The organism is Nocardia sp. A7 (assembly GCF_046549215.1).
Taxonomy (GTDB): Bacteria; Actinomycetota; Actinomycetes; order Mycobacteriales; family Mycobacteriaceae; genus Nocardia.
This window is the reverse complement of the sequence record NZ_JAJPWE010000001.1, coordinates 974,361-1,435,733: the sequence shown is the minus strand read 5'-3', so window position 1 is coordinate 1,435,733 and position 461,373 is coordinate 974,361. Positions and strand designations below refer to the sequence as shown.

Below are 461,373 nucleotides of genomic sequence, written 5' to 3'. Positions count from 1 at the left end.
CGGTCCTGGTCCGCACCGACCTCGTCGACGAGCCGCGGATCGTGGCCTACCTGGTCACCGAGGCCACCGACCTCGACACCGCCGCCCTGCGCACGGAACTGGCACGCACCCTGCCCGAGCACATGCTCCCGGCAGCCATCGTGCCGGTCGACCGCATCCCGCTGACGGTCAACGGCAAGCTCGACCGCGCCGCCCTCCCCGCTCCCGTCTTCGAGACCACCGCCTACCGCAGGCCGACAACGGTCACCGAGCAGATCATCGCCGACGTCTACACCGAGGTCCTCGGCCGTACCGACGACCAGCCGATGGGTGCCGACGACGACTTCTTCGCCCTGGGTGGCAGCTCGCTGCTGGCAGCCAAGGCCGTCGCCCGCATCGGTGCGGCCCTGGATCGGCGCGTCGGTGTGCGAACCCTGTTCGAGGCGCCACGCGTGGCCGAGTTGGCTGCGGCGGTCGATGCCCAGTCCAAGGTCGACCGGCCCGCACTCGTCGGCCGGGCCCGCCCCGAACTGCTTCCGTTGTCCCCGGCCCAGCAGCGCATGTGGTTCCTCAACCGCTTCGACCGCGCATCGGTGGCCTACAACATCCCCTTCGCGCTGCGCCTGAGCGGTGCGCTCGACGTCGACGCGCTGCAGGCCGCGATGGCCGATGTCGTGGCCCGCCACGAATCGCTGCGCACCGTGTACCCGGAGGTCGACGGCACACCCGTGCAGTCGATCATCGGCGCCGCCGACGCGATGTCAACGGCGGCCTCGGCGGTAGCGACCAGCGAATCCGCACTTCCCGCCGCGATTCGTGAACTGGCCGAGACCACCTTCGACGTCACCACCGAGATCCCGGTGCGCCTGCGCCTGTTCCAGCTCACCGACACCGAATTCGTGCTCGCCGCCGTCCTGCATCACATCGCCGCCGACGGTTCCTCGATCGCGCCCTTCGTCACCGACCTGATGCGGGCCTACACCGCCCGGCTCGCCGACACCGCCCCCGGCTGGGCGCCGCCGGCGGTGCAGTTCGCCGACTACGCACTGTGGCAGCGCGACCTGCTCGGCGACGAAGCGGACCCGGAATCGCTTGCTGCCCAACAGGTCGACTACTGGCGATCCCAGCTGGCCGGACTGCCCGATCAGCTCGCCCTGCCGACCGACCGCCCACGCCCACCCCGCCAGAGCCTGCGCGGCGACAAGGTGAGCTTCACCGTCGACGCCGACCTGCACGCCGCACTGTCCGCCCTCGGCCGCACCAACGGCGCCACCCTGTTCATGGTCGTGCACGCGGCCTTCGCGGCCCTGCTCGCCCGGCTCTCCGGCACCGCCGACATTGCCGTCGGCACCCCGAACGCGGGCCGTGGTGAAGCCGAACTCGACGAGGTCATCGGCATGTTCGTCAACACCCTCGTCCTACGCACCCCGGTCGCGGCCGCCGCGCCGTTCACCGACCTGCTCGCCGCGGCCCGCACCGCCGACATCGCCGCGTTCTCGCACGCCGATGTGCCCTTCGAGCGGTTGGTCGAGGTACTCAACCCCGCCCGCTCCACCGCGCGGCACCCGCTGTTCCAGGTCGGCTATTCGTTCCAGAACCACGACCGCGGTCAGCTGGAACTGCCCGGCTTGACCGTCTCCGGTATCGACTTCGATGCCGGTGTCGCGCAGTTCGATCTGCACCTGTTCGCCCTCGACAACTACGCCGCCGACGGCACCCCGGCGGGAATCGACATGGCCCTTGGCTATGCCACCGATCTGTTCGACGCGGAAACGGCGCAACGTTTCGCCGGTCAGCTGCGCCGGATTCTCGAATCCATCGCGACCGCGCCGGATCGCGCAGTCGGTGATCTCGATCTGCTCGGCGCGGACCGCGTGCTGCTGCTCGAAACCTGGAACGACACCACCCATCCGGTCGAGCCGACCACGCTCGCCGAACTGGTCGTCCACCAGGCGAACCGGACTCCGGACGCACTCGCGCTGGTAGACGACGAGACCGGCGAGTCCATGGATTACGCCACCTTCGACGCCCAGATCAACCGTGTCGCCAGGCTCCTGATCGCCGAAGGAGTCGGCCCGGAACGCACCGTCGTACTGGCCATGCGTCGTGGCATCGACCTCGTGATCGCCATGCACGCCGTAGTCCGGGCAGGCGGCGCGTACGTGCCGATCGACCCCGATCACCCCGCCGACCGCATCGCCTACATCGTCGCCACCGCGGCACCGCTGTGCGTGCTCACCACGGCCGCCGACGGCCTACCGATCTCCGTGGACGTACCCGCCTTCGAACTGGATCATCGAGCGCTGCAAGAACTCTCGACGGATCCGATCACCGATGCCGAGCGTACTGCCCCACTGCGCCCCGAGCACCCCGCGTACATCATCTTCACCTCCGGCTCCACCGGCCGCCCCAAGGGCGTCACCGTCCCGCACGCCGCGATCGTCAACCAGCTCGCGTGGCTGCACGACCGCTTCACCATGACCACCACCGACCGCATCCTGCTGAAGACCCCCGCCACCTTCGATCTCTCGGTCTGGGAATTCTGGTCCCCCCTCACCGCGGGCGGCGCTCTGATCGTCACCCGCCCCGGCGACGAACGCGACCCAGACCGCTTGCGCGCCAGCATGACCCGGCACGGCGTCACCGTTCTGCACGCGGTGCCGTCGCTCATCGGCATGCTCTTGGCCGCCGAAACCGTACCCGCGCTGCCGCTTTCGCTCCGGGCCGTGCTGGCGATCGGCGAGGCGCTGCCCGTCGCCACCGCCGCTCAGTTCCGCGCCACCGGCACCGACGCTGTACTGCACAACCTGTACGGCCCGACCGAAGCGGCCGTCTCGGTCACCGAATATGAAGTGGCACAGAATTTGTCGCATACGGTGCCGATCGGTTTCCCCGCCTGGAACAGCGCCGTGTACGTCCTCGACCCTCGCCTGCGTCCGGTCCCGATCGGTGTCGCCGGAGAGCTCTACCTGGCCGGCGACCAACTCGCTCGCGGCTACCACGGCCGTTCAGCCCTCACCGCCGACCGCTTCGTCGCCAACCCCTTCGCACTCGCCGGCACCGGCTCCCGGATGTACCGCACCGGCGACATCGTGCGTCGGCGCGCCGACGGCGCCCTCGAATACCTCGAACGCGCCGACTTCCAGGTCAAGATCGGTGGCTTCCGCATCGAGCTCGGCGAGGTCGAAACAGCCCTGCTGCGCTGCGCCGGTGTCCGTGCGGCGGTCGCGGTAGCCAAGACCGATGATCAGACGGGCGCCCGTCTGATCGCCTATGCCGCGGTCGCCGACCTGACACCAGGCGACGAACAAACCATCGCCGCCCAACTGCGCGCGCAGCTCGCCGCGGACCTGCCCGCCTACATGGTTCCCGCCACCCTGGTGGTCCTCGACGCGCTACCCCTCAATGCCAACGGCAAGGTCGACCGCGCCGACCTGCCCGAACCCGCGTTCGCCGAAGCAGCCTTCCGCGCTCCGGTCACCGCGGTCGAACAGCTGGTCGCCCGGACTTTCGCCGAGGTGATCGGCTGCCCGACCGCCGGGCTCGACGACGACTTCTTCGCTCTCGGCGGCAACTCGCTGATGGCAACCCGCCTGGCCGCCCGCCTCGGCGCCGCGCTCGGCACCCAGGTCCCGGTAGCGGCGGTCTTCGACGCGCCGACGGTTACCGCGCTGGCCGAACGCCTCGCCACTGTCGATCGCACGAGCGCCCGCCCCCCGCTGACCACACGCACCGGCGAAGGTCCCGCGATCCTCTCGCCCGCGCAGCAGCGCATGTGGGTCATGCACCAACTGTCGCCGCAATCCTCGGCGTACCACATCCCGGCCGCCATCCGCCTCACCGGCGACCTCGACCTCCCCGCGCTGCAGGCGGCCATCGCCGACCTGCTGGCCCGCCACGACACCCTGCGCACCCGCTACCCGGACACCGCGGCGGGCCCGGTCCAGCAGGTGATGCCCGCCTGGTCCGCCGCCGTCGACCTCGCCCCGATCCCAGTCGCGCCCACCGATGTCGAAACCCGTATCGCGGCACTCGTCGCGCAGCCCTTCGACATCACCGCCGCGCCCCCGGTCCGAGTCGCGCTCTACCGCCTCGGCGACAACGATCATGTCCTCGTCGTCGTGGTGCACCACATCAGCGCCGACGGCTACTCGATCGACCCGCTCACCCGAGACCTGGTGCGCGCCTACGTAGATCGCGCCGATGGTCGGGAACCCGGCTGGGCCCCGCTGGAAATCCAGTATGGCGACTTCAGCACTTGGCAGCGTGCGCTGCTCGGCTCCGACACCGACCCGGACAGCGTGCTCACCCAGCAACTCGCCTACTGGACCCGTGAACTCGCGGGAGCACCCGAACTACTCACGCTGCCCACGGACCGCGCACGAGCCGCACGCCGGGAAATGCGCGGTGCGACTGTCGACTTCGACATCGACAGCGTCCTCACCCGCCGCCTCGACGGCGTAGCCCGTGCCAACGGAACCACCCTGTTCACTCTGGTCCACAGCGCCCTTGCCGTCCTGTTGGCCAAACAATCCGGCAGCACCGACATCACCATCGGTGCCCCGGTATCCGGTCGCGGCGCCCGCGAACTCGACGATCTCGTCGGCATGTTCGTCAACACCGTCGCCCTGCGCACCGAGGTCGATGCGCGCGCACCCTTCACCGACCTGCTCGCCCAGGCGAAGCGCCGCGACCTCGCCGCCCTCTCGCACGCCGACGTCCCGTTCGAGCAGGTCGTCGACGCCATCGGCCGCACCCGAACCGGCGCCTACACGCCGCTGTTCCAGGTGATGCTGACCTTCCAGAACATGCCACCGGGCGGCATCGAACTACCCGGCCTCCGCGTCCAGACCCTGGACCCCGGCCTTACCGAAGCCAAGTTCGACCTGCACCTCACCGCCCTGCAGCGTTACGCCGAGGACGGCACTCTCGACGGGTTGGACGTCCACTTCGGTTACGCCACAGACCTGTTCGACGCGTCGACCATCGAAATACTGGCCGAACGATTCCGCAAGATCCTCACCGCCGTCGCCGCCGATCCCACCGTCGCAGTGCGTGCGATCGACATGCGCACCGACGCCGAAAAGACCCCGACCACCTATACGATCGCCGATCTCCCGAACCTCGTCGGTTCGGCAGCTCGGCTCGCGCCGGCGACCGTGGCATTCACCCACGGCGAGCACGCCATCTCCTACGCAGCCCTCGACGCCAAGCTCACCGCGGTGAGCAGGGCGATGGGAGCGAAGATGAAACCCGAAGCGCTGGTGAACGTCGCGCTGGCCGGGCTCGTGCCCGGCGTGCTCGCCGCACTCGGCGCGGCCGGTCTCACTTCCACGCTGCAAACACTGGTGACCGATGCCGCCGCGGTGACAGCCGGGACAGCGTCGGTTGACGACTCGGAAGGACAACTCTGATGTCGCACACGGATTCGGTCACGACCGCCGCCACCCTCGCCGCGCTCCTGCGTGACCTGGACGGCGAACAACCACGTGACCCGGCGACCCTGCTCGCCGCCTTCGCCGGCCACGCCGACCGCGAACCCGACGCCCTCGCGGTGCGCGACGGCGAAATCTGGCTCTCCTACGGCGAATTGGCCGAGCGAGTCGATGCGTTGGCCGCTGCTCTCGTGGAGCACGGTGTCGGCCCCGAGACCGTCGTCGCGGTCTCGCTGCCACGCTCGGCGGAACTCGTTGTCGCCGTGCACGCGGTACTCGCCGCCGGCGGTGCCTTTGTCCTGCTCGACCCCGCTACCCCCGGTGACCTGCAACGACGCACCGCTTCATTGGCCGCGCCGACCTTGATCCTCACCACCGACGCCACGCCGCACCCCACCGGTTTCCCGGTTCTGTACACCGATGCCACCGTCGACATCACCCCCGGCGAACTACCGGGGCCGGGCGCCGACAACCCCGCCTACCTGGTGGTCGATGTCGTCGCCTCGGCCGCCGTTGTAGTAGGACATCGTGCGGCACAAGCGAATTCGTGCTGGCGCCAACGACTCTGTGGCATCGGCCTCGGCGACTCCGTTCTGTGGCACGCGCCGCTGACCGGACAGGCCGCAGTGGGGGAGATGCTGCTCGCCTTGCAGACCGGCGCCACCTTGGTCGTCTCACCGTCGGCGGTGCTCGCAGACGCGATCGCCGAAACCAGCGTTACAGCAGCATGTTTCGATCAAGCCCAACTGGCCGAACTGGCAGCACTGCCCGACGCGGAGGAACGCCTCGACTCGTTGCGCGTGGTGCTCGGCTCGGGTGGATCACTACTGGCGAAAACCGCCGCTGCCCTGCGCGAGGTGAGCGGAGCGACCCTGTGGCACGTGTACGGCAGACCGGAGACCGCCGGCGAGTTCGTCGCGCACGAGGTGACCGGCGCCGACCTCGAGGTGGTGCCGTTCGGATCGGCCGCCGACGATGTCGAGCTGCTGATTCTCGACGAGCACCTGTGCCCGGTCGCCGACGGCGAGATCGGCGAACTCTACGTCTCCGGTGTGCAATTGGCGCGCGGGTACGTCGGTAGGCAGGCTACCGCCGCGACCTTCCTGGCCAACCCCATCGGCCCGGTGGACGACCGCATGTTCGCCACCGGCGACCTGGTCCGGCGCCGACCACCGGGCGATGCCTGGACCGCCGAGATCGAATTCGTCGGCCGCATCGACGACGGGCCCTACTCACGTTGCGTGGGTCTGCCCGACGAGCTTCTGCTCGACGAGTTCGAAGCCCAAGCCGCCGCAACCCCTTTCGACCCGGCCGTCGTCCATGCGCCGAGCGACGGCCCGACCTCGATCATCACCTACGGTGATCTCGACCGGCGCACCAACCAACTGGCCAGGCACCTGACCGCCCTCGGCATCGGACCGGAATCGGCTGTGCTCGTAGATGTTCCCCGGTCGATCGAGTTCTTTGTCGCCATGTACGCCGTCCTCAAAGCCGGTGGCGCGGTGGTGCCCGTCGTCACCACCGTGCTGCCACCGATCGTCGATCCCGCGCTGGTCCTGACCATCGCCGCCCGCGAACACCTCGGGACCTACGACATCCCGACCGTCACGGTCGACCGGGTGGCCCTTGCGGCCTACTCCAGCGAGCCGATCGCCCGAAGTGAACATCGCACCCCGGTCCTGACCCAACACCCCGCCATCGTGCTGTTTCCCCCCGGCTCCACGCACAGTGTCACCATCAGCCACGCCGCCGCCGTCCATCGGGTGACCGCCATGCAGGCTCGCCACCACCTCACCACCCGCGACGTCTACCTGCACCAGGCCCACATCGGTGACACCACCGCTTGGCACGGCTACCTGCTCCCCCTTCGCGTCGGCGCCACGGTGGTCCTCACCGAACCACCCGACCCCACCCGATTAGCCGCGCTCATCACCAGCTACGGCGTCACCACCACCGACTTCATCCCGTTCCACGCACCCCCCGCGGGCGACCGCCTGTACCGCACCAGCGACCTCGCCCACACCGAAATCGAAGGCACCCCCACAGTATTGGCCCACCTCAGCACCCTGATCAGAAAGGGCACCCCATGACCAACCCGTTCGACGACGACAACGCCCAGTTCTACGTCCTGGTCAACACCGAAGGCGAACACTCCCTCTGGCCCACCTTCGCCGCCGTCCCCGGCGGCTGGACAGTGGCCTTCGGCGCCGCCCCCCGAACCTCCTGCCTCCACTACGTCGAATCCCACTGGCTCGACATGCGCCCCAACTCCTTGATCGCCGCCATGTCCAACAAACCCTGACCGCGCGCATCCCCGACGTTGTCGTCAACCGCTGCCTGGAAGACTTCGGCCAACTCACGGCAGACCGCGTCTTCATCGTGGTCGAGGTGGTCTCACCCTGGTCGAAGCGCCGAGATCGAATCCACAAGATGGCCGACTACGCCGACGCGGGTATCCCACACTATTGGATTGTCGAGTTCGACAAGGTCGGCGCGGTCAGCGTCGAACGCTATGCACTCGAGGTCCGAAAGCAGGCCTACACACACGTGGAACCACCCACCGCGATGGCCACGGCCTAGCAGTCGATGTCACCACCCCGTTCCGGATCGTCGTCGAATGGGACCAACTCACCGTCGCACCACGCGTCTGAGCTGTCCCACAAGGGCGCACACTCAGTCGAGTCGGGTCATCGGTGGCGGCTTCCACTGTCCGTCGAGGGCGTCCTCGCGGGGAGCGTAGAGGCGCAGGGTCAGGGAGAAGTCGCCGGTCGAGGGGATGGGGAGCCAGTTACCGGCGGGGACTTCCGGGCGAGGGTCCTGTTGTTGGATCGCCAGTTCCACGGATCCGTCGGGGGCCGCGACGACGGCGGGGTGGTGGCCGATCGAGTAGATCTGGTCGGGGTTGGGGACCAGGAAGCCTTGGGTGTCGTAGGCGGTGATCGAGGCGAAGGCTTCGACGGGAGGCCATTGGCCTGCTTCGAAGCGGATTCGATAGCGCAGAGGGCGGCCCTGGTCGGTGGTGGGGGCCTCCAGGTTCGCGTAGAGGACGTCGCGGATGGGGGCGAGACCAGGGGAACGTCGGGTGGTGGCCGCGCGCCGGAGGTAGTCGGTGCCGAAGGTGCCCAGGTCGATGGGGATCTCCCAGCCGTTGACGTAGCGGGCGGTCGGGTCTTTCCAGTCGGCGATGCGGCGCTGGCCCTGGCGGACGGCTTCGTCGAGGACCTCGGCGGATTGGTCGATGACGGCCCCGCCCGGTTGGATGTCGATCGCGGCCAGTTTGCGCATCAGCGGTTCGTCCACGACGGCGGGGGGATCGGCCAGCATCAGTCGGCACAGGCGGTTCAGGTAGGTGCGACCGTCCAAGGCGGCGATTCGCTTCGTCGGTGGCTCGGGTCCACGGTCGATCGGGTGGACGCGGCTGACCGTGGCGTCGAGTTCGCCGCGGTTCCAGGCGCTCAGCGGGATCAGTTTCAGTTGCTGCTGCCACTGGTTGACCTTCGGTGCGTCGGCAGCGCCGTTGATCTGGATCCGGCCCACGATCGTGCTCCGCGTCGACGGCATGTGCAGCCGCGTCATCCGCGCGGGCAGCTCGCCCGCCCACTGTGGTCCGGTGAGGGCGTAGGTGAAGGGCGGGCCGTCCGCTTCGTCGGTGGTTCGTGGGTTCTCGCTGGTCAGGTCGTGCACGGTATTCGCCCACCCGTCGATCAGCTGGAACAGCCAGAACCGGTCGGGTTCCATCCCCGGGATCTGCAGCACCATCGGCTCTTCGGCGAGGTCGAGCCATGCCTGCGAATACACCATGTCGTGGCTGAGCCGGGCCACCCCGCGATCGTAGGGATCGGGCAGGACACTGTGATCGATGGTGTTGGTCGGCCCGCTCGCCGCGCGCATGATGTCGAGCAGGATCATCGGGTAACCGAAGACGTAGGCGTCGGTCGCCAGGGTCAGCACGTCGTCCGGACGGTCGGTGGTTGTGTCGGTCGACCAGCGCGCCGACCCGTCACCACATCCGGGCAGTGCGGCCGCGGCAGCTGCCGCGGCCGCGAGCCCGAGCAGCGAACGCCTGGTCAGCGCACCCGCGCGTGGATCCATGCACGCTCCGTTCGACGGACTGATCACCGAGGGTATGCCGCGCCGAGAACGAGCCGCCTCATCCGCGACGGATGAACTGCCTCAGCCGAGCAGTACCCGCCGCATCAGGAAGCCCACCCTGGCCCGGCCCGCGATGGGGTCGTCGCCGAACCCCTGACCGAGGTCGATGACCATCGCGAATGCCGCGTGCACCAGGAATCGCGCCTCGGCCGCGGACAGTTCCGGCCGCATATCGCGCACCAGCCGCGCCCATTCCTGCACGCTCAACCGCTGGATATTGCGCAGCACCGCACGCTCCTCGGCGGGCACGTGCCCGAACTCGGCGTAGTAGACGACCGCGAGCGCCCGCTCGTCGAAGGTGTCGGCGACGAACTGCTCGATCAGCACACCCAGCGCCGCGCCGCTGTCGGGCGTGCTCGCGACGGCGGGCCCGATCGCCCCTGACACCCGGTCCGCAGCGCGCCGGAACGCGGCAGCGAGGATATCGCTCTTGCCGCGATAGAACCGGTACACCGCCGACGCCGCCGACAACCCCGCCGCCGAGGCGATGTCCTCCACACTGACATTCGGGTAACCGCGCAGGTGGAACAGCTCCACCGCTTTACGCAGCAGCAGTTCGTGTTTGAACGAATCCGGGATCTGGGCGCGGGTTCCCAGCTCCGAAACTGTGGCGGCGGGCGGCAATTCGCTGTCGGTCAGTGCCATACACGCCGCGCCGAGCAACCTGTTCACCGTGCGAACGGGCAGCGCGGCGTGGTGATCGGCGACGCTGGTGATCACGCCGAGAATCGCCGTGGAGATCATTCGCAGCTCAGCCGTGGTCAATTCGGGACGCAGCAGCGCCAGCTGTTCGTCGAGGGCGACCAGCACCGAACTCTGCTGCTCGTCGAGCACCACGCGATCAGCCGGTTCGAGGTAGCGGCCTTCCCACCGCACCAGCCGCACCGTCGCCCGATTCTCCACGGTCGCACCGATCAGCCCGGTCAGCATGTGCCGCAACCGTTGTGCCGCGGGCAGCGGGTCCTGCGCCGCCACCTCGACCGACGCGGTGAAGGCCTGCCCGACCCGAAGTAACTCCTCCCGGAACAACGCGTACTTACTGGGGTAGTGCCGATACAGCGCGGCCGAACTGATTCCCAGCCCGGTCGCGATGTCCTCCATGCTCACTCCGTGATACCCGGCGGCCCCGAACGCCACCGCCGACGACGCGGCGATCTGCGCCCGGCGATTCTTCGGCCGCCGCCGAACTTCGGCCCCAGCTACCCCACGCGCCCCACGAGACTCGCTGACATTCATAGTTCAAGTGTATTAGCCCTTGTCGGGCGGGGTGATCCGGGCATACCAGTCGAGGAGTGCGGGGTCGTCGACGGCGCTGCGTTCGACGACGCGGGCGGGGTCGGCGCCCTGAAAGAGCTTCTTGATGGGGACTTCCAGTTTCTTACCGGTGCGGGTGTGGGGGATGCCGGGGGCTTCGCGGATCTCGTCGGGGACGTGGCGGGGGGAGACCTCGGTGCGGATCGCTGTGGCGAGGCGGGTTTTCAGGTCTTCGGTGAATTCCGCGCCGGGGGCGAGCACGACGAACAGGGGCATCCAGTAGCCGCCGTCGGGTTGTTCGGCGCCGATCACCAGTGCCTCGGCGATCTCCGGGAACTGCTCGACGACCTGGTAGATGTCGGCGCTGCCCATGCGGATGCCGTGGCGGTTGAGGGTGGAATCGGAGCGGCCGTGCACGACGATGCTGCCGTGTTCGGTGAGCGTGATCCAGTCGCCGTGGCGCCACACGCCGGGGTAGGTGTCGAAATAGGCGGCGTGATAGCGCTTTCCGTCGTCGTCGCGCCAGAAGCTGACCGGCATCGACGGCATGGGCGCGGTGACCACCAGCTCGCCGACCTCGCCGCGCACAGAGTTGCCCTGCTCGTCGAAGGCGTCGAGGGCGACACCGAGATACGGCGCCGACAGCTCACCCGGCCACACCGGCACAGTCGGTGCGCCGCCGACGAACGCCGACACCACGTCGGTGCCGCCGCTGATCGAGCTCACCTGAACATGCTCGCCTGCATTGTCGTTCAACCACAGTGCGCTCGATACCGGCAGCGATGAACCGGTGATACCGACCGAGCGCAGGGCGGACAGGTCGTGCTCGGCACGTGGCACCGAGCCCGCCTTGATGCAGCCGAGAACATAGCCGGGGCTGGTGCCGAACACGGTGGCACCGACCTGAGCGGCCAAGCGCCACAGGGCATCCGGGCCACCGGCGGTCGGGCTGCCGTCGTAGGTGACGACGGTGGTACCGGTCAGCAGGCCCGCTACCTGGAAGTTCCACATCATCCAGCTGGGGCTGGTGTACCAGAAGAACGTGTCCTCAGGTCCCATATTCGATTGCAGCGCAACGGCTTTTAGATGCTCGAGCAGCACACCGCCGTGGCCGTGCACGATGCCCTTCGGCAGTCCGGTGGTGCCGGAGGAGAACACGATCCACAGCGGATGATCGAAATCGACGTGGACCGTTTCGATGACACCGAGACCGGCATCGGCGACCGCGTCCGCCCATGACATCGCGTCGGGTACGTCCAGCCCGAGTTGCGAAACGACCACGGTCGCACGCAAGTCCAGCCCGTCCCGCAGGGCGGCGATATCGGCGCGCTTGTCGTGTTCCTTGCCGCCGAAACGGTAGCCGTCGGCGGTGACCAGCACCGTCGGGTCGAGCTGGCCGAGCCGGTCCAGCGCGGCCTTCGCGGAGTAGTCCTGGCCGCAGGCACTCCACACCGCGCCGATGCTGGCGGTAGCGAGGAAGGCGACGATCGCCTCGGGGATGTTCGGCAGATAGCCGACCACTCGGTCACCGGCTCCGACACCCTGCTCACGCAAGGTGCGCGCGAAAACCGTGACCTGCTCGATCAATTCGGCCCAGGAGACTTCCCTCGGCTCGGCATCCTCGTGCAGCGCGATGACCGCGGGGCGGCTGAAATCGGCCATCCGGATGACCTGGTCGACGTAGTTGAGCCGGGTGCCTGGGAACCACTGCGCGCCCGGCATCTCCCGTGATCCGAGGACCTCACCGGCGGTCTCGCCGAGTTCGAAGTAGTCCCACACGGCCTGCCAGAAGTCGGCGACATCGTCCACCGACCATTGCCACAGCGCCCGGTAGTCGGGGTATTCGTCGCCGGTTCGCGCGGTGACGAAGGTGGCGAAGTCGGTGATTCGGGCCGATGCGACGTCATGTGCGTTCGGTACCCATTGCGGTTGCACCGGATGTCCTCCTCGAACTGGGCTACGGCAGGTATCGGGAGCGGGTTACCCGAAGATCAACCGGGCACGCCCGCGCGCCGGACGATCTGTTCAGCGTGCCGAAGTACCGGCGCGTCGACCATACGACCCTCGAACGCGAAGACGCCACGGTGGTTGGGCACCTGCGCCAGTATCCGGTGCGCCCAGTCGAGCTCGGCGGGGTCGGGCGCGTAGCCGTCGCGGATCACGGCGACCTGATTCGGGTGGATGGCGACCTTGGCGTCGAATCCGATGGCGACAGCGTCGGCGGTCTCCGCGGCGAGGCCGTCGAGATCCTTGATGTCCAGGTACACCGAATCCATCGCGAAGCAGCCGAAAGCCTTGGCCGCCAACAGAGTTGACGAACGAACGTGACGGGCGACATCGCGGTAGCTGCCGTCGGCGTGCCTGCTCGAATTGCCGCCGAGGCCCGCGACCAGATCCTCGGCACCCCACATCACGCCGATGGCGTTGTCGGCCTGCGTCGACTCGGTGACCCGCACCGCGCCCAGCGGCGATTCGACCAGCACGATCACCTCGTAGTGCTCGAGGCGCCGAACCTGTTCAGCTGATTCGCATTTGGGCAGCATGACCCGGCGATAGGCGGTCTGCGCGAGCGCCGCCAGATCGGCCGCGTAGTCGTCGGTGTCGGCGGCGTTGACGCGAATCACGGTGTGCTGCGGGTCGAGTGGAGTGTCGATCAGGGCCTGCCTGGCCGCGGCCTTGTCACCCGCCGCGACACCGTCCTCGAGATCGAGAATCACCACATCGGCCACCGCGGCGGCCTTCGCGAAGCGCTCGGGGCGGTCGGCCGGGCAGAACAGCCACGCGGGACCACTCGGCTGCCAGGTACTCATGCTGACTCCATTCGGCGGGTTGCGCGGTGGCACCGTCGGTCGCTCACGCGGCGGGCGCCTTGCGAACCAAGGTCTGGCGGACAGCGGTCGCCACCACGACCCCGTGCTGGTTACGCGCGGTGTGCGCCAGGCTGACGATGCCCTCACCCGGACGGCTCTTGGATTCCCGCTTGTCGGTGACCAGCGTTTCCGCGTACATGGTGTCGCCGTGGAACAGCGGCGCGGGCACCGTCATCTCGGAGAAACCGAGGTTGGCCACCAGCGTGCCCTGGGTGAGTTGGGCCACGGAGAGCCCGACCAGTGTCGACAGCGTGAACATCGAGTTCACCAGGCGCTGGTTGAACGGCGGCTGCGCGTCGGCGAAGGCCGCGTCCAGGTGCAGCGCCTGGGTGTTCATGGTCAACGTGGTGAACAGGACATTGTCGGCCTCGGTGATGGTGCGCCCGGGCCGGTGCTCGTAGATCGTGCCGATCTCGAACTCCTCGAACCACAGTCCACGCTGGACCACCCGCCGCGGTTCGCTCACAGGCCGAGTTCCCTTGCGATCAGCATCAGCTGTACCTCCGTGGTGCCCTCGCCGATTTCCAGGATCTTGCTGTCACGGTAGTGCCTTGACACCGGGTAGTCGTTCATGAAGCCGTTGCCACCGAAGATCTGGGTGGCGTCGCGGGCGTTGTCCATCGCGGCCTCGCTGGCGACCATCTTCGCGATCGACGCGGCCTTCTTGAACGGCTTGCCCGCCAGCATCAGCGCGGCGGCGTCGTAGTAGGCGGTGCGGGCGACGTGGGCGCGCGCCTCCATCCGGGCGATCTTGAACGCGATGGCCTGATTACGGCCGATGGCCTGCCCGAAGGCTTGACGTTCGCTCGCGTAGCGCACGCTCTCGTCGACGCACCCCTGCGCGGCGCCGACGGCCAGCGCGGCGATGGCGATGCGACCCTCGTCGAGGATGCGCAGGAAGTTGGCGTAGCCGCGACCGCGCTCGCCGAGCAGGTTCTCGTGCGGCACCCGCACATCGGTGAAGCTCAGCGGATGAGTGTCGGAGGCGTTCCAGCCGACCTTGTTGTAGGCGGGCTCGGCGACGAAACCGGGGGTGCTCGTCGGCACCAGGATGGTGGAGATCTCCTTCTTGGCGCCGGTCTGCCCGGTGACCGCGGTGACGGTGACCAGGCGGGTGATGTCGGTGCCGGAGTTGGTGATGAACTGCTTGCTGCCGTTGATCACCCAGCTCTCGCCGTCCTGCACGGCGGTGGTCCGCGTCCCGCCCGCGTCACTGCCCGCGTCGGGCTCGGTGAGTCCGAAGCCGGCCAGTGCCTGTCCGCTGGTGAGCTGCGGCAGCCATTCGGTGCGCTGCTTGTCGTTGCCGAAGCGGTAGATCGGCATGGCGCCCAGCGACACACCCGCCTCCAGGGTGATCGCCACACTCTGGTCGACCTTGCCGAGTTCCTCTAGTGCCAGACACAGCGCGAAGTAGTCGCCGCCCATGCCGCCGAACTCCTCGGGGAACGGCAGGCCGAACAGTCCCATCTCGGCCATGCCCGCGACGACCTCGTACGGAAAGCTGTGTTCGGCATCGTGTTTCGCCGACACCGGCGCGACGACCTGGTTGGCGAAGTCGCGCACCGTCAGTGCGAGCTGGCGGTATTCCTCCGGCAGGGAACCGGTGGACAGGTAGTCGGTCATGCGGGGGTTCCTTCGCGCTCGGTGTCGGGCTTCGTGGCGGCAACAGCGGCGTCTGTCGACTCTGCGGTCGCTGTGTCGATGGCTTCGGCGGGATGGGCGAGGACACGCACCAGCACCTGGTCCAGCTTCACCTGGGCGCCCGGCGCCGCGAGCACCTCCACCGTGCCTGCCACCGGGGCGGTGAGCGTGTGCTCCATCTTCATGGCCTCGATCACGATCACCGGATCGCCGATGGCGACGGTCGCGCCGCTCTCGACCGGTGCCGCGATCACCGAACCCGGCATGGGACTGCGGATTTCGGCGTCACCGACGTGCGCGGCATCGCCACGCACGGCTGCCTCGGCGACCTCGCGCAGCACGGCGAGCGCGCCGTCATGGCTCACCCACAGCTGACCGTCGGCCTCGGCGATGCGGTAGACGCGGCGCAGTCCGTCGACCGTCAACGTGAGGCCGTCGGTCGAGGCGGTGGCGGTGAGCGTGCGTGGCTCGAGTTCGCTCGGTGTCGATTCAGATCCTGGCGCGTCGAGCCGGACCGTCGCCGAATCCGGGGTGCCGGTGATGAATACGTGGCGCACCTGGTCGCCCGAAGACAGTCTGATCGAGGTCGGTGCCGGTGCGCCGAGGCGCCAACCCGAGGGGGTCGACCACGGGTCGCCGCCGGTGGCGGGCCAGCGCCGCAACCAGTGGTGTGTCGCGGCGGCGATGAACGCGTCGTCGGTGACCTCGGTGGGGACGAAGTCGGCGACCCGGCGATCCAGCAGTGCGGTGTCGAGGCGGCCTGCCTGCACATCCTCGTCGGCGAGCAGGAACCGCAGGAACTCGATATTGCTCGTAACACCCAGCAGCACAGTCTGTTCCAGCGCGCGGTCCAGCGCGGCGAGTGCGTCGGCGCGCGTGGTGCCGCGCGCGATCACCTTCGACAGCATCGGGTCGTAATCGCTGCCGACCACGGTGCCCACCGACAGACCCGAATCCACCCGCACGCCTGCACCTTCCGGCTCGGTGAGTGCGAGCACGGTGCCGCCGGTCGGCAGGAACCCGCGACCGGGGTCCTCCGCGTAGACGCGCGCTTCGATGGCATGACCGACGAGGTGGATCTCGTCCTGGGTCCGCGCCAGCTTCTGACCCGCGGCCACCCGCACCTGGCATTCCACCAGGTCGACACCGGTCACCATCTCGGTCACCGGATGTTCCACCTGCAGGCGGGTGTTCATCTCCATGAAGAAGAACTCGTCGGGCTGATCGGCCGAGACGATGAACTCCACGGTGCCCGCACCCACATAGGCCACGCTGCGGGCGGTATTGCAGGCCGCGGTACCGATCCGGGCCCTGGTCCGCGCGTCCAACAGCGGCGACGGCGCTTCCTCGATCACCTTCTGGTGCCTGCGCTGCAAACTGCATTCACGCTCACCCAGGTGCACCACATTGCCGAACTTGTCGGCCAGGACCTGCACCTCGATGTGGCGGGGCCGGTTGACGAACCGTTCCAGGAACAGGGTGTCGTCGCCGAAGGCCGCACCGGCCTCGCGGCGAGCGCTCACCAGCGCGGCGGGCAGATCCGCGGGGTCGGTGACCCGGCGCATGCCCTTGCCGCCGCCACCGGCAGACGGCTTCACGAGTACGGGGTAGCCGATTTCTGTTGCGGCGGCGATCAATTGGTCGTCGGTCAGACCGGGTTCGGCGATGCCGGGCACCACCGGTACCCCGAAGGCGGTCACCGTCTTCTTCGCGGTGATCTTGTCGCCCATCACCTCGATGGCCTTCGCGGACGGTCCGAGGAACACGATGCCCGCATCGGCGAGCGCGGCCGCGAAAGCCGAATTCTCGGACAGGAAGCCGTAACCCGGATGCACTGCCTGCGCGCCCGAACGAACAGCGGCGTCGACGACCTTCTCGATCGACAGGTAGCTCTCGCGCGCGGGCGCGGGCCCGAGCCGCACCGCGATATCGGCCTCACGCACATGGCGCGCGTCGGCATCGGCGTCGCTGTACACCGCGACCGAGCGAATACCCATGGCGCGCAGGGTCTTGATCACACGCACCGCGATCTCGCCGCGGTTGGCGACCAGGACGGTGTCGAATTCGACGGGGTGGTTCTTGTTCAGCATGTCGCTCACATCCGGAAGACGCCGTAGGAAACGGGTTCGAGCGGCGCCTGCGCGCACACCGAAAGGGCAAGGCCGAGCGCGGTTCTGGTGTCGGTCGGCGCGATCACGCCGTCGTCCCAGATGCGCGCGGTCGCGTAGTAGGGGTTGCCCTGGGTCTCGTACTGCTCGCGGATCGGGGCCTTGAACGTCTCCTGATCCGCCGCCGACCAGGGCTTGCCCGCGCTGTCGAGCTGGTCGCCGCGCACCGTCGCCAGTACCGACGCGGCCTGCTCGCCACCCATCACCGAGATGCGCGCGTTGGGCCACATCCACAGGAAGCGCGGCGAATACGCGCGCCCGCACATGGAGTAGTTGCCCGCGCCGTAGGAGCCGCCGATCACCACCGTGAGCTTCGGTACCCGGGCGCACGCGACCGCGGTGACCATTTTCGCGCCGTGCTTGGCGATGCCGCCCGCCTCGTAATCGCGCCCGACCATGAAGCCGGTGATGTTCTGCAGGAACAGCAGGGGGATCTTGCGCTTGTCGCACAGCTCGATGAAATGCGCGCCCTTCATGGCGGATTCGCTGAACAGCACGCCGTTGTTGGCGACGATGCCGACGGGATGACCGTGGATGCGAGCGAATCCGGTGACCAGGGTCTTGCCGTATTCGGCCTTGAACTCCTGGAATCCGCTCTCGCCGTCGATGATTCGGTCGATCACCTCGTGGACGTCATAGGGCGTGCGCGGGTCGACGGGGACCACGTCGTAGAGCTCGTCCTCCGGCTTGGCGGGTGGGGTGCTCGGCAGCACCTCCCACGGCGCCTCGGGGCGGGGGTCGAGGGTCGCGACGATATTGCGGACGATCCGCAGTGCGTCGCGGTCGTCTTCGGCCAGGTGATCGGTGACGCCGGAGGTGCGCGAGTGCAGCAGGCCGCCGCCGAGATCCTCGGCGGTGACGATCTCGCCGGTCGCCGCCTTCACCAGCGGCGGGCCGCCGAGGAAGATGGTGCCCTGGTCGCGCACGATCACCGCTTCGTCGGCCATCGCGGGCACATAAGCGCCGCCTGCGGTGCACGAACCCATCACCGCCGCGATCTGGGCGATGCCCTTGGCGCTCATGTTCGCCTGGTTGTAGAAGATGCGGCCGAAGTGCTCGCGGTCGGGGAACACCTCGTCCTGGTGCGGCAGGAAGGCGCCGCCGGAGTCCACGAGGTACACGCACGGCAGGTTGTTCTGCGCGGCCACCTCCTGTGCGCGCAGGTGCTTCTTCACCGAGATCGGGTAGTAGGTGCCGCCCTTGACCGTCGCGTCGTTGGCCAGCACCAGGCACTCGCGGCCCGCGATACGGCCGATGCCGGCGATCACGCCCGCGCCGGGGCACTCGTCGTCGTACATGCCGTTGCCCGCGAGCGGAGCCAGCTCGAGGAACGGGCTGCCCGGGTCGAGAAGCTGGTCGACGCGCTCGCGCGGGAGCAGCTTGCCCCTGGCCACGTGCCGTTCGCGGGACTTCTGCGGACCACCGAGCGCGGCCGTGGCCAGTCGCTGCCGCAGATCCGCGACCAGGGCGCCGTGCGCGTCTCGGTTGCTCGTCGCGGTGCCTTCGGTCTCGTGCGTAACCGTCATCACGCCATTCTCTCACTCGGTTAGTCGCCAATAACTGAAATTCAGGTTAATCTTGATTAACCAAGTTGTCCAGAGGGGGCGGCCACGATGTCGATAACCGAGCCTGTCCAGGTGACTCGCCGCGAGCAGCTCAAGGCCCAGCGCCGCGAGCAGTTGCTGGCCGCGGGCGCCCGCCTCATCGCCGAGCGCGGCTTCTTCGGGGTGCGCCTCGACGACCTCGGCGCGGCGGTCGGCATCAGCGGACCCGCCGTCTACCGTCACTTCGCGAACAAAGAGGCACTGCTGGTCGAACTCCTCGTCGGCATCAGTGAGCGCCTGCTGGCGGGTGGGCGCGCGGTTGTCGACGAGTCACCCACGGCGGCAACAGCACTCACAGCCCTGGTCGACTTCCACCTCGACTTCGCCTTCGGCAACCCCGAACTGATCCGCATCCAAGACCGCGATCTCGACAACGTCCCTACCGCGGAGCGCCGGACGCTGCGCCGAACTCAGCGCCACTATGTGGAAATCTGGGTAGGCGTCCTGCGCGACCTCGACCCGGCCCTCCCCGAGGAAACCGCGCGTATCCAGGCCCACGCCGCCTTCGGCCTGATCAACTCAACCCCCCACAGCGCGTCCGCGGCAACCGCGTCGAGAGCCCGCCCGGTACTCCGCCACATGGCCTTGGCCGCATTGTCGGCCGACTAGTTCGTGCCTGACCAACGTGGGCGGCTCGCGGTCAGTCGAGCTGGCTCCAGAGCCAGCCGGGGCCCACGAATTCGGCGCCGTGGGCCGCTACCCGAGTGCGGAGTTCACGGTCGGCGGTGACGACGGTGATCTGTTCGTGCGAGCCGGTGCCTGCGACCACGTCGACGATCTTGTCGTCGCCCGAGCCCTCGGCGAGGACCACCGTCAAGCGCGGCGCGGACGGTACGGCGCCGTCAGCGGCGGCCCGGGCGGCACCTTCGAGGACGACAGTGACTTCGGTGTCAGCGGGCAGACGGGTCGTCAGGTCCGCCACGTCAGCGAGGAACCTGTGAGCCGCACCGGCGCGATCCTTCCACCACCCATTGGCGCGCGAGCCGATGACGTTGGCCGCATCCACCACAATGAGATGCCTCAGATCGCTCACCGATTCAGTCTGCCCGCCGTCGCTGGCCGCCGCCGAACCGGACTGTGCAAGGTATACAATTATTTGTATACTGAGTCTGGTGAAGCGACTCGAGTTCGTTGGCACAGCACTTGATGACCTGCGTGAGTTCCCTCTCGGCGCCCGCCGCGAGTGCGGCTATCAACTCGACCGCGTTCAACGTGGCCTCGAACCAACGGACTGGCGACCTATGCGATCCGTCGGGCTCGGAGTCTGCGAGATTCGAGTTCGCGAGGATTCGGGCGCATTTCGCGTCATATACGTCGCGAAACTCGCTGACCGCATCCTTGTGCTGCACTGCTTTCAGAAGAAGACTCAGAAGACATCGGAGTCTGATCTGGCGCTGGCGGCGAAGCGGTACGCGCGAGCCGGTGTTGCGAGTAAGAAGGGAGAGCGCTGATGGCGGACGGGACGTTCGACAGCGTGTGGGATGCGATCGAGGACACCCCACAGCAGGCAGAGAACATGCGGCTGCGGTCGCGCCTGATGATGGCGTTGACCGAACACATCGAGAGTTCTGGCTGGACTCAGGTCTCGGCTGCTGAGCGCCTCGGCGTGACACAGCCTCGAGTTTCGGATCTGATGCGGGGAAAGATCGGCCTGTTCAGCTTGGATGCGCTGGTGAATATGGTTGTCGCGGCGGGGATGCACGTAGAGATGAGTGTTCGCGCGGCGTGAGTGACTGGCCGATTTCGTCGGTCCCCGGATGTGCCGTCTCGGTGATTTACGCTGAGTAGATGGCCTCTATATCTGATCCTAAGGTGCGCGAATTCCTTTCCCACGGCACGCGAACGGGCAAGGTGGCGTTCGATGCCGCTGACGGGCGTCCGCTGGTGACGCCGGTCTGGTTCATCGTCGAAGGCGACGAGTTGGTTTTCAATACCGGTAAGAACACGGCCAAGGGGCGGGCTTTCGCGCGTGATCCGCGGATCGCGTTGTGTGTGGATCTCGAGGAGCCGCCGTATGCGCTGGTTGCGGTGCAGGGCACGGTCACGTTGTCCGAAGACCTCGATGAGCTCGTGCGCACGGCCACCGCTATCGGCGCCCGGTACATGGGTGCGGACAAGGCAGAGGAGTTCGGTAAGCGCAACGGGGTAGCCGGTGAGCTCGTGGTGCGAGTGCGGCCGACGAAGATCACCGCACAGTTCGATATGACGGGCTAGCGGGCGCCGGTCATGGGGACTGCGTCGGGGCCGGGGGTGGTCGGGTCGTAAGGCGGGGGGTTGGTGCGGTCGAAGGAGGGGGACGAGCAGGTCGCGCCGACTTCTGGGGTGGTGTAGGGGTTTTCGCGGAGGGCGACGAGGAACTGGTCGATGCGTTCGTCGGTGGCGGAGTCGAGGGTGAGTTGGTGGCCCCACGACTGCAGCGCGATCGGGTGGTCCATGTCGGGGATGGGGGACATGAGGGTGTACTGCCGGTCGGTCACCTTGGTGCTCAGCGTCGCCTGATCCTGCGCGCTCACCTTCGCGGGGTCGTAGGCGATCCACACTGCGCCGTGTTCGAGGGAGTGCACCGCGTTCTCGGAGCGCAGGGCCTTCGAATAAACGACGCCGGTGCAGGCCGCCCATTGCGAATCGTGCGGTCCGCCGACCGGGGGGATCGATGGGTAGGCGACGCGCTGGGTCGGCAGCACGTGCGGCTGTCCCGGCGCGATCTCGGTGACGACGACGCCGCGAATCCGCAGCGAGGGATCTCGGTTGTCCGCGGAGGGCGCGAAGCTGTCCACGGCAGCGGTGGGCTGACCGACCACCGTGTCGGTCGAGCACCCGGTCGCCAGCGTCGCGGCGACGATCACTGCCGCGACGGCGCCCGCGCCCCGCATCCCACTGCCTGACACCCGCATCGCGGAACCCCCGTTTCGTCGTCGCCTGCTGTCCGACACAGAACCTACTTGCCCGGACGCCTGATGCGCACTCCTAGACTCCCGTGCATGACCGTGCATTTCATCGGGGCAGGCCCCGGCGCCGCCGACCTGCTCACGGTGCGGGCGGTAAATCTCCTGCGCGAGAGCCCGGTCTGCCTGTACGCGGGCACCTACCTCGACCCCGAGGTCCTCGCCCACTGCGCGCCCGGCACCGCACTGATCGACACCCAGCACCTGAACCTGGACCAGATCATCGACCACCTCGTGCGTGCCACCGAAGACGGTAAGGACGTGGCACGTTTGTGCTCCGGCGACCCGTCGATCTATTCGGCCCTCACCGAGCAGACCCGCAGACTCGACGCCCACTACGTGCCGTGGGACATCACCCCCGGCGTCCCCGCTTACGCGGCTGCCGCGGCCGCCCTCGGCACCGAACTGACCGTCCCCGAGGTCGTGCAGTCGGTAGTCCTCACCCGAACCCGGGCTCGCTCCACCGCGATGCCGGGAGGCGAGGCCCTCGCCAACTTCGCCGCCACCGGCGCGACCCTGGTCCTGCATCTCGCGATCACCCGGATCAGGGTCCTCGCCGAGGAGCTGGTCGCCGAGTACGGCGCGGACTGCCCGGTCGCCGTCGTCTACCGCGCCAGCCAACCCGAACAGCTCGTCTTACGCGCCACCCTGACCGACATCGCAGACAAGGTGGAAGCGGCCGGACTGCGCCAAGCCGCGGTGATCCTGGTCGGACGGGCGATGGCGGTATCGATCGACTGCGCTCAGTCGCATCTCTACGACCCCGCCCGCGTCCGGCCGTAGCCCTGAGCAGGACCGCGCATCGCGACGACCTCGGCGTTTGCCGCGTTGCCCGGGCCGGTCACGAGCAGACCGATCGGTGTGAGCCATCACTCAGTTCCCGCGATGCACCACTCACCCACCGGCGATGTGAGGACATAGACAAGCGTCAGCAAACGCGGGCCAGTGGGCTCACCTGGGGCGATGCCAGCCAGCTATGGAGGCGGTTGGTTGCGGGGCGGGCGCACCGGTAGATTGGTTTGATGGTTTGCGATGAGTAGACCGGCGCTAGTGGAGTGGGCGGTCAGGTGCATGGTCTCGGCCGTGTAACGAGACCGGCCGGGCCGATAGATAGTGTCAATGGACATTTTTGCCTGATTGATTCGAGAACTGAACCCGAGACGCGGGCGCCACGCTGGTAGGTAGGTGGGCGCTCGCGTTCCGGTGTCGGCGGGGAGCGCCTACCCAGGTGTTCCGGAAGCGAGGTTTGGGTTGGACCGGCTGGATTTCGGCGGAAACGGCGAAACTGGTGACGGACGTGGAGACTCTTCGGAGTACTTCCCGCTCTCGCCCGCACAGCTGGGTATCTGGTACGCGCAGCATGTCGACCCGCTGGTGCCGATCAATATCGCCCAGTACGTCGACCTGCGCGGACGCCTCGATGTCGCCGTGCTCGAGCGCGCGAGCGCCGACGCGGCCACCGACATCGAATCGGGCTGGCTGCGCATCGTCGAGATCGACGGTGAGCCGATGCAGACTGTCGACACCACCCAGGACGACACGCTGATCTATGTCGACCTGCGTGGCGAGGCCGACCCCGAAGCGGTCGCCGCCGAGTGGATGCGCGCCGAGTACAGCCGCCCGCTCGACATCGTGCGCGACCGCCTCGTGCAGGCCGCCGCGCTGCAGCTCAGCGACGACCACTGGTACTGGTATGCCCGCGTCCACCACATCGTGCTCGACGGTTTCGGCGCCAACAACTTCGTCAACCGCACGGCACAGCTCTATACCGCCGCGGTCACCGGCACCCCGGCCCCGCCGAACAAAGCCACCGATCTGCGCGCGCTCTACGAGTCCGAGATCGTCTACCGCGACAGCACCCGTTTCCAGTCCGACAAACAGCACTGGGCCCAGCGCGTCGCGGGTCTGGAAGAGGGCAGCAGCCTCACCGGCCGCTCGGCCCCGCCCTCGCCGGTCAACGACGTCACCAGCGCGGCGCTGAGCACCGCCCAGGACGAGCTGCTCACCGCGGCGATCGCCCGCCACGACAGCACCGCGGCTCCGCTGCTGATCGCCGGTTTCGCCGCCTACCTGGCCCAGATCACCGGCACCTCCGACGTCATCCTCAGCCTCCCGGTCACCGCGCGCACCACCGCGGTGATGCGTCGCTCCGGCGGCGCGACCTCGAACATCGTCCCGCTGCGCCTGCACGTCGGCCACGACACCACCGTCGCGCAGCTGCTGCGTTCGGTGACCACCGAGGTCTCCGGCGCCCTGCGCCACCAGCGCTACCGGCACGAGGACATCCGCCGTGATTCGGCGGGCGACGGCGTGGTCTCCACGGAGTTCTTCGGCCCGTGGGTCAACATCATGCTGTTCGACAACCACCTGAGCTTCGGCGGCATGGAGGGCACGCTCAACGTGCTGTCCACGGGCAGCATCGAGGACCTGGGCGTCAACTTCTATCAGTCGCACGGTGGCACCCGCTCCCACATCGACTTCGAGACCAACCCGAACCTGTACTCGGCCGCCGAGGCGCGGACCCACCACGGCCGGTTCCTCGAGTTCTTCGACCGGTTCCTGGCCGCCGACGCCGACCTGCCGGTGTGGGCGCTGCCGGTCACCGGCGCTGCCGAGCTGGAACGCTCGCTGACCGAGTGGAACGACGCGGCACACGAGGTCCCCGCGACCACCCTGCCCGCCCTGCTCGATGCGCAGGTCGCACTGACCCCGGACAACATCGCCCTCGACTTCGAAGGCGAAACCCGCACCTACGCCGAGTTCGCCGCGTCGGTGAACCGCCTGGCCCGCTTCCTGATCGCCGACGGCGTCGGCCCGGAATCCCTCGTCGCGCTCGGCATGCGCCGCTCGCTCGACCTCGTCATCGGCATGCACGCCGTGCTGCGGGCCGGTGGCGCGTATGTGCCGATCGACCCGGATCATCCGGCCGACCGCACCGCCTACATCCTCGAGTCCGCGGCACCGGTCTGCGTCCTGACGACCACCGGCGACGACCTCGACCTGCCCGATACCGTCGCCCGCGTCGAGATCGATCGACTCGACACGTCCGGTTTCGACGCCACACCTGTGACCGATGCCGACCGGCTCGCCCCGCTGCGCCCGGACAACACGGCCTACGTCATCTACACCTCCGGTTCGACCGGCCGCCCCAAGGGCGTCGCGGTCACCCACCACGCGATCGTCAACCAAGAGCTGTGGATGCTCGACGAGTATCGGTTGACCGCCGACGACGTCTACCTGCAGAAGACCGCCACCACCTTCGACGTGTCGCTGTGGGGGTACTTCCTGCCGCTGATGGTCGGTGCGAAGCTGGTCATCGCGAGCCCCGACGGTCATCGCGACCCGCTCTATGTCGCGGACATGATCGAACGCCACGGCGTCACCGTGACGGACTTCGTGCCGTCGATGCTCACCGTGTTCGTCTCCCACGCGACGCAGTCCCAATGCGCAACGCTGCGTGCGGTTTTCGTCATCGGTGAGGCTCTGCCCCCCGAGACCGCCGCGGGTCTTCGCGCGATCTCCGACGCGGGTCTGCACAACCTCTACGGCCCCACCGAAGCCGCGGTCTCGGTCACCTACTGGGAAGCCACCGAAGCCGACACCACCGGAGTACCGATCGGTATCCCCGAGTGGAATGTCGAAGTCTACGTACTGGATTCGCGTTTGCGCCCGGCCGCGATCGGCGCACCGGGTGAGCTGTATCTGGCCGGTCGACAGCTGGCCCGCTGCTACCGCGGTCGCCCCGACCTGACCTCGGACCGCTTCGTCGCCAACCCGGTCGGCGCCCCCGGCGAGCGGATGTACCGCACCGGCGACCTCGTGCGCTGGAACGCCGACGGCGTCCTTGAGTACATCGGCCGCACCGACTTCCAGGTGAAGTTCCGTGGTCAGCGCATCGAGCTCGGTGAGATCGAAACCGACCTGCTCGCGCACCCGACCGTCAGCCAGGCCGCGGTCCTCGTGGTCGACACCGCGACCGGTCAGCAGCTCGTCGCCTACATCGTGTCCGCGCCCGGCCAGTCCGCCGACCCGGCGACGCTGACCAGGTTCGTGTCCGAGAAGCTGCCCGCCTACATGGTGCCCGCGTCGATCATGGTGCTCGACGCGTTCCCGCTCAACACCTCGGGCAAGCTCGATCGCAAGGCACTGCCCGAACCCGTCTTCACCGCTGCCGCAGGCGATTTCCGCGCCCCGCGCACCCCGGCCGAGCAGATCGTGGCCGGCATCTTCGGCGACGTGTTGAGCCAGGAACGTGTCGGCGCCGACGACAACTTCTTCGAACTCGGCGGCAACTCGCTGGTCGCCACCCAGGTCGTCGCCCGCATCGGGGCCGCCTTCGGTATCCAGCTCGGTGTGCGCGCGCTGTTCGAGACCCCCACGGTGGCCGGACTCGCCGCCCGGGTCGAATCCGTCACGCCCGCAGATGTTTCAGCGCCGCGTCCGCCGCTGGTCGCGCAGCCGCATCCCGAGCAGGTGCCGCTGTCGCTGGCCCAGCAGCGGATGTGGTTCATCAACCAGTTCGACCCCACCGCGCCCACCTACAACCTGCCCTTCGTGGTGCAGATGAAGGGCCGCGTCGACGTCGACGCGCTGATCGCCGCGCTCAATGATGTTGTGGTGCGCCAGGAATCGCTGCGCACGATCTTCCCCGACGCCGACGGCGGCTTCCAGCGGGTACTCGGCGCCGACGAATTCGACCTCGGCATCGCGGTGACCCCGATCGACCAGTCGCGCCTGCGCGAGGAGCTGATCGACTTCGCGTCCACCGGCTTCGACGTCACCTTGGAACTGCCGATCCGCGTACAGATCTTCAAGGTCGTCGGCGGAGCGGCTGAGTCCAACGGCGCCGCTCCCGAGGGCTCCGCGTGGTCACGCTCAACTACTACCGCCGGTCACGGCGCGATTGCACCCGAATACGCCGTTGCCTTCGTCGTCCACCACATCGCGGCCGACGGCTTCTCCTTCGGTCCGCTGGCCCGCGACGTCGCCACCGCCTACCTGGCCCGTGCCGCGGGCCAGGCCCCGGCCTGGCCGCCGCTGCCGGTCCAGTACCGCGACTACACCCTGTGGCAGCACGAACTGCTCGGCGCCGAATCCGACCCGACCTCGATGGCCGCACGCCAGCTCGACTACTGGCAGCGCGCACTGGAGGGTCTGCCCGACCAGCTCGACCTGCCAAGCGACCGCCCGCGCCCGCAGCAGCAGAGCTTCCGCGGCGCGCGCGTCAGCTTCGAGATCGACGCCGACACCCACGAACAGCTCGCCGCCGTGGCCCGCGCCAACGGCGTCACCCTGTTCATGGTCGTGCACGCCTCTCTGGCGGTGCTGCTCGCGCGCCTGTCCGGCACCACCGACATCGCCGTCGGCACGCCCATCGCCGGCCGTGGTGAGCAGGCGCTGGACGATCTGATCGGCATGTTCGTCAACACCCTGGTGTTGCGTTCCGACGTCGACCCCACCCAGCCGTTCACCGAATTCCTCACCCGCACCCGCGAAACCGACCTGAACGCGTTCGCCAACGCGGATGTGCCGTTCGAGCGGCTCGTCGACGTGCTCAACCCCTCGCGCTCACAGGCCCGCCACCCGCTGTTCCAGGTGGTGCTGTCGTTCCAGGAGATGTCGCACGGCACCCTCGAGCTGCCCGATCTCACGGTCACCGCCGACGAGGTCGAGGTCGACATGGCCAAGTTCGACCTGCAGTGGACGTTGACCGAGGAACACACCGGCACCGGTTCGCTGTCGGGCATGACCGGCGTGCTCACCTACGCCATCGATCTGTTCGATCAGTCGACCGTCGAAGAGCTGCTGCTGCGCTGGCGGCGTGTGCTCGACGCGATCCTGGCCGATCCGGCCGTCACCGTCGGCGCGATCGACGTGCTCGACGACGCCGAACGCGCCGACCTGGTCACCCGTTTCGGCGCCCCCGCCGCGGTGGCGCGCACGCTGCCGCAGCTGATCGCCCAGGCCGTCCGCGACCCCGAGGCGACGGCCGTGGTGTTCGAGGGGACAGCTGTCTCCTACGGCGAGCTCGATCGCCGCTCGAACCAGTTGGCGCGCTTGCTGATCCAGCAGGGGCTGGGCGCCGAGGACTTCGTCGCCGTTGCCGTGCCGCGTTCGCTGGAGTCGGTGCTCGCGGTGTGGGCGGTCACCAAGACCGGCGCCGCGTTCGTGCCCGTCGATCCGAACTACCCGGCCGACCGCATCGTCCACATGATCACCGATGCCGGTGTGTCCGTTGGCATCACGGTCACCGGTGAGGCCGACGAACTGCCTGATTCGGTGGGCTGGGTCGTAGTCGACGACATCGATCTCACCCATATTTCCGATGCCCCGCTGGCCCCGCGCGAACTGGTCCGCCAGACCGACCCCGCGCAGCCCGCGTACCTGATCTACACCTCCGGTTCCACCGGTGTGCCCAAGGGCGTCGTGGTGACCCATGCCAGCGTCGCCAACTTCTGCGCCGAGCAGATCGATCTCTACTCGCTCGACTCCACCACGCGCGCACTGCATTTCGCCTCACCCTCGTTCGACGCGTCGGTGCTGGAAATGCTGCTCGCCATCGGCCGCGGTGGCACGCTCGTTGTCGTCCCGCCCGGCGTCTACGGCGGTGAGGAACTGCGCGACATCCTCATCACCGAACAGGTCACCCACGCGTTCGTGACCCCCGCCGCGCTGGCCACCTTCGACGCGCGCGGCCTCGATCACCTGCGGGTGCTCGCCGCCGGTGGTGAAGCGGTCCCGCCGGAACTGGTCGCCAAGTGGGCGGTGCGCCTGCCCGACGGTTCGCGCCGCATGCTCGGCAATGTCTACGGCCCCACCGAAACCACCATCGCGTCCAACCTCAGCGAAGGGCTGATCCCGGGGGAGCGGGTCGTCATCGGTGGCCCCATCCGCGGCGTCCACACCCTGATCCTCGACGACCGCCTGCGCCCCGTGCCGGTGGGCGTCGCGGGTGAGCTCTACATCGGCGGCGTCGGTATGGCGCGTGGATATCATGCGCGCGCCTCGCTGACCGCCGACCGTTTCGTCGCCAACCCCTACGCCCCCGGTGAGCGGATGTACCGCACCGGTGACGTGGTGCGCTGGACCGCCGAGCGCAATGTGGAATACGTCGGCCGCTCCGACTTCCAGGTGAAGGTCCGTGGTTTCCGGATCGAGCTGGGCGAGATCGACTCCGCGCTCGCCTCGCACGAGACCGTCGACTTCGCTGTCAGCATCGGCCACAAGAACAAGGGCGGCAGCACCTCGCTGGTGTCCTATGTCGTCGCGGTGCCGGGCACTTCGATCGACATCGCCGAGCTGACCGACCACGTCGCGCAGCGCCTGCCCGCGTACATGGTGCCGTCGTCGATCATGGTGCTCGCCGCGATCCCGCTGACCGTGAACGGCAAGCTCGACCGTCGCGCGCTGCCCGCGCCGGTGTTCGAGGTGCGCGAGTTCCGCGCGCCGACCACCCCGATCGAGCAGATCGTCGCGCAGGTCTTCGCCGACGTGCTCGAGCTGGGCCGGGTCGGTGTCGAGGACGACTTCTTCGAACTGGGCGGCAACTCGCTGATCGCCACCCAGGTCGCGTCCCGCATCGGTATCGCGCTGGACACCCGTGTCCCGGTCCGCATGCTGTTCGAGGCCCCCACCGTGGCCGCGCTGGCCGCCCGCGTGGAGTCCCAGGCCGGTGACGGTGCGCGCAAGGCGCTGGTCGCGCGCGAACGTCCCGACCGGGTGCCGCTGTCGCTGGCGCAGCAGCGCATGTGGTTCCTCAACCGCTTCGACACCGCGTCGGCGGTCAACAACATCCCCGTCGCGATCCGGCTCTCCGGTGACCTCGACGTGGCCGCGCTGCAGGTGGCGGTCATCGACGTCATCGACCGGCACGAGTCGCTGCGTACCGTGTTCCCCGATTCCGGCACCGGCCCCGTGCAGGTGGTCCTCGATGCCGCGCAGATCGTCCCCGACCTCACCCCGTACCGGGTCACCGAGGACAATCTGATCGATCACCTGATCGACCTGGCCTCGATGGCGTTCGACGTGACAAGCGAAGTGCCGCTGCACGCAAGGCTTTTCGAGGTGTCGGAGTCCGAGTACGTGCTCGGCATGGTGGTACACCACATCTCCGCCGACGGCTGGTCGATGGCCCCGCTCTCGCGCGACGTGATCATGGCCTACGCCGCCCGCACCTCGTGGGAAGCGCCGACCTGGGCCGAATTGCCGGTCCAGTACGCCGACTACGCGCTCTGGCAGCGTGAGGTGCTGGGTTCCGAGGACGATCCGCAGTCGCTGATCTCGTCCGAAATCGCCTACTGGGCAAATGAACTCGCTGACCTGCCCGACGAGATCGTGCTGCCGGCCGATCACCCGCGCCCGCCCGCCGCCTCCTACCGCGGTGGCACCTACAGCTTCGTCATCGCGAGCGAAACCCAGCGCTCCCTGGTCGAATTGGGCCGCCGCTACAACGCCTCGCTGTTCATGGTCATGCACAGCGCCCTCGCGGTGCTGCTGGCCCGCGCCAGCGGCACCAGCGATATCGCGATCGGTACTCCGGTCGCGGGCCGTGGCGACCAGGCGCTCGACGACCTGGTCGGCATGTTCGTCAACACCCTGGTCCTGCGCTCGCAGGTCGACGGCGCCACCCCGTTCGCAACCCTGCTCGATCAGGCCCGCGAGACCGACCTGCAGGCCTTCGCCCACGCCGACGTGCCGTTCGAGCGGCTCGTCGAGGTACTGAACCCGGCCCGTTCGCAGGCACGCCACCCGCTGTTCCAGGTGATGCTGTCGTTCCAGAACAACAAGCAGGCCTCGCTGCAGCTACCCGGTCTCGCGGTCAGCGGCATCGACTACGACCCCCAACTGGCCAAGTTCGACCTGCAGCTCAGCCTCACCGAGGTGCAGAATACCGACGGTGAAGCCGGTGGCATGGCGGCCGAATTCTCCTACGCGCTCGACCTTTTCGAGGAATCGACGATCGCCGCGTTCGCGCGCAGGCTCGACAACATCTTCGCCGCGATCGTCGCCGATCCCGAGGTGATGGTCGGCGATATCGATCTGCTCGCGCCCGAGGAACACGCGCAGGTCCTCGTCGACTGGAACGACACCGCGCACGCCGTCCCGCACGCCACCCTGGTGTCGCTGTTCGACGCGCAGGTCGAGCGGACCCCGGACGCGCTCGCCCTGGTCTTCGACAACGAAGAACTGTCCTATCGCGAGCTGCAGGAACGGGCCAACCGCATCGCCCGGCGCCTGATCGCCGACGGTGTCGGCCCCGGTGACCATGTGGCACTGGCGATTCGGCGCTCCACCGAGCTGGTCGTCGCCATGTACGCGGTGCTGCAGACCGGCGCCGCCTACGTGCCGCTCGACCCGGATCAGCCCGCCGACCGCATCGGCCACATCATCGACACCGCGAAGCCGCGACTGGTGCTCACCAGCCGTCGCGACTCGTTCGACGCCGACGGCGTCACCGTGGCCGCGGTCGAGAACATCTCCTCGCCCGCCGACTTCAGCGGTGCCCCGATCACCGATGCCGAACGCGTGCAACCGATTCGGGCCACCAACACCGCCTACGTGATCTTCACGTCCGGCTCGACCGGTCGCCCCAAGGGCGTCGCGGTCGATCACGCGGCGATCGTGAACCGGTTGCTGTGGATGCAGCACGAGTACCCGATCGACGCCGCCGACGCCGTGCTGCAGAAGACCCCGGCCACCTTCGACGTGTCGGTCTGGGAGTTCTTCTGGCCCTTACAGACCGGCGCCCGCCTGGTCGTCGCCAAGCCCGACGGCCACCGCGACCCGGTGTACCTGGCCCAGATCATCGCCGAACGTGACATCACCACCGCGCACTTCGTGCCATCGATGTTGTCGGTGTTCGTCTCGACCCTCGGCAGCAACGGCAACGGTGACGCGGTGCGCCTGCGTCAGGTGTTCGCCTCCGGTGAGGCGCTGCCCGCGCCCACCGCGCAGCGCCTGCGCGAGCTCACCGGCGCCCGTCTGCACAACCTGTACGGCCCCACCGAGGCCGCGGTCGACGTGACCTATCACGAGGTCGTCGATGCCGATGTGGAGTCGGTGCCGATCGGTCGCCCGGTGTGGAACACCCGGGTGTTCGTGCTGGATTCACGACTGCACCCGGTGGCACCCGGTGTCGCGGGAGAGCTCTATCTCGCGGGCGATCAGCTGGCCGTCGGCTACCTCAACCGGGCCGACCTCACCGCCGACCGTTTCGTCGCCAACCCGTACGGCGCGGCCGGTTCGCGCATGTACCGCACCGGCGACCTCGTCACCTGGACCGCGGTGCCCGCTGCGAACGGTCTCTCCCACGGCGAGCTGAACTACCTGGGCCGCACCGACTTCCAGGTGAAGCTGCGCGGTCTGCGCATCGAACTCGGTGAGATCGAGACGTCCCTGCTCGCACAGCCGGGTATCGCACAGTCGGTCGTGGTCGTGCGCTCCGACGCGCACGCCGGTGACCAGCTCGTCGGTTACCTTGTGCCCGAAGCGGGCACCACCGTCGACGTGGCGGCGGTGAAGGCGGGCATCACCGCCGAACTGCCCACCTACATGGTGCCGTCGGCCCTGGTCGTGCTGGAGGCCTTCCCGCTCAACGCTTCCGGCAAGCTCGACCGGAAAGCGCTGCCCGCGCCCGTGTTCGAGGCGAAGGTGTTCCGCGCGCCCTCGACCCCGATCGAGGAGATCGTCGCCGAGATCTTCGCCGACCTGCTCGGCGCCGATCGCGTCGGCGTGGACGACGACTTCTTCGCACTCGGCGGCAACTCGCTGGTGGCCACCCAGGTCGCGGCCCGGCTGAGCACAGCACTCAACGCCGAGGTCGGCGTACGCACCCTGTTCGAGGCGCCCACCGTCGGCGCGTTGGCCGCACGCGTGGAATCGCACGCGGGCACCGGTCTGCGTGCCGCGCTCACAGCCCGTCAGCGCCCCGAGCACCCGCCGCTGTCGCTCGCGCAGCAGCGCATGTGGTTCCTGAACCGCTTCGACGTCGCCGATACCGGCACCTACAACATCCCGGTCGCGGTCCGCCTGCAGGGCCTGCTCGACCTGCCCGGCCTGCGCGGCGCGGTCGCCGACATGATCGCCCGCCATGAAACCCTGCGCACGATCTACCCCGTGTACGTCGCGCCCGAGCCGGGCCGCGCCACCATGGCCGACGGCAGCGCCTACCAGAAGGTGCTCGCCGCCGCCGGTTCCATTCCGGACGTCGAGCTGGTCGAAGCCGACGAGACCGACATGGCGACCTCGCTCTACGAGTTCGCCCGCCGAGGCTTCGACGTCACCGCGAACGCGCCGGTGCGCCTTCGGGTCTACGAGCTCGGCGAACGCGAACACGTGCTGGTGATGGTGGTCCACCACATCGCCGCCGACGGCTTCTCGCTGCGTCCGCTGGTGCGCGACCTGATGACCGCCTACGTGGCCCGCACCGCGGGCACCGAACCCGGCTGGCCCCCGCTGGCCGTGCAGTACGTCGACTACGCGCTCTGGCAGCGCGAGATCCTCGGCGACGAAACCGATCCGACCTCGCTGATCTCCGAGCAGCTCGACCACTGGCGCGGCGCGTTGGCCGACCTGCCCGACGAACTGCGCCTCGGCCACAAGTCGCGGCCCGCGCAGGCCAGCTACCAGGCGGGCACGCACCGCTTCGAGCTGCCGGGCGAGCTCGTCGACGCGCTGAACCAGGTCGCGCACGACCACAGCACCACCCTGTTCATGGTGGTGCACAGCGCGTTCGCCGTTCTGCTGTCGCGCCTGTCCGGTACCGACGACATCGCCATCGGTACCCCGGTGGCGGGCCGCGGTCAGCAGGCGCTCGACGACCTTGTCGGCATGTTCGTCAACACCCTGGTGCTGCGCGCGCGGGTCGACCCGGCCGCCACCTTCACCGAGCTGCTCGGTCAGGTCCGCGAACACGACCTGGCCGCCTTCGCCCATGCCGACGTGCCGTTCGAACGCCTCGTCGAGGTGCTCAACCCGGCGCGCTCGCAGTCGCGCCACCCGCTGTTCCAGGTGATGCTCTCGTTCCAGAACCTGGGCCGCACGACCCTGGAACTGCCCGGCCTCACGGTCTCCGAGCTGGGCATCGACCAGCACATGGCCAAGTTCGACCTGCAGCTCGCACTGAGCGAGGTGCCCGACGACAGCCACATGGACGCCGAACTCGTCTACGCGACAGACCTTTTCGACGCCGACTTCGCCGCCAGGTTCGGCGCCCGGCTGCTGCGCGTGCTCACCGCCATCGTGGTCGACCCCGCGGCACCCGTCGGCGACATCGAGCTTCTCGACACCGCCGAGCGTTCCCTGGTGCTCGATCGCTGGAACGACACCGAATTCGCTGTCGACGCCGCGCTGAGCACCCCGAGCGACGACGATCCGGCCACCCTGAACGCCCTGTTCGAGGCCCAGGTCGCGCGGACCCCCGACGCGATCGCGCTCACGTTCGAGGGGACGAGTCTGTCCTACGCCGACTTCGCCGGGCGCGTGCGTCAGCTGGCGCGCTGGCTCAAGGACGCCGGTGTCGGCCCGGAATCGTATGTGGCCCTTGGCATGCGGCGCTCGATCGACCTGCTGGTCGGCATGTACGCCGTGTCCGCCGCGGGTGGCGCGTACGTGCCGCTCGACCCCGACCACCCGGCCGAGCGCATCGAGCACATCCTCGAGACCGCGCAGCCGGTCTGCGTGCTCACCTCAGGTGAGGGCATGCCCGCGGCCGCCGGTCGCGAGGTACGCATCGACCAGCTCGACCTGTCCGGCCACTCCACCGCGCCGGTCACCGATGCCGACCGGCATCGCCCGCTGCGCTCGGACAACACCGCCTACGTCATCTTCACCTCCGGCTCGACCGGTCGCCCCAAGGGTGTCGCGGTCAGCCACGCGGCGATCGTCAACCGCCTGGTGTGGATGCACGCCGCCTACGGCCTGGCCGCCGACGACGTGGTGCTGCAGAAGACCCCCGCCACCTTCGACGTGTCGGTGTGGGAGTTCTTCTGGCCCTTGCAGGTCGGTGCGCGCCTGGTCATCGCCAAGCCGGACGGGCATCGCGACCCGGCCTACCTGGCGCGGCTGATCGTGGCCGAGCAGGTCAGCACCGCGCACTTCGTGCCGTCGATGATGGCGGTGTTCGTCACCGAACCGCTTGCCGCCAAGTGTGTTTCGCTGCGCAATGTGTTCGCCTCCGGTGAGGGCCTGCCCGCGCCGACGGCACAGCGTCTGCGTGAACTGACCGGCGCCGCGCTGCACAACCTCTACGGCCCAACCGAAGCCGCGGTCGACGTGACCTATCACGAGGTCACCGACGCCGACACCGAGACGGTGCCGATCGGCGCCCCGGTGTTCAACACCCGCCTGTACGTGCTGGATTCGCGGCTGCGGCCGGTTCCGGTGGGTGTCGCGGGTGAGCTCTACCTCGCGGGTGTGCAGCTGGCCCACGGTTATGTCGGTCGCGCCGACCTGACGATGGACCGCTTCGTCGCCGACCCGTTCGCGGGCGGCGAGCGCATGTACCGCACCGGTGACCTCGTCACCTGGACCGCCGACGGCGAACTGGAATACCTGGGCCGCACCGACTTCCAGGTGAAACTGCGCGGTCTGCGCATCGAACTCGGCGAGATCGAGTCGGCGTTGACCGCACTGCCGGAGATCGCCCAGTCCGTGGTCGTGGTCCGCGCCGACGAGCACACCGGCGATCAGCTGGTCGCCTACGTCATCGCGCAGGCCGGCGCGGGCGTCGACACCGACGCGGTCAAGGATGCCCTCGGCACCGCGCTGCCCGTCTACATGGTGCCCGCCGCGTACGTGGTGCTGAACGCGTTCCCGCTCAACGCTTCCGGCAAGCTCGATCGCAAGGCGCTGCCCGCGCCGGTGTTCGCGGCGCGGGTCTTCCAGGCGCCGGTCACCCCGGTGCAGCAGATCGTCGCCGCCACCTTCGCCGAAGTCCTCGGCGCCGGTCAGGTCGGCCTCGACGACGACTTCTTCGAACTCGGCGGCAACTCACTGGTCGCCACCAGGGTCGCGGCGCGCCTGTCGGAGGCGCTCGACATCCAGGTGCCGTTGCGCGCGCTGTTCGAGGCCTCGACGGTGGCCGCCCTTGCCTCGCACGTCGAAACGCACACCGGCCGTGGCGGACGGATCCCGCTGGCTCCGCGCTCGCGCCCCGAGTTGGTGCCGTTGTCGCAGGCCCAGCAGCGGATGTGGTTCCTCAACCGCTTCGACAACCGCACCGCGGTCAACAACATCCCCGTCGCGATCCGCCTCACCGGTGACCTCGATGTCGCCGCGCTCGAAGCGGCCATCGCCGACGTGGTCGCCCGGCACGAGTCCCTGCGCACCTTCTACCCGGCGGCGGATATCGCCGCGGATGCGGTGGACGAGGGCGCCGGCTACCAGCAGGTCCTGCCGGCCGACGAAGTCCGCTTCGCGCTGCAGGCCCAGCCGGTCGCCGCGAGTGACGTGGTGGCCCGCGTGATCGAACTGGCGAGCGTGCACTTCGACGTGACCCGCGAAGTCCCGTTCCGCGCGAGCCTGCTGCGCGTCGACGACCGGACCCACGTGGCCGTGCTGGTCATGCACCACATCAGTGGCGACGGCTTCTCGCTGCGTCCGCTGCTGCGTGATGTCGTCATCGCCTACACCGAGCGCACCCGCGGCGAGGTCCCCGCGTGGGCGCCGCTCGAGGTCCAGTACGCCGACTACACCCTGTGGCAGCGCGAGGTCCTCGGCGAGGAGTCCGATCCCGAGTCGGTCGCCGCGAGCCAGCTCGCCTACTGGACCGAGCAGTTGCGTGACCTGCCCGATCAGCTCGAGCTGCCCGCCGATCGCCCGCGCCCCGAGGTCGCCACCAATGCCGGTGACCTACACCGCTTCTCGGTCGACGCGCAGCTGCACCACGCGCTGACCGAGATCGCCCGCGCCCGTGGCGTCACCCTGTTCATGGTGATGCACGCGGCACTGGCCACCTGGGCCGCGCGCCTGTCCAACAGCACCGACATCGCCATCGGCACCCCGATCGCCGGTCGTGGCGAGCGCACGCTCGACGACCTGGTCGGCATGTTCGTCAACACTCTGGTGCTGCGCAGTGAGGTGGACTCGAGCGCGAGCTTTAGCGACCTGCTCGACCAGATCCGCAGGGTCGACCTGTCCGCCTTCGCCAATGCCGATGTGCCGTTCGAGCGCCTCGTCGACGTGCTCAGCCCCACCCGTTCGCAGGCCCACCACCCGCTGTTCCAGGTGGTGCTCACCTTCGAAGCGGCCACCGCCGCCGACACCGGCACCGTCGCACTGCCCGGCCTCGACCTCGACGTGGTCGACTTCGATCCCGGCACCGCGAAATTCGACGTGCAGCTGACCGTGGGCGAAGCCGCCGACGGTTCCCTCGCCCTGTCGTGGAACTACGCCACCGATCTGTTCGACGCCGAAACCGTCGTCGCCTTCGGTGACCGCTTGGTCCGCATCCTGCGCAGCGTCGCCGAGAACCCCGACGTGATCGTCGGCGACATCGACCTGCTCGGCGAGGCCGAACAGCGCGATGTCGCCCAGCGCTGGGTGTCCTCCGGTGTCGACGCCATCGGCCTGCCGGTCATCCATGACGCCAGCACCCCCGCCGGCTACCGGCGCGGCCTGTTCGGCAACAAGCACACCACCCTGGTGGACCTGTTCGACGCCGCGGCCGCCGCCTACCCCGATCGCATCGCCGCCAAGTTCGGCATGGAATCGCTCACCTACGCCGAACTCGATCGCCGCGCGAATGTGTTGGCGCGCAGGTTGATCGACGACGGCGCGCGCCCGGAATCGCTGGTCGCGGTGATCCTGCCGCGATCGCTGGACCTCGTCGTCGCGCTGCTCGCCGTGGTCAAGACCGGCGCGGGCTACGTGCCGGTCGACCCGACCTACCCGGCCGAGCGCATCGCCTACGTGCTCGAGGACTCGCGCCCCACCAGCGTCGTCCTCGATTCCACCGTCCAGGTGACGGTGCCCGCGCACCTGCCCTCGGTGGTGCTCGACGGATTCGCCGTGGAAACCGGCAATATCGAGGACGCCGACGACGCCACGATCACCGACGCCGACCGGCTCGCCCCGCTCTCGCCCGACAATGTCGCCTACGTCATCTACACCTCCGGCTCGACCGGCCGCCCCAAGGGTGTCGCGGTCGCGCACCGCAATGTGGTGCGTCTGTTCGCCAACACCGATCGCGACTTCGGCTTCGGCCCGCGCGATGTGTGGACGCTGTTCCACTCCTACGCCTTCGACTTCTCGGTGTGGGAACTGTGGGGCCCGCTGCTGTTCGGTGGCTCGCTGATCGTCGTCGACTACTACACCTCGCGTTCGCCCGAACAGTTCCTGGAACTGCTGCGCGTGGAGCAGGTGACGGTGCTCAACCAGACGCCGTCGGCGTTCTACCAGCTGGCCGAGGCCGACCGGAACGCTGGACCGGGTCTGGAACCCCTCGCGCTGCGCTACGTCGTGTTCGGTGGCGAGGCGCTGGAACTGCGCCGCCTGTCGGATTGGGTCGCGCGCCACGGCGACAGCTCGCCGACGCTGGTCAACATGTACGGCATCACCGAGACCACGGTGCACGTGTCGTTCCGTGCCCTTGACGCGAAAACCGTTGCCGCCGCCGCTGGTTCGGTGGTCGGCCGGGCCATCGCGGGTCTCGGCGTGTACGTCCTCGACAACCGGTTGCGTCCGGTGCCGGTGGGTGTGGCGGGTGAAATGTATGTCGCCGGACCGCAGTTGGCGCGCGGCTACCTCGGTCGCCCCGATCTGACCGCCACCCGTTTCGTCGCCAACCCGCTCGCGGGGCCGAACCAGGGTGGTTCGCGCCTGTACCGATCCGGGGACCTCGCGCGCTGGAACCGCTTCGGCGAACTCGAATACCTCGGCCGCGCCGACGACCAGGTGAAGGTCCGCGGCTTCCGGATCGAGCTCGGTGAGATCGAAGCCGCCGTGCTCGCGCAGCCGGGGATCGCCCAGGCCGCGGTCATCGTGCGCGAGGATCAGCCGGGTGACCAGCGAATCGTCGCCTACGTGGTCGCCGAGGGCGAACACGTACCCGACCTCGAGGTCATCCGCAGCGGTGCGGCCGAACAGCTGCCCGCCTACATGGTTCCGGCGGCGCTCGTGCGCCTCGAGTGGATCCCGCTGACCGTCAACGGCAAACTGGACCGCCGTGCGCTGCCCGCCCCCGCGGTGCAGGCGCGGGCCTTCCGCGCACCCGTCACCCCGGTGCAGGAAACCGTGGCCGCGGTCTTCGGCGATGTGCTCGGGCTGGACCGGGTCGGCGTCGACGACGACTTCTTCGACCTCGGCGGCAACTCGCTGATCGCCACCCGCGTGGTCGCCCGTATCGGCGCGGCGCTCGGCGCGACGGTGCCGGTGCGCGCGCTGTTCGAAGCCTCCACCGTGGAAGCCCTCGCGGCACGGGTGGAATCGCACACCGGCGGCACCGCCCGCGCGGCGCTGGTCGCTCGTGAGCGTGCCGAAGGTGAACTGGTTCCGCTGTCGTTCGCGCAGCAGCGCATGTGGTTCCTCAACAAGTACGACACCACCTCCGCCGCCTACAACCTGCCCGTCGCGATCCGCCTCACCGGCGAACTCGACACCGAGGCACTGGCTTTGGCGTTGGCCGATCTGGTCCGCAGGCACGAGTCACTGCGCACCCGCTACCCCGAGCACGGCGGCACCCCGGTGCAGCAGATCGTCGCGGCGGAACGCATCTCGCTGGACCTGCGCCCCGTCGCGATCGATCGGGACGCGCTGTTCGAGACCGTCACCGAGTTCGTCTCCACCGGTTTCGATGTGGCCGAACAGGTTCCGATGCGCGCTCGGCTCTTCCGCGTCGCCGCCGCTGACAACGGCGCGGACGAGTCGGGTTCGTCGGCCGGTCGCACCGAGCACGTTCTTGTTGTCGTCGTGCACCACATCGCCGCCGATGGCTTCTCGATCGCTCCGCTGACCCGCGACGTGATGCGTGCCTACACCGCTCGTGCCCAGGGCACCGCTCCCGGTTGGGCACCGCTGCCCGTGCAGTACGCCGACTTCGCGATCTGGCAGCGCGCGGTGCTCGGCACCGAGGACGATGCCGACTCGCTGATGTCGCGCCAGGTCGGCTACTGGCAGTCCCAGCTCGCCGGGGTCCCCGACGAACTGACGCTGCCGTTCGACCGCGCCCGTCCGGCGATCGCCTCGCACCACGGTGCCACCGTGCACCGCGAGCTCTCGCCCGAGCTCATCGCCAAGCTCGACGAGGTCGCCCGTCGCCAGGGCGCTTCGCTGTTCATGGTCATGCACACCGCCCTCGCAGTGCTGCTGGCCCGGCTGTCGGGCTCCGACGACATCGCCATCGGCACCCCCATCGCGGGCCGTGGTGAGCAGGCGCTCGACGACCTGGTCGGCATGTTCGTCAACACCCTGGTGTTGCGCACCGGCGTGCGTCCGGCCGAGTCCTTCACCGACCTGCTGGAAAACGCGCGCAAGGCCGACCTCGACGCCTACGGCAACGCCGACGTCCCGTTCGAGCGCCTTGTCGAACTGCTCGCGCCCGAGCGCTCGCAGTCGCGCAACCCGCTGTTCCAGGTGATGCTGGCCTTCCAGAACCTCGACCGCACCACCCTCGAACTGCCCGGCCTTGCTGTCTCCGCGCTCGACCTCGACGAGAGCGTCGCCCGCTTCGACCTGCAGTTCACCCTCTCCGAGCTGGGCGAACCCGGCCACGGTGGGATGGCGCTGGCACTGAACTACGCCACCGAACTCTTCGATGAGGACACCGTCGCCGGCATCGCCGTGCGCTGGCAGCGCGTCCTCGAGGCTGTCGCCGCCGACGCGTCGATCACGGTCGGTGCGATCGATGTCCTCGACGCCGCTGAGCGGACCGACCTGGTGTTCCGGGTGGGCGAACCGCCGGTGCCCGCACGCACCCTGCGCGACCTTCTCGCGGCGGCCGTTGCGCAGAACCCGACCGGTCCGGCCGTGGTGTTCCAGGGGACGACTGTCTCCTACGCCGAACTCGACGAGCGCTCGAACCGCTTGGCGCGCTTGCTGATCGCCGAGGGCATCGGCGCCGAGGATCTCGTCGCGATCGGCGTCCCGCGCTCGGCCGACTCGGTGCTGGCCGCGTGGGCGGTCGCCAAGACCGGCGCGGCCTTCGTCCCGGTCGACCCGACCTACCCCGCCGACCGCATCGCCCACATGGTCACCGACTCCGGTTCGCCGCTTGGCATCACCGTCGCGTCGGTGCTGGGCGGACTGCCCGACATCGCACCGCGTGCCGCCGGCGATATCTCGGCCACTGAACCGGCCGGCCTCGCGTCCACGTCGGAGTCCGACCCGACGCTCGCCGGCTCTGCGCCCGCGGCCGGTTGGCTCGTCCTCGATGAGCTCGACCTCGCTCGCTTCGACGGCGGTCCGATCGCCGACGACGAGCTGGTGCGGGTGACCACCCCCGAGCAGCCCGCGTACGTCATCTACACCTCCGGCTCGACCGGTGTGCCCAAGGGCGTTGTCGTCACCCACGCCGGTCTCGCGAACTTCGGCGAGGAGCAGGCCGAGCGCTACGCCCTCGACTCCGACACGCGCGCACTGCATTTCGCCTCACCCTCGTTCGACGCCTCGATCCTCGAACTGCTGCTGGCCCTGGCCCGCGGTGGTGCGCTGGTCGTCGTCCCGCCGGGTGTCTACGGCGGCGACGAGCTGTCCGAGCTGATCCGCACCGAGCAGGTCACCCACGCCTTCATCACCCCCGCCGCCCTGGCGACCTTCGATCCCCGCGGTCTCGATTCGCTGCGCGTCCTGGTCGCCGGTGGCGAAGCCGTCCCCGCCGATCTGGTGTCGAAGTGGGCGGTTCCCTTGGCGGACGGCACAACTCGTGCCTTCCACAACGGGTACGGCCCCACCGAGACCACGATCATGACCAACATCAGCGCCGCGCTGGTGCCGGGCGAGCTGGTCACCATCGGTGGTCCGACGCGCGGCATGCGGTCGCTGATCCTGGACGCCCAGCTCCAGCCCGTTCCGGTGGGTGTCGCGGGTGAGCTCTACCTGTCGGGCATCCAGCTGGCCCGCGGCTACCACGCCCGCGCCGGACTCACCGCCGACCGGTTCGTCGCCGACCCGTTCGTTCCGGGAGAGCGGATGTACCGCACCGGCGACGTCGTGCGCTGGACCGCCGAACGCACCGTCGAGTACGTCGGTCGCTCCGACTTCCAGGTCAAGATCCGCGGCTTCCGCATCGAACTGGGTGAGATCGACTCCGCCCTCGCCTCGCACGAGACCGTCGACTTCGCCACCACCGTCGGCCACAAGAGCACCGCGGGCGCTGTCTCGCTCGTCGCGTATGTGGTTGCCAGGCCGGGTCATTCGATCGATGTCGCCGCACTGACCGCGCATGTCGAGGAGCGTCTGCCCGCGTACATGGTGCCGTCGTCGATCATGGTGATCGACCATGTGCCGCTGACCCCGGTCGGCAAGCTCGACCGAAAAGCGTTGCCGGAGCCGGTTTTCGCCACCGAGGTCACCTTCCGGGCGGCGCGCAACCCGGTCGAGCAGACCATCGCCGAGGTCTTCGCCGAGGTGCTCGGTGTGGAGCGCGTCGGCGTGGACGATTCGTTCTTCGCCCTCGGCGGCGATTCGATCGTCTCCATCCAGCTCGTCTCTCGCGCCAAGGCTCGTGGCGTGCTGTTCTCCCCGCGCAACGTCTTCGAACAGCGCACCGTCGCGGGGCTGGCCGCGGTCGCCGAAACCGCCGATGTCGCAGCGGCTTCCGCGATCACTCTTGCCGAGCTGCCGGGCGGTGGCGTCGGCGAGATGCCGCTGACCCCGGTCGTGCGCTTCATGGCTGAGCGAGCCGGTTCGTACAACCGCTTCAACCAGACCATGGCACTGGAACTGCCGGTCGGCGTCGACCGCGCGGGCATCGCCGCCACCGTCGGCGCGGTCATCGACCGCCACGACATGCTGCGCTCGCGCCTGCACCAGGTCGACGGCCGCTGGGTCGTCACCACCGCCCCCACCGGCACCGTCGACGCGACCACCCGCATCGACCACACCACCTTCGACCCCACCGTCTCCGACGCCGAACTCGTCGACATCGCCGCGGCCGCACTGGACGCGAGCCTGGATCGACTCGACCCGGCCAACGGTGTCGTCGTGCGATTCGTCTGGCTCGAGCCCGTCGCCGGGAATACCCCGACTGTCTCGGTGGCGGGTGCGGATTCCGACTCGGCCACGGCCACCCCGTCCGCCGCGCGTGCGGGTCGACTGATCGTCGTCGCCCACCACCTCGTGGTCGATGGTGTGTCCTGGCGCATCCTCGTCCCCGACTTTGTCGCTGCGTGGGGTCAGCTCTCCGCCGGTCAACAGCCGGAGCTGGTCGCCCCCGTGACCTCCATGCGGGCCTGGGCGCATGCCCTCGCCGACGAGGCGAAGAGCACCGAGCGCGCCGCCGAGCTCGACTTCTGGCGTGACGTCGTCGCCACCCCGGACCCGTTGCTCACCGAGCGGCCCATGGATCCGGCGGTCGACGTCTCCGGTGTCGTGGAGAAGCTGCCGGTCGAGGTGTCCGCCGAGGTCACCAAGGCCCTGCTCACCACCGTTCCCGCGCTGTTCCACGGTGGCGTCAACGACGGCCTGCTCACCGCGCTGGCACTGGCCGCCGCCAAGTGGCGTTCCCTCCGTACCGGTACCTCGCGCAACGCCGCGTCGAACGGTCGCCGTTCGGCCAGCGCGGCGGGGTCGGACAACGACGCGCTGCTGGTCCGTCTCGAAGGCCACGGCCGTGAGGAAGAGGTCGCGCCCGGCGCCGACCTGTCCCGCACCGTCGGCTGGTTCACCGCGATCTTCCCGGTCCGCCTCGACCTGGCGGGCATCGATATCGACGCCGCGCTCGCCGGTGGTCCGGCGCTGGGTCAGGCCGTCAAGGCCGTCAAGGAACAGCTGCTCTCGGTGCCCGACAAGGGCATCGGCTACGGCCTGCTGCGGTACATGAACGCCGAGACCGCCGTCGAGCTGCCCACGCAACTCCCCGGCCAGATCAGCTTCAACTACCTCGGCCGCGTCGCCGACAGCGATGTCCCCGACGCCCTGCGCGGCTTCGGCTGGATCCCCGCACCCGAGCTGGCCGCCCTCGGCGGTGCCTACGACGCCGACATGCCCGCGATGGCGCCGCTGGACGTCAACGCGATCGTCGTCGGCGACAAGCTCAGCGCCAATATCGGCTACCCGAGCACCCTGCTCGCCGAAGCCGAGGTCCGCGAATTCGCCGACCTGTGGATCACCGCACTGGAAGCCGTTGCCCGGCATGCCAATTCGGCCGACGCGGGCGGTCACACGCCGTCCGACTTCGCCCTCGTGCGTTCCACCCAGCGCGATATCGACACCTGGGAGAAGCGCTACCCCGAGCTCACCCAGGTGTGGCCACTCGCGGCACTGCAGGCAGGCCTGTTCTTCCACGCCCGCCTCGCCGCCACCTCGGTCGACGTCTACACCGCCCAGGCGGTCCTCACACTCACCGGTCGCGTCGACGCCACCCGTCTGCGCGCCGCCGCCCAGGCCCTCCTGGATCGCCACGAAACCCTGCGCACCGCGTTCGTCACCGACCACGACGGCAATGCCGTGCAGGTCGTCCTTGACACCACCCGCGTCGCCTGGACCGAACACCACCGCATCGAGACCGGCGAATTCGCCGACCTGGTCGAAGCCGACCGCACCGCCCGCTTCGACCTGGCCGACCCGCCGCTCATCCGCTTCACCCTGATCCAGATCGCCGAACACGAGTGGCGCTTCGTGGTGTCGAACCACCACATCCTGCTCGACGGCTGGTCGACGCCGCTGGTCATGCGCGACCTGCTCGCCCTCTACGCCCTGCACGGTGACGCGAGCGCACTACCCGCCGTCCGCTCCTACCGTCACTTCCTGGAATGGGTCGGCCGCCAGGACCACTCGGTCTCGGTCGAGGCCTGGTCCGACGCGCTGCGCGGCGTCACCGAGCCGACCATGCTGGCCCGCCCCGACGCGAGCCGCGAGATCGCCGCGTTGTCCGACGAGTACCTGTTCGACCTCGACGAGCCGACCACGGCGCGGCTCGTGGCGCTGGCCGCCGACCTCGGCGTCACCCCGAACACCGTCCTGCAGGTCGCCTGGTCGATCGTGCTCGGCCGGATGACCGGCCGCGACGACGTGCTCTTCGGCACCACCGTGTCGGGCCGTCCCGCCCAGCTCTCCGGCGTGGAATCCATGGTCGGCCTGTTCATCAACACGGTCCCGGTGCGCGTGCGGTTCGACGCCGCCGAATCGGTGCGCGAGGTGCTCACCCGCACCCAGGGCGAGCAGGCCGACCTGCTCGACCACCACTACATCGGCCTCGCCGAGATCCAGTCGGCGGCGGGCATCGGTGGCCTGTTCGACACGCTGGTGGTCTTCGAGTCCTACCCGGTCGACGCCGAGGGCATCAAGGCCCAGGCCGCCGACATCGACGGCATGGCTGTCACCGGTCTCGACGCCGCCGACGCCACCCACTACCCGCTGTCGCTGATCGCCCAGCTCGACACCCAGCTGCGCATCCGCGCCGGCTACCTGAGCGAGCTGTTCGACGCGGCCACCGTGCACCGCATCGCCGAGCGCCTGATCCGGGTACTCACTGCGATCACCACGGAACCGACTGTCGCCGTGGGCGATATCGAACTGCTCGACGCCGTCGAACGCGAACTCGTCGTGCGCGAGTGGAACGCCACCGCGCACGAGGTCGACCAGCGGGCCACCCTCGTCTCGATGTTCGAGGCTCAGGTTGCCCGCACGCCGCAGGCCACCGCCCTCTCTTTCGAGGGGACAGATCTTTCCTACGCCGAGTTCGCCCAGCGGGTCTACCGCCTGTCGCGCTGGCTGATCGACCGCGGTGTCGGCCCGGAAACCTATGTGGCACTTGGCATGCGCCGCTCGATCGACCTGGTCGTCGGCATGTACGCGGTGAGCGTGGCCGGTGGCGCCTACGTGCCGCTCGACCCCGATCACCCGGCCGAGCGCACGGAATACATTCTGGCGACAGCGGATCCGGTGTGCGTGCTCACCTCGGGGGCCGATCTGGAGATCGATACCGCGCAGGTCCGCATCGACCTGCTCGACCTGGACGGCTACACCGACACCCGTGTCACCGATGCCGAGCGGATCGCGCCGTTGCGTCCGGAGAACACGGCGTATGTGATCTTCACCTCGGGTTCGACGGGTCGTCCGAAGGGTGTGGCGGTCAGCCATGGCGCGATCGTCAACCGTTTGGTGTGGATGCAGGAGGCTTACGGTCTGACCGAGGCCGATGTGGTGTTGCAGAAGACGCCTGCCACGTTCGATGTGTCGGTGTGGGAGTTCTTCTGGCCCTTGCAGATCGGCGCGAAACTCGTTGTCGCGAAGCCCGATGGGCACCGTGACCCGGCTTACCTCGCCGAGATCATCGCCACCGAGGGCGTCACCGTCACCCACTTCGTGCCCTCGATGCTCGCGGTGTTCGTCGCCGACGCCGCGGCCGCGCGCTGCGACTCGCTGCGCATGGTGTTTGCCTCCGGTGAGGCGTTGCCGCCCAAGCCCGCTCACCGTCTGCGCGAGCTGACCGGTGCCGCGCTGCACAACCTGTACGGTCCCACCGAGGCCGCGGTCGACGTGACCTTCCACGAGGTCGTCGACACCGATGTGGACACCGTCCCGATCGGTGCGCCGGTCTTCAACACCCAGGTCTACGTCCTCGACGCGCGCCTGCGCCCCGTCCCGGTCGGTGTCGCGGGTGAGCTCTACCTGGCGGGCGATCAGCTGGCGCGCGGTTATGTCGCGCGGCCGGACCTGACCGCGGACCGCTTCGTGGCCAACCCGCTGAGCACCGACGGCGCACGCATGTACCGCACCGGTGACCTCGTCGCCTGGACCGAACAGGGTGAGCTGGAGTATTTGGGCCGCACCGACTTCCAGGTGAAGCTGCGTGGCCTGCGCATCGAGCTCGGCGAGATCGAGTCCGCGCTCACGGGGCTCGACGAGGTGGCCCAGTCGGTGGTCGTCGTCCGCGGCGATCAGCACACCGGCGACCAGCTGGTTGCCTACGTCATCCCGGCGACCGGCCGCACCGTCGACATCGAGGACGCCCGAGAGGAACTGGGCAACAACCTGCCCGCCTACATGGTGCCCGCGGTGATCATCGTCCTCGACGAGTTCCCGCTCAACGCCTCCGGCAAGCTCGATCGCAAGGCGCTGCCCGCGCCGGTGTTCGAGGCCGCGGTGTTCCGCGCCCCGACCACTCCGGTCGAGGAGATCGTCGCCGCGACCTTCGCCGATGTGCTCGGCCTCGACCGGGTCGGCCTCGACGACGACTTCTTCGCCCTCGGCGGCAACTCGCTGACCGCCACCCAGGTCGCCGCCCGACTGTCGGCCGCGCTGGAGACCGATATCGGCGTGCGCGAACTGTTCGAGGCCTCCACCGTCGCCGGGCTGGCCGCCCGCGCCGAGACGCACTCCGGTGCCGAGCGCCGCGCACCGCTGGTGCCGCAGCAGCGTCCCGAACGGGTGCCGCTGTCGCTTGCCCAGCAGCGCATGTGGTTCCTCAACCGCTTCGACCCCGAATCCGCGGTGGACAACATCCCCGCCGCCGTCCGGCTGTCGGGCCTGCTCGACCGTCAGGCGCTGCAGGTGGCCGTGGCCGACGTGCTCGCCCGCCACGAATCGCTGCGCAGCTACTACCCCGAGGTTTCCGGCGCCGGCTACCAGGTGATCGTCCCGACCGGCAAGGTCATCCCCGACCTGGCGCCGATCGAGACCACCGCCGACCAACTGCCGCAACGACTCGCGGAACTGGTACGCACCGCGTTCGACGTCACCGCGGAGGTGCCGTTCCGCGCGGCCCTGTTCGAGGTGAGCCCCACCGAACACGTGCTCGCCCTTGTCGTGCACCACATCTCGGCCGACGGCTTCTCCATGGGCCCGCTGACCCGCGACGTGATGACCGCCTACAGCGCCCGCGTGGAAGGCGCCGAACCGGCCTGGCGTCCACTGGAAGTCCAGTACGCCGACTTCGCACTGTGGCAGCGTGCCGTGCTCGGTGATGAGGACGACGCGAAATCGGTGATCGCCCAGCAGATCTCGTTCTGGGGTGCGAACCTGCGCGGCCTGCCCGAGCAGCTCGACCTGCCCGCCGACCGGCCGCGCCCCGCGGTCGCCAGCGGTCGCGGTGCCACCCACACCTTCGAGATCGACGCGAAAACCCATGCGGCACTGGCAGAGCTGGCCCGCAGCCGCGGCGCGACGCTGTTCATGGTCACCCACGCGGCCCTCGCCCTGCTGCTCTCGCGCCTGTCCGGCGAGCACGACATCGCCATCGGCACCCCCATCGCGGGCCGTGGTGAGCGCGCCCTCGACGACCTGATCGGCATGTTCGTCAACACCCTGGTGCTGCGCACCGAGGTCGACAGCGACGCCGGCTTCACCGACCTGCTCGGTGCGGTCCGCGCGAGCGATATCGCGGCCTTCGGCCACGCCGACCTGCCGTTCGAACGCCTCGTCGAGATCATCAACCCCGCCCGCTCGCAGGCCCGCCACCCGCTGTTCCAGGTCATGCTGGCCTTCCAGAACACCGCCCAGACCAGCCTGGAACTGCCCGGCCTCACCGTCAGCGGCGTCGACCTGCCGATCGACGTGGCCAAGTTCGACCTCCAGGTGGTGCTCACCGAGAAGCCGGGCGACACGTCCGGCATCGTCGCCGAACTGATCTACGCGACCGACCTGTTCGACGCGGCGACAATGGACCGCTTCGGCGACCGCTTCGCCCGCCTCCTCGCCGGAATCGCGGCGGCCCCGAACCGCGCCGTCGGCGATATCGCGCTGCTGGACTCGGCCGAAACCGCGCTGGCCGTGCATGGTTGGAACGACACCGCCCGCGAGCTGCCCGACGCGGGCACGCTGGTGGACGAGTTCGCCCGCCAGGCGCTGGCCACCCCGGACGCGGTCGCGATGGTCGACCCCGCCACCGGCGAAACCCTGACCTATGCCGAATTCGCCTCGCGTGTGCACCGTTTGGCGCACCGCCTGATCGAAGCCGGTGTCGGCCCGGAGACCCTGGTCGCGCTCGGCCTGCGCCGCAGCATCGAACTGGTCGTCGCCGCCTACGCGGTGCAGGAAGCAGGCGGTGGCTACGTGCCGCTCGACCTGGACCAGCCCGCCGACCGCATCGCCTACGTCTTGGAGACGGCCGCCCCGGTCGTCGTCCTCACCACCACCCGCGACGGTTTCGGTGGCAGCGCGGCTGACGCTGACCCGCTGACGCTCGTCATCGACGCGCTCGATCTCTCGGACTACCCGGCGACTCCGGTCACCGACGCTGAGCGGATCGCGCCGTTGCTCCCGCAGCACCCGGCGTACGTCATCTTCACCTCCGGCTCGACCGGCCGCCCGAAGGGTGTGGCCGTGCCGCACTCGGCCGTGGTGAACCAGATCCGCTGGATCACCGGCGAATACGGCATCGATGCCGACGATGTGGTGCTGTTCAAGACGCCCGCCACCTTCGACGTGTCGGTGTGGGAGCTGTTCGGCCCGTTGAGCACCGGCGGCCGGATCGTCGTGGCGAGCCCCGACGGTCACCGTGATCCGCAGTACCTCGCCGATGTCATCACCGCCCACCGTGTCACGATGACCTCGTTCGTGCCGTCGATGCTCACCGTCTTCGCGGGCAGCATCGATGCCGGCGCCGTCGCGGGCGGAGCGCTGTCCTCGCTGCGGGCCCTGCTGATCGCCGGTGAGGCGTTCACCGCCGACGCGGTCGTGGCACTGCGCAAGGTGAGCGACGCGGCCCTGTTCAACCTGTACGGCCCCACCGAGTTCACCGTCCACGCGACGCACGGCCCGGTCGCCGACCACGTCGACGGTGCCGTCCCGATCGGTTCGCCGGTCTGGAACTCGCAGGCCTACGTCCTGGATTCGCGTCTGCACCCGGTCGCCGCCGGCGTCGCCGGTGAGCTGTATCTGGCGGGCGCGCAACTGGCCCGCGGCTACTTCGGCCGCCCGGACCTCACCGCCGACCGCTTCGTCGCCGACCCGTTCGCCGCTGTGGCTGACGGCGGTGCGGCGCAGGGCAGTGGCCGGCGCATGTACCGCACCGGTGACCTCGTGCGCCGCGACGAGAACGGCGTCATCACCTATCTCGGTCGCACCGACTTCCAGGTCAAGCTGCGCGGTCTGCGCATCGAACTCGGCGAGATCGAAGCGGCGCTCACCGCGCAGAACACCGTCACGCAGGCCGTCGTGGTCGTGCGTTCGGATGCGCGCACCGGTGATCAGCTCGTCGGTTATGTTGTCCCCGCCGCCGGTGCGACCGTCGAAATCGATGTTCTGCGTACGCATCTCGCCGCGCAACTGCCGTCCTACATGGTTCCGGCCGCGTTCGTCGTCATCGACGAGATGCCGCTGAGCGCCAACGGCAAGCTCGACCGGCGGGCCCTGCCCGAGCCGGTGTTCGAGGCGCGCGAGTTCCGTGCCCCGAGCACCCCGATCGAGGAGATCGTCGCCGCCACCTTCGCCGAGGTGCTCGGCCTGTCCGGCGACCGCGCGGTCGGCCTGGACGACGACTTCTTCGACCTGGGCGGCAACTCGCTCATCGCCACCCAGGTGGTCGCCCGCCTCGGTGCCGCCCTGGATACTCGCGTCCCCGTACGCGTGCTGTTCGAGGCGCCGTCGGTGGCCGCACTGGCCGCCAAGGTGGAGACGCACGCGGGCAGCGGCAGCCGTCGCGAGCTCGTCGCCGGTGCGCGGCCGGAGCAGATCCCGCTCTCGCTCGCCCAGCAGCGCATGTGGTTCCTCAACCGCTTCGACAGCGCGACCGGCGTCAACAACATCCCCCTGGCCGTCCGCCTGACCGGTGACCTCGATATCGACGCCCTGCGCCAGGCCGTCGCCGACGTGGTCGACCGGCACGAGGTGCTGCGCACCGTCTACCCCGAAACCGCCGATGGCCAGGGCGTGCAGGTCGTGCTCCCCGTGGGGCAGATGCCGATCTCGCTCAGCCCGAGCACGGTGGACGAGGACGAGATTCGCGATCGGATCAGCGAACTCGTGCTCGCCGGGTTCGACGTGACCGCCGAGGTCCCGGTGCGCGCCGAGCTGTTGCGCGTCGCGGGCTCGATGGACGGCTCGCAGCCCGACACCCACGTGCTGGTCTTCGTCGTGCACCACATCTCCGGCGACGGCTGGTCGGTGCGCCCGCTGGCCCGCGACGTGATGATCGCCTACGCGGCCCGCTCGCGCGGTGAAGCGCCCGGCTGGGCCCCGCTGCCCGTGCAGTACGCCGACTTCGCCCTGTGGCAGCGCGAAACCCTCGGCTCCGAAGCGGATTCGGCGTCGATGATCGCCCAGCAGGTGGCCTACTGGTCGCAGCACCTGGCGGGTCTGCCCGACCAGCTCGACCTGCCCGCCGATCGCGCCCGCCCCGCTGTCGCGTCCAATCGCGGCGGTGTGCACGAGTTCTCGATCGACCCGACCCTGTCGGCGAGCCTCAACGCACTCGCCCGCGAACACGGCGCCAGCCTGTTCATGGTCGTGCACGCGGCCTTCGCCGCACTGCTGGCCCGCCTGTCGGGCAGCGACGACATCGCCATCGGCACCGCCGTCGCGGGCCGTGGTGAAGCGGTGCTCGACGACGCCATCGGCATGTTCGTCAACACCCTGGTGCTGCGCAGCACCGTCGACCCGGCGCAGCCGTTCGCCGACCTGCTCGCACAGACCAGGGAGCACGACCTCGCCGCCTTCGGTCACGCTGACCTGCCGTTCGAGCGGCTCGTCGAGATCCTCAACCCGGCCCGTTCGCAGGCCCGCCACCCGCTGTTCCAGGTGATGCTGTCCTTCCAGAACACCGGCGAGGCGTCCTTCGAACTCCCCGGACTCGAGGTCGCCGGCGTGCCGCTCGATGTGGTCACCGCCAAGTTCGATCTGCACCTGAACCTGGCCGACCGCCACCGCGCCGATGGTTCCGCCGACGGCATGACCGCCGAATTCGCCTACGCGACGGACATGTTCGACGCCGACACCATCGCCGCCCTCGCGCAGCGCCTGGTGCGGATGCTGACGGCGGTCGTCGCCAAGCCGACCCGCGCGATCGGCGAGGTCGACCTTTTGGCCCCGGCCGAATATCGCCAGGTGATCACCGACTGGAACGCCACCGAGCACCCGGTCGACCAGGCCGCGACGCTGGTCTCGATGTTCGAGGCGCAGGCCGTGACCAGCCCGAACGCGACCGCCCTCACGTTCGAGGGGACGAGTCTGTCCTACCGTGAGTTCACCGCGCAGGTGAACCGCCTGGCCCGCCACCTCATCGCCCAGGGCGTGGGCCCGGACACCATGGTCGCGCTCGGCATGCGCCGCTCGCTCGACCTGGTGATCGGCATGTACGCGGTGAGTGTGGCCGGCGGCGCGTACGTGCCGCTCGACCCCGACCACCCGGCCGAGCGCACCCACTACGTGCTCGACACCGCGGCGCCGGTCTGCGTATTGACCACTGTCCGTGACGAATTCGATGCGGGTTCGACCGCCGCGCTGAACATCGAGCGCCTGGATCTCTCGGGTTACTCGGATGCGCCGGTCACCGATGCCGAGCGGATCGCGCCGTTGCGTCCGGAGAACACGGCGTACGTGATCTTCACGTCGGGTTCGACGGGTCGTCCGAAGGGTGTGGCGGTCAGCCATGGCGCGATTGTCAACCGTTTGGTGTGGATGCAGGAGGCCTACGGTCTGACCGAGGCCGATGTGGTGTTGCAGAAGACGCCTGCCACGTTCGATGTGTCGGTGTGGGAGTTCTTCTGGCCCTTGCAGATCGGTGCGCGCCTGGTTGTCGCGAAGCCCGACGGCCATCGCGATCCGGCTTACCTCGCCGAGATCATCGCCACCGAAGGCGTCACCACCGTGCACTTCGTGCCGTCGATGATGTCGGTGTTCGTCGCCGAACTGGCCGAATCCGCCGCTGTGGCACTCGCCGACGGCGTGCGGGTTTCGAGCAGCCTGCGCCTGGTGTTCGCCTCGGGTGAGGCGCTGCCCGCGCCGACCGCCCAGCGGATGCGCGCGCTCACCGGCGCGGCCCTGCACAACCTGTACGGACCCACCGAAGCCGCGGTCGACGTGACCTTCCACGAGGTCACCGACACCGACACCACCTCGGTGCCGATCGGTGCCCCGGTCTTCAATACCCAGGTGTACGTGCTGGATTCGCGTCTGCACCCGGTGCCCGTCGGCGTTCCCGGCGAGCTGTACCTGGCCGGTGTGCAGCTGGCGCGCGGCTATGTCGCCCGTCCTGACCTCACTGCCGACCGCTTCGTGGCCGACCCGTTCGCCGTGGTATCCAGCAGCGGGACAGCCGCCCGCATGTACCGCACGGGTGACCTGGTTGCCTGGACTGCCGAGGGTGAACTGGAGTACCTGGGCCGCACCGACTTCCAGGTCAAACTGCGTGGTCTGCGCATCGAACTCGGCGAGATCGAGTCGGCGTTGACCGGACTGCCCTCGATCGCCCAGTCCGTGGTCGTGGTCCGCTCCGACGAGCGTCTCGGCGACCAGCTGGTCGGTTACCTGATCCCGGCCGCCGGTGCGAGCATCGACCTCGACGCCGTGCGCACCGAACTCGGCGGCGCACTGCCGACCTACATGGTTCCGACCGCGTTCGTGATCCTGGATGCCTTCCCGCTCAACGCCTCCGGCAAGCTCGACCGCAAGGCGCTGCCCGCGCCGGTGTTCGAGGCCAAGGTGTTCCGCGCGGCGTCCACCCCGATCGAGGAGATCGTGGCGGGCACCTTCGGCGACGTCCTCGGCGTGACCCGCGTCGGTGCCGACGACGACTTCTTCGAACTCGGCGGCAACTCGCTGCTGGCCACCCAGGTCACCGCCCGCATCGGCGCCGCACTGGACACCCAGCTCTCGGTGCGCGACCTGTTCGAGGCCTCGACGGTCTCCGCGCTGGCCGCCCGCGCCGAGCGCAACGCGGGCTCCGGCCGGACCCGTCCACGCCTGACCGCGGGGGAGCGGCCCGCCGCGATCCCGCTCTCGCCCGCCCAGCAGCGCTACTGGTTCCTCAACCAGTTCGACACCTCCACCTCGGCGGTCGACAACATCCCGCTGGCGGTTCGCCTCACCGGTGAACTCGACGTGCCCGCGCTCGAACAGGCCATCGGCGACGTGTTCGCCCGCCACGAGATGCTGCGCACCACCTACCCGGGCTCGCCCGACGGCCCGCACCAGGTGATCCTGCCCATCTCGCAGAGCCGCGCCGTGGTGCACCACATCGCGGTCACCGAGGCCGAACTGCTCGGCAGCGTCATCGAATTCGCGATGACCACCTTCGACGTCACCCGAGAGGTGCCGCTCAAGGTCGCGCTGTTCGAGCTCAACGAGACCGACCGCGTGCTCGCGTTCACCGTGCACCACGTCTCCGCCGACGGCTCCTCGATGGGCCCGCTGGCGCGCGACATCATGGCCGCCTACGTGGCCCGCGTGCAGGGTGAGGCGCCGCAGTGGGCGCCGCTGCCGGTGCAGTACGCCGACTACGCGCTGTGGCAGCGCGAGGTCCTCGGCGACGAGACCGATCCCGAATCCCTCGCGGCCAAGCAGGTCGCCTACTGGCGGGAAGCGCTCGCCGGGCTGCCCGACCAGCTCGAACTGCCCGCCGACCGGCCGCGCCCACCCGCGCAGTCGTTCCAGGGCCAGGCCATCCGCTTCGAGATCGACCCGGTCCGCCACGCGGCCCTGCACGAGCTGGCCAGGGCGAACAACGCCTCGCTGTTCATGGTCGTGCACGCCGCGCTCGCGGTGCTGCTGGCCCGCCTGTCGGGCACCGACGACATCGCGGTCGGCACCCCGATCGCGGGCCGTGGGGAACGCGAACTCGACGACCTGATCGGCATGTTCGTCAACACCCTGGTGTTCCGCACCGCCGTCGACCCCGGCGCCTCCTTCGCCGAACTGCTCGCCGACGTGCGCAACCGCGACCTGGAAGCCTTCGCCAACGCCGACGTGCCGTTCGAGCGCCTCGTCGAGGTGCTCAACCCGGTCCGCTCCACCGCGCGCAACCCGCTGTTCCAGGTGGGCCTGTCGTTCCAGAACCTGGCCGACACCACGTTCGAACTGCCCGGCTTGACCGTCAGCGCCGTGGACTACGACTCGCAGCTGGCCAAGACCGACCTGCACGTCACCCTCTACGACCGCTACACCGACGACGGCGCACCGGCTCAGCTGGTCACCGAATTCGAGTACGCCATCGACCTGTTCGACGAGTCGACGGTCCAGAGCTTCGCCGACCGCTTCCTGCTGGTACTCGACGCGGTCGCCGCCGACGCCACCATCCCGGTCGGCGACATCGACCTGCTCACCACGCCGGAATCCGCGCAGATCGTCACGGCGTGGAACGACACCGCGCACGCGGTCGACACCGACGCCACCCTGGTGTCGCTGCTCGACGCGACCGTGGCGGCCACTCCTGACGCCATCGCGTTGGTCGTGGACGAACCGGAATCCGACGCGGACGTCGATGCGTCGCGCACTCGGGGCGTCGGCGGGCGTCGGGAGCTCACCTATTCCGAGCTCGATACCGAGGTAAATCGTCTTGCACGGCACCTGATCTCGCGCGGGATCGGTACCGAGGATCGGGTGGCCCTGGCCATCCGCCGCTCCGCCGAGCTGATCATCGCGATGTACGCCGTGGCTCGCACGGGTGCGGCGTATGTGCCGATCGACCCGGATCAGCCCGCCGAGCGCACCGACTACATCCTGGAAACCGCTGCCCCAGCGGTCGTGCTGACCACCGCGAACGCCGAATTCAGTACGGCGGCAGCCGAAGTGGTGGTTCTCGACGAGCTCGACCTGAGCGATGTCAGCGCTGCGGCGATCACCGGGGCCACCGTGGTCCCCGCGAATACCGCGTACGTGATCTTCACGTCCGGCTCGACCGGCAAGCCCAAGGGTGTCGCGGTCTCGCACGGTGCAATCGTGAATCAGTTGCTGTGGGAGACAGCCAAATTCGGTATCGGTGCCGATGACGCGGTGTTGCTCAAGACCGCGGCCACCTTCGACCTCTCGGTCTGGGAGTTCTGGACCGCCGCCGTCGCGGGTGCCCGTCTGGTGGTCGCCACCGCCGATGGTCACCGTGACCCGGCCTACCTCAACGACCTGATGCGGGCCACCGGTGTCACCACGCTGCACGTGGTGCCGTCGATGCTCGACGCGTTGCTCACCGAATCCGGTGCGGCACTACCGCGCACGTTGCGTCGCGTCCTCGCTATTGGTGAGGCGTTGCCCGCCGCGACCGCGCAGCGTTTCAGCACGGCCAACACTGCCGCGTTGTTCAACCTGTACGGGCCGACCGAGGCCGCGGTCTCGATCACCAGCCACGCGGTCACCGCTGCGGATGCGGTGTCGGTCTCGATCGGTGCGCCGGAGTGGAACAGCCGTGTCTACGTACTGGATTCGCGTCTGCGTCCGGTTCCGGTCGGGGTGTCCGGTGAGCTGTACCTGGCCGGTGCCCAGTTGGCCCGCGGTTACTACGGTCGCGCGGATCTGACCGCCGATCGTTTCGTCGCGGACCCGTTCTCGGTGGTCGGTGAGCGGATGTATCGCACCGGTGACCTGGTGGCGTGGAACGCCGAGGGTGAACTCGATTACCGGGGCCGCACCGACTTCCAGGTGAAGATCCGTGGCTTCCGCATCGAACTCGGCGAGATCGAAGCCGCGCTGCTGCGCAGGCCGGGCATCACTGCCGCGGCGGTGCTCGCGCACACCGATCCCGTCGTCGGCGATCGCCTGGTCGCCTACGTCGTGGCCGACTCGGTGGTGGACAAGCTGGCCCTGCGTGCCGCGCTGGCCGAAGAGCTGCCCTCGTACATGGTGCCGACCGTGTTCCTGCAGCTCGATGCGCTGCCGCTCAACGCCAACGGCAAACTCGACCGCAAGGCTCTCCCGGAGCCCGAGGTCGAGAAGGCCGTGTTCCGCGCGCCGGTGAGCCCGAGCGAGCAGCTCGTCGCCGCCACTTTCGCCGAGGTCCTTCGCCTCGACGCCGACAAGCGCGTCGGGCTCGACGACGACTTCTTCGCCTGGGGCGGTAACTCGCTGCTGGCCACGCAGGTCGCCGCCCGCCTCGGCGAGTCGCTCGACACCCGTATCCCCGTCCGCCTGCTGTTCGAGGCGTCCACGGTGGCCGCGCTGGCTCATCGGGTCGAGCAGCACGCCGAGACCGGAGATCGCAAGGCGCTCACCGCCGGCCCGCGTCCCGAGCACATCCCGCTCTCGCTCGCGCAGCAGCGGATGTGGTTCCTCAACCGCTTCGACACCCAGTCTGCGGCCTACAACGTGCCGGTCGCGGTGCGCCTCACCGGTGATCTCGACGTGGCCGCGTTGCGTGCCGCGGTCACCGACCTGGTCTCGCGCCACGAGATCCTGCGCACCGTCTACCCGCAGACCGAAACCGGTGCGGCACAGGTGATCCTGTCGCCCGCACAGGCCGCACCGGAACTGATCGAACGCACCGTCACCGCCGACGAGGTGGAATCGGCGGTCGCGGAACTGATGTCGACGAGTTTCGATGTCACCGTCGAGGTGCCGCTGAAGGTAGCGCTGTTCCGCGTCGAGAACACCGATGAGTTCGTCCTCGCCCTGGTCGTGCACCACATCTCCGGTGACGGCTCCTCGGTCGCCCCGCTGACCCGCGATCTGATGACCGCCTACGCGGCCCGCTCGATGGGTTCGGAGCCCGGTTGGTCGCCGCTGGCCGTGCAGTACGCGGACTACAGCATCTGGCAGCGCGACCTCCTCGGCAGCGAGGACGACGCCGACTCGATGGCGGCCAAGCAGGTCGCGCACTGGAAGCAGGCCCTCGCGGACCTGCCCGATCAGCTCGACCTGCCCGCCGACCGTCCGCGCCCCGCGGTGCAGACCTTCGCCGGTAGCAAGGTCGACGTCCAGATCGACGCCGACACCCACCGCGCGCTGGTCGAACTGGCCCGCGCCGAGGGTGCGACGCTGTTCATGGTCGTGCACACCGCCCTCGCGGTGCTGCTCGCGCGCCTGTCGGGCACCGACGACATCGCCATCGGCACCCCGATGGCCGGTCGTGGCGAAGCGGCACTGGACGACATGATCGGCATGTTCGTCAACACCCTGGTCTTCCGCACCAAGGTCGACGGCGGCGAAGCGTTCACCGAGCTGCTTGCCCGTCAGCGCGAGGACGACATCGCGGCGTTCGCCAACGCCGACGTGCCGTTCGAGCGCCTCGTCGAGGTGCTCAACCCGGTCCGCTCCACCGCACGCCACCCGCTGTTCCAGGTCGGCCTGTCGTTCCAGAACCTCAGCCGCGCCACCCTGGAGCTGCCGGGCCTGACGGTCTCCGGGCTCGACATCGCCACCGAGCTGTCGCAGTTCGATCTGCACCTGATCGCCACCGACCGCTATGGCGATGCCGGTGAGCCCGAAGGTATTTCGGGTCTGTTCACCTACGCGACGGACCTGTTCGACCACGCCACCGTCGAAGGTTTCGTTGAGCGTTTCGTCCGCCTCCTCGGCGCGATCGTCGCCACCCCGCGCACCGCGGTCGGCGATATCGAGCTGCTGGCCCCGGCTGAACGCACCCAGATCCTCGACGCCCGCAACGCCACCACCTACCCGGTCGACACCGAGGCCACCCTGGTCTCGCTACTCGACGCGACCGTCGCCGCCGATCCGAAGTCGACCGCGCTGGTCACCGACGACGGCGCCCAGCTCAGCTACGCCGAACTCGACGCGAAGGTGAACCGTCTCGCGCGGCATCTGATCTCGCTCGGTGTCGGCCCGGAGTCGCGGGTCGCGCTGGCCATGCGCCGCTCGGTGGATCTGGTGGTCGCGATGTACGCGGTGGCCAAGTCCGGTGGCGCGTATGTGCCGGTCGACCCCGATCAGGCGGCCGAGCGCACCGACTACATCCTCGAGACGGCGGCACCGGTCTGCGTGCTGACCGATGCCGACTTCGCCACGGATGTCGCGCCGGTGGTTCGCATCGATGAGCTCGACCTCGAATCTCTCAGCGCAGCAACGATTTCTGATGCTGAGCGCACCGAACCGCTGCGTCCGGAGAACACCGCGTACGTGATCTTCACGTCCGGCTCCACCGGCCGCCCGAAGGGTGTCGCCGTCCCGCACCACTCCATCGCCAACCAGCTGCAGTGGAAGCTGATCGAGTTCGGCATGGACGCCGCCGACGCGGTGCTGCTCAAGACCGCCGCCACCTTCGACCTCTCGGTCTGGGAGTTCTGGTCGGCAGTGGTCTGCGGTGGTCGCCTGGTGATCGCCTCGCCCGACGGCCATCGCGACCCGGCCTACCTCAACGAGCTGATGGCTCGCGAATGGGTCACCACCCTGCATGTGGTGCCGTCGATGCTCGACGCGCTGCTCGCCTCAGGGATGCCCGATTCCGTGTGGCGGGTCCTTGCCATCGGTGAGGCGCTGCCGGGTTCGCTCGCTCAGCGTTTCCGCGCCGAGTTCAGTCGCACCGAGCTGTTCAACCTGTACGGCCCGACCGAGGCCGCGGTCTCGATCACCTCGCACCGCGTCAACGCCGCCGACCAGGCGTCGGTCTCCATCGGTTCGCCCGAGTGGAACAGCCAGGTCTACGTGCTCGACGAGCGTCTGCGCCCGGTGCCCGACGGTGTCGCCGGTGAGCTGTACCTGGCCGGCGCGCAGCTGGCTCGCGGCTACTTCGGTCGCGCCGACCTGACCGCCGACCGCTTCGTCGCCAACCCGTTCACCCCGGGTACGCGCATGTACCGCACCGGTGACCTGGTGACCTGGAACAACCGCGAACTCGACTACCGCGGGCGCACCGACTTCCAGGTGAAGATCCGCGGCTTCCGTATCGAGCTCGGCGAGATCGAAGCGGCGCTGCTCGCGCTGCCCGAGATCGCCCAGGCCGCGGTGGTCGCCAAGTCGGACCCGCGCACCGGTGACCGCCTGGTGGCGTACCTGGTCGGCGCCGGTTCGGCGGGTGCTGTGAGTGACAGCAGTGCGTCCGCCGCGACTGTGGATGGATCCGCCGAAGTCGATGTAGCACTGGTCAAGTCGACGCTGGCCGCTGGTCTGCCCTCGTACATGGTGCCTGCCGCGTTCGTCGTCATGGACGCGCTGCCGCTGAACGTGAACGGCAAGCTCGACCGCAAGGCACTGCCCGAGCCGGAGTTCGAGGCGCAGGCCTTCCGCGCGCCGTCGACCCCGATCGAAGAGATCGTGGCAGGCGTGTTCGCCGATGTGCTCGGCGCCGAACGTGTCGGTGCCGACGACGACTTCTTCGCCCTCGGCGGTAACTCGCTGCTGGCCACCCAGGTCGCGGCCCGCCTCGGTGCCGCACTGGACAGCCGGGTGCCCGTTCGCCTGCTGTTCGAGGCGTCGACGGTGGCCGGTCTCGCGGTGAAGGTCGAGCAGGGTGCGGGTGCCGGTGGGCGTCGCGCGCTGGTCGCCGGACCGCGCCCGGATCAGGTGCCGCTCTCGCTCGCGCAGCAGCGCATGTGGTTCCTGAACCAGTTCGACACCGCGTCCTCGGTGAACAACATCCCCGTCGCCGTCCGCCTCTCGGGCGCGCTGGACGTCGAGGCATTGCAGCTGGCCGTGGCCGATGTGCTCGCGCGGCACGAGACCCTGCGCACGGTGTACCCGTCGACCAACGGCACACCGCACCAGGTGATCCTGCCGGTCGAGGGCAATGTGCCGGATCTGACACCGGAAACCGTTGCTCCCGAACAGGTTCGCGACAAGATCGCCGACGTCATCGCCACCGGCTTCGACGTGATCGGTGAAGTTCCGTTGCGCGCCAAGTTGCTTCGCGTCGAAGCCTCGGGCAGCGCCGAGTCCGCGAACTCCACGGTGGGAGCGGATGCCGAGTTCATCCTCGTCTTCGTGGCCCATCACATCAGTGCCGACGGCTGGTCCATGGGCCCGCTGACCCGCGACGTGATGATCGCCTACGCCGCCCGCGCGGCCGGTGAAGCGCCGGGCTGGGCGCCGATGGCTGTGCAGTACGCCGATTTCAGCGTCTGGCAGCGCGAGGTGCTCGGCTCCGAGACCGACGAGACCAGCCTGGTCGCCCAGCAGGCCGGCTACTGGAAGCGCGCCCTCGCCGGCGTCCCCGACGAGCTGAACCTGCCCCTCGACCGGCCGCGTCCGAGTACGCAGTCCTTCGCCGGTGGCCGGGTGCTGTTCCCGATCGGTGGTGACATCCACGCCGGACTGTCCGCCATCGCTCGCGAGCAGAACGCGACGCTGTTCATGGTTGTGCACACCGCGCTGGCGGTGTTCCTGGCGCGCATGTCGGGCACCGAGGACATCGTCATCGGCACCCCGATCGCGGGCCGTGGTGAGGCCGAACTCGACGACGTGATCGGCATGTTCGTCAACACCCTGGCCCTGCGCACGCAGGTGGGTGGGCAGCTGAGCTTCGCGGAGCTGCTGACCCAGGCCAAGGAAGCCGACCTGGCCGCTTTCGCCCACGCCGACATCCCGTTCGAGCGCCTGGTGGAACTGCTCAACCCCGAGCGCTCCACCGCACGGCACCCGCTGTTCCAGGTGGCGCTGTCGTTCGAGAACCTGCCCGACGCCAGCTTCGAACTGCCGGGCCTGTCGGTCTCGGCCGTCGACTTCGACGTCGATACCGCCAAGTTCGACCTGCTGCTCACCGTGCGTGAAGCGGCGGCCGGGGACGACGCGGGCGCCTACGCCGAGTTCTCCTACGCCAGTGCGCTGTTCGACCAGTCGACCGTGGAGAAGTTCGCGCAGCGCTTCCAGCGTCTGCTCGCCGAGGTCGTCGCCGACACCACCACCCCGGTCGGTGACCTCGAACTCCTCGACGAGACCGAGCGCACCGAACTGCTCACTCGCACAGGCGGTCCCGCCGCTTCGGTGAGCACCCTGCCGGAGCTGCTGGCCCAGGCCGTGGCAACCAACCCGACCGGACAAGCGATTGTCGCTCCCGGCGAGTCGGCCGACAGTGGTCTGGTCGGCGCGCTCACGGCCGCGTCGGAATCGATCGCTCAGTCGGTCTCATCGCTGACCTACACCGAGCTCGACGCGGCCTCCTCGCGTCTGGCGCGGGTCCTCATCGAGCGCGGGGCGGCACCCGAAACGGTCGTGGCCATCGCCATGCAGCGTTCGCTCGACACCACCCTCGCCATCTGGGCCGTGATCAAGTCGGGCGCGGCGTTCCTGCCGGTCGACCCGAAGTACCCGGCCGAGCGCATCGCGCACATGATGTCGGATTCCGGTGCGGCACTGGGCATTACGGTCTCGTCGGAGGTCGATCACCTGCCCGCACCCGCACTGGGTGACTGGCTGACACTCGACGACTCGACCATCCAGGCCGAGATCGCCGCACAGTCCGACACCCCGATCGCCGAGGCCGATCGCCGCGGCGCGGTCCGCCCCGGCAACACGGCCTACATGATCTACACCTCGGGTTCGACGGGCCTGCCCAAGGGCGTCGTCGTCACCCACGCCGGTGTGCCCAACTTCGCCGCCGCCCAGGTCGGGCAGTTCGGTCTCGACAAGAACGCGCGGACCCTGGCCTTCGCGTCACCGTCGTTCGACGCGTCGATCCTCGAGTTCCTGCTCGCGGTCGGCTCGGCGGGCACCCTCGTCATCACGCCGGTCGGTGTGGTCGGCGGCGAGGAATTGGCCGACATCATCGCGAGCCAGCAGCTCACCCACGTGTTCCTCACCCCGCTGGTCGCGGCGTCGATGGAACCCGCGGCACTGGCCGGACTCGAAGCGCTGATCGTCGGTGGCGACAAGGCACCCGTCGACCTGGTCGCGAACTGGCACAGCGCCGGGACCGACCCGGCGCGGCACCGGTTCTACAACGCCTACGGTCCGACCGAGGCGACCATCGCGACGAACCTGTCCGATCCGCTGCTGCCGGGCGACACCATGAACATCGGTGGTCCGATCGCCGGCGCGACCGTGTACGTGCTCGACAACCGTCTGCGCCCGGTCCCCGAGGGTGTGGCCGGTGAGCTGTACCTCGGCGGCGTCCCGCTGGCCCGCGGCTACCACGCGCGCCACGGCCTCACCGCCGAGCGTTTCGTCGCCAGCCCGTACCCGGTGTCGGATGGCGGGGCAGCCGAGGGCCCTGCGGGGTCACGCTCCGCTACCTCCTCCGGGCCCGCCGGCAGCCCCGCGGTGGGCGCGCGCCTGTACCGCACCGGTGACGTCGTCGCGTGGCGCACGGTCAACGGCAAGCCCGTCGTGGAGTACGTGGGCCGCAACGACTTCCAGGTGAAGATCCGCGGTTTCCGGATCGAACTGGGCGAGATTGACGCGGTCCTCACCGCGCACGACGACGTCGAGTTCGCCGCCACCATCGGCCGCAAGACCGACGCGGGCGCCACCATCCTGGTGTCCTACGTGCGCGGCACTGTGGACCCGGCCGCCCTGGTCGAATACGCGGCGCAGCACCTGCCCGCGCACATGGTCCCGGCGGCGGTGATGGTCCTCGACGAGATCCCGCTGACCCCCGCGGGCAAGCTGGACCGCCGCGCGCTGCCAGAGCCGGTTCTCGCCCCACGCGAGTTCCGCACGCCGACAAGCGAAATCGAGGCGATCATCGCAGGCGTCTACGCCGAGGTGCTCGGTGTCGACGCCGTCGGCCTGGACGATTCGTTCTTCGCCCTCGGCGGAGACTCGATCCTGTCCATCCAGCTGGTCTCGCGCGCCAAGGATCGCGGCGTGCTCTTCAAGCCGCGTGATGTGTTCGAAAAGCGCAGCGTCGCAGGGCTTGCCGAGATCGCCGTGCTCGCGGGCGACGCCGAACAGATCGTCCTGGAGGAGCTGCCGGGCGGCGGTGTCGGCGATATCCCGATGCTGCCGATCATGCGCCAGATCCTGGCGAGCGGCTCCACCTACGACCGCTTCTCCCAGTCGATGGTGCTTCGTCTGCCCGAGAACATCACCGCCGAGGTCCTGCACGCCACGATCGGAGCGGTCTTCGACCACCACGACGTGCTGCGTTCGCGGGTCGCGAAGGACCCCGAGACCGGTTGGGTCTTCGAGGCTTTGGCGCCGGGCGAGGTCGACGTGACCACCCTCGTGCGTCGGGTCGAGGTCGCCGGTGACATCGCCGACGACCAGCTCTCCAAGCTGGCCAGCGTCGAGTACGACGAGGCCATGGGTCGGCTCGACCCCGCCCGCGCCGCCATGGTGCAGTTCGTCTGGTTCACCTTCGGTGCGCCCGCCAAGGGCCCGCGCCGCCGCGACGTGCTGCTCATCGTCGGCCACCACTTCGTGATCGACGGCGTCTCCTGGCGCATCCTGATCCCGGATCTCGGCATGGCCTGGGGTCAGATCGCGGCGGGCCAGCAGGTCACGCTGCCGGTCAACGGCACCTCGATGCGACGCTGGGCGCACAGCCTGGTCGAGCAGTCGACGGATCGTCGCGCGGAACTGCCGTTCTGGCGCGAGGTTTCGGCAACGGCTGACCCGCAGCTGGGTGCGCGCGCCTTCGACCCGCGGGTCGACACCTTCGCCACCGTCGACCGGGTGCAGGTCACCCTCTCGACCGAGGTCACCGACGCGGTCCTCACCGCGATCCCCGGCCTCTACCACGGCGGCGTCAACGACGGTCTGCTCACCGCGCTCGCGCTGGCCGTATCCCGTTGGCGTGGTGACGAATCCGGCACCGCGGCACTGATCAAGCTGGAAGGCCACGGCCGCCAGGAAGAGATCGTCGCCGGTGCGGATCTGTCGCGCACCGTCGGCTGGTTCACCACCGCCTTCCCGGTCCGACTCGAGCTGGCCGGTGCCGACCTCGACGACGCGTTCGCCGGTGGCGCCGTGCTCGCCGACGTCATCAAGTCGGTCAAGGAGCAGATGCTCGCGGTGCCCGACAAGGGCATCGGCTACGGCATGCTCAAGTACCTCGACGGCGCTGACCTGCCCAGTGTCGGCCAGATCAGCTTCAACTACCTCGGTCGAGCGAGTGCCGGTGAGATTCCGGCCGAGCTCGCCGAACTCGGGTGGGTGCCGGTGGCGGATCTGGGTCAGCTCGACGCCGAGATGGACCTCGACATGCCCGCCAACGCGACCCTCGACATCAACGCCATCGTCAACGACGGCGACGAGGGGCCGCAGCTCGGCGCGAACATCGCCTTCCCGAAGGGGCTGCTCACCGCCGACCAGGCGCAGGAGTTCGCCGACCTGTTCGTGGCGGCGCTCACCGCGCTCGCCACCCACGCTCAGCGTGCCGACGCGGGTGGTTTCACCCCGTCCGACATGCAACTCGTGCGGGTCGGCCAGTCCGATATCGAGCTGTGGGAGCGCGACTACCCGGCGCTGTCCGAGGTGTGGCCGCTCTCGCCGCTGCAGGCGGGCCTGATGTTCCACGCCATGCTCAGCTCGGCGACCGTCGACGTCTACACCGTGCAGGCCGTCCTCGACCTGACCGGCACCCTCGACACCGAGCGGCTGCGCGGCGCGGCCCAGGCCGTGCTCGACAGGTATCCGAACCTGCGGACCGCGTTCGTCACCGATTCGGCCGGTCAGCCGGTGCAGGTGGTGCTGTCCGAGCTCGAGGTGCCGTGGCGCGAGGTCGATCTCACCGATCTGCCTGAAGACGAGCGGATGCCGCGCATGCGGCAACTGCTGCGCGCCGACCAGGCGAACCAGTTCGACATGGCCACCGCGCCGCTGATCCGCTTCGGTCTGTACACGACCGGCGAGGGCACGGCGCACCTGGCGATCACCGTCCACCACATCCTGGTCGACGGCTGGTCCATGCCGCTGCTCATGCGCGACCTGCTCGTCCTCTACGCGGTGCACGGTGACCTCACCGCGCTCCCACGGGTGGCGTCCTACCGCAACTTCCTGTCCTGGCTCTCCGGCTGGGATCGTGAAGTGTCGCTGCAGGTCTGGGCCGATGCGCTGGCCGGGGTCGAAGGCCCCACCCAGCTCGCGCCCGCGCCGCGCACCGAGGAACGCTACGAACTCGGCAAGGTCATCGTCGAGATCGACAACGACCGCACCAGGGCCCTCGGCAAGTTCGCCGGTGAACTGGGTGTCACCGTGAACACGCTGCTCCAGACCGCGTGGGGCATCGTCGTCGGCCGCCTGACCGGGCGTGACGACGTGGTGTTCGGCGCGACCGTGTCCGGTCGCCCGGCGGAGCTGCCCGGCGTGGAGTCCATGGTCGGCCTGTTCATCAACACCCTGCCCGTGCGCATCCGGATCGATGACCGGATGACCGCGGAGAAGCTGACCCAGCGGGTGCAGTCCGAGCAGGCCGAACTGCTCAGCCATCACTTCGTCGGCCTGTCCGATATCCAGCGGGTGGCGGGCATGGGCTCGCAGTTCGACACGCTGGTGGTGTTCGAGTCCTACCCGATGGACAAGGATGCCGTCACCGCGGCGAGCTCGATCGACGGCATGCAGGTCACCGGTGTCGGCCTCGATGACGCCACCCACTACCCGCTCACGCTGGTGGTGATGGCCGAGTCGACCATCGAGATCACGATGAAGTACCTGACCAGCACCTTCACCGCCGACGAGATCCGCACGCTGTCGCAGCGCCTGCTGCGCGTGCTCGACGAGCTGCTCGACAACCCGACCGGCCTGGTCGGCGACATCGACATCCTCGACGCGAGCGAACGGGCCCAGCTGCTCGCCGATTCCGGTGTGACAGCCGCCGCTTCGGCTCCGGTGGCTTCCGGTGTCGGCGCGCAGACGGTGGCCAAGGTGCTCGCCGAGGTCGTCGAAGCCGATCCGCAGGCACCCGCGCTGCTGCGTGGCGACAGCGAAATCGCCTACAGCACACTGGATCGCAAGTCCTCACAGCTGGCCCGCGTGCTCATCGCCCGCGGTGCGGGCCCCGGTGACGTGGTCGCGATCTCGCTGCCCCGCAGCGTGGATTCGGTCCTCGCCGCCTGGGCTGTGCACAAGGCGGGCGCCGCTGTACTGTTCGCCGGCGAACTCTCCGGCGTCGAAATCGCCGCCGCTGGAGCTGCTTTCGGCATCAGCGCGGCGCCGGTCGCGGGCGTGGCAGGCCAGTGGTTGGTCCTCGCCGACGTCGAAGACGAGATCGCCGCAGCCGCGGCCCACCCCGTCTCCTACGCCGACCGGGTCCGCCCCCTGTCCGAAGACCACCCCGCCTTCGTTCAGGTCGCAGGCGCCACCACCACGACGCTCACCCAGAGCGCCGCGATCACCCTCGCCGAAACCCTGCGCGACGAACACGGCATCGACTACGAATGCACCACCTACACCACCCACGCCTCCGGCCCGGCCGCGATCCAAGAATTCCTGGTCTCGTCCACCGCGGGAGCATTGTCGGTGCTGCCTGCCGGTGCGGTCGAAGACGACCTGGCCGACGGCGAGGTCACCCACTGGTTCGTCACCGCGGTCGACCCGACCGCTGCGGCCGACGGCGAGGTCACGGTAATCGTCGCCGAGTAGGTATTCGCAGTCGAAGTGTTGAGGAGCTAGCTAGCTAGCGGGATTTTATGCTAGCCACCTTGCTGTCGTGAGTGCTATCTTGGTAGCGTTGATGAATGATCGCGGAGCAACCGACCAGGAAGGTCCTGCAAGCCCTGAAGAAGGAGGGCTGGTCGAAGCTGCGCGATGGAGCAGGCAGTCACTCGATATACGGCTGCCGTGCAGGCAAGCACGACGTGAGCGTTCCCGATGGACATCGAACTATCTCGCCAGGGGTGGTCCGAACCATCAACAAGGCCGTCGCGGCGTGCGATTGCCCGGAGGAGGACGAATCATGAGCACAGCAATCACCTACGACGTACACGCGAACCGCGTCGGGCGGTGGTGGGAGATCACCGTTCCTGACGTCTATGGCGATGATCCGTGTGGTCAGGCCAGGCATCTCACCGATGTGGGGTACGAAGCACGCACCATCATCGCGGCGAAGTTGGATGTGCCCCTGTCGCATGTCGAGACTCGACTGGTGGTCGATGATTTCGGCGATGCACGTGACGTCAGCGGGCGGGTTCAGCACATCTCGGACCTTCGTTCGAAGATCGAGCGCCTCACTGATGAATTGAACGAGGAGCAACGCTCGCTTGTTCGGGAACTACGCCGTGAAGAAGTCCCTGACGTCGATGTCGCGACGTTGCTGAACGTCGCGCGTCAACGGATCGGCCAGCTCGCGAAGTAAGGGTGCGGTGCCGATGTGATGTGGGGTCTTTGTTCTCGAAATGTGCTCGACGCGCAACCGGGATAGGGTCCGGGTTCGCTTCGGGAACAGGAAGGGAGCGGTTGTTATTGCGCTTCGGATTTGGCTGAGCAGTGCGGGGGCGGCGACCGTGCAGGTTATGCGGTTGCTGCGGGAGAATCCCGACGGGGTCGCGGTCACTATTTATGCCAGCAATGTGGATCCGAGTGCGGCCGCTCTCTCAGCGTGTGATGTGTCGGCGATCGAACCTCGGTACGTGAGCAACGAGGAGTATGCGCAGTTCGCGCTCGACTTCTGTCGCACGCACCGCATCGACGTGCTCATACCGCCGCGGCGCCTCGACGCGCTCGCGGGTCGGGTGGCGGACTTCGCCGAGGTCGGGACCAGTCTCATGTGTTCGCCGTTGGCGGCGGTGAAGGCACTGACCGATAAGGTGCGCACCTATGAGATCGCCGGTGCGGCAGGGGTTCCCGTGCCACCGTGGCGGGAGGTTCGCGATGCGGACGAGTTCTGCGCGGCCGTCGACGAGTTGTCGCTGGGTGGGGAGACACTGTGTATCAAGCCGAGTGGTGAGTTCTCGGCGTTCGGGTTTCGCATCCTGGATGACCGTCCGCTGACCATGGCGAGTTTGCGGGTCGCACCACGACCGGTGGCCTCGGTCGCGGCGATCGCGGGCGCGATGCGCCGGGCGGCGGAGGAGGGGGAATTCGTGCCGCCGCTGCTCGTGATGCCGTTCCTCGAAAGTCCGGAGATCAGTATCGATTGTCTCTCGGCTCCGGGAGGTGAACTGCTGGTGGGTATTTCGCGCGCCAAGCAGGGACGTTTCCGCATGCTGCTCGATGATCCCGCGGCGGTCGACATCGCACGCCGACTCGTTCGGCACTTCGAACTGGCCTATCTGACGAATGTTCAATTGCGTTATCGCGGTGGACAACCGGTGCTGCTCGAGGCGAATCCACGACCCTCGGCGGGTCTGTTCCACACGTCCTTCGCCGATGTGAACATGCCATGGGCCGCGGTTCGTCTGCTCCTGCAAGGGGATTCGGGACTGCGCAGACCGCCGCGTCTGGGCGCCTGTCTCGCGGTGGCCGAAGCGGTCATGGAGGTCGCTCCGCTGGTGGATGGTCAACTTCCGGGCGGTGTGCGCCGAAGCGCGGATCTGGTTCCCGGCTGATCGAGAGCGTGGCTCATTCGCCGGTGGTGAGCAGGCCCCGGTTCATGGCGACAATGACGGCATGGGTGCGGTCGTTGACGTCGAGTTTGGCGAAAACGCGCAGGAGATGGGTTTTGACGGTGGCTTCGGCGATGACGAGGCGTTTGCCGATCTCAGGGTTGGAGAGACCGTCGGCGACCGCGCGCAGGACCTCGATTTCGCGGGGTGTCAGGTTGACCGTCTCGGGTCGGCGGATGCGAGCGACCAGGCGTTCGGCGACGCGCGGTGCCAGGACCGTGCGACCGCGGGCGGTGGAGTGGATGGCGTCGACGAGTTGATCGCGGGTGGTGTCTTTGAGGAGGTAGCCGATGGCGCCCGCTTCGATGGCGCGTTCGATGTCGACGTCGGTGTCGTAGGTGGTGAGAATCAGGACACGGGTACTGGTGCGGCGCACGATCTCTCGGGTCGCGGCCACGCCGTCCAGAACCGGCATCCGTAGATCCAGGAGCGCGACGTCCGGGGACAGCCGTTCGGCGAGGTCGATGGCTTCGGTTCCGTCGGCCGCCTCGCCGACGATCTGGACGGACGGCTCGGCCTGCAACAACGCGACGAGACCCGCGCGCATCACGACGTGATCGTCGGCCAGGATCAGGCGAAGGGGCGCGGTCACGTCAGCTCCGCCGGGAGCAGGGCGAAGATCCGGGTGCCCTCGCCGGGCGAACTGGTGACGGCGAACTCGCCACCGAGTTCGGCGAGCCGACTGCGCATCCCGTTCAGGCCGAATCCGCGCGCCTGCTGTGGCGTGAAACCGATTCCGTCGTCAGTGATTTCGAGTTCGAATCCGGCATCGGTGTGGGAGAGGACGACGCCGACGGTGCTCGCCTTCGCGTGCTTGCTCACGTTGGCCAGCGATTCCTGCGTGCAGCGCAGCAGGCCGATTCGGGCGGGTTGGTCGCACACGATGTCCGCCAGTTCGGCGTGCACGGTGAGCCCGGTGTCTTCGACGAAGCGATCGAGGACCCGTCGCAGTGTCTGGGCGACTCCGCCGCCGTCGGAAGCAATGCCGCCGAAGAGAGCCCTTGCCTCGGTGAGGTTTTCACGGGCGGTCCGTTCGATCGATCTGAGCTGCTTGGCCGCGGCCGACGGATCGGTGCCGATGCCGTCGCGGGCGGCTTCGGCCAGCACGATGATGGAGGCGAAACCCTGGGCCAGGGTGTCGTGGATGTCGCGGGCGATCCGTTCGCGTTCCTCGGCCGCGCCTTGCCGCTGATGGGCCGCGGCGAGATCCGATTGGGTGCGTGCCAGCTCGGCGCCGAGTATCCGGGTGCGTTCGGTGCTCTGGCTCATCACCTGGTCCGCCCAGAGTCCGAGCAGGACGCCACCGGCGTAGCCGAGCACGGTGAAGATGGCGTTGCCCGAGGAGAAGTTCGGCCCGGTGAGGTGCCCGAGGGCCGTGGCCGCGGCCGCCGCACTGGTCATGCCCACCGCGCGCGCCGGGGTCGGGGTGTAGATCCAGAACAGGGGGAGCGAGACGATGAAGAATGCCGCGCCGCCGTCGAGCAGGCTCGCTGTCACGCCGAGCACGAGGATCAGCAGGCAGAGGAAGCGGGTCGGCCCGATGACGCGGTTACGCGGAAACAGCGTCAGGGCAATATAACCGGCCCCCAGCACCGCGATCAGCAGCCACGTCGAGTACTTCGTCGCATCGACGCGATCGTGCACCGCGATCACCGGTGGGCCGAGCCCGAGCAGCACCCAGCATCCGGCGTAGCACCGGCGCAGAATCCGTACCCGGCTCGGCTGCTTTTCCATACCGGTCAGCCTACTTTCGCCGGTTCCGCGGTGACGGCGGGTCGTGCGGGCCACCAGGTGCGATCACCCAGCAGCAGCAACAGCGCGGGCAGGATCACGATCCGGATCACGAACGCGTCGAGCAGCACCGCCACCGCGAGGGCGAAACCCATCTGCTTCATCTCCATGATGTGCAGCGGAACGAAGCTCGCGAACACCGTGACCATGACGAACGCGGCACTGGTCACCGCGCTCGCCGAACCACCGAGACCGTCGATCACCGCCTGGCGGGTCGCCATGCCGCCGCGCACGAGCTCGCTGATGCGGCTGAGCACGAAAATCTGATAGTCCATCGACAGTCCGAACAGGATCACGAACAGCAGCAGCGGAACGCGGGAGCCGATCGAGCCGGTCGATTCGAAATCGAGCAGGCTTTCGGCCCACGTGTTCTGGAAGACCGCGGTCAGCAGACCCAGCGCCGCGCCTGCCGAGAGCAGATTCAGCACGACGCTGATCAGACCGAGCACTACCGACCGGAACGTCACGACCGTCAGGACGAACGTCACCAGCAACAGTGTCGCGATGATCAGGGGCAGCTTCTGTTCCTGATGACGCGGGTAGTCGGCATAGCGGGCGACATCGCCGGTCACCGCGTAGTCCACGCCGGTCAGTGCGCCGATCGTCGCCGGGAGGTATTCGGTGCGGAGGCGTTCGAGTGACTCCTGGGCGGCACCGTCGCTGACGTGGTGTGGCACCCGCAGTTCCAGCACGTTGACCCGCGCGTCGGGGGAGGTGCGCAGCTCGCCGTTGCCCGCGAGCGCGGGATCGGACTCGGCGCGCGCGGCCAAGGCGTGCAGCGCGGCCCGCACCTCGTCGGCTTGCGCCGGTTCGGCCGCCACCACCACCTGGTGCATCGACTTCAGTTCGGGAAACGCGGTATTGAGACGATCGAAGGTTTGCATGGCCGCGATGGTGCGCGGGTGGGAATTTCGGCCCATGTCGGTGAGCTCGAGCGCGAACAGCGGCGCGGTGAGCGCGAGCATGATCCCTACCGAGATGGTCAGCGCGGCAGCCGGGCGGGCAGCGGTCAGACGCAGCAGCGAACCGGTGAGTCGACCCGGACCCGATTGCTTCGCGGGCTTGCGCGCCGCACGCCGGTCGGCGCGCTCGGTCAGCACCGTGAGCAGGGCGGGCAGGGCGGTGAGCGAGCTGGCCACCGCGACCAGGGTGACGAGAATGGCGCCGGTCGCGATCGAGGAGAAGACGACATCGTCGGCGAGGTACATCGTCGCGGTGGAGACGGCGACGGCGAGACCGGAGACCACCACCGCGCGGCCCGATGTCGCGGCGGCCAGTTCCACCAGAGCCCTTGAACTGAGCGCACTTCCATCGCGGGCACGTTCCTCACGTGCGCGCTTCAGATAGAAGAGGGTGTAGTCGACCCCGACCGCCATCCCGATCAGCAGAATGATGTTGGTGCCGACGCCGTTGTCGGGGAACAGATGTGAGGCGGGCAGCGACAGGCCGATCGCGGCGACAATGGACGAGATGGCCAGCAGCAGTGGAACCAGAGCCATTGCCGCCGAACGGAACACGATGAGCAGTGTGAGCAGGGTGATCGGCAGTGCGATCAGTTCGGTCTTCGCCAGGTCGCGCCCACGCAGGGCCTCGACCCCGCTGCTGATCGAGGGGCCGCCGGTCTGCTCGATCAGGAGGTTCGGATACGCGCGTTGCACCTGATCGGTCTGCTCGCGCAGCGGCGCCACGTGTTTCTTGGCATCGAGTTCCGCCCCTGCCATCGTCACATCGATGCGCAGTACTGTGTTGTCCGATGAAAGTACCGGTACAGCAACAGATTCGACTTCGGACAAGCCCCGCATCCGGTCGGTGATCTCCTGGCCGGCGCGGTCGGCCGCGGGCCCGCCGCCGGTGATCAGCACCCGTTCCATCGGTTGCTGTTGCAGCCCGCCCGAGGTCGCGATCGCCTCACCACGGCCCGCCTCACCGATCCAGAAGTCCTCGGTAGCAGCGGGTTTCCCACCGATTGCGCAGCCGATTCCGACACACAACGCCACGAACACGAACCAGCCGACGATGGCCCGCCACGGATGGCGCGCACTCGCAACGGCGATCGGTACCAATCTATTTCGCATGCCGTCAATGCTGCTCGGGTGACCGGTGCCGCAGACAGCATCGACCGGTCGAACTTCGTGTCCACCGATCGGTGGACACCGCGGGCGTTGTCAGCGGGTGAGCAGCCCGGCCAACCCGTCCAGGAGTAGATCGAGGCCGAAGGTGAAGTCCGCCGCACCGGAGTGGGTGCCCGCGATGACGAGCGCGGCGAGGGCGTGCATGTGCGGATGTGTTTCGGTGGGAATGAGCGGGAGGAATTGTTGTGCGGCCGAGGCATATTCGGACCGGTCGAGGGGGAAGTTGATGGCTTGGAGGGTGAAGCCGTAGATGTGGCTGTCCATGGCGTTCCAGGCGCGGTCGGCTTGTTCGTAGGTGAAGCCCGCGGTGATCAGGCAGCCGAGGGTGGCGTCGATGTAGCGAAGCATGGCGGGGCCGACGTTGACGCGGGAGCCGAGTAGGCCGGTGGCCCAGCGGTGGGCCAGGAGGACCTCGTGGGCGGAGGTGGCTCGTCGGCGGAGTTCTGTTCGCCAGTCCGCGCCCGCTCGGGGGACGTAGATCTCCGCGACCACCAGGTCGATGATGCCGTCGTAGAGGTCGTCCTTGTTGGCCACGTGGTTGTACAGCGACATCGCTTCCACGCCGACGGTCTTGGCGAGGTTGCGCATGGACAGGGCGGCCAAGCCCTGCTGGTCGGCGAGGTCGATGGCGGCGCGCAGGACACGCTCCCTGGTGAGCGGGGTACGCGGGGGCATGGCACTCCTGACTGTTCCTTGACCTACTTACGGCGTAAGCGTAGCGTCTCGCACTAGAGACTTACGCTGTAAGTGCGAGACGAGGGACAATTCTCATGACCGATGTGGATACGGCTTCGATGACCGCCTGGATTGCGCCCCGATACGGCAGGGGTGAGGTGTTGCGGACCGAGGTCGTGCCGCGGCCGATGCCGGGGGAGCGGGATGTGGTGGTCCGGGTGCGGGCGGCGTCGCTGTGCAGTGGGGATCTGCATCTGCTCACCGGGACGCCGTATCTGCTGCGGCTCGGTTTCGGGTTGCGCAGGCCCAAGCACCGAATGATCGGGCAGAACCTGGCGGGCGAGGTGGTCGCGGTCGGCGGGAGTGTCACCGAATTCCGCGTTGGTGACCGGATTTTCGGCGAAGTGTCCAGTGGGGCGTTCGCCGAATATGTCCGCGCCGACGCAGGCTCGTTCGCCGTCGTGCCCGCCGCGTTGAGCATGGAAGATGCCGCGGTGATCCCGGATTCGGGAATGACCGCGCTGCAGGGGCTGCGTGATATCGGCAAGGTCGGGCCGGGGCAGCGAGTGCTGATCAACGGCGCGTCCGGCGGGGTCGGCAGTTTCGCAGTGCAGCTCGCGAAGGTGCTCGGCGCGCACGTGACAGCCGTGTGCAGCACCCGGCATCTCGAGATGGTGCGGAGCATCGGTGCGGACGTCGTCATCGACTACACCGTCGACGACTTCACCCGCACGGAGGTTCCCTACGACGTGATCTTCGACCTGGCAGGCAACCGCACACTGCGGGCGATCCGTCGAGTGCTGGCCGCGGACGGCATCTTCATCTCCTCGGCCGCCGCGCCCGGCAACAACTGGTTCGGCCCGATCCGATGGCTGGGTCAGGTGGCACTCACCGACCTGTTCGCGCGGCAGACCCTGAAGGCGCTGCTCATGCGACCCACTGCCGCCGACCTGGACTATCTGGCCGGATTGGCGGTCGACGGGAGATTGCGGCCGGTGATCGAGCGGCGGTTCGCGTTGTCCGACACGGCACTCGCCGTCGCCGCGTTCGAGCAAGGGCACGCGTCGGGCAAGACCGTCCTCATCGCGTGAGTGCCCGCCGATGTGCTGCTCAGTCCCCGAGTTCGCCTGCCGAGCGCCAGGATTGGCGTTCGGCGGCGAACGCTTCGGCTTGGACAGCGCGGAATTCCTCGATGGAGCTCGCGTTGTCGGTGAGGAATTCGCGGTAGTCCGCGAGCCGGAATTCGCCGTCGGTGGCAGTGACGTCCACCTTGCCCGCGGCGAAATCCGCACGCAGGTCGAGGAGTTCGTCGGCCTCGACGGGGTGCCATTTGATCCGGTCGAAATACCGCAGTAGCCAAGGGGTTTCCGCGTCGGTGGCGAACCGGTCGACCCCGGGTCCTGCGGTTCCCGCAGGTCGGGCGCGGTGGTTCCACACCTGGGTCGTGCGCCCGACGAACTGGTAGCCGCCCGGGCCCTCCATGCCGTAGATGCAGAGGTAGGCGCCGCCGATGCCGACCGCGTTCTCGGGGGTCCAGGTGCGGGCCGGGTTGTACTTGGTGGTGACCAGGCGGTGGCGCGGGTCGGTGGGGGTGGCGACGGGGGCGCCGAGGTAGACGTCGCCGAGGCCCAGGACCAGGTACTCGGCGTCGAACACGGTTCGGTAGACATCGTCGACCGAGGCCAGGCCGTTCATGCGGCGGATGAACTCGATGTTCCACGGGCACCACGGTGCGTCGGGACGCACACCGTGCATGTAGCGGATGATGGCCTCGCGCGTGGACGGGTCGTCCCAGGACAGCGGTAGGTGCACGGTGCGGCTCGGCACCACGAGTTCGGCCGAATCCGGCAGGTGCGCTTCGGCTTCGGCCAGCAGGGCGAGGAGCTGGGTGATCGGCAGGACGGCGGGATCGACGCGGATCTGCAGGGAGCGAATGCCCGGGGTGAGCTCGATGACCCCGGGCGCACCGATGGCGATCAGATGCTGGTGCAGGGCATGAACGCGGGCGCGTAGGCCGAGATCCAAAGTGAGCGTGCCGTATTCGACGAGCACGCCGTCGTCGCCCTGCCTGCGGTAGGTCACGCCGGTCTCGTCGTCTACCTCGGCGCGACGCAGTACTCCGTCGTCGCCGTCACGGCCGGCCGAGAGCACCGTGCCAAGGTACGCACGCCTGCTCGCGCCGAGCGCCGCGGCGGGCGCGGCGTGGTCGGCGCGGACGGGAACGAAACGCACCTTGTCGCCGGGGGTGAGCTGACCGAGTTTCCAGCGCTCGGCCGCGACCACGGTGACCGGGCAGACGAAGCCGCCCAGGCTCGGGCCGTCGGGACCGAGCAGGATCGGGGTGTCGCCGGTGAAGTCGAGTGCGCCGATGGAGTAGGCGTTGTCGTGGATGTTGGACGGGTGCAGGCCCGCCTCGCCGCCGTCGGTACGCGCCCACTCCGGCTTCGGGCCGATCAGCCGCACGCCGGTGCGGTCGGAATTGAAGTGCACCTCGTAGTCGGTACCGATGATGGTGTCGAAGTCGTCGCGGGTGAAGAACTCCGGTGCGCCGTGCGGGCCCTCGGTGACCGCCAGCTCCCAGCGCCGCCCGAAGGCGGGGATGTCGGCCATCGGGACGGCGGGCGCGAGACGAGTCGTCGGCTCGCCGAGGGCGAGCGAGTCGTCGGCTCGCAGGGCCGCACCGGTGCCGCCGCCGAACTTGCCGAGGGTGAATGTGGCGGCGCTGCCGAGGAATTGATCGACGTCGATGCCACCCGAGACGAGGATGTAGGTGCGCATGCCGGGACCGCGGATCGCGCCGACATCGAGGACACCGCCTGCCGGGACCTCGACGGTGCGCCATTGCTCGGCCGGGCGACCGTCGACTCGCACCTCGGCGACCGCGCCGGTGACACACACCCACGTCGCCGCGGTGAAACGCAGCGCGGGTCCGCCGAGGGTGCACTCGAGCCCTGCCGCGCCTTCCGGGTTGCCGAGCACCCGGTTGCCGAGCCGGAACGACAGGTCGTCCATCGGCCCGGAAGGCGGAACACCGATGTGCCAGTAGCCGATTCGGCCGGGCCAGTCCTGCACCGTGGTCTGCATTCCGGCGCGGACGACGTCGATGCGCCGAGCAGGCGACGGCGCGACCGGCACGGTGGCCGTATCCGCGATGGGCACGGCGAACGAACCGAGTTTCGAAGAGATCTTGTCGACGCGGGTGTCGGTGAGGCTCATCGGGTCACCACCATGCGGACGGGGGTGGGGTCGAAACCGTTGCAGGGGTTGTTGATCTGGGGGCAGTTGGAGACCAGGACGAGGGTATCGATCTCGGCGCGCAGGGTGAGTTTCTTGCCGGGGGCGGAGAGGCCGTCGACGATGCCGAGGGTGCCGTCGGGCTCGACGGGGACGTTCATGAACCAGTTGATGTTGGAGACCAGGTCGCGTTTGCCCAGGCCCCACTCGAGGGCGGCGGTGAGGAAGTTCTCCACGCAGGCGTGCTGGTGGCGGGTGTGGTGGCCGTAGCGAAGGGTGTTGGATTCCTGGGAGCAGGCGCCCGCGATGGTGTCGTGGTTGCCGACCTCGTCGGCGACGACCGTCATCAACGGGGTGCCGCCCTCGGTCAGCAGGACACTGCCGGTGGTGAGGAAGATATTGCGCTGGGCGGCGATGGTGGCCTGGGCGCTGTAGCGGTCGGTGTGGTCGACGGCGGAGTAGAGCAGGCAGTCGACGGCCTGATTGCCGTGCAGGTCGATGATGTCGAGGTGATCGCCCGCGCGAATGATGGCCGACCACGGTGCCTGGGCGGGGACGGTTTCGTCGAGGACGATGGTGCGGGTGGTGGTCATGCGCGGACCTCCGTGTTCTGTGCGGCCGACCAGGCTTCTTCGGTGTTGTCGACGGCCCGTTGGTATTCGGGGTCGATGTTGGTGGCACGGTCGGTGGGGGCGGGCCAGGCGATGATGTCGAGGTCGCCGGTGGGGCGTGGGTCGAGGGGGTGGGGTGCGTTGGCGATCAGGAGGGTCAGGGGTAGGTGGACGATCAGGTCGACAGTGGCGCCCTGGTGGCCGTTGCCGGTCGACTCGATCGCGCCGTTCGGTGCGACGCGGGCGCCGCGGAACAGCGCGATGGAGGGGCCGACGTCGCGGGGTTCGAGGCCCTGTTTGGCGGCGGCGAGGTGGAGTTGGCGGCGGGCTTCGGGGGTGGGGCCGCACAGGGTGTCGTGGTGGCCGGAGGTGTCGGCGAGCACGGTCGCCAGGACCCTGCCCTGGTCGGAGAGCAGTGGGTGACCCGCGCTGAGGTACGCCTGCCACGGCACTTTCACGGTGTCGGCGACATTCATTCGCTCCCATGGTGATTCGGCACGCAGCAGGAACAGGTGGGCGCAGGTGGTGCCGGCGGGGTCGGCGAGTCGCACACGCGTGCCGCGGCCGAGGACGATGTTCGCGTAGCCGCCCGCGGGGATGCGCTGTGCGATAACGACTTCGGCGGGATCGACCCCGGGTGGGGTCTCGGGGCGGGCCATGGTGGCCGATGCGGCCTGGGCGCGGGCATGGGCGCGGGCGCCGTCGGTGGATCGGGTACTCATCGTTACTCCTCGGCGAGTGGGTTGACGAACGCGCGACGACGTCGGGCTCCTGGTGCGAGCCGGGCGCAGTCGCGCGTACTCGAATCAGACTGTCGCGGGCGCGATTTCCGCTTCCGGCTCGGCGTTCTTCGGGGCTGCGACCACCAATCGGTAGACGATGGCACCGACGGCGAGGATGACCGCTACCGACAGTGGGCCTGCCCAGAGCTGCCACCAGCTGCCACCCGCGGGGGTGTAGACCTCGGGGCGGGGCCAGGCGAGGTTGATGACCATGGCGATGCCCCAGACCACTGCGAGGGCGTTGATGGGGATGCCCCAGCGGCCAAGGTGGAACAGGGTCTTGTCGTCGGGGGCGGGCAGGCCCTTGATCCTGCGGACCAACAGCGGCACGGTGACCAGTAGGTAGGCCAGGTACAGGCTGACGATGCAGACGCTGGCCAGGGTGGCGAAGATCGCGGGGTTACCCAGGTTCAGTACCAGCAGGCCGATGCCGAGGGCGCCGATCACGACGGCGGGCCACACGGGGGTGCCGAAGCGTGGGTGCACGGTCGAGAGAGCCTTCGCGAAGGGCAGTTTGCCGTCGCGCGCCATCGAGAACAGCAGGCGCGAGCCCGCGGTCTGGATGGCGAGGGTGCAGACGATGACCGCGACCGCTACGCAGCTCAGGAGTATCGAGCCTGCGGGGCTGTTCAGCTTCGAGGTGATGACGTAAGCCATTCCGCCGGCGGACAACTCGCCGTCGGACAGGCTCGGCGCCGCCATCAGGGCACCCAGCAGCATGAGGCCGCCGCCCAGCGCCGACACCGACAGGGCGAGCAGGATGGTGCGGGGAGCGACCTGGCGCGGGTTCTTGGTCTCCTCGGAAAGCTCACCGGCGGAATCGAATCCGACCATCACATACGCGGCCATCAGGCCCGAGACCAGGAACGCGGCCCAGTAGGGGCCGGGGGAGGCCTGGTCGGTCTGGAACACCACGTCGGGGCCGCGCTCGGTGTTGACGAAGAACAGCGCGATGATCGCCAGCACGCCGACGATCTCGACGGTGACACCGATCGAGTTGATCTTCGACATCAGGTCGATACCGATCACATTGATGGTGGTGGTGACGACCAGCAACACGCTGCCGAGCAGCACGGCGTTCATCGCGCCGTCGCGGGAGGTGAGGGCGGTGTCGGTGCCGATGAGCTGGAATCCGCTCCAGATCGAGGGCAGCACCACCTGCAGCGCGATCGCGGCCGCGGCGGCGGTCACGACCTGGGCGATCACCATCATCCAGCCGGCGAACCAGCCGATCAGCCCGCCCGCCAGGCGACGCGACCACTGATAGATACAGCCGGAGATCGGGTAGCGGGCGGCGAGTTCGGCGAAGTTCAGCGCGACCAGGAACTGGCCGGCGAACACGAGCGGCCAGGTCCAGAAGAAGGCGGCGCCGCCGAACGAGTAGCCGAAGCCGAAGAACTGGAAGATCGTGGTGAGGATGGAGACGAACGAGAAACCTGCCGCGAAGGACGCGTAGCGCCCCAGTTTGCGGTGCAGGACCGGCTGGTAGCCGAAAGCTGCCAGATCGGCGCTGTCGCGGCCGAGTTCGGTTGGGGCGGCGGGAGATTCGAGTGTCGTGGCCATATCGGTGTCCTTCAGCGGTTCGGCCAATATCTATCAGTCGATAGTTTTGCGCGCGCGATCGCTCGAACGGTGTCGTGCGTGTATCGACTGGGCGGCCCGCGGTAACTTCTGCGTTGCGTGAGTTTCTGTCAAATGACAGAAATGTGACCGCCGGATGTTTTCGCTGGTGAGCTGCCCGCTGCGGTGCAGGCAGTAGCCCGATGACAGAATCTCCGTGTGGCGAATCTCGGGCCCGGGCGTCCCCGGCTGGAACAGCGGCGCAGGCAGGGAACTACGCCGCGCGCGGAGATCCTCGACGCGGCGGCGGAGCTTTTCACCACCAAGGGGTACGCCAACACCTCGACGCGCGCGGTCGCCGACGCGGTCGGTATTCGCCAGGCCTCGCTGTACCACCACTTCGCCGCCAAGGACGACATCCTCGACGCACTGCTGGCCGAGACAGTGGCCGGGCCGGTGGAATTCGCGCAGCGGATGATGGCCGAACCCGACGACGCGGTGACCCAGCTCTACGCGCTGGCGCTGTTCGACGTGCGCCAATTGCGCACGGCACGCTGGAATCTGGGTGCGCTGTACCTGCTGCCGGAGCTGCGTACTGAACGTTTCGTCGCGTTTCGGCGACGCCGTGACGAGCTGCGCGGGCACTACGAGCGACTGGCCGCCGAATCATCGGCCGCCGCGGGACAATCCGACGACTCGCGGATGCTGCCGTTCCGTCTGGTCGAGACGGTGATCGCGATCAGGTACGACGAGGACGCGGCGACCGTCGAGGCCGAGCGCGTCATCCCGGACGCTGTGCTGCGTATCGTCGGCCATCCGGGCGACATGGACGCGGTGCGGGCAGCGGCTGCGGAGCTGCTCGCACGGCTGGGCGAGATCGATCCCGCCTGAGGCGCGGTACCCGGTAGGGCACCGCGCCGCGACTCTCAGCTCTCGATGAAAGCCAGGACGTCCTTGATGAGCTCCTGCTGGTAGGCGCCGAAGACGCCGTGCGGCGCACCCGGGTACACCTTCAGCGTGCCGTTCTTGACGAGCTCGATCGACTTCAGCGCCGCACCCGCGATCGGCACGATCTGGTCGTCGTCACCGTGGGCGATGAAGATCGGCACCTCGAGCGCCTTCAGGTCCTCGGTGAAGTCGGTCGCCGAGAACGCGGCGACGCACTCGTAGGCGGCCTGGATCCCCGCGAGCATGCCCTGACGCCAGAAGTCGTCCTGCGCGCCCTTCGAGACCGTGGCGCCCTCGCGGTTGAAGCCGAAGAACGACGGTGCGAGCTCCTGGTAGAAGTTGGAGCGATCGGCCAGCACACCGGCGCGAATTCCGTCGAACACCTCGATCGGCAGGCCGTCGGGGTTGGTTTCGGTCGCGACCATGATCGGCGGCACCGCGCCGATGGTGACGACCTTGGCCACCCGGTCCTTGCCGTGCTGTGCGGCGTAGCGAACGACTTCGCCACCGCCGGTCGAGTGGCCGACCACGACGACATCGCGCAGGTCGAGTGATTCGACCAGCTCGGCGAGATCACGCGCGTAGGTGTCCATGTCGTTGCCCTGCCACGGCTGCGACGAGCGGCCGTGTCCGCGGCGGTCGTGCGCGATGACGCGATAGCCGGCATCGGCGAAGGTCTTGAGCTCCAGCGCCCACGCGTCGGAGCTGAGCGGCCAGCCGTGGCTGAAGACGACGGGTCGACCGGTGCCCCAGTCGGAGTAGTAGATCTCGGTGCCGTCGGAGGTGGTGAAGTAGGGCATGGCGCTCCTGTCGGAGATGCGGACGGATAGGTTGCCCATAGTTGTCGAGCGCCGGTCCGCTGTCACCTACCGGAACGGCCGAAGATCCCCCCATTCAGGACAAGCATTAGATTTATCGGCATGTCCACACCCCGGAATCGTTTACGCCACCGTGCGTCCAGTGATACACGGCGTATCGGGTTTCTCCTGTTCGACGGGGTGAAAGCGCTCGACTACATCGGTCCAGCGGAGGTATTCGTCGAGGCGAACCAGTTCACCGATGCCTACGAGATCGTGCTGATCTCACCCAGCGGCGCACCGGTGTACAGCTCGGTGGGCCATGGGGTTGCTGTGACGACGGCCGTGGCGGACGCACCCGCGCTCGACACACTTGTGGTGCCGGGCAGTGAGGTGCGACCCGCCGAATTCGTGCGCCCCGATCTCGTCGAGGCCGCCCGCGTCCTCGCGGCGCGCAGCCGTCGGGTCGTTTCCATCTGCAGCGGTGCCTTCGTCCTGGCCGAACTCGGACTGCTGGACGGTCGAAGCGCGACCACACACTGGAAGTTCGCCGCCGAGCTCGCCCGCCGGTATCCCCGGGTCGACGTGCAGGCGGATCGAATCTTCGTGCAGGAGAACGACATCGCGACCTCGGCGGGTGTCGCCGCCGGCATCGACCTCGCGCTCGCGCTGGTGGCCGATGATCTGGGCAGCGACATCGCTCGCCAGGTCGCCCAGGGGCTTCTTGTCTATCTGCAGCGTTCCGGCGGCCAGACCCAGTTCTCGACACCCATGCGCGCCGTCGCCCTGTCACCCGGTCCGGTGCGCGCGGTCACCGACCTGATCGCCCGGGACCCCGCCGCGCGGCACAGCGTCGGGGACCTCGCGCGATACGTCAATGTGAGCGTCCGCCACCTCACCCGGCTGTTCACCGAGGAGACCGGGCTCAGTCCGGCCGAGTACGCGGCGAATGTGCGCTTCGATCTCGCCCGGGCCGGGCTCGAGGCAGGTAATACGGTGAGCCGGGCCGCCGCCGACGCGGGTTTCGCCAGTGCCGAGGCACTGCGCCGGGCCTTCGTCGCCCGGCTCGGGGTGTCGCCCTCGGACTACCGGCGCAGGTTCGAATCCGAGGCGAGTGCGTAGCGGGCCTCAGCGGGCGGTCGGCGGGGCGATCTGCCAGTGCTGGTTGAGCGCACCCGCGATCTCGGGCAGCACGGTGATCGGGATTCGCTTGGCGCGCAACATCTCCCGGATCTCACTCACCTGTTCGCGTTTGCGCATGTCGTAGGCGCCGGTGACGGGGCGGATCACCGGCGGGATCGACAGCAGCACGAGCTCGTCGGCCGACTCACCGGTGAGGTCGAGTGCCAGTGCCCAGCGGGCGTGCTCGTCGAGGGTGAAGCGCCCCGCGACCACGCGATCCCACGGCACGGTCGACGAGCGGAACGGGGTCCGCGCGTAGATCGCGTGCTCGTGCAGTTCGATGACATCACGGACGAACAGCGCGACACCCACCGCGAATCCGCCGATCGCCCCGACCAGCAATCCGGTGATCACCCGGTTCACCCCGAACATCGCCAGGAACAACCCGACGACGCCCGTGGTGACCAGGACTGCGATCAAGCAATAGAACATGCTCCGACCAGTGGGCACGACACCGGCACGCACGACCGCCATGCGGACCTCCCTCTCCGTGATTCGTGGCCCACCCTAGCGGCCGCGCTCAGGAGCCGAGCGAAACCGCTGCTTCGGAGGTCTCGACGAGGAAGGTGAAGGTCTCCTGGAAGTACAGCTGCACGGTCTCGGCGTCGTGGCTGAGGTAGCCGATCGACAGGTCCTGGCCGAGCGCGAGCTCGAAGTCGCCGCCGCGGGTGGTGAGCGCGAAGCCGCCGGAGATCGCCGGCGCCCAGATGATCTCGCCGTCGATCAGCCGCTCGATGTGGGTGCGGATCGGGTGACCGTGATCGGAGGTCTCGCTGACCTGGGTGTACAGCTCGGCGCTGAGCACCACCGAGTACGGGCCCTGCACGCCGGCCAGGCGCAGGCCGGTGAGGGCGTGCGAGATGGCATCGGGAATGTCGACGACATTGTTCGGGAGGGCGACGGGGGGGTTCGAGGCGGCCTCGCGGATACCGGTGATGGCCGCCGCGGCGTAGCTCTCGAAGATCGCCCGGTCTTCGGCGAAGGCGATTTTCTGTGCGGCGTCCTTGAGGTTGTCGAAATCGGCATCGTCGGCTCCACGCGCGATGTCGTCGAGTTCGGCGCGTTGCAGGGTGAACGGCACTCGCAGCTCGATCACCGGTTGAATGACGCGCTGACGGGCCTGCACGCCGTCGTCGGGCGAGTCGATCGAGGTGACCCGGCCGAGATTGCGGGCCGAGAAGTCGAAACCGTGCGGTCCCGACACATCGACGACACGGCGGCCCGCGATATTGCGCTTGAACGTGCGGGTCGCCTCCTCCTCGATCTGCGACCAGGCTTCGCTGGTGATCGGCGCGAGTTCGCGATGCAGGTTGTTCATTCAGTTACTCCTTTTCATCGTGCCGATTGCGAGGGAGCCGTCCGAGCGATCGGCCGCCGCGTTCGCCCGTTCGACGGGGGCTATCTCCGGCAGTGTCGCCGGCTCGATCTCGGCGCCCGCCGTGTCGGGCGCGTCGGGCAGGTCGTCGAGGAAATCCACGGTGGGAGTGAAGAAGAGGGTGCCGGTGACCGCGAAGGAGAAGTCGAGGATGCGGTCGTAGGCCGCCTCGTCGGTGCCGAGGAACATCCGCTCGAGCATGCGCTCGGTGACGCTCGGGGTGGCGGCGTAGGCCACGTAGTAGGTGCCGAACTCGCCGGTGCCGATGGTGCCGAACGGCATGTTGGCGCGCACGATCTGACGCTCGGTGCCGTCGGCGTCGGTGATGGTGTTCACCGCGACATGCGAGTCGGCGGGCTTCACGTCGTCGGGCAGTTCGTAGTCGGCGAGCTTGGTCCGCCCGATCACCCGCTCCTGCTCCTCGATGGACAGCGCGTTCCACTGGTCGAGCGGGTGGGTGTACTTCTGCACGATCACGTAGCTACCGCCGGTGAAGGCGGGATCGTCGTCGCCGATCAGCGCCGCCGAGGCCGCCGCGCCACCCTCGGGGTTCTCGGTGCCGTCGACGAAGCCGAGCAGGTCGCGCTGTTCGAAATACCGGAAGCCGACCGTCTCGTCGACGATCGTGGCCGCGCCTTGCAGGCGCGCGCCGATCACCATGGCGAGTTCGAAGCACGGGCCCTGGGTTTCGCCCCTGATGTGGAAGAACAGGTCGCCCGGGGTGGCCGGCGCGCTGTGGATGGGACCGCTGTAACCGGTGAACTCGTGCAGCTCAGCCGGTTTGGGGCCCACGAACAGTCGATCCCAGGCCGCCGAGCCGATCGAGGTGACGCAGGTCAAACCCTCACCGGGTACCCGGAACCCGATCGACCGGCGCAACCCGGAGATATCGGCCAAGAGGTCACGGACCGCGGATTCGCCACCGGTGTCGATGGTGGCGACGAGGAAGATCGCGGACGGCGTGAGTGGATCGAGGATCGGCTGTGGCTCACCCATGGCGTCCACAGTACGGCTCCGCCCCGACAGGTTTGATCACACCTCGAGGTGTCAGCGCATTCGGGGCGATCGACCTGCTACTTCGCGACGGTCAGCAAAAATGTGACGTCGTCGACGGCTTTGACGCTGTGGCGGGCGCGCGGCACGACGATCAGATCGCCCGCCGAGCCCTTCCACTCGTCGGTACCCGCGATCAGCACCAGCGTTCCGGAGAGCACCTGGATGGTGGAATCTCCCGCATTGTCGTGTTCGGCCAGGCTCTGGCCCTCGGCGAGGGCCACCACTGTCTGGCGCAGCACGTGGGTGTGGCCGCCGATGAGGGTTTGCGAGCTCCGGCCGCTCGTCGAAGTGGCGGCCAGCTTCAGCTGTTGACGGGCCACCGCGGTCAGCGATTTCTTGTCCATGGATCGGGCCTTTCGCAGGCATCTCGCGGGCAGGTCTTGCGAGGAGTATGCCCGACGGCGCCCACGCGTTCGGGCGTTTTGCCGGGACCGTTAGCGGTGTGTTGTCAGTCGCGGGCGTAGCGGCGAATGCGGTAGCGCAGACCGGTTTTCGAGGTCAGCCACGGCGCGTCGTCCGCGTGCCATTCCGGGCCGATCACCGGGGCGAAGGCGTCGCCCACCACGGTGGTGTCGACCTCGGTGACCAGCAGTGTCGTCGCGAGCGGCAGCGCGGCGCGGTAGATCTCGCCGCCGCCGGCGACCCAGGTGTCGGTCTCGCCGGTCATGGCCAGCGCGTCCGGCACCGAAGCGGCGCGTTCGGCACCCTCGGTTGACCAATCAGTCTGCCTGGTGACTACGATGTTGCGGCGACCCGACAGCGGCCGGAAATTCGCGGGCAGCGAATCCCAGGTCCGCCTGCCCATGATCACCGGGTGGCCCATCGTGGTGTCGCGGAAATTGGCCATGTCCTCGGGTAGCCGCCACGGAATGGTGTTGTCGACGCCGATCACACCGTCGTTCGCCTGCGCCCAGATCAGGCCGATCATCGTCACACTGCCACCGGCGCCTTGATGCCGGGGTGGTGTTGGTAGTCCGACAGCTCGATGTCTTCGTAGGCGTAGTCGAACAGGCTCGTCGCCGGGCGCAGGTGCAGCGTCGGGAACGGGAAGGGCTCGCGGGTGAGCTGCTCGCGGACCTGGTCGACGTGGTTGTCGTAGATGTGCACGTCGCCGCCGGTCCAGATGAACTCGCCCGGCTCGAGCTCGGTCTGCTGGGCGACCATCAGGGTGAGCAGGGCGTAACTGGCGATATTGAACGGCACACCGAGGAACAGGTCGGCACTGCGCTGGTACAGCTGGCAGGACAGTTTGCCGTCGGCCACATAGAACTGGAAGAAGGCGTGGCAGGGGGCGAGGGCCATCTTGTCCAGGTCGGCCACGTTCCAGGCCGAGACGATCATCCGGCGCGAATCCGGGTCGGTGCGCAGGGTGTGCAGTACCTGGGCGATCTGGTCGATATGGGTGCCGTCGGGGGTCGGCCACGAGCGCCACTGCACGCCGTAGACGGGGCCGAGTTCGCCCTTGGCGTCGGCCCATTCGTCCCAGATGGTCACGCCGTGTTCGCGCAGCCAGGAGACGTTGGAATCGCCGCGCAGGAACCACAGCAGTTCGTAGGCGATGGATTTCATGTGGACCCGCTTGGTGGTGATCAGCGGGAACGAGTCGGCCAGGTCATAGCGCAGTTGGTGACCGAAGATGCTGCGGGTTCCGGTGCCGGTGCGATCGGCTTTGGGCGTGCCTTGCTCCAGAACGTGCCGGAGCAGGTCCTCGTACTGTGTATCAGGGGTGGCCACGACTTGCGATTCTACGGGGGTCGGCCCAGTCGGCAGGCACCTGGCAAGCTCTTCGCCTATGCGCAAGCTCTCCGTGATCGGCATCGGCGCCGGCGACCCCGACCAGGTGACGATGCAGGCGGTCAAGGCCATGCGAAAGGCCGAGGCCTTCTTCGTGATCGGCAAGGGCGCCGAGAAACAGGAACTGGTCGACGTGCGGACCACGATCCTGGCCGAGCACGTGGACGGGCCACACCGGATCATCGAGATCACCGATCCACCGCGCGAGCGCACCCCCGCGGACTACGCCGGTGTGGTCGTGGACTGGCACGAACGGCGCTCCGAACTGCTCGAAGACGCGTTCGATCAGGTCGACGGCATCGGCGCGATCCTCGTGTGGGGCGACCCCGCGCTCTACGACAGCACGCTGCGGATGGTCGAGCATGTGCTGGCGCGTGGGCGTGTGACCTTCGATTACGAGGTGATTCCCGGCGTGACCAGCATTGCCGCGCTGGCCGCCAGGCACCGGATGGTGCTGCACCGGATCGGCGAACCCGTCCACGTCACGACCGGGCGCCGACTCCGCGAGGAAGGGCTGGGACCGGGGTCGACGGTGGTGATGCTCGACGGTGAGTGCTCGTTCACCGAGGTGCGTGGCGACGATGTCCACATCTGGTGGGGCGCCTATCTCGGCATGCCCGATGAAATCCTGATCGAAGGCAGTCTGCGCGAGGTCGAAGGCGACATCGTGGCTCGCCGCGCGGAGTTGCGCGCGGAAAAGGGCTGGATCATGGACGTGTATTTGCTCCGCAGCTAGCTAAACTGGCAACCGTGCCCGAGCTGCCGGAAATAGAGGCGTTGGCGCAGTTCCTTCGGGATCATGCGGTCGGCGCTGTGGTCGGCCGTGTGGACGTGGCGGCCCTGAGCGCGGTGAAGACCTTCGATCCGCCGGTCACCGCGCTGTCCGGCCGTGATGTCACCGGTGCGGGGCGGTGGGGGAAGTTTCTCGGAATGGATTGTGGCGGACTGTGGTTGATCACCCATCTGTCGCGTGGCGGCTGGTTGCGGTGGGTCGATGAGCCGAATCCGTTGCCGCCCAAGCCCGGCGGTAAGAGCCCGCTCGCGCTGCGCGTGCACTTCTTCACACCGGAGGGCGCTACCCCCGCGATCGACTTGACCGAGGCGGGGACGAAGAAGCGGCTGGCGGTGTACGTCGTCGAGGATCCGGCAACGGTGCCGGGGATCGCGCGGTTGGGACCGGACGCGCTCGGGCTGACCGAGGACGAGTTCGCCGCACTGCTGAAAAGCACGTCGCAACGGATCAAGACCGCGATCGTGGACCAGACCCTGCTGGCCGGGATCGGCAACGCCTACTCCGACGAGATCCTGCACACCGCGAAGATCTCCCCGTTCGCGAACACCAAAACGATGCCGGCGGACAAGGTTTCGCAGTTGTACACCGCGATGCGCACAGTGCTGCTCGACGCGGTCGACCGCTCGGTCGGGCAGAACGCGGCCCGGTTGAAGGGCGAGAAGCGTTCAGGCATGCGGGTTCACGCCAGAACCGGACAGCCGTGCCCGGTGTGCGGGGACACCGTGCGCGAGGTGTCCTACGCGGAGCGGTCGTTCCAGTACTGCGCCACCTGCCAGACCGGCGGCAAGGTGCTCGCCGACCGGCGGATGTCGCGGCTGCTCAAATAGTCTTCTCCCGCCAGGCTTCCAGCAGCCGCAGCCAGAATTCGCTGACGGCCGGAAAGGCGGGCACTGCGTGCCACAGCGTGTCCAGCGGCACCTGTCCGACCACCGCGATGGTGGCCGCGTGCAGCTGTTCACCCATGTCGGGGCCGACGAAGGTGGCACCGAGAATGCGGTGGGCGGCGGTGTCGACGACGAGTTTCGCGCGGCCGTGGAAGTCGTCGCGCGAGAGCGCGGACCCCGCGACGGCGATATCGAGTTCGACCGTGTCCACCGCGAATCCGGCGGTGCGTGCCTCGTGTTCGGTGAGGCCGACGGCCGCGAGTTCCGGTGCGGTGTAGACGACTTGGGGAACCTGCTGGTGGTCGGCGCTCGCGGTGAACCGCGTGCCGTCCAGCGGCTTGCCCTCGGCGCGGGCGGCGATCACGTCACCGCACACTCTGGCCTGATACTTGCCCATATGTGTCAGTGCCACACGGTGATTCACGTCGCCGACGGCGTAGAGCCACTCGCCTGGCACGTCGCGCGCGGTCAGCTGGTCGTCGACCTCGATGTATCCCGGTGCCAGCCCGACTGTGTCCAGACCCAGTTTCGCGGTGGCGGGGGTGCGGCCGGTGGCGACGACGAGTTCGTCCACCTCGAGTTCGCCGTCGTCGAGCACCAGGGTGACCGTGCCACCGTGAACGCGGCCAACACCGGTGTCCTCGGGATCGCGGCGCGAGACCAGCAACGGTTCGGTATGGAACCGCACCGTGACGATGCCGGTGTCACGCAGGCCCCGCAGGACCAGTTCCGAGGCGAACGGCTCGTTCCGCGGGAGCAGGCGGTCGCCCCGGACCAGCAGGGTCACCTCCTCGGCACCGAGTTCGGCCAGCCAGGTCGCCGTTTCGCAAGCCACGACACCGCCGCCGATGATGGCGACCCGGCGCGGGACGACGGTCAGGTTGGTGGCGTCGCGGGAGGTCCATGGCATGGCCTCGCGCACGCCCGGGATATCCGGGATGGTGGCGGTGGTGCCGGTCGCGATGACCACCGCGTGCCGGGCGCGCAAGACCTGGACGCCGTCGTCGGTATCGACCTCGACGAGCCGCTCGCCGATCAGGCGGCCCGCGCCGCGGACGGGATCGATGTTCGCCGATTTCGCCCACTCGACCTGGGAACTGTCGTCGTGGTTGTGCACGAACGAATCGCGGCGGGCCAGCACGTCGGCAACCTTCGGGCCGCTCGTGCGCACCCCCGGCATCGCCGCGCCGAGGCCGAGCACGGCGCCGGGACGCAGCAGCGCCTTGCTGGGAATGCAGGCCCAGTAGCTGCACTCGCCGCCGTACAGCTCCCGCTCGACGAGGGCGGCGGTGCGGTCGCTGCCCGCGATGGCGTAGGCGGCGGCGTTCTCACCTGCCGGGCCCGCGCCGATGACGACGACGTCGTATTCGAGCTCGATCACTGCAGATAGCCCTCGACCTCACGGGGGGAGCGCAGCCCGGTTTCCTCGGCGGATTCGCCGGAGCCGTGGCGCGCACGACGCTGCCGCAACAGATCCCAGGCCTGATCGAGCATCACTTCCAGCTCGGCGAGCTGCTGACGTTCGGCGATCGGGTCGATCTCGCCGGCCGTTGCCTTGGCTCGCAGTGAGTGCTCGTCGTCGACCAGCTGCTTGATCCGCGCCAGAATGTCCTGATCGGTCATGTGCTCACCTCTTCGAGTAGTCGACAGGGGTAGTCCTGGTCCATGCTACGACCGCGCGGGTCCCGCGGTGGCAGGCCTCGGCGAGCGAATCAGCGGCGATCGGCATTGCGCGTGCGAGGTCGGCGCTGGTCAGGGCGGTGTAGCCGATGGCGATACCGAAGTGGTGTGGTTCGGCGATGTGGTGGCGAGTCAGGCCGTCGAGCAGGACTCCGCGGGCGCGGGCGGTGTCGACGGCGTGGCGTTCGGCGGCGGGGTCGGGGAGTTCGACGACGACATGGGAGCCCGCGTCGTCGCCGATGACGGGCAGGCCACGGCGGGCGAGTTCGTCGACGACGACGGCGCGCCGTGGTGGCACGACCCGGCGGAGTCGGCGCAGGTGCCGGGACAGGTCGCCGTGGCGGGCGAATTCGCTGAGGACGCGTTGGCCCGCGGGGCTGGGGGAGCTGCCGACGCGGGCGCGGTGGGTGAGTACGGCGTCGGTGATGTCGGGGCGGGCGACGAGCCAGCCGACGCCGAGGGTGGTGGCGATGATCTTGCTGGTGGTGCCGAGGTGGACGACGACGTCGGGCGCCATCGCCGCCAGCAATGGTAACGGCGCTGTGTCGTAACGCAATTCGCCGTCGTAGTCGTCCTCGATGATGAAAGCGCCGGTCCTCCTAGCGAATTCGATAAGCTCGACCCGGCGCGCCGCGGGCAGCATCGCACCGAGTGGAAACTGATGTGCCGGTGTGCAATACACCGCGCGCACACCCGATGGAATTCGATCGACACGCAAACCGGCGGTGTCGACGGGCACCGGAACCACCTCGATCCCCGCTGCCCGGAACGCGCCGACCGCCCGCAGGTAGCCGGGATCCTCGATGGCGACCGTGTCGCCGGGACGAAGCAGCGCCGTGGCGAGTTCACCCACCGCCGCGCTGGTGCCCGAGGTGGCCAGGACCACCGATCCGGCCCCGGCGGCCAGCCCTCGATGGCGCAGGAGGTGATCGGCGATCGCCGCGCGGAAGTCCGGTTCGCCCGCGCGGTTCTTGCGAGCCTGCGGCGTTTGGTCGCCTGCCGCGCGCCAGGCGCGGCGCCACGCCGCGGAGTCGACCGCGTCGGCGCACGGTGTGCCGGGGCTGAGATCGAGCAGGCCCGCGTCGGGATCGGTGCTGTGATCTGCGTCGGTGGTCGGTGGCGCGGTGGCGGGGGCGGTGCTGAGGTAGGTGCCGGAGCCGTGTTTGCCGGTCAGCCAGCCTTCGGCGTGCAGTTGGTCGTAGGCGCCCGCCACTACGGCCCGGCTCACCCCGAGTCGCTGGGCCAGGGCGCGCGAGGACGGCAAACGGTCGCCGACGCGCAGCACCCGGTCGGTCGCCGCGGCGCGTAGGGCATCGGCCACCTGCACCGACAGTGGTTCGGGCGCGGTGCGGTCGAGCGGAATCGGAAGATCGTCGAGCATCGTCCACCTCGAATTGGCCTGTTGAACTACTGCTGAATTGGACCTACTCATGGTCCACTCCTTCGACGAAGCTCATCTTATGAGCACGCACGACGTCAACCGCAGCCCCCTGTCGCCGACCCCGCGCACCACGCTGACCCGCGCCAAGGAGCGCGGCACCACCGATCGCGCCGCACTCGACGCGGTGCTCGACGCGGGCCTGATCTGCCACCTCGGCGTGCTGCTCGGCGGTTCACCGGTTGTCCTGCCGACCATCTACGGCCGCCTCGGCGACACCCTCTACCTGCACGGATCCACCGGCGCAGGCAATATGCGCGCCGCCATCGACACCGATATCTCGATCGCCGTGACCCATGTCGACGGCCTGGTGTATGCGCGCTCGGCGATGCACTTCTCGATGAACTACCGATCCGCGGTGATTCGGGGTAGGGCCGTGCTGGTCACCGACGAGGTGGAGCGAGACAACGCGCTGCGGGTGATCGTCGAGCATTCCGCGCCTGGCGCCTGGGATCGGGTGCGCCCGCCCAACCGCAAGGAGATGGCGGCGACGATGGTGCTCGCGCTCGACCTCACCGAGGCCTCGGTGAAGGTGCGTTCGGGGCCGCCGAAAGACGACGAGAGCGACATCGAGACCGGCGGTGTGTGGGCCGGGGTGCTGCCGCTGCGCCAGGTCTGGGGCGAGCCGATCCCGGCCGCCGACCTCGAGCCGGGCCTCGACGTCCCCTCCGACGTCGAGGCCAGGGTGACACCGGTCGAAGCGCCGGTGAGGTGAAGTCTGGTCAACCCGTGCCGGTCGCTAGTGCCCCGCCGAGCCGAGCGCGATCAGGTCCTTGGCCGAGACCTCGGGCAGATACGCCTTCGTGAGCGCGATGCCGATGCGGGGCAGGTCCGCCTCGTCGCGGTAGCACAGGTACACCGGCTCGTGCCGGGGCTGGAACTTGGCCTTGAACGAATGCAGTGACCGGAAGCCGTAATACGGCTCCATCGCGGCGCCGAGCCCTTCGAGCAGACGATCGATCGGTTCGGCGTCGTCGGTGCCCGCACTGCGCGCCAGCGGTGCTCCGGACAGCGAAACGAGCTCGGCGCCTTCCTCTTTGAATGTCTGGCAGGCCGAGGCGATGAGAAATTCCACCACCGGCCGGAAACCGTCGGGTCGCCTGCGCATCACGTCGAGGGTCCAGCCGCGGATCTCGCCGCCGGGAGCGTAGACGGGCAACCACGAGGTGACGCCGTGCACGCTGCCTTGCGCGTCGACGGCCAGTCCGACCCGTACGGCCGGGTCGAGTGCCTCCTCCACCCCGCCGAGCGTGAATCCCATTTCAGGCAGGCCCTTTTCACCCACCCACTCCTCGGAGATGGCGCGCACCTGGGCGATCACCGCGAACGGCTCATCGGCCAGCTCGACGAGCCGGAACTCGATACCCTGCTTGTTCGCCTTGTTGATGGCGGACCGGATGTCCTGCCACGCTTTGCCTTTGAACTCGAGTTCGGGCAGATCGACGATCGTGTCCTCGGCGATCTGCACACTGCGCCAGCCGAGTTCGCCCGCGATGTCTGCGACGGTCCGGGTGGTGGAGAACAGGCACGGAATCAGTCCGTCGGATTCGCAGCGGTCGGTGAACCCGGCGATGGTGGCGGGCAGCAGATCGACGGGCCCGATCGGGTCGGTGAGCGCGATGACGGTGCCCGCGTGGCGCTGATAGGTGACGCAGCGTTCACCGTCGGCGGCGAACCAGTATTTGTTCTCCGGCCAGGTGGTCATCCACGACATGGTGCTGCCGCCGTAGCGGGCGAGCAGAGTGCGCACGGCGTCGCCGGGTTCGGTGCCGGTGAGCGCACCGTCGGAGATCTTGCGGCGCCAGGGGACTCGAAACGCGCTGCGGCCGCCGTAGAGCAAGGCCGCCTCGCCCGCCCACAGCAGGGCCGTGCCAACAGTCACCGCGCCGGTGGTCTCGTAGTCGGTGCCGATGGCCACGCCGAGCAGTACCAGCGTGAGCACCACGTGCAGCAGACCGTAGGCGAGAGTGGCCAACCATGCCCAGCGCCTGCCCTTGCGCAGCTGATCGGCGACCACCGCGATCACCACCACCGTGAGGATCGTGCTCCACAGCGAGCCGCGCTCGTTCTCGGTGGGGCCGAGCAGGCTGTTGGCGGGGAAGAAATACACCGCCACCGAGGCCGCCGCGATCACGAGCAGTCCGGCGAAGGCGAGCATGCGTACCTCGCGTCGGGTGCGCGGCCAGAAGCCGTGTTCGGTTCGGCTGAAAAGCTTTTCGCCGAGCGGCAGCCAGATGGCGAGCGCGAGCAGATGCATGAGATCTGCGAAGGTCGATTCGAACAGGAACGTGATCGACACGTGCGCCACCAGCACGGCGCGTACCCGCAGTCGCCACGGCGAACGCAGGGTCGCCGACAGCGCGGCCAGCGCCGCGATGGCCGCCGTGGTGAACCCGACATCGCGTACCTCGGAAAGCCGGTCGGCCCAGCCGAGATGGGTGTGGGCCAGCAGCCCGACCGTCACCGACGCGCCGAGAACGCCGATCAACTGGCCCGACAGGCAGACCAGCGCGGTGCGCACGGTACCCAGACGCCACTCCGTCCAGCCGACCGCGCCCGCGAAAATGACCGCCATACAGAGGTATTGGAACGGGGTGAGTCCGAAGAACCAGCCCGACAGCGGCGTCCACCACTTGCCCTCGGTGAGCGGTGGCCAGCCGTAGGCGATATCGGGGTACCAGGAACGCTCGTCGAGCCTGCGCCAGAGGCCGCCGGTGGCGAGGCCGAGGATCGCGACCACGGCGAGGAAGCCGAGCGTGAACGGCAGCCTGCGGATCACGGTGTGCGCCATGGCGACGCCGCGTGCGGGGGCCGGTTCGGTGGCAGCTGCGTTCTCGTCCATGGAACCACCCTTTGCTGCGAGTGCGCCGCACCGGCGCGGTGCGGTCTTCTGTGTACCGTATGTCATCGCGGCCGTACCGGGACCGTGATGCGAACGCCGAGGGCGGTCGAGGGCATCTGTGGAGGTCAGCGATGACGCGAATCACCGATCTTTCGTTGCTCACCGGATGGTTGCCGGTGGCGTTGACGGTACTGGGCGCGGTGGGTGCGGCATGGTTGCTGTTACCTCGCGTACGGCGGTATGTCACGACGACCATGCCGCTCGTGCTGCTGTCCGCCGCGGTGCTGACCGCGACGCTGTACCTGTTCGTCGAGGAGGTATGGCGGCCGTTTCCCGATCCGATCGCCGTGTCGGTGTACGTGCTGATCGGGATCGCGGTGGCCGCGGTGCTGCTGGTGGTGCCGCGAATTCTGGTGCGCCGCACGGTGGGAGCCGGGGTCGTGACGGTGCTCGCGGCCGTCGCTGTGCTGGTCGCGGTGGGTGTTCGGATCAATCTGGTGTACGCGTCGTATCCGACGGTCGGCGCGGCACTCGGTGTCGAGCAGGTGGACCGAGTCGAGCCCGGTGAGCTGACGCGGCGCGAGCAGGTGGTGAGCGCGCGTCCGCTCGAGCCTGCCTGGCACACGCCGGGTGGACTGCCCGACGGCGGGCGGATGCTGACCGCGACGGTGCCGTCGACCGCGTCCGGGTTCACCGCGCGCGAAGCCGAAATCTATTTGCCACCTGCCTATTTCGCGGATCCGCGGCCGCTGTTGCCGGTGCTGGTGTTGCTCGCCGGTGAGCCAGGCGCGCCGCAGGACTGGTTCGTCGGCGGGCAGTTGGCCGAGACCATGGACTCCTTCGCCCGCGCGCACGACGGGCTCGCGCCGGTGGTCGTGGTGGCCGACGGGACGGGTTCCCAGCTGGCGAACCCGCTGTGCCTGGACTCCCAGCTCGGCAATGTCGCCACCTATCTGGCCGTCGACGTACCAGCCTGGACGCGAGCGAACCTGCAGATCGACCCGGATCCGCGCTCGTGGGCGGTGGGTGGACTGTCCTATGGCGGGACCTGTTCGCTGCAACTGGCCACCAACTATCCCGAGGTCTATCCCACCTTCCTCGATATCTCCGGCCAGGACGAACCGACGCTGGGTGACCGGCAGCGCACCGTTGATGCCGCGTTCGACGGGAATGTCGAGGCTTTGTTGCGGGCCAATCCGCTCGATCTGCTGCGGTCGCGGACATATCCGGACTCCGCCGGTGCCTTCGTGGTCGGTGCCGACGACGCGATGTATCGGCCGCAGGTGGAGCGGATGTATCAGGCGGCGAAGGACGCCGGGATGGACGTGCGATTGCGGATCCTGCCCGGCGGACACAACTTCGCGCTGTGGGCGCGGGCGTTGCGCGATCAGCTGCCCTGGTTGGTTACCCGGCTCGGTCTGACACCCTGATCGGCGCGGGCACGCGCGGGGGTTCGCAGAGTACAGTTCGACGCATGTCCGAGGCGGAAACCCCAGGTAGGGACGTCGGGTCGTACACAGATGCGCAGCTTGTCGACGCCGCGCTCGGACTCCTCGACACGGGTGGCGTCGAGGCGTTGTCCATCGGCGCGGTGGCGCGTCGGCTGGGGGTCGACGCGGAGGTGGTGCACGCGCGCGTCGGTGGCTCGAAAGGCCTCGAACGGGCCGTGATCGAACGCGTGCTGGGGTCGGTGTCGCTGGGGTCGCTCGCCGACCACGGCGTGGAGTGGACCGCGGCGGTGATCCAGTTCGCGCTCGGCATGCGCGGTCGGCTGTTCGACCACCCCGCCGTCGCGGAGTTGATCATGTCGGGGCCGATGGACAGTCCGTCGGCGGACGGGCCGGTGGCGCGCGAGATCACCGAGTCGCTGTTCGTCTGCCTCGCCCGTGGGGGACTGCAGGCACCCGCCTGCGCGAACGGGGTCTACGCGGTGCTGGTGTACGTGCTCGGGTCGATCGCCCTCGATGTGGCCGAAACCGAGGGAAAGCCGCCGCTCCCCGCGGAATCCGAGCGGATCGAAGCGCGCCGCGCGGCCCTGCGCGACCTGGACCTGACCCGATGGCCACGCACCGCCGCGCACCTGGAACAGATCGCCGCGTGGACTTCCGTCGATCAGTTCGTCTGGGGGCTTCGGGTGTTGCTCGTCGGGATGACGGCGACCTGAGATCGCCCGCCGGTACATGCCTGCTGACTACCAAGGGTGGGAGATCAATCCCATTGCTGCGCAGGATTTCTCGATCGCTTCGGTGAGGAAATCGTTGTCGGCGGCGAGGCCGACCAGGGCGAGCGTGTAAGTGCTGTCGAGGCGGGAGAGGTAGCCGGCGAGTTGGGTGCGGGGGAAGGTGGTGATGCCGGGATGGATCGCGCGGGCGGCCACTCGGGTGCAGTCGTGCGGGCCGATTCTCCGCACCGTGTCGGGTAGTGGGCCGATATTGGAGCACAGGATGTCTCGCTCGCCCGCGCCCTTGCTCAGGATGTAGGCCAAGCGGTCGGGAACGACCTGGAGGATTTCCTCGGGCAGGCCTGCGGGGCTCGATATTCGGCGCTGGTAGGCGGCCTTGGCTTTGTCGCGGATGGCCGCGGGGGTGTCGTGGTGTTGGACGGCGATCTCGGTCATCGCGAGGTCGTTGTCGACGCGGGGCTCGTCGCGGGTGTCCACCGGGAGGCTGGCGGTGATCGTAGGGTTCGGGAATCCGCTGTGCCACAGAATGTTTGCGACCAGGTGGATGAACAGGCTGTTGGCGGTTCCGCCGAGGGTGATCGCGGTGGCGTCCCAGTGGGCGGCGTCGAAGGTGAGGAGTATCGGTCGCAGGTGCCGTTCGGTGGTGTCAGCGCGCAGTGATCGTGGGTGTTGTGCTGTCGACAAGGGCGGGGTATCGGCAGAGGTGCCGCCCGATACCGGCCCTGGCTCGCGGGGGACATCAGAGGGCTTGTCCCAGGTGCGGCGTGCCAGCGGTCGAGGGAGCTTTCGGTGCAGCGCCTTGGCGGTACCGCCGAAGATGGTGAGCCATTGGGAGGCCGCGTCCGCCCACTCCGAAGATGCCGCGCCGTCGCGTATTTCGACTGTCGGAGTCGGGTGGGTGTGGGGTGGTCCGGCGCTCACCGCTTCCATCGGAGATTCGCCCGTTGAATCGGGTTCGAGTGATCTGAGTGCGGCGGTGACGGCGTGGATCAGTCCGCGGGCATCGGCCAGCGCGTGCGAACAGGTCAGGGCGACAACGGTTCCGCCGTCTTCGAGGCGGGCAGCGGAGAGGCGCCAGCCGGGGCCGTACTCCGGGTCGAGGTCAGTGCCGAGAGTGTCGGCCCAGGCAAGGATCGCGTGCTCGGGGAGCGGGCCGAACTCGTGATCGCCGACCGGCGTTGCGGGCCAATCGGTCTCGGCGTGGTTCGGGAGGAGGTCGAGGGGGTGGGCGTTGGTGTTGGGGTGCCAGGTGCGGCGGGCGCCGGGGACGCGGGGATTGACCACTCGGCGGCCGAGTTGGCCCAGACGCAAGCGGTGGTGGATCTCTTGCAGCAGCACGGGTTTCATCGCGTCGGGAGTGCGCCACAGGCCTTGCAGGGCGATGGGGGTGCCCATGCCGCGGTGGGTGCGCAGGAAGATCTCGTCGACGACGGTGAGGGGGTCCATCAGCGGTGGTCGGTGCTCCCGTGTCTGCCCGCACCCGCGGCGAAGCGGGCGGCGCCGTCGAGTGCACCGCCGGTCAGGGCGGTCATACCGTGCCGGAATTCGATGCGAAGCGCCTCGTCCTCGGGGTGGCCGTGCTGGTCGTAGAGGGCGGCGCGGTCGGTGCGCAGGCAGGTTTGAGGGAGGGCGGCGAGTTGGGCGGCCAACTCCTCGGCGGCGCGGCGGGCGTCGCCGGTGGGCACGACGCGGGTGACCAGACCCATCTGCAGCGCCTCGGCCGCGCTCACCGCGCGACCGGTCAGGATCATGTCCAGCGCGCGGCCCTCGCCGACGATACGCGGAAGGCGCACGGTGCCGCCGTCGATCAGCGGGACGCCCCAGCGTCGGCAGAAGACACCGAAGGTGGCGTCCTGCTCGGCGATGCGCAGATCGCACCACAGGGCGAGTTCGAGCCCGCCTGCCACCGCGTACCCGGAGACCGCCGCGATCACCGGCTTGGACAGGCGCAGCCGGGTCGGACCCATCGGGCCGTCACCGTCCTCGGTGGCCTGATTGCTGTTCTCGGTGCCGAGCGCTTTGAGGTCCGCGCCGGAGCAGAAGGTGCCGTGATCGCCCCACAGCACAGCCACCGAGGAGGTGGGGTCGGCGTCGAAGGCACGGAAAGCCGCCACCAGCGCCCGCGCGGTCGGGCCGTCCACGGCATTGCGGGCCTGCGGGCGATCCAGGATCACCGTCGTGACCGGGCCCGCGTGCTCGACGCGCACCGAATTCGCCGCTGCGCTCGCCGGCCCGCTGCTGACCGTGGGTGAACCTGTTTCCATGCTTCGACAATACGGCCACGGTGCTCTTGTGTGAAGAGGTGAATCAGTGGTTCACTTCTTCACATGGTGTACCGCAGGACCCCGGCCGTGCAGGCCCGGCTCGACGCGCAACGGGCGCTGATCGTGCACGGTGCCACGCGCGTGCTCTCGCGCGACGGGTTCGCCGGGCTGTCGATGGCCGCGGTCGCCGCCGAGGCGGGGATCGCCACCGGCACCGTGTACAAGCAGTTCGAGAACAAGGCCGAACTGGTCGCCGCGGTCTTCGAGACGGTGGTCGCCAGGGAGGTCGACGCGGTGCGGGCCGCGGTGGCCGACGGTGACGTGGTCGGGCGGGTCACCGCCGCGGTGGAGACCTTCGCGGGCCGGGCCATGAAGAATCCGAAACTGGCCTATGTGCTGCTGGCCGAGCCCGTCGATGCCGCCGTTGACGCGCAACGGCTGGAGTTCCGGCGCGCGTTCGCCGCCTCGTTCGAGACCGCCATCGCACACGGCGTCGCCGAAGGCCGTTTGCCCGCACAGGACTCGAGCCTCACCGCCGCCGCCCTCGTCGGCGCGATCGGCGAGGTACTCGTCGGCCCGTTGGCCGCCGCACCGCACGCCGAGACCGTCATCCCCGAACTGGTCGCTTTCGCCGTACGCGCGCTCGGTGCGCGCCCGGAATCGTTGTAGTCGAAGGAGTTACAGAACATGTTGACCCATGAAGTGTTCAACCAGGCCCCGCCGCTGATCCCCTTCGATGCCGCGCGCAACCCCGCGCTGCTGGAAGGCCTGCACCGCGAAGGAGCGGGCTGGGCCGAGGCCGAGGTGCGCGAACTCGGGGCGCTGGCAGGCGGTGTCGAGGCGCAGGAGTGGGGCAGGCTCGCCAACGAGTACCCGCCGGTGCTGCACACCCACGACCGCTGGGGCAATCGGGTCGACGAGGTGGAGTTCCACCCGCACTGGCACGACCTGATGAATGTCGCTGTGACACACGGCCTGCACGGTTCGCCGTGGCTCGACGAACGGCCCGGCGCGCACACCGCCCGCGCCGCCAAGTTCTACACCTGGGGTGCCGCCGACGCCGGACACATGTGCCCGATCTCGATGACCTACGCGGTGGTGCCCGCGCTGCGCCACAACCCCGACTTGGCGGCCCGCTTCGAGCCGCTGTTGGGTTCGCGCACTTACGATTTCGGTCTGCGCGAACCGTCGACCAAGGCCGGGCTCATCGCGGGCATGTCGATGACGGAGAAGCAGGGCGGCTCGGACGTCCGGGCCAACACCACCACCGCCGCGCCGCAACCCGACGGCTCGTACCGCGTCGTCGGGCACAAGTGGTTCACCTCGGCGCCCATGTCGGACATGTTCCTCACCCTGGCCAAGGCCCCGGGCGGCCTGTCGTGCTTGCTGCTGCCGCGCGTGCTGCCCGACGGCACCCGCAACCCGATCCGCATCCAGCGGCTGAAAGACAAGCTGGGCAACAAGTCCAACGCGTCCTCGGAGATCGAATACGAGAACGCCACCGGCTGGCTCGTCGGCGCCGAGGGGGCAGGGGTCAAGACGATCATCGAGATGGTCAACATGACCCGCCTCGACTGTGTGATCGGCTCGGCCACCGGCATGCGGCTCGGTGCGGTCACCGCCATCCATCACGCCAGGCACCGAGAAGCCTTCGGCGCCAAGCTGATCGACCAGCCCGCCATGCGCAATGTGCTCGCCGACCTCGTCATCGAATCCGATGCCGCGACCACGGTGATGATGCGACTGGCCGGCGCCACCGATCGCGCGGGCAGCGATCCCGCAGAGGCCGCGCTGCGCCGGATCGCCCTGGCCATCACCAAGTACTGGGTCTGCAAGCGAGCTCCCGCGCATGCCGCTGAGGCGCTGGAATGCCTTGGCGGCAACGGCTACGCGGAGGAGTCGGGTATGCCACGGCTGTACCGCGAGGCACCGTTGATGTCGATCTGGGAAGGGTCGGGCAATGTAGCCGCGCTGGATGCGTTGCGCGCCATGGGACGTCAGCCCGAGACCGTCGAGGCCTACTTCGCCGAGGTCGGTCTCGCCCGCGGCGCCGATCCACGCCTCGACGACGCGATCGACCGGGTGGGCAAGGAACTCACCGACCTGTCCGACATCGAATACCGCGCCCGCCGCGTCGTGGAACTGATGGCACTCGTCCTCCAGGGCGCACAGCTGGTGCGCCACGGTCACCCCGCCGTCGCGGACGCCTTCTGCGCGACCCGCCTCGGCGGCGACTGGGGCATCGCCTTCGGCACCCTGCCCGTCGGCGTTGACACCGGCGCGATCCTCGAACGAGGGTTCGTCGACGTGCGGTGAGTCCGAGGGCTGCTCGGTCCGGCATGGCGTGAGTCCGGTGCACCAGTCGAGCGGACTCACCGATATCCGGTGCGCGCGCCGGTAGGGTAAGGCGGTGACCTGGGCGAGCGGGGTGCTGTCGGTGAGCGAACTGGCCCAACGGGTTCCGGTGCGCCACGAGCGTTTCCTGCTCGGAATCGCCGGACCACCGGGAGCCGGGAAATCGACACTGGCGCAGCGGCTCTGCGCCGAGCTGATCGGTGCGGGCAGGCCGACAGTCGTCGCACCGATGGACGGCTATCACCTGCGCAATGAGGTGTTGCGAGCTCGGAACGCGGTGGCGCGCAAGGGCGAGCCGGATACCTTCGACGCGGCCGCGTTCGTCGCTGATCTGCGGTTGCTGCGCGAGACTCCCGTCGGTTCGCCGGTGCCATGGCCGCTGTTCGATCGGGCGATCGACGAACCCACCGACGGCGGGGTGGTTGTCCGCGATGAGCGCGTTGTCCTTGTCGAGGGCAACTACCTGCTGCTGACCGAGGCCGAGGCGCCGGGCTGGGCCGACGTTCGCGGGCTGCTCGACGCGTGCTGGTATCTGGACGCGCCGCGACGAGTGCTCACCGAACGACTCATGGACCGGCACACCGCAGGGGGGCGAACACCGGATCAGGCGCAGGAGAAGGTGACGGGGAGCGACCTGCGCAACGCCGATCTCATCGCGGCCAGTCGGAGCCGGGCTGACCATGTGTTGACGGCTGAGGGGCACGGCTACCGCGTGATCTGATTCGTTTCGAACGCTGCCCCGACGTACGCGGCGCGTGTGGCACGGAAATCGGCGGCTTCGGGGCAATCATGGAGTGATGACGCGAGGTCGGCGGTTCCCCAGGCATGCGATGCGCAACGGTGCGGCGGCGTTTTGCTCGGTGTTGCTGTACTACTGCGTGCCGGTGGGTTGGATGTTCGAGCTCGACGCGTGGCCGGGGCGGCTGCTGGGAGTGTGTCTGTTCCTGGCCGGGGTCGTGGGACTCGGCTGGCTGGTCTGGCGGCGGATCGAGAGCTACCTCAGGGCGCCGAACGCCACGGGCGCGCAGGTCGACGGATTGCTGCTGCTCGTGTGTGTCGTCGGCGTCGTGTTCGCCCTGTTCTACTACCGCTTGCAGCAGCTTCATCCGGATCAATTCGACGGGCTCGAAACCCGCACCGACGCGCTGTATTACACGCTCGTCACGCTCGGTACCGTCGGCTTCGGCGATGTGCACGCCGTCGGTCAGTCCGCGCGCATCGCGACGATGGTTCAGATCGTGTTCGACCTGGTGGTGCTCGGCACCCTGCTCACCATCATCACGACCAGCGTGACCAGCCGGGTCCAAGCCGCGACTCGTGCCGCGCGCGAAGTCAGCGGCGATGCGCCCGATACCACTCGATGAGCCCGTCGGTCGACGAATCACCCACCGACACCGGCTTTTCCGGGTCGCTCAGCAATGGCATCAGGGCCAGCGCCTGTTGCTTGCCCAGCTCGACACCCCACTGATCGAAACTGTCGACACCCCAGATGATGCCCTCGACGAACACCTGGTGCTCGTAGAGCGCGATCAGCTGACCCAGCGCCGACGGCGTGAGCTGCGCCGCCAGGATCGTGGTGCTCGGCCGGTTGCCCGGCATCACCTTGTGCGGCACCAGTTCCGGGTCGGTGCCCTCGGCGCGGATCTCCTCGGCGGTCTTGCCGAACGCCAGCACCTTCGACTGCGCGAACAGGTTGCTCATCAGGATGTCCTGCATGCTGCCGGTGCCGTCGCGGGTCGGCAGGTCGTCGGTGGACCTGGCGAAGCCGAGGAAATCGGCGGGGATCAGGCGGGTGCCCTGGTGCAGGAGCTGGTAGAAGGCGTGCTGGCCGTTGGTGCCTGGCTCGCCCCAGAAGATCTCGCCGGTCGAGGTGGTGACCGGGGTGCCGTCGGCGCGCACCGACTTGCCGTTGGACTCCATCGTCAATTGCTGCAGATAGGCCGGGAATCGGGCCAAATCATTCGAATAGGGCAGCACCGCACGGGATTCCGCGCCGAAGAAGTTCGAGTACCAGATGCCGAGCATTGCCAGCAGCACCGGCGCGTTCTCTTCCAGCGGCGCGGTGGCGAAATGCTTGTCGATGGCGTGCATTCCACTGAGGAACTGCGCGAACTTCTCCTTGCCGATGGTCACCATCACCGACAGACCGATCGCCGAATCCACCGAATAGCGCCCGCCGACCCAATCCCAGAAGCCGAACATGTGCGCGGTGTCGATGCCGAAGGCGGCCACCCGTTCCGCGTTCGTCGACACCGCGACGAAATGCTTGGCGACCGCTTCCTCGCCCAACGCGTCGACCAGCCAGCGGCGGGCGGCGGTCGCGTTGGTGAGGGTTTCCAGGGTCGAGAACGTCTTGGAGGCAACGATGAACAGCGTCGTCGCCGGATTGAGGCCGGCGAGCTTGGCGACCAGATCGGTGGGATCCACATTCGAGACGAAACGAGCATCGATGCCCGCGTCGACATAGTGGCGCAACGCGCGATACACCATGTCGGGGCCCAGATCCGAGCCACCGATGCCGATGTTGACGATGGTCTGGATGCGTTCGCCGGTCGCGCCGCGCCACACGCCCGAGCGTACGGAATCGGCGAATTCGCCCATCCGGCCCAGGACGTCGTGCACCTCGGCGTCGGCATCGGTGCCGTCGATACAGAGCTGATCGCCGACCGGCAGGCGCAGGGCGATATGGCCGACCGCGCGGTCCTCGGAGGTGTTGATGTGCTGGCCCGAATACATCGCGTCCCGGCGCTGCGGCACCCCGGCCGTGCGCGCGAGATCGATGAGCAGGCGCAGGGTTTCGCGGGTGACGCGATGTTTGCTGTAGTCGATGTGTAGGTCGGCCACCCGCAGCGTCAGCTCGCGGCCACGTGCCGGGTCGTTGGCGAACAGTTGCCTTAGATGCATCGGCGCCACGGTGCGGTGATTGCTGTGCAGTGCCTGCCAGGCCGCCGACGCGGTGATGTCGCTGCTGCTCACGAGCCGAGGGTACCGCGTTATCGGCGCGCTGGCGCGCGCGTGCCCGCGGCCCCGAGGGGCCGGGCTTAGTCTGGGCTCATGGTGTCTGAACGCGACGTACTTGATTTCGTGCCCAAGGGTTTGTGGATCGGTTCCGGTCCTGTCGAGGCCACCGGGGGTGGGACTTTCGACGTGCGCAATCCGGCCGATGGGTCGGTGATCGCGCAGGTGGCCGACGCGACTCCCGAGGACGCGATGCGGGCGCTGGACGCGGCCGTCGCGGCGGGGCAGGCGTGGGCCGCTACGCCGTCGCGGGAACGGGGCGAGATCCTGCGGACGGTGTTCGAGCAGCTCACCGCGCGCGCCGAGGAGTTCGCGCTGTTGATGACGCTGGAAATGGGCAAGGCGCTGTCGGAGAGCCGCAATGAGGTGCGCTACGGCGCCGAGTTCTTCCGCTGGAACAGCGAGGAGGCGGTGCGGATTCACGGGCGGTATCTGAACGCGCCGTCGGGGACCGGGCGGATCATGGTCGCCAAGCAGCCGGTGGGACCGTGTCTGGCGATCACGCCGTGGAATTTCCCGCTGGCCATGGGCACGCGCAAGATCGGGCCCGCGCTGGCGGCCGGCTGCACGATGATCGTCAAGCCTGCCTCGGCCACACCGCTGACCATGCTGGCGCTGGCCAAGCTCTGCAGCGAGGCGGGCTTGCCCGACGGGGTGCTCTCGGTGGTCACCACGCAGCGTTCCGGGGCCGTCACGAGCCCGCTGATCGACGATCCGCGGCTGCGCAAGCTCACCTTCACCGGGTCCACCGAAGTCGGCAAGAAGCTCGTCGCGGCGTCCGCGAATCGCCTGCTGCGCACGTCCATGGAATTGGGCGGCAACGCGCCGTTCGTCGTGTTCGACGATGCCGATATCGACGCCGCCGTGGCCGGTGCGATGCAGGCGAAGCTGCGCAACGGCGGCGAGGCGTGCACCGCGGCCAACCGCTTCTACGTGCAGCGTGGGGTGGTCGCCGAGTTCACCGAGAAGTTCGTCGCCGCGATGGCCGACACCGTCGTGATGGGCCCCGGCACCGATCCGGCGACCACCCTCGGCCCGCTGGTGAGCGAGGACCAGCGCGAGATCGTGAGCGACCTGGTCGACGACGCGGTGTCGGTGGGCGCGCGCGTGCTGATCGGCGGCAAAGTCCCCGGCGGTGCCGGGTGGTACTACCCGGCCACGATCCTGGGCGATGTCCCGCCGACCGCCCGCATCCTGCGCGAGGAAGTGTTCGGCCCGGTTGCCCCGATCGTTGCCTTCGATACCGAGGACGAGGGCGTCGCCGCCGCCAACGACACCGAATACGGCCTGGTCAGCTACGTCTTCACCCGAGATCTCGACCGGGCGCTTCGCATCTCGGAGGGTTTGGAGAGCGGCATGGTCGGCGTCAACCGGGGCGTCATCTCCGATCCGGCGGCCCCGTTCGGCGGTGTCAAGGAATCAGGCTTCGGTCGCGAGGGCGGCACCGAGGGCATCGAGGAGTACCTGAACACCAAGTACATCGCCCTGACCTGAGCCAGGCCGAAAAAACAACCGCCCCGGGGATGGTGTCGCACCCGGGGCGGCTTTTCGCAGCGGCGAACTGGCTGGTCGCCGCGTGGTTGGGGGGTGGCCTAGCGGCCGAGGCGGCCGCGGCCGAGGCGGAGCAGGAGCATGGCGAGGGTGTGACCCTCCTGGCCGAGCTCACTGAAGCGCTCGAGGACTTTCATCTCACGGCTGTGGACCAGGCGCGTGCCACCGGAAGCCATCCGGGTGCGGCCGATGATTCGGGAGATCTCGCTGCGGCGTTTGATCGCGGCGAGAATCGTGGCGTCGAGTTGGTCGATCTCGAGGCGAAGCTTGTCGATCTCGGCTTCGGATTGCGGCAAGGCCGAATCGGACCCGGTCGTGGTAGCAGGGGTGCTCATCATTCATCTCCTCGTGTCAGAACTTGGATCGGTCGGACCGAACGGCCTGTTACCCGATCTGTTCCGTCACCCTGAAACTTTTCCCGATGGGCAGTACTTGATCCCCCCGAGAGCGCGCAATCAGACGTACTCCCCGTCACGATATCGGATCGGTGCCCGATCCGGGCACGCCGAGGAGCGCTCACCATGGTGCCCAGTCTGCCATGGGCGGGTAGGTAGTCAAAACAGTTCCGTTTGTGAATTCGCTGAGAACGTTCACCACGTGCGGCCCGCGCCGAGCTGGCCGGGTTCACCAGTGGTTTGCCGGGCCGTCGTCGGCTGGTCACCTGGGCGGGAGCAGTTCGCAGCTTGTCGGTGCCCGCCGGTAGCGTGGACAGACGATGGATATCACGGTCGCTCCCCACGCCTCAGCAGCCGATCCCAGCGAACCAGCGCCCGCGCCTGATCGTGGTGCGCTATCGCCTCGGGACGGTGGTGCGTCCACGCTTGCCCAGGCCGCGGCCAGGAACAGCGCCGAACAGTCGCAGCGTCGTCAGGAGCGCGAACAACAGCGTGCCGAGGAGCTCGAACGACTGCTCGACGGGCTCAATCCGCCGCAGCGTGCCGCGGTGATGCACGCGGGGTCCCCGCTGCTGATCGTGGCGGGCGCGGGCTCGGGCAAGACCGCGGTGCTCACCCGCCGGATCGCCTATCTGCTCGCGGCGCGTGGCGTGCGCACCGGTGAGATCCTGGCCATCACCTTCACCAACAAGGCCGCCGCCGAGATGCGGGAACGGGTCGCCGGGCTGGTCGGTCCGCGGGCGGCCACCATGTGGGTATCGACTTTCCACTCCAGCTGTGTGCGCATTCTGCGGATGCAGGCGGCACTGCTGCCCGGCTTGAATTCGAATTTCTCGATCTACGACGCCGATGATTCTCGTCGGTTGCTCACGATGATCAGCCGCGATTTCGAGATCGACACCAAGAAGTACTCGGCGCGTTTGCTGTCGACTGCCATTTCCAATCTGAAGAACGAACTGATCGGTCCGGAAAAGGCCGCCGCCGACGCCGAAGCCGACGACACCGAACTGCCCGGACTGGTCGCCAGGGTCTACGCCGAGTATCAGCGACGCCTGCGCACGGCCAACGCGATGGACTTCGACGATCTGATCGGCGAGACGGTGGCGCTGCTGCAGAACCATCCGCAGGTCGCCGAGTACTACCGGCGCCGGTTCCGGCACGTGCTGGTCGACGAGTACCAGGACACCAACCACGCCCAGTACGTGCTGGTGCGTGAGCTGGTCGGGCATCACAGCGAAGCGGGAGAGCAGGCGGTCGAACCGAGCGAGCTGTGCGTGGTCGGTGATGCCGATCAGTCGATCTACGCGTTCCGTGGCGCCACGATTCGCAATATCGAGGAGTTCGAACGCGACTTCCCCGATGCGGAAACCATTCTGCTCGAACAGAATTACCGTTCCACCCAGCACATTCTGTCCGCCGCCAACGCGGTGATCGCGCGCAACGAGAACAGGCGTGAGAAGAAGCTGTGGACCGATTCCGGCGAGGGTGAACTGATCACCGGCTACGTCGCCGACAACGAACACGACGAGGCTTCCTTCGTCGCCAAGGAGATCGACCGGCTCGTCGACTCCGGCGATGCCAACTACGGCGACGTCGCGGTGTTCTACCGCACCAACAACAGTTCGCGTGCGCTGGAAGAGATCTTCATCCGCATGGGCCTGCCGTACAAGGTCGTCGGTGGGGTGCGGTTCTACGAGCGCAAAGAAGTGCGCGATGTGGTGGCCTACCTGCGGGTGCTGGAGAATCCCGAGGACGCGGTGAGTGTGCGCCGCATTCTCAATACGCCACGGCGCGGGATCGGTGATCGTGCCGAGGCGTGCGTGGCGGTGCATGCCGAACAGCGCGATATCGGGTTCGCGGCCGCGCTGCGTGATGCGGCCGACGGGAAGGTCGCGCTGCTGAATACCCGTGCGCAGCGGGCCATCGCGGGGTTCCTCGACCTGCTCGACGAGATTCGTCTCGCCGGAAAGCGGGCCGACAGCGACTATCCCGATGTGGGCAATGTGGTCGAGGCAGTGCTCGATCGCACCGGATATCGCGGCGAGCTGGAAGCTTCCGACGACCCGCAGGATGGGGCGCGGCTCGACAACCTCAACGAATTGGTCAGCGTCGCACGCGAATTCAGTTCCGAGGCGTTCAACAATGCCGAGGCCGCGCGGGAGGAAGGGCTGGTGCCAGAGGCCGGCGACGGTGAGCCGGAGCCGGGGTCGCTGGCGGCGTTCCTCGAGCGGGTGTCGCTGGTCGCCGACACCGATCAGATCCCGGACGAGGGCACGGGCGTGGTCACCATGATGACGCTGCACACGGCCAAGGGGCTGGAATTCCCGGTGGTTTTCGTCACCGGGTGGGAGGACGGGCAATTCCCGCATATGCGGGCGCTGGGTGACCCGGCCGAGCTGGCCGAGGAACGTCGGCTGGCCTATGTGGGGATCACGCGGGCGCGTCAGCGGCTCTATCTTTCGCGCGCGGTGGTGCGGTCGGGTTGGGGGCAGCCGGTGTCCAATCCGGAATCGCGGTTCCTGCAGGAGATTCCGCAGCATTTGCTGGATTGGCGCAGGTTGGAGCCGGTGATGTCGCCGGTGCAGCGGGGGCGGCGCCGGGGTGAGGACAGCGGGTTCGATCGGGATTGGACGAGCGGGAGTGGCTGGGATCAGCGACCCGGTGTGCGTGGGGGAAGTGGGGAACGCCGCCCTGCGCCGGGCGGTGCGGTGAAGCGCAACAACACCGAACTCGTGCTGGCCGTGGGGGATCGGGTCACCGATGACAAGTACGGGTTGGGACGGGTTGTCGCGGCTGATGGGGTGGGGCCGTTGGCTACGGTGACCATCGACTTCGGGTCCGCGGGCAAGATTCGATTGATCCCGCAGTTCAGTCGAACCATCGTGAAACTGTGAGCCGCGCCGAGCCTTAACCGAACAGGTCGGTCAGGGCTTCGTCGAGGGTGGGATATGTGAAGTCGAAGCCGACCTGGTGGAGGACTTCGGAGGTGGCGTGGCGGCCGGTGAGGCCGAGGGCGGGGTCGGTGCGCAGGGCCACCGCGCCGATTTTCAGAATGGCCGACGGCGTCGGTGGCGATGGGGGGCGGTGCAGGGTTCGGCGGAGCGTGGCCATGAGTTCGGTGTTGCGGACCGGGAATTCGGTGGCGGCTACGAGGATGCCGTTGGGGAGGGTGATCTTCTGGTCGAGGCCGAGGGTGGCGCGAACGATGGCCAGCCAGTCCTCGATGTGGATCCAGCTGAACCACTGATCGCCGGGCCCACGCGGCCGCCGAGGCCGGCCTTGGTGAGTTGACCGAGGCGTTTGAGGGCGGGGGCGTCGGGGTCGAAGACGATGGAGGTGCGCAGGATCGTCCAGCGGTCGGCGGTGGTGGGGTCGAAGGCTTCCTCCCACGGCTGGGCGACGCCGGTCATCTGGGGGAGGCCGACCGGAATGGGAGTTGTTTCGGTGCACCGGGTTTCGCCCGCGTCGGACCAGATGGCCGTGGTGCTGGCTTGGACCCAGTAGTCGACGGGGGTATCGCGCAGGCGTGCGGCAGCGACCAGTGCGGTGGTGGAATCGACTCGGCTGGAACGTAATTCGGCGATATTTCGTTCGGTCGGCCTGCAGTCGACCAGCTTGCCCGCCAGGTTGATCACCGCGAGGCGGCCGGGTTCGCGCAGTTCGGCCGACCAGGCGCCGACCGAGCGGCCGTCCCATTCGGTCTGGCGGAACGGCAGATTCGGGTTGCGGCGGCGGGTCAGCAGGGTGACGCGCTGTCCGCGGCAGGTCAGGTCGGCGGCGATCTGGAGACCGAGCGCGCCGCTGCCGCCCGCGATGACGACGTTCAGCGCGTCGTCGACGGGGGCGAGTCCGGCCAGGCGAGCCAGCCGCGAGAAGTTCACGCGCGCATCGGTGTCGATGAAGGGGCGAACGACCGTGCGAGCCGCGGCGGCAGACGGGCCGGTGAAGCGCAGTTCCTGGGTGATCTCGGTGCCACCGTCGCGTGGCGTCAGCCGCCAGGCGAGGTGCATGGTGCCCGCGGGTTCGGGCTGCTCGATCCTGAGCTCACGATTCGGTTCGAACACGGTGACGGTGAACGGTTCAGCGAAGCGCTCGTGGATCCGTGCCGAGAGTTTTCCGTTGGGGAGGTAGTCGCCGGTGGCGCCGACGGCAATCGGCGCGTGCATCCGCACCGACCGCACCCCGGGATTCCACTCCGGCCACTGTTCGAGATCCCCGAGCACCGCCCACACCAATTCCGGTGCGAGCCCGATGAACTGCGTGTACTTCGTCGTACCAGCCATGACTGGAACGCTAATCGGGAAAGGCGGCACCGGGAAGGGTGCCGCTCATCACCTCAGTCGCGCTGGGAGCCCAGGCTGATGCCGCGGGTGGCCAGCCACGGGACCGGGTCGATCTTGTCGGTGCCGTTGAGCCAGACCTCGAAGTGGCAGTGCGGGCCGGTGGAGAAGCCGCGGTTACCCATGGTGGCGATCTGGTCACCCGCCATCACGCGCTCGCCCTGCGAGACGGTGGCGGTGTCGATGTGGCCGTAGATGGTGACGGTGCCGTCGTCGTGCAGGACACGGACCCACATGCCGAACCCGGATGCCGGGCCCGCTTCGATGATGGTGCCGTCGGCGACCGCGTAGATCGGGGTGCCGATCGGGCCCGCGACGTCGATGCCGAGGTGCTGGACACCCCAGCGGGCACCGAAACCGGAGGTGTAGTTGCCCGCGGCGAATTTGGCGAACAGGGGCCGCAGTTTGGCGGATTCCTGGGCGGCGAGGTCTTCGGCGAACTTGGCGCCCTTGGCGAGGATGTCGTCGAAATGGTTCTTGTCGGCGATGGCGGTGGCGTCGAGCACCTGCGGTGCCGCGCCGGTGCCCTGATCGGCGATGTCGGCGGTGCTCATGGACTGGGCGGCGATCTCGTGGACCTGGCCCGCTGCCTCGTAGTCGATGCCGTGTGCGGGCTGGCCCGGATCGGCCATCGCGGCCTGTCCGGCGGCGACAACCGCGCCCGCGGCAACGGCGATGACCGCGGCGCGGCCCTTCAGCGCGGCGGGCGGTGCGGGGACGCGGTGTGCGCCACCACGACGATCGGCGCGGCGCGGCGCGGGTGGTTCTTCGGCAGTGGTCTCTTCGGCCACGGGCGCCCAGTCGGTGCCGTACGCACCGGTGTCATAGGACTCGTCCGCGGTCCATTCGTCCTCGGCGGGCGTCCAGGCAGCGTCGTCGGACCAGGTGGTCTGGTCGCGCCATGCGTCGTCGGTCTGGGGCCATGCGGCCGCGGCGGGGGCTCGACGGGCCTGCGGATGCGCCGTGTATTCGTCGGCATACCGATAACGCGGGCCGGAGCGGGTGCGATTTTCGACTGGAAGGGTGGAGCGGTGGTTCATCGGATGAAGTACCTCACGCTATGTCGTCCTCCTCAGTCCTGACTTGCCAGTCGTGACCTGGTTGTCGTGACCTGGTTGTGACATCGACCGCATTGACGGTAACGAAGCGATTGCAGAGTGGCAAGCGCTGGTCGGAAACCTACACCTCTGTGTGACATTCGTCACCGTAACGCGGCGGAATATCTCACCGGTTTCCAGCACCTCGGGTGAGGCTCGTCGACGACATAACGTAGTAGATGTCGGGGTTCTCCGACTTTAGGCGGCCCGACCTGCCAAGGCGTCGTGAAACGCCCGAGGACTACTCGCCAGTAGCGTTGGCCAGCGGTTTTTCGGGCCTCCCGTTATGGCTCGTGACCTGCGCCACTTACTATGAACGTGGTCGTTTACCCCTCCCCGTGACTAGTTACAGTCCGACCGACCCGCTACGACGTCGGGCCGCCAACAAAGACGTTGTCATAGCAACGCAGACGAGACGGTGAGTACATGGATCTCTTCGAATATCAGGCGAAGGAGCTCTTCGTTAAGCACGGAGTGCCTTCGTCCGAGGGTCGTGTTTGCGACACGGCTGAAGAAGCACGCGCCATTGCCGAGGAAATCGGCAAGCCCGTGATGGTCAAGGCGCAGGTCAAGGTCGGCGGCCGCGGCAAGGCTGGCGGCGTCAAGTACGCGGCCACCCCGGAAGACGCGTTCACGCACGCGCAGAACATTCTCGGCCTCGACATCAAGGGCCACATCGTCAAGAAGCTCCTGGTCGCAGAGGCCAAGGACATCGCGGAGGAGTACTACATCTCCTTCCTGCTCGACCGTTCCAACCGCACCTACCTGGCCATGTGTTCGGTCGAGGGCGGCATGGAGATCGAAGAGGTCGCCGAGAAGACTCCCGAGCGCCTCGCCAAGATCGCCGTCGACGCCGTCAAGGGTGTCGACCTGGCCTTCGCCCGTGAGATCGCGGAGAAGGGCCACCTGCCCGCCGACGTGCTCGACGCCGCGGCCGTGACCATCCAGAAGCTGTGGGAGGTCTTCATCAACGAGGACACCACCCTGGTCGAGGTCAACCCGCTGGTGCGCACCCCCACCGATGAGATCCTCGCCCTCGACGGCAAGGTCACCCTGGACGAGAACGCCGAGTACCGGCATCCCGACCACCTCGAGTTCGCCGACGTCGACGCGACCGACCCGCTCGAGCTCAAGGCCAAGGAAAACGATCTCAACTACGTCAAGCTCGACGGCGAGGTCGGCATCATCGGCAACGGCGCCGGTCTGGTCATGTCGACCCTGGACGTCGTCGCCTACGCCGGTGAGAACCACGGCGGCGTGAAGCCGGCCAACTTCCTCGACATCGGCGGCGGCGCTTCGGCTGCCGTCATGGCCGCCGGACTGGACGTCATCCTCGGTGACGAGCAGGTGAAGTCCGTGTTCGTCAACGTCTTCGGTGGCATCACCGCCTGTGACGCGGTCGCCAACGGCATCGTCGGCGCGCTGAAGACCCTGGGCGACGAGGCCAACAAGCCGCTGGTCGTCCGTCTGGACGGCAACAACGTCGAAGAGGGTCGCCGCATCCTCGCCGAGGCCAACCACCCGCTGGTGACGCTGGCCCAGACCATGGACGAAGGCGCCGACAAGGCTGCCGAACTCGCCGCAGCCAAGTAAGGAACGCAAAAAATGTCCATCTTCCTGAACAAGGACAACAAGGTCATCGTCCAGGGCATCACCGGCGGCGAGGGCACCAAGCACACCGCGCTGATGCTGAAGGCGGGCACCAACGTCGTCGGCGGCGTGAACGCGCGCAAGGCCGGGACCACGGTCAAGCACACCGACAAAGACGGCAACGAGATCGAGCTGCCCGTGTTCGCCTCCGTCGCCGAGGCCATCGAGAAGACCGGCGCCGACACCTCCATCGCGTTCGTGCCGCCCGCCTTCTCCAAGGACGCCATCATCGAGGCCATCGACGCGGAGATCCCGCTGCTCGTGGTCATCACCGAGGGCATTCCGGTGCAGGACTCCGCCTACGCGTGGGCCTACAACGTGGAGAAGGGCGAGAAGACCCGCATCATCGGCCCGAACTGCCCCGGCATCATCACCCCCGGCGAGGCGCTGGTCGGCATCACCCCGAACAACATCACCGGTAAGGGCCCGATCGGCCTGGTGTCGAAGTCGGGCACCCTGACCTACCAGATGATGTACGAGCTGCGCGATTTCGGTTTCTCGACCGCGATCGGCATCGGCGGCGACCCGGTCATCGGCACCACCCACATCGACGCCATCGAGGCGTTCGAGAAGGACCCCGAGACCAAGATCATCGTCATGATCGGCGAGATCGGTGGCGACGCCGAAGAGCGTGCGGCCGCCTACATCAAGGCCAACGTGACCAAGCCGGTCGTCGGCTACGTCGCCGGTTTCACCGCGCCCGAGGGCAAGACCATGGGCCACGCGGGCGCCATCGTTTCCAGTGGTGGCGGTACCGCGCAGGCCAAGCAGGACGCGCTCGAGGCTGCCGGCGTGAAGGTCGGCAAGACGCCGTCCGCGACCGCCGCGCTCGCTCGCGAGATCCTGGAGAAGGCGTCCATCGCTTCTGCTTGATCTGCAATCTCACACTGTCGAAGGCCGCCCTCAGGTGCAACCTGGGCGGCCTTCGTCGATTTATCCACAGGCGGTGGTTTATCCACAGCCTGCATCGGTAGGTGATGACCGGGGGCGTGGAGTGCAGTAGCGTCAGGTATCGGATCAGGCACCAGTCAGTTCGACGCGACCGATGCGCACGACTCGACAAGGAGACGACGAGACATGTCATACCCGACCGGGGGCTCCGGGTACAACACACCCGCGACACCCGCCGCGCCTCAGGGCCAGAGCACCGGAGCCACTGCGGCTGCGCCATCGACCGCGACCGGTTCGGAAGGCAAAGGGCTGCCGTTCATTCTGACCGCGGCGACCGCCGGACTCGGCGTGCTGACGTTCCTGCTCGGCTTCCTGCCCTACATCGGTTCCGAGCCGACCACCATCGGCGGCACCACCATCGGCACCGATGTCACGTTCAGCCTGTTCGAGTGGTCGGGCAGCGGTGCTGTCCTCGCGCTGCTGCTGGTCGCGGGCCTGCTGGCCGGGGTGTCGTTGCTGCCGAAGCAGGATCTGCTCGGCGTCGCCGCCGCGACCGCACTCGCCGGTTTCCTCACCCTGGTGATCGTGACCTTCGTCGGCGCGCCCGAAGGTGCCGAACTCGAGATCGGCGCCTACCTGGTGCTGTTGCTCGCTTTCGCGACGGCGGCCGTCGCCACCGCGGCGTTGCTGTTCAAGCTCGGCATCATCAAGCCGCCCGCACCCAAACCCGCTCAGCCGCAACAGCAGCCGGGCCAGTACGGCCAGTACGGTCAGCAGGGTTACGGCCAGCAGGGCTACGGCCAGAACACCGGCCAGCAGCCCTACGGCCAGACCGGGTACGGCCAGCCGCAGACCGGTGGGCAGTACCCGACGCAGTCGCCGTCGCCGTACGGCCAGCAGAGCTCGCCGTCGATGCCGCAGGCACCGCAGCCGTCCTACGGCCAGCCGGGTCAGCAGCCGTCCTACGGCCAGCCCGGTCAGCAGCCGCCCTCGCCGTACGGCCAGCAGTACGGTGCCCCGCAGCATCAGGCGTCGCCCTATGGCGCGGCCCCGCAGGCACAGCCGCGTCCTGATGAGAGCGCGACGCAGACCTTCGGTGGCGGGCAGCAGCAGGGCCAGCCGTTCGGTGCGCCGAACTTCGGTGGCGCGCAGCCGTCCGCGCCGGGTCAGCCGCAGCCGTTCGGTGGCGAGCAGACCGCGGACCCGGCGTCCGACGCCACCACCGCGTTCCGCCCGAACGACGACAACAAGTAGAAACCGACACGGCTGCCACGTGGTGGTCCAGGTTCGATCGCGAGCCCACAGGTCCGCCTGTGGGCTCGCGGCGCGCCTGACCCGTGGCCGCCGGGGAAGCTGCCACGCTGAATTGTCATGAGCTCCCGTAACTCCCTCGTGCGCCGGACCGCCGGGTCACGCGGCACCGGGGAGACCGTCGCACCACCGTCCGGGCCCGAGCCCGGCTGGTGGTCACTCTCGCCCGAGCGGGCGCGGACCCTGCTGCTGGTCGCGGCGAGGCCGACGATCACCGCCATGGCGGCCACGGTGCTGCTCGTTCTCGTGGTCATGCTCACCACCGGTACCGATCTCACCAGCGCGCCCGCCGCGGTCGCCGCGACTTGGCTTGCCGCCCATCAGGTTCCGTTCACGGTCGGCCGGACGACGCTCGGCCTGCTCCCGCTGGTACCGACGGCCGTGCTGGTCTGGCTGGCCGCGCGCGAATGCGCGCGTGCGGTGCCGAACCGGCCGACCCCTGTCGAACTGGGGTGGTTGACCGGCGCGGTGCTGGCCGGGCCACTGTTGATGACGGCCGTCTGCCTCGCCGTCACCGGCGATGCCGCAGGCGTTATTCCGCTCCAGTCGCCCGGTCCGGTCGCGGCGTTCGGGTGGGTCTTCGTGCTGTATCTGGGTGCCGCCGCCGCGGGGATCGCGAGCCAGGCGTGGAGCTCGCTGTGCGCGTTCGTCCCGATCGAGATCCCGGAATGGGCCGTCCTCGGCGCCCGTGCCGCGCGCCGCACCGTGTTGCGCATGCTCGGCTGCGCCGCGCTGGCCACCGTGATCTCGTTCTTCGTGCATCTGTCCCGGTTCGACGGTGCGTTCGCGCGGGCACACAATTTCACCGATGTGCTCGGCATGGCCGTGCTTTCCCTGCTCTACCTGCCGAATGTGGTGATCGGCGCGGCGGGGATCCTCAGCGGGGCCGCCGTGCTGTTCGGGGCCGGATCGGTCGGTCTGTTCGGGGTGACCGGCGGACACATGCCGGTAGTGCCCGCGCTGATACCCGTGCCCGAAGGGCCCGCGTCCCCGTGGTGGGCCGTGCTGCTGCTGGTGCCGCTCGCGGTCGGCGTGCTCGGCGGGATCGAACTCGGCCGCACCAGTGACGATCGGCCCGGCGCGCCGTGGGCGACCCTCACCTGCGCCGCGCTGTCCACACTGACGTTCCTGGTGCTCGCGATCCTCGGCAGCGGTCAACTCGGTGCCGTCGGGTGGGTCGGCGTCGACCTGTTGATGCTGGTCGTGCTGATGGTCACCTGGTTCGGGTTCGGCGGCTTCGTCGGGATGGCGTTCGCCCGCCGCTTCCTGACGCCCGCCGCGCCCGCCGAGGACTACTACGACGATGACGACGAGTACGACGAGTACGAAGACGACTACTACGACGATGACGAGTACGACGACGAGGATCACGCCGACGACGAGGACCCGGTCGAATACGACGATCCCGCAGTCGAAGTCGACGGCGAACTGGTCGAGGACTTCGACGACGAGCTCGAAGTGAGCATCGCCGCACCGGGCTCGACCGACGAGCCCGCCGACGACATCGTCGACGTCGAAGTGGTCGAGTCGGACCTGCCGGACGAGGACAAGACCCCCGGTCGCTAAGCTCGACCCGGCGCCTGTCGCCATCGCCGCCGCCCGATCACACGCAGGAGTAGAGCGCTGACGTCCTCGTTTGCCCCGTGGAAGCCCGCCAGAACACCGGCCACCGTCGTCGTTCTGGCCTCGGGCACCGGCTCGCTGCTCAACGCACTACTGGCCGCCGCACGCGAGCCCGGCTACCCGGCGCGGATCGTCGCCGTCGGCGTCGACCGGGACTGCCAGGCCACCGCCCACGCCGATGCCGCCGGGGTGCCGCACTTCAAAGTCGGGCTCAAAGATTTTTCGGATCGCGAAGCCTGGAACGTCGCCCTCACCGAGGCCGTCGACGCGCACAAGCCCGATCTGGTCGTCCTCGCGGGCTTCATGAAAATCCTCGGCCCCGCGTTCATGGAACGCTTCGGCGGCCGACTCATCAACACCCACCCCGCGCTGCTGCCGTCGTTCCCCGGCGCGCACGGGGTGCGTGACGCGCTCGCCTACGGCGTGAAGGTCACCGGCTGCACCGTGCACCTGGTCGACGCGGGCGTCGACACCGGCCCGATCCTCGCGCAGGAGGCGGTCGCGGTGGTGCCCGGCGACGACGAGGACACGCTGCAGGAGCGCATCAAGGTTGTCGAGCGACGGTTACTGGCGCAGGTCATCGCCGCCGTCGCGACGCGAGGCATTGTCTCCGACGGACGAAAGGCAGAAATACCGATGAGCGAGCACGCCGGTGAGTGAACGTAAGGCGATCCAGAGGGCGCTGGTGAGCGTCTACGACAAGACCGGGCTCATCGAGCTCGCCACCGGGCTGCACGCAGCCGGTGTGGAGCTGGTGTCGACCGGGTCGACCGCGGGCAAGATCGCCGAGGCCGGGATACCGGTCACCAGGGTCGAGGATCTGACCGGGTTCCCGGAGACCCTCGACGGCCGGGTCAAGACGCTGCACCCCCGGGTGCACGCGGGCATCCTGGCCGACACCCGTCGCGCCGAGCATGTCGATCAGCTCGTCGAACTCGGTGTCGAGGCGTTCCAGCTGGTGGTGGTGAACCTGTACCCGTTCACCCAGACCGTGGCCAGTGGCGCGAGCGTCGACGAGTGCGTGGAGCAGATCGATATCGGTGGGCCGTCGATGGTGCGTGCCGCGGCGAAGAACCACCCGTCGGTGGGTGTGGTCGTCGACGTGACCGACTACGACGATGTGCTCGCCGCGGTGAAGTCGGGTGGGTTCACCCTCGCCGAGCGGACCGCCTTGGCCGCCAAGGCCTTCCAGCACACCGCGAGTTACGACGTGGCCGTCGCGAGCTGGATGGGCTCGGTCGCCGTGCCCGCCGTCGCCGAGGAGACCGAGCAGTTCCCCGGCTGGGTGGCCGGTTCGTGGGAGCGCGCCGCGGTGCTGCGCTACGGCGAGAACCCGCACCAGGCCGCCGCGCTGTACACCAGCAACGACGGCACGGTCGGGATCGCGCAGGCGAAGCAGTTGCACGGCAAGGAGATGTCGTACAACAACTACACCGACGGTGACGCCGCCTGGCGTGCCGCGTTCGACTTCGACGAGCCCGCCGTCGCGGTGATCAAGCACGCCAACCCGTGTGGCATCGCCGTCGCGGGCGATATCGCCGAGGCACATCGCAAGGCGCACGCCACCGATCCGGTGAGTGCCTACGGTGGCGTGATCGCGGCCAACCGTGAGGTCAGCGTCGAGATGGCCGAGCAGGTCGCCGAGATCTTCACCGAGGTGATCATCGCCCCCGGGTACGCGTCCGGTGCGGTGGAAGTGTTGCAGCGCAAGAAGAATGTGCGCGTGCTGGTGGCCCAGGCGCCGCAGCGCAAGGGTGTGGAGCTGCGCCCGATCAGCGGTGGTGCGCTGCTGCAGGATCGCGACGTCCTCGACGCCGCGGGTGACGACCCGGTCAACTGGACTCTCGCCGCGGGCGACCCGGCCGACGTCACCACCCTGGCAGATCTCGAATTCGCTTGGCGCGCATGCCGTTCGGTGAAGTCGAACGCGATCCTGCTCGCCGAGGACGGCGCCGCGGTCGGCGTCGGCATGGGGCAGGTCAACCGCGTCGACTCCTGCAAGCTCGCCGTCGAGCGCGCGGGTGAGCGGGCGAAGGGTTCCGTCGCCGCCTCCGACGCCTTCTTCCCGTTCTCGGACGGACCGGAGATCCTGGTGGCCGCGGGCGTTCGCGCGATCGTGCAGCCAGGCGGTTCGATCCGCGACAAGGACACCATCGAACTGTGCAAGGAAGCCGGCGTCACCCTGTACCTCACAGGTGCCCGCCACTTCGCGCACTGAGTCGATACCCGAACGGGTGCCGCGCCGAATCCTCGGTGCGGCACCCGTTTTCGGTTACCCGGCGTCGAGTACCTCGCGGGTACCCAGTGGCGAGCTCAGTGGCATGCTGCCGACCCTGGACGGTACTGCCCTACTGTGAACTCTCCGCGAACCCTGCGCATAACCCCTCCATTTCGCCGCTGCGGCGACTAGATTCGGCTGAGATGCGGCACTGTGGCAATCGGTCGGCATCTACTGTAGCGCTCTGTAATCAGCAATCTTCGAAAGGAACAACGTGGCCGACACGCTGCGCGTAGGCGAAGAACTGGGACTGGGTCAGTCCCTGACCGGCGGTGCGTACACCCTCACTCTGCAGCCGGACGGCAATCTGGTGCTGAGTGAGCCCGACGGCAACGTCGTCTGGGCGGCCATGACGCATGGGCAGGACGCGCAGCGCGCGGCTCTGCAGCACGACGGCGACTTCGTCGTCTATAACGGTGGCGGCGCGCGGATCTGGGCGACCGACACCAGCGGGAAGAACGTCGAGAAGCTGGTCGTGCAGTCCGACCGCAACGTCGTGCTCTCCGGCACCGACGGTTCGGTCGCGTGGTCGACCGCCACCGCCACCGACAACCCGCTGCCCGCTCCCGAGCCGGTCGCCGCCGCTCCGATCGCCGAAGAGGTCCCGCCGCCGCCGGCCGCGCAGACCTACACGGTCGAGTCGGGCGACACCCTGTGGGCCATCTCGGAGCGCTTCTACGGTGACGGCAACCGTTACCACGAAATCGCCGCGGCCTCGGGTATCGACAACCCGGATCTCATCAACGCCGGTCAGGTACTGACCATCCCGTAATCACACACGAAAGTGGCCCCGAGGCAACAGCTTCGGGGCCATTCTCGCGTTCGCGGACGCCTACTTGGTGGTCGTGAACGGCAGCAGCGCCATCTCGCGCGCGTTCTTCACCGCGACGGCGACCTGGCGTTGCTGCCGCGGGGTCAGGCCGGTCACGCGGCGGCTGCGGATCTTGCCGCGATCAGAGATGAAGGTGCGCAGCAGGTTGACGTCTTTGTAGTCGACGTACTCGATACCCGCGGCGATCAGCGGATTCTTCTTCGGCTTACGGCCCTGGTCGGCGCGTGGCTTCTTGGTCGGTGCTCGCTTCACTGCCATGGGGGTCTCCTCACCAGCTCGATTTGTGGACCCCGGGGAGCTCACCCCGATGGGCCATCTCGCGCACACGAATCCGGGAGAGGCCGAATTTTCTCAGGTAGCCGCGGGGGCGACCATCGGCAGCGTCCCGATTGCGCAAGCGTACCGGACTGGCATCACGCGGCTGATTGCGCAGTTCCGCCTGTGCGGCGGAGCGTTGCGCGTCGCCGGTGCTCGGCTTGCGGATGAGTTCTTTGAGCTCGGCCCGACGAGCCGCGAACCGTTCGACGATCTCGCGCCGCTGTTCGTCGCGGGCGATCTTGGACTTCTTCGCCATCAGCGCTCCTCGCGGAAGTCGACGTGGCGGCGCACGACCGGGTCGTACTTGCGCAGGACCAGCCGGTCGGGGTCGTTGCGGCGGTTCTTGCGGGTGACGTAGGTGAAGCCGGTGTCGGCGGTGGACTTCAGCTTGACGATCGGTCGGATATCGGTCGTTCTCGAGGCCATGTTCGCTCCTAGATCTTGTCCCCGCGAGCGCGGATCCGGGCCACCACAGCCTCGATCCCGTCGCGGTCGATGGTCTTGATGCCCTTGGTGGAGACCGTCAGCGTGACGCGACGGCCCTCGCTGGGCAGGTAGTAGGTCTTGTGCTGGATGTTGGGGTTCCAGCGTCGGTTGGTGCGCCGGTGCGAGTGCGAGACGGCTTTTCCGAAGCCGGGTTTGCGACCGGTGACCTGGCAGTGGGCCGACATGCGACCTCCTTCCATGGTTATGACAACCATTTTCGACAACGAATATTCCGCACTGTACAGTCGCCCTGACGTAAATGAAAATCATTGTCGAAAGGGGTTTCGGATGCTGGACCAGTTAGACCGGAGAACGCCCGTGGTGCTGCTGGCAGGCTTCTCCGGACCCGCCATGAGTGGCGTCGAGCACATCGCGGCGACGCTGAGCCAGGACGCGGGCACCGTCGTGGTGCATCACGACCTCGCCGAACTGCGCGAAGGAGTGGTCCGCCGCACCGTGCGCACCGCGGGCAACGTCACCACTACGGTGCTCGAACTGGCGCACGGGTGTGTCTCGTGCACGCTGCGCGCCGACCTGCTGCCGATGCTGTGCACGCTCGCCACGCGCGGGCATGTCGAGCGCATCGTGCTCGCGCTGGATCCCGGCATCGAGGCCGAGGCGCTGTGCCAGGCGATCGAGCACGTCGTGGTCAGCGGCGTCGCCGATCGCGTCGACGCGCCCGCGGGCCGCTCCGTGCGGATCGAGGCCGTGCTGACCTGTCTGGACGGGCAGCAGTGGCTCACCGACGCCACCGGCGACGAGGTGCTGGCCGATCGCGGGCTCGCCTCGGCGGACGACGAGCGGACGGTCGCCCAGGTGGCCATCGGCCAGGTCGACTTCGCCGACGCGCTGGTCGTCCTCACCGCCGGGGCCGACGCGCTCGACCGCGAACGCCTCGGGGCGGTACTGGACCGGCTCGCACCGGTCGCCCCCGTCGCCTGGCTCGGCGAACTGTCCGGCTTCGACGCACTCGAGATCGGCGCCCTGCTGACCCGGGTGCCCGCCGACTCGCGCCGCGGCCGGATCTTCGACGCGCACGCGCCGCTGTTGCGCGGGCAGCCGCCGCTGAGCACCGATTGCGGTGTCTCGATCGTCGAATTCGCCGCCCGCAGGCCGTTCCATCCCGAGCGGCTGCACGAAGCGCTCGACGTCCTGCTCGACGGCGTCGTCACCGCCCGCGGCCGGATCTGGCTGGCGACCCAGCCCGACCATGTGGTGTGGCTCGAATCGGCGGGCGGCGGCCTGCGCGTCGGCGGTGCCGGTCGCTGGCTGGCGGCGATGACCGCCGAGGAACAGGCTGCCGCGGACCCGGATCGGCGGGCGATGGCCGCGCTGGGCTGGGACGAGCGGTTCGGCGACCGCGATGTGTCGCTGGTGATCCTGGCCCACGACGCCGACCCCGCCGAGATCCGGCACGCCCTGCACTGGGCGCTGGTCGAAGACGACGAGCTGCTGCTGGTCGACCGGGCCCCCGAACGAGTCGCGTTGTGGGAGGACCCCTTCGGCGACTGGCACGAAGATCCCTGCGCCGATCCCACCGAGGCCACGGCTTCGGCGACCGAGCGCACCAATCCGAGAGGAGAAACGGCATGAAAACGGGCATCCACCCCGACTACCACCCCGTCGTGTTCGAGGACGCGAACACCGGTAAGCAATTCCTGACGCGGTCGACCTCGACCAGTGACCGGACCATCGAGTGGGCAGACGGGAACATCTATCCGCTGCTGCTGGTCGACGTGACCTCGGATTCGCACCCGTTCTGGACGGGTACCGCCCGCAACCTGGACACCCAGGGACGGGTCGAGAAGTTCGAGCGCAAGTACGGAAAGCGCTCGCGCGCAGGCGGGGAAGGCTGAATCATGGCGGTCCCCAAGCGCAGAATGTCGCGCTCGAACACCCGAAGCAGGCGCGCACAATGGAAAGCCGAAGTGCCACAGCTGGTCCCGGTGACCGTGGCGGGCGTCGAATACCGCGTACCGCGCCGCATCGTCAACGCCGTCCGCAAGGGCATGATCGACCCCGCCCGTCTCTGAATCCGCTGGGCAGCTGGCGCCGTGGGTTATGCGGCCACGGTCCTGCGGGCGTGAGCTTCCACGGGTCGGCGAGTTGTTCTGTCCAGGGGTCTTGCTGCGACACTGTTATGCCTGCTCAGGGCTGCATGGGAGGTCTGGGGCAACTGCCCCGTTAACGGTGTGATGCGAGCCACTTGGCACGGACGCCACGGAGGGCTTGCGGAAAGTTTGCTGTCGGTCGAATTACCAACTCTTGGTTTGTTTTTCGCCACAAGAAAATTCCCGAACCACTGATGCAGAGTCCCTCACGGGTATGTACTCTCGTGCGGGAGGGCGGGTTCTCCGAGTCGGGGGAACCCGCCCATCGCCACTTCAGAGGCAGTTTTTCGGGAGATCTCCGCGGATCGCGAGCGTTCGGCTCAGCAGGGCGGACGACCGGAAATATTCCGACAAACCGGACGTTAGCTGGTTGCCCTCAGCGAGCCGAAACGGGCTGGCGCACCGCGGCCACCGCGTCTCGCCGATCCGGCGCCACCAGCACCGCGGTGATCGGCACCGTCAAACCGAGCGCGCCGATCACGAACATCGGGAACACCAGATCGAACAGCGGCATCCCGGCAGGCGTGCGGATACCCGGATCGATCGAGAATGTCAGCGCCGCGATGGCCGTGTAGTACATCGCCGCGACCCCGAGCGCGAACAGCACCGACACCAGCACGCGCATCGGCACCCGCCGGACCGCTTGCGACGCCCACAGCGTCGCGGTACACAGCGCCATCGACACCAGCACGGCCACCCCGATGAGTCCGAGCGACTCGTCGACGGTGCCCTGCACGGCGACCGCGTCCAGGGTCAGAAAGGTCGACAAGCCGACACACAACCCCATCGTCAACCCGCCGATGATCAGCCGCGGCACCTGCGTGGTCCGGCCACTGATCAGCAATCCGGCCAGCACACCCACCACCGCGATGGCCAGCGCCGCCGCGCCGAGCGCGACGTTGTACCGCATGACACTGTCGTTCACCCGCATCGCGAGCAGCGCGACCGAATTCGCCAACCACAGCCCGACACCACCGAGCGAGACCGCGGCCATCGTCAGCCAGAGCAGCCGGAACCGGATCGAGTACTTCGCGTGCCGGATACAGGCGAAGGCCACCAGTGCGCCGAGCGCCGACAGATCCAACGCCAGCCACGCGATACCGGTGCCGTGCCCGAAGGTTTCGGCACCGGACGCCGCGAGCAGGTCAGGCACGCCTGCCCGCTCCTTCGAACTGCTGCGGCTCGAGCTGGGCTATGGCGTATTCGGTCACCGCCGCCAGCGCCTGACGGACCTCGACGGCATTGCGCGCATCGATGTCGACGATCGGGATGCCCTCGCGCACCGAGAGCGCTTCGCGCAGTTCGGCGATGGGGAAGCGGGGGGCGTTGGGGAAGCGGTTCACCGCGATCAGGAACGGCAGCCCGCGCGCCTCGAAGAAGTCGACGGCGGCGAAACTGTCCTCCAGCCTGCGGGTATCGATCAGCACCACCGCGCCGATGGCGCCACGGATCAGGTCGTCCCACATGAACCAGAAACGCTTCTGGCCCGGGGTGCCGAACAGGTAGAGCACCAGGTTGCCTGCCAGCACGATGCGGCCGAAGTCCATGGCGACGGTGGTGGTTTCCTTTTCCGGCGTCTCGGCGAGGTCGTCGATGCCGTCGGAGAAATGGGTCACCATCGCCTCGGTGCGCAGCGGCACGATCTCCGACACCGCACCGACGAAAGTCGTCTTGCCGGCGCCGAATCCGCCGGCTACGACGATCTTGGTCGATGCGACCCGTTGTTCTTGTGCAGGCGGGCGCATGCCATCAGAGGCCACGGAGTCCACGCAAAGTCCTCTCCATCAGTGATCGGCGTTCGTCGTAGCTCGCCTGTTCGGTCAGCGTCGAATGCACTCGAAGAATCCCGCCCACTACGAGATCGCCGATCATCACCCGGACCATACCCAGTGGGCGACCAAGGTATGCGGCAATCTCGACGACAGAAAGCCGATGTGTGGCAAGACGCACGATTTCGATCCGCAAATCGCCTGCGGACCAGTCGTTGTGCGCTGTATAAGAAACCGTTTCCACGACCGCCTCCAGTGGCAGCGCGATCGCGGGTTCGGTACGGCCGGAGGTCAGGGCATACGGCCTGACTCGCGTCGTCGGCCGGTGATCGGATCCGTAAGGGCTCGACATCTCACCTCAGCCGGCGGAGCGGGCGGTGGCGGTGACCGCCGAGCCCACCCGGTCGACGAGCAACGCCATCTCGTAGCCGATGCGGCCGATGTCGTGGCTCTTGTTGGCCAGAACCGCCAGGTGTGAACCGTTTCCGACGCTCATCACCAGCAGATAGCCCCGCTGCATCTCCACGATCGACTGCATCACCTTGCCGCCGTCGAACAGGTGCGCCGCACCCATCGACAGACTGGCCAGGCCCGCGGTGACCGCGGCCAATTGCTCGGCGCGGTCGGAGGGCAGGTGGGGACTGGTCGCCTGGAGCAGCCCGTCGGCCGAGACGAGCACCGCGTGCGAGACGCCGGGCACGTCGCGGGTGAAGCGGGCGACCAACCAGTTCAGATTCTCGTCTGTGGGGTGCGCGTTGCTCATTCGAGGCCTCCGTCGTTGTGCTGGATCTCGGCACGGCCGCTACGGACGCCGCTGAGATGTCGGGTCAGGTTGTTGCGGATCTCCTCGGGGTCACGAGCACCGTCTTCCTCCGCGGGGGTGAGCCCGCCGGGGACGAGCTGCGCGCCCGGCTTGCGGATCGGCAGCCCGCCGCTCGTTCGCGAGGACGTGGGTGGGTGGTCCGCCTCTGCGGCGGCCGACCAGCCCGCGTCACCGGGGGCGCTCCACGACGCGCCGGTGCCGTTACCCGGTTCGGTAGCGGCGGAGGCGGGTTCGACGAGCCATTCCGAGACCATCCGCTGGTAGATCGGGGTCGGCGCCGGGCCGGACACCGGCTGCAAGCGGGTGCTCGTCGTCGGCATCGGGTCGGCGTCGATGGGGCGCGACTCCGGCTCGGGCTCCGGCTCCGGCTCGGGTTCGGGCTCTGGCGGAGTGGCAGGTGCGGAGCGGGTGGCGAGGTCGGCCAGCGCGCTGGCGGGGATGCGCTGTGGCAGGCCGAAAGGCAGCGAGTCGGCTGGGAGCGTTGGCGGCTCGGTGGACACCGGGAGATCGTCGGTGTCGTGTTCGTGCTCGGCCCACATGCCTACCGGTGTCGCGTCCTCGTCGGGTTCGACAGCGACCGACTTCGGCAGGGGTGCCGGTGCCGCGGCCGGAACACGTTGCGGGAGACCGACACTGGTGAGCGGGGGTTTCGGCGTACTCGCACCGTTGGTCGGCACGAGCGGATTCGGAGCGGTCGGCGTGAAGATCGGGGGCAGCGGCGACGCCGGGAGATCGGGCAGGTCGAGCCCGGTCACCGCGTCCAGCGAGACCAAGGGGCGCGGTCCCATCGGCATGATCGGATTCGGCCCGGTGATGTCGGCCGGAGTCAGTGCGTACGGGCCGATTCCGGCGGGCACGATCGGATGCGGGCCGGTGGACGGGCCCGACGAGACCGGCGGCGACGGCGCGACGAGTGCGCTGGGCAGATGCACGCTGGCGGTGATGCCGGGCTGCGGCGCCGCACCGCTGGTCCGGCGCAGGCTGACCGTGATGGTGTGGCGCTTGGCGAGCCTGCCCACCACGAAAAGACCCATGCGACGGGCGGTTTCGATGGTGACCTCGCCACCGGAGGCGAGCCGCTCGTTGGTGGTGCGCAGATCGTCGGCCGACATGCCGAGGCCGCGGTCGGTGATCTCGATCAGATAGCCGCTGTCGACCGCCCGGCCGACGATGACCGCCACCGACGTGCTCGGCGGGGAGTAGCGCAGCGCGTTGTCGATGAGCTCGGCGAGCAGGTGCTCGATATCGACCGCGGACTCACCGGCGACGACACCGTCGGGCACATTGCCGATCTCGACCCGCTGGTAGTCCTCCACCTGCGAGACCGCGCTCCACAGCATGTCCGACAGCGGCACCGGCGGCAGATGACCGCGGCGCAGCACGGTGCCCGCGAGCACGAGCAGGTTGTCGCCGTTGCGGCGCATGCGGGTGGCGAGGTGGTCGAGGCGGAACAGGGTCTGCAGGCGCGAGGGGTTGTCCTCGTCGTGCTCGAGTTCCTCGATGAGCGCGAGCTGCTGCTCCACCAGCGACTGGCTGCGCCGCGACAGCGTCTCGAACATGTTGCCGATCTGCAGGCGAAGGCGGGCCTGGTCGCCCGCCAGATTCAGGGCCTGCTCGTGGATCTCGTCGACGGCGCGGGCCAGCTGCCCGATCTCGTCGGTGGAATGCACACCCACCGGGGTGATCTCCGGCGTCGCGCCGCCGCTGCGGACCACGGCGAGCTCGTCGGGCAGCTTCACGTGCGCGACCTCGAGCGCGTCGCGCCGCAGCCTGCGCACCGGCACCACCAGGGTGCGGGCCACGGCCAGCGCGAGCGCGAGGCCTGCCAGCAGCATGCCGAGCACCAGGGTGGTTTCGCGCAGCGCGCCGGTCTGGGCGGTCGCGGTATTGCTGTCGAGGGTGTGGTCAACGGTGTCGAGCAGTGCGGAGATGGTGGAGGAATAGGTGTCGGCGCTGACCTGCAGGGTGTTGAGCACCGCGGCGTTGGTGGTCGGGTCGCCGTTGTTCTGGCTGAACACGCTGATCCGGGTCTGCACCGCGTCGAGCAGCGCCGCCTGATTGCCCGCGCGCTCGGGCAGCACCATCGCGTAGGTCTTGATCATGTTCGCTTCGGCGCCGAGCTCGACGAGCATCTTCGCCCGCGCGCTCTGGCTGCGACCGGACTCGGGCGCGACGACCAGCGTGCGTTCCCTGGTGAGGATCCGGCGGGACTGGTGCAGCGCGGTCAGTTGCAGGAAGTAGCGCTGGACGACGGTGTCGTCGACCTGCGGGGTCTGGGCGAGCGCGTTGCCGATTCGCTCGCCGATCATGTCGGTCTGCTCGCTGACCATCGCGGGGGAGCCGCCACGCACGGTATTGCGCAGGGTGGCGCCGGTGGTGACGGCCGCGTTGAGCTCTCTGGCGACGCCGGGTTCGATGCGGGCCGAGCGCAGGGCGCTCTGGACTTCGGCCAGCGCCTGGTCATAGGTGGTGAGCGCGGCGTCGGTCTGTGGGTCGGCGATGGCACCCCAGTTGGCGGTCGCGGCGACGGCGAGTTGTTCGGTCGCGGTGGCGAATTTGACGACCGGACGGATGACGGTGGCCTGTTCGGTGGCCGCGCCGAGCTGCGACATCGTCTGCAGTTCGTTGTTGATGCGCAGCACCGCGAAGGTGGTCGCGAGCATCACCGGCAGCACCAGCACCACACCGACCTTGCGCGTAACCGACCAGTTGGACAGGCTGAATTGCCAGGACCGCGATGCAGGTTCCATCCGCGTGCGTTGCCTCTGCTTCCACGTGTGACCCCGGCCCGCGCGGGGAGGTCGCGGAGCGATGCGAGCGCAGAACCAACTGGAGGTCTTCTTTTACCGCAGGAAAGATACCGTGCCGAGTGGGCATCGGCAATCCGGGCCACCCGGTAGATAATTCGCCGAATATGCGCTGACACAACAACGATTCGTTCCGCGTTGTCAAGACCTACAACGTACATCGGGGGAGAACACGACGCTCGGCGCGCCGAGTCCTCTCAGTACGTTCTCAGTCGGTCACGGCAAACTACTGCACATGCGCATTCTGGTAGTCGACGACGATCGCGCGGTGCGGGAATCACTGCGCCGGTCACTGAGCTTCAACGGCTACACCGTCGACCTCGCCGTCGACGGCCTCGACGCACTGGAAAAAGTGACCGCATCCAGGCCCGATGCCCTGGTTCTGGACGTCATGATGCCGCGTCTGGACGGCCTCGAGGTGTGCCGACGGCTGCGCAGTACCGGCGACGATCTCCCGATTCTCGTTTTGACCGCGCGCGATTCGGTGTCCGAACGGGTGGCCGGGCTCGACGCGGGCGCCGACGATTATTTGCCGAAACCTTTCGCGTTGGAGGAATTGCTCGCGCGTTTACGGGCGTTGCTTCGCCGGCGAACGCCAGATCCCGGTGAAGCGTCGGAGGCGATGATGTTCGCTGACTTGTCGCTGGATCCGGTCACGCGCGAGGTTTCACGGGGCGAACGTGCGATCAGCCTGACGCGCACCGAGTTCTCGTTGCTCGAGATGTTGATGGCCAATCCGCGCCGGGTGCTCACCCGCGGCCGAATCCTCGAAGAGGTCTGGGGCTACGACTTTCCCACTTCCGGCAACGCGCTGGAGGTCTACATCGGCTATTTGCGGCGCAAGACCGAGGCCGACGGCGAAGAGCGACTGATCCATACCGTGCGTGGCGTCGGCTACGTGCTGCGCGAGACCCCTCCGTAGGCGGGCGGTATGGCACCCAAGGAACCCGCGGTCGCCGTTCTCGGCAGGCCGCCCGACGCGAGCGAGATGCGTCCGCCGACCCCGCTGACCCGGTCGGTCTCCCTGCGCTGGCGGGTCACCCTGCTGGCGGCGTCGGTGGTGTTGATCGCGGTCGCGGTGACCTCGATCGCGGCCTACGCGATGGTGGCGCGCGCGCTCTACGCCGATGTCGACGCCCAGCTCGAGGCCCGCGCGGCGACCATGATCAACAACAATTTCGAGACCGCGGGCTTCCAGTCGATCGTGCTGGCCGGGCTGTTCTCCAACGATGTCGGCGTCGCGCTGATCTATTCGGGGCACAAGCCGTATATGCCGCCCCAGCAGACGATTCCGCCGGTCGGCGCCCAAGAGCTCGACGTGGCCGACGGCAAGATCAACTCCTCGCTGCGCACCGTCGGTGACCAGCGGGTACTCGCCGCGCGCACGCACAGCGGCGCGACGCTGATCATCTCGCAGAAGCTCTACCGCACCCGCGAGGTGCTCGATCAGCTGGCGTGGCTGCTGTTCGTGGTCGGCGCGTGCGGTGTCGTGCTCGCCGCCGCGGCCGGAACCGCGGTGGGCCGCACCGGCCTGCGTCCGATCGCCCGGCTCACCGCGGCGACCGAGCGTGTGGCCCGCACCGACGACCTGACACCCATTCCGGTGACCGGTGACGACGAATTGGCCAGACTCACCGAGAGTTTCAACACGATGCTGCGCGCGTTGACCGAATCACGCGATCGTCAGCGCCGTCTCGTCGCCGACGCGGGCCACGAGCTACGGACCCCGCTCACCTCGTTGCGCACCAATATGGAGTTGCTCATCGCCTCCGGCAGACCGGGTGCGCCCCGGCTGCCGGACGAGGACATGGCCGAACTGCGCGCCGATGTGGTGGCCCAGATCGGCGAACTGTCGACGCTGGTCGGCGACCTCGTCGACCTGGCCCGTGAGGACGCTCCCGAGACCGTGTACGAGCGGGTGGATCTCGGCGAGGTGGCCGAGCGTGCGCTCGAGCGTGCGCGGCGCAGGCGGGTGGGGATCACCTTCGTTGCCGATCTGGCGCCCTGGTTCGTCTACGGGCACGAGGCGGGGCTGGAACGGGCCGTCCTCAACGTCCTCGACAACGCGGCCAAGTGGAGTCCGCCGGATGCGGTCGTGCGGATCACCATGCGCCCGGCCGGGCCGGGACTGCTGGAACTGGCCGTCGGCGACGCGGGCCCCGGTATTCCGACCGGTGAACGCGAACTGGTCTTCGAACGCTTCTACCGCACCACCGCCTCGCGCTCGATGCCCGGTTCCGGGCTCGGTCTCGCGATCGTCAAGCAGGTGGTGACCAAACACGGCGGCACCATCGCGATCGACACCTCCGATCGGGGCGGCGCGCTGGTGCGCATCGTGTTGCCGGGGGAGGCGCCGACCGTTCTCCACGAGTCCGACGACGGGTGAACCGCCGGAGTCTCGGCGAACTGATAGTCCGATCTCAGGCACCTCTCAGTAGTCGTCAGCAAGCTGGTCTGCAAGCGTGAGGAGACAGACACCATGACCGACGATCCCCAGCAGCCTGCTGACCATCCCGCCGAGTCGGGCCCCGGCGGCGCGGGCCACCCCGGCGAGCGGGGACTTCCGAGCGGGAATCAGGGGCAGCAGGCAGGCTTCGGCGGCCCGTCGCCCTACGGCGGACAGCCGCCCTACGGCGACCGGGCGCCGCACGGCGGACCGGCGCCCCACGCAGGACAGTCGCCCCACGGCGACCAAGTGCCCTTCGGCGATTTCGGGCCCAACGGCGGCCAGCTGCCATTCGGCGGCCGGCACCCGCAGGGTGATCAGGCGCAGTACGGTGCGCAGGCATTCGGTCCCGCGCCCGTCCCGCAGCGAAAGCCGTTGCGGCTCGGCCTGATTGCCGGTGCGACGGCGTTGGCACTTGTCAGCGGTGGCGTCGGTGGCGTTGTCGGGGTGCTCGCCGCCGACTCGGGTTCCGCGTCGGTGACCAATGCGCTCGAGGTGCCGAAGCCCTCGGTCAACACTGTCGCCAACGCGCCGACCGGGTCAACGCAGGCGGTGGCGCAGCGGGTACTGCCCAGTGTCGTGATGATCAAGGTCGCGGGTAGCCGGGCTTCCGGCGAGGGTTCCGGTGTCGTGCTGTCCTCGGACGGCTTGATCCTCACCAACAATCACGTCGCCGCGGGTGCGGGTGCCTCGGCGAAGATGGAAGTGGTGTTCAGCGACGGCAGTACCGCGTCCGCCACCATGATCGGCGCGGATCCGGTCTCCGACCTGGCCGTGATCAAGGTCAACGGCAAGACCGGGCTCACCCCGATCGAACTCGGCACCTCCGACGGGCTGGCCGTCGGTCAGCCGGTGATCGCGATCGGTTCACCGCTCGGCCTGGCGGGCACGGTCACCACCGGCATCGTCTCCGCCCTCAATCGCCCGGTCTCGACCAGCGGTGAGGGCACGCCGAGCCAGGTGAACCCGGTCATCGACGCGATCCAGACCGACGCGGCGATCAACCCGGGCAATTCCGGCGGCGCACTGGTCGACGGGCAGGGCAAGCTGATCGGCATCAACACCGCCATCGCCAGCCTCGGCGGCGAGGCGGCGGGCGGCACCCAGAGCGGTTCGATCGGCCTCGGCTTCGCGATCCCGGTGGATCAGGCGCGCCGGGTCGCCGACGAACTGATCAAGACCGGCCGCGCCACCTACGCCCAGATCGGCATCAAACTGCGCCCGCAGGACACCGCCGCGCGCGTGCTGGAGGCGACCCCCGACGGGCCAGCCGCCAAGGCGGGCATCCCGGCGGGCGCGGTCATCAGCCGCCTCGACGACCGGCCCATCGATTCCGGCGACGCGCTGATCGCAGCCGTCCGCTCACACCAGCCAGGAGACAAGGTGAAGGTGACGTACACCGACGAACAGGGTGGTAACTCCAAGACCGTCGAGGTCACGCTGACCGCTGCGGCGGCGGAAGGCGGGCGATGATGCGTTCGACCGCAAACCTGTCGTGCGTAAGCGCTACGGTGATGACCATGGACATCGATGCTCCCGTGGCAGGGCGCGCACTGGTTGTTGTCGTCGACGATCGGACGGCTCATGGCGGCGTGGATTCGCTCGGCCCGCTCGTCACCGAACTGCTCAACGAGGCCGGTTTCCTCGTCGACGCCTCGGTGACGGTGCAGGCCGAGGAGGTCGAGATCCGCAACGCTCTCAATACCGCGGTGATCGGCGGTGTCGACCTGGTGATCTCGGTCGGTGGCACCGGCATGTCGCCGCGCGACATCACCCCAGAGGCCACCACACAGGTGCTCGACCGTGAACTGCCCGGCATCACCGAGGCGCTGCGCGCGTCCGGCCGGGTCGCGGGATCGCTCGACGCCGGCTTGTCGCGTGGTGTGGCGGGCATCTCCGGCAGCACCCTGGTGGTGAACCTGCCGGGTACCCGCGCGGCGATCCGCGACGGCATGGCCACCCTCGGGCCGCTGGCCAGCAAGGTGATCGGCGAACTGTCCGGTCTGGACGAATGACGTCGGAGCCCCGTGACGCGGTTCCCGGCCCCGATGATCAGGGCCGGGAACCCGCTTCGGCGCAGGAGCTCCGGCGCAAGGCGGCCGAGGCGGCGCGCCTGGCCAGGATCTTCGGCGATGTGCTGCCGGAAACCACCGGTGACGAGCGCGGCGAGGGTTCGCGCGGCGCCGGCGGCGACGAATGGTTACGATCCCAAGTTCCGCCGCACCACGGGTGATCGCCCCGTTATCTACGTAGCCACTACGTAATAGGCGGCCTTCGATAAGCCGTTTTCGACACGAACGCGAACTGCGGACAAATACTCGAGACCACGCGAAAGCGTGGTCTTTTGTCGTTCGGTGACCCAGATCGTTACCTGTGGACCCGTCCCGTCAAGACCTCATGACAGGAGCCTTCGTGACTGCATCAATGCACGTCAAGGCATGTGGCGATGTACGAATGTGTGCTGCGCTTCACAGTGAAATTTACGAACTCTTTCGTTGCCGTGTCCATGGATCGGCGTTTAATGTTCGCCATTGAGCCACCAACTATTGGTCCCTGCAGTACTCCCACTTCCGTGCGTTGAACTACCCGGTGGAACTCTGGCTCGGGTTCGCCACACCGGCCCCGGTCGTATCGTCGAAATAACAGTTAGTTACGTAACGGCAACAAAGGGGCGACACACTGATCTGGGCCCTGTGAGGTCCGTTTGTCCGGCTTCGAAAGTCGAGGTCGGCTGTTAGACACCTGATGAGGGGAAGTATGAGCGAGAACCGCACCACCGGTGTGCGCCGTGGCGTCCGTGCCGCGGGCGTCGGCGCTGCCGCGGCCGCCGTGGCCATGGGCCTGCTGTCGACCGGTGCCGCCAACGCCGATACCTTCGTGCCGTTGCCGGACGGCCAGAAGGTCAGCCCTGCTGGCGTGACCATCACCCGCACCCACGAGTCCGCACTGATCTCGCCGTCGCTGTCCGCCAATGGCGCGGGTCGCGTCGTCTGGGTCTCGGGCACCGCGATCGCCGAGGTCACCGAAACCCCCGAGGGCGAGGTCGGCCCATGGAACGGCCCGACCAACCGCCCCGGTTCCAACAACTCGTCGACGCACGGCGCCTCACAGCTGAACACCGGCTACATCGTCGGTTGCCAGGTGAGCATCGCCGATGACGCCATCGGCGCGGGTGTTTCCGCTGGAGTGAACACCACCGGCGGCAGCCTCGGCGGTTCGATCGGCTTGAGCCTGGGCCCCGGCGAGGTCAAGTTCGTGCAGATCAGCTCGAAGGACATTCTGAAGGCCGGTACGTACGCGATCGATTACCAGGACGCGGAAATCGAGATCCAGGGCTGCGCCGGCTACGCGCAGGCCCGGGCGTACACCGTCGTCGAGATCATCGGTGACAACTACTCGAAGACCACCCTGTACGGCATGCCGTTCAGCATCGGCTGACGTCTTCGATCCGGCACGAATCTTCTTCTCGCTGCGGCGAACTCAATCCTCGAGGGACAAATCCTATGATCAACCGTAAGTTCATGGCGAAGGTGGCGGGCGTCAGCGCCGCGGCCACCGTGGCCGTCGGCCTGTTCTCCACGGGAGCGGCCAACGCCGATACCTTCATTCCCCTGCCGGGCGGGCACATCACCAAGACGCTGTCCGACGGCACCGTCGTCGACATCGCGCTGGTCGGCGAGTCTGCCAACATCAGCCCGTCGATGGGCTCCAGCCCGGTCCACCGCAACGCGTGGGTCTCGGGTAGCGCTCAGGTCACCGTTTCCGACGGCGGCTCCGGCAAGATCTACCCGGGCTACACCGTGGGTTGCCAGGTCAACATCGCCGGTGGCGGTGTGAGCGGTGACGTCGAAGGCTCGGTCTCCGGCGACACGGGCGACGTCGCGGTCGGCACCGGCGGCGAGCTGTCGCTCGGCCCCGGCCAGTCGAGCTCGTTCTACATTCTCGACCGCGAGCAGGCCGACGACTACGGCAGCGAATCGCACAGCAAGAACAACAAGTTCAAGAACGGCTCCGGCTCGGTGACCTGGTCCGACACCACCATCGGCCTGACGGGGTGCGCGGGCTACGCCCAAGCGCGTGCCTTTGTCTCCGTCGAGGTCGAGACCGACAACGTCATCTCCTGGGTGACCCTGTGGGGCGCTCCGTTCAGCCTCGGCTGATCTGTTCGTATCCCGAACTGAAACGGGCCGGTCGCTACTGCGACCGGCCCGTTTTGTTGTGCGTTCAATGTCGCGCCACTGGACAATATGAGCCCGCCTCATTATGTTGAACCCGATTCATAGCTTCTCGATTCACCTCCCGGCAGGCGCTGTCGTCCTGTTGCCAGCGGTGCCTGTCCTCGCGACACACCCCAGCTGGGTCCGGGCGCAACACAGATATCGGCCTCGATGGTCGAGGTCGGATTTGCGTACACCTCGAGGGGAAGAATGAGCGAGAACCGCACCATCCGCGGGCGTCGCGGCGCGTGCAGCGCAGGCGCCGCAGTGGCCGTGACGATCGGCCTGTTGTCGGCCGGTGCTGCCAACGCGGACACTTTCGTACCGCTGCCGGACGGCCAGAAGATGGGCCCCGGAGTTACTTTGAGTCGTACCGGCGAGCATGCCGTCGTCTCCCCGTCGCTGGCCGCCAACGGTGCTGGTCGCGTCGTGTGGGTATCGGGCAACGCCCGTGCCGATGTGCAGGTCACGCCGGAGGGCGAGGTCGGGCCTTACAACGGCCCGTCGAACCGTCCCGGCTCCAACAATTCCTCGACGCACGGCGCGTCGAACCTGAATACGGGTTACATCGTCGGTTGTCAGGTGAGCATCGGTGACGAGGCGATCGCAGCCGGCCTGTCCGGTGGAATATCGACCGCCGGTCCCTCGGCCGGTGGTGCGATCGGCCTTCACCTCGGCCCCGGCCAGGTCTCCTTCGTGCAGATCGATGCCAAGGACATTCTGAAGCCCGGCGTCTATTCGGTGGAGTACCAAGACGCGGAGATCGAGATCCAAGGTTGCGCCGGCTACGCGCAGGCCCGCTCCTACTCGGTCGTCGAGATCATCGGTGACCATTACTCCAAGACCACGCTGTACGGAGCGCCGTTCAGCATCGGCTGATCATCGGCCGCATCGAAACTCTTTCTCGTTCACACGAATTCACCCTCGAGGGGTCACTGTGATGATCAACTGCAAGAGCATGGCGCGAGTAGCCGGGTGCACGGCGGCGGCGACCATGGCATTGGGTTTGCTGTCCACGGGTGCGGCCAACGCCGACACTTTCGTTCCGCTGCCGGGCGGCCACATCACCAAGACGCTGTCCGACGGCACTGTCGTGGACATCAGCCTGGTCGGCGAGTCCGCCAATATCAATCCGTCCATGGGTTCCACTCCAGCTCATCGCAACGCGTGGGTGTCCGGTAGTGCGCAGGTCTCGGTTTCCGGTGGTGGCGGTGGCAAGATCTTCCCCGGATACACCGTGGGTTGCCAGGTCAATATCGCTGGTGGTGATGCGCTCGGTGACTCCGATGCGGAGAGCACTTGGGATGGATCCGAGCAGAAGGCCGGGGTCGGCACCGGCGGCGAGCTCACCATCGGCCCCGGCCAGTCCAAGTCCTTCTACGTACTCGACCTGGAAATGGCCGATGACTACGGCAATGAATCCCACAAGACCCGCAATGCCTTCAAGGGTGGCTCGGGCTCGGTGACCTGGGCCGACGAGACCATCGGCCTGTCCGGCTGCGGTGGTTACGCCCAGGCTCGCTCCTTTGTGAGTGTCGAGGTGGAAACCGACAACGTCATCAGCTGGGTGACCCTCTGGGGCGCGCCGTTCAGCCTCGGCTGAGGAATCGCAACGGATGAATTCGGGTTCCGCTCACCGAGGTGAGCGGGACCCGAATTCGGTGTGGGAGTGCCTGATCAGTAGGTCTTCTTGCCGTCGGCGTCCGACGCCGGTTCCGGCAGGTAGCTGTGCTTGCCGTTCGATCGACTGTGCTGTTCGGCGAGCAGGTCTCGGATCTGGATGAGCAACTCGCTTTCACTGAGTTTCTCGTCGGCCTCGGGGAATCGCTTCTTCGCTCTGGTCGCGGGCACCACCAGGATGAAGTAGAGGATCAGCGCGACCAGCACGAAGTTGATCGCCGCGGTGATGATCGGCCCGATCTCGATGAAGGTGGCCGGTTTATCCGCGATGAGCTGGAAACCGAGGCCCATCTCGTTGGATCCGCCGAACACCGCGAGCAGCGGATTGATGATCCCGTTGGTGAACGCGGTGACGATCGCGACGAACGCCGTGCCGATGACGACAGCGACGGCAAGGTCGACCACATTGCCGCGGAGTAGAAAATCCCTGAAACCTTTGAGCATTGCCGATGTCTCCTTCGTTCAGGAGCCGGCCCGGGGCGCTGCGCTCCATTCGAATGCTGCGAAACGGTCTGCTTGGTTCCTGAGTGATGCTAACCAGGGATCGGGCAAATTTCTCGCGAACTACGCCGGGCGACCGATAAGGCAGTCAGTGGAAGACGACAGTCAGCGCCGTCCGCAGCGACGCACCGGCGACGGCGGTGGCGTACTCGGTATCCAGTGCGAGCAGGACCACCCGTTCCGCCCCGCGCCGATCACCCGTCGCGGTGACGAGCACGACCGCGGCATCGGTGGCCAGCGTCCGAGCGGGCTTGGTCGCCCCTGGCCCACCCGCGTCCTCGACACCGACGACATCGACTCGATCGCCCGCCCGCAACACATCAGCCACCGCCGCGTCGGCCAACCGGATCGGCACGATCCGCGCGTCGGCACTACCCGCGGCCGCGGCGGCCAGCCGTGGCCCGACGACGCGAAGATCGGTGAAGGTTTCGCCCTCGTGCATGGCGCCGGTCAACGTCGCGCCGAGCAGGGGATCGGTCTCGCTGATCGAACCTGTTGGCAGTGAACGTGATTCGTGGTGATCGATGCGAAGATCGTCGGCAGTGAGCAGCCGTCCCGGCGCGAGTTCGCGAGCCGCGACAACCACGGCGACCTTCGCTCCGCCAGGGTCACCGCGCACGAACAACACCACGGCGGCGACCGCGAGCACGGCGGCGGCGATGCGCCGGGCGAGCAGCGCATCGGCCCAGCCCGGACGGTTACCGAGGGCGAAACGCCAGGAACTGCCACGTCCCAGATCGGCGAGACTGCGAGTCATGGCGAAAGCGTAGAGCCGTGGCAGGGCGACGAAGTCGCCGAAAGCCCCGCCTGTGGATAACTACGGGGCTGTGGATAACTGTCGAAAAGTCAGCTGGCGGCGGCCGGAGTGGAGGTGGTGCTCGCACTCGACGACGAATCCCCGTTGCTGCTCGATCCGTTGCCGCTCGATTCGTTGCTACTGCCGCTCTCGGTGGAGGTCTTCGCCGGCTCGCTCGCGGTAGACGCGCCACCACGGCTGTCGGTGCGGTAGAAACCGCTGCCCTTGAACACGATGCCGACCGAGTTGAACAGCTTGCGCAGCTTCCCGGAGCACTGCGGGCATACCGTCAGTGTGTCGTCGGAGAAGGACTGAACGATATCGAAGCGGTTGTCACACTCGGTGCACGCGTACGAATAAGTTGGCACAGGATCCTCCGCAAGTCTCTCGTCGATCTAGCACTCTACCGCCGACACTGCCAACGTCGCGAATCGCCGTTTCATTCCGGCGAAACGGGCAGGTCGCGGCCCAGCTGGCGCAGTCCACCGCGCGGGGTGAGCGCCCAAGCCATTCGCCGATCGTGCGGTTCCTCGGGAAGCAGGTCGACCAGTTCATCATCCCGGACGACGGCGATGAGGTGCGCGGTTGCCCGCGCCGAGCCCAGCGTCCGGTCGTAGTAGCCCGCGCCACGCCCGAGCCGCACCCCACGCCGGTCCACCGCGAGCGCGGGGACCAAGATCGTCGCGGCCTCGCCGACAACAGCGGGCGGCAGCGTCTCGGTGGCTGGTTCGAGCAGGCCGAAGCGGGCCTTGTGCAGTGAATCGGCGCCCTCGTAGCGCGCCCAGCTCAGCGGACCAGGCTCGCCGGTCACCGGCAGCAACACCGTGGCGCCGCCTGCGCGCAGCACGTCGAGCATGCGCAGATCGCCGGGTTCACCGCGGGTCGGAACGTAGGCGCACACCACGCCGTCGTTCCCGGTGAGCCGGGCTGTCGAAGCGGCGAGCGCGGCCGCCTCGACCGCGTGTTCGGCGGGGTCGACCTGTGCGCGTGTGGCCAGGATCTCGCGGCGCCACGCATATTTGGTGCGCTCACCGGGCATCTCCACAGCGACCACCTTAGTCTGCACAGGCGTGCGGCGATCCGATGTCCCTTGCGCACGGCCGGAAGGAAGGCGTCGGTACGCCTAAACTTCGGCCGACGCCGGATCGCCGCGAGGAGACGATCGGACGGCACCGAATGGATAGGGTATGCGCATGACAGACAAGACTTCCGGTTTCCGCACTGCGGTGGTACCCGCGGCCGGACTCGGAACGCGGTTTCTGCCTGCCACCAAGACGGTGCCCAAGGAGTTGCTGCCGGTGGTCGACACCCCCGGCATCGAGCTGGTCGCCGCGGAAGCCGCCGATTCCGGTGCCGATCGACTGGTGATCGTCACCTCGCCGGGCAAGGACGGCGTTGTCGCGCACTTCGTCGAGGATCTGGTGCTGGAGAGCACCCTGGCCGAGCGCGGGAAGTTCGCGCTGCTGGAGAAGGTTCGCAAGGCCCCGGCGCTGCTCGACGTGACCTCGGTCGTGCAGGAGGAACCGCTCGGCCTCGGCCACGCGGTCGCCCAGGCCGAGTCCGTGCTCGACGACGACGAACTGGCCATCGCCGTCCTGCTGCCCGACGATCTGGTGCTGCCGTGTGGCGTGCTCGAGACGATGAGCCGGGTGCGCCGCGAGCGCGGCGGGTCGGTGCTGTGCGCCATCGATGTGCCGAAGTCCCAGGTCAGCGCCTACGGCGTCTTCGACGTCGAGGAATGTGCCGACGGCGCCGAGATCGATGTGCTGCGGGTGAAGGGCATGGTCGAGAAGCCCGACCTCGCCGACGCGCCGTCGACCCTGGCCGCCGCGGGCCGTTATCTGCTCGATCGAGTGATCTTCGACGCACTGCGCCGGATCACGCCGGGCGCGGGCGGGGAACTGCAGCTCACCGACGCCATCGCCCTGTTGATCGCCGAGGGGCACCCGGTGCACGTGGTGGTCCACCGTGGGTCGCGCCACGACTTGGGCAATCCGGGCGGTTATCTTCGAGCTGCTGTGGATTTCGCCCTCGAGCGGGACGAATACGGCCCGCAACTGCGCGAGTGGTTGAATTTCCGGCTCAGCCCGGAGTGGGACCCACAGTCGCCCGTCGCCTAGATACACCGCCGCCATAGATTCAGGAGCTCGATGCGCTCGGTTGAGGATCAGCTGATCAAGGTCACCGCGGCCGCGGTCGCACCCCGGCCGGTCCGGGTGGCGATATCCGAAGCCCAGGGTTTGCTGTGCGCCGAAGACGTCGTCACCGAACGGCCGCTGCCCGGCTTCGATCAGGCCGCCATCGACGGGTACGCGGTGCGCAGTGTCGACGTCACCGCCGCGGGCGTCGACGTGCGCGACGAGCAGGGCGAGCTGATCGACCTCACCCTGCCGGTGGTCGGCGAGGTGGTGGCCGGTTCGCGCCAGCCCATCCGCTTGCAGCCGCGCCAGACCGTGCGGGTCGATACCGGGGCGCCGATGCCGACCCTGGCCGACGCGGTGCTGCCGGTGGAGTTCACCGACGGTGGGCGGGCCAGGATCAAGGTTTTCGAGCCGGTTCGCTCCGGCGATTACGTCCGCCGCGTCGGTGACGACGTGCAGCCCGGCGACGTGGCCGTGCGCGCGGGCACGATCATCGGCGCGGCCCAGGTCGGCCTGCTCGCCGCGGTCGGTCAGGACAAGGTGCTCGTGCACCCGCGTCCGCGCCTGTCGGTGATCTCCATCGGCGGCGAGCTGATCGACATCGACCGCACGCCGGGCCCCGGCCAGGTCTACGACGTGAACTCCTATGCCCTGGCGGCGGCCGCGCGTGACGCGGGCGCCGATGTGAACCGGGTCGGCATCGTCAGCGCCGATCCGCGCCGACTGCGTGACGTGGTCGAAGGGCAGCTGGTGCGCTCGGAGGTCGTGGTGATCGCGGGTGCGGTCGGCGGCTGGGCCTCCGATCAGGTGCGCGAGGCACTGGACGGTCTCGGCGAGCTGGAGATCGACCGGGTGGCGATGCACCCGGGTTCGGTGCAGGGTTTCGGGCGGCTCGGCCGCGACGAGGTGCCCACCTTCCTGCTGCCCGCGAATCCGGTGAGCGCGCTGGTGGTGTTCGAGGTGATGGTGCGGCCGCTGATCCGGATCGCGCTCGGCCGCCGTCAGCCGATGCGTCGAATCGTGAACGCGCGCACCATTACTCCCATTACTTCGATGCCGGGTCGCAAGGGCTACCTGCGCGCGCAACTGCTGCGCGACGAGGCGACCGGCGATTACCTGGTGCAGCCGCTCGGCAACGGCAATGGCAACGGCGGCTCCTCGCATCTGCTGGCGACCCTCGCCGAGGCGAACAGCCTGATCGTGGTGGAACCCGACGACACCGATTTCCGCACCGGTGACGAAGTGCAGGTCGCGTTCCTGGCGCAGCGCGGCTGAAAAGTGGAATCCATGAATGTATTCCGGGCCGGACAGCATCCCGGATGGCCCGCCCGGCTCGGCCCGGTGCTGGTGGCGGGCGGCAAGGTGACATTGCGACCGGTGCGTTTTCGCGACGCGGCCGCGTGGAGCCGGATCCGATTGCGCGACCGCGACCACCTGGAGCGCTGGGAACCGACCGGGCGCGGCTCGTGGGAGGCGCGCAATCACGCGTCGAACTGGCCGTCGCTGTGGACGAGTTTGAAGGCCGAGGCCCGGCGTGGGGCGATGATCCCGCTGGTCATCGAGGTCGACGGGCAGTTCAGCGGTCAGCTCACCATCGGCAATATCGTGCGCGGCGCCCTGCGATCGGGCTGGATCGGGTACTGGGTGGCCAAGGATCTCGGCGGTCAGGGCGTGGCGACCGCTGCGCTCGCGCTCGGCCTCGACCACTGCTTCGGCCCGGTCGGCCTGCATCGCGTCGAGGCGACGGTGCGGCCGGAAAACCTGGCCAGCCAGGCGGTTCTGCGCAATGTCGGCTTCCGGGAAGAGGGCCTGCTGCGCCGTTACCTCGACGTCGACGGTGCGTGGCGCGATCACCTACTGGTCGGTCTGACTGTCGAAGAGGTTATGGGCACTGTGGTGGATCGCCTGGTCAGGGAGGGTCGGGCGGCACAGCCGTGAAATTTCTGTTACTCATGTGGCAGGTGTGCACGGCGCGCCTGCCACACGGGCGCGTCTGCCCGAATTAACCTACGGACGTCAGTGGTGCGTCCACGGATGGACAACATGTAGGTGGGGACGGGAGGTGATGACCGCGATGCCGAACTCGATCCTGTGGATCGGACTCGTAGTGCTGTGGGTCTTCGTCCTGTTCCCGATCCTGGCGGACCGGCATCCCCGGATCCGCCGCACCACTGATGCCGCGCTCGCCACACGCGTGCTGCACCGTGGCGGGGCCGAACGACGGATCCGCATCGGGGCCGCGGGCGGTCACGAGAGTGACCCCGATTATCGACCCCGTGTGCTGAGCAAGCGCCCCCACCGTACTGATTCGGAGGATCGGATGACGTCCGAAGAGCCCGTCACCGAAGATGACGACGAAGAGTTGACCCCCACCGTCGAACTCGAAGCGGCCGAGGTGGGCACCGACGAAGTCGAAATGCCTTCCGAGGCAGCCGATCTCGACGACGACGCGGCTGAGGACGCGGTGGTGGAACCACTCTCGACAGAAGTCGAGGACGATCCGCCCGTTGCCGCGCGCATCCCCGCCGCGCCACCGGCCCGCCTCGACGACCTCACCACCGATGACGCCGAATTCGATGACGACGACTTCACCCCGACGCGTCGCGGTCGCGGCGGTTACGACCCGGAGGCCGACGAGATCGCCCGCGCCGCCCGCTACCGCTTCCGTCAGCGCGCGGTGATGGGCTTGATCATCGGCATGATCTTGTTCGCCGCGTTCGGGCTGCTGCTCAACTCGATGTTCTGGTGGGCGTGCGGGCTGTCGGCAGCCGTGTTCGCCGGCTACCTCGCCTACTTGCGCAAGCAGGTCCATGTGGAGGAGGAGATCCGCCGTAGGCGCGCGGCCCGCCTCACCCGCGGCAAGCGCCAGGAAGCCGCTGAGGCCACCCCCGAGGCGACCACTACCCGTCGCACCATGGACCGTGACACCGCACGCGCCCTGCGCCGCCGCTCGACGCTGCTCGACACCGACGACGAGGACCCGAGGTTCGAGTTCCTCGAGATCTTCGATCCGGCCACTTCTCGCGCACTCCGCAACCGGGTCGACGACCTCGGTCAAGCCGTCGGCGAGTAACTGGTGAATCCACGCAAATCAGCAGGTCAGAGTACCGATTCGGTATCCGGGCGCAACCCCTGATACAGTGTCACAGCGCGGTTCACCAGGGCCGCACGGGGCTATAGCGCAGTTGGTAGCGCGTCTCGTTCGCATCGAGAAGGTCAGGGGTTCGATTCCCCTTAGCTCCACAACACGACGCCGCTCGACCATCAGGTCGGGCGGCGTTCGTCGTTCGATCGGGCGGGCGGCTGCGGAGCTTGAACGGCGGATGAACAGATGCCGATGTGTGAGGGGCATTTACAGTCGTATTGTGATCAATAACAGCGTGCATGGTGAAAGATTCGCTCGGAATTCCTCAGTATTCGCTTGCCCATTGTTTTGGGGGCATGCGGCGAACGCGAGCTCGGAATTAGCCGGACGTTACTGATTTCGGCTGAGTTGTACGTCACATTCCGTCCGCTTGGAATTGAATTCCCAGCTCATCGTGGTCGCGCTCACCGGATTCCACCGATTGGAAGCAATCAGCTATTGGTGTGAAGTTTATTTGCGGAGCCGGTGGGTAGCCGCTAACGTTTTGATAAATCTGAATAATCCGCGCAGGACCGCGAGCGCTCGCTCACCAAGTTCGCTGCCGGGGAGGAATCGGTTCATCAGCGAACAGATGTGACGCCACCATCGGGAGGGGGCGTCGAACGCGTCTGTCGGAAAGCATCAGAGGCAGTTCATGACAGCGGTCATCGAGGCTCGTACCGAGCCCGAAGATACTTCGAATACCCATCCGTCGTTCGCCTTTCGTGGCGTCGCGCTGATCGCCGCGATCACCGCGGTGGTGCTGACGGTGACGGCCGGGCGCTACGACTTCTTCGGCGACGAACTCTATTTCCTTTCCGCCGGACGACGACTCGACTACACCTACGCCGATCAGGGCGTGGTGGTGCCACTGTTCTCGTGGATCGCCGACCAGCTCGCGCCGGGATCGGTTACGGCGCTGCGGTTCCCGGCGGTCGTGATGGGCGTGGGTGCGGTCGTGGTGTCGGCACTGATCGCCTACGAGCTCCGGGGCAGCCACCGCGTCCAGTTGCTCGCCGCAGCCACCTATGCGACGTCCTACCTGGTGGCCACCCAGGTCGTGTTGAGTACCTTCTCCTTCGACGCCACCCTCACCGCTGTGATCACGTGGCTGCTCATCCGCTGGGTGCGCACTCGCCAGGACTGGCTGATCGTCGTGGCGGGAGTTGTTGCCGCGGTGGATATGCAGGTGAAGTGGATGATCCCGATCGTCTGGGCGTGCCTCGGCCTAGCCGTCATCATCTGCGGTCCCCGCGAGGTACTGCGCCGCCCCGCGCTGTGGGTGTCGACCGGCATTCTCAGTGCGTCCCTGATCCCGATTCTCTATTGGCAGTCCCAGAACAACTGGCCGCAGCTGGCCATGGGCCCGATCATCGGCGCGGAGCAGGATGCCACGGGCTACGGTCCGATCGGATTCATGCCGCAGTGGCTCGGATTGGCCGGCTTCCTCGGCGCATTGCTGATCGCCATCGGGTTCTGGGCGGTCTTCACACAGGAATCACTGCGGCCCTATCGCTTCATCGCGGTCGCCTTGGTGATCATGACCACATTTGTCATCATCACCCATGGTCGTCCCTACTATCCGACTGGCTTCTTCCCCGCCATGTTCGCCCTCGGCGCCGTCGGTCTGTGGCAGTACGACCGGAAACGCTGGATGCACTTGGCGTTGATTCCGATCGCCGCGCTGTCGGTGTTGACGTTCATCGCCTCGATCACCGTCACGCCCCTGCCTGCCAGCTGGCGTACCCCGGCCCAGGACGCGATCGATCTCGGTGTCCGGTCTGCCTTTTGGGGAACCACCAATTGGTCGGACATGACTTCCGCCGTCGCCACCGGGTACCACGCTCTGACGCCCGCGGAGAAGGCGAACGCGGTCGTTATTGCCCAGGGTTACTGGCAGGCCGGCGCTGTGGAGCAGTTCGGCGGTGCGCACAACCTGCCCGCCACCTACAGCCCGAGCCGTGGCTTCGGCTTCTTCGGCCCGCCACCGGACACGACAACATCGGTGATCTACGTCGGTATGGACACCGCCGAGGCCGACCTGCGAACCCGTTTCACCCAGGTGGAGCGGGTGGTGCACCTCGACGACCCCATGGGCATCCCCGGCATCGACCGCATGACCGCCGTCTGGGTGTGCAAGGGCCCGAAGCAGCAGTGGCCGACCATGTGGGACTCCATGACCACCCTGTACTTCGACCTCGGTCTCTGGCGAGACCACCGGGCCACCACCCGCCCCACTCACTGAGGTACGAACGACGAACCCCCCGGCCGCGCGGCCGGGGGGTTCGTCGTTCGAGAGCCGAGGGTCAGTTCTTGACCAGCTCCGGTTCGTCAGCGGCGTCCTGCACGGGTGCGGCGTGCGGGTCCGTCGCCGCGCGGTTCGGCAGCAGGACCGCCATGACGATCACAACCAGGGCCAGGGCGGCCGAGATCAGGAAGGCCAGGCGCATGCCGTCGAGGGTGGCGGTGGCGGGTGCGACGCCCTCGTCGATGAGCGAGGTGCTGCGCGCCGACATGACGGTGACCACCAGGGCGGTACCGAAGGCGGCCGCCACCTGCTGGATGGTGCCCAGCATCGAGCTGCCGTGCGAGTACAGGTTCATCGGCAGAGCGCCCAGACCCAGGGTGAACACCGGTGTGAATGTCGCGGCCAGCGACACCATCAGCAGGATGTGCAGGCCGAGCAGCTGCCAGTACGGCATGTCCGTCGAGATCTGGGTGAAACCGGCCAGCGAGGCGAAGATACCGATCGAGCCGGGGATCACCAGCGCGCGCCCACCGAACCTGTCGAACAGCTTGCCGACGGTCGGACCGAGCAGACCCATCGCCAGACCACCCGGCATCACCAGCAGACCGGTCTGCAGCGGGCTAAGGCCGCGCAGGTTCTGCAGGTACAGCGGCAGCAGGATCATCGAGCCCATCATCGCCAGGAACGCGACCGACATCAGGACCAGCGCCTTGGTGTAGGTACCAAGCAGCAGCACGCGCAGATCCAACAGCGGAGTTCCGTTGCGCTGCAAGCTGATCTGACGCAACGCGAACGCCGCGATCAGCGCGACACCACCGGCGGTGATCAGTGCCGCGGTGGCGTAGCTGTCACCGTGGAACTTGCTCAGACCGAACACCAGCCCACCGAAGCCGAGGGCCGCCAGCGCCACACTTGGCAGGTCGAGCGTGCCGGGCTGTGGTTCGCCGATGTTCTCGAGCTGACGTAGACCCAACCAGGTGACCACACCGGCGATCGGCAGCATCACCACGAACAGCAGGCGCCACGACTCGATCCCGGGGATGTCGATCTGCAGGATCAGGCCGGAGATGACCGGTCCCATGGCGGGCGCGACCGAGATGGCCAGGGTGACGTTGCCCATCACGCGGCCACGGTCCTGCTCGGCCACGACAGTCATCAGGGTGGTCATCAGCAGCGGCATCATCACCGCGGTGCCACCCGCCTGGATGACACGGCCGATCAGCAACACCGCGAACGTCGGCGCGAGTGCCGAGATCACGGTGCCCGCGATGAACACGGCCATCGCGGCCGCATAGGCCTGACGGGTCGTGACCCGCTGCAGGAACCAGCCGGTGGTGGGGATGATCGCGGCCATCGTGAGCATGAACGCGGTGGAGACCCACTGCGCGGCGACCTCGGTGACGTGCAGGTCGCTCATCAATCGCGGGATCGCGTTGATCATGATGGTTTCGTTGAGGATGACGACGAAGGTCGCGAGCACCAGCACGCGGATGACGATCGGTGTCTTGCCCTTCGTCGTCGGCGTGGATAGATCGGCTGGCATCGGGTACCTCCGGGAAGCATGGGATCTGCTGGGCGCGAGCTGTGGCCCGATGCCGAGTCGACGATGTCTCGGCACCACACGAGAAAAGACGGATTCCGTCGGTCCAACTCATCGGGCGCCGGTCAGTATTCCGGTCGGGTACGACACAAATCACCTGGTTTTTCCGATGCGCGTCGGCAGCGATGGCGCGAGAGACGCAGGTGCGGGCGTTATCGAAGCGGATCTCGCGGCAGATGGTGAGCCTGGTCACTGCCCGATCACGGCTGCGGCGCGACGGAGTGTTTCCCCGTGTGGGCCCTGGAATGGGGGGTACAACCGAATGGTGACTGCATCGAGAACGTGGCTTGCTGTGGTGTGCGCGATTGTTGCTGCTCTCGGGGGTGCGAAGGCGTCGGCCGAGCCGGGTGCCTATGTGGCGGGGGAGGCACCACTGGGTGGCAGGTCCGCTCAGCTCGATGTGTACTCGCCCGCGATGGGGCGGGTGATCCAGAACAAGGTGATCAAGGCGGCGGGGGCCGGGGCGCCCACGTTGTATCTGCTCACCGGGGCGGGCGGCGGGGCCGACGGGATCTCGTGGTGGGACGACACCGATGTCCGCGAATTCTTCGCCGACAAGTTCGTGAATGTGGTGATGCCGGTCGGTGGGGCGTTCACGCTCTACACCGACTGGATTTCCGACGATCCGGGCGTCGGTCGGGTGCGGTGGGAGACGTATCTGACCCAGGAGTTGCCCGGGGTGATCGACGGCGCGCTCGAGGCGAGTGGTCGCAATGCCATCGCCGGGGTGTCGATGAGTGCGGCCTCGGCGCTGGACCTGGTCATCCAGAGCGGTTCACGGTTTTCCGCGGTGGCGGCGTTGAGTGGTTGCCCGTGGGCCGCGGATCCGTTGGGGATCGCGATGGCCAGTGCGCAGGCGGTGCGCGGCGGTGGGAATCCGGGGAACATGTGGGGGATTCCCGGTGGGCCGGGGTGGCAGGAACACGATGTGTTCGCCAATGCTGGGCGGCTGGCGGGTAAGACTATTTTCCTGTCCGCCGCGACGGGGTTCCCCGGCGCGCAGGACCGTGGCTTGCCGATGCCGCCGATCGAGACTCTCGCGGGGGCGTGCACGGCGGCCTTTGCTGGGCGGCTCGGGCAGTTGGGGATTCCGGCTGTGCACGTCCATCGGGCGACTGGTTCGCATACTTGGGGGCAGTTCGAGGCTGATCTGCATGAGGCTTGGCCGCATTTGGCTGGTGCTATCGGGTGAGGGGTAGTTCCGGGGTTCGGTAGTCCCGGGAGGTTTGACGCTGTGTTTATTGGCGCGCTGGCGCGCGCGTGTCCGCGGCCCCAAGGGGCCGCCGGTCAGGCACCGGTGCTTGCTCCTTCGTCGCCTACGCACCGGCGCCTGACCGGCGACCCGGCCGCGGACCGGCCACTTCGTGGCCGTCCCTCCCTAGGGGTCGGGAGTGCGGTGGGTGGGATTTGGTGGGGTGTGTAAGGCGGGGATTCGCTGGGGAGTCGGGGGGTTGATCGGGGTTTGGGGTTGGGGTTGGGGGAGGGGGGTGTTGGGCTTGCTGTTCTGGCGGGTGCGGCGGAACCACCACTGCAGGAACGTGATGCCGATCAGGGCCAGTAGGGCGGTGGTGAGGCTGATGGACAGGCCGGGTGGGCGCCAGGTGACGGTGAGGGGTGCGTTGTGGGTGCCGGGGGGGATGTCGACCGCTACGAAGGTGCCTGCGACCGCTCGGATGGGGATCTCGCTGTTGCCCAGCGTTGCCGTGTAGCCGGGCCAGGCCAGGCGGGACAACACGATTCGGCCGCCGGTTCCGGAGGAGACGGTGGCGCGGTTGGTGAGGCCCGCTTCGGGCATCACGGTGGCGTGGACGCCGGATTCGTGGGCGATCAGGTCACCGGGGGAGGGCAGTGGGTTCAGTCGTTCCAGTACCCAGATCTGGTGTTCGTGGCCGGGGTAGTGCACGAATGTCCAACCGGCGGGGGCGGGTTCGGTTCCTGCGTGCGGGTACTGACTGCGTTGCAGGACGATGCGATCCAGTCGCATCAGGTCGACGATCGGTGTGTCGGTGGACGGTTCGACAGCGAAGACTCGTCGGTAGGCGTCGGGGCAGGTGCCACCGTCCCATGCCATGCACAGCAGACCGGCGAAGGCCGCGTGCCCGACGGGGGTGTATCCGTTCACGTACTGCAGCCCGAGGTTCTTGGCGTAGCTGCCCAGCGCGATGGAGCCGTAAGTGCCTGCGAGCGTTCGCTCTTCGTCGCGCACCATGACGCGGTCCGCCAATTGCAGTGTGCGCCCGTCGAAATCGGGGAATGCCGCCGTCATCTCCGATCGTCGTTCGGGGAATCCGTAGGGCATCGGCGTCGGTGGCGCGGAGGCCACCTGGGCGAACGCGATCGGGAACGTCGCGACGATGGTCAACGCAGCCGCGGCCGCGGTCCCCCGGGTACGCGCCAACCACACCGCCCCGGCGCCGAGCCCGACCACCGCGAACACCGCGAGCGCATGGCGTTCGACGAGATCCGGTGCGGCGGAGAACGATCGAATGAACAGCAACCCGATCAGCGCACCCGCCGCCGCGTACCGCCGCCGCGAGGGACCGAAATCGCCGTAGCGACTGATCAGCACGCACACCAACACCAGCAGCGCGATCGCGAGCATCGGCAACACCCGCGCCGGCCAGCGCAGCGGACCGATGGCCCCGGGTCCGGCCGTCCACATCAGGGTCGCCGCCGCGAACAGTGCGATCCCGCTCCACGAGGCGGCGGCGCGCGCGGCGGCTTTCCAGTCGATGAACGCCAGCGCCGGAATCACGAACCAGGCGATATAGACCATCGGCAGCGGCTGCACATGCCCCCACCACGCGGTGAACGCCGGCACGGTGCTCGGCAGGCTCGCATTGAGCGATTCCGACCACGGCACGGTCAGGAAGGGGTCGTTGTGGATGGTGGACACGTCACCGCGCCAGGTGGCCTGCGAGGACAGCAGGACCGGCAGGTTCGCGATCATCGAGGCGAGTACCGCGAGCGCGGAGGCCGCGAGCAGTCGCAACACCGGCGCCCACTTGCGCTGGTACAGGTACTCACCCGCGGCGACGGCGGCGATCATCAACCCGGCTTCGACGGCGGGAAAGGCGTATTGGACCGACAGCGTCAGGTACAGGAACACGAACAGTGGAATCGGCCCGGTGCGCCCCCGCGTGTAGAGGACCGCCGAGGCCCAGGCGTGCACCAGCCAGGCCGTGCCGGTCTGCGAGGTGAACCAGCTGGCCTCGTCGAAGAACAGGAACCAGCCGCTGAACGGAAACGCCACGCCCGCGACCGCGGCCCACGGCGCGCGGGCACCGTAGGCCAGGCAGATACGGAACACGCCGAGCGCGGCGATCGCCGAGAACACGAACTTCACGGCGGTCGCGTACAGCGCGAGATTGTCGAACGAGGGCGCGAGCAGGTACACCAGCAGTTGCGCGGGGTTGTAGAGCCCGGCTTCCTCGAGGCTGTAGTTGCCCGCCATCCATTCCCACGGCACCATCGCCGGGAATCGGCCCGCTCGCAATTCGGCGCCGAGCAACTGCCACATGGGCACGTATTGCGCCTCGGTGTCGTCGGTATAGAAGTGTCGCGAATCCCCCAGTAGTACAGCGAGATACCCGACCAACACAGCAATGACGACAACACCGGCCCACTGCGCAACTTGTTTTCGCGGTTCGAGCTCCGCGCGTACCCACACGAGCGCGGGAGCTTAAGGCATCGAGATGAATCGAACAATAGCGCGTGGTATCCACTCCGCGATGGTGGACGTTTGTCCAGCTCAGGTGCGGTCATGGTGGGGTTTGATAGCATGGCCCAACCCGAGCAGGACCCTTCGAGAGAGTCATCAATTGCAGTTCGAATTCGTCGAGCGGGACGAGACCTGGGTGGCCGGGCTTCCGGTCCGTAGTCCCAAACGCGCACTCGGTGAGCTGCGTGACCGCGACCTCGAGGCCGCCTGGTCGGCGGTCCTGCATCAGGATCTCGGCGGGCCACTGGCCAGCGCCTACACCGACTACACCGGCGAGCTGAGCACCTACAACACCCAGATCGTCGGTTATCAGTGCGATTCGCTCGCGCAGGTCACCAGGGGACATCTGGCGGCGCGGCTCCCGCGCGGTACCTACGCGCGCTTCTCCTCGGTGGGTAACTTCCCGCAGGTTATGACGGATCTGTGGACCCAGATCGCCTACGCCGAGGAGCACAACCAGATCAAGCGCACCTTCACCGGCGATTTCGAGTGCTACCCGCACGCCTACAAGATCGACCTGTACCTGGCGGTCGACCCGCGATGACCTATTCGATAGTGGTCCGTGGCGCGGCGCTGTACGGCGGACTCGTGGTGCCGCGGGTGCACCCGAGCTTCAAGGTGAGCAACAGCGACCTGATCGAATTCCTCAAGGACCGGCTGCGCGACCGTCCCGAGGGTGGCGAACCGCTGCACACGGTCTACGTCCCCGATCCGGCGGGCAACTGGAACGCGCTGGTCGCCCGCGAATACGCCACCCCCGACGACGTGCCGGTCGGCGATCTCATGCTGGCTGTGCCCAAGGGCATCTACGCCCGCTTCGCGCCCAACGGTGATTACCACGATCCGGTCGAAGACGTCTGGGCTCAGGTCGACGACGCGACCGCGTCCGCCGAGATCTCCCGCGCCTACCGTGAGGAGATCGAGGTGTGGCACGGCCCCGAGGCGGTCGAATTGTTCGTGTCGATCACAGTTGATAGCTGAAAGTTAGCCGAATTCGAACCGATCGGTTTGGATTAACTCCACTCCCGTGCGTGCACCCGTTCTGACCTGCTGTTATTTCAACTGGCTCAGAAGGTTACCGGAAAATTAGCCACTCGTGTGGTGCATTCGTTCCGAATGACGGATACTGCACCAGTTGGCATCGGTAGGAAGCCGACCGCGCGTGGGCGTTGAGCACGGAGTAGGAACACGATGGCTGTCGAAGTGATACTGGCTGGAGTGTGGTTGCGGAGCATTCACCGTCGCACCGAATCGGTCGACGTGCTCCCGGTACAGGGCCGGCACGCTCGGTGACCGGCCCCGACTATCCGGCGATGGACCATCGCCCCCTCGTTCTCGATCCGGCCGATCCGGCCGACGCGGCAACTCTGCGGCAGCTGACAGACCTGGCCGAAATCCGCACCAATGATCTGCGCGCGGGGCTGCGTGCCGAGTTGGACCGGGTCACCGGCCTGCCGCCCGGGATCGACGCGGACGAGGAACGCTGGATCTATTACCCGTGGCGGCGCGCGCTGGTCGCGGTCCTCGGGCCCGCCGCGTTCCGGGCGATTCGCTCCGACCGCAACCGCAACAAACTCACCAGGGGCGAACAGCAGCGCCTCGCCCAGCTGACCGTCGGCGTCGTCGGGCAGAGCGTCGGCCACGCGATCGCCTACACCCTGGCACTCGAGGGGGCATGCGGGCTGCTGCGCCTGGCCGACTTCGACACGATCGAACTGTCCAATCTGAACCGGGTGCCGGGCGGGCTGTTCGATATCGGCGTGAACAAGTCCGTCGTCACCGCGCGCCGGATCGCCGAACTCGACCCCTTCCTGCCGGTCGAGATCTGGCCCGCGGGCGTGCTGGCCGACACAGTCGACGAGTTCCTCGACGGGCTCTCGGTGGTCGTGGAGGAATGCGATTCCCTCGACATCAAATTCGCGGTCCGCGAGGCCGCGCGCAGGCACCGGATCCCGCTGCTGATGGAGACCAGCGACCGCGGCCTGTTCGATGTCGAACGCTACGACCTCGAACCCGACCGAGAACCCTTCCACGGCCTGCTCGGCGCGACCACCGGCGAGCAGCTGGCCGGGCTCGACACCAAGGCCAAGGCGCCGCACGTGCTGCGCATCCTCGATCCCGGACAGCTGTCGTCGCGGATGGCGGCCAGTCTCGCCGAGATCGGTGAAACGATCACCACCTGGCCGCAACTCGGCAGCGACGTGCAACTGGGCGCCGCGATCGTGGCGGCGGCGGTCCGCCGGATCGGGCTCGGCGCCAAGCTGTCCTCCGGCCGGACCCGCGTCGACCTCGACGCCACCCTGGACTCCCTCGCCGAACCCGGCTATCTCGACGACGGCATCGACGGCATCGTCGACGAGCCCGTCGAACCGCCGCCTGCCGACCCGGTCGATGCGATCCTCGCCTGCGCCCAGCGCGCGCCGTCCGGCGGCAACGTGCAGCCATGGCGATTGCGCGGCGACGCCGCCGCGATCGAACTCACCCTCGATCCTGCCGCGACCACCGCCATGGATCTGCACCTGCGTGGCAGCGCCGTCGCGGTCGGGGCCGCACTGCACAACGCCCGCGCGGCCGCCGCCGCGCACAATTTGCTCGCGGACCCCGAACTGATCGTCGACGACCCGGCGGCCCCCTTGATCGCCCGATTGCGACTGCGCGCGGGCACCGACCCCGATCTCGCCGCCGACTATCCGCTCGCACTCGCCAGGCACACCAACCGCCGCCTCGGCATCCCGATGCCGCTGCCGGGAACGGTGCTGCCCGCGCTGGCCGTCGCCGCGGCGGCCGAGCGGGCGAGCGTGCGCGCGATCACCGGCATCGACGCGCTGGCCGAGGCGGCGCTGCTGCTCGGCGCCAGCGATCGCGTCCGCTACCTCACGCCCCAGCTACACGAACAGCTCTACGCCGAATTGCGTTGGCCGGGTGATGATCTCACCACCGGGATCGACGTACGCACGCTCGATCCGGCCCCGGATGAACTGGCGAAGATGCAGGTCGGCCGTCGCACCGATGTCATGGGTCGGTTGCGCGAGTGGTCGGCGGGTTCGGCACTCGGCGAGTTCACCGTCGACCGGGTACGGGCCAGTTCCGCGCTGGTGGCGATCACCTTCGATACCGGTGACGGTGCGCCGGATCTGGCCGACTACGCACGCGCCGGTGCCGCGGTGGAAAGAGTGTGGCTACGTGCGCAACTGCTCGGTCTCGCGGTGCAGCCGGTGTCGCCGGTGTTCCTCTATGCCGACCGGCCCGATGATTTGCGCAGCGTTTCTCCCGAGTTCACAGATACACTTGCCAGCATTCAGAGACGTTTCCTGGACCTGCTGGGAATCCCTGAGGATGAGAACGTGGCATTGGTTCTTCGTCTGAGCTACGCCGCGGCTGCGAGCGTTCGCAGTCGACGGTTGCCGGTGCCCGGCAGTAGGACTGTGCCGGTGCCCGGCAGTAGCAACGACGGATAGCGCGGATCGGAGACAACGTGCCTCGGCAAACGCTCGACTCACTGGTGACACAGGTCGCCTCCGAGTTGATGGGTGTCGACGCCACGACCATGGTGGCGGTGAGCGAGCGTGTGCTCGCCTCCCTGGTCGAGCACTTCGATGTCGACGTGAGCTATTTACGCCACACCGACCGTGCGCGGCGTGCGACCGTCCTCATCGCGGAATGGCCACCTCGCACCGACATTCCCGATCCCGATCCGCTGCGCGAAGTCGAATTCGAGCATGCCGATTCGGTCTTCCGTGCCCTCGAATACGCCGTCGAACCGATCATCGTGCGACCCGATACCGCCAGCGCCGACTATCAGGAGACGATCCGCAAGTCCTCGGGCATCCCCGAGGTAGCGATGGCGTGTGTGCCCCTGGTCTCGCGTGGCGAGTCGACCGGCGTGCTCGGCTTCGTGAAGATGGGCGACCGTGCCTGGACCAAGCGCGAACTCAACGTTCTCAAGGCGATCGCCGCGCTGTTCGCCCAGCTGCAGGCGCGGGTGGTGGCCGAGGAGAGTCTGCGCTACTTCGCCTTGCACGACGACCTGACCGGCCTGGCCAACCGCCGCGCCCTGCTCGAATACATGGAGCAGCGATTGCAGTCGGGCAACTCGGGCCCGGTCGCCACCTTCTTCCTCGACCTGGACCGGCTCAAGGCGCTCAACGATTTCCTCGGCCACAGCGCGGGCGACAATTTCATCCGCGCGCTGGCGCACCGGCTGCGCGAGAACCTGGAACCCACCGACATGATCGCCCGGCTCGGCGGTGACGAATTCGTGATCGTGCCCGCGTCGCCGATGGATGCCGTTGCCGCCGAACTCGAGGCAGGCCGCATCCAGGAGCTCATCGGCCGTCGGGTCTCGGTGGGTCAGGAGTCGGTCAGCCGGGGCGTGAGTGTCGGTGTGGCGCTGGGCATTCCGGGGGAGACCTCGGTCTCGGATGTGTTGCGGCGCGCCGATCACGCCCTGCTGTCGGCGAAGGCAGGCGGCGGCAACGGGGTGGCGGTGTTCACCGATGCCATGCGCGCGCAGTTCGAACTGCAGGACGACGTGGAACTGAATCTGCGCAGCGCGGTGTCGGACGGTTCGCTGGTGCTGCACTATCAGCCCGAGGTCGACCTACGCACCGGCCGGATCGTGGCGCTGGAAGCGCTGGTGCGCTGGCAGCACCCGACGCGTGGTCTGCTGCCGCCCGGCGCGTTCGTCTCGGTGGCCGAGGCGACCAACCTCGCCGGTGAACTCGGGCGGTGGGTGATCCGTTCGGCCTGTTCGCAATTCGCGGACTGGCGGCGGCGCGGACTCGCCTCGAATGTGGTGATCCGGATCAATGTCTCTCCGGTGCAGCTGGTCTCGGCCGACTTCGTCGAACGCATCGAAGACATCCTGCGACTGTTCGGCATCGATGGCAGCTCGGTCTGCCTCGAGATCACCGAACACGTTGTGGTGCAAGACCTGGTACGCACCCGACTCACCCTGCGTGGGCTCAAACGGATGGGCGTGCAGATCGCCATCGACGACTTCGGTACCGGCTACAGCTCGCTCTCGCACCTCAAGGCGCTGCCGGTGGACGCGGTGAAGATCGATCGCGGCTTCGTCCAACGTCTCGGCGACAGCAACGACGACCTGGCGATCGTGAAATCCATTATCGGACTTGCCGGTTCGTTCGGGCTCGGGGTGGTGGGTGAGGGCGTCGAAACGGCGATGGCGGCACGGACGCTCGTGGGGCTCGGCTGTTATCGCGCCCAGGGCTTCCTGATCGCGCGGCCGATGCCCGCCGAAGAGGTCGAGGCGCAGTTACGTGAGGGCCGCATCCCCCTCGATCTCGATCTGCCTCGCGCGGGACGCGGCGTGGCGCCGAACTGATCGTGGACACGTCGCCCGGCCGATGGCTGCTGCTGGAGACCCTGACCGAAGATCTCGAGCCCACCCTCGTCGCGGACGACGCGCAAGCCAAGCAGTGGACCGAATCCGCGCGCCTGCATCGCAGCATCGGCCTCGCGCCCGCCCGCCTGGCGATCGACGCGGTTCGGCGGTGCGCGGGCGGCGAGACCTCGCAGCGCGCGGTCGTGGGTGCGACCCTGATGCTGGCCGAACCGGTTCGGTGCGCATTCGGTGGGGTGCACGGTGTGCAGATCTGGATCGGCCCTGCGTACGCGCCGGTGCGGCCGCGACGGCGCGTCGCCGCCTGGGATTTCGAAGCGGACACCGAACTCGCCCATCACGGGCCCGGGCTGGAGGAACTCGTCTTCGCCAGGGCGCCGGAGCAGGTGCAGGTGGTGCGCACGCCGCCAGACGCGTTCGGGCGGATGGTTCGCTTCGACGGCAGGGTCGACTATTTCGACATGGCGACCAGGCTGGAACCGGGCGGGCGCTGGCAGGGCGAGGTCGACATGCTCGGCGACGACGCCCGCGTTCGCCGGTTCCAGATGGTGACGAGGGCGCGACCGGACCAGCACAGGGTGAGCGCGTTGATGCACGCGATCCCCGAACTCGGTGACGATGCCGTAGCCGTCGATTCCGACGTCACGATGTTGCGGGCGGTGTCGCAGCGCAGCACGGTCGGCGTCGGCTTCATCTTGCTGGCCAGCGCGGTGATCTACGAGTGGGCAGCCGAGCCGCCGCTGCCACTGGATCGATGGGCGGTGGAGCGACCGACCATCGACCCCGCCGACATGGCCGTGCTGCGTGCCGCCTGCGCTGCTGCCGCCCGACAGCCCGATACCGTCCAGCGGTTCGAGTTGCGGGTCCGCTTCGCCGAAGGAGAATGGATTCGCGCGCGCGCCGAGCTGGTGACGATCACGACGGGCGCCACCGGGCACGGGTTGCTGCGAGTCTGGTCAGCGGTCGACGGCGAGTCCACCGGCGCCTGATGGCCGACCGCCCGGTTCTTGCGGGTGCGACGCTTCTTTCGACGCTGTTCACTCCCCGTTCCTCGGGCATAACCCCTGGGTAACCCGCGCGGCGCGACGATCGGCGTGTGCGCATCGTGCAGCTAGCCAATTTCTATGGCCCGCGGTCGGGTGGGTTGCGCACTGCCCTGCACCACCTCGGTGAGGGTTATGTGGCAGCGGGACACGAAGTGGTGCTGATCGTGCCGGGGTCGCGTCGTTCCGAAGAGGTGCTGCCCACCGGGGCATTGCGGATTACCCTGCCCGCGTTGGGGATTCCGTGGACCGGTGGATATCGGGCGGCCGATCCGCGGCGGGTGGCCGATGTGCTGTCCGGTTTGTCGCCGGATGTGCTCGAGGTGTCCGACCGGCTGACGTTGCGCGGTTTCGGCCGGTGGGCCCGACGGCGCGGGGTGGCGAGTGTGATGATCTCGCACGAGCGCCTCGATCGGCTGCTCGGCCAGTTCCTGCCCGGTCCCGCCGCGCGACGCTGCGCCGATGTCGCCAACCGGCGCACGGCCGACGACTACGACATGGTCGTGTGCACCACCGCTTTCGCGCGCGAGGAGTTCCTGCGGATCGGTGCGCCGAACGTGGAACTGGTGCCGCTCGGCGTCGACCTCGACCTGTTCAGCCCGCGCCGCCGTGACCTCGGCCTACGCGCCGATCTCGGTGTCGCCGGGCATCCGATGCTGGTGCACTGCGGCAGACTCTCGGTGGAGAAGCGCGTCGATCGCAGCATCGAAGCGGTCGGCGCCCTGCATCGAGCAGGGGTCCCCGCCCGCCTGGTCATCGCGGGCGACGGTCCGCGCCGCGAGTCACTCGAACGCCGCGCCCGCACGCTCCCCGCCCTGCCCGGCGGCGAGCCCGCGGTCCACTTCACCGGCTTCATCAACGACCGCGCGATGGTAGCGAAACTCCTTGCCACCGCGGATGTTTCACTGGCCCCCGGCCCACACGAAACCTTCGGCCTGGCCGCACTGGAGGCCTTGGCCGCGGGCACCCCGGTGGTAGCCAGCCGCTCCTCGGCCCTCGCCGACATCGTCACCACCGAATGCGGTGCCATCGCCGCCGACCGCCCCCGGGCCTTCGCACGAGCGGTCACCGACGTCCTTGCCATGCCGACCTCAGGCCGCCGCCTTGCCGCTCGCACCCGAGCCGAACAATTCGGCTGGCCGCGCGCCGTCGCGGGCATGCTCGCGGTGCTGGGACGCTGAAGCTCAGTCTTCGGTGGATCTGGCGGCCAGGACGGCGTCGTAGAGTTCGCGGCGAGAGGCGCCCCGGCCCACGGAGACTTCGGCGCAGGCGTCTTTGAGTCGCATGCCGCTCGCCACCAGTGTTTCGACCTCGTCGACCAGTTCGGCGGGTTCGGCCGAAACCGGTTGGGAGCCTTCGAGAACGACGGTGATCTCGCCCCGGGCGCCGTCGGCGGACCAGGCGGCCAGTTCGCCGAGGGTGCCGCGGACCACTTCCTCGTAGGTTTTGGTGAGTTCGCGGCAGATGGCGGCGCGACGGTCGGGGCCGAGGACGATGACCGCGTCGGCCATGCAGTCGGCGAGGCGATGGGGTGCCTCGAAGAAGACGATGGCGCGTTGTTCGGAGGCCAAGGTGCGCAACCACTCTCGGCGCTGACCGCCCTTGCGTGGGGCGAAACCGTCGAAGCAGAAGCGTTCCACCGGCAGGCCGGACAGGGCCAGCGCGGTGGTGACCGCGGACGGACCGGGCAGGCAGGTGACCGGCAGGTCGCGTGCGACGGCGGCGGCGACCAGTCGGTAGCCGGGGTCGCTCACCGACGGCATGCCGGCATCGGTGACCAGCAAGACCTTCAGGCCGCTCTCGATGTCGTCGAGCAGGGCGGGGATGCGGGCGGTTTCCACGTGGTCGTAGAAGCTGACGATGCGGCCGGTGATCTCGACGCCGAGCGCCTTCGCGAGCGATTTCGTGCGGCGGGTGTCCTCGGCGGCGACCACGTCGGCCGAACCGAGCGCGTCGCGCAGCCGCTGCGACGCGTCGCCGATGTCGCCCATGGGGGTTGCCGCTAAGACCAACACAGTGATGTCCCGCCTCTTTCGGTATTTTGGCCGCAGGCGATCGAGTGCGGCGAGCGGTGCGTGCGATGAGCAGTGGAATGGCGCCCGCCCATTCTGTCAGGCGAGCGTGCTGCCACTGTGCGCGCGTGGGTGGGGAAACGAGGGGGCATCAGTGTCGGGTCGGACTTCGGTGGGCGTACCGCCTACGATCGGGGCGTGATCCCGGTGACCGATGAGCGCGCGATGCCACCATCGCGCCCCGTGTCGGCGGTGGTGAGTCCCGCGCCGCTGCGCCCGGCTCCCGATTTCGGTCCGCTCGACACCGCGCGCGGCTGGGTGGTCACCGGTGTACTCACCTTCATCGCCGCGCTGTCCCGAATCATCAATCTCAACTACCCGACCGACGCGCGCACCCCTGTCTTCGACGAGAAGCATTACGCCCCACAGGCCTGGCAGATGGTCACCGGCGGTGGCGTGGAGGACAACCCCGCCTACGGACTGGTCGTGCACCCACCGGTCGGCAAACAGTTCATCGCCATCAGCGAGGCGATCTTCGGCTACAACGCGTGGGGCTGGCGCGGCACCGCGGCGCTGGCGGGCACGATCCTGGTGCTGCTGGTGGTACGGATCGTGCGCCGGATGGCCCGGTCGACGCTGATCGGCGCGTTCGCGGGCGTGCTGCTCATCGCCGAGAGTCTGACGTTCGTCTCCTCTCGCATCGGCATGCTCGACATCTTCATGTCGCTGCTGGTCACCGCGGCTTTCGGCTGTCTGATAGTCGATCGTGACGATGTCCGCGAGCGAATGGCTCGGGCGGATCTGGCGGGGCGGGTCGGTATCTCGGGCTTGGGGCCGCGGCTGGGCGTGCGCTGGTGGCGGTTCGGCGCTGGTGTGCTGCTCGGGCTGGCGTGCGGCACCAAATGGTCGGGCGTCTACTACATCATGTTCTTCGGCCTGCTCAGCGTGGCCTTCGACGTGAGCGCGCGACGTGCGTACGGGGTACGCAAGCCGTGGCTGGGCACACTGGTGCGCGATGTGGGACCGGCCCTGTACGCGCTGGTGGTGATTCCACTGGTCGTGTACTTGTCCTCGTACTGGGCGTGGTTCGCCAGCGAGAACGGGGTGTTCCGGTACGCGGTCGGCAATCAGGTCGGCAGTGGCGGTCCGTTCGCGTTCCTGCCCGACGCGCTGCGCTCGCTCTGGTACTACCAGGGCGAAACCCTCGACTTCCATTCCAGCCTCACCAATTCGGCGGGCAATCACCATCCGTGGGAATCCAAGCCGTGGACCTGGCCGATGAGCCTGCGCCCGATGCTCTACTACTACGCCGACGGCACGGTCACCGGTTGCGGCGAAGCGCAGTGTGTGAAGGCCGTGATGGCTGTCGGCACGCCCGCGCTGTGGTGGCTGGCGCTGCCGCTGATCGGCTGGATGGTGTGGCGTTCGGTGGTGCGCCGCGACTGGCGCTACGCGGCGGTGCTGGTTGGCTACGGCGCCGGGCTGCTGCCGTGGTTCCTCACGATGGACCGGCAGATGTACTTCTTCTACGCGGTGGTGCTCGCGCCGTTCCTGGTGATGGGGATGGCGCTGGCCCTCGGTGACATTCTCGGGTCGGCCAGGCCCGCGGGGCTACCGCGAAGTCCGACGGGCACCTACCTACCGGCCCCGGTGAACGAGCGGTACGCGCTCGGACTGCTGATCGTCAGCATCTATCTGGGCTTGGTGATCGCGAACTTCGTATGGCTGTGGCCAATCCTCACGGGGCAGGCGATCACGCCGCAGAACTGGCAGGACCACCTGTGGCTGCCGAGCTGGCGGTAACCGCCTCTCCGCGTATTCAGGCCAGACTCAGGTGGTTGTTTCGGGTCGACGCGGCCGACGGTATCGGGTCGCTGCGTCAGCCCGTGCCCGGTGAGTTACCCATGTTCTGGCGTCGTTCAGGTGTTCAGTGCTCGGTCGACGAGAGTTAGGGCGTCTGCGTCGTCGAGGCCAAGTCGTCGGGTGGTCGTCACGTAGTCGACGGCGGCGCGGCTGGCGATGTCGCGGGTGGGGTCGCCGGAGGAGGCGATGAAAGAGCCTTGGCGGCCACGGGTTTCGAGCACACCGTCGGCTTCCAGCTCGCGGTAGGCCCGGGCGACGGTGTTGGGGGCGATGCCGAGATCGGCGGCCAGCGCGCGGACCGTCGGGATCTTGGTGCCCGCGGTGAGCGTGCCCGCGCGAACCTGTTCGATCACGGCCATCCGCAGTTGCTCATAGGGCGGCTGGGTGGAATCGGTGGACAGCTCGACGTGGAACACGATGCTCACACCTCGTCTCGGGACAGCGGGCAGGACATACAGCGGGGGCCGCCGCGGCCGGAGCCCAACTCCGAGCCGCTGATGGTGACCACCTCGATCCCCGCTTCGGTCAGGCGCGAGTTGGTCATCTCATTGCGTTCGTAGGCCACGACCACACCGGGCGCGAGGGCGAGGGTGTTGTTGCCGTCGTCCCACTGTTCGCGCTCGGCGTCGGGTCCATCGCGGCCGGTGTCGATCACGCGCAGCTTCGCGATGCCCATCGCCGCGGCGGCGGCGGGCAGGAAGGGTTCGGGTCCGGTGATGCTGATGCGCTCGAGATCGCCACGCCTCGAGAAGCCGTCTTCGCGGCGGATCGTGAACGCCTCCAACGACTTCCGCACGCCCGGGTACATCACCACCGCATCGGTGTCGACCATGGTGCAGACGGTGTCGAGGTGCATGGTCGCCCGGTTCTGCGCGATCGGCACCACCAGCACGGTGTGCGCGAGGTCGTCGTCGAACAGGCTGCGCGCCAATGCCTCCGCGCCCGCGGGTGTGGTTCGTTCGCCGACACCAACGGCCACAACGCCTTTGGCGAGCAGCAACACATCGCCGCCCTCGATGGGGGCGGTGTGCGATTCATAGGCCCGCCGCACGCCGAGGAAGCGCGGATGGAACGCGTAGACGAGGTCGGTAAGGGAGGTCTCGCGGCTGCGGGCGGGCAGTGCCAGCGAGGTGATCGCGACCTTCGGGCCGACCCAGAACGAGGAATCGCGGGTGAACAGCAGGTTCGGCAGCGGATCGATGACGAAATCGCCGCCGTGGTGCATGCGCCGTACCAGCGACGTGGCGTCGGGGCCGAACGGCAGCTCGTCGAAGGTCATTCCGGCCATCAGGATGTCGGCGAGCGCGGGGGCGTCGAATTTGCGCAGTTCGGCGGCGAGTTGGTCGGCCAGGCCGTGGCCGAGCCTGCGGGCGTCGACCGCGGCCGAGATGCCCTGAATTCTGGCTGCCCCACTGGCACTGAGGGTTTCGGTCAGCAGATCTGCCAGCAACAGCACTTCCACCCCGCGTTCGCGCAGTACGGTGGCGAAGGCGTCGTGTTCGGCTTGCGCGCGCTCGACCCAGGGGATGCCGTCGAAGAGCAGCTGGTCGTTGTTGCTCGGGGTGAGTCGGCGTAGTTCGGCGCCGGGGCGGTGCAGCAGCACCGTCCGTAGCCTGCCCACCTCGGAGGTGACGGTGAGGCGCGAGTCGGGGGCGGTTCCCATCTGCAAACCGTAATGCGAGGACGGCGTGTCTGCGAACCGCAACGCGCTGGTCGGGGTCGGTCGTGTGCGCGGTCGCACACCTGTTCCGCTCATTTTTCGTACACGACACGAATACCTGAAGTATTGTTGAGGTGAATGTGGGAGGAGATACAGATGACGATGGCCGATTGGCAAACGAAGGAGCTGACCCCCGGGCAGCTTTCCGATCGTAGTGGAGTCGCAGTGTCCGCGTTGCACTTCTACGAACGCGAAGGTCTCATATCGAGCCGTCGAACCAGTGGCAATCAACGTCGATATTCTCGCGAGACTTTGCGTCGGGTCGCCTTCATTCGTATCTCGCAGCGCGTCGGCATCCCACTCAGTGAGATCCGCTCGGCATTGGACCGCCTCCCCGAAGGCCGCACCCCCACCCGTCGCGACTGGGAGAACGTATCGACGACCTGGCGCGCGGACCTCGACGACCGCATCACCCAACTCGTCCGGCTGCGCGACAACCTGACCGGCTGCATCGGCTGCGGCTGCCTCTCGCTCGGTTCGTGCAAACTCGTCAACGAACACGACCGACTCGGCTCGGAGGGTCCCGGCGCGCGCGTGCTCGACGTGCAGGTGAACTGCCCGCCCAAATCAGGGTGCGTCTAGATGTTGTCGGACGACTGGGGCATCATCGCGGTATGACTTCTCTGGATACCAAGGCGAAGACTCTGCTCGCGCTGCACCGTCCGGGAAATCCGGTGGTGCTGCCGACCGTGTGGGACGCATGGTCGGCGAATGTCGCTGTGGCTGCGGGTTTTTCGGGATTGACCATGGGCAGCCACCCGGTCGCCGACTCGATCGGTCGCGCCGACGGCGAGGGCATGAGCTTCGATGAACTCCTCGCCCGCGTCGTCCAGGTCACCGCATCGGTCGAGGTTCCGGTCTCGGTCGACATCGAATCCGGCTACGGCCTCGAACCGCTGCAACTGATCGACGGGCTCCTCGCCGCGGGCGCCGTCGGCCTCAATATCGAGGACACGGTCCACAGCGAAGGCAAGCGCCTGCGCTCGCCCGCCGAACACGCCGACCTGGTCCGCGGTCTGCGCGAAGCCGCCGACGCGGCAGGCGTGCACGTGGTGGTCAACGCCCGCACCGACCTGTTCGTGCGCCAAGACGGCGACGAGGCCGACCGCCTCGACCGCGCCATCGCCCGCCTGACCCTGGCCGCCGAAGCGGGCGCCGACGTGCTCTACCCCGTGGGCAGGCACGCCGACGCCGACCTGCGCCGACTCACCACCGACCTGCCGTTGCCGATCAACGCGATCGGCCAGCCGGGCACCCCCGCCAAGGACCACTTCGCCGAACTCGGCGTAGCCCGCATCAGTTTCGGCCCGTTCCTGCAGGCCGCGCTGGGCGCCGAAGCGACCAAGCTGCTCGCCACCTGGACGTAGCAGCGTGGCCGGCGACTACTCCTTGGGCTCGAGGTAACGCGGGAAGATCGGCTCCGGCGCGGGCAGATCCAGGCCCGGCGCCAGGGGAGTGGCGATGTCGGCGAAGGTGCGGCCTTCCTGGGCGAGCAGGTCCAGGATCTTGGCCGCGGAGCCGGGCATCACCGGTTGGACCAGGATCGCGACGATGCGAACCACCTCGAGGGTGACGTAGAGGACCGTCGCCATGCGGGCCAGGTCCTCCTCGGTGCCCGACTTGCGCAGCGCCCAGGGGGCATTGGCGGAGAAGTAGCGGTTGGTTTCGCCGAGGGTGAGCCAGATGGCTTCCAGGGCGAGATGCATCTGCTGGGCGTCGAACTCGCTGCGGCACTTGGCGAGCAGCGCGTTCGCGCGGTCGAGCAGGGCGCGGTCCTCGTCGGCGAATTCGCCCGGGGTGGGGGATTTGGCGTAGCAGTTCTTGTTGACCATGGTCAGGCTGCGCTGGACCAGGTTGCCGAACTCGTTGGCCAGGTCGCTGTTGATGCGGCCCGCGATGGCGTCGTTGCTGTAGCTGCCGTCCTGGCCGTAGGAGATCTCGCGCAGCAGGAAGAAACGCACCTGATCGAGACCGTAGGTGGACACCAGCGCGAGCGGGTCGACGACGTTGCCCGTCGACTTCGACATCTTCTCGCCCTTGTTGTACAGGAACCCGTGCACGAACACCCGGTCCGGCAGTTCGATCCCCGCCGACATCAGGAACGCGGGCCAGTACACCGTGTGGAAGCGGGTGATGTCCTTGCCGATAATGTGCAGGCTCGCCGGCCAGAACTTCTCGAACGCGGCGGAGCCGGTGTTCGGAAAGCCAACGCCCGTCAGATAATTGGTGAGCGCGTCGACCCACACGTACATCACGTGTTCGGGCTCGCCGGGGACCGGAACGCCCCAGTCGAAGGTGGTGCGCGAGATCGACAGATCCTTCAGACCGGCCTTGACGTAGCTGACGATCTCGTTGCGCCGGGTCGATGGCGCGATGAACTCGGGGCGCTCCTCGTAGAGGGCAAGGAGCTTGTCCTGGTATTCGGAGAGCTTGAAGAAGTAGTTCGACTCCTCGGTCCAGGTGACCGGGGTCTTGGTCTCGGTGGACTCACGGGTGCCGTCGGCGAGGAGAGTGGTTTCCTCTTCGGTGTAGAAGGCCTCGTCGCGCACCGAGTACCAGCCCGAGTAGTTGCCCAGATAGATGTCGCCGTTGGCGAGCATCTTCTCCCAGATGGCGATGCTGGCGGCTTTGTGGTCCTCGTCGGTGGTGCGGATGAAACGGTCGAACGAGATGTCGAGGGCCTTGTCCATCGCCTCGAAGACATCGGAGTTGCGGGCCGCCAGCTCCTGCACCGGAATGCCTTCGGTGGCCGCGGTCTGCTGCATCTTCTGACCGTGCTCGTCGGTGCCGGTCAGGAAGAACACGTCGTAACCGTCGAGTCGCTTGAAGCGGGCGATCGCGTCGGTGGAGATGTACTCGTACGCGTGGCCGATATGCGGCGCACCGTTGGGGTACGCGATGGCCGTCGTGACGTAGAAGGCGGGCGCCTCGGCGCCTTCGGCTGCACTCATGATGGGAACTACTGTAATCCGGGTGCCAAACACGAATCGTCCGGCTCCGCCGGTTCCCGAGCCGCTCGCGCCGCTGATCGATGCTCACACGCACCTCGATGCCTGTGGCGCGACCGATGCCGCCTCGACCACGGCCATCGTGGATCGGGCCGCCTCGGCCGGTGTCGGGCACGTGGTGACCGTCGCCGACGATCTCGCGGCCGCGCAGTGGGCCGTGCGGGCGGCGCAGTGGGATCCGCGGGTGTACGCCGCCGTCGCGTTGCATCCCACCCGCGCCAATGCCCTCGACGACAAGGCCAAGGCCGAGCTCGAATTCCTCGCCACCGATCCCCGCGTGGTCGCGGTCGGCGAGACCGGTCTCGACTACTACTGGCCGGGCAAGCTCGACGGCTGCGCCGATGTCGAAACCCAGATCGAGGGCTTCCGCTGGCACATCGACCTGGCCAAACGCGTGCGCAAACCGCTGATGATCCACAATCGCGAAGCCGACCACGACCTGCTCACGGTCCTGCTCGACGAGGGCGCGCCGGATACGGTGATCTTCCACTGCTTCTCCTCCGACACCGCGATGGCCGAAGCCTGCGTGGCCGAGGGGTACGTGCTGAGCTTCTCGGGCACCGTGAGTTTCAAGAACGCGCACGAACTACGCGAGGCCGCCAAGCTGGTGCCCGACGACCAGATCCTGGTGGAAACCGACGCGCCGTATCTCACCCCGCACCCGTATCGCGGTGCGCCGAACGAGTCGTACTGCCTGCCGTACACGGTGCGCGCGCTCGCCGAAGTGCGCGAACAGGACCCGCAGGCGCTGGCCGAGATCACCACCGCCAACGCGCGCAGGCTGTATCGAATTCGGTAGTCCGTTTCGTCTGGTCGGCAGGGGGCTGGACGATAAACGTGATTCGGCTCACATTTGCCCGCTCATGCCGTTATCTACCAGCGTCGTCTATATCGAATCGTGATCTACTTTCCCGCTGATCGGGCCGCCTGGTGTTGTCTACCGGGCATCGCGTCGTTATCGTCCTGTAATCATGTCAGCTATTGCGCGGATCAACTCGTCACGTTCACCGCTGCTGTTCGCAGCGATGGCGGCCATGCTGCTGATTCTGCTCGTCGGCGCCTCGCTGGCCATCGTCAATCACAAGACGGTCGCGCTGGTCATCGACGGCGAACGGACCGAGCTCTCGACGATGTCGCGCGATGTGCGCGCCATCCTGGCCGACGCGGGCTACGAGATCGCCGAACACGACCAGGTGATCCCCGCCGCGGGTGCCAAGGTCGGCGACGGCGCCACCATCACCTTGAATCGTGGCCGCGAGATCACGGTCACCATCGACGGTGTCGAGCGCAAGGTGTGGACCACCGGCACCACCGCGGGCGACGCGCTGGTGGCGATGCAGATCCCGTCCGACACCCATGTCCTACCGTCCCGCGCCGAGAAGCTGCCCCTCGCCGGTGCCGCGCTGAGCGTGTACACCCCGCGCAACATCTCGCTGATCGACGGTGGCGCCGCCCCGGTCGATGTGCGCCTCGCCGCCGCGACCATCGGCGAATTCCTCACGGCCGCAGGCGTTCCGCTCAAGGACGAGGATTTCACCGAGCCCGCCGCCACGACGCCGCTCGCCGAGGGCATGCAGGTGGTCGTCACGCGTCAGCGCACCGAACAGCGCACCGAGACCCTCCCGCTCGATCCCACCGAAACGGTGATCGAGGACGTGACCATGAACATGAGCCGCACCGTGGTGGAGAACCCCGGCATGCCGGGTCTGCACGAGGCGACGTTCGCGGTGAAGATGGTGAACGGGGTCGAAGCCGCACGCGTGCAGGTGAATTCGAATGTGATCACCCCTGCCCAGCCCAAGACCATTCGCAAGGGCGCCAAGCCGGGGACCGAGGTGCCGCCGGTTCGCGACGGTGCGGTGTGGGACGCGCTGGCCAAGTGTGAGTCGACGGGGAACTGGGCCATCAACACCGGAAACGGGTACTACGGCGGCATCCAGTTCGATCAGAGCACCTGGGAACGACAGGGCGGGTTGAAGTACGCACCGCGCGCCGATCTGGCCAGCCGTGAAGAGCAGATCGCGATCGCCGAGGTGACGCGAGCGCGTCAAGGGTGGGGCGCTTGGCCTGCGTGCACCGGGCGCTTGGGCATCAGCTGATTTCCAAGACTAAGGATTCTCTGTCAATCAGGGAGTCGGGGTCCGGTCGATCTGTACACTCGCCCAAGATCTTGATCACCTGGTAGAGAGACCGAACTGTGCTGAAAACCCCGATTCGGGCGGCCGTTGTCGCCGCGCTGGCCGCGAGCGCTTTCACGGCCGCGGGCTTCACTCCCGCCATGGCCGAACCCCCCGGTTCGCTCATCGCCGCGCAGGCCGAACCCGCGGGCTGGCACGGACTCACCAAGGGCTCGTCGGTCGAATATTGGACGATCGACTCGGCTGGCGTCCAGCGCCCGGCCAGCGGCGCGATGTTCCTGCCCGAAGGTGACGCACCGGCGGGCGGCTGGCCGATCCTGGCCTACGCCCACGGCAGCTCGGGCTCCGGCCCCGGATGCGGCGGCCAGGCCGACCCGGATCTCGCGCCGCTGCCGCTGCACCGCGCGTCCGAGGATCGGCTGATCAAGCGGTTCGTCGACCAGGGTTACGCCGTGGTCACCCCCGACTACCTCGGCCTCGGCCGGTTCGACACCGGTCCGCACCCTTACCTCGAGGTGCGCAGCGAGGCGACCGCGACGATCGATCTGGTCCGCGCGGCCCGCGCCGCCAGTCCCGCGCTGTCGCGCACCTGGAGTGCCGCTGGCACCTCCCAGGGCGGTCACGCGGCGCTGAGCGCGGCGCATGCGCAGGCCGAGTACGCCCCCGAACTGGACTTCCGCGGCACCGCCGCGATCGACGCGGCCTCCGATGTGGAGAAGATCCTGCCGTTCCTCGGGCCGGATGTGCCGTCGGTACCCGGACTTTCGGGCACCACCTCGTTCATCGTCAGCATTCTGGCCGGGCTGCGCGCCACCCACCCGGAGCTCGACGTGGACTCCTATCTGACCGAGCGCGGCAAGGCGCTCGTCGATGACGCGGGCACGCAGTGCCTCGACGAGATCCTCGCCGCGACCAAGGGCGTGACAACGGCCGACTTCCTGGCGCGCCCACTCGCCCCGCTGCGTGATCCGCTCGCCGCGTACATGATGCTGCCGACCAGCGGCTACGACGCCCCGATCCTGCTGACGATGAACATCACCGACACGATCGTGCCGTCCCCGCTGCACGCCGCGCTGGTGGCCCAGCTCGCGGCCAACGGCGTCGACCAGCAGGTGGTCACCGGTACCGGCCAGCACGGCTCGGTCTCGTCCGAGCAACTCGCCGCCATCGATGGTTTCCTGGCACGCGTCAATACCGCCCCGACCCAGCGCTGAGCTGCCACGGCGGCGAGGTTGGTAGGTTCTAGCAGTGTCCGAACCACAGAATTCCGCCCGAGGTAGCCGTGCCGCTCTGCTCGGTCCCGTCGAGGTGCGGACCCTGGCCGAGCGTTTCGGCGTGCGGCCGACCAAGCAGCTCGGACAGAATTTCGTGCACGACGGCAATACCGTGCGCCGCATCGTGTCGGCGGCCGGTGTCGGTGCGGGCGACACCGTGCTCGAGGTCGGTCCGGGTCTCGGCTCGCTGACCTTGGCGCTGCTCGACGTGGTCGACCAGGTGGTCGCCGTCGAGATCGACCCCGTGCTCGCCAACTACCTGCCCGAAACCGTCGCCGATCGCGCGCCCGGCCTGATCGAGCGTCTGCGCGTGGTCGAGGCCGACGCGCTGCGGGTGCGCCCGGAGCAGCTGCCCGCCGTGCCGACCGCGCTGGTGGCGAACCTGCCCTACAACGTGGCGGTACCGGTGCTGCTGCACCTGCTCGCCACTTTGCCGAGCATCATGGTGTCGCTGGTGATGGTCCAGGCCGAGGTGGCCGACCGGCTGGCCGCCGAGCCCGGTAATCGGGTCTACGGCGTGCCGAGTGTCAAGGCCGGTTTCTTCGGCAAGGTTCGCCGCGCCGGTCATGTGGGGACGCAGGTCTTCTGGCCGGTGCCGCGTGTCGAATCGGGCCTGGTGCGGATCGACCGCTACGCCGAACCGCCGTGGCCGATGGACGACGCGCATCGCCGCCGGGTGTTCGAGGTGATCGACGCGGCGTTCGCGCAGCGCCGAAAGACGCTGCGGGCGGCGCTGTCCGGGTGGGCGGGCTCGCCCGCCGAGGCCGAGCGCCGGCTCGTCGCCGCGGGTATCGATCCGACGGCTCGGGGCGAGACGCTGGAGACCGCGGCGTTCGTCCGGTTGGCGGCGACGACTTAGGTCCGCCAATCGTGGGTTCTCGCACGGGAACCCGCAGTACACCGGCCGTTCACCGGTGCGGGTTGTACACCCCTGTGAAACCAATTGTGGATAACCGGTTTTCGCCGGGTCCGGAGTTGATCATGGTCGGACAGTGGCGTTCCCGGTGGAACCCCGAAATTCGGGTCGCGCCACGTCTGGGTATGGATGTGGATGACATTGTGGATGATTCGTTGTGCGCCGCGACAAGGGTGAACCGCCGGTGAACGGCCGGTCCGACGCTGCTGGGTGAGACGCCAAGGGTCTCACCCAGCAGAAGCGGAGTCGTCTCGACATCGGCAAGGTCAGGCGCTCAGCGCGTAACCCGCTTCGTCGACCGCGGCGGCCACATCGGTATCGGCCAGTTCGCCCGCGCTGTCGACGCGAACGAGACCGCTGGCGAGGTCGACATCCACCCCGGTGACGCCGTCGATCTTGCCGATCTCCTGCTTGACCGAGCTAACGCAGTGTCCGCAGGTCATTCCCGTGACGGTGTAGGTGGTGGTGGCCATGGCCGACTCCTTCGCTGTTCGATCATACGGTCCAGGGGTATGTCCCCGACTAGAACGAAGATACCCCCTGAGGGTATTGATCGCAAGCCTTCGGCCGAGCGGTGCGCGTTCGACGTGCGTACTCGTCGGTGGTACCCATTACGCTGGGTAACCGTGCTGTCAGTTGTGCCCAGCCCGGTCGTCGTGCGAGCTCCGTCGAAGGTGAACCTGCATCTCGGAGTCGCTGATCTGCGTCCGGATGGGTACCACGATCTGACCACGGTCTTCCAGGCATTGTCCCTCGCCGACGACCTCCGATTGGCCCCGTCGGCCTCGCTGTCCGTGCGGGTCAGCGGTGAAGGCGCCGCCGAGGTGCCCACCGACCGCACCAACCTGGTCTGGAAGGCCGCGGTTCGCCTGGCGCACCTGGCAGGGCGCGCCCCCCTGGTCGAGATCGCCATCACCAAGGGCATCCCCGTGGCGGGCGGCATGGCGGGCGGCAGCGCCGACGCGGCCGCGACCCTGGTCGGGCTCAACGAGCTGTGGGATCTCGGCCTGGCCCGCGACGAGCTGTCCTCGATCGCCGCCGAACTCGGCAGCGATGTCCCGTTCGCCCTGCACGGCGGCACCGCCCTCGGCACCGGCCGCGGCGAACGCCTGCTTCCGGTGCTTTCGCGCAATACCTTTCACTGGGTTCTCGCGCTGGCGAAGGAGGGCCTGTCGACCCCGTCGGTTTTCCGCGAACTCGACCGCCTACGCGCCGAGGGTGAGCCGCCGCGTCTCGGCGACCCCCAAAAACTCATGCAGGCACTGGCCGCGGGCGACCCGCGCACCCTCGCACCGCTGCTCGGCAACGACCTGCAGGCCGCGGCGCTCTCGCTGAAACCGGAACTGCGCCGCACCCTGCGCGCGGGCGTCGGCGCGGGGGCGTTGGCCGGCCTGGTCTCGGGATCGGGACCCACCTGCGCGTTTCTCTGCGAATCCGAGGAAGCCGCGATCGGTGTCGCCGCCGAACTGGCGGGTGCCGGTGTGTGCCGCAGCGTGCGCACGGCCAGCGGTCCGGTTCCGGGCGCCCGCGTGCTCGACACCGAGGCGCAGGCCAAACGCTGAACCACCCACCTGAGCCTGGCCGGAACGGCGCGCGCGGAGCAGTCAGGGGCCAATCCTCTATGATCGAAATCAACAGATTTCGTATGGACATGGGTAACTCGCCGGGGACGGGCCAACTGATCCAGCAATCCAACGTAGGCCGCCGACGCACGCCTCCCCGCGCCTGAGTCTGGCCCAAAGTCGCGGGGAGGCGGAACAGGCTATACCTATGTCCAACCTGATCAACCTCGAACAGGTCTCCAAGAGCTTCGGCGTCAAGCCGTTGCTGGATGACGTCTCCCTCGGAATTCACGCGGGGGAGCGGATCGGGGTGGTCGGCCTCAACGGTGGCGGTAAAACCACGCTGCTCGAGGTCATGACCGGACTGGAGCCGCCGGACAACGGCCGGGTGAGCCGGGTCGGTGGGCTGCGGATGGCCGTGGTCACCCAGCGTGGCGTGCTGCCCGAGGGCGCGAGCATCGGTTCGATCGTGTTCGCCGGGCTGTCCGACGACCTGTCGACCGTGGATATCGCCGACCACCAGTGGGCCGCCGATTCGCGCGTTCGTTCGATCCTCGAGGGCATCGGCATCGCCGATCTCGGCCTCGACACCCTGGTCACCAATCTCTCCGGTGGCGAGCGCCGCCGCGTCGCGCTGGCGGCGGCCTTGGTGCGCGACCTCGACCTGCTGGTCCTCGACGAGCCGACCAACCACCTCGACATCGAGGGTGTGCAGTGGCTGGCCGAACACCTGGTCGCCCGGCGCACCGCACTCGTCGTCGTCACCCACGATCGTTGGTTCCTCGACACCGTCGCCAACCGCACCTGGGAGGTCGTCGGCGGCAAGGTGGAGGTCTACGAGGGCGGCTACGGCGACTGGATCTTCGCCCGCGCCGAGCGCGCCCGTCAGTCCGACGCCTCGGAATCGCGCCGCCAGAACCTGGCCCGCAAGGAACTGGCCTGGCTGCGCCGCGGCGCCAAGGCTCGCACCTCCAAGCCGCGCTACCGCGTCGAGGCCGCCGAGGCGCTGATCGCGGATGTGCCCGCGCCGCGCGACTCGGTCTCGCTGGCCGCTTTCGCGCGCAAGCGCCTCGGCCGCGTGGTGATCGAACTCGAGGACGCCGCACTCGCCACCCCCGACGGCCGGGTGCTGGTCGACGACCTCACCTGGCGGCTCGCGCCGGGCGAGCGGGTCGGTCTGGTCGGCGTGAACGGGTCGGGCAAGACCACCCTGTTGCGCGCGCTGGCCGGGGAGACCGAGCCCGCCAAGGGCAAACGGATCCAGGGCCAGACCGTGCAGATCGGTTGGCTGCGTCAGGAACTCGACGATCTGCCCACCGATATGCGAGTGCTCGAGGCCGTGCAGCAGGTAGCGCAGCGAATCATGCTCGGCGACAAGGAGATCTCGGCAGGCCAGCTCGCCGAACGGCTCGGGTTCACCCCGGCCCGCCAGCGCACCCCGGTCGGCGACCTCTCCGGTGGCGAACGCCGTCGCCTGCAGCTCACCCGCATTCTCATGGCCGAGCCGAACGTCCTGCTGCTCGACGAGCCGACCAACGACCTCGATATCGACACCCTGCAGCAACTGGAGGACCTGCTCGACAACTGGGCGGGCACGCTGGTGGTCATCAGCCACGACCGCTACCTGGTCGAGCGCATCTGCGACTCCACCTGGGCCCTGTTCGGCGACGGCAAACTCACCAACCTGCCCGGCGGCATCGACTCCTACCTCGCCAAGCGCGCCACCATGGCAGGCAACGTCAAGCCGCTCACCGCGAAAACCGGTGGCACCTCGACGGATTCGTCCGACCGCCGCGCCGCCCGCAAGGAACTGTCGAAGGTCGAACGCAGCATCGCCAAATTCGACGAGCGCGAACAGAAACTGCACAAGGCGCTGGCCGACGCCGCGACAGACCCGGACAAGCTGGTCAAGCTCGGGTCCGAGTTGAAGGAAGTCGTCGCCGAAAAGGAAGCAGCGGAAGAGCGTTGGATGGAATTGGCTGAGCTCGGCGAGAGCTAGGTCGCGGTTTCGCGGCCGTCGCCGCCGATGACGACCGGCAAACAGGTCTGGACGAAATCGGCGCCGAATTCGGTGAGCAGGATGCTGCGGTAGGTCACCTTCGTGCCGAAACCGGGGCGCTTCAACGCCTCCCGTACCTGCTCCTGCGCCTCGATGACCTGGTAGCGGTGCGGGTTGCCGACAGGGTCGCGGGTCGTTTCGATGAGTCCCAGCCTGCGCAGGTTGGGCAGGTATTGCGGCACCCGGTTCGGAAATCGCAGGCCCGCGTGCTCGCCCAGCATCGTCAGCCCGCTGATCAGCCGCTCACCGCCGAACGCGCGCTGGCGACCGGTGCGCACGTCGATGGACGGCTGCGCCCCGTCGATGTGCAGAAACCGCAGGATCCGGGCCTCGTCGGGCGTGATCTCGGCGAGGATGCCGGGGTAGGCCGGATGCGTGTCGGGCTGTGCGGAGTGGGTGCTGGCGGACAGGCGAAGCAGTTCCGCGCCCTGTTCGCGCAGGGTCGGTGCGCCGTCGTCGCGGTGGTGTTCGGTGCCCGTCGGCAGACCGAGCGCGTGCCGAAGCCGGTCGCGCACTTCGGTTTCCGCTTCGGCGAGCACCTCGTTGGGTGGGGTGCCCGCCATGCTGCCGCGCAGCACCGTGACGGTCACCCCGAGTGCGGTGTCCAGCGTCCACAGGGTCATGCCGGAGGCGGCGGTGAACGCCACCCGGGCCACACCGGTGGCCGCCCGCACCGTGCGCGCCGGTGAGACGGGCAGCAGGCCACCACGCTTGTCGAGCGGCGGCACCGATCGTCGCACCATGTCGGTGGACGGAGTCCCGTCGTCTACATCCATGTCGTCGCTACTCCTGTTCCGAAGACCAGGATATGAGCGTATCCGGCGATCAGCCCCAGCGCGCCGCCATGGACGAAAAGTAGCCATTCGTCCTGTTTGATCGCCGCGCGCAGCATGTCCACGAAGTCATGGGGGGAAAGCGCGGACATTTGCCGTGCGATGTACTCGTTGACCTGCCTGCCCTGCTGGACATTGAAGGCGGGATCGGCGAACGCCATCGGCGCGATCGTCATCGCCTGCGCGGTGAGAGTTGTTTGCAGCGTGTCGTATTCGCGGCTGCCGAGCATGAATTTCACTGCGGGCCGCGCGGGTCCGAGCGCCCGGTCGGCGGCCGGGCGCAGGGTGTCCTCGAGCATCTGCAGGGTGCGGTCCGAGCGCGGGCCGTTGAGCAGCTCGTCGCCGATGTTGGCCACCGTGACGACCTCGGTGGACACCAATGCCGCGTAGCCGGCGGTGATTTCGGGCTGACGCTTGATCAGCAGACCCTGCCGCCACGGGCACCACCACTTCGGCGTGGCGGGCGCGAAGATCATATTCAGGCCAACCCAGTTCACCACCCAGCCGATGATGATGCCGCCGACGGGCAGCACGACCAGCGGCGAGAGCCCGGTGGTGTGCAGCACCAGGACCAGCAGCAATCCGCAGGGCGCGCCGAAGTAGGCGCCGAAATTCTGCATGAACCGCAGCTCCTTGGCGCCGAGCACCTGGAACAGCTGGTTGAGCAATTGCGGGCGGGCCTGGAAGTAGCGGATCACCATCTGCTTCACATCGAGCAGTTGGTCGATATTGGCGCCGAGTTCGATGGTGAGGTCGCGCAGGATCTCGGGCAGTTGCGAGCGCACCCGCTGATGGATCATCTCCCTGACCCCATTGGGCAGGTTGTACCAGAGCTGCGGGTGTTCGCGGCGCAGGATCACCTCGACGATGTCGCGGATCTGGGTGTCGGCCACCTCGGCCAGGTGTTCGGCCAGCTTCTCCGGGTCGAGCTCGCGATAGAAGTCGGCGACACTGCCCAGTTTGGACAGGCCCTTGTCGACCGCGATACTGGCCATCTTGTCGGCGCGTGAGGGCACGATGCCCTGCCAGCCGATCCGGCCGTCATAGCTGAGCAGCGGCAGGACCTGGATCCGCTTGGGCAGGTAGGGGAAGACCGCGCGCAGACCGGGCAGTCGGAAACCATGGAATTTGATCGGCTGGAACAGCATGAGAATGCCGGTCCAGTTGGTTATGTAACCGATAATTCCTGTGAAAAGAGGAATAGTCAGAATTTCTAGCAGGAGTGTCGGGTGTAACCCGAACACACTTTCCAACACGCCACGCCCTCCTGCCGATACCCGGTGACCACCGCCTCACCGAGAACCAAAATTTATCACCCCCGCGGCGAGGTGACCCTACTGTGAGTCAGGGAACTGGGTCCATTCGTCGTGTGTCAGACCACAGGGTAGTGTCTGAGACATCAGTCACAGAACCTGTCCCGAATGCCGTACTCCCCTTGGCGAGTCGGACACAATGACCACCACCACCTTTCGTGACAGGCCACAAATATCGTGCAGAGGGGACGCGCGATAGTGGCAGTACTGTTCACATGGCGAGACTTCGGAGTAGGACGTGACAGACGACAGGACCGGACAGGACCTGGCCCGTGCCGGTACCCGCGCCGTCGAGCGCAGCTCGGATGTCGAGCAGCGACAGATCAGTAATGAGGCACGTTTGATCCGTGGCGTTTTCCGAGCCGCCGGATTGGCCGCCGGTACCGCGGTGCGTGGCAGCCAGTGGGCGGTCGGCACCACCTATGAGGTCACCAAGGAACTCGCCCAGGCGGCGCTCGACGGCGAATCCTCCGCCGATATCGCCGAGCGCACCGGCAACGCCCTTCGCTCCATCGCGCGCAGCGCACTCGGCGTCACCGAGGGGTCGGTGCGCGAGATCGTCAGCTATGTACCGACGCCGAACGGGACGAACCAGCAGGCCGTCACCGTCGGCCCGTACCTGCAGTCGGCCACCACCGATGACCTGCGCCGACGTGGCGACGCGCTGCTCGCCCGTTCGGCGGATGTGTACTTCACCGAAGACGTGCACCCGGCCTACGACCGCATTCTCGACGAGGTCGCCCCCGACGAGGCCCGCATCCTGCGGTTCATGGCCCTCAACGGTCCGCAACCCTCGGTCGACGTGCGCACCAACCGCCCGCTCGGCATCGGCTCGGAGCTGGTGCAGGGCGACCTGACCTCGGTCCCCGAACAGGCAGGCGTGCGCTACCCGGACCGCGCGCGGTCCTATCTGATCAACCTCAATCGCCTCGGCCTCACGCTCACCTCCGACGATCCGGTCGTGCTGAGCCGGTACATGGTGCTGGAAGTGCAGCCCGTCGTCGAGCAGGCGCTGAAGAAGGCGGGCCGCGCGCCCAAGATCGTGCGCAAGAGCCTTCGCCTCTCAGAATTCGGTGAGGATTTCTGCCGTACCTGCTTCACCATCGGGTAGCCCAGACAGCCGGGGGCGCCGGCGCCGGAGGTCACACTCCGGTGTCGGCAGTGATAGCGATCTGATACAGAACGGGCGGCGAGCCGTTTCTGGTGGGATCGTGGAGAGATGGAGCAGGGTCCGGAAACTCCGAACGTGCACGTCGACGAACCTGTCGCGTCCGCGTGGGTCGGCCCGGCGCCGTTGCTGCCCGGTGACGATGCGCCGTTGGTCGCCGGGTCGGACTCGGGGGAGGCATGGATGGCATCAATGCCGTCGGATGACGACGAACAGCCGACACCGATCGAGCGCCCGCCGGATCACCCCGACGACCTCATCGCGATCAGCAGGCTGAAATACCGCTACCTGCGCAGCCTCGACACCAAGTCCTGGGATGAGTTCGCCGACACCTTGGTCCCCGAGGCGACCGCCACCTACAGCGAATACCTGCAGTTCGAGTCGCGCGAGGCGTTCCTGGCCTTCCTGCGCAACACCCTCGGACCGCACGTGATCACCGAGCACCGCTGCGACCATCCCGAGGTCGACGTCGACGGTGACACCGCCACCGGCACCTGGTACCTGGCCGACACGGTGATCATCCCCGAACACAACATGTGCCTGCGTGGCGCCGCCTTCTACACCGACAGCTATGTGCGCTGCGACGACGGGCACTGGCGCATTTCGCACACCGGGTACGAGCGCACCTACGAGGTGGTGCTCTCGCTCAGCGATCTCCCGAGCCTGCGGCTCACCGCGAGCCGCTGGGGCATGATCGCCCAGGAGAACCACATCTCGCCGGTGGAGCGCAACCCCGGACCGGCCGCCTAGCCGACCCAGACAGCCCCGTTCTCAATCCGCGGTCGCGACCAGCGGTTCCAGCGTGAGTTTCGGGTGTTCCTTCTCGATGTACTGCAGCCGCCACTTGTCGCTGAACAGCGCCAGAATCGCACCGTCGGTACGGGTGAACACCTCGACCCCACGCTGGCGATCGAGCTCGGGCGCCGACTCCGCGTCGGTGCGCCGGGCCAGGGTGAAGGGCAGGAAGTCCAGCTGGGTCTCGACGTTGAACTCGCCCTGCATCCGCGCGGTGACCACCTCGAACTGCATCGGACCGACCGCGGCGAGCACCGGCGTGGCGTCACCGCGCGCGTCGTTGCGCAGCACCTGCACCACGCCCTCGGAATCGAGCTGGTCGATGGCCTTGCGGAACTGCTTGTACTTGCCCGCGCTCTGCGCGCGCAGCGTCGCGAAATGTTCTGGGGCGAAGCTCGGGATCGGCGGGTATTCCACCTTCTTGTCGACGAACAGCGTGTGGCCGGGTGCGAGCGCGTTGGCGTTGACCAGGCCGACCACGTCGCCGGGGTAGGCGGTGTCGACCGTGGTGCGCTCGCGGCCGAAGACCGTCAGCGCGTATTTGGTGGCGAACGGGCGACCGGTCTGCGCGTGGGTCACCACCATGCCGCGTTCGAATTCGCCGGACACGATCCGCATGAACGCCAGCCGGTCGCGGTGGGCGGTGTCCATCCCGGCCTGCACCTTGAACACCACCGCGCTGAACGGGTCACCGGTCGTGCGCTCCTTGCCCGTCACATCCTCGCGGGAGCCGGGCGCGGGCGCCAGTTCCACCAGCGTCTCGAGCAGTTGGCGGACACCGAAGTTCAGCATGGCGGAGGCGTAGATGACCGGTGAGGTCTGGCCTGCCAGAAACATTTCCTGATCGTGGTCCTGGCCGGTCGCCGAGAGCAGTTCGCTCTCCTCGGCCGCGGTCGTCCACTCCTCGCCTTCGCGCGCTTGCGCCTCGTCGGCGGTGAGGTATTCCTCGGGTGCGATGGTCGCGCCACCGGCGGTGCGGGTGAAGTGGATGTACTCGGCCGCCTCGCCCTCGGGCCCGCGGCGCAGCAGACCGCGGAAATCGCCCGCGATGCCGACCGGCAGGAACAGGGGAGTGGGCGTAAGGCCGATCCGCTCGCTTATCTCGTCGAGCAATTCCAGCGGCGCTTGGCCCGGCCGGTCCCACTTGTTGATCACGGTGATCACCGGTATGCCGCGGTGGCGACAGACCTGGAACAGCTTCAGCGTCTGCGGTTCGAGGCCCTTGGCCGCGTCGATCAGCATCACCGCGGCGTCGACGGCGGTGAGTACGCGGTAGGTGTCCTCGGAGAAATCGGAGTGGCCGGGGGTGTCGACCAGGTTGATCACATTGTCGACATCGGACCCGGCGGCCCGGTAGTTGAACTGCAACGCGGTCGAGCTCACCGAGATGCCGCGCGCCTTCTCCATCTCCATCCAGTCCGACACGGTCGACTTGCGACCGGCCTTACCGTGGATCGCGCCCGCTTCCGAAATCATCCGAGCGTGCAGAGCGAGTGCTTCGGTCAGCGTCGACTTGCCCGCGTCGGGGTGCGAGATCACGGCGAACGTGCGCCGACGGGCCACCTCGGCGGGCAGCCCGCGTGGGGTGGTGGCGACGACTTCTCCGGACTCGGTCAACGGACGGACCTTTCGCAGTGGGCGGCAACCTATCCAGCGTAGTGGGCGGGCCTATCGCCAGGTCGTCGGGGTATCGGCCCTGATTTTTCCCGGCGATGCGGGTGCGCTACCATTGGCGAGTTGTCTCGGCGAGGGTGAGTGCCCGTTTGGTGCGCACACCGTGATCGACGCGGCTCGGCTGAGTTGTTTGGGCCGTCCTCGTTCGTTCTTCGTCCGACGAGTAGACCTTGACCCCGGAGTTGGGTCACCCATGACCAGCCGTAGGAGCGCATTCGTATGTCCGACGCCAATCTGATCGAAGCCGCCGTCCGCACCGAATTCGGTAAGGGCGCCGCACGCCGTACCCGTCGCGACGGCAACGTGCCCGCCGTGCTGTACGGCCACCACGCCGAGCCGCAGCACCTGTCGCTGAACGCCAAGGCGTTCGCCGCGATCCTGCGTCTGCACGGCACCAACGCCATCCTGAACCTGCAGATCGACGGCCAGCCGCAGCTGGCGATGACCAAGTCGGTCGTCGTCCACCCGATCCGTCGCTACATCGAGCACGCCGACCTGCTGATCGTCAAGCGTGGCGAGCGCGTCACCACCGACGTCAACGTCGTGGTCGTCGGCGAGGCCACCTCCGGCGCCCTGATCACCCAGGAACTCAACACCCTGTCGATCGAGGCCGACGCGATGAACCTGCCCGAGACCATCGAGGTCTCGGTCGACGGCATCGCGCCCGGCACCCAGATCCTGGCGGGCACCATCGCGCTGCCCGAGGGCGTCACCCTGGCCGGTGACCCGGATGCGCTGATCGTCAACGTGATCGAAGCGCCGTCCGCCTCGCAGATGGACGACGAGGGCGCCGAGGCCGACGCCGACGCCGCGACCACGGAGACCGCTGCCGAGTCCGAGTAGTACTGCGCTACGGTTCGGCCTGTGACCGAATCTTCCGGGCCTGCGCTCGTAGTCGGACTGGGTAACCCCGGCCCCGAGTACGAGCGCACCCGCCACAATGTGGGCTTCCTGGTCGCCGATGTGCTCGCCGAGCGCGTCGGCGGCCGTTTTGCCGTGCACAAGAAATCCGGCGCCGACCTGCTGCAGGCGCGTCTGGACGGCCGTCAGATCCTCATCGCGAAGCCGCGCACCTACATGAACCTGTCCGGTCGGCCGGTCGCCGCGCTGGCCAAGTTCTTCTCGGTCCCGGTGGATCAGGTGATCGTGGTTCACGACGAGCTTGATCTGCCGTTCGGCACCCTGAAGCTCAAGCAGGGCGGTGGCGAGGGTGGACACAACGGGCTGCGGTCGATTTCGCAGGCGTTGACCACCAAGGAGTACCTGCGGACCAGGATCGGGATCGGACGTCCACCCGGTCGACAGGATCCGGCCGACTACGTGCTCAAGCCCTTCGCCGCGCCGGAGCGCAAAGAGGTGCCGGTGATCGTGGAGCAGGCCGCCGATGCGGTGGAGCTGCTGTTGAAAGTCGGGCTGGAAGCGGCCCAGAACAACCTGCACTGAGACACTCGGCGCGCCAGGGCACTTGGCGCGCCGAGTGCGTTCTCAGCGCAGGTGCACCGCGGTAGCGGAGCGGCGGAGTTTGCCCGAGGAGGTCTTCGGGAGGGCGCCGGGGCCGAGGACCGCCACGGTGCGGGGGCGCGAACCCACCTCGGCGAAGACCTCGTGGACGATCTCCTTTTCGATGCGTTTGACCTCGTCGGGGTCCTGGTAGTCGTTGGATTCGACTACCACCGCGAAGCTTTCGCGCTTCTCACCCGCGTCCAGGCGCACCGCCACCGCGTTGCCGGGGCGGACTCCGCCGACACGCAGGGCGGCCCGTTCGATATCGGTGGGGTAGATATTGCGGCCGCCCATGATGATGACGTCCTTCATACGCCCGCACACCACCATCAGGCCCGCGTCGGTGAAGTAGCCGATGTCGCCGGTGTCGAGCCAGCCGTCGGCGTCCTGGGCGGGGCGGAAGCCGTCGACGGTGACATAGCCCGAAGTGACCGCGGGACCGCGCAATTCGATGACACCGACCGAGCGAACGGGCAGCGGCTGACGTTCGTCGTCGACGACGCGGCCCTCCAGATCGTCGACCAGATAGCCCAGCGTCGGCAGCCTGCGCGGGGTGCCGTGGTGGCCGTCCTCGGCGATCGGCACCGCCTTGCCGACGGCTTCGAGCAGGTCGGCGTCGATCACGTCGAGCACCTGTCCGTGGCCGGGGTCCGGGATCGACACGGCCAGGGTGGTTTCGGCCATGCCGTAGACCGGCGTGAGCGCCATCGGATTGAGCCCGAACTGCTCTCCCGCGGCAGCCAGCGCCGTCATGGTGTCGGGGTCGACCGGTTCGGCGCCGTTCCACATGTAGCGCACGCTCGACAGGTCCAACGTGGCCGGCTCGGCCTGGCGCAGTCGCCGCGCCAGCAGGGAGTACGCGAAATTCGGTGCAGCGGTGACGGTTCCGCGATATTTGTCGATCAGCTCGGCCCACAGCAGCGGCCTGGCCAGGAAGTCCAGCGGCGTCACGCACACCACTTCGGCGCCGAACTGCATGGGCACACTGAGGAAGCCGACCATGCCCATGTCGTGGAACAGCGGCAGCCAGCTGATCATCACGTCGTCGTCGGTCTGGAACTTGACCCGGTTGAACATGGCGTACGCGTTGACGTAGAAGTTGCCGTGGGTTATTCGCACCGCCTTGGGCGATCCGGTCGACCCGGAGGTCAACTGCTGCAACGCGATATCGTCCTCTGTGGTCGGCACCGGATCGGCGTCCGCGCCATTGTGCAGGTCGTCGATGCGCACCACGGTGATCCCGCGTTCCCGCAGCACCGGTTCGGCGGCGGCGAACGGCGCCCCGAGGACGACGGCCCTCGCGTCGATCATCCGCAGCACCGTTTCGGTGTCGCGCACCCAGACCTCGAGGTCGGTGCGCGGCGTCGGCTGATGCAGCATCGTGATCGACGCGCCACGCATCCAGATGCCCTGGCAGGCAGGCGCGATGTCGACGGGCAGGCCGGCCAGCACGCCGACAGCGTCGCCGTGCCCGATCCCGGCGGCCGCCAGGCCACCCGCCATCCGTCGCGCCTGCCGATGAATCTCCCCCCAGGTCTGCCGCAGCGGCGCCTCCGGCTCTCCGGTGACCAGCCCCTTCGAGCTGGTCAATGCTGTGCCAAACATTTCGTCGGTGAACCTGCTCAACGTCGGTCTCCCTTTACGCCAACGATCGGTTACGGCCGTGCTGTGCACTCCCTACAGAAATCCCGCCCCGCCCCGCGCGTGTTAACCCAGGCTGACAACTCCAGCACCCCTGCTGATCAGCCCTTGACAGCGAAGCTAGCTGCGTAGCGGTCTACGTATGGTCTACCCGATAGCGTGGTAATTCCCCGCATCAGCAAATCTGTTGCCGTTCTGACCTGGGCGTGATGATCTGCTGCGGGAAAGTGCCGTGCTGGGTGGACCATGATGCGCACCTTGGTGAAACGCAACAGTTTCCGACCGCGAAGGTTCATGCGATCGGTACCGTCCATGACCACGGGCACCACCGGCGCCCCGGTGGCCATGGCAACGCGCAGCGCCCCGGTGCGACCACGATAGACCCTGCCATCCCGTGCCCGTGTGCCCTCGGGGTGAATTGCCCAGCCACCGCCTCACGGGGCTCAGCGGGTGAGGTCGGCCAGCGTCGCGACGAAGCGATCGAGATCGTCCGGGCTCACGAAGTAGTGCGGGGAGGCGCGCAGCACGGCGGGCAGGGTCCGCTCGGACATGTCGAGCAGGGTGGAGCCCGCGTGGCTCACGGTGACGGTGATCGCGTGCTCGGCGAGCCGGTCGCGCAGCTGTTCTGGGTCGTGGCCGTCGGCGGTGAACGAGACGATGCCGCTGTGTTCGGTGCCCAGGTCGCGCACGGTCACGCCGGGCAGCTCGGGCAGGGTTTTGCGCAGGTACTCGGCTCGGGTGGCGACGGCCGCGTAGACCTCGTCGGGTCCCTGATCGAGCAGGTAGTCGACGGCGGCGCCGAGGCCGAGGCGAGCGGCGACACCGCATTCCCAGAATTCGAAACGGGCGGCGCCGTCGGCGAGGCGGTATTCGCCGGGGCTCACCCACGCGGCGCTGTGCAGGTCGAGACGGGCCGGTTCCATCGTCTGTGCCAATTCGGAACGGACGTAGAGGAATCCGGTGCCGCGTGGCCCGCGCAACCATTTGCGGCCGGTGCTCGACATGGCGTCGACCCCGAGTGCGGTGACGTCGATGGGCAGCTGACCGGTCGACTGGCAGGCGTCGAGCAGCACCAGCGCGCCGGCTTCGTGGGCGATTCCGGTGGCCTCGGCGACCGGGTTCACGAGGCCGCCGTTGGTCGGTGCGTGCTGGAGCGAGACCAGCCGCACGCGCTCGTCGAGCATGTCGGCCAGTGCGTCGGTGTCGAGGCGTCCGGTGTCGTCGCTGGGAATGCGCTCGACCACCGCGCCCGTGTGCTTGGCCCGCTGTAGCGCGGCGATCGCGTTGCTGGCGTAGTCAGCGCCGGAGATCAGGATCCGGTCACCGGGACCCAGTGGGACCGAATAGGCGAAATCGGCCCATGACCGGGACGCGCTGTCGCTGAGAGCGATGGTGTCGGCGGTGGTGCCGATCAGGGTGGCGATCGAGGATTTCACCTTGGCGAGGTCGTCGATGCGCTCGTTAGCCGCACGGTAACCACCGATCTCGGCTTCGCGGTGTAGGTGGGCGATCATTGTGTCGATGACGACCTGCGGCGGCAGTGACGATCCGGCGCTGTCGAGGAAGACCTGACCGGTGGAAAGTCCTGAGGTGGCGGTTCTGATCGCGGCGAGGTCAAGCATGGTGACGACGATAGCGCCCCGAGGCGTTCCCCTTTTCGACACTTTCTCTGTCGGTGGTCCTCGCTACTCTGGAATGAGCGAAACGCAGGTTCCCCGGCAGCGCACAGCACGTGGAGGTTGATATGGCGGTCACTCTAGAACGCTCATCGTGGCCCGATTACGCCCCCGACCAGGGCGAAATGTCGTCCAGGGCGGCTGCGGAGGCCTACGTCGGCGGCGTGTGTTTCAAGCTTGGACCACCTGCGCTGATCGGCGCCGAACTGGAGTGGCTCACCGCCGGGCCCACCGGTTCCCGCCCCTCGCTCGACCAGTTGGCAGCGGCTCTCGGGCCGCATGCACCGACCTCCATCGCCCCGGCCTCGGCCGCGGTTCCCTTGCCGGGCGGGAGCATGGTCACCCTCGAACCCGGTGGTCAGATCGAACTTTCCAGCGCACCGTTCGCCGATCCGGCAGCGCTGACGCAGCATCTGCGCGCTGACGCGGCCCGTTTGCGGGACCTGCTCGCCGCACAAGAGATCAGCATCTTCGCCGCCGCCGCCGATGCGGGCCGTCCCGCCGAGCGACTGCTCCGGTTGCCCCGCTACGCGGCGATGGAACGTCGTTTCGACGGCGTCGGGCCCTTCGGCACGCTGATGATGTGCAATACCGCCGCCACGCAGGTCAGCGTGGACGCGGGCGCCGATCCCGCCGAGGTACGAGCCCGCTGGACCGCCCTATATGTGCTCGGCCCCACCCTGATCGCCGCCTTCGCCTGCTCACCGCGCCTGCACGGCGTCCCGCGGGGCGACTGGGCTTCCCAGCGCATGCGTACCTGGTTGCGCCTCGACCCCTCCCGCGCCAGACCCCCGGTGTCCGACTGGGCCGATCCGATCACCTCCTACGCGCACTGGGCCCTCGACGTGCCACTGCTGTGCGTGCGCTGCGCCGATGAAAACGCCGACTGGTCCCCACCTCCCGGCGCCACCTTCGCCGACTGGCTGTCCGGCGCCCTCGACGACGAAGTCGGCCGCCGCCCCACCCGCACCGACCTGGACTATCACCTGACCACGCTGTTCCCCCCGGTCCGAGCGTCCGGTCACCTCGAGGTCCGCTACCTCGACACCCAACCCGGCGAAGCGTGGACCACCCCGATCCACCTGTTCGATGCCCTGCTGTCGACCCCGGCCGTCCTCGCCGAGGCGACTGCCCTCGCCGCGCCCACCGCGGGGGAGTGGTTGACGTCCGCCCGATGCGGATTGCTCGACCCGCAATTGCGCCGTGCGGCCGTGGACGTGTTCGACCTGGCCGCCGCCCATGCGCGAACCCCCGAGGCAGCTGCGGAATTGGCAGCATCAGCCCGCCGTTGTCGGTCCGGTCGCAGCCCGCTCGCCGAAATCGACTCCTCGCGCAACGGCTCGTCGCGATGACCTCACGGCGGATCGTCCGTCGTTGGCAAGCCGCTTTCCGTCTGTCCGAAGTCGTTGTCGACCAGTCTGTTTCGGAGCTCTCGTGAGTCTTTCTGTCCCCGCCGACCACAGTCATCGCGACCGCACGCGCGCCCGGATCGCCGAGGTCCTGTCGCGTGCACGCCGCCGCACCGCCACGCTCACCGACAGCGTGGACGAGGCCGATCTCGTCGCGCAGCATTCGCCGCTGATGTCGCCGCTGGTCTGGGATCTGGCACATATCGGGAACCAGGAAGAGCTGTGGCTGGTGCGCGATGTCGGTGGGCGCGATGCGGTGCGTGCCGATATCGATGAAATCTACGACGCGTTCAAGCACGCCAGGGCCAATCGTCCGGGGCTGCCGCTGTTGGATCCGGAGCAGGCGCGCGGTTACGTCGGCTCGGTCCGCGAAAAGGTCCTCGATGTCCTCGATTCCAGTGACCTGGCCGGTACTCCGCTGGTGGAGAACGGGTTTGTCTTCGGCATGATCGCCCAGCACGAGCAGCAGCACGACGAGACGATGCTCGCCACCCACCAATTGCGGATCGGCGCGCCGGTGCTGTCGGCCCCGCCCGCGCCTGCCGCGCAGGTGCCGGTCGGCGGCGAAGTCGTTGTCCCGGCAGGCGAATTCTTGATGGGCACCTCGGCGGATCCGTGGGCGCTGGACAATGAACAACCGGCCCACCCGGTGCATGTCGACGGTTTCGCGATCGCTGCCGCGCCGGTGACCAACGGGCAGTTCCTTGCGTTCATCGATGACGGCGGCTACGACCGTCCCGAGCTGTGGTCCGAGCGCGGCTGGGCGCATCGGCAGGAGGCGGGCTTGGTCGCGCCGCAGTTCTGGGAGCGCGACGGCGACGGATGGACACGCATGGCCTTCGGCGTCCGCACCCGCCTGCGCCTCGACCAACCGGTAGTGCACGTGTGCTGGTTCGAAGCCGAGGCCTTCGCGCGCTGGGCCGGAAAGAGGCTGCCGACGGAGGCCGAATGGGAGAAGGCGGCCCGCTTCGACCCGGAAACCGGTGCGTCCCGGCGGTATCCGTGGGGCGAGGACGAACCGGACGCACGCCTGGCCAACCTGGGTCAGCAGCATCTGGAGCCCGCCGATGTCGGCGCCTACCCGGCCGGCGCATCGGCCACGGGCGTGCATCAACTCATCGGCGACGTCTGGGAATGGTGCTCATCGGGTTTCGAGGCCTACCCCGGCTTCCGCGCGTTCCCCTATCGCGAGTACTCGGAGGTGTTTTTCGGCGGCGACTACCGCATCCTGCGTGGCGGCTCGTTCGGCACCGACGAGGTCGCCTGCCGCGCCACTTTCCGCAACTGGGACCACCCGATCCGCCGCCAGATCTTCGCCGGGTTCCGCCTCGCCAGAGACCTGCGTGAGGACGAACTCTGATGTGCAGACACCTCGGTTACGTCGGCCCACCGGTGGGGGTCGGCGAGCTGGTCGTGCGCGGCCCACACTCGCTCTACGCGCAGTCCTGGGTGCCGACCGACATGCGCGCGGGCGGCACCATCAACGCCGACGGCTTCGGCGTCGCCTGGTGGCGCCGCGCCGATGTCGGCGTGGAAGGCGCCCGCGACGCGGTAACCCGCTACCGCAATCACGCCCCGATCTGGACCGACCCCGCCGTCGCCGAGGTACTCGGCCAACTCGAATCCCGTTCGGTGATCGCCGCCGTCCGCTCGGCCACGGTCGGCATGCCGGTAGAGCGCTCCGCCTGCGCCCCCTTCACCGACGAACACTGGGCGTTCAGCCACAACGGCGTCATCCCCGACTGGCGAACCACCCTCGTCGCCGTCCTCGCCGATCTGAACGAAGTCTTCGCCACTGCCTCGCGGGATCTCGATGAATCGCCCAGCTCCGCGATGTTGTTCGATTCCCCTGCCGTGTTGTTGCAGGCAGAATCGCTCACCGATTCCGCCGCACTGTGGGTGCTGCTGCGAGGCCTACTCAGGGCGATCGCCCCTGCGGGTCCGGTCACCTCGCCGGACGATGCCCTGCAACTTCTGGTCGCGGCGGTGCTGCGGCACCAACCCGGTACCCGCTTGAACTTGTTGCTCGGCAACGGAATCCAACTGTGGGCCACCACCTGCTGGCACGCGCTGTCGGTGCTGGTCGCCGACGACTACACCGTGCTGTGCTCCGAACCCTATGACGCCGACCCGCGCTGGCAATCCGTCGACGATCACCAGCTGGTCGCCGCCACGCCCGGCCACTGCACCATCACCGCCCTGGAACTCCCCGCCACCGAAAGGGTCCGTTCATGACCGCGCCGCTGCTGGACATCCACCTCACCGACGACGATCTCACCACGGCCTTGCGTACCGACGCCCGCGTCGGCCTCACCGCCGACCCGAAGTCCTTGCCACCCAAGTGGTTCTACGACGCACGCGGCAGCGAACTCTTCGAGCGGATCACCGAACTCCCGGAGTACTATCCGACCCGCACCGAACGGGCCCTGCTCGAGCGGGTCGTCGGCGAGATCGCCGCGGCCGCCCACGCGGAGGTGCTGGTGGAGCTCGGTTCGGGCTCGGCCGCCAAGACCCGCCTGCTGCTGGATGCGCTGACTGCCGAAGGATCACTGAAAACCTATGTACCGCAGGATGTCTCGGCATCGGCACTGCGCGGTGCGGCCGACGAGATCGCGGCCGAGTACCCCAATCTGTCCGTGCACGGAGTGGTCAGCGACTTCACCGACACCCTGCACAACCTGCCCCGCGGCGGCCGCCGCATGATCGCCTTCCTCGGCGGCACCATCGGCAACCTGGTCCCCGCCGAACGCGCCGAATTCCTGGCAGGCATCAACGAGGTGCTCGAGCCCGGCGAACTACTGCTGCTCGGCGCCGGCCTGGTCATCGACCCCGCGATCATGGTCCCCGCCTACGACGACGCCGCGGGCGTCACCGCCGAATTCAACCGCAACGTCCTGCACGTCCTCAACCACCGCCTCGACGCGGACTTCGCCCCCGAAAAATTCGATCACGTCGCCCACTGGGACCCCGAAAACGAGTGGATCGAAATGCGCCTGCGAGCCACCGAAGCGATGACCGCCACCATCGAAGCCCTCGACCTCACCGTCGACTTCACCGCAGGCGAAGAAATGCGCACCGAGATCTCCGCCAAGTTCCGCCCCGAATCTCTGTCCGCCGAACTCGACAAAGCAGGCTTCACCCCCACCCACACCTGGACCGACTCCGACCACCGCTTCATCCTGACCCTGGCCGAACGCCGCTGACCAGGGCCGACAACCGTCGACGATCTACAGGTCCTCGCCGTTGACGGCGTCATCGTCGAAGAGGTCGCCGTCGATGCTGTCGTCGTCGCGCACTCCCATCGCGCTTTCCTCGGCGGGGCGTTCGTCTTCTTCCATCGCCTCGTGGCGGGCGCTGCGCTCCGTCCGTTCCGCGGCGACTTCCTCGTTGATGCCGAGGAAGCCGTCGGCCTCGGCTTCGTGGTTGCGGATCACGTGGTCGGCGGGTGGGTCTTCGACGTAGCGCTCGTACTCGACGATGTCGTCGGCTTGATCGTCGTCGCCCATGTCCATGTCCAACGGTTCACGGCTCATGGTTTCCAGTATCGACCTGTCGATGGCCGTGCGTCACGAGCCACGCTCGCACGGACTACGGGCGTCGGCCGCTCGTGTCCTCCGGTACGCCCTCCAGCACGGCGGCGAACCATTCGACGAGCGGGCGCAGGTCGTTCCAGGCGCGGCGGATCTCGGTCGCGGCGGCCGGGGTGGTGAGCCAGTCCGGGGCGCCGAAGTCGCGGTGCACGGTGAGCGACTTGTGGCGCAGCAGGTCGATGCGGGGATGGTCGATGGCGTAACCCTTCGGCTTGGTCTTGAGCTTGTCGCCGCCGAGGGTGAAGCCGGCTGCCGCTGTCGCGGCCAGAATCTTTTCGAGTTCGGCGCCGCGCACGTCGTCGTCGATCGTGGCCCGCACGACAGCCAATGCCGTGGGTGAGGGCCGGAAGCAACCGCCCGCGATGAACAGTCCCGCCGCGCCGATCTGCACGTACCAGCCGACGCCCGGTGATACGCCCGCCACCGCACCTTGATGCGTTTTGTAGGGCAACTTGTCGGCGGAGAAGCGGACATCACGGTAGGGCCGAAAGATTTTGGCCTGTCCGAATTCCGCCGCGAGCTCGGCGGTGAGCGCGATCATCGGGGCGCGCACGGCCTCGTCGTAGATATGTTTGTGCGCGTTCCAGAAGGCCTTCGAATTATCGGCCTCGAGGTCTTCGTAGAAGTCGAGTCCGGCGAGCGGGAATCCGGTGAAAGCGTCCATTCAGATGCCGCCGATCAGCGCCACGAACACGATGACGAGGATCGCGGCCAGCGCCGCGATCGCCCCGTTGACGATCGCCGCCCACTTGCCCATCTCCTCGCCCTTGGCATGCCCGACCACCCCGAGCACGATCCCCGCCGGCGCGGTGACGAGCACTGGCAACCCACACAACGCCAACCCACCGAAAACCGAACCGGCGGCGCAACAAAAACTGAAGATCGACCACACCGGCGTGTTGTCCCTGTATCCATAGCCGGGCGGCGGCGGATACGGCTGATAGGGCGCAGCACCGTACGGTGGCCGAACCGGCACGGGATACCCCGGCGCAGGATTACCGGAAACGGGATAACCAGCGGCGGGATAACCAGGAACGGGATAAACCGGCGGCGGCGCCGGATACGGCGGCAACTCGACAGCCGGACCGGAATGAGCAACCTCACCCCAAGGCCGCGTCACAGGCGGCGCCGGATAGGACACCGCACCCTCGGCGGGCACCGCCTTCGCGATCCCACCCCAAGCCTCCCCACCCGACGACGAATCAGGCGCGTCCTGCACCCGCCCCTTCCCCAACTCGACCGGCCGTTCTGGTTCGGTATCCATGTTCCCCCTCCCGTCCCGACCTACAGGACCACCATGCCCCAAGACCAGCCGACGCGCCACGCCCGAAAAGACAAGCACCAGCACAAGCCCCAACTGATCTCGAGAGAACATGGGTAACTCACCGGGAACGGGCTACCTCCCCACCTCCGAAGTCTTGCCGCGTCCCCAACTCCCCCGCACCTAAGTCTGGCCAAAAGACCCGGAGAGGCGGAACAGCTAGGCGTTGCCGTTGAAGAGGCCGGTTACCGAGCCGTTTTCGAAGACCTCGCGAATCGTGCGAGCCAGCAGCGGCGCGATCGACAGCACCGTCAGCGTCGGGAACTTCTTGTCCTCGCTGATCGGCAGCGTATTGGTGATGACGACTTCCTTGGCACCACAGTTGGCCAGCCGCTCGGCGGCCGGATCGCTGAGCACACCGTGGGTGGCCGCGATGATCACGTCGCCCGCGCCCGCTTCCTTGAGCACCTTCACCGCACCGGCGATGGTGCCGCCGGTGTCGATCATGTCGTCGATCAGCACGCAGGTGCGGCCTTCGACGTCACCGACGACGCGGTTGGACTTCACCTGGTTGGGCACCAGCGGGTCGCGGGTCTTGTGGATGAACGACAGCGGCGTACCACCGAGCGCGTCGGCCCACTTCTCGGCGACCTTCACACGGCCCGCGTCGGGGGAGACGACCGCGAGGTTGTCCGTCGGGTAGTTGGTGCGGATGTAATCCGAGAGCTGCACCAGCGCGTGCATGTGATCGACGGGGCCGTCGAAGAAGCCCTGGATCTGGTCGGTGTGTAGGTCGACGCTGATGATGCGGTCGGCACCAGCGGTCTTCAGCAGGTCGGCGACCAGGCGAGCGGAGATCGGCTCGCGGCCGCGGTGCTTCTTGTCCTGACGCGCGTACGGGTAGAACGGCAGCACCGCGGTGATCCGCTTGGCCGAACCGCGCTTGAGCGCGTCGATCATGATGAGCTGTTCCATCAGCCACTGGTTGAGCGGCGCGGGGAAGCTCTGCAGCACGAAGGCGTCGGAGCCACGGACCGATTCCTCGAACCGGACGAAGATCTCGCCGTTGGCGAAGTCCTGCGCGGTCTGCGGGGTGATGTCGACATCGAGTTCCTTGGCGACCTGCTCGGCCAGCTCAGGATGTGACCGGCCGGCGAAGAGCATCATGTTCTTCTGATTGTCGATCGAGAACGCGGTCACTGCTGGTTGCCATCCTTTTGCTCGATTGTCTTCGAAGACGTCTCGTCTGCCGCGATGGCTTCCGCCGCCGCGCGCGCCGCAGCGGTTCCTGGACGGTAGCGCTGCACCCAGTTTTCAATAGTGCGCTGTGGCCCACCCGACACAGCAAGTGCACCCGGTGGAACGCTTCTGCGCAGTACAGTACCCGCACCCGTATACGCCCCGTCACCCACGGTGACCGGTGCGATGAACATCGTGTCGCTACCTGTGCGCACATGGGAACCGACCACAGTGTGGTGCTTGTTCACCCCGTCGTAGTTCACAAAAACACTGGAAGCGCCGATGTTGCTGTGCTCGCCGATGGTCGCGTCGCCGACGTAGGTGAGGTGCGGCACTTTCGAGTGCGCGCCGATCGAGGCGTTCTTGGTCTCGACGAACGCGCCGAGCTTGCCTTCCTTGCCGACGACGGTGCCCGGCCGCAGATAACTGAACGGCCCGATGGTGGCGCCGTCGCCGATCTCGGCACGCTCGCCGTGGGTGCGGATCACGCTCGCGCCCTCGCCGACGAGCACATCGGTGAGTGTGGTGTCCGGCCCGATCTCGGCGTCCTCACCGATCTGGGTCTCGCCGAAGAGCTGGGTGCCGGGGCGGAGCACCGCGTCGCGCCCGATCCGCACGCTCGCGTCGACCCAGGTGGTCGTCGGGTCGACGATGGTGACGCCCGCGCGCATGTGGCGTTCGAGAATGTAGCGATTGAGGGTGGCGCCCGCCTGGGACAGCTGCACCCGGTCGTTCACGCCGGTGACCTTGTTGGAGTCGACCAGTCGTGCGCCGTGCACGGGATGGCCAGCCTCGCGGGCCAGTCGCAGCACGTCGGTGAGGTAGAGCTCGTGCTGGGCGTTGGCGGTGGACAGCCGCCCGATCATGGTCCGCAGCACCGACGCGTCGAACGCGTAGACGCCGGAGTTGACCTCTTTGATCTTGGCCTGGGTGGGAGTCGCGTCGGCGTGCTCCACGATCTCGGCGATCTGGCCGTCGTCGTCGCGCACGATCCGGCCGTAGCCGTTGGCGTCGTCGGGCACGAAGGTCAGGACCGTCACGGCGGGCCGGTGGGCGTAGCTGCGGTGCTCGTCGAGCAGCGCGGAAAGGGTGTGCCCGTCGAGCAACGGCACATCGGCCGAGGTGACGAGGAGGTCGCCGTCGAAGTCCGCCGGGATCGAACCCAGTGCGCACTGCACCGCGTGACCGGTTCCGAGCTGCTGCTCCTGCACCGCGCACACGATCTCGCGGCCGAGTTCGGAGCCCACGTCCGCGACGGCGGCTCCGACCTTCTCGCGGTCGTGCCCGACAACGGTGATCAGGTGGGTCGGATCGATCTCGTCGGCGGCGTGCAGCGCGTGCGAGAGCATCGACCGGCCTGCCAACGGGTGCAGCACTTTCGGAGTCTTCGACCGCATTCGCGTCCCAGCACCTGCTGCGAGAACGACGACGGCGGTCTGCGGTGGCATGGATCTCCCTCGGCTGCCTGTCAGCGAGTGCTGTGGCGGGTTCGGTCGGTAGATGGTGCGGGCCGACGATACGTCACTGTGTGTCCGTGTGCTCCGCCGCCAGGACTCGAACCTGAACTATCTGAACCAAAATCAGAGGTGCTGCCATTACACTACGGCGGATCGCCACACCAGTGGGCTGTCAGAACCCACCACTGTGCTACGGCACGGAGTGATCCTCGCACATGATCCTGCCCTCGGGCGAATCTTGTGTACGCCTGTCGCGTCCGTGCTCGGATGTCGTTGTTAGCCTTCTGGAACGCACGTACTGATTCTTGTGAGTCGAAAACGCGGAGAGGCGGGGGCACGCATGTCTTCCAGTGAGCCGGGTCGAGCTGCCAGGCCGAGGATGACCGGTACGCAGCGCAGGCAGCAGTTGATCGAGATCGGTCGCGCGTTGTTCGCGGAGCGGGGCTATGACGCGACATCGATCGAGGAGATCGCCCAGCGCGCGCAGGTGTCGAAGCCGGTCGTCTACGAGCACTTCGGCGGCAAGGAGGGCCTCTACGCGGTGGTCGTCGATCGCGAGATGTCGATGCTGCTGGAGATGGTCACCTCCTCGCTCACGCGCAACCGCTCGCGGGTGCGCTTGGAGCAGGTCGCGCTGGCCCTGCTCACCTACATCGAGGAACGGACCGACGGCTTTCGGATCCTGGTCCGTGACCAGCCCGCGGCCAGTTCCGACGGTCGGTTCTCGAGCCTGCTCAACGAGGCCGTCAATCAGGTGGCGCATCTGCTCGCCAGCGATTTCGCCCGCCGTGATCTCGATACCAGCCTAGCCACGCTCTACGCTCAGGCCCTGGTCGGCATGGTGTCGACCACCGCCACGTGGTGGCTCGACGAGCGCACCCCGCCCAAAGAAGTGGTCGCGGCGCACTTGGTGAACCTGTGTTGGAACGGTTTGAGTCATTTGGAAGCCGAACCGGGTCTCAGCTCCGAATGGAATACGGGGACTGCCCCGACCATCGGTGGGGTAGCCGGACGTTAGCGCACGCGGTGTGGACCGAATCCATGATTCGGCTGCCACATTGGCGCCTGGTGGTACGGTTCACCCATCCTTTTGGGTGCTGCCGGGCGGTATGTCGAGCAAATTTCGGGTTGTCGGTCTACTTCAGGATGGCTGGATTATTGGATGACCGGCGGATCTGATGGCTAGGCAAGCACGCGCGGAGATCACCCGCGACTCCGTCCTTGCTGGCGCTGCCGATGTCTTTCTCCGTTTGGGCTACGCCAACGCGAGCCTCAGCGAAATCATCGCGCAGTCCAATGTGACCAAGGGCGCCTTGTACTTTCACTTCGGCTCCAAGGAGGAGCTGGCCAGGGCGGTGGTCGATCAGGGCAACGAGCGCCTGATCGGATCCTGTCAGGGCTTCTTCGATTCCCGGGTGCCCGCGCTGGAAGCGGGCATCGGGATCACCTATGTGGTGGCCGACCTGTCGATGAACGATCCGATGGTGGGCGCGATGCTCAAACTCACCCATCAGATCGGTGACTATCGCGGGGCGCAGGGCGACAATATCGCCAAGACCTGGGGTGAGACTTACCGTTTGCTGTCGGAGCGGGCCATCGCCCAGGGCGATCTGATCGCCGATCTCGATCCCGATGTGGTCGGCGTGCTACTGCAGGAACTGACCGCGGGCGTGCACATCGTCGCGGTCGGCACCGAATCGATGGATCAGATGGCGGCGCGGATGGAGCGGGCCTGGTACTTCTTGCTGCCCTCGCTGGTGCCGCCGGAGAAGCTGTCGTACTTCCGGGAGTTCGCCGCGCGCAGGCTGCGTCGCTACGTCGTCTAGTTCACACGCTGCGGTCGGTGGCGAGCACCGCCCGCACATCGGCGTCGGATCCCGTCGTCGCGATCCGGACTTCGTCGCGGCCGAAGGCATGCAGTAGCAGCTCCGAGGGTGTGCCGGTGAGTGTCACCGCGTCGCCGTCGCCACGATGTGCCGTGATCTCGGCTCCCCGCAGCGAGGCGAGCACGACCGGGACCGGCGACTTGCGGTAGGCCGCGCGGGCGACGGTGCGCAGGGCGGTCCACAGCCGATCTTCGTCGCGCTCCGCCAATTGCCTTGGCTCCCAGCCCGGTTCGGCCCTGCGGACGTCTTCGTGGTGGACGAACATCTCACTGAGATTGACCATCGCGTCGACCGGTCGCAGGGGCGACCACCACGGCGGCCCGGTGCGCACCAGCTCCAGCAGTTCGGCGAACGGCCGCTGCGCGATCTGCGTCTGCTTCGCTTCGAGGTACCCGGACATCGGCCGGAAGACGATGCCGATCGAAGCGTCGGGCCTGCGTTCCCTGACCACCAAGTGGGCGGCGAGATCGTGCGCCGTCCAGGTGCCGCACAGGGTCGGCGCGGCAGGGCCGACCTCGGTCATCGTTTCCACGAGGGCGTGGCGTTCACGTCGAGCCAGACTCACACCTCGACCTTACGCGCGTCGCGACGTTCACCACCGAGCGATCCCGTCCAGCGGCGCGTTTCAGCCGCCGTTCATCCACTGTCGCTTCAGGTTCCAATGGTTGGCCCACCACGCCTGTTCCGCCGCGGGGTCCGAGCCCGCCGGCGGGGGTGGCGATTCTCCCGGGAACAGCCCCTGCGGATCCGGGGGGCCGACCTTTGTCGGTGCCGGAGAGTCGCTCGGCACGGCCGCTTCCGGTGAGCTCGGTGGCGCCGGGGAGTCGGTGGGGCCTGCCTCAGGTGCAGGCACCCAGGTGGGCTGTGCCGGACCACGAGGCGCGGTCGTGGTGGGGACCGCAGCAGGCGACGGCGGCGCCGGAGCAGCGGCCGAGGGTGTGGCGGGGGTCGGAGCGGGTGCCAGGGGTGGGGCGGGCTGCTCCGGTGTTGGCGGGGCCGGAAGCCGGGCATCGGCGGTGGTCGGCGCCGAGGACGACGGTGGCGGCAGGCTGGTCGCATCGACCGAACCCGCTTTCATCGCCGGCGCGCTGTCGTCCAGCACCTGTGCCACCGCGAACCCGGACACCCCGAGGAAAACGGCGAGTGCCGCCGCGCTCAGCAGTAGCCGCTTGTGGCGCCCCGGAGTGCGCGGAGGTTCGGCGTATCGCTTGCCCACCTGGTCGGCGGCGATCAGCGCGGCTCCGCGCGCCGTCGCCTGTTCGTAGTCCGGCACGAGGACAACGCGCGCGGTGAGTTCGTAGCGCAAGGCGCCCGCGATCTCGGGATCGCCCGCTGACGAACCGCAGAGGGCAACCGCGTCGGGATGGGTCGGGATCGGCTCGAGCATCGAGCGCAGGTGACCGATCGTCTCGGTCATCGCGTCGGCGTCGAACGCGTCCACGGGACCGTCGACCGCAGTGCCGTCGGCGAATCCGGTGGTCCATGTCTGCGATGCCAGGATCTTCCGACGATCCGGCCCGACCACCACGGCGGTCGCGGTGCGATCGGCGAGGTTCAGCAGCACAACGGTCCCGAACTCGTCGAGTTCCGGCATGGCACCGACCAGCGCTAACAGTGCCGATCGGGTCGAAACCAGCGACGATGTCCGCCACTGCCCGTCCGCAAGCTGCGACACGATCCGCTGCCGGTCCTCCGCCGTGTGATAGGCCACGGCAACGTCGGCGACGACCGGCGCTGACTCGGTGAGCGCGTCGAGTGCGCCGACGACCGAGCCCCCGTCTTCGACACGCTGCTCGACTGTCTGAAGGACCGCGGACCGTTTCCCCGGCGCGGTGGACAGGAGTACCCCCCGGACGACAGCGCGTTCCGCTGATATTCCGACCGTGGTCGTCATGGATCACCTACTCGATAGACGTATAGCTTTCTGGGGTTCGTCGCGAGTACGTTCTGCGACTGGTCGATATCCCAACTGTGATGTCTCTCATAGTCGCCTATTACCCCTGCGGCGGCTCTTACTCCGGGGTCAGCCGCAGGCCGACCCCCCGGAATCACTCATCTAGACTTCGAGACGGCTGCCTCGCCTATCCCGTCTGCGCATTCAGGAGCGAACAATGTCCTCCCTTCGTCCTCCGCTCGCCGGTCTGGCCGAAGTGGTCGCGGGTGATGCCGCGCTGCGGATGGTCACCGACCTGGTCGGCAAGTCCGGGGTGGAGTTGGTCGCGCCGTCGGCTGTGCGGCCGTTCGTCGCCGCGACGATCGCCGATCAGCGCCCCCTGGTGGTGGTGACCGCGACCGGTCGTGAGGCCGACGATCTGACCGTGGAGCTCACCGAGATGCTCGGCCCGTCGGTGGCGATGTTCCCGTCCTGGGAGACGCTGCCGCACGAACGCCTCTCGCCCGGCCCCGACACGGTGGGCCGCAGGCTCGAGGTGCTGCGCCGCCTCGCCCATCCCGAGGACTCGGTCTACTCCGATCCGCTGCGGGTGGTGGTCACCACGGTGCGTTCGCTGATGCAGCCGATGACGGCCGGTCTCGGCGATATCGAGCCGGTGGTGTTGCGGGTCGGCGGTGACCACGATTTCGACGAATTGCTCGCTCGCCTGGTCGAATTCGCGTACACCAGGGTCGACATGGTCGGCAAGCGCGGTGAGTTCGCGGTGCGCGGCGGGATCCTCGATCTGTTCGCGCCGACCGCGGATCATCCGGTGCGCGTGGAGTTCTGGGGCGACGAGGTCACCGAGATCCGTCCGTTCTCGGTCGCCGATCAGCGCTCGCTGAGCGAGAACACCGTCGACGTCGTGGTCGCGTCCCCGTGTCGCGAACTCCTGCTCACCACCCCGGTGCGCGAACGCGCCGCCGTCGTCGCCGCCGACAACGAGGCCGACGCGTCCCTGGTCGAGATGCTGAACAAGATCGCCGAGGGCATCCCGGTCGACGGCATGGAGGCCCTGCTGCCGGTCCTGGCACCGGGCAAGCTCAGCCTGCTCACCGAGGCCCTGCCCGCCGGTACTCAGTTGCTGCTGTGCGATCCGGAGAAGATCCGCACGCGCGCAGCCGATCTCGTGCGCACCGGTGAAGAGTTCCTCGAAGCCTCTTGGACCGCGGCCTCTTTCGGCAGCGATGCCCCGCTGGGTGCCAACGGCCTCGACCTGGCCGCCTCTGGTTATCGCGCCCTGCCCGAATTGCGCACCAGCGCGGATGAACTCGGCCTGCCGTGGTGGACGTTGAGCCCGCTCAGCTCGGGCGACCCGATCGAGGTGAACCTGCCGGTGCAGTCGGGGCCCACCGCGCGCGGGTCCGAGGAACTGGTCGCGACCATCTTCGCGTCGCTGCGCGCCCACGTCGCCACCGGCGGCCGCGCGGTCGTCGTGGTGACCGGCCACGGCACCGCGCAACGTGTGCTGGAACGGCTGGGTGAGGCCGAAGTGCCCGCCGCGCTGCTGGCTTCCGGCGCGGTCCCGGAGCCGGGCGTGGTCGGCGTGCTGTGTGGTTCGCTGCACGACGGCTTGATCTTCGACGACGCCGGGCTGGTGGTCGTCGCCGAATCCGATCTCACCGGCAACCGGGTCACCGCGCCCACCGAGGGCAAACGGCTGCCGGCCAAGCGTCGCAACCAGGTCGACCCGCTCGCCCTCGCCGCGGGCGACATGGTGGTGCACGACCAGCACGGCATCGGCCGGTTCGTCGAGATGATCGAGCGCACCATCGGCGGCGCACGGCGTGAGTACCTGGTGATCGAATACGCGCCGAGCAAGCGCGGCCAGCCCGGCGACCGGCTGTTCGTGCCGATGGAATCGCTGGATCAGCTCTCCCGCTACGTCGGTGGCGAACTGCCGAGCCTGTCCAAGCTCGGCGGCTCCGACTGGGCGAACACGAAACGCAAGGCGCGCAAGGCTGTTCGCGAGATCGCGGGCGAACTCGTTCAGCTCTACGCCGCGCGCCAGGCCGCACCCGGCCACGCCTTCGGCCCGGATACGCCGTGGCAGCAGGAGATGGAGGACGCGTTCGCGTTCACCGAGACCGTCGACCAGATGACCGCCATCACCGACGTGAAGTCGGATATGGAGAAGGCGGTGCCGATGGACCGCGTGGTCTGCGGCGATGTCGGTTACGGCAAGACCGAGATCGCCGTGCGCGCCGCGTTCAAGGCGGTGCAGGACGGCAAGCAGGTCACCGTGCTCGTGCCGACCACCCTGCTCGCTCAGCAGCATCTGCAGACCTTCACCGAACGTGTCGCGGGCTTCCCGGTGACGGTGCGTGGTCTGTCGCGGTTCACCGATGCCGCCGATTCCAAGGAGATCCTGGCCGGGATGGCCGACGGCTCGGTCGACATCGTGGTCGGCACCCACCGGTTGCTGCAGACCGGTGTGCGCTGGAAGGACCTCGGCCTGGTGGTGGTCGACGAGGAACAGCGCTTCGGTGTGGAGCACAAGGAACACATCAAGGCGCTGCGCACCCACGTCGACGTGCTCACCATGTCGGCCACGCCGATCCCGCGCACCCTGGAGATGAGCCTGGCGGGCATCCGCGAGATGTCGACCATCCTCACCCCGCCCGAGGAGCGTCACCCGGTGCTCACCTACGTGGGCGCCTACAACGACAAGCAGGTCACCGCCGCCATCCGCCGCGAGTTGATGCGCGACGGTCAGGTGTTCTACGTGCACAACCGGGTGTCCTCGATCGACAAGGCCGCCAAGAAGATTCGCGATCTGGTGCCCGAGGCACGGGTGGTGGTGGCGCACGGTCAGATGAACGAGGATCAGCTCGAGAAGACCGTGCAGGGATTCTGGGAGCGCGAATACGACGTGCTCGTCTGCACCACGATCATCGAGACCGGTCTCGACATCTCCAACGCGAACACGCTGATCGTGGAACGTGCCGATTCGCTCGGCCTTTCGCAGTTGCACCAGTTGCGTGGGCGCGTCGGTCGTTCGCGTGAGCGCGGCTACGCCTACTTCCTGTATCCGCCGGAGAAGCCGCTCACCGAGACCGCCTACGACCGCCTGGCCACCATCGCGCAGAACTCCGATCTGGGCGCGGGTATGGCCGTGGCGATGAAGGACCTCGAGATCCGTGGCGCGGGCAACGTACTCGGCGCCGAACAGTCCGGTCATGTCGCCGGGGTCGGCTTCGATCTGTATGTGCGACTGGTCGGCGAGGCGGTGGAGGCCTACCGTGCCGCCGCCGACGGCAAGCCGATCGTCACCGAGGAGAACAAGGAGGTGCGTATCGATCTGCCCGTCGACGCGCACATCCCGCCGGACTACATCGCCAGTGACCGCCTGCGGCTCGAGGCCTACCGCAAACTCGCTGCCGCCCAGGAGGATACGGCCCTGTCGGCGGTGATCGAGGAGCTCGTCGACCGCTATGGCCCGCTGCCGGTGGAGGTCGGGCGGCTGGTGTCGGTGGCCAAGCTGCGCCTGCTCGCCCGCGAGTACGACGTGTCCGAAATCGTGGTCACCGGTTCGTCGCTCAAGATCGCTCCGCTGAATCTCCCTGATTCCAAACAGCTTCGGCTCAAGCGGATCTACCCCGCGGCCAATTACCGTCCCGCGAGCGGTCTGATCACGCTGCCACTGCCGCGGGTCACCGACAGTGTCGGTGCCGACCGGGTGCGCGACGTGGCGGTGCTGCAGTTCGTCGCGGACCTGCTGCTGGTACTCGATGGCAAACCCCAAGGGATGGTGGATCTTTCGGTTCCGATGGAAGCGCCGGCCGTCCGATGAGCTCGGAGATCTCCCAGGAGCAGGCCGACACCGCTGTGGTCGCCGCGGGACTGTCCGATGCCGTCGAGGTGATGGACCGTCTCTGGCATTTCGGCGGCTGGGAACGCACCCAGACCCACGATTCGCTGCGCCCCTATCTCCTCGAGGAGACCTACGAACTCCTCGACGCCATCGGAGCAGGCGACGCCGAAACCATCAAGGAAGAACTGGGCGATCTCCTCCTGCAGGTCCTGTTCCACTCCCGAATCGCCGAACACGCGGGCGAATTCACCGTCGACGATGTCGCGGCGACCCTGGTCGACAAACTCGTCCACCGCAGCCCCTACCTCACCGACGCCGATTTCTCCTCGGGAACCTCGACAGCCGACAAGATCGCCGCGCAGGAAAAGGCTTGGGAGGAGCGCAAATCCGCGGAGAAGTCCCGCCGCTCCTGCCTCGACGGCATAGCCATGGCCCAACCCGCCCTCGCCCTCGCCGAGAAGATCCGCACCCGCAGCGCCGCCGCGGGCCTGCCCGCGGATCTCGTCCCTGACACCCTGCGTGTGGTCGAGCTCGGCGGCCCCGATTCGGCAGAGGAACGCCTCCGCAAAGCCTCCATCGCCTTCGCGACCGCCATCCGCACCGCCGAGGACACCGCCGAAGCCGAACGCGGCACCCGATCCCCGCTCACCGCGGACGACTGGCGCACCTGGTGGCCGCGCTGAGCCTCGGGCACCATCAGTTACCGATTAGCTAACGACGTGCTGTGGGTTCGTAGCGTCTGAGACGTTGCTGAGATCTTGTGGACAATCGTGCGCGCGCCAGCGAGCAAGGGCCGCACCGCTTTAGACTCGTAGCAGCTCGCCGTTCGCGGCGGGGCAGGGGTCCGGCGATCGTCGAGGTGAGGTTGATGGGTACAGAGGTAGATCCCGCAGGACAGGACGTGATGACCGACCATCCCGAGCTGGATGTGCTGCCCGTGTGGCCGCAGGAAACCATCGCGGTACTGGTCACCACCGATCCCGCGCCGCACGCGATCCCCGTTTCGTGGCCGGTGCGCGCGGGTGACCGACGGATTCTCATCAGTTTGAAGTTCGATCGCGGGTCGCTGGCACGGTTGCGGGCGCGGCCGGAGGTGGCGTTGCTGATTCTGGGCGGCGGCAATGTGGCGTTGTGTGCGCGCGGACGGGCGAAAGTCATCGCCGAGCAGATGCCGGGGGCCGAGGACTACACCGCCGTACAGCTCGACGTCGATGTGATCGACGACCATCGGCAGTCCGCGTTCGCCGTCGACCGTGGCATCCAGCGTACCGTCCTCGACGACACCGAATTGCGGGCGCTGGAGGGTCGGGTCGAGACTCTGCGAACCTGGGTCGACAACGGACCGGCAGCGTAAGTTCTTCTACTGCACACCATCTGGACAGAAGGGTTCTCATGAGCGTCACACTCGCCAAGGGCGGCAATGTCTCGCTGTCGAAGCAGACCGACAACCTCACCAAGATAGCTGTCGGCCTGGGCTGGGACGTGCGCACCACCACCGGTGCCGACCACGACCTGGACGCCAGCGCGCTGGCCACCGGCACGAATCTGAAGGTGCTCTCCGATCAGCACTTCATCTTCTACAACAACCTGCGCTCGCCCGAGGGCACGATCGAGCACACCGGTGACAACCTGACCGGTGAGGGCGACGGCGACGACGAGATCATCAATGTCGACCTGGCCGCCACCCCGCCGACGATCACCAACATCTTCTTCCCCGTCTCGATCCACGACGCTCAGGCCCGCGGTCAGTCGTTCGGCCAGATCCGCAACGCCTACATCCGCGTCACCGACGCGAACACCGGCGTGGAGCTGGCGCGCTACGACCTGTCCGAGGACGCGTCCACCGAGACCGCGATGGTCTTCGGCGAGCTGTACCGCCACAACAACGAGTGGAAGTTCCGCGCGGTCGGCCAGGGGTACGCCTCGGGTCTCGAGGGCATCGCTCGTGATTACGGCGTGAATCTCTGACGAACCGCGACACAGGCGGGCGACGTGGTGTCGCCCGCCTTCTGTGTGTTCGCCCTCATCCCGCTTGGCCGACGGGCACGCGCGGTGGCCGCGCCGTGCTGGCCTGAGCGAGCAGCGCGAAGTACTTGCGGAGCATGAGCGCGGCGGTGGTCGCCAGGCCTGCCGTCAGGCCCCACCACACGCCTGCCGCGCCCAGGTGCAGCGGGAACGCGAGCAGTAGCGCCGCCGGAAGACCCACACCCCAGTAGCCGACCAGCGAGAGCCGGAAGCCCGCGGATGTCTCCTTGAGCCCGCGCAGCAGTCCGGTGCCGATGTTCTGGGCGGCGTCGAAGAACTGCAGCACGATACCGATGAGCAACAGTGTGTGCGCGATGGCGATCGTGTCGGTGTCGGAGGCATCGAGGAACGGCGCCAGCACGAGGTCCGGGGCCAGCACATAGACGACACCGGTGACGACCGCGAGCACCGCGGCCATCCGCAACGCCAGCCAGGCCAGCGCCCGCGCATGGCTGAACTCGTCGCGCGCGACAGCATCGCTGACCAGAATCGACGCACCGTGGGAAAGGCCGATCGCCACCTGGAACACGATGTAGATGATCTGGTAGACGACATTGTGCGCGGCCAGCGCGGCGGGCCCGAAGCTGCCCATCACCAGCGCGAGCACCGAGAACATGCCCGCTTCCGAACCGTAGGTCAGCGCGATCGGGGTGCCGAGCCGCAACTCCTCGCGCACGGTCGACCAGCGCACCGGCCACGGCGTCGACGGCAGGGTGCGGCCGAGTTGTTCGTCGTGGTGCACCATCGCCCAGAGCACCCCGAAGGTGATCAGGAAGACCAGCGAGGTCGCGATGCCCACACCCGTCAGGCCCATGGCCGGAATGCCCGCCCAGCCGTGGATGAAGGCCAGCGCGAGGACCAGGTTCAGGGCCACCGAACCGAGCGTGACCAGCAACAACGCCTGCGGACGCTGCATGCCGACCGAGTACTGCCGCAGCACCTGGAACCACAGACACGGCAGCAGCCCGGGCGCGAGCGCGATCATCATCGGCCGGGCCAGCTCGAGCACCGCCGCGTCCTGACCGAGCCAAGGCAGTACCCAACCCAGCCCGACCAGCAGCGCACCACCGAGCAGACCGGCGATGGTCGCGATGACGAACGCGGCCCGCACCACCGCGCGCACCTCGTCGTCGGCGCAACCGCCACGCTTACCGGCCGCGCCGAGCGCGCCGGCGATCTGGTTCCCGGTGCCGGTGATCAGCCCGACGCACATCGTCCGGATCTGGTTGAACAACACCAGCGCCAGCCCGCCCGCGGCGACCTCGCGCACACCGAGCGTGCCCATCAGCGCGAGATTGGTCGTCGAGACCGCGATCTGTGCCAGCTGGGTGAGCGCGATCGGCGTCGCCAGCCTGGCCAGCGCGCTGCCGTCAACACGGACGCCGCTCACCGGCTCGCTCCGGGGTAGCTGCTCGGGTGGCGCGCGGTCGCGCTCACTCAGACCTCCATCAGTGCGTTGTGGCGCCGCAGCGGTGAGTACCGGCGCAGCAGTGTGGTCACTTCGGCTTCGGCGGCGGGGTCGAGCAGGTCGCGGGCGCTCATCCAGTCGTCGTCGAACACGGTGTCGAGATACTTCTCGCCACCATCACACACGATGGTCACCACGGTGGACCCGGCCGGGAACTCCTCGAGCCGCGCCAAGGCATTGTGCACCGAACCGCCCGCCGAACCGCCGATCAACAGCCCGTGTGTCCTGGCGACGGCGCGGGTGGTGGCGAAAGCGTCGACATCGCTGACCTTCACGCCCTCGTCGAGCAGCGAGTAGTCGACGGCCGTGCCGATGGTCGCGCCGGGCGGGGTGCCGGTGCCCGACTGCCAATACGGTCCGCCTTCACCACCGAAGGCGATGGAGCCGACCGGCTCGACGCCGATCACCCGGGCGGGCAGGCCGAGCTCGCGCAGGCGGGTTGCGGTGCCGAACAGGGAGCCGCCGGTGCCGACCGCCGAGAGCAGGATGTCGACCCGGTCGACCTCGGCCAGCAACTCCTCGGCGACGGCGTAGTAACCGACGGCGTTGGCGTCGTTGTTGTGCTGTTCGGTGAAGTAGGCGTCCTCGCGCGCGGCCGCCATCGCCTCGGCGAGATCTTCCCGCGCCGAGGTGGCCAGTTCGTCGCTGTCATCGTCGGCGACGAACACCAGGTCGGTGCCCATGGCTCGCATCGCGCGCAACTTGTCCTTACAGGCGTGGTTGTCGACCACGGCGGTGAATCGATAGCCACGTTCGGCCGCGACCACCGCCAAGCCGAGTCCGGTGTTACCGGACGTCGACTCGATGATATGCCCGCCATCGCGCAGCAAACCCCGCCGCTCCGCGTCGAGCACCATCGACCGGGCCATTCTGATCTTGGCGGCACCGGTCGGGTTGAACTGTTCGAGCTTGAGCAGCAGTCGGGTGCCGGTCTCGGTGACGGCGAGTTCGAACAGGGGGGTGCGGCCGATCAGGTCCGTCACGCGCGTGACGAGAGCCATGGGGTGTTCCTCCATCGGATTGCCGAGCTCGGGTGTATCAGCGGGCGGTGTGGTCCAGACTCCAGCGCAGTCGGTCGGCGTCTGCGCGCAGGACGACCTTGGGCGGGAGCGGGAGTTCGTGAAAACCGGATTCGTTGGAATCCATCTGATACCCGGCGGTGTTCGGGTAGACGAGCAGGTCGCCGGTTCGTGCGCGGCGGGGGAGCGGAATGCGTCGTCTGCTCAGCAGGTCGGACTCCAGACAGGTGGTGGCGCCGACACAGGTGGGGGTGAGGTGGCCGGGGGTGTCGGGCCACAACACGGGATCGGGGAGGTATTCGCTGTCGAACCACTGTTCGGACAGGCTCAGGCTGGTGCCGTCGACGGTGAGAATGTCGTACGGGTTTCCCTGCGTGGTCCGGGTTTTCACGCCTTGCACCCGAAAGACGGAGCTGCCTGCGCGGTCGAGCAGCGCCCGGCCGGGCTCGACAGCGAGCCGTATTCCATTGTCGCGCAGCAGTCCCGCAAGATCGTTGTGGGCGAGCACGGCCGCGAGCATGGCCGCACCGGGAACCGGGAAGTGGTAGGGGTAGTAGTCACCGGGCGGTTTCGTGTGAAACCACTTGTCGCTGAGGGTGTTCTGGAACTCGGTCCACGTCGAGGCATCGAGATAGTCGACCCCGAAGCCGCCGCCGATCGAGATCGTGTCCGCCGGATGGCCGTTGACCCGTGCGCGCCTGCAGTGCCCGACCATCGCCGCCGCCTGCTCGGAGCGCGCGACGGCGTCATAGCCGGACAGGTGGAAACTGAAGCCCGACAGTGTGATCGGTGCGCTGACGGCCTGGATGGCCTGCTCGAGTTCCATCGGATCGAGCCCGAACCGGCTGGTCGAACCTTCCGGTAGCACCCGCATCAGCACGCGCACCGGCAGATCCAGCGCGGTCAGCCGGTCGAGTTCATCGAGTGAGTCCAGCGCGATCAGTGCTCGATGCCGGGCGGCCAACCACAGCAACTCATCGGATTTCGCGGGCCCGGTGACCATCAGATCCTCACCGCGCACCCCTTGCCCCAACGCCGCGATCAGCTCGCCGGTGCTGGCGACATCGATCCCCGCACCGTTCTCGGCGCACGCACGAGCCACACATGCCGCCTTGTTCGCCTTCTTCCCGAAGTACACGAACCCGTCGACCTCGGCGAACGCCGACTGAAATGCTCTGATGTTCACCGAGACCCGCTCCGGGAACAGCACATGAAACGGCCCACCGACCGCCTCGGCGATATCGCCGAGCACTTGCGGATCCGCGAGCAGCCGCCGCTCGAGCGCATCGATGTAGGCGGGCATCGGTGGTGCGCAGTGCTCGGGCAGCACCTGCGCGCCCGTCAGTCCCACAACGGCACCTCCGTGCCGCGCCCTTCGGAAATCGCCCTGGCGGCCAGCGCGTGCGCGACCGCGATATCGGTGAGTACCAGCCCGCTGTTGTAGACGAAGATCTTCTCGTCCTCGCTGCGCCGGGCCACGGCGCCGCGGGTGAGTACCTGCGGCAGTTCGGCGTCCACCGAACGCAGGGTTCCGTCGGGTCCGACCATGTCGGTACCCGTCAGTGCCATCTGCGCCGCGCTGGTCGCCACCACCCGATCGGCCTCGACCAGCGCCGAGGGCGCGAGGCCGTAGCCGACCAGCACCGCCACCGAACCCGGTGCCAGATGCGAGGATTCGAGCGCGACCTCGGTGCCGGGACCGGCCGTCGCCAGCACCACGTCGGCGGATGCCGCCGCCGCGTACGGGTCGTCGACCACGTCCAGCAGCGCGTGCGGTGCCGCGTCGGCCAGGTGCGCGTGCACGGCGGCCAGCCCCTCGGGATGGGTGCCGTACACCATCAGCTTGCGCAACTGCGGATTCGCGGCGAGCAAGTGCGGCAACGCATTACGTCCCTGCGTGCCGGTGCCGATGAGCAGCACACTCTCGGCACCGCGCCGTACCGTCTCGCGCACCAGCAGCGCCGACACGGCGGGCGTGCGCAACGCACCGACCCGCGCGCAGTCCATCATCGCGATGGGGGCGCCGGTGGTGTCGTCGTAGAGCGTGATGGTCGTGTAGTACCGCTTGGTGCTTCGGTCGTGACCGGGATCGAATTTGTAGGAGGTCTTCATGGCCACCACGCGCCGCCGCCCGTCGCGGCCGAGCATGGCGTAGGACACCGACGAACCGCCGGGGTCGGCGACGCTCAGCTTGCGTGGGTTGTCGGATTCGCCTGCCGCGAAGGCGAGATAGGCCTCCTCGACGGCACGGACCACCTCGGCGGGCGTGATCGGTACGTCGGCCAGATCGCTGCGGGAGAGTACGCGCAGCCCGATGCCGCGGTCACGGTTGTTCAACGGATCCTCGTTCATCTGTCATGCCCCGCTCTGCTGTCCGATCAGCGGCCGCCCGGAACGGCGCGACCACCTGTTGGCCATACCCATTCTCGGACGACTCCTGCGCGCGCCGACGGCGTTCGGGCAGCCGGATATTGACGCGTTTGAGCCAGCGGTCGGTGCCGTCGTAGCGTGCGCGGAACGGAACGCGCCCGTGCACGGCCACATCGTTGTCCACCAGCAGGATCTCGCCGGGGGCCAGCGCGGGGGCGTGACTGACCCTGGCGAGTTCGGCGGTGAGCCTGGCGTACGCGGTGCGGAAGACCGCGTCCGCATCGTCGAGCGGGGTGTAGGCGGGATCGTAACGTGCTGTGGCGGAGCCGTTTTCGTCGAGCCACAGCGTCGGCAGCGGTGGTGCGAGTTGATCGAAGCCGGTGCCGTAGGAGACATCGGGCAGGATCGGCAGCGTCGGGGTGGTGAGCGTGCGCAGATCGTCGTCGGACAGGCGAACCTGGCGCACCGAGGAGACCGTGGTGGCGACCCGGTCGGGGTTGCGCAGGCAGATCAGCATCAGCAGGTTCGCGCGCTGCGCGTGGAAGGCGTCCTCGGTGTGCGGGCTCAGCAGGGTGGAACTGCTCGCGCCCGACTGCTCGTCCTCGTGGCCGGCGGCGGGCACGATGTTGTTGACCAGCCTGCCGTTCTGCTGCCCCTGCCAGCCGAACGGTTCGCCGGCACACCGCGCGAGCAGCAACAACGCGATATCCAGGGCGAGTGAGCCGTGGTGTGCCTGCTCGGCAGCGGCCTGCCAGTGCGCGGGTGTCGGACCGAAATCGTCATCGACGGGCAGTCCTCGGACCACGGTCGCGCCGGTTGTGGTGGCGGGTGGTCGAACTGCGTGGCGCAGGCTCTCGGGCAGGTCGCGGACGCGCTCGGCGATCTGCGCGATCAGCGCGGGGTCGTGCAGGGTGGTCGTATGCGGTGCGTCACCTAATCGGTGGCGGATGTCGGTCGCGAGCGACCGGAGCGCCGTGGCGGCGTCGGGATCGAGCTCGCGGTATTCGATGTCGTGCTGGTGAATCGTCATACGTTCGGAGAGAACGCTTTTCACCGGCTTCCCTTCTTCGCATCAGTCGAACGCGGGTGATCTTCATGCTCGCTGTGCGAAGGTAGCGTCTACCATATGATTAGGCAAGACTTACCTAATGTGTCGGCGAGGGAAATAGCCGATCCATATAACCTAGCTTTTCTACCGGAGTGGCCGTTGTAGGCGCTGACCGGGGTGTCGCGGGTCGCTGCGGTTCGGTGACGGTCGATGTGAAGCTGCCCACTCGGGGTGGTTTTTAGGCTAGCCTCGCCTGGTTTGCGGCGTCGGGAAAGGGGTTCCGGCGCACGCGGTTCGAGGAGGAAAACGATGGGTTTCACTCGCAGGCAGCTCTTCCGGTCCGGGGTCGGGGTCACCGCACTACTGCTGGCGTCCGCGTGCACCAGCGATGATCGATCGAGTACCGCGCAACGGGGCGGCACACTGCGCGTCGGCGCGCTCGGCACCGCCGCCCGCAGCGAACGCGACCCGCACGCCAACCTCAGCAACGACAGCGATTTCCTCATCACCTCGCTCGTCTACGACGCGCTCACCGTCCCCGGCGCCGACCCGACCGTCGCCCCGCGCCTCGCCTCGAAATGGGAGCCCAGCGCGGACAATCGCCGCTGGACCTTCACTATCGCCGACGGCGCGACCTTCCACAACGGCGCGCCGGTCACCGCCGACGACGTGGTGTGGTCGATGCGGCGCCTGCGCTCGGTCGGCGGCGCGTCGAAGATGCCGGTGGCCGAGAACGACATCGTCGCCGACGGACCGAACCGTGTCGTGTTCACCGTGCCCGCGCCCAATACCCAACTGCCACTGCTGCTTCGGCTGATGACGTTCACTGTGCCGAAGGACACCACCGACTTCGCCGCCGCGATCGGCACCGGCCCGTTCCGGCTCGAGTCCTATCAGGGCGGCAATGCCAGACTGGTGCGCAACGAACGCTGGCACGGCACGCCGCCGCTGCTCGACGCCATCGAGGTGACGATGTTCGACAGCGTCACCGCACTGGGCAACGCGGCGCTGGGCGGGCAGATCGACCTCGCCTCCAATGTGGGCGCGATCGCGGGGCGCACCGCCGCGGGCCGCGGTGACCTGCAGGTCATCCGGCGCGCCAACGACACCATGCTCGGCGTGGCCATGCGAACCACCGACGGTCCGTTCGCCGATGCCAGGGTGCGTTCGGCGCTGCGCCTCGGCGTCGACCGCACCGCGTTGATCAACCAGGTGCACTCCGGTTACGGCACGGTCGCCGCCGATGTGCTCGGCACCGCCGACCCGCTCTACGACAGCACGCTGCGCCGCGAGCGTGATGTCGAGCGAGCCAAAACACTGCTGCGCGAAGCCGGTTTCGACACCGGTCGCAGCTACCCGTTCGTGACGAAGGCCGAAGTGCCGGGCGAGGTCGAATCGGCGAAGGTGATCGCCACCCAACTCGCCGAGATCGGCGTCCGCCTCGACGTGCAGGTCGCGGAATCGGCCGCGTTCTATGACCAGACCTGGCTCAACGCGCCGCTGTACACGGTGTCGTGGGGGACCAACGACTCGGTGCTGTTCCTGGCCGACAAGCTGATGACGTCCGGCTCCAACCGCAACGAAACCGCTTTCCGCGACGCCGAATTCGACGCGGCCGATGCGAAGGCCCTCGCCGCGTCCGGTGACGAGTACTCGCGTGCGGTGCGCGAACTGCAGCGCATCGAGTTCGAGCGTGGCGGTTATCTGGTGTGGGGCATGGCCGACGGCGTGGACATCGCGGCGTCGACGGTGCGTGATCTGCCGACGCTCGGCGGGTTCGCGCGCGTTCAGCTGGAACGCGCCTGGCTGGCGTGACGGCGATGAAAATCCTTGCCCTGCCGATGTTCCGGCGGATCGCGCTCTTGGTGACATTGCTGGCCATCGTGTTCTTCGCGGTGGATCTGCTGCCCGGAAACGCGGCACGTTCGGCGCTCGGCAGGGAGGCGGGGCCTGCCGAGCTCGCGGCGAAGGAACACGAGCTCGGGCTGGATCGCGCACTGCCGGTGCAGTTCCTGGACTGGATCTCCGGGGTGTTCACCGGAGATTTCGGGCAGACCGCGCGGGGGAACTCGATCGGCGCACTGCTGGCCGACAAGTTCCCGCAAACGCTGCTGCTCGGCGGGCTCGCGTTGCTGCTGACCATCGTGGGGTCCTTGGCACTCGGCTGCTGGTGGGCGATGCGGCCGACCGCGCTCGGTTCGCGAATTCTGCAACCCGTCAGCACTGTCGCGGTCGCCGTGCCCGAGTTCGTCTGCGGGACCATGCTGATCCTGGTGTTCTCGTTGGCCACCGGTTGGCTCCCCGCCGTGACCATCACGAGCCGATCCGGGTTTCCCGCCGGGCCGGAAATGCTCGTGCTTCCGGTGTTGGCGTTGGCGATTCCGCAGATCGGCTGGAACGCCAGAGTCGTGCGTTCGGCACTGCTCGACGTCACTGCCGCGCCGCATGTGGAAAGTGCTGTGCTGGAAGGACTTCCGACCCGCACCATTCTGCTCCGGCACATGCTGCCGTTCGCCGCGCCGACCATCGTCGCCGGTTACGCCACCTCGGTCGGGATGCTGTTCGGTGGCGCGCTCGTCGTCGAAACCCTCTTCAACTATCCGGGCGTTGGAGCGGTGCTCGCCGGGTCTGTCGCCGACCGGGACGCCACCGTGGTCGCGGCGGTGGTCGCACTGACCGCGATGGTGATCATGGTGCTGCTCGCGGTCGCCGACTTCGTCCGGGCATGGGCGTCGCGGAGCGCACGATGACGGCACCAGGGCCAGTCGCGGATCAAGATCATCAGGCCTTGGTGGATTCTCCCTCTCGGCCGATGCCTACCGGAAGGCCTGGTGATCGCATGTCCAGGTGGGGTGCGGCGTGGTGGCGGTACTCGGTGGCGGTCGGGGTGGGGCTGGTTGTGGTGCTCGCGGTGGCCGGGCCGCTGTTCGCGCCCTATCCGGGTGAGAAGGCTGTCGGTATGCCCTTCGCGCGGCCAGGCGGGGGAGCTCTGCTCGGGACCGATCGGCTCGGCCGGGATGTGCTCAGCCATCTGCTCACCGGGGGTACTCAACTGCTGCTGGTTTCCGCGGTGATCGCGGCGGCGGTGACGGTGCTCTCGGCCGTGCTCGGCGCCGTCGCCGCCGTGCGTCCGCGCGCGGGCAAGGTGATCGAACTCTGCGGTGACCTGGTCATTCTGCTGCCCGCGGTCCTCGGCATTCTGCTGGTGCTCACCGCATGGCCGCAGGGTGGTGTCACCGCGCTGATCGCGGTATCGCTGCTGTTCGGAGTTCCCTACTGTGCCAGGATCTTCGCCGCCGCCGCGTCCACCATCGCGACCTCCGGCTACGTCGAAGCCGCCATCGCCAGCGGAGAATCTCTGTCCCACCTGGTCTTCCGCGAGATTCTGCCGAATCTGCGCGCCGTCTTCACTACCCAGCTAGGCCTCCGCTTCGTCGTAGCCATCTACCTCGTCAGCACCATCGCCTTCCTCGGCGTCCCGGCGCTCGGCCCCGACAACTGGGCGATCATGGTCCGCGACAACGCCTCCGGACTGCTGCTGAACCCATGGGCCGTCCTGGCGCCGAGCGCTGCCATCGCCATCGTGGCGGTCGGTGTGAACCTGGTGGTGACCAGTGGTCCCCGGAACCGGCCGAATCCGAAAACCACCCCGGATGCTGTCGAAGCAGTCGCGGTGGGCGCGGATTCGGGAAACGCGGCGGTGGTGGACGGGTTCAGCGTTGTCGCTGACAGCGGGGCGGTGTTGCTGGCGCCGTTGTCGTTTCGACTGAAAGCCGGGACCGTCACCGCGCTCACCGGGGCGTCGGGCGCGGGCAAGTCGACGGCGATGCGCGCGCTGCTCGGGCACCTGCCTGCAGGTGCTCGTCGAGCGGGCGCGGTGGTGGTCGCGGGGCACGACGTGTTCTCGCTCGATGCCGGCGCGCTGCGCGGATTTCGGCGCCGACACATCGCCTATGTCGGCCAGGACCCCGGGTCCGAACTCAACCCGCTGCTCCGCGTCCGAGCGGTCCTGGCAGATGCGGCCCCCGGCAGTTCCGACGCCGACCGACTTGCCGTCCTGGAACAGGTCGGCCTCGACCCCACCCATCTCCGCCGCCGCTGCGCCCGTCTCTCCGGCGGCCAGCAACGCCGTGTAGCCCTGGCCCGAGCCATCCTCCGCCGCCCCCGGATCCTCGTCCTCGACGAACCCCTGGCGGGCCTGCACGGCAGCCTGCGCACCGAGATAGCCCGTTTGATCTCCGCCCTCGCGACCGAAAACTCCATCACTGTCCTGCTTTCCGGCCACGACACCGAAGCGATCAACGCGATCGCCGACACCGTGATCGAACTCCACCCACCCGGCGACCGGGTCGCTGCCGCAGTGGACTCAGGCGAACACCGACCGTCGGCCGGACAGCCAGGCGCGACCTCGGTCACCGGCGTCGCTGAGACTTCTTCGTTCAGCGGTCGACAAGCTCCGACCACCATTCCGGCGGCAACCACCGACGCAATCGCCTTGCACGCCAAGGTGATCAGCGCGTTGGCGGGTGGTCACACGGTGCTCGAGAACATCGATTTCAGCCTGCCCGCAGGTGCCGCCCTGGCCGTCGTCGGACCGTCCGGGGCGGGGAAGACCACCCTCGCGCGGGTGGTCGCGGGCTTGCATGCCGACGCGGTCGGGTCGCTGGAAATAGGTGGTGTACGGGTCCCGATGGGACAGAAGCGGCGAATCGAGCCCGGTGCCAACGGCATTCAACTGGTCACCCAGAACCCGCGTGCGGCGTTGAACCCGCGCCGCACCGTCGAACAGGCACTCGCCCGCCCCCTGCGACGCATCGCGCGGGTGCCCGAGCACGAAATCCCCACCCGCGTCACCGCGCTACTCGCCGCCGTCGACCTGCCCACCGACCTCGCCGCCCGCCACCCCCACCAACTCTCCGGCGGCCAACGTCAACGAGTGGCCCTGGCCCGCGCCCTGGCCGCCGACCCGGCCATCCTGATCTGCGACGAGATCACCACCGCCCTCGACACCGACACCGCCGCAGCCATCATGTCCCTACTCGACCGTGTCCGCGCCGACCAAGGCACCGCGATCATCCTGATCAGCCACGACATGCCCCTGGTCCGCGGCCACTGCACCGACCTCCTGGTCCTGGACAAGGGCCGAATAGTCGAAACAGGCACCCCCACAACAGTTCTCACCACCCCCACCCACCAAGCCACCGCCGCCCTACTCGGCTGAACCCCCGCTGGGTACTCCGTTTCCACCTGATCTCGTCAGTACATGGGTAACTCACCGGGTACGGGCCAACGCGATTCCAGCCCAGGTCTGGCCGCCAACACAGCCGTACAACCGCCTGAGTCTGGCCAGAAATCCCGGGGAGGCGGAACTGAGATGTGCATAAGGTGCGTTGGATCTGGATGATTGAGCTGGTGAAGGTGCAGAAAGTCGGCGTGCTCGCCGCAGTCGCGATCAGCGCGCTCTTAGCGGGGTGCAGTTCGCTCGCGTCGATCCCCGATGACATGCCGCCCGGACCTGGCGTGCCCCTGCCCATGATCGATGTCGACGCACCCGGTCGCGCCTCGTCGCAGTTGCGCGGCTGGGCCGACGAGCAGTCCGGCGCGGTCGGCATCGAACCGGTCGCGCTCGAGGCCTACGGGTACGCCGCGGCCGTGCTGGCGAAGTCGAGGCCCGAATGCGGGATCGCCTGGACCACCATCGCAGGCATCGCCAGCGTGGAGAGCGGGCACGGCACCCATCGCGGTGCGGGCATCGATGCCGACGGCGTAGTACGCCCGGCCATCATCGGTGTCGCTCTCGACGGCACCAACGACAACGCCGACATCCGCGACACCGACGGCGGCCGCCTCGATGGCGACACCACTTACGACCGTGCCGTCGGCCCGCTGCAGTTCATCCCCGAAACCTGGAAGCGCTGGGGCGTCGACGCCAACGGCGACGGCGTGGCCGACCCGCAGAACATCGACGACGCCGCCCTCACCGCCGCCCGCTACCTGTGCACCCGCGGCGGCGACCTGACCTCGGCCGACGGTTGGCAGCGTGCCCTGTTCGCCTACAACCAGTCGAACAAATACATGCATGTGGTGCGCGATCGCGCCGCGATATACAGCATCGGGCGCCACGTGTAGTTGCGCGTAGCCCGGAGTGCCGGTTACTCCACACCCCGCCGAGACGATAGGCTCGGCTCCGCACGGCCTTTTCCGTGATACCTACCGTGCCTTCCGTCGTAAGGAGCAGTTTTCGTGGCCATTATCGAACAGGTCGGAGCTCGCGAGATTCTGGATTCGCGCGGCAATCCCACCGTCGAGGTCGAGATCGCCCTCGACGACGGCACCCTGACCAGGGCAGACGTACCTTCCGGTGCGTCCACCGGCGAGCACGAGGCCGTCGAGCTGCGTGACGGCGGCGACCGCTACGGCGGCAAGGGCGTCACCAAGGCTGTCGAGGGTGTCCTCGACGAGATCGCACCCGCCATCATCGGCCTCGACGCCGTGGAGCAGCGCACCGTCGACCAAGTCCTGCTCGACCTGGACGGCACCCCCGACAAGTCCCGCCTCGGCGCGAACGCCCTGCTGGGTGTGTCGCTGGCGGTGGCGCGCGGTGCCGCCGAGTCCTCGGGTCTCGAGCTGTTCCGCTACCTGGGCGGCCCGAACGCCCACGTGCTGCCCGTGCCCATGATGAACATCCTCAACGGTGGCGCGCATGCCGACACCGGCGTGGACGTCCAGGAATTCATGATCGCCCCGATCGGCGCACCCACCTTCCGCGAGGCGCTGCGCTGGGGCACCGAGGTGTACCACACCCTCAAGGCCGTGCTGAAGGAAAAGGGCCTGGCCACCGGCCTCGGTGACGAGGGTGGCTTCGCCCCCGACGTCGCGGGCACCGTGGAAGCTCTCGACCTGATCAGTGTCGCCATCGAGCGCGCGGGCTACAAGCTCGGCACCGATATCGCGCTCGCTCTCGACGTGGCCGCCACCGAATTCCACACCGAGGGTGAGGGTTACAAGTTCGAGGGCAAGATCCGCACCGCCGCCGAAATGGGCGATTTCTACGCGGACCTGCTCACCAGGTACCCGCTGGTCTCCATCGAGGACCCGCTCTCGGAAGACGATTGGGACGGCTGGGTGGCACTCACCGACGCGATCGGTGACAAGGTGCAGCTGGTCGGCGACGACCTGTTCGTCACCAACCCCGAGCGCCTCGAAGAGGGCATCGCCAAGGGCGCGGCCAACGCGCTGCTGGTGAAGGTCAACCAGATCGGCACGCTGACCGAGACCCTCGACGCTGTCGAGCTGGCGCACCGCAACGGCTACAAGACCATGATGTCGCACCGTTCGGGCGAGACCGAGGACACCACCATCGCCGACCTCGCGGTCGCCGTCGGTTCGGGCCAGATCAAGACAGGCGCTCCCGCGCGTTCCGAGCGGGTCGCCAAGTACAACCAGCTGCTGCGCATCGAGGACGCCCTCGGTGATTCGGCACGCTACGCGGGTGACGTGGCCTTCCCGCGTTTCACCGGCGAATTCTGAAGGTCGTACAGGGGCGGTAGCGAATGACCGAGCGACGTGCGCGTGGAACCAGTCCGGGTGGACGAGGTGACAGGCGCACGTCGCGGGCCGCGCGCTCCCGCCCCAGCCTCGACACACCGGGCCGCCCCACGGCGGCCAAACGCCCGACCCGGCGACACCCGCAACCCGCGGGTGCCACCCGCAAGTCCAACGGCAGACTCGAACGCAGCGAACACACCATCCTCGGGCTCTCGACCGGTAAAGCGGTGGTCCTGGCGGCGGTGCTGTGCGGTCTCGCACTGACACTGGCCGTGCCCACGCGCACGTACTTCAGTCAGCGCGCCGAAGCCGTGGCACTGGCCAAAGAGCGGACGGAACTCGAAGCCGACCTGGCGGGCTTGCGCGATCGTCGTGCGCAACAACAGGATCCCGCCTACATCCGCTCCGAAGCGCGCGACCGCCTGCGCCTGGTGATGCCCGGCGAAACCCCCTACATCGTGCAGATCCCCGGCATCGAAGCACCAGCGCCGCCGCCGATGAGCACCCGAACAGCGGCGCCCGACCCCTGGTACACCGACCTGTGGCGCAGCATCGCCGAACCAGCCCCGGAAGGACCACGGTGACGACACCGAACGAGCAAGACCTCGAGATCATCGCGAAGCAGTTGGGCCGCGAGCCTCGCGGAGTGCTCGAAGTCGCCTACCGCACCCCCGACGGCCTGCCCGCCGTGGTGAAGACCGCGCCCCGCCTGCCCGACGGCACCCCGTTCCCCACGCTCTACTACCTGACCGACCCCCGGCTCACCGCCGAGGCGAGCAGGCAGGAATCAGCCGGGGTGATGCGCGAGATGACCGAGCGCCTGGCCACCGACCCCGAACTCGCGGCCGCGTACCGCCGCGCGCACGAGAGCTACCTGGCCGAACGCAACGAAATCGATTCTCTCGGAACCGATTTCACCGGCGGCGGGATGCCCGATCGGGTGAAGTGCCTGCACGTGCTGATCGCGCACTCCCTCGCCAAGGGGCCCGGCCTGAACCCCTTCGGTGACGAGGCCGTCGCGCTGGCCGCCGACGCAGGCTTCCGCGGTACCGCGGTCCCCGCCGACTGGCCCGCCACCAGCAAGCCCGACGAGCAGGCATAATCGCGGACAGTGCCCGTGCGCGGGTCGAGACCTCTGGAGGACACCATGAGTGAGCGCATCGCCGCAGTAGACTGCGGCACCAACTCGATCCGCCTACTGATCGCGGAGGTCGGGGCAGACGGTGGCCTCACCGATGTGCACCGGGAGATGCGCATCGTGCGCCTCGGTCAGGGTGTCGACGCCACCGGGCGTCTCGCGCCCGAAGCCATCGAACGCACGCGCCTTGCGTTGGCCGATTACGTCGATGTGATGGTGGCGCAGGGTGTTTCACGCGTCCGCATGGTCGCTACTTCCGCCACCCGCGACGCTGCCAACCGTGACGACTTCTTCTCGATGACCCGCACCGAGCTCGGCCGAGCGGTGTCGGGCGCGGTCGCCGAGGTGATCACCGGCGACGAAGAGGCCCGCCTGTCCTTCGCTGGTGCCGTCGGCGAATTGTCCGCCGATGCAGGACCTTTCGTCGTAGTCGACCTCGGCGGCGGTTCCACCGAGCTGGTAGTCGGCGATGAGAACGGTGTCCAAGCAGCCTATTCCGCCGATATCGGCTGTGTCCGTATCACCGAACGCTGCCTGGCAGGCAACCCACCGACCGCCGACCAGGTCGCTGCCGCAAGAGAATTCGCCCAGCAGAAGCTCGACGAGGCCTTCGAGAAGGTTCCCGTCGACAAGGTGCGCACCTGGGTCGGCGTGGCAGGCACGATGACCACCATCACCGCCGTCGCCCTCGACCTCCCCGAATACGACTCCGCGCGAGTGCATCTCACCCGCCTGAGCCTGGCCGAGGTCAACCAGGTCTGCGACCGCCTGATCGCCATGAACCACGACGAACGCGCCGCCCTCGGCCCGATGCACCCCGGCCGCGTCGACGTGATCGGCGGCGGCGCCGTGATCACCGAAGTCCTCGCCGACGAATTGTCCAGCCGCGCGGGAGTTTCCGAACTCATCGTCAGCGAACACGACATCCTCGACGGGATCGCCATGTCGATCGTGAACACCGCGGCCTAGTCGGACTCAGCTGCCGGTGCGCTCGCGATGCTTGCATCCGGGCCAGCAGCACGGCCGCCGCTGACCTTCTTCGAGCTCTTCCTGGGTGCGACGAATGCGCCGTGCGCGAGTCGCGTCCTGTTTGGCGTCCTCGACCCAGCAGATGAACTCGTTGCGGGCCAGTGGCGTGATGTCCTGCCAGGCGCTGAGCGCCACGGAGTTGGCGAGCAGCGCCGCGCGCAGATCGGTCGGCAACTCGTGTACGACTCCGCCGGAGACTTGTCGATTGCTCATCAGTCCACGGTAGCGCGCACGCCTTCGACCTGCGGTTACGGGAAAGAGCTGGATTTCTAGAACTTGTTCTAGACAAAGTGGCGCATATGTCTCATCATGGAGTCATGAGCACAATGACGTCTCATTCGGCGCGATTCGAACTTCGTTCCGGAGAGACCTGGCGTGACCCCTGGTCCATGTATTCCGCACTGCGTGATCACGACCCTGTTCATCGGGTGATCCCCGCCGAGCAGGAAGGCAACGACTTCTACGTGCTGTCCCGGCATGCCGACGTGTGGATGGCGGCGCGCGATCCCGCGACCTTCTCCTCCGCGTCGGGGCTGACCGTCGACTATGTCGACCTGGTCGCCGCCGGGTTCGGTGCCGTCAAGCCGTTCGTCTTCATGGATCCGCCCGAGCACACCGATTTCCGGCGTCGGGTGTCACCGGGATTCACTCCACGCCAAGTGAATTCGGTCGAGCCCGCGGTGCGTAGATTCATCGTCGAACGCATCGAGCGGCTGCGTGCGGCGGGTACGGGCGACATCGTCAAGGACCTGTTCAAGCCGCTGCCCACCATGGTGGTCGCCCACTATCTCGGTGTGCCGGAACAGGATCACGAGAAGTTCGACGCGTGGACAGAGAACATCGTCGGTGGCGCGGTCGCCGGCGCCGGGCTTGCCGCAGGCGACCAGAACGCCTTCACCGCGGTCGGCGAAATGGTCGGCTATTTCAGTGAATTGATCGCCCGCCGCCGCGTCGAACCGGGCGACGACACCATCTCGCACCTGCTGGCATCCGGTCTCGGCGCCGACGGCGACAACGAGGGCCTGGTCGCGATCCTCGGCTTCGCGTTCACCATGATCACCGGCGGCAACGACACCACCACCGGCAACCTCGGCGGCGCGGTCCAGCTGCTCACCGCCAACCCCGACCAGCGCCGGCTGCTCATCGACGATCCCTCGCTCATCCCGGACTCCATCGAGGAGTTCCTTCGGATGACCTCACCGGTGCAGGGCCTGGCACGCACCACCACCCGCGATGTCGTCCTGCACGACACCGTCATCCCCGAGGGCCGCCGCGTGCTGCTGCTCTACGGTTCGGGCAACCGCGACGAACGCGAATTCGGCCCCACCGCAGCCGAACTCGACGTCCGACGCAACCCCAAGCGCATCCTCAGCTTCAGCCACGGACACCACCACTGCCTCGGCGCGGCCGCCGCCCGCATGCAGGCGCGCGTCGCACTGGAGGAACTTCTCACCCGCTGCCCCGACTTCACCGTCGACCTCGACGCGGTGCAGTGGTCGCAGGGCAACTACGTGCGCTGGCCGGTCTCGGTGCCGTTCCGTGCGGTGGGTTCGGCATGAACGGTGACTGGCTGGCCACCGACCGGGCGGACCTGGCCGCCGAACGCATCATCGACGCGGCCGCCGAATTGTTCGCCGAACACGGGGTGGCCGCGGTCGGGATGGCCGAGATCGCCAAGGCCGCAGGCTGCTCCCGCGCCACGCTGTACCGCTACTTCGACAACCGGCACGCGGTGCGTCTGGCGTTCGTGCACCGCGAGACCCGCCGCATCGTCGCCCAGCTCGACGAGCGGTTCCGCGACATCACCGACCCAGGAGAACGCATCGTCGCCGCGATGCTCGGCGCGGTCGAGGAGGTCCGCGCCAACCCTCTGCTCATCGCCTGGTTCCGCCCCGCCGACTCCGGCACGGCGGGCCGCATCAGCCAGGACTCCGACGTCATCGAGTCCCTGGCCGCGACCATCTTCGGCCCCACCGGCCTGACCGACCCGGAACGGAACCGGCTGGCCCGCTGGCTCACCCGCATCATCGTCTCGCTGCTGTCCGCGCCCGGTCGCGACGCCGCCGAGGAACGCGCCATGCTCGAAGAATTCGTCGCACCCGTCATCACCCGTCCCTTCGTCTCACCGAACTAGCAGGTGTTCTCTGTCTGAGCCCGCTACACCGGGGGCCAGGTCGGCGGCGCGTGTCGCGTCGGTCGATAGGGGTTTCGGCGTGGGAGGTTCGCGCGTGGACCCGGTGGTATCGGATGCGGTGGCATCGACTCCATGATGTTGCGCGGTAGCGGCATGGTCTCGTCGAAGAGGGAGACCGCGCGAAAGGGTTGGGCATCGATGACGGCCTGGGCGGGCTCGCGGCGGGATTGGTCGACGATCAGGATGGCCAGCATCGCCACCGCGGCGAACGCGATGCGCTGGTGGTTTGCGGGGTGGTCGGCGAGGCTGATGGCAAGGAACCCGCTCATGCCCGCCGCCGCGGCAGGTGCGGTGAGAGAGCCTGCGGCACTCGCGGTTACGACTTTCCAGATGCCGATAATGGTCAGCGCGGTAATCGCGAGCAAGCCACCGACCCCGGCTTCGACCGCGTAGTTCAACCACATGTTGTGGGTGTGGTGGAACTCCTCCGGACTGTCGATCACCTCGTTGAGCCAAGGCCCGGCCCGTCCCGGCCCGACCCCGAGCGGATGATTCACGGCGATCTCGACCGCGGCCGTCCACACGTCGGCTCGAACCCCCACCTTGCCGCGAGTGATGATCACGACGAACGCGAAGCAGGCGGCGACCATCGCTCCGATCGGCAACAACCACGGCACCCAACGCTCCGCCGTGGCGTGCTTACCAGGCCGCAGCCGCCGCAGGAGCGCGAAAACAACCAAGCCGGCCAGCGCCGCGACAGCGCCGCCACGCGACCCGGTGAGCACCACCGCCAGATACCCGAGCACCACCAACCCGCCACTCACCAACTGCGCCCGCATATTGGCGAGTGACCCGGATGCGGCCGCCGCGACCGGCAACAACAACACCAGATACGCGGCAAGCAGATTGGGATTGGAAAAGGTCCCGACGGCCCGAATCATGCTGTCGCCACCACAGACATCGTGCGAACCATCGAGCGACCCGCGACAGAATCCGGTCGGCGTCTCCTGCACCACCTGCTGCAACGCGACAATGCTCGCGATCGTCGTGCAAGCCAACGCGAGCAATGCGATCGCGGGCCACGAGTCGGGCACCACCCGCCGCACCCCCACCGCGAGATAGTAGACACCGACGATCGTGACCAATCCACGCCAGATTGACCACGGTTGTCCCGCCAGCTGATTGGCAACAGCCGACGAACCGAGCAGCAACGCGAGCGGAATGTCGGCAGGCGTGCGCCACCGAGCTTCACCGGTGCACACCACGGCGACCAGCCCGACACAGATGACCAACCGGGTCGGCGTCACAACCCAGAAGATCGACCCGTCGGGCACAATGTCGGCCACACACTCCAGCGCGATCGCGGCAAGGCACAGCAGTGCGGTCGCCCTTGCGACAACGACCCGCATCGGTGCGCGCGGTGGCATCTGCGCGGCCGGGTCGCGATAACTCATCCGCAATGTTTCGCGCATGAGGATTGCCTGTTAGCCACCACCAGGCGAGCATTCGATGACAAGTCAGTGCCCCACAGGGACTCGAAGAGGATGTCTCACGTCGTAGGCGGGTAGTCGCGATCTGGCCGGAATCTGGTGTGGTTTCGGCCGAACCAGCTCCACCTGTTCTCGGCTCACAAGTCGGTGTCGAACGTCCGAAATCCTTGTCGTAGCGGTACTTGGTCGTATAGTTCACACCACTGAGCCGCATCGAGTAGCACTCTGGAAAACAGTCTGGCTATTACGTAGCGCTGCTGCGGATTCGGAAGTGAAATCCGAGCACTGGTGGATCGTTCGTCGAATCAGGGGAACACATGAATTCCACACGTGGACATATGCGACATCGGGCCGTCGAGTCCGTAGCGGGCGCCGGGTCGCCGGAATTCTCACTACCTCAGCTCTCAGAAATGACAGTGCTCGGCTAGCAGAAGTGAGGGATCGCTGTGTCCACACCGAAATCCGATGCAGACGTCGAACAGGCCGTCAGTGCGCTGTTTCCCGACCTGTATTCCGAGTTGATCCGGTTGGTCCGGATTCCGTCGATCGCCACCGAAGGGTATCCCCCGGAACCGCTGTTCCAGGCACACGACCTAGTGGTGGAGTTGTTGAGGGACAGCGGAGTCGAACAGATCGAGGATCTACGGATCGAAGGGAAAACCGCACCGGTCATCATGGCGACGGTCCCGGGCCCGCACGGCGCCCCGACCGTGCTCATGTACACCCACTATGACGTTGTCCCCGCCGAGGACCTCGAACTGTGGGACACCCCACCGTTCGAGCCGGTGGAACGCGATGGTGCCATCTACGGGCGCGGCACCGCGGACTCCAAGGCCAACATCATCAGCATCATCGGGGCACTGCGCGCCTACGGAGGTAAACCGCCGGTCACCGTCAAGCTCGTGCTGGAAGGGCAGGAGGAATTCGGTAGTCCCTTCGACTTCTATCCCGTCGACAACCCGGCGCTGTTCCAGGCAGACGCGATGGTCATCGCCGATGTCGGCAGTGTCCGGCCGGGTGTACCGACCCTGACGGTGGCATTGCGCGGGTCGGCGCAGGTCACAGTGGAAGCGCGAACTCTGGACGCGGACAAGCACAGTGGCCTCTACGGTGGTGCCGCCCCGGATGCGCGGCTGGCGTTGATCCGTGCGCTGTCCTCGCTACACGACGACGCGGGCGACGTCGCGGTGGACGGGCTGCGCCGCGAGTCGTGGACCGGCACCTCCTACACCGATGAAGAGTTCCGTGAACTGGCCGAAGTGCTGGACGGCACACCGCTGATGGGTACCGGTGGCATCGGTGAGCGAATCTGGTCGGGACCGGCGATCACGGTGATCGGATTCGACGCACCGGCGCCCGATGCCTCGGTCAACGCTGTCGCCGGCTCGGCGCGAGCGGTGCTGAACGTGCGGGTACATCCCGAGCAGGAGGCCGCCCAAGCGCAAGCCGCGGTGATCGACCACCTGCGGGCGCTGCGTCCGTTCGGGATCGAACTCTCCGTCACCGCGGGTGAAGTCGGCAACGGATTCGCCGCGCCGACGGGCGGTCCTGCCTTCGATGCGGCCAAGTCCGCGCTGGGGCAGGCGTGGGGCGCCGAAGCCGGACAGATGGCAGGCGGTGGCTCGATCCCGTTGGTCATGGCGCTGCACACCGCGGTCCCCGAAGCCGAGAAACTGCTGTTCGGCGCTACCGACGGCTACGCCAACATCCACGGCCCGAACGAGCGTGTCCTGCTCGACGAGGTCGCCAAAGCGACGCTGGCCAAGGCGTTGTTCCTGCGTGAGTACGGCGAGAACTTCGCCGCCGCACGAAACGGAGCGGGTCGATGAGTACGGACACCACCGCGCAACCGACGCCGCACGCTCGGCCACGCAAGAAGTTCGAGTTCCCCGGCGCCGTCACCGTGTTGGCGATCGTCATGGTCCTGGTCTGGATCGCGGCCCTGTTCATTCCGGCGGGCAGATTCGCTACCGATGCCGTCGGTGCGCCGATTCCGGGAACCTTCGAAGAGGTCTCCGCGCCGCTGTCCTGGTGGGAACGGATCCAGCAACTGATCCTTGCCCCGGTCAACGGGCTGTACGGAGTCCAGGACCTGGGCACAGGCTTCGTCGATCCGGACAACCTGGGTCGGCTCTTCGGTTCGGTCGGTGTCGTGCTGTTCATCATGGCGCTCGGCGCGTTCATCTCCGTCAGCTTCGCTACCCGCAGCCTCGAGGTCGCCGTCGGTCGGCTGGGTGCGCGACTGCGTGACAAGGCATGGCTGCTGATCGCGGTCATCATGGTGCTGTTCTCGGTGCTCGGCACGACCATGGGTTTCTCGGTGGAGACCTTCGGCTTCTACGCGTTGGTGATTCCGCTGATGCTGGCCCTCGGTTACGACCGGATGGTCGCCGCGGCGACCATCATCGTCGGTGCGCTGATCGGCAACATGGCCTCGACGGTCAACCCGTTCTCGATCGGCGTCGCCTCCGGTGAGGCGGGCGTCTCGATCGGTGACGGCATCGTGCTGCGGTTCATCCTGTGGATCGTGCTGACCGCGGTCGCCGTCGCGTTCGTGCTGCGCTACGCCGCGCGGGTCCGAAAAGACCCGTCGGCCTCGGTCGTCGGGTTCGACGAAGAGCCCGATCCCGAGGACGAAGCCGACGGCGCCCTGGACGAGCAGCTCAGCACAACCCAGAAATGGGTGCTGGCCATCACCGGGTTCACCTTCGCGCTGATGATCTTCTCCGTCATCCCCTGGTCGGCGATCTTCGGGTCGACCTCCGGTCCCGCCGAATACGACCAGTATCACGAAACCCTCACCGAGCCCTATTGGTTCGAGCTCAACTGGTGGTTCCCGCAGCTGGCCATGCTGTTCATCATCGCCGCGATCGTCGTCGGGGTGGTCGCTCGGATGGGGGAGAAGGAGACCGTCTCGCTCATCACCCGCGGCGCGGGCGACATGGTCGGGCCCGCGATCGTCATCCTGCTGGCGCGTGGCGTCTCGGTGATCATGACCAACACCCAAACCCTCGACACCGTTCTCAACGCCATGGAACAGCTCGTCGACGGTGCCGCGGCCGGGATCTTCGCGATCCTGGTCATGATCGTGAACATCCCGCTGGCGTTGCTGATCCCGTCGTCGTCCGGGCACGCCACCCTGGCGATGCCGCTGCTGGCGCCGCTGGGCGACTTCGCCGGCGTCAGCCGTGCACTGGTGATCACCGCGTTCCAGATGGGACACGGACTCACGATGCTCGTCGCGCCGACCAATGTGGTCGTCGTCGGCGGATTGGCGATGGCCAAAGTCGGCTACGACAAGTATCTGCGCTTCATCTGGCCGTTGATCGCCGTCAACTTCGTCATCGTCTGCGTGGTTCTCGCGGTGGCCGCCGTCGTGGACTGACGTGGATCCCGCCGATATCACCTACCTCGTGCTCGCCGCGGCGGTGGTGCTGTTCGTCTGGAACCGGCTGTCGGTCGGCGTGGTCGCGATCGCCGTCGCCTTGGCGCTCTACGCCACCGGGGTGCTGTCGTTGGACCAGGCCCTGTCCGGGTTCGGTGACCCGACCGTCGCGTTCATCGCCGCGCTGTTCGTCATCAGCGAGGCACTGGACGCGACCGGGGTCACCGCCTGGGCGGGACAGCAGCTGATCGCGCGAGTCGGCAGCAGCCGCACCCGGTTGCTGGTGTCGATGATGATCGCCTGCGCGGTGCTGACCGCGTTGATCAGTGTCAATGGTGCCGTGGCGGCGTTGATTCCGATGATCGTGATTCTCGCGGTCCGGCTCGAGCGGCCGCCATCGCAACTGCTGATGCCGTTGGCCTTCGCCGCGCACGCTGGTTCGCTGCTGGTGTTGACCGGTACGCCGGTCAACATCATCGTCTCCGAGGCGGCTGCCGACGCGGGCGGCCGAGCGATCGGCTACTTCGAATTCGCTCTCGTCGGTGTGCCACTGCTGGTCGGCACCATCGTGATCGCAGTCGCCTTCGGCGCGCGCCTGCTGCCCAACAGCACACCGGCGACCATGCCGCCGGATCTGAGTATGTTGGCCGCGACGTTGACCCGGCAATACGCCCTGCCCCGTGACCTGATCCAGCTGCGGGTGAGCGGACGATCCGAGCTCATCGGCACCGACTCGCACACCCTCGCGACGCTGCTTCCCGAAGGCGCCTCCCTGCGCGGGGTCGCACGAGCGGGCCGGGCGAACATCGAAGGCCCGATCAGCGCCGGGGACACCCTGGTCATCTCGGCCGAGAACAGCGTGGCCGACTTCGTCGACGAGTACGCACTGACGCCGTGTGGCCGCATCGAGACCAGTCCGGACAGCCTGATCGGCACCGAGTACGGCGTCGCCGAGGTGATGATCCCGCCGCGCTCGGAGTTCATCGGGCACACGATCTTTCCCGGCATGATGACCGCGGGCGGAGACCTGATATTGCTGTCGGCGCAACGCTCCGGTGAGAATCTCGGACCGAAACCAGCCACCTTGCGGGCCGGCGACACCCTGCTCCTCCGTGGTTCCTGGAACGCGCTGGTCGAACACATCGCCGATCCCGAAGTTCGCGTGGTCCACGAGCCCGATCTGATCCGGCGCCAAACAGTGCCGATGGGGCCGGGCGCCAAACCTGCCATGGCCATCGTCGCGGCGATGGTCGTGCTGCTGGCCTCCGGGCTGGTACCCGCGGCGGTCGCGGCGCTGCTGGCCGCCTGCGCGATCGTAGTGTGCCGCGTCCTGACCGTCGACCAAGCTCACCGATCGATTTCGTGGACCACCCTCATTCTGGTCGGCGGCATGATCCCGCTGTCCACCGCCATCCGCGAAACCGGCGCCGCCGACCAGCTGGCCTCGATCTTCCTGTCCGTCTTCGGCGACCTCGACCGGCACCTGCTCTTGATCGGGTTGTTCGGCGTGACGGTCGTCCTCGGTCAGCTCATCAGCAACACCGCGACCGCGCTGATCGTCATACCGATCGCGGTCGCCATCGCCGACGAAATCGCAGTATCACCGCTTCCGCTCCTGATGACTGTCGCCGTCGCCGCGGCAGCGTCGTTTCTCACCCCGGTCGCGACTCCGGCGAACATGATGATCATGGGCCCGGGGAATTACCGATTCGGCGACTACTGGAAACTCGGTCTGCCGATGCTGGCCTGGTTTCTGATCGTCACCGGGCTCGCGGTACCGCTGATCTGGTCCCTCTGAATCCGGGTCCGTTCGCTTTGAAACGCGGTACGTGCGTCGGAATCGGTGACGAGGTCGAGCACACGCCGAGCCTGATCGGAGAAGGCGATCCGATTCTGGTCGGGATTCGCGGTCTCCGATTCGGTCGGGGTGTAGATCGAAACACACCAGTTATCGACAACGGCGGCAAGCGATTTGATTTCGCCGCGCGTGGGAATATCGACACTCAGCACCTCGGCCTCCACGGAGTTCGTCGTTCCGGCATCAGCACTCGATCAGCTAACTGCATTGGATTACTGCGCTCGGGCGGGCAGTGCCGACATCGGCGCCGGTCGCGGTGCGGGAGCTCGCGGATGTTGTCGCCGAGTGCGAAGACTTCTTCGGCTCCGTCGTTGGCGGGTCGATGCGGCCGCGGAAGGGCCGCTGTCCTTTGGTGGTGTCGACGACGCGGGTGATCGTCGTGCGATGGAGGCGTTCAGATGATTCCGCCGTTGGTGTAGATGATCTGGCCGTTGATCCATCGGGCTGGGCCGGCGAGGTGGGCGATTGTCTCGGCGATGTCCTCGGGCCGGCCGAGCCGTTCGAGGGGGGTCATGTTCTTCAGGGCGTCGATGGCCTGCTGGGGTTTGCCGTCGAGGAACAGTGGCGTGGCGGTAGGGCCGGGAGCGACGGCGTTGACGGTGATGTTGCGGCCGCGCAGTTCCTTCGCCAGGATCAGGGTCAGGGCATCGACCGCGCTCTTGGTGGCGGCGTAGGCGCCGTAGCCGGGGAGCGCGAGCTTGACGACCGAGCTGGAGAAGTTGATGATCGCGCCACCGTCGCGGACTCTGCGGGCAGCCTGTTGGGAGACGACGAACGCACCGCGGACATTCGTGCGGTGCATCCGGTCGAAGTCCTCGAACGACAGATCGACCAGGGGAGACAGCAGCATCACCCCGGCGGTGTGAACCACGACGTCGACCCCGCCGTACGCCGCTTCGAGTTGATCGAACATCCGCGCCACCGCCTTCTCGTCGGCGACGTCACCCGAGACGAGGGTCGCCCGGCCACCCGCCGCGGTCACGGCGTCGGCGGTTTCCTGGGCGCGGTCGCGGTTACCGGCGTAGTGCACGCCTACTGCCATGCCCTGTGCCGCGAGGCGGACGGCGACAGCGCGGCCTATCCCGCCCGATGCTCCGGTGACCAGGGCGACACGTGCGCTGCCCACTGCGGAGTCGGCGTCCGGATCGGTGAGAGGTGCTGTGGGGTCGGTCATTTGAACGCTCCATCGGTATGTCACGGTGCCGCTGTGACGTTATGTGTACGATGAGTTCATTAAAGCATGGATGTGAACGCACTGTCCATATATGTAGCCCGTCGGTGCGTCGACAGACCGATAATCAGGAGGCAGACACCATGGGGCGAGGCCGCAGACCCACCGAAGAAGTACGCGCCGAGATCATCGAGACGGCGGGAAAGCTGCTGCTCGAGGCTGGTATGGCCGGCTTCACCATAGAGAAGGTCGCCGCACTCAGCGGCGCGAGCAAGGTGACGATCTACAAATTCTGGCCCTCGAAGGGGGCTTTGGCGCTGGCGGGATATTTCACCGCGGTCTCCCAGACTCTCGCGTTTCCCGACACCGGCGATATAGAGGCCGACCTGCGCGCCCAACTGCGCGCGTTCGTGCGGCTGCTGACCGACACGCCCGCCGGGGCAGTGCTGCGTGAACTCATCGGGGCCGCGCAAACCGACCCGGACCTGCTGTCGGCGTATCTGTCCTCGTATTCCTCTCCCCGCCGCGCCCTCGCGATCCAACGACTCGACGCGGCCCGCTCACGGGGACAACTGCGCGAGAGCCTCGACAGCGAGAGCGTCATCGACCAGCTCTGGGGGGCGTGCTACCACCGCCTACTGCTGCCCGACCAGCCCATCACCACCGAGTTCGCCGACCGACTCATCGACAACCTGTTCCACGGAATCGGAAGAACCACCGAGCGCCATCCGAGCGGTGACTCGCAACGTCCCGCTGCCCCCACTATCGAACCGGAGATACCGTGCCCGACCACACCGCGATCATGAACGCATTGGCTCTCAGCTCCGCCTCGACGGCTCGGGAACGCACCATCGATATCACCACCACCGGGGCGCGCTCGGGCGCACCACGACGAATCGAGATCTGGTTCCATCACATCCGCGGCCACTGGTACCTCAGCAGCACCCCCGCCCGCCGGAACTGGTACTCCAACCTGATCGCGAACCCGCATTTCGTGTTCCACCTCAAGAACGGACCCCACGCCGACCTGCGAGCAACTGCCGTGCCGATCACCGACCCCGCACACAAGCGTCCCGTCATCGAATACATCGTCGAGGACCTGAACCAACCCCGCAACGCGGCCAACGTCCATCAGCCCCAACATGTCGAGGACTGGATGACCGGCAGCCCGCTCGTAGAAATCCTGTTCACCGATTTTCCGACTTCCAGCCAGCCCGCCGACGCAAAAAAACCGTGACCGGCAACAGGAAGTCGGCCAGGAATTCTTGGCATACTTTTGGTCTCACCCCGCAGCTTGCGAGCAACTCCGACCCAGTGACCGGGCTTGACCTGGCAACTGAGTGCCCCCACAGGGACTCGAACCCTGACTGTGCGGATTTTAAGTCCGCTGCCTCTGCCAATTGGGCTATAGGGGCTGTCCCGGACAGCGTAGCGAATCGTACGGGTGTACCGGAATCCTGTTGGCCGACAAGGTCGGCCCGGCGTGTCGGAACAGACCACGCCGGGACCGATCATGTCATCGAAGGGGCTGGTCAGTCGCCAGTCGCGGCCTTTTTGCCGAGGACCGAGTGGCGGCGGCCGTAGGCGAAGTAGACGGCGAAGCCGATGGCCATCCAGATCAGGAAGCGCAGCCAGGTTTCCACCGAGAGGTTCACCATCAACCACAGGCAGGCCGCGACGGCCAGGATGGGGATGAGGGGGACCAGGGGGACGCGGAAGCCGCGGGGCAGGTCGGGACGGGTGCGGCGCAGGATGAGGACGCCGACCGAGACCAGGACGAAGGCGAACAGCGTGCCGATGTTCACCATTTCTTCCAGCGTGCCGAAGTCGACGAAACCGGCCAGCACGCAGCAGATCACGCCGACGATGGCGGTGAGCCGCACCGGGGTGCCGCGCTTGCCCGTGTGGGCCAGCGAGCGGGGCAGCAGCCCGTCGCGCGCCATCGCGAACAGCACGCGGGTCTGCCCGAGGAACAGCACCATCACCACCGTGGTGAGGCCGGCCAGCGCGCCGATGGAGATGACCGTCTTGGCCCAGTCGACCCCGACAATCGAGAATGCCGTTGCGAGCGTGGCATTTTCGCCCGCCAGCTCGGTGTAGGGCACCATGCCGGTGAGCACCAGCGTCACCGCCACATAGAGCACCGTCACGATCAGCAGCGAACCGAGGATGCCGCGCGGCACCGCCTTCTGCGGGTTCTTGGTCTCCTCGGCGGCGGTGGCGACGACGTCGAAGCCGATGAACGCGAAGAACACGATGCTGGCCGCGGCGAGCAGGCCGTACCAGCCGAAGCTGGTGTCACCCGCGCCGGTGACGAACTGGAACAGCGTCTGGTGCAGCCCGCTGGCGCTTTCCTCGGCGGGCTGTGACGGCGGGATGTACGGGCTCAGGTTGGAGGCCTTGAAATAGGTGAGGCCGAGCACGAGCACCAGCGCAATGACGGCCAGCTTGATCGCCACCGCGACCGCCGATACCCGCGAGGACACCTTGGTGCCGACGGCGAGCAGCACACCGAGCACCGCGAGCAACAGCACCGCGCCCCAGTCGAAGGTGATCGACCCGAATTGCACAGTGGCGGAATCGAATCCGAATACCGTGCCGAGGTATTGCGACCAGCCCTTCGCGACCACCGACGCGGCGAGCGCGAATTCCAAGATCAGATCCCAGCCGATGATCCACGCCACCAATTCACCGAAGGTGGCATAGGAGTAGGTATAGGCACTGCCGGCGACGGGCACGGTCGAGGCGAATTCCGCATAACAGACCGCGGTGAGTCCACACGCGATCGCGGCGAAAACGAATGCCAGCGACACCGACGGCCCGGCCACATTGCCCGCGGTGCGCGCCGTGAGCGTGAAGATGCCCGCGCCGACGACAACGGCCACGCCGAAGACCGTGAGATCCCAGGCCGTCAGATCTTTACGGAGTTTGGAATCGGGATCGTCGGTATCGAGAATCGACTGCTCGACGGATTTGGTGCGGAACAACCCACTGCCTCGGCTGGGCGAACGGCCCACGCCTGGAGTGTCCTGCGGTGTCGGCACGGTATATCTCCTTCTGCTGCGAAAATCGTAAACGGGGATTACCCGGAATTCAGGTCAGTGCACTCCCTGCATGCGGCGCTTGATCCAGGGCGCGCACGCGGCGACGACGAGACCTGCCACGATGGCGGCGCCACCGCTGAACCCGAAGTAGGCGGCCTCGCTGTCGGGACTGTAGAAGCGGGCCAGCGTGCCCGCCATCGACGTGCCGATACCGACGGAGAAGAAATACAGCGCCATCATCTGCGAGCGGAACGCGGCGGGCGCGAGATGGGTGGTCACCGCGAGACCGATCGGTGAGAGCAACAGTTCCGAGACCGCGAAGCCGCCGAGGATCGCGAAGACCGCGAGTACCGGCACGGTCTTTCCGTCGAACCCGCTGAGCAGCGCGAACAACCAGAACGCGATGCCCATCCCGATCACGCCGAGCGCGAACTTCATCGGGGTGCTGGGAGCGCGATTGCCGAGCTTGGTCCACATGAGCGCGAACAGCGGCGAGAGCGCGATGATCCACACCGGCTCGACCGAGCCGATCCAGCTCGCAGGCGCCTCCCAGCCGAAGATCCGCCAGTCGATGCGCTCGTCGGAGTACACCGCGAGCATGGTGAACATCTGCTGGAACAGCGACCAGAACACCGCGTTGGCGATGAACAGCGGGATGAACGCGACCACCCTCGTTCGCTCGATCGGGGTCACCTTGGCACTGCGCAGCAGCACCGTGAAGTAGGCGATCGAGGCGACCACGATGACACCGGTGGTGACGTCGGAGAGATTCTCGAGGGTGATCAGCTTCGTCAGCACGGCCACCAACACCACGACCGCGGCGACGGCGACACCGATCAGCACCGGGGTCAGCTCACGGCGGGTGATGGGATTGGGCACCTCGCGCCCGTGGGTACCGAGGTTGCGGCGGAAGATCACGTACTGGGCCAGGCCGAGCGTCATACCGATCGCCGCGGCGCCGAAGCCGACGTGGAAACCCCACTCGCGTTGCAGCAAGCCGGTGAGCAGTGGGCCGCAGAACGCGCCGATATTGATGCCGAGATAGAACAGCGTGAACCCGCCGTCGACTCGCGCGTCCGTGGGCGCGTAGAGGGTGCCGAGCAACGACGACGCGTTCGCCTTCAGCCCGCCACTACCCAGCGCGACGAGCACCAGGCCGACGCCGACACCGGCCAGCCCGGGCAGTACCGCCAGCGCCAGATGCCCGGCCACCACCACGACACCGCCGTAGAAGACGGTCCGCTCCATCCCCAGCACCCGGTCGGCAATCCAGCCGCCGAGCACGGTGGACAGGTAAACCAGGCCACCGTACGCGCCGACGATGCCGAGCGCGGTGCTCTGGGCGATGCCGAGGCCGCCCTCCGCGGTGGAGTAGTAGAGGTAGTAGCCCAGGATGGTGAGCATGCCGTAGAAGGAGAAACGCTCCCACAGCTCGACACCGAACAGATTGGTCAAGCCGATGGGATGACCGAACAGGGTGCGCTCGGCCGCCGCGTCGGCGGGGTTCGGCGGGTCGCCGAGCCGTGTTTCTTCCATGGACATGAGGGCAACGATCCCACGTCGAAACGGTGGACAGCAATTTCCCCGCATCATCTCGGCTTCGGCGTGCCGCGCCCGGCTGGCACGCGCGAACACGTCCGGCGGAGCTCGCCGATTCGAATTACGCTGGGGTGAAGAGGATTCCCGCGACGGACGAGGAAATCAGACGTGCTGACAGCCGAGGTGACCGTGCCGGTGCGGCCCGAACGAGCGTTCGCGAGCCTGGCCGACGGCTGGCTGTACGCGAGCTGGGTGGTCGGCGCCTCGCACATCGGCAAGGTCGATCCCGACTGGCCTGCCGTCGGCAGCCGCATCCACTACCGATTCGGGCTGTGGCCGGTACTGATCGGCGATACCACCGAGGTGCGCGCTGTCGACCCGCCGCGCCGACTGGAGTTGGAGGCTCGGCTGTGGTCGGTCGGCTCGGCGTGGATCACGCTCACGCTCGTCGAGGAGCAACCGGGGCACACCACGATCCGGATGGTCGAACGCGCTGCCCGCGGCCCCGCGCAATTGATCCCCGGGGTGGCGCAGGATCTGCTGTTCGCAGCACGTAATCAGGAATCACTGGATCGGCTGGCCGATCTGATTCGTGCGCGTTCACAAAATGAATGACACGAAGGATTTCACGCCGAAAGGCGGACAGTGGCAAGCACTGGCCGCTTAAGCAGGACCGACCGCCGTGGCCGAAGAATTCGGCCACGGCGGGATCGATCAGCTCGGTTGGGGCAGATCGCAGTTGTCGACCTTCGGGTTAGCGCCCACATAGTTCAATGGGCCCGCGATTATCGTCACCGCGATGGTGCCGAGCGTCGCACAGTTCTGATCGCGTTCGGTGTAATACCCACGCTGGCCCGCGGCCAGAACACCGATCAGCAACCAGACGAGCACGACGATCGAAATGATGCGAGAACTACTGCCAGTCATGACATTTCCTCTGGTTCTACGGATTCTACGCATGCTCAGTAGTAGTGCCGACGGCCACCGACCGCGCGTCCGGTGCTGCCGATCAATGCCAGCACGACGCCGACCACCAGGAGGATGACTCCCACCGTGTTGAGGAGCGGGATGCCGAAAACGAGTCCGGCTATGAGAAGAACTGCGCCGAGAAGAATCATCAGAGCTCACCTTGTTCGGTGTCGGGACAGTGGAATACCGGTGGGCACCCACACTCTCCGAATGCCCGCTTTTCTCGACCTGAAACAGGCTGTGCCGCAAAGGTTGGGCCCTGAGCCGCCGCGGCGGCTCAACGGCGGCTCAGGGGTGAATCAGCGGGCGAAGATCGGCAGCACGGCCGAGCCCGACGAGGGCGGACGCGGGGCGCTGGAGCCGAGGTCGGCGTCGAACGAGCCGGTGCCGCTGCCCGCGTCGACCGAGCCCGCCGAACTGCCGGTCGGCGGGCCGAGCTCGACCGAACCTGAGGGGAACAGGTCCCAATCGGCGCCGCCGACCGCGTTCGCGGTGCCTGCGGTGCCGAGCAGGGTTGCCGCCGCGATGACGGCCAGCAGGCCTGTCCTGGCGGCGGTGGATTGACGGATGGACATGGGTGATACCTCCGAGCGCTTCGCTGTGATAGCCCCCAGACGGTAACTGAAACACACTGATTTCACACCGGATCGGTGTGGTCCCGCTAAGCCTGCGGTCGCTGACCCACTTCCATCTGCACGCGATAACGGTCGGCGCGGTACCAGCTCTCGGTGTGCTCGATCGGCACCTCCGCGCTGAACGACACGCGGTCGAAATGCAGCACGGGACCGCCCTTCTTGACCCCGAGCAGCGCCGCGATGCCTGCCTCGGCGGCCTGGGCGTCGACCGTCTGCACGGCTCGTTCGATCGGCCTGCCGTAGCGATCGGCGGTGGTCCGGTAGATCGAACCGGTGAGGTCGTGCGAGATCAGGTCGGGGACCAGCTCAGGATTGAACCAGGCGTCGTCGACGCTGATCGGATCCTCGTCGGCCAGCCGCAACCGGCGCACGTGATAGGCGAGCGCGCCCTGGGGCAGGCGCAGCGCGCGGGCGGTCGCCCCGGGCGGGATCGCTTCCTCGGCGACGAGCACCAGGGTGGTCGGATGATGACCGAGCGCGCGCATCTCCTCGGTGAACGAAGCCAGGTGCAGCCGCGATTGCACGGGCCGGTGCGCGACGAAGGTGCCCTTACCGCGTACCCGGACCAGATATCCTTCGTTGACCAGTTGGCCCACCGCCTCGCGCACGGTGATCCGGCTGACGCCGTAGTCCTGCATCAGGTTTCGCTCGCTGGTCAGCAGATCGCCCGGCTGTAGCTCGCGCGTGCACTTCTGCAGCAGAATCGCGCGTAGCTGTTCGTGTTTGGGCACTGCGCTGTCGCGCAGCGGTGCGGGCATCGCCAGTGGCTCCTTTTCTGGTAGGCCGACCGGTCCCTACTGGTCCTATCCGGTTGATTCGAGAGTACGCGACCGGCGCCGGGGAGCCCAGAGATCTCGGCCCGCCTCAGCGGATGCCCGGCGTGCGTGGGTCGGTGCCGATACACCCCAGGATGACGCATCCCGGCGGCGAATCCGCGAACGGGGCCTTCGGGGTCTCGCCGAGGCAGTCGAGGAAGTTGCAGCCGGGGTAGGCGTAGGGGCCGACGCCGACAGTGCCGAAAAAGGCGTCGGGCCGGGCGATCATCGGGTCGGTCACGCTCACGTCGGGAGGCTCCTGATACGGCCCGGGGTCGGGGATCTGCTGGTCGCGGAACGCGGAGACGAGCGTGCGCAGCACATCGTGGGTGTAGGTGGTCGAGGCGCCAACCGTCGCGACACCGGTCCAGTTCAGCACCAGGCCGAGACTGGGCACGATGAAGCTGTCGTTGCGCAGCATTCCCGACATCTTCACCGCGTCTTCGGGTAGTCCGGGGAACTCGAGGCGACACGGCGCGCCGTTGAGCACGAACAGGAAGCCGTAGCAGGGCATGCTCGCCGACGGCGAGACGGCGGCGCGCATGTAGTCCTCGGAGATCACCTGCTGGGTGTTCCAGCGGCCTCGATTGCCAACGAGCAGACCGAGTTTCGCGAAGTCGTCCGGCGGCAGGATCAAATGCGCATGGCCATAAGTGTTTCCGGCGCGATCACGAGCCCAGTAGTAGTCGGTGTTGGCAATGCCCAACGGGTCGAACAGCTTTCGCTGGGCGAAGGCCTGGAAGTCCTCGCCAACTGCCTGCCCGACTACATAGACCAGCAGATCGACCGCACGCTGGCTGTAGCGGAACATCGTGCCCTGCGGACGCTCGATCGGCATCGCGAGTGCCTGCGCGACGACATTGGGATCGAGTTGTGCCAGCCCCGTCACGCCCTCGGCGGCAACGGCGACCTCCATGCCGGAGGACTCCGTGAGCAGATTGCGCACAGTGATCGCACGGTGCGCCGCGTCGCCGAGACCGGGTGGCAGATAGCGGCCGATCGGCTCGTCGATCTGGAGCAGGCCCTCGTCGACGGCCGCCCCGGCGACGAGCGCGACGACGCTCTTGGTCCCGCTCCACAGATTCCATGCCACCCCGCCGGATTCGGCATTGCGCGGGCCGGTCGCGATCAGGCAGTTGTTGCGGTAAAGCTGGATGTTGAACCGGGTCACGTCGGCGGCGCGCGCCATCGCGGTGGCCAGCACGGCGGGGTCGAGTGCGGCCTCGTCCGGTGTCGCGGTCTGCGGGGTGCGGCCGGTGGTCACCTCGCACTGCTTCGCGGTGCCGGGGTCGGCGTACGCCGGGCCGGAATGCCAAGCCCCCAAAACTAGGGTCAGCGCGGTAATCGTCGCTGCCACAACGTATTTCGGATAGTGCACGGAGCCCTCCAGATGGTGTCGGGAGGGAATCGTGAACGGTCACGTTCTTGTTACGGGCGCCTCAGCTGCCGTACGGCGTGCACACCGCGATCGCGATGTCCTTGGACGTGTTGAACGTGTCGATCACACCGTTGAGTTCGTCGGTGGGCACCCGGCGCTCGAGGGTGTCGGCGAGCCCATTGGTCTTGTCGATGTAGTCGCGCAGCGGCACGGCCAGATCGGGGATCACATCGCCGGTGATCCTGCGGTCGAGGTCCTTGGCGCTGTTGCGCAGGGTGGTGACCGCGTCCGTGGCCTTGGCATCGGCGTCGGGTGCCTGATCGTTGGAGGCCGCGATGTAGGCGTTGAACGAGGTGACCGAGGTCTTGTTGGCCGAGCGAAGGCCATCGCACGCCGTGTCGTTTGCCGCCTCGATCTTCGCTGCCCGCGACGACGAGGCCGCCGCCGACGAGGCCGCCACCTCGGAGGTGTACGAGGCGAGCTCGCCCTGGTTGACCTCGGCGGTACCCGGCACCTGTGTGGAGCAGGCGCCGATGAAGATGACGCCGGTCGCGGTGGCCGCCAGCGCGGTCCCCAGCCCCAGCCGTTCCAGTACTCGCATGTCTCTCTCCTGCCTCGAGATTGCAGGCACCGGTTGGGCCGGAGCCGAACATATCGACCGTACTGGCTGATTCCGGGTGACGTCAGGTCGCAGGGGCGATTTCGATGACGAAACGAGACGCGGCGCCGGGGTGTCGACCCGGCGCCGCACCCGATCAGTTCTGTCCGAGCATGCCGCGCATGGTGGTGATCTCGGCCTCCTGATCAGCCACGATCTTCGTCGCAAGCTCTCGGGATGCCGGATTGACGCCGCTGTTCAGCTCGGTCTGGGCCATCCCGACAGCATCTTCGTGATGGTCGATCATCATCTCCAGCCACTGCTTGTCGAAATCGGCTCCGGTAGCGGCTTGCAGACTGCTCATCTGCGCGTCGGTCATCATGCCGGGCATGTCGTGCCCGCCGTGGCCCCCGGCGCTCGGCGCCGGCTCGCTGAAGCCGGTGAGCAGGTCGGTGATCTGCGCCATCTCCGGCGCCTGGGCCTTCTCCACCTGCGCGGCCAGCGCGATGAGCTGCTGGTTCTCGGTGCGGCTCGGCACCATCTTCGCCATCTCGACGGCCTGCGCGTGATGCGGGTACATCATCTGCAGGAAGCTGATGTCGGCATCGTTGAAGTCGGTGCTCGCGGCCGCGCTGGTCGCGGTGGTGGTGGTGTGCTCGGTGGCGTGGGTGGTGGTCGTGCTGTCGTCGCCGCAACCCGCCGCGAACAAGACGGTGGCGGTGGCGGCGAGGAGAACGTGGGTACGGCTGATGGACATGGTGATCCTCCTGGGGATTCGGGTGAGGTGTCGAAACTGGCGAGGCACGAGCGGTGCCGCGCCGGTCAGATCCGCAGAATCGCCAGTTGGGAAAGGGTGAGGACGGTCCATGGTGGTGGGCGGGTTCGTCCGCCGCGCCAGATTCGGGGTGTGCGCCGGGCCGCTTCGGCGGTGTCCGCGAGGCGGTAGAGCAGGACCAGGGACAGTGCGATGGTGAGTGCGACCAGGACGAAAACACAGCCGTGCACGGCGGTGTGCTCATCACAGCCCGCCGAGCCGCAGCCGGTGTGTGGGTCCGCAGCAGCGGCGACATGGAGTGTCGAGCCGGGTGGTGTTGCGGCGAGATCCTGCCCGGAGTGGTCGGTCGCGGCGTGGTCGTCGGTCGGGGGCGCGGACAGCCGCTGATCCGGGTGCTCGGTCAGTGTCGTCGCGACGGCCGGTGCTTCCGGAGTCGACGGGTGGGCGCTCGCGTGGGTGGTGCCGAATACCGCCGAGTGCATCGCGACGATTCCGGCCAGCAGCATCAGCACGGCGAGCGCCCTGGCGATGCCGGGTGCGCGCGCGGGCGGATGCTGGTCCATCACGGCGACCAGTCTAGCGATCGTCATCGTGATACCCGGTAGGGGTAGGAATTACTGGGTGGCGATGTCGACGACCAGGCGCGGGGGATCGGCCAGCGCGGTGACGGCGAACGGCGGCTGATCGGCGTCGATGCCGATGAACGACTGGGTGACGCCCTCGTAGACCAGCTTCTTGTATACCCCGGTGATGGCGGGCGCGCCCGGATCGGTCACCGGATCCGGCCCGTCGAACGGGGGGACCGTCGAGTCGAACGGGTACGCGGAGCCGAGGATGCGCACCTCGAGAATCGCGCGCCCCGCCACGTCGACGGTCTTGCCGCTGCCGTCCTGTACCGCGCGATCGGTGTAGGCCACCTGCCAACCGGGAGATCCCGTGCCGCCGAGTTCGAAGACCACACGGTCGAAGCCGGGCTGACGGCCGATCCGAATATCGGTGACGGTCAGCGCCGCACCCGAGGAGGCCGCGCCGGACTTCGGACTCGCATCGGTGGGCACCTCGCCGGTGGCATCGGCGAACGTGCTGGTGGTGCTCGTCGCCGTCGTTGTCGGCGCCGCGGCAGGCGCGTCGTCGGATTCGCAGGCGGACGCCGACACCGCGGCTGCGGCGATCAGCACGAAGACGAGAGCGTTGCGCATGTGGCTGATGGTACGCAGGGACGGTGGCCCGGTGGGCGAATGAACCCGGGGCGTGTTCGGCTACCGAAAGTTTGCTGAGGACTCGGAAGTGAGAGCTGTTCTTGTCGATGCGCGCAGGTCGCAGCCGGGATTTTCGGTGAACGCGTACCAGATCGGCGGTTAGCGCCGCCCGCGGCGAGCGGCCGCGGCGCGGGTCGGCGCAGATGGCGGCCGAAGCATTGGGGAACAACGGAATTCGTGAGTTACGCGCGTTCGAGGTGATCTGCAAGGACGTCGCAAATCAATGGAACCTGTTATTGCTCATCGAAATACATCCGACGACACCCCTTGTGAGCCTGCGCACCGGTCGATACCGGGCCCGGATGTGACGGTGGGGCAACGATCTAGCACACTTGCCGGGTGGACAGTGTTGAGGACGTATTCGACCGACTACGCCGGTATCCGGATGTGGAGGCACCGAACCTCTATGCCGTCGACGCCGCCGACCGACTGATCCTGGACACGGCCGCGGACGTCCTCGCGACCGCGGGTAGCGGCGAGGTTGCGGTGATCGGCGACGCTTACGGCGCGCTCACGCTCGGCGTCGCAGCCGAGCACGGACTCACCGGCCTGCGCGTGCACCAGGACCTGATCACCGGCGAATCGGCGCTCGCGGCCAACGCCAAGACCCTCGGGTTCACCGATCGCTACACCACCCACGCACTCGACGCCGACCTGCTCGCCGGCGCGCGGGTGGTCCTGATGCGATTGCCACGGATGCTGTCAGGCGTATCCGAGATCGCCGAGGCCATCGCCCGCTGTGCCGCCGACGATGTGGTGGTGTTCGCGGGTGGTCGCGACAAATACCTCACCCCGGCCATGAACGCGGTGCTCGCCGAATCCTTCGCGCAGGTCCGTGCGGGCCGTGGCAGGCAGAAGTCGCGGGTGCTCATGGTCAGCGAGCCGCTGCCGGTGGGCGAATCCCGGTTCCCGGTGCGCGAACACGTCATCGAGATCGACGGCGATGTCGTCGCGTTCGGTGCGGCGTTCTCGGGATCGCGTCTCGACATCGGCACCCGCTTCCTGCTCGAACACATGGACCGGATGAAGCCCGACGCGCGCGATGCCGTCGATCTCGGTTGTGGCACCGGCATTCTCGCGGTCGCGCTGGCCAAATCGCGCCCGCACATCCGGGTGGTCGGCACCGACCAGTCCGCCGCCGCCGTCGCCTCGGCCAGGGCCACCGCCGAAGCCAACGGTGTCGCCGACCGGGTGACGGTGGTGCGCGACGACGCCATGTCCTCGGCCGCCGACAACAGCGCCGACCTGGTGCTGTGCAATCCGCCGTTCCACGTGGGCGCGGCCGTGCACACCGGTTCGGCGATCAAGATGTTCGTCGAGACCGGGCGGGTGCTGCGGCCCGGTGGCGAGTTGTGGACGGTGTACAACTCGCACCTGAACTATCGCGGAGTGGTGGAGCGGATGGTCGGACGTACCGATGTGATCGGCCGGAACCAGAAGTTCACGGTCACGCGGTCCGTTCGTGGTCTGCGCGACGTACAACGATAGGGCGACCCGAAAGCGGTAGAGTCCGATTTGTCCGAACGGGCGGTGGTGTGGTCACAGGCCGGATCGCCGGGAACTTTGTCCGATCGTGGCGCGTTGAACAGGGCAGTTGGAGCTTCACAGCTACTCGTAACTCCAAGAAAGGCGCACGGTGCGTACCTCATCGAATCCGGTGTTCAAGAACCTTCCCCGCCAGGAGGGTGTCGGCGGTTACGCGAACTTCGGTTCGGGCGTAGCCGGCGCGGGCCAGCTCGGTAACCAGCAGTACGGCGAATACGGGCAGCAGTACGGCCAGCAGTTCCAGCAGCCCCCCGCCACCCGCGCGATGACCATCGACGACGTGGTCACCAAGACGGGCATCACCCTCGCGGTGCTCACCGTCTCGGCGATCGCCTCCTACGCGCTGTCGACGGCCAACCCGTCGCTGGCGCCGCTGTTCGTCATCGGCGGCGGCATCATCGGCCTGGTGCTGGTCCTGATCGCGACCTTCGGTCGCAAGATGGACAACCCGGCCATCGTGCTGGCCTACGCGGCCTTCGAGGGCCTGTTCCTCGGCGCGCTGTCGCTGATGTTCACCGACGTCACCTTCGGCGGTGTCGGCGGTAGCGCCCTGATCGGCCAGGCGGTGCTCGGCACCTTCGGCGTGTTCTTCGGCATGCTCGTCGTCTACAAGACCGGCGCCATCCGCGTCACCCCGCGTTTCACCCGCATGCTCATCGGTGCGATGGTCGGCGTGCTGGTGCTGATGGTCGGCAACCTGATCGCGAGCTTCTTCACCGACGGCGGCTTCGGCCTTCGCGACGGCGGCCCGCTGGCGATCGTGTTCAGCCTGGTCTGCATCGCCATCGCCGCGTTCAGCTTCCTGCTCGACTTCGACGCCGCCGACCAGCTGATCCGCGCCCAGGCCCCCGAAAAGGCCGCATGGGGCGTGGCGCTGGGCCTCACCATCACCCTGGTCTGGCTCTACATCGAGATTCTCCGCCTGCTGAGCTACTTCCAGCGGGATTGATAGAAGACAGAAAAGCGGCCCACCTCATCGAGGTGGGCCGCTTTTTTCGTCTATCTCAGCTCAGGCGCTCGATGACCAAAGCCATGCCCTGGCCGCCGCCGACGCACATGGTTTCCACGCCGAACTGCTTGTCGTAGGTCTGCAGGTTGTTCAGCAGGGTGGTGGTGATGCGGGCACCGGTCATGCCGAACGGGTGGCCCAGCGCGATCGCACCACCGGAGACGTTGAGCTTGTCCTCGTCGATCTTCAGTTCACGCGCCGAACCGAGCACCTGCACGGCGAAGGCCTCGTTGATCTCGAACAGGTCGATGTCGGAGATCGACTTGCCCGCGATCGCCAGCGCGCGCTTGACGGCCTCGACCGGGCCCAGGCCCATGATCTCGGGCGACAGGCCGGAGACGCCGGTGGAGACGATGCGGGCCAGCGGGGTCAGGCCCAGTTCCTTGGCCTTGGTGTCGCTCATGATGACCAGCGCCGCGGCGCCGTCGTTGAGCGCGCAGCAGTTACCGGCGGTGATGGTGCCGTCGGGACGGAACACCGGCTTGAGCTGGCTGACGGCTTCGTAGGTGACGCCGGCGCGCGGGCCGTCGTCCTTGCTCACCACGGTGCCGTCGGGCAGCGTCACCGGGGAGATCTCGCGCTCGAAGAAGCCGCTCTTGATGGCCTCTTCGGCCCGGTTCTGCGAGCGAACGCCCCAGCGGTCCTGGTCCTCGCGCGAGATGCCGGTCAGCGACGCGACGTTCTCGGCGGTCTGGCCCATCGCGATGTAGGCGTCGGGGAGCAGGCCGTCCTGACGCGGGTCGTGCCACGCGCCCGCGCCGCCCTCGGCGGTCTTGGCGGTGCGGGCCTCGGCCTCGGCGAACACCGGGTTCTTGGTATCGGGCGAGCTGTCGGCCGAACCACGGGCGTAGCGCGAGACGGTCTCCACACCGGCGGAGATGAACACGTCACCCTCGCCCGCCTTGATCGCGTGGAAGGCCATCCGGGTGGTCTGCACCGACGACGCACAGTAGCGCTGCACGGTCGTGCCGGGGACGACGTCGAGGCCGAGCTGGATGGCGAGGATACGGCCCATACCGAAGCCGCCCTCACCGGCGGGGGAGCCGGTGCCGAGGATGATGTCGTCGATCTGCGTCGGGTCGAGCGAAGGCACCTTGGCCAGCGCGGCCTGGACCATCTGCACGGTCAGGTCGTCCGGGCGCATTCCCGCCAGTGACCCCTTGACGGCACGGCCGATGGGGGAACGGGCGGTGCTGACGATGACGGCCTCGGGCATGAGGACTCCTTTTCGCGTTGTTCGACGTGAACGGCTGTTTACATGCCGGTCGTTCTCGAATCTACGTCTCCAGCTGCGCGACGGGAAGAGCAGGGCGGTCGCGCACCTGCGCGATCAGCACGGGAAGCAGCTGGGCAGCGGCCAGTTCGTAGCCTGCCGAGGAAGGGTGGAATCCGTCGGTGGCGAACAGGATTTCGGGCGAGGCCCGGAACTCGGACGCGACCAGCGGCGAACCCATCGGCACCGCGATCCCGCCCGCGATGGTGGTCGCGACCGTCTGCGCCTTGGCCAACCGCACACTCCAGTTCGCGACGATCGTGCGCAGCGGTTGCTGGATCGCGGTGACGGTGCCCAGGTTCGGGCAGGTGCCGACCACCACCAGTGCGTCGGCCTCACGCAGTCGCGACACCGCCGCCGCGAGCCTGCGCGCCGAGGCCCGAATGGAGTGCTTCTTGGTGATGTCGTTGGCGCCGACCAGGATCACCGCGGCATCCGGCGGTGGCCCCGCGACGAACATCGCGTCGACCTGCCCGGCCAGGCCCTTCGACGTGGCACCCGAGATCGCCTTGGTGCTCAACCGGATTCGCATGCCGGTGGCTTCGGCCAGCCCGCGGGCCAACCGCACCCCCGGCACATCGGCGGCACCGAGACAGCCGAGCCCGGCTGCGGTGGAGTCGCCGAAGATCATCAGGTGCAGGTCGACGGGTGTCGATTTGCGCCACGGCTCGGGAAGAATCGCCCCCGGCGCGTACACACCGTCGGCCTCGGGCGGCTTCGAGGTGTCGCGGCCGATCACCGCGCGCGCCGCACCCGCCTGCGTCATCAGCAGTCGATAGGTCGCCCAGGAGACCGTTCCGGCGCTCGATCCGGCGAGCACCGTCGTCGCTCCGGTCACGACAGCGGTTCGCCAGCTGATTCGAGGTGCGCTCACATCCGAAAATTCTACGACGCTGGTCTACCTCTTCGTGCCTCCGGCCGGACCCGGGTGTCACCAGGGCACCGGCCGGAGTTCGGGTGGGCGTGGGTCGGCCCGCACCCGACGAGTTACCCATGTACTCGCGAAATCGGAGGTTCTGCGACGATGGTGGTATGCGCATCGCGGATCATGTGGTTGACCTCATCGGCAACACCCCCCTGGTTCGGCTGAACTCGGTGGTCGGCCCCAACGCGGGTCTGGTTGCCGCGAAGGTCGAATACCTGAACCCGGGCGGCAGCTCCAAGGACCGGATCGCGGTCAAGATGATCGACGCGGCCGAACAGGACGGACTGCTGAAGCCGGGCGGCACGATCGTCGAGCCGACCTCGGGCAATACCGGTGTCGGTCTGGCGCTGGTCGCTCAGCAGCGCGGGTACAAGTGCGTGTTCGTGTGCCCGGACAAGGTCAGCGAGGACAAGCGCAACGTCTTGCGTGCCTACGGCGCCGAGGTCGTGGTCTGCCCGACCGCCGTGCCGCCGGAGCACCCTGACAGCTACTACAACGTCTCCGATCGCCTGGTCCGTGAGATCGAGGGCGCATGGAAGCCCAACCAGTACTCGAACCCGGGCGGCCCCGACAGCCACTACGAGACCACCGGCCCCGAGATCTGGGCCGACACCGAGGGCAAGATCACCCACTTCGTCGCGGGTGTCGGCACCGGCGGCACCATCTCCGGCACCGGCCGCTACCTCAAGGAAGTCTCCGGCGGCACGGTCAAGATCATCGGCGCCGATCCCGAGGGTTCGGTGTACTCCGGCGGCACCGGCCGCCCGTACCTGGTCGAGGGCGTCGGCGAGGATTTCTGGCCCTCGGCCTATGACGCGTCGATCCCCGACGAGATCATCGCGGTCTCCGACGCCGATTCCTTCGAGATGACCCGGCGCCTGGCTCGTGAGGAAGGCCTGCTGGTCGGCGGTTCCTGCGGTATGGCCGTGGTCGCCGCGGTCGAGGTCGCCCGCCGTGACCCCGAGGCCGTAGTGGTCGTGCTACTGCCCGACGGTGGCCGCGGCTACCTGTCGAAGATCTTCAACGACCAGTGGATGAGCTCTTACGGCTTCCTGCAGACGCCCCTGGAAGCGGGCCCCGAACCGCTGGTCGGCGACGTGCTGCGCGGCAAGTCCGGCGCCCTGCCCGACCTGGTGCACACCCACCCCTCGGAGACCCTGCGCGACGCCATCGAGATCCTGCGCGAATACGGCGTCTCCCAGATGCCCGTCGTCGGCGCCGAACCCCCGGTCATGGCAGGCGAGGTCGCGGGCAGCGTCACCGAACGCGACCTGCTCTCGGCCGTCTTCGAAGGCCGCGCCAACCTGACCGACTCCGTCGCCCAGCACATGAGCCCGTCGTTCCCGCTGATCGGCTCCGGCGAGCCCCTCTCCACCGCCACCAAGGCCCTGTCGGACTCAGACGCCCTGATGGTCGTCGAAGACGGCAAGCCTGTCGGCGTCATCACCCGTCATGACCTGCTCGGTTTCCTGAGCACCGGCTCGATCTGAGCCAGTACCTGGCGAGACGTAGTCGAGCGGCTTCCCACCGGAGTGGGAGGCCGCTCGATCTGTTCACGATGACGTTCGGTTCAGCGGATGAGCGTTGAATGCAACGCCACCCACTGCTCCGGATGAACGTAGGCGACGACCGAGTCGGGCGCGATGCCCGCGCTCGTCATGGCTGTGTCCACACCCTGGTAGCGGGTGCGCAGGGATGCACGAACCGTGCCGCCCACTCCGGAGAACGCGGTTCGTACCAGCTCGGTGTAGGAATCGCGGTGTGGGACAAGCGGTTCCGGCCGTCGGGTGATGCGCAAGATCGCCGAGTCGACCGAGGGGATCGGGCGGAAGTTGTCGCGGGGGATGTGACCGCGCAGGTCCCAGGCGAACCATGGCCAGGTCGTCGCGGTCAGTAGGCTCCAGCGGCCGTAGTCGCCGGTGCGTTTGCGGGCGTATTCGCGTTGGGTGAGCAGGGTTGCCGAGGTGAGGGTCGGTGCGGTCAGGCACCAGTCGACGATGTCGGCGGTCACGGAGAACGGGATGTTGCCCACCACGGCGAACGGCTCGCGGGGAGCCTTGGCCTTGGTGAAATCGCCACGGACAACGCGGATTCCGCGCTCGGAACGGGTTCGTGCCGAGAGCTTGGCCGCGAGCAGTGGATCGATCTCGTACGCGGTGACCTGTGCGCCCTGTCGGGCCAGGGCACGCGTGAGAATGCCTTCGCCCGCACCGGGTTCGAGGACGAGTCCCGCCGGTTCGGCCGCCGACACGATCGAGTCGACGGCGATCTGGTTCACCAGAAAGTTCTGGGACAGTGTCCTTCGCGTGTGATCGCGGGCGGTCCGACCGCCGCTCTTACCGGTGACCTTGCGCTGAGTGTGTGAGTAGTTTCGGTGTGAATAGTCCTGCGCCACGGCAGTTGCCCCTTCGGGTCTTCGAGTTGATGGAAGCTCGAAGGGCCCTGGGCGCGCCGGTGGACGCCGATGAAGTTATCCGCGTCCGCTAGCGGGCCAGAGCCCGGTGGTAGCGGAGGCGAATCAACAATTGGCACGACATGCGAGCAACTCTAGGAAGCGGCCGATCGGCGGGCAACCGAATTTCGACACGAAGGGTGCGGGTCCGATCGCCACCACGGCCAGCCGCCCCCCGACCACGGTGACGGGTGTGCTCATCCTTCGGTCAATGTGCCGTTGACCGGGCGTGAGCAAATTTGTCGCTATTCATCGGATTCAATGAGGATTGCCTGGGTACATACCACGAACAGGTGCTTCGGCAATCAGCCGCACTGATCGGCAAGAGCGAAAGGACAGGCCGTGGATACCTCCGTCATTGCGATAGATTTCCAGCAGGGCTTGACCGATGCGTGGAGTTCGGTCGCGCAGTTCGTCCCCAAAGCGGTGGCGTTCATCGCCATCCTTCTCGTCGGCTGGATCATCGCGAAGGTGGTCGCCAAGATTGTGAACGCGGTGCTGGAGCGCGTCGGATTCGACAAGCTCGTCGAACGCGGCGACCTGCGGAAAATGCTGTCCCGCAGTAAATATGACGCTTCCGACATTATCGCCAAGATCGCCTATTACGCGATTCTGTTGATCGCGCTACAGATCGGTTTCGCGGTATTCGGGCCGAACCCGGTCAGCGCGCTGCTCACCAGCATCGTGGCGTGGCTGCCCAAGGCCGTGATCGCGATCGTGATCGTGGTGATCGCCGCGGCCATCGCCCACGCGGTGAGCGACCTCCTCACCAACATGCTCGGCGGGCTGTCCTACGGGGCCATGCTCGGCCGGATCGCGTCGGTGTTCATCTGGGGTATCGGCATCATCGCCGCGCTGAACCAGATCGGCGTCGCGACCGCGGTGACCACCCCGATCCTGATCGCCGTGCTCGCCACTATCGGCGGCATCCTGGTGATCGGTGTGGGTGGTGGCCTGGTCAGGCCCATGGAACAGCGCTGGAACAACTGGCTCGGCAATCTGGAATCGGAGCTGCCCGCGATGAAGGGGCATGCCCAGGCCTACCAGCGCGGGCGTGAGGATGCCGAGCGTCAGGGCGCGCAGGTGGCGCCGAGCACGACCCAGCGGGCGAGTACGACCGAGCAGGCGTGGGCTACCCCCGCTGCGAGCTACCCGGAAGGCGAACCCGGCTGGGGTGGCGAAACAGCTAGATGACCAACCGGCGCCGGCGCACCGTCATCTTTCCGGTGGCGGGGCGCCGCTTCGGTGTGTTCGCTAGTCGGCGGCGTACGCGCACACCGCGGCAAGGCGCAACTGCAGCCAGTCGGCGTCGTGCCAGTTGTCCGGCGCACCCGCGAAGAATCCGTCGGCCCGCTCGGCGAAATGATCGAGAAGTCCGCGGACATAACCGGCGAGCAGAATGATGAGTGGCACCCGTGCCGAATTCTCGACGCCGAGGTCGAGAATGTCGCGTACGGCAGCAGCGTGCTGATCCAACTGAGCGGACAGGGCGGGCACCGCGGCGGCGATGGCTGCCGCGGGCGCTCCGAACTCGTTGGTCAGTTGCTGTAATTGTCGTTGCGCCGAAAGTTCGAGCAACGCGGGACCTGGCGCAAACATAACGATATGATAGCAATCCGGTCGGCGCCTATGAAATCGTAATGTTTCAAGATCAATGGTGCGGCTGAGCGAATATGGCGCAACATCGTGCGCGATCGATCGAATTCCGTTGAGCGCAACCATGGTCGCTCCCAGCGTGCCCTGCTGGACTGGTGTCCATGGGCAGCGAACGTCGGAAATTGAAGACCGTCACCGGGGTCAGCGGATCGCGCGACGTGTACGCCGCGGCACTCGACCCGACCCGCTCGACGCTGGACGAAGCGGTGCGGGTCGCGCGGATCGCGCAGGACAACAAGATCGGCGCGCTCTTCGCGGCGGACCTGCTCAGCTTCGGCGCGCAGGGGGCGATCGGTGCGCAGGAACCACTGATCCAGCTCGCCGCCCTCAGTGCGGTGACCACGGATGTCGGCCTGATCGCCACCGTCTCCACCACGTTCCATCACCCCTACAATCTGGCCCGGCTCTTCGGCACACTCGACCACATCAGCAACGGCCGCGCGGCCTGGAACGCGGTGACCTCGTCGCTGGGCGAGGAGAACTACGGCGGCGGTGATCTGCCGAGTCCGGAGGAGCGGTATGCGCGCGCGACGGAATCCATCGAGGTGGTCAACGCGCTGTTCGACAGCTGGCGCCCGGGTGCGCTGGGACCGGACGGCAACGGCGGTGTGACGCTCGACGACGCGCTCGTGCGGCCGATCGACCACGCCGGACAGTACTTTTCGGTGCGTGGTCCACTGAACATCCCACCGTTGCCACAGGGCAGACCGGTGCAGTTCCAGGCCGGCCAATCCGCGGGTGGTGTCGAACTCGGCGCACGATTCGCGGAGGTGGTGTTCACCTCGCTGCCGACGCTCGAGGACGCGATCACCTACACGAAGAAGATCCGCACTCGCGCAACAGAATTGGGCAGGCCAGAAGGGCTACCGCTCATCTTCAGTTCCTTTCACGCCACCTATGGCGCGACGGAGGAGGAAGCCCGCCGGTTGGTTCGCGAGGCCGCCGAAGCCACCGATTTCGAGGCGGGACGCCGCCAACTCGCCGACATGCTGGGCGGCGACATCGACCTGTCCGACCTACCGCTGGACAAGCCGATCCCGGAAACTCTACTGCCGCAACCGGATTCGGTGCATCGGCGACGCGGACGCGTCGAGATCTTCGGCAAGCTGGCCGCCACCGGCGCGACGCTGCGCGAACTCGTCATCGCCGCCAAGGACACCGGTCACTGGGCCGCGGCGGGCACACCCGAGCAGCTGGCCGACGCGATCGAGGAGCGCTATCGGGCGAACGTCCTCGATGTGATCTCCCTCGGCGGGCTCACCGATGCGCGCACCCACGATTTCGTGGTGAACGGTCTGCTGCCCGAGCTGCGTCGCAGACATCTGCTCGATTCCGATTATCTGGGCGGGACCTACCGCGAGAACCTGGAACTACCTGTAGCGGGGGCATAGCCGACGAGAGGTGATCGTTACCGCTGCAGTTGCGCGAACCGGGCATCCGATGGACTCCGAATGGGTATAACCGTTCAGAGACAACTTTCGGCAAACAAGCTCGGTGAGCGAAGGGATCCGCAGTGCAGGTCACCGACCCGGCCGTTCAACTGTTCGGCATGAGCCCGGTTATCGCTGTCAGCGCAGGGTATTCGGCACAGACGAGGATCGCCGGTGCCTGGCACCGGTCGCCTTTTGCGCCGTTGCTCGGCCGCCTCGTCGCCGCGATCATCTGGGGCTGCGGCAGCGTCGCGGTTCTGACCGTGTTCGGCATTCCCGCAGCGATCACCGTGCCCATCGCGCTGACCGTGCTCACGGTGGTGATCGTGACGCTCGCCGCGGCCTTCGCCGGCGGCATGCTCAGGCCCGCGCCGCGACCGGCCGCTCCCTGACTACCGGAACGCGTTGGCGTCGGTGAGCGCCTTGCCGATGACCAGCTGGTGCACCTCGGCGGTGCCCTCGTAGGTCAGCACCGACTCCAGGTTGTTGGCGTGGCGCAGCACCGGGTAGTCGAGGGTGATCCCGTTGGCGCCCATGATGGTCCGGCATTCGCGAGCGATCTTGATGGCTTCGCGGGTGCTGTTCAGTTTGCCCACGCTGATCTGCTCGCCGGTGATCTCGTGCCGATCCTTCAACCGGCCGAGGTGTAGCGCGAGCAACTGTCCCTTGCCGAGTTCGAGTGCCATATCGGCCAACTTGGCCTGGGTGAGCTGGTAGCCCGCGAGGGGTTTGTCGAACACCTCGCGGCTGCGGGCGTAGTCGATCGCCGCGCTCAGGCAGTCGCGCGCGGCGCCGAGCGCACCGAAGATGATGCCGAACCGTGCCTCGCTCAAACACGCCAGCGGCGAACTCAGCCCGCGTGATTCGGGCAGCACCGCATCGGCGGGCAAGCGCACGTCGTCGAAATCCAGTGCGGCGGTGATGGATGCGCGCAGCGACAGCTTGCGGTGGATCTCGCGAGTGGTGAAACCCGGTGTGCCCGCCGGAACAAGGAAGCCGCGCACCCGCGGCTTGTCCGTGCCGGGCTCGTCCGCGTAGGCCCAGACGACCGCGATATCGGCCACCGACCCGTTGGTGATCCACATCTTGGACCCGTTCAGCACCCAGTCGTCACCATCGCGACGCGCGCGCGTGCGCATGCCGCCGGGGTTGGACCCGAAGTCGGGTTCGGTGAGCCCGAAGCACCCGATCACCTCGCCCGCCGCCATCGCGGGCAGATACTGCTGCTTCTGTTCCTCCGACCCGAAGAAGTGAATCGCCGCCATCGCCAGCGAACCCTGCACCGACACCATGCTCCGCACCCCGGAGTCGATGGCCTCGAGTTCCTGGCAGGCGAGTCCGTACGCGGTGGCCGACGCGCCCGCGCAGCCGTAGCCGTCGAGGTGCATACCGAGCAGCCCGAGCTTGCCCAGTTCCGGCGCGATCTCGCGGGCCGGGAACGTGCCCTGCTCGAACCAGTCGGCAAGGTGCGGCCGCAGTCTGCGTTCCCCGAATCGCGCCACCGTGTCGCGGATTTCGCGCTCCTCCTGCGACAGCAACGGATCGATGGCGAACAACTCTTCGACAGTGACCATGGCGTGAGCTTAACCGCAGTACCACGCCCGAATCCGACACTTCGACCAGGCCGATACCCCAGCGATCGCACGCGAAGCGAGCCATCTAGTCTGGGCTGATGAGTGAGCTGGGATTCTCCACCAGGGCCGTGCACGCCGGATACGAACCCGATCCTCAGACCGGTGCGGTCAACGTGCCCATCTACGCGAGCTCGACCTTCGCCCAGGACGGCGTCGGCGGTATGCGCGGTGGTTACGAGTACGCGCGCACCGGCAACCCCACCCGCACGGCGCTGGAAGCCAACCTCGCCGCCCTCGAATCGGGCAGCTACGGGCGCGCCTTCGCCTCCGGCATGGCCGCGACCGACTGCGCGCTGCGCGCCATGCTTCGCCCCGGCGATCACATCGTCATCCCCGACGACGCCTACGGCGGCACCTTCCGGCTCATCGACAAGGTCTTCAGCCAGTGGGGCATCGAGCACTCGCCCGCCCACATCGCCGACCTCGACGCGGTGCGCGCGGCCATCCGCCCCAACACCAAGCTGGTGTGGATCGAGACACCGACCAACCCGCTGCTGAGCATCGGTGACATCCCCGCGCTGGCCGATATCGCCCACGAGGCCGACGCGAAACTGGTCGTCGACAACACCTTCGCCACCCCGTACCTGCAGCAGCCGCTGTTGCTCGGCGCCGACGTGGTCCTGCACTCGACCACCAAGTACATCGGCGGTCACTCCGACGTCGTCGGTGGCGCGCTGATCACCAACAGCGCTGAGCTCGACAAGGACTTCGCGTTCCTGCAGAACGGCGCGGGCGCTGTGCCCGGCCCGTTCGACGCCTTCCTCACCCTGCGCGGCATCAAGACCTTGGCCGTGCGCATGGAGAAGCACTGCGACAACGCCGAGGTCATCGCGGAGTTCCTCACCAACCACCCGGCCATCTCGCAGGTCATCTACCCGGGCCTGCCCACGCACCCCGGCTACGAGATCGCGCAGAAGCAGATGCGTCGCAGCGGCGGCATGATCTCGGTGCGCCTGGTCGGTGGCCGGGAAGCAGCGCTGAAGTTCTGCTCGCGGACCGAGATCTTCACGCTGGCCGAATCGCTGGGCGGGATCGAATCGCTGATCGAGCACCCCGGCGCGATGACACACGCGAGCACCGAGGGCTCGGCGCTGGAAGTCCCGGCCGATCTGGTCCGGCTCTCGGTCGGCATCGAGGACATCAGCGATCTGCTGGCTGACATCGAGCAGGCCCTGAGCTGAGCGGGGACGCCGGCACATGACGAAACGGCCGCATCCGGTAACCGGATGCGGCCGCTTGCGTTCGGGTTCTGGACGTGCGGGTTCAGCGCGCTCAGCTGTGGTACGGCTCCGCGCTGACCAGCGTGACCTTCATGGTGTTGCCGTTGGGGAGTGTGTACTCGCGGGTCTCGCCCACCTTGGCATCGATCAGCGCGCCGCCGAGCGGCGAGTTCGGCGAGTAGGCCTCGAGACCGGTGGCGCCGAGTCCTTCTTCACGGGTCGCGATCAGGAAGGTCTCGGTATCGCCTTCGTCGCCGTCGTAGTAGACCGTGACGACCGAACCCGGCAGTGCCACACCGGATTTGGTGGGGGCGACGCCGACCTTGGCGTTGTTCAGCAGTTCCTGCAGCTGGCGGATACGCGCCTCCTGCTGGCCCTGCTCCTCACGCGCGGCGTGGTAGCCACCGTTCTCCTTGAGGTCGCCCTCTTCGCGGCGCTCGTTGATCTCGGCGGCAATGACCGGACGATTGGCAATGAGCGAGTCCAACTCGCCCTTGAGCCTGTCGTGCGACTCCTGGGTAAGCCAGGTCACATTCTCGGTCATCTCGATCACTCCCTAGTAGTTGTTCCCGGCGCACCGGGATTCCCTGAGAAACCGGCGCGAGACCTCCCGAAGAAGGGCATGCACCAGCCCGACGGCTGAAGCGATCCTGGGGGTGAACCCGATACCCACCTACAGCACCGCTGGCCGCCAATGCAGCAAACACGGCTCCGAACCCCGGAACCGTGTATCAGACCATTTTAGCATGTCTCATAAATATGCAGGTCAGGCTAGTCGGCTGGGCTATTCGGCCCGGAGATAGCCCGGAATCTGGTCGCTGCAACCATAAATGTCGCCCGCCGAAGCGCGTGCCGATGACTTGACCGTAGTGCTCACCAGCACGCTGGTCGAATCCGAGCCGGGGACGAGTACTTCGCGCCGTCCCACCTCGACGAGATCGCGATCCATCGCCCGCACGAAACAGACCACGGCCTGCTGTGGGTCGTCGCGGGTGACCTTGATCCGCACTTCCAGGGTGGCGTCGTCGACGACCACATAGCCGAGCTGTTCGGTCTCGACCGCCTTCGGGCCGTACTGCTGGAAGCCGAGATAGGCCACTACCAAGCCCGCGGCAACGACGCCGACACCGAGCAGAACCAGCAGCCACAGGCGACGCGCAGGCGGTTTCGTGCCGTATCGATCGGCGTGTCGCGCTGCCGCGGCGGCCGAGGTCGCGTCGGAGTCGGGTGCGGGCTCGGTCATCGGTTTCGCGCTCCCGGGGGTGGTCGGAACAAACAGGGGGTCGGATGGAACTATAGGTAACGACATCTGACACCCGCGAGCGAGAGCGACGGTGAACGAGAAGTGAGTGGCCTTCGCCTCATGGCAGTGCACGCCCACCCCGACGACGAATCGAGCAAGGGCGCCGCGACGACCGCCAGGTACGCCGCGGAGGGCGTCGAGGTGCTCGTCGTGACGTTGACCGGCGGCGAGCGTGGCAGCATCCTGAACCCGGCCATGGACACCCCCGGTGTGCTCGACCGGATCAACGAGATCCGGCGCGAGGAGATGGCCGCGGCCGCCCACGCGCTCGGCGTGCGCCAGCACTGGCTGGGGTTCGTCGACTCCGGCCTGCCCGAGGGCGACCCGCTGCCGCCGCTGCCCGATGGCTGCTTCGCGCTGGTGCCGCTCGAGGAATCCACCGAGGCGCTGGTGCGGGTGATCCGTGAGTTCAAGCCGCAGGTGATCACCACCTACGACGAGAACGGTGGCTACCCGCACCCCGATCACATCCGCTGCCACGAGGTGTCGATGGCCGCGTACGAGACCGCGGGCGATCCGACGAAGTTCCCCGAGGCGGGCGAGCCGTGGACGCCGCTCAAGCTCTACTACGACCACGGCTTCAGCATGAAGCGCCTGGAAGCCTTCGCCGACGAGTACGAGCGCATCGGCGAACCGTTCCCGCTGCAGGAGTGGCTGGACCGGATGAAGCAGTATCAGGCGGCCCGCGGCGACATCATGGGCCGGGTCACCACCCAGATCGAATGCTCGAAATACTTCCCCCAGCGTGACGACGCCCTGCGCGCCCACGCGACCCAGATCGATCCCAACGGCGCGTTCTTCGCGATCCCGTTGGAGATGCAGCAGCGGCTCTGGCCGACCGAGGAGTTCGAATTGGCCAAGACCAGAGTGTCCACCGCTATCCCGGAGACCGACCTGTTCGCCGGCATCGAGGACACTGACCGGTGATGTTGGTCTACCTCGCACAGCAACCCACCGGCCCCGAGTTCGGCAAGGCCTCCCCGCTCGGTCTGCTGGTCATCCTGATCCTGCTGGCAGGCACGGTGCTGCTGGTCCGCTCGATGAACAAGCACCTCAAGGGCCTGCCCGAAACGTTCGAGCCCGAGCATCCGGAACCGGATCAGAAGGCCGACGACGGCACCGAGCCCGGGCTGATCACCGTGGCCGAGGAACCCGCCGACCCGCCCAAGTCGAGCGGTTAGCCTGCTCGAGCCAGATCGGAGACGAGTTCGCCCACCAGATCACGCGCGGTCGTGGCGTGCTCGGTCAGCGATCGTGGCGCGCCGCTCGCGCTCAATTCGATCAAGGTGTTCATCAGACCGAACACCACGACGAGCCTGCGCAGAGCCGCGCGGCGTTCGGACACGGTCATCTGGGCGGGCACGGACTTCGGGGTGCTCATCACAGCTATGGGATCGTCTCTGGTCGTGAGTTCGTTTCCGCCGACATCGAATTGATGCGGTGGCCGACTACCAGTCGATGAGATCGAGTTCGTGCAGGCGCCGGAACACCATCATCGAGCCGGGCGCCACGTGCTCCATCGCGGCGTACTCGCTGACGGTGAAATAGCGGAATTCGGCGATTTCGCCGGTGGCTTGGGGTTCTCCGGTGAGCTCGGCCCGGAAACAGGTCATGTGCAGCCCGGTGTTCTTACGGTGCCCGAACGCCTCGGCCTCGAAGATGCCGAACTCGGCCACACCGGCAAGGCCGACGCCGAGTTCTTCCTCGATCTCGCGATGTAACGCCTGTAAAGGGGTCTCGCCGGGGTCGATCTTGCCGCCCGCCATGTAGAAGACATCCTTGCCTTCGGGACGCGTCTGAATCAGCCTGCGGTCGCGGACATGGGCGAGGGCGGCGGTGCGGATCATGGGCATCACTCTATGGACCGAACGGCTTCGGTTCCTATCGAACCGCACTGGTGTCTGGGTCAGTTCACGGTGACGGCGGGATGGTGCGGGGATCGGCGCCGGTCAGCGCGCGGGAGGTGTCCTTGAGGTCGACGCCGGAGCGGCCGAGTGCGCGGGCGCCCGCGACGAGGCCCGCCACCACGCGGGCGGCGTCGGCGTAGGTGAGGCCGTCGGGCGGGTGGATATTGGAGACGCAGTTGCGTTCGGCGTCGGCGCGGCCGGGGCGGGGCGAGTGGGTGAGGTAGATGCCGAGGCTGTCGGCGACCGAGAGGCCGGGGCGCTCGCCGATCAGCACCAGAACCGTGCGCACACCCATGGCTTCGGCGATGTGATCGCCCAGTGCCACCCTGGCCTGGGTGGCGATCACCGGCGGGGCGAGGGTGTAGTGGTCGCCGAGTTCGGTGGCGAGGGCGGCGAGGAGGCCGCGGGCGTGGTCGGACAGGGCCAAGGGGGAGAGCCCGTCGGCGAGGACGAAGCCGATGTCCGCGCCGGAATGCGGGACCGCGGTCAGGTCGTCGGGCAGTCTGCCGAGGTCGGGGCGGCGCAGGTATTCGGCGCGATCCGCCGCCCGGCTCGCGACGGTCACCGGTGTGCCGAGGCCGACGGCCGTGATCTGCTCGGTGAAAGTCGCGACATCCAGGGGCAGATGCACGGCGTCGCGGGCTGCGGCGTGTGCTGCGCGCAGGGCGAGGACGTCGGTGGTCGGCAAGGCGTCTCCGGTGCGGCCGAGTCCGATCCTGGCCTGGGTGCTGCCGCGGAGCTCGCGCCAGAAGTCCGCTACGACAGCCTGATTCGGCTGATCGGCGCTCATCGGGTGGCCGTCAGGGCGCGCAGGGGCGAGGAGAGTGGTTCTACCTGTCGCACACGGCCGTTCGCGTCGAGCATGCCGAGACCGGACAGCCATGCCTCGAATTCCGGTGCGGGGCGCAGGTTCAGGACCTGGCGGGCATACAGGGCATCGTGGAACGACAGGCTCTGGTAGCCGAGCATCACGTCGTCGGCGCCGGGGACCGCGATGACGAAGGCGCACCCGGCCGCACCCAACAGCGTGAGCAGGGTGTCCATGTCGTCCTGGTCGGCCTCGGCGTGGTTGGTGTAGCAGACATCCACGCCCATCGGCAGGCCGAGCAGCTTGCCGCAGAAGTGGTCTTCGAGTCCGGCGCGGATGATCTGTTTCCCGTCGTAGAGGTACTCGGGACCGATGAAGCCGACGACCGTGTTCACCAGTAGTGGTCGCAGATCCCGGGCCACGGCGTAGGCGCGGGCTTCCAGGGTCTGCTGATCCACCGGCCGATCACCGACGCCGAGATGGGCATTCGCACTCAGGGCCGACCCCTGCCCCGTCTCGAGGTACATCACGTTGTCGCCGACGGTGCCGCGCCGCAGCGATCGCCCCGCCTCGTTTCCTTCCCGGAGCAGCGCAATGTTCACGCCGAAGCCGGTATTCGCGCCTTCGGTGCCCGCCACGGACTGGAACACCAGGTCGACCGGGGCTCCCGCCTCGATCAAACCGATGGTCGTGGTGACATGGGAGAGCACGCACGACTGGGTCGGGATGTCGAAGCGCAATCGCACCTCGTCGAGCAGGCTCAGCAGATCCGAGGTGGCCTGCGGCGAATCGGTGGCGGGGTTGATCCCGATCACCGCGTCGCCACAGCCGAGCAGTAACCCGTCCAAGGTGGCGGCCGCGATCCCGCGCGGATCGTCGGTCGGATGATTGGGCTGCAACCGTGTGCTCAACCGGCCGGGCAGGCCGATGGTGGTGCGAAATCCCGCGGTCACCTCGATAGCCTTGGCCACCGCGATCAGATCCTGATTGCGCATGATCTTGCTGACCGCGGCCACCATCTCCGGCGTCAGACCCGGCGACACCGCCGCCAGGGTCGCGGCCGAATCCTCGGTGGCGGCAACGGCGAGCAGCCAATCCCGCAGGCCGCCGACCGTCAGGTGCGCGATCGGTGCGAAGGCCACCCGGTCATGACTGTCGATGATCAGCCGGGTGACCTCGTCGGTTTCGTAGGGCACCAGCACCTCGTCGAGAAAGGTGGACAGCGCCACCTCGGACAGGGCCCATTGGGCCGCAGCACGTTCGGCGTCGGTCTCCGCCGCGCAACCGGCCAGCTCGTCGCCGCTGCGCAGCGGAGTGGCTTTGGCCATCAGCTCGACCAAGCCGTCGAAGGCGTAGGTCGTGACGCCGATGGTGCTGCGGTACAGGGTCATCGGGTTCCTTTCGAACGATTTCCTCGGCAGGCTCCGTGCGGTCTACTCCAGCTCGGATTCCGCTTCGGCGAGCGCGGCGAACTCCTCATCGGGCGACTTGGCGACCAGGTGTTTGCGACTGTAGAGCCCGAAGTAGGCCATGAAGGCGACGAACACACCGAGCGTCCACAGCGCGGCCTGCTGGTCGACCAGGAACGTCGCCGCCACCGATGCGGCCGCGATGACCAGCGCGAACGCCGTGGTGACGATGCCGCCGGGCGTGCGGTAGGGGCGCGGCATGTTCGGTTCGCGGACGCGAAGCACGATGTGGGACACCATCATCAGCACGTAGCTCAGTGCCGCGCCGAACACCGCCATGTTCAGCAACATCGCGCCCTTGCCGGTGAGCGAGAGGGCGAAGCCGATGATGCCGGGCACGATCAGTGCCAGCATCGGAGCCTTGCGGGAGTTGGTCACCGACAGGACCGTCGGCAGGTAGCCGGCGCGCGAGAGCGCGAAGGTCTGGCGGGAGTAGGCGTAGATGATCGAGAAGAAGCTGGCGACCAGGCCTGCCAGGCCGATGTAGTTGACCACCTTGGCCATCGAGCTGTCACCGAGCGCCTCGACCAGCGGGTTGCCCGAGGCCGACGCGCTCTGGGCGCCGAGCGCGCCGGTGACCAGGAACAGCACCACCGCGCCGGTGACGACCAGTATCAGCATCGCGACGATGATGCCCTTCGGCACGTTCTTCTCCGGCTCGCTGGCTTCCTCGGCCGCCAGCGGTACGCCTTCGACGGCGAGGAAGAACCAGATCGCGAACGGGATGGCGGCCCAGATGCCCAGGTAACCGAACGGCAGGAACGCCGACGACCCGGTCGCGGCGGGGTCGGCCGCGATGTTGGTCAGGTTGGCGGTGTCGAACCTGCCCACGGCCGCGAAGGCGAAGATCACCAGGCCGACCAGCGCGATCCCGGTGATCACGAACATCGCCTTGAGTGCCTCACCCGCACCGGTCAGGTGGATGCCGATGAACAGCGCGTAGACCGCCAGATACACCCACCAGCCGTCGGTGATCCCGAACAGGTTCAGTGAGTCCACGTAGGCGCCGATGAAGGTGGCGATGGCGGCGGGCGCGATCGCGTATTCGATGAGAATCGCTGTGCCGGTGGCGAATCCGCCCCACGGTCCGAGTGCGCGCCGCGCGAAGGTGTAGCCGCCGCCCGCCGCGGGCAGTGCCGAGGACATCTCGGCCATGCCGAGCACCATCGCCAGATACATCGCGGCGATGACGACCGTGGCGATCAGCAGACCGCCGAATCCACCCTCGGCGAGACCGAAGTTCCAGCCGGAGAAGTCGCCGGAGATCACATAGCTCACGCCGAGCCCCGCGAGCAGCACCCAGCCCGCCGAGCCCTTGCGCAGGGTGCGTTTGGCGAGATAGTCGTCGACTGGTGCGCCCTCGCCGGTGGCGGGGCTGGCTTCTGTACTCACGGTGGTGCTCCTCATCAACAAGCAATGCGCGTTTGCCCGGCAACGGTGATCGTCGAGGGTTGAAGAATGGTTGACGACTGTTACGGCCGTGGATCGGTCAGGTCAGCGGTGCGTATCGAGCACCGCTGACCTGCGAAAACGACCTGTTTACGGGTGTTTCAGATCACCCGGTTTGCGGCGGCGTGGATTCCAGCGCGGCCGCCTCCTCGTCGGTGAACAGGCGGGATCGGATCAGAAACCGCACGCCCTCGGGAGCTTCGAGGGAGAATCCGCCGCCGCGGCCCGGCACCACGTCGACGGTGAGGTGGGTGTGTTTCCAGTACTCGAACTGGTCGGCGCTCATCCAGAACGGGGTGTCGCCGGGCAGGTACCCGAGCAGCACGTCCGAACCGCCGACCCGGAATTCCCCACGCAGATAACACATCGGCGAGCTGCCGTCGCAGCAACCACCGGACTGGTGGAACATGACCGGGCCGTGCTGCCCGGTCAGTTCCCGCAGCAGCGCCGCCGCCTTCTCCGTGAGGTCGACGCGCTGCACCATCAGAAGAAGCCGAGCTTCGTCGCCGAGTAGCTGACCAGGATGTTCTTGGTCTGCTGGTAGTGATCGAGCATCATCTTGTGGTTCTCGCGCCCGATGCCGGACTTCTTGTAACCGCCGAACGCCGCGTGCGCGGGGTAGGCGTGGTAGCAGTTGGTCCACACCCGGCCCGCCTTGATGCCGCGGCCGAGGCGGTAGGCGGTGTTCATATCGCGCGTCCACACGCCGGCGCCGAGGCCGTAGAGGGTGTCGTTGGCGATCGAGAGTGCCTCTTCGGTGGTGTCGAAGGTGGTGACCGCGACGACGGGGCCGAAGATCTCCTCCTGGAACACGCGCATGTCGTTGGTGCCCTTGAAGATCGTCGGCTCGATGTAGAAGCCGTCGGCCAGCCCGTCGACGCTGCGGACCGCGCCGCCGGTGAGTACCTCGGCACCCTCCTTCTTGCCGATGTCGATGTAGGACAGGATCTTCTCGAACTGATCGTTGCTGGCCTGGGCGCCGATCATGGTCGTTTCGTCGAGGGGGTTGCCGCTGATGATGGCCTTGGTGCGCTCGACGCAGCGGGCCATGAACTCGTCGTAGATCGACGAGGCGATGAGCGCGCGTGACGGGCAGGTACACACCTCGCCCTGGTTGAGGGCGAACATCACGAAGCCCTCGATCGCCTTGTCGAGGTAGTCGTCGTCTTCGGCCATCACGTCGGCCAGGAAGATGTTGGGGCTCTTACCGCCCAGCTCGAGGGTGACCGGAATGATGTTCTCGCTGGCGTACTGCATGATCAGCCGGCCGGTGGTGGTCTCACCGGTGAACGCGACCTTCGCCACGCGCGGGCTCGAGGCAAGGGGCTTGCCCGCTTCGACACCGAAACCGTTGACCACGTTGAGAACTCCCGGCGGCAGCAGATCCGCGACGAGTTCGACGACCTTCATGATGGAAGCTGGGGTCTGCTCGGCGGGCTTGAGCACCACCGCGTTGCCCGCGGCGAGCGCGGGAGCCAGCTTCCAGGTGGCCATCAGGATCGGAAAGTTCCACGGAATGATCTGTGCGACAACACCGAGCGGCTCGTGGAAGTGGTAGGCGATGGTGTCTTTGTCGACCTCGCTGATACCGCCTTCCTGTGCGCGCAGCACACCGGCGAAGTAGCGGAAGTGGTCGACCGCGAGGGGGAGGTCGGCGGCCATGGTCTCGCGGACCGGCTTGCCGTTGTCCCAGGTCTCGGCGACGGCGAGGGCCTCGAGGTTGGCCTCGATCCGGTCGGCGATCTTGTTCAGGATGTTGGCGCGCTCGGCGGCCGAAGTCTCACCCCAAGCGGGGGCCGCGCGGTGGGCGGCATCCAGGGCCAGCTCCACATCGGCGGCGCTGGAGCGGGCGATCTCGCAGAACGGCTGCCCGTCCACCGGGGAGGTGTTCTCGAAATAGCGCCCTTCTACCGGCGGAACCCACTTGCCGTCGATGAAATTGTCGTATCGCGGCGCGTAGCTGACGATGCTGCCCTCGGTACCCGGCTTGGCGTAGATCATGTGCGGTGGCTCCTCGCTGATTCCGATGAATCGTGACGCCCATCACTATCCACGCCAAGGGTTGATGAAACGTTGAAGCCGGACTGATCAGACGCGAAGGGCGCTGTGCAACCGGGCGGTGGCGACGGCGCGGCGCGGGTCGCGGGTGGGGAGTAGGGCGAGGGCGTGTTCGTGGACGGCTACGTCGTCGGGGGCGGCCTCGCCGTAGGACAGGGCGTGATCGGCGTTCGGGCTGGACAGGACCGCGTTGCGCAGGGCGACTTCGAGGTAGTCGCGCCATTCGCTGATGCCCGGCGTCTCCGAATCAGGGAGCAGCGGACCGTGATACAGGCGGACGGCGGTATCGAGGTCGCCATGCTCGATGGCGCGCAGCACATCCACGGCATCGCAGGCCAGGGGAGTGGTGAATCTGTATACGCGACTGGTGATTTCACCGCCGGTAGCGCGTCGCAGGTACGACATCTCCGATTTCAGCGTGCTCGCCCCGACCGCGCGATCGCCGTAGACGGCGTAGTGCAGGCGCTCATGGTTGTAGCCGTCGTCGTCGAGTGCGAGCAGGGTCAGGATCTCGAGCTGCCGCGGTCGCAACCGGATCTGCTGACCGTCACGCATCAACCTGCCGGTGCCGAGGCAGGTCAGTCGCATCCCGGCTGGTGCGGGTATCGCGGCATGCAACTTCGATTCGATCGCGCTGGTCATCGTGCGCACGGTGGCCATGGCCAGCGGATGCGAGCGTTTCCAGGTGGTCGACAGGTCGAGCACGCCGAGTAGTGTCCCGTCGGCGGCCCGGATCGGCGCGCAGTAACACACCCAACCGTGCAGCGCCGCGACAAGATGCTCGGCCGAGAACACCGTATGCGGCTGATCGGTCCGCAACGCCAACGACAGCGCGTTGGTCCCCATATGCGCCTCGTCCCACCGCCCACCCGGCGCGAAATTCACCTGCTCGGCCCGCCGCTGCATCACCGGCCCGCCGTAGGTCCACAAAATCGTGCCCGAAGCATCGGTCACCGCCGCGACATACCCCGCGTCATCGGCCACACTGTGCAACTGCTCTTTCAACTCCGTCACCGGCCCCCGCAACGGCGACTCCGCCCACCGCGGCCCGATATCGGTCTCACTGACCGGCGCGTGATCCCGCCCGGGATCCACCGTCCGCAACGACCGCAACCAACTCTGCGCAACCTCGGTCCGCACCCCCGAACTCCGCTGCGCCCCTGAAACGCCCGCCCCCGAACCCCCCGCCCCCGAAACCTCCGCCCCGCCCGGCACCCACAGAGCCCACTCCCGCTCCAACGCAGCCCGCTGCGCGGAAAGCGTGAGCTGCGGTGCCATGGCGGGTCCTGTTCGGATGTGATCGGAGGATTCCTCCCCATAATGCCCCATTCCCGCACGTCGAACCCCAGTTTCAGGGTGTGCGGCGCTGCGTGGTGAGCCTCACGGTGGAGGCAACGAGCGCGCACGGAACGCTGTAGCGCGTTGTAGCACGCATGGCTACACTCAGGGGCATGAGGCAGATCAGCCAACGCGAACTGCGGAACAACTCAGCGGCGATCATGGACGCTGTGGAGGGTGGTGAGACCATCCGGGTGACGCGTAATGGGGTCGAGATCGCGGAGGTTCGGCCGGTGAACCGTCGGCGGAGGCGCAGTAGTGCCACAGAATTGGTCGCGCGCCATCGTGCGTTGCCGCGCGTGGACTATGCGGCTATGCGCCAGGAGGCGGACGAGTTCTTCGGTTCGGAAGATCGGATCGGCGACGACGACCCATGGGGTGGGCGGTGAGTATTCGGCATCCCGTTGGTGTGCTCGATACCTGCACCTACCTCAATATCGGTGACCTCGACCCAGCGAGGTTGCCCGAGACATCCGAGATCACCGCGATCACGCTGGCCGAGCTGAATCAAGGCGTCGCGATGGCCAAGGACCCGGTAGCGCGTGCGGAACGCTCTGAACAGCTCGGCGCCGCGATCGTCGAATTCGATCCGCTGCCGTTCGACGAGGCCGCCGCGACGCGTTACGGAACGTTGGTCGCCCTGACGATCGCAGCCAAGCGTGACCCGCGCCCGCGACGGATGGATCTGCTCATTGCCGCAATCGCCTCCGCCAATGATCTGCCCTTGTACACACGCAACTCCGCCGATTTCAAAGGTTTGGAATCGATGGTCGAGATCGTCGCGCTCTGATCCGAGCGGAAGCGCGGATCGCAGTCGCTGGTCGAGGCAGGTTGCGAGGGCTCAGCCGAGCTCGGTGGTGCGGGTGCCGAGGTCGAAGTGGATGCCGGCGCCGAGCATGGTGGTGGCGGGGAGGCCGATCATGGCTCGGAAGGATTCGCTGAAGTGGGAGGGGGTGGCGAAGCCCGCGTCGATGGCGGAGCGGGTGAGGTCGTGGCCGTTGACGGCGTTGGTGATCGCGGAGACCATGCGGTTCCAGCGTTGGTAGCCGCGGAAGGTAGTGCCGCAGTGTTGGGTGAACAGGTGCAGGAAGTGGCCGGTGGACAGGCCGAGGTTCGCGGCGATCTGGTCGGCGCGCAGGGCGTTGGCCGGCTGGTCGCGGATCGCGGCGGCGAGCTTGGCGATGCGGGCGTCGGTGCCGAGGTTCGGGCCCGCGATAGCGCGGTGGTAGAGGAGATCCGGGTCGACGACGGGTTCGCCGCACAGCTCGACGAGTTCGCGCTCGCGACGGTGACTCAGGCCGAAAGTGCCTGCCGCGGCGGTCATCTCGTCGGCGATCATGGTCGCGGGCGCACTCGACGGGTCGATGAACAGCACCAGAATCCACCCCTGCGTGGCGACGACGCGGTGCGCGGTGCGGGCAGGCGCGAAGCAGCTGCCGGTGCGAATCGGACCGCGGGCGGTATGCACGGTCAGCGGCCCGTCCAGCCCCACGGTGAGCATCGCGACCGGCGGTGAATGCGTGTCGGGCAGCAGATCCGGGCCGACGTACCCGATGTGCCCCGGCCGGGCCCACGCGGTCGGCATCCGCACCGAACCGCGGATCTCCGAACGGGCAATGATGCTCACCCTCACCAGGGTATCGACGTGTCGCCGCGAACAGCGGTGCTCGGCGCGCGAATGGCGTCGGTATCGGCTATTTGTCCCCCGGTGTGTAGGGGATGCCATCGGCAGCAGGCGCTACGGCTCTGCCGATGAACCCGGCGACCACCACCAGGGTGACGACGTAGGGGAGCATCCCGAGGAACTCGGTGGGGATCGGGTTGCCCGGCATGGTGTTGAGGAAGCGTTGCAAGGCGCTCGAGAAGCCGAACAACAGGGCCGCGGTGAGGACGCCGAACGGGTGCCAGCGGCCGACGATCATCACGGCCAGTGCGACGAAGCCAAGGCCCGCGGTCATGTTCTTGCTGAACGACACATTGTTGGCGATGGTGAAGAAGGCGCCACCGAAACCGGAGAGCGCACCCGCGGCGGTGACGTTCCAGAACCGCAACCGGTTGACATTGATGCCCGCGGCATCGGCGGCGGCGGGGTGTTCGCCGACGGCGCGGGTGCGCAGGCCCCACCGGGTGCGAAACAGCAGGAACGAGACCACGAACACGCAGGCCAGCGCCACATAGACAAAGATGTTCTGGTCGAACAGCACCGGCCCCAGAATCGGGATGTCGGGCAGGAACCCGAGCGAGTCGCCGAGTTTGCGCACGCCGACGGGCTGGTTGAGGGATCCGTCGGCGCGCATCAGTCGCTCGTAGAGGAAACCGGTCAGCCCGAGCGCGAGCAGGTTGAGGATGATGCCGGTGACGACCTGGTTGACCTGGAATCGAGTCGCCAGCCAGGCCAGCAGCAGCGTCGAGCAGACACCGCTGATGGTGGCGGCCAGCATCCCGACGTAGGCGTTGCCGCTGACCGACGCCAGCAGCGCCGCGGTGAACGCACCGGCGAGGAACTGGCCTTCGATCCCGAGGTTGATCACACCGGAGCGTTCCGCGACGACACCGGACAGCGCGCCGAAGATGAATGGCAACGACAGGAAAAGCGTTGTCGCCAAGACGAACTCGATGGGAAATCCGACACCGGGCGTGACCGTCCATGACAGGGCGCCGATCACGAGCGCGGCGATACCGGCACCGATCGTCACCCCACCGAACCGCGGCAGGCGGGTGTCGGGCAACACCAGCAGGGCGATTCCGGCCAGCGCGGCAAGCGCACTCAGCGTGACGACGACCGGGAGTGTTCCCACCGTCCAGCTGGATTCGACGGTTTGGTCGAGCCGGTAGCTCGTGGTCCGGCCGCCATCGATCAACAGCAGACCGAGCCCGCCGAGCGCGATGCCGGCGCCGATCAAGCCGAAACCCGCGCGGGTGCACCGCCGCTGCACCCTGTCGGACACCGCGATCTGCGCCTGGGTGCTCACCAGCCCCTCGCTTCCAGAGTGTTGAGCCCGCCGCGCGGTGTTCGCAGCCGCAGCAGGGTTTTGACCAGGGCGGGCGCCGCGACGAACAGCACGATGACGGCCTGCAACAGGGTCGACATCTCCACCGGAATAGCGGGCTGCATGTGCAGCGTGCCGGATTTCAGCGCACCGAAAAGCAGCGCGGCGGCGACGATTCCGCCGGGATGGGCCCGCCCGAGCAGGGCGACGGTGATGCCGTCGAAACCGTATTCGACCGCCGTGCCCGGATTCAGCGTGTACGGGCTCAGGCCGAGCGCGATGGCCGCGCCACCGAGTCCGGCCAACGCCCCGGCCGCACCCATGGTGGTGGTGAAGGTGCGCCCGATGTCCATGCCCGCGGTCTGCGCGGCCTGATCGTTGGCGCCGACCGCGCGGATGCGGAAACCGAAGGTGGACTTGCTCAGCAACCACCAGGTTCCGGCCGCCAGCGCGATGCCGAGCAGCAGCCCGACACTCACCCGCAGCCCCGACCCTGCCCAGCTGAGCAGTTGCGGCAGCCGCGCCGATTCGTCGACCGGCTTGGACACCAGTTCCCTGGAGGTGACCGAGCCGATGAACGCGGTGCCCAGCGCCCACACCAGAAAGTAGGCGGCGATGTTGTTCAGCATGATCGACGAGATGACTTCGTGCGCACCGGTTCTCGCCTTGAGATAGCCGGGTATGGCGCCGAACAACCCACCCGCGAGCGCACCCGCCAGCAGCGCCGCGGGCAGATGCGCCACCAGCGGGAGATCTACCGCGAAGCCGACGATCAGCGCACCCAGCATGCCGAACACGAACTGCCCCTGCGCACCGATATTGAACAGGCCGGCCCGGAATGCCAGACCCACTGCCAGCCCGGTGAAGATCAGCGGGGTGGCGTAGGTCAGCGTCTCCGAGATCGGGCGCAGCACCTGCGCCAAGGTGGCCTCGCCCGCGAAGAACTGTTGCAGGCGCCCGAAATCCAGGATCGAGCCCTCGAACAGGTCCTGGTAGGCCTTGGCGACGGCCCACCAGGAGGCGCTCACGGCGTCGCCGGGCCGCGCGAACAGATAGCTCCACGTGCCGCGCACACCGGGATCGGACACGATGATCAGGACCGCGCCGATCGCGAAGGCGAGCAGCAGCGAGTAGACCGTCACCATCACGTTGTTGGCTTCGGTCAGATAGCGAACAAACGTCGGGCCGAACCCTTTTCGGCTCTTCTCGGTGGCGGTGTTCACGCGTTCTCCGGGGAGGAATCGGGCAGATGGCCGATCATGAGCTGGCCCACCTCTGATCTCGGGCGATCGGGTGTTACTTCGCCCACGATGCGGCCGTTATAGATGACCGCCACGCGATCGGACAGGGCGAGAATCTCGTCCAGTTCCGCCGAGATGAGCAGGACCGCCGTGCCGTTGTCCCGTTCGGCCACCAGCCGGGCATGGATGAACTCGATGGCGCCGATATCGACGCCGCGTGTCGGTTGCGCGGCCACGATGACCTTGCGCGGGCGGGAGAATTCGCGGGCGATGACCACCTTCTGCTGATTGCCGCCGGACAGTGCCGAGACGTGTTCGGCCGGTCCCTGCATGCGAATGTCGAACTCCGCGATGGCCTTCTCGGCGATCTCACGCACCGCTGTGTCATCGACCACGCCGCGCCGCGACAGTGGTGCCTCCCGGTACTGGTTGAGCACGATGTTCTCCGCGACGGTGAAATCGCCGATCACACCGTCGCGCGCCCGATCCTCGGGGATGTACCCCAGCCCCGCCTCGATGCGCTCGGCCGGGTGCCAGCGCGTGATCTCGGTGCCGAGCATGTCGATGGAGCCGCCTGCCGGTGCGGCGGTGCCGAGGATGGCCCGCGCCAATTCCGTCTGACCATTGCCTTCCACCCCGGCCAGGCCCACGATTTCCCCGGCGCGTACCGTCAGGTTCAGGCCGTCGAGCACCGGAAGGCCGCGCTCGTCGAGCACGGTGAGGTCGGTGATCGCCAACGCGGTCGCGCCCGGTTCGGCGGGTGACTTGTCGACCGTGAGCGTCACCTCGCGTCCCACCATGGCGGCGGCCAGTTCGGCCTCGCTGTCGCCGGGGGAGGCCTCGGCGACCACCTTGCCGCGCCGGATCACCGTGATGGTGTCGGCGACCGCCTTCACCTCCTTCAGCTTGTGGCTGATGAAGATGATCGACATCCCCGAATCCGCGAGATTGCGCATGATCGCCAGCAACTCGGCGACCTCGGGTGGCGTGAGCACCGCGGTGGGTTCGTCGAGAATCAGCAACTCGGTGTGCCCCGAGAGCGCTTTGACGATCTCCACCCGCTGCTGCACCCCGACCGGCAGGTTCTCGCAGATCGCATCCGGGTCCAGCGCGAGTCCATAGCGGCGCGAGACCTCGTCGACCGCCCGCCGGGCCGCGGCACGGTCGACGATTCCGGCCTTGGCGTGCTCGCGGCCCAACTGGACGTTGTCGGCGACGCTGAACGGGCCGACCAGCTTGAAATGCTGGTGCACCATGCCGATGCCCGCCGCGATGGCGTCGCCGGGCGATCGAAACCGCACCGGCGCGCCATCGATCAGGATCTGGCCCTCGCTGGGTTCCAGAATCCCGTACAGCATGTTCATCAGCGTGGATTTCCCCGCGCCGTTCTCGCCGAGGACGGCGTGGATCTGGCCCGGCGTCACCACCAGATCGATGGCGTCGTCGGCGACGAACTCACCGAACTTCTTCGTCAGGCCACGTAATTCGAGGAGCATGCGCTACTTCGGGGCGGCCGGGGAGGCAACCACCACGGTGCCCGCGACGATGTCGGCAGCCAGCTTGGTGAGTTCCTGCTTCAGTGTGTCGGCAACCTTGCTGTCGAAATCGTGGAACGGTGCCAGCGAGACGCCCTTGTTGTTCAGCGTGCCCACGTAGCGGCCGTCCTTGGCGCCCGCCGCGACGGCATTGTTGATCGCGACCTGGATCGCCGAGGAGATGTCCTTCATCGACGACGACAGCATGATCTGCTTGTACTCCGGAACCGCCTCGTAGCCATCGGAATCCACCCAGATCATGGTCGCGTTGCCCTTGTCCTTGATGGCCGAGGCGCCACCGAGGCCGACCGGGCCCGCGACCGGGTGCACCACGTCGGCGCCCTGGGCGAGGAAGTTCTCCGTGAGCGAGCGGCCCGCGCTCGTATCGTCGAAATTGCCGGTGAACGAACCCTTCTGGGCCTGGGTATCCCAGCCGAGAACCGCGGTGGTGGTGTTGTGCACCCTGTTGTACTCGGCCACCCCGGCGGCGAAGCCGTCCATGAAAATGGTGACCGCCGGAATCTGCATGCCACCCCAGGTGGCGACCTTTCCGGTCTTGGTGGTGCCCGCCGCCAAATAGCCTGCCAGGTAGGAAGACTGGGCCGCGTTGAACTCCATCGAGTACACATTCGGCAGGTCGACATGGGAGTCGACGATCGCGAATCGCTTGTCGGGATTCTCTTTGGCCACCGCGGTCACCGCGTCCGCCATCAGACCGCCGACGCCGATCACCAGGCCACACTTCTCGTCATCGGCCGAGGCGCGCAGGTTGGGTTCGTAGTCGGCGGTGCTGTTGGACTGCCGGTAGCTGCCGGAGATGGCGGCATTGGCGTCGACCGCGGCTTTCACCCCGCCCCAGCCGGATTCGTTGAACGACTTGTCGTCCACGCCGCCCGCATCGGTCACCATGCAGGCGCGGAAACCCGCGTCCGCGGAGCCGTAGGTGTTACCGGAGGCGGCGGCGTCCTTGCCTTCGGGCGGTGATCCGCAGGCGGGCAGCAGTGCGAGCGTGAGGGCAGCACCGCAGGCGACGGTGGCCCGCAGGGCGGTGGCAGTTCTCATTCGTCACATTTACCCGATTTCGGACCGGTGTGATCGGAAATGAAACATTCATTTACCTAATCGGCGCGCAGGGATAACCGCACAATATGAACAATATTCAGCCGGTGGTCGCCGGGAGGGCGGATAGGTCGTGCTGTGACTGTGGCCGGTGTGGGAGGCTGGCCATATGAACCGATTGGCCGGTGCGACTTCGCCCTATCTGCGTCAACACGCGGATAACCCCGTGCACTGGCGGGAATGGAGCGCTGAGGCGCTGGCCGAGGCGGCCGAGCGGAATGTGCCGGTACTGCTGTCGATCGGATACGCGTCCTGCCACTGGTGCCACGTGATGGCGCACGAGTCCTTCGAGGATCTCGCGACCGCCGAGCAGATGAACGCCGACTTCGTCTGCGTGAAGGTGGACCGGGAGGAGCGGCCCGATCTGGACGCGGTGTACATGAACGCCACCGTGGCCATGACCGGGCAGGGCGGCTGGCCCATGACGTGCTTTCTCGCGCCCGACGGCGCCCCGTTCTATTGCGGCACCTACTACCCGAAGGTGCCACGCGGCGGGATGCCGTCGTTCACGCAGTTGCTGAGCGCGGTGACCGAGACCTGGGTCAACCGGCGCGATGACGTGGACAAGGCCGCCCGCCAGGTGACCGAGGCACTCCAGGCACAGGCGGCGGGACTGCCCGACGCCGAATTCGCCCTTGTCCCTGAACTTCTCGACCAGGCTGTGCTGGCGATCGCCGCCGACGAGGACGCGACGCACGGCGGATTCGGTGGGGCACCGAAGTTTCCGCCGTCGGCACTGCTGGAAGCACTGCTGCGGCACTGGGAACGCACCGGTGACCAGGCGGTGTTCGATCTGGTCGAGCGCACGGCCGAGGCGATGGCGCGCGGCGGGATCTATGACCAGTTGCGTGGTGGGTTCGCGCGCTACTCGGTCGACGCGGGCTGGCTCGTTCCGCACTTCGAGAAGATGCTCTACGACAACGCGCTGTTGCTGCGTGCCTACGCCCACCTCTCGCGACGCACACCGGCGATGCCGCTGGAATCGTTGCCGCACAGGGTGACTCGGGAGACGGTCGAGTTCCTGCTCGGTGATCTCGGGACCGCGGATGGCGGGTTCGCGTCGGCGCTCGATGCCGACACCCACCTCGAACCGGGCGGACCCGGCGTCGAGGGCGCCACCTATGTGTGGACACCCGCCGAGCTGATCGGCGAACTCGGCCCCCTCGACGGCACGTGGGCCGCCGACGCGTTCGGTGTCACCACCGCGGGCAATTTCGAACAGGGCACCTCCGTGCTCACCCGGCACAGCGATCCCGTCGACGTCGAACAGTCCGCGCGCTTCGATCGGCTGCGTGCCCAGCTGTTCGAGGTCCGTACCAAACGCCCACAGCCCGCCCGTGACGCCAAGGTGGTCACCGCCTGGAACGGCATGGCCATCACCGCGCTCGCGGAATCCGGTGCGGCACTGGAGGAGCCGTCGTGGATCGCCGCGGCCGTGCGCTGCGCCCGCTACCTGCTCGAGGTCCACCTCGTCGACGGCCGACTGCGCCGCGCCTCCCTCGACGGTGTCGCGGGCGCCCCGCCCGGCGTGCTCGAGGACTACGCCTGGTTCGTCACCGGCCTGCTCGCCCTCTACCAGGCCACCGGCGAACCCGACTGGCTCGCCGCCGCACAGTTGTTGCTGGACAACACGATCCACCATTTCGCCGACCCCGAACGTCCCGGCAGCTGGTTCGACACCGCCGACGACGCCGAAACCCTGGTCGCCCGCCCGCGCGACCCCGTCGACGGTGCCACCCCGTCCGGCGCCTCCGCCCTGGCCGAAGCCCTCCTGACCGCCTCGGCGGTCGCCGACTCCGACCGTGCCATCCGCTACCGCGAACTCGCCGACCACACCCTCGCCCGCGGCGCGATCCTGCTCGCCCGCGCGCCCCGCACCGCGGGCAACTGGCTCTCCGTCGCCGAAGCCGCGGTCCGTGGCCCCTACCAGGTGGCGATCGCGGCCACCGAACAGTCAGCCGCCGCAATGGAACTGCTCGCCGCGGCCCGCGACGCCGCCCCCGGCGGCTCGATCATCCTCGCGGCCCCACCGAATACCGCGCCACTGCTCACCGACCGCCCACTGGTCGACGACGCCCCCGCCGCCTACGTCTGCCGAGGCTCGGTGTGCGACCTCCCGGTCACCGATCCCGCCGCCCTGACAGCAGCGCTTCGGCGGTGAGCGGCTCCCCGCGTCACTTACCCGGCGAGATGTCGGTCCAGGTCCGGGTTCGGCCAGGGATACCGCGCAGCCGTAAGTCCTTGTAGCGCTTCCACTTGGCTCGCTCGGCCGGGGTCGCTGCCTGCAGGATCGCATCGCTCACCAGCACCCGCCGTGGCGCTTCCTTCGCCACCGCGGTGAGCCGAGCGGCCGCGTTGACCGCATCGCCGATGACCGTGAATTCGAGGCGGGTGTCGGCGCCGACGTCGCCGGCGAACACCCGCCCGCGGGCCACCCCGATGCCGACGTCGAGTTCGCCGGTGGCGACGACTTCGTCGCGGATGCGGCGGGCGGCGCGCAGGGCGGGCGTGGCGTTGTCCTGCAGGGCAGAGGGCGCGCCGAAGATGCACAGCGCGGCGTCGCCCGCGAACTTGTTCACCAGGCCGCCGTTGTCCTCGGTGGCCGCGACGACGGTGGCGAGCAGCCGGTTGAGCTTGTGCACGAAATCCTCCGGCGCCATCTCCGCGGAGAGCTGCACCGAGCCGGTGACGTCGACGAACAGCGCCGAGACGATGCGCACATCGCCGGTGAGGTCGGTGCCGCCCGACAGTGCGCGTTCGGCCACGGTGGAGCCGACGTGCCTACCGAAGACGTCCTCGGTGTGCATCTGGTCGCGCAGGGTGGCGGCGAGTTCGTTCACGGAGTGTTCGAGCCGCCCGATCTCGCTCGCGCTGCCGACCGGCACCCGCACATCGAGTTCGCCACGGGTGATCCGGTCCAGCGCCCGGTACATCGTGCGCATCGGCGTGGCCACCGAGCGCGCGAGCAGCGCGGTGGCGAGGGCGCCGACACCGAGCGCGAGGATCGAGAACAGCCAGGCGGCACGCACCCGGTCGGATGCGGGTGTGGTCCGGTCGCTGAGGACGACGATGATGATCAGCCCCGGCAGCGCACTGGATACCGCCCAGGTGACGAGCACCCTGACCAGCACGGTCGAGCTGGGATGCACGGTCGGCCCGAGCACCGCGGCGATGATGGGCACGGCCGGTCGGATCAGGCGGTCCAGGATCAGATAGATCGCGCCCGCCGCTTCCAGCCCGCCGAGGGTGAAGCCGGCCAGCAACACGGTGACATTGTGATAGTCGGTGAACCGGTCGACCAGCCACACCGTCAGCACGACGCCCGGCGTCCACAGCACGAGCGCGCGCAGGGTGATCGCGGCGGGCAACCGGATCAGGATCCGCGCTTCCTCCGGCGTCGGTTTGCGGTTGTCGTCGAGCCAGCGCATATATCGGCGCCGGTCGTAGAGCGCGATCCCGATCCCGACGGAGAAGGCGAGTACCGGATAGATCAGGATCAGCGGCGCCGCATCGTGCCAATCGGTGCCGACCCGGCTGAACACCCCGCCCGCCCAGCTGACCAGGAAGATGGCCGTGACCCCGACCATATTGGCGGTGATGACCACCAGCGCGAGCCCCCAATAGGACTGCAGCGCCCACCGGACCAGCCGGTTCACCGCGCACGCCCGAACCCGGCGCCCGAGGACGCCCGGGCATCACGAGCTGCGCTGACGGGTGACACAACTGTCGAGCATAGAAGGCGCGCGGGTCCGCGCCGCGCGCACGCGCCGTTCAGCCGAGCACGACCAGCCAGATCGCGATGTAGTGACACAGCGCCGCCACGACGGTCATGGCGTGGAAGAACTCGTGATGCCCGAAGTCGGGCCACGGATTCGGCCACTTGGTGGCGTACAGAACGGCTCCCACGCTGTAGATCACCCCGCCAACGGCGAGCAGCACCAGCGGCGCCACCCCCACGTTGTGCAGCAGCTCGGGGATCACCGGCACGATCGCCCAGCCGAGCAGCAGGTACAGCGGCACCCCCACCCACGCGGGCGCGGTCGGCCACAACAGCTTCAGCGCGACCCCGGCGGCGGCCCCCGCCCACACCACGATCAGCAGGATCTGCCCGGTCCGCCCCGGCAACCCGAGCAGCGCGAACGGCGTGTAACTGCCCGCGATGAACAGAAAGATCATCGAATGATCGGCCCGTTTCATCCGCACCCGAGTCCGCACACTGGCCCAGGTGACCCGGTGATACACCGCACTCACCCCGAACAGCGCACACACCGAGACCCCGTAGAGCAGCGTCGACCACCCCGCGGTCAACGACGTGAGAAACCCGAACACCACCAGCACGGTCACCGCAACAGCGGCAACCCCCACCGCCCAGGTATGAATCCACCCACGAAAGCGCGGCTTGACCACTGCGGCGACATCGCCCAGCACGTCCTCCATGAAACCCTCCCGAGTAGTAACCTACGGTACCGTAGGTTGCGCCCCAACCGTACGTCAAACCCTCACCCCAACACCACAAACGTGCCCACAACCACACCCACCGATCTCGCAAGAACATGGGTAACTCCCCGGGCACGGGCTAACCCACCCCGCCCGAAAAGCTTGCCGCGTCGCCAACTCTCCCCGCACCTGAGTCCGGCCAAAATTCCCGGAGAGGCGGACCAGCGTAGGGTGCGGGCGTGGAGTTTCTCGGTCGGGTGCGTGGATTGCCGTACCGCATCTACGAAGCCAGGCTGTCGCAGCAGTTGGCTGACAAGCAGCACCCTCGCCACGTCGCCGTGATGTGCGACGGCAATCGCCGCTGGGCGCGCGAGAACGGGTTCACCGATGTCAGCCACGGCCATCGCGTCGGCGCGCTGAAGATCGCCGAGCTGGTCGGCTGGTGTTCGGACCAGGGCATCGAGATGGTCACCGTCTATCTGCTCTCCACCGAGAACCTGCGCCGCGATCCCGACGAGCTCGAGACGCTGTTCGAAGTCATCACCGATGTCGTCGAGGAACTGTCCGCGCCCGAGCAGAACTGGAGCGTGCGGATCGTCGGCTCGCTCGAGGGTTTCCCCGAACTGATCGCCAAACGCCTTCGGGTGGCCGCCGAGCGCACGAGTGGGCGCGACGGCGTGCACGTGAATGTCGCGGTGGGGTACGGCGGGCGCCAGGAGATCACCGACGCGGTGCGCTCGCTGATGCGGCAGGAGATCGCGTCGGGCGAATCGGGTGAGGATCTGGTGCAGTCGATTACGGTCGACGCGATCGGCCAGCACCTCTACACCTCCGGTCAGCCCGACCCGGATCTGGTGATCAGAACCTCTGGTGAGCAGCGACTTTCGGGTTTCCTGTTGTGGCAGAGCGCCTATTCGGAGATCTGGTTCACCGAGGCGTATTGGCCGGAGTTCCGGCGTGTCGACTTCCTGCGCGCACTACGGGATTACGCCGCGCGCCACCGTCGTTTCGGCGTGTGATGTCGTAGCGGTCGCGTACTCTGCGGTCAGTGGAACCCGAACAGCCTTCTTACATCAGCTATGAGGAATTCGGCAGGCGTTTCCTGGAATACGCCGTCTCCGAGCAACGCATCGCCGACGCGTTCGGCCAACTCACCGGAGCCGCTTTCGATTTCGGTCCGATCGGGGTGGGGCCGGGTCGCCTCGCCAAGGTCACCGCGCAGGTGCAGCTTGGCCAGCCGCGGATTCTGCGTTTCATCGACGCTTTCATCTCCTTCGAACTGACCATCCCGTTGCACGTGGATCTGGTCCTCGATCTCGCGGTCGACCGGTCGCGGTTCCGCGTCGACGGCACGGTGCATCTGCATCTCACCGCGCGCACCGCCGACCCGCTGCGGGTGGTGATCGATATCGCCGAGCCGCGTCCCGGTGATGTGCGGGTCAATGTCGCCAGCAACTCCAAGCGCGGTGAGTTGCTGCGGGTGCTGGCCAGTGTCGACCACGAGATCCGGCGGTTCGTCGCCCGGTATATCGCGCAGGAGATCCGCAAGCCCGAGATCGCGGCGGTCCGCAATATCGACGTGGCGACCAGGCTCGACGCGGCCTGGACGTTGTAGCCGAGTAAGCCCCTATCGACTGCGTCGCGCATTAGGCTGCTGCCCGAGACCGGGCCCGACGACACATTGCAGGGGTGTGAGCTGTGGGAATTGCGACGAAGGCGAGCGGATGGTGCGCGCGGATCGCGGTGGTCGGTGCGGTGCTGGCCGTCGCGGGTTGCGGTGGGGTCGACCAGCCGGCGCCGCCACGACTGACGCCCGCCGAGGAGCAAGCCGCGAAGGGCTCCGTGTTCGCCTATCGCACCGATGCCGAGCTGGCGGTGGTGCGTGGCACCGAAACCGTCCGTGCGCCGGGCAGTTTCGGGCACTCGTCGGCCGCGGTCACCTTCACCGAGGACGGGCAGTACGCGTTCGCGGTGGAGACCAGCAGCAAGACACTTGTCGCATTGGGTGTGCAGGACCGGTCGGTGACGCGCATTCCGTGTGAATGCACCGACGCGGTGGCGTTGCGTGGGTCGGTGGTCGGCTGGTGGCGCGAGCCGGGGCAGATCATGAGCATGGACCTGGCCGGTACCGAGCCGCCGGCGCCCGAGCGCGAGCTCGTCCTGCCGGATTCGCCGAGCCCGATGACCGGCGGCACGTGGGACGGCGCCAAGCTGGTGGCGGCCACCGACGAATACGTGCTGCTGGCCCGGGTCGAATCGCGCGGTCTGTGGTGGGAGAAGAGCCACCTCTACGCCATCGGCCCCGACGTCATCCTGCCGCTGGGTCGCGTGCCCGGCATCGACGCCGGACTCTCGGCCGCCGCCGGACCCGATGGACACACCTTCGTGGTGGCCGGTGCGACGGCGCGCAGCGCGACCTGCGGCAGCGGCAATGTGGCCACCATCGACGCCGCCACCAACGGCGTCCGCGCGTTGCCCACGCTGCCGGGCGAGTGCTCGGCGGCCTACAGTCCGCGCTGGAGCACCGACGGTTCGATCACGATCGCCACCCGCAAATGGGCCGACCTGCTCGGCGCGCCGAGCATGGTCGACCGGTTGCAGTCGGCGGCGCAGGGGTGGGCGCCGGTCGGGGAGTACCCGGTGGTCGACATGCTCCCGCGGGCGCAGGAGTCGATGATCGAGGTGGTCGCCGGTGAGCCCACCGATGCGCGCGGCACCCCGCACGGGGTGTTGGTGGTCCACAAGGGCGGCACCCGTGAGGAACTCGCGAAGCAGGTCATCTCGTTGGGCGCGCCGGTCACCGCGGCGAGCTAGGTCCCTCGTGCGCGAGACGATCAGAGTTTGCGCAACCGCAACCTGTTGATCGTGTGGTCGGAGTCCTTGCGCAGCACCAAGGTTGCGCGCGGCCGAGTGGGGAGGATGTTCTCCACCAGGTTGGGCCGGTTGGTGGAGTGCCAGATATCGCGCGCGGCCGCGGTGGCCTGCTCGTCACTGAATGAGGCGTAGTGGTGGAAGTGCGCGTCGGGGTCGGCGAAGCCGGTCTCACGCAGCGCGAGAAAGCGCTGCACATACCAGTTTTCGATATCCTCGATGCGGGCATCGACGTAGATGGAGAAGTCGAACAGGTCCGACACCATCAGTCGCGGACCGGTCTGCAGCACGTTCAGGCCCTCGACGATGAGAATGTCGGGCTGACGAACACAGTGCTTCTCGTCGGGCACGATGTCGTAGGACTTGTGCGAATACACCGGCGCGCAAACCTCTTCCGCGCCCGACTTCACCTCGGTCACGAATCGCAGCAGCTTGCGCCGGTCGTAACTTTCGGGAAATCCCTTGCGGTGCATGATGCCGCGACGGGTGAGTTCGGCTGTGGGATAGAGGAATCCGTCGGTCGTCACCAGGTCGACCCGTGGATGGTGATCCCAGCGCGCCAGTAGTGCCTGCAGCACACGCGCGGTGGTCGACTTGCCGACCGCCACACTGCCCGCGACACCGATCACGAACGGCACCTGCTTGTCGGGATGCTTCTCGCCGAGGAAGGTGGCGGTGGCGGCGAACAACCGCTGCCGCGCCGCGACCTGCAGATGGATCAACCTGGCCAGCGGCAGGTAGACCTCGGCGACCTCCTCGAGGTCGATCTGCTCGCCGAGACCGCGCAGGCCGGTCAGTTCGTCCTCGGTCAGGACCAGGGGAGTCGACTTGCGCAGGGTGCGCCACTGGCTTCGATCGAACTCCACATAGGGGCTCGGTTCACTCATCCGTGCCACCTACCCGACCCCCCGTCCGGGCGCATCCGCACAGCTTGGCTGCCCGTCTGGGGAGATCCGGGATAACTCTGACCGCATAGCGAGATTGTGCTCCGTGCTCGCCGCCCGCGCGCAACAGGGGGTTTGGCTACCGGTCGGTAACTAGCGACAATGCCGAGGTAAGGCGCCATTTTCTGATCGACCACGTAATGTCGGGCGGATGGGGCCACATCCACTTGTCACTGAATACCTGCGCCTCGGTTTGGCTTTCGATCGCCTCGAAGAGGGCTTCGTCGATGCCTATACCGGCGATCCGCAGCTGCGGCGCGATGTCGAGAACGCCGCCGTTCCCGAGCCCGCCGAGCTGGCCCGGCGCGCCGTCGACCTGCGCGCCGCCCTGCCCGATGCCGGGCTCTCCACCCAGCGCACCGAGTTCCTCGACGCCCACCTGGTCGCGATGGAGTGCTCGGCCCGCAAGTTCGCCGGCGAGCGGATCGGTTTCGTCGACGAGGTCCGCGCATACTTCGACGTCGACATCGCCCCCGGTGACCCCGACGACTACCTCGAAGCGCACCGGCAGATGGACGAAGTGCTCGGCGGCGACGGGCCGCTGGCCGAACGTGCCTCGGCCTACCGTCGCGGCGACGAGATCCCCCCGGAAAAGCTCGCCACCTGCGTCGAAGCGTTCTCCAGCGCGTTGCGCGAGCGGGTGCGCGACCGGTATCCGCTGCCCGACCACGAGCACGTCACCTACGAGGTCGTCGGCGACAAGCCGTGGTCCGGCTTCAACTACTACCTGGGCAATTTCGCCTCGACGGTCGCGATCAACTCCGATCTCAAACAGCACATGGGCAACCTGCCCGCGCTGATCGCGCACGAGGCCTACCCCGGCCATCACACCGAGCACTGCCGCAAGGAAGCCGGACTGGTCGCGGCGGGCGAGGACGAGCAGACGCTGTTCCTGGTCAACACCCCGCAGTGCCTGATGGCCGAGGGCCTCGCCGACCTGGCCCTGCAGTCGATCGTCGGACCCGGCTGGGGTGTGTGGGCTCAGGAGATCTACGCCGATCTGGGACTTCGTTTCGACGGTGAACGGGCCGAGCGCTTCTCGACCGCGTCGGCGAAATTGCTGAACGTGCGTCAGGACGCCGCGCTGCTGCTGCACGATCAGCATCGCAGCGAGGACGAGGTGGCCCTGTTCCTGCAGCGGTGGATCCTGGCGACGCCGGAACGAGCACGGCAGTCGTTGCGGTTTCTGTCCTCGCCGCTGTGGCGGGCCTACATCAGCACCTACGTCGAGGGCTATCGGTTGCTCGGCGGCTGGCTCGACGGTGCGGTGGACGCCCAGGATCGGGTGGAGCGGTTCGGTCGCCTGCTCGACGAGCCGCTGACACCGGGGGCGATCCGGCGGATGAGCGCGGTCACCGGCTGATCGCGAACCTGGTCAGGCGGCCTGTGACCCTGGTCTCTCGGGTGGCGGCTGCGACGGTGTTGCGGTATCCCCGTGCTCGGCTCGCACAGGGTCGGCAATAGACTCGCAGGCGTGACGCAGACGACCGCTTCGGTGAATACCCAGTCTCTCGGTGAGCTCGATCCCGAGTTGGCCGCCGCGATGGCGGGCGAGCTCGCCCGCGAACGCGACACCCTCGAGATGATCGCCTCGGAGAACTTCGTGCCGCGCGCGGTCCTGCAGGCGCAGGGCTCCGTCCTCACGAACAAGTACGCCGAGGGTTACCCGGGCCGCCGCTACTACGGTGGCTGCGAGGCCGTCGACGTGGTGGAGACGCTGGCTCGCGACCGCGCCAAGGAGCTGTTCGGCGCCGAGTTCGCCAATGTGCAGCCGCATTCCGGCGCGCAGGCCAACGCCGCGGTGCTGATGGCGCTGATGAACCCGGGCGAGACCCTGCTCGGCCTCGACCTCGCGCACGGCGGTCACCTCACCCACGGCATGCGCCTGAACTTCTCGGGCAAGCTCTACGACGTCCACTCCTACGGTGTGTCGAAGGAAGACCACCGCATCGACATGGACGAAGTGCGTGACATCGCGATGAAGGCCAGGCCGAAGGTGATCGTCGCAGGCTGGTCGGCCTACCCGCGCCACCAGGACTTCGCGCGCTTCCGCGAGATCGCCGACGAGGTCGGCGCCTACCTGTGGGTCGACATGGCGCACTTCGCCGGCCTGGTCGCCGCCGGTCTGCACCCCTCGCCCGTGCCGTACGCCGACGTGGTGTCCTCCACCGTGCACAAGACCCTCGGTGGCCCCCGCTCCGGCCTGATCCTGGCCAAGCAGGAGTTCGCCAAGAAGCTCAACTCCGCGGTGTTCCCCGGCCAGCAGGGCGGCCCGCTCATGCACGTGATCGCCGCCAAGGCCGCCGCCTTCAAGATCGCCGCCACCGAGGAGTTCGCCGACCGTCAGGTGCGCACCCTCTCGGGTTCGCGCATCCTCGCCGAGCGCCTCACCGGAGCCGACGTGAAGGACAAGGGCATCTCGGTGCTCACCGGCGGCACCGACGTGCACTTGGTCCTGGTCGACCTGCGTAACTCCGAGATCGACGGCCAGCAGGGCGAAGACCTCCTGCACGAGGTCGGCATCACCGTCAACCGCAACGCGGTCCCCTTCGACCCCCGTCCCCCGATGGTCACCTCGGGCCTGCGTATCGGCACCGCCGCCCTGGCCACCCGCGGCTTCGGCGACACCGAGTTCACCGAGGTAGCCGACATCATCGCCGCCACCCTCGCGGGCACCTCCGACACCGATACCCTGCGCGGCCGGGTCTCCCGCCTGGCCCAGAGCGTCCCGCTCTACCAGGGCCTCGAAGACTGGCGCCTGCTCGGCTGAGCCTGGCCCACACACGCGAATCGCCCTGGTCGACTCAGTCGACCAGGGCGATTCCGTCTGCGGTGACGGCGTGAACGCTGACATCGCGGAACGCGACGGATAAGACCCGATCATCGGGGCATCGCGGCGACAAGGGCGATAAGCTGCGATTGTCGGAACACACAAAGTTTTGACCAAATGTGTACGGGGCTATTGAAATACGGCATGGTCGGTGTGTATGGGATACCGCAAGGAGCTTGCGCGTGAGGTCGGCGGGGAGGTGCATGCTTTCGAGTTGCTCACCGAGGCCGAAGCCCGGGAGATGATCGAGTTGTTCCACACCGCGCGGGCCAACGAGGCGCGGGCATTGCGTCGCGCCATCGATGCCCTGCTCGCCGAGATGCCGAGCACACTGCGCACGATGGCGCGCAAGATCATTTTCGGCAGCTGAACGATGATCGAAACCGAACTGGAAGCCCAGACCCAGCTCGTAGTGCTCGCGCGCACGCTCGGGGTGCCGCCGCAACATCTCGCACCGCTGGCCCGTCTCGGCGCGGTGCACCTCTCGGCCATGCAACAGCAGATCCTGCAAGCGCTGCACGCCGAGAACGCGGAGATGTTCCAGCGGGTCAAGCCGATCGTCCCGATCATTCCGCTCGGTCTCCTGGTGAAACTGTTCGAACGAGTGATGCCGCCGCTACTCGCGGGGAGGTTTCTCGGAGCGGTCGGGAGCTACTATCCCGAGCGATGTGCGCAGGCGATGTGCACGGTCGACACCGTCTACGCCGCCGACAGCGCACGCTATCTCGACCCGAAGGTCTTCGAGCAGTTGATGCGGTACAGCAGGCCGGAGCCGATCACTCTCATCATCAACGAACTGCTGCGGCGCCGCGAATACGTGACGGCAGCCCGATTCCTCTCGGTGATCAACGAACCGCTGATCGCGGCCATGGAACAGACCGTTCTCGACGATGCGGGCCTGATCTTCACCGGCGCCTACGCCTACCCCGCGCACACACTGAGTCAGATCGTGCGGCAACTGCTGGTCGGCCCGCGTCAGCGGGTGCCGGGCATGCTGCAAACAGTGTTGGCCGGTCCGCCCAAGCTGCATCACGCGATGCTCGCGCTGTTCTGCAAGGTCGACCCCGACATCGCAGGCACCCTCGGCGACATCTTCTTCGGCCGCGGCACCGTGCACGAGGTCGGCCGATTCCTGCTCACCGCCGTCAACCGCAACGCGTCGCCCGCCCTGCTCACCGTCATCGGGCGACTCAATCCGGTTGCACTGTGGGCTCTTTCGACCAATCCGCAGTTCGCCGACACCGACGTACTCGGTGCCCTGGTCCGCTCGCTGGACGGCAAGGACGAAGCCGACCCGTGGCGCGGCCTGTTCGCCCTCTCCGCCCGGCTGAGCGAACCGGCCCGCCGCCACATCGCCGCCACCCTCGCCGAACTCGACGAAACCTCGGTGGCCGCGCTCCCCGCCCATGCCACCGACGCCACCTACTGGCCCGCCCTTCTGCAACTCCTCGCCGAATCCGAACCGGCCGCCCAATCCCGAGTCGCCACGATCTGGTCGCACCTACCTCCCGAATCGCAAGCGGGCATCGAACGCCACATCCACGAAAACCGCTACGACACCCGCCTGAGCCGCATCACCGACGCCCTCACCACCATCACCCCCGAGGAAGTCTTCTTCCGCCGCCGCCAGCAGATCCGCCAACGGGGAGAAGACCATTTCGCGTCGTGGTGAGCTCAGCTCACCAGCGGGCGAAGGGCGCGGCCGACCTGGTCGATGACGCCGGGTTCGTGGCCGTTGGCGATCAGGTTGATGATGAGGCCGTCGATGCCGTGGTCGAGGACGCGGGTTTGCAGCTGTTCGGCGACTTCGTCCGGGGTGCCTGCGAATTGGCGGTCGGCGACGGTGGCTCGGCGTTCGGCTTCGGTCATGGTCGACAGGTCGATACCGAGTCGGGACAGCATGTCGGACTGGGCTTTTCGGGCGCGGTCGCCGTCCTCGTCGACGATGGCCATGGCGAGGAAACTGGTTTCGAGGGTGTCGGCGTCGCGGCCTGCTTCCTCGCAACGCTGGTGCAGCGCATCGAGTTTGCGTGGCAGCTCGGAGGCGTTGCAGATGATGTTGAGGTGATCGGCGAAGCGGGCGGCCAGGCCGAAGGTCTTCTTCTCGCCGCCACCGCCGAGCAGAATCGGCAGGTCGTCGCGGATGCGAGGCTCGTTCATCGCATTCTCGGTGTGATACCACGTGCCGTCGAAGGTGGACCGCTGTCCGCGCAGCATCGGCGTGATGATCCGCAGCGCCTCGTCGAGCCGCTCGAACCGCTCGGTGAAGGTGCCGAACTCGAACCCGTACTGCTGATGCTCCAGCTCGAACCACCCCGCCCCGATCCCGAGCACCGCCCGCCCACCACTGACCACATCGAGCGTGGTGACGGTCTTGGCGAGCAGCGCCGGGTTCCGGTAGGTGTTGCCGGTGACCAAGGCCGACAACTGAATTCGCTCGGTCGCCGTAGCCAGCCCCGACAGCGCCGAGTAGGCCTCGAGCATCGGCTCCCCAGGCCCACCGATCAACGGCAACTGATAGAAGTGATCCATCACGAAGGCAGCGTCGAACCCAGCCCCTTCTGCCTCCCTGGCCTGCGCGATCACGGCGGGAAACAACTCCCGCACCGAGGCTGTGTTGCTGAAGTTGGGCATCTGATAACCGAGGCGAATGCTCATGCCGTCGACGATAGGACTTGGAGTGCACTCCAAGTCAAGAGTCGATGATGCCGTCGCGCACACCGCTCTGATACCCATCGGCGCTGAGTGGTCGATCGAAGTCGATTGCGGGACCCATCGGCGCAGGTGCGGCAGGGCCACTCCCATGAGAGTGATACGCGACGGCCGCCGCCATGTCACCGCGCCGCACTGCAGGCAAGAAGTACCGTTCTGGCCGCTCCGTGCACTCCAAAGTCACAAGGGTCCAGGCGAAAAGGTCATACACCCATACCCCGAGCAACCAGCGGAATCGTGGATAGCGACCGGTGTCGCGGTCGACGATCACCAGGTCGAAAAACAGCTTGCCTACGGTGGTGTGGGTAAAAGTTTGCAGCACAACGCGATCGATGAACGATACGGCCAAGAACGCAACGAAAACCACTCGCGGATCGACATCCGGACGGTTCCAGTCGGGCACGGTGCTGGTCACCGCGTCGATGACTAACGCAATGCCGATAGCGAGGCCCAGATGAATCGCGATATCGGCGAGGTAGGCAAGCGAACGGCGGAGCCTTCGTGGTGACGGATACCGCGTGTCGCCGAGCCCGCCGAAGTTGGGTGGGGGTTCAGGGGTGGGATAGTCCGGTGGGGGCACCGTCACCAGGTGGCCGTCGACTCGCTGCGCAGTGAATCCGTTTGCAGCGGAATGAAATTCGCTGGGCCTTAGTCCGTGATCGTTCGGGGGAGTCTCCTTGTGGGTGGTCGCCGGCGAACTCCGTGGGGTGTGATCCTGCGGGCCGGATCGCGCGAGGGTGGCTCGGACCTCGACAGCTGTCGGTGCAGATGCCCAGCAGTAGCGCAGATCCGCACCGCCCGGGCGCGAGAGAACCCCGCGGCGCAGCGGATCACCGGCGAACCAGACGTGGGTGGTCGATTCGTCGAAGAGTCGACCGCGCATCGCGGGCCAGGTGTTGAGCATGTGTGTCTGGACTTTTCGGCCTTGCTCGTCGATCAGTGTGACGTGCTCGTAGTTCCCACGCCGATACTGGATCCGCCAGTAGGTCCAGGGCTGGCGCAGTGCGCGTCGTCGTCGCTCGGCGATCCACACACCCACGGGTGCCATCGGCCCGAAACAGATCAACATCAGGAATGCCGCGGTCACCACGAACTGTTTTGTCGTGCGCCCGATCTGGCTACTCGGTTCCGGAGCGTTGAGCATGAACCAGATCAGCGGTACACAAGCGACAGTCGCGACGAGGAGCAGCCACCACCGCAAGGTGATCGAGATGAAGGCGGAACGTGTGGCAGGCAGGGTGTTTGCGGGTTGCTGTGATGGATATGCGGTCACGACAGGTCCAGGGTCGATGTCGCGGGAAATCTGAAGACGACAGAGCGCGCCATGTCGGCAATCATCTTGCGACACGCAATTCCCCGGTCGGCATCCGGCGTGGAGAATTCGATGGCGACCAGTGAATTCCCGTCGTCGGAGGGAACTACAGCTTGGAGCTGATATACGGCGGGAGTTGCTGGGTTTTCCCCGCACTGAGGTGGTAGCACGGAGCCGACCTTTTCGGTGAACAAGACAGGGTGGGTGTCCGTTTCAACCAGTGCGGAAAGCCCGAGAGTGTCGTCCGCGCTTCTGGATTGAACGAGGTCTGCCAGCACAAGGCGTGGATTGCGTGGACCGCCGACCGCATCGGTCACTGTGATGGTCAGGCAGGAATACAACGGGTCACCGTCTGGGAGCAGGTGAGCTCCGACGCCGCAATACCGCGTGCCATTCGCGACAAGAGACTCCAACAGAGTCGCGATCGCGGACACGAAGGACGCACTGTCGGGCCGCGCGCCCGCTCCTATTGTGTGGATGAGGTCGGTGTGCGCGGCTACATCACCCAGCGGGATCGCACTGTAGCCATCGGGAATCGCGACGCTGATCGGTTGGTCAGTCATTGCTGTACCACCCGCCGATCAAGTCGCCGGCTACCGTCATGCCGAGACCAGCTTTGGCGGCTCTGGATACCATCTCGATTCCGCCGACAGTGGTCCCCACGCTGGCCGCGTGCGTGCTCGCCTGACTGAAGTCCTGGAACACGCCCGCAGTCTGGACTCCCCAGGAACCAGAAGGGATTTTCGACCCCACCGAGTCCAATATCTTCGTTGCTATGCCGGGACTCTGCGCACCGTCGCCGAAGGCGGTCATGACCTGACTGAACTTTGACGCCGAGGCGGCGTCCGTCGCCAGATTCGCTGCTGAAACCGCGGTGTCAGCCTCTGAGAAGAACACTTTGGATCCTTTGATGACCCCACCTACACCGGGGAGCACCGAAAGGGTGTCGGTACCGACGGTTGTGCCCAACGTGGTGAGAGCTTCCTTGTTGAAGTCGAGGTTCGCGACGTCGCCGATCGCATCCCGAACTTCGGGGTTCAGCGCGTTCATTCCCAGTGCACCGAGTCCACTGACCAGCGCGACCGCACCGAAGGCGATGCTGATCGGTGGTGGTGTTACGAGCGCCAGCAGCCCAGTGATTGCCGACGTAGCAGCCAATGCGTCGTGGATTGTCTCCTGGTTCTCTGTGAACCAATCCCCGATGCTGTCCCAGATGCTCTTGTCCGGCTCGCTCGGCGCGAAGTTGGCGGCGGATTCCAGTTCGGCTGCTGCGGTGGCGGCTACCGAGTTGTGGGTGGTTTGGAGTTCTTTTGCTCGGGTGATGATCGCGTCGATCGCGCTCTGCGCAGTGGTCACCGCGGTTGCGGCGGTCGTCAGTTTGGTGGTGGCTGCGTCGAGGCGGGCTTGTGCTGCGGCGAGTTGGCTTGAGTCGGTGAAGGTTTGGTTGGCAAGGCCGAGATCTGGATTCGCTTTGGCCTGTTGGAGGGCGGTGACGGCCTGGGCGTGTGTGACTCGCGCGGCGGCGGCTTCTGTTTCGAGGCCTTTGGCTGTGTCCTGGAAGCTGACCAGGTTGCCGTGCCAGGTCCCGATCACGGTGGTGGCGCGCTCGAGTGAGTTCTTGGCGTGGGTCAGGTCGACGGCGAGATTCGCGTCGAAGCTTTCGCGAAAGGCGTTGCCCGCGTCGCCTTTCCACACGTCATCGTTGCTGTTGCGTAGGCGGTAGAGCAGGATGTTCGTCTCGGTGACCGCGTCGGAGGCGGTCTTGACCTTCGTGCCGAGTGCGGCGACCTCGGCTGCTGAGCCAGGGGCCGGGTTGAATCCGAGGTTCGGATAGGGGTTCGATGGGGTCATTTCGAGCCGTCGGTTCCGGCGCCGTACAGCTCGAGCAGATCGGCGATCTGGGTGTCGATCTTCTGGTAGGCGGTCAGGCATTGGGCGACGCCATCGGCGGTCACGCCGGCTGACTCGCCGATCCGTTCGATGCCGAACTGCCAGCGGCGTTGGAAGTTGTCGGCGGCGTCGTTGAGTGCTGCCGTACCGATGTCGGCGTTGCCGTCCTTGGCCATCGCTTTCATCGCGTCGGTCAGGACTTGTTCGGCGCTGCGCAATGACTGGACGGTCTTGCTGAGCACGTCGATGTCCACCTGTAGGAACCCGGTCATTTCCCCTCCTTCGTTGTCCGTTCATCGGGTTGGACGCACTGGGTGCCGGATCGGTTCCATCGTGGATGTGGATCACGGTGTGCAGCCCAACCATTGTGGGGCAGCGTCATTGGTGAGGAAGATCGGCCTGGCTCGGTCGGAGGGGCGCGCTGGCGCGCCTTGCTGTCAGGCGCCGACCAGTTGCGGGTAGTCGAGGAGGTCGATGTCGTTGGCGGCCTTGTCGCCGTATTTCATCATCAGGGTGAAGAGGCGGGAGCCGAGGAACCAGTTGCGGAACTTGATGCCGTGGGCGGTTTTCGGGGCGAGGAAGGGGCCAGTGTTGCTGTTGCCCGCTATTTTGGCGTAGCGCTTCATGATTCGGTTGTAGTTGGCGAATGCAGTGGTGTGATCGCCTGCGGTGGAAGCCAGTTCGCCCGCGAGGACGTAGGCGCCGACGATGGCCAGGCCGGTTCCGAAGCCTGCCAATGTGTTGCCGTAGGCGGCGTCGCCGATGAGGGCGATGCGGCCGCGGGTGTAGGTGCCGTTCATGCGGACTTGGCTGATCGAGTCGAGGTAGATGTCGTCGGAGTCGGCCAGGTCGGTGAGCATGCGGGGGGCGTGCCATGCCATGTCGGCGAAGGTTTCGGCGATGATGCGGCGCTGGGCGTCGGCGTCGTTGCGGGGGTAGTCGAGTTCGGGCGCGGCGAACATGTACATCTGCTGGGCTTTGGGTCCGCCGTCGATGGCTAGTTTGCCCGGGGTGTTGTGGGCGTAACCGGCCGCTTTGTCGCGGGGCGTGGCCGCGTCGCTCCAACGGCTCCCGCCTGCCACGCAGTAGTAGTAGCCGAGGTGGCGCACGTAGTCGGCTTCGGAGCCGAAGGCCAATTTCCTTACCCGCGAATGGATTCCGTCGGCACCGACGACTAGGTCGAAGGTGCGGGGCGGGCTGTTCTCGAACCGCACGGTCACCCCGTCGCCGGTGTCGCGCAAGGCGGTGATGGTGTCGCCGAAGAGGTATTCGACGGTGTCGGCGGTCTTGTCGTACATGATCTCGGCCAGGTCGCCGCGCAGGATCTCCAGGTCGCCGCCGGTGAATTCGCCCGACATCACACCGAGCTCGCGTCCGTGTTCGTCGACGAAAACCAGGTCGGTGGTGCCGGTACGCCGGGCGCGGACCTCGTCGAGAATGCCCATTCGCTCGAGCACTGTCAGGTGGGTCCTGCCTTTGAAATCCACCGCCTGACCACCCGCTCGCAGTGCGGGGGCGCGCTCGACGACGGTGACGGAGAAGCCGTAACGCTGCAGCCAGTAGGCGAGGGCGGGTCCGGCGACGCTGGCGCCGGAGATGAGAACAGTGCGCATAACACAACTCCTGATATCTGTGTCCGATGGAATCTGTATCCGGTGGATGCAGATTAGAGTATGATAGACACAGTTTCGGGTCAAGAGGATTTCCGAGAGGATGGGCAGATGCCGCCGCCGACCACAGTCGAACTGTTGTGGGGGACCACGCAGCGCCCCAAGCGCGGGCCCAAACCCGCGCTCACCCTCGACGGGATCGTCGCCGAGGCCATCGCACTGGTCGACGCCGAAGGGCTGTCCGCGCTATCGATGCAGCGGCTGGCCGAACGCCTCGGCTTCACCAAGATGTCGCTGTACCGGTACGTGCCGGGCAAGGAACAACTCACCGCGCTGATGCTCGACACGGCGATGGGCGAACCGCCGAATTCCGCGGGGGTGCAACAGAACTGGCGTACAGGATTGCGGGAGTGGGTCGAAGCGATCTTCGCGCGCTACCTGGCCCACCCCTGGACGATCGAGCTCATCATCGGCGTGCGACCGCTGGGCCCGAACGAGCTGGGCTGGACCGAGGCCGCCCTCACCGCGCTGGCGGGCACCGGATTCACCGGCTCGGAGAAGCTCGACACGATCGTGCTGCTCAACGGCCACGCCCGCAGCCTGGCCCAGCAGGTGGCGTCGATGAGCGAGGGCGGAGAACTGCAGTTCACCGAGCAGTTCACCGAGATGATGACCGCGGCAGGGGGCCGCTATCCCGAAGTACAGGCGGCCTTCGCCGAGGAAGCCGCCACCCCGGCGGGTAGAGGCGGGCCGAACGATGCGCTGCGTTTCGGTGTCGAGCGCATCCTCGACGGGCTCGCCGTGCTGATCGATCAGCGGAATTGACCGCGAGCAAGTACTGGTCCCGCCGCGACCGGCACCCTAGGCTCGACTCATGACCGACCAGCCCGAACTGCCGGAGCCCGCCGTCACCGTCGTCCGCGAATTCTTCAGCGCGCTCGAACTCGGCGCGGTGGACGAGGCGCTCGAACTCCTAGACCCAGAGATCGTCTGGAAGAACACCTCGCTGCCGACCGTGCGCGGCAAGGACCGGGTCGCCACGCTGTTGCGCGGTCTCGGCCGTCCGAAGCTCGGGTTCTCCGCGGATATGCACCACATCGCCGCCGATGGCGACATCGTGCTCACTGACCGCACCGACTACCTCCACGTCGGCCCGGTGCGCATCGGCTTCTGGGTGAGCGGCACCTTCGAACTGCGCGACGGCCGAATCGTGCTGTGGGACGACCACTTCAGCAAGGGCAACGTTCTGCGCGGCACCATCGTCGGCGTAGCGAAGGCGATCACCGGGCGCTGATCACTCGCGCTTGCGTAGGTAGGCCAGGTAGGTGGGTCGCAGCACGTCGGCCAGTTTGCCGTCGCCTGCGTGGATGTAGTCGTCGATCATCGGCAGCACGTATTTGATGTCGGCCGAGCTCTCGCCGAGGTCGCCCGCCTCGGCCTGAGCCGCCGGAATCGACTTCAACAGTTCCCACAGGAACTTCACGTCACCGTGGCGCACCGCCGTCTTCACCGCGCGATCGTGCAGTTCCTTCGACGACAGCTTCTCCAGATCGTGGTCATCGGCCATGTCATCGACTCTAGCGCTCGGCGGCGCGCGCGTGCCGGATCCGGCACGACAGTGCGGGTTAACGACAAATTCACGGACACGTGTGTCGGTCCAGCAGCGCGGCTACGAATTCGGCGGTAGCGTCGGTGATGCGAGTCGCGTCGGTGTGATTCGTACGGGAGGTCCTGACCGTGACTGAGCTACTCAGTGCGAGAGGGCCGGCACCTGGCCCTCGGGGCGGTTGACTCAGCGTCAAACGCCCACAAGGACGGACCGGTCCAGCGAGATCGTTCGCGCGGGTGCCGTGCGAACACATAAGGAGCCCACCGTGACTGCTGCACGCTCCGTTTCCGCTTCCGCGAAGCACACGGCCCCGGCCTCGGCCTCGAAGAAAGGGGCTCGCCCCTCACGTTCCGGTCGCAAGACTTTTGTCGTAGACACCTCTGTACTCCTGTCGGATCCCTGGGCCGTCACCCGGTTCGGGGAACACAGTGTGGTCCTACCACTGGTCGTGATCAGCGAGTTGGAGGCAAAACGGCACCACCACGAGCTCGGCTGGTTCGCTCGCGAAGCGCTGCGCATGCTCGACGACCTGCGTGTGCAGCACGGCAGGCTCGACCAGGCACTGCCCATCGGCACCGAAGGCGGCACCCTGCAGGTAGAGCTCAACCACACCGATTCGTCGGTGCTGCCCGCCGGATTCCGGTCCGACACCAACGATTCCCGCATCCTGGCCTGCGCGCTGAACTTCTCGGCCGAAGGCGAGGACGTGGTGCTGGTGTCGAAGGACATCCCGCTGCGGGTCAAGGCCAGCGCGGTCGGATTGTCGGCCGATGAGTACCACGCCCAGGACGTGGTGACCTCCGGCTGGAGCGGGATGGTGGAACTCGATGTCGCGGGCTCGCAAATCGATCAGCTCTACACCGATTCGGTGATCGACCTCGACGATGCGCGAGAGTTGCCGTGCCACACCGGCGTTCGATTGCTGGGCAGCAGCTCCAGCGCCTTGGGCCGGGTCACCGCGGACAAGCGGATCCAACTGGTCAGGGAGCGGGAGGCCTTCGGTCTGCACGGACGTTCGGCCGAACAGCGCATCGCACTGGATCTGCTGCTCGACGAGAGCATCGGGATCGTGTCGATGGGTGGGCGCGCGGGTACCGGTAAGTCGGCGCTCGCGTTGACCGCCGGGCTCGAAGCGGTGCTGGAGCGGCGGACCCAGCGCAAGGTGGTCGTGTTCCGGCCGCTGTACGCCGTCGGCGGGCAGGAACTGGGCTACCTGCCGGGTTCGGAGAGCGAGAAGATGGGCCCGTGGGCCCAGGCAGTCTTCGACACGCTCGACGGGCTGGCCAGCCGCGAGGTGCTCGACGAGGTGCTCAGTCGCGACATGCTCGAAGTGTTGCCGCTGACCCACATTCGCGGGCGGTCGCTGCACGATTCGTTCGTGATCGTCGACGAGGCGCAGTCGCTCGAGCGCAATGTGCTGCTCACGGTGTTGAGCCGCCTCGGAACGGGTTCTCGGGTGGTGCTCACCCACGATGTCGCCCAGCGCGACAATCTGCGGGTCGGCAGGCACGACGGTGTGGCGGCGGTGATCGAAAAACTCAAGGGTCACCCGCTTTTCGCGCACATCACGCTCACGCGCAGCGAGCGCTCGCCGATCGCGGCGCTGGTGACCGAGATGCTCGAGGAGTACGGACCGAACGCGTAGTCATCGGCAATCGGGCCGCGTCGCGGCCCGAATCCGTTTGATTAGCGCAAACAGTGGGTAATATCCGCCTCGACACCAATCCAGCAACGGCTCGGCGAACATTGTTCCGCCGGGCCGTTGCGGATGTCGGCCAGGCTCCATCCGAGGGCGTGCCCCCGGGGGGAGCCACTCGCGAGAGGATGGATATGAACCACTTCGCTCGACGTACTGCCGCCGGAAGCGCCGCGGTCCTGGCCGCGGCTGGTCTGCTGCTCGCCGCAGGCTGCAGCGATGAGAACAAGGACAAGGCCAAGGACGCGGTCGCGTCGGTGACCTCCGCGGTCGGCGCCCCGGGGGCGAGCTCCACCACCGAGCAGGACATGGGCGCGATGACCACCACTCCCGGTGCGGAAACCACCTCGGGTTCCGAGACCACCTCCGGTGCGGCCACCAGTGGCGCGGCAGGCGAGTCGACCACCATCTCCACCCCGAACGGTGACATCACCGTCTCCGGCGAGGTGTACAAGAAGTACATGGCGGTCGGCGGCGCGACCAGCCCGCTCGGCGCACCGGAAGAAGCCCAGGAATCGGGCCCCAACGGCGGCCAGTACCAGGACTTCGCCGGCGGCACCGTCTACTGGAGCTCCGATTCCGGCGCCCACATCGTGTGGGGCGATATCCGCGAGGCGTGGGAGGAGAACGGCGGCGCCAACGGCACGCTGGGCTACCCGACCAGCGACGAGAAGGACATCACCGGAGGCAAGCAGAGCGACTTCACCGGTGGCACCATCACGTGGGTCAACGGCGAGACCACAGTGACACCGAAGTAGTACCAGCTCAGCATTGCCTTCCGCCCAGCGCGGGGACCCGGGTTCACCCCGCAGGTCCCCGCGCTCGCGCAGGAGGTACTAGGTTGTCGGGGTGCAGAAAACTTTGACCGACCGCGAGCTGCTGGATTCGCTCGCGGACGAGGTGGAACTGAACCTGCGTCGCCACATCGAGTTGGCCGACGGCTGGCAGCCGCACGAGCAGGTGCCGTGGTCGGACGGGCGCAACTTCGCCTTCCTCGGCGGCCAGGACTGGACCCCGGAACAGTCCGAGCTCAGCGACACCGCGCGGCTCGCGCTGACCGTGAGCGTCCTGGTGGCCGACAATCTGCCGTCCTACCACCGTGAACTCGGCAAGCACCTGCGCACCGGTCCCTGGTGGCGCTGGGTCGGCCGGTGGACGGCGGAGGAGAACCGCCACGAGATCATGATCCGCAACTACCTGATGCTCACGCGCGCGGTGGACCCGGTCGCGCTCGAGCGGGCCCGCATGCAGCACATGACCGACGGTTTCAACCGGCCGCCGATGCACCTGATCGACGTGCTGGCCACCTGCGCGTTCGAAGAGGTCGCCGCCGCGATCCGGCACCGCAACACCGCCGCGCTCGGCGAGAACCCGATCGTCACCGCGATGGCCGAGAAGCTGGCCGCCGACGACGAACTGCAGGCCGAGTTCTTCGCCGTGCTCGTCGCCGCCGCCCTCGATCTGGTGCCCGATCAGGCTGTGCGCGCGATCGCCGATCGGGTCGCCGACTTCCGGGTGCCGCACGTGGATCTGCCCGGCGGCGGATCGAGCGACGAAGCGCTGGCCGAGGCCGGCATCTACGACCGCGCGAACGAGGACGAGCTGGTGTTCAAGCCGCTGTTGCGGCGCTGGAACATCTTCTCCCGCACCGACTTCAGCGAAGCGGGCGAGAAGGCTCGCGCGGAACTCGCGCACCTGGCCTGATCTTTCGCACGTGAACGGCCGTCACCTCGGCGAGGTGACGGCCGTTTCGTGTCAGCGGTCGATGTCGGCCATGGCCAGCACGTCGAGCTTGCGGTCGAGTTCTTCGAGTGAGAGCTTGTCCGGGACGAGCCCGCGATCGATGACGGTCTGGCGGATCGTCTTCTTCTCCCGGAGAGCCTGTTTGGCGACGGCGGCGGCCTCCTCGTAACCGATGGCCGAGTTGAGCGGGGTCACGATCGACGGCGAGGATTCGGCGAGGGTGCGCAGGTGCTCCTCGTTGGCGACCAGGCCGCTCACGCACTTGTCGGCGAACAGGCGAGAAACATTGGCCAGCAGGCGAATCGACTCGAGCAGGTTGCGGGCCATCACGGGAATGTAGACATTGAGCTCGAATGCCCCACTCGCGCCGCCGAACGCGATCGCCGCGTCATTGCCGATCACCTGCACGGCTACCTGTGTCACCGCCTCGGGCAGAACGGGATTCACCTTGCCCGGCATGATCGAGCTACCCGGTTGCAAGTCCGGCAGCTGCAGTTCGCCGAGACCGGTCAGCGGGCCCGAACCCATCCAGCGGATGTCGTTGGCGATCTTGGTCAGGCTCACCGCGATGGTGCGCAGCGCGCCGGAGGCCTCGACGAGTCCGTCGCGCGCGGCTTGGGCTTCGAAGTGATCCTTGGCTTCGCGCAGGGCGTCGATTCCGGTGGTGCGCACCAGTTCCGCGACGACCTTCGTGCCGAATCCGGCGGGCGCGTTGAGTCCGGTGCCCACCGCGGTGCCGCCGATCGGCAACTCGCCCAGGCGCGGCAGGGTGGCCATCGCGCGCTCGATGCCCGCGGCGATCTGGCGGGTGTAGCCGCCGAATTCCTGGCCGAGGGTCACCGGCACCGCGTCCATCAGGTGGGTGCGTCCCGACTTCACCACGGTGCGCCACTGCTGCGACTTGTCGAGCAAGGCCAGGCGCAGATGATCCAGGGCCGGAACGAGTTCGGCGATCACGGCCTCGGTGGCGGCCAGGTGTGTCGCGGTGGGGAAGGTGTCGTTGGAGGACTGCGACATGTTCACGTCGTCGTTGGGGTGCACGCTCACCCCGTTGCGCGCGGCGATCGAGGCGATCACCTCGTTGGCGTTCATGTTCGAGCTGGTGCCGGAGCCGGTCTGGAACACATCGATGGGGAACTGGTCGTCGTGCTCACCGTTCGCGATCTCGCCCGCCGCGGCGATGATCGCGTCGGCCTTCACGGGGTCGAGTAGGCCCAGGTCCTTGTTGACCTGCGCGCAAGCGGCTTTCAGTAGACCCAGTGCCCGGATCTGTGCTCGCTCGAGCCCCCGACCGCTGATCGGGAAGTTCTCGACGGCCCGCTGCGTCTGCGCCCGCCACAGTGCATCGACGGGGACGCGAACCTCCCCCATGGTGTCGTGTTCGATCCGGTACTGCCCGTCGTCGTCAGCCATAGTTCGACACTAGGACGAGAACGCCGCGAATGGTGGCCACACACCAGCGGCGATTCCCACACCGGCCGCGGGAATACATCCCTCGGGGCCGCGAACCCGCGGCCCCGGCTGCCTGTGTCACGGCAGTGGCGGGTTCGCGCTGTCGTCGCCGTCGAAGTCGACCGAGGAGTATTCGCGCAGCTTCGTCAGGCGGTGGTAGGCGTCGATCATGCGGACGGTGCCCGACTTGGACCGCATCACGATCGACTGGGTGGACGCGCCACCCGCGTAGTAGCGCACGCCGCGCAGCAGGTCGCCGTCGGTGACGCCGGTGGCGCAGAAGAAGACGTTGTCGCCGGAGACCAGGTCGGTGGTCGACAGGACGCGGTCCAGATCGTGGCCCGCGTCGACCGCCTTCTGGCGCTCCTCGTCGTCCTTCGGGGCGAGCATGCCCTGCAGCTCACCGCCGAGACAGCGCAGCGCGGCGGCGGCGATGATGCCCTCGGGGGTGCCGCCGATGCCGACCAGGATGTCGACGCCGGACTCGGGGCGCGCGGCGGCGATGGCGCCCGCGACGTCACCGTCGGAGATGAGGCGGATGCGGGCGCCCGCGTCGCGCGTCTGCTGGATGAGGTCGGCGTGACGGGGACGGTCCAGGATGCAGACGGTCAGATCGGAGACCGAAAGGCGCTTGGCCTTGGCAACGCGGCGGATGTTCTCGCCGATCGGGGCGGTGATGTCGATCGAGCCCGCGGCATCGGGGCCGACGGCGATCTTGTGCATGTAGAACACCGCGGACGGGTCGAACATGGCGCCGCGCTCGGCGACCGCGAGCACGGAGATGGCGCCGGGGGAGCCCTTCGACATGAGGGTGGTGCCGTCGACCGGGTCGACCGCGAAGTCGACCTCGGGGCCGGTGCCGTCGCCGACCAGCTCACCGTTGTAGAGCATCGGCGCTTCGTCCTTCTCGCCTTCGCCGATGACGACGATGCCCTTCATCGAGACCGAGCTGACGAGCTGACGCATGGCGTCGACCGCCGCGCCGTCGCCACCTTCCTTGTCGCCACGGCCGACCCAACGGCCACTCGCCATCGCGCCTGCCTCGGTGACGCGGACCAGCTCGAGTGCGAGGTTGCGATCGGGTGCCTCGCGGCGGCTGGGGACGGGCGAGGTGGGCGTCATTGCGGAGTGCCTCCTTGGCGTTGGTGATACGGGTGCATTGTCGCATTTCGAAACGGCACGCTCGTGCACGACCTCCTGCCGTGACCCGTCGGCGGCCCGGCCGGGCCCCGAGTGGATACTGGTAGCCGTGGCACAGACCAAGCACCGCATTTTCAACGACTACCGCGATCTGTTCTGGTCGTTGATCCCGTTGGTGCTGGCCGCGGTGGTACTGGCCGGGGTGGCGAGCCAGTGCTCGGTGGCGACCAACGGCCCGACACAGGGGCAGATCCCGCATTTCGACGCCGACGCCGCGCTGAAATCCGATGCCAAGACCCTGTCGTTCCCGATCCGCAATCCGACCCTGCCGCAGGGCTGGGTCTCGAACTCGGGCAGCCGCGACACCATCGCCGCCGCCGGTGGCGGTGCGGTGAGCACAGTCGGCTACATCACACCGCAGGGCACCTACATGCGGTATTCGCAGACCGACGCCTCCGAAGAGGCCCTGTCGCGGCAGGAACTCGGCTCGCGCTATCCGACCGGGACGAAGGACGTGGCCGGGCAGCAGTGGGTCGTCTACGCGGAACCGACCGAGGAAACCGGCTGGATCGCCGACCTCGATGGCGTGCGGATCCTGATCACCGGCGCGGGTAACGAGGCCGCGTTCACCACCCTCGCCACGGCGATCACGACAGCTCAACCGCTGTCGAAATAAGGCGACCTCAGCTGAGTCGGTAGGACCAGCCGCTGTTGGGTAGCGCTGTCGAGGTGGTGATGGTGTCCTCGGCGTCGTCGGCCTTGCCCTGGGCCAGCAGGCCGTAGGGGTCGAACTCGCGTTTGGCGGCGGCCTCTTTCGCGCCCCACGGCTTCATTCCGCCCGCACCGAGTACGGGCGTGTGCGAGTTCGCGATGAACAGTCCCGCCCGCTGCAACCGCTCGGTGATCGCGGCCAAGTGCTCCTGGCCCTCGAAGGCGAAGACCGGTGAGCCCTGACACGACAGCCCGCCGTCGATCCGCTTCATCTCCACATGCAGCGGCCCCAACTCGGCGAAATCGCGGTGGATGCCGACGATCGACTCGTACAGATCCCGCTGCGGGAACAGTGCCATCAGCCCGGTGAGCTCGGGGTTGTGCCGCTGGTAGCGCAGCATCGAATGACCCCAGGTGAATTCGTAGAGTGGCGAACCGTAGCTGCCCTTGCCCTCGAGGCAGCGGTACCGGATTCGGCCGCCGTTGGCCTGCACCAGATCCTCCACATTCGGCACCGACTGGACGGCGGCCATCAGCAGCACCATCGACTCGCCGTCGGGAATCAGCCCGGTCAGCTCGGGGAAGTACCGCGGTAGCGGATGCGCGTGGGGCGAAACGACTTTCGTGAGTACACCGTCGCTGCGGCAGATGTCGACCGAGAAGCGGGCCGCCCGGGCGAAATCCGGGAACGAGACAACCAGTTCGTGCCACTCCCAGGCCGGGGCGAGCGGCAGTTCGACCTCGGTGATGATGCCGTTCGCGCCGTACGCGTGGTGCACGGTGTTCACCTCGCGCCCGCGCAACTCGATCAGCCGCGGCTGTTCCTCGACCGTCATCACCTCCAGCGCGGTGATGTTGCCGGTATCGCGCAGGATGCCCCAGCGGCAGCTGCCGATACCCGCGTGCCCGCCCGCGATGTAGCCGCCGACGGTGGCCTGCTGCGCGGTCGACGGGTGCATCCGCAGCTCCCAACCGGATGGGCGGATCGCGGCATCGATATCGGCGACGACGGTGCCGGTGAGCGCGCGGACTGTGGTCGGCAGGCGTTTGCCGGGTTCGCCGTGCCAGCCGATGACGCCGGCGATGGCGGTGACATCGATCACCGCGCCACCGCGCAGCGGCACACCCTGACCGAACTGCCCGGAACCGGCCCCGCGCACGGTGATCGGGACGCGATGGCGGGCGCAGGCGGCCACCGCGGTGCGCAGCTCTTCCTTGGTGCGTGGGGCGATGAAGATCTCGGCATTGTGTCCGCGCAACAGGTCTCGCAGGACCGGGCTCTGGGCGAACCGGTCACGGCTCTTCGTGCGCAGCTTGCGGGTGTCGGTGGAAAAGGCGATGGGGCCCAGATCGGCGCGCAGGCCGGTCAGCGAATCCGTGGGTGACATCGGCCGCACTCAGTCGGCGGTGTCGAGGTCCGCGCGGGACAGGGCGTCCTCCACGCGGCGGCGCGCACCGGCGAGATGCTGTTCGCAGCGGTTGGCCAGCGCTTCGCCGCGTTCCCACAGCACCAGCGAGTCGTCGAGGTCGAGGCCGCCCTGTTCGAGCATCTTGACCACGTTGATGAGCTCGTCGCGGGCGCGTTCGTAGCCGAAGGCCGCGATCTCGGCCAGGGTGTCGGTGTTCTCGGAACCGGCGTCGGCCACGGTCACTTCCTCTTCTCGTCGGTGGTCTCTGGCGTCAGTCGCTGTGCGCCGAGTGCCGCGGCGGTGACGGCGCCGTCGGCGACCCTGATGCGGAGCTGGCTGCCCGCGGGGGAGTCATCGATCGAACGCACGACGTGTCGTTCGGGACCGGCGACGCGCTGCACGACAGCGTAGCCACGGGCCAGCGTGGCGGCCGGACCCACCGCGGTGAGCTTCTCGCGCAGGTGCACGGTGGTCGTCGACTCGCTGCGCAGGAACTGTTCGACAGTGCGTCGCGCGGCGGTGCGCAATCGCTCCAGCTCGTCGTGGCGGTGCTCGAGTTCGCGCAGGGGATCGGCCAGGACCGGACGCGATCGCAACTGCGCGATGGTGTGCTCTTCGCGCTGGACCCAGCCGCGCAGCGCGGCCGCCGAGCGCGCGCGCATCTCGCGGACACCGGCCAGTTCGGCGGCGGCGTCGGGGACGATGCGTTTCGCGGCATCGGTGGGGGTGGCCGCGCGCAGGTCGGCCACCAGGTCGAGCAGGGGATTGTCGGGTTCGTGGCCGATGGCGCTGACGATCGGGGTCCTGGCGGCGGCGACCGCACGACACAGGGCTTCGTCGGAGAAGGCCAGCAGATCTTCGACGCTGCCGCCACCACGTGCCAGCACGATCACCTCGACGTCGGGGTCGCGATCGAGTTCGGTCAGGGCTTCGAGCATCTGCGGCACCGCGCTCGGGCCCTGCACGGCGGTATTTCGGATGACGAAACGAACTGCGGGCCAACGGTTCTGGGCCACAGACAAGACATCGCGTTCGGCCGCACTCGCCCGTCCGGTGATCAGCCCGATCGTCGCGGGCAGGAACGGCAGCGGTCGCTTGAGCCGGGGATCGAACAGTCCCTCGGCCGTCAACAGGGCTTTCAATCGTTCGATCCGGGCCAGCAGCTCGCCGATGCCGACGGCGCGAATCTCGGTGACCCGCAACGACACCGTGCCCCGGCCGGTGAAGAACTGCAGCTTGCCGTACACGACCACCCGGCTGCCTTCGGTCAACGGCACCGGCAGCCTGCGCAACAGGTCGGGATCGCAGGTCAGCGACAGCGACATGTCCACCGAGGCATCGCGCAGCACCAGAAACGCGGTGCGGGTGCCGGGGCGCGCGTTGATCTGGGTGACCTGGCCCTCCACCCAGATGCTGCCGAGCCGTTCGATCCACTGGGCTACTTTCACCGCGACCGAACGCACCGGATACGGCTGCTCCGCCGAATTCACCGGAGCGCCGGTCTGCGCGACGCCGTCCTGAGTCATGAGTCAGTTCTACGCGTGGCCACCGACACAACCAAAAGACGGCCGCATCCCGGTGCGCCGATGGCGCGGGTTGCGGCCGCCTGGACGGAGGTTCTTACTTCGCCTGAACGGTCGCGATACGGTTCGTCAGCATCGTGACGAAGGGGGCACGAGCGCGGGTCTGCTGTTCGAAGGCCAGGAGTTGTCCCAGCTCTTCGAGGGTGAGCATGCGCAGCCGGGCGCGCAGCTGGGCCAGCGTCATCGCGGGGTAGTCGTAGCGGATCGCGACCTCGGGGGCGACGATCTCCTCCTCGGCAGGCTCCGCGGCGGACTGCGCTGCCGGCTCGATGACCTCGTCCTCGGTCTCGAGCAGCAGCAGCGACGCGGGCACGGCCTGGCCGTTGGTCTGCGGGGCCTCTTCGAACAGGTCGAAGCGGCTGGCGTGACCGTTGGTGGCGGGCGCAGGCTCGATGTCTTCGTCGAAGGTGGCCCACTCGGGCTGCTCGGCCGCTGGCGTACCCAGCCGCTCGAACACACCGTCGCCCTTGAGCGCGAGGCTGGTGACGAACTGCTGCACATGCATCGTGGTCTGCAGCACGCGACTGAGCGCGGTGATCGGGAAATTGACCGCGGCGACGGGCAGTCGCCGGGTCTCTTCTAAGGCGTATACGGCGGCACCGGCGGCCACCCTGGCCAGGAACGGAGGACGAAACATGCCCCCAGCCTGCCCCAAACCGCGTGTGATGCAAAGGTCCACACCCCGGTTATGTGACTTTCGCCCCTTGATCCGACCTGATCGGGCCCGTCGCACGCACGTAAGCTGTGGGACATGACCTCGGCAATCCCCTTGAACGTCGGTATCACGCGCTCCGCGGGCGCGAAGGCTGCCGGTGGCAAGCGCGTGCTGCTGGCCGAGCCGCGCGGCTACTGCGCAGGCGTCGACCGCGCCGTCGAGACCGTGGAGAAGGCGCTGGAGAAACACGGCGCCCCGATCTATGTGCGCAAGGAGATCGTGCACAACCGCCACGTGGTGGAAACGCTGCGTGAGCAGGGCGTGATCTTCGTCGACGAGACCGACGAGGTGCCGGAGGGCGCCCTGGTCGTGTTCTCCGCGCACGGCGTGGCTCCGACCGTGCACGAGACCGCCGCCGCACGGAACCTGCGCACCATCGACGCCACCTGCCCGCTGGTCACCAAGGTGCACCAGGAAGCCAAGCGCTTCGCCCGCGACGACTTCGACATCCTGCTGATCGGCCACGAAGGCCACGAGGAAGTCGAAGGCACCGCCGGTGAGGCACCACAGCACGTGCAGCTGGTCGACGGACCCGAGTCGGTCGACAAGGTGACCGTGCGCGACCCGTCGAAGGTGATCTGGCTGTCGCAGACCACGCTCTCGGTCGACGAGACCATGGAGACCGTCGAGCGGCTGCGCGAACGCTTTCCCACGCTGCAGGACCCGCCCAGCGACGACATCTGCTACGCCACCTCCAACCGCCAGACCGCGGTCAAGGCGATGGCGCCCGAATGCGATCTGGTGATCGTGGTCGGTTCGCGCAACTCGTCGAACTCGGTGCGACTGGTCGAGGTGGCACTCGGTGCCGGTGCGAAGGCGTCGTATCTGGTCGACTACGCCCGTGAGGTCGATCTGGCCTGGCTCGACGGCGTGCAGACCGTCGGTATCACCTCCGGCGCTTCGGTGCCGGAGATCCTGGTGACCGGGGTACTCGACCTACTGGCCGAGCACGGCTTCGGCGAGGTCCAGCCGGTGACGACGGCCAACGAAACGCTGGTGTTCTCCCTGCCGCGTGAACTGCGCCCGGCGCGCACGAGCTCCCCCGCCTCTCCGTGACTTCAGGCCAGACCTGGGTGCGGGGAGGGTATGCGTTGGCGGCCAGACGGCGGTGGTGGCTCAGCTAGCCCGTGCCCGGTGAGTTACCCATGTTCGTGCGAGATCAGTGGGCGCATAGATAGAGATCCTCGCCGCCTAGGCGAGGACTTTCGGTTTACCCGTTATCTGGGCGGCGGCGTTCGGTGCGGGTGGAGTCGGCGCGGTAGCGCACGTTCGGCTGGGGGTGGGGCGGCGCTTCGCCACGGCGGCGCGGGACGCGGGCCGGTTCGGTTTCGCGGGGTGCGGCCGGGGTGCGGGCTGCGCGGGGTTCGGTTTCGCGGGGTGCGGGGGTGCGCGCGGGACGGGGTTCGGCTTCGCGGGGTGCGGCGGGGGTGCGGGCGGCGCGGGGTTCGCGAGGCCTGGCGGCTGCGGGCGCACGTTTCGGCTCGGCGGGTCGGGCGGGGCGGCGGGCCGGGCTCGCCATGTCGACCTCGGTGTCGGGCTCGTCCAGTACGGCGGTGCCGCGGCGCGGACGCTTGCGGGCGGCGGTGGCCAGGTCGGGTGTGGGTTCGGGGCGACGACGCTTGACCGGCTTGCGTTCGGTTCTGCGGTCCGACGCGGCGGGGCGGGCGGCGGCGGGCATGCGCTTGGCGATCGCGATCCTGGCGCCACCGATCGCCAGGACCAGCACGGTCGCCAGCGCCATCGTCGGGAAGCGCTCCACCAGCGGGATGATCAGGTTGATCAGAACTTCTTTGATCGAGAACGAGGCGCGCCCACCTAATATCTGGCAGGCCACCGGCACCGCGACGAACAGCAGCAGCGGCGGCATCACCATGGTCGAGAACAGACCGCGGAAGCGCACCGCGCAGACTGCGAGCACACAGCCGAGCACATACATCGCCGAGAACGTGCCCGTCGGCAGGGTCTCACCGCCGAACGCGTCGATCAGGAACCCGACAACCGTCGCGCCCGCGGCGACCAGAATCGCGGCCCAGGCGGGGATGCCGGGTACCGAGGGCACGATCGAACGTTGCGGCGCGGGCACCCGGGGTCGCGCACGTTGGGAAGCAGCCACACTATGACACTAACTGCACATCGGCCCCGTAGGCGCCACGGCACGAGGATCTCAGAGGCGATCCTCGGCGTCGGCCAATGCCACCACCCGCGGTCGGGCCTCGGTCAGCCGGATTGCCGGGAGCTCCTGATCGGCGATCCCGAGATCGTGCATCCGGCGGGCGGTGACCATCACCCGCGACTCCACCGAGCCAACCGTCGCGTTGAAAGCCGCTACTGCCTTACCGAGATTCACGCCCAGATTGTCCAGATGTTCGGCGACCTTGCCCAGCCGGGTGTAGAGCTCCTTGCCCAATTGCTGCACCGTTGCCATATCGCGTGAGAGCGCTTCCTGCCGCCAACTGAACGCCACCGTGCGCAGCAGCGCGATCAATGTAGTGGGGGTTGCCAGAATCACGTTCCGGCCGAACGCGTACTCCAAGAGCTCGGCATCGGTGGTGAGCGCGGCGTCGAGGAACGGGTCGCCCGGCACGAACAGCACAACGAACTCCGGTGCCGGGTCGAACGCCGCCCAGTACGCCTTGTCGGCCAATTGGTCGACGTGGGCGCGCAGGTGCTTGGCGTGGCGGGCCAGCAATTGGGTGCGCGCGCTGGGGTCGTCGGTGGTCGCCGCGTCCAGATACGCCGAGAACGGCACCTTGGCGTCGACGACGATGTGCCTGCCACCGGCCAGCCGCACCACCATGTCGGGCCGGACCACGCCCCGATCGTCGCCGCCGGGCCGGGAGACCTGCGTGTCGAAATCACAGTGCCGGGTCATGCCCGCGAGTTCGACCACCCGTTCCAGCTGGATCTCGCCCCACCGTCCGCGCACCTGCGGCGCGCGCAGCGCGGCGACCAGCTGCCCGGTCTGATCGGAGAGCCGATGCGAGGTGCGCTGCATGCCCGCGACCTGCTCGCGCAATCCCGAATACGCGTCGATCCGATGGTGCTCGACCTGCCGGATCTGCTGTTCCAATGCCCCGACCGCGTCGCGCAGCGGATCGACCATCGCGCCGATCGCGGCCGAATGCCTGCGCGCCGCATCCTCATTGGCCGAGTGCAGTGACTGCTGCAGCAACCGTTGATTGTCCCCGGCCGCGGCGAGCCGGGCCTCCGCGGTGGCGGCACGTTGCCCACCACGGGCGGAGTGCCCCAACCAGCCGAGACCGAAGCCTGCGGCGAATACCAGGACGAGCGCGACGAGCATCGAAGCGGTCATGGCGGCGATACTGCCCGAGGCCACCGACAAGTTCGCAATCTCCCGGCAAATCGGGCGTGGTCGCGGCGAACGCGCCAGGGCAACACGGCGGCACGGGACGCCACGCCGGTGAATTACACGCGTGTGGTGCGTCGATTGAATTCTGTCGGGGGTGTGCCCTACGGTTCGCGACATGCGGATCCTGCACACCTCCGACTGGCACATCGGGCGCACCTTTCACGGTGTCGACCTGCTGGCCGATCAGGCGCGCGTGCTCACGGCGATCGCGGAGCTGGTCGCGAGCGAATCCGTGGACGTGGTGGTGGTGCCCGGCGACATCTACGACCGCTCCATCCCCAATGCCGATGCCATCGGGGTCTGCAATCGCGGCTTCGAGGCGATCCGGGCGGCGGGCGCGACGATCATCGCCACCTCGGGCAACCACGATTCGCCCGCCCGGCTCGGCGCGGGCGCCAGCTTCGCCGCGGCCGGTGGCTTGCACCTGTGCACCAGGGTCGCCGAGGCGGACCGCCCGATCGTGCTGGCCGACGGCGACGGTGACGTGGCGTTCTACGGCATCCCGTATCTGGAACCGGAGATCACCCGCGTCGAACTTGGTGTGCCACAGGCACATTCGCACGCGGAGATCCTCGATGCCGCGATGGAGCGGATTCGTGCCGATATCGCCGCCAGGTCCGGCACGCGCACCGTGGTGCTGGCGCACGCGTTCGTGATCGGTGGGGAGGCGACGGGTTCGGAGCGGTCCATCTCGGTGGGCGGCGTGGAAACGGTGTCGATGTCGGCCTTCGACGGCATCGACTATGTGGCCCTCGGGCACCTGCATTCGCCGCAGACGCTGTCGGAGTCGGTGCGCTACAGCGGATCTCCGCTGCCGTACTCGTTCGGCGAGAGTTCGCATCGCAAGGCGGTGTGGATCGTCGACCTCGATGCCTCGGGGCTCGCCGCGGTGCATCGCCACGATCTGCCGCTGGTGCGCGGGCTCAGCAGGCTCACCGGCACCATCGAATCCCTGCTCACCGGCACTGAATACGCTGTGGCCGAAGAGCATTACGTGTCGGCCACGCTCACCGACACCACCCGTCCGGTCGACCCGATGCGAAAGCTACGCGGGCGGTTCGCCCACGCGGTGCACGTGGAATGGGAACGACCGCAGGGTAATCCGGAACTGCACTACCGCGAGCGGGTGCACGGGCGCCGCGACGCGGAGGTCGCGGCGAGCTTCCTGACCGACGTGCGTGGCACACCGAGCAAGGGGGAGATGGCATGGGTGGAGCGTGCGCTTGCCGCCGCGGTACGCGAAACCGACTCGGTGCGAGCCGAATCCGGCCAGGAGTCGACGGCGTCGGAGTTGACTGCGTGAGCTACCGCGCCGTGATCGCAGCGGTCGCCCCCGGTGGCGCCGCGTGAGGCTGCATAGGCTCGAACTCACCGCGTTCGGCCCGTTCGCCGAGACCACCGTCGTCGATTTCGACGCGCTCGGCGCCGACGGGCTGTTCCTGCTGCACGGGCACACGGGCGCGGGCAAGACGACCATCCTCGACGCCATCGCGTTCGCCCTTTACGGCAAGGTGCCCGGTGCGCGCGGCGAGAGCAAGCGGCTGCACTCCGACCACGCGGATTCCCAGACCCCGCCGAGCGTCGTGCTCGAGGCCACGCTCGGCGGCCGCCTCCTACGCCTGACCAGGTCACCCGAATTCGAGCGCCCGAAGAAGAACGGCACCGGAACCCGGCTCCTGCAACCCCAGGCCACCCTCACCTGGCTCGACGGCAGCGGCGAGAACCTCTCGCGCATCACCGATATCGGCGACGAGGTCCTGCGCCTGCTCGGCATGAGCGCCGACCAGTTCTTCCAGGTGGTGCTCCTCCCACAGGGCGACTTCGCCAGATTCCTGCGGGCCGAGAACGAAGACCGCGAGAAGCTGCTCGAAAAGCTCTTCGACACTCAGCGTTTCGGGACAGCCGAGCAGTGGCTGTCCGATCGCCGCCGCGCCGCCGCCGCCGACCTCGACTCCCGCAAACAGGGCATCGACCGCCTGATCACCAAGGTCGGCATGGCAGGGGGCTACGGCGGCGCGGAATCGGTCGGCGTACTCGACGCGGTGGCCTGGTCCCAGGAGCTACTCGCCACCGCGCGCACCGCACTCGCCGAGGCGACCACGAATGCCGAACTGCGCCAGCAGCAATCGTCGCAGGCCCGCGCCGAAGCCGAAGAGCAACGCCGCGTTGCAGGGCTGCACGCCCGCATGGCAGCAGCCCGCACCGAACTGGCTACCTATACCGCGTCCGCTCCCCGCCGCACCGAGCTCGAACACGAACTGGTCCGGGCCCGCCGCGCCGAACCCGTCGTACAAGCCATCGACGAGGCTCGTTCGGCGGTTCGCGCCCTTCGTCGTTCGGAGACTGCGACCCGCAGTGCCACCGGTGAACTGGCTGATCAACTGCTGGCACCGGCGGCCGCCGACATCGCGGGCGCAGACCTGCTGACCGTCGTGATGGACGAGCCGATCGGCCCAGCTGGAGATGCCGGCGTCGGTGTGCTGGATGTTCGGGGCGACCTCGACGCCGCGATCAGTCAGTGGAACGCGCTGCTCGGTGTGCTCGGTGAGGTGCGCGCCGATGCGGTGACCGCGCGTCAGCTCACCGGCGATCTCGCCGCGCACGAGAGCGAAGCCGCTCGGCTTACGCAGCGCGCGGTCGAGCTGGGCCAGCGGCGTCTCGAACTGCCGACGGCGATCGCGGCGGCGCAGGAACAGTTGCGTGAGGCGACCGACGCGGCGGCCGCGCTGCCCGGAGTTCGCAACGAGCTGACCAAGTGGCAGGACTGCGCGGCAGCCGCCGTCGAAATAGCCCGGCAGCGGCCGGCTCTGGACAAGGCGCAGGCCGAACACGATTCCGCCCGCCGTGCTCACCTCGATGCCAGGGAGCGGGTGCTCGATCTGCGCGCCCGTCGCCTCGCGGGGATGGCGGCTGAGCTCGCGGGCGCGCTCACCGACGGTGCGCCGTGCACAGTCTGTGGCTCCGCGGACCATCCCGAACCGGCGCAGCCCACCGATGACGCGGTGTCCAAGGACGCCGAGGACACCGCGCAGGCGGCCGAACAAGCCGCAGAGGCCGCCCGGGAGCGCATCGCCGAACGCATCAGCGCCATCGAACGCGAAATCGAGGCACTGACCGCGCGCGGCGGCGACGCCGACCCCGTCACCCTCGCCGACGCGGTCCGCACCGCCACCCACCGCTTCGACGACACCGCCGAAGCGGCCGACCGCGCGCCCGCACTCACCACCCGCCTCGCAGCCCTGCGCACCGAGGAAACCGCCCTCCACGACCAGTCACGCGACCTCGACGCCCGCCTCGGCACGATCACCGCCAACATCGCCACCACCCGCACCCGCCTCGACGAACTCACCAGCCGCCTGCGCACCGCCGCGGGCGCCGACGACACCGTCGACGCCCGCACCGCCCGCCTCGAATCCCTCATCACCGCCGCCACCACCCTGCGCACCGCCCGCACCGAGGAATCCACCGCCCGCGACGCCGTCCGCACCATCGCCACCCGCGTGGAAAACCTCGCCCGCACAGCCGGTCTCGTACCAGCGGGATACGAGGAAATGTTCTCGCCGATGAAATCGAACGCGCGAGGTTCGCAGCCGGAGACACCGCATTCGACAGTTGTTACCGCCAGTCCAACGGCGACCCACGATGATGGCGCCGAGGCGGTTGTCGCCGATGAGCCAGGTGCTATCGCCGAGGTGGGCGTCGAGGATGAGACGGCCACTGCCGACGAGCGCGCAACCGAGGTTGCTAGCGGTGGCCGCGCGCGAGCGATCCGTGCCGAGCCCGAAATGCCAAGCCTGTTCGATCTGTTCGATGAAGATCCGCTCGACGAGGAACCTGCCGACGAGGTGGTCGAACCGGCAGCGCCGCGCGACGACATCGCTCTCCTGACCGCCTACGCCCAAGTCGTCACCGCCGTCGCGCGGACCGCGCAGCAGCAGTCCGCGATCGAAGCCGAACTCACCGCCGCGGACCGGGCCCGGGCGCACGCCGAGGCGGTGCTGGGCGAACCGCAGATCCGTGCCGTCGCCGAACAGACCCCGGGCGATCTGGCCGGCTTGGAACAGCGCTTCACCGAAGCGCAGAGCGCGCTCACCGCCGCGGTGGCGGCGCAGTCGGCGGCCACCGAGCGGGTGGCCCAGCTCGAACAGCTGGGTACGCAGCTGTGGGGCGAGGTCGAGCGGATCGCGCCGAGGCAGCGTGATTTCGACGAGCTGGCAGCCCTGGCGGAAGTGGTCGCCGGCCGTGGCGAGAACAACAGGCGAATGTCGTTGCGCTCCTATGTCCTCGCGGCTCGGCTCGAAGAAGTCGCTGTCGCGGGGTCACTACGCCTGCGCCGAATGTCGGGCGGCCGTTACGAATTCGTGCACTCGGACAAGGCGGGCCCGCGGGGCAGGCGCGGTGGCCTCGGACTCGACGTCCGCGACGACTACACCGGTGCGATCCGCTCCGCGAAAACTCTCTCCGGCGGCGAAACCTTCATGGCGTCACTGGCATTGGCACTCGGCCTGGCCGACGTGGTCGCCGCCGAATCCGGCGGCCTCACCCTGGACACCCTGTTCATCGACGAAGGTTTCGGCAGCCTCGACGCCGACACCCTCGACGCCGTGATGGGCGTCCTCGACGAACTCCGCGCAGGCGGCCGCGTGGTCGGCGTCGTCAGCCACGTCGACGAGATGCGCCAACGCATCCCCAGCCGGCTCCACGTGGTGCGCGGCCGGGCGGGGTCGAGCCTCGAGGCAACGGTCGTTTAGCCCAACCTTCAGCCCGGCGTGGCGGGAGTCTGCGGACGCTCCAGCGGTGGCACCGCCTCATGGTGGGAGATCGCCGCGAAACCGGGGAGCTTGCCGTCGACGAGCGGGATCATCAGCTGGACCAGCGGCCCGATCCCGAACGCGTAGACCAGCGTGCCGATCCCCACACTGCCGCCGAGGAACCAGCCGGTGGTCAGCACCCCGACCTCGATCCCGGTCCGGACAGACCAGACCGGCCAGCCGGTCCGCGTGACCAGTCCAGTCATCAGTCCATCGCGTGGACCCGGACCCATCCCGGCACCGATGTAGAGCACCGTCGCCGCGGCATTCACGACCACCGCGGCGAGCATGGCCAGAATCCGCAACCACAGTCCATCCACGGCCGGGATCAGCCACAACCCGGCGTCGACCGCGATCGCGATCACCACCACATTGCTGATGGTCCCGAGTCCCGGCCGCTGTCGCAGCGGAATCCAGGCGAGCAGCACGGCGATCCCGGTCAGGGCGGTCACCACGCCGAAACTCAACGGCACATGCCCGGCGACCCCCTGATGGAACACGTCCCACGGGTCGAGCCCGAGCCCCGCCCGGATCATCACTGCCATCGATGTCCCGTACAACCACAAACCGACGTACAACGCGACCAGGCGACGAGTGAGCATAGGTAACAGAATCCGGTCTACTGGACCTGAAAAAAAGAGCCAATCAGCGATAACTGGACTGATAGCCGATAAGGGTATGTCGGTCCGAGGCAACTGCCGGGCGCGGGGCCGCCCGGCACAAGCTCAGCCCTCGTGCGCGAGCAACCAGGCCTTGGCTTCCAGTCCCCATCGGAACCCGCCGAGCGCTCCGCCGATCCGCAGCACGCGATGGCACGGCACGAACAGCGCGGCGGAGTTGCGGGCGCAGGCATTGGCCGCGGCCCGCGTGGCTGCCGGGCGCCCGGAGAGTCCGGCGAACTCCGTATAGGTGACCGGCTCGCCCGCGGGCACCTTGCGCAGGACTTCCCAGGCGTGGAGCAGGAATTCTCCCGACTGCTGCCGCACCGGAATCGCGTCGATCGCGGTGAGATCGCCTGCGTGATAGTCGATTACAGCCTTGGTTGTCGCGCCGAGTGAATCCCGTTGCCGCAGTCGCGCCGGGCGCAGTGTGGTGTGGATGAGGCCGGTCAGCGTGGTCGCGTCACCGGTCCAGCCCGCGGCGAGCACGGCTCCGTCGGCATCGACGATGGTGGTGAACGGGCCGATCGGCGTGCTGACGGTCGCGACATCGGCGAGACGAAGAACAGTGTCAGTCATGGGTTTTCGCTTCCTGGAGAGAAGGTTCACGGACAAGCGCGCCACGATGTTCGAGCGCGGTCTTCCATAAGTGCATGGACAGATAGGAGCGCCACGGCGCCCAGCGGGTGGTGTCGGCGAGGTCGATTCCGGCCCGCGCGGCGCCCTGGCGAACCACCAGGTCGGTGTCGAGCAGAATGTCGGGATCGGCCAGCGATCGCATGGTGACGTAGTCGGCGGTCCACGGCCCGACACCGTCGAGCGCGAGCAGGTCGCGCCGCAGGTCATCGGCGGTGCGACCGGAGTGCAGGACCAGTTCGCCGTCGGCGATCGCCCGTGCCGCGGAGACGATGGCGGCTACCCTGCGCGCGGGCCCCGTCAGCACTTCGGCGCCGTGTTCGGCGATCGCCTCCGCTGTCGGAAACAGCCGCGGTACCGGCCCTTCGATCCGCTCGCCGAGCGCATCCACCAGCCGTGCGATATGCGTTCGGGCCGCCCGTACCGAGATCTGTTGCCCGATCATGGTGCACAGCAACAACTCTGAACCGGCGAGGCACCCGGGTACGCGGATTCCAGGCGTGAACGCCCGGTCGTCGCCATTCACCGACCGGCCGATGCCCAGCGCGTCATCGACGCCCAACGGGTCCGCGTCCAGGTCGAGCAGATGCCGCACCCGAGCCACGGTCGGTGCGAGATCGCGCATATCCCGCAACGCCAATTCCGCCCGCACATGCCCCGGCTGAAACGACAGCCGAATGCTCGCGTGCCCGTGCGGAGTGCGCAGGCTGCGCGTATAGGCGCCGTCCTCCCACAGTTCCGTCCCCGGCACCGCGTGCGCCGAGAGGAACCAGCTCAGCCAGCCGACATCGAGCGGCTCGCGATAGGGCAGTCGTAAAGTCAGCAGACCGGGCGTGCCGGGTGCGACGACATCGGCGCGCGGTGATCGGCGCAACTCGGTGCGCATCGTCGTCGGACTCACCGCGAACACCTCGCGCACGGTGTCGTTGAACTGCCGAATACTGGCGAACCCCGCCGCGAACGCGATATCCGACATCGGCATCTCGGTCGTCTGGATGAGCAGCCGCGCTGTATGCGCGCGATGCGCCCTGGCCAGCGCGAGCGGCCCGGCGCCGAGTTCGGTGGTGAGCACCCGCGTGAGCTGACGCTGCGAATAGTCGAGGGTAGCGGCCAGTCCCGGCACCCCGCCGCGTTCGATCATCCCGTCGCTGATCAACCGCATGGCGCGCGCGGCCAGATCGGCCCGCACATTCCACAGCGGGGAACCGGGCGCGGCATCGGGCAGGCACCGGCGGCAGGCGCGATATCCGGCCTGCTGGGCCGCCGCCGCGGTGGGCAGGAACGACACATTGGCCCGTTTGGGCGTGATCGCCGGGCACGAGGGCCTGCAGTAGATACCCGTCGTTCGTACCGCGGTGAAGAACTGCCCGTCGAAGCGGGAGTCGCGGGTGGAGACCGCCCGGTAGCAGCCCTCGAAGTCCAAAGCGGTGATGGTCACGAGTTCCACAATGGCACCCATCCCAACGGGGTGCTAGCGGAAATCGGCCACCGATTCTTCAGGGATCAGCAGCAGCGATTGGTGGGGTTGCGCTCGGCCTCGGCATAGCGTTCGCGCCAGTAGTCGCCCACCGACGGCACCGGAGCGCCCGGATGATTGCGGCGCAGGTGGTCGACATAGCGCTGGTAGTCCTGACCGCCGTTGATCGCGCTGTACCAGCGCGCGACGCCACGCGCGGCGGCCCAGACTCGACCGAGAACCGCGCGCGGCCCGGCAACCGAGCTGGTGCCGCCGAGCGGGCCGACGACAGGGGTGCGGACGGTCGGTTCGATGAACCGGCCGTCCGCACCCCTGGTGACATTCACGTCGGGCATATCAGGAGACGTGCGCCGATCCGGGCGCGCTCACTTTGCCCTCGGCGATCAACACATCCCATTCCTTCTGCACGTCCTTCTCCGCGGCAGTGGCGACAAAACCGCTGGGGGAGAAGATCTTCGACGGCTGCTCGTCGGATTCGGTGCTGGTCACCGTGCCCGTGCGGATCGCCTTCGCGCACACCAGCACGCCGACGACCGTGACGACCAGCACCAGCACCGCGAACACGATCGACAGCGTGCCCTGGATGAAGGTGTTGCGGATCGCGATGTCGACCTGCTCGGGAGTCTTGGCCGTCAGGCAGGCCTTGCCCGCGTCCTTGGCGGCCTGGCACAGGCTGTGCTGCTTCCAGTAACCGAGCTTGGGATCGTCGGAGAAGATCTTCTGCCAGGACGCGGTCATCGTGACCACCAGATCCCAGACCAGTGGAATGCCGGGAATCCACGCCCACTTCCACTGCCCGCGCTTGACGATGATCGTGAGCACCACGATCAGCGCGATCGCGGCGAGCAACTGGTTGGCGATGCCGAACAGCGGATACAGCGCGTTGATGCCACCGAACGGATCGTTGACGCCCATCAGCAGCACCCCGCCCCAGCCCGCGACCACGATCAGCGAGCACAGCCAGGCACCGATCCGCCACGACGGATCACGGAACTTCTTGAACCCACCACCGAAGTTGCCGAGCGCGTCCGAGACCAGGAAGCGCGCCACCCGGGTGCCCGCGTCGATGGTGGTGAGGATGAACAGCGCTTCGAACATGATCGCGAAGTGGTACCAGAACGCCTTCATCGACGAGCCGCCGAGGAAATTGGCGAAGACCTCGGAGATACCGACAGCCAGGGTCGGGGCGCCACCGGTGCGCGAGACGATCGAGTTCTCACCCACGTCGGAAGCGGCGTTGGTGAACAGTTCCGGCGTCGCGGGCGGACCCGACAGACCCAGCGAATTCGTGAATTTGGCTGCGCCCTCGGCAGTTCCGCCGGTGAGACCGCTCGCGGCGTTCATGCCGAAGTACAGGTGCTGGTCGATGATCGAGGCGGTGATGATCGCCATGACCGCGACGAACGACTCCATCAGCATGCCGCCGTAGCCGATCATCTTGGCATTGGATTCCTTGGCCAGCAGTTTCGGCGTGGTGCCCGAGGACACCAGCGCGTGGAAGCCCGAGAGCGCACCGCAGGCGATGGTGATGAAGAGGAACGGGAACAGGCTGCCAGCGAACGCGGGTCCGGCACCGGTGTGCGCGAATTCCGAGACTGCGGGCGCCTTCAGCACGGGCATCGTGATCAGGATGCCGACGGCGAGCAGCACGATCGTGCCGACCTTCATGAACGTCGACAGGTAGTCGCGCGGGGCGAGCAGCAGCCACACCGGCAGCACCGAGGCGATGAAGCCGTAGGCGATCAGGGCCCAGGCGATGGTGGTGCGCGAGAGCGTGAACCAGTCCGCGCCCCACTCGGTTTCGGAGACCCAGCCGCCGCCGATGATCGCGGCGAGCAGCAGCACGATGCCGATCGCGGACACCTCGCCGACCGCACCCGGTCGCAGATACCGCAGGTAAACACCCATGAACAGGGCGATCGGGACGGTCATCGCGATGGAGAACACGCCCCACGGGCTCTCCCCGAGCGCGTTCACCACGACCAGTGCCAGCACCGCGAGCAGGATCGTCATGATCACCAGAATCGCTACGATCGCCGCGGCACCACCGACGACGCCGAGCTCGTCGCGCGCCATCTGGCCGAGGCTGCGGCCGTGTCGACGGGTCGAGGCCCACAGCACCAGGTAGTCCTGGACCGCGCCGGCGAACACCACGCCGACGATGATCCAGATGGTGCCGGGCAGATAGCCCATCTGCGCGGCCAGCACCGGACCGACCAACGGCCCGGCGCCCGCGATGGCGGCGAAGTGGTGCCCGTAGAGCACCCGCCGGTCCATCGGCATGAAATCCTTGCCGTTGTCATAGATTTCGGCGGGCGTGGCGACATCGTCGCGCGGCTTGGTGATCTTCCATTCGATGAATCGCGCATAGAAGCGGTAGGCGATGATGTAGGTACACACCGCCGCGATCACGATCCATACCGCGTTCACCGATTCACCGCGCACGAACGCGATCACCGTCCACGCGATCGCGCCGAGCACGGCGATCGCCGCGAACACGGCCTTCTTGACGGGCGTGATCGGCGTGCGATCAACGACACCGACCGGAGGCAAGTCCGGTTCGGTCCGCAGGTATTCGATGGTCGCCATTGACTCAACTCTCCTGTATAACGCGCAGAGCCTCGGGTGAAGCAATCGACAACGTAGCCGATCGCCGATCCGCGTCGGAGAGATTCGCACGCGATCGCGCGCAGAATGAAGTTTTGTTCAGGCGCCGCGGTAGGTGCCGAAGCTCCAGAGGTTGCCTTCGGGGTCGGCGGCGCTGAAGCCGCGCGAGCCGTAGTCCTCGTCGCGCAGTTCGCGGATGATCTTCGCGCCCGCGGCCTCGGCGCGGGTGTAGAGGGCGTCGGGGTCGTCGGTGACCAGGTAGAGGTTCGCGACGCCGGGTGGGCGGGTGCCGAAGGGGGTGTCGTTGCGGCCAGTGGAGCCGAGCATGATGCCACCGCCGCCCGGCCAGCGCAGCTCGCCGTGTTCGACGATGCTGTCGTCGTTTTCTCTGGAGTAGACCGCTGCTACTTCGAAACCGAAAGCCGTGGTGAGGAATTCGATCATGGCACGCGCATCGTCGAAGGCGAGGCAGGGCCAGATGCCTGCTTGGGTATTCGTTGTTGTGTCCATGTATTCAGCCTCGTGCTTCGGGGGAGCTCGGGTCTTGGACGGATGGAATCTCCTCGGCGAGCCAGACGGTAGGGGCAACGCCTGCCAGTTCGGCGAAGTCGCGATTCATGTGGGCCTGGTCGTAGTAGCCGCAGGTGGTCGCGACCTGGGCGATGGAGATATAGGACGGCGTGCCTGCGAGCATGCGCTTGGCGCGCTCGAAGCGGATGATCCGCGCGGCCAGTTTGGGGCTCGCGCCGAATTCGGCGGTGAACTTGCGGGTCAGGTGCTGACGGGTCCAGCCGATCCGATCGGCGAGCGGGTTGATCGGGCAGGTGCCGCCGGTGTTGACGAGGGCATGCCAAGCCCAGGTCAATTCGGGCCCAGCGAGAGTGTCGGTCTGTGCGGCCGCGGTCAAGGCGCGATCGCACGCGGCGAACCGGCTCGGCCAATCCTGGTGCGATTGCACAGCATCCGCGAGGTGATCGCCCAGAGTTCTTTGCGCCTGGGAGCATTCGATCGAGATGTCCCACAGTTCGCTCGCGGGCATGCCGAACAGCACCCGGCAACCCAGCGGGGTCAACTCGATCGCCACGCCTTCCTGAAAGCCGGTGTGCGCGATCAGCGCGGGGCTCGCCTGCAGGCCACTCAGTACGCAGCGATAACTGCCGGGGGCTTGGCGCGGGTCGGTCTGCTCGACGACATCGATGGTCGGCCCGACGGCGACGATGAAGGTCATGTGCCGTGATGGCAGACCACGGTGCAGGCCTGGCTCGAAACCCGCGAGTCGATAACCCACGTACCGGTCGATGAACGCTGCCAGCACCGGAGCGGGGGCCGCTGTCACCACCTCGGTGGTCGCCTCCATGCTCGTCACGCTACGCCGCCGTCCGCGGTGTGGCATTACCCACGCGTCCCAGCCCGCCAGGTGGGGTATCCAGCAGCGGAAGGTGCCCTCTCCGCCACGTGGCGCACGCGGTGAGATTTCGCACTCGTAGGTGCACGGTCTGTGGAAACGCGAGGTCAGCCGGTTAATCTTGCGCTTCGCTCAATTACGTAGGAGGTGTCATGCGGCGGGTTCAGTACGAGCGCGGCAGTGGTTCGGAGGCGCTCGAAGTCGTCGCGGCCGAGGTGCCGGTGCCCGGCGCCGGCGAGCTGCTGGTGCGGGTCGAGGCGATCGGGGTCACCCTGTCGGCGATTCGGCGGATCAGTGGCGAAGCGGAGCAGGTGCGCGCGGAGGTGGCCGGTGAGGTCGTCGCGGTCGGTGACGGGGTCGACGGTTACAGCGCCGGATACCGCGTTGTCGGCCTGTGTACCGCTGATGCCTACGCCGAGTACGTCATCCTCGCGATCGACCAGGCCTCGGCCATTCCGGACGGCGCTTCGGCCGTCGACGCCGTCGCGTTGATGCGCAGCGGTCTCGTCGCCCTCGGCGCACTCGACACCGCTGTGCCGCGCGAGGGCGAAACCGCGTTGGTCACCGCCGCAGCGGGCGGTGTCGGCCACCTCGCGGTGCAGCTGGCCCGGGTGCGCGGTGCGAGCTGGGTGGTCGGCGCGGTGTCCGACCGGTCGAAGGTCGATTTCGTGCGCGAACTCGGCGCCGACGAGGTGTTCACCTACGACCAGCTGCACTGCGGCAAGCAGGCCGACTACGCCCTCGACGGCGTCGGCGGCACCGGTCTCGGCGGCACGCTCGCCGGTCTCGCCGAAGGCGGTCGCGCGGTCACCTACGGCACCGGCGGTGGCCTGATCGACACCGAAGACCTCCTCGCGGGCGGCAAATCCCTCACCGGTTTCCGGATCGGCCGACTCGCCCAGCGCGACCCGGCTCGCTACGAGGACCTGCGCCAAGATGTCTGGCAGTACTACGCCTCCGGTCTGCTGCACCCGGTCGTGCACGCCGAGTTCGCGCTCGACGATGCCGCCGCCGCACACGCTGTCATCGAGCAGCGCGCCAACCTGGGCAAGGTCGTCCTCGTTCCCTGACTCCGAACCCCGACCCTTAGGGAGGGGCCGTTCGCGGCCCGGCCCGCTGGTCAGGTGCCGCGGCGTAGGCGACGAAGGAGCAAGCCGCGGTGCCTGACCAGCGGGCCACAAGGGGGCCGCGAACCCGCCGCGCCGCAGGTGCGGCAAGATAAACACAGTGAGCCTCACCCTCGGAATCGTCGGCCTGCCCAATGTCGGAAAGTCGACGCTGTTCAACGCGCTGACCAAGAACGACGTGCTGGCCGCGAACTACCCGTTCGCGACCATCGAGCCCAACGTCGGCGTGGTCCCGCTGCCCGACCCGCGCTTGAACAAGCTCGCCGAGATCTTCAGTTCCGAGAAGATCGTGCCCGCGGTCGTGTCGTTCGTCGACATCGCGGGCATCGTGAAGGGCGCCTCCGAAGGCGCGGGTCTGGGCAACAAGTTCCTGGCCAACATTCGTGAGGCCGACGCGATCTGCCAGGTCGTGCGCGTGTTCGCCGACGACGACGTGATCCACGTCGACGGCAAGGTCGACGCCGCCGCCGACATCGAGGTCATCGAAACCGAGCTCATCCTCGCCGACCTGCAGACCCTCGAGAAGGCCATCCCGCGCCTCGAGAAGGAAGCGCGGGTCAAGAAGGAGCGCAAGCCCCTGCTCGACGCGGCCAAGACCGCCGAAGGCTTCCTCAACGAAGGCACCACCCTCTTCGCCGCAGGTAAGAAGATCGACGCCGACCTGCTCCGTGAGCTCTCCCTGCTTACTATCAAGCCGTTCCTCTACGTCTTCAACGCCGACGAATCCGTCCTCACCGACGAGGCGAAGATCGCCGAGCTCAAGGCTTCCGTAGCCCCCGCCGACGCCGTCTTCCTCGACGCCAAGGTCGAAGCCGAACTCCTCGAACTCGACGACGAATCCGCCATGGAACTGCTGGAATCCATCGGCCAAACCGAACCCGGCCTACACGCCCTTGCCCGCGCCGGCTTCCACACCCTCGGCCTGCAGACCTACCTCACCGCAGGCCCCAAGGAATCCCGAGCCTGGACCATCCACCAGGGCGACACGGCCCCCAAGGCCGCCGGCGTCATCCACACCGACTTCGAACGCGGCTTCATCAAAGTCGAACTCGTCGCCTTCGACGACCTGGTCGAAGCAGGCTCGATGGCAGCCGCCAAGGCCGCAGGCAAGGTCCGCATGGAGGGCAAGGAATACGTCATGCACGACGGCGACGTCTGCGACTTCCGCTTCAACGTGTAATTCGTTGCGCCTGCGGCCAATTGAAAGAGCCCCAGGCGCATGAATTGCTTCAGAGGCGACACTGGGGCGTTCTCCGGGATGAGTTCAGCTGGCCAGTAGGTCGTTGAGCGCCCCGATCGCCCGCTGCGCCGCCGTGAGATCGGGATGTGTTCTCGATCGTTGCCGTGCGAAGTGATGGGCAAATAGGTCTCGATCCGATTGGTTCCAAGCTGCTGAGAGTTCAGCGAGCCGTTCGGGACCGAGAAGGCTTGCGGTCTCCTCGCCGAGGAGATGCAGTGATGCGAGATCGACATCCAGGTCGGCTCTGATCAGCAGATCGGTGCGTGTTTTGTAGAGTGAAGCCGTGATGTCGGTGTCGCCCTGGTACCAGGTACAAATTGTTGCGATGTCCTCGGCGTCCTTGTATTCGCCGATGGCGGATCGATCGCACCAAGCCTTCAACTTCAGCGCGGTGTAGCCCGCTGGTGTCGGAATCCGGACCGGATAGCCGCTCGGAAGTCGCAGTTCGATCGAATTCGTGAAGACCTCGCGGAAGCCGAAAACATCGATGACCTCCTCTCTGCCTGATAAGGAGGTCGTCCCGACGGGATCCTCGATGTCGCCGAACGGCACCACATCAACCGCTATTCCTGCGATCGAAAATCGGATGTCAGTGGTTCCCGACCGGGGGTGTATCGCGACGATCCGCCGGTATTCGGCGTCCTCGTCGACGGCGATCGCGACATCGACGTCGTTTGTGCGGCGAAGTCGGTCAAGATGGCCGAATCCGGCGGGCAGCAAGTCGCGACACTGCGCACCGATGATCATGATCGACGCGCCGTTCATTTCGGCGCCTGAGATCAGCGCAACCACCACACTGTCGACCAGATCAGCCGACCTTTGATCGATGCGGCCGAGGTCAAACAAGGTGGTCCTTCCTCAAGCTTCTCGCTACTTCGGATTGCCGTGGCTCCTTCGAGGCCAGAAGATCTGCGTAAACCAACAGTGGAGGGGCCGCAGACTCGACGAAGATGCCCCGTCCGTCGGATGGTGTAGCCGATTCGGGTGCTTCCCAGAATTTCTGGCGAACCTCGATATTCGGATCGTCTGACTTCTGCCAGCGGTTTCGGACGGCCTCCGCAAGGTCGAAATTTTCGGCATAAATTGTGAGTGTCTGTGGCTGCCTGATCATTTCGACGGAAGATTCTCCGCTTACGAGGTATCCGGCAGGCGCAGACCAGCGGTCGATATTTCCGCGGAGAGAGAGTTTCCGGATCTTCGGCAGGAGCGCGCCTCTGAATGCGGCAGCCCATAGATCGATCAGTTCATCGCGGCGGTGGAGTGATCTGCCGATCAGGTAGTCGGATTCTTTCATGATCTCGAGCGTCGACTGCGTGATCCCTACCGATGTCCCAGCAGCCGCAGCGATCCGGCGAACCGGCATCTCCGCCGATTTCGGCCAGGTGAGGAGCACAAAGAGGACCTGCATCCGCCTGCCGCTGAATAGATTTGCCTCTGCTGCGCGATGGCTCGATACCTCGGTTTGGCCGGATCGTCCGCGGACATCTATGAAGACTGGCCCGAAGTCCAAGTGGACATTTCCCGCGTAGTCCATGTAATCGATGTCCGCGGCAACCAGCGCCTCGGCGGTGCGACTGGTGATCCGAGGGCCGGTCACCAGCAGTCGATGCGTGCGATCTTGCTGGTCGATTCGTGCTAGCTCTGACAGGGTTGCGTGCGGCAACCAAGCCAACCGGTAGGTCGCCTCGAAGCCTTGTCGGCACACATCGACGATCGCAGTCTGCTCCGCCGTCCAGCGCTGCACGGTGAGTTCGATCGAGTAGTCCGCAAGCATCTGAGCCAGCGAGCGTTCTATCTCGTCATGTCGCGTTCGGTCGGTCATGTTGTTCATTTTAACTGAACAACTATAAATATTGAACAACGCGGGCCCAGGGAATCCCGAGCCTGGACTATCCACCAGGGCGACGCGGCCCCCAAGGTCGGCGGCGTCGTGGAACTCCGCTTCAACGTCTGAGGTATTCGGTCACCGAAGAGCCGCTCAACCCACCCCGCCGCCGGGCGGGATCACCGGGGCGTCCTTGACTGCGAGCCTGACCTTCGTGCTGCCCTGCCAGCCTCCGACGGTTGCTTGGCCATCGGCGTTGAGGAATGTGCAGTAGACATCGCCATAGGCGGTGCTGCCCGCGGGGGCTGACGCCTGGAGCGAGTTGCTGACCCATCGCCCTTGGTGGTTGGGCGAGCCTCCGATGTTGGAGTATTCGAATTCACGGTACGTGCCGACGGTGTTGGCGCTGTTCTCTACGGACATGCCACAGGTTGCGGTGTTTCCCGCGGGAATCTGGATCCGCCAACTGAGGGTTACCGATCCGGCAGTGGGACTGGTGATGCTTCCCTCGACTCCGTTGGTCGCGCTCGCTACGGGAGCGATGGTTGCGGTGAGGGCGGCGAGCCCGGTGACGAGCAGAGCTGTCGCGGCGATCTTCTTGGCGGTGGGCGGTGTGGACATCGGTGCTCCTACGGTTGACGGGCTTGTTCTGGAGGTCATTCAACGCAGTTGGGAGGCGGTGAGCCATGGACCCGAGGGGTGGTCGGCTGTCCCTCAGGGGTGGAAGTTCGCCACCTCGGTGTGACCGAGTTCCGTATCCAGCGCCTCGCGACACCTTGGTGGTGTTCTGTGCACCCTCGGGGGAGCGGGCTCAGTACTCGGGGCCCTGATCAGGGGCCCCGATTCGGCGCAGAGTGGATGTTGTCACCACACGCGAATCCGGAGGCTCCGATGTCGAACATCAGCACAATTGCCCGCTCAGCCGAGCGTCGTGTTTCGGTGTCGACCAGCGATGGCGTTGAGCTCGCGGTTCGTGAGTACGGGCGGCGGAACGCGGACCTGACGGTGGTTCTCATCCACGGGCATTGCCTGCGGACCGAATCGTGGACGGATGTGCGGGACGTGCTGTTGCGCGAGCACTCCGATGCCAAGGTCGTCTGCTACGACCATCGCGGGCACGGTGACTCCGCGGTGGCGTCGAGGCAGACCTACAACATCGAACAGCTCGGTCATGATCTGCACGACGTGCTCGACGTTGTCGCCCCGACCGGGCCGGTCGTGCTGGTCGGGCATTCGATGGGTGGGATGACCGTGCTGACCTACGTCGACCAGTACCGGCACGAGGTCGGGACCCGCATCGTCGGCGTCGGGCTCGTCGCCACCGCCGCGAGCGGGCTCGCCGATGCCGGCTTCGGGCGGCTGCTGCGCAACCCGCTCATCTCCGTCTTCCAGGCGGCGGTGCGGCGCGCACCGCGCCTGATGCAGCACGCGAAGGTGTTGTCCTGCAAGGTTTTCGCCCCCGTCGTCCGCGCCGCGGAGTTCGGTGATCGCAAGGTCAGCCAGCGCGTGCTGGCGCTGGCCGAGGCGATGCACAACGCGACGTCGATCGTCACCATGGCCACCTTCCTGAGCGCCTTCAAGACCTTCGACCGCACCGCCGCCCTGGCCACCCTCTCGACCATCCCCACCCTGATCCTGTGCGGCTCCGCCGACCTGATGACACCCCCGTCCCATTCGATCGCTATGGCCGCCGCCGTCGACTACGCGGACTTCGTACAGATCGACGGCGCCGGCCATTCGGTCATCCTCGAACAGCCCGCCCAGGTCGCCGAAGCCATCGCCCGCCTGGTCGGCCGAGCGGCCCGCGTCGATCGACCGGAGCGCGCCCACCTGGCACTCGCCGCCTGAGCCGCTTCGACGGGTAGGCGACTTCACGACCAGGCGCGATTTATGACCTCCGCGCTGTTCAGGTCCTCGGCGAGATCGCTCAGTTGACGCAGACCGCCGGGATCGTGTGGTGCTGACTTGGCGACGGCCAGAGCCGCGTAGGGGCGGACGTCGCCGGAGGCGGGGTGGTGCAGGCGATCGATTTCGGTGAAACCCGCTCGGTGGAGGGTTTCGGCGAGATGGTCGACCGGCCAGCGGTAGGCGGTGGTCACCTTATGGGGGAAGGGTTCGACCGTGTCGGTGGATTCGAAGAAGCCGATCACCAGGCATCCACCGGGGGTGAGTACGCGGTGGAATTCGGCTAGCACGGTGGGGAGTTCGGTGGGGTTGATGTGGATCAGCGAGAACCAGGCCAGAAGGCCGGGGACGGAATCGGTGGGGGCGTCGAGGGTGCGGAGGGAGCCGAGTTCGAAGGGGATGTCGGGGTAGGTGGTGCGGGCGTGCATGATGAATTCGGGGACCATGTCGATGCCGGTGGTGGGGATGCCCGCGTCGGTGAGGAACTTGGTGAAGTGGCCGGGGCCGCAGCCGAGGTCGAGGACGGGGCCGGGGGACAGGTGGGTGAGGGCGAAGGCGGTGTCATCGGGGGCCAGGTCGGTGGGGGAGCCGAAGAGGTCGATATAGACGTGGTGGATGGCGGTGTAGGCGGCTTGGACGGTGTTGTCGGACACCCGGCCGACACTAGCCACTGGACAGGGCATGCCCGATCGCGTCCATCGTTTGTGATGGGGAGACCCGGGTAGTCGAATGTAGGGAGCCGTTTTCCCAGTCGTAGACACGAAGGGATCGACGATGCCGATCAAGCCTGTTCGACGCATTGCCCGCGCACTGCTGGGGACCACATTCGTGGCCGCCGGGGTGAACGGGTTGATGAATCAGAAGCCGCGCGAAGCCGCCGCGAACGCGCTGGCTGACAAGGGCCGCACCGCTCTGCCTGACGCACTGGCAGCCCGGGTGCCCGACGATCCGAGTCAATTCGTTCGGATCAACTCCGTGGCGCAGGTTGTCGGTGGGTTGCTGCTGGCCACTGGCCGCGCACCTCGGCCCGCGGCGCTCGTGCTGGCCGCGACCGTCGTGCCGGGAACCGTCACCGAGCAGGACTTCTGGGCCGAGAACGATCCCGACCGGAAGGCGGCCAAGCGGGTCGGGTTCCTGAAGGATCTCGGACTGCTCGGCGGGTTGATGATCGCCGCGGCCGACACCGAGGGCAAGCCGTCGCTGGGCTGGCGAGCACGGCGGGCGTTCTCGCGTGAGGAGCCCCGCATCGCGGCCGAAGGCGCTGCCATCGCGGCCGCGGCCAAGCTGCGCGGCGCCCAGCTCGCCGATGTCGCCCACAATCAGGGTGCGCACCTGGCGGAGGTCGCGAACGAGCGTGGTTCGCAGCTGGCCGAGATCGCTCGGGAACGTGGGCCCCAGCTGGCCGACGCGGTGCGCAGCCGCAGCGCGCAGCTGGTCGAGGTCGCCAAGGACCGTGGTCCCGAAGTGGCCGAGGCCGTACGGACCCGCGGTGCCCAGCTGGTCGAGGTCGCCAAGGATCGCGGTCCTGAAGTGGCCGAGGCCGCGCGCACCCGCGGTGCCGCGCTTGCCGAGGTCGCCAAGGAAAGGGCGCCGGAACTGGCCGACGCCGCCCGCGAACGAGGCACGTATCTGGTCGACGCGGCTCGCGAGCGAAGCTCGGAGTTGGCGGCAGCCGCCCGCGAACGCGAGGTGAGCGCTGCTCCGGTTCGCCGGTGGTCGAGGCGATAGGGCGAGCAATTCAGCGAACGCCGGGGTTCGGTCACTGAGAGGTGGCGAACCCCGGCGTCGTTGTGCTGGGCGCCGGAGTCGGAACCGGCCGGTCAGTTCGCGCATGCCCCGAGAATCGTGGTCTGGCGCCGCTACCTGCGGTGGCGCAGGATAGTGGCGGGGTCGGGCGTACCGACGGACTCACCGCGCAAACCGAACATCGGGGCAATCCCGGCGAATTGGGTTTGGCGGTGAGTTCTGGTGTGAATACTGGGCATTCGCAATGCTTTTCGACAGAGTGGGATCTATCTGATGTTGTCCGGCCGTGAAACGTCCAAACCGTATGCCGTTCGAATCGCAGGGGTGGGAGCGGCGGTGCTGATCGGCCTGCTCGGTTCGGCGGGAACCGCTGCGGCACTTCCGGGTTCGGGCTCGGCATCAGGTTCGGCCAGCGGGTCCGCGGACCTGGCATCGGGCTCGGCGTCCGGTTCGAGCGCGGCGGCAGGCCCGGCCGGTGACTACTTCACGTGGCAGCAGGCGCAGTTCATCCACAACACGCTGCGCATGCTGCTGTCGATCCCGATGCGCAACATCTAGTTCCAGGCTTTTTCCCAGCGCTCGGCGGCCCAGTCGCGGACCTCGCCGCTGACCAGAATCGCGGGCAGCAGCAGCGCGAAGCCGATCAGCAGGATCGCCAACCGAACCCACACGCTGAGTTCGCCGAGCGCGCGCAGCAGCGCGGGCAGGACGCACACCACGGCGAGCACGACGAGGACGATCGCCGCGACTTTGTGCTCGGGGCCGGCTATCAGCGCGGCGCAGGTGCCGAAGCACAGGCCGAGGACAAGTCCGCCGACGCCGACGAAGTAGTTGTCCCAGGAAAGCCAGCTCGGACGGGTAGACCGGTGAGTGACCACGCCGCGCAGCTTAGCGCGATCAGCTATCGCTGTGCGGCGGTCTGGGCCACGGGTTCTGCTCCAGCTGTTCGACCGATCGGTTGAACTTGCGCATCAGCCTGCCGAGCTCGGTGACGTCGTCGGCGTCCCAGTCGGCGACGACCCTGCCGATGTCGTTGCTGCGGTGGCGCCGGTCCGCCGCGAGCGCCGCGCGACCGTCGGCGGTCGCCTTGATCTTGCGTGCGACGCCGCCGTCAGGATCGGGCACCCGTTGCACCAGTTCCTGTTTCAGCATCGCCCCGACCTGACGATTGATCGTGGAGATGTCGAGCTGGAACGACTCCGACAGTTCGCGCAGGCTCAGCGGTTCGCCGAGATCGAGGCGGGTCAGGATGAGGAACGCTGAACGGTCGAGGAGGAAACCGGGGCGCCTGCGGGTGGTCGTGGGAAAGTGCCGCGAGATCAGGTTCATCTCGAACACCAGACGGGTGAACGGGGTGTCGTCGGCGGCGCCGGAATCGGACATGTGCCAACTATGTCGTGTGGGTCACCGCTGAACCAAATTGTGTACTATGCACAGGCTGTGTACCGTGAATAGTTGTGTCCGTAACCGAGGTCGACGTTTCGCAGGCCCTCCCCGAAGATCGCCGACCGGCTCCGGCGGTGCTCATCGCGGTGCTCAGCACGGTCGGCGTCGTGGTCTCGGTCATGCAGACGCTGGTCGTGCCGCTCATCCCGTCGCTACCGACACTGCTGAACACCTCGGCGTCCAACGCCTCCTGGGTGATCACCGCGACCCTGCTCGCCGGCGCGGTCTCGACACCGATCGCCGGACGACTCGGCGACATGTTCGGCAAGCGGCGCATCCTCGTCGCCAACCTCGGCTTCATGATCGTCGGCTCAGTGATCTGCGCGACCGCGAACTCGCTGCTGCCCGAGGTGGTCGGCCGCTCGCTGCAGGGCATCGCGGTGGGCGCGATCCCGCTGGGGATCAGCATCATGCGCGACGAACTCGCGCCCGAGAAGGTGGGCGGCGCGATGGCGGTGATGAGCGCGACGCTCGGTGTCGGCGGTGCCGTCGGCCTGCCGTTCTCGGCGCTGATCGCGCAGAACACGAACTGGCACATGCTGTTCTGGACCGCCGCCGGTCTCGGTGTGCTGTGCGCGGTGCTGGTTCTCGTGTTCGTGCCGGAATCGCCGGTGCGCACGCCGTCGCGTTTCGATTTCGGTGGTGCGATCGGGCTGGCGATCGCCCTGCTCGCGCTGCTGATCGGCATCACCAAGGGCGCCGACTGGGGCTGGGGCAGCGGTTCGATCCTCGCGCTGTTCGGTCTGTCGCTGGTGAGTTTCCTCGGATGGGGCGCCTATGAACTGCGTCAGGGTGCGCCCCTGGTCGACCTGCGCGTGTCGGCGCGCCCGCGCGTGCTGTTCACCAATATGGCCTCGATCGCGGTCGGCTTCTCCCTGTACGGCATGTCGCTGACGTTCCCGCAGCTGCTCATGGCTTCCGAACAGACCGGTTACGGGTTCGGACTGTCGATGGTGGTCGCGGGCCTGGCGATGGCGCCGACCGGGCTGGTGATGATGCTGCTCTCGCCGGTGTCGGCACGGCTGTCTGCCAGGAAGGGGCCGAAGTTCACGCTGGCGCTCGGTTCGGCTGTGATCGCCTTCGGCTACCTGTGCGCGGTGGTCATGATGGACACCGTGTGGCAGATCGTGCTCTCGGCGGTGATCGTCGCGGGCGGTGTCGGCCTGGCCTACGCGGCCATGCCCGCGCTGATCATGGGTGCGGTGCCGCTGCACGAGACCGGCGCGGCCAACGGCCTCAACTCGCTGATGCGGTCCATCGGCACCTCGACCTCGGCGGCGGTGATGGGCGTGGTGCTCGCGCACATGACCATGCAGCTCGGCCCGCACATGGTCCCGACCAGGTCGGCGTTCCACACCGCGTTCTTCATCGCGATGGCGGGCGCGGTGGCCGCGATCGCCTTGACGCTGTGTATTCCGATGGGGAAGAAGAAGACCGGCTGATCAGCCCGCGGCCGGGGAGTACACCACCAACGACCAGTCCCGGCGCGGTACCAGGGAGGCGCCGAGTGAGTGCACCGCCATCGGGACCGTCTCGCCGGTGTGCGGATCGCGCATGTGCACCACCGGACCGTCGGGTCCGTGGGTGATGTGCGGCTCGGTGGTCCACAACTTCTCCCATTCGGGAGCCTGCGAACACGCTTCCACGATGTCGGTGATCTGCGCCCGCGACGCCAAACCGGGGCCCATCACCCGAAACGCGTAAACGCACAGGTGAACCTGCTGCTCCCAATCGACAAGCGCCTGCTTGGCACGCGGGTCGAGCAGCATCCACTCGAGCATCGATACGCCCGCTTCCAGGCCGGGAAACAGCAGCCGCCATGCGGCGTTGGTGGCCAGGACCTCGAAGACCGGATGCAGTTGCAGGCTGGCCGGATGGGTGATCCCGTCGATCAGCACCTGGTCGACGGGGCGGACGAGGGACGGTGTCGAGTCGTATCGGGGTGCGACCGACAGCGCGACCAGGTGATCGCGAAACATCTCGGGCACGTCGAGCGCGTCGGTGAGTGCGGTGAGCGCCTCCAATGTCGGTGTGCGTGTGCCCTGTTCGATCTTCTGAATGAGGGCGGGGGAGACGCCCGCCATCTCGCCGAGCGCCACCCTCGTCAGGCCCGAGGATTCGCGGCGTTCGCGGAGGTATCGCGAGATCGACGCGTTCGGGTCTTCCACCATGCACTCCTGTTTCACTCACCGGTACAAATTGGGACAGTCGTCTAGCTTGACCGAGGGTAAAGGGTTCGCAAAACTCATGTCAGCCGAGCGGGTGACCGCCCGGCTGCCCGGCCGCTGTGTCGAGGCCGATTATCGGCCTTCGCGCTGGTCGGGACAGTGTGTTCCGGAGCGGAAAGTGTTCGACACCACCTCTGCGCGGACGATGTCGCCGGAGGGGACGGCGCGCGCTCGCCTCGTGCGCGCCGAGAGCGATGTGCCGGGTCGAAACCCGGGTGGCGCAGGGGTCCATCCGGTGGTCTCCCGTCCGCTTCGGAAAACACGCGTGAGCGGGAACCGAAAGCACTCGCGATTCGTCCAATAGGGCAGATGGATGAACGAGAGTGGGGGGCGATGACGCAGCTTCGAACCGAACGACCTGGACGACGCACGTCCTGGATCGTCGGAATCTCCGGCATATTGGCGGCGGCGACAGTGGTAGCCGTCGGACTGGTGTGGTGGCAGCACGATTGGGGCGACCAGTTCCCCGCACTCGACAGTGAGCGCCTCGACGAGCAGCAGATCGTGCTCGTCGACGTGCTGCGCCGTGAATTCGAGCAGCCCGGCGACGGACCGAAGTACGCCGAAGGCGTCCGCGAAGCGTGGTGCGCCGATTTCGTCAGCTGGACGATGCGCGAGGCGGGCAGGCCGCTGGCCAACCCGAACTCCGGCTCCTGGCGCATCCCCGGCGTGTACACGCTGCAGGAGTACTACCAGCAGGTGGGCCGATTCACCCGCCCCGACGTCGGCTATCGCCCGCGCACCGGCGACGTGGTCCTCTACGGACCCGACAGTCCGCTCGGCCAGCACACCAACATCGTGCTGAAGGCCGACGGCGACACGATCACCACCATCGGCGGCAACGAGATGGGCACCGTCCGGGTGCGCACCATCACCCCCGCCGAGACCGCTGATCTGGTCGGTTACGGGCGATTCTGAAATCGATTGTCGCTCAAGACAACTGCGATGATCCTGGACGGCGGTACCACGGTGATACCCGTACGATGGAAGTCGCGGCGCCCGGCAGCGCCGTCGCCGACTCCTCCGTCCTGCTTCCCCCTCATCGGCAGGACGGGGGAGTTGTGCCACCAACTGGGGGTTCGCTCGCGTCACGTACCGTGTTCGACGTGCGTGTGAAGGTGGACGACAAGCCACGGCGTGACCCGATCTGGATCGAGTACGCCGATTTCGGCGAACGGTTCGTCACCTACGCGGTGACCGAGGAGCGCATCACCGCCGCGGTGTCGGGGATGACCGGACGTGGGGTGAAGATCGGGCCGTTCTCGCTCGGTCCCGCCGGACTGGCCGGTTTCGTCGCCGAGGGTGCGCTCGGCACCCCCGAGGTCACCCGCACGCCCGGTGACGCGCTGAGCTTCGGCGTGCGGATCCCGCTGACCCTGGCCGTGAAACTGGTCCTCGGCGGACGCAAGCTACGCCTGGCCGCCGTGGTGGAGATCGGGCTCACACTGCACGCCCGCACCGCCGCCCCGTTGCTTGTCGTGATCGACGTCGCCCCGGTGACGGCCAAGGACGTGAGCTTCACACTGCGCGCCGAGGCCATCGACGGCGCCTGGGAAATGTTGCTCGACCCGATCGCGGGCCTGGTGCAGCGCGAGGTCGCCAACCGGGTCAACGCCATCGTCGGCGATCCGAAGTTCCGCTCGGAGCGGGTCTTCGACATCGAGGCGATCCTGGACGGCTATCGCTCACCCCATCGCAACGACACCGTCTTCGACTGGATCGACTACCGCGAATTCGGTCTGCGCTTCTTCACCACCATCGTCACCAGGGACCGTGTGCACGGCGTGGTCGGTCAGCTGGCGGGCAGCGAGATCGATGTCGGGCCGCTGGCCGAGGGACCACGTGGCGCGGCCACGGTGACGGTGCGCGGCGCTATCGAGCAGCCGCGCGTGATCGATCGTGGCCTCGGCGAGCCGGGTGACCTGCGGATCTTCGATATGACGCTGCCGGTCGGGCTCGACATCACCGTCGACGTGCTCAAAGCCAACCACTACCGCGCCGACCTCGAGATTCCCCTTGTCCTCACGGCAAGGGCCGCCGAGCCGCTGCAGATCGTGATCGAGGTGCCGCCGCCCGCCCTCGCGGACATCTCGATGGAATTCAAGGCCAAGGGCCTGCGCGCGGCGACCCTGGCCCGACTGGCCGGGATCAAGAAGCAGATCGTCGCGCAGGTTGTCGCGGTGGTCGGCGCCGAGCTGGCCGATCCGACGGGCCGCACCATCGATGTGGGCGCGGCGATCGACGGCGCCACCTGACACCTGTGACTCGTGGGGCGAATGTTGCCGTTGGTTCTGGCGGTTCCCCTGGGGTTGTGGTGCAATGAGTCGCACGTTCTAGACTCCCGGCGCGCGATTTTCGGGGAAGGCGCGCCGGGTTCGCTTGCCGGTTGAAGTCGGGTTGCGCGAAGGAGTCCTGCGATGCGTTCAGTTCCGGTGACCAGGCGGAAGTTTTTCGGCTTCGCCGCCGCCGCGGCCACGATCGGTGCCGGTCTCGCCGCCGCGCCTGCCCGCGCCCAATCCTTCGGCACGATGGTCGATTACGCCGCGGGAGTACCCTCCGCCGCGTCGATCGCGGCCGAAGGGCACATCGGCGTCATCCGCTACGTCTCCGAGCGCAGGCCCGGCGCCGAGTGGATGGCAGGTAAACCGCTGCTCGCCGCCGAGGTCGAAGATCTGGGGGCGCACGGCCTGTCGATCGTGTCGAACTACCAGTTCGGCAAGGGCCCGACCGCCGACTGGCGCGGCGGCCTGGAAGCGGGCAAGCAGCACGCCGAGCGCGGCTGGGCCATCCACGCCGCCGCGGGCGGACCCGATACCGCGCCGATCTACGCCTCCATCGACGACAACCCGTCGGACGAAGAGTTCGATGAGATGATCGCGCCCTATATCGAGGGCTGGCAGTCGGTGCTCGGACCCGAACTCGTCGGCATCTACGCCAACGCGCCGACCATCGACCGCGCACTCGACGCGGGCTTGGGTTCCTGGTTCTGGCAGCACAATTGGGGCACCGAGCGCGGTTTCGTGCACGGGTCCGCGCACCTGCATCAGTTCGAGATCGACAAGCGCGCGATCGACGGCGTCGGCGTCGACCTGAACCGGGTACTGACCGAGGACTACGGCCAGTGGTGAGCCAGGTCCACACGGTGCTCGCGGGAACAGCCGCAAACAACTGAGCCCGGTCCGTTCTCGAGGAACGGACCGGGCTCAGTGGGTGCGGGTACCTAGACTGTGAAGAAGCCCAGGGTCGGCATGAAGGTGCAGGTGCGCGGTGCGGCGCCCTCGGCGGCGGTGGTGAGCGAACCCGAGATCACCGCGACGACGCGGCCGTGGCCCGTGTTGGCGATGGCCGAGAGGGTGGCCGGACCGCCGGGGTTGATCTTGGCCTCGTCGGTCAGCGTCTGGATCGCGGACTGACGGGTGTCGAGATTGAGCCACTGCACCGTCATCGGCGGGTTCTGCTCGCCGGTCGGCGCCTTGGTGCCGAGCGCGGTGAACACGAAACCGGCCTGACCGGCGGCGGGTCCGGGCGGGGGCAGCTGCGCCGGACCGGCGACCGCGAGCGCGGTGCCGACCGAATCGGCGCCGTCACCGATGCAGCCCTTGCCGATGGTCGGGTACAGGAACTGCGCGATGGCCGGGCCGTCCTGCGGGAGTTCGGGACCACCGCCGCCACTGCCGTCGAGGAAGGTGATGATCCGCTCGAGGGTGGACTTGATGGCAGGCGGCAGATTCAGTGTGGCCAGCAGTGCGCGCGCCTGATCGAGCAGGGCGGTCTGCGGGCTGGCGACGTCGGCAGGACCTGCGACCAGGCCTGCCACGGCGGGGGCGAAGGCGGCCAGCGCGTCGACCGGGACGCCTTCGGGCACCATCGGGACGCTGATCGGCGCCGCCTGCGGGGCGGGCGCCGGGGCGGCGATCGATGCAGGCGCGGCGAGCATGGCGCCTGCCGCGATGGCGAGAGCGGTCGTTGCGATCCGCGAACCTCGACTACGAAGCACTTGTCTAGCCGTCCTTACCTCGGTGGTGCGATGGGCGAGGGTTGTCGAGCCCAGCATGTCGGGGGTCACTCTAAGGACAACGCCGCCGTGTTGTACAGCCGCCGGGCCCAACGCGGCGTACCGGCCGAAACCATGTTCATCGACGCTAGCCGCACATGGTGTTACACCTGGGGATGTTGATACAAATGTTATCCATGGTGTCGCCGCGGCTGGTGGTCGCGGGGGCCGGTCGGCGCCCGGTTAAAGTAGCTGAGCACCCGCGAAATGGCGCAAGGCGCCACCGATGCCGACCGAAAGCCTGGCCTTGAACAGACACCTCCGATGGGCACTCGCGCTGCTCGGACTGTCCGTGCTCGCCCGGCTGGCCTGGATGCTCTTCGCCCCGAACGGGCTCAATGTCGTCGATCTGCACGTGTACGTGGACGGCTCAGCCGCGCTGCTCACCGACCGGCTCTACGACTTCACCTACTCGGAGGTGACGCCGGACTTCCCGCTGCCGTTCACCTATCCGCCGTTCGCGGCGCTGGTGTTCTTCCCGCTGCACTATCTGCCGTTCACCCTCGTCGCGGTCGGTTGGATGCTGGCCACGGTCGCCGCGCTGTACGGCGTGATCAGGATCAGCCTCGAACTGTTGCTCGGCGCGGAGAAGGCGAAGCAGACGCCGTGGATCACCGCGGCCGTCGGCTGGACGGCGCTCGGCGTCTGGCTCGAGCCGGTGCGAACCACCATCGACTACGGCCAGGTCAATGTGTTCCTGGTGTTCGGGGCGATGCTGGCGGTGCGCAGCGCGCGCTGGTGGATCTCGGGCACCCTCGTCGGCCTGATCGCCGGCATCAAACTGACCCCGGCCATCACCGGCCTGTACTTCGTGGCGCGGCGGCGCTGGGCGACGGTGCTGTGGTCGGCGGCGGCTTTCGGGCTGACCGTCGGTGTGAGCTTCCTCATCAACGCGCACGAGGCGCAGCGCTATTTCGGCACCCTGCTCGGCGACGCCGACCGGATCGGCCCGGTGGGCTCGGTCTGGAATCAGTCGCTGCGCGGCGCGCTGAGCCGCATTCTCGGCCACGACGTGCAGTCGGGCCCGTGGTGGATCGTCGCGGTGCTGATCACGGCCGTGCTGGCGTTGTGCGCCTGGCGCACCCTCGGCCCCGACGACCGGCTCGGCACCCTGGTGCTGGTGCAGCTGTTCGGGCTGATGATCTCGCCGATCTCCTGGTCACACCACTGGGTATGGCTCATCCCGACCGCGTTGTGGCTGATCTACGGGCCGTTGCGGGACGAGCGTGTCGCGCGGATCATCGCCTGGTTCTGGGTGCTGACGATGCTGGTCGGCGTGCCGTGGGTGCTCTCGTTCGCGCAGCCGACGATCTGGACCATCCCGCGTCCATGGCCGCTGGCCTGGCTCGGCGCGGTCGATGTGATCGGCGTGTTCGTCCTGTTCGGCTGGCTGATCTGGCACGGCCGCGACACCCTGCGCAAGCAACTCCCCGGCCGTCGCACGGCCGAGGTGCCCGCGAGCTGAGGCTCAGCCGACGATGTCGTCGATGGTGTGCGCCATCGCCGTATCGAGCGAGGTGAGACCACCCTCCGAATGCGTACTCAGCGTGAAACGCAGTGTGCGCCAACGGATATCGATATCGGGATGGTGGTCTGCCGCCTCGGCGGCGACGGCGACCTTGCGCACCGTCTCGATGCCGGCGAGGAAGCTCGCGGCCTGCACCGTGCGGGTGATCGCGGCACCGTCGCGCGACCACTCCGGCAGGGTGGCCAGAGCGATGGTGAGTTCAGGGTCGGAGAGCAGCGGAGTACTCATCCTTCGGTTGTACGCCTCGTTTATTTGACGCGCGCCAGTTTCAAGGCCTTTTTGAGATCTTTACCGCACATTCCGGCAGCCTCGGCCTTCTTCATCCGCATGATGACGACGGGGCATTTGAAGCAGCGCGTCTTCTTCCTGCAGCACTTTTTCTTCGGCTTCAGGCTCGAGACCTTCTTCGCCTTCACCTTGCCCATGGGAGTTAGCCTAACCTAAGTACAAAGCCTGACACGAGGGTGCCCCCGCGCAACCGGTAAGCTGTAACAGGCCGCGATGCCAGATGAATGCGCGCCAAATACCCCAACAGCAGGAGGATCCAGGCGTGTCGTCTTCACGCGATTTTCGCAACGTCGCCATCGTGGCCCACGTCGACCACGGCAAGACGACGCTGGTCGACGCCATGCTTCGTCAGTCGGGCGCGTTCGCTGAGCGAGCCGAACTGGTCGACCGAGTCATGGACTCCGGTGATCTCGAGCGCGAGAAGGGCATCACCATTCTCGCAAAGAACACCGCAGTTCATCGCCATAACCCCGATGGTTCTCTCACCGTCATCAACGTGATCGACACCCCCGGCCACGCCGACTTCGGTGGTGAGGTCGAGCGCGGCCTTTCCATGGTCGACGGTGTCGTGCTGCTCGTCGACGCGTCCGAGGGCCCGCTGCCCCAGACCCGCTTCGTGCTGCGCAAGGCTCTTGCGGCCAAGCTGCCGGTCATCCTGGTCGTGAACAAGACCGACCGCCCCGACGCCCGCATCGCCGAGGTCGTCTCCGAGTCGCACGACTTGCTGCTCGACCTGGCCTCCGACCTCGACGACGAGGCCGCCGAAGCCGCCGAGCTCGCGCTGGACCTGCCGGTCCTCTACGCCTCGGGCCGTGAGGGCAAGGCGTCGAAGGTCGCCCCGGAAAACGGTTCCGCTCCCGACGCCGAGAACCTCGACGCCCTGTTCCAGGTGCTGATGGACTACATCCCCGCGCCGAAGAGCAACAAGGACGCGCCGCTGCAGGCTCACGTCACCAACCTCGACGCGTCGGCGTTCCTCGGTCGTCTGGCCCTGGTCCGCATCTACGCGGGCGAGCTGCGCAAGGGTCAGAACGTCACCTGGATCAACGCCGACGGCGCCAAGACGGTCAAGATCACCGAGCTGCTGCAGACGATCGGTGTCGAGCGTCAGCCCGGCGAGGTCGCCGAGGCCGGTGACATCGTCGCCATCGCCGGTATCCCGGAGATCATGATCGGCGATACCCTGGCCGACCCCGAGAACCCGATCGCGCTGCCGCGCATCACCGTCGACGAGCCGGCCATCTCGGTGGTCATCGGCACCAACACCTCGCCGCTGGTCGGCCGGGTGTCGGGCCACAAGCTCACCGCCCGCATGCTCAAGTCGCGCCTGGATCAGGAACTGATCGGCAACGTGTCGCTGCGCGTGCTCGACATCGGCCGTCCCGACGCCTGGGAAGTGCAGGGTCGTGGTGAGCTGGCGCTGGCCATCCTGGTCGAGCAGATGCGTCGCGAAGGCTTCGAGCTGACCGTCGGCAAGCCGCAGGTGGTCACCAAGCAGGTCGACGGCAAGACGCACGAGCCGTTCGAAGAGCTGACCATCGACTGCCCCGACGAGTACCTGGGTGCTGTCACCCAGCTGCTGGCCGCCCGCAAGGGCAAGATGGTGCAGATGAGCAACCACGCCGCCGGTTGGGTGCGCATGGAGTTCATCGTGCCCTCGCGTGGCCTGATCGGTTTCCGTACCGTGTTCCTCACCGATACCCGCGGCACCGGCATCGCCAACGCTGTCTCCCACGGCTACGCGCCGTGGGCCGGTGAGATCCGCGGCCGCCACACCGGTTCGCTGGTTTCGGACCGTGCCGGTTCGGTCACCCCGTTCGCGATGATCCAGCTGGCCGACCGTGGTCAGTTCTTCGTCGAGCCGGGCGCCGACACCTACGAGGGCATGGTCGTCGGCATCAACCCGCGTGCCGAGGATCTCGATATCAACGTGACCCGCGAGAAGAAGCTGACCAATATGCGCAGCGCCAACGCGGACACCTTCGAGACCATGGCCAAGCCGCTGCACCTCGATCTCGAGCTGGCGATGGAGTTCTGCACCGAAGACGAGTGTGTGGAGGTCACCCCCGAGGTGATTCGCGTCCGCAAGCTCGTGCTCGGCGCCAACGAGCGGGCCCGCGACCTGTCGCGTCGCAAGGCCCGTGACAAGGCCGCCGCGAACTAGTCGGCAGTAGTTCGAACGGCGTCGGCCGGGTACCGGAAACGGACCCGGCCGACGCCTTTTCGTTGGCCTGTAATGGCCGAACGGCAGTCGATCGATGGGTTGGGTAGAGTGCGCAAGGTGAGTTCGGGGCGGCGCGCAGGGTGGCGTGCGATGGTGCTGGCGATGATTGCCTCGACGGCGGTCGTGGCCGGTTGCACGGCGAATCCGCCACCGCCGATCGAGTCCTCCGACTCGCCCAAGACCACCCAGGCCAAGCCGGGCAAGAACACCGTGGTCGTCGCGATCGACGACATCGGGATCGGGTTCAATCCGCATCTGCGCTCGGATCAGTCGCCGGTAACCAGCGCGGTGAGTTCGATGGTGCTGCCGAGCCCGTTCCGCGCGGCGCCGAGTCCCGTCCATCCCGGTCTGGTCGACTGGGTGCCCGACACCTCATTGATCGTGTCGGCCGATGCGACGGCCCAGGAGCCGTTCACTCTCACCTACATCCTGCGCGATCAGGCCAACTGGTCCGACGGTGCCCCGATCGCCGCCGAGGACTTCCGGTTCCTCTGGCAGCAGATGATCAGCCAGCCCGGTGTGGTCGATCCGGCCGGCTACCGGCTGATCTCGGATGTGGCGTCGTCGGCGGGCGGCAAAACGGTCACGGTGACGATGACCCAGCCCTATCCCGCATGGCGTGAACTGTTCTCGAACCTGCTGCCCTCGCACCTGGTGAAGGATTCGCCGGGTGGATTCACCAGCGGGCTGGTCGACAAGATCCCGGTCTCGGGCGGCAATTTCACCATCAAATCGGTCGATCGCGGACGCGACGAGATCCTGCTCGAACGCAACGACCGCTTCTGGGGCACCCCGGCCTCCCCGGATCAGATCCAGTTCCGCCGTGGCGGCACCCCCTCGCAGCTGGCCGAATCGCTGCGCACCGGCGACGCGCAGATGGCGCTCGTGCACGGCGGCGTGGCGACCCAGGCGCAACTGGCCGCGATCCCGTCGGTGCGGACCACGATCATGCCGCAGGCCCGCGAACTGCAACTCGCGCTCAACGGCCGCTCCGGTGACCTCGCCGATGTGCGGGTCCGCAAGGCGGTGCTGGCGCTGCTCGATCCCGCCCTGCTGGCGACCGTCGGCGCGCAGACCGGTGGCTGGGTGGAACCCGCACGCGCACAAGTACTTTCGCCGTCCAGCCCCGGCTACGTGCCCACTGCGCCGCCGCGGATGACCGCCGAGGAAGCGTTCGCCCTGCTGGCCGAAGCCGGGTTCGGCCGTGCGCCCGAGACCCCGCAGACCGGTTCGCCGACCTCGCCCGCACCGCAGCCGCGTTCGCTGGCGCGCAACGGCAAGGGGCTGTCGGTGCGGATCGGCGCCGTCACCGACGACGCGTCGGCACTTGCCGTCGCCAATACCGCCGCTGACCAATTGCGCAGTGCCGGAATCGATGCCATCGTGCGTGGCCTGCCCGCCGACGAGCTGTACGGCAAGGACCTCACCGAATCCTCGATCGACGCCATCGTCGGCTGGGAGCTGGCGGGCGGCGACCCGGCCAACGCGCTGGCCTCACGCTACGGGTGCGCGCCGGTCGTCCCGGCCGGTGCCGAAGGTCCCGCGTTGTCCGCGGCGGAGGCATATCGCCAGGCGCCCAGCAATATCGGCGGGGTGTGCGATCCGACGCTGCAGCCCTCGATCGACGAAGCCCTGCGTGGTTTCGATGTGCCGCGGATCCTGGCCGAAGCCGAGCCGAGGCTGTGGGAACTGGCGACGGTATTGCCGATCGTGCAGGACAACGTTGTCGCGGCGGCCGGTCCACGCGTGGACGGTGTGTCGCTGTCGGGTGCGATTCAGGTCGGCATCTTCGGTGATACAGCACAGTGGCGGAGGATCCCGTGACCGACACCGACCGCCTGACCGAAACCGGTGGACTGCTCCTGGTCCATGCCCACCCCGATGACGAAACCCTCACCACCGGTGGCACTATCGCGCATTACCGCGGCCGTGGTGTCCCGGTGACCGTGGTGACCTGCACGCTCGGCGAGGAAGGTGAGGTCATCGGTGAGCGGTGGTCGCGCCTGATCGCGGCCGAGGCCGACCAGCTCGGCGGTTACCGCATCGGCGAACTCACCGCCGCGTTGTCGGCCCTCGGCGTCGGCGAGCCGTGGTTCCTCGGCGGCCCAGGCCGGTGGCGTGATTCCGGCATGGCGGGCACACCGTCGGCCGAGCATCCACGCGCTTTCGTGAACTCCGGTGCCGCCGCTGTGGACGAACTCGTCGCGGTGATTCTCGCACTGCGGCCTGAGGTGGTCGTCACCTACGACCCGCGCGGCGGCTACGGCCATCCCGACCACATCCGCGCGCACGAGATCACGACCGCGGCCGTCGCGGCGGCCGCCGAGCAGGGCTGGGATGTCCCCAAGTTCTACTGGACCGTCACCGACGGCGAACTACTGCGCCAGCACACCGCCGCGCTGGCCCGCCGCACCGTCGACGATCTGCCCGGCGCGCTGCCCACGGGTTGGCGTCTGCCGGTCGAGGCCGAACTGGCCGCCATGTCCACGAGCGGGGTGAGCACCGTGATCGACGTCTCCGATGTGGTCTCGGCCAAGCGCGCCGCCATGCGCGCGCATGCCACCCAGGTCACCGTCGCGCCGAGTGGCCGGGAATTCGCGCTGTCGAACAACATCGCACTGCCGGTGCTGCCCGAGGAACACTTCACCCTGGTCCGCGGCACGCGCGGCCAGGTGGGCGCCGACGGATTCGAGCACGACCTTTTCGCCGGCCTCGACTGAGCGGTCGGCCGCCGGGTTGCGATCGCGGCTCGCCGGTGGCCCGCTTCGCGGATCAGCTGACGCTCAACCGGGCGCGGGGCGGCGCGGCAGTCCGGCCCGGCCGAATAGACTCACGCCCATGGTGACCGATCATGATCAGCCCACCGCCGTGTTGCGGTCCTCGCGCATCCCGGGCCTGCCGGATCCGCTGATCTCGGGCCTCATCGTCGTGCTGCTGTTCGTCGACGCGCTGATCACCCTGGCCGTCGAAGTGCTGTTCCTGCCCACGTATATCGGCTCACTGGCCTTTCCGGCGGTGGCGTTGCTGGCCGCCCCGATCAATATCGCCCTGGTCTACGGCATGGAATCGGTGACCGACCGGATCGGCTTCACCTTCGCCCCGATCGTGGTGTGGGTGTTCGGATTCCTGGTGTGCGCCTCCCGCGGGCCCGGCGGCGACGTCATGCTCGCCAGCGACGGTCGCACCCTGCTGCTGTTCGCCTGCGGTGTGCTCGCGCCCGCGGGATACCTGTACTACCGCTCGAACGTCAGCCGGTAACTGTCGTCTGCTGTCGCGGCGCGCTGTGCACTGAGCGGGTGCCGAGGCGGCCCGGTGTCACTTCCTCGATCAGGGCGGCCGCCTGATCGATCGGGATATCGACCACGAGATAGGCCTTCTTCCCCGCCGCGGTGGCCGCGACGACAGTGGCGAGTCCGGCGCGGCGTTGCCAGAAGGTCTGACCCACGGTCCAGCCGATGATGCCGGGCGCTTCGAGGCAGTCGCGATTGCGGTCGAGGCTGCCACGGCGGGTGATGAGCCAGGTCGGGCCGGTGGTGCCGGGCAGCACCCGGTGGCCGAGGCCTCGGTAGCGGTCTTCGGCGAGTGCGGCCATGACCACGGCGAAGACCACCGGGAAGGTCCAGGTCCACAGTGGTAGGTGACCGCCCGCGAGCGTGATGGCGAGCATGGCCACGATGACGCCACCGACCGGCCAAGCGGCGCGGGTGTAGCGGCGGCGACGGGCGGCGGGGCCGTGTAGATGCAGCGCGATGGTGCCCAGTGTTGCGCCCGTAATCGGTTGCGGTGCGGGTGAATCTGCGGTGACCGGCTCGCTTGGCGGAGCAGCGCTCGTCGCGGCGTCGGATTTGGTGAGTGGAACTGTGACGCGGCTCGATGTGGGCGTGGGTTCCGTCCGGGCTGCCGCGACGGATTGCGATGTCAGCGGGGGTGTTCGCTCGGTTGGTGACCAGGCGGTGTCCGGTGCCGTGTCGGTCGGGGCGGGAGCGTCGGGTCGGCGGCGGGTGCGTAGGAGTTCGTCGAGGGTGCGTTCGACGGCGGTGCGCGGGGCCTGGGGGAGGATCTTCTGGCGGGGGTTCTCGCCGGTCATGATCATTTCCAGCTGGGCGGCGCTGGCGGCGCGCAGCAGGAGCGGTTCGTTGAGTGTGGCGCCGCGGAAGCGGGTCAGGTCGAGGGTGATCTGGCGGGTGGTGAACAGGCCGTGGCGCAGGTGCAGGGTGGTGCCGTTGTCGAGCACCCGCAGGCCGTACCAGGTGGCGAGGTACTGCGCGCACGCGGCGAGATTCACCAGCAGCAGCGTCAGCAGGGTCAAGGAGGCGATGACGATCACGACGATGACCGCGGTGTCGTCGTCGAGGCCGCGCACGACAGCGCTTTTCGACACCACGTCGATGAATCCGTACTGCGCGCCGAGCCCCGCGATCGGTGCGACGACAGCCAGCCCGGTCAGCGACAACGGCGCGTACCGCACCCACGCCGCCCGCCAGTGCCCGATCTCCACGCCGGATTCGCCGAGCGCGCCAGGTGGCGAAACATGCGGCACCGCAACGCTGTCGACGTGCGATGGCGCGTGTTGTCCGGTGTGTGAGAGCAATTCGGCGCGCAAGGCGGGAATCTGACTCGTGTCGAGGGCGTCGAGCTTGAATTCGTCACTCTTGTCGGTCTGCTTGCCGGTGCCGATCGCCAGCACCGCCAACCCCAGAACCCGGTGCAGCAGATCAGCTTCCACGTCCACCGACCGAATTCGCGGTCGCGGCACCGACAACGTCCGACGCGCCACGATTCCACTGCGCAACTGCACGTGATCGGCATCGATCCGATACGACGTGGTGAACCACCGCGCGACACCGAACGCCGCGACGAGCACGACCGGGATCAGACTCCACAGCGGATTGCCACTGGTGGTTCCGACGATGATCGAACCCAGCAGCACCGGAATGTATTTCATGATCTCGGTGACCGGATACACCAGCAGCATGCGCGGGTCGAGGCGCTGCCATTCGACGGGCTGGGTCACGTCGCGTCTCCACGGTGCTGCGCGGCGATCGCGGTCAACCGCAGCACCGTCTCCTCGGCCACCGGCAGGTCGAGCGCGCTGATCTTCACCGCCCCCGCCGACGACGCGGTGGTCACCGTGACCGTGGCCAATCCGAGTATCCGTTCCAGCGGCCCGCGCTCGGTATCCACGGTCTGCACCCGCGAGATCGGCGCGACCCGCGACTCCTGATCAAGCCACCCCACCCGCGTGTACACAGCCTCATCGGTGACCTCCCATCGATGCACCGCGTAGCGCCACGCCGGAATCACCACGATGCCGAGCACCCCGAGCGCCACGATCACCAGCACGGCGAGCACCTGCCACTCACGACGGTCTTCGTCGACCATCGCCCACACCGCGACCGCGACGAGCAACACGACCACCCCGATCGCGTTCTCCAACGCCCACAGCAGCTTGGCCTTGGAACTCGGACGCCAGGCCGGTTCGGCCAGGATGGTGGAGCGCGGCAACGACATGCTGCCCATGGTTCCATGCCCGTCCGACGAGTTCACCCTGTCGGGAATATGCGGGGTCACGCCCGAGGTTGTCGTCGAACAAGGACGACCTCGCCGCGCCCGCAGCGGGCCCGTGAGCAGCCGACCACACGTCCGGGAGAGAAGTAGCGCATGATCGACGGGGTGACCGATCTTCCGAAGCCGAGCGTTCCGCTGCCGCCGCCGAGTCCTGCCGCGATGCGCCGGGCCTTGCGCCGGGCCCGCGACGGCGTCACGTTGAACGTCGACGAGGCCACCGTCCTGCTGCACGCCACCGGCGACGACCTCGTCGACCTGTGTGCCAGCGCGGCCAGGGTCCGTGATGCCGGACTGGAATCGGCGGGCCGCCCAGCCACGATCAGCTATTCGCGCAATGTGTTCATCCCGCTCACCAAGCTCTGCCGGGACAAGTGTCACTACTGCACGTTCGTCACGGTGCCCGGCAAGCTGCGCGCCGAGGGCAGTGGCATGTTCCTCGAACCCGACGAGGTCCTCGAGATCGCGCGTCAGGGCGCGGCGCTTGGTTGTAAGGAAGCGCTGTTCACCCTCGGTGACCGGCCGGAGGACCGCTGGCCCGAGGCCGCGCAGTGGCTCGACGAACGCGGCTACGACTCCACTCTCGACTACCTGCGCGCCGTCTCCATCCTCGTGCTCGAGGAGACCGGCCTGCTGCCGCACCTGAACCCCGGCGTGATGAGCTGGAACGAGATCTCGCGCCTCAAGCCGGTCGCGCAGTCCATGGGCATGATGCTCGAAACCACCGCCACCAGGCTGTTCACCGACAAGGGCGAATGCCATTACGGCAGCCCCGACAAGGATCCCGCCGTCCGGCTGCGTTCGATCACCGACGCGGGCAGGCTCTCGGTGCCCTACACCACCGGCATCCTGGTCGGTATCGGCGAGAATCTCACCGAGCGCGCCGAGTCGATCATGGCGATTCGCAAGCAGCACCGGGAATTCGGGCACATCCAGGAAGTGATCGTGCAGAACTTCCGGGCCAAGGACGACACCGCCATGCGCGATGTTCCCGACGCGGGCGTCGCGGAGTTCCTGGCGACCGTCGCGGTGACGAGATTGCTGCTCGGCCCTGACGTTCCGGTGCAGGCGCCGCCGAACCTGGTGTCGCACAGTGAATGCCGGGCATTGATCGACGCGGGCATCGACGACTGGGGTGGGGTGTCGCCGGTGACGGTCGACCACGTCAACCCCGAACGGCCGTGGCCGAACCTGGATACCCTGCGCGAGATCACCGAGGCGGCCGGGTTCACCCTGGTCGAACGCACCTCCGCGCACCCGAAATACGTTCGCGCTGGCCATCCTTGGATCGATCCGCGCATCGGCGCGCATGTCGACGCGCTCACCGATCCCGCGACCGGGCTGGCCAGGCCGGATGCCATGCCGGTCGGCCTGCCGTGGCAGGAGCCCGACGAGTCGTGGGATTCGGTCGGCCGCGTCGACCTGAACACCGCCATCGACACCGAGGGCCGCAACACCGACAGCCGCAGCGATTCCGGGCTCGGTCAGGAAGTCGTCGGCGCGTTCGGTGACTGGGAGACGATTCGCGAACACGCGCGCGACCTGGCCGTCGTCGCACCCGAGCGGCTCGATTCCGAGGTACTCGATGCCCTGCGTGCCGCCGAGAAGGACCCGGCGGGACTCACCGACGACCAGTATCTCGCCCTGGCCACCGCCGACGGTGCCAATATGGAAGCTGTTGCGGCACTCGCTGATTCGCTGCGGCGCGAGGTCTCCGGTGACGAGGTCACCTACGTGGTGAACCGGAATATCAACTTCACCAATATCTGCTACACGGGCTGTCGCTTCTGTGCCTTCGCCCAGCGCAAGGGCGACGCCGACGCCTTCACCCTCAGCACCGACGAGGTCGCCGATCGTGCGTGGGAAGCCCACGTCGACGGTGCCACCGAGATCTGCATGCAGGGCGGCATCGACCCCGAACTCCCCGTCACCGGCTACGCCGACCTGGTCCGCGCCATCAAGGCGCGCGTCCCGTCGATGCACGTCCACGCGTTCAGCCCGATGGAGATCGTCAACGGCGCCTCGCGCGGCGGCCAGAGCATTCACGACTGGCTTTCGGCGCTGAAGGAGGCCGGCTTGGGCTCGATCCCCGGCACGGCCGCCGAAATCCTCGACGACGAGGTCCGCTGGGTGCTCACCAAGGGCAAGCTCCCCACGTCGGCGTGGATCGAGGTCATCACGACCGCCCACAAACTGGGCATCCCGTCGAGTTCGACGATGATGTACGGCCATGTGGACAACCCGAAGCACTGGGTCGGTCACCTGCGGGTGCTGCGCGGTATCCAGGACGAGACCGGCGGCTTCACCGAATTCGTCCCGCTGCCGTTCGTCCACCAGAGCGCGCCGCTGTACCTGGCGGGAGCGGCCCGACCCGGCCCGACCAACCGCGACAACCGCGCGGTCCACGCGCTGGCCCGCATCATGCTGCACGGCCGCATCCACAACATCCAGACCAGCTGGGTGAAACTGGGTACCCTCGGCACCCAGGCCATGCTCACCGGCGGCGCCAACGACCTCGGCGGCACCCTGATGGAGGAAACCATCTCCCGCATGGCCGGCTCCCAACACGGCTCCGCCAAGACCGTCGCCGAGTTGACCGAGATCGCCGCGGGCATCAACCGACCGGTCCGCGAACGAACCACCGTCTACGGCGAGGTCGAATCGAAAGCGGTCCCATTACCGTTGTCGATCGGGTGATCGTCACTATGAGTTAGGGCAGGCTGACCTGGGAGTAATGTGGGCGGTCGGGATAGTGTTTCGTGGGCGGAGTTACCCCGCAGGTGAGGACAGACTAGGAGAACGGCAGTGCCGTACATCATCGCTGAACCGTGCGTTGACGTGAAGGACAAGGCGTGCATCGAGGAATGCCCCGTGGATTGCATCTACGAGGGCGGTCGCATGCTCTACATCCAACCCGACGAGTGCGTGGACTGTGGTGCGTGTGAGCCGGTCTGCCCCGTGGAGGCGATCTTCTACGAGGACGACACTCCGGACCAGTGGAGCGGTTACATCAACGCCAACGTCGACTTCTTCAACGAGCTGGGATCCCCCGGCGGCGCGACCAAGGTCGGTGTGGTCGATTACGACCCCGCCTTCATCAAGGCGCTGCCCCCGATGGCCGAAGAGTGAGCGCAGGGGTGCCCACGCGTGGCCGGGTGAGCAGTCGGCTGCCTGATTTTCCCTGGGACACCATCGCCGCGGTCAAGCAGAAGGCGGCCGCTCATCCCGGCGGCCTCGTCGACCTGTCCGTCGGTACGCCGGTGGACCCGGTCGACCCGCTGATCCAGGCGGCCCTTGGCTCGGTGGCGGCTGTACCCGGCTATCCGACCACGCACGGCACCCCTGAGCTGCGCGCCGCCGTTGTCGCGGCGCTGGCGCGTCGGTTCGGCGTCACCGTTGTCGACCCGGCTGCGGTGCTGCCGGTGATCGGCACGAAAGAGCTCATCGCCGGGCTGCCGCGGCTGCTCGGCGTCGGCTCCGGCGATCTGGTGGTGATTCCCGAGATCGCCTACCCCACCTATGAGGTCGGCGCGCTGCTGGCGGGTGCGAAGCCTTGGCGCGCGGACGGTCTCACCAAGATCGGCCCGCAGAACCCGGCGCTGATCTTCGTGAACTCGCCGTCGAACCCCACCGGCAAGGTGCTGCCGATCGAGCACCTGCGCAAGGTGGTCGCGTTCGCCCGCGAGCGCGGCGCGATCGTCGCCTCCGACGAGTGCTACCTGGGCCTGACCTGGGAGGGTGAGGCCGTCTCGATCCTCGACCCGCGCGTCTGCGACGGCGACCACACCGGTCTGCTCGCCATCCACTCCCTGTCGAAGACCTCGAACCTGGCCAGCTACCGCGCCGGATTCGTCGCCGGTGACCCGGAACTGGTGGCCGAACTGCTGGAAGTGCGCAAACACTCCGGCATGATGGTGCCGTTCCCGATCCAGGCCGCGATGACCGCCGCGCTCAACGACGACGTGCACGAGGCGCAGCAGCGTGAGCGTTACCGCAGCCGCCGCGAGATCCTCCGAAACGCCTTGCAGCAGGCCGGTTTCCGGATCGATTTCTCCGAAGCCGGTCTGTACCTGTGGGTTACCCGTGGTGAACCGTGCCGCGTCACCCTCGACTGGCTCGCCGATCGCGGAATCCTAGCCGCCCCAGGCGATTTCTACGGCCCCCGTTCGCCTGAACACGTGCGCATCGCCCTCACCGCCACCGACGAGCGCATCGCCCAGGCTGTCGAACGCCTCTCCTGAGCTGTCCGCACCCCGGGGCGCGAGCGTGCCCGGGGTCGGCCGATACCGACGAACGCGGCGCGCCCGCGCCGGTTAGGGTCAGGCGGTCGGCGCGACACGGGATCGAAAGGCTTGCAACGAATGCACGGGGTGGAGTTCGAAGCGGGCACGGTCTTCGCGGGGTATCGGATCGACCGGCTGCTCGGTCGAGGCGGAATGGGCACTGTCTATCTGGCGGCGCATCCGCGGCTGCCGCGCCGGGTCGCGCTGAAACTGCTGAATCGCGAACTGTCTTCGGATCATGAGGTGCGCGGTCGATTCGAGCGCGAGGCCGATGTGTCGGCGCACCTGGATCATCCCGCCATCGTGTCGGTGCTCGATCGCGGGGTCGAAGACGGCCTGATGTGGATCTCCATGCAGTATGTCGACGGCACCGACGCCTCCGTCTTCCGCCGCGAGCCGCTGAATCCCGCACGCGCGGTCAGCATCATCGCCCAAACCGCCGAAGCGCTGGACTACGCCCACGATCGCGGCGTCTTGCATCGAGATGTGAAGCCCGCCAACATCTTGCTCGCCCCCACCCGCTCCGGCGACCGGGCCGTGCTCACCGACTTCGGCATCGCCCGACTACGCGGCGACGCCCGCCAGCTCACCCGCACCGGTGCCTTCCTCGCCACTCTCGCCTACGCGTCGCCCGAACAACTCTCGGGCGCCCCGGTCGACCACCGCTCGGATCAGTACTCGCTGGCCTGCACCTTGTTCACGCTGCTCACCGGCGAAAGCCCCTTCCCCGCGGACAATCCCGGCGCGGTGGTTGCCGCACATCTGACCAAGCCCGTGCCACGTGCCTCCGCGGTGATCAATGCCTTGCCGTCGGCGATCGACGGTGTGATCGCCAGGGCGATGGCGAAAGATCCGGCCGAAAGATTCGACAGCTGTGAGGAATTCGCGCGCGCTGCGATGGCAGCACTGACCGTCGCGAACGTCGAACGGCCCGGCGTCGAATTCGGCGGTGCGGCCAGCGGTTTCGCCGAGGCGCTGCGGCCATCCGCCCAGGCGCCGGCGAACTTCGAGGCGAGCGCGTCGAACCCGACCCTCGTCAGTTCACCCTCCTCGTACTCCGCTCCCAGGCCGGTCACACACGACGGTGGACGGCGGGTTCCACTCGGCCGAGAGCAGGCCGAGCAACGATCTCAGCGGGCGGTCTCGTCGCGCTGGCGGGTGCTCGCGGTGAGTCTGCTCGTCCTGGCGATGGTTGCCGGGGTCGGGGTGGTCGGCGTCGGTGCCATCTACTGGAAGTTCCTGCGGCCCAATCGTGTTCCGCCGCCGCCCACCTGGGGCGCGCACGGATCGGTGGCCGCCGGATTCACCGACTTGATCCCGTCGGGTCCGACCGGGCGCGGCTGGCGGGGAGCGAGTTGTTCGGCGACCCCGTCGCTGGTGGTGCTGCCGGGCGACCCGGCGCCGCTGCGGCAGATCACCTGTACCGACGCTGACGGACTCGTCGCCTGGTACACCGAGTTCCCGAACGCCGCCGATGCCGATGCCTATCTCCTGCGGCACACCACCGAGGACAGCACGCGCGAGCTGCACCACACCAGCCTCGCCGCCTACCGCCCCCGCGACCCCGCCGCCCCGTTCACGCTGGCGGCCAGGGAACGCGGCAATGTGTTCAGCGAGGACTCGGTGGTCGAGGTCGCGTGGCCGGGCCGTTCCTTCGAGGAGACCCGCGACAACTGGTGGCAGCTCGCCCCCTTCTGACGTGGGCGCACCATAAACCGGATCAGTACGCGCCGGCCAGGCGCAGGATCAGCGCGGGCAGGGCGTCGAGCACATCCGCGGACTGGTCTGCCGGGGTGCCGTAGGTGTGCGCGGCGACCGAGAAGCCGGGTCCGAAGGACGCGGAAGCCACCTCGGGGGCGCCCGTATCGGACCATCCCCACTTGCTGCCCTGCACGCCGGGCAGCTGGGCGGTGCCCCAGTTCTGAGGAGTGCCGTCGGTGGCGGTGTTGCTCGCGCCCGCCATCCACTCGAAGATCGGCGAACCGGCGTCGGTGCGCTGCTTGGCGGCCAGGAAGTCGGTGATGTCGGCGGTGCTGGTGCTCGACCGGCCCCAGTCGGCGGTGCCGTGGGTCTCGCGCAGCCCGTATTCGCTCGCGGTCGCTTCGATCGCTTGCGGATATTTGCCTGCCAGTTGGGTGGCGGCGCCGTCGTCGGAGTCCCGGATCATCCGTTCCGACAGCGCGCGGTCCGCCGGCGACCCGTCGCCGTGGCGGAGCGCGTAGTCGACGATGTAGAGCTTGGACATCGACAGCGCCGACCGCGATTCGTGCTCGTTGGCTGTGCCCCAGGCGAATCCGCCCGGCATCCGCAGCGACATGGCGGTTCGTGGTGGCACCGTCGTCGGGTCCTCGTCGGCGTTGGCGGCAGGCGCGGCCGCCATGAGGCCGACAACGGCCGCCGCCACACACCATGTCACTGTTCGAATGCTCACGAGCGTCCTCCGATTCCGTACGACGGCACTTGCGATCGGGGGAATGAAACCCGAATGCCGGAGGTCGGCGGGTGAGGCGCGCGGTGACGCCGATCAGATCAGTGGCTTGCCTCGGCGGTGGCGGCGGCGCATGTCGGCGAGCGTCACGTTGAAGGGGAAGTTGCGGATCACGCGGGGCATGCGGCCGGTGATCTCGCCGGTGGTCCGCATCAGGCGGTTCAGGCGACGTTCGTCGGTGGGGGTCCAGGCGAGGCCGAGTTCGTCTCGGAGATGTTGGGGGAGTAGGCCGGTGGTGAACCAGCGGTGGAAGCCGGCCAGGAGCAGGCGCAGCAGCGGGCTGACCATTTTCAGGTCGAGCAGCCTGTCGAAGTAGGCCTTGATCGTGGGGTCGACGCTGGTGCGCGACAAGTGCTCGGTCCAGTAGGCGTCGAAGGCGGCGCGGTCGGCGGGCCACATCTCGCGCGGCACCTGGAGGGTGGTGCCGAGGTAGTGGGAGTAGTCGTAGAAGGTGTCGGCGGTGGTGTCGTCGACAGGACCGTGGAGGCGATTCATCACGTCGACCGAACCCCAGTACAGGCACGCCGCCACCCACAGCTGCAGGTTCTTGTCGAAGGCGTTGTATTTCACGGGGCTGTCGGCGGTGGAGTGGACGTGGCGGTGCGCGCCGTTGACGGCGGTGCGATAGGCCGCGCGGTCGGCGTCGGTGCCCATCAGTGCCACTGACAGGTAGGTGAGCGTGGTTCGGGTGCGTTTCACTGGGTGCACCATGATGCTGCCGCTGCGCACGGTCGATTCCGCGACGCCGTAGCCGACGGGGGCCAGGCTGAGCTGCATGATGACATTGGCGGTCGCGCCGTAGAAGGCGGCGGCACCGTCGATGTAGTCACGGATGTCGAACTGTGCCGGTTCGGACAGCTGCGAACGCGAGCGCGACAGGATGGTCATCGTTGACCCCGTTTTCATCGAAGAGAGCGTGAGAGAGTTATATGTTTAATGTCTCATCATGCCGACGGGGTGTCAACGGACCGGCGCTGACTCGCGCCGAACATCGTCGCGTTAGCGTTGACGGATGCCCTATGGTCCGCCGCTGCTGCTCACTTCGCTGAATCAGGCCGCCGTCGCCGCCGGGGATGACATTCCCGACGCCGTCACCATCGATGATGCCACCGTGTCGCGCAGTGATCTACTGGGTTCGGCAACATCGGTCGCCGAACGTATCGCCCGCGCAGACCGCGTCGCTGTGCTGGCCGAACCGACCCTGCGCACCGTGATCGCCGTGGTCGGCTGCTTGATCGCCGGGGTGACCGTGGTTCCGGTGCCGCCGGACTCGGGTGCCGCCGAACGCGAGCACATTCTGCGCGATTCGGGTGCGCAGGCCTGGCTCGGGCCCGCGCCGGACGGCACGGATCTGCCGGTGGTACCGGTGCGGCTGCACGCGCGTTCGTGGCACACCTATCCCGAACCAGATCCTGCCGCCATCGCTTTCATCCTCTACACCTCGGGAACCACCGGCGCGCCGAAGGGCGTGATGCTCAGTCGCGGCGCGATCGCCGCCGGACTCGACGCGCTGGCCGAGGCGTGGGCGTGGACGTGGAAAGACACACTCGTGCACGGGCTTCCGCTGTTCCACGTGCACGGACTGATCCTCGGTCTGCTCGGGCCGTTGCGGGTCGGTAGTCCGGTGATCCACACCGGTAAGCCGACACCGGAGGCGTACGCGGCGGCGGGCGGCAGCCTCTATTTCGGGGTGCCGACGGTCTGGTCGCGCATCGTCGAAAAGCCGGAGTTGGCAAAGGAACTGGGCAAGGCGCGGCTGCTGGTTTCGGGCAGTGCGCCCTTGCCGGTACCGGTATTCGAGAAGCTGGTCGAGCTCACCGGGCAGGCGCCGGTGGAGCGGTACGGGATGAGCGAAACCATGATCACGCTGTCCACCCGGGCCGACGGTGAGCGCAGGCCGGGCTGGGTCGGCACACCGGTGCGCGGGGTGGCGACCAGGCTGCGCGACGAGGCGGGCGAGCCCGTCGCACACGACGGTGCGAGCATCGGTGGCCTGCAGGTCCGTGGGCCGATGCTGTTCGGCGGGTACCTGAATCGGCCCGACGCCACCGCGCGGGACTGGACCGAGGACGGGTGGTTCCGCACCGGTGACGTCGCCGTCATCGATGCCGACGGGTTCCATCGGATCGTCGGGCGCGAGTCGATCGACCTCATCAAATCCGGCGGCTACCGCATCGGCGCGGGGGAGATCGAAACCGCGCTGCTCGGACACCCGGCGGTCGCGGAGGTCGCCGTCGTCGGCCTGCCGGATGACGATCTCGGCCAGCGGATCGTTGCCTTCGTCGTCGCGCGCGACGGAAGCTCCGACGCGCTCGCTGCCGATCTGACTTCCCATGTAGGCGAACAGCTTTCGGCCCACAAACGGCCGCGCGAGATCCGCTTCGTCGACACACTGCCCCGCAATGCGATGGGTAAGGTGCAGAAGAAGCTCCTGGCCTGACGTGCGACCGGCGCGTTCTGCACTCGCCCGTTCATCGAATCAGACTGTCCAGCAGCATGATCTACGCCTTGGGTGCGCTGCTCCCACGAGCGCTCATCCGTCGAATCGGCCCGATCAACGCGTGGTAGATCGGTCGCACCACGCGTCCCGGCAGGTAGCGATGACGTTCTTCCTCCCACACGCGCGCCCTGCGGTGCGCCGCGAGCGGTGACCACCTGTCCGGGTCCGCGGGCTGCGCGGCGTGGAATTCGATGCGGCACAGGTGTTTCGTGTTGACGAACCCGTACTGGCCGGGACTCACCAGCCGAATCGGGGCGCCGTGGTCGCTGGTGAGCGGTTGCCCGTCGAGCCGGTCGGCGATGAGCACATCGTCGGCCAGCGCGTCCTCGAGCAACGCGATCGACTGATACCCGTCGAGACCTTCGAAAACGACGTGGCTGATCGAGACACCCGGCGCGAGAAGCGGTTCCACGCGCGTGCGATAGAACGTGGCGAACGGGATGCCCTCCCACCGCAGGTCGGTGGCGGACCAGCCTGCCACGCAGTGGAAGTCGGCCTTCACCTCCACGCGCGGTAGCTGGGCGAGGTCCATCATGGTGAGAGTGAACGGTTGCGTCAGTTCCCCGCGGACCTCGATCGTCGGGTCGGCGGGAATCGGCGGCGGTGGGTGATGAAGATGTGTGCCGAAACGCGGGAAGCCGTCAATTGCCCGTTGACCAGGGGGAAGTGTCATGTCTGACCTCCAGTTATACGGTGCCGTATATTGTGGCCAGCCTATCGCGCCGGTGAGCTGGTGCGCTACCCCGAGATCCACGGCACCGCCGAGGCGGGCACGGCCTCAGTCCGGCACCCGCACAGCACTGAGCTTTTCGGGGTTGCGCATGGAGTAGATCGCGGTGACCCGACCGTTGGTGACCTCGACGGAGGTCAGTTGGTCGAGTACGCCGTCGACGGTCGCCAGGATCGAGGGCATCGCGTTGTAGATGCCGAGGTGCGCGCCAAGGACGCCGAGCCGCTGCCCCTTGGCGAGCAACCCGATGACCAGCCGGGCCACCTTGTCCTGGCCGTACACGGGCCTGCGCACCGTGTTCACCACACCGCCACCGTCACCGAGGAACACCACCTCGGGAGCGAGCACATCCATGAGTGCCTGCACATTGCCGGTGGCGGCCGCGATCCCGAACTTCTCGGCCACCGACTGGGCCTCGGCCGGAGTGGCGACGGCGGTGGGGCGTGCCGCGTGCACCCGGGTGCGGGCACGCTGGTTCAACTGCCGCACAGCAGCTTCCGATTTGTCCACCGCCGCCGCGATCTCCGGGTAGTCGAACGCGAACACCTCGCGCAGCACGAACACCGCCCGCTGCACCGGGGTGAGCGTTTCCAGTACCAGCAGCATCGCGGTGGTCACGGCCTCGCCGGTCAGCACGTGCTCGACCCCGCCCTCGGCCTCGGTGGCCAAGGGCTCGGGCAGCCACTGCCCGATGTACTCCTCGCGTCTGCGCGCGGCCGACCGCAGCACGCCGAGCGCCTGCCGCGTGACGATCTGGGCGAGGTAGGCGCGCGGATTGTCGATCAGCGCGAGATCGACTCCGCGCCAGCGCAGGTAGCTGTCGTGTAGGACGTCCTCGGTGTCGACCACCGAGCCGAGGATCTCGTAGGCGATCGAGAACAGCAGCCGCCGGTTCTCGGTGAAGGTGTTCTCGATCGCCGTCTCGTGAGTCACCGCTTCGGACCCCGCAACCAGACGGTGCTGCCGGTGCGGGAGGCGTTGGCGGCGAAGCGGCACACACGTTCTTTGACGAACGCCGCGATCGGTCCGCTGAGGAACAGCCGATAGGGCACATCTGCGCGGTTGGTGGTCTGGTACAGCCCGCCGTGCCTTCCCAGGCTCATCACTTGCCCGGCGTAACCCAGCGAAAAGGGCCGTGGCTCCTGTCCTCTGATCATCCGCGCCAGCGTATCGGCCGCATGCGCGCCCTGGGGTGCCGCGGTGGCGCAGGCCATCCGCATGCCGGGCACCGCCGCACAGTCACCGACCGCGAAGACCCGGGGATCGGTCGTACTACGCAGCGTGGCGTCGACCAGAGCCCTGCCGTCGACGTCCACGGCCAGTCCGCTGCGGGCGGCGAGGTCGGGTACAGCGGAGAAGATCGCCCAGAGGGTGAGGTCGGAATCGAGTTCGGTGCCCGAGCGCAACCGTAGGGTTTTCCGGTTGATCTCGACGACTTGATCGGCCACGATGTCCACGGTCAATCGGTCGAGCGTGCGGCGCACATGCTGTTGCGCACCGGCGGACAGCGAGCCTGCGACGATATCGCTCACCAGGCGCACGCGCAGGTCGGGGCGGGCTTCGGCGAGTTCGGCCGCGGTCTCGATCCCGGTGAGACCCCCACCGATCACCGTGACGATCCCGCCCGCGGCCAGGCCATCGAGCGCGGTCCGTGCCTGCTCGGCCCCTTCCCAGGTACCGATCGGGATCGCACCGGGAAGCGGGTCCGCGATGCTGCCCGTCGCGAGAACCGCATAGTCGAAGTCCAGGTTGCGACCGCAGTCGAGAGTGATGGTCCCGTCGCCGATCTTGTCCACGCTCGCGGTCTCGAGCGCGATCCCGTCGGCGAGCATCTCGGCGAGCGGGCGGGCCGCGGTTCCGCTGCCCGCGATCTGCTCGTGCAGTCGCACCCGTTCGATGAAGTCATCCCGCGGATTGACCACGGTGATGTGCGTGTCAGGGGCCTTCTTGCGCAGCCGATTCGCTGCGAGAGTCCCGGCGTACCCTGCCCCGATCACCACGATGTCCATCAGTGCCTCCTGCCATGGGTTGTGCGTTCGACCATGGGATGGCGCTCGACGCACGGCTGTGACGGTGATGTGCCTCACAGCTGAAAGGCCTCGTACTCCGTGGAAGTACGAGGCCTTTCCTTGTCGCGAGGTCGGATCAGGGCTGGCCGGTCGCGAAAGCGATCACGGCATCCAGGAATTCCTGCCCGCCCATCGTTATTTCTTTTGTAGCCATCCACGTTGGCGTGCAGAATTGCTTGTCGCGCATTCGGGTTTGTCGTCATGAAACCGCAATATTTGCTGAATTGTGGCTGTCGCCGGAATTGTCGGCGCGGCACAACGCGAAAGCCCCGCACTCCGGGGAGTGCGGGGCTTCGTGTGCGAGGTCGGATCAGGGCTGGCCGGTCAGGTACGCGACGACGGCTTCGCGGAACTCCTCGCCGCCCATCACGTAACCGCCGAGGAACATGCCGGCGGGGATGGTGACCAGCCACAGGAACGGGAAGAGCGTGCCGAGGAGGCCACCGATGACGATGCCGGGCAGGTTCTTCTGGGTCTGGTACATGAAGCGGTCGTAGGCGCTGATGTCCTTCAGTTCCGCGACATTGCTCAGCTTCGCGGAATCCTGTGGCGCCATCGACGCGGCCAGCTTGACGCTGCGACCGTCCTGGCTGATCTCGGGGGTGACCGCGATCGGCAGGCCCGCGATCTCCTGACGCAGCGACACCTGGTCCACCGTGGCACCGTCGGCGCTCTTGAGCAGCACCGCGGCGCCGTCGGCGGCGATCTCGAACTTGCCGCCGTCGACGGCCCAGGTGATGGTCTTGTCCACCGGCGAAACCGTCACGCCGTTCAGAGCCGCCACGGACTGCTCGGTGGCGACGGCGGGCGAACCGTGTGCCGTCGCCGCGGTGATCCCCACCGCGGCGACGGCCATGAATACAGCAGCAGTGATCTTTCCGAACTTCATTCTTCGTTAATCCCTCCGCATTCGCCGTCCCCGATCGGGACCGCGTACGGAAAGTAACGAAAACATAAACTACCGCGACACTTCAAGACCTGCCGTCGAGAATTCGCAACATTTCAATCGTTGGCGTGCAGTGCGGCGTTGAGTTCCACGCCGGTGCCCTTGCACGCGACGACCTCCACGGCGCCGGAGGTGGAATTGCGGCGGAACAGCAGGTTGTCCTGACCCGACAGGGTCGCGGCCTTGACGACGGCGCCGTCGGGTCCGGTGACCTTGGTGCCAGCGGTGACGTAGAGGCCCGCCTCGATCACGCAGTCGTTGCCGAGCGAGATGCCGACCCCGGAGTTGGCGCCGAGCAGCGAACGCTCGCCGACCGAGATGACCTGCGTGCCACCGCCGGACAGCGTGCCCATGATGGAGGCGCCGCCGCCCACATCGGAACCGTCGCCGACCACGACGCCCGCCGAGATGCGACCCTCGACCATCGAGTTGCCGAGCGTGCCCGCGTTGAAATTGACAAAGCCCTCGTGCATGACGGTGGTACCCGCGGCGAGGTGCGCGCCGAGGCGGACCCGGTCGGCGTCACCGATGCGCACACCGGCGGGCACCACGTAGTCGACCAGACGGGGGAACTTGTCGACGCTGAGCACCGTCACCGGACCGCGGGCGCGCAGCTTGAGGCGGGTCTGCTCGAAGCCGTCCACCGCGCACGGGCCGTGGTTGGTCCACACCACATTGCTGAGCAGGCCGAACTGGCCGTCCAGGCTCAGGCCGTGCGGCTGCACGAGACGGTGTGAGAGCAGGTGCAGGCGCAGGTACACGTCGTGCGCGTCGACCGGGGCGGCCGACAGGTCCGCGATCGTGGTGCGCACCGCGACGACCTCGACGCCACGCGCCGCGTCCGCCCCGAGGAGCTCGGCGAACTCGCCCACATCGGCGGCGTCGAGGCGCTGGGAGCCGGTCTCGGTGAACTCACCCAGCTCGGGGCTGGGGAACCAGGTATCGAGGACGGTCCCGTCCGAGGTCACATTGGCAATACCGACTGCAGTTGCTCCCTGAATACTCACGGCCACTATTTTGCCTGTTCCGGCCCGCGCGCTGTGCCGCGGGCCCTGTGCGATCGACCACGTGGCCGGTATCCGGGGACCGAGGGCTCGCCCGTACTACTGTCGAGATGTGACTCTCGATTTGCGCGCCGACCCCATTCAGCTGACCGCCGCCCTCGTCGACGTGCCGAGTGTTTCGCGCGACGAGGCCGGGATCGCGGATCTGGTCGAGCAGGCGTTACGGGAGCAGACCACCGGGTTCGAAGTGGTGCGCCACGGCAATGTGGTGCTGGCACGGACCCGGCGCGGCCTGCCGACGCGAGTGATTCTGGCGGGGCATCTGGATACGGTGCCGATCGCTGACAATGTGCCGAGCCGACCGGCCGAAGTCGACGGTGAAGCGGTGCTGTTCGGTTGTGGCACAGTCGATATGAAGTCCGGCGATGCGGTATTTCTGCACCTGGCCGCGACAATCGCCGAGCCGGCCCACGATTTGACGCTGATCTTCTACGACGGTGAGGAGATCGCCGCCGAGTTCAACGGACTCGGGCATATCGAGCGCGAACTACCGGATTGGCTGGAAGGTGATCTGGCCATTCTCGGTGAACCCTCGGCAGGTTGGATCGAGGCGGGCTGTCAGGGCACGTTGCGGGTGCGCTTGACCACCTCCGGTGTGCGTGCGCATTCGGCGCGAGCGTGGTTGGGCGAGAACGCGATTCATGGTCTGGCTCCCGTGCTGGCGCGGTTGTCGGCGTACCGGGCGCGTGAGGTCGATATCGACGGGTGCGTGTATCGCGAGGGCCTGTCGGCGGTGCGGGTCTCGGGTGGGGTCGCGGGCAATGTGGTGCCCGATGTCGCCGAGGTGGATGTGAACTTCCGTTTCGCTCCCGACCGCGGTGTCGAGCAGGCCATCGCGCATGTTCGCGAGGTCTTCGACGGCCTCGACGTCGCCTTCGAAGTCACCGACTCCTCACCCGGCGCGCTGCCCGGCCTGACCGCCCCCGCCGCCCGCACCCTCATCGATTCGGTCAACGCCCACGGTGGGGGCGGCGTGCGCGCCAAGTACGGCTGGACCGACGTCTCCCGTTTCGCCGCCCGCGGCATCCCCGCCGTCAACTTCGGCCCCGGCGACCCCAACCTCGCCCACAAACGCGACGAACACGTCCCGCTGCACCAGATCACCGCCGTCACCGCGATGCTGCGGACCTACCTGTCCAAGCCGTAGATCTTCGCTGTCGCGCCTACCAACCGCCGGCGAAGAGGGCGGCCAGGCCGGAGACCGGGTCGGACGCGTTGGTGGTGTTCGCGACAGCGACAACGATCAGCAAGAGCGCCAGCAGTGCCGAGAGGGTGCCGAACGAAGCGAGCACTCGGCGGGAGCGGCGGTCGGGGGACCGGACGCGGGTGCGCCACAGCAATGCGCACACTCCGAGCAGGGAAACTGCCGTGACGGCGGCGAGTACGGCCATCGCGAGGTGATACCGAGCGAAGTCGTCGATCATCACATCCAGTGGCGGTATCCGGGTGCCGTCGGCCAACCTGTGGCCGATCTCGGCGCGGACCTCGGCGGAGTCATCGCCTGTCGCCATCGGCAGCAGCGAGGCGAAAGGGGTCACCGTGCCCTGCGCGTTGGCGAGCACCAGCACCAGCGCGCACAGCGCGAGTACGGTGGCCACGCCGCCGGACGTCGCGAGAGCCACCCGGGTGCCGAGCCCGGTTCCGCCCGCGGCCATGAACGCCCGCCAGAGCAGCACCGCGAGCATGACGAGCACGACTGTCAGGAGCGTGGCGAGCACTGCTTTCGCGAGGTGATACCGGAACCAGTAGTCGACGATATTCGCCAGTTCAACGGTGAATTCTTGGGTCCCGGAATGCCAATAGTCGACGAAGGCCTCGCGGAACGCTTGCCCGAGATCGCTCTCGCCGCGAAAATCGGCACCCGTCCGGTTCGCCAGCAGGCGCGGCGCGAAGACGAACGCGGCGGTCAGCGCACCGGCCAGGGCGACGAGCACGCCGGCACGGCGACCGGAACGCAACGGAACTGCAGTGGGCATCGGCAAAATCCTTCGGTTCGATCGAGTGCGCCGCGGCGGCCGTGGCCGATCGATCCACCAAGTGCGCGCCCGTCCCCGGAATCCAACACAGTAGGTTGGGGGCATGTCTACCGATTCCGCTGATGAACAGGTTGGGAAGGCCAAACCGAAGTTCCGTGGGCCGGTGATGTTCCGGCGGGACCGCAAGCCCGGTGCGCGGACCGCCGACCGGAACCTGCTCGATACGCGGCAGGACAGCGAGTGGGTGCACACCGATCCGTGGCGGGTGCTGCGGATCCAGGCCGAGTTCGTCGAGGGTTTCGGTGCGCTCGCGGAGATCCCGCCCGCGGTAACAGTGTTCGGCTCGGCGCGCACGGGCCCCGACCATCCCGAGTACGTGGCGGGCGCGGCGATCGGCAGCGCGCTGGCCGAGGCCGGTTTCGCGGTGATCACCGGCGGCGGGCCCGGCGCGATGGAAGCGGCCAACCGTGGGTGCTCGGAGGCGGACGGCTACTCGATCGGGCTCGGGATCGAGCTGCCGTTCGAGCAGGGGCTCAACGAGTGGGTCGATCTGGGGATCAACTTCCGGTACTTCTTCGTCCGCAAGACGATGTTCGTGAAGTACTCGCAGGCCTTCGTCTGCCTGCCCGGTGGCTTCGGCACCCTCGACGAACTGTTCGAGGCGCTCACCCTGGTGCAGACCCGCAAGATCACCCGGTTCCCGATCATCCTGTTCGGCACCGAGTACTGGTCGGGCCTGGTCGACTGGATGCGCGGCTCTTTGGCCGGCTCGGGCAAGATCTCACCCGAGGACCTCGACCTGATCCAGGTCACCGACAGCGTCGACGAGGTCGTGCGGATCATCCAGGGTGAAACCGGGGCACATGCTGATATCGAGCGTCTCGGCACCGAGGACCAATGGTGAGCTACTCCGTTTGTGTCTACTGCTCCGCCAGCACCACTGAACCCGACCTGATCAGCCTCGCCGCGCGCGTCGGTACCGAAATCGCCCGGCGTGGTTGGCAATTGGTCTCCGGTGGCGGCCACGTGTCGATGATGGGCGCCGTCGCCACCGCTGCCAGGGCGGGTGGCGCGCACACCATCGGCGTGATCCCGAAACACCTGGTGCACAAGGAAGTCGCCGACGTCGACGCCGACGAACTGCTCGTCACCGACACCATGCGCCAGCGCAAACAGCTGATGGAAGAGCGCGCCGACGGGTTCCTCACCCTGCCCGGCGGCATCGGGACGCTCGAGGAACTGTTCGAGACCTGGACCGGCGGTTACCTCGGCGAACACACCAAACCCGTTGTGCTGCTGAACGCCGACGGCTTCTACGACGGCCTGTTCCACTGGATCGATGAACTGTCCGCGCGCACAATCGTGCCGAGGCGGGCACGTGAGCGCCTCATCGTGGCCGCCGACCTGCCCGCCGCGTTCGCCGCGCTGGAACCGGCCGCGCCCGCACAGTAGGAGAGATCGACGTGAGCAATGACGCCCGCAACACGGTAAGTGTGTTCGACCTGGCCAAAGCCCTGCCCGGCATGGCTCTCGACGCCCCCGGCATGCTGCGCAACGCGCGCGGAATGCTGGTGGGGCCCAAGGACAAAGCCTCCATCGGACTGTACTTCCAGCGGGTCGCGCACCGCAGGCCCGACCGGGTGTTCCTGCGTTTCGAAACCCGCTCCTACACCTACCGCGCCGCCAACAGCGAGGTGAACCGGTACGCCGCAGTGCTTTCCGCGCGCGGGGTCGTTCGCGGTGACGTGGTCGGTGTGCTGATGACCAACCGGCCCGAGACCCTGTTCACGGTGCTGGCGGTGCTCAAGCTCGGCGCCACGGTGGGTCTGCTCAACTACAACCAGCGCGATCAGGTGCTCGCCCACAGCATCGGTCTGCTCGACAGCGTGCTCAATGTCGTCGGTGAGGAGTGCGCGGAGGCGCTGGACTCGCTGCCCGAGCCCGCGGAGAATGTGCTCACCGCCGAGGAGCTGGCCGAATCCGCCCGCACCGCAGCCGATTCCGACCCTGCCGTCTGCGAGCAGGTGCTGGCGGGGGAGCGGGCGTTCCTGATCTTCACCTCCGGCACCACCGGCATGCCCAAGGCCAGCGTGATGACCCACCAGCGCTGGACCAAGAGCATGTCCGGGCTCGGCGGGCTCGGCGTCCGGTTGCGCGCCGACGACGCCCTGTACTGCTGCCTGCCGCTCTATCACAACAACGCGCTCACGGTCGCGCTGTCGGCGGTGCTCGCCGGCGAATCGACCTACGTGCTCAGCCGCAAGTTCTCGGCCTCGGGATTCTGGGACGAGATCGCGCGCGAGCGGGCCACCGCGTTCATCTACATCGGTGAGCTGTGCCGGTACCTGATCAACCAGCCGGTGCGGTCCGGCGAGGCGGGCAACCGGGTTCGGCTGGCTGTCGGCAACGGGCTGCGGCCCGAACTGTGGGACGAGTTCCGGCGCCGGTTCGGGATCGGCCGGGTGGTCGAGTTCTACGGGTCGAGCGAGGCGCCGCTGGCGTTCGTCAACGCGTTCGGAGTCGACCGCACCGCCGGCCTGTGCCCACTGCCGTACGCGGTCGTCGAGTACGACGACGAGACCGGCCAGGCTCGACGCGGTCGCAACGGGAAACTGCGCAAGGTGCCCACCGGCGGGGTCGGGCTGCTGCTGGCGAAGGTGAACGACCGTCAGCCGTTCGACGGGTACACCGACAAGAAGGCCTCGGAATCGAAGCTGGTGCGTGACGGCTTCAAGAAGGGCGACTGCTGGTTCGACACCGGCGACCTGGTCCGCGATCAGCATTTCTGGCACATCGCCTTCGTCGACCGACTCGGCGACACCTTCCGATGGAAGGGCGAGAACGTGGCGACCACGGAGGTCGAAGGCGCGCTCGGGCACGACGCGAGCGTCGATCAGGCCGTTGTCTACGGCGTCGACATTCCCGGCACCGACGGCAAAGCGGGCATGGCGGCGATCACGCTGGCCGCCGACACCTCGTTCGATGGAAAAGCTCTGGCGGCGACCGCCTACGAGCGACTGCCGCAGTACGCGGTCCCGTTGTACGTGCGTGTGGTCGCCGAGCTGGAACAGACCTCGACGTTCAAGAGCCGCAAGGTGGAATTGCGCAAGCAGGGCTACGCGCCGGATGCCGATGGTCAGCTGTATGTGCTGTCCGGTCCGACAGATGGCTACATCCCCGCGTACGCCGAGTACGCCGACGACGTTGCCGCCGGTAAAGCTCCGAGGTAGCCACCGTAATGTCTGAATACGTATGAAGACTTTCTGTGGGCGCGCGGTGGCGACCGATCGCGCGTTGGTGATGGCGATCGTGAATCGCACGCCGGACTCGTTCTATGACCGTGGTGCCACGTTCAGTGACGAGGCCGCGATGGAACGGGTGTCGCGTGCGGTCGACGAAGGTGCCGATCTGGTCGACATCGGCGGGGTGAAGGCGGGGCCGGGTGTCACCGTGGACGCGGCCGAGGAAACGCAGCGGGTGGTGCCGTTCGTCGCGGCGATTCGGGCGAAGTACCCGGACCTGTTGATCAGTGTGGACACCTGGCGTGGGGAGGTCGCGCGGGCGGCCGTCGCGGTGGGTGCCGACCTGATCAACGACACCTGGGCCGGTGCCGACCCGGACCTCGTGCACGTCGCCGCCGACACGGGCGCGGGTATCGTCTGCAGCCACACCGGCGGCGCCGTGCCACGCACCCGTCCGCACCGGGTTCGGTACGCCGATGTGGTGGCCGAGGTGACGGCAACGGTCGTCGCCGCGGCCGAGAATGCCGCGGCCGCGGGTGTGCGAGCCGATGGGATCGTGATCGATCCCACCCATGATTTCGGGAAGAACACCTATCACGGGCTCGAGTTGTTGCGCGGAATCGACGATCTTGTAAAAACCGGATGGCCAGTGCTGATGGCACTGAGCAACAAGGATTTTATCGGGGAGACTCTAGGGGTAGGTCTTACCGAAAGGGTCGAGGGCACATTGGCGGCAACCGCATGGGCGGCCGCAGGCGGCGCTCGGATCTTCCGGGTTCACGAAGTCGCCGAAACCCGTCGGGTCGTGGACATGATCGCCGCGATCCAGGGCATCCGGCCCCCCGCACGAACTCTGCGAGGTCTGGCATGAAAATCCAACACCGCGAGCCCGCCTGGGCCACTACCCATACATGGGACACCCCTGACTGGACGGTCGGCGAACTCGTCGCCGCCAAGGCGGGCCGCACCGTTTCGGTGGTGCTGCCCGCGCTGAACGAACAGGACACCGTCGCCGACGTCGTGGCCAGTATCCGGCCGCTGCTCGGCACGCTCGTCGACGAACTGATCGTGCTCGACTCCGGGTCCACCGACGCCACCGCCGCCCGCGCCCGCGCGGCAGGCGCCGAGGTGATCTCCCGCGAGGAAGCCGTCCCCGAACTCGAGCCGGTCCCCGGCAAGGGCGAGGTGCTGTGGCGTTCGCTGGCAGTCACCACCGGCGACCTGATCGCCTTCGTCGACTCCGACCTGATCGACCCCGACCCCGACTTCGTGCCCAAGCTCCTCGGCCCGTTGCTGATGATGCAGGGCACGCACCTGTCCAAGGCCTATTACCGCCGCCCGCTGCGCCAGGGTGAGTCGGTTGACGCCAACGGTGGCGGCCGCGTCACCGAACTCGTCGCGCGCCCCTTGCTGGCCGCCCTTCGCCCCGAACTGGCCCAGGTCCTCCAGCCGCTCGGCGGCGAATACGCGGGCACCCGAGAACTGCTCACCTCGGTCCCCTTCGCCCCCGGCTACGGCGTCGAGATCGGCCTCCTCCTCGACACCTACGACACGATGGGCCTTGACGCCATCACCCAGGTGAACCTGGGCGTGCGCACCCACCGCAACCGCCCACTCTCCGACCTCGGCGTCATGAGCCGCCAAATCCTCGGCACCGCCCTGCGCCGCACCGGCGTCCCCGACTCCGGCGCACCCCTCACCCAATTCCCCTTGATAGAAGGCGAATTCATCGCCCACACCACCACGGTCTCCCTCGAAGACCGCCCCCCGATGAAAACCCTTCGCCCAGAACAAGTCGCGGCTTAGCCGTCCATCCCGAGGCGCCGCTTCGGTCCCCGGACCGGAGCGGCGCTTTTGTCGGTCCTGGCGTCGAATCGCGGTTGCGTCTGCGCAAGTCGCCATGCCGAGGCTGGATTCGTGCTGGGTGTGGACCGCCGAACTGAGCCGTCCCTAGGTCGATCAGCGGTGGATCGGGCCGTCCAGGTCTGACAGGGCTCGGGTGGTGGCGTTTCCGCGGTCGGCCAGGATCTGGGCGAGGATGGAGATGGCGGTTTCCTCGGGGGTGTGGGCGGCGATATCCAGGCCGAGAGGGCTTCGGACGCGGGCTGTTTCAGCGGCGGTGAGGCCTGCTTCGTGCAGGCGGGTGGTGCGGTCGGTGTGGGCTCGGCGGGAACCGAGGGCGCCGATGAAGCCGACTGTTGGTAGGCGTAGCGCCGAAGCCAAGAGGGGGACGTCGAATTTGGGGTCGTGGGTGAGGACGCAGACGACCGTGCGGGCGTCGATGCGGCCCGCGGCCTGTTCGGCTTCCAGGTAGCGGTGGGGCCAGTCGACCACCACCTCGTCGGCCGCGGGGAAACGGGCTGGGGTGGTGAAGGTTTCGCGGGCGTCTACGACGGTGACGTGGTAGCCGAGGTTCGCCGCGGTGACGGTCAGAGCGCGGGTGTAGTCGTTGGCGCCGGCCAAGATCATGCGGGCGGGGGAGTGGAAGACCTGGACGAAGGTGCGGGGGCGCTCGGCTTGGGCGGGGGTGCAGTCCTGGGCGCCGATGAGGCCGTTGTGGCCCGCGGTGAGCAGCGCAGCGGCGTCCTGGTCGAGGCCGCGCCACGGGTGGGAATCGCCGGGGTGCAGAAGTTTTCGGTCGGGGGCAGACTCGAAGGTGGTGGCGTAGGCGACCGGGTGGCGAGCCTCGAGTGCGGCGTGCAGGGCGCTCAACAGCCGAAGGTCGGTGTGGTCGAGGCGTTCGACGAAGACCTCGATCTCGCCGCCGCAGGGGAGGCCTACGGTGAGTTCATCGGCGGCGGCGAAACGTTCGAGACATGCCTGGCCGTCGAGAAGTACCTGGTGGGCGGTGTGCAGCACCGCCGATTCGACGCAGCCGCCGGACAGTGAGCCGAGAACTCGTCCTTCGCTGGTCACCACCATCGCGGCCCCGGTTTCCCGCGGACCCGCACCGGTTCGGTCGACGATCCTGGCCAGCGCGACAGGTCGAGCGGGGAGCAGTTCGAGCATCTGTCCGAGCAGATCGCGCATCACGTACCGGCCTCTCCACGATCACTGTCGAAGCATGGTGACCGTGCTGACCAGCGTAGCTACCGTCGAGCATGCCCGCGCGGCGAGCGAAGCGCGCTCAGTCGAGGATCTCGCGCTGCTGCAACCGGGACGGCACCGCACCGCTGTGGAAGAAGTCGCGGAAGATCTCCACCGCGCTGTCGGCGGTGAACACCTCTTCGGGGTAGACGTAGGTGTCCTCGTCGCCGTGCGGGAGGTACACCGTCGGCAGACCGAGCCGTCCGCCCGGTAGGCCCAGGGTGAAACGGCGGGTGACGTGATCGACCCGGATCCGGAGCTGCAGCGTCATCGCATCCGCCGACCCGGCGCAGCCGAGGGCGAGATCGCCGCGCGCCGAACTCACCGTGGTGGTGACCTCGGTGGCGGGCACCGGTTCGGGCAGCACGGTCAGATCGAGCGCGTAGCGCTGATGGCCGTCCATCCGGCGCAACGGGCGCAAAAAGCTGTCCACGTCCTCGTGCGGGCCGATGAAGACCTTCAGGCGGTCGCTGTAGGTCACACGATGAGTGGTGACGATGACGTCACCGATGGCCGGCTCGGCATCGACGGGGGAAACGGAACCTGCGGGGCCTGCCGCGTGCACGGGCAGAACCCGGCATGCGCCGGCCTCGGGAGACGAGAACATGTGATGCTCACCTACTCACACTCGGTTACTCGCTAGCAATCTAACCATCGCGGTCGACTTGTGAACCATAACAGTACAGTGATGCAGATCACGTAATGTGGCGAGTTTAGATCAGCCTACGGACGAACCCGGGTCGTAACCAACTTGGGGTCTGTTTCGTGGCGGTATACCGGGGTGAGTAGATCGGCGTCAACCGGTTCGCCAGTTCCCCGGTCGTACCGCACTGCGATGAGGACCGAGAACAAGTGCGTGCTCGCCCGCTCGTGCAGGGTCGCCAACCGGGTCGCCAGCAATCGGATCGCACCCAGTGAGCCCGGCGGGTGCAGACCGTCGATCAGCATGATGGAGCCACGGCGGTCGGGCCGGGGGAGCCGGGCCAGGTAGGCGATGTCGTGCGGTTCGGTGCCGCCGGGCCGGTACACCCGGCGCGCGGCCCTGTCCTCGATACCGCGCCGGGTATCGCCCGCTCTGGTGACGGTGCGGCGCAGGCGTGGGTCGGCCACCACCAGTTGACGCAGGCTCGGCGAGAGCTCGGGGCCGCCGAGGATCACCAGCCCGTCGCGATTGAGGTCGATCGGCCTGCCCGGCATGAACGTCTCGACGTTCGCGGAGAAGCCGAGTTGTCGGAGCAGCTCGGCCAGGCGCTGGGCGGCCTGGGGATCGGGTGCGCCGAGGAGCCGACCCGAGCGGACCTCGGGCGCGAGCACGGTGAGCGTGCCGTGGCCGAAGAACAGCCCTTCGGGAACGGGGCCCTGGGTGCTCACCTGGTGGATGCGCGCCCGCGACAAGCCGGCGGCGGCACCGATCCGGGCGAACGTCCAGCCGTCGGCATGGAGTTCTCGGATCACGGCTCGCCGGATCCTCGTTAGTTCGTTGATGGTCTGCTGTGCAGCCGCCACCCCGTCGGTGGCTGCTTTGAGTCTCTCGACCTTGTCCTCGATCGCGAAAACTCGTGCCACGTCATCGGCCGACATGTGCGAAGTCTAGACAGCTCGACAGCGTTGTGTGTCTATAACTGTTGACATCGAACTGTCTTGCGAGACAACAGCCTCGGGCCCGGCTCCTGGGCAAATCCCGGACATACGAGGTCGTCGCCACGGTGCTCGGTCCGCGCGATCTCGTAGCAAATGCCGACCGTGCGGTGTGTTTGTCGGCCCTAGGTCGCGTCGTAGTCGACCGGCGGACGCTCGTTGTTTTCCAGCGCCTTCTGCGGCGCCGGTGTCGACGAGGTGCCCGGCATGCCGCTGCTGGTACCGAACAGTTGCTTCTTGTCGGGTACCGCGCTCTCCAGATCGCGCAGCACCGAATCGTCACCGCCGAGCAGGTGTTTGGTGACCACGGCCCGCGGACTCATCCCGCGCAGCTCGTTCAGCTCGGCGAGTGGCTTGCGCAGATCGTCGAACTCCGGGCCCAGCTCCTGCTTCAGCTGGGAGGTGGCGCCGCTGGCGTAGTCGCGCGCCTGCCGGAGCGCGCCCGTGGTCCAGCGGACGGCACCGGGCAGTCGCTCCGGGCCGAGGATCACGAGGGCGGCGACGAGCAGGATCATCATCTCGCTCCACCCGATGTTGCTGAACACGAATCCAGGTTACCCGCCGCGCGGCGTCCCAGCTCAGTCGGATTCGAGGGTGACCGGCACGTCCACCTGCCTGCCATCGCGGATCAACTGCACGTTCACCGTCTCACCGATCTTGTGCTGCTGCACGGCGACCACCAGTTCGTCGGGTCCGGTGACCTCACGGTCGCCGATCTTCACGACCACGTCGCCCTCGACGATGCCCGCCTTGTCGGCGGGGCTGCCCGGCACCACATCGGCGACGGCGGCACCGCTCATCACCTCGTTGGCGACGGTCTTGGTGCGCGCGCTCAGCCCGATCACCGGGTGGTGCATCTGGCCGTCGCGGATCAGCGTCTGGGTGACGGCGGTCATCACGTCGACCGGGATGGCGAAGCCGAGGCCCACCGAACCACCGGTCTCGCTGCGGATGGCGGTGTTGATGCCGACCACCCGACCCTGCATGTCGACCAGCGCGCCACCGGAGTTACCCGGGTTGATCGCCGCGTCGGTCTGCACGGCGTCGATCACCGCATTGGTGTCGCTGCCCTCGCCCGCGAGCTTCACGGGGCGGTGCAGGGCGCTGACGATGCCGGAGGTGACGGTCTTGCTCAGACCCAGCGGCGAACCGACCGCGAGCACGTCGTCGCCGACCTGCACGTCGGCGGACCTGCCGAGGTTGGCGACGGTGAGGTTCTTCGCCTCGACCTTGAGCACCGCGAGGTCGGTCTTGGGATCGCGCCCGACGATCTGCGCGGGCACCCGGGTGCCGTCGGAGAACTGCACCTGGATGGCGGCCCGGTTGGACTTGTCGGTCGCGGCCATCGAGACCACGTGATTGTTGGTGACGACGTAGCCGCCACCGTCGATCACCACGCCGGAACCGGTGGCGCCGTTGTCGCCGACGGTGACCCGGATCGAGACCACCGAGGGCAGGACGGCGTTGGCGACGGCGGCGATCTGGCTGTGCGGTGTCTCGGTGCCCGCGCTCTGATCCAACGTCACCTTGCGTGAGGTGAGCGTGGACGCGGTCTCGGCGGTGACCCGCCCGACCAGCCCGCCCACGACGGCGATGCCGAGCGCGAGCACAGCCAGTAGTGCGAGGGCCTTGGGCGCGACGCGCGAGCCGAACAGCACCTCGCGGGCGCTCAGCTTGGTCGCGACCGGTAGCCGGGCAGGCGGGGGCGTGTCGACGGCGGGCGAGCCGAGCCGAGCCGTCGCGTCGGGATCACGCCACGGGTCGACCGGACCCGCGACGACCGTCTTCGGTTCGTCGGCGCCCGGCTCACGCTGCAGCAGCTCCGAAGAGCCTTCGGGCCGGGCGAACGCCTCGGCGAGCACACCGTCCGGCGGGCGCTGGGTGAGTCCTTCGTCAGCGCCGTTGTGGCTCGCGCGCTGCGGGTCGTGCGGCGCGAACGAGCCTGCCTGGCCGTTCGGGCGGCGGAAGGCACGCGCGGTGTGGCTGTCGATGTGCGGCCGGTAGACCGGGCGCGGGCCGAGGCTCGGTGCGTCGGAAGGGCGCAGCGTGCCCCTCGCGTCCTTCGGTGATTCAGCCCCCGAATCCGAGTGCTCGGCCGATCCGGAATTCGTCGATTCGCCAGTCACGTCGCAGACTCTACTTGCGCCGCCACGTTGTCCACCGGGTCGCGGTGAAGGAATCTGTGATGAATCCGAGAAATGCCTCGTTACGGCGCTGCGGTTCCGGTGCGCTGCCGGGCAGATCGGCCAGCGGGATGCGCGAGAGGCTGTCGTGCAAGCTGCGCGGAATCGCCACCTCGGCGGCCCGGCGCAGCGCGATCCGCGCCTGCTGCTGGGCATCGACCTCGGCCGCGCATTCGGGGCAGACCGAAAGATGCTGGGCGGCACGCAGATAGGCGTTCATCCGCAGTTCGCCGTCGACGAAGGCCGCGACAGCCTCACTGGCCAGATGCTCGGTGGGCTGAAAGCGCGGTGGGCGACCTGCGGCACTGGGGTCCACACTCATGCGGAAATCTTCCTTCCGAACCGACGTCACCTGAGCACCCGGTGACGTCGAACACCCGTCACACTGTGTGCGCTTGCGCGGAGTACTGCTGCTCACTTCCATTATGCGCAAGGTACTCGCGCAGCGCCTGACGCCCACGGTGAATCCGGCTGCGCACGGTACCCAGTTTCACACCGAGCGTGGCGCCGATCTCCTCGTAGGACAGACCCTCGATGTCGCAGAGCACGACCGCGGCACGGAATTCCGGCGCCAGCGAATCGAGTGCTTTCTGCAGGTCGGGATCGAGGCGGGAGTCGTGGTAGGCGTCTTCGGGAGTAGGGCCTTCGGCGGGCACCCGGTCGTAGTCCTCTGGCAGCGCTTCCATCCGGATGCGGTTGCGGCGGCGGACCATGTCGAGGAACAGATTGGTGGTGATGCGGTGTAACCAGCCCTCGAAGGTGCCGGGTTGGTAGTTCTGCAGCGAACGGAACACCCGGATGAAGGTGTCCTGGGTGAGGTCCTCGGCATCCTGTGCGTCACCGGAGAGGCGGTAGGCCAGGCGATAGACGCGGTCGGCGTGTTCGCGGACCAGTTCGTCCCAGGAGGGCATGGCGGCGCGATCGCCCGTCGCATCGAAGGCGGCGGTGCCGGTGAGTTCGGCGTCTTCGACTGCTACCGCGAGGAGATCGGCGGGCAGGGTCTGGTCGGTGGTGTCTTGACGGGCCGTGTCTACCATCGGGATGGGACACCTCCTACTCGGGACCGCTGGCACGAAATCTGGCCGGTCCGGGTCAGCGGACCTTGCTTATCGACATCAACCAGCAACTGTCTGTGGTTGTTCCCGAGCCTCGTACCCGCCGCGATCGGCTGGCCTTGCGTAGGGCAACTATTTCCTGCCCTGATATGGGTCAGGTGTGGAGATCCTGAGTGTGACCTGAGAATTCTGGTCGGATTCGACCTTAGTCGCGTCAGCAGCGGAGAACCAGCAGTTCGGGGGCTGTTGTGACCGATCCGCAAACTTTCGGCAATTGTTCGGGATCTGTGCGACACAGTGCCGGATCGGCCCCTTTGCTGAATACACAGACCCCTCCTGTGACATAGCCTCATAACCGTGGCATCGAACGTGGAGCGGAACCTGGCCTATGTGGAGGAGTCCGTCGTCGAAGACGAAGTCCTGCTGGAAGCGCGCGAGCGGGCCACCGAATTGGGTGCCATGCCGGTAGCCGCGGCGGTCGGTGCGCTGCTGAGCATGTACGCGCAGATGCTGGGCGCGCGCTCGGTCGTCGAGGTGGGCACCGGGGCGGGCGTCAGTGGGCTGTGGCTGCTCGACGGGATGCGTGAGGACGGGACGCTGACGACGATCGACTCCGAACCCGAGCATCAGCGCGCGGCCAAGGAGGCGTTCCGGACAGCCGAGATCACGCCGTCGCGCACGCGACTGATCAACGGGCGGGCGCTGGACGTGTTGCCCCGGCTCGCCGACGGTTCGTATGACCTGGTCTTCATCGACGCGGCGCCGATGGAACATCCGAATTACGTCGAACAGGGCGTGCGGTTGCTGCGTACTGGCGGTGCGTTCATCCTCCACAACGCGCTCCTCGGCGGACGGGTGCCCGACCTGGATCAGCGCGACCCCGCCACGCAGGCGGTGCGGGCGGCGACCCGCGCGATCGCGGAGAATCCCGAGCTCACCAGCGTCCTGATCCCGATCGGTGACGGACTGCTCTGCGCCTCTCGGGGCTAGCCGACCCAGATTCCCTTGCCGACGGTGACCACACCGCCGTTGCTGACCGCGAAACGCTCACGGTCACGGTCGAGATCGAGGCCGATGATCTCGCCCTCGCCGACCACCACGTTCTTGTCCAGGATCGCGTGGCGCACCACCGCGCCACGCCCGATCCGCACACCGGGCATCAACACACTGCCCTCGACCGTGGCGCCGTCCTCGATCACCACGTTCGAACTCAGTACCGAATTGCGCACCGTCGCCGCCGACAGGATCGAGCCCGCTCCGACGATCGATTCCTGAGCGAGCCCGCCCTGGGCGAATTTCGCGGGCGGCAGGTTCTCGGCGGCGCCACGGATCGGCCAGTGCCTGTTGTAGAGGTTGAACACGGGGTGCACCGAGACCAGGTCCATGTGCGCCTCGTAGAAGGCGTCGATGGTGCCTACGTCGCGCCAGTAGCCGCGGTCGCGCTCGGTGGCGCCGGGGACGTCGTTGTCGGCGAAGTCGTATACGGCGGCCTGGCCAGCGGCGACCAGCGCCGGGATGATGTCGCCGCCCATGTCGTGGTCGGAATCGGAGTTCTCGGCGTCGGCGCGGATGGCCTCGACCAGCACGCGGGTGGTGAACACGTAGTTGCCCATCGACGCGAACGTCACGTTCGGGTCGTCGGGGGTGCCAGGCGGGTGCGCGGGCTTCTCCAGGAACTGGGTGATCTTGCCGGACTCGTCGGTGTCGATGCAGCCGAACGCGCTCGCCTCGGCCCTCGGCACCCGGATACCAGCCACGGTGACGCCCGCACCCGACGCGATATGGCTGGCCACCATCTGCTCAGGGTCCATCCGGTACACGTGGTCGGCGCCGAACACCACGATGTAGTCGGGGTCTTCGTCGTAGATCAGGTTGAGCGACTGCATGATCGCGTCGGCGCTGCCGGTGTACCAGCGCGGCCCGAGCCGTTGCTGCGCGGGCACCGGGGTGATGTATTCACCGGTGAAACCCGACAGCCGCCACGTCTGGGAGATGTGGCGATCGAGTGAATGCGACTTGTACTGGGTGAGCACGCACAGACGCAGGTATCCCGCGTTCACCAGGTTGCTCAACACGAAGTCGATCAGCCGGTACGCGCCACCGAACGGAACCGCGGGCTTGGCCCGGTCGGCCGTGAGTGGAAACAGTCGTTTGCCCTCGCCACCGGCGAGCACGATCCCGAGTACGTGCGGCTGGCTCCTCACCCTGCTCAAAGTACAGGCCCAGCGCCGTTACGGTGGCCCATGTCGACCCGAGGGTCTATTTTGGGACCAGTGAGTGATGGCACCGACAGCGAGCGGAAGTCGGCGGAATTGCTGCGGGTAGCCATGCTGACCCGGGAGTATCCGCCTGAGGTGTACGGCGGTGCGGGAGTTCATGTCACCGAACTCACTGCCCGATTGCGCGAGCTGGGTGATGTCACCGTGCACTGCATGGGCGCGCCGCGTCACGGTGCCGTGGTGCACCGGCCCGACCCCGAGTTGTCTGCCGCCAATGCCGCGTTGCAGATGATGTCGGCGCAGCTGCGGATGGCCGACGCGGCGGGCGGTGTGGACGTGGTGCATTCGCATACCTGGTACGCGGGGTTGGCCGGGCACCTGGCCTCGATGCTGTACGGGATGCCGCATGTGCTCACGGCGCATTCGCTGGAACCGCGAAGGCCGTGGAAGGCCGAGCAGCTCGGTGGCGGGTACCGGCTCTCGTCGTGGTCGGAACGCAATGCGATGGAGCATGCCGACGCGGTGATCGCGGTGAGTGAGGGCATGCGTCACGACGTGCTCGACGCCTATCCAGCGATCGACCCCGATCGGGTTCATGTGGTGCACAACGGGATCGACGCCACGGTGTGGCATCCGGGTCCGCGGGCCGGTGACGAGATGCCGGTGCTGGAGCGGCTCGGAGTGCGCACCGACCTGCCGATCGTCTCGTTCGTCGGACGGATCACGCGGCAGAAGGGTGTCGGGCATCTGCTCGCCGCGGCCGCCTCGTTCGACCCCGATATCCAGTTGGTGCTGTGCGCGGGTGCGGCCGATACCAAGGAACTCGAGGTGGAGGTCGCCGCCGCCGTCGACGGGTTGCAACGGCAGCGCGGCAACGTCTTCTGGGTGAAGGAGATGCTGCCCGCCGAACAGGTCCGCCAAATCCTGTCGGCGTCTTCGGTATTCGTCTGCCCGTCGGTCTACGAACCGCTCGGCATCGTGAACCTGGAGGCGATGGCGTGCGCGACCGCGGTCGTGGCTTCCGATGTGGGTGGGATCCCCGAGGTGGTCGACGACGGGGTCACCGGCCGTTTGGTGCACTACGACCCGGAGGCGACGGGCGAGTACGAGCGGACACTCGCGGTCGCGGTGAACGAGGTCGCGGGGGATCCGGCGTTGGCTGTGCGCTACGGCGAGGCCGGGCGGGCGCGGGCTATCGCGGAGTTCGACTGGGCGCGGATCGCTGAGCGCACCATCGAGGTGTACCGGAGTGTGCTGCGTTAGCTCGACGCGTACCGGGCTGTGGTCAGCGGGTCGGCAAGTAGGTCGACACTGTCACCGACGCGGTCACTTCGGTGATGTCGGGGAGTGCGGCGATCCGTGGATCGTCGGCGGGGGTGCCGTGGAAGGCCGACGGGCCCATCGCGACGACATTGGTGACGTCGGTGCGCGACAGCTTCATCGGGAACTCGACATCGGTGTGCTCGGCGCGCGTGAAGGTGCCTGCCAGTGAGTCGGCCAGACGGCGGTCCTTGTCCGGGTCGATGCTCACCATGCCGAGCGGGCCGATCAGCTCACCCAGATGACGCGGGGTGGGCGTGACGACGACGAAGCGGCCGCCGGGTGCCAGGACGCGGGCGACCTCGGCGGGGTTGCGCGGGGCGAAGACCGAGAGGACTCCGGTGAGGGTGTCGTCGCGCAGGGGCAGGCCGCGCCAGGCGTCGGCCAGCACGGAGGCCACCCGGGAGTGCGCGCGGGCGGCTCGGCGGGCGGCGGGCTTGGCCACATCCAAGGCGATACCGAGAAGGTCGGCGCGAGCATCGAGGACGCAGGCCAGGTAGTAGCCCGTCCCCGCACCGATCTCGAGCACAGTGCCATCGGGTGGTGTGCCAGCCTGCGGCACCCTATCGAAGGCATGCGCCACTGCCGCGGCGATCGGGGCGAAATGGCCCGCGCCCTGGAAAGCGGCGCGGGCATCGAGCATGTCGGCGGTGTCGCCGGTCATTTTCGTCGATGCGCCGGTCAGTAGTCCGACATAACCCTGTCTGGCGATGTCGAAGCTGTGGCCGGTACCGCATCGCAGCGCACGATCGTGCGGTTGCAGCTCGTCGCCGCACTCCGGGCAGGCCAGAAGTGCGGCGACCTCGGTCAGCGCATTCAGCTGGTGACGCTCTTCAATTCGTCACCGAGCGCCGCAGCCTCGTCCGGTGTGAGTTCGACGACCAGACGCCCGCCACCCTCGAGTGGAACCCGCATGACGATTCCACGACCTTCCTTGGTTGCTTCGAGGGGACCGTCCCCGGTACGGGGCTTCATGGCCGCCATCCTCTGCTCCCTCCAGATCTGCGCGGTGGTTCTGCGCACTGTTTCTCGTCTGCCGGTTGTCGCCAACCAGCGGGCTCGCCGGGTGTTCGGCGGGCCACACCGGTCCTATTCTTCCCTATTGCCGCCGCGGGCGGACACCTGAGTACGAAATGTGACTGCTGAGTCGGTTCCGTTCGGTACCGCCGCCACCCAGCAAACATCCAGGTGATCGTCCACCATGCCCGTTGCCTGCATCAGGGCATACGCCGTCGTCGGGCCAACGAAAGCGAACCCATGACGCTTCAATTCCTTTGCCAGAGCAATGGATTCGGGTGTGGTGGCGGGCACATTCGCGATCGAGCTCGGCCGTGGGCGTGGCGCGGGCGCGAACGACCACACCAGCTCGTCGAGGCTCATCGGCAGGTCGCGAGCAACCCGGGCATTGTTGATCACCGCGTCGATCTTGGCGCGGTTTCGCACGATGCCCGCGTCGGCCAGCAGGCGCGCGCGGTCGTGATCATCGAACTCGGCGACCTTCGCGATCTCGAAACCGGCGAAGGCGGTGCGAAAGGCCGGCCGCTTTCGCAGGACGGTGATCCACGCCAGGCCCGACTGGAAGGCTTCGAGGCACAGCCGTTCGAACATGGCGTCGTCGCCGTGCAGGGGCTGACCCCACTCGGTGTCGTGATAATCGCGGTACAGCTGTGAGCCGGTCGACCAGTCGCAGCGCACGAGGCCGTCGTCGGCGAGCTCGCTCACCCGCGGTCCTGGCCCGCCGTCACGTGCGCTTGCCACTGCCGAGCCTGTGCCAACTCGAACTCGAGCTCGTCGATCCGCTCGGCCAGCCTGCCCAGCGCCCAGTCGACCTCGCCGGCCTTGTACCCGCGCACCACCTGCTGGAACCGCAACGCCCGCACATCGGCGCCGCTGACCCTGTCGGCGGGCAGCACGGTAGCGGTGGTCCCCTCGGGCAACGGCCCGAGCTCCTCGCCCCGCCCGAACACCGCACTGACGACCAGGAAAAGCATCGCCGCAACCAACCCGACGATGAGCACGTACAGAAGCAGCGTCAGCATGAAGCTCCCCCGCCTCTCCGGGAATTCAGGCCGGACTCGTGCACGGACTCGCGCACCGTTGGCGGCCGACGGTTCTCGAGGTGATCGGGTTTGCCCGTACCCGGTGAGTTACCCATGTTCTACAGATGCCGAGTGGTGTCGATTCCCAGTGACATGCCTGCCAGGCCGCGCTTGCGGACGGCGAGTTTGTCGGCGATGTCGAGCAGGGCGACGGCGGCCGGGTTGTTCGGGTCGGACAGGACGATCGGGTTGCCGTCGTCGCCGCCTTCGCGCAGGGCCTGCTCAATCGGGATCTGGCCGAGCAGCGGCACATTCGAGCCGACTGCGCGGGTGAGGCGGTCGGCGACGACCTGGCCACCGCCGGAGCCGTAGAGGTCCATGCGGGAACCGTCGGGCAGGTCGAGCCAGGACATGTTCTCCACGACGCCCGCGATGCGCTGACGGGTCTGCAGGGCGATCGCGCCCGCGCGCTCGGCCACCTCGGCGGCGGCGATCTGCGGAGTGGTGACGACCAGGATCTCCGCGCTCGGGATGAGCTGGGCAAGGGAGATCGCGACGTCACCGGTGCCGGGCGGCAGGTCGAGCAGCAGCACGTCCAGGTCGCCCCAGAACACGTCGGCGAGGAACTGCTGCAGGGCGCGGTGCAGCATCGGGCCGCGCCACACCACGGGGGTATTGCCCTGGGTGAACTGCGCGATCGAGATCATCTTCACGTCGTGCGCGACCGGCGGCATGATCATCCGCTCGACCTGGGTCGGGCGGGCGTCGGTGCCGAGCATGCGTGGGATGGAGTGGCCGTAGATATCGGCATCGAGCACACCGACCGACAGCCCACGCTGTGCCAGTGCCACGGCCAGGTTGGCGGTGACGCTCGACTTGCCGACACCACCCTTGCCGGAAGCCACCGCGTAGACACGGGTCAGCGAACCGGGCTGGGCGAAGGGAATGATCGGCTCGGCCGAATCGCCGCGCAGTGACTTGCGCAGCTCGGTGCGCTGCTCATCGCTCATCACATCGAGGTCGACGGTCACCGCCCCCGCGCCGTTGACATCGGCGACGGCCTTGGTGACCCGCTGGATGATCTCGGTCCGCAACGGGCAACCGGAGGTGGTCAGATAGATCTCGATGTGCACGTCACCGCTGTCGGCGATGGCGATGGACTTGACCATGCCCAACTCGGTGATCGGTTTGCGGATCTCCGGGTCGTCGACCTTCGCGAGCGCCGCCCGCACATCCGCTTCCGTAATCACTGACATACGCCCGATGTTATCCCCCTGGTGAAGAAACGCAGTCCGGGGTCTGACCCTGACGTCGTGCGTCGATGGCCGCCTAGTGGATCCGGGGGAGGTCCTGCGGCTTGGGAGCGAGACCACTGGAGTAGGAACCCGACCACGCCATCACGTTGGCGACATAGGCCATCGAGTTGTTGTAGCGCAGGATCGCCTTCGACTGCTGTGACAGGTCCCGCATGTTCAGACCGCCGTCGCACAGGTACCGGCCCGCGGTGAGGGCCGCGTCGAACAGGTTCTGTGGGTCGGCGACGCCGTCGGCGTTGCCGTCGGCGGCGTAGCTGTGCCAGGTCTCGGGCAGGAACTGCATCGGCCCGATGGCGCGGTCGTAGCCGCCGAGACCGTCGAGTTCGCCGCCGTCGCTGTCGTGGATGACGTTGTTGCCGGAAAGGCTGCCGTCGAGGACGGGTCCGTAGACCGCCTTGATCGGATTGCCCTGTGCGTCGGCTTTGCCGTAGGCGTGGGTCGATTCGACGCGGCCGATGCCCGCCAGCAGCGACCAGGACATCCCGCAGTGCGGATTCTCCACGGCCAGTTGCTCTTCGGCGGTCTGATATGCGGCCACGGCGATACCCGGAATGCCGAGCGGGCCCGCGGGCAGATCAGCGGACGCGCGATCATTCGGCAGTGCAACGGTTTTCACGACCGGTGTGGCCGAGGCCGACTGGCGCGCTTCGGCATGGACGACCTCGGCGATGTCGGCCTGGGGCGAGGAGAACAGATCGGCCGCAACCTCCGGCTCGGCGCCGGGCAGCAGGTCGTGCTCGACGGCTGCGTTGGTTGTCGTGGTCGCCTCCGAGGTGGCCGCGGTAACGGCTACCAATCCAGCGGGGACCAAACCGGTCAGTGCGATGAGCGAGCTACGGCGAACCGTCGAAGCAGGCTGTTTACGATGACGACCCACTGTGTCGTGCCCTCCTCAACCGTGTTGGATGAGAGGAGATTACCGCACCCGAGACCTTTTTGTTACCCCTCTGTGATCTGAGTTTCGGTTTGATTTCTACGGTGCTGGTGCAGGGGCGGGCGGCAGCGGGATGACGATGCCGAACGGCAGTGTGATGCCGGGCTGCTGGGTGGGTGCCACCGGCGCGGGCTCGGCGGGTGCGGGTTCCTCGGCGGGCGCGACGCCCGGTTCCGGCGTCTTCTCCGGCGTGACGGGGGCCGGCGCGACCGGTTCGACGGCGGCCGGGGCGCACGCGGCGGGCTCGACGACCGGCGGCTGCTCGGGCACGGCCGGATCCTTCGGCGCCGCAGCGCCATAGGTCTGCTGGGCGGGCTGCTTCGCCGGTTCGAGCGGATTCGGCATGTCCGCGGGCAGCGGCTCGCTCACGCAGGTTTCGGGCGGGGCGACCGGCGCCGGGCAGAAGATCCCGCACGGGATCGGCGGCAGGCCGGGCAGCGTGATCATCACCTGCGTCGGCGTGGTGACCTTCGGCGTGGTCGGCGTCGGTGTGGCGGTCGTTGAGGGCGTGTTGGTCGAGGCGGCCAGCACATTCGGCGCCACCAGTGGTCCACTGCCCGGCGGGATGATCTCCGGCGAGATGGCCACCTGACTCGGTGCGCCGCCGGTCCGATACGCCGCCGACCAGCTCAGCACGGTGGCCGCGTAGGACATGGAGTTGTTGTAGCGCAGCACCGCCCGCAGTTCTTGGGCCGCCTCGCGCAGGTTCATGCCGCCGGAACAGAGGTACTTGCCCGCGGCCAGCGCGGCATCGAACACATTGTGCGGATCCGACGCGCCGTCGCCGTTGCCGTCGGCGGCGTAGTGCACCCAGGTGCTCGGCAGGAACTGCATGGGACCCAGCGCCCGCACGAACCCGCCGTCGGCTTCCTTGATGATCTCGTTGCCCGGCAGCGTGCCGTCGAGAGCGGGCCCGAAGATCGGCGTCGTCGTCGTGCCCGCGGGGTCGGTGCGGCCACTGCTGGCGTGTCCGGATTCGATCCGGCCGATGCCTGCGAGGAGGTTCCAGGTGAGCCCGCAACCCGGCTGCGCGGATTCCAGGGCCAGTTCGGCATTGCGGTAGGCGGCGAGCACGATCTCCGGGATACCGAGCGCGCCGCTGCCGGTGGGTAGCGAAATACTCTGCAGCGGGACGGTTCCAGCGAAGGGCGCGGCGGTGTTGGCGTTGAGCGCACGCAATCTGCGCGGCGCCTCCTGTGCCACCGGCAGCAGGCCGACGATCTCGGACGGATCGGTTTCGGGTGTGTCCTCGGTGGTGCTCGCCGTGGCGGCCAGTAGCGCCTCCGGCGCGGTCGGCGCGGTGCTCGGGTCGCTGGTGTGCACCCCCGACCCCGAAGCGACGAGACCTGCGAGTACTAGGGCCGACATCGTTATCGGAGCAGAGATTCGCACGGCCACACCCTTTTCGTCGAAAAGCAGCGGCGCCGCAGAGTCCCCTTCCGGCCCGCCCGGAACAACGTGATCCAGGTTACCTACCGGTCAGGTAGTTGTTGAGCATTTCCGGTCATACATCTGGAGCACCAGGCGAAATCGGGGCGGAAGAGGGCGTTTGACCGGACGTTTTCTTGCGGACCGCTTTTCGCTTTTTGTCCGTCTTCGGCGCGCCGTCGGGCGTGGTGACGTCGTCGATGCGGTCGAGCACGTCCTTGATCTCCTCCAGTTCGCGGCGCAGATAGTCGCGGGTGGCGACCTCGCCGACCGCGAGGCGCAGTGAGGCGAGTTCGCGGGCGAGGAACTCGGTATCGGCCTTGGTCTGCGCGGCCCTGGTCCGGTCTTCTTCGAGGGAGACCTTGTCCCTGTTGTCCTGGCGGTTCTGCGCCAGCAGGATCAGCGGTGCCGCGTAGGCGGCCTGGGTGGAGAAGGCCAGGTTGAGCAGGATGAACGGGTACGGGTCCCAGCGCAGCGTCACCGCGAACACATTGAGCAGCACCCAGACGATGACCAGCACGGTCTGGATCGCCAGATACCGTCCGGTGCCGAGGAACCGCGCGACCCGCTCGCTGGTCCGCGCGAAAGCGTCGGAGTCCCAATCGAAGCGAAAACGTGACCCGACCGGGGTCTCCAGCCGCTGCCTCGGCGGGTTCTTCTCACTCACGCAGGACTCCCGTTCGACAGACTCGACACGATCTGCCCGAGTGCCGGTGGTTCTTCCTCGCGCCAGTCCTCGGGCAGCAGATGATCGAGGACGTCGTCGACGGTCACCGCGCCGAGCAGATGATTCTCCGCGTCCACCACCGGCCCGCACACCAGGTTGTAGGTGGCGAAATAGCGGGTCACCGCCGAGAGCGGCAGGTCAGGTGTCAGCGGCGCCAGATCACTGTCGACGATCCCACCCACCAGATGCGCCGGTGGTTCCCGCAACAACTGCTGAATGTGCACACAGCCCAGGTAGCGACCGGTCGGGGTGGCGGTGGGCGGGCGGACGACGAAGGCCATCGAGGCCAGCGCGGGCGTGAGGTCGGGGTCGCGAACCCGGGCCAGTGCCTCGGCGACGGTCGTCGCGGGACCGAGCACGATCGGTTTCGGCGTCATCAGACCGCCCGCGGTATCGGGGGAGTGTGCGAGCAACCTGCGCACCGGCTCGGATTCCTCGGGATCCATCAGAGCCAGCAGTGATTCGGCTTCGCTCGCGGGCAGCTCGCCGAGCAGGTCGGCGGCGTCGTCGGGATCCATCGCCTCCAGCACGTCGGCGGCGCGGCGCACTTCGAGATGGCCGAGCAGGTCGATCTGGTCGTCGTCGGGCAATTCCTGGACCACGTCGGCGAGGCGTTCGTCGTCGAGCGCGATCGCGACCTCGAGGCGGCGCTTCTCCGGCAGTTCCCGCAACCGGTGCGCGACATCGGCCGCGCGCAGCCCTTCGAACTGGGCGAGCAGGGTGGTCACGTCCTGGCCGGGCCGGTCCACGTCGGCGGGGGTGAGCCCGTCGACCTGTGACCATTCGACGACGTGCACCGAGCGCCTGCGCCCGATCCGCCGATGCCCGCGCACCGCGACCCGGCTGACGATCCAATCCCTGGTCCTGGTCTGCTCGATCCCGAGATCGTTGACGAGTACGTCGACGTCGGCCAGATCCGGCAGATCCGGGTCGTTCACCCGCACCGGCGAATCGAGGATCTGTGCCATGGCCAGGCGTTCGCCCGCGCGCTGGGCGAAGCGGCGCAGGCTCACGGTTCCGGTATTGAGCGTGACCATGCCCGGTTCGATCGCGGTGACCCGCAGCATCGGCACGAAAATCCGTCGCCGGGTAAGCAATTCGACGACGAGCCCGTGCACGCGTGGCGGCTGGCGCCCGTGCCGGACGGCGACGACCACATCGCGGACCCGGCCGATAGACTCCCCGTCCGGACCCAGCACCGTCAGGCCGGCGAGCCGGGCGACATACACCCTGGTGGTTGCCATGACCATCAGGCTATCGGTCGGCACTGTCGACCGAGTCAGGAGGCGCTCCGCATGAAGCCACGTCGTTCGGTGCTCGCTGTGCCGGGCAGCAACCCGAAGATGATCGCCAAAGCCAAGACGATGCCGGTTGACGAGGTGTTCCTCGATCTGGAGGACGCGGTCGCTCGCGGCGCCAAGGCCGCGGCGCGGGCGAACATCGTCGCCGCGCTGAACGAACCCGGCTGGGGTGCGCAGTTGCGGGTGGTGCGGGTCAACGACTGGTCGACCGAGTGGACCTACGCCGACGTGATCAGCGTGGTCGAGGGTGCGGGCCGTTGGATCGACGCGATCCTGCTGCCCAAGGTCACCGACGCGGGGCAGGTGCGAGCCCTCGACTTGCTGCTGACCCAGCTGGAGAAGGCCAGTGGCCTCGAGGTCGGGCGGATCGGCATCGAACCGCAGCTCGAGAATGCCCTGGGCCTGCGCAATATCGACGCGATCGCCACCGCGAGCCCGCGGGTGCAGGCACTGGTGTTCGGGCCCGCCGATTTCATGGCCAGTATCAATATGCGCACGCTGGTGGTCGGCGAGCAGCCGGAAGGCTACGACGTGGGCGATGCCTACCACCACATCCTGATGACGATCCTGCTCGCCGCCCGCGCGCACGGCCTGCAGGCGATCGATGGCCCCTACCTGCAGATTCGTGATGTCGACGGGTTCCGCCGGGCCGCGGGCCGTACGGCCGCACTGGGTTTCGACGGCAAGTGGGTGCTGCACCCCGGCCAGGTCGACGCGTGCAACGAGATCTTCAGCCCACGCCAGGCCGACTACGACCGCGCCGAGTTGATCTTGGAGACCTACGCCTTCCACACCTCCGAGGCAGGTGGCGCTCGTGGTGCTGTCATGTTGGGGGATGAGATGATCGACGAGGCAAGCGCCAAAATGGCGCAAGTTATCGCCGACAAGGGGCGGGCCGCGGGAATGACGAGAACAGCCGCTTGATCGCCGGCAGCGGGGGTCGAGGCGTTTCATTCCGGCACAGCCGGTCCGGAAACAGCAGAATAGGACTATGACGAATCCCTTGGGCAACTCGAATCGCGGGCGGCAGGCGTTGCCGACGCCGCCGTCGGGCTGGCCGGTCGGCTCGTACCCGACCTACGCCGAGGCGCAGCGCGCGGTCGACTACCTGGCCGACGGGCAGTTCCCGGTGCAGGACGTGACCATCGTCGGCGTCGATCTGATGCAGGTGGAGCGGGTGCTCTACCGGCTCACGTGGGGCAAGGTCATCGGCGGCGGCGTGGTGTCGGGTGCCTGGCTCGGCCTGTTCCTCGGTCTGCTGCTGAGCCTGTTCACGACCACCGGCGGTGCGCTCGGACCGCTCGTCGTCGGTCTGCTGGGCGGCATCGTCTTCGGTGTGATCACCACCTCGATTCCGTACGCGGCCACCAAGGGTCAGCGCGATTTCGCCTCGACCATGCAGTTGGTGGCGGGCCGCTACGACGTGCTGTGTGATCCGAAGTCCGCCGAACAGGCCCGCGACATGCTGGCCCGATTGGCCCTGTAGCGCAATGGATGTGGAGAACACGGTCCGCGCCGCGGTGCTTGACCACTTCGACGTCGAACGCGCGCAGGTCGATTCGGCCTCGGTGACCTTCCTCGGGCTGGAACCCGTCGAGATCCTGCGCATTCCCGGCGACGGCGCGGTCCACTACGCGACGCTGGGTGGTTCACGCCATCCGATGGGCGACCCGTCCGATCTGCTGGCCGATCCGGTGCGCGGTCCGCGCGCGGAACTGGTCCTGACGCTGTTGATGAGCGCCGATCCGCAGGTCGGGGTGGCGAAATCCCTCGGCATCCTGGTCGCCTCACCGTCGGTGGAAGGTGTTGTGCTGCAAGCGGACGCGCTGCTCGACCTCGGCGAACCGTTGTGGCGCAACGCGAAGTTCACCGCGGTCGTACTCGGCGAGAGCGACATCCCCGCGATCGGTCTGCCCGAGCCCGCCGATCCGGTGCGCTACCTCAGTGTCACCCCGGTGACCGCGACCGAGGCCGCCTGGGTGCGCGTGCGTGGTGCCCAAGCGCTGCGCGACGCCTGGGCCGAGGCCGGCATCGACGTGCGCGATCCCGAGCGCGGCGCGGTGACGCTCTAGAGCCACCCGTTGCGGCGGAAACTGCGGAACAGCAGCGCGCAGAGCCCGGCCATGACCAGCAACACCACGGGATAGGCCCACACCTGGTGCAGCTCCCACATGTGGTCGAAGTTCATGCCGTAGACGCCCGCGATCATCGTCGGCACCGCCGCCATCGCGGCATAGGCCGAGATCTTGCGCATGTCGGTGTTCTGCTGAACGCTGATCTTGGCCAGCGCGGCATTGACCAGACCGCTGAGCGCTTCGTCGAAATAGCTGATCTGATCGGCGACGCTGACCTGGTGGTCGGCCACGTCGCGCAGGTAGCGGCGGATCTCGGTCGGCACCGGCAGGTCGGTGTTGTTCACCAGCCGCTCCAGCGGAACCGCCAACGGCGCCACCGCCCTTCGCAGTTCCACCACTTCGCGTTTGAGCTGGTAGATCGACCCGATGCCGATCTTCGATGCGGGCGTGAACACCGCCTCTTCCATCTCGTCGATATCGCCGCCGACGGATTCGGTGACATCGACGTAGGTGTCCACGATGTGGTCGGCCACGGCGTGCAGCACCGCGGTCGGTCCGTATTTCAGCTGTTCGGGCTGCTTTTCGAGCTCGTGGCGCACGTTGGACAGGTGGGTGTGCTGGCCGTGCCGCACGGTGACGGCGAAGCGTGGTCCGGTGAAGACCATGATGTCGCCGGTCTCCACGATCTCGCTCGTCGAGTCGATGGCGTGGTCGACGTAGGAGACCGTGCTCATCACCAGGAACAGGGTGTCACCGTAGCGTTCGAGTTTGGGTCGCTGACGGCCGAGCACCGCGTCCTCCACCGCCAGCGGGTGCAGGTCGAAGGTCGAGGCGATGTCGTTCATCTGTCGCTCGTCCGGGTCGTGCAGGCCGATCCAGACGAATCCCGAATCGGTGTCAGCCACCGCAGTCAGAGCCTCTTGCGGGGTGAAATGCCCTGGTCGACGCTTGCCGTCGACATAGACCCCGCAGTCGACGATCGCTCGCGCCGTCGGCACGGGGACTTGCGGTCTCGGCGTTTTCGCCGCGCGATGGGGACCGTGAAACGACGGCATCGGCGGAAAGGAGGACACCTCGCGGATCCTACGGGCACCGACCGGGAACGCGCGGGACCCGAGACCGCACTGTATGACTGAGGGTGTGCGCATCGACCTGCATACCCATTCCACCGCCTCCGACGGCACCGACAGTCCCGCCGAACTGGTGCGGCATGCCGCGGCGGCCGGTCTCGACGTCGTCGCGATCACCGACCACGACACCACCGGCGGCTGGGCCGAGGCCGAGGCGGCGCGCCCGCCGGGGCTCACGCTGGTGCGCGGCATGGAGATGTCGTGCACGGGCATGGGGGAGGACGGCCAGCCGGTGCCGGTGCATCTGCTGGCGTATCTGTTCGACCCCGCCGACCGCGGTTTCGCCGACGAGCGTGAGCGGTTGCGCGGTGAGCGGGTGGGCAGGGTGCGCGCGATGGCCGAGAAGATGGCGGCCGACGGACTGCCGATCGATCCCGTCGCGGTGATGGCGAGCGCGGGTCCGGCGGTGGGCAGACCGCATCTGGCCCAGGCGCTGGTCGCGGCCGGGGTGGTCGAGAGTGTGAACGACGCGTTCATCGATCTACTCGCCCCGCACGGGCCGTACTACGCGGAGAAGGCCGACACCCCCTTGACCAGGGCTGTGCAGTTGATCGCGGCCGCGGGCGGCGTCAGCGTGATCGCGCACGCCCGCGCGCGCAAGCGCGGCAGACTGCTGGCACTCGACGAGATCAGGGAGTTGGCCGGGCTCGGCCTCGGCGGTCTCGAGATCGACCACCCCGATCACAGCGAAGCCGATCGCCTTGTGCTGACCGGACTCGCGCGGGAACTGGGCCTGGTCCGCACCGGCTCGTCGGACTATCACGGCAGCAACAAGACCATCGAGATCGGCGCGTGTGGGACCGATCTCGACCAGTACGAAGCGCTCATCGACAAGGCGAGCGGGACGCCGGTGATCGCGCCGTGACGCTGGTGCGCGCGGTCAGCGGCGTGGTCGCGGGCGGGGTGCTCGCGCTGCTGTGCGTGGTCGTCGGCGCCGCCGTGATCGGCTCGCGCCGCGACTTTCCTGGGCCGGGTGCCGAGTCGCTGAGTTGGCATGTCGTGGCCGCGGTGGTGGTGGTCGTCGCGCAGGTCTTCGCCGACCGGCGCCGTGGGATGTCCACCGTGTTCGGGTCCGTGGCGGTCTTGGTCACGGCTGGTGTATTGCTTTGGACACAATGGTGGGGTTGACGGCCTCGTAATGGTTGCGGACGGGTGAACTGTGCCCGAACATTTCTTTTGTGACCAGCATCGAAACGGACGTTGTGATCCTCGGCGGTGGACCCGCGGGGCTGTGGGCCGCCGTTTCGGCCGCGGCGACGGGTGCGCGAGTGGTGCTGGTCGACAAGAGCCGCTGTGGTTCCAGTGGTCCTACTGTCTACGGCACCACCGTGCTCTGGGATATTCCGCCCGGTCCCGGCCGCGCCGAGGCGGTCGACAAGACGTTCGCCGCAGGCGGCGGTCTCGGTGATCGGGCTTGGCTGCACCGCGTCGTCGACGAGTCCCACCGGCGATTGCAGACCTGGTCGGGCACCCGCCACCGCGTGCCCGATCCGAACGGCGACCCGGCGCACGTCCACTTCGACGGCGCGAGCTATCTGCGCAGGCTGCGCCGCGGTGCGCTCGAGGCGGGCGTGCGGATCCTCGATCATCATCCGGCGCTGCAACTGCTCGTCGATCCGGCGGGCACCGTGGTCGGGGTCGCGGGGGTGCAGCGTCACAACAAGTTTCGCCCGTGGGCCGTTCGGGCCGGCGCGGTCGTGGTCGCCACCGGTGGCTGCGCGTTCCTGTCCGGCGGTGCGGGAACCGAGGTGAGCACCGGCGAGGGTCTGCTGATGGCGGCCGAGGCCGGTGCCGAACTGTGCGGGATGGAATTCTCCAGCGCCTACGGCTTGGCGCCGGTGCTGTCGCGAGTGCACCCGCATCCGGCGGTCGCGCCGGGTCTGTCGGTGCATTTCGCGGCTCTCTACGACGAAGCGGGCACGGAGCTGCCCGACCGGCATCCGGCGGCGCTCACCGCCATCGCGGACGGTCGACAGGTCTTCGCGGCCCTGCACGAGGTGCCCGACACCGTCCGACACTGGTTGAGCAGGCACGGCGCCGTCGACGCCACGGGGCGGGTTCCCGTGCGGGCGGTGCTGGAGGGAACCATCCGCGGCGCGGGTGGGCTGGCGCTGGCGGGTGCGGACTGCTCGACGACGATCCGGGGCCTGTTCGCCGCGGGCGATGTGACCGGTAGGCAGGTGGTCACCGGTGCGGCGGGCGCCGCCGGTGGCCTCAACGGTGCGTGGGCACTGGCCTCGGGCACCTGGGCCGGTCAGGGTGCCGCCGCGTTCGCGGTCGCCACCGAGCGGGCCAGCAGCGCGCGACCCGTGCCCGGCGCAGGCCTCGGCCCGCACGCCCACATCGATCCGCGTTCGGTGGTCGGCCTGGTGCAGGAGCACACGCTGCCGTTGCGCCGCAGTTACCGGCGCAGCGCGGGCAGCCTCGCCGACAGCATCGCCGAACTGGACGCGATGTGGCCCGGCGCCCAATTCGACCTCGGCGGCCTCGGCGTCGGGCAGCTGCGGGCTCGCCAAGCCGCTGCCCTGCTCGCCGTCGCCCGATGGGCGGGATACAGCGCGCTCGTGCGCACCGAGAGCCGAGGCATCCACCGTCGCATCGATCATCCCGACGCACACTCCGACTGGCTGGTGCGCCTGCGCTGCGGTGGGCTCGACGATGTGTGGGTGCGCCGCGAGGACCGGCCGGACCCGCTCGGCGGCGAGCTCACCGCGGCCACCCCCGCCACGGTGTGAGAGTTCACCGGATGTTCCCGCTGCGCTGCGAGTTTTCGCTTACGCCACGGCAATTCGACACCGCTACCCTCGACACATGACGCGGTTTGGTAATAGGCGCACCGTACTGGCAGAATGTTGCGGATTCCCTACCCTTGCCACCGCCGGGTTCGGGGACATTGGAGACCTTCTCCATGCGACGCACCGTCGCAGCGGAGGTCGACCCGTTCTGCTCGCCCGGACACACCCGTCCGGTTCCGCTCGGCGGATCAGTGCCGCGCCCCGCGTACCGGTAGCCACCGCGAAACGCGTGCGGTCGCGCACCCGATGAGCGTTCTGAAAATCATTGTTTCGATATACCCGGCGGTAACCGTCCCCCGGTTGAGCCCGACTCGAGCAGGAGTGAAATCGTGTCACCTGTGACTGACGCACCGAATGCCACCGCGGCGCCCAAGGCCGATGACGCAGCGAGCCTCGCTGCGATCACCCAGGAGGAGATCTTCGCGGGTCACCTCGGTGGAAAGCTGTCGGTCGAGCTCGCCGCGCCGCTCGAGACCCAGCGCGATCTGTCCATCGCCTACACCCCCGGTGTCGCCCAGGTCAGCCGTGCGATCGCCGAGGACCCCGCGCTCACCAAGCGCTACACCTGGACCGACCGCCTCGTGGTCGTGGTCAGCGACGGCACCGCCGTGCTCGGCCTCGGCGACATCGGCCCGCGCGCCTCGCTGCCGGTGATGGAGGGCAAGGCCGCGCTGTTCAAGAAGTTCGCCGGCCTGAACTCGATCCCGCTGGTGCTCGACACCACCGACCCCGACGAGATCGTCCAGACGCTGATCCACCTGCGTCCGAGCTTCGGCGCGGTGAACCTGGAAGACATCTCCGCCCCCCGTTGCTTCGAGATCGAGCGCCGGGTCATCGAGGCACTGGACTGCCCGGTCATGCACGACGACCAGCACGGCACCGCCATCGTGGTGCTGGCCGCCCTCAAGGGCGCGGCCGCGGTGCAGAACCGTGACATGTCGGCGCTCAAGGTCGTCGTCTCCGGCGCCGGTGCGGCCGGTGTCGCCTGCGCGAACATCCTGCTCGCCGCCGGTGTCCCCGACGTGGTCGTGCTCGACTCCAAGGGCATCGTCAGCGCAGGCCGTGCGGGCCTCAACGGTGTGAAGGCCGACCTGGCCGCCCGCTCCAATCCGCGTGGCCTCACCGGTGGTCCGGCCGACGCGCTGGCCGGTGCCGATGTGTTCCTCGGTCTGTCCGCGGGCACCATCCCCGAAGAGCTCATCGCCTCGATGGCGCCGGAGGCGATCGTGTTCGCCATGTCCAACCCGGACCCGGAGATCCACCCCGACGTGGCCGCCAAGTACGTGGCGATCGTGGCGACGGGCCGCAGCGACTTCCCGAACCAGATCAACAATGTGCTCGCCTTCCCCGGCGTGTTCAAGGGTGCGCTGGATGCCGGTGCGCGCCGCATCACCGAGGGCATGAAGGTCGCCGCCGCGAACGCGATCTTCGGTGTGGTTGCCGATGAGCTCGCCGTCGACAAGATCATCCCGAGCCCGCTCGACCCGCGTGTCGCCCCGGCCGTGGCCGAGGCCGTCGCGGAGGCCGCGCGCGCCGAGGGTGTCGCCTGACACAAGCGTTCAACCGAGAGCGCCTCGTTCCCTGGTGGAGCGGGGCGTTTTCGCGTTGTCCTGGAGCTAGCCGACAGCCGGCTTCGGCGGTTCGGTGACCACCGGCATCGGCGGCTCGATGATCGTGGTGCGTGTGAGTCGTCCCATCCCCGGCGAGCTCGCCCACACCGCCACCGCGAGTATCCCGTCGAGCACGAGCGCCAGGATCGCCACCAACAGCGCGCCGACCAGCACCAGGTCGTAACGGTAGAGCCCGAGACCGTCGAAGATGTAGCGGCCGAGCCCACCGAGGTTGACGTAGGCCGCGATGGTCGCCGTCGCCACGACTTGCAAAGTGGCGCTGCGCAATCCGCCGAGCAGTACCGGCATCGCGTTGGGCACCTCGACCCGGAACAGGATCTGGCGCTCCGTCATCCCCATCGCCCGCGACGCGTCGACCACATCGGCGGGCACATTCGCGATCCCCGCGTACGCCCCCGCCAGCAGTGGCGGAATGCCGACGGTGATCAGCGCCAGCAGCGGCGGGATCAGCCCGAGCCCGAGTCCGAGCACCAGAAACGTGAGCAGACCCAATGTCGGCAGCGCCCGCATGGCATTGGCGAAGCCGACCATCACCGCACTGCCGCGGCGCGTGTGCCCGATGATCAACCCGACCGGCACCGCGATCATCGCCGACAACGCCACCGTCAGAAAGCTGTACCAAAGATGTTGCAGCAGGCGATGGTCGATGCCGGTGGGCCCACCCCAGTTCGCGCTGTCGCTCAGGTAGTTCCAGGCTTCGAGGAAAAGGTTCACGACCGCGCCCCTTTCACACGCGTATCGGCGCGGGTCCACGGGGTGGCGAGGGTGCCGAGCAGGAACACCAGCCGATCGAAGATCAAGGCGAGTACCAGGGTGACGATGATGCCCGCGATGATCTGGTCGGGGTAGTCACGCTGATAGCCCTGCGTGAACAGCTTGCCGAGCCCACCGACTCCGATCAGCGCGCCCACCGACACCATCGCGATATTCGTGACCACCACAACGCGCAATGACGCGGTGAAAACCGGGAGCGCCAACGGCATATCGACCGTGACAGTGCGGCGGAACCGGCCGAATCCGATCGCGTCGGCGGCATCGATCACGTCGGCGGGCACCGTATCTAGTGCCACCGGCACCGCGATCAGCAGCAGCGCGGTCGAATAGACGGTGAGCGCGATGATCACATTGAGTGGATCGATCATCGAGATACCGATCAGCGGCGGGATGATCACGAACAGCGCGAGCGAGGGGATGGTGTAAGCCACACTCGACACCGTGGTGGTGATCCTTCTGGCCCACCGGTTTCCGCGCGCCAGCGCGCCGATCGGAACCGCGATCACCAGACCGAGCAGCAGTGGGACCAGCGCGAGTACCAGGTGCGTGCGGGTGATCGCCATGACCTCGGCGAAATTGTCGATCAGATATCTCACGATGTGCCCTGGGTGAAGAACTCCTGATTGCGTTCGGTGTCCTCGGTTGCCCGCTGTCGGGCGAGTTGGGTGAGTACGTCGGTGGCGAGCAGTCCGCCGCGCACCGCGCCCGCCTCGTCGACGGCGACGCCGATACCCGAGGGCGAGGAGATCGCCGCGTCCAGCGCCTGACGGAGGTCGCCGTCCGGGGTGAACAGTGAACCGCCGGCGGAGACGCTGGAGTCCAACGGTTTTCCGGCGCGTACTCGCTCCACGCCGGTGACGTCGATCCAGCCGCCCGGCTTGCCGAGCGTGTCGACCACGAGTGCCCATTCACCCTGGGTGAGCCGTAATCCGGCGATGTCGTCGGGTTCGATCGTCCGAATCGGTGCCAGCGCAAGAGCTTCGGCGCTGCGGAACGACAGCCCTCGATAACCGCGATCGCGGCCGACGAAACTCGCGACGAAATCCGTTGCGGGCTGGGCAAGTACGTGTTCGGGAGTGTCGTACTGCTGCAGCACCCCGCCGCGCCCGAACACCGCGATCTTGTCGCCGAGGGTGATCGCCTCGTCGATGTCGTGGGTGACGAACACGATCGTCTTGTTCAGCTCCGCCTGCAGCCGCTGCATCTCCGACTGCAGCTCCGCCCGCACCACCGGGTCGACGGCGCTGAACGGCTCATCCATCAACAGCACCGGCGGGTCCGCGGCCAGCGCCCGCGCCACCCCGACCCGCTGTTGCTGACCACCCGAGAGTTGCGCCGGATACCGCTCGGCCAGACCGCGATCCAGCCCCACCCGGTCCATCACCTCGAGCGCGGCGGCGCGGGCGGCCTTGCGCGATTGTCCGAGCAGGATCGGCACGGTCGCCACATTGTCGATCACCTTGCGGTTGGGCAGCAGCCCGCCGCTCTGGATCACGTAGCCGATCCCGAGGCGCAATTTCACCGGATCGACGGTCTCGATATCGCGTCCGTCGATGGTGATGGTGCCCGCGGTGGGGTCGACCATCCGGTTGATCATGCGCATCGAGGTGGTCTTGCCGCAGCCGGACGGTCCGACGAACACCGTGAACGAGCCCGAGTCGATGTGCAGGTTCAGCTCGCGCACCGCGTGTGTGCCGTTCGGGTAGGTCTTGTCGATGCCGCGAAAGATGATGTCGGACAACGGGGCTCCTGCCGATTAGCCGATGGGGGAGTTCAACCCTTGCGCGGTGATCCAAGCGAGCGCGGCGGCCTTCGGTTCGATCTTGCTGTCACCCGACACGGCCGTGTTCAGCGAGATCAGTTCGGTGGTGGTGAGTTTGGCCGATACCGCGTCGAGCACGGCCACGGCCTTGTCGGTCTTCTTAGCCGCGTTGAACAGCGGCACTACGTTCTGCGCCGCGAAGTTGTGCTTCGGATCGGCGAGTACGACCAGGTCGTTCTGCGCGATCGCCGGCGAGGTGGTGAAGATGTCGGCCGCGTTCACCTGGCCGTCGACCAGCGCGCGCACTGTCGCCGGACCGCCACCGTCGGCGATCGGCACGAAGTTGGCCTCGCTGATATCGAGGCCGTAGGTCTTCTTCAAGCCCGGCAGGCCACCCGGGCGCTGCGCGAACTCGGCCATCCCGCCGAACTTCACCTCGGCCGAGTGCGGTGCGAGATCCGCGATGGACTTCAGGCCCCACTTGTCGGCCGTCGCGCGGGTGACGACCACCGCGTCGGAGTCCTCGCCGGGGGCGGGCGTCGCGATGGCCAGGTCCTCGCCGAGCGCCTTGGTGAGCGCGGTGTTCACCTCGGGCGCGGCGGTGGCGGTGGCGTCTTTGTCGAGGTATTGCAGCAGGTTGCCGGTGTATTCCGGGATGAGCGAGATCGCGCACTGGCGCAGCGCGGGAATGTAGGCCTCGCGTGAGCCGATGTCGAACTTGGTGTCCACCTTGAAGCCGTTGATCCGCAGCACCTCGGTGTAGATGTTGGCGACGGTCTCGGACTCGGGGAAGTTGGCCGACCCGATGATCAACGCGTCGCTCGCGCAATCTCCCTTGGCGGCAAGCGGATCACTGTTGCCACAGGCGGCGACGATCATGGCGGCGGCCAGCGCCACCGCGGCAGCCAGCACTCGGCCCGCCCGTACCGCGAGGCGGCGTGCCGGTCGACGTTGTCCTGGTGATGAGGAGGCGAAGGCGGTTTTCACTGGTGTCCTTCCGGCAAAGGCGGGCAGTGCGCTGTGCATGCGACCCGGGGGCCACAGGTACATTCTGGTAGTTCATACTGCCCGCCGTCGGGCCGAATTGCGCGGGTTGACGGCAAATACGGAAAGTTGGTGTCGCCGGATGCACTCGGTCGCCGTGCGTCGAACCGCCGCCGCGATCCTGGCCGCGACCTGCGCGTTCACCATTGTTTCCTGCGCCTCTGACGACCCACGTCCGGTGGTCGCGGTGGGTGCGGATTCATCGACGGAATCGATTCTGCTCGCCGAGATCTATTCCCAAGCACTGGACCGCGCGGGCGCCGATTCCACCGTCGTCACCGGATTGACCACCCCCCTGGCCGATCTCGACGCCGCCCGCATCGCCGTGCTCCCCGCCCGCAACGGCGCCCTCCTCGACCGCTGGAACCCGTCCTCGTCGGCCCGCAAACCGGACGAAGTCGCCGCCGCGGTCAATGCCGCACTCCCACAGGGTCTTTCGATCACCGACGCCGCGGACGGCACCGACCTACGCCCCCGCGACGCACTCCCCGACCCCGATTACACCCTCCGCGCCCAGAACATCCTCGCCCTCTACCGCACCGGCATCTTCGACCGCCAACAGCTGAAAAAGCTCAACTACGTAGCGGGCGAACTGACCACCGAGGACCTCCTCGAGTCGATCAACCAGATCGAAACCGGCACCCGCCCCGCCGACGCGGCCCGGGCTTGGTTGGACGCCCACGCCCTGTAGCGCCGAATTTCGGAATCACGCATCGCCTGAACGGTGTCGTGGTCCCAGGGCATCCGCTTGCCAAGCTATGTTCCGCTCCGTATATTCCTACTGGAATATTTGGTGTGGGACATAGTTGTGGGTGGAGGTGGCAGGGTGGGGGAGCTCGGGCGGAATGCGATGACGCCGTTGGCTATCGCGGTGCTCGCGCTGCTGGATGAGCGGCCGATGCATCCGTATGAGATGTATCAACTGCTGATCGCTCGGCGGGAGGATCTGCTGGTCAAGGTGCGGCCGGGGTCGCTGTATCACGTGGTGGCGCGGCTGGCCGATGGTGAGATGGTGGCGGCCGAGGGGATCGGGCGGGCGGGGAATCGGCCCGAGCGGACCACCTATCGGATCACCGATTCCGGGCGTGCCGCGTTGCGGGGGCGGATCGCGGAGTTGCTGCGCACGCCCGTGCAGGAGTATCCGATCTTCCGGGTGGCGTTGGCGGAGGCGCACACGCTGCCGCAGGAGCAGGTCGTCGCGTTGCTCGATGAGCGCGTGGAATACCTGAGTCAGTCGTGTACCGACATGGACGCGCTGCTCGACTGGACGCGCGGCCGTGCCATCCCGCGCCGCTATTACGTTGTCCTGGAATACATTCGCGCCACTGTCCACGCCGAACTCACGTGGATCCGGGGCTTCGCCACGGAACTCGGTGACGGTGCCGTGCCGTGGGAACAGTTCGACCCCGACACCGGCGAACGGATCACCGACGATCACACCCACGAATGGCCGAGTGGGGATCACCCCGACGCCGCGCCCCGGCCCCGCTGGGCAGCCCGAAGCTGAACCCTCTCCCGATTGGAACGCATTCGATGACCACCCAACGTAATCCGTGGCTGGCGCTCTTCGCGCTGGTGGTCGGGTTCTTCATGATCCTGTTGGACATGACGATCGTCGCGGTCGCCAATCCGGCCATCATGACCGAGCTCAGCACCGATATCTCCAACGTCATCTGGGTCACCAGCGCCTATCTGCTCACCTACGCGGTGCCGCTGCTGGTCACCGGCCGTCTCGGCGACAAGTTCGGGCCGAAGAACATCTACCTGATCGGCCTCGCGATCTTCACCGCCGCCTCGCTGTGGTGCGGCCTGTCCGGCAGCATCGGCATGCTGATCGCCGCCCGCGCCGCCCAGGGCATCGGTGCCGCGCTGATGACGCCGCAGACGATGGCCGTGATCACCCGGACCTTCGCGCCGGACAAGCGCGGTGCCGCGATGGGTCTGTGGGGTGGTGTCGCCGGACTGGCGACGCTGATCGGCCCGATCCTCGGTGGTGTGCTGGTCGACAACCTCGGTTGGGAATGGATCTTCTTCGTCAATGTGCCGGTCGGCATCATCGCGTTCGGACTGGCCGTGTGGCTGGTGCCCGCGCTGCCGACCAGCGACCACAAGTTCGACATCGTGGGCGTGATCCTGAGCGGAATCGGCATGCTGGCGCTGGTTTTCGGTATCCAGGAGGGCAATTCGCAGGATTGGTCGTTGCGGATCTGGCTGCTGATCGGGTTCGGTGTGGTGATGCTGGTGGTGTTCGTGATCAACCAGGCGCGCAACAAGGGCGAACCACTGGTGCCGCTGAGCCTGTTCCGCGACCGCAATTTCGCCCTGTCGAACCTGGCGATCGCCGCGATGGGCGCCGCGGTCACCTCGATGATGGTGCCGTCGTACTTCTATCTGCAGTCGGTGCGAGAGATGTCGCCGACCATGTCGGCACTGGTCTTCGCGCCGATGGCGATCATCACCGGCTTGGCCGCGCCGTTCATCGGCAAGGTGTCGGATCGGCTGCCGCCGCGGTTGCTGCCGACGACCGGATTCGTGCTGTTCGCCGGTTCGGTGGCCTCCTTCGGCGCGCTCATGAGCCCGGACTCGTCGATCGTCTGGTTCCTGCTCGCCGCCGCTGTCGCGGGCCTGGCCAATGCCTGCATCTGGGCCCCGCTCGCCACGACCGCCACCCACAACCTGCCGGTCGCCCAGGCCGGCGCGGGCGCCGGTGTGTACAACACGACTCGCCAGGTCGGCTCGGTCCTCGGCAGTGCCGCGATCAGCGCCTTGGTCGCCGCCCGTCTGACCGCCAACGGTCTCGGCGCCACGGGCCCGGTCGGTGAAGGAGCAGCCACCGGCCCCCTCCCACCCCAGATCATCGACGAATTCAGCACCTCACTGGCCCAGTCGATGATCCTGCCCGCCGCCATCCTGCTGATCGGCGTGGTCGCCTCGGCCCTGTTCGTCGGCCACGGTAAGTCCGGTGCGGGCCGGTCACCCGAACCGGCGAAAGCTGACGCGACCGCCTGACGGCATCGTGCTCATTGCACCTGGATGGTGAGGGTGGGGTAGCCGGTCGCGCCGTCGGGGACGACGTCCTGGGAGACGGCGGTTTGTGGGCCGGTGGGGTCGAGGGTGCGGGCGCGCAGGGTGTGCTGGCCGGGGGTGGCGTCCCAGTCGAAGGTCCATTGGCGCCAGGTGTCGATGGTGACCTCGGTGGACAGGCGGGCGGGGCGCCAGTCGCCGTTGTCGATCTGGACTTCGACGCCGGTGACGCCGCGATGTTGGGCCCAGGCGACACCGGCGATCACGGTGCGGCCCTGGGGGATTCGGCCGCGGGCGCGTGGGGTGTCGATGCGGGTGCCGGTCTTGATCGGGCCCTGCGCGGACCAGCCGCGACGGGTCCAATAGGCGGTGGCCTTGTCGAAGCGGGTGACCTCGAGTTCGGTGACCCATTTGGTGGCGGAGACGTAGCCGTAGAGGCCGGGGACCACCAGGCGCGCGGGGTAGCCGTGCTGGATGGGGAGGGGTTCGCCGTTCATACCGATGGCGAGCATGGCGTCGCGGCCGTCGGTGAGGGCCGAGAGGGGAGAGCCCGCGGTCCAGCCGTCCTTGCTGTGGGACAGGACCATGTCGGCATCCGGGAGCGGGCGGGCTCTAGCGAGGAGTTCGTCGAGGCGGTAGCCGAGCCAGCGGGCGTTGCCGATGAGGTCGCCGTTGATCGGATTGGAGACACACGCCAGGGTGACCACGCGCTCGACCGGCGTCTGGCGAAGGAGGTCGTCCCAGGTGAGGGTGATCTCCTGTTCGACCATGCCGTGAATGCGCAGCGACCAGGAGTCTGTGGACACCTGGGGAACGATCAGCGCGGTGTCGATGCGGTAGAAGTCGCTGTTGGGGGTGATGTACGAGGTGAGCCCGGGTACCCGCAGATCGGCATCCGGCGGAAGATCCGGCAACGGTGTTGCCGCCCTCGGTAATTCGACAGTCGCGCGCTCGGCGGTCACATCACGGCGGGCACCGCCGAGAAGTCGGCCCGCGAGCCCGGCTCCGATGGCGAGCACCCCGGTCGCCACGATGCCACCGAGTACTCGTCGCCGACCGGACCCCGCAGTCGACCCATCGGTGTGGGAAGGACTCGCATCGGCTTCCGGCTCCGATCGCAGCGGATCGGACGCGGCGTCGATCCGTCTGGTCAACGCCCGCAGCGCGAGAATTCCGGCGGCGGTGCCGATCAGCGCGGGCAGCGCACCGACGAGCCCGCCGATTCTCCCGGCGCCGATGACGGCGGCGACGACACCGAAAACCGCGAAGGCGACCGACCCGGCCGGCCGAGACGTTCGCTCGAAGATTCCGGCGACTCCGGCGACGACGACCGCCACCACGCCCATGCACACGAACAGCACAGCCTTGTCGCTGGTCCCGAAGGTCGAGATCGCCCACTCCCGAACCCCGTCGGGCGTGTGGTCGACAACGGTCGCGCCGAGTGCGTACGCGGGCGCACTACCGGCTCCGGCGAACGCCGCGACCAACTCCGCCACCCCGAGTACCAGTGCCGCGGCCACGATCCCGGCCACCGCCCGTAAGAACGCCATGGACCGAGCCTACGTCGCGGACGGGATCCGGCCGGTGACCAATTCGTGACGGCCGAACACCTCCCGTAGGCACCCGTCGAAAACTACACTGCGTAGTAGAACATCCCCGCTCGGCAGGAGACATGATGACCGAGACAGCACCCGACTCGACACTGCGCGCCACGACGGCGGTCTTCGCCGTCGCACTCCTGGTCCATGGCGCCGACCACCTACGCCGCGGCATGGACGCGACCTCAGCCCTCGTCAACGCTCTCGGCACCCTGCAACTGCTCTTCGCGCTGCTCACTGTGATCCTGGTGTTGCGGCGCCGTCAGGAAGCCGCACGCGCCGCGGTGTTCATCGGCTTCGCGAGCGCGGTCGGCTTCACGATCGTGCACGTGCTCCCCGACTGGTTCGGCCCACTCAGCGACAGCTTCATCAACGCGCCTGCCAGTTCCGGCGTCACCGGATTCTCTTGGTTCGCAGCACTGTTCGAGATCACCGCCGACCTCGCGATCGCCTTCGCGGGTCTGTCGGTCCTACGATCGAGGCAGTTGAGCGTGGCCTGACCGGGCAGCTCGCGGCGGCGCGCCGAGGTGGCCGAGGCATCGGCGAACGCTCGCGGTCGGTAGTCTGCGCGGCATGACAGCACGTTCCTTCTCGCGATTCGTGTCTGCAGTCTTCTTGGCAGCCGCGATTCCCCTGGTATCGCCCATCCACTCCGCAACCGCCGCACCCTGTTCCGATATCGAGGTGGTGTTCGCTCGCGGAACCGCCGAGCCGGGCGGTGAATTAGGTCTGACCGGCGTTTCCTTTGTCGAAGCGCTGCGCGCGAACGCGGGCGGACGCTCGGTCGGCTCGTACGGCGTCGACTACCCGGCCAGCAGCAACTTCGGCGATCGGCTCGCCTTCGCGCACACCGTGTTGCAGGGGATCGGCGATGCCCAGCGACGGGTCGAATACATCGCGGCGAACTGCCCCAACTCTCGGATCGTCCTCGGCGGGTATTCCCAGGGCGCGGCGCTGGCCGGGTTCGCGACCGGAACCGGTGTGCCCGAGGGTGTGCCGCCCGAGTACGAGGTGTATCTGCCCGAGCCGATGGCACCCGAGGTGGCCGAGCATGTCGCGGCGGTCGCGCTGTTCGGCAAACCGTCGGATCGATTCATGCGCGACGCGGACGCACCCGCGGTGTCGATCGGTGCGCTCTACCAGAACAAGACCATCGACCTGTGTGTCCCCACGGACAACATCTGCGACGGTTCCCCACTCGCCCAACCCACAGCGGTGCACACCCTCTACGGCATCAACGGAATGACCGTCACCGCGGCGCAATTCGCGGCGCAACGGTTCTAGACAGCCGAAAGGCCGGTTGCGACAGCGCAACCGGCCTTTCGAACAGCGAGGATCAGGAGTAGATCTTGTCTACTTCGCTCGCGTACTGCTTCATGACGACGGCGCGCTTGAGCGACATCTTCGGGGTGAGCTCGCCACCCTCCTGGGTCCAGTCGACCGGGAGGATACGGATCTTCTTGATGGCCTCGGCCTTGGAGACCTTCTTGTTGGTCTCGTCGATCGCGGCCTGCACCTCGGCGACCAGCGCCGGGTTCTCGATCAGGGTCTCGATCGCGGTGTCGGCGGCGACGCCGTTGCGATCCTTCCAGCCCGGCAGTGCTTCCGGGTCCAGGGTGATCAGCGCGCCGATGAACGGCTGACCGTCACCGACGACCATGACCTGGCTGATCAGCGGGTGCGCGCGCAGGGCGTCCTCGAGCACGGCGGGGGAGACGTTCTTGCCGCCCGCGGTGACCAGGATTTCCTTCTTGCGACCGGTGATGGTGACGAAGCCGTCGGCGTCGATGGCGCCGAGGTCGCCGGTCTTGAACCAGCCGTCCTCGAACGCCTCGTCGGTGGCCTCGGCGTTGCCCCAGTAGCCGTCGAATACGACCGAGCCCTTGAGCAGCAGCTCGCCGTCCTCGGCGATCTTGGCCGCGTGGCCCTGGATCGGGCGACCGACCGAGCCGACCCGGATGAACGACGGCGTGTTCACGGTGAACGCCGCGGTGGTCTCGGTCAGGCCGTAGCCCTCGTAGATCGTCACGCCCGCACCACGGAAGAAGTGGCCGAGACGCGCGCCAAGCGGGCCGCCACCGGAGACAGCGGCCAGGCACTGGCCACCGAGGGCCGCGCGCAGCTTGCTGTAGACCAGCTTGTCGAAGACGAAGTGCTTGAGCTTGAGCAGCAGGTCGGGGCCGCCCTTGGTCTCGAGCGCGGTGCTGTAGGCGATGGCGGTGTCCGCGGCGGCGTCGAAGATCTTGCCCTTGCCGCCGTCGTGCGCCTTCTGCTTGGCGGAGTTGAACACCTTCTCGAACACGCGCGGCACCGAGAGGATGAAGTCGGGCTTGAAGTCGCCGAACTGCTCGACCAGCGTGGTCCAGTCCGAGCTGTGGCGGATGGTCACCTTGGAATCGAAGGCGATCAGCGCGACGGCGCGGGCGAACACGTGCGCCAGCGGCAGGAACAGCAGGGTCTTCTGACCCTCGGAGACGAACGCGCTGAGCTCGATGCCGCCCGAACGCGACTCCGCCCACAGGTTCGCGTGGGTCAGCTGGACGCCCTTGGGGCGGCCGGTGGTGCCCGAGGTGTAGATCAGGGTGGCGGGCGAGGCCGCGCCGACCAGCTTGCGGCGCTCGTGCACGACCGAGTCGTCGAGCGCGGCACCACGCTCGGTGAGGGTGTCGATGGCACCCTTGTCGATCTCGAGGGTCTCGGCCAGCGCGGGCAGCGAACCGGCTTCGATCTCGTCGATCGTGGCGCGGTGCTTGTCGTTCTCGACGACCAGCAGCTTGGTCTCGGAATCCTGCAGGATCCACTTGGCCTGCTCGGCGGCCGAGCTGTCGTAGATCGCGACGGTCACACCACCGGTGGCCCAGATCGCGAAGTCGAGCAGCGACCACTCGTAGCGGGTGGCGGCCATGATCGCGACGCGGTCGCCCAGCTCGATGCCCGCGGCGATCAGGCCCTTGGCCACGCCGAGGACGGCCTTCTCGAACTGTGCCGCCGTGACGTCATTCCAGCCGCCGCTGCCGTTCGGGACGTTGAACAAGACCGTGTTCGGCGTCTCCTGCGCGAAGCGGAAGACGTTGTCGGAATTGTTCGCATCGTCCGGGATGGTGTAGGAAGCCGGAACTTCGAACTCTCGCATCTGTGCCCTTCCAGTGGGTTCTACTCGCCAGTAATCTACGACACGTTCGGTCGGGTCGCGATATCGCCGCCCGAATTGCCCGTCACCAGGCCTTATCGTAAATCGTTGATCGATACCGGCTGAATTGCTTCTCGCAGGAATTCCGCGAGTTCGCTGAGTGCCGTCGCTGCCTCGGTGACCAGCGCGGCTTGCAGTTGTGCGACGTGCCAGAGGCCGCGGGTTTCGGTGAAGCGCACGTGCACGCCGGCTCCACGCAGGGCTGAGACGAGCTTGCGACACTGGTCGTGCAGGAGTTCGCTCACATCGACCTGCACGTAGGTGGGCGGCAGGCCGATCAGGTCTCCCGAGAGCGGGGCGTAACCCACTTCGGTGACGGCGGCGTCGCCGAGGTAGTAGGCGGCGCACGCCTGTGACCACGCCCGGTTGATCACCAGATCGCGGTCCTTGCTCGGCACCTCGGTGGGATCGACCCACGGTGCGATGAGGCCGAGTGCGGCGGGCGTCATCTGATGCCGTTCGATCAGCCGCTGCGCCAGCGCCATCGACAGGCCGCCGCCCGCCGAATCACCGGCCAGGCAGATCTGCTCGGGCCGGTAGCCGACATTGTCGACCAGGTCGAGGAACGCGGCCTCGGCGTCGTCGAGACCGGCCGGGAACGGGTGCTCCGGCGCCAGCCGGTAGTCCAGCGAGTACACCGCGCACGAGGTCTCGAGCGCGAGCCGGGCCACCAGCGAACGATGCGTGGCGATCGAACCGACCACGTAGCCGCCGCCGTGCAGGTACAGGATCGCGCCCGCGGCCCGCTCCGGCGGGACCGCCCGGGTACGCGAACCCGGAATGGCGGTATCGGCGATCACGCGCTCGGCGGGCCTGCCACCCAGCTGCAGGTGCTGCACGACGGAACCGTCGGGCATCAGCTGCAGCCGGGAGACCGCGTCGAGCAGAACGCGCTGAACTACGACCGGTAGCCGCGCGTTCAACGTCATCCGGAACACCGGGTCGAGCAGCGTGCGGGCGATCGGCAGCGGAATCTTGAACTCGCGCATGGAGTTTCCTGGATCTCGAGGGAGTCAGTTAGGCATGAAGCGGCCGTTGACCACGGCCGAGATCCGGTTGTAGCCGGAGGCGAACAAGCGCACGCCCACGTCGAGCACCTTGGCCTCCCAGCCGATCAGCACGCGGGCGTGGCCCTTGCGCACACCCTCGGTGATGGTCTGCGCGGCCATCTCCGGGCTGTGAATCGCCAGGTACTTGTCGAACAGGGAGGCGGTGTTGGCGCCGTCCATGCCCGCGGCGTAGGTGGCGTTGCGGGCGACCGCGGTCTTGATACCGCCGGGGTGCACACAGGTGACCTTGACGGGCGCCTTGGCGACCCGCATCTCCTGGTACAGCGCCTCGGTGAAGCCGCGCACCGCGAACTTGGCCGAGTTGTAGGCCGCCTGGCCGGGCACGGTGACCAGACCGAAGAGGCTGGAGACGTTGACGACGTGACCGTCGCCGGACTCGACCAGCATCGGCAGGAACGCCTTGGTGCCGTTGACGACGCCCCAGAAGTCCACATCCATGATGCGTTCGATGTCTTTGAACTCGGTCTTGATCACGTCGCCGTGGTAGGCGATGCCCGCGTTGTTGTAGATCTGGTGCACGACGCCGAAGTGCGCCTTCACCTGATCGGCGTAGAGCAGGAAAGCCTCACGCTCGGCCACATTGAGCCGGTCGGACTTGACCTGCGCGCCCAGCTTCTCGCAGGACGCGACGGTCTGGGCCAGGCCCTCGGCGTCGATGTCGGAGAGCGCGAGCTTGGCGCCACGGGCGGCCAGGTTCTCGGCCAGTGCGCGCCCGATGCCGGAGCCGGCTCCGGTGATCACGCATACCTTGTTCGTGAAGTAAGCATCTTTGCTCACTGTGCTGCCACCACTTCCCTGTCGGCGTCTGCGGTTGTCGTAGTGTAGGCATCGGCATCGAAATGCCGTGTGAGCCTACGGAATTCGAAGGTGAAGTCCGGCCACAACGTGGTGTTGTTGCCGTGCTTGTCCAGGTACCAGCTGGCGCAGCCGCCAGTGTTCCAGACAGTCTTGCCCAACTTCGCCTGCAGGTCGGTGTTGTAGGCCTGCTGCGCGTCTTCGCGAACCTCGACCGTGCGCAGACCTCGCTTTTCAATGGTCGCCAGCGCATCGCTGACGTAGTTGATCTGCGATTCGATCATGTACACCATCGAGGTGTGGCCGAGGCCCACGTTCGGGCCGACCAGGAAGAACATGTTGGGGAAGTTCGCGATGGCCGAGCCTTTGTAGGCCTGCTGGCCGATCTCGTCGAACACCTCGGCCAGCGTGCGCCCGTCGCGCCCGACCATCGCGTTGTAGGTCGGGGAGTCGGTGACGTGGAAGCCGGTGGCCACGATCAGCGCGTCGATCTCACGCTCGGTGCCGTCCTTGGTGACGATGGAGCCCGGCTTCACCTCGGCGATGCCGTCGGTGATCACGTCGACATTGTCGCGATCGAGCGCGGGGTAGTACTCGTTGGAGATCAGCATGCGCTTGCAGCCGATCCGGTAGTTCGGGGTGACCTTCTTGCGCAGTGCGGGATCGCGGATCTCGATCTGCAGCTTGGCACGCGAGAGGGCCTCGAAGGCCTTCATCAGCACGGGGAAGCGGGTCAGGCCGACGACCTGGGTCTCGCGGGCGGCGTAGATGGCCGCGCGCGAGAGCCGCTGCACGGCGGGGATGTGCTTGAACGCCAGACGTTCGGGCAGCAGATACGGGCGGTCCATGCGCGGCAGCAGCCACGGCGCGGTGCGCTGGTAGACGTCGAGCGTGGCGACCTTGCTCGCGATGGCGGGCACGATCTGGATCGAGGAGGCGCCGGTGCCGATCACCGCGACGCGCTTGCCGGTGAGGTCGGCGTCGTGGTTCCAGCGGGCGGAGTGGAAGATCTCGCCTTCGAAGTCGTTGATGCCCTTGATGTCCGGCAACGACGGCTCACACAGCGCGCCGATCGCGGAGACCACGGTGTCGGCGGTGAACTCGCCCTTGGTGGAACTGATCTCCCACCGCGCGCTCGCTTCGTTCCAGCGGACGCTGAGCACATCGCAGTCGAAGACGTGGCGGTCGAGCACGTTGTGACGCTCGGCGACGCTCTTGATGTAGGCCTGGATCTCGCCCTGCTTGGAGAACGAGCGGGTCCAGTCCGGGTTCGGGGCGAACGAGTACGAGTACAGGTGCGAAGGCACGTCGCAGGCAGCACCGGGGTAGGTGTTGTCGCGCCAGGTGCCGCCGACTTCGCTACCGCGCTCGAGCACGAGGAAATCCTCGCGGCCCTGCTGACGCAGGCGAATGGCCAGGCCGAGCCCGGCGAACCCGCTGCCGACGATGATCGTCTTGACATGGCGGGCGCCTGCTCGGGGTTCGACAGCTTTGTCTGTGACCTTGCGACTCATGTACTCAGAATACGGTTCTATTGAGACGTAGTCAATAGCTATTGAACCAGAATCAGTAGTGGCTAGGATGTCACTTGTGAGTACCAGGAGTGCGGGAGAGACGAAGCGCGTGCGGCTCAGTCCCGAGGAGCGTCGGCTGCAGCTGATCACCCTCGGTACCGAGATGCTGGTCGACCGGCCACTCGAGGAGATCTCGGTCGACGACATCGCCAAGATGGCGGGCATCTCGCGCGGGCTGCTGTTCCACTACTTCGCCTCCAAGCAGGAATTCCACGAGGCGATCGCCCGGCATGTGAGCACCGAGTTCTTCGTCGCGATCATGCCCAACCGCGAGCTGTCGCTGTTCGACATGTTGCGCGACTCGATCGAGCGCTACGTCGACTACGTGTGCGAGCACTCCGCGCCCTACCGCTCGGTGCTGCGCGGGCCCGCCAGTGTCACCCCCGACATGGTCGGCTACGTCAACGAAACCCGTGGTGCCATCGCCGATCTCATCGTCAGCGAACTGCCGCTGCCGCCCGAGGGTGCCGAGCTGGCCCGGCTCACCTTGGCCATCCGCGGCTGGATCGCGTTCGTCGAGGAGACCATCCTCACCTGGATGGTCGAGAAGCCGATCAGCCGTGCGGCACTGGTCGACCTGCTCGTCGAGTCGTTGCCCGCGCTCGCTCTCAGCCCCGCCCTGATCGCGGCCCTGCAAGGCTGAGCGGAACCCACGTCCGAGTTCTACTGACCGCGGAACTCGATGTGGATTATCCGAAGCTCAGGGGAACGCTCGTCTACGAGGACGTCGCGGATCATCGCGTCACCTTCTGGGGACGTGAAGAAGTCCTGCGCCTTCTGCAGGTTGGGGGAGGTTGCCAGCGGAGGTCCGGCTATGGTCTCGACTGGCGAAACCGGCATCCATTTCTTGAACGGCGCGGTGTAGTGCGAGTGCTCGAGCATCCACGCCAGCCCGGAGGGTGAGGTCTCGAGCACGAGGTTGTACCGCAGATCCTCCGGTTTCTCCCGCCGGACGAGCAGCACTTTCCCCTCGGCGGGTAACGACCAGTCGCCGAAATCGGTGGCCTCCGCCACGAGTTCAGGACTGTCCGACATCACCATCGGCTCACCGCCTCGATCGATCACGCCGCCGGAACATCCGGCCACTGCCGATAGTGCGAGGCCGACAACAACAATCGCCAGACCCTGATGGTTGCCTCGCAGAACGCGGACCATGCGCGCTCTCATCGACTCGGGTCCGTCCGTGAACCACCTCGACCGGCGTCGGGCGCCGGCAGGTCGAGCGCTCCGTAAGCAGGCAGTTCGCCCTCGAAGTGCTGCACTCCCGAGGTGCCGAACTGGTTGAACTCCTTCGCCAATCCCGCGGTATGTAATGCGCCCAGTCTTTCGTCGGTAAGGGTGACCTCGAGAATTTCGACGTTCTTACCGCCATCCCAGTTGTATCGGTCATAGAGGTGGATCTGATAGTCCATCGAAATCCGCGGTTGACCACCACCTTCGGCAGGGGTTGTCGTAACCACCCCGGTCGCAGCGACTTCCACCGAGGCCATCGCGAGAAACCAGTCTTCGCTCTCCTCCTGACTGACGGAGAAGCCATCCCAGATGGAGGAGAAGGTGACAGCCTTGTTGTGATTCGCCGCGTCGGTAGCCAGTGGTGCGACGGCCTCGGTGACGACCTTATCGGCCCACTTCTTCAACCTGGGCACATCGCTCATGGCCTCGTCGGGGTTGATCGAGAAATCATCTCCACTGTTGCCGAGGTAGTGGCGCATGCCTTTCGCCGCGTGAGTCAGTCCCGCGACTTCCGCCACCACCTGCGCCCGCAGCGCGACGCTGAAGAACGCCAGATCATCGGCACGGCTGTAGATCGGCTGCGAACCATGGCCACCCGCGCCTACATCCGTAGGCGGCGGCGCGGGCATCCCCGGAATTTGTGGTGACATCAGTGATCTCCAGATATCGAGTCGACCGGCGAATCGGGAACGGGCCAGCTGTTTTCGGTGAGGTCAGACACGATCGTCGCCGCTCTCTTCCCACCAGGCGGTATTCCCGATCCCATAGCGCCTGGTACCTGGATCGGCAACCACTTTGTCCGGGACTTCGAAATCGGTGGCGTTGTATATCGGAGCAGCGCGCCCGGGCGCGTAGTCCAGCGCGGCGGACAACTTGGCGATCATCGTCGTCAAGGCGTTCTGGCGTGTATCCGCAGCCGCCTTCAACTCGTCGACACCTGTGGTGATCTGAGTCTTCAGGTCGGCCGGAAGCGGGTCGTTCACCTGCTTCGCCCACGCGCCGAGCGGGAAGGAAGCCTCGTTGTAGGTAATCGTTTTCAGGATTCTGCTGATGAGATCCGCGGCTTGGTTGTACACCAACCGTTCGAGGCAAGCGCCACCGTTTTCGACGATCTTCGACATGCTGTCCAGGTCGGTGCTGCGCACACCCATCGACTGGCTCAGTGTGCTGGTGCGGGCCGAAAATGTCTGCGCCGCCTCGCCGGACCATTCGCCGGTCAACCATCCGGCGCCGTTGATGAGGTTCTGGGACGCGACATAGTCGTTGGTCCCGAGCATGCCGATCCGTTTGCCGATGGTCTCGATCGTCTCCCAATCCGCGAGCAGCGGTGTGAGGTACGTCTCCGTCAGCTTGATGCCCAGCGCCGCGCTCAATGGCTCGTCATAAGGGGAGAGCTGAGAAATGGCCGACGTCACCCATTGCTTCAGCGTGTACTGATCGTCGGTGACCTCGGGAAGTGCGGGCAGCTGGAGTCCGGCGAATCGGGTGGCGCCCGTGGTTCCGGAATTCCCCGCAGCGGAATCTGTGTCGGCGGCGAGTTCGGTCGCAGTCCCGTCATCGGTCGCTCGGTACGACGTCGCCGCCGTCGACAGGTTGGTGCCGAGGGTTTCCATGGTGACCGTGTCGGATTGCAGGGCTGCGGAGTGCGCGGTCCGAAACTTCTCCAGCGGTGCACTGAGCTCGGCGATGAGGCCCGATGCGCCGCCGGGCATGGCGATCCCGGCGTGGAAGCGCCCGGCGTTCGACGACGCGTTCGCCACGATTTCTTGCAGGTCGAGCGTGAATCCGTTCAATCGGGATACGTCAACCGCCAGGTCGTTCACAATGCCTCCGAAGCGTCTCGGCCGGAGCGGCTTCGCAGGGCTCCGTCCTGCGGAGGCAGGGTTGAATTATGTTGTATCGCAACGAAACTAGCCCATCCCCCCATGGATCTCTCGGAGCATCCTAACCCACTGCGGTGGATCAGTCGGGGCGTTTGCGGTCGATCGTGGGCGCCGGGGGACGAGGTTGAGATTTCTGTTAACGGACCGCTTGGCGCGTCGCGAACCTGTCATGAGATGCCCTGTTCGCAGCGGCGTCCGCTGCTGCATGGGATTAGGGGATTCATCCGTCTAATCCGTTGTGGCAGTTGGTATTCAGATGCCGAATCGTGACCGTAACGGCGGCTAACGGCAGGCCGGTTCGGGACGACGAAGTGGGTATGACTCTCACGAACAGCACGTTTCGCAAACTCTCTGCCGTGACTATTTCCGCCGGCGCCGTTCTCGTCGGACTCGGTGCGCCCGCCGGTGCGCTGCCGTCGGATCCGATCGCGGGGTTCACGCCGACGCTCAGCCGGACTCCCGGCGTCAACTGCGCGGCGATCATCAACGCCCAGACCGTGCCGCAGCCGCAGTCGGGCACCTTCGGCGTTCGGGTGGCGATCACCCAGACCGGGGACTTCTGCCAGCGCTACCAGGTGGCCGTGCACTTCCGCAATCTGGATACCGGCGTCAGCAACGGCCAGTCGCACCCCGTGGAGAACGGTCAGCTTCTGCACGCGCCGGGCAATGTGATCGTCGGGTTCGGCACCGCGCCCGGCAAGGGTCGGGTGGAGGCCTGGATTGTGACCACCGACGAAACCCTGCCCCAGCATCAGGAATTGGAGCACATCGCGGGACGGGCGAGCTTCACGCTCGGCTGATGTCGTAGTTCGGCGTCGGGAATGCCCTAGCCGGACTTCGGGCGGGCGCGCAGATGTGCGCGCTCGCCCTGCTTGCCGAACAGGCTGATGAATTCGACAGATTGTTCGTCGGCGGCGCCGAACCAGTGCGGGACATGGGTGTCGAACTCGGCGGCCTCGCCGGGGTTCATGATCAGGTCGTTGTCGCCGAGGATCAGGCGAAGGCGACCGTTGAGCACGTAGAGCCACTCGTAACCCTCGTGCACCTGCGGCGTCTGGGGCCGATCGCGGGCACCGGGGGCGATGATCATCTTGAACGCCTGGATGCCGCCCGCGCGTTTGGTGAGCGGGAGCATGGTCATGCCGTGGCGGGTGACCGGGCGCAGGTGGATACGCGGGTCGCCGGTGGGCGGGGCGTCGACGAGCTCGTCGAGGGTGACGCCGTGCGCCTTGGCCAGGGGGAGCAGTAGTTCGAGGGTGGGTTTGCGGTCGCCGGATTCCAGCCGGGACAGGGTGCTCACCGAGATGCCGGTTTCCTGGGAGAGGTCGGCGAGGGTGGTCTGGCGCTGTTTGCGCAGGGTGCGCAGGCGAGGGCCGACCGAGTCCAGGGTCTGATCGAGGTCGTCCATGGCTCCAGTTTGCCATGTCGGCAAAGAATGTTGCCAGTCCCTGTGGTGGGAGTGCACTGTGGATTCTCGAAGGAGGTCGAGATGACACAGCTGAACGATTCATACGACGTAGTGGTGCTCGGTGGTGGAGCCGCCGGGCTGAACGCGGCGCTGATGTTGGCGCGGTCGCGGCGCTCGGTGGCCGTGATCGACGCGGGGTCGCCGCGTAACGCGCCTGCTCAGGGGATACACGGACTGCTCGGGCGCGAAGGGATGCCGCCGTTGGAGCTGCTCGAGCTCGGCCGGGCCGAAGTGCGTGGGTACGGCGGCCACGTGGTGCCGGGACGGGTGGTGAACGTCGAGCGGGTCGGTCGCGACTCGGAGGCCGAACTCGTTGAATTCCTCGTGACCCTCGACGACGGCCGGGCCGTGCGCGCTCGGCGCATTCTTGTCGCCACCGGACTCGCCGACGAGCTCCCCGAAGTCCCCGGCCTGCGCGAACACTGGGGCCACGATGTCCTGCACTGCCCGTACTGCCACGGCTGGGAAGTGCGCGATCAGCGCATCGCCGTGCTGGCGAGCGGACCGATGGCGGTGCACCAGGCGCTGCTGTTCAGTCAGCTCAGCGACGACATCGTCTTCCTGTCCCACACGGCCGCCCCGCTGAGTGACGACGACGCGGAAAAGCTTGTGGCACGCGGAATTCGGATCGTCGACGGCGAGGTCGTCGAGGTGCTCGGTGCCGACCGGCTGACGGGTGTCCAGCTCGCCGACGGTACCGTCATCGAACGCGACGCCCTGGTCGTCGGCCCGCGCATGAACACCCGCGCCACGTTTCTCACCGATCTCGGCCTGGTCCCCGAACCGCACCCCTCCGGCGCGGGCGACCACATCCCCGCCGATCCGGTAGGCCGTACCTCGGTCCCCGGCGTCTGGATCGCGGGCAACGCCACCGATCCGTCGGCCCAGGTCGGCGCGGCAGCGGCAGCAGGCGCCATGGCAGGCGCGCAGATCAACGCCGAACTGGTGATGGCCGAAACCGCCACCGCGGTAGCCCGACTCCGGCTCGCCGTCGTCGATTAAGTAACCGGGCAGACCGCGCTGCTGAACGGGCACGGCTTGAAGAATTCCTCGATGAGCATCACCAACACCGAGCTCCCGGTCGTCACATCAGCACTCCCGGACTCGGCGACCTGTGCGGCTGCCGTCGGCGCGGCTGCCGCGTAAGCAGGCGTCGCCGACCCCAGTGCCACGATCGCCACACCGGCCATGATGAATTTCCCGATCGACACGCTGTCTCCCAATTTTCGAAAAGTGTTGTCACAGAGCGGACGACAACGATGATTCCCGCTGTGCCGAGCGGCCGGTAGCCCTGAAATCAGGGCTACCGGCCGGCTCGATTCGAGCTGCTTCAGTCAGGCAGTGCCTTGCGTCGATCGTTCCGCACACCATCGATTGCCGCGGTCAGCAAAACTCGGGCCCTTTCTGGGGACAGTTGGCCGATGGTGACGTGCAGGGCGAGGCCGTCGAGCAGGGCAAGGAGGGTGTCGGCGGCAGTCGTCGGGTCGGGGTGAGGGGTGATCATGCTGGCGACGTGGTCGCGGAAGGCCAGGCCGTTGGTGGCCAGGGCTTCGGCGATGTGGGGACGGACCGAGGCGAAGGCCAGGTAGCCGATCAGGATGCGGGCGTCGGCGGCCGACTCGGCGTCGGTGGGCAGCAGTGCGGTGAGGATCTGGTGGAGATCGGGGTCGGGGCCCGCCGCGGTGATCCGGGCCGCGATCCGGTCGGCGATGGTGGAGGTGGCGAACTCCATCATCGCGTCCTTGCTGGGGAAATAGTGCTGCACCTGACCGGTGGAAACCCCGGCTTCGGTGGCGACATGGCGCAGGCTGATCGACTCGAGGCCGTCGCGGGCGAGCAGGCGCATCACCGCATCGCTGATCGTCGCGCGTCGAGAACTGTGATCCACCCGCTTCGGCATAGGCCGATCCTTTCACAATGCACTTGTATTGCCATGCCTCGGCTCTTTACAATGCGAGTGTATTGAAAAGGAGGGTCCATGCGCCCGACCACCCAGCTCGCACGGCGTTTCGTCCGGTTCGAAATCGACATCTGGGTGAGCCTCGCGCGCGCCCTGGCCCGCAGGCCGGACACCGTAGGCGGCACGCCGATCCGATACGCGGGCGCGGTATCGGCCGTGCTCTGGGCGTTCATCGTGGTCAGCGCCGTGGAGATCCCGGCGGTCCACCTGATCATTCCGTGGCCGCCGGTCCAGATAGTCGCGTTGTTCCTCGGCGCCTTGGGACTGTTGTGGATGGCCGGCATGTTGGCCGCGCACCACATGTATCCACACCTGCTCACCGATGGACTCTTGCGGGTCCGCTACCTGCGCCGTGTCGCCCTCGACCTCCCATTGGCCGACATCCGCGCCGTCCACAACGATCTACGCGCCTACGACGGAGCGAAGTCCTTGCAGCTCACCGGCCCCGGCCTGGCAACCCTCGCGGTCATCGTCGGCAGCTCGACCAATATCCGCGTCGACCTGATCGAACCGCGAACCTTCCACACCCCACAGGGCGACTTCACGGCGAGCACCGTCGCCTTCTGGGCCGACGACCCGAAAGCCGCGGTCGCCTCGATCCGCGCGGAGATGGTGACGGACCGAGCCGTCTGACACCCCCGGACCGGAAATTCACGGCGGCCAGCGGGTTTCAGTGGGATTCGAACGATTCGAGGCCGGTTACGCGGAGGAGGTCCAGGGCGGTGGCGGTGGGGGTGTGTGGGGGTGCGGAGTAGATGATGACGGATTGGTCGGCTTCGGGGACGAGCATGGCGTCGCAGTCGAGGGTGAGGGTGCCCAGGTGGGGGTGGGCGATGGTTTTGGTGAGGCTGCGTAGCGTGCTGGAGCGGCCTGCTTTCCAGAGGGTGTCGAATTGGGGACTGTTGGAACGGAGTTCGGCCAGTAGTCGGGTCAGGCCGGGGTCGTCGGGGTAGGCGGCTTTCACCGCGCGCAGGCAGCCGACGCAGGCTTCGGCGTTGCGGTCGGCTTCTTCGGGGGTCATGACGATGCGGTTGAGGCTGGTGCCGAGGAAGCGCTGCCACATGATGTTGCGCTCAGCGGGTGGGATCGCGGAGAAATCGCCGAACAGGGCCGCCGACAGGGGATTCCACGCCAGAATGTCGGATTTGGCGGACAGGACCATGACGGGCAGGTCGGCGAGTCGGTCGAGCAGACGCAGCACACTGGGGCGGATGAGCATCGGAATGCGGCCTGCCTGTGGCGGTTCCGAGCCGGCCAGGCGGTAGACGAGGTCACGGTCGACATCACTGAGGCGCAGTGCTCTGGTCAGGGCGCCGAGGACTTGGTCGGAGGGTTTGGGGCCGCGGCCCTGTTCGAGTCGCACGATGTAGTCGACGCTCACGCCGGCCAGGTATGCCACTTCCTCACGTCGCAGGCCGGGCACCTGCCTGCGGGATCCGCCGGGCAGCCCCGCGTCGGCGGGTGTCAGCCGGGATCGCGCGGTGCGTAGGACGGTGGCAAGTTCGGCTCTGTCCACCTCATCCATGGTGCCGCACTTCGCGCGAGCACGGGTGGTACCGCGAGTCCTATGCCCGCGCGGCACTGGAGACGGCGGTGCGCAGACGGGAATCTTCTCCCATGACGACAACGATCGCCCTGGTCACCGGGGCCAACAAAGGGCTCGGCCGCGAAACCGTGCGCAGGCTGGCGAGCAAAGGCTGGCAGGTGTTTCTCGGCGCACGCGACACCGCGCGCGGGGAGGCGGCCGCGGCCGAACTCGTCGCGGACGGGCTCGACGTGCGGTTCGTGCCGCTGGATGTGACATCCGATGATTCCGTCGCCGCGGCCGCCGACACAGTGAAAGCCGCGGCGGGCCGCCTCGACGTGTTGATCAACAACGCGGGCATCGGCGGCCCACACACCGCACCGGCCGACACCCGCCCCGATGACCTGCGAGAAGTGTTCGAGGCCAACGTCTTCGGTCCTATCCGCGTGACGCACGCCTTCCTTGCGTTGCTCCAGAGCTCCGACCATCCACGCATCGTGATGGTCTCCAGCGGAGTCGGCTCGATCGCGGTGATCACCGACCCGAAATGGGCGGGACTGCTGCCACCCGCTCTCGGCTATCCGACCACGAAAGCCGCACTGAACATGCTCACCACCATGTACGCGAGCGGCCTGCCCGACATCCGGGTCAATGCGGTGGATCCCGGCTACACGGCCACAGATCTCAACGGCAACAGCGGCTTTCAGACCGTGGCCGAGGGGACGGACGCGGTAGTCGCCATGGCCACGATCGAGCGGGACGGTCCCACCGGCGGTTTCTTCGACAGAATGGGCACCGCCCCGTGGTGAGGGTAGGCGCTCTGCTGGCCGTCCTGCTCGCGGGCGTTTCGGTCGCCGTCTACCTGATCAGAACGGAGAACTCAGTGCCAGAACAGCATTCACAGACCGTGCTCTCGATCGGTCTGCACCCCGGTGCCGTCGACTACACCAAATATCCGAATCTCGATGAAGCCACCCTGACCGCCCGAATAGCAGCGGGCGAATCCGCCTTGCGGGCAGCGGGATTCGACATCGTCTCCTGTCAGGTACCCGCCGACCCGGACGCGGCGGAGGCGAAGCTGCGCGAGTGCGCGGCGGGCGGCACCTTCGGGGTCGCGATGATCGGCGCGGGCGTGCGGATGGCGCCCGAGCACACCTTGCTGTTCGAACGGTTGATCAATGTCGCGTCCGAGCTCGCACCCGGAATCCGGTTCTGCTTCAACACCTCTCCGGAAACCACGATCTATGCGCTGCGCCGCTGGGTTCAGCCCGGCTGATCGGCCTACTACTTGTGGCCGCCGCCGTGGTCGTGGCCGCCACAGGTATCTGTCCGGCGGCCATCCGCGGATGCCTGGCCCGCCCCATGACCTTCGAGCGCGGCGAACGGACCGCACTCGTGCGGTGCGATCCACACGTGCACCATCGGATTGCCCGAGCCGGGGTTGATCGAGTTGGGCGGGCAGTTGCCTTGTTCGTCGATGACCCCGGCGATCTGCGGGCCGTTGTCGCCTGCCTTCCAGCAGAGGTTGTCGTGGACGTGCCACTGCATCAGCGACCCGCCGAAGTCCACGAGGGCGGGGTCGTCGATCTTCTTGCCGTTGGCGATGTACATGGCCGAGACGAGTGTGCGGTTCGTGCCGTCGACCCGGTAGACCAGTGACTCCGGGTGAGTGGCGTCGAGGAAGTTGGTGTCGCGGATGTAGCCGGTGTTGATGTAGTGCTCGTAACCGGTCGCCGAGTCGCCGATCGAGCGGAAGCCCAGGGCGCCAACAGTATTCACATCGGCGAAGGCGGGGAGACCGGCGAGGGTGCTGCGGATCAGGTTGGTGGCGCGGGTCTGCTGGTCGGTGCTCACGCCGGAGACACCGGACAGGTCGATCGGCTGGGTCGGATCCCAGGGACGAGGCCAGTTCGCCTCGTCGCCGGCACCGTGCGCGTGGTCGTCGCCCGCGGCGTGCGCGTGCTCGCCGGTATCGCCGTGACTGTGCACGTGGCCGACGCCGTTGAGCATCGCCGCTAGCGCGAGCACCCCCACCGCCGCCGCCGCGATCCCCGACCGCATCGGCGGCAGGGTCGCGGTGGGCCGCAGCAGGCCGATGCCCGCGGCGAGAGCAGCCAGCGCGCCCAACGCCGCGCACACGGTGTCCGCCACCTGCGGTGACTCCGCGGTCAACCCGGCGATCCACCCCACATCGGCGAACCGGGTGAACGCCCACATCGCGGCCGCGAAAGCATTCACCGCGAGCATCGAGGTCACGACGAGTTTGCGTTCGCTCAGCAATACCGCCAGCCCCGTCGCGCACTGGACCGCGGCGAGTACCACCATCAGCCGCGCCAATGTGGCGTGCTCGGTGTGCATTCCGGCCGCCATGAAGTGCACGGCGCCCGCCCCGACCGAGGCGATCCCGCCTAACAGCAGGTATCCGTTACGTCCGCTCGTCATGCCGTGCTCCTGTGTTTGTTGGAGCGCTGGCGCGCTCGAGCGGGGCCCTTCGGGCCCCTTAAAGGATTTGTCGGACGTTACCTGGGGGCACTGTGGTGTCGTTGCGGGGCGGGTGAGAGAACTCTGTGACCCGTGTCTCGTGCGGAAACGGCGAACGCCGGGTGGATCGTGATGATCCACCCGGCGTCGGTCGTTGTGTGAGAGGTACTTACGTGGTCGGCTCGAAAGCCTCGCTGATGATCTCGGCCTGTTCCACGGCGTGCACCTTCGACGAACCCGAGGACGGGGCCGACATGGCGCGACGCGAGATGCGACGCAGGCGGCCGAGGCGCTCGGGCAGTACCTCGGGGAGGTTGAGGCCGAAGAAGGGCCATGCGCCCTGGTTGGCCGGTTCTTCCTGGACCCAGGCGATGTCGGTCGCGTTGGGGTACTTGGCCAGTGCCTCGTTGAGGCGGTACGTCGGGATCGGGTAGAGCTGTTCGATCCGGACGATGGCCACGTCTTCGCGCTTGTGCTTGGCCTTCTCCGCGGCGAGCTCGTAGTAGAGCTTGCCCGAGGTCAGCAGGATGCGCTTGACCTTGGTGGTGTCGCCGACGCCCTGTTCGTAGGTGGGCTCGTCGAACACCGAACGGAACTTCGACTCGGTGAAGTCCTTGACGTCGGACACCACAGCCTTGTTGCGCAGCATCGACTTCGGGGTGAAGACGATCAGCGGACGACGGATTCCGTCGAGCGCGTGACGACGCAGCAGGTGGAAGTAGTTCGCCGGCGTGGACGGCACCGCCACGGTCATCGAACCCTCAGCACACAGCAGCAGGAAGCGCTCGATGCGACCGGAGGTGTGGTCGGGACCCTGACCCTCGTGGCCGTGCGGCAGCAGCAGCACCACGTCGGAGAGCTGGCCCCACTTGGCCTCACCGGAAGAGATGAACTCGTCGATGATCGACTGCGCGCCGTTGACGAAGTCACCGAACTGCGCCTCCCACAACACCAGTGCGTTGGGGTTGCCGAGGGAGTAGCCGTATTCGAAGCCGACCGCGGCGTACTCGCTCAGCGCCGAATCGTGCACCGCGAACCAGCCCGGGTTCTCCGAGCCGATGTTGTGCAGCGGGGTGTACTCGACCGCGTTGACCCGGTCGATGATGACCGAGTGACGCTGGGTGAAGGTGCCGCGACGCGAATCCTGACCGGTCAGGCGCACATCGTGACCCTGGTCGATCAGCGAACCGAAGGCGAGCAGCTCGGCGAAGGCCCAGTCGACCTTGCCCTCGTAGGCCATCTCGCGACGCTTCTCCAGCACCGGCTTCACGCGTGGGTGCACGTTGAAACCGTCGGGAGTGTTCAGGAACGCGTCACCGATGCGCTGCAGCACCGACTTGTCGACCGCGGTGACCACCGTGGCGGGCACCTTCTGATCGTCCTCGACCGATTCCGACGGCTCCGGGATGTACTTCTCCAGCTCGCGGACCTCGTTGAAGACACGTTCCAGCTGGCCTTGGTAGTCGCGCAGCGCGTCCTCGGCCTCCTTCATGGAGATGTCACCACGGCCGATCAGCGATTCGGTGTAGGCCTTACGCACCGAGCGCTTGGTGTCGATGATGTCGTACATCTCCGGCTGGGTCATCGAGGGGTCGTCGCCCTCGTTGTGCCCGCGGCGGCGGTAGCAGACGAGGTCGATGACGACGTCCTTGCGGAACTTCTGGCGGAAGTCGACCGCCAGGCGAGCGACCCAGTCGCAGGCCTCCGGGTCGTCACCGTTGACGTGGAAGATCGGCGCGCCGATGAACTTCGCGATGTCGGTGGAGTACTCGGTGGAGCGGCTGTTCTCCGGCGCCGTGGTGAAGCCGATCTGGTTGTTCACCACGATGTGGATGGTGCCGCCGACGCGGTAACCACGCAGACCCGACAGGTTCAGCGTCTCGGCGACCACGCCCTGACCGGCGAACGCGGCGTCACCGTGCAGCATCAGCGGCATCACCGAGAAGCCGTCGGGGCCGTCGCCCTTGTCGAGCAGGTCCTGCTTGGCGCGCACGAGGCCCTCGAGGACCGGGTCGACCGCTTCCAGGTGCGAGGGGTTGGCGGTGAGTGAGACCTCGATCTCGTTGTCGCCGAACATCTGCAGGTACTGGCCGTGCGCACCGAGGTGGTACTTCACGTCGCCGGAGCCGTGCGTGGCCGCCGGGTTCATGTTGCCCTCGAACTCGGTGAAGATCTTCGAGTACGGCTTGCCGACGATGTTGGCGAGCACGTTGAGGCGACCGCGGTGCGGCATGCCGATGATGACCTCGTCCATGCCGTACTCGGCGCACTGGTCGATGGTGGCATCCATCATCGGGATGACGGCTTCGGCGCCTTCGAGCGAGAACCGCTTCTGACCGACGTACTTGGTCTGCAGGAAGGTCTCGAAAGCCTCGGCCGCGTTGAGCCGGTTCAGGATGTACTTCTGCTGCGCGACAGTCGGTTTGACGTGTTTCTGCTCGACCCGATCCTGCATCCACTGCAGCTGATCGGTCTCGAGGATGTGGGTGTACTCCACACCGACGTGGCGGCAGTACGCGTCACGCAGGATCGAGAGCACATCGCGCAGCTTCATCCGCTCCTGGCCGTGGAAACCGCCCACGTCGAAGGTTCGGTCCAGGTCCCACAGGGTGAGGCCGTGCTGGGTGACGTCGAGGTCGGGGTGGCTGCGGAACTTGTCCTTGACCAGGCGCAGCGGATCGGTGTCGGCCATCAGGTGCCCGCGGTTGCGGTAGGCCGCGATCATCTCGAGCACGCGCGCGCTCTTGTCGACACCGCGCGCGCTGATGTCCTTGCGCCAGCGGATCGGCTCGTACGGCACGCCGAGGCCGTGGAAGATCTCGTCGTAGAACTCGTCGGAGATCAGCAGGTTGTGGATGGTGCGCAGGAAGTCGCCCGACTCGCCGCCCTGGATGATGCGGTGGTCGTAGGTCGAGGTCAGCGTCATCAGCTTGCCGACGCCGATATCGGCGATCCGCTCGTCGCTCATGCCCTGGAACTCGGCGGGGTACTCCATCGCACCGGCACCGATGATCGCGCCCTGGCCCGGCATGAGGCGCGGCACCGAATGAACGGTGCCGATGGTGCCGGGGTTGGTCAGCGAGATGGTGACGCCGGCGAAGTCGTCGGCACCGAGCTTGCCCTCGCGCGCGCGGCGCACGACGTCCTCATAGGCCGCGTGGAACTGACCGAAGCTCATGTCTTCGGTTTCCTTGATGGCGGCCACGACCAACGATCGGCTGCCGTCCTTGCCCTGGAGGTCGATCGCCAGGCCCAGGTTGGTGTGGGCGGGGGTGACCGAGTTCGGCTTGCCGTCGATCTCGGCGAAGTGGCGGTTCATGTTCGGGAACGCCTTGATTCCCTGCACGATCGCGTAACCCAGCAGGTGGGTGAACGAGATCTTGCCGCCGCGGGTGCGGGCCAGGTGGTTGTTGATCACCAGGCGGTTGTCGATCATCAGCTTGGCCGGGATCGCGCGCACCGAAGTGGCCGTGGGAATCGTCAGCGAGGCCGACATGTTCTTGGCGATGGCGGCGGCGGGGCCGCGCAGCACCTTGTTCTCCGGGCCGGCGGCAGCTGCCTTGGGCGCACTGGTGGCCGGTGCGTTCGACACCGGCGCGGGGGTGGTCTGCGGTGCGCGCACGGTCTTGGCGGCCGGAGCGGGAGCCGGAGCCTTTGCCGCGGCAGCCTTCGGCGGCGCAGTCGCTGCCGCGGGCTTGGGAGCCGGAGCGGCTGCCGCATTGGGCGCTGGGGCCTTGGGTGCGGCGGCCTTGGGTGCTGGCGCTGGGGCCGCTGCGGGAGCGGTGGAGGCGGCCGGAGCCTGGCTGTTACCGGATTCGGTGGCTTCCGGCGTGTAATCCGTGAGGAACTCGTGCCAACTCGCGTCGACCGAGGACGGGTCCTGTTTGTACTTTTGATACATCTCGTCGACTAGCCACTGGTTCTGTCCGAACTGGGAAGTTGAGCTGCTCACAGCTGGTGTTCGCCTCATTTCGTTCTTCGCGCTGCGACGTTTGTGACGTGCCCGGCAGGGGAATCAGCGGATTGCTGCCGATGCGCCCTCACCGAGCATATGCCCCGCGGCTGACAGGCGTCGCTACCGGTCTTGGGTCGACACTATGCCCTCTGCCTCCTGCCCCGCCGCCCAGAGTCGGGAGTACGGGCCGCTACTGGCGAGTAGGTCGAACGGCGCGCCGAATTCCACGATACGACCGTGCTCGACCACCGCGACCAGATCGGCGCGGGCCGCGGTCACCAGACGATGCGCGACCACCACGGTGGTCCGTCCTCGCGCCAGCGATCGGCTGGCGACCAGCACCGATGCCTCGGTTTCCGGGTCGAGGGTGGACGTGGCCTCGTCGAGCAGGAGCAGGTCGGGATCGACCAGTTCGGCCCTGGCCAAGGCGATCAGCTGACGTTGTCCGGCGGAAAGTCCCCGGCCGCGTTCCCCGACCGGATGCGCCATTTTCCGGGGTAGTCCGTCGATCATGTCGGTGGCGCCGACATTGTCGGCGGCGGTCGCGATATCCACCGGGGTGGCGAATATTTGCCCGAATGCAATGTTGCTCGCCACGTCGCCGGTGAACAAGTGAACTTCCTGCGGCACGATGCCGAGCCGCGACCGGTAGTCGGTGAGCACATAGTCACGGATGTCGACACCGTCGACCCGGATCGCGCCCGTCGCCGGGTCTGGGGGCAGGTCGTAGAGCCGGGCGAGCAATTTCACGATGGTGGACTTGCCCGCGCCGGTCGGGCCGACCAGCGCCAGGGTCGCGCCCGCCGGGACGGCGAAGGTGACGCCGTCGAGGGCGGGGGAGCTGGTGCCCGGATAGCGGAAGTGGACGTCGTCGAAGACGATCTCGCCGTGCAACCGGTCGATGGCGACCGCGTCAGGCGGGTCGGCGGCGATCGATGACTCGGTGCGCAGCAGCTCGCCGATGCGCCGCAGACCGACTCTGGCCTGCTGATAGCCGTCGAAGACCTGGGACAGATCCTGGATGGGACTGAACAGCAGCCCCAGGTAGAGCACGAAGGCGACGAGCGTTCCGGTGGTCGTGCGCCCGTCGGCGACGGCATTGGCGCCCAGGTAGACCACGACGGCGAGGGCGAGATCGGCCCAGGCGAGACCGAAGGAGAAATAGGCCGCGATCGCACGTTGCGCGCGGATTCTGGCATCGCGATAGCGGTGGGAGTACTCGGCGAAGCGACGCGCGGCGGTCGGCTCGTTGCGGGCGGCCTGCACGGCGCGCAGGCCCGCGATGTTCTCCTGGAATCCGGCATTGACCGCCGAGACCCGTTCCCGCGAGACGGTGTAGGCGACCGAGGACACCCGCCGGAACAGCAACGTGGCAAGCAGCATCGGCAACACAGCGACCAGCACGACCACGGCCAGCCCGGCATCGATGAAGAACAGTCCGATGGCGACGCCGATCAGGGTGATCAACGCGACCAGCCCAGTGGCGACCCCGGTCTGCAGGAACGTCGACAGCGCGTCGACGTCGGTGGTCATCCTGGTCATGATGCGGCCGGACAGTTCGCGCTCGTAGAAATCGAGGCCGAGCCGCTGCAACTGGGCGTAACTGCGCACCCGCAGCCCGAACAGCACTCGCTCGCCCGTGCGCGCGGTGATCACGGTGACCACCGCGCCGACGGCCAGTCCAGCCAGCACCAGTCCGATCCCGATCACCCCCGAGATCACCAGCGCGGTGTCGTCGCCCGCGGTGACGCCGGTGTCGATGGCATAGCGGACCAGCGGTGGGAAGGCGATGCCGAGCAGGGCATCGACGATGAGCAGCAGCACGACCACGCACACCAGGCCGCGAACCGGGCGCAACAGTCGGCCGAGGCCGAAGTCGGGCTGGGGTGCGCGTAGGTCTCCGGGCAGTGCGGGTTCTTCGGTGGCCGGTGGCAGTGCGTCGACCGCGGCGCGTAGTTCCGGTGTCTCGCTGAGGTCGTTCGAAGCCGACGACATCGAGCGCGGCTTACCCGCGTCGCCGCGCGGTTTGGTCAGGTCGGTCGTTGTCGGCACCACCGAGCCCGCGGGTGCGGGCAGCCGGATGACGCGGTCGGCCTGGGCCAGCGTCGATTCGCGGTGCGCCAGGATGAGCGTGGTTCGACCGCCCGGATCGGGCAGCCGCCGGAAGATCTCGGCCTCGGTGACGGCGTCGACCGCGGAGGTGGCGTCGTCGAGCACCAGCACGCGGGGGCGGGTGAGCAGCACCCTCGCCAGGGCGATGCGCTGGCGTTGTCCGCCCGACAGCGTCAGCCCGCGTTCGCCGATGACGGTGTCGTAGCCCTCGGGCAAGGCGGCGATGAACTCGTCCGCGGCGGCGGCCGTCGCGGCGGCCCTGATCTCGGCGTCGGTGGCCTCGGGCCTGCCCAGCGCGATATTGGCGGCGATGGTGTCGGAGAACAGGAACGGATCATCGAAGACCACACCGACCGCGCCGCGCAGTTCGGCGGCGCGCAGGTCGGCCAGGTCGACGCGGGTGCCGTCGGTGCCGACGAGAGCGATTCGGCCCGCATCGGGCGCGTAGAAACGGGGGAGCAGCAGCGAGAGCGTGGACTTGCCCGAGCCCGCCGGGCCGATCACCGCGACCGTCTCACCGGGGCGCACGGTGAGGTCGAGTTCCTGCAATACCGGCTGATCGGCCTCGAAACCGAAACTGACAGCATCGAATTCGATCCCGAGAGGTCCCGGCGGTAGCTCGGTGGGGTCCTCCGGATCGACGAGTACCGGCGCCGCGTCGATCACCCCGAAGACCCGGTCGACGGCGGCCTTGGTGAGCTGACCCATGATCACCACCGAGGTGATCGTGCGAGCCGAGGACGTCATCGTGGCGAGATAGGCGGTGAACGCGAGAAAGGTGCCGATGCCGATCGCGCCGTGCGAGGCGAGCACCCCGCCGACGATGATCACCGCGACCAGCCCGGCCTGCGGTAGCGCCGACACCAGCGGCGCGAACCTGGCGTTGATCCGCGCGGCACGCATCCGCTCGGCGAACAGCAGCCTGCCGTGGTCTTCGAGGATGTCGACCATGCGGGATTCCTGCCCGAACCCCTTCACCACCCGGACGCCGGTCACCGTCTGCTCGACGTGTTCGGCCAGGTCGGCCGCGCGCTGCTGCGCCGACCAGGTCGCGGCGTAGAGCCGGGGCCGCATCCGCCACACGATCACCGCCATCGCGGGCGCGACCAGCAGCGCGGCCAGTGCCAGCGGTGGACTCAACCACACCATCACCACCGCCGACAGCACGAACTGCAACACCGCCAGGCCCGACCACGGCACCATGGCGAGCAGTCCCTGCACGAGCTGCAGATCGGTGATCGATCGCGACACCACCTGCCCGGTGCGGATCGCGTCCTGGCCCGCGCCGTCGAGCCGCTGGAGGGCGGCGAGCAGCGAAATGCGAAGGCTGTGTTGCACTTCCAGCGACAGCTTGCCCGCCCAGAGCCTGCGCGCGAAGGTGACGACGAACCGCGTCACGGCCAGGACGGCGAGCAGGACGGCGGCGCTGCCGATCACCGCGGTGTCGCCCACCTGGGCGGCGTCGACCGCGCGTTTGGTGGCCAGCGGTGCGGCGATCGCGACCCCCGCACCGGCCAGCACCGAGACCGCGATGCCCGCCAGCAGTCGTGGATGCTCCAGGCACAGGCGCCACAGCCTGCGAATCCACCCGGACGAACCCGTGGTCGCAGGCACTACAGGTCTCGGTTGCGCAGGTCCCACCACCCCGCGGCACCGACTGCCGCTGTCCACAGCAGCAGGACCACCAGGGCCGCCGGTGTCGGCGCGAAGACCTCGGCCTCGTCGAACGAGCCCGCGCTCACCCCGGCCACCGTGGCCGAGACGGGCAGGATCGCGGCGAATCCGCCTGCCCCGAAACCCTTGGCCACCACCCAGATCAGCGGTTCGAGCGCGAAAGCCCAGCCGAGCACGAGCCACACCGCGCCGCTGAACGTGCGCAGCAGCAGCCCGATTCCGGCGCCGAGCACGGCCCAACACATCGCTACCAGCAATCCGGCCGCGAGCACTTCGATCAGCAACCAGCCGAGCTCGAATTTTCCGCGCGCCGCGACGAGCAGCACCAAAAAGCTCACCAGTTCGGCGGCCAGCGCGATCGCGACCGCGAACGCGGCGGTCGCGGCGTACTTCGCGGTGACCAGCCGGTCGCGATCGGGCGCGAACAGCACGGTCAACGCCATGGTCCTGTGCCGGTATTCACCGCCGGTCGAGGCGATGCCGAGCAGTGCGGCGACCACGAAGACCGCGACCATGCCCAGATAGAGGCCGACCGTGGCGGCACCGGTCGCGGGCTGACCCTTCGGATCGACGGGCCCCGACATGATCGCCGTGACCAGCGTCCCGACCAGCGCCAGCACGATCGGCGCGGCCAGCAGCAGCCGGGTCCGGCGCAGCGCGACGATCTTGCGCGCCTCGGTCTCGATACCGGGAACGAGATCGGCGGGGATCACGGAGGTGGTCATCGGGGCGTCCCATACGAGGTCGTGGCCGGGGCGTACGCGGCGGGCGTCGGCGTCGGCACGGTGTGCCGGTGGCGGCGCGGTTTGGTCAGCGAGGCCAGCACCCGATCGGGGTGGATGGGGTCGGCGACGATGCTGCCGATCCGCACCTGCGCGGTGTCGGCGATCGAGCGGATGGTCGCTTCGCTCGCCTCGGCGACGGCGAGGCGTCCGTCGGGTCGCATGACCGCGTCGGTGTATCCCTGGCCTGCCAGCGCGGTCGCCAGCGCGATGGACGGGGACGCGGCGACAACGAAGCGGTCGGGATGGCCACGGCGCAACTTGGCCGGAGTGCCCTGCCAGACGACAGTGCCCTCGCTCAGCACCACGAGTTGATCAGCGCTCGACACCACATCGGCCAGCGCGTCGGAACTGACCAGCACGGTGCCGCCGCGGTTCGCGTGGCCGCGCAGCAGCTCGTGCAGCCAGCCGCGTTCGGTGCTGTTCGCGCCCGCGAACAGATCATCGAGTACGAGCAACCGGGGGTTGCCCAACAACGCCATCGCCAGGGCCAGCCGGGTCTGCTGGCCCGGATGCAATTGGGCGACAACAGTTTCGGCGACAGCGGTGAGGCCGGTTTCGTCGAGTACCGCGGCGACCCGGCGCCGGGACGCACCCGCGACCGGCGCGTAGCACCGCAGTTGATCGCGTACCGTGCGCGCCGGATGTAATCCGCGCGGACTCAGCACCGCCCCGACGGCGGCGGGACCATGGGCCACGCCCTCGATGCTGCCTGTGGTCGGCTGCTGCAGACCGAGCACCATCTGCAGCACCGTCGACTTGCCCGCACCCGCGGGCCCGACGAGCGCGGTCACCGAACCCGCGGGCACCGCGAAGTCGATCTCGTGGACCGCGCTCACCGGCCCGAACTGCTTGTCGACACCGCGTACCAGCAGGGCATCACCGCCGCCGCTGTTGCTCACTTCTTCTTCACCTCGCCGGTGCCGATCGCGGGCAGCGGATCGGCGTCGATGACGTTGTGCAGCGGGGTTTGCCAGAACGCGGGGGCGGGTCCGAAAGCCTTGTGCGCGTTCTCGATCGTCACCTTGCCCAGCGCCCGGTTGCCCGCGCCACCGATGGCGGCACCGATTCCGGCGGGCAGCACCTTGCCTGCCATCAGCGCGACCCGCTTGGTGATGAACCGCTTCATGAACTGCTGCAGCAGCTTGCTGTTGATCCCGCCGAGGCCGGGGACCTTGCCCGCCAGCGCGCCCGCCCAATTCTTCGACTGGGTGCTCAGTCCCTTCTGCACGATCGCTATCCCGGCATCGCCGAGTACGACCGCGAGCACCAGCGCGCGCCGGGCTTCCTTGTTCTCGGGCTCGATGCCGTGCACCGCGGCCTGTGCCAGGGTGAACAGGGCCGAGGCCTCCATGAAGAACACGGTCTCGGCGCTCACGGCCCCGAGCGCGGCGATCGTCCCGATACCCGGCACCGCCGCGGTGGCCCCGACCGCCGCACCGCTTCCGGTGACGGCGAGTAGGTACTGCTTCTCCAGCCTTGTCACGATCTGGGCCGGACTCTCCCCGGGATGGCGCTCACGCAGGAACCCGACATAGCGGCGTACGGCCGGCGCCTGCAGCTTGGACCCGGTGTCGAGCACATCGACCACGGCTTTTTCGATCGCGTTCTTGAACACGGCGTCGTCCTCCTCTTCGCCCCAACGAGTCGAACTGTAGGGCACTTGCGCACCCGACAACTCATCATGCCAACGAGCACCGACAGCCCGCGGTTCCGTGATGTGGGTGACCGGTTTGCACCGGCTGGCGCTGTCGGCCTCCGGGTCTGAGATCTACGCTGACCCGATGAGTGAAACCCAGCCGACCCGACTCATCCGCGAGTTCACCGAAGGCGGTGCCGAGGTCGCGACGATCACGATCGACCATCCGCCGCTGAACCTGTTCGATCGCGAACTCATCGACTCGCTGATCGCCGATATCGCCGCGGTGCGCGCACAGCCGCCGCGTGCGCTGCTGATCAGGGCCGAGGGCAAGATCGTCTCGGGCGGTGTCGATGTGAACATCTTCGACGGCCGCACTGTCGAGGAGGGCGCGCAGCTGTGGCGTGAACTGTTCGAGCAGATCATCCACCCACTGGAGGCGCTGCCGTGCCCGGTGGTGTTCGCCGCGCACGGGCTCACCCTGACCGCCGCCTTCGAGATGTCGCTTGCCTGCGACATCATCCTCGCCGCGCCGAAGGCGAGATTCGGACTGGTGGAGACCGTCGTGGGGTTGACACCGTCGATGGGCGGGCCGCAGCGGCTGGCCGAGCGGGCAGGCTCGGGCCGCGCCCGCGAGTTCGTGATGACCGGCGACCTCTACAGCGCCGTGACGATGGTCGAGTGGGGCGTGGTCAACGCGATCCACGAAGACTTGGAGACCGCGGCAGGCGCGCTGGTGACCCGGCTCGCCGACGGCCCGACCCGCGCGCACGCCGCGACCAAACAGATCATCGAAGCGTGGCGTTCCGGCGGTGTGGCACACGCTGATTCGGTGACGCCGAAGGTCTCGGGCGAGCTGTTCGGCACCGCGGACCTGCGTGGTGCGGTAGGCAGCTTCCTCGAGCTCGGACCGGGCAAGGCGACCTATCGCGGCGAATGAACGCGCCGAGCGCCTGACAGCGGTGTGATCCACGTCATATAGTCACTGTGCGGCTGTATCGACGTACGGAGGTCCGGATGGGTCATGGCGAGCACGAACCGGGCGCGGCCGTCTTCGAGTTCCCCGCCACCAGTGCGGCAACGCAGCTGCGGCGGGGCTCCGACGGCGTGCTGCGCTACGGCGACCTCAGCCCGGCCCTCACCGAACTGCTCGATCTGCGCGTGCACTCGTTCACGAATCGGGAGGCGGTCGTCGAGGTCGGCGGCCCGCGCCTGACCTACCGCGAACTCTGGCACAGCGCCTCGCGGATCGCGGGCGGCCTGCAGGACCACGGCGTCGGCTACGGCGATCGGGTCGCGGTGCACATGCCGACCAGTGCGCGATGGGTGCAGGCGTTTCTCGGCGCGCTGCTCTCGGGCGCGGTGCCGGTGCTGGTGCCCGACGCCTTGCCCGCCGCGATCGCCGACCGCGTAATCGCCGACAGCAGAGCCGATTTCGTGCTCGGCCCCGACGGGCCGCTGCCCGACAGCACCGCCTACATCGATGACGGTGCGGCCCTGGATGATCCGGCCCTGCTCTGCTACACCGGCACCCGTCGGTCCATGCCCGCGGGCGTTGAACTGTCCAACGAGAACCTGCTGTCGGCGGTGTCGTCGGTGGTCGGCGCGCTCGGGTTGCCCGCCGACGGGTTGCGCAATCTGGTGTTGCTGCCGCTGGCCCACGCCAGCGGTTGCGTCGACCAACTGTTGCCCACCTTCGCTGTCGGCGGCACGGTCGTCCTCGCGCCGACGGCGCGCAGCCTCGCCGACGTGCTGGTCAGCGAGCGGATCGACACGGTATCGGCCACGCCGCGGATCTTCGCGGGACTGGTCCCCGAACTCGTCGCCCGCCGTGCGGGTGCCGGTGTGCGGCGGATCAGCAAGGCCTGTCACCGCTCCGAACGCGCCGCCGCCGCGGCCCCCGCCACCCTCACCTCGGCGCTGCGCGGGTTGTTCCCCGGCGCCAAGCAGTGGTCGGTCTGGGGCGCCACCGAGACCAGTGGAATCGGCCTTGTGGTCGACGACACCGAACTGGCCGACACCGACTCCGCCCTGGGATTCGCCTTCGGCGGAACAGAATTGGCGCTGTCGGGCCCGCAGGCGAGCGCCGGTCGCGGCGAATTGCTGTGTCGCGGACCGAATGTCAGCCGCCGCTACTGGAACGACCCCGACGCCTCGGCTGCCCGCTTCAGTGGAAGCTGGTTCCACACCGGCGATTTCGTCAGCATCGATGCCGAGGGCCTGGTTCGCATCGACCCTTCCCGCCTTGTCAGCGGACTGTGATCAGAGTAGCCGTGCTCGCAGCGCCGCACGCAGGTCGTCGGTGAGTCCGACAACGACGAGGTAGCTCTCGATGTCGCCGTGGTGGTCGCGCACGCTCGCGTCGGCGGTGCGTAGGTACTCCTCGCGGACGCCGAGTAGGTCGTCCGAGAGTGCGTCGCCGTTGCCGATCTTCGGCTCCAGGAGTCTGCGCAGCGGTTCGACCGCGGCGTTGCTGGCCAGGAAGTCGGCGTAGACGTCTTCCTCGGTGACACCGACCGCGCGCAGCAGGGTGGCTACCGCCCAGCCGGTGCGGTCCTTGCCTGCCGCGCAGTGCACCAGGACCGCGCCGTCGCCGCGCACGATCGAGCCTGCCAGTTCGGCGATCGCGGTGTGCGCCTCGGGCAGGGTCGGGAAGGCCCGGTAGACCTCGATCATGTGCGCGAACGCCGAGACGGTCTTCGCCTCGTGGGGCGGGGCCTCCTCCATGCGCGAGTCGAACGGCGTCACGTGCAGGCGCACGTCATCGGGCAGGGTGTCGTGGCCGATGTGGTCGATCTCGACGATGCCGCGCAGATCGTGCACATCGGTGACGCCCCATTCACGCAGGGTGTCGTGGCCATGGTCGTCCAGACCGCTCAGCTGAGCGGATCGCAGCAGCACGCCGGGGCGAACCGTGCTGCCGTCGGCGGTGCGAAGGCCGCCCACATCGCGGAAATTGAAGGTGCCGCTGAGAGCGAACTGATCGGCGGGAGGCGAGAGAGTCACCCGACCAGGTTATCGGCGACTCCGGTGCCCCCGCGCCGGAGTTCGCGGATCGGTCATCGGATGTGTCGCGTCCGTTCGGGTGGGTGCCACTGTGCCGTCGCCCACACAAACGTGGCGGACCGGGGTCCACTTGTAGTATTGAGCAGATGCGCAATTCCAGCGTTGGGGTGCTGGATATCGGGAGAATGCGAACAATTGAAGCCGTATGGTCGGTTTTACTAAAGGTCGCATTCGGGTAACAAAACAATCTTTCAGTCTGAAAAGGATGGCTGAACCAGTTCGTGAATCCTGAAAACCTTCTAAGATCGAGCTCGGTGACCACCAAGCTCGCATCGCCGCGGGCAGCGAATTTTGTTGCCGAGGAGTCGTCGTTGAGCGCCAGCCGTGAACTAACTGAAATTTCGCTTCGGCCCGCGGTATGTGATGCCGTCGAACAAGCCGCCGCCAGTTCGGACGCCACCGGTGTTCGGGCGCTGCGGGTGTACTTACATGCTGGGCTCAGCACCTACTGGCCACTGGTGAAGGCCGCGCCCACCCGGCGGATAGCCGCCTACGAAGCCGCGTTGCAGACCCTGCGCCAGCGGTGGGCGCCCTCTGGTGAGACCGTCGGCGATCCGACCGCCGTCGCGATGTTCCGCGAGATGGACGACGAGGCCGCCGACTTCCTCGAGATGTGCGCGCGGCTGTCCGGCACGCAGTGGCTCGAGCCGGTCGATTCGGTCGCGGGCTACCTCGTTTCGGTGTTCCACGGCTCGGTGCTGCGCTGGCTCGCCGACGGCAACGACGAGACCATTCTGGTGGTGATCGACGACCTGGTCGGTTGTCTGACCCTGAAAGCGGTCGAAAGCTGATCCGCAATACTGGACGATTGACCAAATAGGTGGTTCAGTAGTCGAGTGACCCAGACGACATCGCTGCACCATCTGCACGCGGCGACCGCGGAGCTCGACCCGCCGCTGGCCGCCGTCGACCTGACCGCGCTCGATCGCAATGCCGCCGACCTGGTTCGGCGTGCGAACGGCATCGCGGTGCGAGTGGCCAGTAAGTCGGTGCGCTGTCGCGCCGTGCTCGAGCGCGTGCTCGGCGACGGACTCACCGCCCGCGACGGCTTCGCCGGGATCATGGCCTACTCGTTGCGCGAGGCCATCTGGCTGGCCCGCCTCGGTGCCCGCGACGTGCTGCTCGGCTACCCGGTTCTCGACCGCGCCGCCCTGGCCGAACTCGCCGCCGCCCCGACCCTGCTCGAAGCGATCACGCTGATGATCGACGATGTCGCCCAGCTCGAACTCACCCGTGCCGCGCTTGGCACCGACCTGGTCCACCCGCGCGTCTGCCTCGATGTCGACGCCGCGTTGCGCATCGGCCCGCTGCACCTGGGTGCCCGGCGCTCGCCCGTGCGCAGTCCCGACGACGCCGCCGAGCTGGCTGCCGAGGCGCTGCGACGCGGATTCAACGTAGTCGGCGTGATGACCTACGAGTCGCAGATCGCCGGACTGCCCGACAGCAATCCGGCGGTGCGCGTGGTGAAACGCTTGTCCGCCATCGAAATCGGACGCAGACGCACCCGGGTACTCGACGCGGTGCGCGCGGTGACCGGCCCGCTGGAAATCGTCAACAGCGGTGGCACCGGTTCGATCGAAGTCTCGATCACCGACCCCGGTGTCACCGAGGTCACCGCCGGTTCGGGCCTCTACGTGCCGACCCTGTTCGACCACTACCGCTCGTTCACCCCGCGCCCCGCCCTGTTCTTCGCCACCCCGGTCCTGCGCAAACCCACGCCGACCATCGCGACCGTCTTCGCGGGCGGTTACATCGCGTCGGGCCCCGCCGGCCCCAGCCGCGTCCCGGCTCCCGTGTGGCCCGCCGGTCTGAAACTGCTCGGCTCCGAAGGCGCGGGTGAGGTCCAGACACCCCTGGCCGGCGGTGCGGAACTCGAGATCGGCGACCGCGTCTGGTTCCGGCACGCCAAAGCGGGCGAGCTGTGCGAACGCTTCGCCGAGATCCACCTGGTCGACGAGTCCGGCTCGCGCACAACAGTTCCCACCTACCGCGGTGAAGGACAGTGCTTCGGCTGATCGCGAAACACGCTCAACGCAGGAGGGCGAGGACCTCGTCATCGGCGAGTTGATGAAAGTCGCTGTAGGCCATGCCGACTCCGCCCAGGTCGGTCGGCGTCCACAGGCAGACGAGCTCATCGCATTCGCGCTCGACCCGGCGCGCGGCATCGGGCGCGGAGACCGGTACGGCCACCACCAGCCGATCGGGTCGCTGCGCGTTCGCCACCCGGCACGCGGCGACCACCGTCGCCCCGGTCGCCATCCCGTCGTCGACGATCACCACCGTGCGCCGCGCCAGCGGTATCGGAGCACCGATACGCAATATCTCCTGCCGACGCCGGAGTTCGGCCCGCTCGGCCTGTTCCACCTCGTCGAACGCCTCGGCGCTCACCCCGCTGTGCTCCACGACATCGCGATTGAGGACAACAAGTCCGCTTTCCCCGAGCGCCCCCATCGCCAACTCCGGCTGCCACGGCAACCCCAGTTTGCGCACCAGCAGCACATCGAGTTCGCCACCGATCGCCGCGCTCACCGCCGCCGCCACCGGCACACCCCCGCGGGGCAGCCCGAGCACCAGCGGACGGGTGGCCCGCAGGTGTTCGAGGGCGGTGCCGAGGGCGCGGCCCGCCGCTTCGCGATCCGGGTACACCATCGCCTCGAACGCTACTCCGTCCCCGACGCGTCGGAAATGGTGAAACGTCGCAGCGAGAGGCTGGGATTGGCGGTGCGCACCCGGTCCAGATGTGCCGGATCCACCGTCGCGGTGAGCACGCCGGGTTCGTCGCCGAGTTCGGCGAGCACCGTTCCCGCCGGATCCACGATCATCGACGCGCCCGCACCACGCGGCGCGCACTGATCGGCCGCCGCCACGTACACGGTGTTCTCGATGGCGCGCGCCCGCAGCAGCGTCGTCCACTGGTCGACTTTGGCGGGCCCCGGAATCCACTGCGCCGGGAGCAGCAACACGTGCGCGCCCGCCGCGGCGACACGCCGACATCCCTCCGGAAAACGGAGATCGAAACAGGTCTGCATGCCGAACACCACACCGTCGACCGCGAATGTGACAGGCGCGACAAGAGGGCCCGGTACCACCACATCCGATTCCAGATGCCCGAACGCGTCGTACAGATGCACCTTGCGATACACCGCGACGCGCGCGCCATCGGGCCCGTGCGCGACGAGCGTATTACTGATCCGCGTCGCCCCCGGTGCGGGCAACTCCACCACACCGGCCACCAGAAACACTCCGAATTCGGCTGCGAGCGCGGCGAGTCCGGTGGTGAAAGGGCCGTCGAGCGGTTGCGCGACCGCCACCACTCGCTCGTCGAGACGGGTCACAGCGAACATCGAGTATTCGGGTGCGAGCACCACGCGCGCACCCGCCGTCCGCACGTGTTCACGCAGGATCGAGAGGTTCGTTTCCGGGTCGGTTTCGGGGGCGAATTGGATCACCCCGATCCCTACTGTCACCGGCTCGAGTTCCTCATGTGCTGACCCATCCCGCAGTTGCATAGGTCTCACCGTATTCACCTGGTGGTTGGGACAGCTACCGCCAGGCGGTAAACTGGTGGTCAATGAGTACAAATGAGGTCGACAGCGTTCCTGCCGACGACGACAGGCACGACAACGGCCCGACTTTCGCCGATCTCGGGATCGATGACCGCGTACTGCGGGCCATCGCCGATGTGGGCTACGAGTCGCCGTCCCCGATTCAAGCGGCGACGATTCCCCCGCTGCTCGCCGGCGCCGACGTGGTCGGCCTCGCCCAGACGGGCACCGGCAAAACCGCGGCATTCGCGATCCCGATCCTGATGAACCTGGACACCGCGCAGAAGAAGCCCAGCGCGCTGGTGCTCGCGCCGACGCGCGAACTCGCGATCCAGGTCGCCGAGGCGTTCGGCAAATACTCCTCGCACATCCCCGGTCTGCACGTGCTGCCGATCTACGGCGGGCAGAGCTACGGCGTGCAGCTGTCGGGTCTGCGCCGTGGCGCGCACGTCGTCGTCGGCACGCCGGGCCGTGTGATCGATCACCTGGAGAAGGGCACGCTGGATCTCACCGAGCTGCGCTACCTGGTGCTCGACGAGGCCGACGAGATGCTCAAGATGGGCTTCCAGGAGGACGTCGAGCGCATCCTGCGCGACACCCCCAAGACCAAGCAGGTCGCGCTGTTCTCGGCCACCATGCCGGGCGTGATCCGCAAGATCTCCAAGCAGTACCTCAACGATCCGGTCGAGATCACGGTCAAGTCCACGACGCAGACCAGCTCCAACATCACCCAGCGCTATGTGCAGGTGTCGCATCAGCGCAAGCTCGATGCCCTCACTCGCGTGCTCGAGGTCGAAACCTTCGAGGCGATGATCATCTTCGTGCGCACCAAGCAGGCCACCGAAGAGCTGGCCGAGAAGCTGCGCTCGCGTGGTTTCTCCGCCGCCGCGATCAACGGTGACATCGCGCAGAACCAGCGTGAACGCACAATCGGGCAGCTGAAGTCGGGCGGCATCGATATCTTGGTCGCCACCGATGTGGCCGCGCGTGGTCTCGATGTGGATCGCATCTCGCACGTCGTCAACTACGACATCCCGCACGACACCGAGTCCTACGTGCACCGCATCGGTCGTACCGGCCGCGCGGGCCGTTCGGGCGAGGCGCTGCTGTTCGTTGCCCCGCGTGAGCGTCACCTGCTCAAGTCGATCGAGCGGGCCACCAGGAGCGCGCTCACCGAGATGCAGTTGCCGAGCGTCGACGACGTGAACGCGACGCGTGCCTCCAAGTTCGGTGACTCGATCACCGAGAACCTGGCCTCGGACAATGTGGCGCTGTTCCGCAAGCTGATCGAGGACTACGAGGCCGAGCACAACACCCCGCTCGTCGATATCGCCGCGGCACTGGCCGTCGGCGGCTACGACGGTGACAACTTCTTCATGTCGCCGGAGCCGGAGCCCGCTCCGCGCCGCGAGCGTGACTTCGATCGCGACCGTGAGCGCGCACCGCGCCGCTTCGACGACGAAGACCGCGCCCCGCGTCCGCCGTCGTTCAACCGGGAGAACGGCGAAGAACTCGCCACCTACCGGATCAGCGTCGGCAAGCGGCACCGCGTGGTGCCCGGCGCGATCGTCGGTGCCATCGCCAACGAGGGCGGTCTGCGTCGCAGCGACTTCGGTCATATCAGCATCCGGCCCGACTACAGCCTCGTCGAGCTGCCGGCCAACCTGCCCAACGAAACGCTGGAAGCCTTGCGGCGCACCAGGATCAGCGGCGTGCTGATCCAGCTGACGCCCGACCAGGGCGCACCGGCGCAGCGACTGAACGCTCGTGGCCCGCGCCGCGACCGTGAGGCGCGTCCGCGCACCGAACGGCGCAAGCCCCGCACCTGAGTCCCGTTCGCGTGCACCGGGGCCGCGGTCGGCGCATTCGCGCTGTTCGCGGGTAGTGCCCTGGTGTATCGCAACGCTGGTTAAGGTGTTGGGCGTCGGGTGTGCGTGAACACAGGAGGGCCGCGCTTGTTCGTGTCCGGTGATCGGGTAGTCGGTGCCGTCGGCGATCTCGCGCGCGCGGCGAACTGTGAGTTCGCGGTGCTGCGCGGCATCGACGCCGCCCTCGGCAACCTGCCCGGGGTTCCCGATGTCACCGCCCCGCTCGTGCGCACGGGCGAACCGTCCGCCGAACTTCTCGCGCACTTCGGTGCGCGGCTGGTTCGTATCCCGCCGCCCGAGGTCGTCGGCGGGGACGCGGCCGCCAGGATCGCCGCACTGACCGCCGCCGCGGAGCAGACCGCGCACGCGCTGCGCGCCGGGGCGGAGGCGATCTACGGCGCGGTGTTCTTCGATGGTCGATTCGCCTGTGGCGCTGACCTTCTGGTCCGGGTAGCTGATGATTCGACCCGCGCCGCTGGTGAACTGCGCTACATGCTGCACAGTGCCCTCGGTCCGGCCGCGGTCGGCGTGTCAGCGGCGCCGGCTCCTACGTCGGCAGCCGAGGGAGGATACGACGAAGGCCGGGGGGTCGAGCGTTCGAGCGATTCGGAGTGGTCGCGGGCCGAGGCCGACGTTGTGTCAACAGATCTGGCATCGGCGGCGCCGGACCGGGAGCCGGTGTCGCCGATCAACAGTTTTGTCGGGTCGATCGCCGACAGTCGGGTGCTGCGGCGCGAATTGGCCGCCGGGCGGACGCCTTTCGAACGGGCCGCCGCTTCTGTGCACGCGATCAAGACCGACCCGGCTCGCGAACTGCTGTGTGCTCGCCTCGAATTCGCGGCGTGCGCGCGTGCGCTCACCGACGCGGGGGTGGGTGCCGATCCCGCGGCATACCTCTGGACAGCTGAGGGTGTGCGGCGGGTGGTGACCGAGGAACTGGCGCCGATCTATTCGGCGCGGCGGGCTAGGGTAGCGCAGATCATCGAGGACAAGCTGGCGGAACTGCTGCCGGTCCAATGGGGCGACCCGCGTTATCTGGCGTGCGGTCGGTGCCCCAGTTGCCGTGCGGCGGCGTCGAATGCGCGAGACCTGCTGCTGGTCGCGGGAATCCGCGCCACTCAGCGGGCCAGGCTCCGTGAGGCCGGTGTGCTCACGATCGACCGACTCGCCACCACCAACACACCCGTGCCCGGCCTCGCCCCCCGCACGCTGGCGGCCCTGCGCACACAGGCCGAAATCCAACTCGTCCGCGAACGTACCGGCCGCCCCACCTTCCAGCTCCGGGATGCCACCGCGCTCGGCGCCCTCCCCGCCCCGCGCCCCGGTGACCTCGCCTTGGTCATCGATCTGGATCGGCACGGTGCCATCACCGGCCTCGAGCTCGCCGACGCCAGCTCCATCGTCTTCCGGCCGGTAGTCGCCGGGGTGGAACAGCCGAGCATCATCGGCAACCGCTCCACCACGACGGTCGGTGCGCGGGATACGAACGCCGTGGTCTTCGGGCCGGGCGGCGTCGAACCCGCGAATCCAGGCGGTTATCCGTGCGCGGACTCGTCGGAGGTGGGCGCTACCGCTGTCGGACGCAGGGGCGTCGATCCGCGCCGCCCGCTCGATCGTGCGGGTGGTGGCGCCGATCCCGCGGAGGCCGACACCATCGCTTTCGCGCGCGTGGTCACCGGCGACTCGGCCGACGCGTCGGCCGATCCGCGCCCAGAAAGCACCTCCGGCCCCGCTCCGTCGGCGCAGGGCGGGGGAGTGCTCGAGGAACTGCTGGAGATCATCGCCGAGCATCGGTCGGCGGATCCGAATGTGCGTGTGTACCACTATGGTTCGGATATTCGGACGGCGCTGCTCGATTGGGCGGGTGCGCTGGGAACCGGTGCTGATCTGCTGGATGAGCTGTTGGCCGATCGAGCGCTGGTGGATCTCGCGCCGATCGTCCGGACCGCGCTGTTGATCGGTGAGCAGTCCTATGACGCAACGGGACTCGCGGCGTTGTTGCCTGATACGCCCGGTCGCGCGGCCACGGTCCTCGGTATCCGCGACTGGTTGCTCGATCGCGCGGCCGATGCGGGAATCGGTGTTCCCGGGACACGGTTCGCCGTCGTGGATTCCGATGGGCCGCCCTCACTGCATCCCGGCTCGCTGGAGGCGGCGCTGAGTGAGTTCGCCGCTGACGCGCAAGGTGATTCGGCTCGCGCCGCCTCCTTGACGGCCGCGGTCCTCGGCTATCACCGGCGCGAACGCCAGCCCCGCTGGTGGGCACACATCGACCGGCTCGGCCATCCGGTCGGCGAATGGGCCGACGCGCCGGGTGTGCTCGTCGTCGAATGGGGCACGGTCGACACCAAATGGCATCGCACGCCGCAACTTCCGACGATGCGCCGCTACCTCACGCTCACCGGTCGGCTCGGCACGGGCGCCACGCTCACCCCCGGCACGCAGATGGTCACCATCTACGACGGCGCCGCCGCGGCGGGCATGACCCAGACGCTCGGCCGTCGCGCCACCGCCACCGCCACGGTGCTCGGTTGTGCCATCGACCCGAACTTCGACGACACCGTTCGGCTGGAGGAACTGCTCCCGGCGGGCTGCCCGCCCTACGACGACCTGCCCGCGGCCATCGCCCCCGGGCCGCCCGACGGCGAAGCCGAAATCGAGGCGGCACTGGAGCACACCGCCCAGGACCTGCTGATGAGCCTGCCGTGGGTGCCCGAGAACGCGGTCTACGACCTACTGCTGCGCCGCGCGCCACGACTGCGCGACGGGATGGCGCTACCGCAGCCGCACGACGACCTCGGTGCTGTCCTCGCGCACGCGGTCGGTGCGCTGGACGCCTCGTATCTGGCGGTGCACGGCCCACCGGGCACCGGCAAGACCGGCATCACCGGGCGGGCGCTCGAGCGGCTCGTCACCCGGCACAAGTGGCGGATCGGGGTGGTGGCGCAGTCGCACGCGGTGATCGAGCGGATCTTCGACGCGGTGGTCGAAGCGGGGCTGCTGCCCGAACTCGTCGCGAAGAAGGATGTTGCCTCGGTCGGTCCCGATTGGTCGGCGATCGATGCCACGCGATACCCGCGCTTCCTCGACAACGCTGTCAACGGGTGCGTAATCGGTGGCACCACCGCCGATTTCGTCGACGAGCGATTGATCGCACCAGGGGCGCTCGATTTGCTGGTGATCGCCGACGCGGGCGAATGCTCACTGGCCGACACCGTCGCGGTCGCGGTGAGCGCTCGTAATCTGCTGCTGATCGGCGATCCGGTTCCGGCCAGGTCGCAGGCGAAACATCCGCAGCCTGTGCAGGTTTCGTCCCTGGAATGGTTGTGCGAAGGTGCGGCGACGCTGCCCGTCGAACGCGGTTACTTTCTCGACCGCACCTGGCGGATGCATCCCGCGGTCTGTGAACCGGTGTCGGCGAGCTGTTACGACGGTCGGCTACGCGCGGACGAGGCGATCACGCTGACGCGGGATCTGGCGGGTATCGCGCCCGGGGTGAGTACGGTGCTCGTCGAGCATCGTGGCAGCGCTACCGAGTCCGACGCGGAGGCGCGCGAAGTGGTGCGCCGGGTGCGGGTGTTGCTCGGTGAGACCTGGACCTCCGATGGTGGAACGCGCAAACTCCATCCGCACGACATCGTCGTTGTCGCTCCCTACGCGGCGCAGGTGGCGCGGATCCGGACGTTGCTGGCTCGGGCCAAGATCGAAGACGTGCTCGTGGGTACTCCTGACCGGTTCCGTGGTCGGGAAGCTGCGGTTGTTCTGTTGTCGATGACTACGTCGACGCCTGCTGATGCGCCCTTCGGGATGCGGCCGCTGTTGTCGCGCACTGTTATTCACGCCACGCTGTGTCGGGCTATGTGGAAGGCGATTGTTATTCGGTCGCCGCTGCTTACCGAGTACCTTCCGGATACGGCTGAGGAGTTGGCTGACTTGGTGGGGTTTCTTCGGCTCGGGTAGTGATGGGTGGAGTCAGGCACTGCGGAGGAGGCGGCGTAGCCATTCGACGGTGGTGTCGGGGGTGGCGGGGGTGATGTCTATGTGGCGGCTGGCGTGGACGAGGTAGCGGCCGTCGTCGGGGAGGTCGATCCAGGACAGGACGCCGGCGGGTTTGGGGTCGGTGCCTGCCGCTACGAGGATCTGGCCGATGCCGGTGCGGGGGCGCTGGAGGAGTCGGCGGATGCGGGCGGCGTCGGAAGGGCCCGCTACGGGGGCGGTGACCAGGTCGCGGCTGTCCTCGTCGACGCGGGTCGCGGGGGCGGTGATGCGTGGGACGAGGCCGGGGGGCTGGGATGGAAGCCGCGAGAATATTTGGGCGGCAAGGCGTTTCGTGCTGCCGACTTGAACGTGGATCGCACCGCCACGGTCGGGTGCGTTGCCCGGATCCTGTACCGCGAGGACCGCGACATCCGCGGTGACCGCGCCGAGCATCCGCACGGGAGCGGGTGCGTGGCCGCAGACCTCGACGCGGATCTCCGGTTTCGCCAACACGCGCAGCGCGGCCGCGAGGTCGGCGTCGAGGGTGCGGGCGCACCAGGCGTCGAGCGCGGGTTGCTGGGCGGCGCGTTCGACGGTGTCGCGCGCCGACGCACGGACGGCGAGCGGATAGGGGATCCGGTCGCCGTCGGTGCGCGCCCAGGTCAGCGCGAACTGGTCGGGGGTGAAATGCCAGTTCACTCCCGTTCTGCCCACTCACCGAGCACGGCGGGACTGGTCGGCTCCATCTTCCCGATCAGCGCGTTCACCTCGTCCGCGGGCTCGAGGTAGGTCGGCTCGTCCTCGAGGTAGCGCAGGAACTCGTCGTCCTCGTCCTCGGGCTCCTCCGTCGACGAGGCAGGCCGCGGCCCGCCGGGCGGTCGCGTCTGTTCGGCGGCGGCGATCGCGCCACCCATCATTCCGCCGACAGCGCCCGCACCCATTCCGGCCGCGGCCTCGCCACCGGACACCGCAGGATCACGCTCCTGCCGTCCGTCACTCGCGGCCTCGGTGGTGTCGGCCCCCGCCGCGATCGTCGTGGGCGCCGAATCCTGGTCGCCCCCCACCACATCGGTGGTCGTGGACCTGGTCTGTTCGGAGTCGGCCGCGCGCCGGGATCGGTTGCCTGCGTGCACGGTGCCGGAGAAGGCCGGGGTAGTCGACGCCGGGGTGGTGGCGCTCGCGCCGCGCACGCTGGTCAGCGGCCGACCCGAGGCTGTCGTCGCGGCGGGAGGTGTAGTCGCGGGAGTTGTTCCGCTGACCGACACAGCAGGGGCCGTGGCGGTTCCGACGGTCGGGCGCGCACCGTTGCTCGGCGCAGTCGTGCCCGCGCTGACGACCGTCGATGATCCGGCGGGCGTGGTGGTCGCGGCAACGGTCGCCGGTGTGGTCGTCGGGGCGATGACCGCGGACACGGTCGTCTGCGGAGATCCGGCCGACTGCACGGCCCCCGACGGTGCGGTACCGGCGGCGACAGTCCCTGGCTCCGTGGCGAATCCGGCGAAGGCAGGCACGCCCGACCCGGTCGGCAGGAAGGCTCCGGCGTAGATCGTCTCCATCGCCTGTACCGCGTCGAGGCGAGCGTTCTCGGCTTCGCGCGCGATCGTGGCGTTGGTGGCGGCCTGCTCGGAGTCGAGGACCGCCGCGGCCGGATCAGGCTGTGTCCCATCGGGTTCCGCGACAGCCGCGCGAATGGACTCGGCCGCGTCGCCGGCCCGGCTGAGCCGGACACCGACCGCCGTCAACACATCGGCGATCCGCCGGCCCGCCTGCTCGAAGTCGCGCACCGCGTCCGAGGCCTGCTGGGCCGCCGCACCACGCCAGCCGTCGGCGATCGCGGCACGGATCTCACCGTGCGCGAGCTCCACCCCTTCGCCGAGGCCGGTGGCGGTGGTCAGGAACGTCTGAGCGGCGCCTGCCAGCGCGGCCGGGTCGAGTTGCCTTACCGCATGGTGGATTTCGGCATGGGAGAGGTTGTCGAAGACTTCGACGACCGACACGTAGTCCGCGTCGGTACGGCCGGAGAGGCTACGCATCGCCACCACCGGGAACCTCGATCGCGGCAACGGCGCCCGAAAGTGCCTGATCGGCCTCGCGGTAGGTCGCCCCGGCGGCGCGGAACACCGCGGCCAGGTCGCGCGCGGTGCTCGCATAGGCACGCAGTTCGTCGAGCGCCGCGGCCGCCTTGGTCTCGAAGCCGGTGCGCAGTGCACCGCCCGAGGCGAGCCCGCCGAATCCGGGGATGACCGCGGCCTGGCTGAGCGCCCGCACCTGGGCGTCGACTTCGTCGGCCAGTCGTTCGTAGCGCAGCGCGCACCGTTCAGGTGCGCCGTCGGCGACGAGCACCCCGTCGATCCACAGCCCACCCTCGTCGACGGCTCGGCCGAGTGCCGCCGTATTCGGCAGCCCCGTTCGGTTCGGTTGCACCGCTTCCCCCTTCGTCGTTCATCGCACCGCGGCGAGTACCCACTCCGCGATATCGGCCGCCACGCGGTGCTGCACCGGTTCGTGCAACAGGTCGTGTCCGGCGTCGTCGTACTCGCGCAAATCTACCGATCGGTGCCGCGCTGTCCATAGCCGGATTACATCGATGGGTGCCCGCCGATCGTCGACACCGTGCACCGCGAGCAGGGGCAGGCCGGGGTCCGGCGCGACCTCGGCGGCCCGGCGCGGGGTACCGCAAACGACGAGTCCGGCCAGTTCAGAAGAGTTTTCGCGGGAGAAGGCGAGTGCGGTCACCGCGCCGAGGGAGTGGCCCATCAATACCGGCGCGTCCGGATGGCCCGCCCGGACGAGTGCGAGAAATCCCCGCGCGTCGTCGGTCAGCTCGTCGATGGTGCCCGGCGCGTCGGGATCGCCCTCGCTCAGTCCCTGCCCCGAGGTGTCAAGTGCCCACAGTTCGATCCGCGCGGGCCGCAACGCCGCGGCGAAACGGTGGTAGTGCCCGCTGTGCTGCCCGGTTCCCGGGAGCAGCGCCAGTCTCGCCGCGGGCTGGTCGACGGACCACTGCCTGCAGTGCAGGCGTCCGCGTTCGGTGTCGAAGAAGGGCACCGTCCGATTATCGCCGCTCACGATTCGCCGTCGGCCGCGATTCGCCGGGGTGCCCGGAGCGGTCGAATGAATTGTTCTGCGAGACAGTGCTGGTAGGTGATATGCCGTGATCGCAACCGCAGGTGCCATGGGCTGCCCACGGTGGGCCCGCAGCCGTTAGACTTCGCGCGTCGAACCGGGTCAACAGAGTCGAGGGTTACAGATGTTGTCGTTGCGCCATTGCGCCGTCCGTTTCTTGGTCGGTGCGGCTGTCGTGAGCAGCGCCTCGCTCGGTTCCGGCGCCGTCGCTGGTGCCGCGCCGCTGTCCTCGTGCGGACAAGCACGCCAGGATGTCGCGATCCGGTCGAGTGTGCCACTGCTGGACTGGTCGGAGAATTTCGGTATCGACGCCGCGGGCGACCTATGGGTTTCGCGGGTCATGCGCGGCGAGGTACAACGCTACGACCGCGCGGGACGCCTCACCGCCACCGTCGCCGTGCCCTCGCCCGGCGCGGTCCGACTCGGACCCGACGGTCTGCTCTACGTGGTCACCGGCAATTCACCGCTGGCCGGTTCCGGCGGCATCGTCCGCTTCGACCCCGCGGCCGCGCGCCCGACTCTCGATGCCTTCGCGACCGGGTTCCCGCAGCCGAACGGTGCCGCGTTCGACGCCGACGGCAATCTGTATGTGACAACCGGCAACGGCCTGCACCGCCTGCGCCCCGACGGCAGCGAGGACATGACCTGGTGGTCGGCCGTCAGCATCGACGGGCCCAATGGTGTTGTGGTCTCGGGTGATTCGGTCTACGTCACCGCGAACTTCGCGGGCAGCGAGGGCCCGGTCGGCCGCGTGCTGCGACTGTCGCGCACCAACCCGAGCGCCGCGACCACCGTCGCCGACCTGACCTCGTTCGGCACACTGCCCGATTTCGTCGACGACCTGGTCGTCCGCGACGGCGTCCTCTACGTCACCACGCTGGCCGGGCACCTCGTCCGGGTCAACCCGGCCACCGGCACCGCCTGCACCGTCGTCGCTACCCAACCGCTGACCGCGGTCGTCGCCGACCCCACGGACCCGTCGGCCTTGCTCGCCGGTTCCGAAGAGGGCACGGTCCTGCGAATCACCGTCGGCTGATTCGACAGGGCTCGGTGCGTCAGCCGCCGACGTTGGCCGCCGCAGGCGGGGCCGGGGGAGCGGGCACCGGGGCGGGCGCGGGGGTTTCGGCGGGCACGGGCGCGGCCTGAGTCGTCGATGCCGGTGCGCCGGAGGAGGATTCGCCCGAGCCCGGGCTGACGGCCTGCGGCTCGGGGGCGGGCGCAGCGGCAGGCGCTTCGGGGACCGCGACCGGCAGATCGGGCACGACGAACGTGCCGACGGTCGGCGTCATCACGCAGCGGGCGCCCGCGTAGTCGATGGTTCCCCACATGGAGGCGACCACGGTGCCCGCGCCGCTGTTGACGGTCTTCGACAGCGACGGCAGGTTGAATTCGGTCTGGTCGTCGAGGCCGACGATGCCGCTCTGCCCGTTGTTGACATTGACCCAGGCGACACTCAGACCCGAGGCCAGCGGGACACCGGTGTGGCGCGGGCTCGCGCTGAAGCGGATGTCGCCCGGCTTCAGGCTGGTCTCGGTGCGCGGGCCCGGCCCTTCGATCGAGGCAGCAGCAATGATCGTGGTGATCGGGCCGTTGCTGCCGCAGCCGAACGTGGGGGCCGCGTAGCTGAAGGGGGTGAACTGCGTCGAGATCTCACGCAGGGTGTCGGCGCCGACGATCTCGGTGAAGCTGGCGATGACACCGACACCGGCCTTCGTCGAGGTGTCCTCGCCCGCGAGGTGGGTCAGATGGTCGATGGCGTCGTCTACCGGTGTCGCGATCGCGCTCGGTGCCAGCAGTGCCAGCGCGCCGATGCCCACCGCGGTGACCGCCGCTGCTCTACCTGCGATGGATCTGCCGTTCACCCGTGACTCCTCGGTGGATGCTCGTCGCCGGATAGTCCGGTTCGTCTGGCAACGTACCAGGTCGGCGTGGGGGTCGCCGAGCCACCGGCGGCGTGGCGGGCGCCGGTGGGACGGCCATCGCGTGTGATGTAGTCGACACCGGGGATTACCGAAGGGTAGGTTTCTCTTCGACGGCTACGAGTGACTGGGAGACCCGTATGAAGTTAGCCCTGTCCCCTGACGAGGTCGCTTTCCGCGACGAGCTGCGGCATTTCTACACGACCGAGATCCCGGCGGACATTCGTGACCGGGTGAAACACGGCGCGGATCTGTCCCGCGAGGACTTCGTCACGGCGAACAAGATCCTCAACGACAACGGGCTGTGCGTGCCGAACTGGCCGGTGGCCTGGGGCGGCAAGGACTGGACGCCGATGCAGCGCCACCTGTGGCTCGACGAGATGCAGCTGGCCTCGGTGCCGGAACCGCTCACGTTCAACGCCTCGATGGTTGGCCCGGTGATCGCGCAGTTCGGCTCCGAGGAACTCAAGCAGCGCTTCCTGCCGCCGACCGCCGCGCTCGACATCTGGTGGTGCCAAGGCTTTTCCGAGCCCGACGCCGGTTCCGACCTCGCCTCGTTGCGCACCACCGCGGTCCGCGACGGTGACTCCTACATTGTGAACGGCCAGAAGATCTGGACCACGCTCGGCCAGTTCGCCGACTGGATCTTCTGCCTCGTGCGCACCGACCCGAACGCGCCGAAGAAGCAGGCGGGCATCTCCTTCCTGCTCTTCGATGTGAAGTCGCCCGGTGTCACCATGCGCCCGATCAAGTTGATCGACGGCAGCTATGAGGTCAACGAGGTGTTCTTCGAGAACGTCCGGGTGCCCGCCGATCAGCTCGTCGGCGAGGAGAACCAGGGCTGGACCTACGCCAAGTACCTGCTCGGCAACGAACGCACCTCCATCACCGGCGTCGGCAAGACCAAGGTCAAGCTCGGCCTCGCGAAGGACTACGCCCGCGCGACCAGGACCGGACGCGGCACGTTGCTCGACGACCCGGTGTTCGCGGCGCGGCTGGCCGAGCTGGAGAACGAACTGCTCGCCCTGGAACTGACCCAGCTGCGGGTGGTCTCCAACTCTGTCGAGGGCAAGCCGAATCCGGCCTCCTCGGTGCTGAAGTTGAAGGGCACGGACTTGCAGCAGGCCGCCACCGAACTGCTCCTCGACATCGCCGGTGCCGACGCGCTGCCCGTCGACGCCGCCGACATCGCCTCGCCCGCGTGGGCCCAGCACACCGGCCCCGGCTACCTGAACTACCGCAAGGTGACCATCTACGGAGGCTCGAGCGAGGTCCAGCGCTCGATCATTTCCTCCACGATCCTCGGATTGTGAGGCGCTGATATGGAACTCGCACTGACCGAAGAACAGACGATGCTGCGTGACACCGTGCGCGAACTGCTGCACCGGGTCTACGACAGCGAGGCACTCACCAAGAGCGGCGACACCGACCCGGGCTGGAACCGCACGGTGTGGAAGCAGCTCGCCGACCTCGGTGTGCTCGGGCTGACCATTCCCGAGGAGGACGGCGGCGTCGGCGCGGGCCCGGTCGAGGCGATGCTGGTGCAGGAAGAGCTCGGTCGCGCGCTCGCACCGGAACCGGTGCTCGACTCGGTGGTGATCCCGGCGGAACTGTTGCGGTTGGCAGGCAGTGCCGAACAGCGTCAGCGCCTGTTGCCCGCGCTGGCGGAGGGAACCACGCTGCTCGCGTTCGCCCACGCCGAGCCCGGCATGCGGTGGCCGTCCACGGAGCTCACCACCGCGGCGGTGGCACAGGGTGACGGGTACGCGCTGACCGGCGTGAAGAATCCGGTGCCGCGTGGCGACGTCGCCGACGAGTTGATCGTCAGCGCGGTGCTGCCCGACGGCGGAACCGGGCTGTTCCTGGTCGACCCGAATCAGGATGGGGTGCAACGACGGACGTATCGCACCTTCGACGGCCGCCGCGCCGCACAGTTCGACCTCGACAAGGCGACCGGCGAACTGCTCGGCGGCACCGTCGACGCGACCGAGCAGATCGCCCTCGCCCAGGGTTACGCGCAGGCGGCACTGTGCGCGGAATCGGTCGGGGCGATGGAGGTCGCGCTCACGCTGACCACCGAATACCTCAAGACCCGCAAGCAGTTCGGTGTCACGCTGTCGAAGTTCCAGGTGCTCACCCAGCGGGCGGCCGACTGCTACGTCTCACTGGAACTGGCCCGCAGCATGAGCCTGTACGCGACCGCGGCGCTGGCTGACGGCGGCAGCGATCCGGTGGTCGCGTCACGGGCGCGGTTGCAGGTGGGTAAGTCCGCCCAGCACATCGGGCAGGAGGCGATCCAGATGCACGGTGGCATCGGTGTCACCGCGGAGTATCCGGTGAGCCACTATGTCGCCCGATTGACCGCGATCGGGCAGACACTCGGTGGCGCACTGGAACATCGGCGTGAGCTCGCCGATCGGGTCGGCGATTACGACCTGGTCGAGCTGTAGTTCTTCGACAATGGTGCGTGCCCGTCGCGGGTGCGCACCATTGTTGTGTCAGCCCTCGTAGGTGCGCGGGTTCTCGATGACCGTCGGATCCTCGGTGGTCGCCTCGGCCGGTTCGGTCGGGGTCGCGTGGTCGTAGGAGTGGGTCGGCTCCACCACTTCGTCGTCGCCGACCTGCGGCGGGATGACGGTGCGGGTCGGGTTCGGTCGGGTGGTCGGCTTGGGCCGGGTGGTCGTGGTCGGCTCGTCCTCGGTGGTCACCGGCGGGCGGGGCGTCGTCTCGGCCGGCCGGGTTTCGGGCGTCGTCTCGCCCGGGCGGGGCTCGGGAGCCGGTTCGCCCTCGGGGGGTGTCTCCGACGGGGAGGTCTCGGTGGAGCTGAGGCTGAACGGTTTACGCGGCGACATGTACGGCGCGATGCGCCAAGTCGGCGACGGTGGGATCGGGATGTGCACCGTCGTGGACGTGGCCCCGTCGGCCACCCGCGCGGGTGCGGCGGCCAGATCGGCACTCAACGGTGGCGCCGGCACGTAGACATCCTGCTGTCCGACACCGCACGCACCGATGATGATCAGTCCGAGCGACACCGCGCCAACAGCGACTGCCGGACCTACGAACTTGGCCCTGCTGTTATCCATCGCCTGTTACTCCTCGTCGGCTTCGAGATCGCCTCACAGTAGTGCAGGTCGAGCAAAAGGGCGCATTTTAAATGCTAGTGGTCCAGATATCGGATTGATCAATTCGGCGTGTCGAGGGGACGTGTCGCGAGCGTTCCGCGTCACCGAGTCGTAGCGTGTGTGAGCAAAGTTACGCAGGAGACGCCCGGACCGAAACACCTGTCGCGCGAAGTTTGCGCAGTGCAAGTATCTGATCGGCGTCATCGAGGAGAATCTCATGGGAGCACTCTCGACACCCCGGCTGGAAACCGCGGCGGCGAACACTGATTCGGCCGCCGTCGGACATCTGTCGTCGACACCGCCCGGGACCTTCCTGGTCGTCGCGCGGATCATGGGCTGGTTGTTCTTCATCGGCGGACTCGTCGGTGCCGGCCTCGGCATCGCGGGCCTGCACGTGGAGATCACCGTTGCCGGGCTGATCCTGGCCTGCACGGCTGGACTCATCCTATTGAAACTGCGGACCGATCGGGACGCACGCGAAACAACCTGAGACACCTCATAATTCGAATGCGACCCCGGGTGTGAAGACTTACCGTCGGTGGGGTGCGCATCGACATCACCACCGACGCTGCCCGGTTCCTGGACGAAGCGGAGCCGTTGCTTCGACGTGACCCGTTGCGCCACACGGTGATCGCGACCGTCCTGGTCAATCGGATCACCGGCAGGTCCGGCGCGATGTCGACGGAATTCCTGAGCGTCCGCGACAGCGCGGGTGCGGTCGTCGGCATCGCACAGTGCACGAACGGCGCCGTCTACCTCGGTGAGCTGCCCGCACACAGCATTTCGGCCGTCGCCGACGCCCTTCTCGCTCGTGGCACCGTGATGCGCAGCGTCGAAGGTGACAGTGCCGACGCTGCTGCCTTCGCGGCGCGCTGGTCGACGGTCTGCGGCGGTACCTACCGCGAGAAGTACTCGACCCGCCTGTTCGGCCTCGGCGAGCTGTCCGCGCCCGACGCCGTCGGCGCTGCCCGCCAGGCAGGTGTCGACGACGTCGCCCTCGTCATCGCGATGATCGAGCAGTTCGGTGTGGAGGCCGACGTGCCACAACGACTCGACGAGACGGCGGTGCGCAGGCGCATCGAGGACGGAACCACCTGGCTGTGGGAGCACGACGGTACGCCCGTCACGCTGGTGGCTCGGCAGACGGCGGTTCTGGGCTGGGCCAGGATCGGGCCGGTCTACACGCCACCGGCGTTCCGGGGCAACGGATTCGCGAGTGCGCTGACGGCCACGGTGGCGGGCAGGATTCGAGCGGAAGGTGCCGATGCCTGCCTGTTCACCGACCTGGCGAATCCGACATCGAACAAGATCTATCAGCGCATCGGCTTCGAGCCGGTGCGCGACTTCGTGCATTACGCACTGACCGGCTAGGTCAGCGGGGCGGTGCGCCACCAGGCCAGCATCTGCGCCTCGTCGGCGATGAAGCCGCGGCTGTACATGAGCATGGTGTCGCGGGCCGGGTGGCCGTCGAAGCGGGTGACCATGCGCGGCGATCTCGGCTGGCTGCCGTGCAGGACGAAGTTCGTGTAGGTGCGGCCGGTGTGGGTGGTGGGCCGCACGTCGTTGGCGGGCAGGGCCGCGATCGCCTGCGCGGCCGCGCCCGCGGAGGGGTAGAGGAAGAGCTCGTAAATCGCCTTGTTGCCGCCGCCGAAGCAATGCCACACGACCGACCAGTCGCCCATGTCGGCGTCATCGGGGTCTCGGCTCGCGGTCGCACGGTCGTAGGCGAAGCAGCCTGCGTTGTCCAACCCCGAGCCTGCGTGCACCAGGTTGCTCGCTGAGGTGTGCGGCACCATGCTGGGGAACTCGTCGCTGAGTTTCGCGGCGTTGGCGCCGATGATCTGCCGGTCGCTGGTCGGCGGAGTTGTCGTGGTCGGGCGCGCGGACGCGGAAGGCGTTTCGGCTACCGATGTTTCGAGACCGGGCCGGCCTGATGCGCCGGCGTCTCCGTCGCCGCCGAATGTCTTCATGACCACCCAGCCGAGGAACACGATGACGGCGATGATCGCCAGCCAGCCCATCGGCGATCCCTCCCAGCGCGAGTTTCGTTTCTTGCCGAGATAGTCCTCGCGGACCGACCGGCGCTCACCCGTCGCCCCGGCGTCGCGGGGGCGCTGAGCGAGGGCGTTCGGGGCGCTCGCATAGTGCGGGGACGGCCCGCTCGGCCACGAAGAGTCGTGCTGCGCGGGCCATGAACGACCGCCGACTCCGACAGGCCACGGCTGGCCGTGGTTCGACGCGGCGGTGTACGGCGCGTTCGGTGTAAAGGGTTGTAAGACAGCATGACCGGACAGCGCCTGCCCAGCGGCGGCGGCGAATTCAGCGCAGGTGGCGAAGCGCTGTTCGGGACGTTTGGCCATAGCTCGGGCGAGAACCGCGTCCAGTGCGGGAGTGATGTCCGACCGCAGGGTGCTCGCTCGGGGCGGGGGTTGCTGGAGGTGGCCCTGGATCACCGCGACGGGGTTGGTGGCGTCGAACGGCGTGGTCCCGGTGAGCAAGCGGAAGAGGGTGCAGGCCAGGGAGTACTGGTCGGCGCGACCGTCGAGGGCGATCCCGGAGAGTTGCTCCGGCGAGGCGAAAGCCAGCGTGGCCGTGAAGGTTCCGGTCTGCGTCAACTTGGCGGCATTGTCGTCGTGCAGGCGGGCGATACCGAAATCGGTGAGGTAGACGCGTTCGGTGCCGTCGACCGGTTCGATCAGGATGTTGGCCGGCTTCACGTCGCGGTGCAGCACGCCTCGACTGTGCGCGAAGTCCAGTGCCGCGGCGGTTTCGGCGACGATGCGGACCGCGCGCGCCGGGTCGACAGGGTGTTGCAGCGAGGATGCGTCGGCACCGTCGATGTAGCGCATCGAGATCCAGAGCTGGTCGTTCTCGACACCACGGTCGTACACGGTCACGATATTCGGGTGATCGAGTTGCGACACGAGATCGGCCTCGCGTTCGAACCTGGCCCTGATCTCGTTGTCGAAGAACAACTCTCGATTCAGCAGCTTCATCGCGGTACGCCGGGGCAGCCGCGGATGGCGCGCCAGATACACCGAGCCCATCCCGCCACGGCCCAGCAGTCGTTCGATCGTGTACCCGGCGAAAACGCTGCCGTCGTGCTGCGTCGACATCAGTTCAGCGGAGCCGAACGCCACCAGCGCAGCACCTCGTCGGCCGTGCCGTACCCGTCGGTGTACATCAGGAACTGGGCACGGTTGGGATCGCCGGTGAACTGGGTGATGATCTTGTTCCCGTTGTCGGTGTACTTGTAGTTGGTGTACTGCTTGCCGCCGTTGCTGTCGGTGGACTTGTAGTTGGTCGGCAGGCCGTCGAGCACCGACTTGGCGTCGGCAGCGGAGTTGAAGGCGTAGATCCGGTAGAACGGGTCGTCGCTGTCACCGCCGCCGAAGCAACTCCACAGATGGACCCAGGCGCCGAAATCTGGTTCGCCTGCCGCGGGCTCCGGGGGACTGCTGCTGTCGGTCTCCCAGCAGGTGGCGCCATTGTACCCGGTGGAATCGTCAGTCGTGGCAGGCACGATCTGGCCGAACTCGGCGCTGATGGCGTCGGCGCTCGGGGTGATGAGGTAGGCCGCCGCCGTGGTGGTCGTCGTGCGGTCGCCCCCGGTGTCATCGCCACTGGCGGCGACGCCGATGCCGATCAGCAGCGCGATCACCAGGACCACCGCGACGCCGATGCCGATGATCAGGCCGGTGTTGGACTTCGACGGCGGTCGCTGCGGGTACTGGCCGAAACCGCCGGCCTGCGGACGCGGCGCTGACTGGTACTGCGGGCGCGACTGCGGGGTATAGGGACTCTGCGAGGCACCGGTCAGCGGGCGTGGGGCGCCCGGACCCATCGGGCCTTGCGCGGTGCCCATCTGACCACCGGTCAGTGGACCCTGCGCGGTGCCCATCGGGCCACCGGTGATCGGACCCTGGGCGGTGCCAAGCTGGCCCCCGGTCATCGGCCCCTGTGTGGCAACGGGATACGGCAGACCGGTCTGCGGAATCGCCCCACCGGTGGTGGGTCGCCCGGCGAGCGGGTGTGCACCGCTGGTGCCGAGACGCGGGCCGACAATCGGCAGTGCGGGCGCGCTCGGGCTGTTCAATGCCTCGATCGCGGCCGCTGCGAAGTCCGAGCAGGAGTCGAACCGGTCATCGGGCCGCTTGGCCATCGCCTTGGCGAGCACGCCGTCCAGCGCATAGGACAGGCCGGGGCGCACACCGCTCAATGTCGGCGGTGGTTGCTGCAGGTGGCCTTGGATCACCGCGGCCGGATTGGTCGCCGCGAACGGTCCCGACCCGGTGAACAGCCAGAACAGCGTGCACGCAAGGGAATACTGGTCCGAACGGTGGTCCAGCGCGGCGCCGGTGAGCTGTTCGGGCGAGGCATAGGCCAGCGTCGCGGTGAAGGTGCCGGTCTGCGTGAGATTGCCGGTGTCGTCGCGCAATCGGGCGATGCCGAAGTCGGTGAGATAGACCCGTTCGCCACGACCCGCACCCGAGCGGGCGAGCAGGATATTGGCCGGCTTCACATCGCGGTGCAGCACGCCCATGCCGTGCGCGTAATCGAGCGCGTCGGCGGTTTCCTTCACGATCTGCAGCGCACGGGCGGGCGGCAGCGTCTGCGGATCCACCGAGGCGGCGTCGACACCGTCGATGAACTGCATGGAGATCCACAGCTGTTCGTCGTCGTGACCGCGGTCGTAGACGGTGACGATGTTCGGATGATCAAGGCGCGAGACAAGATCGGCCTCGCGCTCGAACCGCGCTCGCACCTCGTCGTCGAAGAACATCTCGCGGTTGAGCAGCTTGAGCGCCGTCATCCGCGGTAGCCGAGGATGTTTGGCTAGATAGACCGAACCCATGCCACCACGACCGAGCTGTCGTTCGATGACGTAGCCGGCGAAGACATCTCCGTTGGCCAGCATGTCTGCTCCACTTCTCGCCGTGCGCCGGGACCCACCAGCGCACGCGCGTACAGCATGAAAGCCGCGGCCGGGGTGGCCCGCCACGGGAAAAACAACGAAACCTTAGCAGTCGGCGATGACGCCGAGGGTTGTCACGATCACGGCGGACGCCGCTGCTGGGGCGGCACGATATAACCGGGATGGTTACGGCCACCGGGTAAGTCGATGGTGCCGGGACGCGCGGATCCGCGGCGTGGTGGCAGGGCCGGATTGCCCGTCGACGGCCGCGGCGCGTGTGTGTGCGGCTGCGCGGGTGTTGTCGGCGGGGTGTGTGGCTGCACGTGCGGATACGGCTGCGCCGGTGTTGTCGGCGGGGTGTGTGGCTGCGGGTGCGGCTGCGCGGGTGTCGGTGGGCGCGCGTTGCGGTAGGGCTGCGCCGGTGTCTGCGGGCGGGGATAACCCGGCGCCCGCGGGTAGGACTCGCGTGCGCGCAGAACGACGCCGGGCGGGCTGTACTGCTGCTGGTGATGCCACGGTCCGGGTACCGCGAACAGCGCGGCTCTGGCCGCCTTGGCGAACTCCGCGCAGCTGGCGAAGCGCGCGTCCACCCGCTTGGCGGTGGCCCTGGCCAGCACCGCGTCGAGGGTCGCGGGCAGGTCGGGGCGCAGGCTGCGCAGCGGCGGAAGTGGCTTGCTCAGGTGTCCCTGGATCACCGCGGCCGGGCTCGGGCCGGGGAACGGCACCGAGCCTGTGAGCATCCAGAACAGCGTGCAGGCCAGCGAATACTGATCGGCGCGATGATCCAGCGGCGCGCCTGCCAGGTGCTCGGGTGCGGCATAGGCCAGGGTGGCGGTGATCGTGTCGCCTGAGGACAAGGTGGTCTCGCTGTCGCGCATCGCCGCGATGCCGAAGTCGGTGAGCACCACGCGTTCCGGGCGCCCGATCGGCGGCTTGGCGAGCAGGATGTTGGCTGGTTTCACATCGCGGTGCAGCACACCGCCCGCGTGGGCGAAGTCGAGTGCGGTCGCGGTCTCGGCGACGATCTGGACCGCTCGGCCCGGTGTCAGCACGTTCACATCGGCGGTGGCCACATCGGTACCAGCCACGAACTGCATGGAGATCCACAGCTGGTCGTCATCGGTGCCGCGGTCGTAGACATTGACGATATTGGGGTGCTCGAGCTGGGCGACCAGATCGGCTTCGCGTTCGAAGCGGCGGCGGTTCTCCTCGTCGGCGGACAGTTCACCGCTGAGCAGTTTCAGCGCGGTCAACCGGGGCAGACGTGGGTGCCTGGCCAGGTAGACCACGCCCATCCCGCCCTGTCCGAGCACGCGCCGGATCGTGTACCCGGCGAACACGTCGCCTTTGCGCAACACGCGAAGTCACCCCCTCCAGGGCAGAGCACCCGTTTCGAATTCTACCGATGTATCTCCTGAAGCCACCGCTGTGCAACATCGCGGGCAAAGTTGTCGGTGCCTGATATTAGGGTGGGATCCATGCGCATTGGAGCACACGTTCGCGACGAGAGCGATCCGATCGGCTTCGGCGAAAAGCTCGGTGCCGAGGTCGTCCAGATGTTCGTGGTCGATCCGCAGAGCTGGGACAAACCCCAGCCGCATCCCAAGGCTGCCGAGATTCTCGCCAGTCCGATCGATGTCGTCGTGCACTCGTCGTATCAGATCAATGTGGCGAGTCTGAACAACCGGTTACGGATGCCCTCGCGCAACGCGGTGGCTCAGCAGGCGAAGGCGGCGGCCGAACTCGGTGCGTTCGGGCTGGTCGTGCACGGTGGGCACGTGCGCTCCGATGCCGAGCTCGATACCGGAATCGACAACTGGCGCAAGCTGTTCGAACGTCAGCAGGACAAGGGCGGGTTCGCCGTGCCGATCCTGATCGAGAACACCGCCGGTGGCAATCACGCGATGGCCAGGCATTTCGATTCGATCGCGCGGTTGTGGGACGCGGTCGGGGAATACGGTGCGGGCTTCTGCCTCGACACCTGTCACGCGTGGGCCGGTGGTGAGGAACTGGTCGGGGTGGTCGAGCGGATCAAGGCCATCACCGGCCGCATCGATCTCGTGCACCTGAACTCCTCGCGCGACGAATTCGATTCCGGCGCCGACCGGCACGCCAATTTCGCCGACGGCACCATCGACCCGCAACTGCTGGCCGAGGTCTGCCGCACGGCCGGGGCGCCGGTCATCTTGGAAACCCCGGTCGACGGGGTCGCCGAGGACCTGGCCTACCTGCGCGAGCACATCGGCTGAGGGGTTGGGATCACCCAGAGGTAAAACCTGTCTGTCGAACGGGATTCGCGGTCTGCTTGACGCGTACCAACCGATCGAGAACGACAGTGAAGGTGATCCCCATGACGGTCGACCACGCCATCCCCGCCACCGTGACGGTGACCAAGCTCGGCGCCCACATCGGCGCGCAGATCGATGGTGTCCGGCTGGGTGGTGACCTGGACGCGGCGACCGTGTCCACGATCCGTCGTGCGCTCAACGAGCACAAGGTGATCTTCTTCCGCGGTCAGCACCACCTCACCGAGGACGGGCAGTACGAATTCGCGGAGCTGCTCGGCACCCCGACCACCCCGCATCCGACGGTGAAGTCGGCCGGGGTGAAGAGTCTGGCCATCGACTCCGAGCGGGGCCGCGCCAACTCCTGGCACACCGACGTGACATTCGTCGACCGGGTGCCGAAGGCCTCGATCCTGCGGGCGGAGTACCTGCCGACCTATGGTGGCTCGACCACCTGGGCGTCCACGGTCGCGGCCTACAACTCGCTGCCCGCGCCGCTCAAGGCACTGGCCGAGAACCTGCGCGCGGTGCACACCAATCTCTACGACTACGCCGGTGCGGTCGACAAGGTGCGGCCGGCTCAGGTCGAGTACTCGGCGGAATTCCAGTCCGATGTCTACGAGACCGAACACCCTGTTGTGCGGGTGCACCCCGAGACCGGGGAGCGGTCGCTGCTGCTCGGGCATTTCGTGAAGCAGTTCGTCGGGATTCCGTCCAAGGAGTCCGAGCAGCTGTTCCGGCTGCTGCAGGACCGGGTCATCCGACTGGAGAACACCACCCGCTGGAACTGGTCCGACGGCGACGTCGCGATCTGGGACAACCGTGCCACTCAGCACTACGCCATCGACGATTACAACGACCAGCCGCGTCGGCTCACCAGGATCACCCTCGCTGGTGACATCCCGGTCGGTGTCGATGGGCAGACCAGCACGGTGTTGAAGGGCAATGCCGAGGACTACTCGATCATCGAAGAAGTGGAACTCCTCGCCAGCTGAGCTCGTCCGCCTCCCCGCGAACAGGCCCGTTGACGTCGCGGGGGAGCGGAACACCATACTGGGCCCATGAGTATTCGGCCACTGGACGGTGTTCGCGTCCTGGAACTCGGTAACTATGTTGCCGCTCCCACTGCCGGACGGATTCTCGGCGACTTCGGTGCCGAGGTGATCAAGGTGGAGCGCCCCGGTACGGGCGATGAACTGCGGAATTGGCGGTTGTACGGCGGTGATACCTCGATGTTGTATCGGACCGTCAATCGGAACAAGAAGTCGATCGTGCTGGATCTGCGGACCGACGCGGGACGGGCGGTCGTGCTGGATCTGGTGAAGCAGTGCGATGTGCTGCTGGAGAACTTCCGGCCGGGGATGCTCGAGAAGTGGGGGCTCGGCCCGGAGGCGCTCGAGCAAGCGAATCCGAAGCTGGTGATCACGCGGATCTCGGCGTACGGGCAGACCGGGCCGATGGCGGCGCGGCCGGGGTTCGCGGCGGTCGCGGAGGCGGTCGGTGGGCTGCGGGAGCTGGTGGGCGATCCCGATCGGCCGCCGGTGCGTACCGGGGTGTCGATCGGTGATTCGATCGCGGGCATCTACGCGGCGTTCGGCACCGTGATGGCCCTGTTCCAGCGGGAACGGGTGGCGGGGCCGGTGCCGCAGGTGGAGCGGATCATCGATGTCGCGCTCAACGAGTCGATCCTGTCGGTGATGGAATCGCTGATCCCCGATCATCTCGCCTACGGCATCAATCGCGAGCGCGTCGGTGGCCGGATGGAAGGCATCGCACCGTCGAACGCCTACCCGACCAGCGACGGTTACTCCATCATCATCGGTGGCAACGGTGACGCCATCTTCCAGCGCTACATGCAGGTCATCGGCCGCCCCGATCTCGCCGCCGACCCGGAACTAGCCGACAACAACGGTCGCTGGCGCAACCGCGAACGCCTCGACGCCTCGATCGCGCAATGGTCCATCGGGCACACCCGCGAGGAAGCGCTGAAACTGCTCGACGACGCCGCCATCCCGTGCGGCCCGATCTACACCGCCGCCGACATCGTGGCCGACGAGCAGTACCGCGCGCGCAATATGATCCAGATGTTCCCCGTCGACGTGGGCGAGGCCGAACCCAAACAGGTGGGTTTCGGTGGCATCGTCCCGGTGATCGGGGGCGCATCGCTGCCGATCCGCAATGTCGGCCCCGACCTCGGCGAGCACACCAGGGAAGTGCTCGGCGGGCTGCTCGGGATGAGTGAAGATCAGATCGACGCGCTGGAGGCACTGTGACGAGGCGAGTACACGGCAGGCGCCGCCCACCCGTGCGCAACAAGTGGGAGCCGCGCGGTCCGGGGCATGTGCGGCCGACGGTTCATCCGACCCCGGCCAGCGTGGGCGACAAACCGTGCGGTGGTGTGATGTGCGTGCCCGCGCAGGAACCGGAGCAGCGACGGTGACCGCACCGCTGTTGCGCGATGTGACGCTGCGCGACGGTTTGCAGCTCACCGGCAAGGTGCTGGCGGTCGAGCAGAAGATCGATGTGGTGCGCAGGCTGCTGGCCGCCGGTGTGCCGGCGCTGGAGATCGGTTCGATGGCGCGGCCCGATCTGGTTGCGCCGATGGCCAATTCGCTCGAGTTGATCGCGGCGCTCACCCCGGACGAACTGGCGAAATGCTGGGTGTGGGTGGCCACGCCACGCCACATCGAGAAGGCCGCCGCGGCGGGCGCCCGCAATTTCCAGTACTGCTTCTCAGTGTCCGACGCGCACAACAAGGCCAATATCGGCCGCGATACCGAGACGTCGGTGGCCGCGATGCCCGACGCGATCCGCCTCGCCCATGAGGCAGGTGGCGAGATCCAGCTGTGCCTGGCCACCGCCTTCACCTGCCCGTTCGACGGGCCCGTCGATCCGGAGCGCGTCCTCGCCATCGCGAACGACCCGCGCACCGACGGCGCCGTCGACATCGTCCTGGCCGACACCCTCGGCCAAGCCCACCCCGGACAGGTGAGCGCGCTGGTCACCGCCGTCCGCGACACCACCCCGCCGCGCCGCATCGTCTTCCACGGTCACGACACCTGGGGCATGGGCGTGGCCAACACCCTGGCGGCCGTCGGCGCGGGCGCCACCATGGTCGACGGCGCCCTCGGCGGTCTCGGTGGCTGTCCCTTCGCCCCCGGTGCCAGCGGCAACACCGCCTCCGAGGACATCCTCTTCGCCACCCGCCCCGACTGGTTCACCCCCGCCACCCTGGCTGACCTGGTCGTCCTCACCGAAGGACTGCTCACAGACCTCGGTGAGCCCAACCGTTCCCGTGCCGCGCAAGGCGCCCGCTCCGAAGCCGCGGCTTTCGAATGGGTCGTGCGCTAACCTGCGGTATCGGGGGGATCCCGGATGGCGCGGTTCACGCTGGACAGCCAGACTGGACAGCATGACTTCGCACGCCATGGGGACCGAGGCCGTCGATTCGGCGGCCGCCACCGATATCGCGGCCGCCGCGCTCGACCTGGTCAAGCTGTACGGATCGGGAGATACACAGGTCAAGGCTCTGGACGGAGTGACGGCTGACTTCGCGAAGGGCGAATTCACCGCGATCATGGGTCCATCGGGTTCGGGCAAGTCGACGCTGATGCACTGCCTGGCCGGGCTCGACAGCGCCAGCGCGGGCGAGGTACGCATCGGCGACACCGCCCTCACCGGCCTGTCCGACAAACAGATGACGGCGCTGCGTCGCGACCGGATCGGGTTCGTCTTCCAGGCGTTCAACCTGGTCCCGACGCTCACCGCGCTGGAGAACATCACCCTCCCGCTCGATATCGCGGGCCGCAAACCCGAACAGGAATGGCTCGACACCGTGGTCAAGCGGCTCGGCATCGGCGACCGCCTCGAACACCGGCCGTCCGAGCTGTCCGGTGGCCAGCAGCAGCGCGTGGCGTGTGCGCGTGCGCTGGTGGGCAAGCCGGAGATCATCTTCGGTGACGAGCCGACCGGCAACCTGGACTCGCATTCCTCGGGTGAGGTGCTGTCGATTCTGCGCGCCTCGGTCGACGAGTTCGGTCAGACCGTCGTGATCGTCACCCACGATCCGCGCGCGGCCGCGTATGCCGACCGCGTCGTGTTCCTCGCCGACGGTCGCATCGTCGACGAGCTGCGTGGCCCGACCCAGGATTCGATCCTCGACCGGATGAAGGCGCTGGAAACTCGATGAGTAATCCCATGCGCAAGGTCGCCTTGCGTAACCTTGCCGCGCACAAGGTGCGATTGGCTCTGACCCTGTTGTCGGTGGTGCTCGGTACTGCCTTCATCTCCGGGTCGTTCGTCTTCACCGACACCTTGCAGCGCACCTTCGACGGCATTTTCGAAGGCCAGGCCCAGGGTGTGGACGTGCGCGTCGGCCCCGCGGATCGCCAATCACTCGGTGTGCCGACGAATATCGTCGACGCGCTGGCCAAGTACGAGGGTGTCGCACGGGTCGCTCCCGCCGTGAACGGCCCGGTCGTGCTCCTCGACCCCGACGGCAAGAAGGCCGTGCAGACCGGTGGCGCACCGAGTTTCGGTGTGTCCTACCTGCCGCCGGAGAAGTCCGTCGAGGAGCCCGAGAAATTCGTGGCGGGCGCCGCACCCACCCAGCCGAACGAGATCGCGCTCAATACCAGTGGCGCCGAGAAGGCCGGGCTGAAGGTCGGCGACAAGACCAAGGTGCTGATTCCCTCCAAGGGTGATCCGTTCGAGGTGACCCTGTCCGGCATCTACGAGATGCCCGGTGCGGGCAGCAGTGGTGTGGTCGCGGTGATGTTCACCGAGCCGCAGGGCCGCAAGCTGTTCACCGACGGCTCGCACGTGGCCTACGCCGATATCGCCGCGGCGCCCGGTGTTTCGGCCGATGACCTGCGCGACAAGCTCGCCGCGGGTCTGCCCAACTACAAGGTGCAGAACTCCGACGAGGTCCGCGAGGACATGAAGAAGGAGATCTCCGAGGCGCTCACCTTCATCAACTACTTCCTGCTCGCCTTCGGCGCGATCGCCCTGATCGTCGGCACGTTCATCATCTACAACACCTTCTCGATGATCGTGGCCCAGCGGCTGCGCGAACTCGCGTTGCTGCGGGCGATCGGGGCCAGCCGTCAGCAGGTCGGGCGGTCGGTGGTCGGTGAGGCCATTGTGATCGGGTTGATCGGAAGTGCGCTCGGGCTGGCCGCCGGTATCGGGTTGGCGTACGGGTTGTCGGTGTTGCTCAACGCCTTCGATCTCGGACTGCCCACCGGGTCGCTGACGGTGCTGCCACGGACCGCGATCATCGCGTTGCTCGTCGGCTTGATCGTCACCGTGGCCAGTGCCTACGCGCCCGCTCGACGCGCTGCGAAGGTGCCGCCGGTGGAGGCGATGCGCTCCGAATTCGCCAGTATGGGTGACTCTTTGCGGCTGCGGACGATTGTCGGCGCGGTCATGGCCGTTGCCGGTGGTGTGCTCGTGTACGTGGGTGCGCAGGGGACCGGTAAGGGCTCGGCGGTGACCGTCGGTGTCGGTGCGCTCGGGTTGATTCTGGCGGTGCTGCTGGCGGCGCCCGCGTTGTCACGGCCGATGGTGGTGGTGCTCGGGGTGCTCACCCGGCCGTTCGGGCCGATCGGGCAGATGGCGCGCAACAACGCCACGCGCAACCCACGACGCACCGCCGCCACCGCCTTCGCGCTCACGCTCGGCCTGATGCTGGTCTCGGCGATCGGCATTCTCGGCGCGTCGGCGAAAACCAGTGTCGGCGTGCTCATCGACAAGGGTGTGAAGGCTGAATACGTGCTCGCAGGCCCGCAGATGATCGGTGCGCCGATCGGTGCGGTCGAGGCCGTGCGCACCGAGGTGCCCGAGGTCAGCGATGTCACCGGGATCCGGGTTGTCGCGTTCAAGGTCGGCGGCGATCAGATCGGCGCCACCTCACCGGACGGTCCGATCGATCCGGTGATGGACATCGAGATGAAGAGCGGCACGAACACGATTCCCGCCGGTGGCGCGCTCATCGATGAGACCGAGGCGGCCGATCGTGGATGGAAGCTCGGCGACAAGGTCGCGATCACCAGCCTCGACAACAAGCAACTCGAGCTCACTGTCGCGGGCGTCTACGCCGACTCACCGCTGCTCGGCCCCATGGTGATCGATCCCGGCATCTACGAGCAGTTGATGCCGCAGAGCCTGCGCACCAATGTGTTCGTGCTGGTCAAGGCCGCACCGGGCGCCGATCTCACGGCGATGCGGGCGAATCTGGAGAAGGCCACAGAGCCGTTCGTGGTGGTGCAGGTGCAGGACCACGAACAGTTCAAGGGTGCGCAGGGGCAGCAGATCAACACGCTGCTCGCCATCCTGTACGGGCTGCTCGCGCTGGCCGTGGTGATCGCGGTGCTCGGCATCATCAACACCCTGGCGCTGTCGGTGGTGGAGCGTCGGCGCGAGATCGGCATGCTGCGAGCGGTCGGTACTCAGCGCGCACAGGTGCGGCGCACGATCTACCTGGAGTCCATGTTGATCGCCATCTTCGGCGCCATCGTCGGTCTGGTGCTCGGCATCGCACTGGGTGTCGGATTCCTGCGCACGCTGCGCGATATGGGCATCGACCAGATCACCATCCCGTGGTCGCAGCTGGTGATCGTGCTGATCGCCTCCGGTGTGGTCGGGGTGCTGGCGGCGGTGTGGCCGGGGGTGCGGGCCGCACGGACGCCTCCGTTGGCGGCTATCGCGGATCTGTAGGCGGCACAGCCACTTCGGCCCCCGGTGGAACTCTGCGCCGGGGGCCGACCTGGTTTCGGGTGGTCGGCGATTACGCCGGGTAGCGGTTGAACCACTCGTCGGTCGGCTGGCCGTGGTTGTCGGCCGGTGGGGTGAGACCGAATTCGGTGGAGTAGTCGGCGGCGAGGCGTTCGAGGACGGGGCGCGCGTCGACTGTCTCGAACCAGCGGCGGGGTAGGGCGCCGCGGCCGTAGCGGGCGCCGAGGAGACTGCCCGCGATCGAGCCGGTGGCATCGCTGTCGCCGGAGTGGTTGACCGACAACAGGAGTCCGGTACGGACGATGTCGTGGGGTGTGCCGCCGAGTCCTTCGGCGGCGAGGGTGGCGAAGACGGCGATCGAGAGGGCCTCGGGGCCGATCCAGCCCTGGCCGAGGGTTTCGACGTCTTCCGCCGTGGGATAACGTCTTTCGCGCTCGATCCGGGCGGCCAACCGGTTGGCCGCGTTGAGGGCGGCCGAGGTTTCCTCGTGATCGGGGTAGCTCGTCAGTTCTGTTCGTGCGCGGGAGAGCGCGGTGGCGGTGTCGGCGCCGCGTGCGAGTTGGTAGATCAGGGCGGACAGGGTGCCCGCGGGGAGCCAACCACTGGGGTGGCCGTGCGTCAGTGCGGCTGCGTCGCAACCCAGTTCGAAGATCGCGTCTGTCGCGGTACCGGATCGGTCTGCGGCGTAACCGAATCCGCAAGGGGCCGCGCGCATTACCGCGCCGCTGCCCTTGGAGTGGTTGATGGGCGCGTCGCGGGTGCCGAGTGGGTTCATCGGTGCTTGCCGCGCGGCCGCCTGACGTAGTGCGGTGTAGACCGAATTCGCTCTGCCGCGTTGCTCGATCAGTTCGGGGTAGCGGCTGAGGGCGCTGTACAGCGCGAACGGCTGGTCGGGCATTTCCACGACCTGTCCGCGTAACCACACCAGCAGCCCCTGCTGGAGCAGCCCCATCGTCGCCCCGCCGATGCCCTTCGCTCTGGCCCGCACCGAGCCTCGGATCAGCGCTTCGACGGTGAACGCGGTCAGTTGGGTTTCCTCGGAGATCCGCAGCGGGTCGATATCGGTCACGCCGGCCGAGCCGTACTCGGCTCGAATCTGTTGTAGCGAGCGGGTTTCCAGCGGAGCGCCGAGCGCATCGCCGATCGCGCCGCCGAGTAGACAGCCGTGCACGGCGTCGAGCCAGAGCGGGGCGGCTGTCGCGGCGGCCGCCCTTGGCCTGCGCGCGGGATCGGGCCTCGAGGTGTGCGTCGGTGAAATGCTGTGTGCGGCCGATCCCTGGGTCGGCCGGGCTGCGGCGTCGAGGCCGCGACTGTGAACGGCGAGCGAGCTTTCCGGCTCGCTCGCAGTATGGCGGACAGCGGTCGGGTCGCGCCGCCCGGCGGCAGTCGGCGAGCCGGGTGGTGCGGCGCCGGATCCGGTACCCGGCCGCAGTGCCGAGGTGGCGCCAGAGGTCCGACGGTGGCGCAGAGCTTCGGTCAGGGCGGTGGCGAAGGCGGTGCAGGTGGGGAAACGGTGGGCGGGGTCTTTGGCCATGGCCTTGGACAGGACCGCGTCCACCGCGGTGGAGAGGGTGCCGCGGCGGGCGCTGGCCGCCGGCGGAGGGGTATTGAGGTGGGCGAGCATGACGGTGGCGGGGTTGGGGGCGTCGAAGGGGCCGGTGCCGGTGAGGAGGCGGAATACGGTGCAGGCCAAGGAGTACTGGTCGCCGCGGCCGTCTAGGGGCGCGCTGCTGAGTTGTTCGGGGGAGGCGTAGGCGATCGTGGCGGTGAACTGGCCGGTGCGGGTGAGGCCGCCGGTGTCGTCGAGGAGTTTCGCGATGCCGAAGTCGGTGAGCACGACTCGTTCGTCGAAGCCCGCACCGACACCCGCGGTGTGCGACAGCAGGATGTTGGCGGGCTTCACGTCGCGGTGTAGGACGCCCTGGCGGTGGGCGTAGTCGAGGGCGCTCGCGGTCTGGGTGACGATCTGGGCGATCCGTTCGGTCCCGAACTGCTGCACCGGAACCGCCGACGCATCCGTGCCGTCGACGAACTGCATCGCGATCCACAGTCGTTCCTCGTCGATGCCACGGTCGTAGACGGTGATGATGTTCGGGTGGTCGAGTTGGGCAACGAGATCGGCTTCGCGTTCGAACCTGGCCCGGATCTCGAAGTCGGCGAACAGGTCACGGTGCATCAACTTCAGCGCGGTCAGCCGTGGCAGCCTGCGGTCCCTGGCCGCGTACACCGCGCCCATCCCGCCGCGTCCCAGTTCGCGTTCGATGACGAAACCGGCGAACACCGCCCCGCGCCGCAACATCGCCTCACCCCGTTCACCGAACCCGATCGATCGCAGCCTAGTTGGCCCGGACGCGATGCGCTCCGAGTCCTCTCCTTACGTCGCCGGTGCGTGGGTGTCGGCCCAGCGGGTGATGTCGCCGCGGTCGAGGGCGGTGGCCAGCAGGTCCGGGAATTTGTCGGGGGTGCAGGCGAAGGCGGGGATGCCGAGGGCCGCCAGTGCCGCGGCGTTGTCGTGGTCGTAGGCGGGAGCGCCTTCGTCGGAGAGGGCCAAGAGTACGACCACCTGGACGCCCGCTTCCTTCATCGCGTTGCAGCGGCGCAGCATCTCGTTGCGGACGCCGCCTTCGTAAAGGTCGGATATGAGCACGAACAGGCTGTCGGTGGGGCGGGTGATCAGAGTTTGCGAATAGGCGATGGCGCGGTTGATGTCGGTGCCGCCGCCGAGTTGGGTGCCGAACAGGACGTCGACCGGGTCGCTGAGTTGATCGGTGAGGTCGACGATCTCGGTGTCGAAGACGACCAGTGAGGTCTTCAACGACCGCATCGAGGCGAGGACGGCGCCGAAGACCGAGGCGTAGACGACACTGGCCGCCATCGAACCGGATTGGTCGATCGCCAGGACCACATCGCGCTGGATCGACTGCGACTTGCGGCCGTAACCGACGAGGCGTTCGGGCACGATGGTGCGGTGTTCGGGCAGGTAGTTGGCGAGATTCTTGCGGATGGTCCGGTTGAAATCGATGTCACGCAGTTTCGGGCGATGGGTGCGGGCGGCACGGTTGATGGCGCCGGAGACCGCGGCCACGGTCTTGGCGGCGATGCGCTGCTCGATCTCGCGCACCACCTTCTCCACCACCATTCGCGCGGTGGCCTTGGTGGTTTCGGGCATCACCCGGTTGAGACCCAGCAGGGTGCCGACCAGGTGCACGTCGGGCTCGACCGATTCCAGGAGCTCGGGTTCCAGTAGCAGTTGGGTGAGGTTGAGTCGGTCGACGGCGTCGCGCTGCATCACCTCGACCACGGTCGCCGGAAAGTAGGTGCGGATGTCGCCGAGCCAGCGGGCAACTCGGGGTGCCGAACCACCGAGTCCGCCCGACCTTTTCGTCGATCCGACTTCACCGGTGTTGTAGAGAGCGGACAACGCCTGGTCCATTGCCTGATCGGTACCGGAGCCCAGCCCACCGAGTTGTTCTTCCGCGGCGCTGCCGAGCACGA

The 461,373-nt window shown here is 67.7% G+C and carries 394 protein-coding genes and 3 tRNA genes (2 of these 397 running past the window's edge); 188 read left to right on the top strand and 209 right to left on the bottom strand.

All coding sequences use genetic code 11. The annotated features are described in order from the left end of the window. The 4 genes in view from ACLJPD_RS06355 to ACLJPD_RS06340 are tightly spaced (each overlapping or abutting the next) and all read left to right on the top strand, a layout consistent with a single transcriptional unit that may run on beyond the window. On the top strand, positions 1 to 5,393 hold the 3' end of the coding sequence (locus ACLJPD_RS06355) for a non-ribosomal peptide synthase/polyketide synthase (RefSeq protein ID WP_410870786.1). It extends 12,646 nt beyond the left edge of the window; 5,393 of the gene's 18,039 nt are visible here — the last part of the coding sequence; its start codon lies beyond the left edge, outside the window; it ends in the stop codon at positions 5,391 to 5,393. After that, a complete protein-coding gene (locus tag ACLJPD_RS06350; protein ID WP_410870785.1) occupies positions 5,393 to 7,504 on the top strand; it encodes an AMP-binding protein in 2,112 nt (703 codons plus the stop codon). The genes ACLJPD_RS06355 and ACLJPD_RS06350 overlap by 1 nt, the downstream gene beginning before the upstream one ends. Further along, positions 7,501 to 7,716: an MbtH family protein gene (locus ACLJPD_RS06345; RefSeq protein WP_266293539.1), complete on the top strand. Its 216-nt coding sequence runs from the start codon at positions 7,501 to 7,503 to the stop codon at positions 7,714 to 7,716. The genes ACLJPD_RS06350 and ACLJPD_RS06345 overlap by 4 nt, the downstream gene beginning before the upstream one ends. Beyond that, positions 7,638 to 7,994, top strand: a complete 357-nt coding sequence (locus tag ACLJPD_RS06340; RefSeq protein WP_410871945.1) for a Uma2 family endonuclease — start codon at positions 7,638 to 7,640, stop codon at positions 7,992 to 7,994. The genes ACLJPD_RS06345 and ACLJPD_RS06340 overlap by 79 nt, the downstream gene beginning before the upstream one ends. Positions 7,995 to 8,087: 93 nt before the next feature. On the opposite strand, the gene ACLJPD_RS06335 is transcribed toward ACLJPD_RS06340, so the two are convergent. The 8 genes from ACLJPD_RS06335 to ACLJPD_RS06300 form a co-directional block, all read right to left on the bottom strand. After that, positions 8,088 to 9,506 carry a DUF1254 domain-containing protein gene (locus ACLJPD_RS06335; protein ID WP_410870784.1) on the bottom strand — a complete coding sequence of 473 codons (1,419 nt, stop codon included), beginning with the start codon at positions 9,504 to 9,506 and terminating at the stop codon, positions 8,088 to 8,090. 81 nt (positions 9,507 to 9,587) lie between these two features. Continuing rightward, positions 9,588 to 10,802 (bottom strand): TetR/AcrR family transcriptional regulator, encoded by a 1,215-nt coding sequence (locus ACLJPD_RS06330; protein ID WP_410870782.1) that lies wholly within the window; start codon positions 10,800 to 10,802, stop codon positions 9,588 to 9,590. Between the two features lie 12 nt (positions 10,803 to 10,814). Next, positions 10,815 to 12,755, bottom strand: a complete 1,941-nt coding sequence (locus tag ACLJPD_RS06325) for an acetoacetate--CoA ligase (RefSeq protein ID WP_410870781.1) — start codon at positions 12,753 to 12,755, stop codon at positions 10,815 to 10,817. A gap of 56 nt (positions 12,756 to 12,811) precedes the next feature. After that, complete coding sequence (locus tag ACLJPD_RS06320; protein ID WP_410870780.1) at positions 12,812 to 13,630, bottom strand: HpcH/HpaI aldolase/citrate lyase family protein; 819 nt, start codon at positions 13,628 to 13,630, stop codon at positions 12,812 to 12,814. Positions 13,631 to 13,673: 43 nt separating this feature from the next. Further along, positions 13,674 to 14,156 (bottom strand): MaoC family dehydratase, encoded by a 483-nt coding sequence (locus tag ACLJPD_RS06315; RefSeq protein ID WP_410870779.1) that lies wholly within the window; start codon positions 14,154 to 14,156, stop codon positions 13,674 to 13,676. Further along, complete coding sequence (locus ACLJPD_RS06310; RefSeq protein ID WP_410870778.1) at positions 14,153 to 15,313, bottom strand: acyl-CoA dehydrogenase family protein; 1,161 nt, start codon at positions 15,311 to 15,313, stop codon at positions 14,153 to 14,155. The genes ACLJPD_RS06315 and ACLJPD_RS06310 overlap by 4 nt, the downstream gene beginning before the upstream one ends. Then, positions 15,310 to 17,421 carry a biotin carboxylase N-terminal domain-containing protein gene (locus ACLJPD_RS06305; protein ID WP_410870777.1) on the bottom strand — a complete coding sequence of 704 codons (2,112 nt, stop codon included), beginning with the start codon at positions 17,419 to 17,421 and terminating at the stop codon, positions 15,310 to 15,312. Before ACLJPD_RS06305 ends, ACLJPD_RS06310 begins: the two co-directional genes overlap by 4 nt. Before the next feature lie 5 nt (positions 17,422 to 17,426). Next, on the bottom strand, positions 17,427 to 19,025 hold the full coding sequence (locus ACLJPD_RS06300; RefSeq protein ID WP_410870776.1) for a carboxyl transferase domain-containing protein: 1,599 nt from the start codon (positions 19,023 to 19,025) through the stop codon (positions 17,427 to 17,429). Between the two features lie 87 nt (positions 19,026 to 19,112). On the opposite strand from ACLJPD_RS06300, the gene ACLJPD_RS06295 reads away from it, so the two are divergent. Further along, positions 19,113 to 19,712: a TetR/AcrR family transcriptional regulator gene (locus tag ACLJPD_RS06295; protein ID WP_410870775.1), complete on the top strand. Its 600-nt coding sequence runs from the start codon at positions 19,113 to 19,115 to the stop codon at positions 19,710 to 19,712. A 31-nt stretch (positions 19,713 to 19,743) separates the two neighbouring features. Here the strand turns inward: ACLJPD_RS06295 and ACLJPD_RS06290 are convergent, their stop codons facing one another. Beyond that, positions 19,744 to 20,136 (bottom strand): hypothetical protein, encoded by a 393-nt coding sequence (locus ACLJPD_RS06290; protein WP_410870774.1) that lies wholly within the window; start codon positions 20,134 to 20,136, stop codon positions 19,744 to 19,746. A gap of 79 nt (positions 20,137 to 20,215) precedes the next feature. Here ACLJPD_RS06290 and ACLJPD_RS06285 point away from each other — a divergent pair, with 79 nt between their 5' ends. The 3 genes from ACLJPD_RS06285 to ACLJPD_RS06275 are packed head-to-tail and all read left to right on the top strand — an operon-like array spanning position 20,216 to position 21,317. Then, entirely contained in the window at positions 20,216 to 20,554 is a 339-nt protein-coding gene (locus tag ACLJPD_RS06285; RefSeq protein ID WP_410870773.1) for a type II toxin-antitoxin system RelE/ParE family toxin, read from the top strand. Beyond that, the gene (locus tag ACLJPD_RS06280) at positions 20,554 to 20,832 is read left to right on the top strand and encodes a helix-turn-helix domain-containing protein (RefSeq protein ID WP_410870771.1); all 279 of its coding nucleotides are present in this window, start codon (positions 20,554 to 20,556) and stop codon (positions 20,830 to 20,832) included. The genes ACLJPD_RS06285 and ACLJPD_RS06280 overlap by 1 nt, the downstream gene beginning before the upstream one ends. A 59-nt stretch (positions 20,833 to 20,891) precedes the next feature. Further along, on the top strand, positions 20,892 to 21,317 hold the full coding sequence (locus ACLJPD_RS06275; protein WP_410870770.1) for a PPOX class F420-dependent oxidoreductase: 426 nt from the start codon (positions 20,892 to 20,894) through the stop codon (positions 21,315 to 21,317). Here ACLJPD_RS06275 and ACLJPD_RS06270 read toward each other — a convergent pair. Then, a complete protein-coding gene (locus tag ACLJPD_RS06270; RefSeq protein ID WP_410870769.1) occupies positions 21,314 to 21,997 on the bottom strand; it encodes a DUF3105 domain-containing protein in 684 nt (227 codons plus the stop codon). The two genes, ACLJPD_RS06275 and ACLJPD_RS06270, sit on opposite strands and share 4 nt — an antisense overlap. Positions 21,998 to 22,084: 87 nt before the next feature. Here ACLJPD_RS06270 and cobM point away from each other — a divergent pair, with 87 nt between their 5' ends. The 5 genes from cobM to ACLJPD_RS06245 all read left to right on the top strand — a co-directional run bounded on the left by cobM (position 22,085) and on the right by ACLJPD_RS06245 (position 69,384). Then, positions 22,085 to 22,831, top strand: coding sequence for a precorrin-4 C(11)-methyltransferase (gene cobM / locus ACLJPD_RS06265; RefSeq protein WP_410870768.1), 747 nt, complete (start codon positions 22,085 to 22,087; stop codon positions 22,829 to 22,831). A gap of 468 nt (positions 22,832 to 23,299) precedes the next feature. Further along, entirely contained in the window at positions 23,300 to 67,480 is a 44,181-nt protein-coding gene (locus ACLJPD_RS06260; RefSeq protein ID WP_410870767.1) for a non-ribosomal peptide synthase/polyketide synthase, read from the top strand. Between the two features lie 95 nt (positions 67,481 to 67,575). Further along, entirely contained in the window at positions 67,576 to 67,797 is a 222-nt protein-coding gene (locus ACLJPD_RS06255; RefSeq protein WP_410870766.1) for a type II toxin-antitoxin system HicA family toxin, read from the top strand. After that, the gene (locus ACLJPD_RS06250; RefSeq protein ID WP_410870765.1) at positions 67,794 to 68,192 is read left to right on the top strand and encodes a hypothetical protein; all 399 of its coding nucleotides are present in this window, start codon (positions 67,794 to 67,796) and stop codon (positions 68,190 to 68,192) included. Before ACLJPD_RS06255 ends, ACLJPD_RS06250 begins: the two co-directional genes overlap by 4 nt. A gap of 40 nt (positions 68,193 to 68,232) precedes the next feature. Continuing rightward, a complete protein-coding gene (locus ACLJPD_RS06245; RefSeq protein ID WP_410870764.1) occupies positions 68,233 to 69,384 on the top strand; it encodes an ATP-grasp domain-containing protein in 1,152 nt (383 codons plus the stop codon). Positions 69,385 to 69,397: 13 nt separating this feature from the next. Here the strand turns inward: ACLJPD_RS06245 and ACLJPD_RS06240 are convergent, their stop codons facing one another. The 4 genes from ACLJPD_RS06240 to ACLJPD_RS06225 all read right to left on the bottom strand — a co-directional run bounded on the left by ACLJPD_RS06240 (position 69,398) and on the right by ACLJPD_RS06225 (position 74,039). Further along, the gene (locus ACLJPD_RS06240) at positions 69,398 to 70,033 is read right to left on the bottom strand and encodes a response regulator (protein WP_410870763.1); all 636 of its coding nucleotides are present in this window, start codon (positions 70,031 to 70,033) and stop codon (positions 69,398 to 69,400) included. Continuing rightward, positions 70,030 to 71,175: a sensor histidine kinase gene (locus tag ACLJPD_RS06235; RefSeq protein WP_410870762.1), complete on the bottom strand. Its 1,146-nt coding sequence runs from the start codon at positions 71,173 to 71,175 to the stop codon at positions 70,030 to 70,032. The genes ACLJPD_RS06240 and ACLJPD_RS06235 overlap by 4 nt, the downstream gene beginning before the upstream one ends. Positions 71,176 to 71,180: 5 nt before the next feature. Further along, positions 71,181 to 73,307 (bottom strand): MMPL family transporter, encoded by a 2,127-nt coding sequence (locus tag ACLJPD_RS06230; protein ID WP_410870761.1) that lies wholly within the window; start codon positions 73,305 to 73,307, stop codon positions 71,181 to 71,183. Between the two features lie 90 nt (positions 73,308 to 73,397). Next, on the bottom strand, positions 73,398 to 74,039 hold the full coding sequence (locus ACLJPD_RS06225) for a TetR/AcrR family transcriptional regulator C-terminal domain-containing protein (RefSeq protein WP_410870760.1): 642 nt from the start codon (positions 74,037 to 74,039) through the stop codon (positions 73,398 to 73,400). A gap of 95 nt (positions 74,040 to 74,134) precedes the next feature. Between ACLJPD_RS06225 and ACLJPD_RS06220 the strand changes: the two genes are divergently transcribed. Next, positions 74,135 to 75,130: an NAD(P)-dependent alcohol dehydrogenase gene (locus ACLJPD_RS06220; RefSeq protein WP_410870759.1), complete on the top strand. Its 996-nt coding sequence runs from the start codon at positions 74,135 to 74,137 to the stop codon at positions 75,128 to 75,130. Positions 75,131 to 75,149: 19 nt separating this feature from the next. Here the strand turns inward: ACLJPD_RS06220 and ACLJPD_RS06215 are convergent, their stop codons facing one another. From ACLJPD_RS06215 to ACLJPD_RS06200, 4 genes are all read right to left on the bottom strand, one after another. Continuing rightward, the gene (locus ACLJPD_RS06215; protein WP_410870758.1) at positions 75,150 to 77,255 is read right to left on the bottom strand and encodes a 5-oxoprolinase/urea amidolyase family protein; all 2,106 of its coding nucleotides are present in this window, start codon (positions 77,253 to 77,255) and stop codon (positions 75,150 to 75,152) included. Then, positions 77,252 to 77,866, bottom strand: coding sequence for an urea amidolyase associated protein UAAP2 (locus ACLJPD_RS06210; RefSeq protein WP_410870757.1), 615 nt, complete (start codon positions 77,864 to 77,866; stop codon positions 77,252 to 77,254). The genes ACLJPD_RS06215 and ACLJPD_RS06210 overlap by 4 nt, the downstream gene beginning before the upstream one ends. After that, on the bottom strand, positions 77,863 to 78,606 hold the full coding sequence (locus ACLJPD_RS06205; protein WP_410870756.1) for a DUF1989 domain-containing protein: 744 nt from the start codon (positions 78,604 to 78,606) through the stop codon (positions 77,863 to 77,865). The genes ACLJPD_RS06210 and ACLJPD_RS06205 overlap by 4 nt, the downstream gene beginning before the upstream one ends. An 84-nt stretch (positions 78,607 to 78,690) precedes the next feature. Further along, positions 78,691 to 80,229, bottom strand: a complete 1,539-nt coding sequence (locus tag ACLJPD_RS06200) for an amino acid permease (protein WP_410870755.1) — start codon at positions 80,227 to 80,229, stop codon at positions 78,691 to 78,693. Positions 80,230 to 80,445: 216 nt separating this feature from the next. Between ACLJPD_RS06200 and ACLJPD_RS06195 the strand changes: the two genes are divergently transcribed. Further along, positions 80,446 to 81,117: a TetR/AcrR family transcriptional regulator gene (locus ACLJPD_RS06195; RefSeq protein WP_410870754.1), complete on the top strand. Its 672-nt coding sequence runs from the start codon at positions 80,446 to 80,448 to the stop codon at positions 81,115 to 81,117. Positions 81,118 to 81,152: 35 nt separating this feature from the next. Here ACLJPD_RS06195 and ACLJPD_RS06190 read toward each other — a convergent pair whose 3' ends face one another. Beyond that, on the bottom strand, positions 81,153 to 81,974 hold the full coding sequence (locus ACLJPD_RS06190) for an alpha/beta fold hydrolase (protein ID WP_410870753.1): 822 nt from the start codon (positions 81,972 to 81,974) through the stop codon (positions 81,153 to 81,155). Between the two features lie 120 nt (positions 81,975 to 82,094). On the opposite strand from ACLJPD_RS06190, the gene ACLJPD_RS06185 reads away from it, so the two are divergent. Next, positions 82,095 to 83,093 carry a GlxA family transcriptional regulator gene (locus tag ACLJPD_RS06185; protein WP_410870752.1) on the top strand — a complete coding sequence of 333 codons (999 nt, stop codon included), beginning with the start codon at positions 82,095 to 82,097 and terminating at the stop codon, positions 83,091 to 83,093. A gap of 6 nt (positions 83,094 to 83,099) precedes the next feature. On the opposite strand, the gene ACLJPD_RS06180 is transcribed toward ACLJPD_RS06185, so the two are convergent. From ACLJPD_RS06180 to ACLJPD_RS06155, 6 genes are all read right to left on the bottom strand, one after another. Then, positions 83,100 to 83,627, bottom strand: coding sequence for a hypothetical protein (locus tag ACLJPD_RS06180; protein WP_410870751.1), 528 nt, complete (start codon positions 83,625 to 83,627; stop codon positions 83,100 to 83,102). A 46-nt stretch (positions 83,628 to 83,673) separates the two neighbouring features. Then, complete coding sequence (locus ACLJPD_RS06175; protein WP_410870750.1) at positions 83,674 to 84,471, bottom strand: family 1 encapsulin nanocompartment shell protein; 798 nt, start codon at positions 84,469 to 84,471, stop codon at positions 83,674 to 83,676. After that, positions 84,472 to 85,524: a Dyp-type peroxidase gene (locus ACLJPD_RS06170; protein ID WP_410870749.1), complete on the bottom strand. Its 1,053-nt coding sequence runs from the start codon at positions 85,522 to 85,524 to the stop codon at positions 84,472 to 84,474. Positions 85,525 to 85,601: 77 nt separating this feature from the next. Beyond that, positions 85,602 to 85,928, bottom strand: coding sequence for a cupin domain-containing protein (locus tag ACLJPD_RS06165; protein ID WP_410870748.1), 327 nt, complete (start codon positions 85,926 to 85,928; stop codon positions 85,602 to 85,604). Positions 85,929 to 86,032: 104 nt separating this feature from the next. Beyond that, complete coding sequence (locus ACLJPD_RS06160; protein WP_410871944.1) at positions 86,033 to 86,512, bottom strand: dihydrofolate reductase; 480 nt, start codon at positions 86,510 to 86,512, stop codon at positions 86,033 to 86,035. Positions 86,513 to 86,514: 2 nt separating this feature from the next. Beyond that, positions 86,515 to 87,318 (bottom strand): thymidylate synthase, encoded by an 804-nt coding sequence (locus ACLJPD_RS06155; protein ID WP_410870747.1) that lies wholly within the window; start codon positions 87,316 to 87,318, stop codon positions 86,515 to 86,517. A 58-nt stretch (positions 87,319 to 87,376) separates the two neighbouring features. Here ACLJPD_RS06155 and cobF point away from each other — a divergent pair, with 58 nt between their 5' ends. Both cobF and ACLJPD_RS06145 read left to right on the top strand, forming a co-directional pair. After that, positions 87,377 to 88,114, top strand: coding sequence for a precorrin-6A synthase (deacetylating) (cobF, locus tag ACLJPD_RS06150; protein ID WP_410870746.1), 738 nt, complete (start codon positions 87,377 to 87,379; stop codon positions 88,112 to 88,114). 14 nt (positions 88,115 to 88,128) lie between these two features. After that, the gene (locus ACLJPD_RS06145; RefSeq protein WP_410870745.1) at positions 88,129 to 88,998 is read left to right on the top strand and encodes an Fpg/Nei family DNA glycosylase; all 870 of its coding nucleotides are present in this window, start codon (positions 88,129 to 88,131) and stop codon (positions 88,996 to 88,998) included. On the opposite strand, the gene ACLJPD_RS06140 is transcribed toward ACLJPD_RS06145, so the two are convergent. The 3 genes from ACLJPD_RS06140 to ACLJPD_RS06130 are packed head-to-tail and all read right to left on the bottom strand — an operon-like array spanning position 88,991 to position 92,116. Next, complete coding sequence (locus tag ACLJPD_RS06140; protein ID WP_410870744.1) at positions 88,991 to 90,436, bottom strand: dihydrolipoyl dehydrogenase family protein; 1,446 nt, start codon at positions 90,434 to 90,436, stop codon at positions 88,991 to 88,993. The two genes, ACLJPD_RS06145 and ACLJPD_RS06140, sit on opposite strands and share 8 nt — an antisense overlap. Continuing rightward, on the bottom strand, positions 90,433 to 90,678 hold the full coding sequence (locus tag ACLJPD_RS06135) for a DUF2630 family protein (protein WP_410870742.1): 246 nt from the start codon (positions 90,676 to 90,678) through the stop codon (positions 90,433 to 90,435). Before ACLJPD_RS06135 ends, ACLJPD_RS06140 begins: the two co-directional genes overlap by 4 nt. A gap of 4 nt (positions 90,679 to 90,682) precedes the next feature. After that, positions 90,683 to 92,116, bottom strand: coding sequence for a PLP-dependent aminotransferase family protein (locus ACLJPD_RS06130; RefSeq protein WP_410870741.1), 1,434 nt, complete (start codon positions 92,114 to 92,116; stop codon positions 90,683 to 90,685). Between the two features lie 79 nt (positions 92,117 to 92,195). On the opposite strand from ACLJPD_RS06130, the gene ACLJPD_RS06125 reads away from it, so the two are divergent. Further along, a complete protein-coding gene (locus tag ACLJPD_RS06125) occupies positions 92,196 to 92,888 on the top strand; it encodes a pyridoxamine 5'-phosphate oxidase family protein (RefSeq protein ID WP_410870740.1) in 693 nt (230 codons plus the stop codon). Positions 92,889 to 92,912: 24 nt separating this feature from the next. Here the strand turns inward: ACLJPD_RS06125 and ACLJPD_RS06120 are convergent, their stop codons facing one another. Next, positions 92,913 to 95,015, bottom strand: a complete 2,103-nt coding sequence (locus ACLJPD_RS06120) for a bifunctional lysylphosphatidylglycerol flippase/synthetase MprF (RefSeq protein WP_410870739.1) — start codon at positions 95,013 to 95,015, stop codon at positions 92,913 to 92,915. Between the two features lie 131 nt (positions 95,016 to 95,146). Here ACLJPD_RS06120 and ACLJPD_RS06115 point away from each other — a divergent pair, with 131 nt between their 5' ends. Both ACLJPD_RS06115 and ACLJPD_RS06110 read left to right on the top strand, forming a co-directional pair. Then, the gene (locus tag ACLJPD_RS06115) at positions 95,147 to 96,445 is read left to right on the top strand and encodes an alpha/beta hydrolase (protein WP_410870738.1); all 1,299 of its coding nucleotides are present in this window, start codon (positions 95,147 to 95,149) and stop codon (positions 96,443 to 96,445) included. Between the two features lie 44 nt (positions 96,446 to 96,489). Further along, positions 96,490 to 97,179 carry a TetR/AcrR family transcriptional regulator gene (locus ACLJPD_RS06110; RefSeq protein WP_410870737.1) on the top strand — a complete coding sequence of 230 codons (690 nt, stop codon included), beginning with the start codon at positions 96,490 to 96,492 and terminating at the stop codon, positions 97,177 to 97,179. 27 nt (positions 97,180 to 97,206) lie between these two features. Here ACLJPD_RS06110 and ACLJPD_RS06105 read toward each other — a convergent pair whose 3' ends face one another. Continuing rightward, positions 97,207 to 98,643, bottom strand: coding sequence for a hypothetical protein (locus tag ACLJPD_RS06105; RefSeq protein ID WP_410870735.1), 1,437 nt, complete (start codon positions 98,641 to 98,643; stop codon positions 97,207 to 97,209). Continuing rightward, complete coding sequence (locus ACLJPD_RS06100) at positions 98,643 to 99,461, bottom strand: crotonase/enoyl-CoA hydratase family protein (protein ID WP_410870734.1); 819 nt, start codon at positions 99,459 to 99,461, stop codon at positions 98,643 to 98,645. Before ACLJPD_RS06100 ends, ACLJPD_RS06105 begins: the two co-directional genes overlap by 1 nt. A gap of 63 nt (positions 99,462 to 99,524) precedes the next feature. Here ACLJPD_RS06100 and ACLJPD_RS06095 point away from each other — a divergent pair, with 63 nt between their 5' ends. From ACLJPD_RS06095 to ACLJPD_RS06080, 4 genes are all read left to right on the top strand, one after another. Next, on the top strand, positions 99,525 to 100,130 hold the full coding sequence (locus ACLJPD_RS06095) for a TetR/AcrR family transcriptional regulator (RefSeq protein ID WP_410870733.1): 606 nt from the start codon (positions 99,525 to 99,527) through the stop codon (positions 100,128 to 100,130). 18 nt (positions 100,131 to 100,148) lie between these two features. After that, positions 100,149 to 101,777: an acyl-CoA dehydrogenase family protein gene (locus ACLJPD_RS06090; protein WP_410870732.1), complete on the top strand. Its 1,629-nt coding sequence runs from the start codon at positions 100,149 to 100,151 to the stop codon at positions 101,775 to 101,777. A gap of 94 nt (positions 101,778 to 101,871) precedes the next feature. Continuing rightward, a complete protein-coding gene (locus tag ACLJPD_RS06085) occupies positions 101,872 to 102,537 on the top strand; it encodes a nucleoside/nucleotide kinase family protein (protein ID WP_410870731.1) in 666 nt (221 codons plus the stop codon). A 76-nt stretch (positions 102,538 to 102,613) separates the two neighbouring features. Next, positions 102,614 to 103,180, top strand: coding sequence for a potassium channel family protein (locus ACLJPD_RS06080; RefSeq protein ID WP_410870730.1), 567 nt, complete (start codon positions 102,614 to 102,616; stop codon positions 103,178 to 103,180). On the opposite strand, the gene pgi is transcribed toward ACLJPD_RS06080, so the two are convergent. Beyond that, entirely contained in the window at positions 103,149 to 104,792 is a 1,644-nt protein-coding gene (pgi, locus tag ACLJPD_RS06075; protein ID WP_410870729.1) for a glucose-6-phosphate isomerase, read from the bottom strand. The two genes, ACLJPD_RS06080 and pgi, sit on opposite strands and share 32 nt — an antisense overlap. Positions 104,793 to 104,870: 78 nt before the next feature. On the opposite strand from pgi, the gene ACLJPD_RS06070 reads away from it, so the two are divergent. Then, a complete protein-coding gene (locus ACLJPD_RS06070; protein WP_410870728.1) occupies positions 104,871 to 106,328 on the top strand; it encodes an NAD-dependent succinate-semialdehyde dehydrogenase in 1,458 nt (485 codons plus the stop codon). Between the two features lie 98 nt (positions 106,329 to 106,426). On the opposite strand, the gene ACLJPD_RS06065 is transcribed toward ACLJPD_RS06070, so the two are convergent. Beyond that, on the bottom strand, positions 106,427 to 106,720 hold the full coding sequence (locus ACLJPD_RS06065; protein WP_056816138.1) for a chorismate mutase: 294 nt from the start codon (positions 106,718 to 106,720) through the stop codon (positions 106,427 to 106,429). A 380-nt stretch (positions 106,721 to 107,100) separates the two neighbouring features. Between ACLJPD_RS06065 and ACLJPD_RS06060 the strand changes: the two genes are divergently transcribed. After that, complete coding sequence (locus tag ACLJPD_RS06060) at positions 107,101 to 109,674, top strand: UvrD-helicase domain-containing protein (protein WP_410870727.1); 2,574 nt, start codon at positions 107,101 to 107,103, stop codon at positions 109,672 to 109,674. Positions 109,675 to 109,687: 13 nt separating this feature from the next. Here the strand turns inward: ACLJPD_RS06060 and ACLJPD_RS06055 are convergent, their stop codons facing one another. Genes ACLJPD_RS06055 through ACLJPD_RS06045 form a run of 3 tightly spaced genes read right to left on the bottom strand, consistent with a single transcriptional unit; the run spans position 109,688 to position 112,160 of the window. After that, the gene (locus ACLJPD_RS06055; protein WP_410870726.1) at positions 109,688 to 109,891 is read right to left on the bottom strand and encodes a DUF1731 domain-containing protein; all 204 of its coding nucleotides are present in this window, start codon (positions 109,889 to 109,891) and stop codon (positions 109,688 to 109,690) included. Positions 109,892 to 109,926: 35 nt separating this feature from the next. Further along, complete coding sequence (locus ACLJPD_RS06050; protein WP_410870725.1) at positions 109,927 to 111,063, bottom strand: SRPBCC family protein; 1,137 nt, start codon at positions 111,061 to 111,063, stop codon at positions 109,927 to 109,929. Between the two features lie 53 nt (positions 111,064 to 111,116). Continuing rightward, on the bottom strand, positions 111,117 to 112,160 hold the full coding sequence (locus tag ACLJPD_RS06045; protein ID WP_410870724.1) for a M23 family metallopeptidase: 1,044 nt from the start codon (positions 112,158 to 112,160) through the stop codon (positions 111,117 to 111,119). A 483-nt stretch (positions 112,161 to 112,643) separates the two neighbouring features. On the opposite strand from ACLJPD_RS06045, the gene sucC reads away from it, so the two are divergent. The 7 genes from sucC to ACLJPD_RS06010 all read left to right on the top strand — a co-directional run bounded on the left by sucC (position 112,644) and on the right by ACLJPD_RS06010 (position 120,742). Continuing rightward, complete coding sequence (sucC, locus tag ACLJPD_RS06040) at positions 112,644 to 113,810, top strand: ADP-forming succinate--CoA ligase subunit beta (RefSeq protein ID WP_410870723.1); 1,167 nt, start codon at positions 112,644 to 112,646, stop codon at positions 113,808 to 113,810. A gap of 12 nt (positions 113,811 to 113,822) precedes the next feature. Beyond that, positions 113,823 to 114,740 carry a succinate--CoA ligase subunit alpha gene (gene sucD / locus ACLJPD_RS06035; RefSeq protein ID WP_056814017.1) on the top strand — a complete coding sequence of 306 codons (918 nt, stop codon included), beginning with the start codon at positions 113,823 to 113,825 and terminating at the stop codon, positions 114,738 to 114,740. 204 nt (positions 114,741 to 114,944) lie between these two features. Continuing rightward, positions 114,945 to 116,012 (top strand): DUF5336 domain-containing protein, encoded by a 1,068-nt coding sequence (locus ACLJPD_RS06030; protein ID WP_410870722.1) that lies wholly within the window; start codon positions 114,945 to 114,947, stop codon positions 116,010 to 116,012. A gap of 117 nt (positions 116,013 to 116,129) precedes the next feature. Continuing rightward, positions 116,130 to 117,635: a DUF6350 family protein gene (locus tag ACLJPD_RS06025; RefSeq protein ID WP_410870720.1), complete on the top strand. Its 1,506-nt coding sequence runs from the start codon at positions 116,130 to 116,132 to the stop codon at positions 117,633 to 117,635. 36 nt (positions 117,636 to 117,671) lie between these two features. Beyond that, positions 117,672 to 118,352: a phosphoribosylglycinamide formyltransferase gene (gene purN / locus ACLJPD_RS06020; RefSeq protein WP_410871943.1), complete on the top strand. Its 681-nt coding sequence runs from the start codon at positions 117,672 to 117,674 to the stop codon at positions 118,350 to 118,352. Next, entirely contained in the window at positions 118,345 to 119,910 is a 1,566-nt protein-coding gene (gene purH / locus ACLJPD_RS06015) for a bifunctional phosphoribosylaminoimidazolecarboxamide formyltransferase/IMP cyclohydrolase (protein ID WP_410870719.1), read from the top strand. The genes purN and purH overlap by 8 nt, the downstream gene beginning before the upstream one ends. Positions 119,911 to 120,184: 274 nt before the next feature. Further along, a complete protein-coding gene (locus ACLJPD_RS06010) occupies positions 120,185 to 120,742 on the top strand; it encodes a LysM peptidoglycan-binding domain-containing protein (protein WP_410870718.1) in 558 nt (185 codons plus the stop codon). A 60-nt stretch (positions 120,743 to 120,802) separates the two neighbouring features. On the opposite strand, the gene rpsR is transcribed toward ACLJPD_RS06010, so the two are convergent. From rpsR to rpmB, 4 genes are read right to left on the bottom strand one after another with little or no spacing between them, the layout of a single operon-like run. Then, a complete protein-coding gene (gene rpsR / locus ACLJPD_RS06005; RefSeq protein ID WP_410870717.1) occupies positions 120,803 to 121,060 on the bottom strand; it encodes a 30S ribosomal protein S18 in 258 nt (85 codons plus the stop codon). A gap of 10 nt (positions 121,061 to 121,070) precedes the next feature. Beyond that, a complete protein-coding gene (rpsN, locus tag ACLJPD_RS06000) occupies positions 121,071 to 121,376 on the bottom strand; it encodes a 30S ribosomal protein S14 (protein WP_410870716.1) in 306 nt (101 codons plus the stop codon). Next, positions 121,376 to 121,546 carry a 50S ribosomal protein L33 gene (gene rpmG / locus ACLJPD_RS05995; RefSeq protein WP_067449580.1) on the bottom strand — a complete coding sequence of 57 codons (171 nt, stop codon included), beginning with the start codon at positions 121,544 to 121,546 and terminating at the stop codon, positions 121,376 to 121,378. Before rpmG ends, rpsN begins: the two co-directional genes overlap by 1 nt. Before the next feature lie 8 nt (positions 121,547 to 121,554). Continuing rightward, positions 121,555 to 121,791, bottom strand: coding sequence for a 50S ribosomal protein L28 (rpmB, locus tag ACLJPD_RS05990; protein ID WP_364411662.1), 237 nt, complete (start codon positions 121,789 to 121,791; stop codon positions 121,555 to 121,557). A gap of 103 nt (positions 121,792 to 121,894) precedes the next feature. Here rpmB and mrf point away from each other — a divergent pair, with 103 nt between their 5' ends. From mrf to rpmF, 3 genes are read left to right on the top strand one after another with little or no spacing between them, the layout of a single operon-like run. Beyond that, positions 121,895 to 123,199 carry a ribosome hibernation factor-recruiting GTPase MRF gene (gene mrf / locus ACLJPD_RS05985; protein ID WP_410870715.1) on the top strand — a complete coding sequence of 435 codons (1,305 nt, stop codon included), beginning with the start codon at positions 121,895 to 121,897 and terminating at the stop codon, positions 123,197 to 123,199. Further along, positions 123,196 to 123,462 (top strand): type B 50S ribosomal protein L31, encoded by a 267-nt coding sequence (locus tag ACLJPD_RS05980; RefSeq protein ID WP_410870714.1) that lies wholly within the window; start codon positions 123,196 to 123,198, stop codon positions 123,460 to 123,462. Before mrf ends, ACLJPD_RS05980 begins: the two co-directional genes overlap by 4 nt. 3 nt (positions 123,463 to 123,465) lie before the next feature. After that, positions 123,466 to 123,639: a 50S ribosomal protein L32 gene (gene rpmF / locus ACLJPD_RS05975; protein WP_378911147.1), complete on the top strand. Its 174-nt coding sequence runs from the start codon at positions 123,466 to 123,468 to the stop codon at positions 123,637 to 123,639. Between the two features lie 454 nt (positions 123,640 to 124,093). On the opposite strand, the gene ACLJPD_RS05970 is transcribed toward rpmF, so the two are convergent. From ACLJPD_RS05970 to ACLJPD_RS05950, 5 genes are read right to left on the bottom strand one after another with little or no spacing between them, the layout of a single operon-like run. Then, positions 124,094 to 124,870 carry a hypothetical protein gene (locus tag ACLJPD_RS05970; protein ID WP_410870713.1) on the bottom strand — a complete coding sequence of 259 codons (777 nt, stop codon included), beginning with the start codon at positions 124,868 to 124,870 and terminating at the stop codon, positions 124,094 to 124,096. Next, positions 124,863 to 125,462 (bottom strand): GTP-binding protein, encoded by a 600-nt coding sequence (locus ACLJPD_RS05965; RefSeq protein ID WP_410871942.1) that lies wholly within the window; start codon positions 125,460 to 125,462, stop codon positions 124,863 to 124,865. Before ACLJPD_RS05965 ends, ACLJPD_RS05970 begins: the two co-directional genes overlap by 8 nt. Before the next feature lie 4 nt (positions 125,463 to 125,466). Further along, positions 125,467 to 125,838, bottom strand: a complete 372-nt coding sequence (locus ACLJPD_RS05960) for a DUF742 domain-containing protein (RefSeq protein WP_056813973.1) — start codon at positions 125,836 to 125,838, stop codon at positions 125,467 to 125,469. A gap of 6 nt (positions 125,839 to 125,844) precedes the next feature. Beyond that, the gene (locus ACLJPD_RS05955; RefSeq protein ID WP_019049250.1) at positions 125,845 to 126,249 is read right to left on the bottom strand and encodes a roadblock/LC7 domain-containing protein; all 405 of its coding nucleotides are present in this window, start codon (positions 126,247 to 126,249) and stop codon (positions 125,845 to 125,847) included. Further along, complete coding sequence (locus ACLJPD_RS05950) at positions 126,246 to 129,059, bottom strand: ATP-binding protein (protein ID WP_410870712.1); 2,814 nt, start codon at positions 129,057 to 129,059, stop codon at positions 126,246 to 126,248. Before ACLJPD_RS05950 ends, ACLJPD_RS05955 begins: the two co-directional genes overlap by 4 nt. A 292-nt stretch (positions 129,060 to 129,351) precedes the next feature. On the opposite strand from ACLJPD_RS05950, the gene ACLJPD_RS05945 reads away from it, so the two are divergent. The 9 genes from ACLJPD_RS05945 to ACLJPD_RS05905 all read left to right on the top strand — a co-directional run bounded on the left by ACLJPD_RS05945 (position 129,352) and on the right by ACLJPD_RS05905 (position 137,382). Then, entirely contained in the window at positions 129,352 to 130,038 is a 687-nt protein-coding gene (locus ACLJPD_RS05945) for a response regulator transcription factor (RefSeq protein ID WP_410870711.1), read from the top strand. Between the two features lie 9 nt (positions 130,039 to 130,047). Continuing rightward, positions 130,048 to 131,502: an ATP-binding protein gene (locus ACLJPD_RS05940; RefSeq protein ID WP_410870710.1), complete on the top strand. Its 1,455-nt coding sequence runs from the start codon at positions 130,048 to 130,050 to the stop codon at positions 131,500 to 131,502. A gap of 93 nt (positions 131,503 to 131,595) precedes the next feature. After that, the gene (locus ACLJPD_RS05935; RefSeq protein ID WP_410870709.1) at positions 131,596 to 133,035 is read left to right on the top strand and encodes a trypsin-like peptidase domain-containing protein; all 1,440 of its coding nucleotides are present in this window, start codon (positions 131,596 to 131,598) and stop codon (positions 133,033 to 133,035) included. Positions 133,036 to 133,082: 47 nt separating this feature from the next. Further along, entirely contained in the window at positions 133,083 to 133,577 is a 495-nt protein-coding gene (locus ACLJPD_RS05930) for a molybdenum cofactor biosynthesis protein B (RefSeq protein WP_245914553.1), read from the top strand. Beyond that, on the top strand, positions 133,574 to 133,795 hold the full coding sequence (locus ACLJPD_RS05925) for a hypothetical protein (RefSeq protein ID WP_410870708.1): 222 nt from the start codon (positions 133,574 to 133,576) through the stop codon (positions 133,793 to 133,795). The genes ACLJPD_RS05930 and ACLJPD_RS05925 overlap by 4 nt, the downstream gene beginning before the upstream one ends. Before the next feature lie 524 nt (positions 133,796 to 134,319). After that, positions 134,320 to 135,000, top strand: a complete 681-nt coding sequence (locus ACLJPD_RS05920; protein WP_410870707.1) for an MspA family porin — start codon at positions 134,320 to 134,322, stop codon at positions 134,998 to 135,000. 65 nt (positions 135,001 to 135,065) lie between these two features. Beyond that, positions 135,066 to 135,722, top strand: a complete 657-nt coding sequence (locus ACLJPD_RS05915) for an MspA family porin (RefSeq protein ID WP_410870706.1) — start codon at positions 135,066 to 135,068, stop codon at positions 135,720 to 135,722. Positions 135,723 to 135,989: 267 nt separating this feature from the next. Beyond that, positions 135,990 to 136,658, top strand: a complete 669-nt coding sequence (locus ACLJPD_RS05910; RefSeq protein WP_410870705.1) for an MspA family porin — start codon at positions 135,990 to 135,992, stop codon at positions 136,656 to 136,658. 61 nt (positions 136,659 to 136,719) lie between these two features. Then, positions 136,720 to 137,382, top strand: coding sequence for an MspA family porin (locus ACLJPD_RS05905; RefSeq protein ID WP_410870704.1), 663 nt, complete (start codon positions 136,720 to 136,722; stop codon positions 137,380 to 137,382). 74 nt (positions 137,383 to 137,456) lie between these two features. On the opposite strand, the gene mscL is transcribed toward ACLJPD_RS05905, so the two are convergent. The 4 genes from mscL to ACLJPD_RS05885 all read right to left on the bottom strand — a co-directional run bounded on the left by mscL (position 137,457) and on the right by ACLJPD_RS05885 (position 139,795). Further along, positions 137,457 to 137,903 carry a large conductance mechanosensitive channel protein MscL gene (gene mscL, locus ACLJPD_RS05900; RefSeq protein WP_410870703.1) on the bottom strand — a complete coding sequence of 149 codons (447 nt, stop codon included), beginning with the start codon at positions 137,901 to 137,903 and terminating at the stop codon, positions 137,457 to 137,459. 145 nt (positions 137,904 to 138,048) lie between these two features. Beyond that, on the bottom strand, positions 138,049 to 138,717 hold the full coding sequence (locus tag ACLJPD_RS05895; protein WP_410870702.1) for an SAF domain-containing protein: 669 nt from the start codon (positions 138,715 to 138,717) through the stop codon (positions 138,049 to 138,051). 89 nt (positions 138,718 to 138,806) lie between these two features. Then, positions 138,807 to 139,124, bottom strand: a complete 318-nt coding sequence (locus tag ACLJPD_RS05890) for an FmdB family zinc ribbon protein (RefSeq protein WP_410870701.1) — start codon at positions 139,122 to 139,124, stop codon at positions 138,807 to 138,809. Between the two features lie 71 nt (positions 139,125 to 139,195). Then, entirely contained in the window at positions 139,196 to 139,795 is a 600-nt protein-coding gene (locus ACLJPD_RS05885) for a 5-formyltetrahydrofolate cyclo-ligase (protein WP_410871941.1), read from the bottom strand. 154 nt (positions 139,796 to 139,949) lie between these two features. Between ACLJPD_RS05885 and ACLJPD_RS05880 the strand changes: the two genes are divergently transcribed. The 6 genes from ACLJPD_RS05880 to ACLJPD_RS05855 all read left to right on the top strand — a co-directional run bounded on the left by ACLJPD_RS05880 (position 139,950) and on the right by ACLJPD_RS05855 (position 146,266). Then, entirely contained in the window at positions 139,950 to 140,876 is a 927-nt protein-coding gene (locus ACLJPD_RS05880; protein WP_410870700.1) for a UTP--glucose-1-phosphate uridylyltransferase, read from the top strand. A gap of 30 nt (positions 140,877 to 140,906) precedes the next feature. Then, positions 140,907 to 142,172: a gephyrin-like molybdotransferase Glp gene (gene glp, locus ACLJPD_RS05875; protein ID WP_410870698.1), complete on the top strand. Its 1,266-nt coding sequence runs from the start codon at positions 140,907 to 140,909 to the stop codon at positions 142,170 to 142,172. A gap of 12 nt (positions 142,173 to 142,184) precedes the next feature. After that, a complete protein-coding gene (locus ACLJPD_RS05870) occupies positions 142,185 to 142,835 on the top strand; it encodes a GNAT family N-acetyltransferase (RefSeq protein WP_410870697.1) in 651 nt (216 codons plus the stop codon). 136 nt (positions 142,836 to 142,971) lie between these two features. Next, positions 142,972 to 143,970: a gephyrin-like molybdotransferase receptor GlpR gene (gene glpR, locus ACLJPD_RS05865; RefSeq protein WP_410870696.1), complete on the top strand. Its 999-nt coding sequence runs from the start codon at positions 142,972 to 142,974 to the stop codon at positions 143,968 to 143,970. Positions 143,971 to 144,067: 97 nt separating this feature from the next. Next, positions 144,068 to 144,140: transfer RNA gene (locus tag ACLJPD_RS05860), tRNA-Ala, on the top strand. 536 nt (positions 144,141 to 144,676) lie between these two features. Next, the gene (locus tag ACLJPD_RS05855; RefSeq protein ID WP_410870695.1) at positions 144,677 to 146,266 is read left to right on the top strand and encodes a glycosyltransferase family 39 protein; all 1,590 of its coding nucleotides are present in this window, start codon (positions 144,677 to 144,679) and stop codon (positions 146,264 to 146,266) included. 61 nt (positions 146,267 to 146,327) lie between these two features. On the opposite strand, the gene ACLJPD_RS05850 is transcribed toward ACLJPD_RS05855, so the two are convergent. Continuing rightward, the gene (locus ACLJPD_RS05850) at positions 146,328 to 147,812 is read right to left on the bottom strand and encodes an MDR family MFS transporter (RefSeq protein WP_410870694.1); all 1,485 of its coding nucleotides are present in this window, start codon (positions 147,810 to 147,812) and stop codon (positions 146,328 to 146,330) included. A gap of 319 nt (positions 147,813 to 148,131) precedes the next feature. On the opposite strand from ACLJPD_RS05850, the gene ACLJPD_RS05845 reads away from it, so the two are divergent. Then, positions 148,132 to 149,061, top strand: coding sequence for an alpha/beta hydrolase (locus ACLJPD_RS05845; protein WP_410870693.1), 930 nt, complete (start codon positions 148,132 to 148,134; stop codon positions 149,059 to 149,061). 186 nt (positions 149,062 to 149,247) lie between these two features. On the opposite strand, the gene ACLJPD_RS05840 is transcribed toward ACLJPD_RS05845, so the two are convergent. Continuing rightward, positions 149,248 to 151,470 (bottom strand): hypothetical protein, encoded by a 2,223-nt coding sequence (locus tag ACLJPD_RS05840; protein WP_410870691.1) that lies wholly within the window; start codon positions 151,468 to 151,470, stop codon positions 149,248 to 149,250. A 220-nt stretch (positions 151,471 to 151,690) separates the two neighbouring features. Between ACLJPD_RS05840 and ACLJPD_RS05835 the strand changes: the two genes are divergently transcribed. The 6 genes from ACLJPD_RS05835 (at position 151,691) to ACLJPD_RS05810 (ending at position 159,176) form a co-directional block, all read left to right on the top strand. Next, complete coding sequence (locus tag ACLJPD_RS05835) at positions 151,691 to 152,134, top strand: GyrI-like domain-containing protein (protein WP_410870690.1); 444 nt, start codon at positions 151,691 to 151,693, stop codon at positions 152,132 to 152,134. Then, positions 152,131 to 152,571 (top strand): AraC family transcriptional regulator, encoded by a 441-nt coding sequence (locus ACLJPD_RS05830; protein ID WP_410870689.1) that lies wholly within the window; start codon positions 152,131 to 152,133, stop codon positions 152,569 to 152,571. The genes ACLJPD_RS05835 and ACLJPD_RS05830 overlap by 4 nt, the downstream gene beginning before the upstream one ends. A 332-nt stretch (positions 152,572 to 152,903) precedes the next feature. Then, positions 152,904 to 155,048, top strand: a complete 2,145-nt coding sequence (locus ACLJPD_RS05825; RefSeq protein ID WP_410870688.1) for an Rv1355c family protein — start codon at positions 152,904 to 152,906, stop codon at positions 155,046 to 155,048. Between the two features lie 68 nt (positions 155,049 to 155,116). Then, a complete protein-coding gene (locus ACLJPD_RS05820) occupies positions 155,117 to 156,934 on the top strand; it encodes a putative bifunctional diguanylate cyclase/phosphodiesterase (protein WP_410871940.1) in 1,818 nt (605 codons plus the stop codon). A gap of 2 nt (positions 156,935 to 156,936) precedes the next feature. After that, a complete protein-coding gene (locus ACLJPD_RS05815) occupies positions 156,937 to 157,941 on the top strand; it encodes a GAF domain-containing protein (protein WP_410870686.1) in 1,005 nt (334 codons plus the stop codon). 107 nt (positions 157,942 to 158,048) lie between these two features. Continuing rightward, positions 158,049 to 159,176, top strand: coding sequence for a glycosyltransferase (locus ACLJPD_RS05810; RefSeq protein WP_410870685.1), 1,128 nt, complete (start codon positions 158,049 to 158,051; stop codon positions 159,174 to 159,176). Between the two features lie 3 nt (positions 159,177 to 159,179). On the opposite strand, the gene rsmI is transcribed toward ACLJPD_RS05810, so the two are convergent. Continuing rightward, positions 159,180 to 160,016 (bottom strand): 16S rRNA (cytidine(1402)-2'-O)-methyltransferase, encoded by an 837-nt coding sequence (gene rsmI / locus ACLJPD_RS05805; RefSeq protein WP_410871939.1) that lies wholly within the window; start codon positions 160,014 to 160,016, stop codon positions 159,180 to 159,182. Positions 160,017 to 160,205: 189 nt separating this feature from the next. On the opposite strand from rsmI, the gene ACLJPD_RS05800 reads away from it, so the two are divergent. Next, a complete protein-coding gene (locus ACLJPD_RS05800; RefSeq protein WP_410870684.1) occupies positions 160,206 to 161,810 on the top strand; it encodes a dolichyl-phosphate-mannose--protein mannosyltransferase in 1,605 nt (534 codons plus the stop codon). A gap of 116 nt (positions 161,811 to 161,926) precedes the next feature. On the opposite strand, the gene ACLJPD_RS05795 is transcribed toward ACLJPD_RS05800, so the two are convergent. Continuing rightward, entirely contained in the window at positions 161,927 to 162,295 is a 369-nt protein-coding gene (locus ACLJPD_RS05795; RefSeq protein ID WP_410870683.1) for a GntR family transcriptional regulator, read from the bottom strand. After that, on the bottom strand, positions 162,292 to 163,533 hold the full coding sequence (gene arcA / locus ACLJPD_RS05790; RefSeq protein WP_410870682.1) for an arginine deiminase: 1,242 nt from the start codon (positions 163,531 to 163,533) through the stop codon (positions 162,292 to 162,294). The genes ACLJPD_RS05795 and arcA overlap by 4 nt, the downstream gene beginning before the upstream one ends. A gap of 153 nt (positions 163,534 to 163,686) precedes the next feature. Between arcA and soxR the strand changes: the two genes are divergently transcribed. Together soxR and ACLJPD_RS05780 are read left to right on the top strand one after the other, a co-directional pair. Further along, positions 163,687 to 164,172 (top strand): redox-sensitive transcriptional activator SoxR, encoded by a 486-nt coding sequence (soxR, locus tag ACLJPD_RS05785; RefSeq protein ID WP_410870681.1) that lies wholly within the window; start codon positions 163,687 to 163,689, stop codon positions 164,170 to 164,172. Between the two features lie 32 nt (positions 164,173 to 164,204). Beyond that, positions 164,205 to 164,957, top strand: a complete 753-nt coding sequence (locus ACLJPD_RS05780; protein ID WP_410870680.1) for an isocitrate lyase/phosphoenolpyruvate mutase family protein — start codon at positions 164,205 to 164,207, stop codon at positions 164,955 to 164,957. 15 nt (positions 164,958 to 164,972) lie between these two features. Here the strand turns inward: ACLJPD_RS05780 and metG are convergent, their stop codons facing one another. Further along, on the bottom strand, positions 164,973 to 166,541 hold the full coding sequence (gene metG / locus ACLJPD_RS05775; protein ID WP_410870679.1) for a methionine--tRNA ligase: 1,569 nt from the start codon (positions 166,539 to 166,541) through the stop codon (positions 164,973 to 164,975). 1 nt (position 166,542) lies between these two features. Between metG and ACLJPD_RS05770 the strand changes: the two genes are divergently transcribed. The 4 genes from ACLJPD_RS05770 (at position 166,543) to rsmA (ending at position 170,869) form a co-directional block, all read left to right on the top strand. Then, positions 166,543 to 167,397 carry a TatD family hydrolase gene (locus tag ACLJPD_RS05770; RefSeq protein WP_410870678.1) on the top strand — a complete coding sequence of 285 codons (855 nt, stop codon included), beginning with the start codon at positions 166,543 to 166,545 and terminating at the stop codon, positions 167,395 to 167,397. Between the two features lie 172 nt (positions 167,398 to 167,569). Further along, positions 167,570 to 168,697: a transglycosylase family protein gene (locus ACLJPD_RS05765; RefSeq protein WP_410870677.1), complete on the top strand. Its 1,128-nt coding sequence runs from the start codon at positions 167,570 to 167,572 to the stop codon at positions 168,695 to 168,697. A 98-nt stretch (positions 168,698 to 168,795) separates the two neighbouring features. Beyond that, positions 168,796 to 169,950, top strand: coding sequence for a lipase family protein (locus tag ACLJPD_RS05760; RefSeq protein WP_410870676.1), 1,155 nt, complete (start codon positions 168,796 to 168,798; stop codon positions 169,948 to 169,950). A 34-nt stretch (positions 169,951 to 169,984) separates the two neighbouring features. Further along, positions 169,985 to 170,869: a 16S rRNA (adenine(1518)-N(6)/adenine(1519)-N(6))-dimethyltransferase RsmA gene (rsmA, locus tag ACLJPD_RS05755; RefSeq protein ID WP_410870675.1), complete on the top strand. Its 885-nt coding sequence runs from the start codon at positions 169,985 to 169,987 to the stop codon at positions 170,867 to 170,869. Between the two features lie 323 nt (positions 170,870 to 171,192). Here the strand turns inward: rsmA and ACLJPD_RS05750 are convergent, their stop codons facing one another. After that, positions 171,193 to 171,399: a heavy-metal-associated domain-containing protein gene (locus tag ACLJPD_RS05750; RefSeq protein WP_101465786.1), complete on the bottom strand. Its 207-nt coding sequence runs from the start codon at positions 171,397 to 171,399 to the stop codon at positions 171,193 to 171,195. Positions 171,400 to 171,552: 153 nt separating this feature from the next. On the opposite strand from ACLJPD_RS05750, the gene ACLJPD_RS05745 reads away from it, so the two are divergent. Both ACLJPD_RS05745 and ACLJPD_RS05740 read left to right on the top strand, forming a co-directional pair. Then, the gene (locus tag ACLJPD_RS05745; RefSeq protein WP_410870673.1) at positions 171,553 to 172,488 is read left to right on the top strand and encodes a 4-(cytidine 5'-diphospho)-2-C-methyl-D-erythritol kinase; all 936 of its coding nucleotides are present in this window, start codon (positions 171,553 to 171,555) and stop codon (positions 172,486 to 172,488) included. Positions 172,489 to 172,696: 208 nt separating this feature from the next. Beyond that, positions 172,697 to 174,487 (top strand): ABC-F family ATP-binding cassette domain-containing protein, encoded by a 1,791-nt coding sequence (locus ACLJPD_RS05740; protein ID WP_410870672.1) that lies wholly within the window; start codon positions 172,697 to 172,699, stop codon positions 174,485 to 174,487. On the opposite strand, the gene ACLJPD_RS05735 is transcribed toward ACLJPD_RS05740, so the two are convergent. Together ACLJPD_RS05735 and ACLJPD_RS05730 are read right to left on the bottom strand one after the other, a co-directional pair. Beyond that, positions 174,484 to 175,323, bottom strand: coding sequence for an Abi-alpha family protein (locus ACLJPD_RS05735; RefSeq protein WP_410870671.1), 840 nt, complete (start codon positions 175,321 to 175,323; stop codon positions 174,484 to 174,486). The two genes, ACLJPD_RS05740 and ACLJPD_RS05735, sit on opposite strands and share 4 nt — an antisense overlap. Next, entirely contained in the window at positions 175,314 to 176,528 is a 1,215-nt protein-coding gene (locus ACLJPD_RS05730) for a hypothetical protein (RefSeq protein WP_410870670.1), read from the bottom strand. Before ACLJPD_RS05730 ends, ACLJPD_RS05735 begins: the two co-directional genes overlap by 10 nt. Before the next feature lie 403 nt (positions 176,529 to 176,931). On the opposite strand from ACLJPD_RS05730, the gene ACLJPD_RS05725 reads away from it, so the two are divergent. Both ACLJPD_RS05725 and ACLJPD_RS05720 read left to right on the top strand, forming a co-directional pair. Continuing rightward, positions 176,932 to 177,804, top strand: a complete 873-nt coding sequence (locus tag ACLJPD_RS05725) for an Abi-alpha family protein (protein WP_410870669.1) — start codon at positions 176,932 to 176,934, stop codon at positions 177,802 to 177,804. A gap of 249 nt (positions 177,805 to 178,053) precedes the next feature. Continuing rightward, the gene (locus tag ACLJPD_RS05720; RefSeq protein WP_410871938.1) at positions 178,054 to 178,611 is read left to right on the top strand and encodes a nuclear transport factor 2 family protein; all 558 of its coding nucleotides are present in this window, start codon (positions 178,054 to 178,056) and stop codon (positions 178,609 to 178,611) included. Positions 178,612 to 178,632: 21 nt separating this feature from the next. Here the strand turns inward: ACLJPD_RS05720 and ACLJPD_RS05715 are convergent, their stop codons facing one another. Continuing rightward, positions 178,633 to 180,273, bottom strand: coding sequence for a peptide chain release factor 3 (locus tag ACLJPD_RS05715; protein WP_410870668.1), 1,641 nt, complete (start codon positions 180,271 to 180,273; stop codon positions 178,633 to 178,635). Between the two features lie 276 nt (positions 180,274 to 180,549). Between ACLJPD_RS05715 and ACLJPD_RS05710 the strand changes: the two genes are divergently transcribed. Together ACLJPD_RS05710 and pth are read left to right on the top strand one after the other, a co-directional pair. After that, positions 180,550 to 181,173, top strand: a complete 624-nt coding sequence (locus tag ACLJPD_RS05710) for a 50S ribosomal protein L25/general stress protein Ctc (RefSeq protein WP_410870667.1) — start codon at positions 180,550 to 180,552, stop codon at positions 181,171 to 181,173. A 21-nt stretch (positions 181,174 to 181,194) separates the two neighbouring features. After that, a complete protein-coding gene (pth, locus tag ACLJPD_RS05705) occupies positions 181,195 to 181,773 on the top strand; it encodes an aminoacyl-tRNA hydrolase (RefSeq protein ID WP_266293272.1) in 579 nt (192 codons plus the stop codon). Between the two features lie 42 nt (positions 181,774 to 181,815). On the opposite strand, the gene ACLJPD_RS05700 is transcribed toward pth, so the two are convergent. The 3 genes from ACLJPD_RS05700 to ACLJPD_RS05690 all read right to left on the bottom strand — a co-directional run bounded on the left by ACLJPD_RS05700 (position 181,816) and on the right by ACLJPD_RS05690 (position 185,096). Beyond that, the gene (locus tag ACLJPD_RS05700; RefSeq protein WP_410870666.1) at positions 181,816 to 183,459 is read right to left on the bottom strand and encodes a fatty acyl-AMP ligase; all 1,644 of its coding nucleotides are present in this window, start codon (positions 183,457 to 183,459) and stop codon (positions 181,816 to 181,818) included. A 116-nt stretch (positions 183,460 to 183,575) separates the two neighbouring features. Continuing rightward, positions 183,576 to 183,893, bottom strand: a complete 318-nt coding sequence (locus ACLJPD_RS05695) for a lysophospholipid acyltransferase family protein (protein WP_410871937.1) — start codon at positions 183,891 to 183,893, stop codon at positions 183,576 to 183,578. 24 nt (positions 183,894 to 183,917) lie between these two features. Beyond that, positions 183,918 to 185,096 (bottom strand): aminotransferase class V-fold PLP-dependent enzyme, encoded by a 1,179-nt coding sequence (locus ACLJPD_RS05690; RefSeq protein WP_410870665.1) that lies wholly within the window; start codon positions 185,094 to 185,096, stop codon positions 183,918 to 183,920. 122 nt (positions 185,097 to 185,218) lie between these two features. Here ACLJPD_RS05690 and egtA point away from each other — a divergent pair, with 122 nt between their 5' ends. The 4 genes from egtA (at position 185,219) to egtD (ending at position 189,762) form a co-directional block, all read left to right on the top strand. Then, on the top strand, positions 185,219 to 186,502 hold the full coding sequence (gene egtA / locus ACLJPD_RS05685; RefSeq protein WP_410870664.1) for an ergothioneine biosynthesis glutamate--cysteine ligase EgtA: 1,284 nt from the start codon (positions 185,219 to 185,221) through the stop codon (positions 186,500 to 186,502). Between the two features lie 82 nt (positions 186,503 to 186,584). Then, positions 186,585 to 187,919, top strand: coding sequence for an ergothioneine biosynthesis protein EgtB (gene egtB, locus ACLJPD_RS05680; RefSeq protein WP_410870663.1), 1,335 nt, complete (start codon positions 186,585 to 186,587; stop codon positions 187,917 to 187,919). Beyond that, positions 187,919 to 188,794: a class II glutamine amidotransferase gene (locus ACLJPD_RS05675; RefSeq protein ID WP_410870662.1), complete on the top strand. Its 876-nt coding sequence runs from the start codon at positions 187,919 to 187,921 to the stop codon at positions 188,792 to 188,794. Before egtB ends, ACLJPD_RS05675 begins: the two co-directional genes overlap by 1 nt. After that, positions 188,791 to 189,762, top strand: a complete 972-nt coding sequence (egtD, locus tag ACLJPD_RS05670) for an L-histidine N(alpha)-methyltransferase (protein ID WP_410870661.1) — start codon at positions 188,791 to 188,793, stop codon at positions 189,760 to 189,762. The genes ACLJPD_RS05675 and egtD overlap by 4 nt, the downstream gene beginning before the upstream one ends. 24 nt (positions 189,763 to 189,786) lie before the next feature. Here the strand turns inward: egtD and ACLJPD_RS05665 are convergent, their stop codons facing one another. From ACLJPD_RS05665 to ACLJPD_RS05640, 6 genes are all read right to left on the bottom strand, one after another. Beyond that, entirely contained in the window at positions 189,787 to 190,092 is a 306-nt protein-coding gene (locus ACLJPD_RS05665) for a hypothetical protein (protein ID WP_410870660.1), read from the bottom strand. 55 nt (positions 190,093 to 190,147) lie between these two features. Next, positions 190,148 to 190,813 carry a DUF2461 domain-containing protein gene (locus ACLJPD_RS05660; RefSeq protein ID WP_410870659.1) on the bottom strand — a complete coding sequence of 222 codons (666 nt, stop codon included), beginning with the start codon at positions 190,811 to 190,813 and terminating at the stop codon, positions 190,148 to 190,150. Continuing rightward, a complete protein-coding gene (locus tag ACLJPD_RS05655; protein ID WP_410870658.1) occupies positions 190,814 to 191,413 on the bottom strand; it encodes a hypothetical protein in 600 nt (199 codons plus the stop codon). Between the two features lie 216 nt (positions 191,414 to 191,629). Then, entirely contained in the window at positions 191,630 to 192,610 is a 981-nt protein-coding gene (locus tag ACLJPD_RS05650) for a ribose-phosphate pyrophosphokinase (protein WP_410870657.1), read from the bottom strand. Then, entirely contained in the window at positions 192,607 to 194,097 is a 1,491-nt protein-coding gene (glmU, locus tag ACLJPD_RS05645; RefSeq protein ID WP_410870656.1) for a bifunctional UDP-N-acetylglucosamine diphosphorylase/glucosamine-1-phosphate N-acetyltransferase GlmU, read from the bottom strand. The genes ACLJPD_RS05650 and glmU overlap by 4 nt, the downstream gene beginning before the upstream one ends. A gap of 91 nt (positions 194,098 to 194,188) precedes the next feature. Further along, a tRNA-Gln gene (locus ACLJPD_RS05640) sits at positions 194,189 to 194,259 on the bottom strand. 226 nt (positions 194,260 to 194,485) lie between these two features. Here ACLJPD_RS05640 and ACLJPD_RS05635 point away from each other — a divergent pair. Both ACLJPD_RS05635 and ACLJPD_RS05630 read left to right on the top strand, forming a co-directional pair. Beyond that, positions 194,486 to 195,124 carry a TetR/AcrR family transcriptional regulator gene (locus ACLJPD_RS05635; RefSeq protein WP_410870655.1) on the top strand — a complete coding sequence of 213 codons (639 nt, stop codon included), beginning with the start codon at positions 194,486 to 194,488 and terminating at the stop codon, positions 195,122 to 195,124. Positions 195,125 to 195,284: 160 nt separating this feature from the next. Beyond that, on the top strand, positions 195,285 to 195,932 hold the full coding sequence (locus tag ACLJPD_RS05630; RefSeq protein ID WP_378919550.1) for a TetR family transcriptional regulator: 648 nt from the start codon (positions 195,285 to 195,287) through the stop codon (positions 195,930 to 195,932). A gap of 1 nt (position 195,933) precedes the next feature. Here ACLJPD_RS05630 and ACLJPD_RS05625 read toward each other — a convergent pair whose 3' ends face one another. Both ACLJPD_RS05625 and ACLJPD_RS05620 read right to left on the bottom strand, forming a co-directional pair. Next, on the bottom strand, positions 195,934 to 196,557 hold the full coding sequence (locus tag ACLJPD_RS05625) for a TIGR03085 family metal-binding protein (protein WP_410870653.1): 624 nt from the start codon (positions 196,555 to 196,557) through the stop codon (positions 195,934 to 195,936). A 60-nt stretch (positions 196,558 to 196,617) separates the two neighbouring features. Then, positions 196,618 to 197,886 carry a hypothetical protein gene (locus ACLJPD_RS05620; protein WP_410870652.1) on the bottom strand — a complete coding sequence of 423 codons (1,269 nt, stop codon included), beginning with the start codon at positions 197,884 to 197,886 and terminating at the stop codon, positions 196,618 to 196,620. Between the two features lie 217 nt (positions 197,887 to 198,103). Between ACLJPD_RS05620 and mfd the strand changes: the two genes are divergently transcribed. The 4 genes from mfd (at position 198,104) to ACLJPD_RS05600 (ending at position 203,707) form a co-directional block, all read left to right on the top strand. After that, on the top strand, positions 198,104 to 201,718 hold the full coding sequence (gene mfd / locus ACLJPD_RS05615; RefSeq protein WP_410870651.1) for a transcription-repair coupling factor: 3,615 nt from the start codon (positions 198,104 to 198,106) through the stop codon (positions 201,716 to 201,718). Continuing rightward, positions 201,715 to 202,422, top strand: coding sequence for a MazG family protein (locus tag ACLJPD_RS05610; RefSeq protein WP_410870650.1), 708 nt, complete (start codon positions 201,715 to 201,717; stop codon positions 202,420 to 202,422). Before mfd ends, ACLJPD_RS05610 begins: the two co-directional genes overlap by 4 nt. Before the next feature lie 185 nt (positions 202,423 to 202,607). Next, positions 202,608 to 203,093 carry a hypothetical protein gene (locus ACLJPD_RS05605; protein WP_410870649.1) on the top strand — a complete coding sequence of 162 codons (486 nt, stop codon included), beginning with the start codon at positions 202,608 to 202,610 and terminating at the stop codon, positions 203,091 to 203,093. A 38-nt stretch (positions 203,094 to 203,131) separates the two neighbouring features. Further along, positions 203,132 to 203,707: a TerD family protein gene (locus ACLJPD_RS05600; RefSeq protein WP_410870648.1), complete on the top strand. Its 576-nt coding sequence runs from the start codon at positions 203,132 to 203,134 to the stop codon at positions 203,705 to 203,707. A 55-nt stretch (positions 203,708 to 203,762) separates the two neighbouring features. Here ACLJPD_RS05600 and ACLJPD_RS05595 read toward each other — a convergent pair whose 3' ends face one another. Genes ACLJPD_RS05595 through ACLJPD_RS05575 form a run of 5 tightly spaced genes read right to left on the bottom strand, consistent with a single transcriptional unit; the run spans position 203,763 to position 209,651 of the window. Continuing rightward, complete coding sequence (locus tag ACLJPD_RS05595) at positions 203,763 to 205,154, bottom strand: MATE family efflux transporter (RefSeq protein WP_410870646.1); 1,392 nt, start codon at positions 205,152 to 205,154, stop codon at positions 203,763 to 203,765. A 47-nt stretch (positions 205,155 to 205,201) separates the two neighbouring features. Next, on the bottom strand, positions 205,202 to 206,233 hold the full coding sequence (locus ACLJPD_RS05590; protein WP_410870645.1) for a PLP-dependent cysteine synthase family protein: 1,032 nt from the start codon (positions 206,231 to 206,233) through the stop codon (positions 205,202 to 205,204). A gap of 37 nt (positions 206,234 to 206,270) precedes the next feature. Then, complete coding sequence (locus ACLJPD_RS05585; RefSeq protein WP_410871936.1) at positions 206,271 to 207,554, bottom strand: Y4yA family PLP-dependent enzyme; 1,284 nt, start codon at positions 207,552 to 207,554, stop codon at positions 206,271 to 206,273. 38 nt (positions 207,555 to 207,592) lie between these two features. Next, the gene (locus tag ACLJPD_RS05580) at positions 207,593 to 208,603 is read right to left on the bottom strand and encodes an ornithine cyclodeaminase family protein (protein WP_410870644.1); all 1,011 of its coding nucleotides are present in this window, start codon (positions 208,601 to 208,603) and stop codon (positions 207,593 to 207,595) included. Beyond that, the gene (locus ACLJPD_RS05575; protein ID WP_410870643.1) at positions 208,575 to 209,651 is read right to left on the bottom strand and encodes a TauD/TfdA family dioxygenase; all 1,077 of its coding nucleotides are present in this window, start codon (positions 209,649 to 209,651) and stop codon (positions 208,575 to 208,577) included. Before ACLJPD_RS05575 ends, ACLJPD_RS05580 begins: the two co-directional genes overlap by 29 nt. A gap of 327 nt (positions 209,652 to 209,978) precedes the next feature. On the opposite strand from ACLJPD_RS05575, the gene ACLJPD_RS05570 reads away from it, so the two are divergent. The 8 genes from ACLJPD_RS05570 (at position 209,979) to ACLJPD_RS05535 (ending at position 219,324) form a co-directional block, all read left to right on the top strand. Beyond that, positions 209,979 to 211,484: an ABC transporter substrate-binding protein gene (locus ACLJPD_RS05570; protein WP_410870642.1), complete on the top strand. Its 1,506-nt coding sequence runs from the start codon at positions 209,979 to 209,981 to the stop codon at positions 211,482 to 211,484. A gap of 5 nt (positions 211,485 to 211,489) precedes the next feature. Next, positions 211,490 to 212,419, top strand: coding sequence for an ABC transporter permease (locus ACLJPD_RS05565; RefSeq protein ID WP_410870641.1), 930 nt, complete (start codon positions 211,490 to 211,492; stop codon positions 212,417 to 212,419). Between the two features lie 89 nt (positions 212,420 to 212,508). Continuing rightward, positions 212,509 to 214,890 (top strand): ATP-binding cassette domain-containing protein, encoded by a 2,382-nt coding sequence (locus tag ACLJPD_RS05560; RefSeq protein WP_410870640.1) that lies wholly within the window; start codon positions 212,509 to 212,511, stop codon positions 214,888 to 214,890. A gap of 179 nt (positions 214,891 to 215,069) precedes the next feature. Continuing rightward, positions 215,070 to 215,798 (top strand): lytic transglycosylase domain-containing protein, encoded by a 729-nt coding sequence (locus ACLJPD_RS05555; protein WP_410870639.1) that lies wholly within the window; start codon positions 215,070 to 215,072, stop codon positions 215,796 to 215,798. A gap of 114 nt (positions 215,799 to 215,912) precedes the next feature. After that, entirely contained in the window at positions 215,913 to 217,199 is a 1,287-nt protein-coding gene (eno, locus tag ACLJPD_RS05550; RefSeq protein WP_410870638.1) for a phosphopyruvate hydratase, read from the top strand. Positions 217,200 to 217,222: 23 nt separating this feature from the next. Beyond that, the gene (locus tag ACLJPD_RS05545) at positions 217,223 to 217,801 is read left to right on the top strand and encodes an FtsB family cell division protein (RefSeq protein ID WP_410870637.1); all 579 of its coding nucleotides are present in this window, start codon (positions 217,223 to 217,225) and stop codon (positions 217,799 to 217,801) included. Next, complete coding sequence (locus ACLJPD_RS05540; protein WP_410870636.1) at positions 217,798 to 218,319, top strand: DUF501 domain-containing protein; 522 nt, start codon at positions 217,798 to 217,800, stop codon at positions 218,317 to 218,319. The genes ACLJPD_RS05545 and ACLJPD_RS05540 overlap by 4 nt, the downstream gene beginning before the upstream one ends. A 45-nt stretch (positions 218,320 to 218,364) precedes the next feature. Beyond that, positions 218,365 to 219,324: an exopolyphosphatase gene (locus ACLJPD_RS05535; protein WP_410870635.1), complete on the top strand. Its 960-nt coding sequence runs from the start codon at positions 218,365 to 218,367 to the stop codon at positions 219,322 to 219,324. A gap of 6 nt (positions 219,325 to 219,330) precedes the next feature. Here the strand turns inward: ACLJPD_RS05535 and ACLJPD_RS05530 are convergent, their stop codons facing one another. After that, positions 219,331 to 219,597 carry a YdeI/OmpD-associated family protein gene (locus ACLJPD_RS05530; RefSeq protein WP_410870633.1) on the bottom strand — a complete coding sequence of 89 codons (267 nt, stop codon included), beginning with the start codon at positions 219,595 to 219,597 and terminating at the stop codon, positions 219,331 to 219,333. Between the two features lie 104 nt (positions 219,598 to 219,701). Here ACLJPD_RS05530 and ACLJPD_RS05525 point away from each other — a divergent pair, with 104 nt between their 5' ends. Both ACLJPD_RS05525 and ACLJPD_RS05520 read left to right on the top strand, forming a co-directional pair. After that, entirely contained in the window at positions 219,702 to 220,943 is a 1,242-nt protein-coding gene (locus ACLJPD_RS05525; protein ID WP_410870632.1) for a cytochrome P450, read from the top strand. Further along, entirely contained in the window at positions 220,940 to 221,518 is a 579-nt protein-coding gene (locus ACLJPD_RS05520) for a TetR/AcrR family transcriptional regulator (RefSeq protein ID WP_410870631.1), read from the top strand. Before ACLJPD_RS05525 ends, ACLJPD_RS05520 begins: the two co-directional genes overlap by 4 nt. Before the next feature lie 23 nt (positions 221,519 to 221,541). Here the strand turns inward: ACLJPD_RS05520 and ACLJPD_RS05515 are convergent, their stop codons facing one another. Beyond that, entirely contained in the window at positions 221,542 to 222,990 is a 1,449-nt protein-coding gene (locus tag ACLJPD_RS05515) for an O-antigen ligase family protein (RefSeq protein ID WP_410870630.1), read from the bottom strand. Between the two features lie 464 nt (positions 222,991 to 223,454). Here ACLJPD_RS05515 and ACLJPD_RS05510 point away from each other — a divergent pair, with 464 nt between their 5' ends. From ACLJPD_RS05510 to ACLJPD_RS05500, 3 genes are read left to right on the top strand one after another with little or no spacing between them, the layout of a single operon-like run. Continuing rightward, positions 223,455 to 224,837, top strand: coding sequence for a M20/M25/M40 family metallo-hydrolase (locus ACLJPD_RS05510; RefSeq protein ID WP_410870629.1), 1,383 nt, complete (start codon positions 223,455 to 223,457; stop codon positions 224,835 to 224,837). After that, on the top strand, positions 224,834 to 226,393 hold the full coding sequence (locus ACLJPD_RS05505; protein ID WP_410870627.1) for a YfcC family protein: 1,560 nt from the start codon (positions 224,834 to 224,836) through the stop codon (positions 226,391 to 226,393). Before ACLJPD_RS05510 ends, ACLJPD_RS05505 begins: the two co-directional genes overlap by 4 nt. 1 nt (position 226,394) lies before the next feature. Continuing rightward, a complete protein-coding gene (locus tag ACLJPD_RS05500; protein ID WP_410870626.1) occupies positions 226,395 to 228,191 on the top strand; it encodes an SLC13 family permease in 1,797 nt (598 codons plus the stop codon). A 454-nt stretch (positions 228,192 to 228,645) separates the two neighbouring features. Here the strand turns inward: ACLJPD_RS05500 and ACLJPD_RS05495 are convergent, their stop codons facing one another. After that, positions 228,646 to 229,425 (bottom strand): SDR family oxidoreductase, encoded by a 780-nt coding sequence (locus ACLJPD_RS05495; protein WP_410870625.1) that lies wholly within the window; start codon positions 229,423 to 229,425, stop codon positions 228,646 to 228,648. Positions 229,426 to 229,565: 140 nt separating this feature from the next. On the opposite strand from ACLJPD_RS05495, the gene ACLJPD_RS05490 reads away from it, so the two are divergent. Continuing rightward, positions 229,566 to 230,228 (top strand): TetR/AcrR family transcriptional regulator, encoded by a 663-nt coding sequence (locus tag ACLJPD_RS05490; protein WP_410870624.1) that lies wholly within the window; start codon positions 229,566 to 229,568, stop codon positions 230,226 to 230,228. After that, positions 230,204 to 230,659 carry a nitroreductase/quinone reductase family protein gene (locus ACLJPD_RS05485; protein ID WP_410870623.1) on the top strand — a complete coding sequence of 152 codons (456 nt, stop codon included), beginning with the start codon at positions 230,204 to 230,206 and terminating at the stop codon, positions 230,657 to 230,659. The genes ACLJPD_RS05490 and ACLJPD_RS05485 overlap by 25 nt, the downstream gene beginning before the upstream one ends. 104 nt (positions 230,660 to 230,763) lie before the next feature. On the opposite strand, the gene ACLJPD_RS05480 is transcribed toward ACLJPD_RS05485, so the two are convergent. The 3 genes from ACLJPD_RS05480 to ACLJPD_RS05470 all read right to left on the bottom strand — a co-directional run bounded on the left by ACLJPD_RS05480 (position 230,764) and on the right by ACLJPD_RS05470 (position 234,008). Beyond that, a tRNA-Leu gene (locus ACLJPD_RS05480) sits at positions 230,764 to 230,837 on the bottom strand. Positions 230,838 to 230,954: 117 nt separating this feature from the next. Continuing rightward, positions 230,955 to 232,466: an APC family permease gene (locus ACLJPD_RS05475; RefSeq protein WP_410870622.1), complete on the bottom strand. Its 1,512-nt coding sequence runs from the start codon at positions 232,464 to 232,466 to the stop codon at positions 230,955 to 230,957. Between the two features lie 54 nt (positions 232,467 to 232,520). Continuing rightward, positions 232,521 to 234,008, bottom strand: coding sequence for a peptide MFS transporter (locus ACLJPD_RS05470; RefSeq protein ID WP_410870621.1), 1,488 nt, complete (start codon positions 234,006 to 234,008; stop codon positions 232,521 to 232,523). A 165-nt stretch (positions 234,009 to 234,173) separates the two neighbouring features. On the opposite strand from ACLJPD_RS05470, the gene ACLJPD_RS05465 reads away from it, so the two are divergent. Next, complete coding sequence (locus tag ACLJPD_RS05465) at positions 234,174 to 234,620, top strand: SRPBCC family protein (RefSeq protein ID WP_410870620.1); 447 nt, start codon at positions 234,174 to 234,176, stop codon at positions 234,618 to 234,620. Between the two features lie 99 nt (positions 234,621 to 234,719). Here ACLJPD_RS05465 and ACLJPD_RS05460 read toward each other — a convergent pair whose 3' ends face one another. The 9 genes from ACLJPD_RS05460 to ACLJPD_RS05420 all read right to left on the bottom strand — a co-directional run bounded on the left by ACLJPD_RS05460 (position 234,720) and on the right by ACLJPD_RS05420 (position 240,374). Next, on the bottom strand, positions 234,720 to 234,932 hold the full coding sequence (locus tag ACLJPD_RS05460; RefSeq protein WP_410870619.1) for a hypothetical protein: 213 nt from the start codon (positions 234,930 to 234,932) through the stop codon (positions 234,720 to 234,722). Positions 234,933 to 234,967: 35 nt separating this feature from the next. Further along, positions 234,968 to 235,123, bottom strand: coding sequence for a DUF6131 family protein (locus ACLJPD_RS05455; RefSeq protein ID WP_410870618.1), 156 nt, complete (start codon positions 235,121 to 235,123; stop codon positions 234,968 to 234,970). Between the two features lie 150 nt (positions 235,124 to 235,273). Then, the gene (locus ACLJPD_RS05450; RefSeq protein ID WP_410870617.1) at positions 235,274 to 235,549 is read right to left on the bottom strand and encodes a hypothetical protein; all 276 of its coding nucleotides are present in this window, start codon (positions 235,547 to 235,549) and stop codon (positions 235,274 to 235,276) included. An 86-nt stretch (positions 235,550 to 235,635) separates the two neighbouring features. After that, positions 235,636 to 236,367 (bottom strand): GntR family transcriptional regulator, encoded by a 732-nt coding sequence (locus tag ACLJPD_RS05445; protein ID WP_410870616.1) that lies wholly within the window; start codon positions 236,365 to 236,367, stop codon positions 235,636 to 235,638. Between the two features lie 106 nt (positions 236,368 to 236,473). After that, on the bottom strand, positions 236,474 to 237,802 hold the full coding sequence (locus ACLJPD_RS05440; protein ID WP_410870615.1) for a serine hydrolase domain-containing protein: 1,329 nt from the start codon (positions 237,800 to 237,802) through the stop codon (positions 236,474 to 236,476). 61 nt (positions 237,803 to 237,863) lie between these two features. Further along, on the bottom strand, positions 237,864 to 238,403 hold the full coding sequence (locus ACLJPD_RS05435) for a hypothetical protein (protein ID WP_410870614.1): 540 nt from the start codon (positions 238,401 to 238,403) through the stop codon (positions 237,864 to 237,866). 154 nt (positions 238,404 to 238,557) lie between these two features. After that, positions 238,558 to 239,157: a DUF305 domain-containing protein gene (locus tag ACLJPD_RS05430; protein WP_410870613.1), complete on the bottom strand. Its 600-nt coding sequence runs from the start codon at positions 239,155 to 239,157 to the stop codon at positions 238,558 to 238,560. Positions 239,158 to 239,222: 65 nt separating this feature from the next. Continuing rightward, entirely contained in the window at positions 239,223 to 239,765 is a 543-nt protein-coding gene (locus ACLJPD_RS05425) for a DUF6153 family protein (RefSeq protein WP_410870612.1), read from the bottom strand. A gap of 24 nt (positions 239,766 to 239,789) precedes the next feature. Next, complete coding sequence (locus ACLJPD_RS05420) at positions 239,790 to 240,374, bottom strand: hypothetical protein (RefSeq protein WP_410870611.1); 585 nt, start codon at positions 240,372 to 240,374, stop codon at positions 239,790 to 239,792. A gap of 399 nt (positions 240,375 to 240,773) precedes the next feature. Between ACLJPD_RS05420 and ACLJPD_RS05415 the strand changes: the two genes are divergently transcribed. Both ACLJPD_RS05415 and ACLJPD_RS05410 read left to right on the top strand, forming a co-directional pair. Further along, positions 240,774 to 241,922, top strand: coding sequence for a class I SAM-dependent methyltransferase (locus ACLJPD_RS05415; protein WP_410870610.1), 1,149 nt, complete (start codon positions 240,774 to 240,776; stop codon positions 241,920 to 241,922). A gap of 148 nt (positions 241,923 to 242,070) precedes the next feature. Further along, on the top strand, positions 242,071 to 242,928 hold the full coding sequence (locus ACLJPD_RS05410; RefSeq protein ID WP_410870609.1) for a Bax inhibitor-1/YccA family protein: 858 nt from the start codon (positions 242,071 to 242,073) through the stop codon (positions 242,926 to 242,928). Positions 242,929 to 242,983: 55 nt separating this feature from the next. On the opposite strand, the gene ACLJPD_RS05405 is transcribed toward ACLJPD_RS05410, so the two are convergent. Then, positions 242,984 to 244,204 carry an acetyl-CoA C-acetyltransferase gene (locus tag ACLJPD_RS05405; RefSeq protein WP_410870608.1) on the bottom strand — a complete coding sequence of 407 codons (1,221 nt, stop codon included), beginning with the start codon at positions 244,202 to 244,204 and terminating at the stop codon, positions 242,984 to 242,986. A 61-nt stretch (positions 244,205 to 244,265) separates the two neighbouring features. Next, positions 244,266 to 245,135 (bottom strand): SGNH/GDSL hydrolase family protein, encoded by an 870-nt coding sequence (locus tag ACLJPD_RS05400; RefSeq protein ID WP_410870607.1) that lies wholly within the window; start codon positions 245,133 to 245,135, stop codon positions 244,266 to 244,268. Positions 245,136 to 245,293: 158 nt separating this feature from the next. On the opposite strand from ACLJPD_RS05400, the gene ACLJPD_RS05395 reads away from it, so the two are divergent. After that, positions 245,294 to 246,676, top strand: a complete 1,383-nt coding sequence (locus ACLJPD_RS05395) for a cystathionine beta-synthase (protein ID WP_410870606.1) — start codon at positions 245,294 to 245,296, stop codon at positions 246,674 to 246,676. Between the two features lie 80 nt (positions 246,677 to 246,756). On the opposite strand, the gene erm is transcribed toward ACLJPD_RS05395, so the two are convergent. Further along, positions 246,757 to 247,581, bottom strand: coding sequence for an ErmE/ErmH/ErmO/ErmR family 23S rRNA (adenine(2058)-N(6))-methyltransferase (gene erm, locus ACLJPD_RS05390; RefSeq protein ID WP_410870605.1), 825 nt, complete (start codon positions 247,579 to 247,581; stop codon positions 246,757 to 246,759). Positions 247,582 to 247,980: 399 nt separating this feature from the next. On the opposite strand from erm, the gene ACLJPD_RS05385 reads away from it, so the two are divergent. Continuing rightward, positions 247,981 to 248,832, top strand: coding sequence for a mechanosensitive ion channel family protein (locus ACLJPD_RS05385; RefSeq protein WP_410870604.1), 852 nt, complete (start codon positions 247,981 to 247,983; stop codon positions 248,830 to 248,832). A gap of 60 nt (positions 248,833 to 248,892) precedes the next feature. Here the strand turns inward: ACLJPD_RS05385 and ACLJPD_RS05380 are convergent, their stop codons facing one another. Continuing rightward, the gene (locus ACLJPD_RS05380; RefSeq protein WP_410870603.1) at positions 248,893 to 249,237 is read right to left on the bottom strand and encodes a DUF6401 family natural product biosynthesis protein; all 345 of its coding nucleotides are present in this window, start codon (positions 249,235 to 249,237) and stop codon (positions 248,893 to 248,895) included. A gap of 158 nt (positions 249,238 to 249,395) precedes the next feature. Here ACLJPD_RS05380 and ACLJPD_RS05375 point away from each other — a divergent pair, with 158 nt between their 5' ends. Continuing rightward, positions 249,396 to 250,685, top strand: coding sequence for an NtaA/DmoA family FMN-dependent monooxygenase (locus ACLJPD_RS05375; RefSeq protein WP_410870602.1), 1,290 nt, complete (start codon positions 249,396 to 249,398; stop codon positions 250,683 to 250,685). Positions 250,686 to 250,807: 122 nt separating this feature from the next. Continuing rightward, positions 250,808 to 251,116 (top strand): hypothetical protein, encoded by a 309-nt coding sequence (locus tag ACLJPD_RS05370; protein ID WP_410870601.1) that lies wholly within the window; start codon positions 250,808 to 250,810, stop codon positions 251,114 to 251,116. Here the strand turns inward: ACLJPD_RS05370 and ACLJPD_RS05365 are convergent, their stop codons facing one another. Next, on the bottom strand, positions 251,117 to 252,298 hold the full coding sequence (locus ACLJPD_RS05365; protein ID WP_410870600.1) for an acyl-CoA dehydrogenase family protein: 1,182 nt from the start codon (positions 252,296 to 252,298) through the stop codon (positions 251,117 to 251,119). Between the two features lie 98 nt (positions 252,299 to 252,396). Here ACLJPD_RS05365 and ACLJPD_RS05360 point away from each other — a divergent pair, with 98 nt between their 5' ends. Next, positions 252,397 to 253,539, top strand: coding sequence for a cystathionine gamma-synthase (locus ACLJPD_RS05360; RefSeq protein ID WP_410870599.1), 1,143 nt, complete (start codon positions 252,397 to 252,399; stop codon positions 253,537 to 253,539). Between the two features lie 91 nt (positions 253,540 to 253,630). On the opposite strand, the gene greA is transcribed toward ACLJPD_RS05360, so the two are convergent. Both greA and ACLJPD_RS05350 read right to left on the bottom strand, forming a co-directional pair. Further along, positions 253,631 to 254,122 (bottom strand): transcription elongation factor GreA, encoded by a 492-nt coding sequence (gene greA, locus ACLJPD_RS05355; protein WP_056813695.1) that lies wholly within the window; start codon positions 254,120 to 254,122, stop codon positions 253,631 to 253,633. 240 nt (positions 254,123 to 254,362) lie between these two features. Then, on the bottom strand, positions 254,363 to 254,821 hold the full coding sequence (locus ACLJPD_RS05350) for a DUF4307 domain-containing protein (protein ID WP_410870598.1): 459 nt from the start codon (positions 254,819 to 254,821) through the stop codon (positions 254,363 to 254,365). A 120-nt stretch (positions 254,822 to 254,941) separates the two neighbouring features. On the opposite strand from ACLJPD_RS05350, the gene mca reads away from it, so the two are divergent. After that, the gene (mca, locus tag ACLJPD_RS05345) at positions 254,942 to 255,808 is read left to right on the top strand and encodes a mycothiol conjugate amidase Mca (RefSeq protein WP_410870597.1); all 867 of its coding nucleotides are present in this window, start codon (positions 254,942 to 254,944) and stop codon (positions 255,806 to 255,808) included. After that, positions 255,808 to 256,062, top strand: a complete 255-nt coding sequence (locus ACLJPD_RS05340; protein ID WP_410870596.1) for a hypothetical protein — start codon at positions 255,808 to 255,810, stop codon at positions 256,060 to 256,062. Before mca ends, ACLJPD_RS05340 begins: the two co-directional genes overlap by 1 nt. Here the strand turns inward: ACLJPD_RS05340 and ACLJPD_RS05335 are convergent. From ACLJPD_RS05335 to ACLJPD_RS05300, 8 genes are all read right to left on the bottom strand, one after another. Beyond that, positions 256,059 to 256,262, bottom strand: a complete 204-nt coding sequence (locus ACLJPD_RS05335; protein ID WP_410870595.1) for a hypothetical protein — start codon at positions 256,260 to 256,262, stop codon at positions 256,059 to 256,061. The two genes, ACLJPD_RS05340 and ACLJPD_RS05335, sit on opposite strands and share 4 nt — an antisense overlap. 67 nt (positions 256,263 to 256,329) lie before the next feature. Next, positions 256,330 to 256,734, bottom strand: a complete 405-nt coding sequence (locus ACLJPD_RS05330; RefSeq protein ID WP_410871935.1) for an NUDIX hydrolase — start codon at positions 256,732 to 256,734, stop codon at positions 256,330 to 256,332. Positions 256,735 to 256,792: 58 nt separating this feature from the next. Then, complete coding sequence (gene eutC / locus ACLJPD_RS05325) at positions 256,793 to 257,578, bottom strand: ethanolamine ammonia-lyase subunit EutC (protein WP_410870594.1); 786 nt, start codon at positions 257,576 to 257,578, stop codon at positions 256,793 to 256,795. Continuing rightward, positions 257,575 to 258,987, bottom strand: a complete 1,413-nt coding sequence (locus ACLJPD_RS05320; RefSeq protein WP_410870593.1) for an ethanolamine ammonia-lyase subunit EutB — start codon at positions 258,985 to 258,987, stop codon at positions 257,575 to 257,577. The genes eutC and ACLJPD_RS05320 overlap by 4 nt, the downstream gene beginning before the upstream one ends. Positions 258,988 to 259,029: 42 nt before the next feature. Further along, entirely contained in the window at positions 259,030 to 260,472 is a 1,443-nt protein-coding gene (gene eat / locus ACLJPD_RS05315) for an ethanolamine permease (RefSeq protein ID WP_410870592.1), read from the bottom strand. 148 nt (positions 260,473 to 260,620) lie between these two features. Further along, positions 260,621 to 260,998, bottom strand: a complete 378-nt coding sequence (locus tag ACLJPD_RS05310; protein ID WP_410870591.1) for a DUF779 domain-containing protein — start codon at positions 260,996 to 260,998, stop codon at positions 260,621 to 260,623. Continuing rightward, a complete protein-coding gene (gene adh, locus ACLJPD_RS05305; RefSeq protein WP_410870590.1) occupies positions 260,998 to 262,515 on the bottom strand; it encodes an aldehyde dehydrogenase in 1,518 nt (505 codons plus the stop codon). The genes ACLJPD_RS05310 and adh overlap by 1 nt, the downstream gene beginning before the upstream one ends. An 87-nt stretch (positions 262,516 to 262,602) precedes the next feature. After that, positions 262,603 to 263,850: a transcriptional regulator gene (locus ACLJPD_RS05300; protein ID WP_410870589.1), complete on the bottom strand. Its 1,248-nt coding sequence runs from the start codon at positions 263,848 to 263,850 to the stop codon at positions 262,603 to 262,605. Between the two features lie 173 nt (positions 263,851 to 264,023). Between ACLJPD_RS05300 and ACLJPD_RS05295 the strand changes: the two genes are divergently transcribed. Continuing rightward, positions 264,024 to 264,299: a type II toxin-antitoxin system Phd/YefM family antitoxin gene (locus tag ACLJPD_RS05295; RefSeq protein WP_410870588.1), complete on the top strand. Its 276-nt coding sequence runs from the start codon at positions 264,024 to 264,026 to the stop codon at positions 264,297 to 264,299. After that, complete coding sequence (locus tag ACLJPD_RS05290) at positions 264,296 to 264,700, top strand: type II toxin-antitoxin system VapC family toxin (RefSeq protein ID WP_410870587.1); 405 nt, start codon at positions 264,296 to 264,298, stop codon at positions 264,698 to 264,700. The genes ACLJPD_RS05295 and ACLJPD_RS05290 overlap by 4 nt, the downstream gene beginning before the upstream one ends. A 51-nt stretch (positions 264,701 to 264,751) precedes the next feature. Here the strand turns inward: ACLJPD_RS05290 and ACLJPD_RS05285 are convergent, their stop codons facing one another. The 5 genes from ACLJPD_RS05285 to ACLJPD_RS05265 all read right to left on the bottom strand — a co-directional run bounded on the left by ACLJPD_RS05285 (position 264,752) and on the right by ACLJPD_RS05265 (position 270,738). Further along, positions 264,752 to 265,537 (bottom strand): helix-turn-helix domain-containing protein, encoded by a 786-nt coding sequence (locus ACLJPD_RS05285; RefSeq protein ID WP_410870586.1) that lies wholly within the window; start codon positions 265,535 to 265,537, stop codon positions 264,752 to 264,754. A 67-nt stretch (positions 265,538 to 265,604) separates the two neighbouring features. Continuing rightward, positions 265,605 to 266,882: an ABC transporter permease gene (locus ACLJPD_RS05280; RefSeq protein WP_410870585.1), complete on the bottom strand. Its 1,278-nt coding sequence runs from the start codon at positions 266,880 to 266,882 to the stop codon at positions 265,605 to 265,607. Beyond that, a complete protein-coding gene (locus ACLJPD_RS05275; protein ID WP_410870584.1) occupies positions 266,879 to 268,123 on the bottom strand; it encodes an ABC transporter permease in 1,245 nt (414 codons plus the stop codon). The genes ACLJPD_RS05280 and ACLJPD_RS05275 overlap by 4 nt, the downstream gene beginning before the upstream one ends. Next, complete coding sequence (locus tag ACLJPD_RS05270) at positions 268,120 to 269,637, bottom strand: ABC transporter ATP-binding protein (RefSeq protein ID WP_410870583.1); 1,518 nt, start codon at positions 269,635 to 269,637, stop codon at positions 268,120 to 268,122. The genes ACLJPD_RS05275 and ACLJPD_RS05270 overlap by 4 nt, the downstream gene beginning before the upstream one ends. Before the next feature lie 3 nt (positions 269,638 to 269,640). Then, positions 269,641 to 270,738 carry a BMP family lipoprotein gene (locus ACLJPD_RS05265; RefSeq protein WP_410870582.1) on the bottom strand — a complete coding sequence of 366 codons (1,098 nt, stop codon included), beginning with the start codon at positions 270,736 to 270,738 and terminating at the stop codon, positions 269,641 to 269,643. A gap of 166 nt (positions 270,739 to 270,904) precedes the next feature. On the opposite strand from ACLJPD_RS05265, the gene ACLJPD_RS05260 reads away from it, so the two are divergent. Next, positions 270,905 to 272,956, top strand: a complete 2,052-nt coding sequence (locus tag ACLJPD_RS05260; RefSeq protein WP_410870581.1) for a thioredoxin domain-containing protein — start codon at positions 270,905 to 270,907, stop codon at positions 272,954 to 272,956. Between the two features lie 13 nt (positions 272,957 to 272,969). Here the strand turns inward: ACLJPD_RS05260 and ACLJPD_RS05255 are convergent, their stop codons facing one another. Continuing rightward, complete coding sequence (locus ACLJPD_RS05255; RefSeq protein ID WP_410870580.1) at positions 272,970 to 274,451, bottom strand: adenylate/guanylate cyclase domain-containing protein; 1,482 nt, start codon at positions 274,449 to 274,451, stop codon at positions 272,970 to 272,972. Positions 274,452 to 274,566: 115 nt separating this feature from the next. Continuing rightward, on the bottom strand, positions 274,567 to 275,232 hold the full coding sequence (trhA, locus tag ACLJPD_RS05250) for a PAQR family membrane homeostasis protein TrhA (RefSeq protein ID WP_410870579.1): 666 nt from the start codon (positions 275,230 to 275,232) through the stop codon (positions 274,567 to 274,569). Between the two features lie 239 nt (positions 275,233 to 275,471). Here trhA and ACLJPD_RS05245 point away from each other — a divergent pair, with 239 nt between their 5' ends. The 3 genes from ACLJPD_RS05245 (at position 275,472) to ACLJPD_RS05235 (ending at position 278,046) form a co-directional block, all read left to right on the top strand. Further along, positions 275,472 to 276,251 carry an isoprenyl transferase gene (locus ACLJPD_RS05245; RefSeq protein ID WP_410870578.1) on the top strand — a complete coding sequence of 260 codons (780 nt, stop codon included), beginning with the start codon at positions 275,472 to 275,474 and terminating at the stop codon, positions 276,249 to 276,251. Positions 276,252 to 276,280: 29 nt separating this feature from the next. Then, entirely contained in the window at positions 276,281 to 276,847 is a 567-nt protein-coding gene (locus tag ACLJPD_RS05240) for a hypothetical protein (protein ID WP_410870577.1), read from the top strand. Between the two features lie 83 nt (positions 276,848 to 276,930). Continuing rightward, positions 276,931 to 278,046 carry a hypothetical protein gene (locus ACLJPD_RS05235; RefSeq protein WP_410870576.1) on the top strand — a complete coding sequence of 372 codons (1,116 nt, stop codon included), beginning with the start codon at positions 276,931 to 276,933 and terminating at the stop codon, positions 278,044 to 278,046. Between the two features lie 20 nt (positions 278,047 to 278,066). On the opposite strand, the gene coaA is transcribed toward ACLJPD_RS05235, so the two are convergent. Next, positions 278,067 to 278,999 carry a type I pantothenate kinase gene (coaA, locus tag ACLJPD_RS05230; protein WP_410870575.1) on the bottom strand — a complete coding sequence of 311 codons (933 nt, stop codon included), beginning with the start codon at positions 278,997 to 278,999 and terminating at the stop codon, positions 278,067 to 278,069. Positions 279,000 to 279,198: 199 nt separating this feature from the next. Here coaA and ACLJPD_RS05225 point away from each other — a divergent pair, with 199 nt between their 5' ends. The 4 genes from ACLJPD_RS05225 to ACLJPD_RS05210 all read left to right on the top strand — a co-directional run bounded on the left by ACLJPD_RS05225 (position 279,199) and on the right by ACLJPD_RS05210 (position 283,549). After that, positions 279,199 to 280,410, top strand: coding sequence for a DUF885 domain-containing protein (locus tag ACLJPD_RS05225; RefSeq protein ID WP_410870574.1), 1,212 nt, complete (start codon positions 279,199 to 279,201; stop codon positions 280,408 to 280,410). A 111-nt stretch (positions 280,411 to 280,521) separates the two neighbouring features. Continuing rightward, positions 280,522 to 281,817: a serine hydroxymethyltransferase gene (glyA, locus tag ACLJPD_RS05220; RefSeq protein WP_410870573.1), complete on the top strand. Its 1,296-nt coding sequence runs from the start codon at positions 280,522 to 280,524 to the stop codon at positions 281,815 to 281,817. 217 nt (positions 281,818 to 282,034) lie between these two features. Continuing rightward, positions 282,035 to 282,247, top strand: coding sequence for a hypothetical protein (locus tag ACLJPD_RS05215; protein ID WP_410870572.1), 213 nt, complete (start codon positions 282,035 to 282,037; stop codon positions 282,245 to 282,247). Between the two features lie 3 nt (positions 282,248 to 282,250). Continuing rightward, on the top strand, positions 282,251 to 283,549 hold the full coding sequence (locus tag ACLJPD_RS05210; protein ID WP_410870571.1) for a hypothetical protein: 1,299 nt from the start codon (positions 282,251 to 282,253) through the stop codon (positions 283,547 to 283,549). Positions 283,550 to 283,551: 2 nt separating this feature from the next. Here the strand turns inward: ACLJPD_RS05210 and ACLJPD_RS05205 are convergent, their stop codons facing one another. The 6 genes from ACLJPD_RS05205 to ACLJPD_RS05180 all read right to left on the bottom strand — a co-directional run bounded on the left by ACLJPD_RS05205 (position 283,552) and on the right by ACLJPD_RS05180 (position 289,404). After that, positions 283,552 to 284,535 (bottom strand): LLM class F420-dependent oxidoreductase, encoded by a 984-nt coding sequence (locus tag ACLJPD_RS05205; RefSeq protein WP_410870570.1) that lies wholly within the window; start codon positions 284,533 to 284,535, stop codon positions 283,552 to 283,554. Between the two features lie 34 nt (positions 284,536 to 284,569). Beyond that, complete coding sequence (locus ACLJPD_RS05200; protein ID WP_410870569.1) at positions 284,570 to 285,862, bottom strand: hypothetical protein; 1,293 nt, start codon at positions 285,860 to 285,862, stop codon at positions 284,570 to 284,572. Next, positions 285,859 to 286,464 (bottom strand): hypothetical protein, encoded by a 606-nt coding sequence (locus tag ACLJPD_RS05195; RefSeq protein WP_410870568.1) that lies wholly within the window; start codon positions 286,462 to 286,464, stop codon positions 285,859 to 285,861. Before ACLJPD_RS05195 ends, ACLJPD_RS05200 begins: the two co-directional genes overlap by 4 nt. After that, positions 286,457 to 287,596 (bottom strand): hypothetical protein, encoded by a 1,140-nt coding sequence (locus ACLJPD_RS05190; RefSeq protein WP_410870567.1) that lies wholly within the window; start codon positions 287,594 to 287,596, stop codon positions 286,457 to 286,459. Before ACLJPD_RS05190 ends, ACLJPD_RS05195 begins: the two co-directional genes overlap by 8 nt. A gap of 152 nt (positions 287,597 to 287,748) precedes the next feature. Next, entirely contained in the window at positions 287,749 to 288,063 is a 315-nt protein-coding gene (locus tag ACLJPD_RS05185) for a hypothetical protein (protein ID WP_410870566.1), read from the bottom strand. 165 nt (positions 288,064 to 288,228) lie between these two features. Continuing rightward, positions 288,229 to 289,404: an FAD-dependent monooxygenase gene (locus ACLJPD_RS05180; protein WP_410870565.1), complete on the bottom strand. Its 1,176-nt coding sequence runs from the start codon at positions 289,402 to 289,404 to the stop codon at positions 288,229 to 288,231. Between the two features lie 108 nt (positions 289,405 to 289,512). Here ACLJPD_RS05180 and ACLJPD_RS05175 point away from each other — a divergent pair, with 108 nt between their 5' ends. Further along, positions 289,513 to 290,226, top strand: coding sequence for a TetR/AcrR family transcriptional regulator (locus tag ACLJPD_RS05175; RefSeq protein ID WP_410870564.1), 714 nt, complete (start codon positions 289,513 to 289,515; stop codon positions 290,224 to 290,226). 49 nt (positions 290,227 to 290,275) lie between these two features. Then, a complete protein-coding gene (locus ACLJPD_RS05170) occupies positions 290,276 to 290,695 on the top strand; it encodes a limonene-1,2-epoxide hydrolase family protein (protein ID WP_410870563.1) in 420 nt (139 codons plus the stop codon). On the opposite strand, the gene ACLJPD_RS05165 is transcribed toward ACLJPD_RS05170, so the two are convergent. Beyond that, positions 290,696 to 290,968, bottom strand: a complete 273-nt coding sequence (locus tag ACLJPD_RS05165; RefSeq protein WP_410870562.1) for a hypothetical protein — start codon at positions 290,966 to 290,968, stop codon at positions 290,696 to 290,698. Between the two features lie 307 nt (positions 290,969 to 291,275). On the opposite strand from ACLJPD_RS05165, the gene ACLJPD_RS05160 reads away from it, so the two are divergent. The 3 genes from ACLJPD_RS05160 (at position 291,276) to ACLJPD_RS05150 (ending at position 294,410) form a co-directional block, all read left to right on the top strand. After that, positions 291,276 to 292,655 (top strand): PhoH family protein, encoded by a 1,380-nt coding sequence (locus tag ACLJPD_RS05160; RefSeq protein ID WP_410870561.1) that lies wholly within the window; start codon positions 291,276 to 291,278, stop codon positions 292,653 to 292,655. A 185-nt stretch (positions 292,656 to 292,840) separates the two neighbouring features. Continuing rightward, positions 292,841 to 293,464, top strand: a complete 624-nt coding sequence (locus tag ACLJPD_RS05155; RefSeq protein ID WP_410870560.1) for an LGFP repeat-containing protein — start codon at positions 292,841 to 292,843, stop codon at positions 293,462 to 293,464. Between the two features lie 91 nt (positions 293,465 to 293,555). Next, on the top strand, positions 293,556 to 294,410 hold the full coding sequence (locus ACLJPD_RS05150) for an acyl-ACP desaturase (protein WP_410870559.1): 855 nt from the start codon (positions 293,556 to 293,558) through the stop codon (positions 294,408 to 294,410). Between the two features lie 51 nt (positions 294,411 to 294,461). Here the strand turns inward: ACLJPD_RS05150 and ACLJPD_RS05145 are convergent, their stop codons facing one another. Then, positions 294,462 to 295,862: a class II fumarate hydratase gene (locus ACLJPD_RS05145; protein WP_410870558.1), complete on the bottom strand. Its 1,401-nt coding sequence runs from the start codon at positions 295,860 to 295,862 to the stop codon at positions 294,462 to 294,464. Positions 295,863 to 295,979: 117 nt separating this feature from the next. Continuing rightward, positions 295,980 to 297,023, bottom strand: a complete 1,044-nt coding sequence (gene glpX, locus ACLJPD_RS05140) for a class II fructose-bisphosphatase (protein ID WP_410870557.1) — start codon at positions 297,021 to 297,023, stop codon at positions 295,980 to 295,982. Between the two features lie 127 nt (positions 297,024 to 297,150). On the opposite strand from glpX, the gene ACLJPD_RS05135 reads away from it, so the two are divergent. After that, positions 297,151 to 297,717 (top strand): DUF4245 domain-containing protein, encoded by a 567-nt coding sequence (locus ACLJPD_RS05135; protein WP_410870556.1) that lies wholly within the window; start codon positions 297,151 to 297,153, stop codon positions 297,715 to 297,717. A 7-nt stretch (positions 297,718 to 297,724) separates the two neighbouring features. Here ACLJPD_RS05135 and ACLJPD_RS05130 read toward each other — a convergent pair whose 3' ends face one another. The 4 genes from ACLJPD_RS05130 to ACLJPD_RS05115 form a co-directional block, all read right to left on the bottom strand. Continuing rightward, on the bottom strand, positions 297,725 to 299,140 hold the full coding sequence (locus ACLJPD_RS05130; protein WP_410870555.1) for an FAD-binding oxidoreductase: 1,416 nt from the start codon (positions 299,138 to 299,140) through the stop codon (positions 297,725 to 297,727). A gap of 9 nt (positions 299,141 to 299,149) precedes the next feature. Further along, complete coding sequence (locus tag ACLJPD_RS05125) at positions 299,150 to 299,404, bottom strand: exodeoxyribonuclease VII small subunit (RefSeq protein WP_410870554.1); 255 nt, start codon at positions 299,402 to 299,404, stop codon at positions 299,150 to 299,152. Beyond that, complete coding sequence (gene xseA, locus ACLJPD_RS05120; RefSeq protein ID WP_410870553.1) at positions 299,401 to 300,687, bottom strand: exodeoxyribonuclease VII large subunit; 1,287 nt, start codon at positions 300,685 to 300,687, stop codon at positions 299,401 to 299,403. Before xseA ends, ACLJPD_RS05125 begins: the two co-directional genes overlap by 4 nt. Positions 300,688 to 300,781: 94 nt before the next feature. Next, a complete protein-coding gene (locus ACLJPD_RS05115) occupies positions 300,782 to 301,381 on the bottom strand; it encodes a lipid droplet-associated protein (RefSeq protein ID WP_410870552.1) in 600 nt (199 codons plus the stop codon). A gap of 114 nt (positions 301,382 to 301,495) precedes the next feature. Between ACLJPD_RS05115 and ACLJPD_RS05110 the strand changes: the two genes are divergently transcribed. Further along, positions 301,496 to 302,515 (top strand): 4-hydroxy-3-methylbut-2-enyl diphosphate reductase, encoded by a 1,020-nt coding sequence (locus tag ACLJPD_RS05110; RefSeq protein ID WP_410870551.1) that lies wholly within the window; start codon positions 301,496 to 301,498, stop codon positions 302,513 to 302,515. A 154-nt stretch (positions 302,516 to 302,669) separates the two neighbouring features. Here the strand turns inward: ACLJPD_RS05110 and ACLJPD_RS05105 are convergent, their stop codons facing one another. Continuing rightward, positions 302,670 to 303,572 carry a DUF6542 domain-containing protein gene (locus ACLJPD_RS05105; RefSeq protein ID WP_410870550.1) on the bottom strand — a complete coding sequence of 301 codons (903 nt, stop codon included), beginning with the start codon at positions 303,570 to 303,572 and terminating at the stop codon, positions 302,670 to 302,672. Positions 303,573 to 303,623: 51 nt separating this feature from the next. After that, the gene (locus tag ACLJPD_RS05100; RefSeq protein ID WP_410870549.1) at positions 303,624 to 304,772 is read right to left on the bottom strand and encodes a DNA recombination protein RmuC; all 1,149 of its coding nucleotides are present in this window, start codon (positions 304,770 to 304,772) and stop codon (positions 303,624 to 303,626) included. 172 nt (positions 304,773 to 304,944) lie between these two features. Between ACLJPD_RS05100 and ACLJPD_RS05095 the strand changes: the two genes are divergently transcribed. Both ACLJPD_RS05095 and ACLJPD_RS05090 read left to right on the top strand, forming a co-directional pair. Next, positions 304,945 to 306,132, top strand: coding sequence for an exonuclease SbcCD subunit D (locus tag ACLJPD_RS05095; protein ID WP_410870548.1), 1,188 nt, complete (start codon positions 304,945 to 304,947; stop codon positions 306,130 to 306,132). Positions 306,133 to 306,175: 43 nt separating this feature from the next. Further along, positions 306,176 to 309,580 (top strand): AAA family ATPase, encoded by a 3,405-nt coding sequence (locus ACLJPD_RS05090; protein ID WP_410870547.1) that lies wholly within the window; start codon positions 306,176 to 306,178, stop codon positions 309,578 to 309,580. 8 nt (positions 309,581 to 309,588) lie between these two features. Here the strand turns inward: ACLJPD_RS05090 and ACLJPD_RS05085 are convergent, their stop codons facing one another. The 7 genes from ACLJPD_RS05085 to ACLJPD_RS05055 all read right to left on the bottom strand — a co-directional run bounded on the left by ACLJPD_RS05085 (position 309,589) and on the right by ACLJPD_RS05055 (position 316,376). Next, on the bottom strand, positions 309,589 to 310,242 hold the full coding sequence (locus ACLJPD_RS05085; protein WP_410870546.1) for a YczE/YyaS/YitT family protein: 654 nt from the start codon (positions 310,240 to 310,242) through the stop codon (positions 309,589 to 309,591). Positions 310,243 to 310,365: 123 nt separating this feature from the next. Continuing rightward, positions 310,366 to 310,878: a methylated-DNA--[protein]-cysteine S-methyltransferase gene (locus ACLJPD_RS05080; protein WP_410870545.1), complete on the bottom strand. Its 513-nt coding sequence runs from the start codon at positions 310,876 to 310,878 to the stop codon at positions 310,366 to 310,368. Continuing rightward, positions 310,871 to 312,394 carry an AlkA N-terminal domain-containing protein gene (locus ACLJPD_RS05075; protein ID WP_410870544.1) on the bottom strand — a complete coding sequence of 508 codons (1,524 nt, stop codon included), beginning with the start codon at positions 312,392 to 312,394 and terminating at the stop codon, positions 310,871 to 310,873. The genes ACLJPD_RS05080 and ACLJPD_RS05075 overlap by 8 nt, the downstream gene beginning before the upstream one ends. Before the next feature lie 44 nt (positions 312,395 to 312,438). Further along, positions 312,439 to 312,747, bottom strand: coding sequence for a YbdD/YjiX family protein (locus tag ACLJPD_RS05070; protein WP_410870543.1), 309 nt, complete (start codon positions 312,745 to 312,747; stop codon positions 312,439 to 312,441). Position 312,748: 1 nt separating this feature from the next. Further along, on the bottom strand, positions 312,749 to 315,001 hold the full coding sequence (locus ACLJPD_RS05065; RefSeq protein ID WP_410870542.1) for a carbon starvation CstA family protein: 2,253 nt from the start codon (positions 314,999 to 315,001) through the stop codon (positions 312,749 to 312,751). A 117-nt stretch (positions 315,002 to 315,118) separates the two neighbouring features. Continuing rightward, positions 315,119 to 315,529, bottom strand: a complete 411-nt coding sequence (locus tag ACLJPD_RS05060; RefSeq protein WP_410870541.1) for a VOC family protein — start codon at positions 315,527 to 315,529, stop codon at positions 315,119 to 315,121. Between the two features lie 4 nt (positions 315,530 to 315,533). Then, the gene (locus ACLJPD_RS05055) at positions 315,534 to 316,376 is read right to left on the bottom strand and encodes a helix-turn-helix domain-containing protein (protein WP_410870540.1); all 843 of its coding nucleotides are present in this window, start codon (positions 316,374 to 316,376) and stop codon (positions 315,534 to 315,536) included. A gap of 200 nt (positions 316,377 to 316,576) precedes the next feature. Here ACLJPD_RS05055 and ACLJPD_RS05050 point away from each other — a divergent pair, with 200 nt between their 5' ends. Both ACLJPD_RS05050 and ychF read left to right on the top strand, forming a co-directional pair. After that, positions 316,577 to 317,494 carry a quinone oxidoreductase family protein gene (locus ACLJPD_RS05050; protein WP_410870539.1) on the top strand — a complete coding sequence of 306 codons (918 nt, stop codon included), beginning with the start codon at positions 316,577 to 316,579 and terminating at the stop codon, positions 317,492 to 317,494. A 157-nt stretch (positions 317,495 to 317,651) separates the two neighbouring features. Further along, the gene (gene ychF, locus ACLJPD_RS05045) at positions 317,652 to 318,731 is read left to right on the top strand and encodes a redox-regulated ATPase YchF (protein ID WP_410870538.1); all 1,080 of its coding nucleotides are present in this window, start codon (positions 317,652 to 317,654) and stop codon (positions 318,729 to 318,731) included. An 84-nt stretch (positions 318,732 to 318,815) separates the two neighbouring features. Here the strand turns inward: ychF and ACLJPD_RS05040 are convergent, their stop codons facing one another. The 3 genes from ACLJPD_RS05040 to ACLJPD_RS05030 all read right to left on the bottom strand — a co-directional run bounded on the left by ACLJPD_RS05040 (position 318,816) and on the right by ACLJPD_RS05030 (position 321,237). Then, the gene (locus tag ACLJPD_RS05040; protein ID WP_410870537.1) at positions 318,816 to 319,637 is read right to left on the bottom strand and encodes a hypothetical protein; all 822 of its coding nucleotides are present in this window, start codon (positions 319,635 to 319,637) and stop codon (positions 318,816 to 318,818) included. Continuing rightward, positions 319,630 to 320,613: a type IV toxin-antitoxin system AbiEi family antitoxin gene (locus ACLJPD_RS05035; RefSeq protein ID WP_410870536.1), complete on the bottom strand. Its 984-nt coding sequence runs from the start codon at positions 320,611 to 320,613 to the stop codon at positions 319,630 to 319,632. Before ACLJPD_RS05035 ends, ACLJPD_RS05040 begins: the two co-directional genes overlap by 8 nt. A 156-nt stretch (positions 320,614 to 320,769) precedes the next feature. Further along, on the bottom strand, positions 320,770 to 321,237 hold the full coding sequence (locus ACLJPD_RS05030) for a hypothetical protein (RefSeq protein WP_410870535.1): 468 nt from the start codon (positions 321,235 to 321,237) through the stop codon (positions 320,770 to 320,772). Between the two features lie 270 nt (positions 321,238 to 321,507). Here ACLJPD_RS05030 and ACLJPD_RS05025 point away from each other — a divergent pair, with 270 nt between their 5' ends. After that, complete coding sequence (locus tag ACLJPD_RS05025; protein WP_410870534.1) at positions 321,508 to 322,464, top strand: alpha/beta fold hydrolase; 957 nt, start codon at positions 321,508 to 321,510, stop codon at positions 322,462 to 322,464. Positions 322,465 to 322,487: 23 nt separating this feature from the next. On the opposite strand, the gene ACLJPD_RS05020 is transcribed toward ACLJPD_RS05025, so the two are convergent. After that, positions 322,488 to 323,174, bottom strand: a complete 687-nt coding sequence (locus tag ACLJPD_RS05020) for a class I SAM-dependent methyltransferase (protein ID WP_410870533.1) — start codon at positions 323,172 to 323,174, stop codon at positions 322,488 to 322,490. Positions 323,175 to 323,295: 121 nt separating this feature from the next. Here ACLJPD_RS05020 and ACLJPD_RS05015 point away from each other — a divergent pair, with 121 nt between their 5' ends. Next, the gene (locus tag ACLJPD_RS05015) at positions 323,296 to 324,249 is read left to right on the top strand and encodes a DoxX family protein (RefSeq protein WP_410870532.1); all 954 of its coding nucleotides are present in this window, start codon (positions 323,296 to 323,298) and stop codon (positions 324,247 to 324,249) included. 342 nt (positions 324,250 to 324,591) lie between these two features. Continuing rightward, on the top strand, positions 324,592 to 324,825 hold the full coding sequence (locus ACLJPD_RS05010; RefSeq protein WP_410870531.1) for a hypothetical protein: 234 nt from the start codon (positions 324,592 to 324,594) through the stop codon (positions 324,823 to 324,825). Here the strand turns inward: ACLJPD_RS05010 and ACLJPD_RS05005 are convergent. Together ACLJPD_RS05005 and ACLJPD_RS05000 are read right to left on the bottom strand one after the other, a co-directional pair. Then, positions 324,822 to 325,145: a hypothetical protein gene (locus ACLJPD_RS05005; RefSeq protein WP_410870530.1), complete on the bottom strand. Its 324-nt coding sequence runs from the start codon at positions 325,143 to 325,145 to the stop codon at positions 324,822 to 324,824. The two genes, ACLJPD_RS05010 and ACLJPD_RS05005, sit on opposite strands and share 4 nt — an antisense overlap. Before the next feature lie 19 nt (positions 325,146 to 325,164). Next, positions 325,165 to 325,650 carry a MarR family winged helix-turn-helix transcriptional regulator gene (locus ACLJPD_RS05000; RefSeq protein ID WP_410870529.1) on the bottom strand — a complete coding sequence of 162 codons (486 nt, stop codon included), beginning with the start codon at positions 325,648 to 325,650 and terminating at the stop codon, positions 325,165 to 325,167. Between the two features lie 137 nt (positions 325,651 to 325,787). Here ACLJPD_RS05000 and ACLJPD_RS04995 point away from each other — a divergent pair, with 137 nt between their 5' ends. Beyond that, on the top strand, positions 325,788 to 327,155 hold the full coding sequence (locus ACLJPD_RS04995) for an MFS transporter (RefSeq protein ID WP_410871934.1): 1,368 nt from the start codon (positions 325,788 to 325,790) through the stop codon (positions 327,153 to 327,155). Here the strand turns inward: ACLJPD_RS04995 and ACLJPD_RS04990 are convergent, their stop codons facing one another. Beyond that, positions 327,156 to 327,881 (bottom strand): helix-turn-helix domain-containing protein, encoded by a 726-nt coding sequence (locus ACLJPD_RS04990; protein WP_410870528.1) that lies wholly within the window; start codon positions 327,879 to 327,881, stop codon positions 327,156 to 327,158. Between the two features lie 393 nt (positions 327,882 to 328,274). Here ACLJPD_RS04990 and ACLJPD_RS04985 point away from each other — a divergent pair, with 393 nt between their 5' ends. The 3 genes from ACLJPD_RS04985 to ACLJPD_RS04975 all read left to right on the top strand — a co-directional run bounded on the left by ACLJPD_RS04985 (position 328,275) and on the right by ACLJPD_RS04975 (position 331,069). Beyond that, entirely contained in the window at positions 328,275 to 328,859 is a 585-nt protein-coding gene (locus ACLJPD_RS04985) for a CHAP domain-containing protein (RefSeq protein WP_410870527.1), read from the top strand. Between the two features lie 188 nt (positions 328,860 to 329,047). Continuing rightward, a complete protein-coding gene (locus tag ACLJPD_RS04980) occupies positions 329,048 to 330,196 on the top strand; it encodes a hypothetical protein (protein ID WP_410870526.1) in 1,149 nt (382 codons plus the stop codon). 162 nt (positions 330,197 to 330,358) lie between these two features. Continuing rightward, positions 330,359 to 331,069: a DUF1906 domain-containing protein gene (locus ACLJPD_RS04975; protein WP_410870525.1), complete on the top strand. Its 711-nt coding sequence runs from the start codon at positions 330,359 to 330,361 to the stop codon at positions 331,067 to 331,069. Positions 331,070 to 331,161: 92 nt separating this feature from the next. Here ACLJPD_RS04975 and ACLJPD_RS04970 read toward each other — a convergent pair whose 3' ends face one another. Next, on the bottom strand, positions 331,162 to 331,938 hold the full coding sequence (locus tag ACLJPD_RS04970) for a hypothetical protein (protein ID WP_410870524.1): 777 nt from the start codon (positions 331,936 to 331,938) through the stop codon (positions 331,162 to 331,164). A gap of 283 nt (positions 331,939 to 332,221) precedes the next feature. Here ACLJPD_RS04970 and ACLJPD_RS04965 point away from each other — a divergent pair, with 283 nt between their 5' ends. Then, complete coding sequence (locus ACLJPD_RS04965) at positions 332,222 to 333,460, top strand: mannosyltransferase (protein ID WP_410870523.1); 1,239 nt, start codon at positions 332,222 to 332,224, stop codon at positions 333,458 to 333,460. Positions 333,461 to 333,463: 3 nt separating this feature from the next. On the opposite strand, the gene ACLJPD_RS04960 is transcribed toward ACLJPD_RS04965, so the two are convergent. Together ACLJPD_RS04960 and ACLJPD_RS04955 are read right to left on the bottom strand one after the other, a co-directional pair. Further along, the gene (locus ACLJPD_RS04960) at positions 333,464 to 333,751 is read right to left on the bottom strand and encodes a 4a-hydroxytetrahydrobiopterin dehydratase (protein WP_410870522.1); all 288 of its coding nucleotides are present in this window, start codon (positions 333,749 to 333,751) and stop codon (positions 333,464 to 333,466) included. Between the two features lie 20 nt (positions 333,752 to 333,771). Then, positions 333,772 to 333,948 carry a hypothetical protein gene (locus ACLJPD_RS04955; RefSeq protein WP_410870521.1) on the bottom strand — a complete coding sequence of 59 codons (177 nt, stop codon included), beginning with the start codon at positions 333,946 to 333,948 and terminating at the stop codon, positions 333,772 to 333,774. 125 nt (positions 333,949 to 334,073) lie between these two features. On the opposite strand from ACLJPD_RS04955, the gene typA reads away from it, so the two are divergent. The 4 genes from typA (at position 334,074) to ACLJPD_RS04935 (ending at position 339,293) form a co-directional block, all read left to right on the top strand. Beyond that, positions 334,074 to 335,975, top strand: coding sequence for a translational GTPase TypA (gene typA, locus ACLJPD_RS04950; RefSeq protein ID WP_410870520.1), 1,902 nt, complete (start codon positions 334,074 to 334,076; stop codon positions 335,973 to 335,975). 150 nt (positions 335,976 to 336,125) lie between these two features. Continuing rightward, a complete protein-coding gene (locus tag ACLJPD_RS04945; RefSeq protein ID WP_410871933.1) occupies positions 336,126 to 337,859 on the top strand; it encodes an ABC transporter family substrate-binding protein in 1,734 nt (577 codons plus the stop codon). Continuing rightward, positions 337,856 to 338,755 (top strand): N-acetyl-1-D-myo-inositol-2-amino-2-deoxy-alpha-D-glucopyranoside deacetylase, encoded by a 900-nt coding sequence (gene mshB / locus ACLJPD_RS04940; protein ID WP_410870519.1) that lies wholly within the window; start codon positions 337,856 to 337,858, stop codon positions 338,753 to 338,755. The genes ACLJPD_RS04945 and mshB overlap by 4 nt, the downstream gene beginning before the upstream one ends. 118 nt (positions 338,756 to 338,873) lie before the next feature. Beyond that, entirely contained in the window at positions 338,874 to 339,293 is a 420-nt protein-coding gene (locus ACLJPD_RS04935) for a hypothetical protein (RefSeq protein WP_410870518.1), read from the top strand. Here the strand turns inward: ACLJPD_RS04935 and ACLJPD_RS04930 are convergent. Both ACLJPD_RS04930 and ACLJPD_RS04925 read right to left on the bottom strand, forming a co-directional pair. Continuing rightward, positions 339,283 to 341,010 (bottom strand): PH domain-containing protein, encoded by a 1,728-nt coding sequence (locus ACLJPD_RS04930; protein ID WP_410871932.1) that lies wholly within the window; start codon positions 341,008 to 341,010, stop codon positions 339,283 to 339,285. The two genes, ACLJPD_RS04935 and ACLJPD_RS04930, sit on opposite strands and share 11 nt — an antisense overlap. Before the next feature lie 35 nt (positions 341,011 to 341,045). Continuing rightward, entirely contained in the window at positions 341,046 to 341,546 is a 501-nt protein-coding gene (locus ACLJPD_RS04925; protein ID WP_410870517.1) for a PH domain-containing protein, read from the bottom strand. 150 nt (positions 341,547 to 341,696) lie between these two features. Here ACLJPD_RS04925 and ACLJPD_RS04920 point away from each other — a divergent pair, with 150 nt between their 5' ends. From ACLJPD_RS04920 to ACLJPD_RS04905, 4 genes are all read left to right on the top strand, one after another. Next, a complete protein-coding gene (locus ACLJPD_RS04920; protein WP_410870516.1) occupies positions 341,697 to 344,297 on the top strand; it encodes a bifunctional FO biosynthesis protein CofGH in 2,601 nt (866 codons plus the stop codon). Between the two features lie 108 nt (positions 344,298 to 344,405). Beyond that, the gene (gene fdxA / locus ACLJPD_RS04915; protein WP_378907566.1) at positions 344,406 to 344,729 is read left to right on the top strand and encodes a ferredoxin; all 324 of its coding nucleotides are present in this window, start codon (positions 344,406 to 344,408) and stop codon (positions 344,727 to 344,729) included. An 8-nt stretch (positions 344,730 to 344,737) separates the two neighbouring features. Further along, positions 344,738 to 345,841 (top strand): succinyldiaminopimelate transaminase, encoded by a 1,104-nt coding sequence (gene dapC, locus ACLJPD_RS04910; RefSeq protein WP_410870515.1) that lies wholly within the window; start codon positions 344,738 to 344,740, stop codon positions 345,839 to 345,841. A 120-nt stretch (positions 345,842 to 345,961) separates the two neighbouring features. Beyond that, positions 345,962 to 347,581, top strand: coding sequence for a protein kinase domain-containing protein (locus ACLJPD_RS04905; protein WP_410870514.1), 1,620 nt, complete (start codon positions 345,962 to 345,964; stop codon positions 347,579 to 347,581). A 22-nt stretch (positions 347,582 to 347,603) separates the two neighbouring features. Here ACLJPD_RS04905 and ACLJPD_RS04900 read toward each other — a convergent pair whose 3' ends face one another. After that, on the bottom strand, positions 347,604 to 348,314 hold the full coding sequence (locus tag ACLJPD_RS04900; protein ID WP_410870513.1) for a hypothetical protein: 711 nt from the start codon (positions 348,312 to 348,314) through the stop codon (positions 347,604 to 347,606). Positions 348,315 to 348,407: 93 nt separating this feature from the next. After that, a complete protein-coding gene (locus ACLJPD_RS04895; protein WP_410870512.1) occupies positions 348,408 to 349,259 on the bottom strand; it encodes an oxygenase MpaB family protein in 852 nt (283 codons plus the stop codon). A 124-nt stretch (positions 349,260 to 349,383) separates the two neighbouring features. Between ACLJPD_RS04895 and ACLJPD_RS04890 the strand changes: the two genes are divergently transcribed. Further along, on the top strand, positions 349,384 to 350,811 hold the full coding sequence (locus ACLJPD_RS04890; RefSeq protein ID WP_410870511.1) for an acyl-CoA synthetase: 1,428 nt from the start codon (positions 349,384 to 349,386) through the stop codon (positions 350,809 to 350,811). Positions 350,812 to 350,872: 61 nt separating this feature from the next. Here the strand turns inward: ACLJPD_RS04890 and ACLJPD_RS04885 are convergent, their stop codons facing one another. The 5 genes from ACLJPD_RS04885 to dapD all read right to left on the bottom strand — a co-directional run bounded on the left by ACLJPD_RS04885 (position 350,873) and on the right by dapD (position 355,623). After that, positions 350,873 to 351,544, bottom strand: coding sequence for a molybdopterin-dependent oxidoreductase (locus ACLJPD_RS04885; RefSeq protein ID WP_410870510.1), 672 nt, complete (start codon positions 351,542 to 351,544; stop codon positions 350,873 to 350,875). A 105-nt stretch (positions 351,545 to 351,649) separates the two neighbouring features. Then, entirely contained in the window at positions 351,650 to 352,534 is an 885-nt protein-coding gene (gene sigJ, locus ACLJPD_RS04880) for an RNA polymerase sigma factor SigJ (RefSeq protein ID WP_410870509.1), read from the bottom strand. Beyond that, positions 352,531 to 353,610, bottom strand: a complete 1,080-nt coding sequence (locus tag ACLJPD_RS04875; RefSeq protein WP_410870508.1) for an NAD(P)/FAD-dependent oxidoreductase — start codon at positions 353,608 to 353,610, stop codon at positions 352,531 to 352,533. The genes sigJ and ACLJPD_RS04875 overlap by 4 nt, the downstream gene beginning before the upstream one ends. A gap of 370 nt (positions 353,611 to 353,980) precedes the next feature. Then, positions 353,981 to 354,559, bottom strand: coding sequence for a hypothetical protein (locus ACLJPD_RS04870; RefSeq protein WP_410870507.1), 579 nt, complete (start codon positions 354,557 to 354,559; stop codon positions 353,981 to 353,983). A gap of 113 nt (positions 354,560 to 354,672) precedes the next feature. Continuing rightward, a complete protein-coding gene (dapD, locus tag ACLJPD_RS04865; protein ID WP_410870506.1) occupies positions 354,673 to 355,623 on the bottom strand; it encodes a 2,3,4,5-tetrahydropyridine-2,6-dicarboxylate N-succinyltransferase in 951 nt (316 codons plus the stop codon). 109 nt (positions 355,624 to 355,732) lie between these two features. Between dapD and dapE the strand changes: the two genes are divergently transcribed. Then, the gene (gene dapE / locus ACLJPD_RS04860) at positions 355,733 to 356,827 is read left to right on the top strand and encodes a succinyl-diaminopimelate desuccinylase (protein WP_410870505.1); all 1,095 of its coding nucleotides are present in this window, start codon (positions 355,733 to 355,735) and stop codon (positions 356,825 to 356,827) included. A gap of 16 nt (positions 356,828 to 356,843) precedes the next feature. Here dapE and ACLJPD_RS04855 read toward each other — a convergent pair whose 3' ends face one another. Beyond that, entirely contained in the window at positions 356,844 to 357,656 is an 813-nt protein-coding gene (locus ACLJPD_RS04855; protein WP_410870504.1) for a hypothetical protein, read from the bottom strand. A 103-nt stretch (positions 357,657 to 357,759) separates the two neighbouring features. Here ACLJPD_RS04855 and ACLJPD_RS04850 point away from each other — a divergent pair, with 103 nt between their 5' ends. Genes ACLJPD_RS04850 through ACLJPD_RS04830 form a run of 5 tightly spaced genes read left to right on the top strand, consistent with a single transcriptional unit; the run spans position 357,760 to position 362,704 of the window. Further along, positions 357,760 to 358,560, top strand: coding sequence for a TIGR00730 family Rossman fold protein (locus tag ACLJPD_RS04850; RefSeq protein ID WP_410870503.1), 801 nt, complete (start codon positions 357,760 to 357,762; stop codon positions 358,558 to 358,560). After that, the gene (locus ACLJPD_RS04845) at positions 358,554 to 359,108 is read left to right on the top strand and encodes a TIGR00730 family Rossman fold protein (RefSeq protein ID WP_410870502.1); all 555 of its coding nucleotides are present in this window, start codon (positions 358,554 to 358,556) and stop codon (positions 359,106 to 359,108) included. Before ACLJPD_RS04850 ends, ACLJPD_RS04845 begins: the two co-directional genes overlap by 7 nt. A gap of 11 nt (positions 359,109 to 359,119) precedes the next feature. Then, the gene (locus tag ACLJPD_RS04840; RefSeq protein WP_410870501.1) at positions 359,120 to 360,886 is read left to right on the top strand and encodes a long-chain-acyl-CoA synthetase; all 1,767 of its coding nucleotides are present in this window, start codon (positions 359,120 to 359,122) and stop codon (positions 360,884 to 360,886) included. 22 nt (positions 360,887 to 360,908) lie between these two features. Next, positions 360,909 to 361,769, top strand: a complete 861-nt coding sequence (gene folP / locus ACLJPD_RS04835) for a dihydropteroate synthase (RefSeq protein WP_410870500.1) — start codon at positions 360,909 to 360,911, stop codon at positions 361,767 to 361,769. Next, positions 361,766 to 362,704 (top strand): glucosyl-3-phosphoglycerate synthase, encoded by a 939-nt coding sequence (locus ACLJPD_RS04830; RefSeq protein ID WP_410870499.1) that lies wholly within the window; start codon positions 361,766 to 361,768, stop codon positions 362,702 to 362,704. Before folP ends, ACLJPD_RS04830 begins: the two co-directional genes overlap by 4 nt. Positions 362,705 to 362,857: 153 nt before the next feature. Here the strand turns inward: ACLJPD_RS04830 and ACLJPD_RS04825 are convergent, their stop codons facing one another. The 7 genes from ACLJPD_RS04825 to sigE form a co-directional block, all read right to left on the bottom strand. Continuing rightward, positions 362,858 to 363,928, bottom strand: coding sequence for an XdhC family protein (locus ACLJPD_RS04825; protein WP_410871931.1), 1,071 nt, complete (start codon positions 363,926 to 363,928; stop codon positions 362,858 to 362,860). 97 nt (positions 363,929 to 364,025) lie between these two features. After that, positions 364,026 to 364,592, bottom strand: coding sequence for a hypothetical protein (locus ACLJPD_RS04820; protein ID WP_410870498.1), 567 nt, complete (start codon positions 364,590 to 364,592; stop codon positions 364,026 to 364,028). Between the two features lie 116 nt (positions 364,593 to 364,708). Continuing rightward, a complete protein-coding gene (locus tag ACLJPD_RS04815; RefSeq protein ID WP_410870497.1) occupies positions 364,709 to 365,566 on the bottom strand; it encodes a hypothetical protein in 858 nt (285 codons plus the stop codon). A 182-nt stretch (positions 365,567 to 365,748) separates the two neighbouring features. Then, positions 365,749 to 366,168 carry a Sec-independent protein translocase protein TatB gene (gene tatB / locus ACLJPD_RS04810; protein WP_410870496.1) on the bottom strand — a complete coding sequence of 140 codons (420 nt, stop codon included), beginning with the start codon at positions 366,166 to 366,168 and terminating at the stop codon, positions 365,749 to 365,751. A 33-nt stretch (positions 366,169 to 366,201) separates the two neighbouring features. Continuing rightward, positions 366,202 to 367,749, bottom strand: coding sequence for a S1C family serine protease (locus ACLJPD_RS04805; protein ID WP_410870495.1), 1,548 nt, complete (start codon positions 367,747 to 367,749; stop codon positions 366,202 to 366,204). 10 nt (positions 367,750 to 367,759) lie between these two features. Continuing rightward, complete coding sequence (locus ACLJPD_RS04800) at positions 367,760 to 368,128, bottom strand: hypothetical protein (RefSeq protein WP_410870494.1); 369 nt, start codon at positions 368,126 to 368,128, stop codon at positions 367,760 to 367,762. Positions 368,129 to 368,186: 58 nt separating this feature from the next. After that, the gene (gene sigE / locus ACLJPD_RS04795) at positions 368,187 to 368,843 is read right to left on the bottom strand and encodes an RNA polymerase sigma factor SigE (RefSeq protein ID WP_410870493.1); all 657 of its coding nucleotides are present in this window, start codon (positions 368,841 to 368,843) and stop codon (positions 368,187 to 368,189) included. Positions 368,844 to 369,218: 375 nt separating this feature from the next. On the opposite strand from sigE, the gene ACLJPD_RS04790 reads away from it, so the two are divergent. Then, a complete protein-coding gene (locus ACLJPD_RS04790; RefSeq protein WP_410870492.1) occupies positions 369,219 to 369,851 on the top strand; it encodes an O-methyltransferase in 633 nt (210 codons plus the stop codon). Here ACLJPD_RS04790 and glgC read toward each other — a convergent pair. After that, positions 369,848 to 371,065 carry a glucose-1-phosphate adenylyltransferase gene (gene glgC, locus ACLJPD_RS04785; RefSeq protein ID WP_410870491.1) on the bottom strand — a complete coding sequence of 406 codons (1,218 nt, stop codon included), beginning with the start codon at positions 371,063 to 371,065 and terminating at the stop codon, positions 369,848 to 369,850. The genes ACLJPD_RS04790 and glgC overlap by 4 nt on opposite strands. A gap of 111 nt (positions 371,066 to 371,176) precedes the next feature. On the opposite strand from glgC, the gene glgA reads away from it, so the two are divergent. Continuing rightward, positions 371,177 to 372,343, top strand: coding sequence for a glycogen synthase (gene glgA / locus ACLJPD_RS04780; RefSeq protein WP_410871930.1), 1,167 nt, complete (start codon positions 371,177 to 371,179; stop codon positions 372,341 to 372,343). Between the two features lie 22 nt (positions 372,344 to 372,365). Here the strand turns inward: glgA and ACLJPD_RS04775 are convergent, their stop codons facing one another. From ACLJPD_RS04775 to ACLJPD_RS04735, 9 genes are all read right to left on the bottom strand, one after another. After that, a complete protein-coding gene (locus ACLJPD_RS04775) occupies positions 372,366 to 373,220 on the bottom strand; it encodes a putative RNA methyltransferase (protein ID WP_410871929.1) in 855 nt (284 codons plus the stop codon). Next, positions 373,217 to 373,384, bottom strand: coding sequence for a DUF3117 domain-containing protein (locus tag ACLJPD_RS04770; RefSeq protein ID WP_011211259.1), 168 nt, complete (start codon positions 373,382 to 373,384; stop codon positions 373,217 to 373,219). The genes ACLJPD_RS04775 and ACLJPD_RS04770 overlap by 4 nt, the downstream gene beginning before the upstream one ends. Positions 373,385 to 373,489: 105 nt before the next feature. Further along, positions 373,490 to 374,122 (bottom strand): DNA-3-methyladenine glycosylase I, encoded by a 633-nt coding sequence (locus tag ACLJPD_RS04765; RefSeq protein ID WP_410870490.1) that lies wholly within the window; start codon positions 374,120 to 374,122, stop codon positions 373,490 to 373,492. After that, positions 374,119 to 374,439 carry a DivIVA domain-containing protein gene (locus tag ACLJPD_RS04760; RefSeq protein WP_410870489.1) on the bottom strand — a complete coding sequence of 107 codons (321 nt, stop codon included), beginning with the start codon at positions 374,437 to 374,439 and terminating at the stop codon, positions 374,119 to 374,121. The genes ACLJPD_RS04765 and ACLJPD_RS04760 overlap by 4 nt, the downstream gene beginning before the upstream one ends. 119 nt (positions 374,440 to 374,558) lie before the next feature. Beyond that, positions 374,559 to 375,695 (bottom strand): Mrp/NBP35 family ATP-binding protein, encoded by a 1,137-nt coding sequence (locus ACLJPD_RS04755; RefSeq protein WP_410870488.1) that lies wholly within the window; start codon positions 375,693 to 375,695, stop codon positions 374,559 to 374,561. A 73-nt stretch (positions 375,696 to 375,768) separates the two neighbouring features. Continuing rightward, entirely contained in the window at positions 375,769 to 376,632 is an 864-nt protein-coding gene (locus ACLJPD_RS04750) for a lytic transglycosylase domain-containing protein (protein ID WP_410870487.1), read from the bottom strand. Between the two features lie 96 nt (positions 376,633 to 376,728). Further along, complete coding sequence (locus ACLJPD_RS04745) at positions 376,729 to 378,012, bottom strand: lytic murein transglycosylase (RefSeq protein WP_410870486.1); 1,284 nt, start codon at positions 378,010 to 378,012, stop codon at positions 376,729 to 376,731. A gap of 181 nt (positions 378,013 to 378,193) precedes the next feature. Then, the gene (locus ACLJPD_RS04740; protein ID WP_410870485.1) at positions 378,194 to 378,784 is read right to left on the bottom strand and encodes a DUF1003 domain-containing protein; all 591 of its coding nucleotides are present in this window, start codon (positions 378,782 to 378,784) and stop codon (positions 378,194 to 378,196) included. Next, on the bottom strand, positions 378,781 to 380,088 hold the full coding sequence (locus ACLJPD_RS04735; protein WP_410870484.1) for a magnesium transporter MgtE N-terminal domain-containing protein: 1,308 nt from the start codon (positions 380,086 to 380,088) through the stop codon (positions 378,781 to 378,783). The genes ACLJPD_RS04740 and ACLJPD_RS04735 overlap by 4 nt, the downstream gene beginning before the upstream one ends. A 51-nt stretch (positions 380,089 to 380,139) precedes the next feature. Between ACLJPD_RS04735 and ACLJPD_RS04730 the strand changes: the two genes are divergently transcribed. From ACLJPD_RS04730 to ACLJPD_RS04720, 3 genes are all read left to right on the top strand, one after another. After that, positions 380,140 to 381,069, top strand: coding sequence for an HpcH/HpaI aldolase/citrate lyase family protein (locus tag ACLJPD_RS04730; RefSeq protein ID WP_410870483.1), 930 nt, complete (start codon positions 380,140 to 380,142; stop codon positions 381,067 to 381,069). Between the two features lie 67 nt (positions 381,070 to 381,136). After that, positions 381,137 to 381,631 (top strand): general stress protein, encoded by a 495-nt coding sequence (locus ACLJPD_RS04725; protein WP_056813349.1) that lies wholly within the window; start codon positions 381,137 to 381,139, stop codon positions 381,629 to 381,631. 4 nt (positions 381,632 to 381,635) lie between these two features. Further along, positions 381,636 to 382,217, top strand: coding sequence for a suppressor of fused domain protein (locus tag ACLJPD_RS04720; protein ID WP_410870482.1), 582 nt, complete (start codon positions 381,636 to 381,638; stop codon positions 382,215 to 382,217). Here the strand turns inward: ACLJPD_RS04720 and ACLJPD_RS04715 are convergent. Continuing rightward, complete coding sequence (locus ACLJPD_RS04715; protein ID WP_410870481.1) at positions 382,214 to 383,293, bottom strand: magnesium and cobalt transport protein CorA; 1,080 nt, start codon at positions 383,291 to 383,293, stop codon at positions 382,214 to 382,216. The genes ACLJPD_RS04720 and ACLJPD_RS04715 overlap by 4 nt on opposite strands. 67 nt (positions 383,294 to 383,360) lie before the next feature. Here ACLJPD_RS04715 and ACLJPD_RS04710 point away from each other — a divergent pair, with 67 nt between their 5' ends. From ACLJPD_RS04710 to ACLJPD_RS04695, 4 genes are all read left to right on the top strand, one after another. Further along, positions 383,361 to 384,215, top strand: a complete 855-nt coding sequence (locus ACLJPD_RS04710; protein ID WP_410871928.1) for a PHP domain-containing protein — start codon at positions 383,361 to 383,363, stop codon at positions 384,213 to 384,215. Next, entirely contained in the window at positions 384,212 to 384,478 is a 267-nt protein-coding gene (locus ACLJPD_RS04705; RefSeq protein ID WP_410870480.1) for a hypothetical protein, read from the top strand. The genes ACLJPD_RS04710 and ACLJPD_RS04705 overlap by 4 nt, the downstream gene beginning before the upstream one ends. Positions 384,479 to 384,528: 50 nt before the next feature. After that, positions 384,529 to 386,085, top strand: coding sequence for an FAD-binding protein (locus ACLJPD_RS04700; RefSeq protein ID WP_410870479.1), 1,557 nt, complete (start codon positions 384,529 to 384,531; stop codon positions 386,083 to 386,085). 389 nt (positions 386,086 to 386,474) lie between these two features. Continuing rightward, positions 386,475 to 387,695 (top strand): NADP-dependent malic enzyme, encoded by a 1,221-nt coding sequence (locus tag ACLJPD_RS04695; protein WP_410870478.1) that lies wholly within the window; start codon positions 386,475 to 386,477, stop codon positions 387,693 to 387,695. Between the two features lie 66 nt (positions 387,696 to 387,761). Here the strand turns inward: ACLJPD_RS04695 and ACLJPD_RS04690 are convergent, their stop codons facing one another. The 4 genes from ACLJPD_RS04690 to ACLJPD_RS04675 are packed head-to-tail and all read right to left on the bottom strand — an operon-like array spanning position 387,762 to position 391,191. Next, positions 387,762 to 388,490, bottom strand: coding sequence for an ABC transporter permease (locus tag ACLJPD_RS04690; protein WP_410870477.1), 729 nt, complete (start codon positions 388,488 to 388,490; stop codon positions 387,762 to 387,764). Beyond that, positions 388,487 to 389,146 (bottom strand): ABC transporter permease, encoded by a 660-nt coding sequence (locus ACLJPD_RS04685; RefSeq protein ID WP_410870476.1) that lies wholly within the window; start codon positions 389,144 to 389,146, stop codon positions 388,487 to 388,489. Before ACLJPD_RS04685 ends, ACLJPD_RS04690 begins: the two co-directional genes overlap by 4 nt. After that, positions 389,143 to 390,291: an ABC transporter ATP-binding protein gene (locus ACLJPD_RS04680; protein WP_410870475.1), complete on the bottom strand. Its 1,149-nt coding sequence runs from the start codon at positions 390,289 to 390,291 to the stop codon at positions 389,143 to 389,145. Before ACLJPD_RS04680 ends, ACLJPD_RS04685 begins: the two co-directional genes overlap by 4 nt. A gap of 15 nt (positions 390,292 to 390,306) precedes the next feature. Continuing rightward, entirely contained in the window at positions 390,307 to 391,191 is an 885-nt protein-coding gene (locus tag ACLJPD_RS04675; RefSeq protein ID WP_410871927.1) for an ABC transporter substrate-binding protein, read from the bottom strand. A gap of 247 nt (positions 391,192 to 391,438) precedes the next feature. Here ACLJPD_RS04675 and ACLJPD_RS04670 point away from each other — a divergent pair, with 247 nt between their 5' ends. The 3 genes from ACLJPD_RS04670 (at position 391,439) to ACLJPD_RS04660 (ending at position 394,365) form a co-directional block, all read left to right on the top strand. After that, positions 391,439 to 392,047 carry a hypothetical protein gene (locus tag ACLJPD_RS04670; protein WP_410870474.1) on the top strand — a complete coding sequence of 203 codons (609 nt, stop codon included), beginning with the start codon at positions 391,439 to 391,441 and terminating at the stop codon, positions 392,045 to 392,047. Between the two features lie 159 nt (positions 392,048 to 392,206). Then, complete coding sequence (locus ACLJPD_RS04665) at positions 392,207 to 392,863, top strand: PadR family transcriptional regulator (protein ID WP_410870473.1); 657 nt, start codon at positions 392,207 to 392,209, stop codon at positions 392,861 to 392,863. A gap of 26 nt (positions 392,864 to 392,889) precedes the next feature. Next, positions 392,890 to 394,365 carry a DHA2 family efflux MFS transporter permease subunit gene (locus tag ACLJPD_RS04660; protein WP_410870472.1) on the top strand — a complete coding sequence of 492 codons (1,476 nt, stop codon included), beginning with the start codon at positions 392,890 to 392,892 and terminating at the stop codon, positions 394,363 to 394,365. An 11-nt stretch (positions 394,366 to 394,376) separates the two neighbouring features. Here ACLJPD_RS04660 and ACLJPD_RS04655 read toward each other — a convergent pair whose 3' ends face one another. Beyond that, positions 394,377 to 395,930: a molybdopterin-dependent oxidoreductase gene (locus ACLJPD_RS04655; protein ID WP_410870471.1), complete on the bottom strand. Its 1,554-nt coding sequence runs from the start codon at positions 395,928 to 395,930 to the stop codon at positions 394,377 to 394,379. Between the two features lie 125 nt (positions 395,931 to 396,055). Between ACLJPD_RS04655 and ACLJPD_RS04650 the strand changes: the two genes are divergently transcribed. Both ACLJPD_RS04650 and ACLJPD_RS04645 read left to right on the top strand, forming a co-directional pair. Beyond that, positions 396,056 to 396,478, top strand: coding sequence for a hypothetical protein (locus tag ACLJPD_RS04650; protein WP_410870470.1), 423 nt, complete (start codon positions 396,056 to 396,058; stop codon positions 396,476 to 396,478). 73 nt (positions 396,479 to 396,551) lie between these two features. Beyond that, on the top strand, positions 396,552 to 397,262 hold the full coding sequence (locus ACLJPD_RS04645; protein WP_410870469.1) for a cutinase family protein: 711 nt from the start codon (positions 396,552 to 396,554) through the stop codon (positions 397,260 to 397,262). A 52-nt stretch (positions 397,263 to 397,314) separates the two neighbouring features. On the opposite strand, the gene ACLJPD_RS04640 is transcribed toward ACLJPD_RS04645, so the two are convergent. The 4 genes from ACLJPD_RS04640 to ACLJPD_RS04625 form a co-directional block, all read right to left on the bottom strand. Further along, on the bottom strand, positions 397,315 to 399,111 hold the full coding sequence (locus tag ACLJPD_RS04640) for an AMP-dependent synthetase/ligase (protein WP_410870467.1): 1,797 nt from the start codon (positions 399,109 to 399,111) through the stop codon (positions 397,315 to 397,317). A 92-nt stretch (positions 399,112 to 399,203) separates the two neighbouring features. Further along, the gene (locus ACLJPD_RS04635; RefSeq protein WP_410870465.1) at positions 399,204 to 400,157 is read right to left on the bottom strand and encodes an alpha/beta hydrolase; all 954 of its coding nucleotides are present in this window, start codon (positions 400,155 to 400,157) and stop codon (positions 399,204 to 399,206) included. Between the two features lie 24 nt (positions 400,158 to 400,181). Continuing rightward, positions 400,182 to 401,015 carry an SDR family NAD(P)-dependent oxidoreductase gene (locus ACLJPD_RS04630; RefSeq protein ID WP_410870463.1) on the bottom strand — a complete coding sequence of 278 codons (834 nt, stop codon included), beginning with the start codon at positions 401,013 to 401,015 and terminating at the stop codon, positions 400,182 to 400,184. Further along, entirely contained in the window at positions 401,012 to 402,547 is a 1,536-nt protein-coding gene (locus tag ACLJPD_RS04625) for a flavin-containing monooxygenase (protein ID WP_410870461.1), read from the bottom strand. The genes ACLJPD_RS04630 and ACLJPD_RS04625 overlap by 4 nt, the downstream gene beginning before the upstream one ends. A 67-nt stretch (positions 402,548 to 402,614) precedes the next feature. On the opposite strand from ACLJPD_RS04625, the gene ACLJPD_RS04620 reads away from it, so the two are divergent. Further along, complete coding sequence (locus ACLJPD_RS04620) at positions 402,615 to 403,250, top strand: TetR/AcrR family transcriptional regulator (RefSeq protein ID WP_410870459.1); 636 nt, start codon at positions 402,615 to 402,617, stop codon at positions 403,248 to 403,250. A 20-nt stretch (positions 403,251 to 403,270) separates the two neighbouring features. On the opposite strand, the gene ACLJPD_RS04615 is transcribed toward ACLJPD_RS04620, so the two are convergent. The 3 genes from ACLJPD_RS04615 to ACLJPD_RS04605 all read right to left on the bottom strand — a co-directional run bounded on the left by ACLJPD_RS04615 (position 403,271) and on the right by ACLJPD_RS04605 (position 405,453). Beyond that, a complete protein-coding gene (locus ACLJPD_RS04615; RefSeq protein ID WP_410870458.1) occupies positions 403,271 to 403,762 on the bottom strand; it encodes a hypothetical protein in 492 nt (163 codons plus the stop codon). A gap of 8 nt (positions 403,763 to 403,770) precedes the next feature. Next, positions 403,771 to 404,469 (bottom strand): hypothetical protein, encoded by a 699-nt coding sequence (locus ACLJPD_RS04610; protein WP_410870456.1) that lies wholly within the window; start codon positions 404,467 to 404,469, stop codon positions 403,771 to 403,773. An 84-nt stretch (positions 404,470 to 404,553) separates the two neighbouring features. Then, entirely contained in the window at positions 404,554 to 405,453 is a 900-nt protein-coding gene (locus ACLJPD_RS04605) for a hypothetical protein (protein ID WP_410870455.1), read from the bottom strand. Between the two features lie 626 nt (positions 405,454 to 406,079). Between ACLJPD_RS04605 and ACLJPD_RS04600 the strand changes: the two genes are divergently transcribed. Further along, the gene (locus tag ACLJPD_RS04600) at positions 406,080 to 406,523 is read left to right on the top strand and encodes a hypothetical protein (protein WP_410870454.1); all 444 of its coding nucleotides are present in this window, start codon (positions 406,080 to 406,082) and stop codon (positions 406,521 to 406,523) included. A 26-nt stretch (positions 406,524 to 406,549) separates the two neighbouring features. Here ACLJPD_RS04600 and ACLJPD_RS04595 read toward each other — a convergent pair whose 3' ends face one another. Further along, the gene (locus ACLJPD_RS04595) at positions 406,550 to 407,131 is read right to left on the bottom strand and encodes a helix-turn-helix domain-containing protein (protein ID WP_410870452.1); all 582 of its coding nucleotides are present in this window, start codon (positions 407,129 to 407,131) and stop codon (positions 406,550 to 406,552) included. 81 nt (positions 407,132 to 407,212) lie between these two features. Between ACLJPD_RS04595 and ACLJPD_RS04590 the strand changes: the two genes are divergently transcribed. Further along, complete coding sequence (locus ACLJPD_RS04590; RefSeq protein ID WP_410870450.1) at positions 407,213 to 408,193, top strand: NAD(P)/FAD-dependent oxidoreductase; 981 nt, start codon at positions 407,213 to 407,215, stop codon at positions 408,191 to 408,193. Here the strand turns inward: ACLJPD_RS04590 and ACLJPD_RS04585 are convergent. Together ACLJPD_RS04585 and ACLJPD_RS04580 are read right to left on the bottom strand one after the other, a co-directional pair. Beyond that, entirely contained in the window at positions 408,190 to 408,402 is a 213-nt protein-coding gene (locus ACLJPD_RS04585; RefSeq protein ID WP_410870449.1) for a hypothetical protein, read from the bottom strand. The genes ACLJPD_RS04590 and ACLJPD_RS04585 overlap by 4 nt on opposite strands. Positions 408,403 to 408,521: 119 nt before the next feature. Further along, the gene (locus tag ACLJPD_RS04580; RefSeq protein ID WP_410870448.1) at positions 408,522 to 409,091 is read right to left on the bottom strand and encodes a TetR/AcrR family transcriptional regulator; all 570 of its coding nucleotides are present in this window, start codon (positions 409,089 to 409,091) and stop codon (positions 408,522 to 408,524) included. Between the two features lie 78 nt (positions 409,092 to 409,169). Here ACLJPD_RS04580 and ACLJPD_RS04575 point away from each other — a divergent pair, with 78 nt between their 5' ends. Then, positions 409,170 to 409,784: a hypothetical protein gene (locus ACLJPD_RS04575; RefSeq protein ID WP_410870447.1), complete on the top strand. Its 615-nt coding sequence runs from the start codon at positions 409,170 to 409,172 to the stop codon at positions 409,782 to 409,784. Between the two features lie 37 nt (positions 409,785 to 409,821). On the opposite strand, the gene ACLJPD_RS04570 is transcribed toward ACLJPD_RS04575, so the two are convergent. After that, a complete protein-coding gene (locus ACLJPD_RS04570; RefSeq protein WP_410870446.1) occupies positions 409,822 to 410,676 on the bottom strand; it encodes a helix-turn-helix transcriptional regulator in 855 nt (284 codons plus the stop codon). A 92-nt stretch (positions 410,677 to 410,768) separates the two neighbouring features. Here ACLJPD_RS04570 and ACLJPD_RS04565 point away from each other — a divergent pair, with 92 nt between their 5' ends. Then, entirely contained in the window at positions 410,769 to 411,485 is a 717-nt protein-coding gene (locus ACLJPD_RS04565; RefSeq protein ID WP_410870444.1) for an SDR family oxidoreductase, read from the top strand. Further along, positions 411,482 to 411,952: a hypothetical protein gene (locus ACLJPD_RS04560; protein WP_410870443.1), complete on the top strand. Its 471-nt coding sequence runs from the start codon at positions 411,482 to 411,484 to the stop codon at positions 411,950 to 411,952. Before ACLJPD_RS04565 ends, ACLJPD_RS04560 begins: the two co-directional genes overlap by 4 nt. 8 nt (positions 411,953 to 411,960) lie before the next feature. On the opposite strand, the gene ACLJPD_RS04555 is transcribed toward ACLJPD_RS04560, so the two are convergent. The 6 genes from ACLJPD_RS04555 to ACLJPD_RS04530 form a co-directional block, all read right to left on the bottom strand. Continuing rightward, positions 411,961 to 413,118 carry a hypothetical protein gene (locus tag ACLJPD_RS04555; protein ID WP_410870442.1) on the bottom strand — a complete coding sequence of 386 codons (1,158 nt, stop codon included), beginning with the start codon at positions 413,116 to 413,118 and terminating at the stop codon, positions 411,961 to 411,963. Between the two features lie 208 nt (positions 413,119 to 413,326). After that, the gene (locus tag ACLJPD_RS04550) at positions 413,327 to 417,058 is read right to left on the bottom strand and encodes a multifunctional oxoglutarate decarboxylase/oxoglutarate dehydrogenase thiamine pyrophosphate-binding subunit/dihydrolipoyllysine-residue succinyltransferase subunit (protein WP_410871926.1); all 3,732 of its coding nucleotides are present in this window, start codon (positions 417,056 to 417,058) and stop codon (positions 413,327 to 413,329) included. Positions 417,059 to 417,232: 174 nt separating this feature from the next. After that, positions 417,233 to 420,838, bottom strand: a complete 3,606-nt coding sequence (locus tag ACLJPD_RS04545; RefSeq protein ID WP_410870441.1) for an ABC transporter ATP-binding protein — start codon at positions 420,836 to 420,838, stop codon at positions 417,233 to 417,235. Then, on the bottom strand, positions 420,838 to 421,623 hold the full coding sequence (locus ACLJPD_RS04540) for an ABC transporter permease subunit (RefSeq protein ID WP_410870440.1): 786 nt from the start codon (positions 421,621 to 421,623) through the stop codon (positions 420,838 to 420,840). The genes ACLJPD_RS04545 and ACLJPD_RS04540 overlap by 1 nt, the downstream gene beginning before the upstream one ends. Further along, positions 421,620 to 422,582 carry an ATP-binding cassette domain-containing protein gene (locus ACLJPD_RS04535; RefSeq protein WP_410870439.1) on the bottom strand — a complete coding sequence of 321 codons (963 nt, stop codon included), beginning with the start codon at positions 422,580 to 422,582 and terminating at the stop codon, positions 421,620 to 421,622. Before ACLJPD_RS04535 ends, ACLJPD_RS04540 begins: the two co-directional genes overlap by 4 nt. Further along, a complete protein-coding gene (locus tag ACLJPD_RS04530) occupies positions 422,579 to 423,298 on the bottom strand; it encodes a hypothetical protein (protein WP_410871925.1) in 720 nt (239 codons plus the stop codon). The genes ACLJPD_RS04535 and ACLJPD_RS04530 overlap by 4 nt, the downstream gene beginning before the upstream one ends. 166 nt (positions 423,299 to 423,464) lie before the next feature. Between ACLJPD_RS04530 and ACLJPD_RS04525 the strand changes: the two genes are divergently transcribed. Together ACLJPD_RS04525 and ACLJPD_RS04520 are read left to right on the top strand one after the other, a co-directional pair. Beyond that, positions 423,465 to 424,259, top strand: a complete 795-nt coding sequence (locus ACLJPD_RS04525; RefSeq protein WP_410870438.1) for an enoyl-CoA hydratase/isomerase family protein — start codon at positions 423,465 to 423,467, stop codon at positions 424,257 to 424,259. A 77-nt stretch (positions 424,260 to 424,336) separates the two neighbouring features. Beyond that, on the top strand, positions 424,337 to 425,581 hold the full coding sequence (locus tag ACLJPD_RS04520) for a class I adenylate-forming enzyme family protein (RefSeq protein WP_410870437.1): 1,245 nt from the start codon (positions 424,337 to 424,339) through the stop codon (positions 425,579 to 425,581). Here ACLJPD_RS04520 and ACLJPD_RS04515 read toward each other — a convergent pair whose 3' ends face one another. Continuing rightward, positions 425,582 to 426,325: a tyrosine-protein phosphatase gene (locus ACLJPD_RS04515; RefSeq protein ID WP_410870436.1), complete on the bottom strand. Its 744-nt coding sequence runs from the start codon at positions 426,323 to 426,325 to the stop codon at positions 425,582 to 425,584. A gap of 281 nt (positions 426,326 to 426,606) precedes the next feature. Between ACLJPD_RS04515 and ACLJPD_RS04510 the strand changes: the two genes are divergently transcribed. Together ACLJPD_RS04510 and ACLJPD_RS04505 are read left to right on the top strand one after the other, a co-directional pair. Then, entirely contained in the window at positions 426,607 to 427,176 is a 570-nt protein-coding gene (locus tag ACLJPD_RS04510; RefSeq protein WP_410870435.1) for a TetR family transcriptional regulator, read from the top strand. Between the two features lie 45 nt (positions 427,177 to 427,221). After that, a complete protein-coding gene (locus ACLJPD_RS04505) occupies positions 427,222 to 428,400 on the top strand; it encodes an alanine racemase (RefSeq protein ID WP_410870434.1) in 1,179 nt (392 codons plus the stop codon). Positions 428,401 to 428,413: 13 nt separating this feature from the next. On the opposite strand, the gene ACLJPD_RS04500 is transcribed toward ACLJPD_RS04505, so the two are convergent. Further along, positions 428,414 to 429,034: a phosphoribosyltransferase gene (locus tag ACLJPD_RS04500; protein WP_410870433.1), complete on the bottom strand. Its 621-nt coding sequence runs from the start codon at positions 429,032 to 429,034 to the stop codon at positions 428,414 to 428,416. Between the two features lie 11 nt (positions 429,035 to 429,045). Next, entirely contained in the window at positions 429,046 to 429,894 is an 849-nt protein-coding gene (locus ACLJPD_RS04495; RefSeq protein ID WP_410870432.1) for a carbon-nitrogen hydrolase family protein, read from the bottom strand. 62 nt (positions 429,895 to 429,956) lie between these two features. Between ACLJPD_RS04495 and ACLJPD_RS04490 the strand changes: the two genes are divergently transcribed. Both ACLJPD_RS04490 and ACLJPD_RS04485 read left to right on the top strand, forming a co-directional pair. Then, complete coding sequence (locus ACLJPD_RS04490; RefSeq protein WP_410870431.1) at positions 429,957 to 431,759, top strand: DEAD/DEAH box helicase; 1,803 nt, start codon at positions 429,957 to 429,959, stop codon at positions 431,757 to 431,759. A 132-nt stretch (positions 431,760 to 431,891) separates the two neighbouring features. Beyond that, a complete protein-coding gene (locus ACLJPD_RS04485) occupies positions 431,892 to 435,758 on the top strand; it encodes an AAA domain-containing protein (protein WP_410871924.1) in 3,867 nt (1,288 codons plus the stop codon). Between the two features lie 12 nt (positions 435,759 to 435,770). Here ACLJPD_RS04485 and ACLJPD_RS04480 read toward each other — a convergent pair whose 3' ends face one another. From ACLJPD_RS04480 to ACLJPD_RS04465, 4 genes are read right to left on the bottom strand one after another with little or no spacing between them, the layout of a single operon-like run. Continuing rightward, the gene (locus tag ACLJPD_RS04480) at positions 435,771 to 436,490 is read right to left on the bottom strand and encodes an ESX secretion-associated protein EspG (RefSeq protein WP_410870430.1); all 720 of its coding nucleotides are present in this window, start codon (positions 436,488 to 436,490) and stop codon (positions 435,771 to 435,773) included. Further along, complete coding sequence (locus ACLJPD_RS04475; protein WP_410871923.1) at positions 436,472 to 437,809, bottom strand: WXG100 family type VII secretion target; 1,338 nt, start codon at positions 437,807 to 437,809, stop codon at positions 436,472 to 436,474. Before ACLJPD_RS04475 ends, ACLJPD_RS04480 begins: the two co-directional genes overlap by 19 nt. After that, the gene (locus ACLJPD_RS04470; protein ID WP_410870429.1) at positions 437,802 to 438,200 is read right to left on the bottom strand and encodes a hypothetical protein; all 399 of its coding nucleotides are present in this window, start codon (positions 438,198 to 438,200) and stop codon (positions 437,802 to 437,804) included. The genes ACLJPD_RS04475 and ACLJPD_RS04470 overlap by 8 nt, the downstream gene beginning before the upstream one ends. An 18-nt stretch (positions 438,201 to 438,218) precedes the next feature. Then, on the bottom strand, positions 438,219 to 438,824 hold the full coding sequence (locus ACLJPD_RS04465; RefSeq protein ID WP_410870428.1) for an alpha/beta hydrolase: 606 nt from the start codon (positions 438,822 to 438,824) through the stop codon (positions 438,219 to 438,221). Positions 438,825 to 439,077: 253 nt separating this feature from the next. Between ACLJPD_RS04465 and ACLJPD_RS04460 the strand changes: the two genes are divergently transcribed. After that, positions 439,078 to 439,938 carry an SMP-30/gluconolactonase/LRE family protein gene (locus tag ACLJPD_RS04460; RefSeq protein ID WP_410870427.1) on the top strand — a complete coding sequence of 287 codons (861 nt, stop codon included), beginning with the start codon at positions 439,078 to 439,080 and terminating at the stop codon, positions 439,936 to 439,938. A 19-nt stretch (positions 439,939 to 439,957) separates the two neighbouring features. Here ACLJPD_RS04460 and ACLJPD_RS04455 read toward each other — a convergent pair whose 3' ends face one another. After that, the gene (locus ACLJPD_RS04455) at positions 439,958 to 440,764 is read right to left on the bottom strand and encodes a hypothetical protein (protein WP_410870426.1); all 807 of its coding nucleotides are present in this window, start codon (positions 440,762 to 440,764) and stop codon (positions 439,958 to 439,960) included. Positions 440,765 to 440,961: 197 nt separating this feature from the next. On the opposite strand from ACLJPD_RS04455, the gene ACLJPD_RS04450 reads away from it, so the two are divergent. Together ACLJPD_RS04450 and ACLJPD_RS04445 are read left to right on the top strand one after the other, a co-directional pair. Beyond that, on the top strand, positions 440,962 to 442,134 hold the full coding sequence (locus ACLJPD_RS04450) for an acyl-CoA dehydrogenase family protein (RefSeq protein ID WP_410870425.1): 1,173 nt from the start codon (positions 440,962 to 440,964) through the stop codon (positions 442,132 to 442,134). A gap of 9 nt (positions 442,135 to 442,143) precedes the next feature. After that, entirely contained in the window at positions 442,144 to 443,271 is a 1,128-nt protein-coding gene (locus ACLJPD_RS04445) for an acyl-CoA dehydrogenase family protein (protein WP_410870424.1), read from the top strand. Between the two features lie 48 nt (positions 443,272 to 443,319). On the opposite strand, the gene ACLJPD_RS04440 is transcribed toward ACLJPD_RS04445, so the two are convergent. Continuing rightward, positions 443,320 to 443,904 carry a hypothetical protein gene (locus tag ACLJPD_RS04440; protein WP_410870423.1) on the bottom strand — a complete coding sequence of 195 codons (585 nt, stop codon included), beginning with the start codon at positions 443,902 to 443,904 and terminating at the stop codon, positions 443,320 to 443,322. A 256-nt stretch (positions 443,905 to 444,160) separates the two neighbouring features. Between ACLJPD_RS04440 and ACLJPD_RS04435 the strand changes: the two genes are divergently transcribed. Together ACLJPD_RS04435 and ACLJPD_RS04430 are read left to right on the top strand one after the other, a co-directional pair. Beyond that, positions 444,161 to 444,433: a hypothetical protein gene (locus tag ACLJPD_RS04435; protein ID WP_410870422.1), complete on the top strand. Its 273-nt coding sequence runs from the start codon at positions 444,161 to 444,163 to the stop codon at positions 444,431 to 444,433. Between the two features lie 53 nt (positions 444,434 to 444,486). After that, on the top strand, positions 444,487 to 445,314 hold the full coding sequence (locus ACLJPD_RS04430) for a GNAT family N-acetyltransferase (protein WP_410870421.1): 828 nt from the start codon (positions 444,487 to 444,489) through the stop codon (positions 445,312 to 445,314). Here the strand turns inward: ACLJPD_RS04430 and ACLJPD_RS04425 are convergent. The 3 genes from ACLJPD_RS04425 to ACLJPD_RS04415 form a co-directional block, all read right to left on the bottom strand. Beyond that, positions 445,311 to 447,059, bottom strand: coding sequence for a serine/threonine-protein kinase (locus ACLJPD_RS04425; protein WP_410870419.1), 1,749 nt, complete (start codon positions 447,057 to 447,059; stop codon positions 445,311 to 445,313). The genes ACLJPD_RS04430 and ACLJPD_RS04425 overlap by 4 nt on opposite strands. Next, positions 447,059 to 448,861 (bottom strand): serine/threonine protein kinase, encoded by a 1,803-nt coding sequence (locus ACLJPD_RS04420; protein ID WP_410870418.1) that lies wholly within the window; start codon positions 448,859 to 448,861, stop codon positions 447,059 to 447,061. The genes ACLJPD_RS04425 and ACLJPD_RS04420 overlap by 1 nt, the downstream gene beginning before the upstream one ends. A 137-nt stretch (positions 448,862 to 448,998) precedes the next feature. Beyond that, complete coding sequence (locus ACLJPD_RS04415; protein ID WP_410870417.1) at positions 448,999 to 450,216, bottom strand: protein kinase domain-containing protein; 1,218 nt, start codon at positions 450,214 to 450,216, stop codon at positions 448,999 to 449,001. A 120-nt stretch (positions 450,217 to 450,336) separates the two neighbouring features. On the opposite strand from ACLJPD_RS04415, the gene ACLJPD_RS04410 reads away from it, so the two are divergent. The 6 genes from ACLJPD_RS04410 (at position 450,337) to ACLJPD_RS04385 (ending at position 457,860) form a co-directional block, all read left to right on the top strand. After that, complete coding sequence (locus tag ACLJPD_RS04410) at positions 450,337 to 451,107, top strand: deoxyribonuclease IV (RefSeq protein WP_410870416.1); 771 nt, start codon at positions 450,337 to 450,339, stop codon at positions 451,105 to 451,107. Between the two features lie 101 nt (positions 451,108 to 451,208). Next, positions 451,209 to 452,138, top strand: coding sequence for a TauD/TfdA dioxygenase family protein (locus tag ACLJPD_RS04405; protein ID WP_410870414.1), 930 nt, complete (start codon positions 451,209 to 451,211; stop codon positions 452,136 to 452,138). A 66-nt stretch (positions 452,139 to 452,204) separates the two neighbouring features. Next, positions 452,205 to 453,416 (top strand): CaiB/BaiF CoA transferase family protein, encoded by a 1,212-nt coding sequence (locus tag ACLJPD_RS04400; RefSeq protein ID WP_410870413.1) that lies wholly within the window; start codon positions 452,205 to 452,207, stop codon positions 453,414 to 453,416. 163 nt (positions 453,417 to 453,579) lie between these two features. After that, the gene (locus tag ACLJPD_RS04395; RefSeq protein ID WP_410870412.1) at positions 453,580 to 454,494 is read left to right on the top strand and encodes a hydroxymethylglutaryl-CoA lyase; all 915 of its coding nucleotides are present in this window, start codon (positions 453,580 to 453,582) and stop codon (positions 454,492 to 454,494) included. Positions 454,495 to 454,555: 61 nt separating this feature from the next. Beyond that, complete coding sequence (locus ACLJPD_RS04390; protein WP_410870411.1) at positions 454,556 to 455,332, top strand: ABC transporter ATP-binding protein; 777 nt, start codon at positions 454,556 to 454,558, stop codon at positions 455,330 to 455,332. Between the two features lie 8 nt (positions 455,333 to 455,340). Further along, entirely contained in the window at positions 455,341 to 457,860 is a 2,520-nt protein-coding gene (locus ACLJPD_RS04385) for an ABC transporter permease (protein ID WP_410871922.1), read from the top strand. A 70-nt stretch (positions 457,861 to 457,930) separates the two neighbouring features. Here the strand turns inward: ACLJPD_RS04385 and ACLJPD_RS04380 are convergent, their stop codons facing one another. Further along, complete coding sequence (locus tag ACLJPD_RS04380) at positions 457,931 to 460,177, bottom strand: ADP-ribosylglycohydrolase family protein (RefSeq protein WP_410870410.1); 2,247 nt, start codon at positions 460,175 to 460,177, stop codon at positions 457,931 to 457,933. 75 nt (positions 460,178 to 460,252) lie between these two features. Beyond that, on the bottom strand, positions 460,253 to 461,373 hold the 3' portion of the coding sequence (locus ACLJPD_RS04375; RefSeq protein WP_410870409.1) for a VWA domain-containing protein. 40 nt of this gene lie beyond the right edge of the window; only the last 1,121 of its 1,161 coding nucleotides appear in the window; its start codon lies beyond the right edge, outside the window — the gene reads right to left on this strand; its stop codon occupies positions 460,253 to 460,255.

What these genes read in the sequence shown, in the direction of transcription:
- ACLJPD_RS04800 (WP_410870494.1), bottom strand. Translation starts at nt 368,128, where the DNA reads ATGAGTGTGGACCCCAGTGCCGCAGGTCGCCCACCGCGCTTTCAGCCC.
- ACLJPD_RS05095 (WP_410870548.1), top strand. Translation starts at nt 304,945, where the DNA reads ATGCGGATCCTGCACACCTCCGACTGGCACATCGGGCGCACCTTTCAC.
- ACLJPD_RS05185 (WP_410870566.1), bottom strand. Translation starts at nt 288,063, where the DNA reads ATGACCGGGTTCCTACAGGTGGACATCGACGTGCTCAGCAAGACCGTC.
- ACLJPD_RS04380 (WP_410870410.1), bottom strand. Translation starts at nt 460,177, where the DNA reads ATGTTGCGGCGCGGGGCGGTGTTCGCCGGTTTCGTCATCGAACGCGAA.
- ACLJPD_RS05580 (WP_410870644.1), bottom strand. Translation starts at nt 208,603, where the DNA reads ATGAACGAGGATCCGTTGAACAACCGTGACCGCGGCATCGGGCTGCGC.
- eutC (WP_410870594.1), bottom strand. Translation starts at nt 257,578, where the DNA reads ATGAGCGCCGATCAGCCGAATCAGGCTGTCGTAGCGGACTTCTGGCGC.
- ACLJPD_RS04475 (WP_410871923.1), bottom strand. Translation starts at nt 437,809, where the DNA reads ATGCGTAGCCTCTCCGGCCGTACCGACGCGGACTACGTGTCGGTCGTC.
- ACLJPD_RS04605 (WP_410870455.1), bottom strand. Translation starts at nt 405,453, where the DNA reads ATGGAAACCCTCGGCACCAACCTGTCGACGGCGGCGACGTCGTACCGA.
- ACLJPD_RS06305 (WP_410870777.1), bottom strand. Translation starts at nt 17,421, where the DNA reads ATGCTGAACAAGAACCACCCCGTCGAATTCGACACCGTCCTGGTCGCC.
- ACLJPD_RS06055 (WP_410870726.1), bottom strand. Translation starts at nt 109,891, where the DNA reads ATGGCCACGCTCCGCCGAACCCTGCACCGCCCCCCATCGCCACCGACG.
- ACLJPD_RS05505 (WP_410870627.1), top strand. Translation starts at nt 224,834, where the DNA reads ATGAGTACGGACACCACCGCGCAACCGACGCCGCACGCTCGGCCACGC.
- ACLJPD_RS06185 (WP_410870752.1), top strand. Translation starts at nt 82,095, where the DNA reads ATGTCCACACCCCGGAATCGTTTACGCCACCGTGCGTCCAGTGATACA.
- ACLJPD_RS05030 (WP_410870535.1), bottom strand. Translation starts at nt 321,237, where the DNA reads ATGTCCACACCGCCCACCGCCAAGAAGATCGCCGCGACAGCTCTGCTC.
- ACLJPD_RS04875 (WP_410870508.1), bottom strand. Translation starts at nt 353,610, where the DNA reads ATGGACATCGTGGTGATCGGGGCAGGGTACGCCGGGACTCTCGCAGCG.
- ACLJPD_RS04575 (WP_410870447.1), top strand. Translation starts at nt 409,170, where the DNA reads ATGCGCCCGACCACCCAGCTCGCACGGCGTTTCGTCCGGTTCGAAATC.
- ACLJPD_RS05770 (WP_410870678.1), top strand. Translation starts at nt 166,543, where the DNA reads ATGGGAACTACTGTAATCCGGGTGCCAAACACGAATCGTCCGGCTCCG.
- ACLJPD_RS05590 (WP_410870645.1), bottom strand. Translation starts at nt 206,233, where the DNA reads ATGGCTCTCGTCACGCGCGTGACGGACCTGATCGGCCGCACCCCCCTG.
- ACLJPD_RS05060 (WP_410870541.1), bottom strand. Translation starts at nt 315,529, where the DNA reads ATGGACACAACAACGAATACCCAAGCAGGCATCTGGCCCTGCCTCGCC.
- ACLJPD_RS04845 (WP_410870502.1), top strand. Translation starts at nt 358,554, where the DNA reads ATGGTGAGCTACTCCGTTTGTGTCTACTGCTCCGCCAGCACCACTGAA.
- ACLJPD_RS06190 (WP_410870753.1), bottom strand. Translation starts at nt 81,974, where the DNA reads ATGCCCTACTTCACCACCTCCGACGGCACCGAGATCTACTACTCCGAC.
- ACLJPD_RS05895 (WP_410870702.1), bottom strand. Translation starts at nt 138,717, where the DNA reads ATGACTCGCAGTCTCGCCGATCTGGGACGTGGCAGTTCCTGGCGTTTC.
- ACLJPD_RS05425 (WP_410870612.1), bottom strand. Translation starts at nt 239,765, where the DNA reads ATGACGATCGCTAGACTGGTCGCCGTGATGGACCAGCATCCGCCCGCG.
- ACLJPD_RS06350 (WP_410870785.1), top strand. Translation starts at nt 5,393, where the DNA reads ATGTCGCACACGGATTCGGTCACGACCGCCGCCACCCTCGCCGCGCTC.
- ACLJPD_RS05765 (WP_410870677.1), top strand. Translation starts at nt 167,570, where the DNA reads ATGTCAGCTATTGCGCGGATCAACTCGTCACGTTCACCGCTGCTGTTC.
- ACLJPD_RS06295 (WP_410870775.1), top strand. Translation starts at nt 19,113, where the DNA reads ATGTCGATAACCGAGCCTGTCCAGGTGACTCGCCGCGAGCAGCTCAAG.
- ACLJPD_RS05570 (WP_410870642.1), top strand. Translation starts at nt 209,979, where the DNA reads ATGGGTTTCACTCGCAGGCAGCTCTTCCGGTCCGGGGTCGGGGTCACC.
- ACLJPD_RS04555 (WP_410870442.1), bottom strand. Translation starts at nt 413,118, where the DNA reads ATGACGAGCGGACGTAACGGATACCTGCTGTTAGGCGGGATCGCCTCG.
- ACLJPD_RS06110 (WP_410870737.1), top strand. Translation starts at nt 96,490, where the DNA reads ATGTCCGAGGCGGAAACCCCAGGTAGGGACGTCGGGTCGTACACAGAT.
- ACLJPD_RS06330 (WP_410870782.1), bottom strand. Translation starts at nt 10,802, where the DNA reads ATGAATGTCAGCGAGTCTCGTGGGGCGCGTGGGGTAGCTGGGGCCGAA.
- xseA (WP_410870553.1), bottom strand. Translation starts at nt 300,687, where the DNA reads ATGACTCAGGACGGCGTCGCGCAGACCGGCGCTCCGGTGAATTCGGCG.
- ACLJPD_RS04905 (WP_410870514.1), top strand. Translation starts at nt 345,962, where the DNA reads ATGCACGGGGTGGAGTTCGAAGCGGGCACGGTCTTCGCGGGGTATCGG.
- ACLJPD_RS05980 (WP_410870714.1), top strand. Translation starts at nt 123,196, where the DNA reads ATGAAAACGGGCATCCACCCCGACTACCACCCCGTCGTGTTCGAGGAC.
- ACLJPD_RS05855 (WP_410870695.1), top strand. Translation starts at nt 144,677, where the DNA reads ATGACAGCGGTCATCGAGGCTCGTACCGAGCCCGAAGATACTTCGAAT.
- ACLJPD_RS04720 (WP_410870482.1), top strand. Translation starts at nt 381,636, where the DNA reads ATGGATGTGGAGAACACGGTCCGCGCCGCGGTGCTTGACCACTTCGAC.
- ACLJPD_RS06095 (WP_410870733.1), top strand. Translation starts at nt 99,525, where the DNA reads ATGGTGTACCGCAGGACCCCGGCCGTGCAGGCCCGGCTCGACGCGCAA.
- ACLJPD_RS06250 (WP_410870765.1), top strand. Translation starts at nt 67,794, where the DNA reads ATGAGCACAGCAATCACCTACGACGTACACGCGAACCGCGTCGGGCGG.
- ACLJPD_RS06280 (WP_410870771.1), top strand. Translation starts at nt 20,554, where the DNA reads ATGGCGGACGGGACGTTCGACAGCGTGTGGGATGCGATCGAGGACACC.
- ACLJPD_RS06230 (WP_410870761.1), bottom strand. Translation starts at nt 73,307, where the DNA reads ATGCGAAATAGATTGGTACCGATCGCCGTTGCGAGTGCGCGCCATCCG.
- rpsN (WP_410870716.1), bottom strand. Translation starts at nt 121,376, where the DNA reads ATGGCGAAGAAGTCCAAGATCGCCCGCGACGAACAGCGGCGCGAGATC.
- ACLJPD_RS05365 (WP_410870600.1), bottom strand. Translation starts at nt 252,298, where the DNA reads ATGGTCACTGTCGAAGAGTTGTTCGCCATCGATCCGTTGCTGTCGCAG.
- ACLJPD_RS06210 (WP_410870757.1), bottom strand. Translation starts at nt 77,866, where the DNA reads ATGACCACCACCCGCACCATCGTCCTCGACGAAACCGTCCCCGCCCAG.
- ACLJPD_RS06160 (WP_410871944.1), bottom strand. Translation starts at nt 86,512, where the DNA reads ATGATCGGCCTGATCTGGGCGCAGGCGAACGACGGTGTGATCGGCGTC.
- ACLJPD_RS04670 (WP_410870474.1), top strand. Translation starts at nt 391,439, where the DNA reads ATGCACTCGGTCGCCGTGCGTCGAACCGCCGCCGCGATCCTGGCCGCG.
- ACLJPD_RS05830 (WP_410870689.1), top strand. Translation starts at nt 152,131, where the DNA reads ATGACCTATTCGATAGTGGTCCGTGGCGCGGCGCTGTACGGCGGACTC.
- ACLJPD_RS05110 (WP_410870551.1), top strand. Translation starts at nt 301,496, where the DNA reads ATGACCTCGGCAATCCCCTTGAACGTCGGTATCACGCGCTCCGCGGGC.
- ACLJPD_RS04985 (WP_410870527.1), top strand. Translation starts at nt 328,275, where the DNA reads ATGACGCAGCTTCGAACCGAACGACCTGGACGACGCACGTCCTGGATC.
- ACLJPD_RS05455 (WP_410870618.1), bottom strand. Translation starts at nt 235,123, where the DNA reads ATGATTCTTCTCGGCGCAGTTCTTCTCATAGCCGGACTCGTTTTCGGC.
- ACLJPD_RS05600 (WP_410870648.1), top strand. Translation starts at nt 203,132, where the DNA reads ATGAGCGTCACACTCGCCAAGGGCGGCAATGTCTCGCTGTCGAAGCAG.
- ACLJPD_RS05035 (WP_410870536.1), bottom strand. Translation starts at nt 320,613, where the DNA reads ATGACCGACCGAACGCGACATGACGAGATAGAACGCTCGCTGGCTCAG.
- adh (WP_410870590.1), bottom strand. Translation starts at nt 262,515, where the DNA reads ATGATCTACGCCAAGCCGGGTACCGAGGGCAGCATCGTCAGCTACGCG.
- ACLJPD_RS05205 (WP_410870570.1), bottom strand. Translation starts at nt 284,535, where the DNA reads ATGAGCATTCGCCTCGGTTATCAGATGCCCAACTTCAGCAACACAGCC.
- ACLJPD_RS05320 (WP_410870593.1), bottom strand. Translation starts at nt 258,987, where the DNA reads ATGACCCTGTACCGCAGCACCATCGGCGTCACGACCTACGCCTTCGAC.
- ACLJPD_RS05070 (WP_410870543.1), bottom strand. Translation starts at nt 312,747, where the DNA reads ATGCCCGACGTGAATGTCACCAGGGGTGCGGACGGCCGGTTCATCGAA.
- ACLJPD_RS04660 (WP_410870472.1), top strand. Translation starts at nt 392,890, where the DNA reads ATGACCACCCAACGTAATCCGTGGCTGGCGCTCTTCGCGCTGGTGGTC.
- ACLJPD_RS05915 (WP_410870706.1), top strand. Translation starts at nt 135,066, where the DNA reads ATGATCAACCGTAAGTTCATGGCGAAGGTGGCGGGCGTCAGCGCCGCG.
- ACLJPD_RS04820 (WP_410870498.1), bottom strand. Translation starts at nt 364,592, where the DNA reads ATGTTCTCGTCTCCCGAGGCCGGCGCATGCCGGGTTCTGCCCGTGCAC.
- cobM (WP_410870768.1), top strand. Translation starts at nt 22,085, where the DNA reads ATGACCGTGCATTTCATCGGGGCAGGCCCCGGCGCCGCCGACCTGCTC.
- ACLJPD_RS06180 (WP_410870751.1), bottom strand. Translation starts at nt 83,627, where the DNA reads ATGGCGGTCGTGCGTGCCGGTGTCGTGCCCACTGGTCGGAGCATGTTC.
- ACLJPD_RS05910 (WP_410870705.1), top strand. Translation starts at nt 135,990, where the DNA reads ATGAGCGAGAACCGCACCATCCGCGGGCGTCGCGGCGCGTGCAGCGCA.
- ACLJPD_RS05295 (WP_410870588.1), top strand. Translation starts at nt 264,024, where the DNA reads ATGAGGCAGATCAGCCAACGCGAACTGCGGAACAACTCAGCGGCGATC.
- ACLJPD_RS06080 (WP_410870730.1), top strand. Translation starts at nt 102,614, where the DNA reads ATGACGCGAGGTCGGCGGTTCCCCAGGCATGCGATGCGCAACGGTGCG.
- ACLJPD_RS05945 (WP_410870711.1), top strand. Translation starts at nt 129,352, where the DNA reads ATGCGCATTCTGGTAGTCGACGACGATCGCGCGGTGCGGGAATCACTG.
- ACLJPD_RS05740 (WP_410870672.1), top strand. Translation starts at nt 172,697, where the DNA reads ATGTCCAACCTGATCAACCTCGAACAGGTCTCCAAGAGCTTCGGCGTC.
- ACLJPD_RS05430 (WP_410870613.1), bottom strand. Translation starts at nt 239,157, where the DNA reads ATGTCCATCAGCCGTACCCACGTTCTCCTCGCCGCCACCGCCACCGTC.
- sigE (WP_410870493.1), bottom strand. Translation starts at nt 368,843, where the DNA reads ATGGTAGACACGGCCCGTCAAGACACCACCGACCAGACCCTGCCCGCC.
- ACLJPD_RS05780 (WP_410870680.1), top strand. Translation starts at nt 164,205, where the DNA reads ATGACTTCTCTGGATACCAAGGCGAAGACTCTGCTCGCGCTGCACCGT.
- ACLJPD_RS06125 (WP_410870740.1), top strand. Translation starts at nt 92,196, where the DNA reads ATGAGCACGCACGACGTCAACCGCAGCCCCCTGTCGCCGACCCCGCGC.
- ACLJPD_RS05525 (WP_410870632.1), top strand. Translation starts at nt 219,702, where the DNA reads ATGAGCACAATGACGTCTCATTCGGCGCGATTCGAACTTCGTTCCGGA.
- ACLJPD_RS06245 (WP_410870764.1), top strand. Translation starts at nt 68,233, where the DNA reads ATGTGCTCGACGCGCAACCGGGATAGGGTCCGGGTTCGCTTCGGGAAC.
- ACLJPD_RS04945 (WP_410871933.1), top strand. Translation starts at nt 336,126, where the DNA reads ATGGTGCTGGCGATGATTGCCTCGACGGCGGTCGTGGCCGGTTGCACG.
- folP (WP_410870500.1), top strand. Translation starts at nt 360,909, where the DNA reads ATGAAGACTTTCTGTGGGCGCGCGGTGGCGACCGATCGCGCGTTGGTG.
- cobF (WP_410870746.1), top strand. Translation starts at nt 87,377, where the DNA reads ATGCGCAAGCTCTCCGTGATCGGCATCGGCGCCGGCGACCCCGACCAG.
- ACLJPD_RS06320 (WP_410870780.1), bottom strand. Translation starts at nt 13,630, where the DNA reads ATGAGTACCTGGCAGCCGAGTGGTCCCGCGTGGCTGTTCTGCCCGGCC.
- ACLJPD_RS05340 (WP_410870596.1), top strand. Translation starts at nt 255,808, where the DNA reads ATGTTGGTCTACCTCGCACAGCAACCCACCGGCCCCGAGTTCGGCAAG.
- ACLJPD_RS06115 (WP_410870738.1), top strand. Translation starts at nt 95,147, where the DNA reads ATGACGCGAATCACCGATCTTTCGTTGCTCACCGGATGGTTGCCGGTG.
- ACLJPD_RS04770 (WP_011211259.1), bottom strand. Translation starts at nt 373,384, where the DNA reads ATGGCGGCCATGAAGCCCCGTACCGGGGACGGTCCCCTCGAAGCAACC.
- ACLJPD_RS05850 (WP_410870694.1), bottom strand. Translation starts at nt 147,812, where the DNA reads ATGCCAGCCGATCTATCCACGCCGACGACGAAGGGCAAGACACCGATC.
- ACLJPD_RS05310 (WP_410870591.1), bottom strand. Translation starts at nt 260,998, where the DNA reads ATGGTGCAGCGCGTCGACCTCACGGAGAAGGCGGCGGCGCTGCTGCGG.
- ACLJPD_RS06045 (WP_410870724.1), bottom strand. Translation starts at nt 112,160, where the DNA reads ATGAACCACCGCTCCACCCTTCCAGTCGAAAATCGCACCCGCTCCGGC.
- ACLJPD_RS05000 (WP_410870529.1), bottom strand. Translation starts at nt 325,650, where the DNA reads ATGTCCGATTCCGGCGCCGCCGACGACACCCCGTTCACCCGTCTGGTG.
- egtD (WP_410870661.1), top strand. Translation starts at nt 188,791, where the DNA reads ATGACCGCGCCGCTGCTGGACATCCACCTCACCGACGACGATCTCACC.
- arcA (WP_410870682.1), bottom strand. Translation starts at nt 163,533, where the DNA reads ATGGGAACCGCCCCCGACTCGCGCCTCACCGTCACCTCCGAGGTGGGC.
- ACLJPD_RS06165 (WP_410870748.1), bottom strand. Translation starts at nt 85,928, where the DNA reads ATGGACAAGAAATCGCTGACCGCGGTGGCCCGTCAACAGCTGAAGCTG.
- ACLJPD_RS04620 (WP_410870459.1), top strand. Translation starts at nt 402,615, where the DNA reads ATGTCACTTGTGAGTACCAGGAGTGCGGGAGAGACGAAGCGCGTGCGG.
- ACLJPD_RS04655 (WP_410870471.1), bottom strand. Translation starts at nt 395,930, where the DNA reads ATGGCGTTCTTACGGGCGGTGGCCGGGATCGTGGCCGCGGCACTGGTA.
- ACLJPD_RS05575 (WP_410870643.1), bottom strand. Translation starts at nt 209,651, where the DNA reads ATGACGATTCACCAGCACGACATCGAATACCGCGAGCTCGATCCCGAC.
- ACLJPD_RS05180 (WP_410870565.1), bottom strand. Translation starts at nt 289,404, where the DNA reads ATGCGCACTGTTCTCATCTCCGGCGCCAGCGTCGCCGGACCCGCCCTC.
- ACLJPD_RS04735 (WP_410870484.1), bottom strand. Translation starts at nt 380,088, where the DNA reads ATGGCAACCACCAGGGTGTATGTCGCCCGGCTCGCCGGCCTGACGGTG.
- ACLJPD_RS04590 (WP_410870450.1), top strand. Translation starts at nt 407,213, where the DNA reads ATGACACAGCTGAACGATTCATACGACGTAGTGGTGCTCGGTGGTGGA.
- egtA (WP_410870664.1), top strand. Translation starts at nt 185,219, where the DNA reads ATGGCGGTCACTCTAGAACGCTCATCGTGGCCCGATTACGCCCCCGAC.
- ACLJPD_RS05620 (WP_410870652.1), bottom strand. Translation starts at nt 197,886, where the DNA reads ATGACGACCACGGTCGGAATATCAGCGGAACGCGCTGTCGTCCGGGGG.
- ACLJPD_RS05530 (WP_410870633.1), bottom strand. Translation starts at nt 219,597, where the DNA reads ATGAGCAATCGACAAGTCTCCGGCGGAGTCGTACACGAGTTGCCGACC.
- ACLJPD_RS05870 (WP_410870697.1), top strand. Translation starts at nt 142,185, where the DNA reads ATGAATGTATTCCGGGCCGGACAGCATCCCGGATGGCCCGCCCGGCTC.
- ACLJPD_RS04625 (WP_410870461.1), bottom strand. Translation starts at nt 402,547, where the DNA reads ATGAGTCGCAAGGTCACAGACAAAGCTGTCGAACCCCGAGCAGGCGCC.
- ACLJPD_RS05100 (WP_410870549.1), bottom strand. Translation starts at nt 304,772, where the DNA reads ATGACCGCTTCGATGCTCGTCGCGCTCGTCCTGGTATTCGCCGCAGGC.
- ACLJPD_RS04890 (WP_410870511.1), top strand. Translation starts at nt 349,384, where the DNA reads ATGCCCTATGGTCCGCCGCTGCTGCTCACTTCGCTGAATCAGGCCGCC.
- ACLJPD_RS05655 (WP_410870658.1), bottom strand. Translation starts at nt 191,413, where the DNA reads ATGGATACCGAACCAGAACGGCCGGTCGAGTTGGGGAAGGGGCGGGTG.
- ACLJPD_RS05880 (WP_410870700.1), top strand. Translation starts at nt 139,950, where the DNA reads ATGACAGACAAGACTTCCGGTTTCCGCACTGCGGTGGTACCCGCGGCC.
- ACLJPD_RS05270 (WP_410870583.1), bottom strand. Translation starts at nt 269,637, where the DNA reads ATGCTCCTCGAATTACGTGGCCTGACGAAGAAGTTCGGTGAGTTCGTC.
- ACLJPD_RS05380 (WP_410870603.1), bottom strand. Translation starts at nt 249,237, where the DNA reads ATGTTTGCGCCAGGTCCCGCGTTGCTCGAACTTTCGGCGCAACGACAA.
- ACLJPD_RS04450 (WP_410870425.1), top strand. Translation starts at nt 440,962, where the DNA reads ATGAAGTTAGCCCTGTCCCCTGACGAGGTCGCTTTCCGCGACGAGCTG.
- ACLJPD_RS04830 (WP_410870499.1), top strand. Translation starts at nt 361,766, where the DNA reads ATGAAAATCCAACACCGCGAGCCCGCCTGGGCCACTACCCATACATGG.
- ACLJPD_RS05085 (WP_410870546.1), bottom strand. Translation starts at nt 310,242, where the DNA reads ATGCTCACTCGTCGCCTGGTCGCGTTGTACGTCGGTTTGTGGTTGTAC.
- ACLJPD_RS05710 (WP_410870667.1), top strand. Translation starts at nt 180,550, where the DNA reads ATGTCCGACGCCAATCTGATCGAAGCCGCCGTCCGCACCGAATTCGGT.
- ACLJPD_RS04755 (WP_410870488.1), bottom strand. Translation starts at nt 375,695, where the DNA reads ATGTCAGTGATTACGGAAGCGGATGTGCGGGCGGCGCTCGCGAAGGTC.
- ACLJPD_RS06270 (WP_410870769.1), bottom strand. Translation starts at nt 21,997, where the DNA reads ATGCGGGTGTCAGGCAGTGGGATGCGGGGCGCGGGCGCCGTCGCGGCA.
- mscL (WP_410870703.1), bottom strand. Translation starts at nt 137,903, where the DNA reads ATGCTCAAAGGTTTCAGGGATTTTCTACTCCGCGGCAATGTGGTCGAC.
- ACLJPD_RS04885 (WP_410870510.1), bottom strand. Translation starts at nt 351,544, where the DNA reads ATGACACTTCCCCCTGGTCAACGGGCAATTGACGGCTTCCCGCGTTTC.
- ACLJPD_RS05050 (WP_410870539.1), top strand. Translation starts at nt 316,577, where the DNA reads ATGCGGCGGGTTCAGTACGAGCGCGGCAGTGGTTCGGAGGCGCTCGAA.
- ACLJPD_RS04385 (WP_410871922.1), top strand. Translation starts at nt 455,341, where the DNA reads ATGCGCAAGGTCGCCTTGCGTAACCTTGCCGCGCACAAGGTGCGATTG.
- ACLJPD_RS05300 (WP_410870589.1), bottom strand. Translation starts at nt 263,850, where the DNA reads ATGGCACCGCAGCTCACGCTTTCCGCGCAGCGGGCTGCGTTGGAGCGG.
- ACLJPD_RS04815 (WP_410870497.1), bottom strand. Translation starts at nt 365,566, where the DNA reads ATGTCGGCCGATGACGTGGCACGAGTTTTCGCGATCGAGGACAAGGTC.
- ACLJPD_RS06130 (WP_410870741.1), bottom strand. Translation starts at nt 92,116, where the DNA reads ATGCTCGACGATCTTCCGATTCCGCTCGACCGCACCGCGCCCGAACCA.
- ACLJPD_RS04675 (WP_410871927.1), bottom strand. Translation starts at nt 391,191, where the DNA reads ATGATCGTCGCCGCCTGTGGCAACAGTGATCCGCTTGCCGCCAAGGGA.
- rpmG (WP_067449580.1), bottom strand. Translation starts at nt 121,546, where the DNA reads ATGGCCTCGAGAACGACCGATATCCGACCGATCGTCAAGCTGAAGTCC.
- ACLJPD_RS05750 (WP_101465786.1), bottom strand. Translation starts at nt 171,399, where the DNA reads ATGGCCACCACCACCTACACCGTCACGGGAATGACCTGCGGACACTGC.
- ACLJPD_RS05225 (WP_410870574.1), top strand. Translation starts at nt 279,199, where the DNA reads ATGGGGCCACATCCACTTGTCACTGAATACCTGCGCCTCGGTTTGGCT.
- ACLJPD_RS05395 (WP_410870606.1), top strand. Translation starts at nt 245,294, where the DNA reads ATGCGCATCGCGGATCATGTGGTTGACCTCATCGGCAACACCCCCCTG.
- ACLJPD_RS05735 (WP_410870671.1), bottom strand. Translation starts at nt 175,323, where the DNA reads ATGGATGTAGACGACGGGACTCCGTCCACCGACATGGTGCGACGATCG.
- glmU (WP_410870656.1), bottom strand. Translation starts at nt 194,097, where the DNA reads ATGCCACCGCAGACCGCCGTCGTCGTTCTCGCAGCAGGTGCTGGGACG.
- ACLJPD_RS06235 (WP_410870762.1), bottom strand. Translation starts at nt 71,175, where the DNA reads ATGGAAAAGCAGCCGAGCCGGGTACGGATTCTGCGCCGGTGCTACGCC.
- ACLJPD_RS06275 (WP_410870770.1), top strand. Translation starts at nt 20,892, where the DNA reads ATGGCCTCTATATCTGATCCTAAGGTGCGCGAATTCCTTTCCCACGGC.
- ACLJPD_RS06100 (WP_410870734.1), bottom strand. Translation starts at nt 99,461, where the DNA reads ATGGAAACAGGTTCACCCACGGTCAGCAGCGGGCCGGCGAGCGCAGCG.
- ACLJPD_RS04580 (WP_410870448.1), bottom strand. Translation starts at nt 409,091, where the DNA reads ATGCCGAAGCGGGTGGATCACAGTTCTCGACGCGCGACGATCAGCGAT.
- ACLJPD_RS05845 (WP_410870693.1), top strand. Translation starts at nt 148,132, where the DNA reads ATGGTGACTGCATCGAGAACGTGGCTTGCTGTGGTGTGCGCGATTGTT.
- ACLJPD_RS06220 (WP_410870759.1), top strand. Translation starts at nt 74,135, where the DNA reads ATGACCGATGTGGATACGGCTTCGATGACCGCCTGGATTGCGCCCCGA.
- trhA (WP_410870579.1), bottom strand. Translation starts at nt 275,232, where the DNA reads ATGGAGGACGTGCTGGGCGATGTCGCCGCAGTGGTCAAGCCGCGCTTT.
- ACLJPD_RS04495 (WP_410870432.1), bottom strand. Translation starts at nt 429,894, where the DNA reads ATGCAACTGCGGGATGGGTCAGCACATGAGGAACTCGAGCCGGTGACA.
- ACLJPD_RS04405 (WP_410870414.1), top strand. Translation starts at nt 451,209, where the DNA reads ATGACGGTCGACCACGCCATCCCCGCCACCGTGACGGTGACCAAGCTC.
- ACLJPD_RS06310 (WP_410870778.1), bottom strand. Translation starts at nt 15,313, where the DNA reads ATGACCGACTACCTGTCCACCGGTTCCCTGCCGGAGGAATACCGCCAG.
- ACLJPD_RS06255 (WP_410870766.1), top strand. Translation starts at nt 67,576, where the DNA reads ATGATCGCGGAGCAACCGACCAGGAAGGTCCTGCAAGCCCTGAAGAAG.
- ACLJPD_RS04610 (WP_410870456.1), bottom strand. Translation starts at nt 404,469, where the DNA reads ATGCCCGCGCCGCCGCCTACGGATGTAGGCGCGGGTGGCCATGGTTCG.
- eat (WP_410870592.1), bottom strand. Translation starts at nt 260,472, where the DNA reads ATGAGGAGCACCACCGTGAGTACAGAAGCCAGCCCCGCCACCGGCGAG.
- ACLJPD_RS05930 (WP_245914553.1), top strand. Translation starts at nt 133,083, where the DNA reads ATGGACATCGATGCTCCCGTGGCAGGGCGCGCACTGGTTGTTGTCGTC.
- ACLJPD_RS05660 (WP_410870659.1), bottom strand. Translation starts at nt 190,813, where the DNA reads ATGGACGCTTTCACCGGATTCCCGCTCGCCGGACTCGACTTCTACGAA.
- ACLJPD_RS05065 (WP_410870542.1), bottom strand. Translation starts at nt 315,001, where the DNA reads ATGGCGACCATCGAATACCTGCGGACCGAACCGGACTTGCCTCCGGTC.
- ACLJPD_RS05470 (WP_410870621.1), bottom strand. Translation starts at nt 234,008, where the DNA reads ATGTCCATGGAAGAAACACGGCTCGGCGACCCGCCGAACCCCGCCGAC.
- ACLJPD_RS04500 (WP_410870433.1), bottom strand. Translation starts at nt 429,034, where the DNA reads ATGGTGTACCCGGATCGCGAAGCGGCGGGCCGCGCCCTCGGCACCGCC.
- rpmF (WP_378911147.1), top strand. Translation starts at nt 123,466, where the DNA reads ATGGCGGTCCCCAAGCGCAGAATGTCGCGCTCGAACACCCGAAGCAGG.
- ACLJPD_RS05515 (WP_410870630.1), bottom strand. Translation starts at nt 222,990, where the DNA reads ATGCGCGAAACATTGCGGATGAGTTATCGCGACCCGGCCGCGCAGATG.
- ACLJPD_RS04615 (WP_410870458.1), bottom strand. Translation starts at nt 403,762, where the DNA reads ATGGTCCGCGTTCTGCGAGGCAACCATCAGGGTCTGGCGATTGTTGTT.
- ACLJPD_RS05585 (WP_410871936.1), bottom strand. Translation starts at nt 207,554, where the DNA reads ATGCCCGCCTACATCGATGCGCTCGAGCGGCGGCTGCTCGCGGATCCG.
- ACLJPD_RS06135 (WP_410870742.1), bottom strand. Translation starts at nt 90,678, where the DNA reads ATGACCGATCAGGACATTCTGGCGCGGATCAAGCAGCTGGTCGACGAC.
- ACLJPD_RS05950 (WP_410870712.1), bottom strand. Translation starts at nt 129,059, where the DNA reads ATGGAACCTGCATCGCGGTCCTGGCAATTCAGCCTGTCCAACTGGTCG.
- ACLJPD_RS04420 (WP_410870418.1), bottom strand. Translation starts at nt 448,861, where the DNA reads ATGCTGGCCAACGGAGATGTCTTCGCCGGCTACGTCATCGAACGACAG.
- ACLJPD_RS05155 (WP_410870560.1), top strand. Translation starts at nt 292,841, where the DNA reads ATGAACCACTTCGCTCGACGTACTGCCGCCGGAAGCGCCGCGGTCCTG.
- ACLJPD_RS05260 (WP_410870581.1), top strand. Translation starts at nt 270,905, where the DNA reads ATGAACCGATTGGCCGGTGCGACTTCGCCCTATCTGCGTCAACACGCG.
- ACLJPD_RS06025 (WP_410870720.1), top strand. Translation starts at nt 116,130, where the DNA reads ATGAGCTCCCGTAACTCCCTCGTGCGCCGGACCGCCGGGTCACGCGGC.
- ACLJPD_RS05720 (WP_410871938.1), top strand. Translation starts at nt 178,054, where the DNA reads ATGCCGTCGGATGACGACGAACAGCCGACACCGATCGAGCGCCCGCCG.
- ACLJPD_RS05215 (WP_410870572.1), top strand. Translation starts at nt 282,035, where the DNA reads ATGGGATACCGCAAGGAGCTTGCGCGTGAGGTCGGCGGGGAGGTGCAT.
- ACLJPD_RS04400 (WP_410870413.1), top strand. Translation starts at nt 452,205, where the DNA reads ATGAGTATTCGGCCACTGGACGGTGTTCGCGTCCTGGAACTCGGTAAC.
- glpX (WP_410870557.1), bottom strand. Translation starts at nt 297,023, where the DNA reads ATGACGCCCACCTCGCCCGTCCCCAGCCGCCGCGAGGCACCCGATCGC.
- ACLJPD_RS04935 (WP_410870518.1), top strand. Translation starts at nt 338,874, where the DNA reads ATGGTGACCGATCATGATCAGCCCACCGCCGTGTTGCGGTCCTCGCGC.
- ACLJPD_RS06065 (WP_056816138.1), bottom strand. Translation starts at nt 106,720, where the DNA reads ATGAGCACCCCTGCTACCACGACCGGGTCCGATTCGGCCTTGCCGCAA.
- ACLJPD_RS06175 (WP_410870750.1), bottom strand. Translation starts at nt 84,471, where the DNA reads ATGAACAACCTGCATCGCGAACTCGCGCCGATCACCAGCGAAGCCTGG.
- ACLJPD_RS05015 (WP_410870532.1), top strand. Translation starts at nt 323,296, where the DNA reads ATGCCGATCAAGCCTGTTCGACGCATTGCCCGCGCACTGCTGGGGACC.
- ACLJPD_RS05115 (WP_410870552.1), bottom strand. Translation starts at nt 301,381, where the DNA reads ATGTTTCGTCCTCCGTTCCTGGCCAGGGTGGCCGCCGGTGCCGCCGTA.
- ACLJPD_RS05130 (WP_410870555.1), bottom strand. Translation starts at nt 299,140, where the DNA reads ATGTCACCCACGGATTCGCTGACCGGCCTGCGCGCCGATCTGGGCCCC.
- ACLJPD_RS04855 (WP_410870504.1), bottom strand. Translation starts at nt 357,656, where the DNA reads ATGCCCACTGCAGTTCCGTTGCGTTCCGGTCGCCGTGCCGGCGTGCTC.
- ACLJPD_RS04960 (WP_410870522.1), bottom strand. Translation starts at nt 333,751, where the DNA reads ATGAGTACTCCGCTGCTCTCCGACCCTGAACTCACCATCGCTCTGGCC.
- ACLJPD_RS05335 (WP_410870595.1), bottom strand. Translation starts at nt 256,262, where the DNA reads ATGAGCACCCCGAAGTCCGTGCCCGCCCAGATGACCGTGTCCGAACGC.
- ACLJPD_RS04645 (WP_410870469.1), top strand. Translation starts at nt 396,552, where the DNA reads ATGACAGCACGTTCCTTCTCGCGATTCGTGTCTGCAGTCTTCTTGGCA.
- ACLJPD_RS05055 (WP_410870540.1), bottom strand. Translation starts at nt 316,376, where the DNA reads ATGGAGGCGACCACCGAGGTGGTGACAGCGGCCCCCGCTCCGGTGCTG.
- ACLJPD_RS05420 (WP_410870611.1), bottom strand. Translation starts at nt 240,374, where the DNA reads ATGCGCAACGCTCTCGTCTTCGTGCTGATCGCCGCAGCCGCGGTGTCG.
- ACLJPD_RS04955 (WP_410870521.1), bottom strand. Translation starts at nt 333,948, where the DNA reads ATGGGCAAGGTGAAGGCGAAGAAGGTCTCGAGCCTGAAGCCGAAGAAA.
- ACLJPD_RS06215 (WP_410870758.1), bottom strand. Translation starts at nt 77,255, where the DNA reads ATGAGCCTCACCGACACCCGCGTCGACAAGATCTCTTCGAAACTCGGT.
- ACLJPD_RS05555 (WP_410870639.1), top strand. Translation starts at nt 215,070, where the DNA reads ATGATTGAGCTGGTGAAGGTGCAGAAAGTCGGCGTGCTCGCCGCAGTC.
- ACLJPD_RS04665 (WP_410870473.1), top strand. Translation starts at nt 392,207, where the DNA reads ATGACGCCGTTGGCTATCGCGGTGCTCGCGCTGCTGGATGAGCGGCCG.
- ACLJPD_RS06300 (WP_410870776.1), bottom strand. Translation starts at nt 19,025, where the DNA reads ATGACGGTTACGCACGAGACCGAAGGCACCGCGACGAGCAACCGAGAC.
- ACLJPD_RS05955 (WP_019049250.1), bottom strand. Translation starts at nt 126,249, where the DNA reads ATGAGCAACGCGCACCCCACAGACGAGAATCTGAACTGGTTGGTCGCC.
- ACLJPD_RS04650 (WP_410870470.1), top strand. Translation starts at nt 396,056, where the DNA reads ATGACCGAGACAGCACCCGACTCGACACTGCGCGCCACGACGGCGGTC.
- ACLJPD_RS05375 (WP_410870602.1), top strand. Translation starts at nt 249,396, where the DNA reads ATGGGCAGCGAACGTCGGAAATTGAAGACCGTCACCGGGGTCAGCGGA.
- ACLJPD_RS06030 (WP_410870722.1), top strand. Translation starts at nt 114,945, where the DNA reads ATGTCATACCCGACCGGGGGCTCCGGGTACAACACACCCGCGACACCC.
- ACLJPD_RS06120 (WP_410870739.1), bottom strand. Translation starts at nt 95,015, where the DNA reads ATGGACGAGAACGCAGCTGCCACCGAACCGGCCCCCGCACGCGGCGTC.
- soxR (WP_410870681.1), top strand. Translation starts at nt 163,687, where the DNA reads ATGACGATGGCCGATTGGCAAACGAAGGAGCTGACCCCCGGGCAGCTT.
- ACLJPD_RS04520 (WP_410870437.1), top strand. Translation starts at nt 424,337, where the DNA reads ATGGGTCATGGCGAGCACGAACCGGGCGCGGCCGTCTTCGAGTTCCCC.
- ACLJPD_RS06060 (WP_410870727.1), top strand. Translation starts at nt 107,101, where the DNA reads ATGGATATCACGGTCGCTCCCCACGCCTCAGCAGCCGATCCCAGCGAA.
- mfd (WP_410870651.1), top strand. Translation starts at nt 198,104, where the DNA reads ATGTCCTCCCTTCGTCCTCCGCTCGCCGGTCTGGCCGAAGTGGTCGCG.
- ACLJPD_RS05080 (WP_410870545.1), bottom strand. Translation starts at nt 310,878, where the DNA reads ATGACTGACACTGTTCTTCGTCTCGCCGATGTCGCGACCGTCAGCACG.
- metG (WP_410870679.1), bottom strand. Translation starts at nt 166,541, where the DNA reads ATGAGTGCAGCCGAAGGCGCCGAGGCGCCCGCCTTCTACGTCACGACG.
- ACLJPD_RS05565 (WP_410870641.1), top strand. Translation starts at nt 211,490, where the DNA reads ATGAAAATCCTTGCCCTGCCGATGTTCCGGCGGATCGCGCTCTTGGTG.
- ACLJPD_RS06225 (WP_410870760.1), bottom strand. Translation starts at nt 74,039, where the DNA reads ATGCCCCCGCGTACCCCGCTCACCAGGGAGCGTGTCCTGCGCGCCGCC.
- ACLJPD_RS05960 (WP_056813973.1), bottom strand. Translation starts at nt 125,838, where the DNA reads ATGTCGAGCCCTTACGGATCCGATCACCGGCCGACGACGCGAGTCAGG.
- ACLJPD_RS04425 (WP_410870419.1), bottom strand. Translation starts at nt 447,059, where the DNA reads ATGTCGACGCAGCACGACGGCAGCGTTTTCGCCGGGTACACGATCGAA.
- ACLJPD_RS05825 (WP_410870688.1), top strand. Translation starts at nt 152,904, where the DNA reads ATGGACCATCGCCCCCTCGTTCTCGATCCGGCCGATCCGGCCGACGCG.
- glpR (WP_410870696.1), top strand. Translation starts at nt 142,972, where the DNA reads ATGCCGAACTCGATCCTGTGGATCGGACTCGTAGTGCTGTGGGTCTTC.
- ACLJPD_RS05965 (WP_410871942.1), bottom strand. Translation starts at nt 125,462, where the DNA reads ATGCGCCCGCCTGCACAAGAACAACGGGTCGCATCGACCAAGATCGTC.
- glp (WP_410870698.1), top strand. Translation starts at nt 140,907, where the DNA reads ATGCGCTCGGTTGAGGATCAGCTGATCAAGGTCACCGCGGCCGCGGTC.
- ACLJPD_RS04925 (WP_410870517.1), bottom strand. Translation starts at nt 341,546, where the DNA reads ATGTCGTTGCCGCGCTCCACCATCCTGGCCGAACCGGCCTGGCGTCCG.
- ACLJPD_RS05350 (WP_410870598.1), bottom strand. Translation starts at nt 254,821, where the DNA reads ATGACCGAGCCCGCACCCGACTCCGACGCGACCTCGGCCGCCGCGGCA.
- ACLJPD_RS05935 (WP_410870709.1), top strand. Translation starts at nt 131,596, where the DNA reads ATGACCGACGATCCCCAGCAGCCTGCTGACCATCCCGCCGAGTCGGGC.
- ACLJPD_RS05630 (WP_378919550.1), top strand. Translation starts at nt 195,285, where the DNA reads ATGGCTAGGCAAGCACGCGCGGAGATCACCCGCGACTCCGTCCTTGCT.
- ACLJPD_RS04725 (WP_056813349.1), top strand. Translation starts at nt 381,137, where the DNA reads ATGACGAATCCCTTGGGCAACTCGAATCGCGGGCGGCAGGCGTTGCCG.
- ACLJPD_RS05520 (WP_410870631.1), top strand. Translation starts at nt 220,940, where the DNA reads ATGAACGGTGACTGGCTGGCCACCGACCGGGCGGACCTGGCCGCCGAA.
- ACLJPD_RS04565 (WP_410870444.1), top strand. Translation starts at nt 410,769, where the DNA reads ATGACGACAACGATCGCCCTGGTCACCGGGGCCAACAAAGGGCTCGGC.
- ACLJPD_RS05490 (WP_410870624.1), top strand. Translation starts at nt 229,566, where the DNA reads ATGGGGCGAGGCCGCAGACCCACCGAAGAAGTACGCGCCGAGATCATC.
- ACLJPD_RS05905 (WP_410870704.1), top strand. Translation starts at nt 136,720, where the DNA reads ATGATCAACTGCAAGAGCATGGCGCGAGTAGCCGGGTGCACGGCGGCG.
- ACLJPD_RS06090 (WP_410870732.1), top strand. Translation starts at nt 100,149, where the DNA reads ATGTTGACCCATGAAGTGTTCAACCAGGCCCCGCCGCTGATCCCCTTC.
- ACLJPD_RS04975 (WP_410870525.1), top strand. Translation starts at nt 330,359, where the DNA reads ATGCGTTCAGTTCCGGTGACCAGGCGGAAGTTTTTCGGCTTCGCCGCC.
- ACLJPD_RS05195 (WP_410870568.1), bottom strand. Translation starts at nt 286,464, where the DNA reads ATGACTGACCAACCGATCAGCGTCGCGATTCCCGATGGCTACAGTGCG.
- ACLJPD_RS05690 (WP_410870665.1), bottom strand. Translation starts at nt 185,096, where the DNA reads ATGCTTGACCTCGCCGCGATCAGAACCGCCACCTCAGGACTTTCCACC.
- ACLJPD_RS05560 (WP_410870640.1), top strand. Translation starts at nt 212,509, where the DNA reads ATGTCCAGGTGGGGTGCGGCGTGGTGGCGGTACTCGGTGGCGGTCGGG.
- ACLJPD_RS05025 (WP_410870534.1), top strand. Translation starts at nt 321,508, where the DNA reads ATGTCGAACATCAGCACAATTGCCCGCTCAGCCGAGCGTCGTGTTTCG.
- ACLJPD_RS04595 (WP_410870452.1), bottom strand. Translation starts at nt 407,131, where the DNA reads ATGGACGACCTCGATCAGACCCTGGACTCGGTCGGCCCTCGCCTGCGC.
- ACLJPD_RS05605 (WP_410870649.1), top strand. Translation starts at nt 202,608, where the DNA reads ATGGGTACAGAGGTAGATCCCGCAGGACAGGACGTGATGACCGACCAT.
- ACLJPD_RS04760 (WP_410870489.1), bottom strand. Translation starts at nt 374,439, where the DNA reads ATGCTGACGCTGCTTCTGTACGTGCTCATCGTCGGGTTGGTTGCGGCG.
- ACLJPD_RS05535 (WP_410870635.1), top strand. Translation starts at nt 218,365, where the DNA reads ATGAGTGAGCGCATCGCCGCAGTAGACTGCGGCACCAACTCGATCCGC.
- ACLJPD_RS05445 (WP_410870616.1), bottom strand. Translation starts at nt 236,367, where the DNA reads ATGCCCGCACCGCTGCGCGACAGCGCAGTGCCCAAACACGAACAGCTA.
- ACLJPD_RS04965 (WP_410870523.1), top strand. Translation starts at nt 332,222, where the DNA reads ATGCCGACCGAAAGCCTGGCCTTGAACAGACACCTCCGATGGGCACTC.
- ACLJPD_RS04540 (WP_410870440.1), bottom strand. Translation starts at nt 421,623, where the DNA reads ATGACCACCTCCGTGATCCCCGCCGATCTCGTTCCCGGTATCGAGACC.
- ACLJPD_RS05925 (WP_410870708.1), top strand. Translation starts at nt 133,574, where the DNA reads ATGACGTCGGAGCCCCGTGACGCGGTTCCCGGCCCCGATGATCAGGGC.
- ACLJPD_RS06335 (WP_410870784.1), bottom strand. Translation starts at nt 9,506, where the DNA reads ATGGATCCACGCGCGGGTGCGCTGACCAGGCGTTCGCTGCTCGGGCTC.
- ACLJPD_RS05170 (WP_410870563.1), top strand. Translation starts at nt 290,276, where the DNA reads ATGACCGACCAGCCCGAACTGCCGGAGCCCGCCGTCACCGTCGTCCGC.
- ACLJPD_RS04640 (WP_410870467.1), bottom strand. Translation starts at nt 399,111, where the DNA reads ATGCGAGAGTTCGAAGTTCCGGCTTCCTACACCATCCCGGACGATGCG.
- ACLJPD_RS05940 (WP_410870710.1), top strand. Translation starts at nt 130,048, where the DNA reads ATGGCACCCAAGGAACCCGCGGTCGCCGTTCTCGGCAGGCCGCCCGAC.
- ACLJPD_RS05460 (WP_410870619.1), bottom strand. Translation starts at nt 234,932, where the DNA reads ATGACTGGCAGTAGTTCTCGCATCATTTCGATCGTCGTGCTCGTCTGG.
- ACLJPD_RS04895 (WP_410870512.1), bottom strand. Translation starts at nt 349,259, where the DNA reads ATGACCATCCTGTCGCGCTCGCGTTCGCAGCTGTCCGAACCGGCACAG.
- ACLJPD_RS05450 (WP_410870617.1), bottom strand. Translation starts at nt 235,549, where the DNA reads ATGTCCATCCGTCAATCCACCGCCGCCAGGACAGGCCTGCTGGCCGTC.
- sucC (WP_410870723.1), top strand. Translation starts at nt 112,644, where the DNA reads ATGGATCTCTTCGAATATCAGGCGAAGGAGCTCTTCGTTAAGCACGGA.
- ACLJPD_RS04410 (WP_410870416.1), top strand. Translation starts at nt 450,337, where the DNA reads ATGCGCATTGGAGCACACGTTCGCGACGAGAGCGATCCGATCGGCTTC.
- ACLJPD_RS06070 (WP_410870728.1), top strand. Translation starts at nt 104,871, where the DNA reads ATGGTGTCTGAACGCGACGTACTTGATTTCGTGCCCAAGGGTTTGTGG.
- ACLJPD_RS04635 (WP_410870465.1), bottom strand. Translation starts at nt 400,157, where the DNA reads ATGCGCGAGTTCAAGATTCCGCTGCCGATCGCCCGCACGCTGCTCGAC.
- mrf (WP_410870715.1), top strand. Translation starts at nt 121,895, where the DNA reads ATGCTGGACCAGTTAGACCGGAGAACGCCCGTGGTGCTGCTGGCAGGC.
- ACLJPD_RS05730 (WP_410870670.1), bottom strand. Translation starts at nt 176,528, where the DNA reads ATGCTGTTCCAGCCGATCAAATTCCATGGTTTCCGACTGCCCGGTCTG.
- ACLJPD_RS05210 (WP_410870571.1), top strand. Translation starts at nt 282,251, where the DNA reads ATGATCGAAACCGAACTGGAAGCCCAGACCCAGCTCGTAGTGCTCGCG.
- ACLJPD_RS06170 (WP_410870749.1), bottom strand. Translation starts at nt 85,524, where the DNA reads ATGGGTGAGCCACAGCCGATCCTCGATCCACTCACGCCGTCCGCGATC.
- ACLJPD_RS05495 (WP_410870625.1), bottom strand. Translation starts at nt 229,425, where the DNA reads ATGACCGACCCCACAGCACCTCTCACCGATCCGGACGCCGACTCCGCA.
- ACLJPD_RS04525 (WP_410870438.1), top strand. Translation starts at nt 423,465, where the DNA reads ATGAGTGAAACCCAGCCGACCCGACTCATCCGCGAGTTCACCGAAGGC.
- greA (WP_056813695.1), bottom strand. Translation starts at nt 254,122, where the DNA reads ATGACCGAGAATGTGACCTGGCTTACCCAGGAGTCGCACGACAGGCTC.
- ACLJPD_RS05405 (WP_410870608.1), bottom strand. Translation starts at nt 244,204, where the DNA reads ATGCCCGAGGCCGTCATCGTCAGCACCGCCCGTTCCCCCATCGGCCGT.
- mca (WP_410870597.1), top strand. Translation starts at nt 254,942, where the DNA reads ATGGCAGTGCACGCCCACCCCGACGACGAATCGAGCAAGGGCGCCGCG.
- ACLJPD_RS04550 (WP_410871926.1), bottom strand. Translation starts at nt 417,058, where the DNA reads ATGTATCAAAAGTACAAACAGGACCCGTCCTCGGTCGACGCGAGTTGG.
- ACLJPD_RS05545 (WP_410870637.1), top strand. Translation starts at nt 217,223, where the DNA reads ATGACCGAGCGACGTGCGCGTGGAACCAGTCCGGGTGGACGAGGTGAC.
- ACLJPD_RS04435 (WP_410870422.1), top strand. Translation starts at nt 444,161, where the DNA reads ATGGGAGCACTCTCGACACCCCGGCTGGAAACCGCGGCGGCGAACACT.
- ACLJPD_RS05885 (WP_410871941.1), bottom strand. Translation starts at nt 139,795, where the DNA reads ATGCCCGGTGAGCGCACCAAATATGCGTGGCGCCGCGAGATCCTGGCC.
- ACLJPD_RS05175 (WP_410870564.1), top strand. Translation starts at nt 289,513, where the DNA reads ATGCCGCCGCCGACCACAGTCGAACTGTTGTGGGGGACCACGCAGCGC.
- ACLJPD_RS05665 (WP_410870660.1), bottom strand. Translation starts at nt 190,092, where the DNA reads ATGAGCCGTGAACCGTTGGACATGGACATGGGCGACGACGATCAAGCC.
- ACLJPD_RS05610 (WP_410870650.1), top strand. Translation starts at nt 201,715, where the DNA reads ATGAGCTCGGAGATCTCCCAGGAGCAGGCCGACACCGCTGTGGTCGCC.
- ACLJPD_RS05435 (WP_410870614.1), bottom strand. Translation starts at nt 238,403, where the DNA reads ATGCGAGTACTGGAACGGCTGGGGCTGGGGACCGCGCTGGCGGCCACC.
- ACLJPD_RS05920 (WP_410870707.1), top strand. Translation starts at nt 134,320, where the DNA reads ATGAGCGAGAACCGCACCACCGGTGTGCGCCGTGGCGTCCGTGCCGCG.
- ACLJPD_RS05360 (WP_410870599.1), top strand. Translation starts at nt 252,397, where the DNA reads ATGAGTGAGCTGGGATTCTCCACCAGGGCCGTGCACGCCGGATACGAA.
- ACLJPD_RS05635 (WP_410870655.1), top strand. Translation starts at nt 194,486, where the DNA reads ATGACCGGTACGCAGCGCAGGCAGCAGTTGATCGAGATCGGTCGCGCG.
- ACLJPD_RS04570 (WP_410870446.1), bottom strand. Translation starts at nt 410,676, where the DNA reads ATGGATGAGGTGGACAGAGCCGAACTTGCCACCGTCCTACGCACCGCG.
- sucD (WP_056814017.1), top strand. Translation starts at nt 113,823, where the DNA reads ATGTCCATCTTCCTGAACAAGGACAACAAGGTCATCGTCCAGGGCATC.
- ACLJPD_RS04930 (WP_410871932.1), bottom strand. Translation starts at nt 341,010, where the DNA reads ATGCTGCTGGTGTATCCGGTCACCGAGATCATGAAATACATTCCGGTG.
- ACLJPD_RS04825 (WP_410871931.1), bottom strand. Translation starts at nt 363,928, where the DNA reads ATGCGCGATCTGCTCGGACAGATGCTCGAACTGCTCCCCGCTCGACCT.
- ACLJPD_RS06205 (WP_410870756.1), bottom strand. Translation starts at nt 78,606, where the DNA reads ATGAGTACCCGATCCACCGACGGCGCCCGCGCCCATGCCCGCGCCCAG.
- ACLJPD_RS04390 (WP_410870411.1), top strand. Translation starts at nt 454,556, where the DNA reads ATGACTTCGCACGCCATGGGGACCGAGGCCGTCGATTCGGCGGCCGCC.
- ACLJPD_RS04870 (WP_410870507.1), bottom strand. Translation starts at nt 354,559, where the DNA reads ATGAAGTTCGGAAAGATCACTGCTGCTGTATTCATGGCCGTCGCCGCG.
- ACLJPD_RS05330 (WP_410871935.1), bottom strand. Translation starts at nt 256,734, where the DNA reads ATGCCCATGATCCGCACCGCCGCCCTCGCCCATGTCCGCGACCGCAGG.
- ACLJPD_RS04730 (WP_410870483.1), top strand. Translation starts at nt 380,140, where the DNA reads ATGAAGCCACGTCGTTCGGTGCTCGCTGTGCCGGGCAGCAACCCGAAG.
- rpsR (WP_410870717.1), bottom strand. Translation starts at nt 121,060, where the DNA reads ATGGCAGTGAAGCGAGCACCGACCAAGAAGCCACGCGCCGACCAGGGC.
- ACLJPD_RS06050 (WP_410870725.1), bottom strand. Translation starts at nt 111,063, where the DNA reads ATGGCTGGTACGACGAAGTACACGCAGTTCATCGGGCTCGCACCGGAA.
- ACLJPD_RS04440 (WP_410870423.1), bottom strand. Translation starts at nt 443,904, where the DNA reads ATGGATAACAGCAGGGCCAAGTTCGTAGGTCCGGCAGTCGCTGTTGGC.
- ACLJPD_RS05265 (WP_410870582.1), bottom strand. Translation starts at nt 270,738, where the DNA reads ATGAGAACTGCCACCGCCCTGCGGGCCACCGTCGCCTGCGGTGCTGCC.
- ACLJPD_RS04490 (WP_410870431.1), top strand. Translation starts at nt 429,957, where the DNA reads ATGAGTACAAATGAGGTCGACAGCGTTCCTGCCGACGACGACAGGCAC.
- ACLJPD_RS06345 (WP_266293539.1), top strand. Translation starts at nt 7,501, where the DNA reads ATGACCAACCCGTTCGACGACGACAACGCCCAGTTCTACGTCCTGGTC.
- ACLJPD_RS05145 (WP_410870558.1), bottom strand. Translation starts at nt 295,862, where the DNA reads ATGGCTGACGACGACGGGCAGTACCGGATCGAACACGACACCATGGGG.
- ACLJPD_RS04920 (WP_410870516.1), top strand. Translation starts at nt 341,697, where the DNA reads ATGATCGACGGGGTGACCGATCTTCCGAAGCCGAGCGTTCCGCTGCCG.
- ACLJPD_RS06200 (WP_410870755.1), bottom strand. Translation starts at nt 80,229, where the DNA reads ATGGCCACGACACTCGAATCTCCCGCCGCCCCAACCGAACTCGGCCGC.
- ACLJPD_RS05165 (WP_410870562.1), bottom strand. Translation starts at nt 290,968, where the DNA reads ATGGCCGATGACCACGATCTGGAGAAGCTGTCGTCGAAGGAACTGCAC.
- ACLJPD_RS04850 (WP_410870503.1), top strand. Translation starts at nt 357,760, where the DNA reads ATGTCTACCGATTCCGCTGATGAACAGGTTGGGAAGGCCAAACCGAAG.
- ACLJPD_RS06105 (WP_410870735.1), bottom strand. Translation starts at nt 98,643, where the DNA reads ATGGACCCCCTCACCGTCGTCGACGAGATCTTCCTGCGCACCCACCGC.
- rpmB (WP_364411662.1), bottom strand. Translation starts at nt 121,791, where the DNA reads ATGTCGGCCCACTGCCAGGTCACCGGTCGCAAACCCGGCTTCGGAAAA.
- ACLJPD_RS05075 (WP_410870544.1), bottom strand. Translation starts at nt 312,394, where the DNA reads ATGGGTGCCATTGTGGAACTCGTGACCATCACCGCTTTGGACTTCGAG.
- ACLJPD_RS05675 (WP_410870662.1), top strand. Translation starts at nt 187,919, where the DNA reads ATGTGCAGACACCTCGGTTACGTCGGCCCACCGGTGGGGGTCGGCGAG.
- ACLJPD_RS05820 (WP_410871940.1), top strand. Translation starts at nt 155,117, where the DNA reads ATGGGTGTCGACGCCACGACCATGGTGGCGGTGAGCGAGCGTGTGCTC.
- ACLJPD_RS04445 (WP_410870424.1), top strand. Translation starts at nt 442,144, where the DNA reads ATGGAACTCGCACTGACCGAAGAACAGACGATGCTGCGTGACACCGTG.